At 68.9% G+C, this 461373-nt stretch carries 387 protein-coding genes, 8 tRNA genes and 2 pseudogenes (2 of these 397 only partly in view); 182 read left to right on the forward strand and 215 right to left on the reverse strand.

Annotated elements, in window-relative coordinates; translation table 11 throughout:
- The 3 genes from ACT89H_RS10790 to ACT89H_RS10800 all read right to left on the reverse strand — a co-directional run.
- On the reverse strand, nt 1-474 hold the 5' portion of the coding sequence (locus tag ACT89H_RS10790; RefSeq protein WP_445108417.1) for a hypothetical protein. 177 nt of this gene lie to the left of the window's left edge; 474 of the gene's 651 nt are visible here — the first part of the coding sequence; the start codon lies at nt 472-474; its stop codon lies off the left edge, out of view.
- A gap of 1954 nt (nt 475-2428) precedes the next feature.
- Complete coding sequence (locus tag ACT89H_RS10795) at nt 2429-5635, reverse strand: AAA family ATPase (RefSeq protein WP_445108418.1); 3207 nt, start codon at nt 5633-5635, stop codon at nt 2429-2431.
- A gap of 34 nt (nt 5636-5669) precedes the next feature.
- Complete coding sequence (locus ACT89H_RS10800; RefSeq protein ID WP_445108419.1) at nt 5670-6845, reverse strand: metallophosphoesterase family protein; 1176 nt, start codon at nt 6843-6845, stop codon at nt 5670-5672.
- A 596-nt stretch (nt 6846-7441) separates the two neighbouring features.
- Here ACT89H_RS10800 and rmuC point away from each other — a divergent pair.
- Together rmuC and ACT89H_RS10810 are read left to right on the forward strand one after the other, a co-directional pair.
- Nucleotides 7442-7987 (forward strand): DNA recombination protein RmuC, encoded by a 546-nt coding sequence (gene rmuC / locus ACT89H_RS10805; protein ID WP_445108420.1) that lies wholly within the window; start codon nt 7442-7444, stop codon nt 7985-7987.
- A 58-nt stretch (nt 7988-8045) separates the two neighbouring features.
- Nucleotides 8046-8912, forward strand: a complete 867-nt coding sequence (locus ACT89H_RS10810) for a DUF6542 domain-containing protein (RefSeq protein WP_445108421.1) — start codon at nt 8046-8048, stop codon at nt 8910-8912.
- Nucleotides 8913-8937: 25 nt separating this feature from the next.
- On the opposite strand, the gene ACT89H_RS10815 is transcribed toward ACT89H_RS10810, so the two are convergent.
- A complete protein-coding gene (locus ACT89H_RS10815) occupies nt 8938-9948 on the reverse strand; it encodes a 4-hydroxy-3-methylbut-2-enyl diphosphate reductase (RefSeq protein WP_445108422.1) in 1011 nt (336 codons plus the stop codon).
- 276 nt (nt 9949-10224) lie between these two features.
- Here ACT89H_RS10815 and ACT89H_RS10820 point away from each other — a divergent pair, with 276 nt between their 5' ends.
- From ACT89H_RS10820 to ACT89H_RS10830, 3 genes are read left to right on the forward strand one after another with little or no spacing between them, the layout of a single operon-like run.
- On the forward strand, nt 10225-10878 hold the full coding sequence (locus ACT89H_RS10820) for a lipid droplet-associated protein (protein ID WP_445108423.1): 654 nt from the start codon (nt 10225-10227) through the stop codon (nt 10876-10878).
- The gene (gene xseA, locus ACT89H_RS10825) at nt 10875-12197 is read left to right on the forward strand and encodes an exodeoxyribonuclease VII large subunit (RefSeq protein WP_445108424.1); all 1323 of its coding nucleotides are present in this window, start codon (nt 10875-10877) and stop codon (nt 12195-12197) included. Before ACT89H_RS10820 ends, xseA begins: the two co-directional genes overlap by 4 nt.
- A 1-nt stretch (nt 12198) precedes the next feature.
- Complete coding sequence (locus ACT89H_RS10830) at nt 12199-12474, forward strand: exodeoxyribonuclease VII small subunit (RefSeq protein ID WP_445108425.1); 276 nt, start codon at nt 12199-12201, stop codon at nt 12472-12474.
- Nucleotides 12475-12539: 65 nt separating this feature from the next.
- On the opposite strand, the gene ACT89H_RS10835 is transcribed toward ACT89H_RS10830, so the two are convergent.
- Both ACT89H_RS10835 and ACT89H_RS10840 read right to left on the reverse strand, forming a co-directional pair.
- On the reverse strand, nt 12540-13037 hold the full coding sequence (locus tag ACT89H_RS10835; RefSeq protein WP_445108426.1) for a GNAT family N-acetyltransferase: 498 nt from the start codon (nt 13035-13037) through the stop codon (nt 12540-12542).
- A gap of 189 nt (nt 13038-13226) precedes the next feature.
- On the reverse strand, nt 13227-13793 hold the full coding sequence (locus ACT89H_RS10840; RefSeq protein ID WP_445108427.1) for a DUF4245 domain-containing protein: 567 nt from the start codon (nt 13791-13793) through the stop codon (nt 13227-13229).
- Between the two features lie 129 nt (nt 13794-13922).
- Between ACT89H_RS10840 and glpX the strand changes: the two genes are divergently transcribed.
- Together glpX and ACT89H_RS10850 are read left to right on the forward strand one after the other, a co-directional pair.
- Nucleotides 13923-14966 carry a class II fructose-bisphosphatase gene (glpX, locus tag ACT89H_RS10845; RefSeq protein ID WP_445108428.1) on the forward strand — a complete coding sequence of 348 codons (1044 nt, stop codon included), beginning with the start codon at nt 13923-13925 and terminating at the stop codon, nt 14964-14966.
- 774 nt (nt 14967-15740) lie between these two features.
- A complete protein-coding gene (locus tag ACT89H_RS10850) occupies nt 15741-17144 on the forward strand; it encodes a class II fumarate hydratase (protein WP_445108429.1) in 1404 nt (467 codons plus the stop codon).
- 76 nt (nt 17145-17220) lie between these two features.
- Here the strand turns inward: ACT89H_RS10850 and ACT89H_RS10855 are convergent, their stop codons facing one another.
- The 4 genes from ACT89H_RS10855 to ACT89H_RS10870 form a co-directional block, all read right to left on the reverse strand.
- Nucleotides 17221-18078, reverse strand: coding sequence for an acyl-ACP desaturase (locus tag ACT89H_RS10855; RefSeq protein WP_445108430.1), 858 nt, complete (start codon nt 18076-18078; stop codon nt 17221-17223).
- A gap of 101 nt (nt 18079-18179) precedes the next feature.
- Nucleotides 18180-18764, reverse strand: coding sequence for an LGFP repeat-containing protein (locus ACT89H_RS10860; protein WP_445108431.1), 585 nt, complete (start codon nt 18762-18764; stop codon nt 18180-18182).
- A gap of 187 nt (nt 18765-18951) precedes the next feature.
- Complete coding sequence (phoH2, locus tag ACT89H_RS10865; protein ID WP_445108432.1) at nt 18952-20337, reverse strand: RNA 5'-3' helicase PhoH2; 1386 nt, start codon at nt 20335-20337, stop codon at nt 18952-18954.
- A gap of 266 nt (nt 20338-20603) precedes the next feature.
- The gene (locus tag ACT89H_RS10870; protein WP_445108433.1) at nt 20604-20972 is read right to left on the reverse strand and encodes a DUF488 domain-containing protein; all 369 of its coding nucleotides are present in this window, start codon (nt 20970-20972) and stop codon (nt 20604-20606) included.
- 86 nt (nt 20973-21058) lie between these two features.
- Between ACT89H_RS10870 and ACT89H_RS10875 the strand changes: the two genes are divergently transcribed.
- The gene (locus ACT89H_RS10875) at nt 21059-21331 is read left to right on the forward strand and encodes a hypothetical protein (protein ID WP_039800723.1); all 273 of its coding nucleotides are present in this window, start codon (nt 21059-21061) and stop codon (nt 21329-21331) included.
- Between the two features lie 6 nt (nt 21332-21337).
- On the opposite strand, the gene ACT89H_RS10880 is transcribed toward ACT89H_RS10875, so the two are convergent.
- Nucleotides 21338-21760, reverse strand: a complete 423-nt coding sequence (locus ACT89H_RS10880; protein WP_445108434.1) for a limonene-1,2-epoxide hydrolase family protein — start codon at nt 21758-21760, stop codon at nt 21338-21340.
- Nucleotides 21761-21783: 23 nt separating this feature from the next.
- Complete coding sequence (locus ACT89H_RS10885) at nt 21784-22500, reverse strand: TetR/AcrR family transcriptional regulator (protein ID WP_445108435.1); 717 nt, start codon at nt 22498-22500, stop codon at nt 21784-21786.
- A gap of 112 nt (nt 22501-22612) precedes the next feature.
- Between ACT89H_RS10885 and ACT89H_RS10890 the strand changes: the two genes are divergently transcribed.
- The 5 genes from ACT89H_RS10890 to ACT89H_RS10910 all read left to right on the forward strand — a co-directional run bounded on the left by ACT89H_RS10890 (nt 22613) and on the right by ACT89H_RS10910 (nt 27006).
- Entirely contained in the window at nt 22613-23809 is a 1197-nt protein-coding gene (locus ACT89H_RS10890) for an FAD-dependent monooxygenase (RefSeq protein WP_445108436.1), read from the forward strand.
- A gap of 191 nt (nt 23810-24000) precedes the next feature.
- The gene (locus tag ACT89H_RS10895) at nt 24001-24387 is read left to right on the forward strand and encodes a hypothetical protein (RefSeq protein ID WP_445108437.1); all 387 of its coding nucleotides are present in this window, start codon (nt 24001-24003) and stop codon (nt 24385-24387) included.
- Nucleotides 24384-24953 (forward strand): DUF3558 domain-containing protein, encoded by a 570-nt coding sequence (locus ACT89H_RS10900; protein WP_445108438.1) that lies wholly within the window; start codon nt 24384-24386, stop codon nt 24951-24953. Before ACT89H_RS10895 ends, ACT89H_RS10900 begins: the two co-directional genes overlap by 4 nt.
- 14 nt (nt 24954-24967) lie before the next feature.
- Nucleotides 24968-26269, forward strand: a complete 1302-nt coding sequence (locus ACT89H_RS10905) for a hypothetical protein (RefSeq protein ID WP_445108439.1) — start codon at nt 24968-24970, stop codon at nt 26267-26269.
- Entirely contained in the window at nt 26266-27006 is a 741-nt protein-coding gene (locus ACT89H_RS10910; protein WP_445108440.1) for an ESX secretion-associated protein EspG, read from the forward strand. Before ACT89H_RS10905 ends, ACT89H_RS10910 begins: the two co-directional genes overlap by 4 nt.
- Nucleotides 27007-27100: 94 nt before the next feature.
- Here the strand turns inward: ACT89H_RS10910 and glyA are convergent, their stop codons facing one another.
- Nucleotides 27101-28396: a serine hydroxymethyltransferase gene (gene glyA / locus ACT89H_RS10915; protein WP_445108441.1), complete on the reverse strand. Its 1296-nt coding sequence runs from the start codon at nt 28394-28396 to the stop codon at nt 27101-27103.
- 116 nt (nt 28397-28512) lie between these two features.
- Nucleotides 28513-29091 (reverse strand): TetR/AcrR family transcriptional regulator, encoded by a 579-nt coding sequence (locus tag ACT89H_RS10920; RefSeq protein ID WP_445108442.1) that lies wholly within the window; start codon nt 29089-29091, stop codon nt 28513-28515.
- A 93-nt stretch (nt 29092-29184) separates the two neighbouring features.
- On the opposite strand from ACT89H_RS10920, the gene ACT89H_RS10925 reads away from it, so the two are divergent.
- Nucleotides 29185-29646: a PaaI family thioesterase gene (locus tag ACT89H_RS10925; RefSeq protein ID WP_445108443.1), complete on the forward strand. Its 462-nt coding sequence runs from the start codon at nt 29185-29187 to the stop codon at nt 29644-29646.
- An 8-nt stretch (nt 29647-29654) separates the two neighbouring features.
- Nucleotides 29655-29915 (forward strand): nitroreductase/quinone reductase family protein, encoded by a 261-nt coding sequence (locus ACT89H_RS10930; RefSeq protein WP_445108444.1) that lies wholly within the window; start codon nt 29655-29657, stop codon nt 29913-29915.
- Here ACT89H_RS10930 and ACT89H_RS10935 read toward each other — a convergent pair.
- The gene (locus tag ACT89H_RS10935) at nt 29884-31083 is read right to left on the reverse strand and encodes a DUF885 domain-containing protein (RefSeq protein WP_445108445.1); all 1200 of its coding nucleotides are present in this window, start codon (nt 31081-31083) and stop codon (nt 29884-29886) included. The two genes, ACT89H_RS10930 and ACT89H_RS10935, sit on opposite strands and share 32 nt — an antisense overlap.
- 181 nt (nt 31084-31264) lie before the next feature.
- On the opposite strand from ACT89H_RS10935, the gene coaA reads away from it, so the two are divergent.
- Nucleotides 31265-32197, forward strand: coding sequence for a type I pantothenate kinase (gene coaA, locus ACT89H_RS10940; protein WP_445108446.1), 933 nt, complete (start codon nt 31265-31267; stop codon nt 32195-32197).
- Nucleotides 32198-32203: 6 nt separating this feature from the next.
- Here the strand turns inward: coaA and ACT89H_RS10945 are convergent, their stop codons facing one another.
- Nucleotides 32204-32803 (reverse strand): hypothetical protein, encoded by a 600-nt coding sequence (locus tag ACT89H_RS10945; protein WP_445108447.1) that lies wholly within the window; start codon nt 32801-32803, stop codon nt 32204-32206.
- Nucleotides 32804-32855: 52 nt separating this feature from the next.
- Nucleotides 32856-33635: an isoprenyl transferase gene (locus ACT89H_RS10950; protein WP_445108448.1), complete on the reverse strand. Its 780-nt coding sequence runs from the start codon at nt 33633-33635 to the stop codon at nt 32856-32858.
- Nucleotides 33636-33896: 261 nt separating this feature from the next.
- Here ACT89H_RS10950 and trhA point away from each other — a divergent pair, with 261 nt between their 5' ends.
- Nucleotides 33897-34535, forward strand: coding sequence for a PAQR family membrane homeostasis protein TrhA (gene trhA, locus ACT89H_RS10955; protein WP_445108885.1), 639 nt, complete (start codon nt 33897-33899; stop codon nt 34533-34535).
- 22 nt (nt 34536-34557) lie between these two features.
- Here the strand turns inward: trhA and ACT89H_RS10960 are convergent, their stop codons facing one another.
- On the reverse strand, nt 34558-36609 hold the full coding sequence (locus tag ACT89H_RS10960; RefSeq protein WP_445108449.1) for a thioredoxin domain-containing protein: 2052 nt from the start codon (nt 36607-36609) through the stop codon (nt 34558-34560).
- A 78-nt stretch (nt 36610-36687) separates the two neighbouring features.
- The gene (locus tag ACT89H_RS10965; RefSeq protein WP_445108450.1) at nt 36688-37164 is read right to left on the reverse strand and encodes a hypothetical protein; all 477 of its coding nucleotides are present in this window, start codon (nt 37162-37164) and stop codon (nt 36688-36690) included.
- Nucleotides 37165-37665: 501 nt separating this feature from the next.
- Between ACT89H_RS10965 and ACT89H_RS10970 the strand changes: the two genes are divergently transcribed.
- On the forward strand, nt 37666-38496 hold the full coding sequence (locus tag ACT89H_RS10970; protein ID WP_445108451.1) for a hypothetical protein: 831 nt from the start codon (nt 37666-37668) through the stop codon (nt 38494-38496).
- A gap of 565 nt (nt 38497-39061) precedes the next feature.
- Here ACT89H_RS10970 and ACT89H_RS10975 read toward each other — a convergent pair.
- The 5 genes from ACT89H_RS10975 to ACT89H_RS10995 form a co-directional block, all read right to left on the reverse strand.
- On the reverse strand, nt 39062-39703 hold the full coding sequence (locus tag ACT89H_RS10975) for a hypothetical protein (protein WP_445108452.1): 642 nt from the start codon (nt 39701-39703) through the stop codon (nt 39062-39064).
- Nucleotides 39704-40279: 576 nt separating this feature from the next.
- The gene (locus ACT89H_RS10980) at nt 40280-41050 is read right to left on the reverse strand and encodes an ESX secretion-associated protein EspG (protein ID WP_445108453.1); all 771 of its coding nucleotides are present in this window, start codon (nt 41048-41050) and stop codon (nt 40280-40282) included.
- Entirely contained in the window at nt 41047-42417 is a 1371-nt protein-coding gene (locus tag ACT89H_RS10985; protein ID WP_445108454.1) for a PPE domain-containing protein, read from the reverse strand. The genes ACT89H_RS10980 and ACT89H_RS10985 overlap by 4 nt, the downstream gene beginning before the upstream one ends.
- A gap of 14 nt (nt 42418-42431) precedes the next feature.
- Nucleotides 42432-42821, reverse strand: a complete 390-nt coding sequence (locus ACT89H_RS10990) for a hypothetical protein (protein ID WP_445108455.1) — start codon at nt 42819-42821, stop codon at nt 42432-42434.
- A 40-nt stretch (nt 42822-42861) separates the two neighbouring features.
- Nucleotides 42862-43371: a DUF3558 domain-containing protein gene (locus ACT89H_RS10995; RefSeq protein ID WP_445108456.1), complete on the reverse strand. Its 510-nt coding sequence runs from the start codon at nt 43369-43371 to the stop codon at nt 42862-42864.
- 608 nt (nt 43372-43979) lie between these two features.
- Here ACT89H_RS10995 and ACT89H_RS11000 point away from each other — a divergent pair.
- Together ACT89H_RS11000 and ACT89H_RS11005 are read left to right on the forward strand one after the other, a co-directional pair.
- Nucleotides 43980-44309 carry a hypothetical protein gene (locus ACT89H_RS11000; RefSeq protein ID WP_445108457.1) on the forward strand — a complete coding sequence of 110 codons (330 nt, stop codon included), beginning with the start codon at nt 43980-43982 and terminating at the stop codon, nt 44307-44309.
- Nucleotides 44306-44887 (forward strand): WXG100 family type VII secretion target, encoded by a 582-nt coding sequence (locus ACT89H_RS11005; protein ID WP_445108458.1) that lies wholly within the window; start codon nt 44306-44308, stop codon nt 44885-44887. The genes ACT89H_RS11000 and ACT89H_RS11005 overlap by 4 nt, the downstream gene beginning before the upstream one ends.
- Before the next feature lie 345 nt (nt 44888-45232).
- On the opposite strand, the gene ACT89H_RS11010 is transcribed toward ACT89H_RS11005, so the two are convergent.
- From ACT89H_RS11010 to mca, 3 genes are all read right to left on the reverse strand, one after another.
- On the reverse strand, nt 45233-45823 hold the full coding sequence (locus tag ACT89H_RS11010) for a TIGR03086 family metal-binding protein (protein ID WP_445108459.1): 591 nt from the start codon (nt 45821-45823) through the stop codon (nt 45233-45235).
- 72 nt (nt 45824-45895) lie between these two features.
- Nucleotides 45896-46174, reverse strand: a complete 279-nt coding sequence (locus ACT89H_RS11015) for a hypothetical protein (RefSeq protein ID WP_445108460.1) — start codon at nt 46172-46174, stop codon at nt 45896-45898.
- Nucleotides 46171-47037 (reverse strand): mycothiol conjugate amidase Mca, encoded by an 867-nt coding sequence (mca, locus tag ACT89H_RS11020; RefSeq protein ID WP_445108886.1) that lies wholly within the window; start codon nt 47035-47037, stop codon nt 46171-46173. Before mca ends, ACT89H_RS11015 begins: the two co-directional genes overlap by 4 nt.
- Nucleotides 47038-47157: 120 nt before the next feature.
- Between mca and ACT89H_RS11025 the strand changes: the two genes are divergently transcribed.
- Both ACT89H_RS11025 and greA read left to right on the forward strand, forming a co-directional pair.
- Nucleotides 47158-47622 (forward strand): DUF4307 domain-containing protein, encoded by a 465-nt coding sequence (locus tag ACT89H_RS11025; RefSeq protein ID WP_445108461.1) that lies wholly within the window; start codon nt 47158-47160, stop codon nt 47620-47622.
- Between the two features lie 298 nt (nt 47623-47920).
- The gene (gene greA, locus ACT89H_RS11030; protein WP_445108462.1) at nt 47921-48415 is read left to right on the forward strand and encodes a transcription elongation factor GreA; all 495 of its coding nucleotides are present in this window, start codon (nt 47921-47923) and stop codon (nt 48413-48415) included.
- 115 nt (nt 48416-48530) lie between these two features.
- On the opposite strand, the gene ACT89H_RS11035 is transcribed toward greA, so the two are convergent.
- Nucleotides 48531-49673, reverse strand: a complete 1143-nt coding sequence (locus tag ACT89H_RS11035; protein ID WP_445108463.1) for a cystathionine gamma-synthase — start codon at nt 49671-49673, stop codon at nt 48531-48533.
- 228 nt (nt 49674-49901) lie between these two features.
- Between ACT89H_RS11035 and ACT89H_RS11040 the strand changes: the two genes are divergently transcribed.
- On the forward strand, nt 49902-51077 hold the full coding sequence (locus tag ACT89H_RS11040) for an acyl-CoA dehydrogenase family protein (protein WP_445108464.1): 1176 nt from the start codon (nt 49902-49904) through the stop codon (nt 51075-51077).
- A gap of 516 nt (nt 51078-51593) precedes the next feature.
- The gene (locus ACT89H_RS11045) at nt 51594-52073 is read left to right on the forward strand and encodes a DUF4254 domain-containing protein (protein WP_445108465.1); all 480 of its coding nucleotides are present in this window, start codon (nt 51594-51596) and stop codon (nt 52071-52073) included.
- A gap of 87 nt (nt 52074-52160) precedes the next feature.
- Here ACT89H_RS11045 and ACT89H_RS11050 read toward each other — a convergent pair whose 3' ends face one another.
- Nucleotides 52161-53549: a cystathionine beta-synthase gene (locus ACT89H_RS11050; protein ID WP_445108466.1), complete on the reverse strand. Its 1389-nt coding sequence runs from the start codon at nt 53547-53549 to the stop codon at nt 52161-52163.
- A gap of 103 nt (nt 53550-53652) precedes the next feature.
- On the opposite strand from ACT89H_RS11050, the gene ACT89H_RS11055 reads away from it, so the two are divergent.
- From ACT89H_RS11055 to ACT89H_RS11065, 3 genes are all read left to right on the forward strand, one after another.
- Nucleotides 53653-54114: a hypothetical protein gene (locus ACT89H_RS11055; RefSeq protein WP_445108467.1), complete on the forward strand. Its 462-nt coding sequence runs from the start codon at nt 53653-53655 to the stop codon at nt 54112-54114.
- Nucleotides 54115-54332: 218 nt separating this feature from the next.
- Nucleotides 54333-55220: an SGNH/GDSL hydrolase family protein gene (locus ACT89H_RS11060; RefSeq protein ID WP_445108468.1), complete on the forward strand. Its 888-nt coding sequence runs from the start codon at nt 54333-54335 to the stop codon at nt 55218-55220.
- A gap of 41 nt (nt 55221-55261) precedes the next feature.
- Nucleotides 55262-56482, forward strand: a complete 1221-nt coding sequence (locus ACT89H_RS11065) for an acetyl-CoA C-acetyltransferase (RefSeq protein ID WP_445108469.1) — start codon at nt 55262-55264, stop codon at nt 56480-56482.
- 55 nt (nt 56483-56537) lie between these two features.
- Here the strand turns inward: ACT89H_RS11065 and ACT89H_RS11070 are convergent, their stop codons facing one another.
- Both ACT89H_RS11070 and ACT89H_RS11075 read right to left on the reverse strand, forming a co-directional pair.
- Nucleotides 56538-57401, reverse strand: coding sequence for a Bax inhibitor-1/YccA family protein (locus tag ACT89H_RS11070; protein ID WP_445108470.1), 864 nt, complete (start codon nt 57399-57401; stop codon nt 56538-56540).
- A 134-nt stretch (nt 57402-57535) separates the two neighbouring features.
- Nucleotides 57536-58687, reverse strand: coding sequence for a class I SAM-dependent methyltransferase (locus ACT89H_RS11075; RefSeq protein ID WP_445108471.1), 1152 nt, complete (start codon nt 58685-58687; stop codon nt 57536-57538).
- Nucleotides 58688-58923: 236 nt separating this feature from the next.
- On the opposite strand from ACT89H_RS11075, the gene ACT89H_RS11080 reads away from it, so the two are divergent.
- The 4 genes from ACT89H_RS11080 to ACT89H_RS11095 all read left to right on the forward strand — a co-directional run bounded on the left by ACT89H_RS11080 (nt 58924) and on the right by ACT89H_RS11095 (nt 67502).
- On the forward strand, nt 58924-59499 hold the full coding sequence (locus ACT89H_RS11080; RefSeq protein ID WP_445108472.1) for an AMIN-like domain-containing (lipo)protein: 576 nt from the start codon (nt 58924-58926) through the stop codon (nt 59497-59499).
- Between the two features lie 51 nt (nt 59500-59550).
- Nucleotides 59551-60231, forward strand: a complete 681-nt coding sequence (locus ACT89H_RS11085) for a hypothetical protein (RefSeq protein WP_445108473.1) — start codon at nt 59551-59553, stop codon at nt 60229-60231.
- Nucleotides 60232-60318: 87 nt separating this feature from the next.
- Nucleotides 60319-60930 (forward strand): DUF305 domain-containing protein, encoded by a 612-nt coding sequence (locus ACT89H_RS11090; RefSeq protein ID WP_445108474.1) that lies wholly within the window; start codon nt 60319-60321, stop codon nt 60928-60930.
- A gap of 404 nt (nt 60931-61334) precedes the next feature.
- Nucleotides 61335-67502 (forward strand): non-ribosomal peptide synthetase, encoded by a 6168-nt coding sequence (locus tag ACT89H_RS11095; RefSeq protein ID WP_445108475.1) that lies wholly within the window; start codon nt 61335-61337, stop codon nt 67500-67502.
- Between the two features lie 6 nt (nt 67503-67508).
- Here the strand turns inward: ACT89H_RS11095 and ACT89H_RS11100 are convergent, their stop codons facing one another.
- On the reverse strand, nt 67509-67814 hold the full coding sequence (locus ACT89H_RS11100; RefSeq protein WP_445108476.1) for a hypothetical protein: 306 nt from the start codon (nt 67812-67814) through the stop codon (nt 67509-67511).
- A 99-nt stretch (nt 67815-67913) separates the two neighbouring features.
- Nucleotides 67914-69317: a three-helix bundle dimerization domain-containing protein gene (locus tag ACT89H_RS11105; RefSeq protein WP_445108477.1), complete on the reverse strand. Its 1404-nt coding sequence runs from the start codon at nt 69315-69317 to the stop codon at nt 67914-67916.
- A gap of 452 nt (nt 69318-69769) precedes the next feature.
- Here ACT89H_RS11105 and ACT89H_RS11110 point away from each other — a divergent pair, with 452 nt between their 5' ends.
- Entirely contained in the window at nt 69770-70573 is an 804-nt protein-coding gene (locus ACT89H_RS11110) for an SDR family oxidoreductase (protein ID WP_445108478.1), read from the forward strand.
- 65 nt (nt 70574-70638) lie between these two features.
- Here ACT89H_RS11110 and ACT89H_RS11115 read toward each other — a convergent pair.
- The 3 genes from ACT89H_RS11115 to ACT89H_RS11125 form a co-directional block, all read right to left on the reverse strand.
- Nucleotides 70639-70712 (reverse strand) — tRNA-Leu (locus ACT89H_RS11115).
- A 182-nt stretch (nt 70713-70894) separates the two neighbouring features.
- Entirely contained in the window at nt 70895-71839 is a 945-nt protein-coding gene (locus ACT89H_RS11120; protein ID WP_445108479.1) for a ribonuclease Z, read from the reverse strand.
- Between the two features lie 46 nt (nt 71840-71885).
- The gene (locus tag ACT89H_RS11125; RefSeq protein WP_445108480.1) at nt 71886-73394 is read right to left on the reverse strand and encodes an amino acid permease; all 1509 of its coding nucleotides are present in this window, start codon (nt 73392-73394) and stop codon (nt 71886-71888) included.
- A gap of 299 nt (nt 73395-73693) precedes the next feature.
- Between ACT89H_RS11125 and ACT89H_RS11130 the strand changes: the two genes are divergently transcribed.
- Nucleotides 73694-74218 (forward strand): SRPBCC family protein, encoded by a 525-nt coding sequence (locus ACT89H_RS11130; RefSeq protein WP_445108481.1) that lies wholly within the window; start codon nt 73694-73696, stop codon nt 74216-74218.
- Between the two features lie 33 nt (nt 74219-74251).
- Here ACT89H_RS11130 and ACT89H_RS11135 read toward each other — a convergent pair whose 3' ends face one another.
- The 9 genes from ACT89H_RS11135 to ACT89H_RS11175 all read right to left on the reverse strand — a co-directional run bounded on the left by ACT89H_RS11135 (nt 74252) and on the right by ACT89H_RS11175 (nt 83466).
- Nucleotides 74252-75199 carry a Ppx/GppA phosphatase family protein gene (locus tag ACT89H_RS11135; RefSeq protein WP_445108482.1) on the reverse strand — a complete coding sequence of 316 codons (948 nt, stop codon included), beginning with the start codon at nt 75197-75199 and terminating at the stop codon, nt 74252-74254.
- Nucleotides 75199-75732 carry a DUF501 domain-containing protein gene (locus tag ACT89H_RS11140; protein WP_445108483.1) on the reverse strand — a complete coding sequence of 178 codons (534 nt, stop codon included), beginning with the start codon at nt 75730-75732 and terminating at the stop codon, nt 75199-75201. Before ACT89H_RS11140 ends, ACT89H_RS11135 begins: the two co-directional genes overlap by 1 nt.
- Nucleotides 75733-75770: 38 nt before the next feature.
- Nucleotides 75771-76334, reverse strand: a complete 564-nt coding sequence (locus ACT89H_RS11145; protein WP_445108484.1) for an FtsB family cell division protein — start codon at nt 76332-76334, stop codon at nt 75771-75773.
- A gap of 90 nt (nt 76335-76424) precedes the next feature.
- Nucleotides 76425-77711: a phosphopyruvate hydratase gene (gene eno, locus ACT89H_RS11150; protein ID WP_445108485.1), complete on the reverse strand. Its 1287-nt coding sequence runs from the start codon at nt 77709-77711 to the stop codon at nt 76425-76427.
- Between the two features lie 107 nt (nt 77712-77818).
- Complete coding sequence (locus ACT89H_RS11155; RefSeq protein WP_445108887.1) at nt 77819-78544, reverse strand: lytic transglycosylase domain-containing protein; 726 nt, start codon at nt 78542-78544, stop codon at nt 77819-77821.
- An 89-nt stretch (nt 78545-78633) separates the two neighbouring features.
- Nucleotides 78634-80208: an ABC transporter ATP-binding protein gene (locus tag ACT89H_RS11160; RefSeq protein ID WP_445108486.1), complete on the reverse strand. Its 1575-nt coding sequence runs from the start codon at nt 80206-80208 to the stop codon at nt 78634-78636.
- On the reverse strand, nt 80205-81026 hold the full coding sequence (locus ACT89H_RS11165) for an ABC transporter permease (RefSeq protein ID WP_445108487.1): 822 nt from the start codon (nt 81024-81026) through the stop codon (nt 80205-80207). Before ACT89H_RS11165 ends, ACT89H_RS11160 begins: the two co-directional genes overlap by 4 nt.
- Nucleotides 81023-81952, reverse strand: a complete 930-nt coding sequence (locus tag ACT89H_RS11170) for an ABC transporter permease (protein ID WP_445108488.1) — start codon at nt 81950-81952, stop codon at nt 81023-81025. Before ACT89H_RS11170 ends, ACT89H_RS11165 begins: the two co-directional genes overlap by 4 nt.
- Nucleotides 81949-83466: an ABC transporter substrate-binding protein gene (locus tag ACT89H_RS11175; protein WP_445108489.1), complete on the reverse strand. Its 1518-nt coding sequence runs from the start codon at nt 83464-83466 to the stop codon at nt 81949-81951. Before ACT89H_RS11175 ends, ACT89H_RS11170 begins: the two co-directional genes overlap by 4 nt.
- A 263-nt stretch (nt 83467-83729) precedes the next feature.
- Here ACT89H_RS11175 and ACT89H_RS11180 point away from each other — a divergent pair, with 263 nt between their 5' ends.
- The 6 genes from ACT89H_RS11180 (at nt 83730) to ACT89H_RS11205 (ending at nt 90972) form a co-directional block, all read left to right on the forward strand.
- On the forward strand, nt 83730-84929 hold the full coding sequence (locus ACT89H_RS11180) for a TauD/TfdA family dioxygenase (RefSeq protein ID WP_445108490.1): 1200 nt from the start codon (nt 83730-83732) through the stop codon (nt 84927-84929).
- Nucleotides 84901-85911, forward strand: a complete 1011-nt coding sequence (locus tag ACT89H_RS11185; protein ID WP_445108491.1) for an ornithine cyclodeaminase family protein — start codon at nt 84901-84903, stop codon at nt 85909-85911. Before ACT89H_RS11180 ends, ACT89H_RS11185 begins: the two co-directional genes overlap by 29 nt.
- A gap of 68 nt (nt 85912-85979) precedes the next feature.
- On the forward strand, nt 85980-87284 hold the full coding sequence (locus ACT89H_RS11190) for an alanine racemase (RefSeq protein ID WP_445108888.1): 1305 nt from the start codon (nt 85980-85982) through the stop codon (nt 87282-87284).
- A gap of 32 nt (nt 87285-87316) precedes the next feature.
- Nucleotides 87317-88348: a PLP-dependent cysteine synthase family protein gene (locus tag ACT89H_RS11195; RefSeq protein WP_445108492.1), complete on the forward strand. Its 1032-nt coding sequence runs from the start codon at nt 87317-87319 to the stop codon at nt 88346-88348.
- A gap of 73 nt (nt 88349-88421) precedes the next feature.
- The gene (locus tag ACT89H_RS11200) at nt 88422-89819 is read left to right on the forward strand and encodes an MATE family efflux transporter (protein ID WP_445108493.1); all 1398 of its coding nucleotides are present in this window, start codon (nt 88422-88424) and stop codon (nt 89817-89819) included.
- A 199-nt stretch (nt 89820-90018) separates the two neighbouring features.
- Entirely contained in the window at nt 90019-90972 is a 954-nt protein-coding gene (locus tag ACT89H_RS11205) for a phosphodiesterase (protein WP_445108494.1), read from the forward strand.
- Here ACT89H_RS11205 and ACT89H_RS11210 read toward each other — a convergent pair.
- Complete coding sequence (locus tag ACT89H_RS11210) at nt 90920-92383, reverse strand: stealth family protein (RefSeq protein ID WP_445108495.1); 1464 nt, start codon at nt 92381-92383, stop codon at nt 90920-90922. The two genes, ACT89H_RS11205 and ACT89H_RS11210, sit on opposite strands and share 53 nt — an antisense overlap.
- Before the next feature lie 488 nt (nt 92384-92871).
- Between ACT89H_RS11210 and ACT89H_RS11215 the strand changes: the two genes are divergently transcribed.
- From ACT89H_RS11215 to ACT89H_RS11225, 3 genes are all read left to right on the forward strand, one after another.
- Nucleotides 92872-93327: a flavodoxin domain-containing protein gene (locus ACT89H_RS11215; RefSeq protein WP_445108496.1), complete on the forward strand. Its 456-nt coding sequence runs from the start codon at nt 92872-92874 to the stop codon at nt 93325-93327.
- 128 nt (nt 93328-93455) lie between these two features.
- A complete protein-coding gene (locus tag ACT89H_RS11220) occupies nt 93456-93941 on the forward strand; it encodes a pyridoxamine 5'-phosphate oxidase family protein (RefSeq protein ID WP_445108889.1) in 486 nt (161 codons plus the stop codon).
- A gap of 63 nt (nt 93942-94004) precedes the next feature.
- Nucleotides 94005-94580, forward strand: coding sequence for a TerD family protein (locus tag ACT89H_RS11225; RefSeq protein ID WP_445108497.1), 576 nt, complete (start codon nt 94005-94007; stop codon nt 94578-94580).
- A gap of 98 nt (nt 94581-94678) precedes the next feature.
- Here the strand turns inward: ACT89H_RS11225 and ACT89H_RS11230 are convergent, their stop codons facing one another.
- The 6 genes from ACT89H_RS11230 to ACT89H_RS11255 form a co-directional block, all read right to left on the reverse strand.
- Complete coding sequence (locus tag ACT89H_RS11230) at nt 94679-95539, reverse strand: haloalkane dehalogenase (protein ID WP_445108498.1); 861 nt, start codon at nt 95537-95539, stop codon at nt 94679-94681.
- A 119-nt stretch (nt 95540-95658) separates the two neighbouring features.
- Nucleotides 95659-95982 carry a hypothetical protein gene (locus ACT89H_RS11235; RefSeq protein WP_445108499.1) on the reverse strand — a complete coding sequence of 108 codons (324 nt, stop codon included), beginning with the start codon at nt 95980-95982 and terminating at the stop codon, nt 95659-95661.
- Between the two features lie 51 nt (nt 95983-96033).
- A complete protein-coding gene (locus ACT89H_RS11240; protein ID WP_445108890.1) occupies nt 96034-96675 on the reverse strand; it encodes a nucleoside triphosphate pyrophosphohydrolase in 642 nt (213 codons plus the stop codon).
- Nucleotides 96676-96815: 140 nt separating this feature from the next.
- Nucleotides 96816-100427, reverse strand: coding sequence for a transcription-repair coupling factor (gene mfd / locus ACT89H_RS11245; RefSeq protein ID WP_445108500.1), 3612 nt, complete (start codon nt 100425-100427; stop codon nt 96816-96818).
- 887 nt (nt 100428-101314) lie between these two features.
- Nucleotides 101315-101962, reverse strand: coding sequence for a TetR family transcriptional regulator (locus ACT89H_RS11250; RefSeq protein WP_445108501.1), 648 nt, complete (start codon nt 101960-101962; stop codon nt 101315-101317).
- 181 nt (nt 101963-102143) lie between these two features.
- Nucleotides 102144-102758 (reverse strand): TetR/AcrR family transcriptional regulator, encoded by a 615-nt coding sequence (locus ACT89H_RS11255; protein WP_445108891.1) that lies wholly within the window; start codon nt 102756-102758, stop codon nt 102144-102146.
- Between the two features lie 502 nt (nt 102759-103260).
- On the opposite strand from ACT89H_RS11255, the gene ACT89H_RS11260 reads away from it, so the two are divergent.
- The 6 genes from ACT89H_RS11260 to ACT89H_RS11285 all read left to right on the forward strand — a co-directional run bounded on the left by ACT89H_RS11260 (nt 103261) and on the right by ACT89H_RS11285 (nt 107955).
- Nucleotides 103261-103331 (forward strand) — tRNA-Gln (locus tag ACT89H_RS11260).
- Nucleotides 103332-103421: 90 nt separating this feature from the next.
- Entirely contained in the window at nt 103422-104912 is a 1491-nt protein-coding gene (glmU, locus tag ACT89H_RS11265) for a bifunctional UDP-N-acetylglucosamine diphosphorylase/glucosamine-1-phosphate N-acetyltransferase GlmU (RefSeq protein WP_445108502.1), read from the forward strand.
- Nucleotides 104909-105889, forward strand: a complete 981-nt coding sequence (locus tag ACT89H_RS11270; RefSeq protein WP_498049531.1) for a ribose-phosphate diphosphokinase — start codon at nt 104909-104911, stop codon at nt 105887-105889. The genes glmU and ACT89H_RS11270 overlap by 4 nt, the downstream gene beginning before the upstream one ends.
- Nucleotides 105890-105990: 101 nt before the next feature.
- Nucleotides 105991-106248 carry a hypothetical protein gene (locus ACT89H_RS11275; RefSeq protein WP_445108503.1) on the forward strand — a complete coding sequence of 86 codons (258 nt, stop codon included), beginning with the start codon at nt 105991-105993 and terminating at the stop codon, nt 106246-106248.
- Nucleotides 106249-106348: 100 nt separating this feature from the next.
- Complete coding sequence (locus tag ACT89H_RS11280) at nt 106349-107257, forward strand: hypothetical protein (protein WP_445108504.1); 909 nt, start codon at nt 106349-106351, stop codon at nt 107255-107257.
- A 50-nt stretch (nt 107258-107307) separates the two neighbouring features.
- On the forward strand, nt 107308-107955 hold the full coding sequence (locus ACT89H_RS11285) for a DUF2461 domain-containing protein (RefSeq protein ID WP_445108505.1): 648 nt from the start codon (nt 107308-107310) through the stop codon (nt 107953-107955).
- Nucleotides 107956-107976: 21 nt separating this feature from the next.
- On the opposite strand, the gene egtD is transcribed toward ACT89H_RS11285, so the two are convergent.
- The 4 genes from egtD to egtA all read right to left on the reverse strand — a co-directional run bounded on the left by egtD (nt 107977) and on the right by egtA (nt 112633).
- A complete protein-coding gene (gene egtD / locus ACT89H_RS11290; protein WP_445108506.1) occupies nt 107977-108948 on the reverse strand; it encodes an L-histidine N(alpha)-methyltransferase in 972 nt (323 codons plus the stop codon).
- A gap of 12 nt (nt 108949-108960) precedes the next feature.
- A complete protein-coding gene (gene egtC, locus ACT89H_RS11295; RefSeq protein ID WP_445108507.1) occupies nt 108961-109770 on the reverse strand; it encodes an ergothioneine biosynthesis protein EgtC in 810 nt (269 codons plus the stop codon).
- Between the two features lie 81 nt (nt 109771-109851).
- Nucleotides 109852-111198 (reverse strand): ergothioneine biosynthesis protein EgtB, encoded by a 1347-nt coding sequence (gene egtB, locus ACT89H_RS11300; protein WP_445108508.1) that lies wholly within the window; start codon nt 111196-111198, stop codon nt 109852-109854.
- An 88-nt stretch (nt 111199-111286) separates the two neighbouring features.
- Nucleotides 111287-112633, reverse strand: a complete 1347-nt coding sequence (gene egtA / locus ACT89H_RS11305; RefSeq protein ID WP_445108509.1) for an ergothioneine biosynthesis glutamate--cysteine ligase EgtA — start codon at nt 112631-112633, stop codon at nt 111287-111289.
- A gap of 176 nt (nt 112634-112809) precedes the next feature.
- Between egtA and ACT89H_RS11310 the strand changes: the two genes are divergently transcribed.
- Nucleotides 112810-114000 (forward strand): aminotransferase class V-fold PLP-dependent enzyme, encoded by a 1191-nt coding sequence (locus ACT89H_RS11310; protein ID WP_445108510.1) that lies wholly within the window; start codon nt 112810-112812, stop codon nt 113998-114000.
- A 16-nt stretch (nt 114001-114016) separates the two neighbouring features.
- On the opposite strand, the gene ACT89H_RS11315 is transcribed toward ACT89H_RS11310, so the two are convergent.
- Nucleotides 114017-114577, reverse strand: a complete 561-nt coding sequence (locus tag ACT89H_RS11315; protein ID WP_445108511.1) for a TetR/AcrR family transcriptional regulator — start codon at nt 114575-114577, stop codon at nt 114017-114019.
- A gap of 104 nt (nt 114578-114681) precedes the next feature.
- Here ACT89H_RS11315 and ACT89H_RS11320 point away from each other — a divergent pair, with 104 nt between their 5' ends.
- Nucleotides 114682-115353: a lysophospholipid acyltransferase family protein gene (locus ACT89H_RS11320; RefSeq protein WP_445108893.1), complete on the forward strand. Its 672-nt coding sequence runs from the start codon at nt 114682-114684 to the stop codon at nt 115351-115353.
- A gap of 99 nt (nt 115354-115452) precedes the next feature.
- Nucleotides 115453-117105 (forward strand): fatty acyl-AMP ligase, encoded by a 1653-nt coding sequence (locus ACT89H_RS11325; RefSeq protein WP_445108512.1) that lies wholly within the window; start codon nt 115453-115455, stop codon nt 117103-117105.
- 22 nt (nt 117106-117127) lie between these two features.
- On the opposite strand, the gene pth is transcribed toward ACT89H_RS11325, so the two are convergent.
- Together pth and ACT89H_RS11335 are read right to left on the reverse strand one after the other, a co-directional pair.
- Nucleotides 117128-117715, reverse strand: a complete 588-nt coding sequence (gene pth / locus ACT89H_RS11330; RefSeq protein ID WP_445108513.1) for an aminoacyl-tRNA hydrolase — start codon at nt 117713-117715, stop codon at nt 117128-117130.
- An 8-nt stretch (nt 117716-117723) separates the two neighbouring features.
- Nucleotides 117724-118320, reverse strand: coding sequence for a 50S ribosomal protein L25/general stress protein Ctc (locus tag ACT89H_RS11335; protein WP_445108514.1), 597 nt, complete (start codon nt 118318-118320; stop codon nt 117724-117726).
- Between the two features lie 302 nt (nt 118321-118622).
- Between ACT89H_RS11335 and ACT89H_RS11340 the strand changes: the two genes are divergently transcribed.
- Nucleotides 118623-120266, forward strand: a complete 1644-nt coding sequence (locus tag ACT89H_RS11340) for a peptide chain release factor 3 (RefSeq protein ID WP_445108515.1) — start codon at nt 118623-118625, stop codon at nt 120264-120266.
- Nucleotide 120267: 1 nt separating this feature from the next.
- On the opposite strand, the gene ACT89H_RS11345 is transcribed toward ACT89H_RS11340, so the two are convergent.
- A complete protein-coding gene (locus ACT89H_RS11345) occupies nt 120268-120843 on the reverse strand; it encodes a nuclear transport factor 2 family protein (RefSeq protein ID WP_445108894.1) in 576 nt (191 codons plus the stop codon).
- 407 nt (nt 120844-121250) lie between these two features.
- Nucleotides 121251-122132, reverse strand: coding sequence for an Abi-alpha family protein (locus ACT89H_RS11350; protein ID WP_445108516.1), 882 nt, complete (start codon nt 122130-122132; stop codon nt 121251-121253).
- Nucleotides 122133-122372: 240 nt separating this feature from the next.
- Between ACT89H_RS11350 and ACT89H_RS11355 the strand changes: the two genes are divergently transcribed.
- From ACT89H_RS11355 to ACT89H_RS11375, 5 genes are all read left to right on the forward strand, one after another.
- A complete protein-coding gene (locus ACT89H_RS11355) occupies nt 122373-123647 on the forward strand; it encodes a DUF445 domain-containing protein (RefSeq protein WP_445108517.1) in 1275 nt (424 codons plus the stop codon).
- Nucleotides 123638-124516, forward strand: a complete 879-nt coding sequence (locus tag ACT89H_RS11360) for an Abi-alpha family protein (protein ID WP_445108518.1) — start codon at nt 123638-123640, stop codon at nt 124514-124516. Before ACT89H_RS11355 ends, ACT89H_RS11360 begins: the two co-directional genes overlap by 10 nt.
- A gap of 263 nt (nt 124517-124779) precedes the next feature.
- Nucleotides 124780-125715 carry a 4-(cytidine 5'-diphospho)-2-C-methyl-D-erythritol kinase gene (locus ACT89H_RS11365; protein ID WP_445108519.1) on the forward strand — a complete coding sequence of 312 codons (936 nt, stop codon included), beginning with the start codon at nt 124780-124782 and terminating at the stop codon, nt 125713-125715.
- Between the two features lie 217 nt (nt 125716-125932).
- Nucleotides 125933-127735, forward strand: a complete 1803-nt coding sequence (locus tag ACT89H_RS11370) for an ABC-F family ATP-binding cassette domain-containing protein (protein WP_445108520.1) — start codon at nt 125933-125935, stop codon at nt 127733-127735.
- Nucleotides 127736-127900: 165 nt separating this feature from the next.
- The gene (locus ACT89H_RS11375) at nt 127901-128107 is read left to right on the forward strand and encodes a heavy-metal-associated domain-containing protein (RefSeq protein WP_445108521.1); all 207 of its coding nucleotides are present in this window, start codon (nt 127901-127903) and stop codon (nt 128105-128107) included.
- A 75-nt stretch (nt 128108-128182) separates the two neighbouring features.
- Here the strand turns inward: ACT89H_RS11375 and rsmA are convergent, their stop codons facing one another.
- The 3 genes from rsmA to ACT89H_RS11390 all read right to left on the reverse strand — a co-directional run bounded on the left by rsmA (nt 128183) and on the right by ACT89H_RS11390 (nt 131277).
- On the reverse strand, nt 128183-129064 hold the full coding sequence (gene rsmA, locus ACT89H_RS11380) for a 16S rRNA (adenine(1518)-N(6)/adenine(1519)-N(6))-dimethyltransferase RsmA (protein ID WP_445108522.1): 882 nt from the start codon (nt 129062-129064) through the stop codon (nt 128183-128185).
- A 50-nt stretch (nt 129065-129114) separates the two neighbouring features.
- Nucleotides 129115-130242 carry a resuscitation-promoting factor gene (locus tag ACT89H_RS11385; protein ID WP_445108523.1) on the reverse strand — a complete coding sequence of 376 codons (1128 nt, stop codon included), beginning with the start codon at nt 130240-130242 and terminating at the stop codon, nt 129115-129117.
- Nucleotides 130243-130449: 207 nt separating this feature from the next.
- Nucleotides 130450-131277, reverse strand: coding sequence for a TatD family hydrolase (locus ACT89H_RS11390; protein WP_445108524.1), 828 nt, complete (start codon nt 131275-131277; stop codon nt 130450-130452).
- 71 nt (nt 131278-131348) lie between these two features.
- Between ACT89H_RS11390 and metG the strand changes: the two genes are divergently transcribed.
- Complete coding sequence (metG, locus tag ACT89H_RS11395; RefSeq protein WP_445108525.1) at nt 131349-132935, forward strand: methionine--tRNA ligase; 1587 nt, start codon at nt 131349-131351, stop codon at nt 132933-132935.
- Between the two features lie 209 nt (nt 132936-133144).
- Entirely contained in the window at nt 133145-133813 is a 669-nt protein-coding gene (locus ACT89H_RS11400; RefSeq protein WP_445108526.1) for a TetR/AcrR family transcriptional regulator, read from the forward strand.
- A 220-nt stretch (nt 133814-134033) separates the two neighbouring features.
- On the opposite strand, the gene rsmI is transcribed toward ACT89H_RS11400, so the two are convergent.
- Entirely contained in the window at nt 134034-134882 is an 849-nt protein-coding gene (gene rsmI, locus ACT89H_RS11405) for a 16S rRNA (cytidine(1402)-2'-O)-methyltransferase (protein ID WP_445108527.1), read from the reverse strand.
- A gap of 404 nt (nt 134883-135286) precedes the next feature.
- On the opposite strand from rsmI, the gene ACT89H_RS11410 reads away from it, so the two are divergent.
- Complete coding sequence (locus tag ACT89H_RS11410) at nt 135287-136912, forward strand: dolichyl-phosphate-mannose--protein mannosyltransferase (RefSeq protein WP_445108528.1); 1626 nt, start codon at nt 135287-135289, stop codon at nt 136910-136912.
- 4 nt (nt 136913-136916) lie between these two features.
- On the opposite strand, the gene ACT89H_RS11415 is transcribed toward ACT89H_RS11410, so the two are convergent.
- On the reverse strand, nt 136917-137276 hold the full coding sequence (locus ACT89H_RS11415) for a GntR family transcriptional regulator (RefSeq protein WP_445108529.1): 360 nt from the start codon (nt 137274-137276) through the stop codon (nt 136917-136919).
- A gap of 8 nt (nt 137277-137284) precedes the next feature.
- Nucleotides 137285-138541 carry an arginine deiminase gene (arcA, locus tag ACT89H_RS11420; RefSeq protein ID WP_445108530.1) on the reverse strand — a complete coding sequence of 419 codons (1257 nt, stop codon included), beginning with the start codon at nt 138539-138541 and terminating at the stop codon, nt 137285-137287.
- Nucleotides 138542-138674: 133 nt separating this feature from the next.
- On the opposite strand from arcA, the gene soxR reads away from it, so the two are divergent.
- Nucleotides 138675-139163, forward strand: coding sequence for a redox-sensitive transcriptional activator SoxR (gene soxR, locus ACT89H_RS11425; protein WP_445108531.1), 489 nt, complete (start codon nt 138675-138677; stop codon nt 139161-139163).
- Here the strand turns inward: soxR and ACT89H_RS11430 are convergent.
- From ACT89H_RS11430 to ACT89H_RS11460, 7 genes are all read right to left on the reverse strand, one after another.
- The gene (locus tag ACT89H_RS11430) at nt 139132-140022 is read right to left on the reverse strand and encodes an SDR family oxidoreductase (RefSeq protein ID WP_445108532.1); all 891 of its coding nucleotides are present in this window, start codon (nt 140020-140022) and stop codon (nt 139132-139134) included. The genes soxR and ACT89H_RS11430 overlap by 32 nt on opposite strands.
- 63 nt (nt 140023-140085) lie before the next feature.
- On the reverse strand, nt 140086-141213 hold the full coding sequence (locus tag ACT89H_RS11435) for a glycosyltransferase (RefSeq protein ID WP_445108533.1): 1128 nt from the start codon (nt 141211-141213) through the stop codon (nt 140086-140088).
- 94 nt (nt 141214-141307) lie between these two features.
- Nucleotides 141308-143125, reverse strand: coding sequence for a putative bifunctional diguanylate cyclase/phosphodiesterase (locus ACT89H_RS11440; RefSeq protein ID WP_445108895.1), 1818 nt, complete (start codon nt 143123-143125; stop codon nt 141308-141310).
- A gap of 67 nt (nt 143126-143192) precedes the next feature.
- On the reverse strand, nt 143193-145328 hold the full coding sequence (locus tag ACT89H_RS11445) for an Rv1355c family protein (RefSeq protein WP_445108534.1): 2136 nt from the start codon (nt 145326-145328) through the stop codon (nt 143193-143195).
- On the reverse strand, nt 145318-146091 hold the full coding sequence (locus ACT89H_RS11450; RefSeq protein ID WP_445108535.1) for a hypothetical protein: 774 nt from the start codon (nt 146089-146091) through the stop codon (nt 145318-145320). Before ACT89H_RS11450 ends, ACT89H_RS11445 begins: the two co-directional genes overlap by 11 nt.
- 249 nt (nt 146092-146340) lie before the next feature.
- Nucleotides 146341-146775: a GyrI-like domain-containing protein gene (locus ACT89H_RS11455; protein ID WP_445108536.1), complete on the reverse strand. Its 435-nt coding sequence runs from the start codon at nt 146773-146775 to the stop codon at nt 146341-146343.
- Nucleotides 146772-147215, reverse strand: coding sequence for a GyrI-like domain-containing protein (locus tag ACT89H_RS11460; RefSeq protein WP_445108537.1), 444 nt, complete (start codon nt 147213-147215; stop codon nt 146772-146774). The genes ACT89H_RS11455 and ACT89H_RS11460 overlap by 4 nt, the downstream gene beginning before the upstream one ends.
- A 351-nt stretch (nt 147216-147566) precedes the next feature.
- Here ACT89H_RS11460 and ACT89H_RS11465 point away from each other — a divergent pair, with 351 nt between their 5' ends.
- Entirely contained in the window at nt 147567-148304 is a 738-nt protein-coding gene (locus tag ACT89H_RS11465) for a uracil-DNA glycosylase (protein WP_445108538.1), read from the forward strand.
- 30 nt (nt 148305-148334) lie between these two features.
- On the opposite strand, the gene ACT89H_RS11470 is transcribed toward ACT89H_RS11465, so the two are convergent.
- Nucleotides 148335-148568, reverse strand: a complete 234-nt coding sequence (locus tag ACT89H_RS11470) for a metallothionein (RefSeq protein WP_445108539.1) — start codon at nt 148566-148568, stop codon at nt 148335-148337.
- A 113-nt stretch (nt 148569-148681) separates the two neighbouring features.
- On the reverse strand, nt 148682-148939 hold the full coding sequence (locus tag ACT89H_RS11475; RefSeq protein ID WP_445108540.1) for a hypothetical protein: 258 nt from the start codon (nt 148937-148939) through the stop codon (nt 148682-148684).
- A 350-nt stretch (nt 148940-149289) separates the two neighbouring features.
- On the opposite strand from ACT89H_RS11475, the gene ACT89H_RS11480 reads away from it, so the two are divergent.
- Together ACT89H_RS11480 and ACT89H_RS11485 are read left to right on the forward strand one after the other, a co-directional pair.
- Nucleotides 149290-149742: a hypothetical protein gene (locus tag ACT89H_RS11480; protein WP_445108541.1), complete on the forward strand. Its 453-nt coding sequence runs from the start codon at nt 149290-149292 to the stop codon at nt 149740-149742.
- Nucleotides 149743-149989: 247 nt separating this feature from the next.
- Nucleotides 149990-150520, forward strand: a complete 531-nt coding sequence (locus ACT89H_RS11485; RefSeq protein ID WP_445108542.1) for a hypothetical protein — start codon at nt 149990-149992, stop codon at nt 150518-150520.
- Between the two features lie 365 nt (nt 150521-150885).
- On the opposite strand, the gene ACT89H_RS11490 is transcribed toward ACT89H_RS11485, so the two are convergent.
- Nucleotides 150886-151731: a glycosyltransferase gene (locus ACT89H_RS11490; RefSeq protein WP_445108543.1), complete on the reverse strand. Its 846-nt coding sequence runs from the start codon at nt 151729-151731 to the stop codon at nt 150886-150888.
- Nucleotides 151732-151747: 16 nt separating this feature from the next.
- On the reverse strand, nt 151748-152215 hold the full coding sequence (locus tag ACT89H_RS11495; RefSeq protein WP_445108544.1) for an NUDIX hydrolase: 468 nt from the start codon (nt 152213-152215) through the stop codon (nt 151748-151750).
- A 292-nt stretch (nt 152216-152507) separates the two neighbouring features.
- Between ACT89H_RS11495 and ACT89H_RS11500 the strand changes: the two genes are divergently transcribed.
- Nucleotides 152508-152900, forward strand: a complete 393-nt coding sequence (locus tag ACT89H_RS11500) for a YunG family protein (RefSeq protein WP_445108545.1) — start codon at nt 152508-152510, stop codon at nt 152898-152900.
- Between the two features lie 2 nt (nt 152901-152902).
- On the opposite strand, the gene ACT89H_RS11505 is transcribed toward ACT89H_RS11500, so the two are convergent.
- On the reverse strand, nt 152903-153046 hold the full coding sequence (locus ACT89H_RS11505) for a hypothetical protein (RefSeq protein ID WP_445108546.1): 144 nt from the start codon (nt 153044-153046) through the stop codon (nt 152903-152905).
- Between ACT89H_RS11505 and ACT89H_RS11510 the strand changes: the two genes are divergently transcribed.
- Nucleotides 153039-153410 (forward strand): hypothetical protein, encoded by a 372-nt coding sequence (locus ACT89H_RS11510; protein ID WP_445108547.1) that lies wholly within the window; start codon nt 153039-153041, stop codon nt 153408-153410. The two genes, ACT89H_RS11505 and ACT89H_RS11510, sit on opposite strands and share 8 nt — an antisense overlap.
- Before the next feature lie 114 nt (nt 153411-153524).
- On the opposite strand, the gene ACT89H_RS11515 is transcribed toward ACT89H_RS11510, so the two are convergent.
- The 5 genes from ACT89H_RS11515 to ACT89H_RS11535 all read right to left on the reverse strand — a co-directional run bounded on the left by ACT89H_RS11515 (nt 153525) and on the right by ACT89H_RS11535 (nt 158074).
- Nucleotides 153525-153600 (reverse strand) — tRNA-Ala (locus ACT89H_RS11515).
- A 91-nt stretch (nt 153601-153691) separates the two neighbouring features.
- Complete coding sequence (gene sepX, locus ACT89H_RS11520; protein WP_445108548.1) at nt 153692-154786, reverse strand: divisome protein SepX/GlpR; 1095 nt, start codon at nt 154784-154786, stop codon at nt 153692-153694.
- 261 nt (nt 154787-155047) lie between these two features.
- Nucleotides 155048-155698, reverse strand: a complete 651-nt coding sequence (locus ACT89H_RS11525) for a GNAT family N-acetyltransferase (protein ID WP_445108549.1) — start codon at nt 155696-155698, stop codon at nt 155048-155050.
- Nucleotides 155699-155709: 11 nt separating this feature from the next.
- Nucleotides 155710-156966, reverse strand: coding sequence for a molybdotransferase-like divisome protein Glp (glp, locus tag ACT89H_RS11530; RefSeq protein ID WP_039801046.1), 1257 nt, complete (start codon nt 156964-156966; stop codon nt 155710-155712).
- A 151-nt stretch (nt 156967-157117) separates the two neighbouring features.
- A complete protein-coding gene (locus ACT89H_RS11535) occupies nt 157118-158074 on the reverse strand; it encodes a UTP--glucose-1-phosphate uridylyltransferase (protein WP_445108550.1) in 957 nt (318 codons plus the stop codon).
- Nucleotides 158075-158141: 67 nt separating this feature from the next.
- Between ACT89H_RS11535 and ACT89H_RS11540 the strand changes: the two genes are divergently transcribed.
- The 4 genes from ACT89H_RS11540 to mscL all read left to right on the forward strand — a co-directional run bounded on the left by ACT89H_RS11540 (nt 158142) and on the right by mscL (nt 160388).
- The gene (locus ACT89H_RS11540) at nt 158142-158750 is read left to right on the forward strand and encodes a 5-formyltetrahydrofolate cyclo-ligase (RefSeq protein WP_445108551.1); all 609 of its coding nucleotides are present in this window, start codon (nt 158142-158144) and stop codon (nt 158748-158750) included.
- A 69-nt stretch (nt 158751-158819) separates the two neighbouring features.
- Complete coding sequence (locus ACT89H_RS11545; RefSeq protein WP_445108552.1) at nt 158820-159116, forward strand: FmdB family zinc ribbon protein; 297 nt, start codon at nt 158820-158822, stop codon at nt 159114-159116.
- An 87-nt stretch (nt 159117-159203) separates the two neighbouring features.
- Nucleotides 159204-159866: an SAF domain-containing protein gene (locus ACT89H_RS11550; protein WP_445108553.1), complete on the forward strand. Its 663-nt coding sequence runs from the start codon at nt 159204-159206 to the stop codon at nt 159864-159866.
- A gap of 117 nt (nt 159867-159983) precedes the next feature.
- A complete protein-coding gene (gene mscL / locus ACT89H_RS11555; RefSeq protein WP_445108554.1) occupies nt 159984-160388 on the forward strand; it encodes a large conductance mechanosensitive channel protein MscL in 405 nt (134 codons plus the stop codon).
- Between the two features lie 75 nt (nt 160389-160463).
- On the opposite strand, the gene ACT89H_RS11560 is transcribed toward mscL, so the two are convergent.
- The 8 genes from ACT89H_RS11560 to ACT89H_RS11595 all read right to left on the reverse strand — a co-directional run bounded on the left by ACT89H_RS11560 (nt 160464) and on the right by ACT89H_RS11595 (nt 168668).
- Nucleotides 160464-161135: an MspA family porin gene (locus ACT89H_RS11560; protein ID WP_445108555.1), complete on the reverse strand. Its 672-nt coding sequence runs from the start codon at nt 161133-161135 to the stop codon at nt 160464-160466.
- Between the two features lie 66 nt (nt 161136-161201).
- Complete coding sequence (locus ACT89H_RS11565) at nt 161202-161876, reverse strand: MspA family porin (protein ID WP_445108556.1); 675 nt, start codon at nt 161874-161876, stop codon at nt 161202-161204.
- A gap of 325 nt (nt 161877-162201) precedes the next feature.
- Nucleotides 162202-162873 carry an MspA family porin gene (locus tag ACT89H_RS11570; protein WP_445108557.1) on the reverse strand — a complete coding sequence of 224 codons (672 nt, stop codon included), beginning with the start codon at nt 162871-162873 and terminating at the stop codon, nt 162202-162204.
- 64 nt (nt 162874-162937) lie between these two features.
- Nucleotides 162938-163612, reverse strand: a complete 675-nt coding sequence (locus tag ACT89H_RS11575) for an MspA family porin (protein WP_445108558.1) — start codon at nt 163610-163612, stop codon at nt 162938-162940.
- Nucleotides 163613-164296: 684 nt separating this feature from the next.
- The gene (locus ACT89H_RS11580) at nt 164297-164791 is read right to left on the reverse strand and encodes a MogA/MoaB family molybdenum cofactor biosynthesis protein (protein ID WP_195044576.1); all 495 of its coding nucleotides are present in this window, start codon (nt 164789-164791) and stop codon (nt 164297-164299) included.
- 101 nt (nt 164792-164892) lie between these two features.
- Nucleotides 164893-166269: a S1C family serine protease gene (locus ACT89H_RS11585; protein ID WP_445108559.1), complete on the reverse strand. Its 1377-nt coding sequence runs from the start codon at nt 166267-166269 to the stop codon at nt 164893-164895.
- Between the two features lie 247 nt (nt 166270-166516).
- Nucleotides 166517-167902, reverse strand: coding sequence for a HAMP domain-containing sensor histidine kinase (locus ACT89H_RS11590; RefSeq protein ID WP_445108896.1), 1386 nt, complete (start codon nt 167900-167902; stop codon nt 166517-166519).
- A 79-nt stretch (nt 167903-167981) separates the two neighbouring features.
- A complete protein-coding gene (locus ACT89H_RS11595) occupies nt 167982-168668 on the reverse strand; it encodes a response regulator transcription factor (protein WP_445108560.1) in 687 nt (228 codons plus the stop codon).
- Nucleotides 168669-169026: 358 nt separating this feature from the next.
- On the opposite strand from ACT89H_RS11595, the gene ACT89H_RS11600 reads away from it, so the two are divergent.
- The 6 genes from ACT89H_RS11600 to ACT89H_RS11625 all read left to right on the forward strand — a co-directional run bounded on the left by ACT89H_RS11600 (nt 169027) and on the right by ACT89H_RS11625 (nt 175275).
- Nucleotides 169027-171786, forward strand: coding sequence for a sensor histidine kinase (locus ACT89H_RS11600; protein ID WP_445108561.1), 2760 nt, complete (start codon nt 169027-169029; stop codon nt 171784-171786).
- Nucleotides 171783-172193 (forward strand): roadblock/LC7 domain-containing protein, encoded by a 411-nt coding sequence (locus tag ACT89H_RS11605; protein WP_039801134.1) that lies wholly within the window; start codon nt 171783-171785, stop codon nt 172191-172193. Before ACT89H_RS11600 ends, ACT89H_RS11605 begins: the two co-directional genes overlap by 4 nt.
- 7 nt (nt 172194-172200) lie before the next feature.
- Nucleotides 172201-172572 carry a DUF742 domain-containing protein gene (locus ACT89H_RS11610; protein WP_445108562.1) on the forward strand — a complete coding sequence of 124 codons (372 nt, stop codon included), beginning with the start codon at nt 172201-172203 and terminating at the stop codon, nt 172570-172572.
- Between the two features lie 100 nt (nt 172573-172672).
- Nucleotides 172673-173230, forward strand: a complete 558-nt coding sequence (locus ACT89H_RS11615; protein WP_445108897.1) for a GTP-binding protein — start codon at nt 172673-172675, stop codon at nt 173228-173230.
- Complete coding sequence (locus tag ACT89H_RS11620; RefSeq protein ID WP_445108563.1) at nt 173223-174026, forward strand: MHYT domain-containing protein; 804 nt, start codon at nt 173223-173225, stop codon at nt 174024-174026. Before ACT89H_RS11615 ends, ACT89H_RS11620 begins: the two co-directional genes overlap by 8 nt.
- A gap of 151 nt (nt 174027-174177) precedes the next feature.
- A complete protein-coding gene (locus ACT89H_RS11625) occupies nt 174178-175275 on the forward strand; it encodes a glycoside hydrolase domain-containing protein (RefSeq protein WP_445108564.1) in 1098 nt (365 codons plus the stop codon).
- Between the two features lie 426 nt (nt 175276-175701).
- On the opposite strand, the gene rpmF is transcribed toward ACT89H_RS11625, so the two are convergent.
- Genes rpmF through mrf form a run of 3 tightly spaced genes read right to left on the reverse strand, consistent with a single transcriptional unit; the run spans nt 175702 to nt 177471 of the window.
- Nucleotides 175702-175875: a 50S ribosomal protein L32 gene (gene rpmF / locus ACT89H_RS11630; protein ID WP_445108565.1), complete on the reverse strand. Its 174-nt coding sequence runs from the start codon at nt 175873-175875 to the stop codon at nt 175702-175704.
- 1 nt (nt 175876) lies between these two features.
- Nucleotides 175877-176137 carry a type B 50S ribosomal protein L31 gene (locus ACT89H_RS11635; protein WP_445108566.1) on the reverse strand — a complete coding sequence of 87 codons (261 nt, stop codon included), beginning with the start codon at nt 176135-176137 and terminating at the stop codon, nt 175877-175879.
- Entirely contained in the window at nt 176134-177471 is a 1338-nt protein-coding gene (gene mrf, locus ACT89H_RS11640; protein ID WP_445108567.1) for a ribosome hibernation factor-recruiting GTPase MRF, read from the reverse strand. Before mrf ends, ACT89H_RS11635 begins: the two co-directional genes overlap by 4 nt.
- Nucleotides 177472-177573: 102 nt before the next feature.
- On the opposite strand from mrf, the gene rpmB reads away from it, so the two are divergent.
- The 4 genes from rpmB to rpsR are packed head-to-tail and all read left to right on the forward strand — an operon-like array spanning nt 177574 to nt 178587.
- Nucleotides 177574-177810, forward strand: coding sequence for a 50S ribosomal protein L28 (gene rpmB / locus ACT89H_RS11645; RefSeq protein ID WP_445108568.1), 237 nt, complete (start codon nt 177574-177576; stop codon nt 177808-177810).
- A gap of 10 nt (nt 177811-177820) precedes the next feature.
- A complete protein-coding gene (gene rpmG, locus ACT89H_RS11650; protein ID WP_445108569.1) occupies nt 177821-177991 on the forward strand; it encodes a 50S ribosomal protein L33 in 171 nt (56 codons plus the stop codon).
- A 1-nt stretch (nt 177992) separates the two neighbouring features.
- Nucleotides 177993-178298, forward strand: coding sequence for a 30S ribosomal protein S14 (gene rpsN, locus ACT89H_RS11655; RefSeq protein WP_445108570.1), 306 nt, complete (start codon nt 177993-177995; stop codon nt 178296-178298).
- Between the two features lie 34 nt (nt 178299-178332).
- The gene (gene rpsR / locus ACT89H_RS11660) at nt 178333-178587 is read left to right on the forward strand and encodes a 30S ribosomal protein S18 (RefSeq protein ID WP_011211513.1); all 255 of its coding nucleotides are present in this window, start codon (nt 178333-178335) and stop codon (nt 178585-178587) included.
- A gap of 359 nt (nt 178588-178946) precedes the next feature.
- On the opposite strand, the gene ACT89H_RS11665 is transcribed toward rpsR, so the two are convergent.
- Entirely contained in the window at nt 178947-179528 is a 582-nt protein-coding gene (locus ACT89H_RS11665; RefSeq protein ID WP_445108571.1) for a LysM peptidoglycan-binding domain-containing protein, read from the reverse strand.
- Nucleotides 179529-179741: 213 nt separating this feature from the next.
- Here ACT89H_RS11665 and ACT89H_RS11670 point away from each other — a divergent pair, with 213 nt between their 5' ends.
- Entirely contained in the window at nt 179742-180203 is a 462-nt protein-coding gene (locus ACT89H_RS11670; RefSeq protein WP_445108572.1) for a hypothetical protein, read from the forward strand.
- A 228-nt stretch (nt 180204-180431) separates the two neighbouring features.
- Here ACT89H_RS11670 and purH read toward each other — a convergent pair whose 3' ends face one another.
- The 6 genes from purH to sucC form a co-directional block, all read right to left on the reverse strand.
- Entirely contained in the window at nt 180432-182003 is a 1572-nt protein-coding gene (gene purH / locus ACT89H_RS11675; protein WP_445108573.1) for a bifunctional phosphoribosylaminoimidazolecarboxamide formyltransferase/IMP cyclohydrolase, read from the reverse strand.
- Nucleotides 182000-182692 carry a phosphoribosylglycinamide formyltransferase gene (gene purN, locus ACT89H_RS11680; protein WP_445108898.1) on the reverse strand — a complete coding sequence of 231 codons (693 nt, stop codon included), beginning with the start codon at nt 182690-182692 and terminating at the stop codon, nt 182000-182002. Before purN ends, purH begins: the two co-directional genes overlap by 4 nt.
- Nucleotides 182693-182713: 21 nt before the next feature.
- Nucleotides 182714-184240 (reverse strand): cell division protein PerM, encoded by a 1527-nt coding sequence (locus ACT89H_RS11685; protein ID WP_445108574.1) that lies wholly within the window; start codon nt 184238-184240, stop codon nt 182714-182716.
- Between the two features lie 92 nt (nt 184241-184332).
- Nucleotides 184333-185394 (reverse strand): DUF5336 domain-containing protein, encoded by a 1062-nt coding sequence (locus ACT89H_RS11690; RefSeq protein WP_445108575.1) that lies wholly within the window; start codon nt 185392-185394, stop codon nt 184333-184335.
- A 421-nt stretch (nt 185395-185815) separates the two neighbouring features.
- Entirely contained in the window at nt 185816-186730 is a 915-nt protein-coding gene (gene sucD / locus ACT89H_RS11695) for a succinate--CoA ligase subunit alpha (RefSeq protein WP_445108576.1), read from the reverse strand.
- A gap of 26 nt (nt 186731-186756) precedes the next feature.
- A complete protein-coding gene (gene sucC, locus ACT89H_RS11700; protein WP_067795466.1) occupies nt 186757-187923 on the reverse strand; it encodes an ADP-forming succinate--CoA ligase subunit beta in 1167 nt (388 codons plus the stop codon).
- 536 nt (nt 187924-188459) lie between these two features.
- Between sucC and ACT89H_RS11705 the strand changes: the two genes are divergently transcribed.
- Nucleotides 188460-189728 carry a M23 family metallopeptidase gene (locus tag ACT89H_RS11705; RefSeq protein WP_445108577.1) on the forward strand — a complete coding sequence of 423 codons (1269 nt, stop codon included), beginning with the start codon at nt 188460-188462 and terminating at the stop codon, nt 189726-189728.
- A 96-nt stretch (nt 189729-189824) separates the two neighbouring features.
- Here the strand turns inward: ACT89H_RS11705 and ACT89H_RS11710 are convergent, their stop codons facing one another.
- Nucleotides 189825-190250 carry a hypothetical protein gene (locus ACT89H_RS11710; RefSeq protein ID WP_445108578.1) on the reverse strand — a complete coding sequence of 142 codons (426 nt, stop codon included), beginning with the start codon at nt 190248-190250 and terminating at the stop codon, nt 189825-189827.
- A 57-nt stretch (nt 190251-190307) separates the two neighbouring features.
- Nucleotides 190308-192911 (reverse strand): DNA helicase PcrA, encoded by a 2604-nt coding sequence (gene pcrA / locus ACT89H_RS11715; protein WP_445108579.1) that lies wholly within the window; start codon nt 192909-192911, stop codon nt 190308-190310.
- 385 nt (nt 192912-193296) lie between these two features.
- Here pcrA and ACT89H_RS11720 point away from each other — a divergent pair, with 385 nt between their 5' ends.
- The gene (locus ACT89H_RS11720; RefSeq protein WP_445108580.1) at nt 193297-193590 is read left to right on the forward strand and encodes a chorismate mutase; all 294 of its coding nucleotides are present in this window, start codon (nt 193297-193299) and stop codon (nt 193588-193590) included.
- Between the two features lie 189 nt (nt 193591-193779).
- On the opposite strand, the gene ACT89H_RS11725 is transcribed toward ACT89H_RS11720, so the two are convergent.
- Nucleotides 193780-195237: an NAD-dependent succinate-semialdehyde dehydrogenase gene (locus ACT89H_RS11725; protein ID WP_445108581.1), complete on the reverse strand. Its 1458-nt coding sequence runs from the start codon at nt 195235-195237 to the stop codon at nt 193780-193782.
- 232 nt (nt 195238-195469) lie between these two features.
- On the opposite strand from ACT89H_RS11725, the gene pgi reads away from it, so the two are divergent.
- Nucleotides 195470-197128, forward strand: a complete 1659-nt coding sequence (gene pgi, locus ACT89H_RS11730; protein WP_445108582.1) for a glucose-6-phosphate isomerase — start codon at nt 195470-195472, stop codon at nt 197126-197128.
- 19 nt (nt 197129-197147) lie between these two features.
- Here the strand turns inward: pgi and ACT89H_RS11735 are convergent, their stop codons facing one another.
- The 3 genes from ACT89H_RS11735 to ACT89H_RS11745 all read right to left on the reverse strand — a co-directional run bounded on the left by ACT89H_RS11735 (nt 197148) and on the right by ACT89H_RS11745 (nt 200099).
- Nucleotides 197148-197693 (reverse strand): potassium channel family protein, encoded by a 546-nt coding sequence (locus ACT89H_RS11735; protein WP_445108583.1) that lies wholly within the window; start codon nt 197691-197693, stop codon nt 197148-197150.
- Nucleotides 197694-197842: 149 nt separating this feature from the next.
- A complete protein-coding gene (locus tag ACT89H_RS11740) occupies nt 197843-199462 on the reverse strand; it encodes an acyl-CoA dehydrogenase family protein (protein ID WP_445108584.1) in 1620 nt (539 codons plus the stop codon).
- Entirely contained in the window at nt 199449-200099 is a 651-nt protein-coding gene (locus ACT89H_RS11745) for a TetR/AcrR family transcriptional regulator (protein WP_445108585.1), read from the reverse strand. The genes ACT89H_RS11740 and ACT89H_RS11745 overlap by 14 nt, the downstream gene beginning before the upstream one ends.
- Nucleotides 200100-200152: 53 nt before the next feature.
- Here ACT89H_RS11745 and ACT89H_RS11750 point away from each other — a divergent pair, with 53 nt between their 5' ends.
- From ACT89H_RS11750 to ACT89H_RS11770, 5 genes are all read left to right on the forward strand, one after another.
- Entirely contained in the window at nt 200153-200926 is a 774-nt protein-coding gene (locus tag ACT89H_RS11750; RefSeq protein ID WP_445108899.1) for a crotonase/enoyl-CoA hydratase family protein, read from the forward strand.
- Between the two features lie 5 nt (nt 200927-200931).
- Nucleotides 200932-202173, forward strand: coding sequence for a hypothetical protein (locus tag ACT89H_RS11755; protein ID WP_445108586.1), 1242 nt, complete (start codon nt 200932-200934; stop codon nt 202171-202173).
- 524 nt (nt 202174-202697) lie between these two features.
- Nucleotides 202698-203393, forward strand: coding sequence for an MspA family porin (locus ACT89H_RS11760; RefSeq protein WP_445108587.1), 696 nt, complete (start codon nt 202698-202700; stop codon nt 203391-203393).
- Between the two features lie 413 nt (nt 203394-203806).
- Nucleotides 203807-204052 (forward strand): DUF2630 family protein, encoded by a 246-nt coding sequence (locus ACT89H_RS11765; RefSeq protein ID WP_445108588.1) that lies wholly within the window; start codon nt 203807-203809, stop codon nt 204050-204052.
- A gap of 8 nt (nt 204053-204060) precedes the next feature.
- Entirely contained in the window at nt 204061-205497 is a 1437-nt protein-coding gene (locus tag ACT89H_RS11770) for a dihydrolipoyl dehydrogenase family protein (RefSeq protein WP_445108589.1), read from the forward strand.
- A gap of 140 nt (nt 205498-205637) precedes the next feature.
- Here ACT89H_RS11770 and ACT89H_RS11775 read toward each other — a convergent pair whose 3' ends face one another.
- Together ACT89H_RS11775 and cobF are read right to left on the reverse strand one after the other, a co-directional pair.
- Entirely contained in the window at nt 205638-206507 is an 870-nt protein-coding gene (locus ACT89H_RS11775) for an Fpg/Nei family DNA glycosylase (RefSeq protein WP_445108590.1), read from the reverse strand.
- A 59-nt stretch (nt 206508-206566) separates the two neighbouring features.
- On the reverse strand, nt 206567-207310 hold the full coding sequence (gene cobF / locus ACT89H_RS11780; protein ID WP_445108591.1) for a precorrin-6A synthase (deacetylating): 744 nt from the start codon (nt 207308-207310) through the stop codon (nt 206567-206569).
- 109 nt (nt 207311-207419) lie between these two features.
- On the opposite strand from cobF, the gene ACT89H_RS11785 reads away from it, so the two are divergent.
- The 6 genes from ACT89H_RS11785 (at nt 207420) to ACT89H_RS11810 (ending at nt 211791) form a co-directional block, all read left to right on the forward strand.
- Nucleotides 207420-208247: a thymidylate synthase gene (locus tag ACT89H_RS11785; protein ID WP_445108592.1), complete on the forward strand. Its 828-nt coding sequence runs from the start codon at nt 207420-207422 to the stop codon at nt 208245-208247.
- Entirely contained in the window at nt 208244-208744 is a 501-nt protein-coding gene (locus ACT89H_RS11790; protein ID WP_445108593.1) for a dihydrofolate reductase, read from the forward strand. The genes ACT89H_RS11785 and ACT89H_RS11790 overlap by 4 nt, the downstream gene beginning before the upstream one ends.
- Nucleotides 208745-208929: 185 nt before the next feature.
- On the forward strand, nt 208930-209256 hold the full coding sequence (locus ACT89H_RS11795) for a cupin domain-containing protein (protein WP_445108594.1): 327 nt from the start codon (nt 208930-208932) through the stop codon (nt 209254-209256).
- Between the two features lie 57 nt (nt 209257-209313).
- Entirely contained in the window at nt 209314-210372 is a 1059-nt protein-coding gene (locus ACT89H_RS11800) for a Dyp-type peroxidase (RefSeq protein ID WP_445108595.1), read from the forward strand.
- Entirely contained in the window at nt 210369-211169 is an 801-nt protein-coding gene (locus ACT89H_RS11805; RefSeq protein WP_445108596.1) for a family 1 encapsulin nanocompartment shell protein, read from the forward strand. Before ACT89H_RS11800 ends, ACT89H_RS11805 begins: the two co-directional genes overlap by 4 nt.
- Nucleotides 211170-211260: 91 nt before the next feature.
- Nucleotides 211261-211791 (forward strand): hypothetical protein, encoded by a 531-nt coding sequence (locus ACT89H_RS11810; protein WP_445108597.1) that lies wholly within the window; start codon nt 211261-211263, stop codon nt 211789-211791.
- A 158-nt stretch (nt 211792-211949) separates the two neighbouring features.
- Here the strand turns inward: ACT89H_RS11810 and ACT89H_RS11815 are convergent, their stop codons facing one another.
- Nucleotides 211950-213485, reverse strand: coding sequence for a GMC family oxidoreductase (locus ACT89H_RS11815; RefSeq protein WP_445108598.1), 1536 nt, complete (start codon nt 213483-213485; stop codon nt 211950-211952).
- A 283-nt stretch (nt 213486-213768) separates the two neighbouring features.
- Between ACT89H_RS11815 and ACT89H_RS11820 the strand changes: the two genes are divergently transcribed.
- Nucleotides 213769-214014 carry a hypothetical protein gene (locus tag ACT89H_RS11820; protein ID WP_445108599.1) on the forward strand — a complete coding sequence of 82 codons (246 nt, stop codon included), beginning with the start codon at nt 213769-213771 and terminating at the stop codon, nt 214012-214014.
- Between the two features lie 152 nt (nt 214015-214166).
- Here ACT89H_RS11820 and ACT89H_RS11825 read toward each other — a convergent pair whose 3' ends face one another.
- The gene (locus ACT89H_RS11825; protein ID WP_445108600.1) at nt 214167-215663 is read right to left on the reverse strand and encodes a peptide deformylase; all 1497 of its coding nucleotides are present in this window, start codon (nt 215661-215663) and stop codon (nt 214167-214169) included.
- A gap of 179 nt (nt 215664-215842) precedes the next feature.
- Between ACT89H_RS11825 and ACT89H_RS11830 the strand changes: the two genes are divergently transcribed.
- The 3 genes from ACT89H_RS11830 to ACT89H_RS11840 are packed head-to-tail and all read left to right on the forward strand — an operon-like array spanning nt 215843 to nt 218920.
- A complete protein-coding gene (locus ACT89H_RS11830; RefSeq protein ID WP_445108601.1) occupies nt 215843-216829 on the forward strand; it encodes a dTDP-glucose 4,6-dehydratase in 987 nt (328 codons plus the stop codon).
- On the forward strand, nt 216826-217806 hold the full coding sequence (locus ACT89H_RS11835; RefSeq protein WP_445108602.1) for an ATP-grasp domain-containing protein: 981 nt from the start codon (nt 216826-216828) through the stop codon (nt 217804-217806). The genes ACT89H_RS11830 and ACT89H_RS11835 overlap by 4 nt, the downstream gene beginning before the upstream one ends.
- Nucleotides 217790-218920, forward strand: a complete 1131-nt coding sequence (locus ACT89H_RS11840) for a DegT/DnrJ/EryC1/StrS family aminotransferase (RefSeq protein ID WP_445108603.1) — start codon at nt 217790-217792, stop codon at nt 218918-218920. The genes ACT89H_RS11835 and ACT89H_RS11840 overlap by 17 nt, the downstream gene beginning before the upstream one ends.
- Here the strand turns inward: ACT89H_RS11840 and ACT89H_RS11845 are convergent.
- The 3 genes from ACT89H_RS11845 to ACT89H_RS11855 all read right to left on the reverse strand — a co-directional run bounded on the left by ACT89H_RS11845 (nt 218913) and on the right by ACT89H_RS11855 (nt 221395).
- The gene (locus tag ACT89H_RS11845; protein ID WP_445108604.1) at nt 218913-220073 is read right to left on the reverse strand and encodes a UDP-N-acetylglucosamine--N-acetylmuramyl-(pentapeptide) pyrophosphoryl-undecaprenol N-acetylglucosamine transferase; all 1161 of its coding nucleotides are present in this window, start codon (nt 220071-220073) and stop codon (nt 218913-218915) included. The genes ACT89H_RS11840 and ACT89H_RS11845 overlap by 8 nt on opposite strands.
- Nucleotides 220074-220281: 208 nt before the next feature.
- Entirely contained in the window at nt 220282-220503 is a 222-nt protein-coding gene (locus tag ACT89H_RS11850; protein ID WP_445108605.1) for a DUF397 domain-containing protein, read from the reverse strand.
- A complete protein-coding gene (locus ACT89H_RS11855; RefSeq protein WP_445108606.1) occupies nt 220487-221395 on the reverse strand; it encodes a helix-turn-helix domain-containing protein in 909 nt (302 codons plus the stop codon). Before ACT89H_RS11855 ends, ACT89H_RS11850 begins: the two co-directional genes overlap by 17 nt.
- Before the next feature lie 793 nt (nt 221396-222188).
- Between ACT89H_RS11855 and ACT89H_RS11860 the strand changes: the two genes are divergently transcribed.
- Nucleotides 222189-222398 (forward strand): hypothetical protein, encoded by a 210-nt coding sequence (locus ACT89H_RS11860; protein ID WP_445108607.1) that lies wholly within the window; start codon nt 222189-222191, stop codon nt 222396-222398.
- 71 nt (nt 222399-222469) lie between these two features.
- Complete coding sequence (locus ACT89H_RS11865) at nt 222470-222946, forward strand: hypothetical protein (protein ID WP_445108608.1); 477 nt, start codon at nt 222470-222472, stop codon at nt 222944-222946.
- A 169-nt stretch (nt 222947-223115) separates the two neighbouring features.
- Here the strand turns inward: ACT89H_RS11865 and ACT89H_RS11870 are convergent, their stop codons facing one another.
- The 9 genes from ACT89H_RS11870 to ACT89H_RS11910 all read right to left on the reverse strand — a co-directional run bounded on the left by ACT89H_RS11870 (nt 223116) and on the right by ACT89H_RS11910 (nt 273964).
- Nucleotides 223116-223715, reverse strand: coding sequence for a Uma2 family endonuclease (locus tag ACT89H_RS11870; RefSeq protein ID WP_445108609.1), 600 nt, complete (start codon nt 223713-223715; stop codon nt 223116-223118).
- A gap of 160 nt (nt 223716-223875) precedes the next feature.
- On the reverse strand, nt 223876-224451 hold the full coding sequence (locus ACT89H_RS11875) for a Uma2 family endonuclease (protein ID WP_445108610.1): 576 nt from the start codon (nt 224449-224451) through the stop codon (nt 223876-223878).
- 155 nt (nt 224452-224606) lie between these two features.
- Entirely contained in the window at nt 224607-268712 is a 44106-nt protein-coding gene (locus tag ACT89H_RS11880) for a non-ribosomal peptide synthase/polyketide synthase (RefSeq protein WP_445108611.1), read from the reverse strand.
- A gap of 562 nt (nt 268713-269274) precedes the next feature.
- Nucleotides 269275-270042: a precorrin-4 C(11)-methyltransferase gene (gene cobM, locus ACT89H_RS11885; protein ID WP_445108612.1), complete on the reverse strand. Its 768-nt coding sequence runs from the start codon at nt 270040-270042 to the stop codon at nt 269275-269277.
- A gap of 82 nt (nt 270043-270124) precedes the next feature.
- Nucleotides 270125-270607, reverse strand: a complete 483-nt coding sequence (locus ACT89H_RS11890) for a hypothetical protein (protein WP_445108613.1) — start codon at nt 270605-270607, stop codon at nt 270125-270127.
- A complete protein-coding gene (locus ACT89H_RS11895) occupies nt 270607-271980 on the reverse strand; it encodes an AAA family ATPase (RefSeq protein ID WP_445108614.1) in 1374 nt (457 codons plus the stop codon). Before ACT89H_RS11895 ends, ACT89H_RS11890 begins: the two co-directional genes overlap by 1 nt.
- Nucleotides 271981-272113: 133 nt before the next feature.
- Complete coding sequence (locus tag ACT89H_RS11900) at nt 272114-272536, reverse strand: PPOX class F420-dependent oxidoreductase (protein ID WP_445108615.1); 423 nt, start codon at nt 272534-272536, stop codon at nt 272114-272116.
- 4 nt (nt 272537-272540) lie between these two features.
- Nucleotides 272541-272867, reverse strand: coding sequence for a zinc ribbon domain-containing protein (locus tag ACT89H_RS11905; protein WP_445108616.1), 327 nt, complete (start codon nt 272865-272867; stop codon nt 272541-272543).
- A 179-nt stretch (nt 272868-273046) separates the two neighbouring features.
- Nucleotides 273047-273964: a LysR family transcriptional regulator gene (locus tag ACT89H_RS11910; protein WP_445108617.1), complete on the reverse strand. Its 918-nt coding sequence runs from the start codon at nt 273962-273964 to the stop codon at nt 273047-273049.
- Between the two features lie 140 nt (nt 273965-274104).
- Between ACT89H_RS11910 and ACT89H_RS11915 the strand changes: the two genes are divergently transcribed.
- Complete coding sequence (locus tag ACT89H_RS11915) at nt 274105-275481, forward strand: MFS transporter (RefSeq protein ID WP_445108618.1); 1377 nt, start codon at nt 274105-274107, stop codon at nt 275479-275481.
- Nucleotides 275478-276224, forward strand: coding sequence for a 3-hydroxybutyrate dehydrogenase (locus tag ACT89H_RS11920; protein WP_445108619.1), 747 nt, complete (start codon nt 275478-275480; stop codon nt 276222-276224). The genes ACT89H_RS11915 and ACT89H_RS11920 overlap by 4 nt, the downstream gene beginning before the upstream one ends.
- A gap of 8 nt (nt 276225-276232) precedes the next feature.
- Here the strand turns inward: ACT89H_RS11920 and ACT89H_RS11925 are convergent, their stop codons facing one another.
- Nucleotides 276233-276826, reverse strand: a complete 594-nt coding sequence (locus ACT89H_RS11925; RefSeq protein ID WP_445108620.1) for an SACE_7040 family transcriptional regulator — start codon at nt 276824-276826, stop codon at nt 276233-276235.
- A gap of 93 nt (nt 276827-276919) precedes the next feature.
- On the opposite strand from ACT89H_RS11925, the gene ACT89H_RS11930 reads away from it, so the two are divergent.
- The 6 genes from ACT89H_RS11930 to ACT89H_RS11955 are packed head-to-tail and all read left to right on the forward strand — an operon-like array spanning nt 276920 to nt 284992.
- A complete protein-coding gene (locus tag ACT89H_RS11930; RefSeq protein ID WP_445108621.1) occupies nt 276920-278518 on the forward strand; it encodes a carboxyl transferase domain-containing protein in 1599 nt (532 codons plus the stop codon).
- Between the two features lie 5 nt (nt 278519-278523).
- Nucleotides 278524-280563 carry an acetyl/propionyl/methylcrotonyl-CoA carboxylase subunit alpha gene (locus ACT89H_RS11935; protein ID WP_445108622.1) on the forward strand — a complete coding sequence of 680 codons (2040 nt, stop codon included), beginning with the start codon at nt 278524-278526 and terminating at the stop codon, nt 280561-280563.
- Nucleotides 280560-281720, forward strand: coding sequence for an acyl-CoA dehydrogenase family protein (locus tag ACT89H_RS11940; protein WP_445108623.1), 1161 nt, complete (start codon nt 280560-280562; stop codon nt 281718-281720). The genes ACT89H_RS11935 and ACT89H_RS11940 overlap by 4 nt, the downstream gene beginning before the upstream one ends.
- The gene (locus tag ACT89H_RS11945; protein WP_445108624.1) at nt 281717-282202 is read left to right on the forward strand and encodes a MaoC family dehydratase; all 486 of its coding nucleotides are present in this window, start codon (nt 281717-281719) and stop codon (nt 282200-282202) included. Before ACT89H_RS11940 ends, ACT89H_RS11945 begins: the two co-directional genes overlap by 4 nt.
- Nucleotides 282199-283011, forward strand: a complete 813-nt coding sequence (locus tag ACT89H_RS11950; RefSeq protein WP_445108625.1) for an HpcH/HpaI aldolase/citrate lyase family protein — start codon at nt 282199-282201, stop codon at nt 283009-283011. Before ACT89H_RS11945 ends, ACT89H_RS11950 begins: the two co-directional genes overlap by 4 nt.
- A gap of 31 nt (nt 283012-283042) precedes the next feature.
- Nucleotides 283043-284992 (forward strand): acetoacetate--CoA ligase, encoded by a 1950-nt coding sequence (locus ACT89H_RS11955; RefSeq protein ID WP_445108626.1) that lies wholly within the window; start codon nt 283043-283045, stop codon nt 284990-284992.
- A gap of 33 nt (nt 284993-285025) precedes the next feature.
- Here the strand turns inward: ACT89H_RS11955 and ACT89H_RS11960 are convergent, their stop codons facing one another.
- Nucleotides 285026-285208, reverse strand: coding sequence for a hypothetical protein (locus ACT89H_RS11960; RefSeq protein ID WP_445108627.1), 183 nt, complete (start codon nt 285206-285208; stop codon nt 285026-285028).
- Nucleotides 285209-285515: 307 nt separating this feature from the next.
- On the opposite strand from ACT89H_RS11960, the gene ACT89H_RS11965 reads away from it, so the two are divergent.
- Nucleotides 285516-286757: a TetR/AcrR family transcriptional regulator gene (locus ACT89H_RS11965; RefSeq protein ID WP_445108628.1), complete on the forward strand. Its 1242-nt coding sequence runs from the start codon at nt 285516-285518 to the stop codon at nt 286755-286757.
- Between the two features lie 217 nt (nt 286758-286974).
- The gene (locus ACT89H_RS11970; RefSeq protein WP_445108629.1) at nt 286975-287859 is read left to right on the forward strand and encodes an aldo/keto reductase; all 885 of its coding nucleotides are present in this window, start codon (nt 286975-286977) and stop codon (nt 287857-287859) included.
- A 333-nt stretch (nt 287860-288192) separates the two neighbouring features.
- Here ACT89H_RS11970 and ACT89H_RS11975 read toward each other — a convergent pair whose 3' ends face one another.
- The 6 genes and pseudogenes from ACT89H_RS11975 to mftA form a co-directional block, all read right to left on the reverse strand.
- Entirely contained in the window at nt 288193-291000 is a 2808-nt protein-coding gene (locus tag ACT89H_RS11975) for an AMP-binding protein (protein WP_445108630.1), read from the reverse strand.
- Nucleotides 291001-291612: 612 nt separating this feature from the next.
- The gene (mftG, locus tag ACT89H_RS11980; protein ID WP_445108631.1) at nt 291613-293064 is read right to left on the reverse strand and encodes a mycofactocin dehydrogenase MftG; all 1452 of its coding nucleotides are present in this window, start codon (nt 293062-293064) and stop codon (nt 291613-291615) included.
- Between the two features lie 106 nt (nt 293065-293170).
- Entirely contained in the window at nt 293171-294571 is a 1401-nt protein-coding gene (gene mftF / locus ACT89H_RS11985) for a mycofactocin biosynthesis glycosyltransferase MftF (RefSeq protein ID WP_445108632.1), read from the reverse strand.
- A gap of 230 nt (nt 294572-294801) precedes the next feature.
- Nucleotides 294802-296109, reverse strand: a complete 1308-nt coding sequence (gene mftC, locus ACT89H_RS11990; protein ID WP_445108900.1) for a mycofactocin radical SAM maturase — start codon at nt 296107-296109, stop codon at nt 294802-294804.
- A 51-nt stretch (nt 296110-296160) separates the two neighbouring features.
- Nucleotides 296161-296355, reverse strand: a pseudogene (gene mftB / locus ACT89H_RS11995) (mycofactocin biosynthesis chaperone MftB); the annotation flags it as partial.
- A 16-nt stretch (nt 296356-296371) separates the two neighbouring features.
- A complete protein-coding gene (gene mftA, locus ACT89H_RS12000) occupies nt 296372-296467 on the reverse strand; it encodes a mycofactocin precursor MftA (RefSeq protein WP_157111451.1) in 96 nt (31 codons plus the stop codon).
- A 397-nt stretch (nt 296468-296864) separates the two neighbouring features.
- Here mftA and mftR2 point away from each other — a divergent pair, with 397 nt between their 5' ends.
- Both mftR2 and ACT89H_RS12010 read left to right on the forward strand, forming a co-directional pair.
- Entirely contained in the window at nt 296865-297503 is a 639-nt protein-coding gene (mftR2, locus tag ACT89H_RS12005; protein WP_445108633.1) for a mycofactocin system transcriptional regulator MftR2, read from the forward strand.
- A gap of 61 nt (nt 297504-297564) precedes the next feature.
- Nucleotides 297565-298620: a 2Fe-2S iron-sulfur cluster-binding protein gene (locus ACT89H_RS12010; protein ID WP_445108634.1), complete on the forward strand. Its 1056-nt coding sequence runs from the start codon at nt 297565-297567 to the stop codon at nt 298618-298620.
- Nucleotides 298621-298690: 70 nt separating this feature from the next.
- Here the strand turns inward: ACT89H_RS12010 and ACT89H_RS12015 are convergent, their stop codons facing one another.
- From ACT89H_RS12015 to ACT89H_RS12025, 3 genes are all read right to left on the reverse strand, one after another.
- A complete protein-coding gene (locus ACT89H_RS12015) occupies nt 298691-299428 on the reverse strand; it encodes a DNA alkylation repair protein (RefSeq protein ID WP_445108635.1) in 738 nt (245 codons plus the stop codon).
- Between the two features lie 195 nt (nt 299429-299623).
- Nucleotides 299624-300385, reverse strand: coding sequence for a glutamate racemase (locus ACT89H_RS12020; RefSeq protein ID WP_445108636.1), 762 nt, complete (start codon nt 300383-300385; stop codon nt 299624-299626).
- A gap of 229 nt (nt 300386-300614) precedes the next feature.
- Nucleotides 300615-301811: an NAD(P)/FAD-dependent oxidoreductase gene (locus ACT89H_RS12025; protein ID WP_445108637.1), complete on the reverse strand. Its 1197-nt coding sequence runs from the start codon at nt 301809-301811 to the stop codon at nt 300615-300617.
- 219 nt (nt 301812-302030) lie between these two features.
- On the opposite strand from ACT89H_RS12025, the gene ACT89H_RS12030 reads away from it, so the two are divergent.
- The 3 genes from ACT89H_RS12030 (at nt 302031) to ACT89H_RS12040 (ending at nt 304056) form a co-directional block, all read left to right on the forward strand.
- The gene (locus ACT89H_RS12030; protein WP_445108638.1) at nt 302031-302387 is read left to right on the forward strand and encodes an SPW repeat domain-containing protein; all 357 of its coding nucleotides are present in this window, start codon (nt 302031-302033) and stop codon (nt 302385-302387) included.
- On the forward strand, nt 302387-303016 hold the full coding sequence (locus tag ACT89H_RS12035) for a TetR/AcrR family transcriptional regulator (RefSeq protein ID WP_445108639.1): 630 nt from the start codon (nt 302387-302389) through the stop codon (nt 303014-303016). Before ACT89H_RS12030 ends, ACT89H_RS12035 begins: the two co-directional genes overlap by 1 nt.
- 89 nt (nt 303017-303105) lie before the next feature.
- Complete coding sequence (locus ACT89H_RS12040; protein WP_445108640.1) at nt 303106-304056, forward strand: hypothetical protein; 951 nt, start codon at nt 303106-303108, stop codon at nt 304054-304056.
- Between the two features lie 80 nt (nt 304057-304136).
- On the opposite strand, the gene ACT89H_RS12045 is transcribed toward ACT89H_RS12040, so the two are convergent.
- Nucleotides 304137-304982 (reverse strand): alpha/beta fold hydrolase, encoded by an 846-nt coding sequence (locus tag ACT89H_RS12045; RefSeq protein ID WP_445108641.1) that lies wholly within the window; start codon nt 304980-304982, stop codon nt 304137-304139.
- 149 nt (nt 304983-305131) lie between these two features.
- On the opposite strand from ACT89H_RS12045, the gene ACT89H_RS12050 reads away from it, so the two are divergent.
- From ACT89H_RS12050 to ACT89H_RS12085, 8 genes are all read left to right on the forward strand, one after another.
- A complete protein-coding gene (locus ACT89H_RS12050) occupies nt 305132-306142 on the forward strand; it encodes an adenylate/guanylate cyclase domain-containing protein (RefSeq protein WP_445108642.1) in 1011 nt (336 codons plus the stop codon).
- A 48-nt stretch (nt 306143-306190) separates the two neighbouring features.
- Nucleotides 306191-306958: an RluA family pseudouridine synthase gene (locus ACT89H_RS12055; RefSeq protein WP_445108643.1), complete on the forward strand. Its 768-nt coding sequence runs from the start codon at nt 306191-306193 to the stop codon at nt 306956-306958.
- A 546-nt stretch (nt 306959-307504) separates the two neighbouring features.
- A complete protein-coding gene (locus tag ACT89H_RS12060) occupies nt 307505-308290 on the forward strand; it encodes a metallophosphoesterase (protein WP_445108644.1) in 786 nt (261 codons plus the stop codon).
- A 66-nt stretch (nt 308291-308356) separates the two neighbouring features.
- Entirely contained in the window at nt 308357-309034 is a 678-nt protein-coding gene (locus ACT89H_RS12065; RefSeq protein WP_445108645.1) for a phosphodiesterase, read from the forward strand.
- A gap of 82 nt (nt 309035-309116) precedes the next feature.
- The gene (locus ACT89H_RS12070) at nt 309117-310583 is read left to right on the forward strand and encodes a flavin-containing monooxygenase (RefSeq protein ID WP_445108646.1); all 1467 of its coding nucleotides are present in this window, start codon (nt 309117-309119) and stop codon (nt 310581-310583) included.
- Nucleotides 310584-310658: 75 nt separating this feature from the next.
- Nucleotides 310659-312788, forward strand: coding sequence for an ABC transporter ATP-binding protein (locus ACT89H_RS12075; protein WP_445108647.1), 2130 nt, complete (start codon nt 310659-310661; stop codon nt 312786-312788).
- Complete coding sequence (locus ACT89H_RS12080; RefSeq protein ID WP_445108648.1) at nt 312785-313522, forward strand: energy-coupling factor transporter transmembrane component T family protein; 738 nt, start codon at nt 312785-312787, stop codon at nt 313520-313522. The genes ACT89H_RS12075 and ACT89H_RS12080 overlap by 4 nt, the downstream gene beginning before the upstream one ends.
- A gap of 324 nt (nt 313523-313846) precedes the next feature.
- Complete coding sequence (locus ACT89H_RS12085) at nt 313847-314497, forward strand: DUF8020 domain-containing protein (protein ID WP_445108649.1); 651 nt, start codon at nt 313847-313849, stop codon at nt 314495-314497.
- Nucleotides 314498-314513: 16 nt separating this feature from the next.
- Here ACT89H_RS12085 and ACT89H_RS12090 read toward each other — a convergent pair whose 3' ends face one another.
- Nucleotides 314514-315782 (reverse strand): lipase family protein, encoded by a 1269-nt coding sequence (locus ACT89H_RS12090; RefSeq protein ID WP_445108650.1) that lies wholly within the window; start codon nt 315780-315782, stop codon nt 314514-314516.
- 249 nt (nt 315783-316031) lie between these two features.
- On the opposite strand from ACT89H_RS12090, the gene ACT89H_RS12095 reads away from it, so the two are divergent.
- Nucleotides 316032-316676, forward strand: coding sequence for a cysteine hydrolase family protein (locus tag ACT89H_RS12095; RefSeq protein ID WP_445108651.1), 645 nt, complete (start codon nt 316032-316034; stop codon nt 316674-316676).
- Nucleotides 316677-316727: 51 nt separating this feature from the next.
- Here ACT89H_RS12095 and ACT89H_RS12100 read toward each other — a convergent pair whose 3' ends face one another.
- From ACT89H_RS12100 to ACT89H_RS12115, 4 genes are read right to left on the reverse strand one after another with little or no spacing between them, the layout of a single operon-like run.
- Nucleotides 316728-319028, reverse strand: coding sequence for an ATP-dependent DNA ligase (locus ACT89H_RS12100; protein ID WP_445108652.1), 2301 nt, complete (start codon nt 319026-319028; stop codon nt 316728-316730).
- Nucleotides 319029-319075: 47 nt separating this feature from the next.
- Entirely contained in the window at nt 319076-319282 is a 207-nt protein-coding gene (locus ACT89H_RS12105) for an antitoxin (RefSeq protein WP_445108653.1), read from the reverse strand.
- Nucleotides 319283-319320: 38 nt separating this feature from the next.
- On the reverse strand, nt 319321-320463 hold the full coding sequence (locus ACT89H_RS12110) for an MBL fold metallo-hydrolase (protein WP_445108901.1): 1143 nt from the start codon (nt 320461-320463) through the stop codon (nt 319321-319323).
- Nucleotides 320463-321191 carry an enoyl-CoA hydratase gene (locus ACT89H_RS12115; RefSeq protein WP_356963719.1) on the reverse strand — a complete coding sequence of 243 codons (729 nt, stop codon included), beginning with the start codon at nt 321189-321191 and terminating at the stop codon, nt 320463-320465. Before ACT89H_RS12115 ends, ACT89H_RS12110 begins: the two co-directional genes overlap by 1 nt.
- Before the next feature lie 113 nt (nt 321192-321304).
- Here ACT89H_RS12115 and ACT89H_RS12120 point away from each other — a divergent pair.
- Nucleotides 321305-321964 (forward strand): annotated as a pseudogene (locus ACT89H_RS12120) (NAD(P)/FAD-dependent oxidoreductase).
- A 22-nt stretch (nt 321965-321986) separates the two neighbouring features.
- Here the strand turns inward: ACT89H_RS12120 and ACT89H_RS12125 are convergent.
- From ACT89H_RS12125 to ACT89H_RS12150, 6 genes are all read right to left on the reverse strand, one after another.
- A complete protein-coding gene (locus ACT89H_RS12125; RefSeq protein ID WP_445108654.1) occupies nt 321987-322844 on the reverse strand; it encodes an aldo/keto reductase in 858 nt (285 codons plus the stop codon).
- A gap of 114 nt (nt 322845-322958) precedes the next feature.
- Nucleotides 322959-324557: a carboxyl transferase domain-containing protein gene (locus ACT89H_RS12130; protein WP_445108655.1), complete on the reverse strand. Its 1599-nt coding sequence runs from the start codon at nt 324555-324557 to the stop codon at nt 322959-322961.
- Nucleotides 324558-324608: 51 nt separating this feature from the next.
- On the reverse strand, nt 324609-325211 hold the full coding sequence (locus ACT89H_RS12135) for a GTP-binding protein (RefSeq protein WP_174186021.1): 603 nt from the start codon (nt 325209-325211) through the stop codon (nt 324609-324611).
- Nucleotides 325192-325566: a DUF742 domain-containing protein gene (locus tag ACT89H_RS12140; protein ID WP_039795171.1), complete on the reverse strand. Its 375-nt coding sequence runs from the start codon at nt 325564-325566 to the stop codon at nt 325192-325194. The genes ACT89H_RS12135 and ACT89H_RS12140 overlap by 20 nt, the downstream gene beginning before the upstream one ends.
- 7 nt (nt 325567-325573) lie before the next feature.
- On the reverse strand, nt 325574-325987 hold the full coding sequence (locus ACT89H_RS12145) for a roadblock/LC7 domain-containing protein (protein WP_011207200.1): 414 nt from the start codon (nt 325985-325987) through the stop codon (nt 325574-325576).
- A complete protein-coding gene (locus tag ACT89H_RS12150) occupies nt 325984-329784 on the reverse strand; it encodes a sensor histidine kinase (RefSeq protein ID WP_445108656.1) in 3801 nt (1266 codons plus the stop codon). Before ACT89H_RS12150 ends, ACT89H_RS12145 begins: the two co-directional genes overlap by 4 nt.
- Nucleotides 329785-330105: 321 nt before the next feature.
- Here ACT89H_RS12150 and ACT89H_RS12155 point away from each other — a divergent pair, with 321 nt between their 5' ends.
- From ACT89H_RS12155 to ACT89H_RS12170, 4 genes are all read left to right on the forward strand, one after another.
- On the forward strand, nt 330106-332163 hold the full coding sequence (locus ACT89H_RS12155; RefSeq protein ID WP_445108657.1) for an AMP-binding protein: 2058 nt from the start codon (nt 330106-330108) through the stop codon (nt 332161-332163).
- Between the two features lie 120 nt (nt 332164-332283).
- The gene (locus ACT89H_RS12160) at nt 332284-332670 is read left to right on the forward strand and encodes a hemophore-related protein (protein WP_445108658.1); all 387 of its coding nucleotides are present in this window, start codon (nt 332284-332286) and stop codon (nt 332668-332670) included.
- Nucleotides 332671-332792: 122 nt separating this feature from the next.
- Nucleotides 332793-333506, forward strand: coding sequence for a response regulator transcription factor (locus tag ACT89H_RS12165; protein WP_445108659.1), 714 nt, complete (start codon nt 332793-332795; stop codon nt 333504-333506).
- Entirely contained in the window at nt 333503-334873 is a 1371-nt protein-coding gene (locus ACT89H_RS12170; RefSeq protein ID WP_445108660.1) for a sensor histidine kinase, read from the forward strand. The genes ACT89H_RS12165 and ACT89H_RS12170 overlap by 4 nt, the downstream gene beginning before the upstream one ends.
- Before the next feature lie 150 nt (nt 334874-335023).
- On the opposite strand, the gene ACT89H_RS12175 is transcribed toward ACT89H_RS12170, so the two are convergent.
- The 4 genes from ACT89H_RS12175 to pdxH form a co-directional block, all read right to left on the reverse strand.
- Complete coding sequence (locus ACT89H_RS12175) at nt 335024-335383, reverse strand: FKBP-type peptidyl-prolyl cis-trans isomerase (protein WP_445108661.1); 360 nt, start codon at nt 335381-335383, stop codon at nt 335024-335026.
- A 37-nt stretch (nt 335384-335420) separates the two neighbouring features.
- Nucleotides 335421-336734: a citrate synthase gene (locus tag ACT89H_RS12180; RefSeq protein WP_445108662.1), complete on the reverse strand. Its 1314-nt coding sequence runs from the start codon at nt 336732-336734 to the stop codon at nt 335421-335423.
- A gap of 190 nt (nt 336735-336924) precedes the next feature.
- Nucleotides 336925-338205, reverse strand: a complete 1281-nt coding sequence (locus tag ACT89H_RS12185) for an MFS transporter (RefSeq protein WP_445108663.1) — start codon at nt 338203-338205, stop codon at nt 336925-336927.
- 69 nt (nt 338206-338274) lie between these two features.
- The gene (gene pdxH, locus ACT89H_RS12190; RefSeq protein WP_445108664.1) at nt 338275-338967 is read right to left on the reverse strand and encodes a pyridoxamine 5'-phosphate oxidase; all 693 of its coding nucleotides are present in this window, start codon (nt 338965-338967) and stop codon (nt 338275-338277) included.
- Between the two features lie 120 nt (nt 338968-339087).
- Here pdxH and ACT89H_RS12195 point away from each other — a divergent pair, with 120 nt between their 5' ends.
- Both ACT89H_RS12195 and ACT89H_RS12200 read left to right on the forward strand, forming a co-directional pair.
- A complete protein-coding gene (locus tag ACT89H_RS12195) occupies nt 339088-340236 on the forward strand; it encodes a citrate synthase 2 (RefSeq protein ID WP_445108665.1) in 1149 nt (382 codons plus the stop codon).
- Between the two features lie 113 nt (nt 340237-340349).
- On the forward strand, nt 340350-341222 hold the full coding sequence (locus ACT89H_RS12200) for a polysaccharide deacetylase family protein (protein WP_445108666.1): 873 nt from the start codon (nt 340350-340352) through the stop codon (nt 341220-341222).
- A 25-nt stretch (nt 341223-341247) separates the two neighbouring features.
- Here the strand turns inward: ACT89H_RS12200 and ACT89H_RS12205 are convergent, their stop codons facing one another.
- Nucleotides 341248-341886, reverse strand: a complete 639-nt coding sequence (locus ACT89H_RS12205; protein ID WP_445108667.1) for a hypothetical protein — start codon at nt 341884-341886, stop codon at nt 341248-341250.
- A gap of 64 nt (nt 341887-341950) precedes the next feature.
- On the opposite strand from ACT89H_RS12205, the gene serC reads away from it, so the two are divergent.
- The 3 genes from serC to ACT89H_RS12220 all read left to right on the forward strand — a co-directional run bounded on the left by serC (nt 341951) and on the right by ACT89H_RS12220 (nt 345286).
- The gene (gene serC / locus ACT89H_RS12210) at nt 341951-343075 is read left to right on the forward strand and encodes a phosphoserine transaminase (protein WP_445108668.1); all 1125 of its coding nucleotides are present in this window, start codon (nt 341951-341953) and stop codon (nt 343073-343075) included.
- 210 nt (nt 343076-343285) lie between these two features.
- Nucleotides 343286-344320: a septation protein SepH gene (sepH, locus tag ACT89H_RS12215; RefSeq protein ID WP_445108669.1), complete on the forward strand. Its 1035-nt coding sequence runs from the start codon at nt 343286-343288 to the stop codon at nt 344318-344320.
- Nucleotides 344321-344542: 222 nt separating this feature from the next.
- Nucleotides 344543-345286, forward strand: coding sequence for a DUF6928 family protein (locus tag ACT89H_RS12220; RefSeq protein WP_445108670.1), 744 nt, complete (start codon nt 344543-344545; stop codon nt 345284-345286).
- A gap of 24 nt (nt 345287-345310) precedes the next feature.
- Here the strand turns inward: ACT89H_RS12220 and ACT89H_RS12225 are convergent, their stop codons facing one another.
- Nucleotides 345311-345610, reverse strand: a complete 300-nt coding sequence (locus ACT89H_RS12225; protein ID WP_445108671.1) for a DUF2537 domain-containing protein — start codon at nt 345608-345610, stop codon at nt 345311-345313.
- Complete coding sequence (locus ACT89H_RS12230) at nt 345607-346410, reverse strand: TrmH family RNA methyltransferase (RefSeq protein WP_445108672.1); 804 nt, start codon at nt 346408-346410, stop codon at nt 345607-345609. The genes ACT89H_RS12225 and ACT89H_RS12230 overlap by 4 nt, the downstream gene beginning before the upstream one ends.
- Nucleotides 346411-346521: 111 nt before the next feature.
- Between ACT89H_RS12230 and ACT89H_RS12235 the strand changes: the two genes are divergently transcribed.
- From ACT89H_RS12235 to ACT89H_RS12245, 3 genes are all read left to right on the forward strand, one after another.
- Nucleotides 346522-347724 (forward strand): GNAT family N-acetyltransferase, encoded by a 1203-nt coding sequence (locus ACT89H_RS12235; RefSeq protein WP_445108673.1) that lies wholly within the window; start codon nt 346522-346524, stop codon nt 347722-347724.
- A 39-nt stretch (nt 347725-347763) separates the two neighbouring features.
- On the forward strand, nt 347764-348165 hold the full coding sequence (locus ACT89H_RS12240; RefSeq protein WP_445108674.1) for a YccF domain-containing protein: 402 nt from the start codon (nt 347764-347766) through the stop codon (nt 348163-348165).
- Nucleotides 348166-348358: 193 nt separating this feature from the next.
- On the forward strand, nt 348359-348586 hold the full coding sequence (locus ACT89H_RS12245) for a hypothetical protein (protein WP_445108675.1): 228 nt from the start codon (nt 348359-348361) through the stop codon (nt 348584-348586).
- Between the two features lie 47 nt (nt 348587-348633).
- Here the strand turns inward: ACT89H_RS12245 and ACT89H_RS12250 are convergent, their stop codons facing one another.
- A complete protein-coding gene (locus ACT89H_RS12250) occupies nt 348634-349071 on the reverse strand; it encodes a MarR family winged helix-turn-helix transcriptional regulator (protein WP_445108676.1) in 438 nt (145 codons plus the stop codon).
- Nucleotides 349072-349185: 114 nt separating this feature from the next.
- Here ACT89H_RS12250 and ACT89H_RS12255 point away from each other — a divergent pair, with 114 nt between their 5' ends.
- Entirely contained in the window at nt 349186-349425 is a 240-nt protein-coding gene (locus ACT89H_RS12255; RefSeq protein ID WP_445108677.1) for a DUF2530 domain-containing protein, read from the forward strand.
- A gap of 122 nt (nt 349426-349547) precedes the next feature.
- Nucleotides 349548-350165 (forward strand): TetR/AcrR family transcriptional regulator, encoded by a 618-nt coding sequence (locus ACT89H_RS12260; protein ID WP_445108678.1) that lies wholly within the window; start codon nt 349548-349550, stop codon nt 350163-350165.
- 6 nt (nt 350166-350171) lie between these two features.
- Here ACT89H_RS12260 and ACT89H_RS12265 read toward each other — a convergent pair whose 3' ends face one another.
- Both ACT89H_RS12265 and ACT89H_RS12270 read right to left on the reverse strand, forming a co-directional pair.
- Nucleotides 350172-352958 (reverse strand): sacsin N-terminal ATP-binding-like domain-containing protein, encoded by a 2787-nt coding sequence (locus tag ACT89H_RS12265; RefSeq protein WP_445108679.1) that lies wholly within the window; start codon nt 352956-352958, stop codon nt 350172-350174.
- 44 nt (nt 352959-353002) lie between these two features.
- Complete coding sequence (locus ACT89H_RS12270) at nt 353003-354415, reverse strand: DUF3027 domain-containing protein (protein ID WP_445108680.1); 1413 nt, start codon at nt 354413-354415, stop codon at nt 353003-353005.
- Between the two features lie 17 nt (nt 354416-354432).
- On the opposite strand from ACT89H_RS12270, the gene ACT89H_RS12275 reads away from it, so the two are divergent.
- From ACT89H_RS12275 to ACT89H_RS12285, 3 genes are all read left to right on the forward strand, one after another.
- Nucleotides 354433-355206, forward strand: a complete 774-nt coding sequence (locus tag ACT89H_RS12275; RefSeq protein WP_445108681.1) for a glutaminyl-peptide cyclotransferase — start codon at nt 354433-354435, stop codon at nt 355204-355206.
- A gap of 91 nt (nt 355207-355297) precedes the next feature.
- Nucleotides 355298-357232, forward strand: coding sequence for an MFS transporter (locus ACT89H_RS12280; RefSeq protein WP_445108682.1), 1935 nt, complete (start codon nt 355298-355300; stop codon nt 357230-357232).
- On the forward strand, nt 357229-357810 hold the full coding sequence (locus ACT89H_RS12285) for a DUF2771 domain-containing protein (RefSeq protein WP_445108683.1): 582 nt from the start codon (nt 357229-357231) through the stop codon (nt 357808-357810). Before ACT89H_RS12280 ends, ACT89H_RS12285 begins: the two co-directional genes overlap by 4 nt.
- Before the next feature lie 252 nt (nt 357811-358062).
- On the opposite strand, the gene ACT89H_RS12290 is transcribed toward ACT89H_RS12285, so the two are convergent.
- Entirely contained in the window at nt 358063-358482 is a 420-nt protein-coding gene (locus tag ACT89H_RS12290) for a cold-shock protein (RefSeq protein ID WP_445108902.1), read from the reverse strand.
- A 188-nt stretch (nt 358483-358670) separates the two neighbouring features.
- Between ACT89H_RS12290 and ACT89H_RS12295 the strand changes: the two genes are divergently transcribed.
- On the forward strand, nt 358671-358913 hold the full coding sequence (locus ACT89H_RS12295; RefSeq protein WP_445108684.1) for a hypothetical protein: 243 nt from the start codon (nt 358671-358673) through the stop codon (nt 358911-358913).
- Between the two features lie 409 nt (nt 358914-359322).
- Nucleotides 359323-359949 carry a resuscitation-promoting factor Rpf1 domain-containing protein gene (locus ACT89H_RS12300; protein ID WP_445108685.1) on the forward strand — a complete coding sequence of 209 codons (627 nt, stop codon included), beginning with the start codon at nt 359323-359325 and terminating at the stop codon, nt 359947-359949.
- Nucleotides 359950-360032: 83 nt separating this feature from the next.
- On the opposite strand, the gene ACT89H_RS12305 is transcribed toward ACT89H_RS12300, so the two are convergent.
- Nucleotides 360033-360221 (reverse strand): hypothetical protein, encoded by a 189-nt coding sequence (locus ACT89H_RS12305; protein WP_039795086.1) that lies wholly within the window; start codon nt 360219-360221, stop codon nt 360033-360035.
- Nucleotides 360222-360316: 95 nt separating this feature from the next.
- On the opposite strand from ACT89H_RS12305, the gene ACT89H_RS12310 reads away from it, so the two are divergent.
- On the forward strand, nt 360317-362611 hold the full coding sequence (locus tag ACT89H_RS12310; protein ID WP_445108686.1) for a helicase-associated domain-containing protein: 2295 nt from the start codon (nt 360317-360319) through the stop codon (nt 362609-362611).
- Here the strand turns inward: ACT89H_RS12310 and ACT89H_RS12315 are convergent, their stop codons facing one another.
- Nucleotides 362612-363142, reverse strand: a complete 531-nt coding sequence (locus tag ACT89H_RS12315; protein ID WP_445108687.1) for an LppU/SCO3897 family protein — start codon at nt 363140-363142, stop codon at nt 362612-362614.
- A 141-nt stretch (nt 363143-363283) separates the two neighbouring features.
- On the opposite strand from ACT89H_RS12315, the gene ACT89H_RS12320 reads away from it, so the two are divergent.
- A complete protein-coding gene (locus ACT89H_RS12320; protein WP_445108688.1) occupies nt 363284-364132 on the forward strand; it encodes a hypothetical protein in 849 nt (282 codons plus the stop codon).
- Between the two features lie 4 nt (nt 364133-364136).
- On the opposite strand, the gene ACT89H_RS12325 is transcribed toward ACT89H_RS12320, so the two are convergent.
- The 5 genes from ACT89H_RS12325 to ACT89H_RS12345 all read right to left on the reverse strand — a co-directional run bounded on the left by ACT89H_RS12325 (nt 364137) and on the right by ACT89H_RS12345 (nt 370980).
- Entirely contained in the window at nt 364137-365558 is a 1422-nt protein-coding gene (locus tag ACT89H_RS12325; protein ID WP_445108689.1) for a M1 family metallopeptidase, read from the reverse strand.
- 59 nt (nt 365559-365617) lie between these two features.
- Nucleotides 365618-366256 (reverse strand): LysE family translocator, encoded by a 639-nt coding sequence (locus tag ACT89H_RS12330; RefSeq protein ID WP_445108690.1) that lies wholly within the window; start codon nt 366254-366256, stop codon nt 365618-365620.
- A 52-nt stretch (nt 366257-366308) separates the two neighbouring features.
- Nucleotides 366309-366977, reverse strand: a complete 669-nt coding sequence (locus ACT89H_RS12335) for a DUF3239 domain-containing protein (RefSeq protein ID WP_445108691.1) — start codon at nt 366975-366977, stop codon at nt 366309-366311.
- A gap of 41 nt (nt 366978-367018) precedes the next feature.
- Nucleotides 367019-368677 carry a DNA repair helicase XPB gene (locus tag ACT89H_RS12340; protein ID WP_445108692.1) on the reverse strand — a complete coding sequence of 553 codons (1659 nt, stop codon included), beginning with the start codon at nt 368675-368677 and terminating at the stop codon, nt 367019-367021.
- Nucleotides 368678-368817: 140 nt separating this feature from the next.
- Nucleotides 368818-370980 (reverse strand): acyltransferase family protein, encoded by a 2163-nt coding sequence (locus ACT89H_RS12345; protein WP_445108903.1) that lies wholly within the window; start codon nt 370978-370980, stop codon nt 368818-368820.
- A gap of 233 nt (nt 370981-371213) precedes the next feature.
- On the opposite strand from ACT89H_RS12345, the gene ACT89H_RS12350 reads away from it, so the two are divergent.
- Complete coding sequence (locus ACT89H_RS12350; protein WP_445108693.1) at nt 371214-371858, forward strand: LysE family translocator; 645 nt, start codon at nt 371214-371216, stop codon at nt 371856-371858.
- 116 nt (nt 371859-371974) lie between these two features.
- On the opposite strand, the gene ACT89H_RS12355 is transcribed toward ACT89H_RS12350, so the two are convergent.
- From ACT89H_RS12355 to ACT89H_RS12375, 5 genes are all read right to left on the reverse strand, one after another.
- Entirely contained in the window at nt 371975-373141 is a 1167-nt protein-coding gene (locus tag ACT89H_RS12355) for a pyridoxal phosphate-dependent aminotransferase (RefSeq protein ID WP_445108694.1), read from the reverse strand.
- A gap of 57 nt (nt 373142-373198) precedes the next feature.
- The gene (locus tag ACT89H_RS12360; RefSeq protein ID WP_445108695.1) at nt 373199-374116 is read right to left on the reverse strand and encodes a sigma-70 family RNA polymerase sigma factor; all 918 of its coding nucleotides are present in this window, start codon (nt 374114-374116) and stop codon (nt 373199-373201) included.
- Between the two features lie 213 nt (nt 374117-374329).
- Entirely contained in the window at nt 374330-375421 is a 1092-nt protein-coding gene (locus ACT89H_RS12365; RefSeq protein ID WP_445108696.1) for a 3-deoxy-7-phosphoheptulonate synthase, read from the reverse strand.
- A gap of 290 nt (nt 375422-375711) precedes the next feature.
- Nucleotides 375712-376182 carry a carboxymuconolactone decarboxylase family protein gene (locus ACT89H_RS12370; protein WP_445108697.1) on the reverse strand — a complete coding sequence of 157 codons (471 nt, stop codon included), beginning with the start codon at nt 376180-376182 and terminating at the stop codon, nt 375712-375714.
- 115 nt (nt 376183-376297) lie between these two features.
- A complete protein-coding gene (locus ACT89H_RS12375; RefSeq protein WP_445108698.1) occupies nt 376298-377176 on the reverse strand; it encodes an oxidoreductase in 879 nt (292 codons plus the stop codon).
- Between the two features lie 298 nt (nt 377177-377474).
- Here ACT89H_RS12375 and ACT89H_RS12380 point away from each other — a divergent pair, with 298 nt between their 5' ends.
- The gene (locus ACT89H_RS12380; protein WP_445108699.1) at nt 377475-379091 is read left to right on the forward strand and encodes a (2,3-dihydroxybenzoyl)adenylate synthase; all 1617 of its coding nucleotides are present in this window, start codon (nt 377475-377477) and stop codon (nt 379089-379091) included.
- Between the two features lie 44 nt (nt 379092-379135).
- On the opposite strand, the gene nbtS is transcribed toward ACT89H_RS12380, so the two are convergent.
- A complete protein-coding gene (nbtS, locus tag ACT89H_RS12385) occupies nt 379136-380446 on the reverse strand; it encodes a nocobactin biosynthesis salicylate synthase NbtS (RefSeq protein WP_445108700.1) in 1311 nt (436 codons plus the stop codon).
- Nucleotides 380447-380713: 267 nt separating this feature from the next.
- Here nbtS and ACT89H_RS12390 point away from each other — a divergent pair, with 267 nt between their 5' ends.
- The gene (locus ACT89H_RS12390; protein ID WP_445108701.1) at nt 380714-383182 is read left to right on the forward strand and encodes a glycerol-3-phosphate 1-O-acyltransferase; all 2469 of its coding nucleotides are present in this window, start codon (nt 380714-380716) and stop codon (nt 383180-383182) included.
- 34 nt (nt 383183-383216) lie between these two features.
- A complete protein-coding gene (locus tag ACT89H_RS12395; protein ID WP_445108702.1) occupies nt 383217-384629 on the forward strand; it encodes an HAD-IB family hydrolase in 1413 nt (470 codons plus the stop codon).
- A 117-nt stretch (nt 384630-384746) separates the two neighbouring features.
- On the opposite strand, the gene ACT89H_RS12400 is transcribed toward ACT89H_RS12395, so the two are convergent.
- The 7 genes from ACT89H_RS12400 to ACT89H_RS12430 all read right to left on the reverse strand — a co-directional run bounded on the left by ACT89H_RS12400 (nt 384747) and on the right by ACT89H_RS12430 (nt 387919).
- Nucleotides 384747-385466: a polyprenol monophosphomannose synthase gene (locus ACT89H_RS12400; protein ID WP_445108703.1), complete on the reverse strand. Its 720-nt coding sequence runs from the start codon at nt 385464-385466 to the stop codon at nt 384747-384749.
- 194 nt (nt 385467-385660) lie between these two features.
- Entirely contained in the window at nt 385661-385843 is a 183-nt protein-coding gene (locus ACT89H_RS12405; protein ID WP_445108704.1) for a hypothetical protein, read from the reverse strand.
- Nucleotides 385844-385916: 73 nt separating this feature from the next.
- Complete coding sequence (locus tag ACT89H_RS12410) at nt 385917-386600, reverse strand: GAP family protein (protein ID WP_445108705.1); 684 nt, start codon at nt 386598-386600, stop codon at nt 385917-385919.
- A 251-nt stretch (nt 386601-386851) separates the two neighbouring features.
- Nucleotides 386852-386925, reverse strand: a tRNA-Phe gene (locus tag ACT89H_RS12415).
- A 58-nt stretch (nt 386926-386983) separates the two neighbouring features.
- Nucleotides 386984-387057: transfer RNA gene (locus ACT89H_RS12420), tRNA-Asp, on the reverse strand.
- 29 nt (nt 387058-387086) lie between these two features.
- Nucleotides 387087-387159, reverse strand: a tRNA-Glu gene (locus tag ACT89H_RS12425).
- A 94-nt stretch (nt 387160-387253) separates the two neighbouring features.
- Nucleotides 387254-387919 carry a TetR family transcriptional regulator gene (locus tag ACT89H_RS12430; RefSeq protein WP_445108706.1) on the reverse strand — a complete coding sequence of 222 codons (666 nt, stop codon included), beginning with the start codon at nt 387917-387919 and terminating at the stop codon, nt 387254-387256.
- A gap of 854 nt (nt 387920-388773) precedes the next feature.
- Between ACT89H_RS12430 and ACT89H_RS12435 the strand changes: the two genes are divergently transcribed.
- The 6 genes from ACT89H_RS12435 to ACT89H_RS12460 all read left to right on the forward strand — a co-directional run bounded on the left by ACT89H_RS12435 (nt 388774) and on the right by ACT89H_RS12460 (nt 395678).
- Nucleotides 388774-388846, forward strand: a tRNA-Lys gene (locus tag ACT89H_RS12435).
- 615 nt (nt 388847-389461) lie between these two features.
- Entirely contained in the window at nt 389462-390430 is a 969-nt protein-coding gene (locus ACT89H_RS12440) for an acyl-ACP desaturase (RefSeq protein ID WP_445108707.1), read from the forward strand.
- Between the two features lie 172 nt (nt 390431-390602).
- Nucleotides 390603-391730 (forward strand): tRNA dihydrouridine synthase DusB, encoded by a 1128-nt coding sequence (dusB, locus tag ACT89H_RS12445; RefSeq protein WP_445108904.1) that lies wholly within the window; start codon nt 390603-390605, stop codon nt 391728-391730.
- A 705-nt stretch (nt 391731-392435) separates the two neighbouring features.
- Entirely contained in the window at nt 392436-394208 is a 1773-nt protein-coding gene (locus tag ACT89H_RS12450) for an LCP family protein (protein ID WP_445108708.1), read from the forward strand.
- Nucleotides 394209-394389: 181 nt separating this feature from the next.
- Nucleotides 394390-395052, forward strand: a complete 663-nt coding sequence (gene phoU / locus ACT89H_RS12455; protein WP_445108709.1) for a phosphate signaling complex protein PhoU — start codon at nt 394390-394392, stop codon at nt 395050-395052.
- Nucleotides 395053-395471: 419 nt separating this feature from the next.
- On the forward strand, nt 395472-395678 hold the full coding sequence (locus tag ACT89H_RS12460) for a hypothetical protein (protein WP_445108710.1): 207 nt from the start codon (nt 395472-395474) through the stop codon (nt 395676-395678).
- Nucleotides 395679-395773: 95 nt separating this feature from the next.
- Here the strand turns inward: ACT89H_RS12460 and pstB are convergent, their stop codons facing one another.
- The 6 genes from pstB to ACT89H_RS12490 all read right to left on the reverse strand — a co-directional run bounded on the left by pstB (nt 395774) and on the right by ACT89H_RS12490 (nt 401691).
- Nucleotides 395774-396550, reverse strand: coding sequence for a phosphate ABC transporter ATP-binding protein PstB (gene pstB / locus ACT89H_RS12465; protein ID WP_445108711.1), 777 nt, complete (start codon nt 396548-396550; stop codon nt 395774-395776).
- 21 nt (nt 396551-396571) lie between these two features.
- Entirely contained in the window at nt 396572-397474 is a 903-nt protein-coding gene (gene pstA / locus ACT89H_RS12470) for a phosphate ABC transporter permease PstA (protein WP_445108712.1), read from the reverse strand.
- Complete coding sequence (gene pstC / locus ACT89H_RS12475; protein WP_445108713.1) at nt 397474-398445, reverse strand: phosphate ABC transporter permease subunit PstC; 972 nt, start codon at nt 398443-398445, stop codon at nt 397474-397476. Before pstC ends, pstA begins: the two co-directional genes overlap by 1 nt.
- Nucleotides 398446-398535: 90 nt before the next feature.
- Nucleotides 398536-399648 (reverse strand): phosphate ABC transporter substrate-binding protein PstS, encoded by a 1113-nt coding sequence (gene pstS, locus ACT89H_RS12480; protein WP_445108714.1) that lies wholly within the window; start codon nt 399646-399648, stop codon nt 398536-398538.
- A 242-nt stretch (nt 399649-399890) separates the two neighbouring features.
- Nucleotides 399891-400811 (reverse strand): mycothiol synthase, encoded by a 921-nt coding sequence (gene mshD / locus ACT89H_RS12485; RefSeq protein ID WP_445108715.1) that lies wholly within the window; start codon nt 400809-400811, stop codon nt 399891-399893.
- A 115-nt stretch (nt 400812-400926) separates the two neighbouring features.
- Nucleotides 400927-401691, reverse strand: a complete 765-nt coding sequence (locus tag ACT89H_RS12490) for a winged helix-turn-helix transcriptional regulator (RefSeq protein WP_445108716.1) — start codon at nt 401689-401691, stop codon at nt 400927-400929.
- Between the two features lie 292 nt (nt 401692-401983).
- Between ACT89H_RS12490 and ACT89H_RS12495 the strand changes: the two genes are divergently transcribed.
- The 6 genes from ACT89H_RS12495 (at nt 401984) to ACT89H_RS12520 (ending at nt 406080) form a co-directional block, all read left to right on the forward strand.
- The gene (locus tag ACT89H_RS12495) at nt 401984-402784 is read left to right on the forward strand and encodes an LmeA family phospholipid-binding protein (protein WP_445108717.1); all 801 of its coding nucleotides are present in this window, start codon (nt 401984-401986) and stop codon (nt 402782-402784) included.
- On the forward strand, nt 402781-403224 hold the full coding sequence (locus tag ACT89H_RS12500; RefSeq protein ID WP_445108718.1) for a thioredoxin family protein: 444 nt from the start codon (nt 402781-402783) through the stop codon (nt 403222-403224). Before ACT89H_RS12495 ends, ACT89H_RS12500 begins: the two co-directional genes overlap by 4 nt.
- A gap of 286 nt (nt 403225-403510) precedes the next feature.
- Nucleotides 403511-404005 carry a DUF4395 domain-containing protein gene (locus ACT89H_RS12505; protein ID WP_445108719.1) on the forward strand — a complete coding sequence of 165 codons (495 nt, stop codon included), beginning with the start codon at nt 403511-403513 and terminating at the stop codon, nt 404003-404005.
- Between the two features lie 29 nt (nt 404006-404034).
- On the forward strand, nt 404035-404868 hold the full coding sequence (locus ACT89H_RS12510; RefSeq protein ID WP_039794999.1) for a sulfurtransferase: 834 nt from the start codon (nt 404035-404037) through the stop codon (nt 404866-404868).
- Between the two features lie 5 nt (nt 404869-404873).
- Nucleotides 404874-405179: a DUF1416 domain-containing protein gene (locus ACT89H_RS12515; RefSeq protein WP_445108720.1), complete on the forward strand. Its 306-nt coding sequence runs from the start codon at nt 404874-404876 to the stop codon at nt 405177-405179.
- A 193-nt stretch (nt 405180-405372) separates the two neighbouring features.
- A complete protein-coding gene (locus ACT89H_RS12520; protein WP_445108721.1) occupies nt 405373-406080 on the forward strand; it encodes a heme-binding beta-barrel domain-containing protein in 708 nt (235 codons plus the stop codon).
- 628 nt (nt 406081-406708) lie between these two features.
- On the opposite strand, the gene cydC is transcribed toward ACT89H_RS12520, so the two are convergent.
- The 5 genes from cydC to ACT89H_RS12545 form a co-directional block, all read right to left on the reverse strand.
- Nucleotides 406709-408520, reverse strand: coding sequence for a thiol reductant ABC exporter subunit CydC (gene cydC, locus ACT89H_RS12525; protein WP_445108722.1), 1812 nt, complete (start codon nt 408518-408520; stop codon nt 406709-406711).
- Nucleotides 408517-410349 (reverse strand): ABC transporter ATP-binding protein/permease, encoded by a 1833-nt coding sequence (locus tag ACT89H_RS12530; RefSeq protein WP_445108723.1) that lies wholly within the window; start codon nt 410347-410349, stop codon nt 408517-408519. Before ACT89H_RS12530 ends, cydC begins: the two co-directional genes overlap by 4 nt.
- Nucleotides 410350-410353: 4 nt before the next feature.
- Entirely contained in the window at nt 410354-411385 is a 1032-nt protein-coding gene (gene cydB, locus ACT89H_RS12535) for a cytochrome d ubiquinol oxidase subunit II (protein ID WP_445108724.1), read from the reverse strand.
- Nucleotides 411386-411394: 9 nt separating this feature from the next.
- Nucleotides 411395-412888, reverse strand: coding sequence for a cytochrome ubiquinol oxidase subunit I (locus ACT89H_RS12540; protein WP_445108725.1), 1494 nt, complete (start codon nt 412886-412888; stop codon nt 411395-411397).
- A gap of 206 nt (nt 412889-413094) precedes the next feature.
- The gene (locus ACT89H_RS12545; RefSeq protein ID WP_445108726.1) at nt 413095-414015 is read right to left on the reverse strand and encodes an aminodeoxychorismate lyase; all 921 of its coding nucleotides are present in this window, start codon (nt 414013-414015) and stop codon (nt 413095-413097) included.
- Between the two features lie 182 nt (nt 414016-414197).
- Between ACT89H_RS12545 and ygfZ the strand changes: the two genes are divergently transcribed.
- The 4 genes from ygfZ to ACT89H_RS12565 all read left to right on the forward strand — a co-directional run bounded on the left by ygfZ (nt 414198) and on the right by ACT89H_RS12565 (nt 417463).
- Entirely contained in the window at nt 414198-415313 is a 1116-nt protein-coding gene (gene ygfZ / locus ACT89H_RS12550) for a CAF17-like 4Fe-4S cluster assembly/insertion protein YgfZ (RefSeq protein WP_445108727.1), read from the forward strand.
- An 83-nt stretch (nt 415314-415396) separates the two neighbouring features.
- The gene (locus ACT89H_RS12555) at nt 415397-416125 is read left to right on the forward strand and encodes an MOSC domain-containing protein (RefSeq protein WP_445108728.1); all 729 of its coding nucleotides are present in this window, start codon (nt 415397-415399) and stop codon (nt 416123-416125) included.
- Nucleotides 416122-417075 carry an asparaginase gene (locus tag ACT89H_RS12560; protein ID WP_445108729.1) on the forward strand — a complete coding sequence of 318 codons (954 nt, stop codon included), beginning with the start codon at nt 416122-416124 and terminating at the stop codon, nt 417073-417075. Before ACT89H_RS12555 ends, ACT89H_RS12560 begins: the two co-directional genes overlap by 4 nt.
- Before the next feature lie 175 nt (nt 417076-417250).
- Nucleotides 417251-417463: a DUF3073 domain-containing protein gene (locus ACT89H_RS12565; protein WP_039794982.1), complete on the forward strand. Its 213-nt coding sequence runs from the start codon at nt 417251-417253 to the stop codon at nt 417461-417463.
- A gap of 146 nt (nt 417464-417609) precedes the next feature.
- Here the strand turns inward: ACT89H_RS12565 and purM are convergent, their stop codons facing one another.
- Together purM and purF are read right to left on the reverse strand one after the other, a co-directional pair.
- Nucleotides 417610-418686: a phosphoribosylformylglycinamidine cyclo-ligase gene (gene purM, locus ACT89H_RS12570; protein ID WP_445108730.1), complete on the reverse strand. Its 1077-nt coding sequence runs from the start codon at nt 418684-418686 to the stop codon at nt 417610-417612.
- Between the two features lie 236 nt (nt 418687-418922).
- Complete coding sequence (gene purF / locus ACT89H_RS12575; RefSeq protein ID WP_445108731.1) at nt 418923-420512, reverse strand: amidophosphoribosyltransferase; 1590 nt, start codon at nt 420510-420512, stop codon at nt 418923-418925.
- A gap of 205 nt (nt 420513-420717) precedes the next feature.
- On the opposite strand from purF, the gene ACT89H_RS12580 reads away from it, so the two are divergent.
- The 3 genes from ACT89H_RS12580 to ACT89H_RS12590 all read left to right on the forward strand — a co-directional run bounded on the left by ACT89H_RS12580 (nt 420718) and on the right by ACT89H_RS12590 (nt 423619).
- Nucleotides 420718-421986, forward strand: coding sequence for a YhgE/Pip domain-containing protein (locus ACT89H_RS12580; RefSeq protein ID WP_445108905.1), 1269 nt, complete (start codon nt 420718-420720; stop codon nt 421984-421986).
- Between the two features lie 15 nt (nt 421987-422001).
- The gene (locus ACT89H_RS12585) at nt 422002-422274 is read left to right on the forward strand and encodes a hypothetical protein (RefSeq protein ID WP_445108732.1); all 273 of its coding nucleotides are present in this window, start codon (nt 422002-422004) and stop codon (nt 422272-422274) included.
- 406 nt (nt 422275-422680) lie between these two features.
- On the forward strand, nt 422681-423619 hold the full coding sequence (locus ACT89H_RS12590) for a TRADD-N-associated membrane domain-containing protein (protein WP_445108733.1): 939 nt from the start codon (nt 422681-422683) through the stop codon (nt 423617-423619).
- 324 nt (nt 423620-423943) lie between these two features.
- On the opposite strand, the gene ACT89H_RS12595 is transcribed toward ACT89H_RS12590, so the two are convergent.
- The 3 genes from ACT89H_RS12595 to ACT89H_RS12605 all read right to left on the reverse strand — a co-directional run bounded on the left by ACT89H_RS12595 (nt 423944) and on the right by ACT89H_RS12605 (nt 427013).
- Nucleotides 423944-424333: a sterol carrier family protein gene (locus tag ACT89H_RS12595; RefSeq protein WP_445108734.1), complete on the reverse strand. Its 390-nt coding sequence runs from the start codon at nt 424331-424333 to the stop codon at nt 423944-423946.
- Nucleotides 424334-424590: 257 nt separating this feature from the next.
- A complete protein-coding gene (locus tag ACT89H_RS12600) occupies nt 424591-425247 on the reverse strand; it encodes a CPBP family intramembrane glutamic endopeptidase (RefSeq protein WP_445108735.1) in 657 nt (218 codons plus the stop codon).
- A 32-nt stretch (nt 425248-425279) separates the two neighbouring features.
- A complete protein-coding gene (locus ACT89H_RS12605) occupies nt 425280-427013 on the reverse strand; it encodes an alpha/beta hydrolase (RefSeq protein WP_445108736.1) in 1734 nt (577 codons plus the stop codon).
- A 188-nt stretch (nt 427014-427201) separates the two neighbouring features.
- Here ACT89H_RS12605 and ACT89H_RS12610 point away from each other — a divergent pair, with 188 nt between their 5' ends.
- Entirely contained in the window at nt 427202-427351 is a 150-nt protein-coding gene (locus tag ACT89H_RS12610) for a hypothetical protein (protein WP_445108737.1), read from the forward strand.
- 61 nt (nt 427352-427412) lie between these two features.
- Here ACT89H_RS12610 and purL read toward each other — a convergent pair whose 3' ends face one another.
- Entirely contained in the window at nt 427413-429707 is a 2295-nt protein-coding gene (purL, locus tag ACT89H_RS12615; RefSeq protein ID WP_445108738.1) for a phosphoribosylformylglycinamidine synthase subunit PurL, read from the reverse strand.
- Nucleotides 429708-429876: 169 nt separating this feature from the next.
- Between purL and ACT89H_RS12620 the strand changes: the two genes are divergently transcribed.
- Nucleotides 429877-431190 carry a glycosyltransferase 87 family protein gene (locus ACT89H_RS12620; protein ID WP_445108739.1) on the forward strand — a complete coding sequence of 438 codons (1314 nt, stop codon included), beginning with the start codon at nt 429877-429879 and terminating at the stop codon, nt 431188-431190.
- Here the strand turns inward: ACT89H_RS12620 and ACT89H_RS12625 are convergent.
- The 4 genes from ACT89H_RS12625 to purS all read right to left on the reverse strand — a co-directional run bounded on the left by ACT89H_RS12625 (nt 431139) and on the right by purS (nt 434620).
- The gene (locus ACT89H_RS12625) at nt 431139-432437 is read right to left on the reverse strand and encodes a M18 family aminopeptidase (protein ID WP_445108740.1); all 1299 of its coding nucleotides are present in this window, start codon (nt 432435-432437) and stop codon (nt 431139-431141) included. The genes ACT89H_RS12620 and ACT89H_RS12625 overlap by 52 nt on opposite strands.
- A gap of 228 nt (nt 432438-432665) precedes the next feature.
- On the reverse strand, nt 432666-433097 hold the full coding sequence (locus ACT89H_RS12630; RefSeq protein ID WP_445108741.1) for a MarR family winged helix-turn-helix transcriptional regulator: 432 nt from the start codon (nt 433095-433097) through the stop codon (nt 432666-432668).
- Nucleotides 433098-433709: 612 nt separating this feature from the next.
- Nucleotides 433710-434387: a phosphoribosylformylglycinamidine synthase subunit PurQ gene (gene purQ, locus ACT89H_RS12635; protein ID WP_445108742.1), complete on the reverse strand. Its 678-nt coding sequence runs from the start codon at nt 434385-434387 to the stop codon at nt 433710-433712.
- Nucleotides 434384-434620, reverse strand: a complete 237-nt coding sequence (purS, locus tag ACT89H_RS12640) for a phosphoribosylformylglycinamidine synthase subunit PurS (RefSeq protein WP_195078153.1) — start codon at nt 434618-434620, stop codon at nt 434384-434386. Before purS ends, purQ begins: the two co-directional genes overlap by 4 nt.
- Nucleotides 434621-434752: 132 nt before the next feature.
- Here purS and ACT89H_RS12645 point away from each other — a divergent pair, with 132 nt between their 5' ends.
- The gene (locus tag ACT89H_RS12645; protein WP_445108743.1) at nt 434753-435397 is read left to right on the forward strand and encodes an MBL fold metallo-hydrolase; all 645 of its coding nucleotides are present in this window, start codon (nt 434753-434755) and stop codon (nt 435395-435397) included.
- A 2-nt stretch (nt 435398-435399) separates the two neighbouring features.
- Here the strand turns inward: ACT89H_RS12645 and ACT89H_RS12650 are convergent, their stop codons facing one another.
- The gene (locus ACT89H_RS12650) at nt 435400-436755 is read right to left on the reverse strand and encodes a dipeptidase (protein ID WP_445108744.1); all 1356 of its coding nucleotides are present in this window, start codon (nt 436753-436755) and stop codon (nt 435400-435402) included.
- A gap of 181 nt (nt 436756-436936) precedes the next feature.
- Here ACT89H_RS12650 and gad point away from each other — a divergent pair, with 181 nt between their 5' ends.
- A complete protein-coding gene (gene gad, locus ACT89H_RS12655; protein ID WP_445108745.1) occupies nt 436937-438328 on the forward strand; it encodes a glutamate decarboxylase in 1392 nt (463 codons plus the stop codon).
- Between the two features lie 121 nt (nt 438329-438449).
- Here gad and ACT89H_RS12660 read toward each other — a convergent pair whose 3' ends face one another.
- The 6 genes from ACT89H_RS12660 to ACT89H_RS12685 all read right to left on the reverse strand — a co-directional run bounded on the left by ACT89H_RS12660 (nt 438450) and on the right by ACT89H_RS12685 (nt 446032).
- Nucleotides 438450-439151, reverse strand: coding sequence for a DUF2334 domain-containing protein (locus tag ACT89H_RS12660; protein ID WP_445108746.1), 702 nt, complete (start codon nt 439149-439151; stop codon nt 438450-438452).
- Between the two features lie 144 nt (nt 439152-439295).
- A complete protein-coding gene (locus ACT89H_RS12665) occupies nt 439296-441464 on the reverse strand; it encodes a S9 family peptidase (RefSeq protein WP_445108747.1) in 2169 nt (722 codons plus the stop codon).
- Nucleotides 441465-441772: 308 nt separating this feature from the next.
- Nucleotides 441773-442195 carry an HIT family protein gene (locus ACT89H_RS12670; RefSeq protein WP_445108748.1) on the reverse strand — a complete coding sequence of 141 codons (423 nt, stop codon included), beginning with the start codon at nt 442193-442195 and terminating at the stop codon, nt 441773-441775.
- Between the two features lie 415 nt (nt 442196-442610).
- Entirely contained in the window at nt 442611-444032 is a 1422-nt protein-coding gene (gene purB / locus ACT89H_RS12675) for an adenylosuccinate lyase (RefSeq protein WP_445108749.1), read from the reverse strand.
- A gap of 6 nt (nt 444033-444038) precedes the next feature.
- Nucleotides 444039-444737 (reverse strand): TetR/AcrR family transcriptional regulator, encoded by a 699-nt coding sequence (locus ACT89H_RS12680; protein WP_445108750.1) that lies wholly within the window; start codon nt 444735-444737, stop codon nt 444039-444041.
- Between the two features lie 128 nt (nt 444738-444865).
- Complete coding sequence (locus tag ACT89H_RS12685) at nt 444866-446032, reverse strand: pyridoxal phosphate-dependent aminotransferase (RefSeq protein ID WP_445108751.1); 1167 nt, start codon at nt 446030-446032, stop codon at nt 444866-444868.
- A gap of 53 nt (nt 446033-446085) precedes the next feature.
- Here ACT89H_RS12685 and ACT89H_RS12690 point away from each other — a divergent pair, with 53 nt between their 5' ends.
- Nucleotides 446086-447072, forward strand: a complete 987-nt coding sequence (locus ACT89H_RS12690) for a M23 family metallopeptidase (RefSeq protein WP_445108752.1) — start codon at nt 446086-446088, stop codon at nt 447070-447072.
- 351 nt (nt 447073-447423) lie between these two features.
- Here the strand turns inward: ACT89H_RS12690 and purD are convergent, their stop codons facing one another.
- Complete coding sequence (gene purD / locus ACT89H_RS12695; RefSeq protein ID WP_445108753.1) at nt 447424-448695, reverse strand: phosphoribosylamine--glycine ligase; 1272 nt, start codon at nt 448693-448695, stop codon at nt 447424-447426.
- Between the two features lie 180 nt (nt 448696-448875).
- On the opposite strand from purD, the gene ACT89H_RS12700 reads away from it, so the two are divergent.
- Both ACT89H_RS12700 and ACT89H_RS12705 read left to right on the forward strand, forming a co-directional pair.
- Nucleotides 448876-449253, forward strand: coding sequence for a PH domain-containing protein (locus ACT89H_RS12700; RefSeq protein ID WP_445108754.1), 378 nt, complete (start codon nt 448876-448878; stop codon nt 449251-449253).
- 50 nt (nt 449254-449303) lie between these two features.
- Nucleotides 449304-449729 (forward strand): HIT family protein, encoded by a 426-nt coding sequence (locus ACT89H_RS12705; protein ID WP_445108755.1) that lies wholly within the window; start codon nt 449304-449306, stop codon nt 449727-449729.
- Nucleotides 449730-449829: 100 nt separating this feature from the next.
- Here ACT89H_RS12705 and ACT89H_RS12710 read toward each other — a convergent pair whose 3' ends face one another.
- Both ACT89H_RS12710 and ACT89H_RS12715 read right to left on the reverse strand, forming a co-directional pair.
- Entirely contained in the window at nt 449830-450207 is a 378-nt protein-coding gene (locus ACT89H_RS12710) for a hypothetical protein (protein WP_445108756.1), read from the reverse strand.
- A gap of 402 nt (nt 450208-450609) precedes the next feature.
- Nucleotides 450610-452319, reverse strand: coding sequence for a glycoside hydrolase domain-containing protein (locus ACT89H_RS12715; protein WP_445108757.1), 1710 nt, complete (start codon nt 452317-452319; stop codon nt 450610-450612).
- A gap of 578 nt (nt 452320-452897) precedes the next feature.
- On the opposite strand from ACT89H_RS12715, the gene ACT89H_RS12720 reads away from it, so the two are divergent.
- Entirely contained in the window at nt 452898-453527 is a 630-nt protein-coding gene (locus ACT89H_RS12720) for a hypothetical protein (RefSeq protein ID WP_445108758.1), read from the forward strand.
- A gap of 177 nt (nt 453528-453704) precedes the next feature.
- Here the strand turns inward: ACT89H_RS12720 and ACT89H_RS12725 are convergent.
- The 3 genes from ACT89H_RS12725 to ACT89H_RS12735 all read right to left on the reverse strand — a co-directional run bounded on the left by ACT89H_RS12725 (nt 453705) and on the right by ACT89H_RS12735 (nt 455251).
- A tRNA-Thr gene (locus ACT89H_RS12725) sits at nt 453705-453779 on the reverse strand.
- A gap of 243 nt (nt 453780-454022) precedes the next feature.
- The gene (locus tag ACT89H_RS12730; protein ID WP_039794945.1) at nt 454023-454262 is read right to left on the reverse strand and encodes an MbtH family protein; all 240 of its coding nucleotides are present in this window, start codon (nt 454260-454262) and stop codon (nt 454023-454025) included.
- Nucleotides 454263-454432: 170 nt separating this feature from the next.
- Nucleotides 454433-455251, reverse strand: a complete 819-nt coding sequence (locus ACT89H_RS12735; RefSeq protein ID WP_445108759.1) for an alpha/beta fold hydrolase — start codon at nt 455249-455251, stop codon at nt 454433-454435.
- A gap of 190 nt (nt 455252-455441) precedes the next feature.
- On the opposite strand from ACT89H_RS12735, the gene ACT89H_RS12740 reads away from it, so the two are divergent.
- The 4 genes from ACT89H_RS12740 to ACT89H_RS12755 all read left to right on the forward strand — a co-directional run bounded on the left by ACT89H_RS12740 (nt 455442) and on the right by ACT89H_RS12755 (nt 459506).
- On the forward strand, nt 455442-455612 hold the full coding sequence (locus tag ACT89H_RS12740; protein WP_169334155.1) for a hypothetical protein: 171 nt from the start codon (nt 455442-455444) through the stop codon (nt 455610-455612).
- A gap of 84 nt (nt 455613-455696) precedes the next feature.
- Nucleotides 455697-457241 (forward strand): alpha,alpha-trehalose-phosphate synthase (UDP-forming), encoded by a 1545-nt coding sequence (locus ACT89H_RS12745; RefSeq protein ID WP_445108906.1) that lies wholly within the window; start codon nt 455697-455699, stop codon nt 457239-457241.
- Nucleotides 457242-457311: 70 nt separating this feature from the next.
- Complete coding sequence (locus ACT89H_RS12750; RefSeq protein WP_445108760.1) at nt 457312-458043, forward strand: response regulator transcription factor; 732 nt, start codon at nt 457312-457314, stop codon at nt 458041-458043.
- On the forward strand, nt 458040-459506 hold the full coding sequence (locus ACT89H_RS12755; RefSeq protein WP_445108761.1) for a sensor histidine kinase: 1467 nt from the start codon (nt 458040-458042) through the stop codon (nt 459504-459506). Before ACT89H_RS12750 ends, ACT89H_RS12755 begins: the two co-directional genes overlap by 4 nt.
- Nucleotides 459507-459521: 15 nt before the next feature.
- Here the strand turns inward: ACT89H_RS12755 and ACT89H_RS12760 are convergent, their stop codons facing one another.
- The 3 genes in view from ACT89H_RS12760 to ACT89H_RS12770 are tightly spaced (at most 22 nt apart) and all read right to left on the reverse strand, a layout consistent with a single transcriptional unit that may run on beyond the window.
- Nucleotides 459522-460016 (reverse strand): h domain protein, encoded by a 495-nt coding sequence (locus ACT89H_RS12760; RefSeq protein WP_445108762.1) that lies wholly within the window; start codon nt 460014-460016, stop codon nt 459522-459524.
- Between the two features lie 22 nt (nt 460017-460038).
- Nucleotides 460039-460734, reverse strand: coding sequence for an Rv1363c family protein (locus ACT89H_RS12765; protein ID WP_445108763.1), 696 nt, complete (start codon nt 460732-460734; stop codon nt 460039-460041).
- Nucleotides 460731-461373 carry the end of an MCE family protein gene (locus ACT89H_RS12770; RefSeq protein ID WP_445108764.1) on the reverse strand. 770 nt of this gene lie beyond the right edge of the window, so the window shows 643 of its 1413 coding nt (coding positions 771-1413); its start codon lies off the right edge, out of view; its stop codon occupies nt 460731-460733. The genes ACT89H_RS12765 and ACT89H_RS12770 overlap by 4 nt, the downstream gene beginning before the upstream one ends.

Genomic DNA, 461373 nt, shown 5'->3' on the forward strand with positions numbered 1-461373 from the left:
TTCTCCGCTCCGGTCGCGGTCGTGGTGCAGTTGATCGAGCGTCCACAGGTGAGCCATAGCGCGATCTCGCGACCGGTAGGCAGAGTCTCGCTGCGCCAGCGCCTCTGCGACCCGCTCGTCATCTATCCACTTCTGCACTGACTCAGCACGCTGGTTCAGCTCGCTTTTCAGCGTGAACCGTAGGTCACTGACCAGTTGACGCTCTTTCCGAAGCACCTCGTTGAGCGCTTCGATTCGCTGCTGCAACTGCCCCACCTCCTCGGCGTGTTCCTCTAGCGCAAGCTGGAATCCGCTCGACCACATGGCGATGTGGTCAGCATCGCGAAGTTTGGCCTTCTGGAGACCGTCACCCTGATGTCGGGAGCAACCGGCGCATACCACGATGTCACTGTTGGATTTGAAGACGAACGCCTGTTCAAGCTTGCAGCACAAGCACTCTGCTCGTACGGGGGAGTGCAGCGCGTAGTAGTGCATCGCTAGTCCTTTCGCTGAACGCACGGGCAGGGTCGCCCACTCTTACCCCTCCGGAGAAGGGTTTGCTCCGGCCATTGCTGACTTGATGCTCACGTTTCAGCGTTAGCCAATGGTGTCTGGAACCGTCCCCGGCTGGGATGTAGCTTCAGTCGACATCACACTACAGCTAGTGTCTGACAGAAAAGAGGGCACAATATGTGGTGCGAACGGCGCTGCTACTGCGGCGCTTCAGGTTTGTGAACGGGCCGGGTGAACCTCCACCTTTGTTGTAGCCCTCAGCCGGGCTTCCGATAGCAGGGGTGTTGCTCTCGATCCAATGCCTCATATCACCGCTCAGAGCGCCCGAGACATACGCTGTCCGCGCGGTCGGGGTGCTTCCGGTCAGGTATCTGCTCCAACTCTTGCTGAAAGTTCCAGCGTCCGAATGTGCCGCCTACGTGCGTGCTCTCGCTTCCGACGGTGGGAGCGCACTTCGTAGAGGGTGTGGAAGCATTGCCTTGGGGTGGTCGTGGTGCACAGGGCACTTCGGCGGATAGCGCATCCTCGCAAGGGAATACGGCAGGAGAGTTCACGCTCTCGTCGGGACGCGCTCCTCCTGACCTGGCGCACGTACACCTTCGCCCCACCCGGAAGGCAATCCGGGAGGGGCGTGCGGGTGAGCGAGCTAGGTATTGTGCCGGATCAACCAATGGCCCAGATATATAAGGCCAGCTCCAGCGAGGGACGCGACGAGCGGCCACGGAATGCCGACATCGGGTCCGAGGGACAACGCGGGAGCGAGGGCTCGAAGCGCGTTGCCGGTGGTGACGCAGCCCTTCCCGAAGCGCTTGCGGCTGTTCCGAGGGTTCTGCCGATTCTCAGGTGGCGATTGCTCGCCGGAGGTCGCACTTGACATTGAGATTCCAATTCCGGTCGGAGCGCCCCGCCGGTTGGGGCGCTATTCGGGGGTGACCCATGTCAAGTCCTTCGTGTCGCTGTACCGCCCGGCCGCTCAGCCGGACTATGAAGACACTACACCTGGCGTCTGCGCCGTTAATCCATACAACATGTAGTAATTCGCAAGGGATGGATCACATTTCGGATCACACCTGTTTCACACAGCCGCTACCAGCATTGATGCGATTCCCAAAAGTCAAGCACCGGAAAGTAACGATCGGGTAATGTGCTAAAGATCACAGATTTGTGTAGCCGCTCGTCCATCCCCGACCGGTCTCTGCGGAGCGCGTGCCGGGACCGAATTATGCTCCGACTGTGCTGCATTCGTCGATCAACTCAGCCCGCGAGCGCAGGCGGTTCGCCGTCCCGCTCACGCCTTCGAGGCAGCTCCAGACGTGAATCCTTGTGCATCCGTCCCAAAGCGCGGATGATCGCCGGTCTGTCCTTTGGTTCGGTTCCACTCAACGCGTAGACAGCGATGACGACACGGCCGACAACGGCTGCAAGGCCGACAACGGCAGCCGGTATACCGAAAGCGGCTGAGACCCAGTCCATTCAGATCCTGTCCTCACCCTGGCCGAGTGCGGACATGGGTATGCCTCAGCTCGACCAGACTGCAATCTGGTTGAACCAAGGTCCATGCCCCGGCTAAGCAGGATCTTGATGTGTGTCGGTTACATCTATCTAGCTGGCCTGAACATGACAGGAGCAGCCGGTGACCCTGTCAGCCCTCCTCCCGTGACGCGGGTTCGGAGGGACCTCCCAATTTTCGTCCACCAACGTACCGACGAGCCTGTTGCCGTGCAACTTCAGTCAAGGGGCCACTGCCATCTGTCCTGAGCACCACCCAGGCGGGTTGTAAAACTCGACAGTCGAGTACTCCACCGCGCTCATGCCCGCCTCCTCGACCACCGCGCGCAGGCAGTCGCCCGCGCAGCCCATGTTCTGGAGCACTGCGGGAACCGGCAGCGCAGTGGCGGCCCGGAAACCGCCTGCGTCTCGCCGGCAGATGCGCCGCTCAGGCGATGGTCGCCTGGAGGCGGGAGCCGTCGCGGCCGCGCACGACGTGCAGGCGGCTGGGGATGCGCTGGCGCATCTCGTCTACGTGGCTGACCACGCCGACCACGCGTCCGCCCGCACGAAGATCGTCCAGGACGCCCATCACGGCGTCCAGGGTGTCGGCGTCCAGGCTGCCGAACCCCTCATCGATGAACAGGGTGTCGAGCACCAGGCCACCGGATTCGGCGGCGACGGTGTCGGCCAGGCCGAGCGCCAGCGAGAGGGAGGCCATGAAGGTTTCGCCACCGGAGAGTGTCTTGGCCGGGCGGACGGCTCCGGTGTAGTCGTCGCGGATGTCCAGTCCGAGGCCGCCTCGGCGACCGCGCGGGCCGGCCTTGTCCGAGTGGACGAATTCGTAACGGCCGCCGGACATTCGGCGAAGCCGCAGCGATCCAGCCTGGGCGACTTCTTCCAGGCGGGCGGCCAGAACGTAGGAGTGCAGGGACATGCGGCGATTGTTCGCACCGCGCCCGGCGACCAGATCGGCGAGACCGTCGAGTTCCTCGAACGCTCGCTGTGCCGGGGCGATCCGGTCCACGGCGGCCCAGAGCTGGCCGCCGAGTTCCTCGAGCTGGCTCGCTCGCCTGCTCGCCTCGGCATGGGCGGCCACCGCGGCGTTGAGCGCGGTCTGCGCGGCCCTGACCAGCGCGTCGAGCTCGGCCGGATCGCCGGGCTGCTGCTCCGACGCCGCTCGGATCTCCGGTTCCGCAAGCACCGCTTCCGCCGCGGCACGGGCACGGTCGGCCGACACGAGTTCCGCGTCGATCTCGGCTTGTCGCCGCGAGTCACGCCGGGCGGGGGTGACGACTTTCGCGTAGGCGGTCAAGCGTGCGACATCGTCTCCTTCAGTGACGCGGGCGTCCGCGCCGAGAAGCGCCGGTTCCTCCGCGCCGACGGACGTCGAAGCGGCGGCTGTCTCGCCGGATTCCGCGAGCTGAGCCGAACCCGCACCCGGCAGAGCCGCGCCCTCGGCAGTGGCAGTCGCGGAGCCCGGAGCCGACAGCGGACCGCCGTACTCGGCGTCCGGCACGAAACCCGCGGCCCGGGCGAGGTTTTCGACCCGATCGGCGATCAGGGACACCTGCTCACCCGCCGCCACCGCTTCGGCGCGGGCAGCACGCAGGGCGGTCGCCGCGGCGACGAGATCGGCGAGCCGGGCACGGCGGCGGTCGATGGTCAGGTCCGCGCCCGCCGCGCTCCGCAGCCGGTCGGTGAGCTCGGCGAGGCGCTTCTCGGCGGAGACGACCGTGGCGGCGACCGCGCTGCGGCGCGCTTCGGATGCGCGCAGATCGTCGTGCAGGCGCGCCTCGTCGGCGCGGAGACGTGTGAGTTCGGCTTCCAACCCGTCGGCGTCGGCGGCCAACTGCGCGGTGTCCTCGTACCGGTCGGTCGCGGCGCGAAGGGCCGCGGCGAGTTCGACGCGGTCGGTATCGCCACCGCGAGCGACCAGCGCTTCGATCTCCCGCTCCAGTCCGGTGATGCGAGCCAGCGCGCGATCGCGGGCATCCTCCGCGGCGCGCTCGGCCGCCCCCGCGGTCTCCTCCTCGTCCTTGGATACCGCGCCGTCGGTCGGCTGGGCGGGTGCGGGATGCTGCGCGGAACCGCAGACCGCGCAGGGGCTTCCATCGACCAGCTCGCCCGCCAGTTCGGCGGCCATTCCGCTCAGCCTGCGCTCCCGCAGATCCAGCACGAGTTCTTTGGCGTCGAGGTGCGCGGTGCGGGCGGCCTCGAACTCGACCCGGGCGTGATCGAGCGCGGTGCGCCGGGCGGCCAGCTCGACGGCGGCTGTGGCGGCGGCCTGCAACCGTTCGGTCTCCGCCGTGATGCCGGGCAGTGCGGCGACCGCTTCCGCGGCCTCGCGCAGCCTGGTCTCGGCCGCGGTGAGCGCGGCGGGCAGTTCCTGGCGTCGCGCGGCGAGCTCGGTGACACGCCGGGCCAGCGCCGCGTCCTCGGCGCGCAAGGCGTCGAGTTCACCGCCGAGCCGGGTGGCGGTGGCGACGTCGGTCTGCACTTCGTCCAGCGCGCCGATCTGCGCGCTCCAGCGCTGGATCGCCGTGTCGATATCGGCGTCGTCGCGTACCCGGTCGCCGTCGACCAGTTCCACACCGCCGAGTTCGGCGCTCGCCGGTTCCAGCAGTCCGGACGCGAGATGCGTTGCCGCCGTGTGCTTGTCGCTGTCGCGCCTGCGTTGGTTCTGCACCGCCGCACGTGCTTCGTCGATGGCGGCGCAGACCGGCTCGGCCCGGCGAGCGAGGTCGAGTTCGGCCTGCAGGGCGGCGCGCCGAGCGGCGCCCGCGGCATAGTCGTCCAGTTGCGCGCGCGCCGCGCTCATGCGGCGACGCAGCTCGTGCAACCGACGCTGCTGTTCGGCCCGCTCCTGGACGCGCGCCGACTCCTGTTGGCACCGTTCGACCTCCGCCACGGCGGTGGCCAGATCGGCGCGCGCGGTGGAAAGCAGGTCCTGCGACCACCCGACGCACTCGCTCGTACCGACCGAATCCGCTACTCCCGCAGCCATACCCACTTGCGTGATCAGCCGCTTGATACCATCGGTACGAGCATCCAGATCCGCTCCGGCGGCGCGGCGTCTGTCGGCCAGCCACTCCTCGGCGGTGCCGAAACGCTTGGTGTCGAAGAGTTTTTCGAGCAGTTTCTCGCGATCTTCGTTGTCCGCGCGCAGGAATCGGGCGAAGTCACCCTGGGGCAGCAGCGCCACCTGGAAGAACTGGTCGGCGCTCATGCCGAGCAGGCGCAGCACCTCGTCACCGATGTCCGGTATGCGGGAGAGGTTCTCCCCTCGGCCGTCCAGCCAGGTCAGCGTCGCCTTCGGAGTGATCGTGCGCGTGCCGGTGCCGTCCCGCTTGGGACGCTGGAACTCGGGGCTCCTGGTCAGACGCAGTCGCCGTCCGCCCAAGGTCGCCTCCAACACCACCTGAGGTGGCGTCTGTTCCGGTGCGTGATCGGAGTGCAGCCGCTTGCTCTCCCCGCGTGCGCCGGGAACCCGGCCATAGAGCGCGAACGCGATGGCGTCCAGCACCGTGGTCTTGCCCGCGCCGGTCTGGCCGTGCAGCAGGAACAGCCCGTCGGCGCCGAGCGCGTCGAAGTCGACGACCGTGGTGGCGGCGAACGGGCCGAAGGCGGTCATCTCCAGCTTGTGCAGCCTCATGCCGTCGCGCCTGCGCTCGGCCTCGGCAAGGCGCTCATGCGGTCAGTTCCTCCGCGGCGGCCACGGTGGCCACCTGCTCCGGTTCGGCGACCGCGGCGGAGAGCGCTCGCTCCAGCCAGATCATCTCGCTCGAGCTGGGTGCGCCGCGGACGTCGGTGAGGAAGCTGTGGGCGACTTCGATGTCGCGACGGCCGTGCACCCGCTCACGGTAGCGCAGGTCCGGGCCGCCCTCGGGCCGTACCCATTCGACGTGCACCGCATAGGGGAACCGCGCACGCAGTTTGCGCATGGCGTCGACCGGGCGGGCGATATCGATGAGCACGGCGGACACGTAGTGCTCCTCGGCCGCGCCGTACTCCGCGCTGCTGAGCAACTCGTCCAGGGTGCCGGTCAGCTTGCTCAGGCCCCGGACCGCCGGTAGGTCCCGACGGCGCACATCATGCAGGCCGGACGCATCCAGTTCGACGATCCACACCGCTTTGCGATGCGCATTCTCGCCGAACGAATACGGCAGCGGTGAGCCGGAGTAGCGGACCGCTTCCGCGAGCGTCTGCGGTGAATGCAGGTGGCCGAGCGCCACATAGTCGATGCCGTCGAACGCGGCCAGCGGGACCGTCTCCACGCCGCCGACCGAGATGGACCGCTCCGATCCGGTGGCTTCCCCGCCGACCACGAAGGCGTGCGCCAGCACGACCGTCCGCACCCCCGGTCGCCGTGCGATGTCGGCACGCACCAGGGCCATGGCCGCGTCCAGGATCTCGGCGTGTGAACGTGCCTGCAGCACTCCGAGTTCGGCGCGGGTGATCTCCGGTTCCAGGTACGGGATGCCGTAGAACGCCACCGGCCCGTGCTCGTCCTCCAGCAGCACGGGCCGGTCGGCGTCGGCCACGGTGGTGCGCAGATGCAGCCCACCCGCCGCGGCGAAGCTCGCGCCCGCGCCCAGCCGGGCCGGCGAATCGTGGTTCCCCGAAGTGGCGACGATCTGGGCGCCGGCGGCGCGGATCGCCTCGAATCCCCGGTTGCACACCGCGATCGCGTCGGCGCTGGGGATCGACCGGTCGTACACGTCACCCGGTAGCACCACCACATCGACCGATTCCTCGGCCACCAGCTCCGCGATGGCGCTCAGTGAACGAGCCTGGTCGGCAAGCAGATCGACCCCGTGGAACGTGCGCCCGATGTGCCAGTCCGAGGTGTGCAGCATCCGCATGCCGCGAAACCGTAGGGCAAGGCACCGACAGACTTCAATCGCCACGCGCGCTGTGTCGGATTCGCCCAGCACGGGCCCGGCGTGTCCCTCAGACGTTCGAGCCGGCCGGTTCCGGTTCGGCGACGAGCCGAAACCTCGCGCAACTCTTGGCCTCCCGAACCCCGTGACGTGGGCCGATCCGGATGCCAGAAGCCGAACGGGTATGCGGGATACGCGGCAACGCACCGGCCCAGCCGGTTTCCGACCCGATGCCGGGCAGTTGCCGAATGCTCGTTCTTGTCGGTGACGTACGGCACTATCCGCGCTATGACCGCATCGATGCTCGTCGCCTTGACGCTGGTGGTCGCCGCCGTTTCCGCCGCGGCCGGGCTGGGCCGCGCGGCGCGGGCCGGGCAACGCGCGGGGCACGGCTCGTTGGTCGAGCCGGCGCGGACGACCGGGTATTGCGATTTCCAGACCCAAGTGAGCCGTACCGGTCGTGGCGAGGACGACCGCACGGTGCTACCCGGTCTGGTGGTGCGGCAGGCACCTCGTGGTGGACGCCGAGGTGCCGTTCGCCGCCTACCCGGACGCCTGCGACACCGACAACCCCCGATATGCGCGGCGAGCTGCTCATCAGGCACGCCCGACATCCGCGGGCACATTTCGACGACTTGTCCGACCATGCGCGCTGGGCCGCCGGCGACCCAGCGCCGGCATTCGTGGTGCCGTCCGTGCCCGGCGATCCATGCCTGAACGCCGCCCTGACCACCGACTCCGAGCTGCTGGAGGACCCGTTCAGCCGCACTGTGATCCTCGCTACTGCGACCATCCCGACGGCGTCGCTGCGCACCATCGCCTTCGCCCGGCGGCAAAGAGACCCTTCCCAAGGACATAGCTACCGTGCAGCGTCTCGGCCGCGAGCTGGACCACCGGCTCGAAGGACGGGAAACACCCTGGACCGGCTGAGAGCGCAACTCGGCAGGGCCGTCGAGGCTTTCGACTACACCCTGGCATCAGTGGAGTCCCGGGTGATGGTCACCGCGCGAACTACACGAGCGGGAGATAGCCGTGCAGGAAGTGCCCGAGATCGGGCGCGTGGATTCGGGGCCTCGCGCGGTGAGCTTCGCCGACACGGGCGAGTAACCGGGAGTGGCGAGTAACCGGGAGTATGGCCGTGCCGCCACGCCGCCGCGAGTGGCGGCAACTAGTGTGCATGTCGTGGCTGCTTCCGAACGTGTGCGATCCCGGGTGCCCGCGCCGCAACGCTCGATCCTGCCGTCGGTGCCGGGGATCCCGGTCGGCGCGGCGATCCTGATCGCGGTTGCCTGCACGTTTCTGGGATTTCTGATCGATGCCGGCGGCGGCAGTGCCGAGCTGACCGGCACGTTCGCCGCGCTGTACGTCGTGGGCTGTGTGGCCGCCGTCGCCGCCGTCCGCTACCGGGGCTTGTTCAGCACGATGGTGCTGCCGCCACTGCTGCTCTTCGTCGCTGTTCCGCTGGCCTATCAGCAGCTCACCGGCCGTGATACGACCTCGATCAAGGACATCCTGCTCAACCTGGCGATCCCGCTGGTGAACCGGTTCCCGACGATGGCGCTGGCCACGGTGATCGTCCTGCTGATCGGTGGCGCCCGGATCTACCAGCATCGCCGGGAAGAAGGAGCAGACAAGCCGCTGTCGCCACGCCGGGGCGCCGAGGCGAGCAAATCGCCCGCGAAGAAGAGCAGGCCCGGCCGTTCCTCGCGCGGCCCCGCGGACGCGGCGCGCCGCACACCCCGCCGCCCGAAGGACGAGCCCGCCGAGCCGGCGTCGGCCGACGCGGACCAGCCCGCTGCGCGGCCGGCCCGCCGCACGGCGGCGCAAGTCGCCGATACCCCGCCGCGCATCGCTCCGTCCCGGCCGCGGGAAGGACGGGCTACTGCCCGGGGCGCCACCCGCCCGACCGCCGCCATGCCGCGGCCCGAAGGTGAACCTTCGCGCGGCGCGAGCCGCCGCCGTGATGCGCCGCCGCATCCCCAGCCGAATGTGCGCTATCGGGAACGCGATTCGAACCGCCCGGAACGGCGCAGGCCGGAGAACCTGTAGGGTCGCGACAGCGGCGGACCGGGCCTCAGCGCCGGGCGTCGCGCAGCTCGCGGGGAAGGGCGAAGACGAGGGTTTCGTTGGCCGTGGTGACCGGCTGGACGTCGCCGTAACCGTGCTCGGCCAGCATGTCCAGCACGCCGCGGACCAGGATCTCGGGCACCGAGGCGCCCGAGGTGATGCCGATCGTGCGAACGCCGTCGAGCCAGGCCGGGTCGATCTCGCGTGCGAAGTCCACCAGGTGCGCGGCCTTGGCGCCCGCACCGAGCGCCACCTCCACCAGACGCACCGAGTTCGACGAGTTGCGGGAGCCGACCACGATCACCAGATCACATTCCGGCGCCATCGCCTTGACCGCGACCTGGCGGTTCTGCGTGGCGTAGCAGATGTCGTCGCTCGGCGGATCCTGCAGGGCGGGGAAGCGCTCGCGCAGCCGCTGCACCGTCTCCATCGTCTCGTCCACGCTCAACGTGGTCTGCGAAAGCCAGATCACCTTCGACTCGTCGCGCACGCTGACCTGGTCCACCGCGCCCGGCCCGTCGACGAGCTGGACGTGCTCGGGCGCCTCACCCGCGGTGCCCTCGACCTCCTCGTGGCCCTCGTGACCGATCAGCAGGATGTCGTAGTCGTCACGGGCGAACCGCTTCGCCTCCTGGTGCACCTTGGTCACCAGCGGGCAGGTGGCATCGATGGTGTGCAGGCTGCGCGCGGCGGCCGACGCGTGCACCGCGGGGGACACGCCGTGCGCGGAGAACACGACGACCGCGCCCTCGGGGACCTGGTCGGTCTCGTCGACGAAGATCACGCCGCGCTCGCGCAGCGTCTCCACGACATGCCGGTTGTGCACGATTTCCTTGCGCACGTAGATGGGCGCACCGTGCTTCTCCAGCGCCTTCTCCACGGTTTCGACCGCCCGGTCCACGCCGGCGCAGTACCCGCGCGGCTCCGCGAGCAGCACACGTTTTCCGCCGTCGGCAAGGCCGCTTCCGGCGCCTGCCGAGCGGGCGATTCCGACGTTCAAGGGAATGGCCGAAGACATGCCCACAGGATACGTGCGACCCGGGATCACGCCACGTGCGGGAGTTGCCCGTCATCCCACGCAGGAGCCACCCCCGAAGCTGCGGGAAGACGGCACGCCCTCGCCGACGATCGAGCGCCGCGATTGCCTCGGACACCCCCGCCGGGGTCTATTCTCCGCACTATGAGCACTCCGCCACGCGATACCCGCCGATCGGCGGTGCGCCGCTGCCGGTGGATGGCCGGACGGCGCGCGCCCCTCCTTTGCATACCACACCATTTCGGGCAGGCTAGGACCATGCTTCGACCACCCTTTCTGGCCCGGGTCGCCGCAGGCGCGGCCGTATACGCCTTCGAGGAATCCCGCCGGCTACCAACGGCGGCAATGAATTTCCCGATCACGGCCATCAGTCAGGTACTGCAGACGACGATGCACGTCCAGCAGTTCGTCACCAGTCTGGCCCTGAAGGGCGACGCGGTTTTCGATCGTTTGTCCAACCGCCCGGTCGAGCAGCCGGAGTGGGCCACCTTCGACGAGGATCTCGCCGACGAACCCAACCCCAGCACGCTGCGCACCAGCCGATTCGATCTTTACACCCCCGATGATTCCGCGCCGCCCCCCGCGCGCGAACCCGCGGCCACGGACGAGACCCACACCGGTGCGACCAACGGTCATGTCGCCTCGGTGACGCCGATCGGCGAACAACCGGCCGAAGAGCCGGACCGGGACACCGATCCCGAGCCCGCCGCGGAAGCGCCGGTCATCGCCGAACCGGAAGTCGCCGCCCGCTACGACTACGCCAATATGACCCTGGCCCAGTTGCGCGCCCGCCTGCGCCTGCTGACGATCGACGACCTCACCGCGCTGCTGGAGTACGAGCAGCACACCCGCGCCAGGGCGCCGTTCGTGACCATGCTCACGAACCGGATCGCCACTGTGCAGGCCCAGTGACCGAACCCCGGACACCTTCGACGCCGACGGCCGGCCGGGAGAACTCCGGTCAACCCGCCGGCGCACCGGCCAACTCCGCCGAGCACCCGTGGCCGGTGCGTTCGGTCGCCATCAAGGTCGCCCAGTGGATCGACCGGCTCGGCAGCATCTGGGTGGAGGGCCAGATCACCCAGATCAATCTTCGTCCGGGCACGCGCACCGCGTTCCTGGTGCTGCGCGACCCGTCCGCCGACATGTCGCTGTCGGTGACCTGCGATCCCGACCTCATCCGAAATTCCCCTGTTCCCCTGCACGAGGGCAGCCGGGTGGTCGTCTACGGCAAGCTCTCCTTCTTCACCGGGCGCGGCACGATCTCGCTGCGCGTGCTGGAGATCCGACCGGTGGGCATCGGTGAACTGCTGGCCCGGATCGAACGGCTGAAGGCGCTGCTGGACGCCGAGGGCCTGTTCGATCCCCGGCTCAAGCGCCCGATCCCCTTCCTGCCCGGAACCATCGGCCTCATCACCGGCCGCGCGAGCGCCGCCGAACGCGATGTGCTGAGCGTCGCCCGCAATCGCTGGCCCGCGGTGCGTTTCGAAATCCGCAACACCGCCGTGCAAGGACCGACCGCGGTGGCACAGATGCTCACGGCGCTGGCCGAACTCGATCGGCATCCGGACGTCGAGGTGATCGTGCTCGCCCGCGGGGGCGGCAGCGTGGAGGACCTGCTGCCGTTCTCCGACGAGGCGCTCTGCCGCGCCATCGTGGCCGCGACCACGCCGATCGTAAGCGCGATCGGCCACGAGCCGGACAATCCGCTCAGTGACTTCGTCGCCGATCTGCGTGCGGCCACGCCGACCGACGCCGCCAAACGGATCGTCCCGGATGCCGCCACCGAACTGGCCTGCGTCCGGGAATTGCGCGAGCGCACCGCCGCCGCCCTGCGGGGCTGGGTCGACCGGGAGACCAAAGCGCTCGCTCAGCTGCGCTCGCGGCCGGTGCTGGCCGACCCGCTGCGCGAGGTCGATCGCCGCCGCGAAGAAGTCGAACGCCTACGCACGGCCGCGCACCGCTGCGCCGAGCAGCTCCTCCGCACCGAAGCCACGGCCACCCGGCATCTGCGCGAGAAACTCACCGCCGTCGGCCCGGCCGCCACGCTGGCCCGTGGCTACGCTGTCGTACAGCGGGTCACCGGCCGGGAACGCGAGGTAGTGCGTTCGATCGAGGACGCGCCCGCGGGCAGCCAACTGCGCATCCGGGTCGCCGACGGGGCCATCACGGCCGCCGCGCTCGGCACCCAGGCCCTCGGCGCGAAGAACACCGACACAGGGAGGAACTGACGTGGCCGAGTCCGGCAAGTCCACGGGAACCGACGGGACGGGCGCCGACGCGGCCGACGACGCCGCCGAGATCGCCGGCTTCGGCTACGAACGCGCGCGGGACGAACTCGTCAACGTCGTCAAGATCCTCGAACAAGGCGGCCTCGACCTGGACGAATCCCTCGCACTGTGGGAGCGCGGCGAGGCGCTGGCCAACCGCTGCGAAGAACATCTCGCGGGTGCGCGCAAGCGTGTGGAGGACGCGCTGCACCGCACCGACCTGGAGCGGCGGGAATGACCAGCCGCCGCGCCTGGACCTGGGCTAGGTGGTGGAGCCACCGCTGACGACGGCCCCCGGCGTCGTCAGCGCGACGTGGCCGCGGCGCGGAACCGTGCGATGCCGTCCGCGCTGCTCACCCGCTCGAATCCGGCTTTCTCCAGCACCCGCACCGACGGCGGATTGGACAGTTCCACATCGGCGTGCACCGCGCGAACGCCCGGCGCGGTGAACGCGTGCGCCGTGAGGGCGACGGTGGCCTCGGTGGCGTAACCGCGACCGCGCCGCGAGGCGACGATGCCGTATCCGATCTCCAGGTCGCCGTCGGCGGGCGGCCAGAACAGCCCGATCGATCCCACGACGAGCCCGCTCGAGCGCTCGAGGACGAGCCGGTGCCCGAACGGCCCGAGCCAGTCCGGATGCGCCGCGAGCAGGCCCGCGATGACGCGATCGCCATCAGCCGGGAAATCCGCCGCCCACGCGGCGTCACGGCGGTCGTCGAGCACGGCGACCGCCCCACCTGCGGTCCACGACCGCAGGATCAGCCGTTCGGTGCGCAGATCAGGGGAAAGGGAAACAGACACGTGACACTCCTGGTCATCTAGGAAAGACCGGTCCGCGTCTACGGGAAAATCAGTGGCGCGCGAACCGGCGAAGGGCATGCGAAAGACGGCTGGGGGCAGCCATATTCATCGACCTCCGAAAACCGGTTCGGCACGTGTCTCGTGCCGCGGCAAAACTAACGAACGCGCGCCGCCGAAGACAAGCGGATTTCAGGGCTTCAGTGGTTGCGCCGCCGTGATCGCCTCGGCGAGCGTGGTGAACGCCGCGTGGTTGCCCGCGCCGGTGATCAACACGCGGGACTGACCGAGGTCGGTGATCCACGCGGTCTCCGAGCCCTGCTCGGCGTAGACGATCCACTTCTGCGCGCCGACCTGCTCGGTGCCGCCGGCGTAACGCGACCCGAGCACGAACCTGGCCAGCGCCTCCTCGGTGGCGTTGCTCTGGGTGAACCGCATGTAGGTGCCCTGCGGCGTGATGTAGCCGACCGTGCTGACCGGCCCGCCGCCGTTGCCGCTGATGGACTCGCGACTGCCGGAATTCGGCGTCCAGTCCGCGGGCAGGTCCGGGTTGCGGATGGGGAACGGCAGGGAACGCGCGTCGGCGGTGAGCGCCGCGCGCGCGTCGAAGTGCGGGATCCGACCCTGCGTCGGACCGTTCGCGGCGAAACTGCACTGGCTGGCCAGCCCGGCGAACACCAGCGCGATCAGGACCAACGGGATCAACGACCAGAACAGATCCCGGTAGTCGTTCAAGATGCGCGGCTTTTGGTACGACACGCTCCCAGTATCCACTCGTGCGGCGGCGCCGCCCCGTGCACCCCGACACCACGAGCAGGGGTGTACGGCCGTGCCATATCGAATGCGACAATCGACCCGTACGTCCCGACGCACAGGAGGCACCCCGCAATGACGGCAACTTCCCCCACACCTAGCCGCCGCGAGGCGCCCGACCGCAACCTCGCACTCGAGCTGGTCCGCGTGACCGAGGCCGGGGCGATGGCCGCGGGCCGGTGGGTCGGTCGCGGTGACAAGGAAGGGGGCGACGGCGCCGCCGTCGACGCCATGCGGCAGCTGGTCAGCTCGGTGTCCATGCGCGGCACCGTCGTGATCGGCGAGGGTGAGAAGGACGAGGCGCCCATGCTGTACAACGGCGAGGCCGTCGGCGACGGGACCGGCCCCGAAGTGGACTTCGCGGTGGACCCGATCGACGGCACCACGCTGATGTCCAAAGGCGTCCCCGGCGCGATCTCGGTGCTCGCGGTCGCCGAGCGCGGCGCGATGTTCGATCCGTCCGCGGTTTTCTACATGCACAAGATCGCCGTCGGCCCGGATGCCGCCGATGTGATCGATATCTCGGCGCCGATCGCGGAGAACATCCGCCGCGTCGCCAAGGCCAAGCACTCCTCGAAGTCCGACATGACCGTCTGCATCCTGGACCGTCCCCGGCACGCCGAGCTCATCCACCAGGTGCGCGAGGCAGGCGCCCGCATCCGCCTGATCTCCGACGGCGACGTCGCGGGCGCGATCGCCGCGGCCCGTCCCGACTCCGGCACCGACATCCTGGTCGGTATCGGCGGTACCCCGGAGGGCATCATCGCCGCCGCCGCGATGCGCTGCATGGGCGGCGAGCTGCAGGGCATGCTCGCACCGAAAGACGACGAGGAACGACAGAAGGCCATCGACGCGGGCCACGACCTCGACCGCGTGCTGACCACGGAGGACCTCGTCTCCGGTGAGAACGTGTTCTTCTGCGCCACCGGCGTGACCGACGGCGACCTGCTGCGCGGCGTGCGCTACTACGGTGGCGGCGCGTCCACCCAGTCGATCGTGATGCGCTCGAAGTCCGGCACGGTCCGCATGATCGACGCCTACCATCGCCTGACCAAGCTGCGCGAATACTCCTCGGTCGATTTCATCGGCGACGAACACGCGGTCCCGCCGCTGCCGTAATTTTTTTTCCAGCGCCTGCGGCGCTGGGTGTTCGCGGCTGTGTTTGTTTTTCCAGCGCCTGCGGCGCTGGGTGTTCACGGCCCCTTTGTGGCTCGCGTGTGCGCGACCACCGCTGGCGACTTCGTCGCGGACGCGGCGGCCGCGCACACGCGAGCCGGGCCGCGAACGGAACAGGCTCGGTCTCGCTGCGCTCGAAACCGGGGGCTGAGGGCGGTGGTCCCGCAATTTGGAAACCGCGACACCCGACGCGCGGGGTGAGTACGGCGTTTGTGCCTACGATCAGCGGTCGGACACCGTGTGGGTGACGTGCACGCAGTGCGCAAGCGGGCGGGTGGTGACGCTCCCCAGAGCGGCAGCGCGGCGGGGCGGGGCGGCAGCGGGGCGAAGCGGCAGCGCGGCGGGGCAGGGCGGCAGCGCAGCAGGGCAGGGCGGCAGCGCAGCAGGGCAGGGCGGCAGCGCAGCAGGGCAGGGCGGCAGCGCAGCAGGGCAGGGCGGCAGCGCAGCAGGGCAGGGCGGCAGCGCAGCAGGGCGGCGGGGCGGCAACTCGCGTCGAGACGGGTGAGTACCGTGTTCGGCCGCCACCGCTCGTTCCCTTTCGCCGTGCCCTTTTGCGGACCGATGTACTCCCATGTAGGTGACGCGGGCGCTGCTTCGGGCCACGGGGCGGGCACCTGGGAGGACAGTTCCTATTCCCACGCGAAGGCTGCCGAGGTGTGCGAATGACCTCAGGCGTGGCTGCCCCATGGGCCGCTGCCGCGGCATAGGGTCGGGTCCATGAGCGAGGAGACGCAGTACCGCATCGAGCACGACACCATGGGCGAGGTCCGGGTTCCGGTGAACGCTCTGTGGCGCGCGCAGACCCAGCGGGCCGTGGAGAACTTCCCGATCAGCGGACGCGGCTTGGAGCGCGCGCAGATTCGCGCGCTCGGCCTGCTGAAGGCCGCGTGCGCCACGGTCAACCGCGACCTGGGGCTGCTCGATCCCGTGAAGGCCGATGCCATCATCGCCGCGGCGCAGGAGATCGCGGGCGGCGAACACGACGATCAGTTCCCGATCGACGTCTTCCAAACCGGTTCCGGCACCAGCTCGAACATGAACGCCAACGAGGTGATCGCCTCGCTGGCCGAGGCGAAGGGTGTCACCGTTCACCCGAACGACGACGTGAACATGTCCCAGTCGTCCAACGACACCTTCCCCACCGCAACGCATCTCGCCGCTACTGAAGCGGTGATCACCGATCTGGTTCCCGCGCTGGAGCATCTGCGGCTGGCGCTACTGGACAAGTCGACGGAATGGCGCACCGTGGTGAAGTCCGGCCGCACCCACCTGATGGACGCCGTCCCGGTGACCCTCGGCCAGGAATTCGGCGGCTACACCCGACAGGTGGCCGCGGGCATCGACCGCATCATGGCGACGCTGCCGCGGCTGGGCGAACTACCCATCGGCGGCACGGCGGTCGGCACCGGCCTGAACGCGCCCGAGGGCTTCGGCGCGCGGGTCGTCGCGGAACTCGTGCGCGCCACCGACATCGATGCGTTGCGCGAAGCCGAGGACCACTTCGAGGCGCAGGCCGCGCGCGACGGCCTGGTCGAGGCGTCCGGCGCGCTCCGCACGATCGCGGTCAGCCTGACCAAGATCGCCAACGACATTCGCTGGATGGGCTCGGGCCCGCTCACCGGACTGGCCGAGATCCAGCTGCCGGATCTGCAACCGGGCAGCTCGATCATGCCCGGCAAAGTCAACCCGGTGTTGCCCGAGGCGGTGACCCAGGTCGGCGCGCAGGTGATCGGCAACGACGCCGCGGTGGCGTTCGCCGGCGCGAACGGCGCTTTCGAGCTGAACGTGTACATCCCGGTGATGGCGCGCAACCTGCTGGAGTCGATCCGCCTGCTGGCCAACGTCTCCCGATTGTTCGCCGACAAGTGTGTGCGCGGCCTGGTCGCGAATGTCGAGCACCTGCGCAGGCTCGCCGAGTCCTCCCCGTCGATCGTGACGCCGCTGAACTCGGCGATCGGCTACGAGGAGGCGGCGGCGGTCGCGAAGGAAGCGCTGAGGGAGAAGAAGACCATCCGCCAGACGGTTGTCGACCGCGGCCTGCTGGACGAGAAGCTGACCGAGGACGAACTCGACCGCCGCCTCGACGTGCTGGCCATGGCCAAGGTGAAGAAGCCGGACTGAGCGGCGCCGCAACGAACGCCGCCTCGGTGGCCGGAGCTGCCGAGGCGTCGTTCGTTCACTGCTTCCGCGGTACGGCTCAGTCGCGCAAATGCGCGAGTTCGTCGCGCGCGGTCGCACCGTCCGGACCGAAATCGGTGCGGCTGAAGATGTTCCATCGTTTCAGCAACGGGGCGAAGACCAGCTCGCCCTCCTTGGCGCGGTCGTAGACGCCCGCCTCGGCGAGCACCACGTCACTGCTGCGGCCGTCCGGCAGCGTCACCGTCGGGACCTCGAAGCCCGCGACCCGGTCGGCGATGGCCCGCACGGTCTGGTCCGGCGCCAGATCCAGCGCGGCGGCCACCAGGTCGGCGAAGAACACCGACTGCAATTCGTCGTCCAGCGCGATGCGCTCAGCGATAGCGGTGACCAGGGGATTCTCGCCGAGCGCGGCGATGTTGCGGTGGCGCAGCGCGCTGGCCGCCTCCTCGAACGCGGAGGTCGCCAGCACGTCGAGCAAGTGCATCGCCGGGCGGCGGAACCCCTTGGTCATGTGCTCCATGCGCAACCGCTCCAGTTCCACCGGATCGACGGCCCTGGTCACCACGAGATAGTTGCGGATGGTGATCTCGTGGCGGTTCTCCTCGGCCGTCCACCGGCCGACCCAGCGCCACCACGCGCCGGTGCGCAGGTGCTTGCCGATCTCACGGTGATACGAGGGCAGGTTGTCGGCGATCAGCACCGAAACGGTCAATGCCAGTTTGGCGGTCTCGCTGAGCTCGGACTGCTCCGCCGCCCAGTCGGTACCGTCGAGGAAGGCGAAGTTGCGCCCGTCGTCCCACGGCACGAAGTCGTGCGGCTGCCACCCGTCGGCGACATCCATGTGCTTACGCAGCAGCAGTTCTACGTCCACCGCGAGCGATTCGAGCAATTCGCGATCGGTCAGGAGAGTTTGCACCGAGACAACCTAGCGGCTTGGCCCGCGGAGCGGGAACGGATGGATGGGATTCACAGACAACCGAGACCGCACCGCGATCCCGGACGCCGGATAGATGGCTCCTACTTCGGCGTGACGGTGATAGTACCGTTCACCCAGGTGATGGTGCCGCCGGTGAAGTCGCTCTGCTTGCCGCCGGGGATGTCCTTCTCATCGCTGACCGGGTAGCCGAGCGGCCCCTGCGCACCGCCGTTGTCTTCCCACGCCTTGCGGATCTCGCCCCAGACGACGTGCGGTTCGCCCTCCTTGGGCTGATAGATCGTGCCGCCCGCGAAGTCCTGATAGTGGCCGTCGTCGGGTGCGTCCTCCGCGGCTTGCAGCGGCGGCCCGAGCGGACCGTTCGGGCCGCCGAGCTGCACGTACTTGTCGTAGATGTCGCCGGAGACGGCGATCTCCCCCGCCGGTGTCGCGATCTTGGTCGTCGCCTCGGCCGCGCCCGTGGTGCTCGTCGGGCTCGCTCCGGTATGTGTGGTCATCCCGGCGCTGGTGGTGGGGCTGGCGATCGAGGTGACCATACCGGTCATACTGGCCATACCGGTCTTGGCGCTGTCGCCTTTGTTGTCGTCGTTGCCGCAGCCGGCCAGGACCAGCCCTGCCGTGGCGAGTACTGCGGTGAATCCAGCCGTTCGTCGAGCGAAGTGGTGCATATCCATCCTCTCGCTGTGGGCTGCGGGCACAGCACGGGTTCGTGACGACGCCGCGCATAGCCTCGGTCGATGGTCAGACGATGACCCGGTGACCGACGAGCGGCCACCGGGTCATACCGATCAGCTATCGCGGCGGATGATACCCGCTGGACATGCGATGAAACACGCCGGTGAACGGCGCTCGGGATCAGGCGTTGGGGCCGTATTCCTCCAGCATCTCGGTGACCAGCGCCGCGATCGGCGAGCGCTCGCTACGGGTCAGTGTGATGTGCGCGAAGAGCGGATGGCCCTTGAGCTTCTCCACCACCGCCGCGACGCCGTCGTGCCTGCCGACGCGCAGGTTGTCGCGCTGGGCCACATCGTGGGTGAGCACCACCCGCGAGCCGGTGCCCAGACGGCTGAGCACCGTGAGCAGCACGTTGCGCTCCAGCGACTGGGCCTCGTCCACGATCACGAAGGAGTCGTGCAGCGACCGCCCCCGAATATGGGTCAGCGGCAACACCTCCAGCATGTCGCGGCTGAGCACCTCCTCCATCACCTCGCGGCTGGCCAACCCGTCGAGCGTGTCGAAGACCGCCTGTGCCCAGGGACCCATCTTCTCGCTCTCGGTGCCGGGCAGATAGCCGAGCTCCTGGCCGCCCACCGCGTACAGCGGGCGGAAGACCACCACCTTGCGCTGCGTGCGCCGCTCCAGCACCGCCTCCAGGCCCGCCGTCAACGCCAGCGCCGATTTGCCGGTACCCGCCCGGCCGCCGAGCGAGACGATGCCGACGCTCTCGTCCAGCAGAAGGTCCAGCGCGATGCGCTGCTCGGCGGACCGGCCGTGCAGCCCGAACGCCTCGCGCTCGCGCACCAGCTGCACCCGCTTGTCCGGCGTGACCCGGCCCAGCGCACTGGAGCTGACGCCGAGCAACCGAACGCCGGTGTGGCAGGGCAGTTCTCGCGCTTCGTCGAGATCGATCACCGACTCGGCGTAGAGCTGATCGATGCGCGCCGTGCTGACATCGAGTTCGACGATGCCGGACCAGCCCGAGGTCACCACATCCTGGGCGTGGTACTCGTCGGCGTGCAAGCCCACCGCACTGGCCTTGACCCGCAGCGGAATGTCCTTGGACACCAACACCACTTCGCGGCCCTCGGCCGCGAGATTGAGCGCACAGGCCAGGATCCGGGAGTCGTTGGTGTCGGTGCGGAAGCCGACCGGAAGGACCGCGGGATCGGTGTGGTTCAGTTCCACCTGCAACGTTCCGCCCTCGGTGCCGATCGGCACCTGCTGATCCAGCCTGCCGTGTTGCAGGCGCAGATCGTCCAGGTTGCGCAAAGCTTCTCGCGCGAACCAGCCCAGCTCGTGATGGTGCCGTTTGGCTTCGAGTTCACTGATGACCACCAGGGGTAACACCACGTCGTGTTCGCCGAACCGGGTGAAGGACCAGGGATCCGACAGCAGGACGGACGTGTCGATGACGAAGGTTTTGCCGGGTAATTGCGAGGGGCGGGCCCCCTTCGCGGCGGCTCCGCCTTTCGCGGAGCGGGAGTGCGCCGAGGGAGCGGAAACGGAGCGTGCAGCAGTCACGGTGGGCTCCTCTGTGTTCGTGCGGCAATCGCACGAACGATCTCGCTGGACCGGTCCGTCCTGATGGACCCGACGTTGCCGTCAGATGCCACGAGGGCCGGGCTCCGGCCCCCTCGTACTGAGTAGCTCAGTCACGGTCAGGACCTCCCGTACGAGCCACACCGCCGCGGCCCGCACACCCGACGCTACCTTCGATTCCGGTGTCCGCGCTCGGAGACCGGGAGGCATGTCAGTGAATTTGTCGTAAACCCGCACGTCGCCGCGGTTCACCGCAGCACGTCAAGCAGTACCGGAACATGGCTGTGCGCCGGATCCTGTACGGCTGTGAGCAAGGTGACCGGACCTTCGGCTGCCAAGGCGCGTAAATCCCGCAAATCTTGCTGAACCTCCGGCGCCGCGAGTTCGGCGCGGAAGCGACGGGCGAATTCCGGGCCGCGCGCGTCCCGGTCGGCGTGGAACCAGCGCCGCAGCTCGGTGCTCGGCGCGAGCGCCTTCGGCCAGCGATCGACCCGCGCTTGCGCTTTGGTGATGCCCCTGGGCCAGAGCCGGTCGACCAGCACCCGGGTGCCGTCGTCGGGGTCGGGATCGTCGTAGACCCGCTTGATCCGGAAGCCGGGGTGGGGTTGCGGTGCCATAGCAGTCATCGCAGCACGGCGTCCGAGTCGCGACGGGATTCGCCACGCGGTCGCTGTCGTCCGATTCGGCGGATAGAGTCGCTGGTATGTCCGGTAACGAGGATTTGGAGAAGCTGTCGTCGAAGGAGCTGCACGACCGGGCGATGAAGCTCGCCGTGCGGCGAGGGGATGTGAAGTTCCTGTGGCGGCTGCTCACGTCGATCCCGGCCGCCGAGGCCGCCGCGGGCAATGTCGGCGAAAGCGAGGCCGACATCAAGTACGTGCTGCCGATGCTCGACGACTACGTCCACGCGGGCGACGGCGCGGTCGCCGAGGTGCTGCGACCGGTGTATCTGGACTATCTGGCCCAGCACTCCTGAGGCCGGTCAGCCGCGGGTGAGCGCGGCGCGCCAGAGGCCGACAGCCGTGCCGCGCAGGAGGTTCTCCCAGCTGAAGTGGTCATGCCACACGATGATTCGGCCGTCGCGCAGTTCGAACGTGCCGGTCACCCAGAAACCGACGCGCACCGGACCGAAGCGCAGATAGTCGGTGCGGTCGGTGAGCACCACATCGCCGTCGGCGGCGATGTGGTGCATGTCCACCCCGAAGCCGAGCCAGTCGCGGCGCAGGCCGCGCAGCACGCCGCCGACCCGGCGGACGCCCCGCACGTCCGGCAGCGAGGTGTTCTTCCAGACGATGTCCGGGTGCAGCAGGTCGATCGCCTCCTGCGAGGCGCCCATTTCCAGCGCGGCGAAGAACTCCCGCACGGTGGTGATCGAGTCCTGTTTCAGGTCGGGTTCGTCGGTCATGGTCCGAGCGTAGGCCGCGGCGGTTACCCGCGGCGCGCGATGAGCACGGCCAGTCCGTCGAGAATGCGCTCGATGCCGAACTTCAGCGCGCCCTCCCCGCCCGCGACCGCGCCGCCCTCCGCGAACGCGGCGGCCGCGGCCGGATACCGATCCGCCGCGGCGGCCACCATCCCGGCGAACTGACCCGCCATCTGCTTTTCGAACTCGTCGGCGTCCGCCACCAGCACCTGCTGCGCCAGGCTGCGGGCGTGTCCGGTCAGCAGAACGATCGTGTCCAGCCGTTCGGCGGCGCTGAGACCGGTTCCGGCGAGCGCGCCGAGCGCGGACTCCACCCAGGCCACCTCGTTCGGGCCGACCGGCCGCACGCCCACCGACACCTCTATCGACCAGGGGTGGGCGCTGAAGCGCGCGTAGATCGTCTCGCACCACACGCGCAGCAGGTCGCGCCAGCCGTCCTCGGACGCCTCCGCCGCCGCGCTCAGTTCCGGTGGCGCCCCCAGGGCCGTGTCCAGCATCAGCGCGACGAGCTCGGCCTTACCCGGCACGTAGCGGTACAGCGACATCTTCGTGAAGCCGAGTCGCTCGGCCAGCCGCTGCATGGACAGGTTCGGCAGTCCTTCGGCGTCGGCCAGAGCGACGGCCTCCGCGACGATCCGCTCCAGCGACAGCGCGGGTTTCGGTCCGCGCTTGGGCCGCTGTCCGGTACCCCAGAGCAGTTCCAGTGTGGTCGGTGTCGGCATGCCCGAAATCCTTCCGGAGAACGTCTTGACGTGAAACTGTGTCTACCATACGCTAATTTGCGTCCATAGGATACAGTTTCCATAGGACGCAGATTTGAGACGAGGAGATTCCATGCGCGACACCACCGTTCTGATCTCCGGCGCGAGCATCGCCGGACCCGCGCTGGCCTACTGGCTGCACCGCTACGGGTTCGCGGTCACCGTCGTCGAGCGCGCCGCGGCGCTGCGCCCTGGCGGTCAGGCGATCGATTTCAAAGGCCGCACCCACCGCACCGTGCTGGAACGGATGGGCGTGCTGGACGACATCGAGCAGCGCAGGACGGGTACGACCGACACCGTCTTCGTCGACGAGCGAGGCACCGAGTTGGCGCTGATGTCGGGCGAATTCACCGGCGGCGATATGGAGATCCTGCGCGGCGACCTGTCCGAGATCCTCTACCGCCGCACCGCCGACCGGTGCGAGTACCTGTTCGGCGATTCGATCACCGCGCTCACCGAGACCGCGGCAGGCGTGCACGTCGAGTTCGAGCACGCTCCCGCCCGCACCTACGACCTCGTCTTCGGCGCCGACGGCATCCATTCTCGGGTCCGCAGGCTGGCCTTCGGGCCCGAGCGGGACTTCGTGCGGCACCTGGGCTACTACTACGCCGTCGCGGGCGCAGGCCCATGGAGCGGCAAGTCCACCGGACCGCGCGAACGCGTGGTCGCGTACGGCCACAACGTTCCGGGCCGACTCGCGATCAGCGGTGGTCCGAAGGCGCAGCAGATGTACATGTTCGCCGCGCCCGAACTCGACTACGCCCGCGACGACAGCACCGCTCAGCGGCGCATCCTCGCCGAAACCTTCGCCGAGGTCGGGTGGGACGTGCCGCGAATGCTCGCCGAACTCACCGAATTCGACGACTTCTACCTGGATTCGATCGGTCGGGTCCAGATGCCCGACGGCTACACCAAGGGACGTATCGCGCTGGTCGGCGACTCCGGGTACGGGAACACCCTGGGCGGCTTCGGCACCGGGCTCGCCGTGGTCGGCGCGTACGTCATCGCGGGTGAGCTGGCCTTGGCGGGCGGCGACCACACCGCCGCCTTCGCTCGGTACGACGAACTCATGAAGCGCTACTCGAAGATCGCGGGCAACAGCAACGCCGGCCGCTTCCTGGCGCCCAAAACCGCGTGGGGAATCACGATGCGCAACTGGTTCCTCCGCTCCCGGATGTTCGCGCTGATGACGAAATACGGCGACAACGCCGCCAACGACATCGACCTGCGGGACTACCCCGCACTGATCGCCGCGGCGGATGCGCGCTGACCGCTCGGCAGCGGCCCCGACAGCGATCGAACTCGCCACAGCCGCCGCGCGGCACGACATCCCGGTTCGGAACCGTCGCGCGGTCGACCAGCGGCGCGACGGGACGCCCGAGATTCGGCTGCGTTTCGATGGAACCGGAGTGCTCCAGGGCGCGTCTATAAGGTCGGACGGTACTGACAGAAGGGGCGGCAATGGCGGACAGCCCGTTTCCCGGGTACATCGAAGCTGCGGCAACCGGGGCGCTGCGGGTACGGATGGACCCGCAAGCATTCGTGAAGATCGACCAGGCGTGCCAGGAGCTGATCGACACGCTCGTCGCGGCGCAAACCGACGCGCGCGAACTCGGTGAGCGGCAGCACTGGGGGCTTGGTGAAGACAATCCGAAGCTGACCTCCGCCGTAGAACTGGTGCGGCTGTTCCGGGAGAAGGCATTCGGTGGCCCGAACAACGCCTTCGACACGCTCACCGAGTACATCTGCGTAGCGCAAGAGATCACATCCATGTTCGACGCCATCCGCGACGGCTACGTTCGGACCGATACGGAATTCGCGGCGGCGCTGCGGGAGCTCAGCGCATGAAGACCGGCACAAACGTTCGGACCACCGGATGCGTTGCCGGGGCAGCGGCTCTGGTCTTGCTCTCCGGATGCGGTGTCGGCACGGCACCGAGCGATTCGGCGACCTCGGTCACCGGCGCCACCGGGTCCGATTCGAGCGCGTCGCCACAGATCCCGTTCGATCCCTGCATCGCACTCACACCCCAGTTTCTCGCGGAGCGTCAGTGGGACTCGAGACCCCCGGAATCCAAACAGGACAGCCGAGGCGGCGTCACCAGGAAGGGGTGCCGGTATGTCGCACGGGCCGGGTACGGATTCGTCGTCGAGACCACCAACGGCACTCTCGAACAGATTCGCAGCACTTACCCTGCTGCGGTGGACATCCCGGCAGGCGATCGGAAAGCCGTCCGCTACGAAGCCCGTCCGGACGTACCCGGCGGCTGCACGATCAACGTCGAAATGAGGTCCGGCTCGCTCTACATCCTGACGAATGTGCCGCAGACGCCGGCGAACAAGCACCTCGTCGCCTGCGATATCGCCACCGACATCGCCAGAGCGGTCGCACCGCTGCTGCCCGCGGGCAGCTGAACACCGGGGGGATCATGAGACAAACCGACGGCCGCGCGATCACGAACCCGGAGAACGCGCAGAGCTTCTCGCACGCGGAGATCAAACAGGCCGCCGACGCGATGAATCCGGGCGCGCTCGACGGTGCGTTCGCCGCGTGGTCGGCCATCGCCGCGGCGGTGACAAACGCGGGTCAGCGATTCGAGAACGCGATCAGGAACGCGGTGGACCAGCATTGGGAGGGGGCGGCGGCCGACAGCGCGGTCCGCTGCGTGCGCGAGTACGCGGCGCGGGTGGGCGAACTCGGTGCGTCCCTCGGCGCGCAGAGTCTACCGCTGTCGGCGGCGGCGGACGCGGCGGCGAAGTTCAAGATGTCGGTGCCGGATCTGCTGGACACCTCGGTCACAACAGCCGGTGCGGCACAGCGCAACTCGCGGGAGGAGCAGGCCCGCGACGAGATGAACACCCAGTACATCCAGCCGTTCGGAGCCACCGCGCCGGGTATTCCGACACTGCCGTCCCCGGTCACTCCGACCGCCACGGCCCCGACCGGTGCGGAGGCCGGTACTGGTGCTGAGGCCGGTACCGGTGCTGAGGCCGGCACCGGTATAGAGACCGGCATCGGTGTGGAAACTGACAAGGGTATGGAAACCGACACCGGCGCTGAGGCCGGCACCGGTGTGGAAACCGGCACGACCGTGGGCTCGCAGACCGTGGCCACTTCCACCCGCTCCCCGGACAGCTCCTCTTCCGACGGCACTCCCTCCACCGCGGACACCGCCTCCCCCGCCGGTTCGGCGGACGAGGGCGAGCCGGAGGACAAAACGCAGCCGACCGTCGATGCCGCGCCGCAAACCCTCTCGTATCGAGCGGTTTCACCCCACCAGGACATCGAGGCGACCACTCCGGCAGCCACCACGAGGACGCAGACATTCACACCGTCCGCACCGATCGCGCCCTCCTCGCCGTCGCCGACAACACCCACCAGCCTGACCCCGACCTCGTTCTACGCCACACCGAACGGCACGCCGAGCGGACCGGCCACCCCCGGCGCGGCCGGAATGCCCAGCGCCTCGGACGACCGAGCGCGATCGGGCACGTCTCGGCCCGCCCAGCCCACCGTCCCCGCCGCGGTCGATGGGCAACCCGCCGCACCGGGGCGCCCGGGAGCGACGGGCGCCGCGGGCTACTCGGGGATGGTGCCGCCAGGGATGGGCGGCAGGCGTGCGGACGACGACGAGCACCGGTCGCCGAACTACCTGCGCACCGAGGAACACGCGAAAGAGCTACTCGGCGAGGTGAAACCGACGGTGCCACCCGTACTCGGTGAGCTATGACGGCGCAGTGGTCGTTGTCGGCCGAGCAGTTCGCCGCGGCATGGTTCGGGACGGGCCTGGACCGCATGCCCTTCCCGTTCCGATTCACCAGCCGCTTTCCCGGTCGCAACGAGTATCAGGCGTATCAACAGCAGTTCCGCGCCGAGCTGGGCCGGGACGAGCGGCTGCCGCTGCGCAGCGCGATCACCACGCTGGCCGTTCCGGACTGGCGCATCGAGCTGGTCGGCTACGACAACACGCGTGAAGGCGTCGAACTGCGCGCCATTGCCTGCGGCGCCCGCACCGGCTCGGGTGTGCTCGCCGTGCAGTCGCCCGCGCCGGACGGCGGACAAGTCCGGTTACGTCGCTGCCGCATCGATCAGCTCGCCGGCGAAGTGGTGCGATTACTCCCGGACGCCCCGGCCGGAACGGTGGGTGAGAAGAGCTTCCTGCTCGACGATCTCAACGACGATCGCCCCGATGTGTTCGGCAACGCACCCGCCGGCCGGGCGAAAGAGCGCTACCGGCGTTTCTGGCGGCAGTCGTGCACCACCCGCGGCACCATCGGCGTGTTGCTGGGCCCGCGCAATGCCGAACCGTTGCGCACCGGCCGCCTCCGCTGGATCGACACGGCCGACGGCCGCTACTGCGAGGTTCCGGCGAACCGCGCCCTGATGATCCGCCCGGGGACCAGCGCCGATATCGCCCGGTACCTGGACGAGTCGATCGTGCGGGCTGAGGCGCGCATGGACAGGTAGTTCGGATCGCTGCGGTGGCGGTGGGATCGGCGCTCACGACAGCCGACCATGCTTCGTGTGTCCGGCCCGCCCGGACGCACGAAGCACACCGGTATCAGCCCAGCAGGCGCCAGTCCTCCAGGCCGTCGTACAGCGGAACATCCTTGGCCAGCTTGCCGACCCGGGCGCGCAGCGCATCCAAGTCGGCGCCGCCGGCCAGCGCGCTCGCGATGATGTCGGCGACCTCGGCGAACTCGGTGTCGCCGAAGCCGCGGGTGGCCAGCGCGGCGGTGCCGATGCGCAGACCGGAGGTGACCATCGGGGGACGCGGGTCGAACGGAACGGCATTGCGGTTCACGGTGATGCCGATCTCGTGCAGCAGGTCCTCGCCCTGCTGGCCGTCGAGTTCGGAGTTCCGCAGGTCGACCAGCACCAGATGCACGTCGGTGCCGCCGGTGAGCACGCTGATGCCCTTGTCCTTGACGTCGGCTGCGGTGAGCCGCTCGGCCAGGATCTTGGCGCCGGACAGGGTGCGCTCCTGGCGATTGCGGAACTCCTCGCCCGCGGCGATCTTGAACGCGACGGCCTTGGCGGCGATGGCGTGCATGAGCGGCCCGCCCTGCTGGCCCGGGAACACCGAGCTGTTCAGCTTCTTGGCGTATTCCTGCTTGGCCAGGATCAGGCCGGAGCGGGGACCGCCGAGGGTCTTGTGCACGGTCGAGGACACCACGTCGGCGTGGGGCACCGGCGAGGGGTGCAGACCGGCGGCGACCAGGCCGGCGAAGTGCGCCATATCCACCCACAGGTAGGCGCCGACCTCGTCGGCGATCGAGCGGAACGCCGCGAAGTCCTGGTGGCGCGGGTAGGCCGACCAGCCTGCCACGATCACCTTCGGACGCGTCCGCAGCGCGATCGCGCGCACCTCGTCCATGTCGACACGGTGGTCCTCTTTGCTCACTCCGTACGAGTGCACCTCGTAGAGCTTGCCGGAGAAGTTCAGGCGCATGCCGTGGGTCAGGTGACCGCCGTGTGCGAGATCGAGACCGAGCAGCTTGTCGCCCGGGTCCATCAGCGACATCAGCACCGCGGCGTTCGCCTGCGCGCCCGAATGCGGCTGCACGTTGGCGAATTCGGCGCCGAACAGCTCCTTGGCGCGGTTGCGCGCCAGCGTCTCCACCACGTCGACGTGCTCGCAGCCGCCGTAGTACCGCCGTCCCGGGTAACCCTCAGCGTACTTGTTGGTCAGCACGCTACCCTGCGCCTGCAGCACCGCGCGCGGCACGAAGTTCTCCGAGGCGATCATCTCGAGGGTGTCGCGTTCGCGGGCGAGCTCGCCTGCCATCGCGGCGGCGAGTTCCGGATCGAGCTCACCGAGGGACTGGGAATTGACAGAGGCGGTCGTCTGCGTCACGACCTTCAGTCTATGGGCCACGGCCCAGCCCTCGAGCAGGGGGTTCTTTCCCTCCGCTCGCACCGGCGCGCCGTACGGCGCGGCCGTGACCTGCGACACGCCGGTGCCCCGCGCGATCAGCGGGATCCGCCGCTGTCCGGCAGATAGCTCTCCAACAGGATCGTGAGATGCCGCTGCGCGTCTTCCAGCGGCTGCGTGGACTTCATGGCCCGCGCCTGGATGACGGCCCCCTCCATGGCGCTGAACACGAAACTGCCGAACGAGCGCGCCTGCGGCGCGGACATGCCCGCGTCGACCAGTGCCGCACCGAGCCTTGCGTGCCAGGCGTCGAAGACTTCGCCTGCGGCGGCCTGCACCCGGGGCTCGGACTCGGCCAGCGCCGCCCCGACGATCGGACACCCGGCGCGATAGTCGGTCTTCTCCAGCGCGCCGACCCACCACCCGATCAGCGAATCCAGCCAGCGGCGCGGCGGCGCGGCGGTGACCTTGTCGATCACCTCGCCGATCCGCGCGCCCGCCACCCGGGTGGCGGTTTCGACCAGCTCGCTCTTGCCCGCAGGAAAGTGCTGGTAGAGCGAGTTTCTCGAGGCATTTCCGCGCTCGAGCAGGGCGGCGAGGCCGGCGGCGTGCACGCCCTGTTCGCGAACCAGTTCGATCGCGCTCTCGATCAGCCTCGTGCGCGGCCCTGCGCTCATCTGCGTTCCCAGTCCGAGGGTTGCGTGAACCGATCGGTCCATGTTGCAATCATGACAGATATGGACCGATCGGTTCATCGAAAGGACGGATTCATGTCCGACGCGACCGTCGATCTGGCTCAGCTGTCCGGTCTCGAACTCCTGCGCACCGCGATGACCCGGACGGATCGCCCACCGTTCATCGGGGACCTGCTCGGCATGGAGGTCGACGAGCTCGAACACGGCAAGGCGGTGTTCGCGCTGCGCACCCGGCCCGAGTTCGCCAACCCGCTCGGCACCACGCACGGCGGCATCTGCGCCACCCTGCTCGACTCGGTGATGGGCTGCGCTGTGCACACCACGCTGGAACCCGGCGTCGGGTACACGACACTGGAGCTGAAGACCAACTACATCCGCTCCGTGCCCACCGACGGACAGCGCCTCACGGCCACCGGCACCACGATCCACGTCGGTCGCACCACCGCTACCGCCGAGGGGCGGGTGGTCGACGAGCAAGGCCGCCTGGTCGCGCACGCCACCACCACCTGCGCCATCTTCCGCCCGCAACGATCCTGAGGAGCACTGTGCCGGTCACCCCGTCGATCGACGAGACCGGCGCGTGGCTGATCTCGCAGCACGGCCGTGGGTTCGGCTGGGCCCGCACCATCACCGCCGACCCACAGGTCCGGCTACGGCAGGGCAGCAGATGGCGCACCGGCACGGCCGCCTTCGTACCGGAGGACGACGTGGTGGCCCGCTCACGCACGTTCGTCCAGGGACCGCGTCGCCGCCGCCTGACCACGCGTCGCGCCCTCACGCCGCCGCGCGCACCGCGCCCGGAGTGAGCGGTTCGTCGAGGAGCCTGCGGAAACGGTCGGCCCGATCCTCGGCGTCGGCCGCGCGATCGAGCCAACCACCCAGCAGCCGGTATCCTTCGACATACGTGGAGATGTAGGCCCGCCACAGCGGCGAGGACAGGAAGCGCAGCGACTGGCGCGCCCGCTCCGGCGTCGTCAGGCTCCAGGTCTGCAAGAACTCCGCCACCTCGTCGTGCGACCGCCCCCGGTCGTGCAGCAGCAGCGCAGCGTCCTGGCGCACGGCCAGCAACTTGGCCGACGCGTTCGAAAGGCGTTCGGCTCGTTCGCCGTCGAAGCGCAACCCGAGATCCGCGTAGATCTCCTGCGCCCACTTGCCCCAGCCGGGCCCGACGATCGAGCGCAACGCCAGATCGGCGAGCCCCTCGGCCATCAGGCACTGCGGCGTGTTCACCAGGAACAGCGTCTGCTCGGCCTGCCCGGCGGCGACCAGCCCGGCTTCCTTGCGGCAGTGCTCGGTGTGGTGCCCCGGGTAGGACTCGTGCGCGATCAGCTGCGGCAGGTGCGCCATGTGCTGCTTCAGGTCGGAGTTGATCGCGACCCGCGACTGGTAGTTGCCGAGGTAGTAGTTGAACCCGGACCAGGGCTTGTCCCCCACCACCTCGTAGGTGACGTGCTCGTGATCGGGCAGTGGGTAGCGGGCGCGAACCAGCTCGCGCAGCGCGCTGGAGAACGCCTCGACGCAGACCGGCAACCGCTCCGGCGGGATCTCGTCGGCCTTGCGATGAGCGGCCACCCGTTCGGCCAGCGGCCCGTCCCCGGCGAGCACCTCGTCCATCTGCCGGTGCGCGTCACGGTAGTCGTCCACGTCGCCGGGCACGATGTCGACGTCGAAGTAGGCGCGCACCTCCTCGACGAAGCCGATGTCCTCGCCCGCGAACTTCCGTGCGGAGCACTCCAACGCGCGCAGGTGCGCGTCGAGGAACTCGGAGCGCACGGGCGCCAGACCCGCCTCCGGTACGACGGCCCGCAAGTCGGCGGCGCGCCGAGCCAGCTCGCGCGGCTGCGGGGCGGGCGCGTTCCGCACCTCGCGGCGCAGTGCGGGATCACCGGTGTAGGCGTCGACGAATCCTTCTTCCAGCCGGTCGAAGGCGAGGCCGAGCCGCAGGTATTCGGTCACGAGCGGATGCGCTTCCATGCCAGCCGACATTAGCGGCTGACACCTGGGTCATCGAGTCGGTTACCAACCGGTAGTGGTACCCCGCTCGGCACACGACGTTGACGCGGAGCAGAATTCGCCTATGCGGCGACAGCTAGACCGAATCTCACCGGACCCGCACGGTAACTGTGCGTGTTTGCCGAAACGGAGCGTCGGGTAAATGGCACGAATGAGCGAGCCGAGTCCCTACGTGGAATTCGACCGGAAACAGTGGCGGACCCTGCGTAAATCGACTCCCCTGGTGCTCACCGAGGAAGAACTGATCGGCCTGCGCGGCCTCGGGGAACAGATCGATCTCGAAGAAGTCGCGGAGGTGTATCTCCCGCTCGCTCGTCTCATCCACCTGCAGGTGGCCGCGCGTCAGCGGCTGTTCGCCGCGACCGCGACCTTCCTCGGCGAAACCCATCCCGACCAGCAGGTACCGTTCGTGATCGGCGTCGCGGGCAGCGTCGCGGTGGGCAAGTCCACCACCGCGCGCGTGCTGCAAGCGCTGCTGGCGCGCTGGGATCACCACCCACGGGTCGATCTGGTCACCACCGACGGATTCCTCTACCCCACCGCGGAACTCACCCGGCGCGGCATCATGCATCGCAAGGGTTTTCCGGAGAGCTACGACCGCCGCAAGCTGTTGCGATTCGTCACCGAGGTGAAATCCGGTGCGTCCGAAGTCTGCGCCCCGGTGTATTCGCACATCTCCTATGACATCGTGCCGGGCCGGCTGCACTGCGTGCGCCAGCCCGACATTCTGATCGTGGAGGGGTTGAACGTGCTGCAGACCGGTCCGCGCCTGATGGTGTCGGATCTGTTCGACTTCTCGATCTACGTCGACGCGCGCATCGAGGACATCGAGAAGTGGTATGTGCAAAGGTTTCTCACCTTGCGCCAGACCGCATTCGCCGATCCGAACGCACATTTCCACCACTATTCCGGATTCACCGACGAGCAGGCGACCGCGGCCGCACAGGAGATCTGGAACAACACCAACCGGCCGAATCTGGTGGAGAACATTCTGCCCACCCGTCCGCGCGCGACCCTGGTGCTGCGCAAAGACGCCGATCACAGCATCAATCGGCTGCGGCTGCGGAAATTGTGATCCTGCTTACAATTTCCACGTCTCGTCCAGCCGCTGCGCGACATCGATATCGCAGGCCGCGGTGATGTGCGGCCGACGGATCTCCTCGGAGACATAGCGGGCGACGAAACGCCTGATCTCGTGATCGACGCCGGCGAGAACCCGCAGCAGCTGTCCGCGCCTGGTGGCGGCGGCGACACTGACATGCACGTCAGCCGCTCGCGGGTCGGCGATATCGATCACCACCCGCAGGGGCGCCGCTGTGCGCACCGTCAGGTGCAGACGCACGGTTCCCTCGACGTGGAACCGGTGCCGGTCGACCGCCAGGTCCAGCAGCAGGTCGACCTCCAACGGGATGATCAACTCGAACGCGATCGTCTCGTCGTCGCGGCGGCGCAGCCGGGACGCGCCGAGCTGGACCTGCGCGGTGGCCTTGGCCAGCCGGCCGGGGCCGACCCCGATCGGGCCGAAATCGAAAGCGCTGCCGGTCAATTGGTCGAACGCGCCCGCGATGCGCGCTTCGGAGGCGGCGTACTCCAGAAAGCGCCTACCGAACTCCACATAGCTGATCGAGTCGTCCGGTTCGCCCTTCGCGGCTCCGGCGGGCCGGTGGTCGAACGAGCTCATGAGACCGCACGGTGCGCGACAAGAGAGTGCGATCCGGCGCACCAAGATCGAATCAGACGCCGAAACGGCGATGCCGCGCGGCGAAGTCGCGCAGCGCCCGCAGAAAATCCACCCGGCGGAACTCCGGCCAGTACGCCTCGGTGAACCATATCTCCGAGTATGCGCTCTGCCACAGCAGGAACCCGGAAAGCCGCTGCTCGCCGGAGGTGCGAATGACCAGGTCCGGGTCCGGCTGACCGGAGGTGTAGAGATGCTGGCCGATGGCGTTCACCGTGATCGACTGCACCAGGTCCTCGCCGGTTTCGCCCGCGGCGATCTCCTGACGGACCAGCGAGCGCACCGCGTCGGCGATCTCCTGCCTGCCGCCGTAGCCGACCGCGACATTGACGTGCACTCCGTCGCGGCCGTCGGTGCGCTCGGCAGCGGTGCGCATTCGCTTGGCGATCAGCTCGGGGAAGCCGTCGAGCGAGCCGACGATGCGCACGCTCCAGTTCTGCTCCGGCGCCGACAACTCCTCGACCACGTCGGTGATGACCTCGAACAGCGTCTCCAGTTCGTCCGGATCGCGCTGGAGATTCTCGGTGGACAGCAGGTAGACGGTCACCATTTCGATGCCCTCGGCCTCGCACCAGCCGACCAGCTCGGCGATCTTCAGCGCGCCGACGCGATGGCCGTGACTGACGTCGGTGAAACCGTTCTCCCGCGCCCACCGGCGATTGCCGTCACACATCACCGCGACGTGCCGGGGATGCTGCTTACCGGCCAGCTGCCTGGACAGCCGGGCCTCGTAGATGCGATACGGCAGACCCCGCACCTGACTCGGTAGTTCCACGCGGGCAACCCTACGCCTCGGCGGCGCGGACGCGGCATCGACTGCGATACGCCGGTACAGTGGCCGGGAGCGCGCAAGTTACGGTTGCGTAGGTTACTGACGGGTTCAAACTATCTCGTCTGCACTCGGTCCGGCGTGGGCCGCGGACAGACTGCTCCGGCTGTCCCTGAGGAGGTACACGTGTCCGAATCGGTCGGCGCCGCCGATACGGCGGCCGCCACACCGGTCCCCGTATCGGCGGGCGAAGCGCTCGCCGACGCGCTGGTCAAGCCGCGCTTACGCGGTTGGATCCATACTTGGGCCGTCGGCGTCGCGGCGATCGCTGCCGTCGTGCTGATCGCCACCGCCACCACGGTCTCGGCGACCGCCGGATGGTCGACCCTGGTCTACGGGCTCACCGTGTGCGGACTGTTCGGCGTCAGCGCGGTGTATCACCGGGTGACCTGGCCGACCGTGCGCGCTCGCATCCGGATGAAGCGAGCGGATCACTCGATGATCTTCCTGTTCATCGCGGGCAGTTACACCCCGTTCGCCCTGCTCGGTCTGCCCGGGCGCACCGGGCAGACGCTGCTGGCCGTGGTCTGGGCGGGCGCGCTGGCCGGAGTGGCGCTGAAACTGCTGTGGCCCGGCGCTCCCCGCTGGGTCGGCGTGCCGCTGTATCTGCTGCTGGGCTGGGCCATCGTGCCGGTGGCCGGACAACTGAACGACCAGATCGGCATCGCACCGCTGATTCTGCTGTTGATCGGCGGCCTGTGCTACAGCGGCGGCGCGATCCTCTACGCCACCAAGTGGCCGAACCCGTGGCCGGGCGTCTTCGGGCATCACGAGTTCTTCCACGCGGCCACGGTGCTCGCGGCACTGACCCATTACGCGGCGGTCTGGCTCGTCGTCCTGCGCTGAGCGCACCGCGGATACACCGTCGCTAGTTGCGCAGCAGTGCCGTGCGGAGCTGGTCGGGAGTGGAGACCGGGAGGTCGCAGACGGAGCCGCGGCAGACGTACGCGGCGGCGGCATTGCCGACCAAGGGCCGATCGACCAGCAGCGGGACAGCGTCCGGGGCAGCGGCGAGGACGACGGAGCCGCCCGGCGCGGTCGAACGGGCCGTGGCGAGCAACTCGGTCGGATCGGCCGCCGATTCCGTGGCGATGGCGACTTGCAGCGGGCCACGCAGGGCCGCCTCGGCGACGGTGAGCCACTGGCCCGCCGATCGCGGCGCGCGGGCCAGCACGATCGCGCCGCGCTCCAGCGTGCGGTCGGCAAGCTCCCGGTAGCGGACGGCCCGTTCGGGATCGCTCGTGGCCGCGGCGGTGAGCAGCGCTTCGGCCAACGCGGAGGCCCCCGCGGGAGTGGCGCCGTCGATCGGGTCACGCGGGCGGGCGACGAGGGTTTCGGCGTCGTCGGCGGTGTCGAACCAGCTGCCGGGTCGATCCGGGTCGGCGAAATGCTCGATCGCGGTGTCCAGCAAGCGTTGGGCGTCGTCCAGCCAGCCGAGTTCGCCGGTGGCCTGGTGCAGCGCGAGCAGGCCGGTGACCAGCCAAGCGTGATCCTCCAGAATGCCGGGCGCCGCGCCGACGACACCGCCGAGCGAGGCGCGCCGCAGCCGCCCGTCGACCACGTGCTCGGCCAACAGGAACCGCGCGCACCGCACGGCGGCGGCGGTCCACTCCGGCTCGTCCAACGCGCCCGCGGCTTCGGCGAGCGCGGTGATCGCCATGCCGTTCCACGCGGTGACCACTTTGTCGTCCCGGTCCGGCTGGGGACGGCGGTCGCGGGCGGCGATCAACGTGGCACGGATGTGTTCCAGCCGCGCCGTGTCCTCCGCCGTGACCGGCTCGGTGTACCTGGTCAGCACCGAGGTGCACTGTTCGAAGTTTCCGGCGGTGGTGACGCCGAAGAATTCGGCCGCCCACGCCCCGTCGATCGCACCGAGCACACCGGCCAGCTCGGCGGGCGTCCACACGTACGTCGCGCCTTCGACGCCGGGCTTGCCGGGCTCCAAATGCGTGTCGGCGTCCAGCGCCGAGGCGAAACCGCCCTGCGGGGTTCCGAGATCGTCGAGCAGGAACCGCACCGTCTCCCGGGTGACCCGGTGCGACAACGATTCCGGAAGCCCCGATGCGCTGCGGCGGGCCAAATGCGCGTAGGCGCGCAGCAGTTGCGCGTTGTCGTAGAGCATCTTCTCGAAATGGGGCACCACCCACGCGGCGTCCACCGAATACCGCGCGAACCCGCCGCGCAGCTGGTCGTAGATGCCGCCGCGCGCCATGGCCTCGGCAGTACGGGCCACCACGTCGAACACCGCGCGGTCGCCGGTCCGCTCCCAGTGCCGCAGCAGGCCCTCCAGCAGCGCCGACGGCGGGAACTTGGGAGCGCCGCCGAACCCGCCGTGCTGGGCGTCCTCGTCGCGCAGCACGGCGGCGACGGATTGGGCGAGCAACTCCGGTGTGATCGCCAGGTCCGCGTCGGGCAGTCCCGACGCCTGGTCCCGTAACGCAGCAGCCACCTGCGCGGAGGCCTGGTTCACTTCGTCCCGCCGGGTCCGCCAGGTTTCGGTCACCGCGGTGAGCAGCTGGGTGAACGACGGCATGCCGCCGCGCGGGAGCTTCGGGTAGTAGGTGCCGCAGTAGAACGGTTCACCGTCCGGGGTCAGGAAGCAGGTCATCGGCCAGCCGCCCTGCCCCGTCATCGCGACCGTGGCGTTCATGTAGACCGCGTCCAGGTCCGGTCGTTCCTCTCGGTCGACCTTCACGCAGACGAAATTCTCATTCATCTGGTCGGCAGTGGCCTGGTCCTCGAACGACTCGTGCGCCATCACATGGCACCAGTGACAGGACGCGTACCCCACCGACAGCAGGACGGGCACGTCCCGCTCCCGGGCTTCGGCCAGCGCTTCGGCATCCCACTCCCGCCAGTGCACCGGGTTGTCCGCATGCTGACGCAGGTACGGAGACGTCGCCATTCCGAGCCGGTTCATGGCTCCACCGTACGACCCTTCCTGGTGCCGTGCGGGGACCACCACCGGACATGCCAGGGCCGATGGCCGGAGATAAGGCTAGGGTTCGGGACAGTAAACCTTCAGCTGAAGTTTGGTCAGCGTACCGTTCTGAAGTTCCGCGGCCTGCCTTGGTCCGACGCCGTGGCGAGCGAAGGGGGCAGCAGTCGGCAGGAATCGCTCCAAAACCAACTGGCAATCCCGTGGGGCATCACCGACCGCGATAACGATGGCATCCGGTTTCGGGTCGCTGACGGGGTCAGCTCGTACAGTGAGCCGCACCCCCGGCGCGTGCACGCGGTCGAGCACGTGATCGTCGGTGGCACCGAGGTACTGGGCATAAGCGGTAGGTGGATCGTCGAAGGTAACTCCCGAAACGAGCTGGGTGAACCCGTCGATCGTCACCTGATCGACCAGGGCTAGCGCGGGATTGACACCCGTGACCTCCGTACGCCACCACCACACGCCCGCGGCAGCGACCACAGCCGGCAACGCAACCAACACTATCGAACGACCCAAACGATCAGCCAGGCTCACAACTCACCCTGAATTCGAAGAGAGTCGACCTGCTTGCTCTGATCGCCTGCCGCTGAGCATCGCTCAACCCCAGCCACGGGTACAGAATCGCGGTCGGCTCATATCGATCGACAACCATAAAGCACTGGTCAGGACCACGGCCGAGGAGGACCGACGTGGACCCCGGATCCGCCATGAATCCGTTGTGACTGGGCCGCAATTCGAACTTCGGGGCGGTTATCGCGGCACGCAAATCCTCGGGCGCGGGCCCTATGTAGAAGGCTTGCTCGCACCGGATCGGGCCGCCATTCTCACCGGCACGCACCGAATGCCGTTCCAGTCCTCTAACTTCGAATGTTTCAACCAGATCGCAAGCCGTGGCGCGATAATCCGGCTGATTCCCACATCCAGTGACGACCATCGCCGTCACGGCGAGGCCTCCCATAGCTCCGAGTGCACCCAGCACGATCCGCACCACAACCCCCACATCCGAGTCAGCATAAACTACCTTTCTTACATCGAGTGAACCCGCCAGGCTTGCCTCTCCGGAGAAAGCCTGGCGGCTTCGTTTTCAGGAGGGAACTACACATGACAGTCAGCCAGCACGATCGAATCGACCAGGTCGCGGCGAATCCGCGCGGCCAGATGGTGCTGAGCATGATCGAGGATCGCTCGTACGCGCAGGACGATGTGGCTGTAATGAACGAGGACTTCCGGCAGAAGCTCAACGCATACGTCTATGCGGTCCGCTCCGGCACGTTCGGGGACATGGCTGCGAGATCCGGCGTCAGGCAGGTCGCCGGGGTTGAATTCCGGTTGCTCAGCCCCGACGAGCCCTCGGATCTGGTCAAGCAGATGATCGACATGGTGAACCGGGAACTGGCCGCGGAGAACATCACTGCCACGTGGGAAGAGTACGGCGACGGGGTGACACCGGAGATCGTCGAGGACGCGTTGGTCCACGCGGCGATCGACCAGGTCGGTACGGAGTGGAAGACCGCATACCTGTGGGCCGTTCTCGTCGGCAATGAGGGCACAGGCGGCATCCAGGTACATCACGTCGACGGCACCGTGGAGTCGGTGGAGGCGTCGGCGACAGTGCGGGAGCTGTTTGTCGAACACAAGCGCCTGTCCTACGACAAGCGGACCGGAACCTGGATCAGTGCTGTGCTGACCATAGCGGACAAGGATAGCTACACAGCGGATTACAAGAAGGACGGCATTCACGACGCGTTGCCGACGCCGGCGGCGAGGGAGTTCATGAGGGAGTTGAAGCGATTCCCGCGGTCGGATCGAGCAAGTGCGGAACAACTGGCTACTAGGAAGCCCAAGCGCCGATGGTTCGGTCGCTGAAGGTTAGGGCCCCGCGCTCGGTTGAGCGCGTCGTACCCACCCAGCACTGGGTCGACCGGCCCGTACGGACTTCTCAGAGAATCGAATCGACTAGCTGATCGACTCCAAGGTGTGGTCATAGGCGGGTAGTGAGCCGTGCGCGTGCGCACCGCTTGTGTCTTTGTGCCAGACGGCAGTGGTCAGCGCGCGCAGACGCCGCAGGACTCACATGACGACTCCAGCGGTGGTGCGCCGCCATGGCGTTCGAGGGTCGAGTGGGGATTTGAGAGTTTGGTTGATCGACTCGATGACCTGGCGCAATGGCTTGAACAGGCCAACTCCTGCTCGTGGTGGTTCGCCTCTGCGCTCAGCTCATCCAACGGGCAGAGCTGCTGAGCTGATCAGTGAGGTCGCGAGTCTTGCTCCCACACAGCAGGGCTGGCCTCACCGACCGACGCCTGCCGTCATCGACGCGCTCTCTCCGATATCTGTACCGCAGAGCCGATGAGCGCCGAAAAAAATACTGCTGATGTGGACAGTGCCATAGCATCCCCTGGGCCAACCCGAATGCGCTCGGACCGGTGGGTCAGCGGCTCGGATACGGCGGCTGGCCGTACGGTCCGGCCGGATGGCCGGGAGCTGGACCGGCCGGATGTCCGTAAGGCTCGGGAGGGTAGTGGCCATACTGCGAGAACGGGGGCTGAGCATATGGCGCTGCGGGCGGGTGACCATACTGTGGGATTGGTCGACGACGTGCCGCTATCCACCGTCCGGTCGGACTGATGGCGGCGAGGACAAGGGTCGCCAGCGTCAGCACGCCGACGACTACCGGCTGTAGGCCGAAAAGTCTTGTTACCGCGAGCCCGACGGCCAGGTTGATCAAACTCAGCGCACTGCCGACGATCACCAGAACTCGGCCGACAGTCGATCGGCACAGCAGCACGACACCGCCCAGGACGAGCAGGAACGCCACGAATCCAGCCACCCCCACGCTGATCAGCGCAAGCCCTGCGAGACGGTCGAAGACATGAGAAGTCACCAATGACACGAGACCGAATGTCTCCCAACCGCCACCCAGCAACGCGAGCAGTCCAGCCGCGATCCCGGTGCCACCACCCGCCGAAACTTGGGGCGGCCCATAGCCGTGACCCGGCAGGTGGGGAGCCGGGGGATAGCTGCCCGGTGCGGCGCCGGGCCAGCCTTGCTGGAAGTTCATATCGGTAGCCATTCCTCCTCGATCGCGGCGGACACCGTATGTCCGGCTCGCCGTTCGCTGCTGCGTTGATAAATGCCCGGCGGCCGGACCGGTTACACCTACTGTGACCCGGATTCGGGTTCCCGAGCTTCGGTACGCCTGTCGGTCCGGGCGGGCAGCCGATCCGTCGCGGGGAGCAATCTCATACGGATGCTGGTACAGACCAGCGCGTTGCTGCGACCTGTCGATCAACGCCAACCCATGGCTGCGACCTGACGATCCGGTAATCATTCCGAGAAGTCGACCGAATCCAGCCCTGCTTCAACATGATCCAGCACAACAGTACACAAGTGTCGACACCGTCCGTCGGCTACGACCAGGCTGTCTCACGCGAATCCGCGAGTGCGCGATCGATGCACCGCTGGATTTCGGCCTCCAGGCGATCCATCGTGACCGGGGTCGCCACGAGGCGTTCGGAGACGTGGAGCAGGTAGCGGTCTTCGTCCACAGCTCCAGCATGATCGGTTCCTCGTATGTTGGCCGCTGTCGGCTGGGTGGAAGGCCGCCTCCGGGTCGGTGTCCCGGTTCCATACGCCCGGGGCCGTTCACCTACGACCACGCTGTCTCGTGGGCTTCTGCCATCGCATAATCGATGTGCCGCTGAATTTCGGCCGCCAGGCGATCTTTCGTGACCGGGGTCGCCACGAGACGTTCGGATACCTGGATCAGGTAGCGGCCGTCGTCCGCGAAATCGACTATCTGGAGGTAGCGGCCGCCCTCTTGCCAGCCGTCCAGGGCAGGGCCGGTGTCGATCCTGATTTCGGCGTAGGTGCGGTAGGGGCGGTTGAAGAAGCGGGCCGCCTCTTGGCGCGGGGTGAGGGTGCGGGATGCGGTCCAGGCGCGCTCTTCTGGTGCGAGGTCTTGGCGGTGGACATCGATTCCGGGTGCCGAGCCCGGGGAAATGTCCGGGAGGATGGACGCGATCCGCTTCACGACCGCGCTCGGCGAGTGCAGGAAGATCAGGATGTCGCCGCCGGATTCGATATCGGGTCCAGGGTGCTGGGCGGCAACCGTGCCGACCCCGTCATCGATGCCCGCGCACACGCGGACCATCCGATCGCGCCCGTCGCGCCGGTAGCCGAGCATCTCGACCCGCACCAGCGGCTGATCCAGAGCCTGCAACGCCCGGTACAGGCTGTCGTCGTCACCGATCTTGTCGACCAGAGCGTTTGCGGCACTACGACACTCGCGTTCTAAGTCCAGTTGCGTTTCCGCCTCGGTGTGGAAGATCAACGGGAACGGCATCCGGTCACGACCCATCGCCTCCCACGCGACATGGAACTCGACCGGCGGCAACCGCCAGGAGCTGGCCATCGTCATTGGTCGACGGCGCCGATCACCGGGGGAACGGTCTGGACATCGGGCCCGAGCAGCTCTTCGTGCACCCTGTGCAGGTAGTCGGCCGACTTGTGCTCTTTCCCCTCGTCATCGCCCTTGCCCCGGCCGGGCGGCATCATGCCGCCGGGCATACCGGCCATGCCGGGCCGTCCAGTGCCGACAGCGGTCGGATTCACTGTGGGCGCACCGGTGGGTAGTTGACCGGGAACACCGCGTCCGGGGCTACCGGGCGGCGAACCGGGACTTCCGGGCGAACCCGGACCAGGAGAACCCGGACCAGGAGAACCCGGGCTCGGGTGGTAACCGGCCGGGGTCGTCCCGGGCGACGACGGCGCAGGTGACGTAGCATTCGGGTCCCGGCCGGTCGGGTTGTCACCGAGCGGATTTTCCGGCAGTTGGAGGCTGGACGGAGTGGTCTGCGCCGGGTCCGGGCTGGACGAGGGGTCAGGGCTCGGCCCGTTCGGCTGGTTCGAAGGATTACCCGTTGACGGATTCACGCCAGTCGGCCTGGGCGAACCGGGCGTGCCGGAGGGAGATAGCGGCGAACCCGGCGACGAAGGATCGGATGGCTGAATCGGACCGGGAATCTTGGGAACGTTCGTATCCGCCTGCAACGCGACCGGGGAATACACCGTCCGCATAACCTCGTTGGCGCGGTCTTGGGCCTTCTGCGCGCGCCCCTGGTCGGCCATCAGCTGCCCCACGGCGGAGGCTGAGCCCAACCCAGGTACCACCGACGCGACCCCGGTCAGTAATACTCCGGCGAGCGAGGTCGAACGCTTGTCGGTTTCGTGCGGCACCTGGTTGTACACCTGGTTGAATCCCGTGTAGGCCTCTTCCATCTTGTTCGCCACGATATTGGCGGCCTGCTCCAAGTTGTGCACATCGTTCACATACCGCTGCACGCTCGCCAGCGCCCGGCCCGCGGCCGCCCCCTGCCAGCCCTGCCCGATCGTGTTATTGATATTTGTCTGAAAATCTTCCGCCTTCTGGAGCGTCTTCTTCGCCAGCCCCTGCCAACCGAGGACACTGTTCCACATATCCGCGAGCTTTACGGAATTGACGAATTCCATGATCTTGGCATGCGGCATGGAGACGAACTGCTCCAGCACGGCCGGAACAACCGGAGGCAGGTAATCACCGTGGAAATCCTGCGTCAGACTCGTGTTCTGCGCGTACAACTTCGTCCGAGCGTCGTTTCCCGCCGTCTGCGCGTCCCGCTGCGCCTGGTTCGGCTCAGGAATGTTCTGCTCGAACAGCGCACCGACCCGTTCACCGAGATACCCGAACACTTCCGGGCTCGCGCTGGAATGACGGCCCAGATTTCCCAGAAATTCGGTGATACCCACGGTTCCCCCTCCGATTAAACTTGATCGCCCGCTCTGGCAATGGCCTGTTGAGTGCCCTGATCAGCGGCTTTGTACGCCTCGCCCGCCTTGCGGAACATGTCGGCCATCTGCTGAACGACCTCGATATGCTGGCGCACCGAATCTTGATAGGAGCCGGAACCAACGCCTCCAACAGCAAGATCGTAGAACTTCTTTGCCAGAGTTTTGGCCGACTGAAGAATTCCGAACGAGTCAACCTTGACCAAATAGATAGCCTGAGGGCTGAGATCTCGAAGTTCTGTCACATAATCGTCACAGAGCTTCGCGCAGCGCTCCGCCACGCCATCTTCGATAAGAAGCCGACCGGCAGTCGCCTCACCTACCAGGGACTGAAACTCGTGTTTCATATCCAACGGGCTAGTCATAGATTCCGCTCCAATTTCTCAGCATTCTTATCGTCAGAGTCTACCGAGGAATCCATTTATCCAGCACTTGAGCGTACTGTAAAGCGATTGAGCAGACATCATCGGTCGACTTGCTATCGATAAATTTGCTTGCATTAATTTGAAAAGTTCCGCTTGAAGTCTCGAACGTGACATCACAACTATCAGGCGGCGTCTTATCGCCAATAGTATAGGCAACGGCACGGCGTTGGGGCAGCTGAATATCTCTAAAATTGTGGAACAATTCATTGGACCGAAAATCAGCCAGCGTATGTGTCGTGTTGAACACTGCCAAATGGTAGCCGTTCGCTCTCCAGCTGCATCCCTTCCATGCATCGCGCGCAACCAGGAAGGGGTTGTCATCCTTGGTCGCCGGATTGGCGCCCGCGGCTGTGATCGCATCCGCGGGCAGTGTGCACGGATCATAAAGATCAGCCTTGGTAAGGCTTGTCGTGGTGCTTGCTTGCCCCGGCACAGTGTCCCCACATCCGGCTACCGCCAGCACCGCACACAGTCCGGCTGCCACGGCCACGACTCGCATGCAAACCCCCCGATCGCTGAGAAAAAGTCCGACCCACCCTAGCAACTCAGACACGAAACGTCGATGCATACAGCAGCCCATCGCCGTACCCGGCGACCTGCGGAGATACGCATCAGCCGCAGGACGCACGGGCTCATACAACCACAGGGCGGCTCAGGCCCTGCTCGATGCGATCCGCCGGATCGGAGCCAGCGCACGCACCGACCTGGACGCGGCGACCGCGGCATTGAGCGACCGTGAGAAGCTGGGCCGCGCTCGGCCATGGTTCGTCGTACCATTCCGGGCGCCGCCACGGGGAGTGGAGTGCTCGGAGGGATCTGCGCATCATGCTCGACGCCGGATTCCGCCCGCTTCTGTCGCAGGCCGCAGTTGTCATAGGCGGTCGTGCCATCATGAGATTGGCTGCATGCCAAACGGGATTCGACTATCGTTCTGCGGATCGTGAAGCCGACTCGTCGACCACCGCTGGCATCACGGGATGTGATTTTCCGATATCGATGGAACCAACGCTGGCTGGTCGACGTCGAATCACATGACGAGTACTTCGTACATCGGACGAGCGGCATGAACGAGACAGGAAGTTGGCGGGATTCCTCCAGGTGGATATCGATGTGTTGGGCAAGACCGTCCAGTCGCTGCGCAACGCGGAACAGGTGCTCAACGATGCGATGAAGGCGATGGCGGAGGGCGGTCACGGCGATATCGGCACCCAGGTACTGAACGACGCCGCCGACAACTTCCAACGTCGCTGGAAGTTCGGTATCGAACGAATCGGTGAGACAGCCAGGGTGACCGCTGACGGTGTCGCGCAGTGTCACGATGCATACCGGGCCACGGACCAAACGTTCTCGGATGCACTCGCCCAGGCGGCGGCACAGGCGAACGGGCAGCCGACTACCGCGAAGCCGACGACGGAGCCTGCGGCATGAGCACCACGCCGTATCCGAATCTGGGATTCAACCCCGCACCAGGCCTACCCGACGATGTTGCTGGGCTCCGCAACCAAATCAAGACTGCCGCCGACGCCGTCACCGGAACCAACGACCTGCTGAATCGGCTGCGTAACAGCAACGACAACGTGTGGAAAGGCAGCGCAGGCGACGCGTTCCGCGCGAACTTCGACGCCACCTTGGCGCAAGACCTCGGCTACGCGCAGAACTCCCTCGAACGAGCCGTACGGCTACTCGCGGAGTGGCACACCAATCTGGTCGGATACCGGGACGTCGCCAACGGGTTGGAACTGGAAGCCGCCGATGCGCGTAGCCAGCACACCCGCGCCGTTCTGGACTTCCGGCGCGCACAGGCCAACCCGGATCTGGGACTGGCGAATATGCAGTTCTCCGATCAAGCCCAGCTTCAGGCCGCCCACCAGGCCGGGCGGAGCCGATCTACGCTACGCGTATCGCTCACATTCACGAAAGCCCCCTCAGTTCACCATCACCATGAACAACACATCCGACAACACCGCAGGCAAGCAAGCAAGAAGGTGAAGGTCGCAAGATCTTGAAACGATGGCTCATCCGTCGGCGGGATCGGCTGCGGCATAACGCCGACTTGATCCGGCCCCGCCGAAGTGAGGCCGAAGAACACGGGATCCGAGTCGCCATACAGGTCGAGCAATCTCGCTGTCACGATGCGGATCTGCTCGTCGGAGGGATACAGGATCGTTCTGGGCATCTGCGGGCGGCACCTTTCAGCAGTCATGCGGCAGGTAACGCCCCCGCACACCCGGGGAGCCGTGCACTGTCGCGGCGGCGCATGATCGGGTCGGTCGGCGCTGGTGACAGCATGCCGGATCAGCGTGACGACGCACGATCCGGCCTGGATCAGCCGACGCGAGGAGTGCCCGCCCTCACCTGCTGAATTCGTCGGCGCCGACCAAGACTTCACGCCCCACGTAGGCCAGGAGCCGGCGATGGGCTGGTTCGTCGGCGGCGACGAGCACCTCGGGACCGAAAATGCCTGGTGCGCGGAAGGAATTGATGCCACCCATGGCCTGCATGGTGGCGAGCACTTCGCCACACAACTGGTCGTCGGCCAGGTCCGGCCGATCGATGGCCACCGCGATATCCAACCCGTGCACCACGAGCTCGGTCAGATGCACCAGCGCGGCGGCGGGGCCGGGCAACTCCCCGAGCGAGATGCCCACCGTGCCGTCCAGCGCATCGGGGCGATGCCAGGCGGCGCGGGCCACCGCGGCCGCCGCGGCGTACGCACCCTGCGGATCACCGCCGAGCCAATCGGATTCGTGCTCGGCGCCGGCGTCCGTGCCGCTCAGCGCTGCCGCGAAGATGTGCATGCCGCCCACCGTGTGATTGAGCACGGCGCGGACATCCCAGCCCCGGCACGGCGTCGGCGCGGACAGACCCGCTCCTCCCACGGCGGCGACGACCGCTCCGGTCGCATCCAGTGCACGGTCGATCTGTCCGATCACGTTGTCCATGAGCTTCCTTCGGTCGAGCGGTTCGGCTGAATTGGTAGCACAGGACACCGACAAACGCGCGGCAATGCGAACTCAGCCGGACTCGGATCGCCCTTCGGGATCGGCGCCGTCGGGCTTCTCGGCACGACGGGCGATGCCGTGCTCGGTGCCCTCGTCGGCCTCCTGATCCGGTTCGGGATGCTCGGGCTCGAAGGTCGAGGGCAGCCTCTTGATGTGCCGGTTCATCGACCGGACCAGCAGGAAGGTGCCCGCGAGCAGGATCAGGATGATGACCAGGCCGAGCGGCGACGCCTTGCCGAACTCGGGGCCGGTCGGCGTTCCGGGTGTCTGGGCGAGCAGGATCAGCGTCACGACCGCCCGTCCTCGATGCCCGCGAAGAGATCGGTCTCCGGCAGCTCGGTGCGCACGCGGGTCTTGGCCAGTTCGAACTCCTCGGTCGGCCACAACCGCTGCTGCATCTCGATCGGAATGGCGAAGAAGGCGCCGTTCGGATCGATCTGCGTCGCGTGCGCGCGCAAGGCGTCGTCGCGCTGCGGGAAGTACTTGGCGCAGTCGATCTGGGTGGTGATCCGGGAGAACACGTCACCGCGCTCGGCGGCATACTTGCGCATCCGGTCCAGCCACTCCTGCAACGGAAACGGCTCGCCGATGCGCTCGTACTCCGCGGCGAAGATCTCCATCCGCTTCATGGTGAAGCCGTGGTCGTAGTACAGCTTGAGCGGCGTCCACGGCTCGCCCGCGCCGGGGAAACGCTCAGGGTCGCCTGCCGCCTCGAATGCCGCCATCGACACCTCATGGCAGCGGATGTGATCGGGGTGGGGGTAGCCGCCGGTCTCGTCATAGGTGGTCATCACGTGCGGTCTGAACTCCCGCACCACGCGCACCAGGGCCTCGGTGGCCTCCTCCAGCGGAACCAGCGCGAAGCTGCCCTCGGGCAGCGGTGGCAGCGGATCGCCCTCGGGCAGCCCCGAGTCGACGAAACCGAGCCAGTGCTGGCGCACACCGAGCGCACGGGCCGCGGCGGCCATCTCCTCGCGGCGGATCTCGTGGATCCGCTCGAGGACGCCGGGCGTGTCCATGGCCGGGTTCAGGATGCTTCCGCGCTCTCCGCCGGTCAGCGTCACGACGAGGACATCGTGTCCTTCGTCGGCGTAACGGGCGGTCGTCGCGGCACCCTTGCTGGATTCGTCGTCTGGGTGGGCGTGCACCGCCATGAGGCGAAGGCCACTCACGTCTCGTTCTCCGTCGCTCTCGGTCGCGGGTGTCGGGGCTTCGTTACCTATAGTTCCATTCGACCCACTTTTGTTCCGACGTACCCCCCGGGAGCGACAACCATGAGCCAGCCCGCGCCGGAGAACGGCGGTGACGCGAAGGCGGCGTCTCCCGGCGGACCCCCGCCCGACCGGTACGGCAGCGTGCCCCGCAAGCCGCGCCGCTGGATCGTGCCGCTGCTCGGCGTCGCGGTGCTGCTCGCCGGACTCGGCGTGGCCTACCTGGGGTATCAGCAGTACGGGCCGGAGAACATCGAGGCCGAGCAGCTCGGCTACGTCGTCGTGGACGACTCGACCATGACCATCCGGCTCAAGGTCACCCGGGCCGACCCGCAGCAGCCGGTGGTGTGTTTCGTCCGCGCGATGGCCCGCGACGGCACCGAGCTCGGCCGCCGGGAAGTGCTCGTCGAGCCGTCGAGCAGCGGGACGGTCGAGTTGACCACCGTCGTGCGCTCGTCCGCGCGGCCCGCGGCGGGCAGCGTGTACGCGTGCAGCGATCGGGTACCCGGCTATCTGCGGGTTGGCTGATTTCCGCGCATACACCGGCGGTTTGCCCGCGAAATCAACTCCGACCTGCACATTTGTGAATCATGCTAAGATAGCGTGATACACGGTTCCGGAGCTCGGAGCCGTGTTTGCTGCATTGGCGGCCAGCGCTGAGGGTTCGGGCTTGTGATTTCGCCCGTGACCGGGGCCTGTTGGGGTTCGATGAACTTCCCAGGATCGCTCTAGCCGTCGACTGGCGCGTGCCCGCTTTTCGGGTGGGTGCACGCCGGTGCTCAGGGAATCCCGGCCTGCCGGGAACAACTACTAGGGAGTGATCGAGATGACTGAGACGCAAGTGACCTGGCTGACCCCGGAGTCGCACGACAGGCTCAAGAGCGAACTCGACGCGCTCATCGCCAATCGTCCGGTCATCGCCGCCGAGATCAACGAACGCCGGGAAGAGGGCGACCTCAAGGAGAACGGTGGGTACCACGCCGCCCGCGAGGAGCAGGGTCAGCAGGAGGCGCGTATTCGCCAGCTGCAGGAGCTGCTGAACAACGCCAAGGTCGGCGTCGCACCGACCAAGTCCGGCGTCGCGCTTCCCGGGTCGGTCGTCAAGGTCTACTACGACGGCGACGAGACGGACACCGAAACCTTCCTGATCGCCACCCGTGAGGAGGGCCTGCGCGATTCCAAGCTGGAGACGTACTCGCCGAACTCCCCGCTCGGCGGCGCGCTCATCAACGCCAAGGTGGGCGAGACCAGGGAATACACGCTGCCCAACGGGAACACGATGAAGGTCACCCTGCTCAGCGCCGAGCCCTACCACAGCTGATGCTCTCGGCCGCGCCCCCACGGCAGGCCGATACCCCCGCGGACACGAGCGGCCGCGCCCGATCATCGGGTGCGGCCGTTTCCTCATGTCCGTGAACCTAGCTATGTCCGTGAACCTAGCTCAAGGCCTGCTCGATGTCCGCAAGCAGGTCGCTGACATCCTCGATGCCGACCGAGAGCCGCACCAGATCCGCGGGAACCTCCAGGTCGGAACCTTCGGTGGAAGCGTGCGTCATCGCGGCCGGATGCTCGATCAGCGACTCGACACCGCCCAGGGACTCGGCGAGGGTGAACACCTCGGTCCGCGCGCAGAACTTGCGCGCCGCTTCGATGTCGCCGCCCAGGCGCACCGAGATCATCCCGCCGAAACGCCGCATCTGCTTCGCCGCGACGGCATGGCCCGGATGCTCCGGCAGGCCGGGGTAGATCACCTGCGAGATCGACGGGTGCCCGGCCAGGAACTCCGCGATGGTCTCCGCGTTGTCGCAGTGCCGATCCATCCGCAGGGCGAGGGTCTTGGTGCCGCGCAGCGTGAGGAACGCGTCGAACGGGCCGGGCACCGCGCCCGCACCGTTCTGCAAGAACGCGAACGCCGCGTCGAGTTCCGGATCGTTGGTGATCAGCGCGCCGCCGATGACGTCGGAGTGGCCGCCGAGATATTTGGTGGTGGAGTGCACCACGATGTCGGCGCCGAGCAGCAGCGGCTGCTGCAGGTAGGGCGTCGCGAAGGTATTGTCGACGACCAGTTTCGCGCCCGCCGCGTGCGCGACGTCGGCCAGCGCGGGAATGTCGCCGATGCTCAGCAACGGGTTGGTCGGGGTTTCGATCCAGACCAGTTTGGTGTTCGGCCGGATCGCGGCGCGCATCTCGTCCACGTTGAACACGTGCGCCGGCGAGTGGTCGATCCCCCACTGGCTGAAGACCTTGTCGATCAGCCGGAACGTGCCCCCGTAGGCGTCGTCGGGGATCACGATGTGATCGCCCGGACGCAACGTAGCCCGCAGCGCGCAGTCGGTCGCGGCCATACCGGACGCGAACGCCCGGCCGTAGCGGCCCGATTCCAGCGCGGCGAGGTTCGCCTCCAGCACCGACCGCGTCGGGTTGCCGGTACGGGCGTATTCGAAACCGCCGCGCAAGCCGCCGACGCCGTCCTGGGCGAACGTCGAACTCGCGTAGATGGGCACGTTCACCGCGCCGGTCTGCGGATCGGGTTCATACCCGGCGTGCACGGCCCGTGTGGAGAATCCCAACTCGCTCATGGGGCTCAGCCTAAACGGGGCGATTCCCGGGCAACTTGCCGGTATACACGTATCGCCGTCGGGTGCGCAGGCGAATCGGACGAATCCGCACGATGCCGTCGCCACAGCGGGACAGCGTCCCTCGATCCGATCGAATTACACCGACGCCATCACCAGCTCGGAAATCTCGCGCCGAGGCAACCGGCGTGAGTTCCGTCTCACTATTTTCCTGCCCCTTAGGCTGAGTCCATGGTCACTGTGGAAGAGCTGTTCGCCACCGACGCGCTGCTGTCCGACGACGAGCGCGAGATTCGGGACACCGTCGCGGCCTTCGCGACGCAGCGACTGCGCCCGTACGTCGCGGAGTGGTTCGAGGCGGGCACCTTCCCGGCCCGCGAGCTCGCCCCGGAGCTGGGCGCCCTGGGACTGCTCGGCATGCATCTGGCGGGGTACGGCTGCGCGGGCATGTCGGCCACCGCCTACGGCCTGGCCTGCCAGGAGCTGGAGGCGGTGGACTCCGGCATCCGCAGCATGGTCTCGGTCCAGGGCTCGCTGGCGATGACCGCGATCCACAAATACGGCTCGGAGGAACAGAAGCAGCAGTGGCTGCCGGAGCTGGCCGCGGGCCGCGCGCTCGGCTGTTTCGGACTGACCGAGCCCGACTTCGGCTCGAACCCGGGCGGCATGCGGACCCGGGCGAAGCGCGACGGCGCGGACTGGGTGCTGAGCGGCTCGAAGATGTGGATCACCAACGGCTCGGTGAGCGATGTCGCGGTGGTGTGGGCGCAGACCGAGGAGGACGGCAAGCAGGTGATCCGCGGGTTCCTGGTCCCGGCCGCGACGCCCGGGTTCACGACGCGGGAGATGCACCGCAAACTGTCGCTGCGCGCGTCGGTCACCGCGGAACTGGACCTGGACGAGGTTCGCCTGCCCGCCGACGCGGTGCTGCCGGGGTCGAGAGGACTGGCCGCACCGCTGGCCTGCCTGAGCGAGGCGCGCTTCGGCATCGTCTTCGGCGCGCTCGGCGCGGCACGCGAGTGCCTGGCGGCCACCATCGAGTACGCCAGGACCCGCGAGGTGTTCGACAAGCCACTGGCCGCCTACCAACTCACCCAGGCCAAGCTGGCCGACATGGCGCTGGAGTTCGGCAAGGGCCAGCTGCTCGCCCTGCACATCGGACGGCTGAAAGACCGCGGCGCGGCCACCCCGGAGCAGGTGAGCGCGGGCAAACTGAACAGCACGCGCGAAGCCATCGCCATCGCCCGCGAGTGCCGGACCATACTGGGCGCCAATGGCATCACACTCGACTACCCGGTGCTGCGCCATGCCAACAATCTGGAATCGGTGCTCACCTACGAAGGCACCGCGGAGGTACACCAGCTCGTGCTCGGGCGGGCGTTGACCGACGCGAACGCGTTCCGCTGACCGACCCGTCCGGCGCGCCGCCCCGCGGCGACTGCGTGCATCGAGCCCGAAACCGGCACGGCAACGACCGGACGGCAGCGGCGATCCGAGGGGCAAGATCGCATCCGGTACCCGATTACCGGCGGCCGCAGATGTCTTCGCGGCCTGCACCGAAGCGCGGCCTTATCGCCCCGCCGCCCAGCCCGAGGAAGCCGCTGCCCAGCCGGCAGCCGAGGTCGCCCGGCTGACTCCCTCGGATCCGTTCCGCGCACTCGTGACAAGCTGTGCGAAGATGCAGCGGCCGGCAGAAGCCGCACCTCACAGGGAAGTGCGGGCGGCGGCCAGCGCATTGTTACGTCTTGTCATTCAAGTGCCACGTGGGTGTCACCGGTAGGCCAGCGAAATCGCCCATCATGCAAAGGGACCCGGCATTGGGGCGATGCCTCCACCACCACAACCATCGGAGGTGCACGATGCACAGCTTGTCGATCGACCGTGGCGCACGGCGGTCTGTTCCGAAGGCACTGGGAGCCGGCCATGTTCGCGCGTGATCAGCTGCCGCGGCGCGCACACAGCGTCGCACCGCCGCTGCCGGATCAGCGCGAACTGGTCGCTGCCTTCGGCGGGCACTCGAGCGAGTCGGGCCAAGACCACCCCCTGGTCGGCTGGGCCAGGGCACTGGCCGCGCTGCACAAGCGGCGCCACGGCGATCCGCTGGCCGCCGCCGGAATAGATTGCCGCCGCGCCGAACTGGTCGCCACGATCGATGCGTGGGTGGTGGACCAACTACCCCGCAAACGTGCGATCGACCAGCTGCGCAGCGAATCCATCGGCGCCACGGTCGACCGAATGGCCGCCGCCCACGTCCACGCCAGCCACCTACTGCACACCGCCGAAAAAGTGTCCGACACCCGGGTACACGCCGCGTGGTACCGGCTGGCGCTGCTGGCCGACGAATGGACCGACCTGATCACCGGCGGCGTGCGCGAAACGATGCGCGCCCGGCGACCGGCGTAGGCGTTCGACCGGAAGCCGCCGTAACTCGCCGCACCGATTCGTGCGGTACGGCGAGTCGGCTGGATCGCCGCGGAGAAGCGGTCGCGTCTAGGTTCCGATATTGCCCGTGCTGAGGAAGCCGAGCAGGTCGTGGCGGGTGATCACGCCGACGGGCTTACCGTCCTCGACGACCATCAGCGCGTCGGTGTCCGAGAGCGCCTTCGTCGCGGCGGAGATGGGCTCGCCCGAGCCGATCAGCGGGAACGACGGGCTCATGTGCTGGTCTACCGAATCGGTGAGGTTGGCCCGGCCCTCGAAGACCGCCGACAGCAGGTCGCGCTCGGACACACTGCCCGCGACCTCGCCCGCCATGACCGGCGGCTCGGCGCCGACCACGGGCATCTGGGAGACGCCGTACTCGCGCAGGATCTCGATCGCGTCGCGCAGCGTCTCCGACGGGTGGGTGTGCACCAGGTCCGGCAACTCGCCGGACTTGCCGCGCAGCACATCGCCGACGAGCGGCTCGGCGGTGCCGTCCAGCCGTTCGCGGAGGAAGCCGTAGGAGCTCATCCACTGGTCGTTGAAGATCTTCGACAGGTAGCCGCGGCCGCCGTCGGGCAGCAACACCACGACCACGGCGTCCGGATCACGCCGCGCCACCTCGACGGCCGCGACGACCGCCATGCCGCAGGAACCGCCGACCAGCAGGCCCTCCTCGCGGGCCAGCCTGCGAGTCATCTCGAAGGAATCCGCGTCGGAGACCGCGATGATCTCGTCCGGTACGGCGGGGTCGTAGGCCGACGGCCAGAAGTCCTCGCCGACGCCCTCGACCAGGTACGGCCGCCCGGTGCCGCCGGAGTACACCGAACCCTCCGGGTCGGCGCCGATGATCCGCACCTTCCCGCCCGAGACCTCCTTGAGGTAGCGGCCGGTGCCGGTGATGGTGCCGCCGGTGCCGACACCCGCCACGAAATGGGTGACCTTGCCGTCGGTATCGCGCCAGATCTCCGGGCCGGTGGTCTCGTAGTGGCTTTCCGGGCCGCCCGGGTTGGAGTACTGGTCGGGCTTCCACGCACCGTCGATCTCGCGGACCAGGCGGTCGGACACGCTGTAGTAGCTGTTCGGGTGGTCCGGCGGCACGGCGGTCGGGCAGACCACGACGTCGGCGCCGTAGGCGCGCAGCACGTTGCGCTTGTCCTCGCTGACCTTGTCCGGGCAGACGAACACGCACTGGTAGCCGCGCTGTTGCGCGACCAAGGCGAGGCCGACGCCGGTGTTGCCGGAAGTGGGCTCGACGATGGTGCCGCCGGGCCGCAGCTTCCCGGACCGCTCGGCGGCGTCGATCATCTTCACCGCGATCCGGTCCTTGGAGCTGCCGCCCGGGTTCAGGTATTCGATCTTGGCCGCGACCAGCCCCGCGTTCGGTCCCACGACCGAATTCAACCGGACCAGCGGCGTGTTGCCGATGAGATCCACGACATGATCCGCGATGCGCATGGACCCAATAGTTGCAGACGCACCAACTGTGCGTGCGCGCACGCCGGGCGCAACGGCCGCGGACTACCGGCGAACCCGTGCCCGCGGCCTTAGGATCGCTGCCATGAGGCAGCCGAACATCGCCCGCGCCGCAATGCTTCTGGCCGGATCGGCGGTGGCCCTAGTGGTCGGATCCGGTGCGCAAGCGGAAGCGGCGACCGTCGAATTCCCGCAGGTGCCGACGCTCGCGCGCGGTGGTCTGTGCTGGACGAGCATCCGCACCTGGGCCGACACCGGCCCGGAATGGCCGGGGCGCGCCATCCTGAACGTTCGGGCGCTGCCCGTGACCGGTGTCGGGCCGGGTTCGTACCCGCTGGCGCCGCTGTGCGAGGTCCGCACCACCGTCGCGTGGCGCAATGTCACCACCGGTGCGACGGGCAGCTACGACAACATCGTGGTCACCGGCATCTACGGCAGCATCCAGTACGCGCTGTTCCAGGACACCGGCCCCGGCCTCGTGGAAGTCACCATCTCCACCGATGCGGCGAGCATCCCCGCTCGCGGCACATTCGTGGTCCCCGGCTGATCCCGGCGGATCGGGACGCGCACTGATCGGCGGGGCCGCGGCCCGTGTCGATCCCGTCGGAGCACGCACCCGACGGAAGCGATCCTGGCGACTTTCGGACACGCACGGCAGGCAACGGTGTGATGTCCGTCGCCGCACCCGCGTTCTGCCGCGAGCTCGCACCAGCCGTAGCCGGTTCGCCGCTGGTCGACCGGCCGGATTCTCGTAAAATTCCTGGCGTGAGCGCACCTCAGTATCGCTGGCGCGCGGCCGCGCTGACCGGGGCCGCGGCCGTGCTCGCCGGCTCCGGCGCGGGGACCGCATGGTGGGCGACCTACCGCCTGCTCATGGCGCAGGCGGGCGTGGCGCGCGGGGTGATCGGCCGGGACACCTCGAAGCCTCCGGAAGCCGACGGCATCTACGCCCCTGGCTGCGTGGTCCCGGAGCCGTGGCGTGCGGGCAAGCACGCCGACCTGCATCTGATGATCTTCGGCGACTCCACCGCTGCCGGCCTCGGCTGCACGGTGGCCGACGAGGTGCCCGGCGTGCGCCTGGCCCGCGGACTCGCCGAGGCGACCGGGCAGCGGATCCGCCTGAGCACCAAGGCGATCTCCGGCGCCACGTCCAAGGGCCTGGCCGGTCAGGTGGACGCGATGTTCGTCGCGGGTCCGCCGCCGGATGCCGCGGTCATCCTCATCGGCGCCAACGACGTCACCAAGAAGCACTCGATCCGCGCCTCCGCGCGCAGGCTCGCCGCGGCGGTCGCCCGGTTGCGCCGCGCCGACGCGGTGGTCGTGGTCGGCACCTGCCCGGATCTCGGCATGGTGGCGGCCATTCCCCAGCCGCTGCGGACCGTCGTGCAGAACTGGAGCGTGCGGCTGGCCAAGGCGCAGCACGTCGCGACGACCGTCGCGGGCGGACACCCGGTGCGCATGGGATACCTGCTGGCCCCGGAGTTCCGCGCCGCGCCCGAGCTGCTGTTCGCCGCCGACGGTTTCCATCCGTCGGCCGCCGGCTACGGACTGGCCGCCGCGCAATTGCTCCCGGTGCTGCTGGAGGCACTGGGCGGGACAGGCGCTTTCGGTACTCGGCGACGAGACGTAGATTCGGTACGAACCCGGGAGTAACAACTCCGGTTCGACCGAACCGTCCGACCCAAGGAGTCCTCATGCCCGAGGCCGTCATCGTTTCGACCGCACGCTCCCCGATCGGCCGGGCCCGCAAGGGCTCGCTGGTCGACCTGCGGCCCGACGACCTGACCACGCAGATTGTGCGGGCAGCGCTCGACAAGGTACCTGCCCTGGACCCCGCTCAGATCGACGACCTGATCCTGGGCTGCGGCTCGCCGGGCGGTGAACAGGGCTTCAACATCGCCCGGGTCGTCGCCGTGCAGCTCGGTTACGACTTCGTGCCCGGCACGACCGTGCACCGTTACTGCGCTTCGTCGCTGCAGTCCACCCGGATGGCCTTCCACGCGATCAAGGCGGGTGAAGGCGATGTGTTCATCTCCGCGGGCGTGGAGACCGTGTCGCGGTATGTGAACGGCTCCGCCGACACCTGGCCGAACACGCAGAACCCGCTGTTCGCCGCAGCGCAGCAGCGCACCGCGAAGACCGCCGAGGGCGGCGCGGGCATCTGGCACGATCCGCGCGAGGACGGCCTGATCCCCGATGTCTACATCGCGATGGGACAGACCGCCGAGAACGTGGCCACCTCCGCCGGCATCACCCGCGAGGACCAGGACCGCTGGGGCGTACGCTCGCAGAACCGCGCCGAGGAAGCGATCAAGAACGGCTTCTTCGAGCGAGAGATCACCCCGGTGACACTGCCGGACGGCACCGTGATCAGCAAGGACGACGGCCCGCGCGCCGGGGTCACCTACGAGGCGGTCTCCGCGCTGAAGCCGGTGTTCCGCCCGGACGGCACCGTCACCGCGGGCAATTGCTGCCCGCTCAACGACGGTGCGGCGGCGCTGGTCGTCATGAGCGACACCAAGGCCGAGGAACTCGGTTTGACTCCGCTGGCGCGGATCGTGTCCACCGGCGTGTCCGGCCTGTCGCCGGAGATCATGGGCTTGGGCCCGATCGAAGCGTGCAAGCGCGCGCTGGCGCTGGCGGGCAAGACCATCGACGACATCGACCTGGTCGAGATCAACGAGGCGTTCGCGGTGCAGGTCCTCGGCTCGGCCCGGGAGCTGAAGATCGACGAGGACAAGCTGAACGTCTCCGGCGGCGCGATCGCGCTCGGCCACCCGTTCGGTATGACCGGCGCCCGCATCACCACCACGCTGATCAACAACCTGCAGACCTACGACAAGCAGTTCGGTCTGGAGACCATGTGCGTCGGCGGCGGCCAGGGTATGGCGATGATCATCGAGCGATTGAGCTGACCCGCAGACGAAGGGGCGGTCGCCGGATATCCGGCGACCGCCCCTTCGCGTATGGCTAGTCGTTCTGGAAGTAACTCAGCAGCCGCAAGATCTCCACGTACAGCCAGACCAGGGTGACGGTGAGGCCGAGGGCGACACCCCAGGCCGCCCGCTCCGGAGCCTGCGCCCGGATCAGCTGATCGGCGGCGTCGAAGTCGAGCAGGAAGCTGAACGCGGCGATGGCGATGACCACCAGGCTGAACACGATCGCCAGCGGGCCGCCGTCGCGCAGGCCGAGGCCGCCTGCGATGAAGAAGCTCGCGACCAAGTTGCCCAGCACGAGCACCAGAACGCCGATCATGGCGCCGACGATGATCCTGGTGAATCGCGGCGTCACGCGGATCGCGCCCGTCTTGTAGACCACCAGCATGCCCGCGAAGACACCAAAGGTGCCGAGCACCGCCTGACCGATCAGCGCGCTACCGCCGACCCCGCCGAACTCGATGCTGGTGAACATGAACGACAGCGCACCGAGGAAAAGCCCCTCGGCGACGGCGTAGGACAACACGATCGCCGGGTTGTCCATCTTGTTCGCGAAGGTCGCGATCAGCACGAGCACCAGGCCGACCAGACCGCCGCCGATCACGAACAGCGGTGCGAGCGAGGTGTTCGCGTTGGTGAGGCCGTAGGAGACGATCGCGGACAGGGCGAGCACCGCGAGGGTGATGCCCGTCTTCGTCACCACGTCGTCGATGGTCATCGAGCGCGTGGTGGGAGGAGCCTGCTGATAGGACTGCGGGTACTGGCCGTATTGCTGTGGGTACTGGCCGTACTGGTTGCCGAACTGGCCCGCGGAGGTCACACCGGAACCGAAGCTGGCGTATCCACCGCCCTCCTGCCGTGGCAGGTTCCTGAAAACCGGATTGCTCGTGGTACGCATGTGAACGGCGTCCCTTTCTGGAGTCGTTGCCGCTGTTCATCGAGTTGGTTCACTCGATATCCAACTGCCCTGTCCAACGTTTGTCATCCGTCGCGAGTTCCCGGGGAGTCGCGGAGAGCCGGACAATTCGGACTCTACCGGTGTCGCGGATCGTGCAGACCACGCACCGACCGAGTCACGGTGAATTTCCGGTTGCGGCCCATCACCTCGGTCCGGCCCACCATCCGTTCGACCACGGCCCGATAGTTCAGATGCGAGTTGTAGACCGTCCACAGCTCTCCGCCGGGACGCAACACCCGCCCGGTCTCGGCGAACATCTTGATGGCCGATCCGGTGTGCACGGCAGCGCCGATATGGAACGGCGGATTGCACAGCACCAGGTCGGCGCTGTTGTCCGCCGCCGAGGACATGGCGTCGTCGCGCACCACACACACCCGGTCGGCGACTGCGTTGGCCTCGATGGTGGCCCGCGCCGAGGCGACTGCGGCAGCGGATTGATCGGTGGCGATCACCTTGATGCCCGGCCGAGCCGTGGCCAGCGCGACGGCCAGGATGCCGGTGCCGCAGCCGAGATCGATCGCGTCGCGCGCGTCCGGCTTCATCAGTTTCAGGTACTCGAGCAGGAACCTGGTGCCGATGTCCAGACGGGCTCCGGAGAAGGCCGCGCCGTGCGCGACCACGTCGAGACCGAGTTCGTCGAGCCGATCGCGGACCGGGAACGGCCGACCGGCAACGGGTTTGGGTCCGGCCACCAGCAGGGTCCGCGACTTCTGCCTGCCGCGACTGGCGCGCACCTCGGAAAACGATTGGGCCAGAACGTCGTTCATCGACTTGGTCAGATATTTGTCCCGCCCGCCGGCGAACACTTCGACGGCCGGATCCGCGTACCGCGCGATGGCGTCGGCCACTTCGGCCAGCCCGGCCAGCATCCGGGGCAGGCGAAGCAGGACCACCCGGACATCGCGCAGCAACCCCGGGCCGAGCGGATGCGCGGTGTAGCGATCCGACAGGCCCGCCGCGCGGGCGTTGTTGGCGAGGGCGAGTTCGCCGGTGAGCAGGTCCTGATGCACCCGAACGTCGCGCAGATCGTGTCCCGCTATGGCACCGAGGGTCAGTGCGCCATAGGCATCGCCGATTACTGCTACTTTTCCGCTATCCACAGTCGCGAGTGCGTCGGCCGCGACGTCGAGGATCAGCCGATCGGCGGCGTCGACGGCGTAGAGGTTCAGCGCCTCCACGTCCGGATACCGCCGCAACCGGCTCAGTACGTCCTCGACATTTCCCACGCCTCAAGTGTGCTAGATCGTTGCCGAATGGTCGCGCCCACCCCGCCCTATCGATCTCGGCGGCTTCCCTACGCTGCGGCTCGCCCGCTGAACCCCCTCGGGACAACCGCTTTCGCGGCCGCAGATCCTGGCGAGAGCGTTGTTCGATCACGCACGTCGCCACCGGCCGATGGCGAATGCCCCGCAACGCCCTCTGATTACGCCGTCCACGGCCTTTCGCTGAGTAGCATCGGACTATGCGCAACAGGATGGTGCTCATGGTCGCGGTCGCGGCGGCACTGCTCGCGGGGTGCGGTGGCAGCGAATCCGCGCCGGGTCTCCCGGCCGCATCGACCACCGCTGCGCCGGCCGAGGTAGCGCAGGCCCCTACTCCCGGGGACACCGCACCGAAGCAGGGCAAGCCTTCCGGCGATGCCGCACTCACGGTGACCGACGTCCGCCTGGGCGGTCAGCCCGGCGTCGATCGCGTGGTCTACGAGCTCGGCGGGGTCGGCACGCCCGGCTGGATCGTCCGGTACACCGACCGCGCGACGCAGGACGCCAGCGGCAATCCCGTCGACGTGGCGGGCCGGTCGATCCTGGAAGTGCGCATCCTGGGCTCGGCTTACCCGTTCGACAGTGGCGTGACACCGTATGCGGGCCCGGACCCCGCCGTCGATCCGGCGGTCCCCGGCATCGCGGGCGTCTACCGGACGACGGTGTTCGAGGGCGTGACCCAGTCGTTCATCGGCGTGCAGGCCGACCGGCCCGCCTTCACCGTCACCACGCTGCCCAACCCCACCCGGCTGGTCGTCGACATCACGAACTCCTAAATACCGGTACCGCCAACGGGTATTCGGCAGCGGCGGCTAGACTGGGTACTCGTGGTCGAACGCCGCATACTTCCCGCCGCCGGGCTCGCCCGGGTCCTCGGGGTGCTGGCGTTGCTCGCCGGGGTCGTCGCCATGCACTCGGCGGTCTTCGGGTTTTCCGGCCACGCCCATGCGGCCGGAGCACACGGTAGCTTCGCGCCCGCTACCGAAACGGTGCCCGACGAACTCGGACGGGCTGTCGCCGCGACCGCCCCCGCGCATTCGAGCGCCTTCCCGCATCGACCCGCGACAGCACCCCTGGACAGCACTCCGACCGGCGACGACCGACCCGAGCCCCAGGACGGAGTGCACCGCGACGGCGGGGAACTCGGCACAATCGGCCGGGGATTCTTCGGCCCACCGGACCCACCGATGGTCGCTGATGGCGATTCGTTCGCCCCTGGGGAGGTCGGGACGACCGCAGGCGCGTCATCGACCTGGCGCTCGGTCGTCGCGGAACGGATCTCCCACTGCGCGGGCGGCGGGTGCGACGGCGCGCACAGCGCGCTGCACGGCTGTGTGTTCATCCTGGTCGCCGCCATCGCGCTGGCCGCGCTGGTGCTGCTCTATCGCATGGCGGTCGATCGCCCCGGCGGCGGCGCGGCACGAGCGCGGCACTGGCGGGCGCGGCGGGAACGACCGCCGCCATGGACCGTGCTCACCTTGGCCGAACTGGCGATTCTGCGGATCTGACAGCTCCGCCGCCCTCGTGTGTCCGAATCACGGTGGCGGCGCTGTCCACTTCGTCCCCAGATTTCGCACTTCGTAAGGAGCCACCCCATGTTCAGCACTCGCACCCGATCGGCCCTCGCTCTCGCCGCGGTGGCCGCGGTGAGCCTCGCCGGATGCGGCGACGCCGACACCGGCCACACGACCGAGCACGGCACCTCGACCACCACGTCGCCCGTCACCAGCGCACCCGCCACCGTCGTGCACAACGACGCCGACGTGATGTTCCTGCAGATGATGTATCCGCATCACGCCCAAGCCGTCGACATGGCGCGGCTGGTGCCCGGTCACACCGACAACCAGCAGTTGCGCACGCTCGCCGCGCAGGTCGAACAAGCGCAGGCGCCGGAGATGCAGCAGATCACCGCCCTTCTGCAGAGCTTCGGCAAGCCGGCGCCCACCGCGGGCGAGGGGCACGGCGGCCACGGAATGCCCGGCATGATGTCGGCCGAACAAATGGCGGCGCTGGGCGCGGCATCGGGTCCTGACTTCGACCGCCAGTGGCTGACCATGATGATCGAGCATCACGCGGGCGCGATCGCCATGGCGCAGACCGAACTGGCCGAGGGCGCGAACGCCGACGCCAAAGCGCTCGCCGAGCGGATCATCGGCGCCCAGCAGGCTGAGATAGCGCAGATGCGAGCCATGCTCGGCCAGAGCTGAACCGCGCGGCCCCGCGCCGATATCGGTCGGCCATCGATATCGGCGCGGCCGCACTCAGCCGGGCCCGCGCGACGGGCGATCGGGGTGTCCGGCTCCGTGCATCCGTCCCGGCCGGACCTCCGAGGGGAGCGACGGACCCTCGAACGCGCGGGCCTGCTGGTGGCCCGCCACGCCGACCGCCGGTCCGGGGTACGGCACCCGCTGATGGGCACCGGTTCTGGCCGGCACGGACGCGGACCAGCGTTTCGCCTTCGGACCAGGGTGCGTGCCGGACGGCATCGCGGCGAACGCCACCGGTTGACCGAAGCGGCGCACAGCCGGGTATCCCCTCCCCATCGGTGAGGAATCCCGCGACGCGCTGTAGCATCTGGCCCGCTTACTGTTACGCGGAACGGGACGATCACATGACCAGCGGTATCCGGGATACTCGTCCACCCGCGCGGAGCGGCCGCCGCCGTGTTTCCGCCGAGTCGGCCACACCGACATTCGCCGCTCTGCTGGCCGCCGCCGCGGAGCACAATCCCGATGGCGTCGCGGTGGTCTGCGATGACAGGCAGATCACCTACCGCGACCTCGATGCCCGCTCCTCCCGGCTGGCCCGCACGCTGATCGCCGCGGGCGCTGGGCCCGAAACGGCGGTGGCGGTGGCGCTGCCGCGTTCGCTCGATTCCGTACTCGCGGTGTGGGCCATCGCGAAGACCGGTGCCGCATTCGTACCTGTCGATCCCGGGCTACCTCTGTCCCGCATCGACTTTCAAGTCACCGACAGCGGGGCCGCGCTCGGCCTGACCTGCAGCGCCCACGCGGCGACACTACCGGCCGAGGTGCGCTGGCTCGCGCTGGACGATGCCGAACTGATCGCGCAGGTGGCGGCGAACCCGGCGAGCTCGATCGCGTATTTCGAACGGCCCGTTCGCCTTCGCGCCGCCCACGTGGCCTACGTGATCTACACGTCGGGATCGACCGGACGCCCGAAAGGTGTCGCCGTGACGCACACCGGGCTCGCCCAGTTGTGCACCGAACTGGCCGCGCGGCACGCGCTGGACAAAGACGCGCGGGTGCTGCACTTCGCGTCGCCGAGCTTCGACGCCTCGGTGTTGGAGTTGCTGCTCGCGATCTGCTCCGCCGCCACGCTGGTGATCGCCCCGCCGACCCTGTACGGCGGCGCCGCCTTGGCGCAACTGCTGGCGCGCCAGGCGATCACCCACGCCTTTCTCACTCCCTCCGCGCTGGCCACGATCGAGCCGACCGGACTGCCTGCCCTGCGCTCGGTCCTGGTCGGCGGCGAGCCCTGCCCGCCGATGTCGCCGCGGCACTGGGCAACCGGCGGTCGCCTGTTCCACAATCTGTATGGCCCCACCGAATCCACCATCGTGGCGACGATCAGCCCGGCGCTGTCGCCGGACGCACCGGTCACCATCGGTTCGGCCGTGCCCGGCGTGCGCTGCCAGGTACTCGATCACCGTCTGCGCCCGGTCGGCGTCGGCGTGGTCGGTGAGCTCTATCTGTCCGGGCCCGGAGTGGCCAGGGGGTACCACGGCCGCTCCGGCTTGACCGGGCAGCGGTTCCTCGCCGATCCGTTCGGTCCGCCCGGCTCGCGGATGTACCGCACCGGCGACCTCGTCCGGCGCACCACCACCGGCGATCTGGACTATTTCGGCCGGGCCGACGACCAGGTCAAGATCAGGGGTTTTCGGATCGAACTCGGCGAGATCGACGCCATCCTGTCGACGCAGCCCGGCGTCCGGCTGGCCGTGACCGTCGATCGCAAGACCGCCGCGGGCGAGACCACGCTGGCCGCCTTCGTCCAGCCCGAACCGGGCCATGCCCCCGACCCCGCCACTCTGGCCGACGCGCTGGCCGCGCTGCTGCCGAAATACATGGTGCCCAACACGATCACGGTCGTGGATCGGATCCCGCGCACCCCGACGGGCAAGGCCGATCGGCCCGCGCTGCGCCTGCGCGCCCTCGACGAGCCGGACTATCGTCCCGCCGTCGACCTGGGCGAGGAGACGGTCGCCGAGGTCTTCGCACGCGTGCTGGGACGGGAGCGGTTCAGCGCCGACGCCGATTTCTTCGCCGCCGGCGGCAATTCGCTGCTGGCGACCCAGGCCGCCGCGCGCCTGAGCGAGACCTGGCGGCTGCGCATCCCGCCCCGGCTGGTATTCGACCATCCGACGGTCGCCACCTTGGCCACAGCGATCCGCTCGCAGCAATTCGACAGCGCACGCCCGGTGCTGCGCGCACGGACCCGGCCGCAGCGCATCCCGCTATCGCCCGCCCAGCTGCGGTTCTGGCTGCGCAACCAGTTCGACACGACGTCGTCGGTGGACAATATCGGCTTCGCGCTGCGGCTGTCGGAACTGGACATCCCCGCCTTGCGCGCGGCGTTCGCCGACACCGTCGAACGGCACGAGTCGCTGCGCACGAGCTACCCCGCCGACGCGACCGGACCGCGGCAGCTGATCCTCGACACCGAGCACGTGGTCGACGATTTCGCGGTGGAGGAAGTGTGCGACGACGCGGTACCCGACCGGGTCCGCGCGATCCTGCGACACGGGTTCGACGTGTCGGCCGAGGTGCCGCTGCGCCTCCGGCTGCTGCGCACGCCCACCGAGTACGTCTTGGTCTGCGCCCTGCACCATATCTGCGCCGATGGGTCGTCACTGGCGCCGCTGGCCCGCGATGTGGCTGTGGCCTACGCCGCCCGCAGCGCGGGCACCGCCCCGGCCTGGCGGCCACCGGAGGTGCAGTACGCCGACTACGCCCTGTGGCAGCAGGATCTGCTCGGTTCCCGCGACGATCCCGATTCACCGCTGTCGCGGCAACTGGCGTACTGGACCGGCGAGCTGGCCGGCCTGCCCGACGAGCTCGATCTGCCCGCTGATCGGCCGCGCCCGCCGGTGGCCACGCTGCGCGGATCGGCCACGCAGCGGTCGGTGCCCGCGAGCTTGCACCGCGACCTGCTCACGGTAGCGCGCACCCACCGGTCGACGCTGTTCATGGTGATGCGCTCGGCGCTCGCCGTGCTGCTGGCCCGCCTGTCCGGAAGCTCCGACATCGCGATCGGTGTGCCGATGACCAACCGGGCCGAGCCCGCGCTCGCGGATGTCGTCGGCATGTTCGTCAACACCACCGTCTCCCGGACCAGGATCGAGCCCGCGGAGAGTTTCAGCACTCTACTGCGGCGCACCAGGGAACGGGATCTGGTCAACTTCGCGCACTCCGAGGTGCCGTTCGAGCACGTGGTCGACGCGGTCGATCCGACCCGCTCGCCCGGACGCCACCCGCTCTACCAGGTCGGCTTCGCGTTCCAGAACTTCACGCAGGCCACCCTCGACCTGTCCGGACCGAGCGTGTCGTTCCTGGACGTGGACGCCGACACGGCGAAAACCGACCTGCACATCGGCGTGGTCGACACCCGTGACGACGACGGCGAACCGGGCGAGATCATCATCCGATTCGGTTACAGCACCGACCTGTTCGACGAGCACACGGTGCAGCGCTTCCTCGACGGCTACATCCGCATCCTGCTCCGGGTCGCCGCCGAGCCCGACACCGTGGTCGGCGACGTCGACATCATCGACCCGGTCGAGCACAAGCGCATCCGGTCTTGGGGCGCCGGAGCCGAGCATGACGTGCAGGCCGAGCCGCTCATCGCCGCGACGGCGCGGCGGGCCGCGGCGACGCCGGACGCGATCGCAGTGGTCTGCGGGTCCGAGACGCTCACCTACGCGCGGCTGCTCGAGCGGTCCGCGCGGCTGGCTCGCTGGCTGATCGACCGGGGCGTAGGTGCGGAGACCGTCGTCGCGGTGGCGATGCGGCGGTCGATCCAGCAGGTCGTCGCCCTGCACGCGATCGTGGCGGCGGGCGCGGCCTGGGTGCCGATCGACCCGAGCCACCCGGCCGAGCGCATCCGGTACGTGCTCGAATCGGCGGCGCCCCGGTGCGTGCTGACCACCGCGGCGGACGGTTTCACGGCCGCCGAGGCTTACGACGTCGACAGCCTGGACCTCGACCGCTTCGACGCGGAACCGGTGCTCGACACCGAACGCCGGGCACCGTGGCACGCCGATCACCCCGCCTATCTCATCTACACCTCCGGGTCGACCGGCCGCCCCAAGGGCGTGGCGGTCAGTCATCGCGCGATCGTGCACCAACTCGCCTGGATGCAGGCGGAATACCGAGTCGACGCCACCGACGTCTATCTGCACAAGACTCCCGCGACCTTCGACGTGTCCTTGTGGGGCTACTTCCTGCCGCTGCGCGCGGGCGCGCGGCTGGTTCTGGCCGGACCGGAGGAGCATCGTGACCCGGCGGCGCTGTGCCGGCTGATCGCCGAGCACCGGGTGACGCTCACCGATTTCGTTCCCGCGATGCTCACCGTATTCGCCCAACAGGCAACAACGAACGAATTATCTTCGCTGCGAGCCGTTTTCGTGATCGGGGAAGCGCTGCCCCCGGAGACCGCGCGTGCCTTCGCGACTGTGGCCGAGGCCGAGTTGCACAACCTGTACGGACCGACCGAGGCCGCGGTGAGCATCACCCGGCACGCCGTCTCGGCCGCCGACCGCACCGCGGCGAGCGTCTCCATCGGTGGGCCGGAATGGAATTCGCGCTGCCACGTCCTGGACGACCGCTTGCGGCCGGTTCCGGTGGGCGTGGCGGGCGAACTCTATCTCGGTGGCGTTCAGTTGGCCCGCGGCTACCACAGCGCCCCCGCGCCGACCGCTGCCCGGTTCGTCGCCGATCCATCGCACCCGGGCGAGCGGATGTACCGGACCGGTGACCTGGTGCGCTGGAACCGTGGCGGCACCCTGGACTACCTGGGCCGTACGGACTTCCAGGTCAAAGTCCGCGGGCATCGCATCGAACTCGGCGAGATCGAAGCGGCCTTGCTGGCCGACCCGGCGGTGGGCCGGGCCGCGGTGGCGGTCAAGGGCTCCGACGCCGGGGACCGGCTGGTCGGCTACGTCGTCGCCGCGCCGGGGGCGACGGTCGACCCGGACGTGGTGCGTCAGTCGGTCGCTCGGGTGCTGCCCGGCTACATGGTGCCGTCGGCGGTGCTGGCGCTGGACGCGTTCCCGGTGAACACCAGCGGCAAGCTCGACCGCGCCGCGCTGCCCCAGCCGGTGTTCACCGCGCGCACCGGCGCGCGTCCCGGCACTGCGCTCGAGCGCGCGATCGCGGAGGTCTTCGCCGACGTGCTCGCGGTGTCCCCGATCGGGGTGGCCGACGACTTCTTCGAGCTCGGGGGCTCCTCGCTGCTCGCGTTCACGTTGCACCAGCGGCTGTCGCAGCGGCTCGGCCGCGACGTGCCGATGTCGGCCATCCTCGCGACCCCGACCGTCGGCGGCCTCGCCGCGCGGCTGGCCGGCGGATCCGCCCCCACCGCGGCGACACCGGAACGCGACGCCGTGCTGGAGCCGGAGATCGGCAGCACGGGATGCGAGCCCGCGCACACCGGGCCGCCACAGGAGATCCTGCTGACCGGCGCGACCGGTTTTCTCGGCGTACACCTGCTGCAAGCCCTGTTGGATCGCACCGAGGCGAGGGTGTGGTGCGTGGTACGCGCCACCGACGCCGAGGAAGGCATCGACCGAATCGTGAGTGCGCTGAGCCACTACCGGCTCTCCGGGACCACCGCCGCGGAGCGGATCGTCGTGGTCGCGGGCGATCTCACCGCACCGCGCCTCGGCTTGGACCCCGCCGATTACGACCGCTTGGCCGACAGCATCGACGCGATCTACCACAACGGCGCGCGCGTCAATCACGTCGACCCCTACGCCCGGCTACGGCCGGCCAATGTCGAGGGCACCCGCGAGTTGCTGCGCCTGGCGACGACGCGGCGGGTCAAGCCGTTCCATCTGGTCTCCACCATGGGCGCGGCCGTCGCCGCGACGCCGGAATCGCCGGTGGTCACCGAGGACGTCCGCCTCCGCGCGGGGCAGGTGCCCGGCAATGGCTACCGAGCCTCCAAATGGGTCGCCGAGGAACTGGTCCGCCAGGCGGGCGAGCGTGGCGTGCCCATCGCCATCTACCGTCCGAGCACCATCTGCGGTTGCCCGCACATCGGGGTGAACAGCCCACAGGACGCGCTGTGGAACATGGTGCGAGCCGCCGCGATGCTCGGCATGGCGCCCGACGTGGGCGACGCCACCGTCTCCCTGGTTCCGGTGAGCTACGTGGCGCGCGCGGTCGTGGAGATCTCCGTCGGCCCGCGCTCGGAAACCGTCTACCACCTGGTCAACCGGGACCCGGTAGCCGTCGCGGACATCCTCGCCAGCCTGCGCGCGCACGGGTTGCCGGTGGCGACGATGCCGGAGGACACGGTGCGCGCGGGCCTGGCCAGGGAAGCGCGGCGGCGCGATGCGCTCGGCGACGATTCGCTGGTGCGCGCGGCCCTGCTGAGCCACGGCTTCGCCGAGTTCGACGGTCACCTCGAATGGGTCGACGAGCACACCCGCGCCGCGCTCGCGGCCACCGGCATGGATTGTCCGACGGTGGACCGTGCGGTGGTGGACACCTTCGTGCGGGAGTTCATCGCTTCCGGTTTCCTGCCCCGGGATTGAGGATTCTCAGTACCCCGGCGGCGCGGCGTGTGTGCGCGACCGCGCCCGCACCTGCTCCAGCACGATCAGGCCCACCCCGATCAGCAGGAAGACGACCGCGATGATCGCGGCCACGACCGAGAGCCGGCCGTACCCCCAGCCCGCCAGCACCGCGGCGGCGATCGCACCCGCCGCGGCGACCAGCAGCAACCCGTACCCCGGCCAGTTCCTGGTGTCGGCCATCGTGGCTCCCGGCGGCGGCTCGGAGTCGCGCGCGATATCCGGGGCGTCGTCGATCGGGGGGATCTCCCATGGGCCGTCGTCCGCTGTCACTGATGGTTCCTCCCGCTGCGCTCCCGGTCGTTGTTCCGGTACCTGATGCGAAAAGGATGCCCGGATCGTCTGGGCCGAAACTCGGGCGCGAGGCGGGCTTCAGTTGTAGGACTTGGTGACTCCGTCGAGCAGGTGCTCCAGGGTGTCGTAGGTCGGGGTGGCGACGACGTCCAGCAGATCCGGGGCCACCGCGACATTGCGTTCGGCGACGACCTTCGCGAACTGGGCGCCGTCGTTGGTGCGGAAGCCGTGCTCGGCGGCCAGCCGCTGCAACTCCGGGTCGGTCGACAGCAGGCGACCGAGCCGGTCACCCGTTGAGCCGAACGGCACCAGCGTGTGCCGGGACAACACCGTCGGCGACGGGTACAGCAGCGTCATCTCGGGCTTGATCTGGCCGCGCACGGTCGCCTCGACGTACTGCGCCTCGTAGATCCAGACCATCGGCGTCGGGCCCATCCCCGTGGCGAGGTAGTTGTTGAACGGCCCCTCGGTGGTGTTCTCGGTGTAACCCTGGCCCACGAACAGCCGCGACACCGCGGGGAGGACGGCCTGCTCGGCGTTCGGCCCCTGCACGATCGTGTTGTTGTTCGCGACGTAACTCGCCGCGGCCAGATACATGGCGGCGGAGTTGGAACTGCGCGGGTCGGTGGTGGAGATCAGGATGTTCTTGCCCACGGGGTAGGCGGTGTTGTCGGGCAGTTCGTCCCAGCGGGTGCCGTTGCGGACCAGCTCGAGGTAGCGGCGCAGATCCAGGGTCGGCACCTGGCCGGGGCGTACCGCTCCCGCCTTGGTGAGCAACTCGGTGATCGGCGTGAACGTCGCGATGGCCATCGGCGAGGAGAACGGCGTGTATTTCGCGGTCACGTTGCGCTGCCGTTGAATTCGCTCGGCGGCCGGTTCACTGGACGGGAAGGCGAAATCGAATTTCGTGAGATCCATGGACGTGGCGATCTGCCGCGACCCGGCGGGCTCGACCTCGACGCGCATACCGTTGCGCGCGAGCGCGTCGATCACTTTCGGGTCCTGGAAGAACGGCATCTTCTCCGAACCGACCACACCGTGGACGACCGTGAGCGGCGCGGCGGGCGCGGGAGCGGCAACGGGTGCCTCCGCAGCGGGTTGCCGCACGGCGAGGACTACAGCGATCACTGTCAGGAGGACGACGGCGCCCACCCCGTACGGTGCCAAACGCTTTTTCGAGGACAACAATGCACGGATCTCCGACAGTTTTCCCGAAGCGGTCGCGGCGGCCTGCGGCGTCTCGTCCATCAGGACCGTAGTGGGCTGCACTTGCGCCTCGGGTGAGGCCTCCAACTCCCGCCGCACCAATCGCTCGATCAGAATCGGAACGAACTGCCGCACCGGGCGGCCGTCGAATTTCTCGCGGGCCGCACTGACGGCGCTCTCGACCTGCTCCGGAGCATAAGTCTCGGTGTAGTTTTCGACCAGCCGCGCCGTCATCTGACGGATCGCCTGTTCCTCACGGACGGTATCGACAACCACCACAATCTCCTCGGCGTCAGGGGTAACGCGGCAGCGTCTCCGGCCTGCACCGCGCCGGCCAACACTAGCCCCATCCCTCGGCCGCCGACATCCGGACCGACTTCCCGCCGGTGAATGATTTCGACTGCGCCGGTGCACATCTCACGTCACCACGCGCACCTTTCTGCCCAGCTCACAGGCCCGCGAGCCGCTCGAGCGCGACGCACGCGCAAGCCCGCCGACCCGCACGTCCGCGCCGGAACCCGCCATGCAGAATTCAATGGGCAATATCCGAGCCGCCACCACGTGTTGTACTCCCGTTTCCCACCGCCACCGGACCGGGCGGTCGCACCGACGCCGCACTTCGCACGCGATCGGCCGCGCGGCGGACCGAAGGCACCAAAGTTACTTTCCGGTAGCACAGATCGGCGGGTTGCCGATATCGTCAGCCCGTTGCCTCGAAAAGGAGCGTTATGTCTCGCGTCGTTGTGGTCACCGGTGCGTCGTCCGGAATCGGGAAGGCTACAGCCGCCGCGCTGGCCGGCCTGGGGTATCGGGTGATCGGCACCAGCCGCGATCCCGGCGCCATCGGTTCGGACACCGTGCCGCCCGGCGTCGAGTACCGGGCGCTCGACCTCACCGATCCGGCTTCGATCGAGGCTTTCGCCGCCGGTCTCGACCAGGTCGACGTGCTGGTGAACAACGCGGGCGAAAGCCAGGCGGGTCCGCTGGCGGAGCTGCCCACCGACGCCGTCGAGCGCCTGTTCCAGCTGAACGTGCTGGGACCGATCGCCCTGACCAAGGCGGTGCTGCCCGGCATGCGGGAACGCCGGTACGGGCGCGTCGTCATGGTGGGGTCGATGCTCGCCAGCTTCCCGATGCCCTACCGCTCCTCCTACGTCGCCACCAAGGCGGCACTGCGCGGCTTCGCGGTCGCCGCCCGCTTCGAGGAATCCCCCTTCGGCGTCTGGATCACCGCCGTCGAGCCCGGCCAGATCGACACCGGCCTGCGCGACCGCCGCACCAAATACCTCACCGAAGGTTCCCCCCACACCGCCGATTTCACGACCTTCATGGCGAAACTCGACGAATACCAGGCCAAAGGCATCACCGCCGACAAGGTCGCCACCACCATCGTGAAAGCGATCGAAGCCACCCGCCCCCAACCCCTCTACGCCGTAGGCAGTAACGCCCCCGCCCTCTTCGCCCTCCGCCGCCTCCTGCCCCGCACGGTCATGGAACGCATCATCGCCCGTATCCACGGGCTGTCGCGCTGAGGACAGCCATTGTCCTATCGCCCGGCGAGCACTCGATGCGCTAGCGCTACCTGCGGTTTCATGGGTGCCCCCAGTCGGACTCGAACCGACACTGGGCGGATTTTAAGTCCGCTGCCTCTGCCAATTGGGCTATAGGGGCGTCCGGGACAGCGTACCGAGTCGTACGACTGTACCGGAATTCCGACAGTTCGTCGGGTGGCGGGGCGTCGGCCGTACCCGGGTGCCGGATGGCGCGGTCGGTGACCGGCGCCGTTCGCGGTTGTTCGCGGCCCGGGGTCGGGAGGCGTCCCAGAGAAGTAGATCGGTGGCGGCGGGCTGGTGTTAGCGCCCGCGGACGAACTCGGCGTGTCGTCGGCGGGGCGGCACCGGGATCCGGGCGAGATCGGTGGCGATGTGGATCTCGCCGGAGAAGTACTTCGACGCCTCGGCGAAGTGCTCGTCGAGGTCGCGGTAGCGCTGGGAGAAGTGGGTGAGCACCAGGCTGCGAACGCCCGCGTCGGCGGCCGCTCGCGCGGCTTGGCCCGCGGTGAGATGCCCGTATTCGACGGCCAGATGTTCGTCGACATCCAGGAAGGTGGCTTCGATGACGAGCATGTCGACGTCGGCGGCGAGCTCCGCGACGCCGGGGCACAGCCGGGTGTCCATCACGAAGGCGAAGCTCTGACCGGCCCGCGGTTCGCTGATCTCCGCCAAGGTGATCGTCCGCCCCCCGAATTCGACACTGCCGCGCTGTTGCAGCTCGGAGATGATCGGGCCGCGCAACCCCAGGGCGCGCAACCGGTCCGGCAGGATCCGCCGGCCGGACGGCTCACTGAGCCGATAGCCGAAGGTGTCCACCGGATGGGACAGCCGCACCGCTGTCACCGCGAACGGCGCCTCGGGCAGATCCACGGGACCGGGGCCCACGACCGGGCGCGGACGCAACTCGGCGCGGTGATAGTAGGACGTAGCGTTGACCAGGCGCTCGTAGTACGCCGCGCCGGACGCCGGGAAACAGACGTCGACCGGATGCGGCACCCGGTCGAGGTTGATCCGCTGCACCACCCCGGCCAGTCCGAGGCTGTGGTCGCCGTGGAAATGGGTGATGGCGATCCGGGTGAGTCCGGTGACGGTCACCCCGGCATAGGTCATCTGCCGTTGCGTACCCTCACCGGGGTCGAACAGGATCGCCTCGTCGTCCCACCGGAGCAGATACCCGTTGTGGTTTCGCTGTTTCGTCGGCACCTGACTCGCGGTCCCGAGCACAACCAACTCACGCTGCGACACGGCGTCAGGCTATCCGCCCACGCCCGCGGAGCCGAACAGGGCCGCGTTACTCGGTGGCAGGAGCCTTCCGGAGCACGGAGTTGCGCCGGGAGTAGGCGAAGTAGACGACGAACCCGATCACCATCCACACCAGGAATCGCAGCCAGGTCTCCACCGAGAGATTCAGCATCAGCCACAGGCACGCCAGCACCGCCAGGCCGGGAATCAGCGGCACGAGCGGAACCCGGAATCCGCGCGGCAGGTCCGGGCGCGTGCGCCGCAGGATGAGCACGCCGATCGACACCAGCACGAACGCGAACAGCGTCCCGATGTTGACCATCTCCTCCAGCGTGCCGAAGTCCACGAACCCGGCCAGCAGCGCGCACGCCACGCCGACGATGGCGGTGACCCGCACCGGCGTGCCGTTCTTGCCGGTGTGCGCGAGTTTGCGCGGCATCAGCCCGTCGCGCGACATCGCGAACAGCACCCGGGTCTGCCCGAGGTACATCACCATGACCACCGTGGTGAGCCCGGCCAGGGCGCCGATCGAGATGATGTTCTTCGCCCAGGTCACTCCGTGGATGCCGAACGCCGTGGCCAGCGTCGCGCCGTCACCGGACAGCGCGGTGTAGGGGACCATGCCGGTGAGCACGAGCGACACCGCGATGTACAGGATCGTCACGATGAGCAGCGAGCCGAGGATGCCGCGTGGCACCGCCTTCTGCGGGTTGCGGGTCTCCTCCGCGGTGGTCGCGACCACGTCGAAGCCGATGAACGCGAAGAACACCAGACTGGCGGCGGCGAGCAGGCCGTACCAGCCGAAGTTGCTGTGCCCGGCACCGGTCAGGAAGGAGAACAGCGACTGCCGCAGCCCCTCGCCCCGCTCGCCGGGCTGGGATGGCGGAATGTAGGGCGAGAGGTTCGAGGACTTGAAGTAGGTGAGGCCGACCACCAGTACCAGCGCGATCACGGCCAGCTTGATCGCGACGGCCACCGCCGACACCCGCGAGGACACTTTGGTGCCGGTCGCGAGCAACACCCCGAGCACGGTGATCAGCAGCACCGCGCCCCAGTCGAAGGTCAGCGGGCCGAAATGCGCGATCGGTGAGGTGGTCCCGAGCACCTCCCCGAGGTACTGCGACCAGCCCTTGGCCACCACCGCCACGGCGAGCGCGAATTCCAGGATCAGGTCCCAGCCGATGATCCAGGCGACGATCTCGCCGAAGGTGGCGTAGGAGTAGGTGTAGGCGCTGCCCGCCACCGGCACAGTGGAAGAGAACTCGGCGTAGCACAGCGCGGTCAGGCCGCAGGCGATCGCGGCGAACACGAAGGCGAGCGAGACGGACGGACCCGCGACATTGCCCGCCGTGCGTGCGGTGAGGGTGAAGATGCCCGCGCCGACCACGACCGCCACGCCGAAGACGGTGAGGTCCCACGCGGTCAGGTCCTTGCGTAGCTTCGAGTCGGGTTCGTCGGTGTCGCGGATCGACTGTTCGATGGACTTGGTGCGGAACAGTCCACCCCACCGAGACGAGACATCACCCGCCGACTCGGCTCGTGGCCCGGGGTTCGTCACGCGTTCTCCTTCATCCGTACTGCTCGCTTGTGTTCTGTACCCACACGGCGCCGCAATGCACGCCGGCCATGGATGAGCTGATCCGCGGTGCGAAGGCGGCGACGATCAGCCCCGCGATCTATTCGCTTCGACATGCCCTGAAGATCGCATCCGACGCGTCGCCGCGGGGGATTCGTTTGTTCTGTTCACCGGCGACGGCGAAATGGTTCGCGACACGTGGTTTGCCGCTCAACCCCACCGGGCATCCAGCAATCGACAGGCAAACCAGCCGAGGCCCATACCCAGAAAGCGTTGAGCTGATGGTCCACGTGGAAATCAACGTGCCGACGACCGCGGAGCAGGTTTTCGACGTCTTGGCCGACGGATGGCTGTTCGCGGCCTGGGTGGTCGGCGCGACGCACATCCGCGACGTCGACGACGATTGGCCCGGCCCCGGGTCGATGCTGCATTACAGCGCGGGCGTGTGGCCGTTCACTGTGAACGACATCACCCAGGTCGTGTCGGTGGAACCGCCGCACATGCTGGAACTCGAGGCCAAACTCTCGCCGCTCGGCGCCGCGTGGATCCGCCTGGAACTCGTCGACACCGGGCCGGGCGAAACGCAGATCCGAATGTACGAGCACTCCGAACGCGGGCTGGGCACCCTGGTGCCCAATGCGCTGCAAGAACTGCTTCTGGTGCCGCGAAACATGGAATCGCTCTCCCGGCTCGCCGACATCGCCGTCGGCAAGGCACGCCGTGCCGGTCACATCGCGACCGGAGCCGGCACCCGAGCCGAGACGCACGCCGAGGTGAAGCTGAACGGTCACGTCCCGCAGAACTGACCGGACCGGCACCCGCCCGGTTACCGGGCCGGATCAGGCGATCGACAGCGCGATGCCGTCGAGGATGTCGTGTTCGCTGACGACCAGTTCCGATATACCCGCGCGCCGGGACAATTCCTCGGCGAGCACTTCGGTTATGACCGCGCCGCCGCCGATCACGTCGACCCGGCCGGGGTGCATCGGCCCCAGCGCGGCGCGCTGATCGTGGTCCATCGCGATCAGCCGGTCGCAGACCTGGTGCACCTGATCCGAGGTCAGGCGGGTGAGATGCACCCGCTGCGAGTCGTATTCGGGAAGATCGAGCGCGACCGCGGCCAGCGTGGTCATCGTGCCCGCCACGCCGACCCAGGTGTGCGCCCCTTCCACGGGGACGTGCGTGAACGCTTCGGTCAACCGCTCGGTGGCGAAGGCGCGGGCGGCGGCGATCTCCTCGGCGGTGGGCGGGTTGCTCGCCAGGCACCGTTCGGTGATCCGGACGCAGCCGATGTCGGCGGAGAACGCGGCCCGCACCCCGGCACTGTCCCCGAACACCAGCTCGGTGGAACCGCCGCCCAGGTCGACCACGACGAAAGGACCTGCCGCGCTGGACAATTCACCGATGGCACCCGCGAACGAGAGGCGCGCCTCCTCGTCACCGGTGATCACCTCGGCTTCCGCGCCGGTGACCACGGTGCTGAGTTCGGCCCGGGCCATGGCGAAGAAATCCTCCCGGTTGGCGGCGTCCCGGGTGGCGGAGGTGGCCACCATCCGCACCCGGCCGACCCCCGCCTCGCGCATCAGCGCGACATAGTCGGCCAGTGCGGCGCGGGTGCGTTCGATCGCCTCCGGCGCCAGCGAGCCGGTCGCGTCGACGCCTTGACCGAGGCGGACGATGCGCATCTCGCGGTGCACATCGGCCAGGCGCCCGTCGCCGAGCACATCGGCGATCAACAGTCGGATGGAGTTCGTGCCGCAATCCACGGCGGCTACCCGGTCACTCATCACTGTGCTCCAGTCTCTCGCGGGCCGGTCGGCCCGGACGCGGGCCAGTCGGCCGGAATAGCGGTGCCGCGCAGGCCGTGCTCGGCGGCCAGCGCCACGGCCTCGTCACCGAGCGGATTCACGCCCGGCCCCTTGGCCAGCGCGTGGGCGATCAGTACGTGCAGGCACTTGACCCGCTCGGGCATCCCGCCGCCGGTGAAATCCGTGCCGAGGGATTCGATTTCGTCGCGTTCGGCCAGATAGCTCTCGTGCGCGGCGCGATAGGCGGCGGCCAGCTCCTGGTCGGCGGCGAGCCGCTCGGTCATCTCCCGCATCACACCGGCGGATTCCTGCCTGCTCGCCTCCGCGGTGAGCCGGGGATCGGTGAGGTAGTACAGGGTCGGGAAGGGGGTGCCGTCCGGCAACCGAGGCGCGGTCTTCACAACGGCCGGGATCCCGTCCGGGGTGCGGTAGGCGACGGCGAGCACGCCGCGCGGCGCACGGCCCAGCTGCTCGGCGATGATCGCGAGATCCTGGTCGGTGGGTGCGGTCACCTATGTCCTTCCGATGCTTGCGGTAGTGGCGCGGCGGCCTAGGGCGTCGGCTGCGGCTCGGAGATGCTGCGCCACAAATCGGTGTACCAGGGCTCGGGTTCCCGGGCTCTGGTGGGCGCGGGCGGCGGCGCGGGCGCCTCGATGCCGGGCACCTGCACGATGTACGGCGTCTCGCCGGGCATCACCAAGCGCAGGCGGTCGCGCGCCTCGCTGCGGATATAGGCCGGATCCTGTTGCTGCGCCCGACGATCGCGCAACCGGGCCAGATCCGTCTCCAGTTCCTGGCGCTGCTGCGCCAGCTGCGCGGCCTCCGCGCGCTGGGTGAAATACGTGCGCATCGGCACGGCGAGGGTCAGCGCGAGCCCGCACACCACCATCGCCAGGATCACCGCCTTGCCGGTGGAGAGCCCGAGGAACGTGTGATCGTGTGGGTCGCCGCCGGGACCCGAGGCGTTCTTCCGCGGTTTCGGCTTCGGGGCCGGCTCCGATCGCCTCCGACCGCGCTTGGCAGCGGAGTCGGCCGGGCGCGATCCGGCGGCACGCGACGTGCGGTGGTCCCCGCGTCCGGCCGGACTGGTCCCACGCGCACGTCGCTCCGTCATCTCACGCCTCGGTCTCTACTCCCCGGTACTCCCGGCGTTCTGCGTGATAACGCACGCTACCTCCTCCGGGATTGTCGCTCGTGCCGCGGCTCAGCCTTCGAACGCGAAGCGGGGAAACGCGACGTCACCCGCGTAGCGCGCCGAATCGCCGAGCGCGTCCTCGATGCGCAGCAGCTGGTTGTATTTGGCGACCCGCTCGCTGCGCGCGGGGGCGCCGGTCTTGATCTGGCCGCTGCCCACCGCGACGGCGAGGTCGGCGATGGTGGTGTCCTCGGTCTCGCCGGAACGGTGCGACATCATCGTCTTGTACCCGTTGCGATGCGCAAGCTCCACCGCGTCCAGGGTTTCGGTCAGGGTGCCGATCTGGTTCACCTTGACCAGCAGCGCGTTGGCGGCGCCCTTGGCGATGCCCTCTTCCAGCCGCTCCGGGTTGGTGACGAACAGGTCGTCGCCGACGAGCTGAATCTTGTCGCCGATCTGGTCGGTGAGGGTCACCCAGCCGTCCCAGTCGTCCTCCGACAGCGGGTCCTCGATGGACACCAGCGGGTAGGCGCCGATCAGCTCGGCGTAGAACTGCGCCATCTCCTCCGCCGAGCGCACCACGCCCTCGAACTTGTAGCCGCTGCCGGTGGTGAAGAACTCGGTGGCGGCCACATCCAGCGCCAAGGCCACGTCGCTGCCCAGCTTCAGGCCGGTCTTGTCGATGGCCTCGCTGATCAGGTCGAGCGCCGCCTTGGTGCCCGCCACGTCGGGCGCGAAACCGCCCTCGTCACCGAGGCCGGTGGACAGGCCCTTGGCCTTGAGCACCGACTTCAGCGCGTGGTAGACCTCCGCGCCCCAGCGCAACGACTCTTTGAAGGTGGGCGCGCCGATCGGGGCGACCATGAATTCCTGCACGTCGACGCCGGTGTCGGCGTGCGCGCCGCCGTTGAGGATGTTCATCATCGGCACGGGCAGCACATGCGCGTTCGGACCGCCGAGGTAGCGGAACAGTTCCAGGCCGGAGGACTCGGCGGCGGCGCGGGCGACGGCCAGCGAGACGCCGAGCAAGGCGTTGGCGCCGAGCCGGGACTTGTCCTGGGTGCCGTCCAGATCGAGCAGCACCTGGTCGACGGTGCGCTGCTCCACGGCGTCCAGGCCGATGACCGCGGGCGCGATCTCGTCGAGCACGCCATCGACCGCCTTGCGGACACCCTTGCCGCCGTAGCGCTCGCCGCCGTCGCGCAGTTCGACGGCCTCGTGCTCACCGGTGGACGCGCCGGAGGGCACTGCCGCCCGGGTCAGGGTGCCGTCGTCGAGAGCGATCTCTACCTCGACGGTGGGGTTACCGCGCGAATCCAGGATCTCGCGAGCTCCGACCTGTTCGATGATGGCCACGAAAACGACACTCCTTCGGCTGCTGACACGGTGGTCTCACGGGATGGGCCGTGCGCTGCGAGCCTATCGCCCCGGCGGCGCGGCGGGTAACCGGCACTCCGGGGAGATCACACCCGGCGGCCGATGCTGTAGGTCGCGGCCCGATCGCGCACCGTCAGCAGGTAGCTGTGCGACTGGTTGTAGGTGAGCAATGCCCGCTGCCAGCCGTGCTCGGAGGTGAGGTCGCCGCCGCTGGCGCACAGGTACCTGGCGGCGGTGAGCGCGGCGTCGTCGATGTTCTGCGGATCGGCGACGCCGTCGCCGTTGGCGTCGACGCCCCAGCGCTTCCAGGTCTCCGGGATGAACTGCAGCGGGCCCACGGCACGGTCGTGCACGGGATCGCCGTCGAGCGCGCCGCCGTCGGTGTCCGCCACCAGCGCGACGCCGGGCGAGCCGTCCAGCGGGACGCCAATGATCGGCGGGTGGACCGAGCCGTCCTCGCCCACCTGCGCTCCGCGGTGGGTGCCGTGCCGGCTCTCCACGCTCGCGATGCCCGCGAGCGTCGTCCACGCGATACCGCAGTCGGGACGGGCCCTGGTCAGCACGGCCGCCGCGTAGCCGTAGGCCTCCAGCGCGATCGGCGGGATGCCCAGCCGATCGGCCTGCTCGTCGGCCCAGCCACGCAACTGGACGGCGGTGCGGCCGGGCGCGTCCAGGTCGATCACGGGCAGCGGGGTGCCCGGCCCGGGCGGGATGCCTTCCGGAATCGGGGTACGGTCGACCCCGCAACCGGCGAGGCCGAGGAGCACCACGACGGCGGCCGAGACGCCGATCTTTCGCAACACCCCTTCCATGATCCAGATGACGGCGCGTACGCACGGCAGGCCGGTGCCGGAGTCCACCGCGTGTCGGCTGCGCGCCCGACCCGCACCGGGGCGCCGGGTCAGACCAGCAGCTCGCTGGTCGCGTTGTGCGCGGGCGCCGCGAGAACCGTTCCGGTATAGCCGGATTCGACGATGCGCCCGTGGTCGAGGACGAGCAGCCGGGGACAGTGTTCGGCGACCAGGGCCAGGTCGTGGGTGATGATCAGCAGGGCGGTGTCGCGTTCGGACCGGATCCGGTCCAGCAGCGCCATGATCGCCGCCGCGGTGGTGTGGTCGAGCGCCGAGGTGATCTCGTCGCACAGCAGCACGGCGGGTTCGGCGGCGAGTGCGCGGGCCAGCGCGACTCGCTGCCGCTGTCCGCCGGACAACTCGTGCGGATAGCGGGCGGCCAGGTCGGCACTCAGATCGACGGCGGCGAGCAGCTCGGCGATCCGCCGCGAGAGGTCCCGTCGTGCGACGCGCCCGATCCGCCGCAACGGGCGTCCGAGCGTGTGCGCCACGGTGCGGCGCGGGTTGAGCGCGGACCGGGGATTCTGGGTGACCAACTGAATGCCGCCCGCGCCGTACCGGATTCGCCGGTTCGCGCCGACGGCGATCGAGTCGCCGCACAGTTCGAGCGAACCGGTCGCGGAATGGTGCAGGCCCGCGATCACGCGCGCCAAGGTGGTCTTGCCCGCGCCCGACGCGCCCACCACCGCGAGCGCCGAACCCGCCGCGAGCGCGAGATCGATGTCGGCGAGCACCTGGTGTCCGTCGATCGTCGCGCTGATTCCCTCGGCCCGCAGCACGACCTCCGGCGCCTGGTTGTCCGCCGAAACGGCCGCCGACCGGTGACCATTGCACGTCTGCGCTCGCTCTGCGGCCGCGGCGAGGTCTGGCGGCGGTGGCGTACCGTTGCCCCGCGCCGGAAGCAGGGACGGCGAGCGGACAACGCCGAGCTCGACTATGTCGTCGGCGATCGAGTGCACGAGCGCGGTGTCATGGCCGGACAGCAGGATCGCCGCCGACCTCTCGCGGGCGAGTGCCGCGAGCTGCCCGGCGATGTCGGTGCGCAGCGCACCGTGCAGCCCGGCGAGCGGCTCGTCGAGCACCAGCACGGCGGTGCGGCGGATCAGCGCCCTGGCCAGCGCCACGCGCCGCTGCTGGCCGCCGGACAACTCACCGGGGCGGCGGCGCAGGTAATCCGGCGACAGGCCGACCAGCGCGAGCGTGTCGGTCAGGGTGGACTCGGACGCGTGCGGCGCGACCTCCCGTAGCAGAGCACGCACCCGCAGCAGCGGATTCAGCGCCGAACCGGGGTCCTGGCCGACGTAGGCGATGTGCCTGCGCCGAAACAGTTGCAGCGCGGATCGATCCAGCGTGAACACCTCGTGTCCGGCGACCGACGCCGACCCGGTCGCGCGCGCCGCGGCGGACGGCAGCTGCCCGAGCAGGGCGCGCATCACCGTGGTCTTGCCCGACCCGGACGGGCCGGTGAGCGCGGTGATCGTGCCTGCGGGTATCCGGAAGGTCGCGGGCCCGGCCAACGCGTGCTCATCCGGACCCAGCACGGTCAAGCCGTCGACCGCGACCAGGTCGGTCGCCGCTCCGGCGGCATCCGCCCGGCACCCGCGCTGCGGGACATGTACGTTCATTTCCGCTCCCCTCGCCCGAACGCCGACACCGCCAGGTTCACGCTCACCGCCACGATCGCGATCGCGAGACTCGGGGCCAGCACGGCCCAGGGGTTGAGCAGCAGGCCGGAGGCGTTCTCGCGCACCATGACCGCCCAGTTGCTCGCACCGAGCGTCGTGGGAAGTTGCAAGAACGACGCCGTGCTCACGAGATAGACCGCCTCCACGAAACGCAGCCCGAGCTGAGTCGTCGCAACCGCCCGCAGGTTCGGGATCACTTCCCGGAACACCAGATGCCCCAGCGACTCACCGGCGGCTCGCGCGCTCTCGACATATCCGGATGCCGCGACCCCGGCGGCCGCCGCCGTGCAGATCCGCGCGCAATAGGGGACGCCGAACAGCAGCGCCAGAACGATCAACCCCAGGGTTCCCGCGTCCGGCCACGAGGTCAGCACGAGCAGGATCCCCAGTACCGCAGGCAACAGGATGAACAGGTCGGTCCCCAGTTCGATCCACCGCCCGATCCGTGGGCGCAGCGCCGCCACCGCGCCGAGGACACACGACAGGCCGGTCACCGATACCGCGATGACCGCGGCCACCAGCAGCAATCCCCAACCGCCGTAGAGCAATTGACTGAGCACATCGCGGCCGAGCCGGTCGGTGCCCAGCGGCGCGCCCGCGGCGGGATCGCCGAACGGGATGCCGACCGCTTCCTCCGCCGGGTGCGGCGCGAGCGTCGGCCCCAGCGCCGCCAGCAGCGTGACCAGTAGGGCGGGCGCGACAGCCGGCCGGCCGAGCCGTCGCCGCGCCGGATTCGCGATCGCCGCCGGAACAGTCATCGCCGCCCCCGCAGCGACCAGGCGCGGATGCCGTCGGCGACCGCGAGCACGACCATGATGACCACCCCCGACAACGCGACCACCGCGGCCACCACCGAGGTGTCGCGATCGGCCACCGCGCCGGCCAGGACCGCGCCGAGGCCGGGATAGTTGAACACGGTCTCCACCACCAGAGCGCCGCCGAGCAGCATCCCGACCGTGGTGGCGAAGCCGGCGACGATCGTCGGCAACGCGAACGGCAGCACGTGCCGGGTCAGCACCACCCGGTTCGAAAGACCGTCCAGCACCGCGCTTTCCACGTGCGGAGCGACTGCGGCGTCGGTCAGGGCGGCGCGCACCACCCTGGTGTTCCAGCCGATCTGCGGCAGCGCGAGGGCGAGGACCGGCAGCACCAGCATCTGCGGTCCGGCCGGCATCCCCGACCGGCCGGTGATGGTGACCGCGGGCAGCCAGCCCAGCGCCAGCGCGAACACCAGGATGAGCGCCGTGGCGATCACGAACTCGGGGACGGCCACCGCGGTGGTCGTCATCGGCTGTAGCACGCGCGCGGCCACGCTGCCCGGACGCGTCGCCCACCACGCGCCGAGCGCGAGCGACGCGAGCACGGTCACCGCGAGGGCGAGTCCACCGAGCAGCAGCGTCGGCGGGAACTTGTCGACGAGCAGGTCGTCGACCGGCCGCCCCCGCGCGGTACGCCCGAAATCACCGGTGACCACACCCGATAGCCACTTCCAGAACCGCACCGCCAGCGGGCGATCCAATCCGAGTTCGTGCTCTTTGGCCGCGATCCGCTCGGGCGTGGCCTCCCGGCCGAGGACCGCGCGGGCGGTGTTGCCCGGTAACAGATCCACGGCGACGAAGACGCAGGCCAGCAACGTCACCAGCAGGATGACACGCCGCAGCAGCAGGCGCGCGAACAGAATCACCCGGCCAGCCAGGTCTTTTCCAGCTGCACCCGAGCGAATCCACCGAGCGTGGGCAGGTCGCGCACCCGGGAGGCGGCGATGTCGATGCCGTCGGCCATGCCCCAGACCAGGTAACCGCCACGCTCGTACTGGATGCGTTGCAACTCCTGATCGGCCTGCCGGTACTCCGCCTCGGTGTGCGCGGCGAGCGCTTTCGCGGTCGCCGCGTCGAATGCCGCGTCCTTGAAGGCTGTTTCGTTGCGGTTCGATCCGCTGGACAGCAATTTGCTCGCGAAGAAGAGCGTGGAATCGTTGGTGCCCCAGGAGATCGTGTACAGCGGCGCCTTCAGCCAGGTCTGGTCGTAGAAGGCGTTCGGCTCCTGAACGACCACGTCCAGCCGGACGCCGATCTCGGCGAGCTGGGTGGCGATCACTTTCGCCGATTCCACCTCACCGGGCGCCTCGGCCTTGGTGACGAACGGATAGCTGCGTCCGGTGTCGAAATTCGACTCGCGCAGCAACGCTTTCGCGCGGTCGAGGTCGCGGGTGCGCTGGGCGAGAGAGGTGTCGTAGAGCGGATCGGCCGTGCCGAGAATGTCGTTGGCCACCGTTCCGTATCCGGAATGCACTTGCTCGACCAAGGCTTTGCGGTCGACACCGAGCCGGATGGCGGTGCGAACCCGCGCGTCGGCGAACGGTCCGTCGGAGGTGCGCATGGCGACGCCGACCACGGTGTCGTTCGGACGGCGCACGACCGTCAAGTCGCCGCGCCCCTCGGCGGTACGGCCCGCGATGGCGCCGACGTTGGAGGCCAGGTCGATCTGCCCGCCGAGCACCGCGTTGCCCAGCGCGGTCACGCTTTCGAACATGGTGACCTCGATGGCGTCCAGTGGCGGCGGTCCACCGTGCCACCGCTCGTTGCGCACCAGCCGGGCGTTGCCGCCCTGATAGGACTCCAACCGGAACGGTCCGCTGCCGACGGCTGCGGTGAAGTCGGTGGTGTCCTTCTTGACCGTGAAGGTCATCAGCCGGACCAGCAGCGGCAGTTGGGTATTCGGTTCGGGCACGGCCAGCACCACCCGGTTCGGCCCGTCCGCGGTGATGTCCGCCACGGCCACCGGCAGCTTCGACGCGCCACCGACCGTGCGTAGTCTGCGCAGCGACCACACGACATCTTCCGAGGTCACCGGCGTCCCGTCGTGGAAGGCGGCGTTCTCGGCCAGGGTGAAACTCCAGCGCAGGCGATCCGCGTCCGGCTCCCACCGCTCGGCCAAGCGCGGCACGACATTCGGGTTGCCGCCCGGCACGGTGAGGGCGTCGTAGACCAGGGAGGTCACGAGGAAATCGCTGTCGTTGCTGAGGTTGGCGTGCGGGTCGCGTTCGATGCGCGCCGCGGTGCCGAGCGCGCCGACCCGCAGCGTGCCGCCACGCCGCGCAGGCCCGGACAGATCGACGCCATCGGAGCACGCGGCTGCCAGCAGCACCGCCCCCAGCCCGAGACTCGACCGCAGCAGGTCCCGTCGATTCACAACCATTGTGCAGCCCCTCTTCCTGAACCGAACCCACGGCGGCACCGCGCACAGCGCCTCGATCAGGACAGGCTACCCTAATGCGCTGCGCGAATCACCGGTACCGGCATCAAAACGGCAGCGCAATGGCGCATCTCCCGCAAACGCGGCCCGGCCACCGATCGCCGATCTCAGCCGCGCCCCAATTATGCGATTCGGCTATTTTTCTTCGACTCGCTTAGGTAAGCCTTGCTTCACCAAGCGGGAAGGGCTACCTTCCCATATTAATCGTGAACCCTGCTTTTCCCACCGACGCGAAGAAGGGACTCCTGGTGAAAAGCGTTCTCTCCGAACGTAAGACGCTTCACCCCCAAGACATCGAACGACGTGAGCTATCCCCCGGCGCGGGCAGCGCGGTGCGCGCTCTGGCCAGAGAGATATCGGCCACACTCGATCAGTCGCTCGCCGATCCGGCCGCCGCCGCCGCCCGCACCCTCACCGACCCGGCGCTGATCGAACGGATCGATGCGGGCGCCACGGAACTTCCAGCCGAGGTGCGCCACGCCATGCGCCCACCCGCCACCTCCGCGGGCGCGGCCATCGTGGGTGGTCTTCCGCTGGCGGACAACGAGTTCGGACCCACGCCGCCGAGCTGGCGAGAGGCCGCGCGCTGGAGCGGCGATCCGCAGCGGCGCGCGCAGTCGTTCGAACTCGACCTGGTGATGCTGCTGCTGGCGCGGAGTGCGGGCGAGCCGTTCGGCTGGCGGGGCCAGCAGGACGGACGGTTGGTCAACAACATCGTTCCGGCGGCCGGGCACGAGCACGAACAGTCCGGCGCCAGCAGCAAAGTGCTGCTGAGCCCGCACACCGAGGACGCCTTCCATCCGCAGCGCGCCCACCTGCTGATGCTCGGTTGCCTGCGCAACCCGGATCAGGTGGGCACCACCGTCTCGTCGGTGCGCCGAATCGAACTGTCCACCGCGCAGCGCGAGCTGCTCAGCACTCCCACACTGCCGATCTTGCCCGACGTGTCCTACGGCGGCGATCACGAAACATACCCGCCCGCAGCGGTTCCGACGCTGTGGAGCGCCGCGGGACCCGACCGGCAGACGCTGCGCTACGACCCGGCGTACACCCCGCTCGACGACGCCGACCCGGAATTCCGCGCGGCCTACGAACAACTCGCCGCCGAGCTGGAACGCGTCTGCGTGACCGCCGAGCTGCGCCCCGGCGAACTGTTGCTGGTGGACAACGACGTCGCCGTGCACGGCCGAGTGCCGTTCACCGCGCGGTACGACGGCACCGACCGGTGGCTCAAGCGAGTGAACATCCGGCTTCCAGAACGGCGACGGCGGGCCGAGGAAGCCGACGAGAATGGCTACGGGCAACACACCGTAGCCCCGTTCCGAACGGCGGTGACCCCGCCGGGCGGCAGCGGCACTCCTGAGCGGGATGTACGACATGATCGAGGACCCCTTGAGCACGCGTGACCGATCCACACCCCTGCGGGTGTTGAGCCGCAGCGACCTCGCCGACGTGCCGATCACACCGGCCGCGGTGGTACGCGCGGTGGAAGAGGCGTATCTGGCGCTCGCGGCGGGTGATTCGGACAATCCACGCAAGCTCAGCGTCGCCGACCCCGACGGCTGGTCGGTCGCCTACGCCATGCTCGGCCGGGACGGCCGCAGGCGCGTGGTGGCGATGAAGACCTCCTACAAGTTCGACCCCGGCCACGATCGCAGCACGAAGCGCTACTACACGACCATCACGCTCTACGACGACAGCACGGGTGCGCCGATCGCGATGATGGACTGCGCACGGGTGGGCGCGTTGCGCACGCCGGCGGTGTCGGCCCTGCTCGTGCGCGAGACGATCCGGCGCGGCGCGGAGAGCGTGCTGCTGATCGGCACCGGAACCCAGGGCCGCAACGCCCTTCCGCACCTGCTCGCCGCGAATCCGCAGCTGCGCAAGCTGATGGTGTACGGCACGCACCCCGAGGGCCTGGCAGCTGTGCACCGCGTACTCGCCGAGCACCATCCGCACGCGCTGCTCGAGACCGTCACCGATCCACGCGCCGCGGCTGCCACGGCCGATGTCGTGCTGGCCACGGCGGGCCCGGCCACCGAGGTAGCGCTCGAATCCGACGATCTGGCACCCGGTTCGGTGGCGGTGCTGGTCGGCTACGGACTCGCGCCGTCGACGTTGACCGATGCCGACCGCGTGATCGCGACCAGCGCCGAACAGATGGCGCTGACCGGCACCGACATGGCCGGACCCGACGGCACGCTGCGCACGGTGGACGCCGAGCTGCCGCAGATCCTGAATCGCCGTGCGGTCGCGCGCCGCTCGGACGACCAGCGCATCTTCGTCTACAACAGCGGACTGGTACTGACCGATATCGCGGTGGCCCACGCGCTGGCGCAGCGGGCGATCGCGGAAGGCCGTGGCACGGAGGTGCCACTGTGGGACTAGAGCCCGCGAGTGTCACCGCGGCGCCCGGCGACGAGGCGGCCGCGCCCGATTCGATCAGCGCGGCGCCGATGCCCGCGCATCTCGATCCGTGGGAGCGCCGCCTGCTGACCGATCCGGATCTGCTCGGCGACCTCGCTTTCACGGTGGGCGGCCCGTTCCACGTGATGTATCCGGCTCGGGTCGGCCACAACATCCGGGCGTTCCGCGCCGCTTTCACGAACGCCGGGGTGCACGGCACCGTCTACTACGGCAAGAAGGCGAACAAAGCCGCGTGCGTCGCGCGGGCGTGCGCGCAACACGGTGCGGGCGTCGACGTCGCCAGTGTCGGTGAGCTGACCGCCGCGCTGGCGCAGGGCGTGCGCGGCGACGAGCTCATGGTCACCGGACCGGCCAAGGCGGACGAGCTGCTGTGGCTGGCCGTCCGGCACGGTGCGCTGATCGCCGTGGACGATCTCGGTGAACTCGAACGGCTGGCCGCGCAGGCGGCTACCGACGGTCCCGCACGTGTCCTGATCCGGGTGCTGCCCGCGGCCTCGGCCAGCCGGTTCGGCATGACCGCTGGCGAAATCGAGGACGCCCTCGCGCGGTGCGCGACACCTGATTCGATCCGTCTGGAGGGCTTCAGTTTCCACCTGTCCGGCTACGACGCGGTGGCGCGCGCGGAACTGGCGGGCGAGCTGATCGCGCGCTGTCTGCACGCGCGCACGCTGGGGCATCCGGCCACCACCGTGTCGATCGGCGGGGGCTTCGGTGTCGACTACGTTCCAGCGGACGCCGCGATGCAGTTCACCGCGGGAGTGGGCAGACGGTGGTTCCACTCCGGGAAGTCCTTCGATTCGTACTATCCGTACCACTTTCCGGTGCCCGGCGCGGCCATGCTCGAACAGATTCTCGACCACGCGGATCTCGCCGGGCGACTGCGCGACAACGCCGTGCGCCTGGCCGTCGAACCGGGACGCGCGCTGCTCGCGCACGCGGGCTGCACCGTCTTCCGCGTCCAGGGCAGCAAGACCAGGCACGCGCACGGTGAGCCCTACCGGCTGCTCACCGTCGACGGCACCAGCCTCAGTCTCTCGGAGCAGTGGTTCGACAGCGAATACCTGCCCGATCCGGTGCTGTGGCCCGCGCGGCCCGGCACCGCGACGCCGACCAGCGTCGGCGCGGCCACCTGTCTGGATTCCGACATGCTGAGCTGGCGGCGGGTGCCGCTGCCCCGCCCCGCCGAGGTCGGCGATCTGCTGGTCTACCCGAATACCGCCGGTTATCAGATGGATTCGAACGAGTCCGCCTTTCACGAACTGCCCATCCCACCGAAAGTCGTACTGCACGACGCACCCGGCGACCGCTTCCGCTGGACCCGCGACGGCAGCTGACCCGACTTCCCGACCAGAACCAGGAGACATCGATGCCGCTCGTCACGCACGTGACGGATCTGATCGGCCGCACGCCGCTGTTCGAGCTCGCGGCCACCGCGACGGGCACCCGCCTACTGCTCAAACTGGAACAGTTCAACCCGACCGGCGCGGCCAAGATCAGGATGGCGCGCGAGATGGTGCTCGACGCCGAACGTCGCGGTTTGCTACGCAGTGGCGGACATATCATCGAGTCCACATCCGGGAACACCGGACTCGGCCTCGCGGTAGTCGCCGCCGAACGCGGGTATCGCTTCACCGCGGTGGTCGACCATCACGCATGTAAGGACAAACTGCGCGCGATGCGGGCACTGGGTGCGGAACTGGTGTTCGTCGCCGACGACGGTGACGACAGCCTGGCCACCTCGGCACGGGAGGACCTGGCCGAGGCGATGGCGGCCGAGCGGGACGACGCGTTCTTCACCGAGCAGCACAACAACGACGCCAACGCGGTGGGCTACTACCCGGTGGCCGAGGAATTGCTCGACGACGTCGATCGGGTCGACATCCTGCTGTCCGCGGTGGGAACCGGGGGTTCGCTGTTCGGCACCGCGACGCGGCTGCGCCAGCTGGGCTGCACGCCCTACGTCATCGGGGTCGAACCGGTCGGCTCGATCGCCTTCGGCGGGCCGGGCGGTCCGTACTGGCAGTCGGGCACCGGCACCCCACCGGGCGCCACCATCGGCACCGCCGTCGACTATTCGCTGCTGGACGAGGGCGTGAAGGTCACCGACGTGGCGGCCTTCGCGACCGCCCGCGCGGTGGCGGCCGAACTGGGCCTGATGATCGGCGGATCGGCGGGTGGTTCGGTGTACGCCGCGCTCACCCGGCTCGAGGAGTTCCCGCCGGGCTCCACCGTGGTCACCATCGTGTGCGACGGCGGGGAGAAGTACTTGGACACGGTGTTCGACGACGCGTGGATGAACGAACGCGACTTGCTCGACCCCGGCACCGAACGCGAGGTGGCGCTGCTGCTGCGGCGCTACACGCCCGCCGCCAGGACGTCGTTGGTGGAAGCGCGGTGAGGTCCGGTCGGTCCTACGGTGTGACGCCGCGCCCGCGCGGGACGACGCTCCCGCCCTCTGCGAAGGAGAACCGGTGATCGTGACGAGATTCCGCGGCGACGGCGGGCGGCTCACCGCGCTCGCGACGCCGATCGCGCTGACCCAGCTCGCCCAGATCGCGGTATCCACCACCAACATCGCGCTGATGGGGACGCTCGGCGTGCGGCAGGTGGCCGCGGGCGGCCTGGCGATCGTGCTGTTCAACCAGATCCGCACCATGTGCGTCGGCTTGATCACCGCCAGCGGCAACCAGATCGCCACCGCGGTGAGCGCGGCGGGTAAGCGCGGTGACGCGCCGGATGCGGAGATCCGCGACCTGCTGCGCTCGAGCTTCGCGATCGCCACGGTGGCCGGGCTGCTCGGCGGCACGGTGCTGATCGGACTCGGCTGGCTGCTGCCCTTCCTCGGGCAGGACCCGGGAGTGCTGGCCGACGCCCGTCCGCTGCTGGTGGCGCTCGCGCCGGGCCTGCTGCCGTGCCTGTGGTTCCAGGTGCTGCGCCAGTACACGGTCGGCATGCAACGCCCGCAGGCGCTGTTGCTGGTGACGCTCGGCTCGGTGGTGCTGAATCTGCTGCTTGCGCTCGGTTTCATCCACGGCAGGGGCGGACTGCCCGAACTCGGGCTCACCGGTGTCGGGGTCGCGACCTCGCTGGTCTTCCTGATCACCTTCGGCGTGTTCTGGGTGATGGTGTGGCGCGACGAGGAACTCGGCCGCACCCTGCCCATGACGCCGCTGCCGGTGCGGCTCGCCACCGTGCGCGCCGAACTGAGACTCGGCACGCCGATCGCGCTGACCTACGGCTCCGAGGCCGGCATGTTCTCGGTGCTTGCGCTGGTGATGGGCAGCATCGGCCCGGCGGCACTGGCCGCGCACAACGTCGTCTACCAGATCATCTACATCGTGTTCCAGGTGGCGATCGGCCTGTCGCACGGCGCGTCGATCCTGGTCAGCCACGCGGTCGCGCGCGAGGAGCACGCGCACGCTCGCGCGCTGGCCTGGCTGGCGCTGCGGCACGCCGCGGTGATCGCCGCGGTGACCGGCGCGGTGTACGTGGTGGCCCCCGATCTGGTGCTGCGTCCCTTCCTGGACTCCTCGGACGCCGACACCATCCGGGTCGCGCACACTCTGCTGCTGATCGGCATCGTGCTGCAGTTCTTCGACGCCGCCCAGAACATCGGCACCGGCCTGCTGCGCGGGCTCGAGGCGACCAACGCGGGCTTCCGGCTCTCGCTGATCGGTTACTGGGGCGTCGGCCTGCCCGTCGCCCTGCTGCTGGCCTACCCGGCCGGGCTCGGCGCCGCCGGTGTTTGGTGGGGGCTCATCGCGGGCCTGGCCACCACCGCGATCCTCATGCTGCGCCGCTACTTCGCCTTGCTCGACGAGAAGGAACGCGACCGGCCGCGACTGGTCGCGGAAACTTTGACGACCTAGAGCGCCCGGCGCGACGCCGATTCCATCGGTCAGTGACCAATCCCACATCGGACCGCGTTCCCCCAGCGTTCGACACCGAAACCTAACCCTCCCGACGGCGAGTCTTCATCAAACGCCGGGAAACCTGTCTGTAACCGGCGCTATCGTGGCGACGGAGCAAAGCTAATGGCAGGCAAACCGCCGGGAGGGATTCGGTCCGGTGTCCATCACCAGAGTCGCGGAGTATCCGCGTCCGGATCACGTGTTGTTCCACTTCAGCGACACACATCTCATCGCGGGTGACGACCCCCTGTACGGCGATGTCGACGCCGACCTGCGGCTGCGGCAACTGCTCGACCAGGCCGCGGCGAGCCGGATCCGGCCGACGGCGATCGTGTTCACCGGTGATCTCACCGACCGGGGCGAGCCGGCCGCATACGTCAAGCTGAAGTCGATCGTCGAACCATTCGCCAGAAGTTTGCGAGCACCCATCGTGTGGGTCACCGGCAACCACGACGACCGCGCCGCCCTCCGCGCCCGCCTGCTCGGGGAGCTACCCACCACGTCGCCGCTGGACCGGGTGCATCTGATCGACGGACTGCGCATCGTCGCCTTGGACACCTCGGTGCCCGGGCACCACTATGGGGAGATCTCCGACGACCAACTGGAGTGGCTGCGCTCGGTCCTGGCCGAGCCCGCGCCCTTCGGCACCATCCTGGCCATGCACCACCCGCCGGTGCCGTGTGTGATCGACCTCGCCGTCACTGTGGAACTGCGGGATCAGCGCCGGCTGGCGGACGTACTGGACGGCACCGACGTGCGCGCCATCCTCGCCGGGCACCTGCACTTCTCCACCAGCGCGACGTTCGCGGGCATCCCGGTCTCGGTGGCGTCGGCCACCTGCTACAGCCAAGATCTCGGTGTGGCGCAGGGCGGCCTGCGCGGCCGGGACGGCGCGCAGGCCTTCAACTACGTGCACATCTATCCGGACACCGTGGTGCACTCCGTGGTGCCCATCGAGCGCGGCGGCACGGTCGGCGCTGCGGCCACGCCGGAGGAGGCGCGGCAACGGCTGGCGGAGGAAGGGATCGTCATCCCGCCCGCCGGCCGCATCCCGCACGTCATGCGGCGCCCTGCGTCGACTCCGGAAGCGGATGACGAGGCGGTGTGCTGAGCCGTTCCCACGGCGCCGGTTCCGGGTAGTACCGGGCCAGGAACTCCGACACGATCCGCACCCGCTCGGACTCGCCGACCTCGGGGAAACTGCCGTCGTTGAGGCAGAAGAAATCGACGTCGCGATGGCGCGCCAGCCCGTCCAGCAAAGCCAGACCGCGGTAGCTGGTCGTGTCGACGTAACGCACCGTCGCCGACTCCTGCGGCACCGCACGCCCGGTCAGCATGGCGTAGTAGTGATACAGCGAATTGGTGACCGAGATGTCGGTGGCCGCCCGGAACCGACTCGCGCTGGTGCGGGCGAAATCCGCGGCGAATTCCTCTTCCATCTCCAGCAGGACACTGCGCCGCAACGGCACGGGCGTGTGCTCCAGGTGCCGTGTGATGACATAGCCGAAGCGCTCCGCCAGCAGTGCCCGGTTCACCCGCGCCGCGTTCTCGAAACCGCTGCGCCGCTCATTGTTACGCCCCGGGCCGATCCTCGTATCGGCTTCGATGAACCGGCTCACGCCCCCCGGCGTGAAGAACATCGACGGACGCACCGGACGCGCGAAGAACATGTCGTCGTTGGAGTACAGGAAGTGCTCGCTGAGCCCATCGATGTGCTGCAACTGGCTTTCCACCGCGTGGGAATTGAACACGGGCAAGCCGCTGACGTCCCGGAAGTGCTCCACCGCACGCACCACGGTCACCTTCGGGTGCGCGGTCAGCCACTCCGGCGGCGTGGAGTCGGTAGCGATGAAGATCCTGCGGATCCACGGCGCGTTCTTGTGCACCGACCGCAGGGCGTACTTCAACTCGTCGATCTGGCGGATCCGGGCGTCCGCGTCGTCGCCCTCACCGACCGCGACCTGTGCGAGCATCCCGGCACGGCGGGCGCGGAATTCCGGATCGGAGCCGTCCACCCAGGAGAACACCAGGTCGATGTCGAAGCCGACGTCACCGGTGTGGGGCGCGAACATGTCCGCCAGGGTCGGCCAGGTCCGGTCGAACAGCCGCACCTGGGTGTGCTGGACGTCGGCGAGGTCGAAGACCGGGCGGGTCAGCGCGTTCGGGCGCGGACAGGTCACCGTGTCGCCGTGGTATTCCCACAGTTCCAGTTCGACATGATGCGCCGGATCATGGTCACGCCCGAGCCGAAAGACATTGTGCCGCAACTCGACGCAGGAGAATCCGGCCGACATCGCCGTGGCGGTCACCCGGCGCACCATCGTGCGGTGCGCCGCGTCCGCCGCCAGCACCAGCCGGTGCCCGCTGTCGCGCACGAGTAGGAACGGCACCTCCGCCGCGGCCAGTTGCGCGCGCAGGTAGCCGAGATCCTCGATCATCGCGGCCGACACGGCGAGGTTGCTCGCCACGGGCCGCGTCACCATTTCCACCGCCCCCGAATCCACTGCTCCCCTGTCCGTCATGACTGCCTCCACTTCCGTCGAACCACCGGTCTGAAGAATCCGTCCGGGGCACCGCGCCGAGCGACGATCCGTCGATGCCGAGGCGTCGACGTGCGAGGACCGCGCGCCTGGCGCGGTGACATTCAGAAGTGGGGAAGGGTGCCGAAGCGCGGGTACGAATTGATCACCCGGTATGCAGACGACTGGTAGACCATTTCGTTTCACCTCACTCACGGCCGGACGCGCATGGCGTCATGGTTGGAAGCGCTGCACTCGTGCGGGGACGATCGAAGGGCACGGTGGCAGCCGCATGCCGGACGGTCATCGGCCGGCTGGAACAGTCTGCCCAGGAAACTCCGGGCACCTCTACGAATGATGCAACGCGCTGGACATTCCGTCAATCGGTGCAGTTGACGCGCCCTGCCCGGCCACTCCCCCGGGACGTAGCACACAACCCGCAATTCAATTAGGATAGCCTCACCATATTAGATGGAGGAAGGGTTGTGCCGGTGCGCGTCGTCATTCTGTTCGGAACCGAGATGGGCACCGCGGAGTCCGCGGCCGACAGCATCGCCGAGGAACTGCGCGGAGCGCACGACGTCTCGGTGCACGACATGACGGACTTCGACATCGCGGATCTGGACGTCCGCGATCTCCACCTCGTCGTGTGCTCGACCTACGGCGACGGCGAGCTGCCGACCGGCGCCGAACCCTTCGCCGACGCGCTCGATCGCGACACGCCGGATTTGAGCGGCCTGCGGTTCGCCGTCTTCGGCCTCGGCGACATCGTGTACGGCGACACGTTCAACCGCGGCGGCGAGATCATCGCCGCGAAGCTCACCGCGCGCGGCGCCGTCCAAGTGGGCGAGCACGCTCGACACGACGCGTCCACCGAGGTCCGCGTCCGGGACATGGCCCGGGAATGGGCCGCCGCACTCGACATTCCCGCGCTGGTCTCGGCCTGACCGGCAGCCGATACGGGCCCGCGGTCCGGACAAAGCGCACAGCGCCAGCGCACAAGGGGCACAGCCCTTTAGACTGCTATCAAGCGCGGCACAGCCCGCCGCGCTCGACGATCCATGAGGTGACGAAGATGGCAGCCGGAGCGAGCCCCGCCCAACGTCAGCACAACTCGGCAGATCATCCCGAGCTGGACGTGCTCCCGGAATGGCCACTGGAGACGATCGGCGTGCTGGTGACCACCGACCCTGCGCCGCATGCGATCCCCGTGTCCTGGCCGGTGCGGGCCGGTGACCGGCGCATCCTGATCAGCCTCAAATACGATCGCGGTTCGCTGGCACGGCTGCGCGAACATCCCGAGGTGGCGCTGCTGATCCTCGGTGCGGGCAACGTCGCGATGTGCGCCAGGGGCACCGCGCACGTGGTGGCCGAGCAGATGCCCGACGCCGCCGACTACGTCGCCGTCGGCATCGACGTCGACGTGATCGATGACCATCGCCAGTCGGCCTTCGCGGTCGTGCAAGGCATCCAGCGCACGGTTCTCGACGACGCGAGCGAACTGCGCGCGCTGCAGGGCCGGGTCGACACTCTCCGATCGTGGGCAGACCACCAGAACTGAAGCGGCCCGGCGTTCCCGGGAGCAGAGAAGAGCGGCACCGGTAGTGCCGCGCGGAAGGGGATCATGAGCGTCACTCTGGCCAAAGGCGGCAACGTCTCGCTGTCGAAGCAGACCGCGAATCTCACCAAGGTATCGGTGGGTCTCGGCTGGGACGTGCGCACCACCACCGGCGCCGATTACGACCTCGATGCCAGTGCGCTTGCTTGCGGACCGAATCTGAAAGTGCTGTCCGATCAGCATTTCGTCTTCTACAACAACCTGCGTTCGCCCGATGGATCCATCGAGCACACCGGTGACAACCTCACCGGCGCGGGTGAAGGCGACGACGAAGTGATCAACATCGATCTCACCGCCACTCCGCCGAACATCACCAACATCTTCTTCCCGGTGTCCATCCACGACGCCGACGCCCGCGGCCAGTCGTTCGGCCAGATCCGCAACGCCTTCATCCGCGTCGTCGACGCCACCACCGGCGTCGAACTGGCCCGCTACGACCTCACCGAAGACGCCTCCACCGAAACGGCCATGATCTTCGGCGAGCTCTACCGCCACAACAACGAGTGGAAGTTCCGCGCAATCGGCCAGGGCTACGCCTCCGGACTGGCGGGCATCGCCCGAGACTACGGCGTCAACGTCTGACCGTTCGATCCCCTTCGCCGCGTGGGTCTTTCGGCCTCGTGCTCCATCGGCATCGAGAGCCGGAGGGCCTGCGCGACACGTTTCGGCTCCGGTCGAACTCACGGGAACCGCTTCGCGATCGCCGCGGCGATCGCTTCCGGTGCGTGTTCTTGAATGAAATGCCGCGCGTGCGGCAGCTCGACTACGTCGAGATCGGTGAAGGCGGCTCGCATTCGCGGGATACAGGCGTTCGGACGGAACACCATGTCCCGCATTCCCCACACCAAGAGGGCCGGCTTGTCGCCGAGCAGGACGGGCACATCTCGGGCGAGTCGGTCCAGCAGCGGGCGTGCGGCACGAATTTCCTTGGGCGTCGCGGCGAGTCCGCGTCGGGCTTCCGCGGTGGGCTGCACCGCGCGATAGTGGTCGGCCTCGTCCGCGGTCAGCTTGCGCCCCAGTTCTGCGAGCAGGACGCGCTCGACGAGGAAATTCTGTTCGAGTATCCGCCGCTGCATCGGACGGCTGCCCATGATCACGCTGAACGCCCGATTCGCCATCGCTTCGGTCGGCCAGAACGAGGTATTGCCCAGCACGATCCCCCGCACCCGATCCGCGCGCGCGGCGCTCGCGCCCAGACCGATGGGGCCGCCCCAGTCCTGTCCCATCAGAACGAAGCCGTCGAGCCGCAGGTGATCGATCAGTTCGCCGAGGACCGCGGTGTGCTCGGCGATGGTGTAGCCGAAGCCCTCGGGACGTTCGGACAATCCGAAACCCAGATAGTCGACGGCGATACACCGGTACCGGTCGCGCAGGTCCTTCACGATGTGGCGGTAGAGGAAGCTCCAAGCCGGAGCGCCATGACAGAACAGGAGCGGCGGCCCGGCTCCCTCGTCGATGTAGTGAACCCGGCCCACCGACGAGTCGAACCAGCGCGACTCGAAGGGGTACAGATTCCCGTCCGGAACGAAATCGATCAGCATTGGTCCCTCCCTCCGAGACAGGCTACCTCCGGTGCACCCGAGCGCCCGGTCGCCTCCACCGAGATGTCCGACGATTTCAGCTCAGGCTGTCGACCGAGTGGAATGACACGGCACGCGAATCACCCGCAACAGACCGGGTCGTCGCAGGGGTCGCCTACTTCGCTGCCGTAGACGATGAAGTGCTGGATGGGTATCAGGATTCGCTCGGCAGTGCTGGGGTCTAGGGCTGGTGCGGATCGGACGCTCGGCCGGCCCCAAGCGGTTGGGATGTCGTCGATGTCGAAACGCGGTGCGCCGTCGATGAACAGGGTCCACAGCGGGTGGTCGGGGAAGCCGTTCATTCGCAGCACCCACCATTGGCCGTCGACGTGGGCGGCGACGGGAAATTTGCCGTTCCCGGTCGACTGCCAGCGCGGGTGGGCGTTCAGTTCGGGATACGGCATTCTCTCAGTGTCCCCCTGAGTCGGACGGCCGCGCGAATAGCGGGGTGCGTCCTACTCGGTGCCCTCCGGCCAGAAGGCGCGCCAATCCTCCGCGGTGAGCGCAAGACGTTCGCCGCGTTCGGTTTCCGCGACATCCTCGGCCGCGCGAATGGCGGCGGCGAAGGTCAGCGTGGCCTTGCGGAGACGTTCTTCGGCGCTTTCCGGGCCGCTCAGATGGACGACCCGCAGGGCGTCGGGAACGAGGTCGGGCGGCAGGCCCGCTTTGGTGCTGCGAGAGACGACCTTCTCGGCGAGGGCCAGGGCGGGCTGGGCCATGGCGATGCCATCCAGGCAGGAGCGGCGGGACTTCTCGGCGGATTTGCGTTCGTCCCAAGCGCGTTCCTGGGCGGCGATCTTCTCGGCCACCGAGGCGTCGGGATCGATCGCGGAATCCGCCAGGTGCGGGCTGCGGTTGACCAGCTTGGCGACCAGTGCGGCGGCGACGTCGTCGACGGTGAATTCGCCGGCGGCTTCGGCGATCCGGGAGTGGAAGAGCACTTGCAGCAGCAGGTCGCCGAGTTCTTCCTTGATGGTCTCGGCATCGTCGTGCTGGATGGCGTCGAGCAGTTCGTAGGTCTCCTCGAGCAGGTAGGGGCGCAGCGAGTCGTGGGTCTGGGTGACCTCCCACCCGCCGAAATGCCAGAGGCGGTCCATGACCTCGACCGCCCCGGCCAAACCCGCCGCGACGACCGCCGTGTCGGTGCGCGGCCCTCCGTTGGGCTCGGGATGATCCGCAGCGTGCGCCGCGCGATGACGGGCAGCCCGCAGAACGGACTCGTCGCGATCGGTCGAACTCATCGAGCGGCCATCTCGGCGGCGACGGTCAGGTCGACCGCTCCCTGCGCCTTCCCGTCCAACGCCAGCAACAGATCGGCGACGAACTGCAACAGCACGACGTCGCGGACACGGTCCGCCCCGACGCTGTCCTGCACGCGCGGCAACGGAAGCTGCACCACCCCGGACGCGGCACGGTACCCCGCACTCGGGTAGAGCCGTTTGAGGCGCAACTGCTTGGAATCGGGCAGGTGCAGCGGCGAGATCTTCAAGGTCGTCCCGGTGACCGCGATCTCGGTGACCTCGTACTCGCGGGCCAGCAACCGCAACTTGGCCACCGACACCAGACGCCCGACCTCCACCGGCAACGGGCCGTACCGGTCGCCGAGCTCCTCCACCACCTGCGCCAGGGCGGAATCGTCTTGCGCAGCGGCCAGTTTGCGGTACGCCTCCAGGCGAAGCCGGTCGCTGGCGATGTAGTCCGGCGGAATGTGCGCGTCGACGGGCAGGTCGATGCGCACCTCCTTGACTTCCTCGGTGGTGATCGGCTTGCCGTCCGCGGCGGCGCGATACGCCTCGACGGCCTCACCGACCAACCGCACATACAGATCGAAGCCGACGCCTGCGACGTGACCGGACTGTTCGGCGCCGAGCACGTTGCCCGCGCCGCGGATCTCCAGGTCTTTCATCGCGACCGCCATACCCGCGCCGAGATCGGAGTTCTGCGAGATGGTGGCCAGCCGGTCGTAGGCCGTCTCGGTGAGCGGCTTCTCCGGCGGATACAGGAAATAGGCGTAGCCACGTTCCCGGCTGCGCCCGACCCGGCCCCGCAGCTGATGCAATTGCGAAAGGCCCAGCGCGTCGGCGCGTTCCACGATCAGGGTGTTGGCGTTGGAGATGTCCAGACCGGTCTCGATGATCGTGGTGCACACCAGCACGTCGAATTCGCGCTGCCAGAAGCCCTGCACGGTCGACTCCAGCGCGTCCTCGTTCATCTGACCGTGCGCGACCACCACCCGCGCCTCCGGCACCAGATCGCGAATCCGCTTGGCCGCCTTGTCGATCGACGCCACCCGGTTGTGCACGTAGAACACCTGGCCGTCGCGCAGCAGTTCGCGCCGGATCGCGGCGGTGACCTGCTTGTCGTTGTAGGCGCCCACGTAGGTCAGCACTGGGTGGCGCTCCTCCGGCGGGGTGAGGATGGTCGACATCTCGCGGATCCCGGCCAGGCTCATCTCCAGGGTGCGCGGAATCGGGGTGGCCGACATGGTGAGCACGTCGACGTGCGTGCGCAGCGCCTTGATGTGCTCCTTGTGCTCGACGCCGAACCGCTGCTCCTCGTCGACCACGACGAGGCCGAGGTCCTTCCAGCGCACGCCGGTCTGCAACAGCCGGTGCGTGCCCACCACGATGTCGACGCTGCCGTCGGCCATCCCCTCCAGCACCGCGCGGGCCTCGGCCGGATCGGTGAAGCGGGACAGGCCCTTCACGGTGATCGGGAAACCGGCGACTCGCTCGGTGAAGGTCTGCAGGTGCTGTTGCGCGAGCAGCGTGGTGGGCACGAGCACGACGACCTGTTTGCCGTCCTGCACCGCCTTGAACGCCGCGCGCACCGCGATCTCGGTCTTGCCGTAGCCGACGTCACCGCAGACCACGCGGTCCATCGGGACCGGCTTCTCCATGTCCGACTTCACCTCGGCGATGGCGGTCATCTGGTCGACGGTCTCGGTGAACGCGAACGCGTCCTCCATCTCCTTCTGCCACGGCGTGTCCGCACCGAAGGCGTGGCCCGGCGCCGCCTGCCTGGCGGCGTAGAGCTGTACGAGCTCGCCGGCGATCTCGCGAACAGCCTTGCGCGCCTTGCGTTTGGTGTTGGCCCAGTCGGAGCCGCCGAGCTTGGACAGGCTGGGCATCTCGCCGCCGACATAGCGGGAGAGCTGGTCGAGCGACTCCATCGGCACGAACAGCCGGTCACCGGGCTGGCCGCGTTTGCTCGGCGCGTACTCGATCACCAAGTACTCGCGGCGCGCGCCGCCGACGGTGCGCTCGATCATCTCGACGAACTTGCCGATGCCGTGCTGGTCGTGCACCACCATGTCGCCCGCGCTCAACGCGAGCGGGTCGACCTGGTTGCGGCGCTTGGCGGGCATCCGTTTGCCCTCGGCGGGCGCGGTGACCCGGTTGCCGGTGAGATCGGACTCGGCGACGACCACCAGGCCGGCGCCCTCGAAGACCAGACCGTCGTGCAGCGAGCCGCACAGCACGCCCACCACGCCCTGGTTCGGTTCCGCGCCCGCTTCCAGTGCCGCGGCGGGCACCTCCGCGTCCGCCAGCCGTTCCAGGATGCGCTGCGCCGTGCCGTGACCTGCGACGACCACCACGGCCCTGCCGCCGGTGAGCACGTGGGCGCGCAACGAGGCGAACATCGTCGCCACCAATTCGTCGGACCCGCGCGCGGCGGGACCCGGCAGCACCGGCAGCACCACCTCGGACGAATCCCCGGAGGCCAGCGGGCTCAGCGTCCACCAGGGCAGGCCATGCCGGTCGGCGTCGGCCTGAATCTCGGGCAGCGGACGGTAGGCCGAGGCGGCCAGGTCGAGCCCGTGCCCGCCCAGCGGCGCGGCGCCGCCGAACGAGGCCGCGGTCCAGGAGGCCTCCAGGAATTCCTCGCCGGTGCGCACCAGGTCGGCCGCGCGGGTGCGGATCTTCTCCGGATCGCACAGCAGCACGTGGGTGCCCTCCGGCAGTACCTCGGTGAGCAGGCACAACCGCCCGGGTTGCAGCACCGGCAACAGCGCTTCCATGCCCTCGACCGGGATGCCCTGCGCCAGTTTCTCCAGCATCTCCGCCAGCGCCGCGTCGGCCGCGTTGGCGGCGGCGACCTCGGCGGCCCGCTCGCGCACCTCGGGGGTGAGCAGCAGCTCCCGGCAGGGTTGCGCGACCACGACGTCCACCGCGACGTCGGGCAGCGAGCGCTGGTCGGCGACGGAGAACGGCCGCAGTTCGGTGATCTCGTCGCCCCAGAACTCCACGCGCACCGGGTGGTCGGCGGTGGGCGGGAAGACGTCCAGGATGCCGCCGCGCACCGCGAACTCGCCGCGCTTGCCGACCATGTCGACCCGGGTGTAGGCGAATTCCACCAGCCGCGTCAGCAACTCGTCGAAGTCCAGCTCGGCGCCGACGCGCAGCACGATCGGTTCGATATCGCCGAGGCCGCCCGCCATCGGCTGCATCAGCGACCGCACCGTGGTCACCACCACTCGCAGCGGCGCGGGGAAATGCGGGTCGTCGGGGTGGGCGATCCGGCGCAGTACCTCCAGCCTGCGCCCCACCGTGTCCGGTCCCGGCGAGAGCCGCTCATGCGGCAGCGTCTCCCAGGACGGGAACTGCGCGACCGCGGGACCGAGCATCTCCACCAGCTCGACACTCAGGTCGTCGGCCTCTCGCCCCGTGGCCGTGACCACCACCAACGGCCGCTCGACCGCCACCCGCGACGCGACGAACGGCCGCACCGCGGACGGCGCGACCAGCTCGACCGACGATGTGCCGATCAGCTCCGCGACGGTGCGTAGCGAGGTATCGGCACCGGCCGCGGCGGCCAGTCCCGCCAACGGGGGGCGGTGGGTGGACATCGACAACTCCTGAGCGCAGGCGACACGTTTCGGGCGGCCAACCGAGTCTAGTTAAGCGGGCATCTCGATTGTGCGGCGCCCGCGCCACCGCCCGGTGACGGACCCGCGTCGGCCCGCACCCGAGCGGCCGTCCGCAGGCGAGTCCGTCACCGACCCGACGATGACGCACCCGCTCCGACTCCTACCCACCGGAACCACCGGGACCAAGCCAGCGAGTCCCAGCCAGGGACACCGTCGGCGACGACCGGCCGCACCTCGACATAGGACTCCCGAGCGCCCCGGTACGCCGGGGTGTCGGGCCACAGACCAATTCGAAGACAACCGACGCGCGCCGGCCACCTGGACCACCTCGGCCGGCAGCGACGAGGCAACGCCGCCCTTGCCGAACCGACGGCTCCGCTTGCCGCCGACCACTCGGTCCAAGACACCGGCCGCAACGATGACGATGCGGTTGTGCGTGACCCCGGCAGGACCGAGCGCATCGAATCTCGACCGAACCAGGCCGCGCGATCGCACACACAGGCGACGGCGCTCCGCACCGCAACCCGCGTCCATGAACCACCACCGCAGGCGCAGGCGACGAACGGCGTCCACGCCAAGGTCACCAAGCGCGGTCCCCCCGAGGTCACCAAGCGGTCCCCCCGAGGTCACCAAGCGCGGTCCACACCGAGACCACCAAGCGCGCACCGAGGAGCGAGCCGCGACCCCAACGCGCTCAGCGCACCGCAACCACGACTTTCGAGCGAAGCGAGACCGAGCCTGTTCCGTTCGCGGCCCGGCTCGCGTCCGAGTGACCGCCGCGTCCGCGACGAAGTCGCCAGCGGCGGTCACTCGGACGCGAGCCACAAGGGGGCCGCGAACACGCCGCGACGAAGTCGCGGCCAAAATTACGGCACGTAGCGCCGCAACCGCCTTGCCGCGAATTCCCGGAAGTACGAGAGCTTCTCGGCCGGAACGATGGCCGGGAGCAGGAAGTACCAGGCGCGCTCCATCCGGATCGCCATCTGGTCGATGGATTCGGTGCCGACGGCGATGATGTGCACGCCCGCGGCCATTTCCTGCCACAGCAGGCCGATGACCTCCGCGTCCAGATCGGCGATCAGGTCGCCCTGGGCGATGGCCCGCTCGGCGAGCAGACGGTAGGTGTCGCCCCAGTTCTTGGCGATGTTGTCGCCTTGAGCGCCGCGGTAGTCGCCGATCTGGTGGTTCAGCTTCAGCATGGCACCGACCATCGCGTCGTTCATCGATAGATCGGCGACGACGTAGGTGATGCCGATGCACGCTTCCAGCGCGGGCACCCTGGGATCGAAGAAGCCCTGACACGAGCTGATCAACCGCTCGTTGCCCTGGTCGACCACCGCGCGCGCCAGCTCTTCCTTGGAGCCGAAGTGAAAATACAAGGCGCCCTTGGTCACGTTGGACTGCGCGATGATCTCGCTGAGGCTCGCGTTCGCATACCCCAAGCGCAGAAAGACATCGGCAGCGCCTGCCAGGACGGAGTCGCGGGTGATCTCCGCGCGCGCTTGCCTAGCCATCAGATCCGCCTGTCATCCCAAAACCAGCCATCCTGAAGTAGACCGACATCCCGAAGTTGACCGACTTACCGCCCGAACAGCACCCAAAGGATGGGTGAACCGTACCACCAGGCGCGCGCCCAGCAGCCAATTCGAGCATTCGGCGAGACCTGTCGCGCAATTTGCTGGTTAACAATCCGGGTCACTCACCGGCGCCCGCGCGCCATTCCGAACTCAGTCGCGGATGGGCCTCCAGATGGCTCAGCCCGTTCCAGCACAAGTTCACCAAGTGTGCCGCCACAACCTCTTTCGACGGTTGGCGCTCGTCGAGCCACCAGGTCGCGGCGGTGGCGACCTGACCGACGAGCGCCTGCGCGTACAGGGTGGACAGACTGGGGTCGAACCCGCGCCGCTCGAAATCTCCGGCCAGGATGTGCGCCACCTGATTGGTCGCCTCGTTGAGCAAACTGGAGTAGCGGCCCTCGGCGGCGGCGGCCGGCTGATCACGCACCAGAATTCGAAACCCGTCGGTCCGTTCTTCGATATAGGTCAGCAGCGCCAGCGCGACCTGTTCGAGCCGGATGCGCGACCGGTTACGGGTGAGCGAGGAGGTGATCATGTCCAGCAGCATCGACATCTCCCGGTCGACGACGACCGCGTAGAGCCCTTCTTTGCCGCCGAAGTGTTCGTACACCACGGGTTTGGAGACTTGGGCGCGTTGCGCGATCTCCTCGATGGAGGTCGCGTCGTAGCCGCGTTCGGCGAACAGCGCGCGCCCGATCTCGATCAGCTGCTGACGCCGCTGGGTGCCGGTCATCCGTGGCCGGGACACTCGATGTGACTCACCCGAAGACACCCGCGCTCCTCCGCCTTTCCCGCGTTTTTGCCGGTCGTGAGCGCCTCGACGGTTCCCTCCGAGCCGACGGCAGCACACCGGGCAGACGCAGGCCGGCCCGGCGATTGCCCTCGTGTGTGCCGAGTCGGCCATCGCATCGGGCCTCCGACGCACCACATCGACATTCCGATACCACTGTCCCAGACCGGTCGGCAGTCCGCTTCTCCGGGGCTTCGAGCTCCGGTACCCGGCGCGGGTACACAGGGGCACCGCCGTCGATATGACGACAGACCTTCACCTCTACCCGGGGACGCACAGCACACGGGGCCGGCCGACCGGAGAACAGCCAGTGCTGCCGCGCTGGTAAGGCCCGAATACCAGAAGCCGCGCGGGTAAGAATTCGCGGGGAGGCGGGCGAGTATGCGAGGATTCATCCCGTGCCGTGGCACAGCGGCGGGGGTTTCGCCAACCGCCGATGTGGCAATCCGCCGTGGTGTAATGGCAGCACATCTGATTTTGGTTCAGAGAGTTCAGGTTCGAGTCCTGGCGGCGGAGCTCAAGAGCACGATGACTTATCGTTGGCCCGCACATCGCTGACCAAGCACGACGACGCCCCGCACGAGGACAGGCAGCCGAGGGAGATCCATGCCACAGCAGACCGCCGTCGTCGTTCTCGCAGCCGGTGCCGGGACACGAATGCGGTCGAAGACCCCCAAGGTCCTGCATTCGCTGGCCGGTCGGAGCATGCTCGCGCACGCGCTGCATGCGGCGAACGAGATCGACCCCGCGTACCTCATCACCGTGGTGGGGCACGATCGCGAACAAGTCGGCGCGGCGGTGACCGCGGTGGCCGACGACCTCGGCCGGGAGATCACCCCGGCGATCCAGGAAGAGCAGCTCGGCACCGGCCACGCGGTGCAGTGCGCGCTGGCCGCCCTGCCGGTCGGCTTCACCGGCGACGTGCTGGTCACCTCCGCCGACGTGCCGCTGCTCGACGGACACACGCTGGCCGCCCTGCTCGACGAGCACCGCAGCTACGCCGAACGCCCGGCGGTCACGGTGCTGACCTTCGTGCCGCCGGACCCCAACGGTTACGGCCGGATCGTCCGCGACGCCGAAGGCCAGCTCGCCGAGATCGTCGAGCACGCCGACGCCACCCCGGAGCAGGCCGCGATCACCGAGGTGAACTCCGGCGTCTACGCGTTCGACGCCGCCGTGCTGCGCACCATGATCGGCCGCCTTTCCACCGCCAACGCCCAGCACGAGCTGTACCTGACCGACGTGCTGCGCCTAGCCCGTGAGGCCGGTCACCCGGTGCACGGCGCACGGCTGGTCGACGCGGCCAAGGTCACCGGCGTCAACGACCGGGTGCAGCTGGCCTCGGCGGCGCGCACGCTCAACCGCTACATCCTCGAACGCCACATGCGCGCGGGCGTCACCATCATGGATCCCGCCTCGACCTGGGTCGACGCCAGCGTGCGCATCAGCAGGGACGCCGTGATCCGGCCCGGCGTACAACTGCTGGGCAACACGGTCGTCGGCGAGGACGCCGAGGTCGGCCCGGACAGTACGCTCACCGACGTGATCGTCGGCGACGGGGCGAAGGTGATCCGCACCCACGGTGAGGGCGCCACCATCGGCCCGAAGGCCACCATCGGCCCGTTCGCCTACTTGCGTCCCGGCACCATCGTGGGCGACGCGGGCAAGCTCGGCGCGTTCGTCGAGACCAAGAACGCCTCGATCGGCGCGCATTCGAAGGTCCCGCACCTGACCTACGTCGGCGACGCCACCATCGGCGAGCACAGCAACATCGGCGCGTCGAGCGTTTTCGTCAACTACGACGGGGTGACCAAGCACCACACCGTTGTCGGCTCGCACGTGCGCACGGGCAGCGACACCATGTTCGTCGCGCCGGTGACGGTGGGTGACGGAGCCTATACGGCGGCGGGTACTGTACTGCGCAGAAACGTTCCTCCCGGAGCTCTCGCGGTGTCCGGTGGACCGCAGAAGAACATCGAGGGCTGGGTGCAGCGACACCGTCCGGGGACGGACGCGGCGCGCGCGGCGGCGGAAGCCATCGCGGCCAAGGAGATGTCGGGTCAGGCAATAGAGCAAAAGGATGGCAAACAGCAGTGACCGCGTCATGGATGGACAACCAGAAGAACCTGATGCTCTTCTCGGGACGCGCTCATCCTGAGCTGGCCGAGCAGGTCGCCAAGGAACTCGACGTCCACGTCACGCCGCAGGTGGCGCGGGACTTCGCCAACGGCGAGATCTTCGTCCGGTTCGAGGAGTCGGTCCGCGGATCCGACGCCTTCGTCCTACAGAGCTTCCCCGCGCCGCTGAACCAGTGGCTGATGGAGCAGCTCATCATGATCGACGCGCTCAAGCGCGGCTCGGCCAAGCGGATCACCGCGGTGCTGCCGTTCTACCCGTACGCCCGCCAGGACAAGAAGCACCGCGGCCGCGAGCCCATCTCGGCCCGCCTGGTCGCCGACCTGCTGAAGACCGCGGGCGCCAACCGGATCATCACCGTCGACCTGCACACCGACCAGATCCAGGGCTTCTTCGACGGCCCGGTCGACCACATGCACGCGCAGGTGCAGCTGGCGGAGTACGTCCGCACCAACTACAGCCTCGAGCACATCACCGTCGTCTCCCCCGACTCCGGCCGCGTGCGCGTCGCCGAGAAATGGGCCGACTCGCTGGGCGGCTCGCCGCTGGCCTTCATCCACAAGACTCGCGACCCGCTGGTGCCCAACCAGGTCAAGTCCAACCGCGTGGTCGGCGAGGTCGAGGGCCGCACCTGCATCCTGATCGACGACATGATCGACACCGGCGGCACCATCGCCGGCGCGGTCAAGGTGCTGAAGGACGCCGGTGCCGGTGACGTGGTCATCGCCGCGACCCACGGCGTGCTGAGCGATCCGGCCGCCGAGCGCCTCGCCAACTGCGGCGCCAAGGAGGTGGTGGTGACCAACACCCTACCGCTGACCGAGGAGAAGAAGTTCCCGCAGCTGACCGTGCTCTCCATCGCGCCGCTGCTGGCCCGCACCATCCGCGAGGTCTTCGAGAACGGCTCGGTGACGGGGCTTTTCAACGGCAACGCCTGATCCGCTGCAGCCGGACGCAGTCCGTCCTCAGCCCCGCGCACGGCCGCAGCGCAGGCCGGAGATACGCGTTAGCCGCGGCGATCAGCGGGGATACTGGGGGTATGGACCGTGACCCGTTGGAGACCGAGATGGGCGACGACGACCAAGAGGACGAGATCCGCGAGTATCAGCGCAACATCGAGGATCCGCCCGACGAGCTGCGTATCCGCTACCACGAGGACGAGGACGACGGCAGGCTCGGCATCGGCGACGAGCTCGATCAGGAGTGGACGGCCCGCGACACGCGTGCTGAGGACGAGTCGGACGATCGGTCCGCCGAGGTAGCCGCGATCGAGATCGTCGACGACGACGAGCTCTGAACCTGCTCCGTTCCCGACGCGCCTCTGGCAATCGGCTATGGCGACGCGCTCACCGTGGTAGGCATAGGTTGCGTGACCGGGACGATACGAGGAGGGTGCGATGAGCACGCCGAAGGATCCGGACCACCGCGACGACGAGCAGCGGCCGCCGGAGTCACCGTCGTCGAAGCCGACGGGAGAAACATCCGGGGACGAGCCTGCCCCGCCGTCGACCGGCTCCACCCCCGCGCAGGCACCCGGCGGGCAACCCACCGAGCACGATCCCGCCGCCGCACGACCACCGGAGCATGAGCCGGGCCCGGCCGACCAATGGTGGCAGTCGAGCGGACCGCCGCCCGCGGGACCGCTGGGCGGTCAGTGGGGAGCCGAGCCCAGCGGTCAGCCCGCCGAACCCCGGCCCTGGGGCGCCGACGGCGGGGGTGATCAACAGTCCTGGGGCGCCGAACCCGCCGCGCCGGGTTCTACGCCGCCGCCTCCGGCCGACGACACGACGCAACGGTTCACCCCAGATGAACACGCGCAATATGGGCCGGGCGGGCACCCGCAACACGGGCCGGGCGAACAACCGCCCTATCCGCAGGGCGGTCGGCCGCCCTATCCGCCGACCGGACAGCCGGGTGACTTTCAGCAGTCGTACCCCTCGCAGGAGCCGTACCCGCCGACGGGCCAACCCCAGTACCCGCCCGGCGGTGGATACGGCTATCCGACGTCCGGGCCGCAGCAGCCGCAGCACGGCTACCCGTCCTATCCGCAGCAGGGGTACGAGCCCTATGCCACCCCGCCGAAGCAGCCGGGTAGCCAGGTGTACTCGATCATCGGATTCGTCTGCGCGATAACCGCGGTGCTGTTCTGCCCGATCTTGTTCGGCGCGGCCGGGATAATCCTGGGCATAATCGGACGCAAAAAGGGCGAATCGCTCGGCAAATGGGCAGCGATCGCGGCGGCCGTCGGGATGGTGATCGGCCTGATCGTGGGATTCGCCGTGTTCGGCGGAGACATCACGACGTAGATTTTCACTATGCGTCTATCGGGTGACATCAGTGCGGCGGGTGTGCGGGCATGACCGGATTCGCGGGTTTCCCGCTGGCCGGGCTGGACTTCTACGAAGACCTGGAGGCCGACAACTCCAAGGCGTTCTGGACCGCGCACAAGAAGATCTACGACGAGTCGGTGCTCGCGCCCATGAAGGCGCTCGTGGCCGAGCTGGAGCCGGATTTCGGGACGGCGAAGATCTTCCGGCCCTACCGCGACGTGCGCTTCGCCAAGGACAAGTCGCCGTACAAGACCGCGCAGGGCGCCGTGGTGCGCGCCGCGGCGGGGGTCGGCTGGTACGTCCAGATCAACGCCGGGGGCCTGTTCGTCGGCGGAGGCTTCTACCAGGGCTCGCCCGAGCAACTCGGGCAGCTGCGCGACACCATCGATGACGAGGTGCGCGGGCCGGAACTGGCGGCGATCCTCGCGAAACTCGCCGACGGCGGCTACACCATCGGCGGCGAGAAGCTGAAGACCAAACCCAAAGGCTACGACGCCGACCACCCGCGCATCGACCTGCTGCGGCACAAGTCCATCACGTGCAGCCGGGAATTCGGCGCGCCCGCCTGGCTGGACACGCCGCGCACGGCGAAGGAGGTCCGCGCCGCGTGGGAGACGATGCGGCCGCTGGTCGAGTGGCTCGGGGCGGTGGTCGGCGGCGCGCCGTCGCGATGAGCGCCGCCGATCAACGCGTGGTCAGCGCCGCCCGGCGAGCAGCAGCGCGAAGCGATCGGCCGGATCGGTCCACACGTGTTCGGTCGCGAAGCCCGCGGCGGCGAGTTCGGCTTCGAGGCTCTCGAGCCGGAATTTCGCCGAGATCTCGGTGCGCATCTGTTCGCCGCGGCCGAAGCGCACGGTGAGACCGAGGTCGCCGACCGTGACGGTCAGGTCTTCGCTCGCCTCCAGCCGCATCTCGATCCACTCCCGCTCGGCGTCCCACACCGCGACATGCCGGAATTTCTCCGGTGCGAAGTCGGCGCGCAGGCGAGCGTTCAAAACGTGCAAGACATTCCGGTTGAACTCGGCGGTGACGCCCGCCGCGTCATCGTAGGCGGGGACGAGTACCGCCGGATCCGTGACCAGCCCGGCGCCGAGCAGCAGTTGCTCCCCCGGCTCGAGCACGGCGTGGATCCGGCCGAGGAATTCGGCTCGTTCCGCGGGGACGAGGTTGCCGATGGTGCCGCCGAGGAAAGCGATCATCCGACGTCCGCCGCGGGGGAGATTGTCCAGCGTGTCGGTGAAGTCGCTGACCACACCGTGCACGGCGAGGCCGGGGAATTCGACCGCGACCTCGTCGGCGGCGGCACGTAGCGCCGCGGACGAAACATCCTGCGGTACATACGTCTTCAAGGGCCCGCGGGCGCTCAGAGCGGTGAGCAGCAGGCGGGTCTTCGCAGCCGAGCCCGCGCCCAGTTCGACCAGCACCTCGGCCTGGGCGGCATCGGCGATCTCGTCCACCACCCGCTCGAGCAGTGCGCGCTCGGTGCGCGTCGGGTAGTACTCGGGCAGCTCGGTGATCCGTTCGAACAGCTCGCTGCCCTTGGCGTCGTAGAACCACTTGGGGGGCAACCATTTCGGGTTCGCGGTCAGGCCCAGCCGGGCGTCCGAGCGGAGCGCGGTGTTCAGGTCGTCTTCGGTGAGGTGGATGTCCAGCGTGACTGCGGTCATGGCATCGGCCTTTCAGAGGAGGGGGTCGACGGACAGCGCGCCGGGCCTGGCGCTCACCAGGCTGCGGTCCGGGATCGACCGCCAGCGGGGGTCGTCGTCGAACGGTTCGGAGGACACGAGTGCGAAATCGTCGGTGACCAGCACCGACAGCGAGTGGTGGCAGGTGGTCGCCCACAGCTGCGCACCATCGGAGAGCAGAAGGTTCAGGCGTGCTTCCGGCGCCCGGGCGAGGATCGCGGAGACCAGCAGCCGCAGTGCCGCCGGAGCCGCCGACCACTCACCGTCCGGTGCTCCGGTCGACAGCAGATCGCACAGCAGCACCCACAGCGTCGCCGCGTCGGTGGCGGATTCCGCCTCCAGCAGCCGTGCCGGAGTGAACAGGTCCTCGGCGCCGAGTTCGGTGGCGACGACCGCGAACTCGCCGGCCACGCCGGTCAGGGTGCGGCGCCAGTCCGGCACCACGCCGTTGTGGCTGAACGCCCAGCGGTCGCGGGTGAACGGCGCGCACGCGGACCGCTCGATCGGCATACCGATCGTCGCCGACCGCACCGCCCCGAGCACCGCGGCGGACTCCAGTTGCGGCAGCACCTCGTCCACGGCCGGGTCGGTCCAGATCGGCGCGGCGTTGCGGTAACGGTTGACGGTGACCGTGTCGTCCTCCGCGACGCGCCACCAGGCGACGCCGAATCCGTCGGCGTTGATGGTGCCGCCATGACGCATGTCGCGCGGCGCCCACGCCTGCGTGCGCAGCGAATGGGAGCCGAGGGTCAACATGTCGCCCACCCGCACCGGCGGGCCGACATAACCCAGGTGTCTACACATCCGCACCCGCCGGGACCGCCGTCTCCGGCCATGGGCCGCTCGCCGCGCGACCGCACCACCGCCCGGCACGACGGGCGTCGCTCACTCCCCTTCTCCGGGACGCAGATCCCGCGCCAAGCGGAACCCGGCGAAGATCTGGCGGCGGATGGGGTGATCCCAGTTGCGGAAGGTGCCGCGGCAGGCCACCGGATCGGTGCCGAAGGAACCACCGCGCAGCACGCGGTAATCACCGCCGAAGAACACCTCGGAGTACTCCCGGTACGGGAACGCGCGGAACCCCGGGTACGCCTCGAAACCCGAGGCGGTCCATTCCCACACGTCGCCGATCAGCTGATGTACGCCCGCGGGGGACGCGCCGGCCGGATACGCGCCCACCTCGGCGGGCTCCAGGTGCCGCTGCCCGAGGTTCGCGGTGGCGGCATCGGGCTCGGCGTCGCCCCAGGGGAAGCGACGCGACGCGCCGGTGGCCGGATCGAATCTGGCCGCCTTCTCCCACTCCGCTTCGGTGGGCAGACGCTTGCCCGCCCAGTTCGCATAGGCCTCGGCCTCGAACCAGCACACGTGCACAACTGGCTGCCGCGGCCGCAGCGGGGTCATCACCCCGAACACCCGCCGCCACCAGTGCCCGGACGGATCGCGCTCCCAGAACTGCGGCGCGACCAGGCCCGCCTCGACCCGATGCGCCCAGCCGCGCTCGGACCAGAGTTCGGGGCGCTCGTAGCCGCCGTCGTCGACGAAGGCCAGGTACTGCTCGTTGGTCACCGGCGCGGCGTCGATCGCGAAACCGGACACTCGGACCGGATGGGCGGGACGCTCGTTGTCCAGCGCCCACGGGTCGGTCGAGGTGCCCATGGTGAACTCCCCGGCCGGGATGACGACTTCCCCGCCGATCGTCGCCGCCGCGGCCGGTGCGTCCGCCGCGGACAGCACGGCGGCGCCGGTGCGCAACTGGTGAGTGGCCAGCATGGTCTCGTCGTGCTGGTGCTCGTGCTGGGCGAGCATGCCGAAGGCGAAGCCCGCGTCGATCAGCGGACGACCGCGCAGATCGCTGCGCTCCAGCACGTCCCACACCTTGTCGCGTACGGTGCCGACATAGTCGCGCGCCTGGGCGGGATCGAGCAGCGGTAGCGCGGGCCGATTCGCGCGGGCGTGTTTGAAGGCGTCGTAGAGTTCGTCGATGTCGGCCCGCACCGGGTCGCGTCCGCCGACATCGCGCACGAGCCAGAGTTCTTCCTGATTGCCGATGTGCGCCAGGTCCCAGACCAGCGGGCTCATCAGCCGGGAGTGCTGGGCCACGAGTTCGGCTTCGTCGAGGCAGTCGGTGAGGGTGTGGGTGCGCTGCCTGGCGCGGGTGAGAACGTCGGCGATCCGGTCTCTGAGCTGTTCGGTGCCGGAGTTGTCGGCAGGGGTGGGATGGAAAGTGGTCACGAGAAAGATCTCCGGGATTCGTGGGGGTCGGCGTCGGCGATTCGGCGAGCGGCCTGCTGGGCCGGTGTGGTGCCGTGGCGCGGCTGGTTCACGTGGCGACTCCCGGAAGCTCGGGGCTCGGGGCGTGCTCGAGGTCGTCCTCGGTGGGGGTGCGACCGCGGCGACATCGTTCGGCGGCGGACTCGACGGCGTGGGCGGCCTCGTCGGTCGCGGCGTGCTCGGCCGCGAGGCGCAGCAGAGCGACCGCGCAGGCCCGAATGTCCGGATCGGCCAATCCGTACCGGGCGGCATCGACCCAGCGGCCGGCCAGCGGCGCTGCGATCGAGCTCGCCTCCGCGACCACCGACGGGCTGGACATGAGCGCGTCGACCGCGTGCACGGGAACGGTCCAGCCGTCGCCGGGCTGCGCGTCGATGTAGCGGACCTCCAGGTGGCCGGAGGCGCGCACCGGCGGGAACAGCGTGGTGAGGTGGTAGTCGAGATCGCCGATGCCGGGGCGCCGGCCGACCTCGTCGTCCAGCGCGCCGGACAGCCAATCGGCGAAGGTGGCTCCGGGCGGCGCGGGCCACTCCGCGCCTGCGTCGTCGCCACGTTCCGCTTCGCCTTCGAGTGGGCGCACACACAGCAGCGGCACGTCCAGCGCCCATTTGCCGTAGGCGGCCACCGGGTCGGTCCAGTCCAGCACCGGCGGACGGGTGCGCGTGTTGTCCAGCCGGAGCCAGGCCCGCATGCGTTGCGAAGCCCACGCTCCGGGCGGCGCGCCACGCAGGACGGGTGAACACGCGAAGGCGGCCAGCAGCGCCGGGCCGACGGCGTACAGGGCGGTCCACCGCGCGGTGACGTCCGCGCGATCGGCGCCCGCGTCGACGCTGACCTGAGTGGCCGCGGTATTGCACATCATCAGCTTGCCGAACGGCCCGATGCCGCCGAAGGAGCGCTCCATCGCGCGATAGCGCGGTAGCCGAAGCAAGCGCTTGGGGCGGCGGTCCGCGTCGGCGGCGGCGGAAACGGTACGGATCGACCGGGATTCGAGAAGTTCTCGCAACAGGCGAGCATCATCGCGCAGCCGATCGCACAGCTGCGCGGCAGCGCCGTAGGGAGCGCTGGAAAGTTCGATCTGACCACCGGGTTCGAGAGTGACCCGGCTGCCCCCCGGCAGCGCGAGCGCCGGCGAATCAGGGGCGATGGACCGTGGTGCGTACGATCCGAGAGCGTCCGCCAAGACGGACAGCTGGGGGCGCGGAGCGGCCGAGGGCCCCGACGCCGAACACTCACCGTGCACCGTGAGCCATTCGAGTTCGGCGCCGATCAGAGCGGGTGGCCCGAGCTTGAAACACACTCCGCCGATATAGGCCTCGGCCGCCGCGCGGGAGGACAGTTCGCCCTGATCGGTGGCATAACCGGCCGACTCAGGACGCTCGAGTGTGACCGCCATGCCAACCTCCAGTGGGCGTCGGGGACGTTGTCCGCTGCTCTTGGTTATCGCCATTCGGCGCGGTGGTATTCCACTCACCGGCCGAAATTCACGTGCGGCGACCCATTCAGCGTAGCCACGCCGACCGACAAGAAACCGACGTGAAGCCGAACAATCGACCCGATAAGGTCGGCTCCATGCTGGATGACGCTCGCGTACGAGCCGACACTCCCGGATGCGTGTCCGGGCCGGAGCCCGGACCCGTTTTCCTCGACAGCGCCGGGTCGTCGTTGCCGCCGCGGGTCGTCACCGACACCGTCGTCGCGCATCTGCGGCGAGAAGCGGAGATCGGTGGCTATCGCGCGGCGAACGAGCGCCTCGATGATCTCGCCGACGTCAAAACCGCGATCGGCGCGCTGATCAACGCCGAACCCGAGAGCATCGCGCTCAGCGACAGCGCCACCCGGTCCTGGGCGGACTTCTTCTACTCGGTCCCGCTCGCCGCGGGCGACCGCATCCTGGTCTCCGAGGCGGACTACGCCAGCAATGCCATCGCCGCCCTGCAGCGCGCCCGCGCCACGGGCGCAACGGTGGAGCAGATCCCCAGCGACGGCAGCGGGCAGATCGACCTCGACGCGCTGGCCGCGCTGGTCGACGAACGGGTCAAGCTGGTCTCGGTACTGCACGCGCCGACCAACGGCGGGCTGGTGAACCCCGCCGCCGAGGCGACCAGGATCGCGCACTCGGTCGGCGCGCTGGTGCTGCTGGACGCCTGTCAGTCCGCCGGGCAGCTGCCGTTGGACGTCGCCGAACTCGGCGTCGACGCCTTGTCGGCCACCGGCCGCAAGTGGCTGCGCGGCCCGCGCGGCACCGGCTTCCTGTATCTGCGTCCGGAGTTGGCGCGCTCGATGGAACCCGGCCGACTCGACCTGCACAGCGCGGAATGGACCGGCCCGCACGACTACCAGCTCGCGCCCGACGCCAGCCGCTTCGAGTTCTGGGAGTGCGACGTCGCGGGTCGCCTCGGCCTGGGCGCCGCCGTGCGATACCTGCTCGAACTCGGTCCAGAAGACGTCTACGCCGCCATCGCCGCGCGCGCCGAGCACCTGCGCAAGGCGCTGCCGGAGATTCCCGGCGTCACCGTGCGCGATCTCGGCATCCGGCACAGCGGCATCGTGTCGTTCACCGTCGACGGCGTCGATTCCATCGAGGTGCGCGACCGGCTGCTGGCACAGGACATCACCGTCACGGTCAGCCACGCCGGTTCGACGCTGCTGGACATGACCGGCCGCGGTCTGAGCTCCGTGGTGCGCGCCTCGCCGCACTGCTTCGTCGGCTTCGACGAACTCGACCGCTTCGTCGCCGCGGTGGCGCGGCTGCGAGCCTGAGCCGCTAGCGCGACGGTCAGGCCAGGTGCACGGCCAGCGCCCTGGCCACCAGAGCCGCCGCGTCCGCTCCCGGGTCGACCAGGCGCAAGCTGCGGTTGGCCTGGGCGGTGGCGATGCCGTGCACATTCGTCCACAGGGCGATCGCGCGGTGGCGCGGGTCGACCGCGCTCGATTCCGCCGCCGCGCGGACCAGTTCGGCGAACCGCGCGAACAGCGGCAGGCTGATCGACCGCACATTCTCGCCGGAGCCTTCGAGCAGGTCGTGCCGGAACATGAGGGTGAACATCTCCGGCCGCCGCGCGGCGAACTCGATGTACTGGGCGCTCATCCGAGTGAGACGGTCGCGCGCGGCACCGGCGTCCACCGCGGCGAACCGGTCCGCGAGGTCGGCGAACCCGCGCGCCGCGATGGCGGCCAGCAGTGCGCGGCGGGTCGGGAAATAGCGCCGCGGCGCACCGTGCGAGACTCCCGCGGCCCTGGTGATGACCCGCAATCCCAGCCCGGCGGCGCCGACCTCTTCGAGCAGATCGACGCCGACGTCGACCAGTCGATCTCGCAGCGACTCGCTCTCGGTCATGTGGACATTGTCTACGCCCAGAGGCATGGGACCGCACGCCGGACGTAGACATTGTCTACGCGATCGAGTAGACAATGTCTACGCTCACTCTCCGGGAGGTATTCGTGTGGTACTCGCTGTTCAAGTACGTCCTGCTGGGTCCGCTGCTGCGACTGTTGGGCAGGCCCACGGTCGAAGGACTGGACAACATTCCGCGCACCGGACCGGTGATCATCGCCGCCAACCACCTAGCGGTGATCGACTCGCTCTACCTCGCCCTGGTCGTGCCCCGGCGGGTGACCTTCCTGGCGAAACAGGAGTACTTCACCGGAAAGGGCTTGCGTGGCCGGATCAATCGTTGGTTCTACTCGGTCTCCGGGCAGGTGCCGGTGGACCGGACCGGCGGTGACGCGGCCGCGGCAGCGCTGGCCGCCGCCACCCGCATCCTGGCGGACGGCGGGGTCTGGGCGATCCATCCCGAGGGCACCCGTTCACCGGACGGGCGGATCTATCGCGGCCGCACCGGCACGCTGCGGGTCGCCATGGCCACCGGCGCGCCGGTCGTTCCGGTGACCCTCTCCGGCACCGATCGGGTGAACCCGCGCGGCAGCCGTCTGCTGCGTTTCGGCAAGGTGCGCATCGCGTTCGGCGCGCCGCGTCGCTATCCGCCCGCCGAACAGCGCCATGTGGTGCGCGCCGCCACCGACGAGTTGATGCGCGAACTGGCCGCCCGCTCCGGCCGCTGCTACGTCGATCGTTACGCCGCAACTTTTCCGACCGCCGTTTCACGCCCCTGACCTGCGCCCCTGGAAATGGGGTTAACGCTGGGCCACTATGGCGTGATAGTCGGGGGAGGCCGGTTCCCGGCGAGGGTTGGTGATGAAGGAGTTGGGACTTTGAGCAGATTCACCGACGAGATGTACGCGACCGCACAGACCTCCGAGCGCGGACTGGTTACCGGCGAGCCCGCCGCCCCGCTGCGGCGCACCTGGCCCGAGATCCACCGGCTCGCCCGGCGCATGGCGGGCGGGCTGGCCGAAGCGGGCATCGGACACGGCGACGCGGTCGGCGTGCTCGCGGGCATGCCGGTCGACATCGCCCCGGCCTGCCAGGCCATCTGGATGCGCGGAGCGTCGATCACCATGCTGCACCAGCCGACCCCGCGCACCGACCTGATGGTCTGGGCGCGCGACACCGAAACCGTGCTGACCATGATCCAGGCGCGCGCGGTCGTGCTGGGCGCGCCGTTCGAAGCGGCCGAGCCGCTGTTGCGCGAACGCGGCATCACCGTCGTGCGCATCGACCAGTTGCCCGACGGCCCCGACATCGACCCGGTACCCACCGCCGAGGGCGATATCGCGTTGCAGCAGCTGACCTCCGGCTCGACCGGCTCGCCCAAGGCGGTGCGGATCACCCACGAGAACTTCTTCGTCAACGCCTACGCCATGTTCGACCGGGTGAAATTCCAGCTCGCCGACGACGTGATGGTCAGCTGGCTGCCCCTGTTCCACGACATGGGCATGGTCGGATTCCTCAGTGTCCCCATGCAATTCGGTGCCGAAGTGGTGTGCGTGACGCCGCTGGACTTCCTCACCAGACCACTGCTGTGGGCCGAGCTGATCAGCAAGTACCGCGGAACTGTCACCGCGGCACCGAATTTCGCCTATTCGCTGCTGGCCAGGCGGTTGCGGCAGGCCGACGACGGCGCGTTCGACCTCAGCAGCGTGCGGTACATGTGGAACGGCGCCGAACCGGTGGACCCGGACACCATGGAGGCCCTGGCCGCCGCCGGGAAACGCTTCGGACTCAACCCGATGGCGCTCACTCCGGTCTACGGCATGGCCGAGACCACGCTCGCCGTGTCGATCCCCGACCCCGGGCACGGACAGGTGCTCGACGTGATCGACGCCGATCTGCTCGAGGCGATCGGCAAGGCGGTGCCGGTGCCGGAGGAGCACGGTCAACCGGCCAATATCCGGCGCTTGCCCACCCTCGGCTACCTGGTCGACAACCTGGAGGGCCGGATCGTCGACAGCGAGCGTCAGCCGTTGCCCGCCCGTTCGGTGGGCGTGATCGAATTGCGCGGTCCCGCGGTGACGTCCGGGTATGTGACGGTGGACGGATTCCAATCGGCCCAGGACGACGAAGGCTGGCTGGACACCGGCGACATCGGCTACTTCACCGACGAGGGATTGATCGTGGTGTGCGGCCGGATCAAGGACGTGATCATCATGGGCGGCCGCAATATCTACCCCACCGACATCGAGCGCGCGGCGACGAGGGTGGCGGGCGTCCGGCCCGGCAACGCGGTGGCGGTGCGCCTGGACGCGGGCCAGAAGCGAGAGAGTTTCGCCGTGGTGGTGGAGAGCGGCAGCCACCACGACCCCGAAGCGGTCAAGCGCATCGAACGGGAAATCGTGCACTCGGTGTTCGCGGAGGTCGGCGCACGGCCGCGCACCGTCACCGTGCTCGGTCCCGGCGCCCTGCCGAAGACGTCCTCGGGCAAACTGCGCAGGGCCGCGACCGCGATGCATCTGCCGCGCGGGTGATCGGCCCGGCCCGCTGCGCGGCTCAGTGCAACTGATTCTGCGCGGTCTCCAGCCCCACGCGCAGCAGCAGCTCCACCGCGTCGGCGGCCTGCTCCACGATCACCGGGACCTCTTTGCGCTCCGGCGCCGAGAACGGCTTCAGCACATAATCGGCCGGATCCTGGCGACCCGGCGGTCGGCCGATGCCGATGCGGGTGCGCAAGTAGTCCTTGGTGGTCAGGGCGCTGGAGACGGAGCGCAGACCATTGTGCCCACCCTCACCGCCGCCGCGCTTGAGCCGGATCGCGCCGAACGGCAGATCGAGTTCGTCGTGCACGACGATCACCTCGGTCGGCGGCACGGAGAAGAACTTCGCCAGCGCGGCCACCGGCCGGCCGGACAGGTTCATGAACGAGCGCGGCTTGGCGATCAGCACCTGGCGCCCGTCCAGCCGCGCCTGCAGCAGGTCGGCGCCGGATTTCTTGTGCACACCGAAACGGCCGCCGACGCGCTCGGCGAGCACGTCGGCGACCAGGAAACCGATATTGTGCCTGGTGCGCTCGTACTCGGAACCTGGATTGCCCAGTCCGACGACGAGCGCGGGCCCGGCGGACGATTCGGTACTACTCAACTACTCAGCTACTCGGCGCTCGCGCCCTCGGCTTCGGCGGCACCCTCGACGGGCTCGGCGGCCGGGGCTGCGATGACGTTGACGATCAGGGTCTCGGCATCGGCGGCCAGGGCGACGCCCTCGGGCAGCTGCAACTCGCCCGCGGTGATCTGGGTGCCCGCCTCGACGCCCTCGACCGAGACCTCGATGGCCTCGGGCAGCTTCAGCGCGTCGGCCTCGACGGAGACGGTGGTGGCTTCCTGGGTGACCAGGGTGCCGGGGGCGGCATCGCCGGTGATGGTGACGTTCACGTCGGCGGTGACCTTCTCGCCGCGCTTGATGATCAGCAGGTCGGCGTGCTCGATGTAGCGGCGGATCGGGTGCACCACGACGGACTTGGTCAGCGCGAGCTGCTTCTTGCCGTCGATGACGAGGTTCAGCACCGCGTTGGTGCCGTGCTCACGCAGGATCGCGGCGAAGGCCTGGGCGTTCACCGACAGATGCTGCGGGTCGGTCTGGTGGCCGTACAGCACGGCCGGGACGTTGCCCGCACGACGGGTGCGACGCGCGGCACCCTTGCCGAACTCGGTGCGTACGGATGCTTCGAGAAGGTTGACGTCGGACATGACTGGATCTACTCCTACGGCTCTTCCGGGCTGTCAGTTACACGTCAGGGGTGCTGCACACCTGACGGATGGTCTATTCGTCGGGGCGAAGACCGAACAGGGACGGCCGGAAGCCGCGCCGCGTCGATCACGGTGTCGCAAAACTGGTCTGCGGTCACCCTCGCCGAGACAACCCGAACACCATACCCCAGTGCAGGGTCGCTGTTTGAATCGGGTGGTCACCGGCGGTTCGGCCGCCGCTCGAGCGAGTCGCGTACGCTGGCGTGGTTGCCGATCGGTCGTCTGTGAAAGGTTGTCTTGCGTTGAGCGCCTCCCCTGAGGGCGTTGTCGCGCCCGCATCCCGCGGGTTACCCGCCGAGGTAGCCCGCCGGCGCACGTTCGCGGTGATCTCCCATCCCGACGCGGGCAAGTCCACGCTCACCGAGGCGCTGGCCCTGCACGCCAGGATGATCTCCGAGGCAGGCGCGATCCACGGCAAGGCCGGGCGCAAGTCCACCGTCTCGGACTGGATGGAGATGGAGAAGGCGCGCGGCATCTCGGTCAGCTCGACCGCGCTGCAGTTCAACTACCGGGCCGAGGGCTCCGATGTGGACAGCGTCATCAACCTGGTGGACACCCCCGGCCACTCGGATTTCTCCGAGGACACCTACCGGGTGCTCACCGCCGTCGACGCCGCGGTGATGCTGATCGACGCGGCCAAGGGCCTCGAGCCGCAGACGCTGAAGCTGTTCCAGGTCTGCCGCCACCGCGGCATCCCGGTGATCACCGTGATCAACAAGTGGGACCGGCCGGGCCGGGCGCCGCTGGAACTACTCGACGAGATCAACGAGCGGATCGGCCTCACTCCCACCCCGCTGTTCCTCCCGGTCGGCATCGCGGGGGATTTCCGCGGACTGCTGCGCCGCGGGCCGGATGGCGTCCCGCTGGAATACATCCACTTCACCCGTACCGCGGGCGGCGCGACCATCGCGCCCGAGGAGTCGCTCACGCCCGAGTCCGCCGAGGCGCGCGAAGGGGAGCCGTGGAGCACCGCCGCGGAGGAGAGCGAGTTGCTCTCGGCCACCGGCCAGGACCACGACCAGGAATTGTTCCTGGCCGGGCAGACCTCGCCGGTCATCTACGCGTCCGCGATGCTGAACTTCGGCGTGCGGCAGCTGTTGGAGACCCTGGTGGCGCTCGCGCCCGCGCCCGGCCCGCGGCGCGACGTCGACGGCAAGCCGCGCGAGACCGGCGACCCGTTCAGCGCGGTCGTGTTCAAGGTGCAGGCGGGCATGGACGCCGCCCACCGCGACCGCCTCGCGTTCATGCGGATCGTGTCCGGCGAGTTCGAACGCGGCATGGTGGTCACCCACGCGCAGACCGGGCGCCCGTTCGCCACCAAGTACGCGCTGACCGTGTTCGGCCGCGAGCGGGCCACCGTCGACACCGCCTACCCGGGGGACGTCGTCGGCCTGGTCAACGCGACGGCGCTGGCTCCGGGGCACACCCTGTTCGTGGACAAGAAGGTGGAGTTCCCGCCGATCCCGTCGTTCGCACCGGAGCATTTCGCGGTGCTGCGGGCACGCAGCGCGGGCAAATACAAACAGTTCCGCAAGGCCGTGGACCAGCTCGACTCCGAGGGCGTGGTGCAGGTGCTGCGCAACGATATCCGCGGCGACGCCTCCCCGGTGCTGGCCGCGGTCGGCCCGATGCAGTTCGAAGTGGTGACCGCGCGCATGCTGGCGGAGTTCAACGTCGAGACCACGATGGAGCACCTCGGCTACACGCTGGCCCGCCGCACCGACGCCGCGTCGGCGGACGAGCTCGGGCGGCAGCGCGGGGTGGAGGTGTTCACCCGCTCAGACGGTGCGCTACTCGCGTTGTTCAGCGACAAGTGGCGGCTGCAATACATCGAGAAGGAGCACCCGGCGCTCACCCTGGAGCCCCTGGTCGCTACCGCCGACTGAGTCAGCCGGCCTCGGATTCCGGCGGCACCGGCGCGGCGCCGGGGTCGCGTTCGATCGACGAGATGCCGTCCTCCTTGGCGATCAGGCCCCAGCGGCTGGAGGTCAGGCGCAGGCTGGGCAGATCGCTGAGCGAGAGCACCACTTCGTAGGTGCGTTCGTAGCCGGTGTGCGAGATCCGCCACCGCCCGTCGTCGCAGCGTACGTAGCGGTCGGTGTAGAAGGCCGCGCCGCGCAGCAGCATGTTGTGGCCCGGAATGAGCACTGTGTCGGCGAGGTACCAGGTGCCGGTGGCCGTGTCGCCGTCGACATCGATCTCGGGGTGATCACAGCGGTGCTCGGTGATCACGTGCGGCCCGAGCGTGTTGCGCATGAACGCGATGAACGCCTCGCGCGATTCGAACTGGAGATATTCGCTGTAGGTCGCGGTCGCCTCGGGGACCATGGTGTCGGCGAAATCATCCCATGATTTGGTGTCGAGGGTGCGAAGATACCGGTACTTCAGCCGCGAGATCGCCGATACGTCGTCCGGCTCCCGCTCCTCGCTCCGGCCGCGGTCCGCCCGCGGATCGTCGCGCACCTGCCCGAAGTCGATCGGCCCCGGGTCGAAGCCCAGCCGCTCGTCGGCCGGCAGGTCGCCGGGATCGCGTTCGCCGGTGCCCGCCGCCCGCTGACCACGGCTCGGCCCGGGAGCGGCGTCGATGTCTCGCTCCTCGAGCTCGGGTCCGCTCGAATCTAAATCCACCCCGCCGCGCTCCGGCCGGCCCGGAGGGAACCCCGGGTCGTCGCGCTGCGGATCACCGGGACCCTTGCCCCGGTCGTTACGCGTTTGCCCAGCGATGCCCAAACCTGGGTCGCCGCGCCCCTGCCCGCCGGTTCGCTGATCCATACCCTCAACAATCCCATCCCGAGTGCCGGATTGGGAGAGGTGTATCAGATTGCTATCGCGGCGATCGGACCATCCCGACGAAGATCAACTGCACGGTGTCAGCTCCCGATCGTGAAGCAGGTGCGGCAGAAATCCTCGCCGAACTCGGTCAGCCGGAGACTCTTGCGGACGATCTTCGGCGCCCGGCCCGCCTTCTTCAGCGCCGCCTCCACCACGGGCTGCACCTCGAGCACCATGTAACGGCTCAGCACCACCGGATCGTCGGAGGTCAGGGTCAGCCCGAGGCGGGTGAGATTGATCAGGTAGGACCGCGCCCGGTCCGGGTAGCGGACCCCGGCCTGCTCGGGCACCGAGGTGAGATCGCCCTGCACCAGTTCCGAACCGATCCCGAGCGGACGGTTGGTGCGCACGTCCACCGACGGCTGCGGGCCGTTGCGCGCCATGAAGCGCAGGATGCGCGCCTCGTCGGGAGCGAGCTCGTCGAGGATGCGGTCGTAGGCCGGGTGCACGTCCTCGGTGAAGTAGACGTCGGCGGACCTGGCCAGCAGCGCGTCGCCCCGGCGGCGCAGCTCCTCGGTGCTCGCCGAGCGCGGGTACGGGCCGACGGCAGGCGCTTGCTGCGAGGGCGTGGGTCCGTTGGACGCCGGAACATAGCTGACGATTTCCCGGACCGAGCCCTCCGTGACGCCGAGCGCGCTGCGGGCGATGGAGCGCAACGCGTTTCCGGTCCGCTCGGCGATCTCCGAGGAGGACTCCCCGTCCAGAGCGGCCTGGGTGATCTCCCTGGTGACCTCGTAGGTCGTGCCGACCGCCCACTGGCTGCCGCGCACGACGGTGCCCGCGGCCACCCCGGCCGCACGGAACACACCGCGGATCAGCCGTGCCTCATTGCTGATCTGCCGCTGTTCGACATCCGAACTGCGCTCGACGGCGCGGGAACCTGGCCGTGCCACGTCCTGTCCGGTCCTGTCGTCTGCCACGTTTTCTCCGATATCGCCGGGGAACGGGATGCGTCCCACAGATTACTTCCCCTTGTGTCGCGGGGCATTCGCAGCGCCTGACTCGGACAGTGCGACCGGCACGCGGCGCGCAATCAGGTTTCTTCGCCGAGTGGGTGCTAGTTTTGGGTGCCGGTGAGGCGGCGGTCACCGGTGTATCGGCAGGAGGGTGTCGTGTTAGAGAGCGTATTAGGAATCCACCCGACGATCCTCCTCGAGCTCGTGACCATACCGCTTTTCACCGGGGTGATCGGCTACATCACCAACTGGACCGGTGTGCTCATGCTGTTCCAGCCGGTCGCCTTCCACGGCATCCGAGTTCCCGGCCTGCGCGCGCTGTATCCGTTCCTTCCCAAGCGAATTCAAGTTCTCCCGCTACTCAGCTACGACGGCAGGCTAGGGTGGCAGGGCATCGTTCCGTCACGCGCGGACAAGATGGCCAGCATCGCGGTCGACAAGGGCCTGGCCAAACTCGGCAGCGTCGCGGACTTCTACCGCGAACTCGAGCCGGACAAGCTCGCCGAGCACCTCGCCGGCATCGCCGACGCGCAGATCAAGGACATCGTCGAGGAAATCCTGCGCCGCGAGCATCCGCAGCTCTGGTACAACCTGCCCGCCCAGGTGCGCGACATGGTGCACGCCAGAGTGCGCCAGCAACTGCCGGAGATTCTGCGCGAGCTGACCGAGGAATTGGGCGCGAATATCGATCAACTGCTCGATGTGAAGCAGATGGTGATCCGCTACTTCCAGGCCCGGCCGCATCTGCTCAACACGTTGTTCCAGGTGCTCGGCGCGAAGGAACTGCGTTTCATGCAGAACTTCGGTTTCTACTTCGGCGCCCCGATGGGCGCGCTGCTGGTCGCCATCCTGCATCTGACCGGCTGGTCCAGCCTAGTCGTGCTGCCGATCGGCGGCGTGATCATCGGCTGGGTGGTCAACTGGCTCGGCATCAATATGATCTTCGCGCCCGCGTATCCGAAGTGGTGGGTCCCGTGGCGGCAGGGCCTGCTGATCAAACGCAAGTCCGAAATCACGGACGGATACGCGGAATTGGTTTCCAGCCAGGTGATCACCGTGGCGAATATCGGCGACGAGTTGCTCAACGGCCCGCGCTCGGACCGCACCATGCAGATGCTGGAGGACACGCTGCGCCCGGCCGCCGATCGCGCACTCGGCCCCGCGCGCCCCGCGGTCAAGTTCATGCTCGGCAGCCGCGAATACGACTCGCTGCAGTCGACGTTCACCAGCGAAGCGATCGCCATCGCGCCGATCGCGTTCGCCGACCCGGAATTCAACATCCGCCAGGGCAGGCAGATCAACGATTACATCGCGAAGCAGATGGCGATGTTGTCGCCGCCGGATTTCGTCGACATGCTGCGCGCGGCCATCAAGCAGGACGAATGGCTCCTTTTCGTCCATGGCGGCGTATTGGGGCTGTTCGCCGGATACGCTCATATCCTGATCTTCGGAACGGGAGTGGCGACATCATGGCTGTAGCGGGTCCGGACGGCGGCGATATCGAGGCCGTCGAGCACCTCGACGCGGCGGCGAGTGCCGAGCCGGCGCAGGAGATCGCCCGGCGGCCGGCTTCGGATCTCGCGCATACCGGCGAATTACCCCGACGGGTAACGGTTCCCCTGGCCACCGTGCGCCTCGCGCGGGTCGCGTGGACCGCGGTCACCGGGGTGACGTCCTGGGGAGTCGGCACCGCGGTCGGCGTCACTTCGACCGTTGTGCGGCGCAGCATCGAGGGAGCGCCGCCGCGAGAAGTGCTGGCCGAAGCGGAATCCGAGATTCGTGACGCGATGCGCAAGGCGCTCGGGATACCCGCCGCCGCGGCGCCGACCGCGCGGGAAGCGGTGCCGACGCTGCGTGAGCAGGGAGCCGCGCTGCTGCGATTGTCGGCCAGCCCGCACGGCGAGGACGACAGCCATCCGGCCTTCGCCGGCATGCTCGCCGAGCTGACCCCCGACGAGGCGCGCATCCTGCGTTTCCTGCATCTGGACGGGCCGCAGCCCTCGATCGACATCCGTACCGGCCGCCCGCGCGCCTTCGGCTCCGAACGCCTCGGCTCGATGCTCACGCTGATCGGTGAGCACGCGGGCCTGCGTTTCCCGAATCGGATCCAGCAGTACCTGACCAACCTGCGCAGGCTCGGTTTGATCGAGCACGCGTGCGAGCCGGTCGGCAACCCGAACCGGTACCAACTGCTGGAGGTGCAGTCACCGGTGCGGGAGATGCTGAAGCGCTTCGGCTTCGGCACCAAGGTGATCTACCGCAGCGTGGTGCTCACCGACTTCGGCGCGGACTTCGTGCGCACCTGCCTGCCGGTGGTGGTGCAGGACGGACGCGCCTCGGGCCACTAGCTCCCCCGACCGCGCAGCCACATCTCGGCCACCCGCTCGGATCCGGCCCGGCTCGCACCGCACCCCTGAGACCTGCTCCGTATCAGCGACGACGTCCCCGCTCGCGCGGGTGGGGCAGCGCCGATGTCGTGGGTTCCTCGCCTCCACGACGCACGGCGGGGATCGACGCCACCAGCGGCACGCCGCGGTAGACGCCGGGAGCCTTGTGCGCGCGTGAGCTACCGACCGGCATCGACCGGCCGCTCCCATTAGGCTTGAACACCGTGCTGTCAGTTGTGCCGAGTCCCGTCACCGTGCGGGCGCCGTCGAAGGTGAACCTCCATCTCGGAGTGGGCGACCTGCGTGCCGACGGCTACCACGACCTGACCACGGTGTTCCAAGCACTGTCCCTGAGCGACGATCTGGAGATCGCGCCGTCGGGTTCGCTGACCGTCCGGGTCACCGGAGAGGGCGCCGCGGAGGTGCCGACCGACCGGACGAATCTGGTCTGGAAAGCCGCCGTCCGGCTGGCGCACCTCGGCGGCCGCGCTCCCCTGGTGGAGATCGCCATCACCAAAGGCATTCCGGTGGCCGGGGGCATGGCGGGCGGCAGCGCCGACGCCGCCGCCGCGCTGGTCGGGCTGAACGAGCTGTGGGATCTGGGCCTGTCCAGGGAGGAACTGAGCGCGGTGGCGGCCGAACTCGGCAGCGACGTGCCGTTCGCTCTGCACGGCGGGACCGCGCTGGGCACCGGCCGCGGTGAGCGCCTGCTGCCGGTGCTGTCCCGCAATACCTTTCACTGGGTGCTCGCCTTCGCCAAGGGCGGCTTGTCCACTCCGGCGGTATTCGCCGAACTCGACCGCTTGCGCGAGCACGGCGAACCACCCCGGCTCGGCGAACCGCAGCAGCTGATGCAGGCGTTGGCCTCCGGCGACCCACGGCAGCTCGCGCCCCTGCTCGGCAACGACCTCCAGGCGGCGGCGGTGTCGCTGAAACCGGAACTGCGCCGCACGTTGCGCGCGGGCGTCGCCGCGGGCGCGCTGGCCGGACTGGTCTCCGGTTCCGGGCCGACCTGCGCGTTCCTCTGCGAGAGCGAGGAATCGGCGATCTCGGTGGCCGCCGAACTCGCCGGCGCGGGCGTCTGCCGCAGTGTGCGGACGGCCAGCGGACCCGTGCCGGGTGCGCGCGTGCTCAGCGGCGACGCACCCGGTAAGCACTGACCGGCCGCGGGCCGCGAACAGAGGCGGCCGTGCCGCGACGACACCGCGGTGGCATCGCGACAGCGAGCCGATTCGAACGAACGACGTTCGTCCCGCCGGCTCGCCGCCGTTCGCCGGGCGGACGGGCGGTCCGCCCAGGTCGGTACGCTGGCCCGGGGCCCCACGGCCGCGACAGGTAGGTCTCATCGGACCGCCCCCGCAAGACACGGAAGGATCCATGTCCAACCTGATCAATCTCGAACAGGTCCACAAGAGCTTCGGGATCAAGCCGCTGCTGGACAACGTCTCGCTCGGCGTGCACGCGGGCGAACGGATCGGAGTCGTCGGCCTCAACGGCGGCGGCAAGACCACTCTGCTCGAGGTGCTCACCGGCATCGAGGAACCGGACAGCGGCCGGGTCAGCAGGCTCGGCGGCCTGCGCATTGCGGTGGTGACCCAGCGCGGCACGCTGCCCGCGGGCGCGACGGTCGGTTCGGTGGTGCTGGCCGGGCTGGCCGACGACGCGATGACCGACGAGGTCGCCGAACACGAGTGGGCCGCCGACCCGCGCATCCGTTCGGTCATGGACGGCATCGGCATCGCCGATCTCGGCATGGACACCCCGGTGGACAACCTCTCCGGCGGCGAGCGCCGCCGGGTGGCGCTCGCCGCCGCACTGGTGCGCGAACTCGACCTGCTGGTGCTCGACGAGCCGACCAACCACCTGGATGTCGAGGGCGTGCAGTGGCTGGCCGCGCATCTGCTCGGCCGCCGCAGCGCGCTGGTCGTGGTGACCCACGACCGCTGGTTCCTCGACACCGTCGCCACCAGCACCTGGGAGGTGGTCGGCGGCAAGGTCGAAAGCTATGAGGGCGGCTACGGCGACTGGATCTTCGCCCGTGCCGAGCGCGCCCGCCAAACGGACGCGTCCGAGGCCCGGCGGCGCAATCTGGCCCGCAAGGAACTGGCCTGGCTGCGCCGCGGCCCGCAGGCACGCACCTCCAAGCCGCGCTACCGGGTCGAGGCCGCCGAGGCCCTGATCGCCGACGTTCCGCCGCCGCGCGACAGCGTCTCGCTGGCGGCTTTCGCGCGCAAACGCCTCGGCCGCGTGGTGGTCGAACTGGAGGACGTCACGCTCACCACGCCGGACGGCCGGGAACTGGTACGGGACCTGACCTGGCGGCTGGCGCCGGGCGAGCGCGTCGGCCTGGTCGGCGTCAACGGCTCGGGCAAGACGACCCTGTTGCGCACCCTGGCGGGCGACACCGACGCGACCTTGGCCGCCGGCAAGCGCATCCAAGGTCAGACCGTCCAGATCGGCTGGCTGCGCCAGGAACTCGACGACCTGCCGGCCGACCTGCGCGTGCTGGCGGCGGTACAGCAGGTCGCACAGCGAATCATGCTGGGCGACAAGGAGATCTCGGCGGGTCAGCTGGCCGAGCGGTTGGGCTTCAGCCCCGCCCGCCAGCGCACGCCGGTCGGCGATCTGTCCGGCGGTGAGCGGCGGCGCTTGCAGTTGACCCGCATCCTGATGTCCGAACCGAACGTGCTGCTGCTCGACGAGCCGACCAACGACCTGGACATCGACACCCTGCAACAGCTCGAGGACCTGCTCGACAACTGGGCGGGCACGCTGGTCGTGATCAGCCACGACCGCTACCTCATCGAGCGGATCTGCGACTCGACCTGGGCACTGTTCGGCGACGGGAAGCTCACCAACCTCCCTGGCGGCATCGAGGAGTATCTGACCAAGCGCGCGACCCTGGCGACTAACCAGGCCCGCACCGCCGCGCCGGACGCCAAGCCCGCCGACGCCCCGGCCACCGATTCCGCGGCCTACCGCGCGGCCCGCAAAGAGCTGACCCGGCTGGAACGCGCCATCGACAAGCTGTCCGAGCGCGAGCAGCGCTTGCACGTCGCGCTGGCCGACGCCGCCACCGACCCGGACAAGCTGGTCACCCTGGGCGCGGAGCTGAAGCAGGTGCTCGCGGAGAAGGAAACAGCCGAAGAGCGCTGGCTGGAACTGGCCGACGGCGTGTGAGCCGCACCCCCAGTTCGCGGGGCCGATGAGCGCGGGCACGCGACGTCCGGGGCAGCCGCGCCGAGGGGGCCCTCCACGCTTGCGTCCGATACCCCGAGGGGGTATCTTTCGATTGTCGGGGTACCCCCCGCCCGTATGAATGATATGGATGCGAAGGAGTCGGACATGCCCACCACCACCTACACCGTCAGCGGGATGACTTGCGGGCACTGCGTCAGCTCCGTCAAGACCGAAATCGGCAAGATCGACGGTGTGACCAGCGTCGATGTCGACCTCGCCAGCGGCGCCGTCCGCGTCGACAGCACCGCGCGGATCGCCGACGCCGATATCGTCGCCGCCGTGGACGAAGCGGGCTACGAAGTCGCCGTCTGATCCGGTCGCACCTAGTGCGCGTGGCTCCGCGCGCCGGACGATGCCGGCAGCGGAGCCACTGCTCTGCGCGGCGCGCTACGCCTGGGCCGCCAGCCGGACGAAGGCGGCGGTGTCGAGGGTCTCACCGCGAGCGGTGGGAGCGATGCCTGCGGCGAGCAGGCGGCGCTCCGCTTCGGCGGGCGAGCCGGCCCAGGCGGCGAGCGCGGCGCGCAGCGTTTTGCGGCGCTGCGCGAAAGCGGCGTCGACCACCTCGAAGACGCGGCGGCGGTGCACGTCGTCCATCGGCCACGGCGGCTCGGCGAAGCGGTCGATCCGGACCAGACCGGACTCCACGCGCGGCACCGGCCAGAACACCTGGGTGCCCACCGCCCCCGCACGGCGGACCGTCCCGAAGAAGCCCGCCTTCACACTGGGCACGCCGTAGATGCGTCCGCCGGGCTCGGCGGCCAGACGATCGGCCACCTCGGCCTGCACCATCACCAGAGCGACCGCGATGCCGGGCAATTCGGCGAGCAGATGCAACAGCACCGGGACGGCCACGTTGTACGGGAGATTGGCCACGAGCGCGGTCGGCGCGGCGGGCAGGTCAGCGGCGGTGACGCGCAGCGCGTCCGCCTCGACCACCGACAGGCGCGCCGCGAGTTCCGGCGCCCGGTCCGCGACGGTCACCGGAAGATGGCGCGCCAGCACCGGATCGATTTCCACGGCGACCACCGAGTCCACCACGTCCAGCAGCGCGAGGGTCAGCGAACCGAGACCGGGCCCGACCTCCAGCACCACGTCGTCGCGCCCCACCCCGGCGGCCGCGACGATCCGGCGCACCGTGTTCGCGTCGTGCACGAAGTTCTGCCCGAGCTGCTTGGTCGGCCGCACTCCGAACCGCTCGGCGAGCACCCGCACTTCGGCGGGCCCGAGCAGCGCCGCACTCCCACGAGCGGAGATATCAGGTTCGGACACCTCGAGAATCTATCAACCGGCATATCCGGCCGGGCGTGACGTCTCCCGCGTCAGCTGATGCCCAGGCGACCGGTGCACGCGGGCCAGGCGCCCCAGCCCTGCCGCTGCCGGGTGATCTCCGCGATGGCGATCTGTTCTTCCCTGGTGGCCAAGTCGGCGCGCGGGGCGTACCGCAGCCCACCCTGCCGCTCCCAGGTGCCCTGGTCGAACTGCACGCCGCCGTAGTAGCCGTTGCCGGTGTTGATCGACCAGTTGCCGGTCGACTCGCAGCGGGCCAGCGCGTCCCAGATGTCGCCGTCGTGCACCGTGGGCACCTCAGTGCCGGGCTTGACTCCCTTGCGAACCGTCTTCGGCTGCGCCGCCACGGTGACCGTGGAACCGACCGCCTGACGGTCGACTTCCCGGCCGTTGACCATGGTGACCGCGAACGTGACGTTCTGCACGCCGGGAGCGCCGGGGGACTCCACCACCGTGCGGCTCATGTTCATGGTCGGGTCCTCGATGACCTGCTCCGGCGGATTCAGCGGCAGCGTCTCGGTGCGCTGTTCGACCCGCTTGCGCGTCACGGTGACGCGCAGGCCGTTCGTCAGCGGGGTGGACGCGACCGGTTCGACGGAGTCCTGCTCGATCAGCGGGATGCCGGTCACCTGGAGGAATGCGCCGACGGTGGGTGCGGCGGCGCGCACGTCCACCGGATTGCCGATGCCGTCCACCAGCGAGACCACGCGCGGCGTCGCGATCGTCAGCGCCGCGCCCTGCAGCGGGAGCCGCTCGTCGCGGGCGGGCGTGACATACACCTCTTTCGGGATCTTCAGCTGCTCGAGCGCCTCCCCCGCGGTCACCCCCGTGGTCCAGACCTTCTGCGTCGACCCGTCGACCGACAGATCGACCTCACGCGCGCGGTTGAGCGTGATGGTCGCGCCGTCGGCGATGTGCGCGGCCAGGGCGGGAGCCACCTTGTCCCGGTCGGTCACGGCGAAGCCCGCGGCCTTCAGCACGCCGCGCACGTCGCACGACATCGTGGTCTGGAAGAGCTTCTCGCCGTCCACGACGACTGTCACCGTCTTGCGATTCACGATCGCGAGACCGGCGCCGACGATCAGGGTCAGCAGCAGCGCGCCGACCGCGATATACAGCAGCGGCGAACGCGACTGGTTGATCCGCGTGAAGGGGGACATGGTCACAGCACGATAACGAGAGGGCCCGGCGCCGACAACAGCAAGCTCAGGAACAGGGCCTTTTCAATATCACGATCAAATATCGACCCCGCAGGTAAATCACAAAACGGAACGCCGAAAGTGACATAGGACACATTTCACGCACACCGGCGCATTACGGGCAATTCGCGCTGTCCCTCGCTGACGCACCCGCGGCGGGCATCCCGCTCAGATCCGATAGACGCGACGCGCGTTGGCGGTGGTGATCTTCGCCAGTTCCAGCGGATCCTGCTCGCGCAACTCGGCCAGCGCCCGCACGGTGTACGGCAGGCAATACGGCTCGTTCGGCGCTCCGCGGAACGGGTGCGGGGTCAGATACGGCGCGTCGGTCTCGACCAGGATCTGATCGTCGGGCACCACCTTGGCCGCCTCACGCAATTCGTGCGCGTTCTTGAAACTCACCGTCCCGGAGAAGCTCAGAAGGTAGCCCTCGGCCACACACGACAGCGCCATGTTCGGGTCCGAGGAGAAGCAGTGGAAGATCACGCGGTCCGGCGCGCCCTCGTCCAGCAGCACGGTGAGCAGGTCGTGGTCGGCCTCGCGGTTGTGGATCATCAGCGGCTTGCGCACCCGCTTGGCCAAGTCGATATGCCAGCGGAAACCCTCGATCTGCGTCTCGATGTCCGCGCAGCCGTCCAGCTTGCCCGGCCAGTAGTAGTCCAGGCCGGTCTCGCCGACGGCGACCACCCGCGGGTCGTCGGCCAGGCGCTCCAGCTCGGCCTTCGCGTCGTCGTCGAGCGCGTTCGCCCTGGTGGGGTGCAGCGCGACGGCGGCGAACACCCGATCGTCCCAATGCGCGGCCCGCACCGCCCACCGAGCGGCGGCCAGGTCGTCGGCGACGGTGACAACCCGGCCGACGCCGACCGACGCGGCGCGGTCGACGATCGCGACGGTGGATGCCGCGTCGGTCGCGCCGCAGGCGTCCAGGTGGGTGTGCGCGTCCACGATCGGCGACAGCGGCTCGGGCAGCTCCGGCGCGGAACGCTTCGCACTCATCGGCGGCCACCCCTCGGCGCGGACGCGCGGACCCGCGAATCGGCGAGGGGCATATTCACGCGAGCGAAAGAATGCACGCGCATTACAGTAGACACACCATGAGCGAAGTCGACCGTCCCGCCTTCTACATCACCACGGCCATCGCCTATCCGAACGGCGCGCCGCATATCGGGCATGCGTACGAGTACATCTCGGCCGACGCCATCGCCCGCTTCAAGCGCCTCGACGGCTACGACGTGTTCTTCATGACCGGCACCGACGAGCACGGCCAGAAGATGCAGCAGGCGGCGGCCGCCGAGGGCATCTCGGTGGAGGAGCTCGCGGCGCGCAACTCCGACGTGTTCGAGGCGCTGGACAAGACGCTGGAGATCTCCTTCGACCGGTTCATCCGCACCACCGACGCCGACCACCAGGCGGCCAGCGTCGCCATCTGGGAGCGGATGCTGGCCAACGGCGACATCTACCTCGGCAATTACTCCGGCTGGTACTCGGTGCGGGACGAGGCGTTCTACACCGACGAGGAGACCACGGTGCTGGCGGACGGCACCCGCATCTCCACCGAGTCCAAGACGCCGGTCACCTGGACCGAGGAGTCGAACTACTTCTTCCGCCTGTCGGCCTACCAGGACAAGCTGCTCGCGCTCTACGACGAGCATCCGGAATTCATCGCGCCCGCCACCCGGCGCAACGAGATCGTCAGCTACGTCAAGGCGGGTCTGAAGGACCTGTCCATCTCGCGCACCACCTTCGACTGGGGCGTGCCAGTGCCCGACCATCCCGACCACGTCATGTACGTGTGGGTGGACGCGCTCACCAACTACCTCACCGGCGTCGGCTTCCCCGACACCGATTCCGCCGCCTTCGGCAAGTTCTGGCCCGCCGATGTGCACATCATCGGCAAGGACATCACGCGGTTCCACACGGTGTATTGGCCCGCGTTCCTGCTCTCGGCCGGAGTGGAGCTGCCGAAACGCGTCTTCGTGCACGGGTTCCTGTACAACAAGGGCGAAAAGATGTCCAAGTCGGTCGGCAACGTGGTCGACCCGCTGGAGCTGGTCGAGAACTACGGCTTGGACGCGGTGCGCTTCTTCCTGCTGCGCGAGATCTCCTACGGCCAGGACGGCAGCTACAGCCACGAGGCCATCGTGAGCCGGATCAACAGCGACCTCGCCAACGAGTTCGGCAACCTGGTGCAGCGCAGCACCAAGCTGGTCGCGCGTGACTGCGGCGGCGTGGTGCCGGCGCCGGGCGAGTTCACCGACGACGACCGCGCCCTGCTGGAGCTGGCTGGCGGCCTGCTGGAACGCTGCCGGACCGAATTCGACGCCCAGCAGATGCATTTGGCGCTGGAGGCGATCTGGCTGACCCTGGGCGAGACGAACCGGTATTTCTCCGCGCAGGCGCCGTGGGCGCTGGCGAAGTCGGGCACGCCGGAGGATCTCGCCCGCGAGGCCACCGTGCTGTACGTGACGCTGGAGGTGCTGCGCATCGTCGCGATCCTGGTGCAGCCGGTGCTGCCGGGATCGGCGGGTCGCATCCTCGACCAGCTGGGGCAGCAGAGCCGGACGTTCGCCGATATCGCGACGCCGATCGAGCCCGGGTTGGCGCTGCCCGCGCCGGAACCGGTGTTCCCGAAGTACGTCGAACCGAAGGACTGACCCTCCGTCCTGCCGTAACCATAAGGCGCACAACGCTTTCGCGGTTTCCCACGGCGTCGTGCCCACGGGTGCGTCCACCTGCCTTCCCGCCGTGGAATGTGTTGTCGGATAATGAAACACCGGTTCGCGGCCTGGCGATACCCCGGACCGTGCGCGATCGGTACGACAACGTTCCGTTCGGAATCGGTTCCGGCACAGAGAGGGCACACATGGGCCAGCAGCACGCGACGGCATCCATTCACCGGTCCGGTTTCGCCGAGCGGCATCGGGCGGCACGCGAAGCCGTGCTCACGTCGCAACGCGGCAGGCTGGTCGAGGCGATGGTGGAGTCGGTCGACAACAAGGGCTACCCCGCCACCACCCTCACCGATATCGTTGCCAGGGCCAGGGTTTCGCGTACGACCTTCTACGACCATTTCGCGAACAAAGAGGAGTGCTTCGCCGAGGCGGTGCACACCGGCGTCGACATCATGGCGACGCGGATCGCGGAGGAACTGGCCCAGCTGCCGCCGGACGCCGACGCCTACGCGAAGATCGAATCCATCGTGGTCACCTTCTGCCGGACCGTCGCCACCGAGCCGGATTTCGCCCGGCTGGTGCTCGTGGAGTCGTTCAAGGTGAACCAGGAGGCCGTCGGCTACCGCGACTTGGCCGTCGACCGCTTCGCCCAGCTGTACCGAGTGTTCTACGACCAGGCGCGCGCGGCGGACCCGACGCTCCCCGAACTGTCCGACGAGCTGATCGCCCTGATCCCGGACGCGATCGGCGAGCGGACGCGGCGGATCATCGTCTCCGACGGCCCCGCCCGCGTCCCGGAAATGGCGCCGCTTTTCGTACAGTTCGTCATGAGCGCCCTGGGGCTATCGGTTCGCTCCTGATGGCGGCGCGGCGACGGTCACCGTGCGCGCCGCGTTCGCCGCCCCGCCGGTTCTCCGGTGGGATCGGTCACAGTCATCGCAGTCTGTCGCCGGTCGCACTTCCAGCGGTCGAGCAGGGTAGTGATCTGCGTGGTCAGCGCGGCCGATCATGCCCGCCGCCCCCCGCTCCGGGGCGATCACCCGCGCGGAGCGAAACCGCATCAGGCGAGGCCGTAGTCGGTCAGCCGGTGCGGCGCGCGGCGAGAACGGCGTCGTAGAGCTCGCGACGGGAGACGGCGTGGGCGGCGGCGACCTCGGCGCAGGCGTCCTTCAGGCGCACGCCCGTCGCGGTGCGGGATTCCACGGCGTCCACCAGATCCGCGGGGTCGGCCGCGGCGGGCTGGGCGCCCGCGAGCACCACCGTGATCTCGCCGCGTGCGCCCTCGACGGCCCACTCGGCCAGTTCGGCCAAGCTGCCCCGGATCACTTCCTCGTAGGTCTTGGTCAGCTCCCGGCAGACGGCGGCGCGGCGGTCCGGGCCGAGCACCTCGACCGCGTCGGCCAGGCAGTCGGCGAGCCGATGCGGCGCCTCGAAGAAGACACAGGCGCGCGGTTCGGTGATCAAGGTCCGCAACCATTCCCGGCGCTGGCCGGATTTGCGCGGCGGGAATCCGTCGAAGCAGAACCGTTCCACCGGCAAGGCCGACAGCGCGAGCGCCGTGGTCACCGCCGAGGGGCCGGGCAGGCAGGTCACCGGCAGGTCCCGCTCGACGCACGCCGCCACCATGCGGTAGCCGGGGTCGCTCACCGACGGCATGCCCGCGTCGGTCACCAGCAGCACCGTACGGCCGTCGGCGATCTCGTCGAGCAGCATGGGGATCCGGGCGGTCTCGACGTGATCGTAGAAACTGACCACCCGGCCGGAGATCTCGACGCCGAGCGCCTTGGCCAGCGATCTGGTGCGGCGGGTGTCCTCGGCGGCGACGATATCGGCCGTCGCCAGCGCTTCGCGCAGCCGTCGCGACGCGTCACCGACATCACCCATCGGTGTCGCCGCGAGCACCAGACCGCCCGCCGTCTCGTCTGCCACCGCTCTCCTGTCCGCATCATGTCTCCGGCAACAACCGCCTAATGGGTGCGGTCGGACGTAGTCCGTCCTCAGCCCCGCGCATGGCCGGAGCGAAAGCGGAGGTACGCCTACCCGCAGCCTATCCACCGGCGCCACCGGCCCCAGCAGACACCGGCGGCAACGAGGTTCGGCCGCACCGGCAGAAGCAATCCCGCATGCCTTCGAGACAAATCTCACTCACACCCGCAGCCGACCGCCGGGCTCGTTCTCGACACGGAACAGCCGATCTCGTAAGTACATGGGTAACTCACCGGATACGCCCAAAACCACAGCGGCACCCGACGCAGGACCTGAACACAAACCCCGAACCCCCCAACTGGTACGGCCTGAAGACCCGGAGAGGCGGAGGAGCATACGATCGGGGCGTGACCCAGGTGACCGACCAGCGCGCGACCGCCCGGTTCGGAACCGTGCCCTCCTGGTCGAGCCCGGGACAGCTGCGGCCCGCGCCGGACTTCGGGCCGACCGACCGCGCGCGCGGCTGGCTGGTGACGGCGTTCCTCACCGCGATCGCGGCGGTGACGCGCTTCACCATGCTCAACTACCCGACCGACGCGGGCACCCCCGTGTTCGACGAGAAGCACTACGCCCCGCAGGCCTGGCAGATGCTCACCGGCGGCTGGGTGGAGGACAACCCCGGCTATGGGCTGGTGGTGCATCCCCCGGTCGGCAAGCAGTTCATCGCGATCGGCGAGGCGATGTTCGGCTACACCGGCTGGGGCTGGCGCTTCACCGCCGCGCTCGCCGGAACGGTGCTGGTGCTGCTGGTGATCCGGATCACCCGGCGGATGACGCGCTCCACCCTGATCGGCGCGATCGCGGGCATCCTGCTGATCGCCGACGGGCTGACCTTCGTCTCCTCGCGCATCGGCATGCTCGACATCTTCATGGCGCTGTTCGTCACCGCCGCCTTCGGCTGCCTGATCGTCGACCGCGACGAAGTGCGCGCCCGGATGGCGCGCGCCGAGGCGGAGGGCCGGATCGGCGTGACGGACTGGGGACCGCGCCTCGGGGTGCGGTGGTGGCGCTTCGGCGCGGGCGTGCTGCTCGGGCTGGCCTGCGGAACCAAATGGTCCGGCATCTATTTCATCGCCGCCTTCGGGTTGATGAGCGTCTACTTCGATCTCTCGGCGCGGCGGCTCTACGGGGTGCGCCGTCCGTGGCTCGGCGTCGCGTTGCGCGACGTCGGGCCCGCGCTGTACGCGCTGGTGCTCATCCCCCTCGGCGTCTACCTGGCCGGCTACTGGGCCTGGTTCGCGAGCGAGACCGGCGTGTACCGGTACATGCCGGGTAATCCGTCCGCGCCGACCGACCCGATCGGTACCGGAGGATTCTGGTCGCATGTGATGCCGGGCGCGCTGCGCTCGCTGTGGTACTTCAACGCCAGGTCGCTGGAATTCCACACGGAGCTGACCAATTCGGCGGGCAACCATCACCCCTGGGAGTCCAAGCCGTGGACCTGGCCCATGGGCCTGCGCCCGATGCTGTACTACTACGCCGACAGCGGCGTCACCGGTTGCGGGCAGACCCAGTGTGTGAAGGCCGTGATGCTGATCGGGACGCCCGCCATCTGGTGGGTGGCCTTCCCGGTGCTGGCCTGGATGCTGTGGCGCGCTGTGGTCCGCCGCGACTGGCGCCACGGCGCGGTGCTGGTCGGCTACGGCGCCGCCCTACTGCCCTGGTTCGCCACCCTCGACCGGCAGATGTACTACTTCTACGCGGTGCCGATGGCCCCGTTCCTGGCGATGGGCGTGGCACTGGTGCTCGGCGACGTGCTGGGCCCGGCGCGCCCCAGCACCATCCCGCGCAGCCCCGCGGGGACCTATCTGCCCGCACCGCCGAACGAACGGCGCAGCCTCGGACTACTCGCGGTCTGCCTCTACCTGGGCCTGGTGATCGCCAACTTCATCTGGCTGTGGCCGATTCTCACCGCGCTACCGATCACCCCGGGCAACTGGCACGACCATCTCTGGCTACCCAGCTGGCGATGAAAGATCACCCTTCCAGCGCTGCCTGCACATATCGGAGGGCGGTGGCGTCGTCCACACCCAGTCGGCGGACGGTAGCGACGTAGGCGGTGGCCGCGCGGCCCGCCACGTCGCGAGTCGGGTCGCCGGACGACGCGATGAACGAGCCTTGCCTGCCCCGGGTTTCGACCACCCCGTCGGCCTCCAGCTCGCGGTAGGCGCGCGCCACCGTGTTGGGGGCGAGGCCGAGTTGGGCGGCCAGGGCGCGGACGGTCGGGATCTTCGTTCCTGCGGTCAGCTCGCCGGAGCGCACCTTGGCGATGATGCCGAGGCGTAGCTGCTCGTAGGGCGGCACAGCCGAGTCGTGCGAGACCGTGATGGTGAACATGCCCGCGCTCACAGCTCGTCGCGAGACAGCGGGCAGGACAGGCAACGCGGGCCGCCCCGGCCGGAGCCCAGTTCGGAGCCGGGGATACGCAGCACCTCGATGCCTTCGTCCTCCAGCCTGGCGTTGGTCATCTCGTTGCGCTCGTAGGCGACGACCACGCCGGGAGCGAGCGCGAGGGTGTTGTTGCCGTCGTCCCACTGCTCCCGTTCGGCGGTGACACCGTCCAGCCCCGTGTCGATCACCCGGAGCTTGCCGATGCCCATCGCCTCGGCGGCCGCGGGCAGGAACGGGTCGGGGCCGCTGATGCCGACCCGGCCGCTGCCGAGCCGTCCGCCGTAGTCGTCCTCCTTGCGGATGGTGAAGGCGCACAGCGATTCGCGCACCGCCGGATACATCACCACGGCGTCCGCGTCGACCATGGTGCACACCGTGTCCAGGTGCATGGTCGCGCGGGTCTGCGCGATCGGCACCACGAGCACGGTGTGGGCGAGGTCGTCGTCGAACAGACTGCGCGCCAGGGCTTCCGCGCCCGCGGGCGATGTACGTTCACCGACGCCCACCGCGACCACGCCCTCCGACAGCAGCAGCACGTCACCCCCTTCGATCGGCGCGGTGTGCGATTCGTACGCCCGGCGCACCCCGAGGAAACGCGGATGGAAGGCGTAGATGAGATCGGTCAGCGAGGTTTCCCGGCCGCGGGCGGGCAGCGCGAGGGAGGTGATCGCGACGCGCGGACCGACCCAGAACGAGGAATCCCTGGTGAACAGGAGATTGGGCAGCGGATCGATGACGAAGTCGCCGCCGTGGTGCATGCGGCGCACCAGCGAGGTGGCGTCGGGCCCGAACGGCAGTTCGTCGAAGGTCATCCCCGCCATGAGGATGTCGGCCAGTTCCCCGGCAGGCACGCCGCGCAGGAAGGCGGCCAGTTCGTCGGCCAGCGTGTGCCCGAGCCTGCGCGCGTCGACCGCGGCCGAGATGCCCTGGATGCGGGCTGCGCCGCTGACCTGGATGGTCTCGGCGAGCAGGTCCGACAGCAACAGCACCTCGGTACCGCGGCTGCGCAGGACGTCGGCGAACGTGTCGTGCTCCTGCTGCGCGCGCTCCACCCACGGGATGCCGTCGAACAGCAGCTGGTCGTTGTTGCGCGGGGTCAGCCTGCGCAGCTCGTTGCCCGGCCGGTGCAGCAGCACCGTACGCAGCGCGCCGACTTCGGACGTCACGGCCAAACGCGCACCCTCCCGCGCGGACACAGCATCTGCTCCCATGCTCGAACCGTAATGCGCCACGGCCGGAAGAGCACGGAAAACCTGGCTTCTCGGACGGATCGCTTCGCGAACGGCGAATCCGGTCCGACACGACTCAACCTCAAGTATGGTTGAGGTGATGGGAGGAGCGTGCATGTCGACAGCAGCCGATTGGCGGGCGAAAGAGCTGACTCCGGGCCAGCTCTCCGAGCGTAGTGGAGTGGCGGTTTCCGCGTTGCACTTCTACGAACGCGAGGGGCTCATCACGAGCAGACGCACCAGCGGGAATCAGCGCAGATATGCCCGCGAGACCTTGCGCCGCGTGGCGTTCATCCGCATCTCCCAGCGCGTCGGCATACCGCTGAGCGAGATCCGGTCGGCCCTCGATCAACTACCGGAAGGCCGTACGCCCACCCGGCGCGACTGGGAGACCCTGTCCACCGTCTGGCGCGCCGACCTCGACGACCGGATCACCCAGCTGATCCGGTTGCGCGACAGCCTCACCGGCTGCATCGGATGTGGCTGCCTGTCCCTCGGCACCTGCCGCCTGGTCAACGAGCACGACCGGCTCGGCGCCGAAGGTCCCGGCGCGCGTGTGCTCGACGTGCAGCTCAACTGCCCGTCGAAGCCAGCAGCCTGCTGAACCGCGCGCTGGTGCGCCGCATCACGAACTCGTAGGGAAAGGCGAACTTGCGCTTGCACCAGTAACCGAAACGGATGTCGAACGAGCTGTAGATCAGGAATCGGTTGCGTTCGATCCCGCGCAGGATCGCCGTCGCCACCCGTTCCGGCGCCACCGCATGCTCGGTGAACGCCGCGGTGAGCCGCTGGATCTTCGGGTCCTCCTTGTTCACTCCGACCAGCTCGACGCTGCGCACCAGCGGAGTGTTCACCGCGCCCGGCGCCACCACATGCACCGTGATGCCGTGGTGCGCCAGATCGACCCGCAGGACTTCGGATACGCCGCGAATGCCGTATTTGCCCGCGCTGTAGGCCGCGTGCCAGGGCAGCGCGAGCAGGCCCGCCGCCGACGACACGTTCACCAGGGCGCCGCCCCGGCCCGCGCGCACCATGGGCGGCACGAAAGTCTCGATGACGTGGATCGGCCCCATCAGGTTGACCTCCACCATGCGCCGCCAGTGCTTGTGCTCCAGGTTCTCCACGGTTCCCCAGACCGACGTGCCCGCGATGTTCATGACCACGTCCAGGCTGCCGAGTTCGGCGTGCACCCGGTCGGCGAAGGCGCGCACCGCGTCGTAGTCGGTGATGTCCAGCGCTTGCGCCGCGGCGACGCGCCCGCCCGCGGCGCGGATATCCGCCACCGTGGTGTCCAGGCCCTCGACATCGATATCGGTGAGCACCAGTTCCGCGCCGTCCGCGGCAGCAGCCAGCGCGGTGGCCCGGCCGATGCCGCTCGCCGCGCCCGTGACCAGAATCTTCGCATCGCGCACCGTCGTTCGCCCCGCTCGACCGCGACCTCTACCCAGCACTACGCATCCCATCTCGAATCGCCGAATCGGTTCTCCGCAGGGTAGTCCAGCGGACGAGCTTCGAGCGGGACGCCGCTAACGCCCCAATACCGCGAGCATGCCGGCGACGGCCCGCGACCAGGTGAACTGCTCGGCGCGGCTGCGCGCGGCGCGGCGCCGACCCGCCTGCGGCATGGCCAGCACGTCGCTGACCGCCCGCGCGAACGCGGACGGATGGTCGGCGGCCACCGCGCCGCAGTCGTCGGTCAGGATGTCGGCCAGCGCGGAGGACCGGCTCGCCACCACGGGCGTGCCCGCCGCGAGCGCCTCCAGCGCCGCGAGGCCGAAGGTCTCGTGCGGGCCGGGCGCCAGCGAGACGTCCGCCGTGGCGAGCAGTTTGGCGACCATCGCGCGCTCGGCGATGAAGCCGGTGAAGTGCACGGCGGGCACCCCGCCCGGCAGCGGGGCCAGCGCGCGGGCCCGCCGCTGCAACGCGTCGCGGCGGGGACCGTCCCCGGCGACGACCAACCGCGCCTCGATACCCGCCTCGCGCAGCGCGCCGACCGCCTCGATGCTGCGATCCACCCGCTTCTCGACCGACAACCGGCCGCAGTGCACCAGCAGCGGATGGCCCGGCACCCCCAGATCGGCCCGCAGCCTGCGATCGCGCCGGTGCGGGTTGAACAGATCGAGGTCGACGCCGAGCGGGACCAGTTCGACGTTCTCCGCGCCGATGCGCAGGAATTCCTCGCGCGCGAAGCGGGTGGTGCACACGACGATGTCGTAGTCGGTGGCGGTATGCCGGTTGGCCACGTCCGCGCAGCGCCGCGCCATCGGGCCGGGCAGCACCTGGCCGAGCAGCCGGTCCAGCCGCTCGTGCGAGATCATCACGCCTGCCACGTCGCGCCGCCGCGCCCAGCGGCCGAAGCCGCGCAGCGTCAGCCGGTCGGAGACCTCCAGCACGTCGGGCCGCAACCCGTCCAGGACGTCGGCCACCCGGCGCGGATCCGCGGCACGGTAACCGCCGGTCCACGGAATGGCCAACGCGGGCAGCGTGATGCGTACGACCCCGGTGGGCAGGATCTCCTCCGACCGGCGCGGGCCCGGCACGATCAGCACCACGTCGTGTCCCGCGGCGACGTAACCCTCGCCGAGATGGTGCAGCGCCGTGCGCAGCCCACCCGACCGCGGGCCGTAGAAGTTCGCAAGCTGAACTATGCGCACGTGGCCGATCGTCCAGCGGATCGGGTTACCGGCGCCGAACGCCGCATGAACAGCTGTGAAAGAACGGGATAACCGGCGGCGGTGGCCGGTGATCTCAGTGCGCGGGCAGCCCGCGACCGGCCCGCGGCAGGTCGAGCTCGAGCGGGATCCGGCCCGCGGTGAGATGCGCCTCGACCTGCTCGGCGGGCATCGGTTTCGCGATCAGGAAGCCCTGGGCGCGGTAGCAACCGAGGCCGACCAAGGTGCGCGCGGCGACCGCCGTCTCGACGCCCTCGCCGACGACGCCCAGTCCGAACGAGCCGGCCAAGCCGATGATGGATTTCACGATGGCCAGATCGTCGGTGCTGGCGCCGAGCCGCTGCACGAAACCCCGGTCGATCTTCACCGCGTCCACCGGCAACGCCTTCAGATGCGACAGCGAGCTGTAGCCGGTGCCGAAATCGTCGATGGCGATCTGCACGCCCATACGCTTGAGTCCGCGCAGCGTGATCTGCGTGCGGGCCAGGTCCTGGACCACGACGTGCTCGGTGATCTCCAAGCACACCGAGCTGCCGTCGATGCCGAACAGGCGCAGGATGTCCTCGATGCGCTCGACGAAATCGAGGCTCACCAACTGCACCGGCGACACGTTGATCCGCATCACGACGTTGCCGGCCAGACCGCGCCTGCGCCATTCGGCGAACTGCGCGCACGCCGACCGGATCACCCACCGCCCCAGCTCACCGGCCAGGTTGGTGGCCTCGGCGACGGTGACGAACGCGGCGGGCGGCAGCAACCCCCTGGTCGGGTGCAGCCAGCGGACCAGCGCCTCCAACGCGACGATGCGGCCCGTGCGCAAGTCCACCTCGGGCTGGTAGTGCAGCAGCAGCGAGCCGTCCGACACCGCACCGCGCAGGTTGAGCTCCACATCGTCCTGGAGTTCGAATTGCGCGCGCATGGTGTCGGTGAACACCGCGACGCCGTTGCCGCCGCCCGACTTCGCCGACAACAGCGCGTGATCGGCGCGGCGCAACAGGTCGGCAACCGTGGTCTCCCCGGGGAAGCCGAGCGCCACACCGACGCTGGCGCCCCGGCTGACCGACTCACCGCCGACGGTGACGCGCCGGGCGATCAACTGCTGAACGCGGTTCGCCTCGTACTCGGCGGCCACCGCGTCCATCGGCTTGGCGGGAACGATGACGAATTCGTCGCCGCCTAATCGGGCGATCATGTCGTTCGGGTCCAGGTTCTCCCGCAATCGCGTCGACAAGGTGCGGATGAAGTTGTCCCCGGCGGTGTGACCGAGGAAATCGTTGAGTGCTTTCAAGCGGTCCAGGTCGAGGAAGAAAGCGGCCACCGGGCCGGGGCTGCCCGCGCGTAATCGCTCTTCCATGTGTTCGAGCAGCGCGCGCCGGTTCGCCAGCCCGGTCAGGTCGTCGTGCAGTGCGATAAATCGCAGCCGCTCCTCGGCGACCACCCGCGCTTGCAGTTGCGCGAAGAGTGCCGCGATGGCTTTCAGCACGTTGAGTTCGCGATTGCTCCATTCTCGGTCGCCGGACTTGACGAACCCGAGCACACCGGTCGGCTCGCCACGGGACATGAGCGGCACCGCCGCCGAGGTCACCCCGACGATGCCCGAACCGCGGCGGACGGTCTCCTGGTAGTCGGCGAATTCCGGGGTCGGGCGCGCGACCATCGGCTCGGTCGCGTTCTCCAGGGCGCGGAACACCGGGTCGGCGCCGTCGAAGTAGATCACGCCGAGTGGATCGGGATCGGGAATGTTCTGCCGGTGCGGCCACTCGGCGATCAGTATGGTTGCCCGGCGTTCGCGGTCGGTGTGCCGCACGTAGCTGAAATCCACGTCGAAGTATTCGACCAATTGCGCGAGCACGCGTTCGGTGGCGGCGACCATGGTCGTGGCGTCCACACCCATGAGCTCAGAGGCGACCTGGGTCACCAACGAGTCGAGTGTCCGCCGTGGCACATTGTCTCCGATCGCGCTAACTACTGGTGTCCACACCGAGCACCGGACGCCGCCTGCTACGTACGGTGGCGGCGGAGGCGTAGCTCAGGCGAAGCACCAACGCCATGGTCTCATGCTCAGGCACTTCCAGCAGGTCCAGGAAACGACCCTGAAGTGACGCTAGTGTATCCGCGAAGTCGGGGGAAATCGCAGCAAGTTCGGCCGGGCGTCGGGCGTAGAGGTATACCGGGGAAATCGGCTGCACGCACAATCCGAGGCGCTCGGCCTGCACCCAAACCCGCGCGACCGCCGCGCCCGCCACCGCGTAGTCGGTCAATCGGGGGTCGATCGCGTCGAATGTCACCGCGAGAATGGCGGAACTGGACCGCACCCGGTCACCGGTGTATTTCCCCAGCGCCGAACCGCCCGACCAGGACCGCAACTGCGCCATGACATCGGCGCGGGCGGTGATCTCGAATGCCGCCCACTCGTCGTCGGTCAACTCCAGACTGCGCGCATCGATTCCGGTCTCCGGGTCGTCGTCGGCCCAACGGAGTTCGGCGAGCATTTCCGCATGGAGGCGGGGCGTGAGATAGCGAATTCGGTCGGACTCCCCTAGCAAACCCGCAGCTTCATCGATGTCCTTCCGTTCCACGACGACGCGCAGATGTGCCCCGGCCGATTCGGCGACCCCGGTGAGCGCGTCGAGCACGCCATCGGCCGGCTGGGCCCCGGTGCCCACTCTGCGGTTGGTTTCGCGGCGTAGGACGGCGGGGTAGTCGGCCGCCAGCTCGGCATCGTGACCGGTCCCCAGCCGCAGGCGGGCGCGGAGACGACCGGACCCCGGCGCGCCCTCGACGAACTCGTGCGGGCCGAGGATTCCGTGCGCGGCCGCCGCGACCCGCGCGTTGTACACGGCCGCGCCGAGCGCGACGGCGCTGCCGCGATAGCCGATGTCCATCGCCGTGCTGTACTCGGGCGCCAGCTCGATGGCGATGTCATCCGCTCCGGCTCGCAACGACCACGGCTGCATGTTTCCCCCGGACGGCGCCCGTTGCGCGCAGGCGAGAACGCTCTCCAGGGGCCCGGCGACGGGCTCGGGCGGCGCCGCCGCCCACACCGGCTCGTCATCCGGCGGCGGGTCGGCCAGCTCGTCGAGGTGCGCTTCCACATCGACCCGGACGCGACCGGAATCCAGCTTCAGCCCCAGTCCGATGCGCCGCACGGCGGCGGCCACACTCGCGGCGCCGAGGCTGAGGTCACCGGCCAGCTGCGGCCAACTGTTCACCGTCTCGCCGACTTCGACCAAGCTCGCGCCCATCCGGGCCGACAGCCCGGCGGCGCCGAGCAGCTTCACCACGTACGGCGCCTTCTCCCGCGACGTCAACCCGCGTAGATCCCGCGCGCGCACCTCGCCGAGTAATCCGTGGAACGCCGGACGCCCCGGTTCGAGATCGAAACGCTCGACGTCCAGCAAACCGCGGTCACTGGTTTCCATCACAACCGGAATTCGGTGCCGAGCCGCGGCCTCTCGGATCACGAGTTTCATATCCAGGGAATCACATTCCTCGACCACGATCGCGAGCCCGTCCAGAAATTCGTCCACCGAATTCTCGTCGACCCCCGCCTCGAATATCCGCACCGGGAGATACGGGTCCAACTCGGCGATACGGCGCGCGGTTACCACCGCTTTGTTCACGCCGATGTCGAACAGCGTTCCCGCGACCCGGTTGAGATTCGACAACTCGATATCGTCCAGGTCCGCCAAGCGCAGTTCCTCGCAAACGCCCTCGAGCGCGAGCAGATGCGCGATCGCGTGCCCCGCGCTTTGCCCGATGATCCCGATCGTGCAGCCGGCCAGACGATCCTGTTCGGCCCTGGTGAGTTTGTTCCGATTGCGGTCGAGCCGGATCAGCCGGAAAGTGCGCGGCCCCGGCAATCCGACCACTGCGGCGCGCCACGGATAGTAGATCCAGCGATCCGATTCCGGCCCCTCCGGAATATCCGGCGCGGTGACCATTTTGCGGTATTCGGCGCGTAGCGACGCACGCAGGTCGAGAAATTCCAGGTGCGGGTCGTCGCGCAGTGCGGCGAGTATCCGCGCGTCCTCCGGATCGGCGGGATCGAGGATCAGTGGCCGATGGTCCGCCGCTCGGCTCCGCTCATCGACCATGTCCGCGCCGGCCCTCCGTCGGCCGCCCGACTCCGCATCGCACGTCGGGCGGACGTGCGACCGGCAGGCCGAGCGCGCTCTGTTCGCGTTGCGTCAGGGATCGCTGCGACTCCTCGGCCGACGCGGCATAACTTCGGGTGTCCCACCACAGCGGAACGGTTCGATAGCGCTCGTTCGGGTACGCCACCGCGGGAATGCGTTCGGCCGCAACCGCACCGGACGCCTGGTGGCGGGCCACGGTGAAGGAGGCCACCGTCGCGAAGCCGTAGCGAGCGCCGAGCAGGCGAGCGCCGTGCAGCACGGTGCGCGAGACAGCGGCGCTGAGCTCGCCCCGGTTGGCGGCATCGCGAGCGACCCAGGCGCCTTTGGCCTCGATCACGCCCTGCGGTATCCGATCGGCGATCATCTGCCGCAAGTCGTCGGCGCCGGGCTGACCGGCCCATTCGACCAGCGCGTGCGCCTGTCGCGTGTCGGTGTAGGGGCCCTGCATCCGTACCCCGGCGACCATGTCTCCGTCGGCGTCGACCGCGGCGAAGAACAACGCCGACGACGCGCCGTCGGCGACCGTTTCGTATTCGAGCGCGTGTTCGACTCCGAAACGCCGGTAAACGTCGCGCGCGCCGCGCAGATACCGGTCCCAGAGTTCCGGCTGAACGTCCGGTTGGGAGACAAAGAACGCACACTCGGATTGCGCGTCGTAATACCGTCGCACTCCCCGCCCACGGGAGTTCGTCGGCACGACTGCAATCAGATCCACAGTCATGTTTTCCTACTCCATCGCCCGCGCTGCCATGCGCGATAGTCCAGCTCGATGCAAGCCCCCCGCGGCCCCGAGCCGAGACGAAGTTGCCCAGGGCAGTATCCGTCATCCGACAGGAATTGACCAGCCGTCCGGCTAATCCTCCGAAAACTCTGCGGTACACGCCATATCTGCGCAGGTCAGACCGGGCACATTCCTAATCGAAAATAATATGGAGACCAGTCGGTTCGGGGTAAGTTACTTATTGGCAATCTAAACGAGGATGGAAATGAACAACTCGACCGACTCCGGACCGTGCCAGATCTCGATCTCTTCACGGTAGGCCCGGGTGATCTCGGCGGACGCCGTCGCGTCGTCGACCTGCGCCCAGACGTCCTCTACCGGATCGTGATAGTCGCCGTTCGGCGCGAATCGGGCATAGACGCCTTTCGGCACCCGCACCAAGACGTCACCTACCGGCACGGCGTCCGGCGCGGGGTACTCGAAACAGACCACCGCGTTGTAGTTGCCCGCCGGATCCGGTACGTACACCGTGTACATCGGACCGCCGGCACCCTCCCGGTCGCGCAGCCGGTCCTTGAGGAACTCGATGAGGTCGCTGTTGCTGACCTTGAAACTCGGGCGCACCCGCGGGACGACCAGTCCCCCGTAGATCGCCTCGGCACGCACCACGATCGCATAGCTCATCGCGCGTCGACCGCCAGGTACAGATCGATCTTGTACGCGTGCGGATAGCACTCGAAATCGCCGGTGTAGGTCCGTTTGATCTGGTTGCGCTCCTCGGCATAGGCGATCTGGGTCCACAGGTCGGTCATCACCTGCGGGAAGTTACCTACCGAGGAGAACCGGGCGTAGGCGCCGCGCGGCAGCCGGGCGACCAGGTGACCGCGGGTGACGTCGTCGAAAGACGCGCACTGATAGCCGACGATCTGCGTGTTGTACGTGCCCAGCTCACCGGTGTAGTCGGTGTAGGCGCTGGCCAGCGGGCCGCCGAGCTCCTGGTGCAACACCGCCGCCCAGGCGGCTTCCAGATCGCGGTCACGCAGTTCCCCGAGCGCGCGTTTGGGGCTGCGTACCGGCAGCCCGGCAACCCACGTCTCGTCCCGCTCGACGATCTCAAACTGCATGGAAAGACTCTTTCGAAAGAAGCCGGAGGTGAACCACCGCGTCAGGTCGGTCGGAACCGCCATGCTACCAACCCGGACCGGGTGGTACCGATGACATATCGCGCCTGATCGCCGCCCGATCACCCCGCTGAACTGGACAGATGTCCGAAGCGGTACCGTCCGGACAGGACCGATGAACGGTCGACGGCACCGGCCGGTCGCGGCGACCCGCAACCGTCCGGTTCGTCCCTCCCGGGGCACCACCGAACGGAGTTTTGATGCACGATACGCCGATCTCCGACCGACCCGGCCGCGTTCCCGGGCGCCCCACCGATCGCGCCTGCGCCACCGCCACCGACGGCCGGTACTGATATGTGCCGGACCATCGCCGAACTCGACGCGGCGGTCGCCGACTGCTTCGCCTGCCCTCGCCTGGTCGCCTGGCGCGAACTCGTCGCGCGCCGCAAACGCGCCGCCTTCCGCGACCAGACCTACTGGGGCCGCCCCGTACCCGGCTTCGGTCCGGCGGACGCGCGGATGCTGCTCGTCGGACTCGCGCCCGCCGCGCACGGCGGCAACCGCACCGGGCGGATGTTCACCGGCGACCGCAGCGGCGACGTGCTCTTCGCGGCGCTGCACGCGGTCGGTCTGGCCAACCAGCCGACCGCGATCAGCGCCGACGACGGCCTGCGGCTGTACGGCGTGCGGATCACCGCCCCGGTGCACTGCGCTCCGCCGGACAACAAGCCGACGCCGGCGGAACGGGATCGCTGCGGCCACTGGCTGAACACCGAATTGCGCCTGTTGACGCCCACCGTCCGCGCGGTGGTGGTGCTCGGCGCGTTCGGCTGGCAGGCTCTGCTTCCGGTGCTGGCGGCCGCGGGCTGGACCGTGCCGCGCCCGCGACCGAAATTCGGCCACGGCGCGCACGTCGAACTGGCCGCGTCCGAGGCGGGCCGTGCTCCGCTGCACTTGTTCGGCTGCTACCACGTCAGTCAGCAGAACACCTTCACCGGACGACTCACTCCGGCCATGCTCGAAGCGGTGCTGGCCGAAGCGGCGCATGCCGCCGGGCTCGAGGTGCGGCGAAGCCACGCGCCGCGCGGCTGATCGGTCGCGCATCGCCGCTCGGCAGCGGGTTCAGACGTGATCGACCAGCGCCGGATGACCTGCTTCGTGGGCGCAGTGCGCGCAGCAGAAGTAGTCTCCGCGCGCCTCCACCCCGTGACCCACGATCCGGCAGGAACAGTGCGTGCAGGTCGGGGCCATGGCGGTGATCGCGCACTCGAAGCTGTCGAAGGTGGCGGACTGGCCGTCACGGGTGATGGTGAACGTCTTGTCGTAGTCGTTTCCGCAGGTGTCGCAGGTTGCCATGAGATGTGGTCCTTCCACGTCGATGGGCTCGAGCATCGCAGTTCGCGGTACCCAGCGCCGAGCACGCGAAACGAGCCGGGCGACATCGGCGATCGCCGGAGGACTGTCCGGCCTCACACCAAATTCCGGATCAGCGACGACATCAGCGGCTCGCGCAGCCCGGGCAGCGCGGCGAACTCGCCGGCGACGACGCGGTTGGTCGCCAGCGAGACGACCGCGCCGATCACCGCTTCACTCGCCAGCCGCTGATGCGGACGGGTCGCGCGCAGCGCATCGGCGAATCCCTCTGCCAAAGCGGCCTGGGTGGCCAGCCGCCGCTCGAGCACCGGCCGTCCCGCCGCGTACACCTCCACCAGGAAAACCTTCGCCACCTGCGGCTCCTGCGCCAGAGTGGAGAAAACTTCAGCACGTCCGCCACCGTCGCCGCCGCGTACCCCTTGTCGGCGGCCGCCTCGATCATCGCCACCAGCATGCGGGCTCGCTGCGCGGCGACCACCTCTTCCGGCGCGATCCCGTGATTGCCGCCGTGCAGTTTCCCGCCCGCCCGAGCCTTCAGCAACGATCCTCGATCCACGTTCCGATGCTAAGCGCGCACGCACCGGTCGCGTGCCGGGTCGACACCCGACGACGTGCCGAGCAATCGAACCGCGAACGGCGGCGAACGGGGGCACAATGACCGACCGAGAGTGCTCGATTCGATGATGAAGGAGCGTGATCGACAATGCGAAGCAGGCAGTTGGCCGGACGAAGCGCCCTGGTCGCGGCGCTGTGCGTCGGCGGGTTCGCGGCATGGGCGGGTCCGGCGACCGCGGAGGCACCCGCCTTCGTGAACATCGGAGTCATCCGTACCTTCGGCGACACCTGCTACGGCGAAGGCCGAGCGGGCGTCTCCTCGCCCAGTGGGACGCCCGGCGTGGCCCGTTTCGGCATCACCTTCGCCGGCAACACCCCCATGGGCATGCCGTGCACCTTCACGGCGTTCGCCAACTGGCGCAACCTCGACACCGGCGCCGCGGGCACGGTGGCCGTCCCCGTCAGCGACAAGACCGCCGGGAACCAGCCGGCCGCAACCGTCTTCGCCGCCTTGCCCACCGGCCCGGGGCGCGTGCAGGTCGACGTGACCACCGACTATCCGCACGTACCGGCTCCGCCGGTCGAGATCCGGATCAGCTGAGCCGTGGTTGCCTGCCCGGCTGACCATCCTGGCCGGTTCGGCCGCACGGCACGCGACCCGATGCATGGGCATTTCCGCCGATCCACGCGAGTGATGCCGATGCGCGGGCGGTGCCCGGCTCCTAGACTGGGGAACTGCGGCACGGTCGACCGCCGAAGCGCCACGGTGATTCCGCGATCGGCACAACTAGAAGTCCCGATCCAGCAAGGGCCGCCTACCACGGCCCGTCCCGATGGAGGAGGGCCGCATGCCCGATTCGTTCCACATGCGCGTCTGTCTGCTCGGCCAGGGCTGTGTCTGCCCGACGGTCACCCTGTTCCTCGCCCCGGAGCCACTGATTCCCGGCGGCAACATGCTGCATCTGCTCGAACAAACCCCGATCGCCGATGACAGCGGGACCCCGACCATCGATCCCGAACTGATCGATCTGGTCGAGACCGAGCCCACCGGCCCGGCTCTGCGCGCCGAAGTGCACGAATTCCGCTCCGGCCGCCCCGACCCGCACCAGATCCACGACATCCTGCACGACCACCACATCACCGACGCCGCGCCGATGGGCCTGGATGTCGGCGATCCCACCGAACTCACCCGCCTCGCGCTGCTCCCCGAACACCCCATCGGGTACCGCCGCATCGACGACTTCCAGCAAGAAGCCACCGCCCGCGCCATGCTCGCGATCTATCGCCTCTTCGAAGTCGATCAGCGAGTCCGCCTGATGTATCACGGTTTCGCCGACCCCGGCACGGGCTGGTTCGCCCTGCGGACCGCCACCGCCTGAGCGCGGAGCCGGTAACCCGTCCGACTTCGACCGACTGCGACTCACCACCCTCCCCAGCTACGTGCGGGCCGTGCTCGACGGCCGCTACGACCTCACCGCAGCCCCGGCCTGACCGACATGCTGGAAAGGCAGGTCCCGGCCCGCCGACTCGTCGTCACTGACCTGGAAGACTTCCCCGCCGAATCCCCCAGGGAATGACCCTCACGACCCTCAATCCGTGGCAGCGCATCGGTTCCGGCCGACGCCCGTCCTTGTACAACTTGGGGACTCAACCGGCGACGAATAGACGACGATTGCGAGGCCTGCGTGACGTGCCTTCTCGCCGACATCCGGACCGGGGTGGGGCTGGACGAGCAGCCGTTCGTCTAGCGGCCCTTCATTCGCTGCAGCAGCGCGGTCCGTGCCACCGCCGCTGTCCCACGCACGACAAGCCCGGCCGCGACCAGCGGTGCGAACACGATCCAGGGCGAGCCCTGGTGGTAGTCGCAGTAGAACCGCAGGGCGCTGCGGTGGTGGGAGTGAACCTTCCTGAATGGCGCGGACCGCATGCTGCCGCCCTCGCGGTGACGGATCTCGACCCTAGGATCGAGGACGACGCGCCACCCGCCGCGGTGCATGTCGAGGGCCACCTTGGTTTCTTCGAAGTAGAGGAAGTAACGGTCGTCGAACCCACCTACTGCTTCGAAAGCTTCGCGTCGAAAAAGCATGCAGCATCCCGAAATCCAGTCCACATCACTGACTTCGGTGACCGGGACACCGAAATAGCGGCGCGTCGCCGGGTTGCCCGGCCAGATACCGCCCAGCAGCGCGTGCACGATACCTACCGCCGGAGACGGGAAACGGCGCCCGCTGGGGTACGGCTCGCCGTCCAGTCGCACGATGCGTGGGCCGATCATGCCGATCCGGTCATCGGTCTTCGCCGTCTCGATGGGAGCAGCGATCGAGCCGGATGTCAGCTTCGTGTCGGGGTTGGCGACCAGGATCCACTGCCCGCCGGTTGCCGCCGCGCCCTGATTGATCGCCGCTGCCAGCCCGACGTTGCGAGTGTTGCGGATGACTCGGCCGCCGAAGTCTTCGACGATCTCAGCGCTGCGGTCGGTGGAGACATTATCGACCCCGACCATGTCCACAGTGAACGGCTCGACCGCAGCGGAGAGGGTCTCGAGGAATCCTGGAAGATCTTCTGCACTCTGGTAGGTGACCAGGGCCAACTGGAGCGTCGTAGCTCTACCAGCCGTAGACCGAAAACGGTGTGCCCTCGGCGATGTGCTTCATCGCGACGCGGCAGTAGTCGATCATGTGATCGGGTGGAGTGTCGAGCGCAAACCAGTCGAGCGCACTGCACTTGTCGGGCTCACGGTTCTCGGGCTCGCCCTGCCAATCGGTGACGGTGAAGAAGATCGCCATGCGGCCACCAGACGAGGAGTTATGCATGATGTGGCTGAACTGCACGTCCTCGGGCCTGATCGTGACGCCGATCTCCTCGGCGGCTTCGCGGATCAGAGCGGTGACGACGGATTCGCCGGCCTCCAGGTGGCCCGCGGGCAGGTGCCACGCGCCATCCTCGAACCCCGTGTTGTAGCGCTGCCCGTAGAGCACGGAGTCGCCACGGCGAAGCACCAAATGAACATCACCAGTTACCTTGTGCCGCTGGGGCTTTGCATCCTGGACGGTCTCGGTTGCCGTACTACCCATAAATGCTTCCTTTCGTTCAGCTGTTGTCGTTGATGCCGCGCCCCGGCGGCTGAAACTCGTGAAGCGCCCCGAGCCTAATGCGCGGCCAGCTTGCCGAATATGCGCCGGACGCATACCAGCAGGGCAACCGCCGGTAAAGAACCGTTCGGCTGCCCGGACCAGGCTCGACCCTGGGACCGCGCGGTAGCGGCCCAGTCGCCAGACACCAATGGGAGATGACGGCAGAGCACGCGTGAAGTGGCATCTGCCAGAAACAGAACCGCCACCCAACGACATTGCTACCCTGACCCTCATGGGCACCCTCCCCCTCGAAGCCCTCCACCAAGCCATCCGCGCCGCCTGGTCCGCCGACACGAGCGCAGCCCAGGACTGGACCGATAGCAACCCAGCGAAAGGCCAGTGCGCCGTGACCGCCTGCGTGGTGCACGACTATCTCGGCGGGGAGATCCTCAACAGTGTCGCCACCTTGCCCAGTGGAGAAACCGTCTCGCACTACTTCAACGTCATCGGCGGCGAGATGGTCGATCTCGCCGCCGAGCAGTTCCCGGAGCACACTCACTTCTCCGAACCGGCACCGAAAACCAAGGGCTTCGCCTCGACGCGCGACTACTGCCTCTCCTACGCGCACACCCGGCAGCGCTACGAACTGCTACGGACGCGAGTCGATGAGCAGCTCAACGATTAGCGTCACCGGGCAGTCCACAGTCCGAAGAACTCGCGCACTTCCGCAACGGCCACGTGCCGACGCAGTTCATCCGCAATGTCGACGAGCGTCGTTTGTAGTCGGGTCGAGGCCACCTTGCTGATACCGGCGAAGTTCTCGATGAGCACCCCGCAGCCATCGGCGATCGCTCCGGCCTGGACGTGGTTCTGGGCCAAGCGGATCTGCCAGGCGATCTGTTCGCCGGGGGTAGGCCCCGGTGCCGTCGATGGCGGATTGCAGGTAGGTAGCGGCCTCACTGTGGTCGCCGAACCGCATGAACGCCAGGCCAGTCAGTCCACTGAGCTAGAACTGGACGTCAAGGAAACCAACCTGATCGCACTGGCCGAGGACGGCGCATTGCCGCGGGCCAAGATCAAGACCCGATCACCGGCTATGAGCTTCACCAACCGCTCGCCGAGCTGCACGCCATCCAGGCCGGGAACGCAGCCCTGGAGCGCGGCCATGGGCCAGAGGTGGCTCGAGGCGTACTGAAGCAACATGTGCCGGAAAAGGAACTCGCCACCCGGAAGGGTGGCGAGTTGCTGAGGTTGGTCGAGGCCCTGGCCTGCGGTTCTTCTTTTGGCCAGGGTTGTAATAAGGCCATTCTGGTGGAGCTAAGGGGAATCGAACCCCTGACCTTCTCGATGCGAACGAGACGCGCTACCAACTGCGCTATAGCCCCGTGCGGCTCCGGGGAACCGCGCTGTGACACTGTATCAGGCCATCCCCCCAGACTCCGAATCGGCACCCTGACCTGCGGAGACGCATATGCACTACGCGCCGGCCGCGCGGCGCATATCGCTGCCGGTGCGGCTGCGCAGGGCGCGGGCGGTGGCCGGGTCGAAGGGGTCGAGGTGGGCGAACATGGGGTCTTCGTCGTCGGGGTCGACCAGGGTGGAGCGGCGGCGGATCGCGCGAGCGGTGTCGCGGTCCATGGTGCCGCGCGGGGCGCGGGCCCGGCGGGCACCTGGATCGGCTTCGTCTTGGTGGCCGCGGTCGAGGCGGGCGGCGCGCCTGCGGCGGATCTCCTCCTCCATCCGTACTTGCTTGCGGAGGTAGGCCAGATAGGTCGCCAGCACCGTGACAGCGAGCCCGCAACCCCACCACAGCATCGGAGTGAATACGAACGCGAGTGCGCCGAACAGGAGGGCGGTGAGCAGCAGGCCGAGGACGGCACGCTGCCGGAAGGTGTATCGGGCCGCCCGGGCGATGGCGTCGGCTTCGGGGTCGAAGCCGCCGCGGCCACGACGGTTGGGGACGAAATCCGGATCGTCCGGGCCCGCGTCGTCGTAGTCGTCGTAGTCCACGAGGGCGGGCGCGGTGGAGCGCGCAGGCGGGATTCTCGCCGCGACCGGCTCGGGGTGGTGTGCGCCCACGCGGTCATCATCGGTCCCCGCGTCGATCTTCGCAGCGACTTCGGCGGCTTCGTCGTCGGCCGGCACCTCGTGGCGCGTCTTTTCGTCGTCCGCCTCGTCCAGCTCCGGTGTGGCGGAGGTGAAGTCGTCGGCCTGGGTGTCATCCGTCTCGGCGTCAGCGATGTCGGATGCCACGGCGTCGTCGGCCGCGGGCGTGTTCTCCTCGTCGGTCTCGGTGACGGGCTCGTCGGCCGGTGTCGTCATCCGGTCCTCCGCATCATCGCTGTGGGGATACTCTCTCGGTACGCGGCGGGGCCGCCAGTTCGGATCGGTTTCGTGCCCGGCGGCCGGGCCCTTCTTGACACGTCGTTTGCCGCCGCCGCGGTGCAGGACCCTGGTGGCCAGCGCGGCATCGGTGGTCCGGCGGATTCTGGGGTGACGGTCGGCGAGAATCGGGAACAGGACGAAGACCCAGAGCACGACCAGACCGATCCACAGGATCGAATTCGGCATCGCGTCAGCACCTCCGTCCCGCCTGGATTTCCTCCGGCTCGGCCCGCCAGCGGCGCGTCACACGCCCCGCGCTCGGCCGGCCCCCGTCCGACGCGACGGCGCGGACGCCGATCCCCTCGCAGGCTCACTGCCGATGACGCAAGACGCACCATCGACGTCCGTAGGCTAATTCCGGGTAGCACCAAGTTCCGGCAGGCGCGCCGTGCACATCCGCCACACCTGTCACATCCACTCAATGTCACCGCGCTCCGGTGGCCGGTTCTACAGCAGGGTGACGCGCCCCTCTCGCACCATCCGGTCCAGGACCGTTCCGGTCAGTTCCTCGACGGTCATGCCGACCAGCAGGTGATCCCGCCAGGCGCCGTCCACGTCGAGGTAGCGCCGCAGCAGCCCCTCCTCCCGGAAACCGACATTGCGCAATACCGCCTGGCTGGCCAGGTTCTCGGGTCGAACGGTCGCCTCCACCCGATGCAGGCCGACCGGCCCGAAGCAGTGGTCGAGACCGAGCGCCAACGCCGCCGTCGCGACGCCTTTCCCGCTGAGATCCTTGGCCACCCAATAGCCGATCCAGGCCGAGCGCAGTGCGCCGCGCACGATATTGCCCACGGTCAACTGCCCGCTGAACGTGCCGTCGACCTCGATCACCAACGGGATCATCGCACCGCGCCTGGCCTCGGCTTTCAGGCTCGACCACAGCGAGGGCCAGTTCGACGCGTGATTGCGCGCCTCCCACGACCCGCGACCGGTCGGCTCCCACGGCTCCAGATGCGCTCTGTCCCGCAAACGGATCCGGCTCCAGGCAGCCGCGTCGCGCATCCGGACCGGACGCAATGTCACCTGTCCCGCGGCCACCTGAACCGGGCCGAGCCGCGCGGGCCAGCCCGGATGCTGCGCGGTCCGGAAGACGTTCATGGCGTCCACGTTCAGCCGCGCTGTGCGAGAAAGGCGACCTGGACTTCGTCACCGGTGCGGATGTCGGTGTCGTCCGGGTCGATCACGATCAGACTGTTCGCCTCGGCGAGCGTGGCGAGCAGGTGCGAGGACGAGCTCCCGTTGCCGAGCGGCTGCACGAGGTACTCGCCGGTGGCTTCGTCCCGCATGAGTTGCGCGCGCAGGTATCCCTTACGGCCCTCCATGGAACTGATGGGCGTGATGGTCCGCGCGCTGATGATTCGGCGCATGGGGTGCCTGCGCCCCAACGCGATTCGGATCAGAGGCCGCACCATCACCTCGAACACCACCAGCGCGCCCACCGGGTTGGACGGTAGCAGGAACGTTGGAACCTCGTCGCGACCCAGCCGCCCGAAGCCCTGAACCGAACCGGGATGCATGGCCACCCGGGTGATTTCGAGCTCGCCGAGGCCCTCCAGCGCCTCCCGGACCTGTTCGGAGGCCCAGCCGCCGACCGCGCCCGCGATCACCACCACCTCCGAGCGCACCAACTGTCCCTCGACCACGTCGCGCAACATGCGCGGATCGGAACTCACGATGCCGACGCGGTTGACATCCGCGCCGGCATCGCGCGCGGCCGCGGCCAGCGCGTAGGAGTTCACGTCGTAGACCTGGCCGGGGCCCGGCGTGCGATCGATATCGATCAACTCACCGCCCACCGACAGCACCGAGAGGCGCGGGCGCGGGTGCACCAGCACTTTGTCTTGACCCACCGCGGCGAGCAAGCCCACCTGCGCGGCGCCGATGATGGTTCCCGCGCGCACCGCCACATCGCCCGGCTGGACGTCGTCACCGATCCGGCGCACGTAGTCGCCGGAACGCACCGGCTCGTACACCTTGATCCTGACCCGCCCGCCGTCGGTGAAGTCCAGCGGGAGCACCGCGTCGGCGAGCGTCGGCATCGGCGCGCCGGTATCCACCCGGACGGTCTGGCGAGGTTGCAAGCGAATCGGCTGACGGGAACCGGCGACCACCTCGCCGACCACCGGGAGGGTGAGGTCGACCAGTTCACCTTCTTCGTCCCGGATGTCGGCCCCAGCGGAGGCCACGTCGACGCTGCGCACGGCATAACCGTCGATGGCCGCCTGGTCGAAGCCGGGCAACGGCCGCTGGGTGACGACGTCCTCGGCGCACAGCAGGCCCTGAGCTTCGGAGATCGCGACCCGGACCGGCCGGGGCGCGACCGCCGCGGCGGTCACCTTGATCTGCTGATCCTCAACCGAGCGCATCCAGCCCTTCCTGATCCTCTCCGCACTCCATCCGAGCTCGCCCGCGCGGGCGCGCGATCCCGCCGGGGCGCAAACGCATTCACGTGCGCACCGCGGTGAACCATCATTCGTACCCGACGGTCCGCTCTCGGCGAAACCCCGGCCGGGTCCGTCAGTCGCCGGTCGTCAGCTGCGGATCCCAGTCCGGACTGAGGCGGTGCTGCAGCCACTCCCGCAGAGCGGGGCCGTATTCCTCTCGTTCCAGTGCGAAATCGACCGCAGCACGAAGATAACCGCCCGGGTTGCCCAAATCGTGGCGCGACCCACGGTGCACCACCACATGAACCGGATGCCCCTCGGCGATCAGCAGTGCGATGGCGTCGGTGAGTTGCAGTTCGCCGCCCGCGCCGGGCTCGATGCGGCGCAGCGCGTCGAAGATCGCGCGATCGAGCAGATACCGGCCCGCGGCGGCGAACGTCGACGGCGCGTCGGCGAGCGCGGGCTTCTCCACCATGCCCTTGACGCGCAGCACATTCGGGTTCACCGCGTCCGGCACGGGCGCTACGTCGAACACACCGTAGGCGCTGACCTCGTCCTTGGGGACGTCGATGGCGCACAGCACCGTTCCGCCGCGCTTGCGGCGCACCCGGCACATCACGTCGAGCACACCGCGGGGCAGCACGAGGTCGTCGGGCAACAGGACGGCGATGACGTCCTCGTCGTCATCGAGGACCCGCTCGGCCTGGGCCACGGCATGACCGAGCCCGAGCGGCTCCTCCTGCACCACCGAGGTGACATCGAGCAGACCCGGCGCCTTGCGCACCTTCTCCAGCAGCTTGAACTTGCCGCGCTCCTCGAGCGTGCTCTCCAGCACCAGGTCCTCGACGAAGTGCGCGACCACGCCGTCCTTGCCGGGGGAGGTGACGATCACAAGCCGCTGCGCGCCGGAACCGGCCGCCTCGGCGGCAACCAACTCGATGCCGGGTGTGTCCACCACCGGAAGAAGTTCCTTGGGCACCGTCTTGGTCGCGGGCAGGAACCGCGTTCCGAGCCCGGCCGCGGGCACCACGGCCGTGCGGAAGCACGACACCTCCGCGGCGTCACCGGGCTGTCCGGCCTTTGCTGTCATACGCATACCCTATCCATCCATCACGCCGCCGGATCGGCGTCGCGCCGACCGGTCCCGGGGTGAGCCTATGGTGATCACTGTGAAGATGCCCGGCGAGCGCGATAAGCATGCATGGCGCACGGAACTACTCGCCCGACGAGCTGTGATGAGCGCAACGGAGCGCGAGAAGGAAGCCTTCGCCCTGGCCACGGCGGTCGCCACGGTGGCCGCTCGCGAATGGGTCTGCGCGTATGTGCCCGTCGCGGGCGAACCGGGATCGACCGCGATGTTGGACGCGCTGCTGGCCGGCGGTGCGCGGGTGCTGCTGCCGGTGACCGGGCCGCCGGGGCCGCTGAGCTGGGCCGAATACACCGGCGCGGATGCCCTGCGCCGGGCCCGCTACGGATTGCTGGAACCCATCGGCGCTGTGCTGCCGCCGGAGACCGTCACCAGGGCGGACCTGATCCTGGTTCCCGCTCTCGCGGTGGACCTGCGCGGCGTTCGCCTCGGCCGGGGCGCCGGTTACTACGACCGCACGCTGCCCGCCGCGCGACCGGACGCCCGCCTGGTCGCGGTGGTCCGGGACGACGAACTGGTCGACCGGCTGCCCGAGGAGCCGCACGACCGGCGCATGGGCTGGGCGCTCACGCCATGCGGCGGCCTGCGCAGGCTGGGCGACGTTTACCCTGGGGAATGAAACACCGATTGGCGGTGTTGGCACTGTCGGCTGTAGAGTGCCAGATCGACGAACACCGCGGAGGATCCTGTGCCTACTTACTCGTATGCGTGCACCCAGTGTGACAACCGCTTCGACATCGTTCAGTCGTTCACCGACGAAGCGCTGACCGTGTGCTCGGAGTGCTCGGGAAAGCTGCGCAAGCTGTTCAACTCGGTCGGCATCGTCTTCAAGGGCAGCGGCTTCTACCGCACCGACAGCCGCGGTGGCTCCTCGACCGCCAGCGAGCCCGCCAAGGCCGACAGCAGCTCGAATTCGTCTTCCACGTCCGACTCCAGCTCGTCGAGCGGGTCGACAGCGTCTACCAGCACGGCCGTAGCCGGCTGATTCGACGGTTTTCCACAGTCGGCCACCTATCCACAGCCCACCGTGATCCGGGCCGGTCGGACGCAAGTCCGGCCATAGGATCCGGCCATGACTCGCGCACTCGCCGATCTCGGCCGCGGCTGGAATCCCTCGGGATGGCAGCGGCCGCCATGGGCCGACACCGTACTCGTCCGACGGTTGCTCGCCGTCGCTCTCGCCGTGCTCGCGGCGTTCCTCTTCCTCCGCGGTGATCCCGGTACCCAACGCGTCACCGTGCTCGTCGCGGGCCGGGACCTCGCGCCCGGGCGGCTGCTCGAGGCAGGCGACCTGCGCCCCGCCCCGCGCGAAGCGGGCACCTTACCGGCGGGTGCGGTCACCGATCCAGCAGCGCTCGTCGGCGCGACGCTGACCGGCGCCATGCGCCAAGGCGAGGTTTTCACCGACCTGCGCGTCGTCGGCCCGCGCCTGGCCGCGGCGGCGACGGGCGCCCGTGCGGCGCGTATCGTGCCCGTCCGCCTCGCCGACACGGCCGTCGCCGACATCCTGCGAGCGGGCGATCGCGTCGACGTCATCAGCGCCGAAGACGCGGGCGGTCCCGGCGCCCGGCCCGCCCGCACCCTCGCCACCGATGCCGCCGTAGTCCTCGTCTCCGGCGCCGGTGCGGGCCGGGCAGCCGCGGAACGCGTGGTCTTGGTCGCGATGGACGCCGAACACGCCACCGCCGTGGCGGGCGCGTCGCTGCACACCGCGCTCACCGTCGTCTTCCACTGACCCGCCGATCGTGCCTCGCCGAATATTCGCCGACGGCTCATTAGCATCGGCCCTACCGGCGCCCGGGTACCGCCGAGCACGACTGCCCAGCTCCACGGAAAAGAGGAGACACCGGCCATGCTCAAAGAGTTCAGAGATTTTCTGTTCCGCGGAAACGTGATCGACCTGGCGGTCGCGGTGGTCATCGGTACGGCGTTCGTCGCGATCATCACCGCGATCACCAGCGGCATCGTCAATCCGCTGCTCGCCGTCCTCGGCGGACCGGGTGATATCGGCCTGGGTTTCCGGTTGGTCGCCGACAAGCCCGCGACCTTCGTCCAGGCCGGTCCCATCATCACCGCCGTGATCAATTTCGTGATCATCGCCGCGGTGCTGTTCTTCGTGCTCGTGCTGCCCGCCGCGCGATTGAAGAAGCGCTTCCGGCCCGACGAGACCACGCTTACCGATTCGGAGGTGTTGATCCAGATCCGCGACCTGCTCGCCGAAAGCCAAACCAGCTCGGGCGGGCGGCACGAATTCTGAGTTCGGCCGTGCCGCAAGCGACACGGGCCCGTCGGCGACGGGCCCGTCCGCGTACCGCGTGTGGATATCCGGCGCTCAGCCGAGGCTGAACGGCTGCCCCCACAACGTCACCCAGGTGATGACGTTGTCGGTCTCCACCTCGACACTGACGAAAGCACGCGCCTGCGCGTAACCCGCACACCCGTTCAGGCCGATGGTCTCGTCAGCCCAGGTCACCGAACCGCTGGTGCCCTTGAAAGCATTGCGGGTCCGGTGCGCCTCATTGCCGAAGTCGTCGGCCTGCTCCAGATCGAGCACATAGAACGACTTCGCCTGCCCCGGCCCCAACGACAGATTGCCGCCGGAGTTCGCACCCACGCCACCGGTGACGTTCTGACCACTACTCCAGTCCACATTGCCGTCCACACCACCAGTGGCACCACCACCGGCGATATTCACCTGGCAGCCAACGGTGTAGCCCGGCAAGATCTTGCCCCCGGCCGCACCCGACAGCTCCACCTGCGCGCTACCCGACACCCAGGCGTTGCGATGCAACGGAGTCGCACCCATGGACGGGCTGATATTGGCCGACTCACCGACCAGACGAACGGTCACCACAGTGCCGTCCGACAACGTCTTGGTCAGCACCCCGCCCGGCAGCGGGACAAAAGTGTCGGCATTCGCCGCACCCGTCGAGAGCAGACCCACCGCGACGGCGGCGGATGCGCACAGCCCGGCCACGCGCGCCAACATTTTACGATCCAACATGACGGTAATTCCCATCGAGATTCGAGTTCGCTTCAGCGAAAAGAGAGGTGACAGATTCGACGCGCGTCAGCCGATGCTGAACGGCATCCCGTAGAGGGTCGTCTTCGAGTAGTGATCACCGATGATCTCGACGACCGTGTACGAACGCGCCTGCGCATAACCCGCGCAACCCTGAATCTGGATCTCGGCATCCTGATACTCCACCGAGTACACACCCGGCTTCAGAATGTCCTTGTAATCGATCTGAACGAACTTGACCTCACCGGGACCGAGATTGACACCGATCGACCCACCCGCACTCGCACCACTCAGATTGACACTGCCCGACACCCCCGCAGAAATCGCATCATCAGCAATACTCACCTGACAACCGACGATATAACCGGTACTCAACTGCGAAGCACCATGCGTGGACGAATTATTCGTTCCCGGGTTCCCGGCCGGACCATTGGTCGGGCCGACAGTGCCTTCGGGAGTGACGGCCACATCGGCACTGGCGTTCCCGGAAACCCACACGACACGGCCGGCACCGTTCGCAGCGAGGGATGGGGAGATCAGTGCGCGCTCACCAGTGCGAGCGATGTTCACGCCAGGCCCTGCCCGGTAACCGTCCGGCAACGGCACGAAGACATCGGCGTTGGCCGCGCCGGTCGACAACAGACCGGTGGCTACGGCCGCCACAGCGGCGGCGCCCGCGAGGCGGACGCCTCGAGACAGACCGTTGATGCGGTACTTGCTCATGTTTTTCCTCATCAGGTTGCATCCGCCCGCCCCAGGGTGTAGGGGCGGGACGTGTCCCTCCAAAGCCGGCGGCGTGCAGTGGAATGTGTTGTCCACCAGACGTTCCGCCGACCCATCGCGTCATCGACGCGATCTCGGACGAGGCAATGCTATTCGGAACCAACCAGACTTTTCCGGAAATTCAGGCAATCCATCCAGCGAGGCGACCGGTCCCACCCGGATCGTGCGTGCCCTTGCTGGGCAATCGAATTCATGACGAAATGGACCCGCCGCGACGCGCGGGTCCATTTCGTTGCCAACTACGGGTTTCTCACCCGCCGCTCACTCAGCCGAGGCTGAACGGCTGCCCCCACAACGTCACCCAGGTGATGACGTTGTCGGTCTCCACCTCGACACTGACGAAAGCACGCGCCTGCGCGTAACCCGCACAGCCGTTGAGACCGATGGTCTCGTCGGCCCAGGTCACCGAACCGCTGGTGCCCTTGAAAGCGTTGCGGGTCTTGTGCGACTCGTTGCCGAAGTCGTCGGCCTGCTCCAGATCGAGCACATAGAACGACTTCGCCTGGCCGGGGCCGAGCGACAGGTTGCCGCCGGAGTTGGCGCCGACGCCGCCGGTGACGTTCTGGCCATCGCTCCAGTCCACATTGCCGTCCACACCACCAGTGGCACCACCACCGGCGATATTCACCTGGCAGCCAACGGTGTAACCGGGGAAGATCTTGCCCCCGGCCGCGCCGGACAGCTCCACCTGTGCGCTACCGGACACCCAGGCGTTGCGATGCAACGGAGTAGCACCCATGGACGGGCTGATATTGGCCGACTCACCGACCAGACGAATGGTCACCACGGTGCCGTCCGACAACGTCTTGGTCAGCTCGCCGCCCGGCAGCGGGACAAAGGTGTCGGCGTTGGCCGCACCGGTGGAGAACAGGCCCATCGCGATGGTGGCAGCGGCGCCGAGGCCGGCCATCCGCGCCAGGTTCTTACGGTTGATCATGATTGATATCCCTCAGGGTTGAGTCCGCTTCAGCGGGAGGATGGTTCGTTGAATTCGACAGATGTCAGCCGATGCTGAACGGCATCCCGTAGAGGGTCGTCTTCGAGTAGTGATCACCGATGATCTCGACGACCGTGTACGAACGCGCCTGCGCATAACCCGCGCAACCCTGAATCTGGATCTCGGCATCCTGATACTCCACCGAGTACACACCCGGCTTCAGAATGTCCTTGTAATCGATCTGAACGAACTTGACCTCACCGGGACCGAGATTGACACCGATCGACCCACCCGCACTCGCACCACTCAGATTGACACTGCCCGACACCCCCGCAGAAATCGCATCATCAGCAATACTCACCTGACAACCGACGATATAACCGGTACTCAACTGCGAAGCACCATGCGTGGACGAATTATTCGTTCCCGGGTTACCGGCCGGACCATTGGTCGGGCCGACAGTGCCTTCCGGCGTCTCGGTCACGTCGGCAACCGCGTTGCCCGACACCCAGACCACACGACCTGCGCCGTTGGCGGCCAGCGACGGCGAAATCAGGGCCCGCTCACCGTTCCGGGTGATCGTCACACCCGGCCCCACCTTCTGGCCGTCCGGCAACGGCACGAAGGTGTCGGCATTTGCGGCACCGGTCGATAGCAGGCCCATGGCAACAGCCGCGGCAGCGCCGACGCCCGCGACGCGGGCACCGCGGCGCAGACCTTTGGTGCGGTTCTCGCTCATACTTCCCCTCATCAGGTTCAAACAGTCAACCTCGACCATCGAGCTTGACACTGGTCCTCTCAGGCCCAGCTCAGTGTGTCGCCCCTTTGTTGCCGATGTGTAACCCGTTGTTATTTCAGCGCAACGGACATCCTGGCAACGGAACCGAGCCAGGTTCCGCCGAGCGGGCTTTGTGCGTGCTGGGTACCCACGCGGCGCAGGTACCCAATTCGAGTGGCTCGATGGGAGATTAGACGTTTTATAACGACCGCCGCAACGTAGAGTTTCGTAAAGTTCAAGGTGACCCGCATCACAGTTGCGCACATCCGAATATCGCTTGACGTGCATAAATACTGGTTCGCTACAGCCGGGCGGCCGGTATGGCGGCGCAAAAGGGACAGCCTGCGAATACGGGACACGGCCGTAAGCATCTCGCTCGGATTACTTCCGGCCGGAAACGATCACCGGCGGGTTACGAAGCCGGAGAAACAATTACGTAGCTACTACGTAGATAACGGACTCAGCCGTGATGCGGGGGAACCTGAGCGCGCAGCCAGTCGTCAGCGGACCGGACGTCGTCGCGGTCGTCGCGCTCGTCGGCGGTGGTATCGGGCAGCGCGTCGCCGAAGATCTTCGCCAAGCGCGCGGCATCCCTCGCCCGGCGAGCCGCCGGACGAGGGTGCTCAGAAGGCGTGGGCGCGGTGATTATTCGACCAATCCGGAAAGCTCACCGATCACCCGGCTGGCGAGCGGACCGAGCGTCGCCATGCCGTCGCGAATGGCGGAACGGGTGCCGGGCAGGTTGACCACCAGGGTGCTTCCGGACACGCCGGCCACACCGCGGGAAAGCCCCGCGTCCAGCGAGCCGGCCACCCGGCCGGAGGAACGAAGGGCTTCGCTGATCCCCGGCAACTCCCGGTCGAGCACCTGCGAGGTGGCCTCCGGCGTGACGTCGCGCGGGGACATGCCCGTGCCACCGACGGAGATCACCAGATCGACGCCGCCGATCACCGCCGTGTTGAGAGCGTTGCGGATCTCGACCTCGTCGGCCTGCACCGACACCGATGCGTCAACGAGGAAACCCGCTTCGGTGAGCAGCTCGGTGACCAGCGGGCCGAGCGAGTCAACACCTCCATGCGCAGTCCGATCGTCCACGACCACCACCAGAGCACGCCCCGCCACAGGAGCATCGATTTCCATGGTGCTCACCGTAGCGCGTGCGTCCAGCAACTCGGCGGCCACGCCGAGAACATCGGCGTCGACATCGATCATCCGATCCCGTCCGCCGGGTACCGCGCGCATCACCGGCCGCCGTCCGCGGGCGCGCCGGAGAGGGTCACCTCGACGGTCTTGGAATTGTTGCCGTGATCATCGGTGTAGGTGACTTTCACCTTGTCTCCCGGTTGGTGCGAGCGGACCGCGGCGACGAGCGCGTTCCCGGAATCTATCGGGCGGTCGTCGAGCTTCGTCACCACCGCCCCCGGCGGGATGCCCGCGCGCGCGGCGGGGCCGTCCGCCGTGACGTCGCGGACCTTCGCGCCGGACACCTGCTGCGTCGGGTCCTGCTGCCGCGACACCGTGATTCCGACCTGCGCGTAGGTGGCCTTGCCGGTCTTGATCAGTTCGTCGGCCACCCGGCGCGCCTGATCGACGGGAATCGCGAACCCGAGTCCGATCGACCCGGTCTGGCCGCCCGCCATCTCGCTCGGCCCGAGCGTCGCGATGGCGGTGTTGATGCCGATCAGCTTCCCGCTGCCGTCCACCAGCGCGCCGCCGGAGTTGCCCGGGTTGATCGCGGCGTCGGTCTGGATCGCGTCGATCACGGGGCTGGCCGCCGCACCCCCCGGCTCGCTTCCGTCTCCGCTGGTGACGACGGGCCGGTTCAGCGCGGACACGATGCCCGTGGTGACCGTGCCCGCCAGCCCGAGCGGCGAGCCGATCGCGACGACCGGCTGGCCGACCTGGAGGTTCGTCGAGCTTCCGAGTTCGATGGGGCTGAGGCCACTCTTTCCGGTCGCCTTGATGACGGCCAGGTCGGAGACCGGATCGGCGCCGACCAGCGTGGCGGGCGCGCTGCTGCCGTCGGAGAGCACGACCTCCATCTTGGCGTTCGGCCCGCCGCCCGCGGCCACATGGTTGTTGGTCAGGATCAGGCCGTCGGAGGACAGGATCACCCCGGAACCCTCACCCTCGGCTTTACTGCTGGCCACCTTGATCATCACAACGCTGGGCAGCACCTTCTGCGCGACCGCCTGGGTGGAACCGGCCGGAGCGTTCACGGCGTTGCTCACGTTCGGCTTCGGAGCGTCCAGAGCGTTGGTCACCGGGGCGCGACCGTCCTCGCCGTGCGTGACCAGCGCGCCGACCGCACCGCCGACACCACCGCTGACCAGCGCGAGCGCGACCGCTCCGACGGCGAGACCCGCGCGGAACGGACGCCGGGCAGGCGCGGGCGGGGCGCCGTAGGCGGGGCCGTGCGGTTGCGTGGCGTCGTTCGGTCGACCGAAGGGTGGCGGATACCCGGGGAACGGCGCGCCCGGATGGTGCTGCGGCGGGAACTGCGCGGTGGGATGCTGCGCTTGCTGCGGGCCGTAACCGGGGGCGTGCGCCTCCCCCGGCCCGTACGCGCCCGCGTCCGGCGCACCCGGCTCCCGGCGATCCTTCGAATCCTCGGTCATGGACTCCTCGTTTCTGCTCACGTCTCGTCCAGGTTGGCCGCGGGGACTGAGAGCGGACTGAGACGGTGCTTTCAGTTTTCCGAGAGCTGCCCCGGAACCGGTGCGCAATAGAACACCGGCAACTTTATGTCTCAAATCCTGCCGCAAACCAATCGGAGCATTGTCCGAAATACCTCACCGACGGTAAATATTCCGCACAGAACTCGAGATTGTGCCGGAAATAGAGTTCCGCCGCCCCGCTATTGCGTCAATCGGAGACGGGCGCGCCCGGCTCGCCGGGCAACACGATACGAACGACCGCGCCGCCGCGTTGCGAGGTATCGATGGCGATCGTACCGCCGTGTTTCGTCACCACCTGTTTGACGATCGCGAGACCGAGGCCCGAGCCCGGCATCGATCGCGACGACATGACCCGATAGAAACGCTCGAATACCAGCTCGCGCTCCGCCGCCGGAATACCGGGACCGGCGTCATCGATGGACAACTCCAGCAAACCCGGACCGCTCTCCCGCATGAGGATGCGCACCTGCGCGCCCGCCGGGCTCCACTTGGCCGCGTTGTCGAGCACGTTCAGCACCGCGCGCTCCAAGCCCGCCTCGTGCCCGTAGACGAACCACGGGCGCAGATCGGCGACGAACTCGATGCCGGTGCGACGCCGGCGGGCGCGCTCGAGTGCGCGTTCCACCACCTCACCCAGATCCACGCGCTCGAAGACGGTTTCCGGCGCGTCCTCCCGGGCGAGATCGACCAGATCGCCCACCAGCGTCGACAACTCTTCGATCTGCGCCATCACGTCGGCGCGCAATCCGGCCATGTCCTCGTCCGGGATGCGCGGTGCGCCGGGACGGCTCGACGCGATGAGCAGCTCCATGTTGGTCCGCAGGGACGTCAGCGGCGTGCGCAGCTCGTGCCCGGCGTCGGCGACGAGCCGTCGCTGCCGGTCCCGCGACTCGGCGAGCGCGCGCAGCATCGTGTTGAAACTCTCTGTGAGCCGTGCCAGTTCGTCATCGCCGGTCACCGGTATCGGGGTCAGGTCGTCGGTGCGGGCGATCCGCTCGGTGGCCGCCGTCAGCCGCGCGATGGGCCGCAGACCGGTGCGGCCGACCGCCGTGCCCGCCGCGGCGGCCAGCACGACACCGCAGCCGCCGACGACGAACAACAGCCAGGCGAGCCGGTCGAGCACTTCCCTGGTGCGGTCCAGCCGCTGCGAGATGACCAGCGTCGCACCCGAGTTGGTGTAGACCGCGAGCACGCGCTGATCACCGTCGGTGCGCAGCGACGAACTGCGTTCCCCGCGGGCCACGGCCAATTCCTGCGACCCCACCGGCGGATCGGTGGACTGCGGCGGCAGCCAGCGCCGCAGATCGGGATAGATCAGCGCGATGCCGGTGTCGTCGTAGAAGGCCGCGGCGACCATCAGATTCAGGTTGTTGAACCCGTAGGGGTTGCTGGCGATCACCGCCGTGGACCGGCTGCGCAACTGGGCGTCCACGTCGGCGTACAACGCCCGGGCCACCAGCGCGTAGGCCGCGATCGAGGTGACCGCCACCGCGATCGCCACCACCGAGGCGGCCAGCAGCGTCACCCGCCACCGCAGTGAGACCGAGCGCGTCAACGGCATGGGTGGGCGCATGTCGACGGACTCGGTCGGCCGCTGGCCGAGTGCGGCGACGGCGGGACGCTTGGGTGGTGTTCGTGCCATGACCGGGGACCTACGGCGGCGTTTCACGCAGGACATAGCCCACGCCGCGCACCGTGTGGATCAACCGCGGCTCGCCCTCGGCCTCGGTTTTGCGGCGCAGATAACCGATGTAGACCTCGAGCGCGTTTCCCGAGGTCGGGAAATCGTAGCCCCAGACCTCCTCGAGAATGCGGCTACGGGTGAGCACGCGGCGCGGGTTCGCCATCAGCATTTCCAGCAGTGAGAACTCGGTGCGGGTGAGACTGATCTGCCGGGCGCCGCGGGATACCTCGCGGGTCACCGGGTCCAGCGACAGGTCGGCGAACTTCATCGCCTCCGAGGTGTCCCCCGGGCTCGCGGACGTGCGCCGCAGCAGCGCGCGCAGCCTGGCCAGCAGTTCCTCCAGCGCGAACGGCTTCGGCAGATAGTCGTCCGCCCCGGCATCGAGCCCGGCGACCCGCTCCGATACCGAATCCCGCGCGGTGAGAACCAGAATCGGCAAATCATCGCCCGTGCTCCGGAGACGGCGGCAGACCTCGAGCCCGTCCAGTCGGGGCATCATCACGTCGAGGACGAGCGCGTCGGGGCGCTGGACGGTTGCCTTCTCCAGCGCGTCCACACCGTCCACCGCGAGATCGACGGAGTAGCCGTTGAAGGTGAGCGACCGGCGCAGCGATTCCCGGACCGCCCGATCGTCATCGACCACCAGAATGCGCATGCCACCAGTTTGACCGCACCGACTGAGAGGTAACTGAGAGGGCGCTCCCGACACGCCGCGGTCGCGTGCCGCCGCACTCCTCGGCGCGTCGTCCCTGTCGACCGGGGGTGACCAGGGCCTTCCACGGCGCCACGGAGAAGTTGACGCGTCCCTTGCGCATTCCACTGCGAAACACGTTCTCTATAGCCATATTCGGTAAATTGCAGACCGGCTCCCCCGGATTGCCGATGACCCCTCTGCACGGTATGTTCCGTGCGGTAAAAAAAGAAGACCTCTAGTTGGTTCTTTGCGGGTTGAATCAATACCGAACAGCCACGCGCGCCCGAGGTCACTGGTGAAGCGGAGGCGACAGAAGCGGATGGAAGCTGCACCGCGGTCCTGGCAATTCAGCCTGTCGAACTGGTCGGTCACCCGCAAGGTTGGCGTGGTGCTGGTGCTTCCGGTGGTGCTGGCCACCGTCTTCGCCGTGCTTCGAATCAACAACGAACTGCGTACCATGGCACAGTTGGACGCGGCGACCGAACAGGCCGTCATCATCCGCCCGATCGTCAAGTTCGGTTCGGCCACCGAGCAACTCGGCGTCACCGCGGCCGCCACCTGGGGTAACTCCACCGACCCGCAGACCGACGCCGCGCTGACGAAGTTCGACCAGGCCCTGGCCGAACTGGAAGCCGCCTTGCAGACCGCCAAGGTCAGCGGCCGGGTCACCTCCGAATTGGCCTCGGCGATCGCCACCGGCACCACGATGCGCAACAGCCTGCGCAACGGCTCGCCCGCCATGGTCGGCGAGCAGTCCGACGAGATCATGGGCCGTATCGGTAACGCGCTCGCGCTGTCGCCCTCGGTGGACGACCTGGTCATCCAGCGCTACTTCCTGCAGCTGGCGTCGGTGCAGACCGCGCGGCGCGTGCTCACCCAGCAGCGCATGCTGATCGGGTCCCCGGACGCGAGCCGCAACCCGAGCGTGCGGCCCCGCGTGCTGGTCGCCGCGGGCGCCGAGATCACGATGATCTACCAGTACGCGCAGATCCTGCCGGACTACGCGGGCAACATGCGTCCGCTGCTGGACGCGGTGCAGACCCGGCTCGGCGCCTTCAGCCAGAGCGCGACCGACCCGACGACCAATCCCGCCGTCATCGATTCGCTGCCGGCCAGCTCGGACACCTACGAGAAGACCACCGCGCAGCTGATCGACAGCATCGACGGCGCCCTGGCCGCGCGCACCATCGACGCGCAAGCCGGTGCGCTGCGCGAGACGACGATCGTCATCGGCATGCTGCTCGCGGGCTTGGCCCTGGCCCTTTCGGTCGCGCGTACCCTGGTCGTCCCGGTCCGCCGCCTACGGCGGGACGCGCTCGAGGTGGCGCACATCAAGCTGCCCGACGAGCTCGCCGTGGTGCGCGCGGGCGGCACCACCCCCGAGATCATCCCGGTCGCGGTGCACAGCACCGACGAGATCGGCCAGCTGGCCCGCGCCGTGGACGAGATCCACGAGCAGGCGTTGAACCTCGCCGCCGACCAGGCCCGCCTGCGCCTGCAGATCGGGAACATGTTCGAGACCCTCTCGCGCCGCAGCCAATCGCTGGTCGAGCAGCAGCTGGCGCTGATCGAGGACCTCGAGCACGACGAGGACGACACCGACCGGTTGCAGAGCCTGTTCCGCCTCGACCACCTGGCCACCCGCATGCGCCGCAACGGCGACAACCTGCTGGTCCTCGCCGGTACCGCGCTGCGCCGCGGCCAGCTGCACCCGGTGCCGCTGTCGGACATGCTCTGGAGCGCGGTGTCCCAGGTGGAGGACTACCAGCGCGTCGAGATCGGCGCGGTGCCCGACGGCATCGTCGCGGGCGAGCCCGCGGTCGACATCGAGCACCTGCTCGCCGAGCTGATCGACAACGCGCTGCGTTACTCCCCGCCGACCACGCCGGTCACCGTGATGGTGTCGCGCGCGGTGGACGGCGGCTACCTGATCGAGATCACCGACCGCGGCCTCGGCATGTCCTCGGAAGACCTCCAGACCACCAACGACCGGCTCGCCTCCGGTGGTGAGGTCACGGTCGAGACCGCGCGCCGCATGGGCCTGTTCGTCGTCGGCCGCCTGGCCAAACGCCACACCATCACGGTCAACCTGCGCCGCACGTCCACGATGGCGCAGCAGCCGGGCATCACCGCCAGCGTGCATCTACCCGGCGCGCTGGTCGCGCCGCCGATGGACGTCACCGATCCGGCGGGCAAGCCGATCGATATCACCGCCGAGCATCAGCTGCCCTCGCTCGTCACGCCGCCCACCGGGACGCAGCCGCGCAACCTGGTGCCGGTGCCGAGCCTGCCGCAGCGCGACACCGCGCGGTTCGGCGTGACGAGTTCCGGCCTGCCGCAGCGCCGTCCGGCCATCCGGGTCGCCGATACTCCCGAGCAGCCCACGGTCTCCACGCCGGTCGGACGGGCGGTCGACCCGGCGGATCAGCCTGCCACCCAGCCGTGGCCGGTGCTCACCCCGCGCACGGACGACCGCGCTTCCACCGGTTCGTTCGCGGCGGTGTCGCCCGCCACCGGTGAGCAGGCCGTCGAGCAGCAGCCCGCGCGCACCGATCTGTGGACCGAGATCAAGGACGACGAGCCGTCGACCGGTCCCACGCCCAGCGTGCCGAGCCAGGCGCCCGCACCGCAGACCACCGCGCGATCCGGTCTGCCGATCCGGAAGCCGGTCGCGCCCGCCGAACCACCGCAGGAGGCCGCACCGGAACCCGCGACGGTGACCTCCTCCCGGTTGCAGCCGGTCGCGGGCGCGTCCCCGACCCCCATCTATCAACGCATGGTCTCGGAATGGCTGGTCGAGCCCTCGACCGCGCAACCGTCGGACAGCTCGTGGTCCTCGCCTGGTGACGCGGGCTGGCTGGCCGCCGAAGATGCCAGCCGTCCGACCACCACCGCGCGCACCGTCGGCGGGCTGCCGATTCGCAGGCCGGGCGCACAGCTGGTGCCCGGCGGTCTGGCGCCCGCGGAGGACGCGGGTACACGTGATCCGGAAGAAATTCGCAACAATTTGACCAGGCATCTCAGTGGGGTCCGCAGCGGGCGGGCCAATGCGCAGTACAACGACGGAGGGCTTGCATGACCAACGCGAACAACAGCACCACGGACGAAAATCTGAACTGGCTGGTCGCCCGCTTCACCCGAGATGTACCCGGCGTGTCCCATGCGGTGCTGGTATCCGCGGATGGCTTGTTGCAGGCCACGAGTCCGCATCTGCCCAGCGATCGTGCCGAACAACTCTCCGCCGTCACCGCCGGACTCGCCAGCCTTTCCATGGGCGCGGCGTCGCTGTTCGACGGCGGCAAGGTGATGCAGTCCATCGTGGAGATGCAGCGCGGCTACCTGCTGGTGATGAGCGTCGGCAACGGCTCGCACCTGGCCGTGCTGGCGAACAAGTCGCACGATATCGGCCGCATCGGCTACGAGATGGCGCTGCTGGTCGATCGGGTGGGTTCGGTGGTCACCGCGACAGCGCGCACCGCTGTCTGAGCGTGAGATGTCCAACCCATACGGTCCCGGACCACGACCGGCCACGCGCGTCCGGCCTTACGCTCTGACCTCGGGGCGTACCGAACCCGCGATCGACCTCCCATTGGAGGCGGTCATCGAAACATTGTCGTACACTGCACATCTCGACTGGCCGACCGGCGACATCCGCACCGAGATACTGCGGCTCGGCACGCATCGGTTGTCGGTCGCGGAGATCGCGGCACATCTGGACCGGCCGCTCGGCATGGTCCGAGTGGTGATCGGCGACCTGGTCGTCGACGGCACCATGCGCGTGCATTCGACTTTGACCGAAGAGGCGAGCTATGACGAGCGCCGTTCCCTGATGGAGAGGACATTGCGTGGACTCCGCGCCCTATAGGAATCTGGGGCCCAGTGGACATTCCGGGCCAAGTGGAAGTCTCGGACCGGGCGCGGCCCCCGGTCCGGATGGCTTCGAGAACCGGGTCGCCTCGACGAAGATCGTCGTCGCGGGTGGCTTCGGCGCGGGCAAGACGACGTTCGTCGGCGCGGTGTCGGAGATCGTTCCGCTGCGCACCGAGGCGATGGTGACCCGTTACTCCGACGGCATCGACGATCTCGCCGATACGCCGGAGAAGGAGACCACGACGGTCGCCATGGATTTCGGCCGGATCATCCTGCCCGGCAATCTGGTGCTCTACTTGTTCGGGACGCCGGGCCAGCGGCGGTTCTGGTTCATGTGGGACGACCTCATCCGCGGTGCGATCGGTGCCGTCGTGCTGATCGACACCCGGCGGCTGGAGGACAGCTTCGCCGCTGTCGACTTCTTCGAGGCGCGCAAGCTGCCGTTCCTCATCGCGGTCAACCGCTTCCCGGACGCGCCGCGCTTCCCCATCGCGGAACTGCGCGAGGCGCTCTCGGTGCGCGAGGGCGTGCCGATCGTGGATATCGACGCGCGCAACGCGATCGAGGTGCGCCAGGCGCTCGCCGCGGTCACCGAGTACGCGATCGCCCAGCTGAAAGCAGGCGAACTGGAAGGAACCGCCCGCCATGCGTGAGGTCGCGGTACTGGCCGCGGACGGTGCGACGTCGGTCGACCAGTTCGCGCTCGGCTATTGGCTGGTCGCGTTGTCGCTGGGCATTTCGGTCCTCGGCGCGGTGGTCGGCCTCGCCTGCATCGTGCACGGCGCGCGCTCGGTTCAGTTCCGCGTCGTGTGGCTGGTTTCGGCGGCGATATCGCTGGGCGGCGTCGGTGCGTGGCTGGCCACCTCGGTGGCCATGCTGGGCCTGCGAGTGCCGGGCAGCGCGATGCGTTACGACCCGGGCCGGCTGGTCGCGGCCCTGGTCGTCGCGATCGTGTCCGTCTTCGCGGCGCTGCTGATCGCCGGGCGCACGCCTCGGCTGGCGCTGCTGCTGCCCGCCGGCCTGGTACTCGGTCTCGGCGTCGGTGTCACGCACTACCTCGGCATCGGCTCACTGGAGATCCAGGGTTCGGTCAGTGTGACGCCCTGGCTGGCCGCCGTCTCCACCGTGATCGGGGTGATCAGCGCGACGACCACGCTGTGGCTGCTCCAGACGATGCGCTCTGCGCCGGTCCGCGCCGCGACGGTGTTGCTGTTCGGCGTCGGGGTGGCCGCGACCTACTACACGGCCGTGGCCGCACTGCATTTCGACGTCGACCGGGCGGCGAAGGTGCCCGGCGGCGTGCAGCTGTTCGACTTCGTGTTCCCGATGTTCGTCACGGGCCTGCTCGCGCTGACCGTGCCGATCTCCGCGGTGCTGATCGCACCGCATCGCCGTGAACTGGCCGCACCGCCGAAGACGCGCAGGCCGAAGCTGGAGCCCGCCGGCTGATCCGAATGCGCGAAGGCCGCACACGGCGCGCGGTCCGGATGCACGGCGCGCTTCGAGGTTGATCGATCGTTTTCCGCTGACCGATCCCGTGGCCTAGCCGGATTCGGCGATGCCACGGCTTCACCCGCCCGGCCCACTTACAGTGGAAGCCATGCGTTTCGGTCTCGATTACGCCGCGGGACGTCCGAGGGGCGCGGCGATTCGGGCGGCGGGGTACGACTTCGTGGTGCGGTATCTGTCCGACGGTGGACCGAGCCTGCCCGGCAAGCTGCTCACCCCGGCCGAAGCGAACGATCTGCGGGCGCACGGAATCTCGATCGTCTCGAACTGGGAGACCACGGCCGCGCGGATGCTGGACGGCTACGGCGCGGGGATCGTCGACGCTCGTGCGGCACTCGCCCAGGTGCTGCGCTGCGGGGGCCGGGTGGACCGGCCGATCTATTTCTCCGCGGATTTCGACGCTACGCAGCAGGACCAGTTGCGCCTCAACGCCTATCTGGACGGTGCGGCGACCGTGCTCGGCCGCGCGAACGTCGGCATCTACGGCGGGTACTGGGCGGTCAGCCGCGCACTGGACGCCGGGTACGCCACCTGGGCGTGGCAGACCGACGCGTGGTCCGGCGCGAACGTCGAGACCAGGCGGGTCATTCATCAGACACGGCGCCAAGTGACGGTCGACGGCGTGCGCTGTGACGTGAACGAGGCCGAGACGATCGATTTCGGCCAGTGGGATTTCGTAGAACAGGAGGAGCCGGACGTGACGCCGGAGCAAGAGGCAGTGCTGCGCGACATCCAGATCCAGCTGCGCGGACCCGACTTGTCCGGCTGGCCGCAGTTGGGCGCTGACGCGGACGGCCGGAATCGGACGCTGGTGGACGGATTGGCCGCGGCGCTGGACCGAATCGCCGCACTGGAGCGCGAATCCGCCGAGTTGCGAACGCAAGTAGGCGAATTGCGCACCGAGATCAGCGAACTGGAGGCGACGACGGCCGAGCTGACCGAGCAGGTGGAGCACTGGAACGGACGGCACTGGCCGTGGCCGCTGTCGCTGATCGAGGGCCCCGCGGCGCTGGTCGGTGAACAGCTGGCCCGGCTGGAGGCGCTGCTGCCGGACTTTCCCGGCCTGCCCGGACACGACGGCGATCGGCGCATACCGGTTGGCGACGCCGGACCGGCGGCGTTGACCTCGAAAAACCGAACCTCCGCCGGCGCGGTCGACGACCGTACGCAATTGGCTGAGCGCGAGTGACCAGGGCGAGCGAAACCAGCTGAACGCCCCCAAAATTGGCGATGAGCGGGTTCTCTTGGGAACCAAGAGAACCCGCCCTCGACGACGAGGGTACCGGTATCCGGCTGCGCGCGCATCATTTTCGGCGGAACTTTTCGGCGGCCGAAAACCAACCGACGGTCCGGGATTCCGCGTGTGGCTATCCGATCGCTATCGCAACCGGCGCAAGAGTGCGACGTGATGCGGGACACATTGATAGCTATAAAATAGCTAAATCGATGTATGGCGGCCCGGAAAATTTTTTCCGAAACACGCCGAACTGCCCGTTTCCGGACGGTCGACCAGCGCCCGGCGCGTTCCAGGCGGCATCGGCATCGGTCGAGCAATCGCCAGTCGCTCGCGGCGTTCGGTGCGAGAGTTCGTATGGTCTCTCCGGGCGCGTCCCGCTCAGAGCTTCTCGACGTCGATCAAGCCGCGCCGCACGGCCGCGACCACCCTACGCGGCACCCGACGCACGACGCCTCCGACGGTCACCGACACCAGATCCACCGGCGTGGCCTTCCAGTTCGACCGACGGCTGCGGGTGTTCGACCGCGACATCTTCCGCTTCGGTACCGCCATCTCAGGCCCCCTTCCGCACGCGCTTGCCGTATTTGCGTTCGAATTTCTCCACTCGCCCCTGGGTATCCAGCACGCGGTGCGCGCCGGTCCAGAACGGGTGCGAGTCGGCGGTGACGTCCACCGTCAGCAGCGGGTAGGTGTTGCCGTCGGTCCACTCCACGGTGCGTGTGCCGGTCGCCGTGGACCGGGTGAGAAACCGCTTGCCGGTGCTCACGTCCTCGAAGACCACCGGGTGGTAGTCCGGATGGATCTCCTTCTTCATTTCGCCTCTCCTTTCGGCGTTCTCCCGTCCTGCACGGGCTGTCGAGACTCCTCGTCACTCACGCACGGGTCGGCGTGCCACTCGCCGAACGGGTCCTCCCACCGGGCGACTCGCTCCGGCGCGCGCTCGACCAGGCGCAGTTCGTCGTCCTCCACCAGCGCCCAGTGCAGCGCTTCGCGGATCCGCGCGGGATCGGCGTCGTGCACCAGGATCGACAGCGAGACGTCCCGGTCGCCGAATCGCTCGTCCCAACGCAGGGCGGCCATCGCGCGGCGTTCCGGGTCCACCTCGGCCAGCTGGGCTTCCGGCATCGCGGCCAGCCAGCGCCCGGCACCGCCCACCCGCAGGCCGCCACCAGCGGATTCCAGCCACATCACCTCATCGGGCTGGGTGGCCAGCCACAGTCGTCCACGCGCGGTCACCACGCCGTCCAACAACACGTCCAGCGCCTCGTGCAGCCGGGCCGGATGGAACGGCCGCGCCGCGGCGAACTCCACCAGCTCGACGCCGTAGTCGCTGGTCAAGAGCGGTTGGCCACGCAGTAGCGGCGCGTGCGCGTCGAAGACCCGGCCCCGGCGCGAACCGGCGGGGACGCGCGCGAGCAGCGTTTCGATCAGCGCGGGACCGACGGAGCCCGCCTCGTCCACCCAGGCGACCGGCGCCCCGGGAACAAGCCTGGTCAGTACCGCGGCGAGTTTGCCTCGATCGGCCGATGGGTCGGCGAGTGACAGTCCGTCCGCGGCGGCGCCGAGAACGAGGAAGGCATCGGCGAAATCGACCTGTCCGACCGCGACCTGCGCCACCGTGCGGTCGTCCTCGGCGGCGACCAGGCCACGCTCGGCCAGCGTCTCGTCCCCGGTCGCGTCGGTGAGCCAGACATTCGCGTCCAGGCAGGTCAGGACCGCCGCCACCCGGACCTCACGCCCGGCGGGGCCGTCGACGCGACCGTGCACCCCGGTGACCAGGACGTGTTCGATGGCCCGGCACACCGCCTCGGCCTCGAACGCGGGGTCGAGCGCGAGCACGATGCGATCCACGGACTCCCGCCGGGCGAGGGTGCACAGCAGCGGGAGCAGATCCATCCGCAGAGTGCAGGAGACACAGCCGTGCGCGAGTTCGAGCACGGCCGAGGTCTCCTGTGTCGCGGTGCGCACCGTACGGCGCACGACGCCCTCGCGCAGCTGGGTCAGATCGTGGCGAACCACGACCGTGCCCGCGGCCGTGCCCAGCACGGCGGCGGCGCGATCCACGCCCGCTGCGGCGAGTCCGGCGAGGAGCACCACGGGCGTTCTGCGGTCCGAGCCGGATGGGAACAGAGTGGAATCGGCCGACACCGCGAGCCCCTTTCGACAATGATTTTCATTTACTGTAAGACAACGGTACATTGTCGGGAACCCGTTGTCGAAAATGATTGTCATCTACTGAAGGGAGGCCGGATGTCGGCCCACTGCCAGGTCACCGGGCGCACGCCCGGATTCGGCAAGTCCGTGTCGCACTCGCACAAGCGGACCAGCCGCCGCTGGAACCCGAACGTCCAGCGCAAGACCTACTACCTGCCCAGCGAAGGACGGCGCGTCACCCTGACCGTCTCCGCCAAGGGCATCAAGACCATCGATCGGGACGGGATCGAGGCCGTGGTGGCCCGGCTCCGGGCCCGCGGCGACAAGATCTGAGGAGCGAGCCATGGCGTCGAAATCGACCGACATCCGCCCGATCGTCAAGCTGAAGTCCACGGCAGGCACCGGGTACACCTACGTGACGCGCAAAAATCGCCGCAACGACCCCGACCGCCTGGTGCTGCGCAAGTACGACCCGGTGGTGCGCCAGCACGTCGACTTCCGCGAGGAGCGCTGAGATGGCCAAGAAGTCGAAGATCGCGCGCGATCAGCAGCGCAGGGCGATCGTGGCGCGCTACGCGGAGCGGCGCGCCGAACTGAAGGAAATCATCCGGAAGCCGGGCACACCGGAGGCCGAACGCGCGGCCGCACAGGCCGAACTGCGGCGGCAGCCGCGCGACGCCAGTCCGGTACGATTGCGCAATCGGGACGCCGCCGACGGACGACCGCGCGGTCATCTCCGGAAGTTCGGACTCTCCCGTGTGCGTGTGCGCGAGATGGCCCACCGGGGCGAATTGCCCGGTGTGCACAAATCGAGCTGGTAGACAACCACTGATCTCGTGAGAAGGAACTCGTCATATGGCAGTAAAGCGAGCACCGTCGAAGAAGGTCCGCGCAGAGCAGGCCCGCCGTCCGAAGAAGAACCCGCTCATCGCCGCCGGCATCGAGACGGTCGACTACAAAGACGTGAACCTGCTGCGTACGTTCATCTCCGATCGCGGCAAGATCCGCAGCCGCCGGGTCACCGGGCTCACCCCGCAACAGCAGCGCCAGGTCGCCGTCGCGGTGAAGAACGCCCGGGAGATGGCACTGCTTCCGTTCACCAGCCGTTAGGCGTACCTCCGCATTCGCTCCGGCCGTGCGCGGGGCTAAAGACGGACTACGTCCGACTGCGCCCGTTATGCGTACCTCCGCCTTCGCTCCGGCCATGCGCGGACTGAGGACGGACTACGTCCGGCGGCGCATATTATGCGTACCTCCACCTTCGCTCCGGCCGTGCGCGGGGCTAAAGACGGACTACGTCCGGCTGCGCCCGTTATGCGTACCTCCACCTTCGCTCCGGCCGTGCGCGGGTTGAGGACGGACTACGTCCGACTGGCTGTTAGGCGTACTCGCGTCACGCGCGCACCGGAAAGACCCCCGCCGCGCGAGCGCCGGGGGTCTTTGTCGTCGTCGCTACCGAATCGGCCGGGTCACGGGATGGTCAGCACCTGGCCGGGGTCGATCGCGTCCGGATTCGGGATGCCGCTGGCGTCCGCGATCTCCTGGTAGCGGTTGCCGTCGCCGTAGAAGCGCTCGGCGATCGCCCACAGCGTGTCGCCCGGCTCGACGGTGTAGGTACGCGGTTCGGGCGGCGGAGGCGGCACCTCCTCGGCGGCCGGAGCCGCGACCTGCTCCTCGTACACCGGTTCCGCTTCCGGCTCCGGGGCGGGCAGCGGAGTGTCGGTGTCGGTGCCGGAGGCCCACAGCGCGCTGCCGTCGCTGCCGTACAGCACGACGTTGCGATCCGCCTGCACGACCAACCGCTCGGCGACCTGGCCGTTGGTCTCGGTCGCCCACACGGCGCCGTCGCTCTTGTAGAGGACGAAGTTGCCGTCGTGCTGCAGCGCGGCCCGCTCCACGCCCTGGTCGTGAGTTTGGGTGGCCCACACTACATTTCCACCCGGCTCGGACAGCACTAGATTGCCGTCGTCCTGCAGGGTGAGGGTGTACGCCCCGCCCTGGAGGGACTGCCCCCGCCCGAGTTCTTCGCCTACACGCAGCGTGTCGAGCACGATACTTCCTTTCCGGAACAAGCTGGTAGAGCATCCGATAGGATCTGCGCCGCAACGGCTCCGGCGCTGATCCCGGCAAAACTTACTGCCCCCGAATGCATTTGGGAAACAATGACGCGCACGGTTCGCGGAACGTTCACTGTGGGGTTCATCGCAGTGCACGACGCACCCGTGGTGCGGTATGCGAACCCGCGCCGGGACTAGGGTGTCGGTATGGATCGGATCCAGGCCGGACGGGCCGCCACAGCTGTCGCCGTAGTGCTCGCCTGTCTCGCCGCCGCCGGCTGCGGCGGCTCGGACGACGCGGCGAGAACATCGAGCACGAGCGCCGCTGCGACCGCGGCGCCGCACACGCCGACCGAGGACCCGCACGGGAACCAAGGCAACGAATTCACCGCCGATCCGGCCATCGTGGGCGCGCATCCGATCCCGTTCCAATCATGGACTCGATTGGGCGACAACAAGATAGCTGTGAACTTCGAAACCGGTTCGCCGGAGTGCTACGGCGTGGACGCCACCGTCACCGAGACCGCTTCGACGGTCACGGTCGAACTGCGCTCCGGCAGCCGCGCCGAGGCCGTCGGCCGGATGTGCGCGATGATCGCGGTCTTCGGCACCCTGGCGGTGCCGCTGAAGGAGCCGCTCGGCAACCGTACGGTGCTCAGCGCGGTATAGCACTCGGCGCGCACGGGCAGGCTGGTCCTACGGCAGTGCACCCATCATCGGATAGCTGTCGGCTTGCGATCGGCCGCCCGTACGGTTGCGCGATAAAGCTCGACGCGTCCGAGCGGATTCCTTCGCGGGCGCCGTCGAAAGCTCTGCCGCACCGGACGGACGGGCGGAAAGCGAACGAAGAACGCCGCGCCGGAGCGGATCCGACGCGGCGTTCCAGGACGACCGATCTCAATGGGCGAAGTGGCGGGCCCCGGTGAGATAGAGCGTGACGCCCGCCTCGCGGGCGACGTCGATGGTCTCCCGGTCCCGCACCGAGCCGCCGGGCTGGACGATGGCACGGACACCGGCCTGGATCAGGGTCTGCGGACCATCCGGGAACGGGAAGTAGGCGTCGGAGGCCGCCACCGAGCCCTTGGCGCGGTCCCCGGCCCGCTGGACCGCGAGGCCCACCGCATCCACGCGGTTGACCTGGCCCATACCGACACCGACCGAAGCGCCGTCGTGCGCGAGCAGAATGGCGTTGGACTTCACGGCCCGGCAAGCGCGCCAGGCGAACGCGAGGTCGGCGAGCGTCGCCGCGTCGGCGGCCGCACCCGCGGCCAGGGTCCAATGGGCCGGGTCGTCGCCCTCCGCGTCCAGCACGTCACGCTGTTGCAGCAGGACGCCGCCGCTGATCGGGCGCAGTTCGGCGCCCGCACGGGCCGGCGGCTCGGCGACGAGGATGCGCACGTTCTTCTTGCGTTGCAACACTTCCACCGCACCGTCGGCGTAGGACGGCGCGACGATCACCTCGGTGAAGATCTCGGCGACCTGCTCGGCCAGCTCCACGGTGACCTCGCGGTTGGCCGCGATCACCCCGCCGTAGGCGCTCACCGGATCGCAGGCGTGCGCCTTGCGGTGTGCCTCGGCGATGTCGGCGCCGAGCGCGATGCCGCACGGGTTGGCGTGCTTGATGATCGCCACGGCCGGGGCCTCGTGGTCGTAGGCGGCGCGCCAGGCCGCGTCGGCGTCGACGTAGTTGTTGTACGACATCTCCTTGCCGTGCAACTGCCGCGCCTGCGCCAGCCCAGGGTCGCCGTCGCCGTTGGTGTAGACGGCGGCGGACTGATGCGGGTTCTCACCGTAGCGCAGCACCGCCGACCGCTCCCAGGTGCTGCCGAGCCACTCGGGGAACCGGATCGCCGTGTCGTCGGCCGTGTCGTCCGCGCTCAGCACGTTGGTCATCCAGCTCGCGACCGCTACGTCATAACTCGCGGTGTGCCGGAAGGCCTTGGCCGCCAGGGCCGTGCGCTCGGCCAAGGTGAAGCCGCCGGATTTCACCGCGGCCAGCACGTCGTCGTAGTCGCCGCTGTCGACGACCACCGCCACCGACGGATGGTTCTTCGCCGCGGCGCGCACCATGGACGGCCCGCCGATATCGATCTGCTCCACGCACTCGTCGGGGGTCGCGCCGCTCGCCACGGTCCGGGTGAACGGGTAGAGGTTCACCACCACCAACTGAAACGCCTCGACCCCGAGCTCCACCAGCTGATCGACGTGCTCCGGCTTGCGCGAGTCCGCCAGAATGCCCGCATGCACCCGCGGGTGCAGGGTCTTGACCCGGCCGTCGAGGGTCTCCGGGAACCCGGTCAGGTCCTCGACCTTGGTCACCGGGATGCCCGCGTCCGCGATCTTGCCCGCGGTGGACCCGGTCGAGACCAGCTCGATGCCCGCCGCGTGCAGACCGGTCGCGAGCTCCACCAGACCCGTTTTGTCGTAGACGCTCACCAGCGCCCTGCTGATCGGCTTGCGTTCACTCACCGGAGAACTCGCTCATCTGGAATAACTGCCTTTCGTCCGTCGGAGACAATGCCTCGCGTCGCGACGGCGGCGACGACCTCCGCCAGCAACCGTCGCTCGACAATCTTGATGCGCTCGTGCAGGGTGGCCTCGTCGTCACCCGGCAGCACCGTCACCGCCTCCTGCGCCAGGATCGGCCCGGTGTCCACGCCCTCGTCGACCAGGTGCACGGTGCAGCCGGTGACCCGCGCTCCATAAGCGAGCGCGTCACGCACGCCGTGTGCGCCGGGGAACGCGGGCAGCAGCGCGGGGTGGGTGTTGATGATCCGGCCGCCGAACCGGTCCAGGAAGGCGGGACCGAGCAATTTCATGAAGCCCGCCGACACCACCAGATCCGGCTGGTGCGCGGCGACCGCCTCGGTGAGTTCGGCATCCCATGCGGCACGGTCCGGAAAGTCCGTCAGCGCCACCCGGAAATGCGGAACGCCCGCGGCGTCGGCGTGGGTGGTGGCCGCGCAGAGCCGGTCGACGCCGACCGCGACGACCTTCGCCGGGTAGCCGGGTTCGGCCGCGGCGTCCAGCAGGGCGTGCAGCAGCGAACCGGTGCCCGACGCCAGGACGACGACGGTGGCCGGCGTCGTCACGGGCCTCCACGAGGCATGCTGGGACCTCAGCGCTCCACTCCCTGATCGATCGGCCGGCGGACGGATGCGGCACCGCCGGGTTAGAGCCTAACGACCGTCCACTCGGTCACTGCCCGGCAGGTCCGCCTCGACCACCTCGGCGTCGACGATGTCACCCGCGGGGTGGTCGTGGTACGAGCTGCCGGTCTCGATCGCGGGCGGCTCGTCGACGAGTTCGGCGTCCAGCGGAGCCGCCAGCGCGGGCCGGTCGTAGTCGTCGTAGTAGTCGTCCTCGTAATAGTCGTCGTCCTCGTAGTAGTCGTCGTCCTCGTAGTAGTCGTCGTCCTCGTAGTAGTGGTCGTCCGCCTCGTCGTCGTCCTCGTCGCGGTAATCGTCGTACGGATCGGTGTAGTCGGCCGGTGGGACGCCGACCGGTACCAGGAACCAGCGAGCGAACACCAGGCCCGCGTAGCCCGGAATCGCCAGCCAGGCAAACGTGACGAGAGCGAAGATCGGCGGGTGCAGGCCGACCCGGCCCACCGCACCGAGTTCGCCGCCCGCGACCGCGCTCGCCACGGTCAGCGCGAGCGCGGCGAGCGCGTCGGAGACGAGCGTGGCCCACGGTGCGCCGATCCGGTCGGTGGAGGTGCGCGCGATGTCCAGCCCGCCGAGCACCCCTACCGCGGCGGGGATCAGCAGCAGCACCGGCCACCATCCCGCCGCCGGACCGGTCGGCACCGCGGCGAGCAGCGGAAACGCCGGGATCGGACCGCCGACGACCGAGAACAGTCCGAAGGAGGCAGCGCCGATCTGGGCGCTGGAGCCGACCAGCACACCGACGGTGTAGACCACCAAGTTGGGCAGATACGCCAGCGACAGCAGCGTCAGGCCGAGGACGCCCGCGGCATTACCCGCCGATTGATACATGTCACCGAGCCGCGAAACGTGCGCGAGCAACGAGACCACCACCACGGCGGTCGCGCCACCCAGCAGGCGTAGCACGGATCGGCCCGCGCCGTACAGGCCGGAGACCGCCCAATCGGGCAGGCGCAGCAGCACGAACAACTCGCGCCGGAGACGGACGGCGATGCCGATGGCGGCGGCCGACAGATACAACGCGACGACCCACGCGAACGCGGCGAGGGTGTTCGGCGGTTGCAGCGCGATGACACCGGAAGCGTCTTCGGTGACCGCGAGGCAGACGGAAGTGACCAGCAGCGGACCGCCCACCGCGGCCCCGGCGACCCACCCGAGATCCGCTCGGGTGCACGGTGGTTCCACGGCGCGCGCGCATTCTCGTGCGGCCGACCAGACCAACAGGGCGGTCGGTAACACCGGAAGCACTCCGAGCGAGGTCTTGCCGATCACCAGTGGAACCTGATGCACGCCCAGCCACGAGGCGGCGATCGCGCCGGACACGCCGTCCAGGTCGCTGCCCGCCGCCAGGAGCGTGGCGAGCACGAGGACGACCAAGGTGGTCAGCCCGAAGGCCGAAGGGCGGACGGCGACGGCGATGAGCACCCTGGACCGCTCCGGGGTGAGGGACAGAAACCCGGCTTCGTCCGCGTCGGGGTGCGGCTGCGACGAGCGCGGCCCGCCGATCCGGCGGGCCGAGGAGTTTCTGGAGGAGCTCATGACACTTCAGCGTGGCATCCTCCTCGGCGCGAACGGGTCAGGCGCGCCGCAGGCACGCGATCGCCGCGCCGGGGAGGATGCCGCTGAGTTCCCTACTTGTTCTTGTCGTCCGACGGACGGAATGCCTGGGTGGCGTCCGCGGAGGGGTCGCCGCTCTGCTCGCCGCCGAACGGACCGCTCTGCTGGCCCTGCTGGGCCTGCTGCTGGCCGTAGCCGGATGAACCGTAGGGCGACTGCTGACCGGACTGCTGCTGGCCGCCGAAGTGCTGGGTCACGCTCTCGTCGGGGCGCGGCTGCGCGCCGTACGGCGAACCCGGCTGCTGCGGCGCGCCGTAGGCCGTGGTCGGCTGACTCTGCCCGTAGGGCGACGGCGGCTGGCCGTACGCCTGGCCCTGCTGGCTCTGTCCGTACCCCGGCTGGCTCTGCCCGTAGGGCGACGGCTGCCCTTGCTGGGACGGGAACTGCGGCGGCGCGGGCTGCGCGCCGTACCCGGCCTGCCCGTAGGGGCTCGCGCCGTAGCCGGGCTGCTGCCCCGGCTGCCCGTACGGCTGCCCCTGCCCGAACGGCTGCTGCTGGCCGTAGCCGCCCTGGCCGAACCCGCTCGGCGCGGCCGCCGGGCGCGGCGCGGGCGCCTTCAGGATGCCCACCTCGAACAGCGTCGCGGCGATCGCCGCCGCGGCCTGCACGAAGGCCAGCACGAGCAGGACGAACGCACCCACCTTCAGCTCGCTGCCCGCACCGAAGTTGAACGACTGGAACAGCAGCGCGAGGAAGCCTGCGGTCGACGCCGCCGCGGCCGCACCGGTCCAGTTCTGCTTCGGCAGCAGCGACAGCCCGGCGAGCAGGCCGCCGAGCAGCAGCAGACCGAGCAGCGGCGAGCCGGAGGCCACCTCGAAGAGGTTGCGCGTCTGCGCTCCGCTCACCCTGGTGCCGCCGAAATCGATCGGCTTGCTTCCGAGGAACGGCAGGAAGCCGAGTAGGAAGTTGATCACGCCGAGCGCCGCTACGCCGACCACCAGGAAGAACGGCAGACCTTTGGCATCGGAACCGGTAGCGCTCGAACCTGAAGTGGCGCCACCCGCGGCCGGGCTCTGGCTGGATGGCGCTGAGGGTGAGGGTGCGTTGTACCCAGAGCCCCCGGTCGGGTAGGACATGTCGTCGTCTCCTCAATCGAGTCGTACATGGTCTTCACGGCTGGATTACTTCTGACGCTACTGCACTCCTTCGCCCCGGTCATCCTGCCGCGACGGCCGGAACGAGCGGATCAGCCGATATTTCGGCAGGTCGCGGCACTGTCCGGTACGGAGCGTGCAGCGAGACCACCCAGCGCTCACGGAAACTGTCGCCCGCGATGGCGATTTTCACACCACTTTCACACCACCCGGATTCTCGACAACGGGAACTCCCGGTGACGAGTCGATGAACCATCCACCCGGCTGCCTCGTGATGGATAGCGAGGGAGAACCACGAGTGGCCGGTCCGGACGCTCGGCTTCTGCCCAAGCCTGAGCCCACCGCCACATATGACGAAGGCCGCCCCCCGAATTCGGAGGCGGCCTTCGTGCACGGCGGGAGATCAGGCGCTGATGCTGGCCTTCTCCAGGATCTCGCGAGCCAGCGCGGCGGTCTCGGACGGCGTCTTACCGACCTTCACACCCGCGGCCTCCAGCGCGTCCTTCTTCGCCTGGGCGGTGCCCGACGAGCCGGACACGATGGCGCCCGCGTGGCCCATCGTCTTGCCCTCGGGGGCGGTGAAGCCCGCCACGTAGCCGACGACCGGCTTGGTGACGTTGGCCTTGATGTAGGCCGCGGCCCGCTCCTCGGCGTCGCCGCCGATCTCGCCGATCATCACGATCAGCTTGGTCTCCGGGTCCTTCTCGAACGCCTCGATCGCGTCGATGTGGGTGGTGCCGATGACCGGGTCGCCGCCGATGCCGATCGAGGTCGAGAAGCCGAAGTCACGCAGCTCGTACATCATCTGGTAGGTCAGCGTGCCCGACTTGGACACCAGGCCGATCGGGCCCTTGCCGGTGATGTTGGCCGGGGTGATGCCGACCAGCGACTCGCCCGGGGTGATGATGCCGGGGCAGTTCGGGCCGATGATCCGGGTCTTGTTGCCCTTCTCCAGGTTGTAGGCCCACGCGTAGGCGGTGTCCTGCACCGGGATGCCCTCGGTGATGACCACCAGCAGCGGGATCTCCGCGTCGATGGCCTCGATGACGGCGTCCTTGGCGAACTTCGGCGGCACGAACGCGATGGACACGTCGGCGCCGGTCTCCTTGATGGCCTCGGCGACGGTACCGAACACCGGCAGCTCGATCGCGTTGCCGTCGGCGTCGGTGTGCGCGACGGTGGTGCCCGCCTTGCGCGCGTTCACACCGCCCACGATCTGGGTGCCGGCCTTCAGCATCAGCGCGGTGTGCTTGGTGCCCTCGCCGCCGGTGATGCCCTGGACGATGACCTTGGAGTCCTTGTTCAGGAAGATAGACATTTCTTTTCGTCCTTACTCGGCCGTCGTTATCGGGCGGCTGCCAGTTCGGCGGCCTTGTCGGCGCCTTCGTCCATTGTCTGCGCCAGCGTCACCAGCGGGTGGTTGGCGTCGGCCAGAATCTTGCGACCCTCGTCGACGCGGTTGCCGTCCAAGCGGACGACCAGCGGCTTGTTGGCCTCGTCGCCGAGGATCTCCAGCGCCTTCACGATGCCGTTGGCGACCGCGTCACACGCGGTGATGCCGCCGAACACGTTGACGAACACGCTCTTGACCTGGCTGTCGTTCAGGATGACGTCCAGACCCGCGGCCATCACCTCGGCCGAGGCGCCGCCGCCGATGTCCAGGAAGTTGGCCGGCTTCACGCCGCCGTGGCCCTCACCCGCGTAGGCGACGACGTCCAGGGTGGACATGACCAGGCCCGCGCCGTTGCCGATGATGCCGACCTCACCGTCGAGCTTGACGTAGTTGAGGTCGTTCTCCTTGGCCTTGAGCTCGAGCGGGTCGGTCGCGTCCTTGTCCGCGAACGCCTCGTGCTCCGGGTGCCGGAATCCGGCGTTCTCGTCGAGGGTGACCTTGCCGTCCAGCGCGAGGATCTCGTCCTGCGGGGTGCGCACCAGCGGGTTGACCTCGACCAGGGTGGCGTCTTCCGCGACGAAGACCTCCCACAGCTTCTGGATGGTCACGGCCGCGGCGTCCAGCACGTCGGCGGGCAGGTGGCCCTGCTCGGCGATCGAGCGCGCGAACGCCAGGTCCACGCCCTTGACCGCGTCGACCGGGACCTTCGCCAGCCGCTCCGGCTTGGTCGCGGCGACCTCTTCGATCTCCATGCCGCCCTCGACGGAGCACATGGCCAGGTAGGTCCGGTTGGCCCGGTCCAGCAGGAAGGAGATGTAGTACTCCTCCGCGATGTCCTTGGCCTCGGCCACCAGGATCTTCTTGGTGATGTGGCCCTTGATGTCCAGCCCGATGATGTTCTGCGCGTGCGTGAGCGCGTCGTCCGGGGTCGCGGCGTACTTGACGCCACCGGCCTTGCCGCGGCCACCGGCCTTCACCTGAGCCTTGATCATCACCGGCTTGCCGATTTCCGCCGCGATGGCGCGGGCGTCCTCGGCCGTGTCCGTGACGCGGCCCTCGGACGAAGGCACTCCGTGCTTAACGAAGAGCTCCTTCGCCTGATATTCGAAGAGATCCATGTACTCACCGTCTCGTCTGCGTTGTGATGACAACGTCTTTGTTGGCGGCCCGACGTCGGAAGCGGGTCGGGTCGGACTCTAACCAGTCACATGGAGGGCCAATCGGCCACGTTCATCCTAAGTGGCGCAGGTCACGGACCGACCTTCGGATCGGCAAAACCGCTGGCCAACGCTACTGGCGAGTAGATTCCTGGGACCGCAGGTAGAGCACCGAACCCGAGAGCGCGCGGTCGATCTACTACAAAATGTCGTCGATCGACCTCTCCAGTGTGCCCGTAACGCGGCGAGACATTCCGAGAGCTAGGCGTGATGAATCTCACATGTTTGTGGCGGACCCCGCGCACCGCTTGTCGCGGCTCAATCGTTTCGTTACCGTCATTGCGGTCGATGTCACAACACGGTCACGACCAAGGAGGACGGCAAGCTTTGACGCAGCACAGCGCTCGGCAGACGGAGAGCCGCTCCACATTCGACCGATCGACGCCGCTGGTCGAGCGGCTTCCGAATCCCACCAGCTTCACGATGTGGCACCGCCGATGAACCACAGTTCCACCTTCGCCCCCTCTGATCGCTCGCGGACGGGACATCGTTACCGCCCCGACGACGAGCCCTTCGCCTCGGCGAGCTACGCCGGGCCCTCGTTCGACCAGCACCACGCCGGGTACGAGGTAGCTCCACAGGCCGAGTACGGCTTCCAGCCCGCCGGTGGCGGATACGGCTTCGAGACCGAGCCGCCCGTCCACGACGGGGGCTACCACCAGCCGAACTACGACCAGCCGAACTACGAGAACAACGCGGCCTCCGGCAACTCCTGGGCAACGAACAACGCGTGGGCGCAAGAGAATTGGGCCCCGCAGGAGACCTGGTCCGACGGTGGCGCCTGGAACTCCGGCGACGCGTGGGCCGAAGAGGAGTCCTGGGTCCCCGACGAGCGGGCGTGGGTGTCCGACACCGGCTGCTGGGCTCCCGAGGAGTCCTGGGCCACCGAGACCGCCGAGCCCGAAGTCGACGAGGAGCCGGGCACACCCGCCCTCCCGACCGTCATCCCGGGCCGCCGCGCCACGAACAAGCGCGGTGGCGCACACCGGGTGGCCGCGCCGCCCGCCGCGCTCAAGGGGCGCGCCGCGGTCGCGGCCGTCGCCGCGGGCGCGGTGGTAGCGGCCGGACAGGCCGCGTTCGCCTCGCCCGACCAGCCGTCGCAGTCGGTCGACTACGAAGCCGCCGGACAGATCCACGAGATCGCCGCGCAGTCGATGAACGTGGCCGACCCGACGGCGTCGCCGGACTCGCCGCAGGTACTGAACGTCTCGGCGCCGGCCAACCTCGATCAGTTCAACGACATCCTGAACAAGGGCCAGAAGTACGCCGAGGACCTCGCCGCCCAGGAGGCCTCGAAGCTTCGCCCGCTCTTCACCAAGTTCGCCGCGGGTACCTTCACCTCCGGCTTCGGCGCCCGCTGGGGCGTGCAGCACCTCGGCATCGATATCGCGGGCCCGATCGGCACCCCGATCTACGCCGTCGCCGACGCCACCGTGATCGAAGCCGGTCCGGCGTCGGGCTTCGGCATGTGGGTCCGCCTGCTGCACGACGACGGCACCATCACCATCTACGGCCACATCGACACCGCCACGGTGTCGGCGGGCCAGCGCGTGCTTGCGGGCGACCAGATCGCCACGATCGGCAACCGCGGGTTCTCCACCGGCCCGCACTGCCACTTCGAGGTCTGGTTGAACGGCACCGACAAGGTCGATCCGCTGCCCTGGCTGGCCACCCGCGGTATCAGCCTCGGCCCGCAGCGCGACTGAAACGGCGCGCCGTGCCGCGTGCCCGGCAACGGACTGCGGTAACGAACGCAGGCACCCCGCCAGTTCGGCCGTGCCGCCGCCCTTGACTTCGTCGGCCTAGGGCGCGGCCACGATCGCCAGGCCGATCAACGCCACGACCTTGGCGACCTCCAAGCCGATGTACCAGTAGTGCGCGTGGGAGCGCGGCAGATCCTCGCCCGCCAGAACGCGATCGGACCGGCGGGACAGCGGCGGGCGCACCACCGCGATCTGAACGGCCAGCACTACCGCGGCGATGCCCAACCACACCCAGACCGCCGTGCCGGGGCCGACGATCACGGCCGCGAGCACCAGCAGCACCGCGAGCACGGCCTCGACGATGTTCAGCGCGCGGAACACCAAGCGGCCGATGCCGAGGCCGAGCGGCAGGGTGACCCCGGGGGCGCGGAACTTCAGCGGCGCTTCCAGGAACGAGATGGCCAGCACCATGCCGAGCCAGAGCATGGGCAGGAACCACAGGAGATGCTGGGCGATCGTATCCACGCCGCGGACCCTACCGACGCGACGCCGACGAGGGCAGGGCCGAAAGGCCCGCGCGGCTCATAGCTTGACCAGCGTCCGGCTGTACTGCGGGATCAACCGGATCTTGCCCGCGGTGCCGAAGTCGATGGTCACCGTGGCCAGCGGCCCGAAGCCCTCGGCGGCGATCACGCGACCGAGACCGTACTTGTCGTCGCTGACCCGATCGCCCACCGCTAGAACCAGATTCGTGTTGTTGCGGGTCGCGCCGCCGGGGGCGGGCCTGCGCGGCCCGCGATCACGCAAACCGGGCCTCGGCTCCGACCATCCGTCGCCGCGCGTCCAATCCCGCTCCAACCCCTCGTCGTCCCCGCCGCGCCGCCGCAGGCCCCTCGTTCCGGGTGAACCGGCGGGCGCGAGCCGGCGCCAGTCGATGAGGTGGCCCGGAATCTCCTGGAGGAAGCGCGATTCGGGGTTCGACATCGGCTGGCCCCAGCCGGAACGCACCACCGCGCGCGTCAGATACAGGCGCCGCCGAGCCCTGGTGATGCCGACATAGGCGAGGCGGCGTTCCTCGGCCAGTTCGGTGGGATCGCCCAGCGCCCGCATGTGCGGGAACTGCCCGTCCTCCCAGCCCGTCACGAACACCACCGGGAATTCCAGTCCCTTGGCGGTGTGCAAGGTCATCATCGTGACCACGCCGGAGCCCTCGTCCGGAATCTGGTCGGTATCGGCCACCAGCGACACCCGCTCCAGGAACGCGGCGAGCGAACCGGGATCCGGCTCGCCTTCGCCCACCTCGGGCAACAGCCCCTCCTGCCGGGCCGCCTCCGCGTTGTTGCGCGCCTCGGAGCTGAACTCCCGCGCCACGCTGACCAACTCGTTGAGGTTGTCCAGCCGGGCGCCGTCCTGCGGATCGTCGGAGGCCTCCAGTTCGGCGCGATAACCGGTGCGCTCGAGCACCGCGTCGACGACGTTGCCGACGTCGGGGAACTCGGACTCGGCTTGTTCGCCCGCGGCCCGGATGTCGTCGAGCAACTCCAGGAACCCCGCGATGGCGCGCTGCGAGCGCGTGTTCAGCAGCGCCACCTTGCCTTCGGCGGCGTCGCGCAGGGCGGCGGCGAAACCGATGCCGCGCTGTTCGGCATGGACCGCCACGCAGGCTTCGGCCCGGTCGCCGATGCCGCGCCGAGGCGTGTTCAGGATGCGGCGCATGCTCACCGCGTCCTCCGGGTTCTCCAGCACTCGCAGGTAGGCGACCACGTCGCGCACTTCTTTGCGCTCGTAGAAGCGGACGCCGCCGACCACCTTGTAGGGCAGGCCCATCCGGATGAAGATCTCTTCCAGCGCGCGAGAGTTGTTGTTGGTGCGGTAGAACACCGCGACGTCGCCGTAGTTGGCCTCGCCCTGGTCGACCAGCCGGTCGATCTCGCGGGCGACGAACGACGCCTCGTCGTGCTCGTTGTCGGCGACGTAACCGGTGATCAGCTCACCCTCGCCGGAATCGGTCCACAGCTTCTTCTCGCGCCGGTTCTCGTTGCGTGAGATCACCGCGTTGGCGGCGGAGAGGATGTGCTGGGTGGAGCGGTAATTCTGTTCCAGCAGAATGGTTTCGGCGTCGGGGAAATCGCGCTCGAACTCCTCGATATTGCGGATCGTCGCGCCGCGGAAGGCGTAGATCGATTGGTCCGCGTCACCCACCACACACAGTTCGCTCGGCGGCACCCGGTCCTCGGCGGCGTCTTCGGCGTCTTCGGCGTCTTCTACGTGGTGGCCGACCAGCTCGCGGACCAAGACGTACTGCGCGTGGTTGGTGTCCTGGTACTCGTCCACCAGCACGTGCCGGAACCGGCGGCGGTAGTACTCGGCGACCTGCGGATGGTTCTGCAGCAGCGCCACCGTCTCGCCGATCAGGTCGTCGAAGTCCAGCGCGTTCGCCGAGCGCAGCCTGCGCTGATACTCGGTGTAGACCCGCGCCACCAGGCCGGGCAGCTCCGTGTCGTCCGATTCCGCGTCGGCGGTGGCCCGGGCCGGGTCGACGAGTTCGTTCTTCAGATTCGAGATCGCCGTCGCGAGCAGCCGTGCCGAGTACTTCTTGGCGTCGATGTCCAGGTCACGGCTGATCATGGTGAGCAGACGCCGCGAATCGTCCGCGTCGTAGATGGAGAAGTTCGAGTTCAGCCCGGGCAGCAGCGCCGCTTGGGTGCGCAGGATGCGGACGCAACTGGAATGGAACGTCGACACCCACATGGTGGTCGCCCGCGGGCCGACCAGCCCCGTGACCCGCTCTCGCATCTCCGCGGCGGCTTTGTTGGTGAACGTGATGGCCAGCACCTGCCCCGGCGTGTCGCCGCGGGCGGCCAGCAGGTAGGCGATGCGGCGGGTGAGCACGGCCGTCTTGCCCGAGCCCGCGCCCGCCACGATGAGCAGCGGGGATCCGGTGTGCACCACCGCCGCGCGCTGCTGTGGATTCAGGCCGTCGAGCAGGCGCTCGGCCTCCTCGGCGCGCCGCTGTTCCCGCTCGACACGCTGCCGTTCGCGCTCGGCGTCGGTGGGTGGCGCCTCCGGAATGGCGGCAGGCTGCGCCCCCTCCGCCGCGTTACCGCCGGCGAACTGCGGTTTCGATGTCGGATCCGGGTGCACGACCCGACCGGCCTGCGTCTTGGGAGCCACCGTGATGTCCATCGTTCATCCACGCTACCGGCGGTCACCGACAGAGATGAACCCCCGGGTGTCATCGGTATCGGTTCGGCGCCGGTCGACCGAACGGTGGGTGAACTCCCCGTGGTGGGAAGGATGCGTGAAACGACCAGCGCTTCTGGCGCGATTGCCAAACGTATCCGTTTTGCATACCCCTCAGCCCGTGGCACACTGGCGACATGCTCAGCGTTTTCGCAAGACATCCCATTCGGCTGCCGGCCGAACGCCGGGATCGCGGAGCCGGTAGCTGAGCGCACCTTTTGGGGGGAAGAATACAAGGCCCCACCAGATCTGTTTCACGGTGAAAGAACTGATCGGTAACGAGCTGTCAGCACGCGCCGATCGACGTTCTGACACGAGGAGATGAATGATGAGCACCCCTGCCACGACGACCGGGTCCGAATCCGCGCTGCCGCAGACCGAGGCCGAGATCGACAAACTCCGCAAGGAGATCGACCGGCTCGACGCGGAGATCCTCACCGCGATCAAGCGCCGGACGGAGATTTCCCGGATCATCGGCCGGACGCGCATGGCGTCGGGCGGGCCGCGTCTGGTGCACAGCCGCGAGATGAAGGTGCTGGAGCGCTTCAGCGAGCTCGGCCAGGAGGGCCACACCCTCGCCATGCTGCTGCTTCGCCTCGGCCGCGGTCGTCTCGGCCACTGATCTGACAACCACGCGGCGCGCTGTCGAGACCGCCGCTTGCACACGACCGCCCCGGGTGTGTACACCTCGGGGCGGTCGTTTCATGTCCGAGCTCTGGAAAGTCGCGTCACCGACATCGAGTCCAGCTACGCGGAGATCGACGCGGCCATCGAGGACCGCGTGACGACTACGCCACCCGGTCGGAGTGCATCAGGTGAGAGCGATGTACTTGGTGGAGAGGTACTCCTCGATACCCTCCGTACCGCCCTCCCGGCCGAAACCGGATTCCTTGATGCCGCCGAAGGGAGCCGCCGGGTCGGAGATGACACCCCGGTTGACGCCCACCATGCCGGATTCCAGGCCCTCCGCGATCCGTAGCGCGCGCTCGAGGTCGCGGGTATAGACGTAGCTGACCAGACCGAATTCGGTGTTGTTGGCGGCGGCGAGCCCCTCGGCCTCGGTATCGAAGCCGACGATCGGCGCGACCGGGCCGAAGACCTCCTCGCGCAAGATCCTGGCTTGCGGCGGGACGTCGCGCAGGACGGTGGCCGGGTAGAACCAGCCCGGCCCGCCGGGCGCCTTGCCGCCGATCAACACCTGCGCGCCCACCGCGACGGCGTCGTCCACCAATTCGCTGACCGTGCGCAGCTGCTCCTCGTTGATCAGCGGGCCCAGCGTCGTATCCGGGTCGGTGCCCGGCCCGAGCCGCACGCTGCTCGACATCGCCTCGACCAGCTTGGTGGTGAACTCGTCGAGCACGCTGTTGTGCACGTGGAAGCGGTTGGCGGCGGTGCACGCCTCGCCGCCGTTGCGCAATTTCGCCAGCATCGCGCCCTGCACCGCGGCATCGACGTCGGCGTCGGCGAACACCACGAACGGCGCGTTCCCGCCGAGCTCCATCGAGGTGCGCAGCAGCCGGTTCGCGGACTTCTCCACCAGCTTCTTGCCCACCTCGGTGGAGCCGGTGAAGGTGAGCTTGCGCAGCCGGGGGTCGTCGAGCAGCGGTTGGGTCACGGCGCCGGAGTGGCTGGAGGTGAGCACCGACAGGACGCCGTCCGGCAGCCCGGCCTCGCTGCACAGCTTGCCCAGCAGAAGCATGGTCAGCGGCGTCGCCGAGGCGGGCTTGACGATCATCGTGCAGCCCGCGGCCAGCGCGGGGCCGATCTTGCGCGTGCCCATGGCGAGCGGAAAGTTCCACGGCGTGATCGCCAGGCAGGGGCCGACCGGTTGCTTGTGCACCATGATCCGGCCGGTGCCCGAAGGCGCGTGCAGGTAGCGCCCGTGCACCCGGGCGGCCTCCTCGCTGAACCAGCGGAAGAACTCGGCGCCGTAGCGCACCTCGTTGCGGCTCTCCGGCAGCGCCTTGCCCATTTCCAGGGTCATCAGCAGGGCGAACTCTTCCGCGCGCGCGGTGATCTGCTCGAACACCGCCCGCAGGATCTCCCCGCGCTCTCGGGCGGGCGTGGCCGCCCACTCGTCCTGCACCGCGACGGCGGCGTCGAGCGCGCGCTGCGCGTCCTCCGGCGTCGCGTCCGCGACGTTCGCCAACACCTCCCCGGTCGCCGGGTTGTGCACCGGGAAGGTGCCTGCACCGGTGGCGTCGACAGCCCGCCCGCCGATCCACAACTGCTTCGGTACGGATTCGAGAAGTTCACGTTCGGACACCATGCGGCCAGCCTAGGCCGCGAGACCGCATCCCGGAACGGACGCGGGCACACCGGAATCGCCTCGCGTGCACCCGCCCGGGATCACGTATCGTCCGGACCTCCCGTCGTGTGCACGGTGGTGGCAAGTCCGGTATGCCAACGGGTGTTCAACCGTCGACGCCGCGGCCGATTCGGCCGACTCTCCGCGCCCGCAGCCGTGCGCGCGGCGGTGCCTGCTTGTACTCTCGGCGAACGTGAGCAGCGACATCACCGCGACGGCGGCCTGGCGGAAACTGCACGATCACCACGGCACCGTCGCGGGGCGACACCTCAGGGAGTTCTTCGCCGACGACCCGGCCCGGGGCAGCGAGCTGACCGTCCAGGTGGCGGACCTGCACATCGACTACAGCAAGCACCGCGTGAACCGGGAAACCTTGCATCTGCTGGTGGAATTGGCGCGCGAGGCGGGCGTGCCGCAGCGCCGCGACGCGATGTTCCGCGGCGAGCACATCAACACCTCCGAGGACCGCGCGGTCGGCCACGTCGCGCTGCGGTTGCCCGACGGCGCGAGCGTGGTCATCGACGGCGCGAGCATGGTTGTCGACAGCGTCGACGCGGGCACCGAGGTGCACGAGGTGTTGCGGCGAATGGGCGAGTTCACCGACGCGCTGCGCTCCGGCGCGTGGCGCGGGGCGACCGGTGAGCGCATCACGACGGTGGTCAATATCGGCATCGGCGGATCGGATCTGGGGCCGGTCATGGTGCATCAAGCGCTGCGGCACTACGAGGACGCGGGCATCGGCGCCAGGTTCGTCTCCAACGTCGATCCCGCCGACCTGGTCGCGAAGCTGGACGGGCTCGACCCGGCCACCACGCTGTTCATCGTCGCGTCCAAGACGTTCTCCACCCTAGAGACGCTCACCAACGCGACCGCGGCCCGGCGCTGGCTGGTCGCCGCGCTCGGCGAGGACGCCGTGGCCAGGCACTTCGTCGCGGTGTCCACCAATGCCGAGCGGGTCGCGAGATTCGGGATCGACACCGAGAACATGTTCGGTTTCTGGGACTGGGTCGGCGGCCGCTACTCGGTGGCGTCCGCGATCGGCCTGTCGGTGATGGCGACCATCGGCAAGGAGCGCTTCGGGCAGTTCCTCGCCGGTATGCACGCGGTGGACCGGCACTTCGCCGAAGCGCCGCTAGAGGCGAACGCTCCGGTGTTGCTCGGCTTGCTCGGCGTCTGGTACTCGAACTTCTTCGGTGCCGAATCACATGCCGTGCTGCCGTATTCGAACGACCTGGCCCGCTTCCCCGCCTACCTGCAGCAGCTGACCATGGAGTCCAACGGGAAGTCGGTCCGCGCCGACGGCACTCCGGTCACCACCTCCACCGGCGAGATCTTCTGGGGCGAACCCGGCACCAACGGTCAGCACGCCTTCTACCAATTGCTGCACCAGGGCACCCGCCTCATCCCGGCGGATTTCATCGGATTCGCGCAGCCCACCGATGATCTGGCGACCAGCGACGGCACCGGCAGCATGCACGACATCCTGATGAGCAACCTGTTCGCGCAGACCAAAGTGCTCGCCTTCGGCAAGACTGCCGAGGAGATCGCGGCCGAAGGCACCGATCCGGCGATCGTGCCGCACAAGGTGATGCCGGGCAACCGCCCGTCCACCACCATCCTCGCGCCGCGGCTCACGCCGTCGGTCGTCGGGCAGCTGATCGCGCTGTACGAGCACCAGGTTTTCGTGGAGGGCACCATCTGGGGCATCGACAGTTTCGACCAGTGGGGCGTCGAGCTGGGCAAACAGCAGGCGCTGGCCTTGGCGCCGCTGCTCACGTCGGCGGAAGAGCCCGAGCCGCAGGGTGATTCGTCGACCGACTCGCTGATTCGCTGGTACCGCGCCCACCGCTGATCCCGTCCGCTGCGCGGTGCTAGTCGCCGCCCCTAGGACGGTTGCGCTGCGCCTCGCCCAACTGCTGGATGATGTGTGAGGTGGATATCGCGATCAGGATGCCGATGACGCCGAGGTCGAAGGCCACCTGCACCATGGTGGCCACCTTGGCGGCGGTCCCGACCGCGTGCACGTCGCCGTAGCCGATCGTGCCCAGCGTGACCATCGTGTAGTAGAGCGCGTCGGTCCGCGTGTGCAGGCCCTCGAACTGGCCGGGCGCGTTCAGTTCCAGCACGTAGTAGTACAGGGCGAAGAAGGTCACCACGACGCAGACCACGAGCAGTACGTCGTTGATCCGTCCGACGGTCGCGCGGGGATCCAGGATGTAGCGCCGGATGCGCCACCTGGCCAGCCAGATCAGGCCCGCGACACCGACGACGAACGCGACCAGCGCCGCCACGCCGGACAGCCGGCCGAGTGGTGCGATCTGCAACGGCAGGAAGTAGTAGAAGAGCAGAGCGCACACCACGGCCAGCAGATTGTGCAGAGCACGCGACAACCTGCCGACTGCGCGATTTTCTGTCATCCCTCCATCTTCGGCCGAGGTAGCGCGCTCGAGCCACGACACGCGCCGGACGACGCGAAGGCCGGAAGCGGACCGACGCGGTGCGTCGAGTGCGGCACCTTGCCGCCGTGGACCGTGTCACCCGAACCGGTCCCGGTGGCTCGACACGCTCAGACGAACGCGCGCTCGATGATCGCGCCGGTGTCGACGCCGGTGGGCAGCGTGCCGAACGCGATGCCCCGGTCGTCGCCGAGCCGGGTCGCGCAGAATGCGTCGGCGACGGCGGGATGACCGTGCCGGACGAGCTGTGCGCCTTGCAGCACCAGCGCCATGAGTTCGACAACACGCCTCGCGCGGTATTCGAGGTCGCTGCGATCCGACAATTCCTTGCCCACCCGGGCGATCGCGTCGTCCAGGCGCGGGTTCTCACCCTTGGCGAGGGACACTTCGTCGAAGTACGCCTCGATCGTCTCCGGCTGACGCCCCATGGCGCGCAGCGCGTCCAGCGCGGCGATATTGCCCGACCCTTCCCAGATGGACATCAGCGGCGCCTCCCGGTAGAGCCGCGGCATACCGGATTCCTCGACATATCCGTTGCCGCCGAGGCATTCCAGCGCCTCGGCCGCGTGTGCGGGGGCACGCTTGCACACCCAGTACTTGGTGACCGCAAGCGCGATGCGCCGCAGCGCCGCCTCGGCCGGATCCGCGCCCGCCCGATCGGTGGCCCCGGCCAGCCGCATCATCACGGTGGTCGCGGCCTCGGACTCGATCACCAGGTCGGCCAGCACGTTACGCATGGTCGGCTGATCGACCAGCTTCGCGCCGAACGCTTCCCGGTGCCGCGCGTGGTGCACCGCGTACACCGCGCCCGTCCGCATGCCGGTCGCGGAGCCGATCACGCAGTCCAGCCTGGTCATGTTCACCATCTCGATGATGGTCTTGACGCCGGCGCCCTCCGCGCCGACCAGCAGGCCCGACGCGTTCTCGTACTCGATCTCCGATGAGGCGTTGGACTTGTTGCCCAGCTTGTCCTTCAGCCGCTGGATGCGGATGGGGTTGCGAGTGCCGTCGGGCAGCACCCGGGGCAGCAGGAAGCAGGACAGGCCGCCGGGCGCCTGCGCCAGCGTGAGGAACATGTCCGACATCGGCGCGGAGGTGAACCATTTGTGGCCGACGATCTGGTAGGAGCCGTCCGGCTGCGGCGTCGCGGTGGTGGTGTTGGCGCGCACGTCCGAGCCGCCCTGCTTTTCGGTCATCGACATACCCGCGATGAGCCCGGCCTTGGTGGACGGCTCGCGCAACCCGAATTCGTAGACGCGGGAACCGAGCAGCGGTTCGTATTTCGCCGCCAGTTCCCGGTTGTGCCGCAACGCGGGGACGACCGCGTAGGTCATCGAGATCGGGCACATGTGGCCCGCGTCGGCGGCGCCCCAGGTGTAGAACTTCGCCGCGCGCGCCACGTGCGCGCCCGGGCGATCGTCCAGCCACGGGGCGCCGTGCAGGCCGTGCTCGACGGCGACGCGCATCAGGTCGTGCCAGTGCGGATGGAACTCGACCTCGTCGATGCGGTGACCGTAGCGGTCGTGGGTGCGCAGGACCGGCGGATATTCGTTGGCCAGCCTGCCCCATTCCTGCGCCTGCGCGCCGCCCGCGAGCGCGCCCAGTTCCCGCACTTCGGCCTCGGCCCAGCCCGCCCCTTCGCGGTGCAGGCCCGCGAGCAGCGCCGGGTTGCGCGAGACATCGAAGGGCACGATGTCGGGGACCTGGTTGACGACTTCATGCGTCCGCATCTGCCACTCCTGGTTCCAGCCGGGCACCGGCCGCGCCCGGGTCGGCGCGCACGCCCAGCGCGCGCAACGCGAAAGCGGTGAGTTCGGGGACGACGGATTCGCCGTGCGGCGCGTCGGCCAGCGGGCCGACCAGCACCTCGCCGATCGCACCGACCAACGCGGCCGCGCTGATCCTCGGGTCCTGCGGCGGTATCTCGCCCCGCGCGATGCCCTCCACCACCGCCGTTTCGAAGGTCTCGGCGAACGCCCGCCGGAAATGCAGGCGTTCGCTGTCCACGGCCGCGTCGACCGGCTCGGCGAGCAGTACGTAGGCCAGCTTCGGGTTCTTCAGCGCGCGGCCCGCGAAAGTCTCCACCGCCGCGGTGACCCGTTCGACGGCCGTTCCGTGCGCGCCCGCCGCGGCCACGGCGGCGACCTCGCGGGCCACCGCCTTCTGGAACACCGCCCGCACCAGGGCGGCCTTGCCGTCGAAGTTCTTGTAGACGGTGCCGGTGGCCAAGCCCGCCTCCGCGGCGACCGCCGCCATGGACAGCGCGGCATAGCCGCCGCGGGACAGCACCTTCGTCGCGGCCTGCACGATCAGCCCGGCCTGAGCGTCCAGGCGGGCCTGTACGGCGGGGGTTCTGCGGTAGGCCACCCAAGAAGTGAAGCATGAATTCATTTCTTCACACAAGGGCGCTTTTACGGCGTATGGTCGAGCGCGTGACGGTACTCATCGAACGCACCGGCGCCGTGACGACCGTGATCCTGCACCGGCCCGAAGCACGCAACGCGGTGGACGGGCCGACCGCCGCCGCGCTGGCCGACGCCTTCCGTGAGTTCGACGCCGACCCCGACGCGGCGGTCGCGGTGCTGTGGGGCGACGGCGGCACGTTCTGCGCGGGCGCCGATCTGAAGGCACTCGGCACCGAGCGCTCCAACCGGGCCGCCGAGGACGGGGACGGCCCGATGGGTCCGACCAGGATGCGACTGTCCAAGCCGGTGATCGCCGCGGTCGCCGGCTTCGCGGTGGCCGGTGGGCTCGAACTCGCGCTGTGGTGTGATCTGCGGGTCGCCGAACAGGACAGCACTTTCGGCGTCTTCTGCCGCCGCTGGGGCGTTCCGTTGATCGATGGCGGCACCGTGCGGCTGCCGCGGATCATCGGTACGGGCCGCGCCATGGATCTGCTGCTCACCGGCCGCGCGGTCGGCGCGGAGGAAGCGCTCCAGATGGGATTGGTGAATCGCGTGGTACCCACCGGCGCAGCCCGCCGCGCCGCGGAGGCGCTGGCCGCGGAACTGGCCGCGCTGCCGCAGATCTGCCTGCGCTCGGACCGGATGTCGATGCTCGAACAGGAGGGGATGACCGAGGAGTCCGCGCTGCGCAACGAATTCCGCCACGGCCTGACGGCACTGGCCGACGGCGCGCTGGAGGGCGCCCAGCGATTCGCTGCGGGCGCGGGCCGGCACGGCGCTCCCGCCTGAGACCCATGGGCCGGCTGAGCGTCGTCGACGAGATCTTTCTGCGCAGCCACCGAGGGCTCGGCACGCCGATCGCACTGCAAGGGCTGTGGCGGACGGCCGATCGGGTCGACCCCGCGCTGCTGGAACGGGTGCACGCGGCGCTGCGCACCGGTCCGTTGGGACGCAGGGTGGTTCGCCCGCGCGTGCCGGGCGCGCGCCGGGCCTGGCGACCGAATGTCCGCGCGTATCCGATCGAGCGCGCCCAGGACGTTGTCCCGGTCGGCGAGCTGCTCGACTGGGCCGACGCGCAGGGCGCCGGGCTGGATCCGGAATACGGCCCCGGGTGGCGGCTTTCGACCGCAGCCCTGGACGACGGCGGTTCGGTCGTCTCCCTCGTCTGTTCGCACGCACTGGCCGACGGGCGGGCGCTGGTGCTCGCGGTGGACGACGCGCTGGGTGGGGCGCGGATGCGTCCGACGGATACCGCCGGGCGGGACTCGGATTGGTCCGACGCCTTGCGCCAATGGTCGATCGTCCTGCGCGGCACCGCGGCTGCGCTGCGGCACGGGATACCACGGCAAACCGCCGCGCCGAGCCGCGACGCGCGGCCACGCGGAGCGGACAACACGACGCACAGCGCGATCCTGCAATGCCCGGCCGCGGAGTGGGAGCGCGTGGCGGCGCGCGACGGCGGCACGGCCAATAGCCTGTTCATCCACCTCGTCGCGACCGTGCTGCGGGACAGCGGATTTCCCGGCGAGACGATCGAAGCCAGTCTGCCCGTCGACACCCGCGCCGAACCCAGGGTCGACAACGATCTCGCCATGACACGCATCGCGATCACCCGCGCCGAGACCCCGGCGACGATCCGCGCACTGGCGCGTTCGGCCTACGAGCACCGCATGTCCGCGCCGAACGGTATGCCCGAAGAGCTGCTCCAGGTGATCCCGGACCGCTGGGCCTACGCGCTGTCCAAGGGCGCGGGCGAACGAGACATCCTGTGCTCGAACATCGGAACGCTCCCCGCCTCCCTGCTCGAACTCGGCCCGCATCGCTGCACCGGCGTCGCCGCCCGCGCCATCCATCCCGGGCTCACCACCGCGCGACTGCCCCGCACCCGCCTCTCGGGCTACCTGTGCCGCATCGGCGACGACTACGTGCTGAGCCTGGTCTCCCTCGATCCGGAGCGGATCGTGTCTGCCGGTGCGTTGCGCGAGCTGGCGCTGCGCGCGGTGCGTTCCGTGGGCTTGCCCGCCGACGCGTGGTGATTCCGGCGGACTCGCGCCGACGCGTGGTGATTCGCCCGGGCTGACGCGCCGAGCCACGGTCGTTCCCATGGGCTTACCGCCGAGCGTCCGTGGGATTACCTAGGCTGCGGTCGTCCATGGGGTTACCCACCGAACCGAGAGCATACCCACGGGAGGGCTCGCCGCGAGTTCCCACGACACGCGCAATCTTTCGGCGAACGTCCGAGAGTTTCGGCGACCTGGTATGAAGTCCGATAGTTTCGCTCGTCGTCACCGACGAGCGAGGCGGATGCCGACGGCGACCGGGATCGGTCGTGTCGGCCGACTCGCCGTGTCGGCGTGATCACCACCGTCGGCCACACCACCCGTTAAAGTCTGCGGCGTACGCCGAGTGGGGCCGCGCCGACCCATTCGCCGTGCCAGTCCGTTTCGCGCATGAAGTTCCGATTCCATCGATACTCGACTGGAGCATGATGAACCGAAAGCATTCGCGCACTCTCGCCGCGATTGTCGCGGTAATTGTCGTCGCTACCGGCGCTTTCGCTGTGTCCGAGTCCGTGGCGAGCGCCGCGCCAGGAGAGATCAATGCCGGCGGGCTGCATCTGATCGCGTCGGCGAACGCCAACAATGTCGTGCCCGTGGGCGGTGACATCGCGCCCGGAGTTCCGTTCGTGCACGCGGTGAAGGTGTCCGGAGACTTCTCGGTGTCCCTCGATGGCCCCTCGGCTCTGCGCAGCGGAGAAATAGCCGTCGGATATCTGGTCGGCTGCGCGGTGGATATCTCCAACGGCATCTCGATCGGCATCTCGCCCAGCGTCGGCGCCGGCGTCGGGATCGCGCCCTCCTTCGGCGTGGAGGGCGCCCTCACCTGGAATGCACCATCCCTCCAGATGAACATGCCCGATCAGCAGACGATGATGCCCTCGCTGCAACTGACCGCGCCGCCGAGCATCACCGTCGGCGCCACCGTCGCCATCCAGCCCAGCTTCAACGTCGAGGCGGGCCTCGCCGGCGAACTCGCGGTGAATCTGGCCCCCGGTTCGGTCACGGCGGTGGTGATCGGCGCGGCGGGAATAGACGGGGAATCGGAATTCCCTTACACCTACTCGCACAGCAATACGCCGTTGAATATCAGCGGCTGTCTCTCACCGGCCTCGGCCATGCCGTTCGTCACCGTACGGGCCGACGCGAAAAGGGCGACCTCGCAAACGACTGGCTACGGCGCAGCGTTCTGGTTCTGACCGTCGGATTCGGCATCTCGCTCGCCCGCCGCCCCTTCGCCTCGGCGGCCCGCTACGAGGCGAGCGCTCCAGAACATCCGAGCGTGTCACCATCACGGCCGTAGCATGGTCGGCATGAGCGGTCAGGCCCGGAGGCGGCAGCGCAGCGTGACCACGCAGGGCCCCGCACATGCCGGAATCGGATACAGCATGAGCGGTCAGGCCCGAAGGCGGCAGCGCAGCGTGACCACGCAGGGCCCCGCACATGCCGGAATCGGATACAGCATGAGCGGTCAGGCCCGGAGGCGGCAGCGCAGCGTGACCACGCAGGGCCCCGCACATGCCGGAATCGGATACAGCACGAGCGGTCAGGCCCGGAGGCGGCAGCGCAGCGTGACCACGCAGGGCCCCGCACATGCCGGAAAGGACACAGCATGACCGAGCAGGACGTCTTGGCGCGGATCAAGGAACTGGTCGACCAGGAGCACCAGCTGCGCTCACAGGCCACCCGCGGCGAATTGGACCCGAAGGCCGAACGGCAGCGCCTGGCCGAACTGGAAGTGATGCTGGATCAGGCCTGGGACCTGCTGCGCCATCGTCGTGCGCGGATCGACCAGGGCCAGTCCCCGGACGCGGCCCAGGCCAACACGGTGTCGCAGGTCGAAGGCTACCTCCAGTAGGCGCGGCGATGTCGAGCACACCGACCGACTACGACGTCATCGTGATCGGCGGCGGACCCGCGGGCGAGAACGCCGCCGCCTACGCCGTCGCGGGCAGCGACCGCACGGCCGCCATCGTGGAACGTGAACTCGTCGGCGGCGAATGTTCCTATTGGGCCTGCATCCCCAGTAAGGCGCTGTTGCGGCCGGGCCACGTGCTCACGGCCGCGCGGGCGATGCCGGGGATTTCGGCCACCGGCCTCGACGTCGCGGCGGTACTGCGGCGGCGCGACGCCTTCGTGCACGACCATGACGATTCCGCCCAGGTCGACTGGGCCCGGGGCAACCGCATCGACGTGGTGCGCGGCACCGGACGCCTGACCGGCACGCGCTCGGTCGAGGTCGACGGGCGGCAGCTGCGCGCCCGGCATGCCGTGGTGCTGGCCACCGGCACCACCGCGAACGTGCCCGACGTGCCCGGCCTTCGCGCCGCGCTGCCGTGGACCTCCCGCGACGCCACCAACCTGCACGAGGTCCCGCGCCGGGTCGCCGTGGTCGGCGGCGGGGTGGTGGCCGGCGAGGCGGCGACCTGGCTGGCCGCGCTCGGGGCCGAAGTCACCCTGCTGGTGCGCGGCTCGGCGCTGCTGGCCGCGAACGAGCCGTTCGCGGGCGAACGGGTCGCGGCGGCGCTGACCGACGCGGGCGTGCGAGTGCGCTTCCGCACCGAGCCCACCGCCGTCGAGCGCCCGGCCGCGAAGGACACCGGTGAAGGCCGGATTCACGGCGGGACCGTCACGGTCCAGTTGCGCGGTCCCGAGGGCGAATCGACGCTGGAGGTGGACGAGATCGTGGTGGCGGCCGGACGCGCGCCCGCCACGGAAGGGCTGGGCCTGGACGCGGTGGGGCTGTCCGACGGTTACGTCGCGGTCGACGACCACCTCACGGCGCGCGACGTCGAAGGCGAGTGGCTGTATGTGGTCGGCGACCTCAACCACCGCGCCGCCCTGACGCACATGGGCAAGTACCAGGGCCGCGTGTGCGGCGACGTGATCGCCGCACGGGCCGCGGGCAAGCCGCTGGCGGATGCGCGGTTCGTGGCGAGTTCCGATCACGGCAAAGTGCCGCAGGTGGTGTTCACCGCCCCGGAGGTCGCCTCGATCGGCCTGACCGAAGCGGCGGCCAGGGACGCGGGGCACGCGGTGGAAACCGTGGAACTGGATATCGACGTGGCCGGGTCGGCGCTGTCCCGGGACGACTACGCGGGCCACGCGAAATTGGTGATCGACAGCGCCACCGACACAGTGCTCGGCGCCACCTTCGTCGGGCCCGAGGTGGGCGAGCACTTGCACGCGGCGACGATCGCGGTGGTCGGCCGGGTGCCGCTGTCCACGCTCTGGCACGCTGTGCCGGCCTTCCCGGCGGTCAGCGAATTCTGGCTGCGCCTGTTGGAGGCGCGGCGCGGATAGCTACCGTTCGCGCGGCTCCTCCGGTCGGAGACCCGCGGTTTCGCGCTCCACAGTCGGTCGAACCGGTCCGGCGCGCGGGCGGCTACGGACTTCACCCCACGCGCGTGGAACACGACTAGACCGGGGGAAACGCCGGGACGCTACTTCAGCAGGCGCGACATGCGCCGGTCCGCGAGGACCTTGCCGCCGGTCTGGCAGGCGGGGCAGTACTGGAAGGACCGTTCGGCGTAGGAGACCTCGCGGACCGTGTCGCCGCAGACCGGGCAGGGTTGCCCGGTTCTGGCGTGCACCCGCATCCCGGAGCGCTTCTCGCCTTTGAGGCGGGCGGCGTCCTGGCCGACCGAGCGCTGCACCGCGTCGGTGAGCACCGTGCGCATGGCGGTGTACAGCTCGGCCACCTTGTCGGCCGGGAGGGTCTTGGTGTTCGCGAACGGCGAGATCCGCGCGGTGTGCAAGATCTCGTCGGAGTAGGCGTTACCGACACCCGCCAGCAGCGCTTGGTCCACCAGGGCCGTCTTGATCCGCTGGGAGGTGCCGTGCAGGATGTCGGCGAACTGCGCCTCGGTCACCTCCAGCGCGTCGGGGCCGAGTCGCGCGATACCGGGCACCGCCTTGGGATCCGGCACCACGTACACCGCGAGCCGCTTCTTCGTGCCCGCCTCGGTGAGGTCGAACGCGGGCGTCGCCCCTTCCGGTGTGAAGAAGTGCACCCGCAATGCCAGCGGGCTCTTGCCGCCCGGCTTGGGCGGCGTGGGACTCGGTTCGTCGATCCAGCGCAGCCAGCCACCGCGCGACAGGTGCGTGACCAGCCACAGCCCGTCGCATTCCAGTCCGAGGAATTTGCCCCAGCGGCCCGCGCCGGTGACGTCTCGACCCGACAGTGCGGTGACCGGCGGCTCGAACGTCTTGACCGCGCTCAACGCGGCCACGTCGACACGGCCGACGACGGCGCCGACCGCGTGCTCCCGAAGGAACTGCGCCAACGCCTCCACTTCCGGTAGCTCGGGCACGGGGTTCAGACTACCCAGCCCGACCGACAACCTGCCGGTTTCCTACGGCGACGGGCGGCTCACGCCCCGCGGCGCAGCAGATAGATATCCATGATCCAGCCCTTCCGGTCGCGCAGCTCGGCGCGACGGCGCACGATCTGCGCCCCCACCTCGGCCAGCGGTCCCTCGATCAGCGTCTCGTCCGGCATGCCGAGGTAGGCGCCCCACCAGATGTGCACGTCCGCATCCGGGATCGCGGTGAACGAGCAATCGCCGTCCAACATCACCAGCGTGTTCTCGGCGCCGAGCCCGTCGGCGCGCAGGCGGCGGCCGGTGGTGATGCGCACCGGTTCGCCTATGCCGTGCAACACGATCCGATGCCGCGCGGCCAGTGCCTGCGCGCTGGTGATGCCGGGAACGACCTCGTACTCGAAATTCACCACACCGCGGGCGAGCACCCGCTCGATCATCCGCAGCGTGCTGTCGTACAGCGCGGGATCGCCCCAGACCAGGATGCCGCCGACTCCGTCGGCCGCGGCGAACGCCGATTCCAGCAGGGCCGAGCGGCGATCGTGCCAGTCGTCGACCACGTCCAGGTAATCGGCGGGCGCGCGGTCTCGCGGCGGGTCGGCGATCGGCACGATCCGGTACGGGTGATCCAGGTGTTCGGTCAGGATCGCCGTGCGCACGTCGACCAGTTCGCGCTTGGCCTCCCCCTTGCCGATGACGAAGAACGTCTCGACCTGCCGCATCGCCTTGACCGCCTGCACGGTGACCTGGTCGGGGTCGCCGGCGCCGATGCCGATCACGTAGAGCTTGCGCATGGGCTCGAGCTTGCCACGCCTGGCGACGGACCACCGTCGCCAGGCGTGGCTCGGGACGCGCCCGATCACTCGTCGAGTGCGCGAAGACGCAAGACTAGAGTTGCCAGACGTGGCTCATGACGCGCTCGATCCGGCAGCGGCTCCCGACACCCAGTACGAGGACCTGTTGCGGCTGGTACTCGCGTCCGGCACGAAGAAAGCCGATCGCACCGGCACCGGAACGCGCAGCATCTTCGGCCACCAGTTGCGCTACGACCTCGCGGCGGGCTTCCCGTTGATCACCACGAAGAAGGTCCACCTCAAGTCGATCGTCTACGAGTTGCTGTGGTTCCTACGGGGCGATTCCAACATCGGCTGGCTGCGCGAGCACGGCGTCTCCATCTGGGACGAATGGGCGGATGCCGACGGCGAACTCGGCCCGGTCTACGGCGTGCAATGGCGGTCGTGGCCCGCGCCGGACGGAACGCACATCGACCAGATCTCCCAGGTGCTGCACACGCTGCGCACCGACCCCGACTCCCGGCGGATCATCGTCTCGGCGTGGAACGTCGCCGACCTGGACAAGATGGCGCTCGCGCCCTGCCACGCGTTCTTCCAGTTCTATGTGGCCGACGGGAAACTGTCCTGCCAGCTCTACCAGCGCAGCGCCGACCTGTTCCTCGGCGTGCCGTTCAACATCGCCAGCTACGCACTGCTCACCTATATGGTCGCCCAGCAGACCGAGCTGACGCCCGGCGACTTCATCTGGACCGGCGGGGACTGCCACATCTACGACAGCCACCTCGAACAGGTCGCCGAGCAGCTCGGCCGCGACCCCTACCCGTTCCCCACCTTGCGGCTGCATCCCGCTCCGACGCTGTTCGACTACCACTACGAGGACGTGGAGATCATCGGCTACCGGCATCATCCGGCCATCAAGGCCCCGGTGGCGGTGTGAGCGAACGGACGGTCGGGCTGATCTGGGCGCAGACCCTGGACGGGGTGATCGGATCCGGCAACACCATCCCTTGGCGACTGCCCGAGGACATGGCGCACTTCAAGGACGTCACCTGGGGACATCCCGTGGTGATGGGCCGACGGACCTGGGATTCGCTGCCGCCGCGATTCCGGCCGCTGGCCGGGCGGCGCAACATCGTGGTGACCAGGCAGCCGGACTGGTCGGCCGAAGGCGCCGAGCGGGCCGCGTCGGTGCCCGAGGCGCTGGCCAGGTGCGCCCCGGACCCGGTCTGGGTGGCCGGCGGCGGCGAGATATACCGGGCCGCGCTCGAGTTCGCGACCGACCTGCACGTCACCGAGATCGACACCGCAGTCGAGGGCGACGCCTTCGCGCCGCCGATCGGACCGCAGTGGCGGCCCGACGACCCGGAGCCGTGGCGCACCTCCGCCACCGGTCTGCGCTTCCGTATCCGGCACTACACCCGGCGGTACGCTTAGCACGCCACGCCGCGTGGACCCGCGAACGCCGCCCTCGTCGGCGGGGCCGATGAAACCCGACCCGCGCCGCGCCGGACTCGGGCATACTCCTCGATATGCGGGCGGCCGGACCCGCGTCCGGTCGAACGCCTCGAGCCGCTGCCGCCAGCCCGGCATCGGCTGTAGTGCTCTGCGAAAGGCGGTCCATGGAAAAGAAATCGCTGACTGCGGTAGCGCGCCAGCAACTGAAGCTGGCCGCCCTCGCCACGAGCGGGCGCAGTTCACAAACACTCTATGGCGGCCACACGCATACGCTTCGGCAAACGGTGGTCGGCCTGATCGCCGGGCACAGCCTGGCCGAACACGACAACACCGGCGAGGCCACTTTGCTGGTGCTCAGCGGCACCCTGGTGCTGCTCAGCGGCGCCAACGAGTGGAAAGGCTCCGAGGGCGACCTGATCGTGGTGCCCAAGGCGCGCCACAGCGTCAAGGCGATCGACGACGTCGCGTTCCTGCTGACGGTGGCGATGTAACCACCCCGATGCGGGTCCGCACCCCGGCCGGACCGACCGGGCATTAGGGTGTCGATCATGGGTGAGCCGCAGCCGATCCTCGAACCGCTCACACCGTCCGCGATCTTCCTGGTCGCCACGATCGACGAGGGTGGCGAAGCGACGGTCCGCGACCTGCTCGCCGACATCACCGGCCTGCGCCGCTCGGTGGGCTTCCGCCTGCCGGGCGCGAACCTCACCTGCGTCACGTCGATCGGCTCCGACGCCTGGGACCGCCTGTTCGCCGGGCCGAAACCGGCGCAGCTGCATCCCTTCCCCGGTTACGTAGGCGTACGCCACACCGCGCCCGCGACTCCCGGCGACCTGCTGTTCCACATCAAATCCGAGGTGCAGGACGCCTGTTTCGAGCTGGCCATGGCGATCGCCGACCGGTTGGCCGGTGCGGGGACGATCGTGGACGAGACAGTCGGCTTCCGCTACTTCGAGCAGCGCGATCTGCTCGGTTTCGTGGACGGCACGGAGAATCCGGAGGGTCGAGCGGCGGCCGCGGCGGCGCTGGTGGGTGACGAGGACCCGGAGTTCACCGGCGGCAGCTACGTGGTCGTGCAGAAATACACCCATCCGCTGGCGGACTGGCGCGCGCTGTCGGTGCAAGAGCAGGAGCGCGTCATCGGCCGCACCAAACTGGACGACTTCGAACTCCCCGACGAGATCAAGCCCGCCGACTCGCACGTCGAGGTCAACACGCTGATCGATCCGGACGGCACCGAACGCCGGATCCTGCGCGGGAACATGCCCTTCGGCAGCGTGCGCGAGGGCGTGTTCGGCACCTACTACATCGCCTACGCGGCCACGCCGAGTGTCATCGAACGCATGCTCACCCGGATGTTCCTCGGCACCGACGAGGCGGCTTACGACCGCATCCTGGATTTCTCCACCGCCCACACCGGCACCTCGTTCTTCGCACCCACCGTCGATTTCCTCGACGATCTGCCGCCCGCGCCGTGGGAGGCGGCGGAATCCGCGGTGTCCGTGGACACCGACGGCGCCGGCCCCGCAGATCCGCCCGGCATCGCCGCGCCCCCGGGCGACGGCACCCTCGGTATCGGCACGTTGAAAAGGAGCATCCGGTCATGAACAACCTCCACCGCGAACTGGCGCCGATCACTTCCGAGGCGTGGGCGGCCATCGAGGAGGAGGCGACGCGCACGTTCAAGCGGCACATCGCGGGCCGCCGCGTCGTCGACCTGTCCGGCCCGCACGGCATCGACTACTCCGCGGTGGGCACCGGGCACACCACCGCGATCGACTCGCCGGACGCCGGGGTGTTCGCCCGTCAGCGGGTGGTCGCGCCGCTGGTCGAACTGCGCGTGCCGTTCACCCTCTCCCGCGAGGAACTCGACGACGTGGAGCGCGGCGCGCAGGACACCGACTTGGACCCGGTGAAGGACGCCGCGAAGAAGATCGCGTTCGCCGAGGACCGGGCGATCTTCGAGGGATATCCGGCCGCGCACATCACCGGCATCCGCGCCAGCTCCTCCAACGACCCGATCACGCTGCCCAGCGACACCAGGCTGGTCCCCGAATCGATCGCGCAGGCGTTGAGCGCGCTGCGGCTGGCCGGTGTCGACGGACCGTACTCGGTGCTGCTCAGCGCCGATCTGTACACCGCGGTCAGCGAGACCTCCGACCACGGCCACATGATCCGCACGCATATCGAGCGCTTGATCCCGGAAGGGGAGATCATCTGGGCGCCCGCCATCGACGGCGCGATCGTGCTCACCACCCGCGGCGGCGATTTCGATCTGCGCATCGGCCAGGACCTGTCCATCGGCTACCTGTCACACGACAGCACGTCGGTGCAGTTGTACTTCCAGCAGAGCCTGACGTTCCTGGTGTACACGGCCGAGGCCGCGGTCCCGCTGACCCTCTGAACACCGGTCACAGCTGGGGACGGCCAGGATGTTCGGTCGGAGCGCGAAGCGGTACGGTGGCCGGGCTATGCGCCATGAACAGGTAAGTGGGATGACAGCGGTGCGTGCAGGTGTCGTTCCGACGCAGCACGCCGTGTTCTACAGCGTGCTCGGCATTCTGGCGACCGTCACGATCTGCGGTTCGTTCGTCGCCGCGTTCGGAGTGAACCGGGTGTTCACCGGTCTGCTGGCCGGAGCCGTCGTCGGTATCGCGGTACTGGCCTCGCTGTTCACCCGGGACGCCGTCGTGCTCACCGAACACGCCATCTACCGGCGCAAACCGTGGACGGTCTCCAGTATCTCGTGGGACCGGGTGGTGGCCGGGCGCTTCGCGCTCGACGAGCGCGCCCGGTGGTCGCTGGCGCTGGACCTCTCCGGCGGTGACGAACCGCACGGCGAACTGGTGCTGCTGTCCATTCCCCCGGTGGTCCGCCCGGTCGCGGGAGCCTACGACCTACGCAAACGCGACCAGGTGACGGAGATCCGGGCGATACTGCGGCACAAGCGGATTCCGGTGATGGTGCTACCGCAGATCGCGGGCGCGTTGCAGGAGCATTGGCAGCTCGCGCCGCCGACGCACTGAGGTTCGCCTCCGATGGTCGTGCGGATGCCGGACATCGTGTGACCGTTTCGGTTACGCGCCGGGCGCGATCTTCGGCGATGCGCGGAGGGCGAGGCTGATCGAGGCTGATGCGCACCCTCCGCGCGATCGCCGGCCACGGTGCCGGACTTTCGCCTGTGCTAGCTGCCGAGAATGAGGTCGGCAGCCCGCTCGCCGACCATGATCGAGGGCGCGTTGGTGTTTCCAGAAGGAACGGTGGGCATGATCGAGGCGTCCGCTACTCGCAGACCGTCGATGCCGAAGACTCGCAGATCCGCTCCCACCACGGCCTCGGGATCCCCGGACGAGCCCATTTTGCAGGTGCCGACCTGGTGGTGATAGGTGCCCGCCGTCCGACGCACGAAGGCGCGCAGATCATCGCGTGTCCTGGCTTCCGGACCAGGCGAGATCTCCGACTTCCGCCAGTGGTCGAACGCCGCGGACGCACCTATCTCGCGAGAGATCTCGACGGCGTCGACCATGGCTTCCAGATCGTAGGGATCGGCGAGGATATTCGGGTCGGCCAGCGGCAGCTCGCGCGGGTCCGACGACGCGAGCCGCAGGGTCCCGCGAGATCTGGGAGCGACGATGCCGGGCGCGATCGTGTATCCGTGCTCGGGCACGGGGTAGCCATCGGCTGGATACGGGATGTGCATGAACAACGGTTGCAGATCGGGCGCCGCACCGGTCCATCCGCTGCTGCGCGCGTACAGTTGCGCCTCGAGCAGGTTGTTCGTGCCCGCGGGCAGTGGCAGCTTCGATTCGTAGATGTTGCTGAGCAGCACATGATCGTGCAAATTCGCGCCGACCCCCGGGAGCTCCACGAGTGTGTCGACACCGATCGATGCCAGATCGGCACCCGGTCCGATACCGCTGAGCAACAATACTTTCGGTGATCCGATCGCACCACAACTGAGGATGACTTCGGCATCCGCGTAGGCGCGGACCACGGCAGCATCCGCACCCGAGAATTCGACACCGACCGCCCGGCCGTTTTCGATGACAACACGATGCACGAGCGCACCGGTGGTCACCGTCAATTTCGGATGATCGAGGATCGGCCCGACGAAGCTCTTCCACGCGCTCATGCGTTCGCCGCCACGAGTGGTGGTGTGGTTGTAACCGACCCCGGTCATCTCCTCGCCGTTGAAGTCGTCGATCAGCGTGTGCCCACTCCGGGTGGCCGCATCCACGAAAGCCGCCGCGAGCGGGTGGGGTGTGCCCATCGTCGACACGGGCAACGGACCGTCGCCGCCGTGATGCTTCGAGGCACCGAGTTCGTGCGACTCCGACCGCTTGAACAACGGCAGGACGTTGCTCCACGCCCAACCCTGGTCGCCGGTTTCCTTGGCCCACCCGTCGTAATCGCTGGCATGGCCACGGATGTAGATCATGCCGTTCAGCGAGCTGCTGCCGCCCAGCACTTTGCCTCTGGGCCAGAAGATCCTGCGGTTGTCGGCGTGCTTCTGCGGCGTGGTGAACAACCCCCAGTCCTGCGAACCACCGAGCAGCAAGGGCCAACCCTGTGGGGAGTGGATCGCCGGATCCGTGTCCACCGGACCGGCCTCGATGACGTGCACACTGTGCCCCGCATCGATCAGCCGTCTGACCACAACACTTCCCGCCGACCCCGCACCCATCACGATGTAATCGGCGCTGTGCGTTCCCTCGCTCACATCCATCTCCAACCAACGTCAAAAGTGACTGTAGTCACACAGAATGGAGGAGCCGGGGTGAAATAGATTGTGCGACAACGAACAAGTTTTGGTCGAATCGCGCACTTGCGGAGTGTGAATCCGTAGTGGTGTAGTCGATCACCCGATCCGCGCCCAGCGAGCGCACGGTCTCACACGGCGTGTGCCGCGCACCGCCGTCACGTCGGCGTCCAGCGCCGTCGCGATCTGCACCGCGCTGGTTCCTATGCCACCTACGCCTCCGCGGCAGGGACAGTTCCTCGTCTTGGATGAGCGCACCCGTTGGTCGCCGACGCTGGACCTCTCCGGCGGCGAACCGCACGGCGAACTGGCCCTGCTGTCCATTCCCCCGGTGGTCCGCCCGGTCGCGGGAGCCTACGACCTACGCAAACGCGACCAGGTGACGGAAATCCGGGTGACCCTGCGGCACAAGCAGATTCAGGTGATCGTGCTACCGCAGATCGCGGACGCGTTGCAGGAGCATTGGCAGCTCGCGCCGCCGACCCACTGAGGAGCGCGGCCGGTCGATAGATGCGGGACTTCCGATCCACCCGGCGCACCGCCCTTCACGCCCCCGCCCAAGCCGAATTGGTTCCCTCCGCCACGGGGGCGCCGGGCGGTGAAAACCAGGTTCAGTTAATGGTGGAAGGTTATTCATCCGCGTCAGTAAGTCCAGTTCGTGCCGGTGCCTCGGTACTGCTCCACAGAGATGGGCTCGGCACCGGGCTTCATGTGATCGAGGTAGAGCCGTCCGTGCAAGTGGTCGACCTCGTGGGCGACCAGGCGCGCGACGCCACGATCGAACACGGTGATGCGGGTGTTGCCGTCGATATCGGTGTGCTCTACGTGGATTGTCAACGGGCGCGGCACCCGCCCGCGCAGGTCGAAGAAGCTCAAGCATCCTTCGTATTGTTCGTCTTCCCCGCTGGTTTCGACGATCCGTGGGTTGAACAGCGTGATGGTATCTCCGTTGGGGGTTCGCACGATCGCTGCGGCACGGCTGATGCCGATCTGGGGCGCGGCGATGCCCATCCCCTTGCCGAATACGTGAGCCTGGGCTACACGTTCGGCGGCTGAATTCAGTTCGGCCACGACGCGGCGCGCGTCTTCCGCTTCGGCGGGCAGATCGAACGGGCGCGCGACCTGGCGCAGGATCTCGTCACCTTCCTGCGCGATGCCCAGTCCAGCCATGATCTTGCTCGGTGGGGTGCGTTCGTCGTCGCTGCGTCCGCGGAAGTCCCATTCGAGGCGGTAGCGCGCATGCAGCGGCGGATCGTCGGTGGACCAGGCGTAGATGTGCCGTTCCTGGTCGACCTGCTGGGAAATGGGCGTGCGGAACGGCTGGCCTTCGGCCGCCATCGAGGTCTGGAGCCCCCAAACCGAGGGCTCGAGCGCGGCGGGGAAGTCCAACCGCACCGACAGGCGGTTGGTGGGAAGGCGTACCGCGCGCTGAAACCAGTTACCCCAGTGCGCTTCTGAGACGGTGTAGTCGTACTCGATCCAGCAGGCATGGCCGGGGTAGAGCGGGAAGTGGCGGCCACCATTGAGTTCGCTGAACATCAGCCAGACTTCCTTGAACGCATCGCGGTCATGGTGGGCGGTCCAGGCCATGGGCTCGGCGCGGTGTTCGCCGTGCCAGGCATGCAAGTCGATCTCGTCCCAGGTCAGTGGGTGTTCGTGATAGAGCTGGTTGGATCGCTCGGGGTCGCCGGGGTATCGGTCGACCGAGATCCGGATCAGGTAGCGGGTGATCGGTTCGGAGCCGCCGTTGATCAGGCGCCGCCGTTGGCGCAGCCGGTAAGTGTGCCCGTCGAAGGACAAGCTCGCATCGTCGTGATCAACCACCAGTGACCCGGCAGCGTCGCTGAGATCGACAGCGGCCGGACGGGTGACGGCGGAGCGGGAGGTGCGGAACTCCTCGAACGCGGCGCGCAGTGCCCCACCGGCTTGAAGAGCCGACTCGGCGCAGGCGGCGAACGCTCGGGATGGCTTCTCGGTGCCGGATTCGATCTTGGACACATACGGGCGGCTGTAGCCGAGTTTGGCGGCCAGCGCCCGCCGTGACAGGCCACGGACATCGCGCCATCGGCGCAACTCGAGCGCGAAGGCATTGACCTGCGTCACGGCATCGATCTCGGGCGAGGTTTCGGCCGGGGTCACTGTCGGTGCTCCTGTTCGCGCGGGGTGTGCATGTGCGTAAGTACCCCGTGAGTATGCGCCCACTCTGACGAAACACCCTGCATCCGTGGGGAAATCGCACAACCAGCGACCCGCCTCGGGCCTAACCTGTTGATTTCCCTGGGGTGGTTCGCGGCCAATACGATTCGGGGAGGCAAAACATGAGCAGAGTCCTGGTGACCGGGGGTGCGGGTTTCATCGGCTCGCACTACGTCCGGCATCTACTCGGCCACGATGACGTCGAGCAGGTCACTGTGCTCGACGCACTCACTTACGCCGGGCACGCGGAGAACCTCGGCGCCGCGATGCTCTCGCCGCGGCTGCGTCTGGTTACCGGCGATATCAGCGACGCCGTCCTGGTGGACGAGTTGGCGGCTTCACACGACGAAATCGTCCACTTGGCCGCGGAGTCGCACGTCGATCACTCCTTCGCTCAGGCCGCACGGTTTATCGCCACGAATGTGGCAGGCACGCAGACGGTTCTCGATGCCGCCCTCCGACACCGGATCGCCAAGGTGGTGCATGTGTCCACCGATGAGGTGTACGGGCCCGCGCTTGAAGGTGCCGCGAGCGAGGACGCCGCGCTGGCGCCGACCGTGCCGTACGCGGCGAGCAAGGCCGCTGCGGACCTGGTCGCGTTGTCCTACTACCGGACTCACGGCGTGCCGGTGTGTGTGACTCGCTCGTCGAACAACTACGGCCCGAATCAGCACCCGGAAAAGATCATCCCTGCCCACATCACCGCGTTGTTGCACGGAACCAACATCGTGCTGCACGGCGACGGACAGCATGTGCGGAACTGGCTGCACGTCGCCGACAACTGCGCGGGCCTGGAGCTCGTGCGCCGCCACGGCACTCCGGGGCAGGTCTACAACCTCGGCGGTGGAACCGATTTGACCAACGAAGCCCTCACCGGGCTGATCTTGGCCGCGATGGGCGCGGACTGGGATCGCGTCGTCCGGGTGCCCGATCGCCGCTGCAACGACCGCCGCTACGCGATGACCTGGGACAAGATCGCCCGGCTGGGATACCGGCCCCGGCTAAGCATCGAAGACGGCCTGGCCGGAACCATCGCCTGGTATCGCGTCAATACCGACCTGTGGGCGCCGATGCTGGCTGCCCGCACCGGCGCCGGCGTCCGGCGGTGAGCGAGGCACGGGTGCTGGTCACCGGTGTCGGTGGCCAGCCCGGTTTCGACTTGGCGCGGCGCCTGCATCAGCTCGGCGCCACAGTGATCGGCGTCGATACTGACCCGCTGGCCAACGGGCTGCTACTGGACGGAATCGAACCGCGGCTGTGCCCGCACGTCGAGGACCCCCGCTACGGGCAGGCACTGGTGAAACTGTGCGAGACCGAGGCCGTCGACGCGGTGGCCCCCACTCTCGAATCCGAGCTGCCTGCGCTTATCAAGATGACCGCCGAGATGCACACGCTGGGTGCGCGGACATGGCTGCCGCCAAGCTCGGCCGCCGCCGCCTGCCGGGACAAGGCCACCTTCGCCCAGGCGCTCGCGGCGGCCGGCGTCGCGCACCCGGCAACGTGGCTGCCCGAACACCTCGACGACGCACCCTCCGATGGGGAGTTCGTCGTCAAACCTCGTCGGGGCCAGGGCTCACGTGGAGTACTGGCCTGTCGGGGCCGTGACCAGGCGCGCGCGGCCTGCTTGCTGATCGAGGACCCGATCGTGCAAACCCGGATCACCGGCACCGAATTCACCGCGGACTGTCTCGTCGGCGACGACGGCCGAGCTGGTGTCGTCCTGCGGTGGCGGCTACTGACCAAGGGCGGGCTGTCGATCGTGACCAGCACCTTCACCGACCCCGACATCAACGCCCTCGTGCGCGGCACCCTAGTTGCGGTCGGAATCCGCGGGTGGTGTTGCGTGCAGGGTTTCGCTACCGACACCGGCACGCAGATCACCGAGGTCAACGCACGGCCCGCCGGTGCGTTTCTGGCCTCCGAAGCCGCCGGCGCCGACCTGACGGGCCAATACCTTGCTGCCCTGCTCGGTGGGCCGATCGACTACGACCGACTCACCTACCGCCCCGGGGTAAGGCTCACCAAGTACGTCGACACCCTCGCCATCGTCACCACCACAGGAGACCGTGATGCTCACGCCGACTGACTCTCCGGCCGTCGCCCGCAACGCCGCCCCGTACCTGCACGGCCCCGAAGCTGCTGCCCTCGCCGCCGCGCTGGAGACCGGCCAGTACGGGCACAACACCGAAACCGAACTCTTCGAGCAGGAACTGGCCGCGTTCCTCGGCGTCGCCGACGTCGTCACGACCCATCGCGGCACCGCAGCCCTGCACATGGCGCTGATGGCAGTCGGGTTAGGGCGCGGCGACGAAGTCGTGGTCCCCTCCCAAACGTTCTGCGCCACCGTTCACGCCATCCGCGCCGCCGGCGGAGTGCCGCGGTTCGCCGACATCGACCCCACAACCCAATGCGTCACCCCCGAAACCGTCGAGGCCGCGATCACGGTCAACACCCGCGCGGTGCTGCCGGTGTTCTACGGCGGCCGCGCTGTCGACCTGACCGAACTCCGGCTGGCCGACCGGGAAATCGCCGTGGTCGAAGACGCTGCCCACGCCTTCGGCTCCCGCCACCATGACGGGCGCCGGGTCGGTGCCACCGGTCAGCTCACCTGCTTCTCGTTCGGCCCGATCAAGAACATCACCTCGGTAGAGGGCGGTGCGGTGGTGGCCCGCAACCGCCGCGAAGCCGAACGACTGCGTACCATGCGGACACTGGGTATCCGCGCTACACAGCTGACCCGCATTCGCACCACCGACTACCGCGTCGACGGCTTCGGTCTGCCGTATCACCTGTCGGCCGTGCACGCCGCGGTCGGCCGAGTACAGCTGGCTCACTTCGACCACGTCATCGGTCGGCGAATCGCCCTGTGGCGCAGTTACGCCCGCGCGCTCGCCGACCTCGAGGGGGTGCGTCTCGTCGACGTCGGTATCGACAACACGGTGCCGTTCAACCTGGTCGTGCGAGTGCGTGACCGTGACCAGGTGTTCGCACGAATGAGAACGGCCGGCATCGGGGTCGGGGTCCACTACCCGCCCAACCACACACAACCTGCCTTCGAGCGCTGGCACCGCCGTCTGCCTGCCACCGAGCACTCCGCGCCGGAGCTGCTGTCGCTGCCGTTTCACCTCGCCATCACCGACACCGACGTCACTACCGTCGTCACGGCATTGGCTGGCGCGCTGGAACCCGCGGCTACCTGACCGGCTCGCCGACGGCGACGGCGCGCACCAGCCCAGCAAGGCGCTGTCCCGCATCCGGGCGCCCCAACTCCCGCGCGCCCTTGCCCACCCGGGCGCGGGCGTCCGGATCGGTCAGCAGCCCGGCGACGGCCGCGCCGACGGTCTCACTGGTGACCGTGCCCGTCACCGTGATCGCGGCCCCGGCCTCGGCGAGTAGCCGTGCCGCCCGCACCTGCTCGCCACCGGCCGACGACGCCAGTGGGATCAGCACCGCGGGCTTACCCAACGCGGTCAGCTCGGCGATCGTGCCTGCACCGGCACGGCACACCACCACCTCGGCCAACGCCAACGCATCCGCCATCCCCGCACCGTCGATGAAGTCGGTGACGTAGTAGCGGCCGGCCAGCTCGCCAGGCAACGCGGCCGCCGTGTGCTGCAACCCTGCAAGGTCCGCACCGCCGGACTGGTGAATGACGTTGGCCTGACACAACAGCGACTTCAGCATCCCGGCGACGGCGGTGTTGATCTGGTGGGCGCCCTGCGCACCGCCCGTGACCAGCACGGTCGGCAGCCCCCGGTGGAACCCGCGCCCGAACCGGTCCAACGCCGCAGGACCGCTGCCAGCCAGCACCGACTCACGGACCGGGTTGCCGGTGACTACCGCGCGTACGGCCGCCCGCGATGGCAACATCGTGACGGTCGCTTCGGAGGTCACGGCCACCGCGGTCGCGGCCCGCGCCAATACCCGGTTCGCCAGGCCCAGCCCGACCGTCTGCTCGTGCACCACCAACGGAACCCGCAGAACGCCAGCAGCCACACCGACCGGCACGGCCACATACCCGCCCGTGGTCAGTACGACATCAGGCGCGAACGCGCGCAGCCGGCGCACCGCCTGCGCCACACCGACCGGCACCCGCGCCATGTCGACGGCATTTGCGCGGGTCAGCATCCGCAGCGGGTTGCGGTCTCGGCGCAGCTTTCCCACTGCCACCGCGGTGAAATCGATATCGTCGGCAGCCGCGGTCCGCTGTTCGAGCGAGTCCGCCTGCCCGAACCACCGCACCTGCACCTGATCTGCACCAGCGCGCAGTTCTCGCGCAACAGAGAGCGCAGGGAAAACGTGCCCTCCGGTACCACCACCCGCTATCGCTACCCGCACGACGCCGCCTTCCATGATCCGGCTCTCACAACGCGCTCGAGTCTGCCACCAGGTAGGCCGTTCAACCGGAGCCGGCCCGGCCCCTCACAAGCGCATATGCGCACGGGCGGCGTAGCTTATGCTCCAGACCACGAGCCTTCTGGGCAGGCCGCCATTGCAGTAGTTGCGGCAGTTCGTCATTCGACGGGCTGTGTCTCGGCGAAGGGGCGGCCTTCCGTTCCGTCTATGGGCGCTTGAACCCGCCATCGACAACGCCGGCGGTGAACGCGTCCCATTCACCTGGGGTGAACACTAGCGCTGGCCCGGTCGGATTCTTGGAGTCACGAACGCCAACCATGCCTCCGTCGAGGTGGGCTACCTCTACGCATTCGCCGCTGTCCCCCGAACTGTGGCGTGACTTGAACCACTTTGCCCCCGTCAGGTCGACTTCAGCGTTCACAGTCATAACTCCTAGCTATCTCTCGCAATAGTGTGCGACTCGACCGAGCATCCATCGTCGCCCCGATCAGTGCACGGAACGTGTGCCGGCAGCGTCGCACGTCCTCGCGCTTCTCGAGATACGCATCCCCCGTGTAGCTCTCGGCGTAGATGACCGGCGGTTCTACCGGCTTCCCTTGTGCGTCCTTCGGGAAGGTCATCACGATGAATGGGGTGACCAGCCTGCCGATCGGCAAGCCGGCTTCTTGCCTGAGTATGCGTAACTCGATGTTGTCGAGCGTACTCATGTCCGCCGCGTGCCTGCACTGACCAGCCATCACCTGCGTGCCGCCGATAACGGTCCGCAGTGCGTTCTCATGGATCACGGCGGTGAGCTTGCACGGGTTCCGGGGCCGCGTGAGCAGATGCTGACGTCGCGCCAGAACCGCTGCCAGCCGTTCCAATCCGTCCTCCGGAACTCGCGGCTGTTTGGCTCGGTTCATGGCCTGCGCGTAGTCGTGGGTCTGGAGCAGGCCAGGAAAGATCAGCGGCTGAAACATATCCAATTCACTGGCCGCGGACTCCAGTTCGACATATGTGTTGAACTTCCGGTCCAACAAATCACTGTAGGTGCGCAGCCAGGATCGGACCGGAGCCTCTCCTGCAAGTTCCTTCCACACCACAAGGTCTTCCGCGTCGACCCCGTACAGTCCGCCCAGGGCGTCAAGATCCGTCGCCCTGACCTTCTTGTTGCGCCCGTTCTCCAGTCTGCTGATGGTTGCGTTACCCCAACCGAGTGTCCGCGCTGCCACCTCCAGGCTCAGTCCCGCCGCCGTCCGTGCCTCTCGCAGCAAACGGCCCAACTGTCGACGCGGCAGACTGGTTTCGGCATCCTCCGGCCCGTCATCTTCTTCTTTCACCCCTTGCGACCCCCTTCCGCTCTGCAATGCAGCTTCATTTCGCAACGGAAGGAGCGTTGCTCGGCCAGAGGAAGGCTTGCTGCGCTTTCGCGCAAGTTTCCTGAACCGAACGCGTCGCGTACCGAACATCGACTCGCGACAACATGCTGTCCGCATGGCGAATAACGCTCTTCCACATCGAAACCCGTTCGTCGGCCCGCCTGTCGCGCCGTCGGTCGATGTCCCTGCCGATGTCGTCGAGCGGTTCCTGAACGCATTACATGAGTGGCGATTCGAGCAGACGCACCACCAACCTGATCAAGAAGTCTGAAACGGATGGAGCACATCCCTTTCGGGGACACACCCCGATCCCGCTGCCACTTCTACCGGCGCGTGTGCGATCTGCCCGCGGTGATCGACCCGCCCGAACTCGGACGCATCATCATGCGCACCTCGCACGTAGGAGCGTTGACCATGCCCGCTCCGTTAGGGCGAGCCGTCAGACAAGTCATGCAGCGCCGCAGGGATGCGACCGGGCCGATTGTGGCGCATCCTCGCTCGAACAGGTGGACCTACATTGTGCGGCCCGATTTTCCCGACGACACAAAGCTATTCGCAGAGATGTTCCGGCTCGACGTGTCGATTGTCCGGGAAGGCGGAACGGTGGCACTCCCATCACCCACAGCTGCCTCCGGCGCTATCTGGCATTGGATCGAGACACCCCGGGACAGGTACCGCCCGTCCGGAATGGTTGTGGTCGAATCCATTCGGGCGTGCGTCGATCCGGGTAGCCGATGACCAGGGGCGAAAAGCGATGACTTCTCCGCTGCCGAACGATCCGGATGTGCATCTGTCGGTGTTCCTGCACGGCGTCCGGCTCGACTTCACAGCCTGCCTTACCGCCGCGTTGACGTTCATCGAAGAACACCGGAAACGCCACTACGTGGACGCGGTGCACATACTGCCTGATAATGCCGAGGGCCGGCCCAGGCTACCGAACGAGCGGTTGTACCTGGAACGATGAGGATTCCTTGCCCGGCGACCGGTGCACGCGCGACACTGGCCTGTTCGGACCATGGCGAGAAGGAGCTGGGCATGGGGAACGACGAGCAGTTGACCATCGATCTCGGCGTACCCGTCGAACAGGCCGAATGGGGAAAATGGGTCGACCCTGATCGGCGCGCGGCGCAGGTGCGGAAGTTCATGGACCATGCAGGCATAAGCCGCTTTCCCTCGGAACCCTGGCCGGAAGGATCGGCGGAGGCGAAGCGTCTGGACCCTATTGTCGCGGAATTGTTCCCGGACATGGCTACCGCGATGGCTCCGGAGAATGCCGACATGGCCGACGCTTTCGTCTGTTTCATCGGGGAATGTTTCATCAAGTTCGCGGGCGCTGAATGGATCGAATACGAATGGCCCGGCAGAGAATATACGTTCTACGAAGGCATAAATCCCGCTCTCCGATTCGACACATACGACGAAGACGAGATCACGGCGTGGTATCTGATGGACAGCATGGTCGGATACGCGGGGCAGGATATTCTAAAACGGTACCGCCGATTATTTTCGTGACCGCGAGAACGGCTATGTCGAGCAGTCGCAAATTTTCAGAGTCCCGAGTGCGGGTAACGTTCAATTCAACAAGATCAAAGACCCTGCGTGATATTCCGCCCGCGCCATTGCCCGAAGGCGCTCCAGAATTGGCGCAACTCGACGCAACTGTGGCCGGTTCAGGTGAAGGCTAAGGCTGTTCCAGAATGTCGAATGGAATGGTTGCCTCGACCGGCTCGTCGAGTAGCAGTACGCGTCGGTGGACCGTGTGAGCACGGTAGCGGCGGCCGGACCAGTCGAGACGGTATTCCTCGATCTCTTCGATGCGTTCTTCTTTCTGATCGAGCCGGACGATCAAGTAGCGCGGAATACCGGCGGCCGCGTATTGGATCCGCTTGTCGGTGATATCGGCATCGATGGTCGATTCCGAAGTGACCTCGACCACCAGCAGAATGTGCTCACGCACGATGTTGACGTCGTACGGCTCGCAGTCCCGGATCCAGATGTCGGGGTAGCGGATGTTCAACCGCCGATCCGCCGCCGGGGATTCCGCGTCGGCGAATCGTGCGGCCACGTCGGAGTCCACGACCATGCACGGCCCACCGTCACGTCGGGCCGACTCCAGCATTCCGGCCAGCCGCCGCACCACACGGCGGTGCACCGGACTTTGGGCCATCATCCGCACCACGCACCCGTCGACGACTTCGATGTCACCGAGCCCGGCAGTCACCCCTTCGGCGAACTGCTCGGCCGTCACACGCAGTACCTGTTGCTCTTCGGGAGCGCTCATAGCGGATATCATTGCAGTTCGACCGGACCCGATCACGGCCTGGAACGGTTGCCGGCCGCGAGCGACTGACGCTCGGTCCATCCGTAACGCGGCGTCGAACAAGTCGTCCGGCACGCCGTCCCTGCCCGCGCAGCGGCGCGCAGTGCGGTGCGCAGTGAGGTCAGGGCAGCAGCGTGGCCGGATCGATCGTGAATTCGAAAGGGCTGCGCAAGGTGACGTTGTCACCAGCGGACACCCGATGGGTCAGCTCGTAGGTACCGTCGCCACCGAGTTCGTGTGCGAACAGAACGGGAAGCGACTCCCCCGGCAACTGCCCCTTGAATGCGTTGGGCTCGAAGCGCCAGTAGTTCGCGATGCCGGCTTCAGCGTAAACCACCGGTTTGACCATTCGATCTTGCAGCGTGGTGGATTTGGACACCACCTCGACCACCAACTGAACCTGGGCTACCGGTATGCCGCGGTCATCCCAGTCTATCGGTCCGTTCGCCACGACTAAATCAGGAATCGGTTCATCGTCATCGATCAACACACCCACACCTTCGAGAACCAGGTAGCCGGACGGCGCGACAGCTGTTAGCGCGCGTACCAGGCATTGGACCAGCCACTGATGACGAGGCTTGGGCGCCGCATTCACGACGAGCTGACCATTCAACACCTCGTAACGCAATCCATCTTCGGGCATATGATCGAGGTCGGCAGCCGTCCAACCGTCGGCGTGCGGAACTGGCATTGCCATGAAACCACCTCCAACCTCGCATAACGGCGCCGATGTCGCCGCCGAACGACCTGAGTGTAGTCGTTCGGATCAGGCCCGGTCGACAGAGCGCAGCGATGCCGCTGGTGCAGGGAGCGGATTGATCCGTGCCCTGCACCAGCGATAACCGTTATTCCCTACTCAGTGCTGACGATGGTTATTCCGTCGGCGGCTTCGGTCGCTTCACCCGGCGCCGCGAACCAGTGGGTGACCTCGCCCTCGGTGAGGTCGGTTTCGAGGTCGCCGGTCGCCAGGACGGACAGGGCTCCGGCGGTGGCGGAGACCAAGAACTCCAGGACGGCGGGGCGGCCGGACGACGCGGTGGTGTACGTGGTCGACTCGTAGTCGATCTCGTGCTCCTCGCGAACCCGTTCTGCCTCGTCGAGAGCCTCGGACTGGGTGATCGCGACGACACCGTTCGCCGTGGTGACGACGAACGCCGGATGGTCCTCGCCGAGCGGGCGGACCCGGTCGGCGTAGGAGACCGGGTGCGCGGCCGCCGCGGCGATGTCCTGCCGCACCTGGGCGTCGTCGAGCGCCAGCCAGCGAAGGTCACTGTCGGCCACCGGTCCCGCGGAGATCCCGAACACGGCACCCACCGCGGTCAGCTCCTCGGCGGTGAGGTCGCCCGCGAACAGGCATGCCGCACCGGCCTTCTGCACCGCCCAAGCCGCGACCACCGCGTCCGCCGAACGCGGCAGCGTCACCGCGACGACGTCGCCGGGTCCGGCGCCGAGGTCGATGAGCACCCGGGCCAGCTGCGAGGAACGCCGATCCAGCGCGTGGAAGGCGACCTCGTCCGCCCCGGCCAGCAGCGCGGGCGCATCCGGGTCCTCCTCGACGACCTCGCCGAGCACCTTCGCCACCGTGCGGGCGCCGACCCGGCCCACCGGCTCCGGCGCGGCAGCCGCCGCCGTGACGCCGGATTCGACCAGCAGCCGGGCCCGTTCACTCTCGTCCAGGATGTCGATGTCCCCGACCAAGGCGTCCGGATCGCCGAGCAGCGCGTCCAGCACCCGCACCAACCGTTCGGCGAGGGTCTCGACCTCTTCGGCGGTGAACCGGCTGCCCAGGTACTTCAGGGTCAGCTCGATCGTGGCCTCCGACATCACCAGCAGGGTCAGCGGGTAGTGCGTGGCGTCGTTGACGCCGACGCCGGTCACCGACATGCCGTCGATCGAGCTGGCGGCCGAGATCGCCTCCTTGTCCATCGGGTACGACTCGAACACCAGCAGCGTGTCGAACAGCGCTCCGGTGCCCGCCACCCGCTGGATGTCGGTGAGCCCCACATAGTGGTGCTCGAGCAGCCCGGCCTGGTCGCCCTGCAACCGTCCCAGCAACTCGCCGATGCTCTGGCGGTCATCGATCCGCAGCCGCACGGGCAGCGTGTTGATGAACAGACCCACCATCGACTCCACGCCGGGCAGCTCGGCCGGACGGCCGGAGACCGTCGCGCCGAACACCACGTCGGCGCGGCCGGTGAGGCGGCCGAGCAGGATGCCCCACGCGGCCTGCACCAGGGTGTTCACCGTGACGCCGAGTTCGGCCGCGTGCTTGGTGATCCGGCGGGTGCGGTCGGCGTCGAGCTCGGTGACGACCTTGCCGATCTCGTAGTTCTCGGCGCCGCGCGGCTGCGGCGCGAGCTGGGTGGGTTCGTTGACCCCTTCCAGCGCCGTCGCCCAGGCGCGCAGCGAGGCGTCCCGGTCGCGCCCGGCCAGCCAGCCGAGGAAGTTGCGGTAGGAGGCCACCCGCGGCAGCGCGGTCTGGTCGCCGTGCACCGCGTACAGCACCAGCAGATCCCGCATGAGCAGCGGCATCGACCAACCGTCCACCAGGATGTGGTGGGTGGTGATGGCCAAATGCCATTGCGCCTCATCGCTGCGCAGCAGCGTGAACCGCATCAACGGCGGAGTGTCCATGTCGAAGTGCGTCGCCTGATCGGCCGCGACCTGCCTGCGCAGTTCCGCGGTCCGCTCGTCGGCGGGCAGCTCGGTGAGATCCACCTCCCGCCACGGCGCCTCGACCCGGTCGAGCACCACCTGCACGGCCTGCCCCTCGGCGTCGGTGACGAACGCGGTGCGCAGGTTCGGGTACCGGTCGACGATGCCCTGGGCCGCCGCCCGCAGCCGCGCCACATCCAGCGTGCCGCCCAGGTCCACCACGGCCTGCATGGTGTAGACGTCCACGGTGGACTGGGTCATCATCGCGTGGAACAGCAGACCCGACTGCAGCGGTGACAGCGGCCAGACCTCGGCCAGCGCCGGGTAGCTCCGCTCCCACTGCTCGATGTCCTGCTGTCCCACCCGCACCAGCGGCATGTCCGACGGCGTGAAGCCGCCCGCGTCCGACCGCCGCGCGTGCGTGGCCAGCGCGGTGAGCGCCTCGACCCACAGGTCGGCGAACTCCTGGACCCGCTCCCTGGTCAGCAGACCGGTCGGGAAGGCGAACGACGCGCCCAGCCGCGGACCTTCGTCGGAATCGGTGACGATCGCGTTGATGTCGACGGTCGCGTTGGCGGGCATGTCGAGGTCCATGTCGACATCCAGCTGCCCGAGATCGGCCACCGGCACCCACCCGATCTCGGCGAGCTGCTCGGGGATCTCCCCGGCCGACATCCGGCCCAGGTAGTTGAAGCTGATCTGCGCTGCGTCAGATCCCGCCTTGCTCCCACCCGCGCCGCCGAGGCTCGCCGCGGTCTCCGGATTCAGCTGCCGCAGCAGGCCGTAGCCGAGGCCCTTGTCGGGCACCGCGAGCAACTGCTCCTTGATCGACTTCACGATCTCGCCGAGCGCGGCGCCACCGGCGAACGCGTCGGTGAGGTCGGCGCCGGCCAGATCCAACCGGACCGGGTAGGCCGAGGTGAACCAGCCGACCGTGCGCGACAGGTCCGCGCCCGGCACCACGTCCTCTTCCCGGCCGTGGCCTTCCAGCTTGACCAGTGTCGCGCTGTGCTCGATGGCGGCGTTCGCGGGGCCCTGCGTGGTGACGCCGGCTGCCTGCTCCGTGCCCGTCGCTCGCGCCGCGCCGGCACCGCGCCAGCGGGCGACCGCCATCGCCAGCGCGGAGAGCAGGCCGTCGTTCACACCGCCCCGGTACAGGCCCGGGATCGCGGTGAGCACCGCGTCGGTGACCTCGGCGGGCACGGTGACCTCGACCCGCTCGACGGTGGCGAAGGTGTCCACCGCCGGATCGAACGGACGCTCGCCGAGCAGCGGATCCGGAGTGTCCGAAACCCGCTGCCAGAACGGCAGTTCCGCGACCCGGTCCGGTGCGCTCGCCGCCTCGACCAGGCTGTGCGCCCAGCGCCGCATGGAGGTGCCGTTGGCGGGCAGCGCCACCGGCTGGCCGGCGACCAGCTGCGACCAGGCCACCGCCAGATCCGGAATCAGGATGCGCCAGGACACGCCGTCGACCACGAAGTGGTGCGCGGCGATCAGCAGCACGTCCCGCCGTTCGCGGTGGCCGATAGCGGCGTCCGCGGGTCCCTCCGTAGTGACGCCGGCTGCCTCCTGCGGGCCCATCGCTCCCGCCGAGAAAGCGAACCAGACGAACTGCGCCATGGACGCGTTCGCCGGATCGAGCCTGCCCAAAGCACCGTCGAGCGCTTCGGTGGCGACCCGCGCCAGCTGCGCCTCGTCGACGTCCGCGGACAGGTCGACCCGCCGCACCAGGGCGTCGATGTCGACCGCCCCGCGCGGCAGCGCCTCGAACGTCCAGTCGTCGCCGGTGCGGCGCAGCCGCGACCGCAGGACGTCGTGGTGGTCGAACACCGCCGCGATGGTGGCGACCAGGGTCTCCCGGTCGATGCCCGCGGGCAGCCGCAGCGCCATGGTCTGCGAGAACCGCTGGTAGGACGAACCGCTCGCCAGGATCTGCCGCATGATCGGGGTCAGCGGGATCTCGCCGACACCGCCGCCGGGCAGTTCCTCCAGCCGCGCCTGCTCCGTGCCCGCACCCAGCACCGCGATCTCGGCCAGCGAGGCCACACTGCGCCGCTCGAACACGTCACGCGGAGTGAACAGCACACCGCGCGCCTTGGCCCGCGAAACCAGCTGGATGGACAGGATGGAGTCGCCGCCGAGCGCGAAGAACGAGTCGTCCACACCGATCTGGTCGACGCCGAGCACCTCGGCGAACACCTCGGCGATGACGGCCTCCACCTCGCTGACCGGCGCGCGGAACTCGCGCGGGGCCAGCTCGGGCTCGGGCAGCGCCTTGCGGTCCAGCTTGCCGACCGGGGTCAGCGGGATTTCGTCGATCACCACGATCGCCGTCGGCACCATGTGCGGCGGCAGAGTGCGCGCGGCGTACTCGGTGAGCCGCGCCGTGTCGATCTCCCGGCCCGGCGCGGCCAGCACGTAGGACACCAGGATCGTCGCGCCGGCCTCGGTCTTGCGGCCGATGGTGATCGCGTACTCGACGTCCTCGTGGCTGGCCAGGACGGTGTCGATCTCGCCCAGCTCGATGCGGAAGCCGCGGATCTTCACCTGGAAGTCGGAGCGGCCCACGTAATCGAGCTGCCACGGCACCGACGCCACCGCGGCGTTGCCCGCGCGCTCGCCGGGTTCGGCGAACCAGCGCACCACGTCACCGGTGCGGTACATCCGCGCGCCCTCGTCGCTCCACGGGTTGGCGACAAACCGTTCCGCGGTGAGGTCGGGGCGGTTGTGGTAGCCGCGCGCCAGCGCGCCGCCGGCCAGGTACAGCTCACCCGCGACGCCCGGCGGCACCGGGTTGAGGCGGTTGTCCAGCACCAGCGCGGACATGCCGCGCACCGGACGGCCGATGGTGATGTGCCTGCCCGGGGTGAGCTGGGCGTAGGACGAGATGATCGTCGTCTCGGTCGGGCCGTAGGCGTTGAAGTACTTGCGGCCCGGCCACCACTTGGCCAGCAGCTCCGGCGTGGTGACGTCACCGCCGACCGACGCCACCTCGAGCGCTTCCATGCCTTCCGGATCCACCGTGCCCAGCACCGCTGGGGTGATGATCGTGTGGCTCACTCGCTCGGTGCGCAGCAGCTGCGCCAGATCCGGTCCGCCGATGATGGTCGAGGGCACGACCACCAGCGTCGCGCCGGTGTAGGCGGCGCACAGCCACTCCAGCACCGACGGGTCGAAGCTCGGCGAGCAGATGTGCAGGAACCGGTGGTGCGATTCCAGCTGGTACAGATCCGCCGCCACGCCGACCAGGCCGCCCATGCCCGCGTGGGTCACGGTGACGCCCTTGGGCATACCGGTCGAGCCGGAGGTGTAGATGACGTACGCCGGGTGGCGCATGGCCAGTGCGGCCTTGCGGTCGGCGTCGGTGACCTGCTCGGCGGACTGGCTTTCGATCAGTTCGCCCAGCGCCGGGTCGTCGATCCGCAGCCATTCCACGTCGCGCGGCAACCGGTCGACGTACTCGCTCGCGGTGATACCGATGACCGCGCCGGAGTCGTTGACCATGTGCCGCATACGGTCTTCGGGGTAGGTCGGGTCGACCGGCACATGCGCGCCGCCCGCCTTCGCCACCGCCCAGAACGCGGCGACCATCTCGTAGGAGCGTGGGAACGACAGCGCCACGATGCGCTCCGGTCCCACACCGCGCGCGATGAGCACCCGCGCCAGGCGCGAGGAGTACTCGTCCAGTTCGCGGTAGGTGATCGAGCGGCCCTGGTAGCGCACCGCGATCTGGTCCGGGTCCCGCCGCGCGCCGTATTGCAGCAGGTCCGGCAGCAGGCCGGTGGCCATGACGTCCTCGCCCGCCACGTGCGTGAGCAGGTCGTACTCCGCCGCGTCCAGCAGCGGCAGGTCGCCGATCGGGGTCTGGCGATCGGTGGCGATCGCGGTGAGCAGCCTGGTGAAGCGTTCGGCGAACACCCGCACCGTCTCGTCGTCGAACAGGTCGCGCGCGAAGGAGAACTCCGCGTACATGCCCGCGTCGTCGGGGTTCTCGCCCGCCTCACGGATGGTCAGCGACAGGTCGAACTTCGCGGTGTCGACGTCGAAATCGACCGCGCCCACATGCAATCCGGGCAGCTCGAAGCTGCTCTCGGGCAGGTTCTCGAACGACAGCGCCACCTGGAACAGCGGATGCCGCGCGGTGGAGCGCTCCGGGTTGAGCAGTTCCACCAGCCGCTCGAACGGCAGGTCCGCGTGCGCGAACGCCTGCAGGTCGGCGTCCTTGGTGCGGGTCAGGAACTGGTCGAAGGTGAGGTCGCCGTCCACGTGCGAGCGCAGCACCAGGGTGTTGACGAACATACCGATCACGTCGTCGAGTTCGGCCTCGCCGCGACCCGCGATGGGCGTGCCGACGGCGATGTCGTCGGTGCCGGACATGCGCGCCAGGAACAGCGCGAGCGCGGCGTGCACCACCATGAACAGCGTCGCGTTCTGCTCCCTGGCGATCTCGGTGAGCCTGCCGTGCAGCTCGCCGGAGATCGGGAACACCACGCGCCCACCGGCGAACGACTGCGTCGTCGGACGCGGCCGGTCGGCGGGCAGGTTCAGCTCGTCGGGCAGTCCGGCCAGCGCGGCGCGCCAGTAGTCGGCCTGCTGGGCGATCAGGCTCTCCGGGTCGTCCTCGGAGCCGAGCACGTCGCGCTGCCACAGGCTGAAGTCGGCGTACTGCACCGGCAGCGGAGCCCAGCCCGGTTCCACACCGGCCGAACGGGCCGCGTAGGCCAGCATCACGTCGCGGGTCAGGGGGCTCATCGACCAGCCGTCCGCGCTGATGTGGTGCGCGACGAAAACGAGCACGTGCGCTGTGCCGGCTCCCGCCCCGCTGCCCGCATCCATGACGCGGAACAGCTTGGCCCGCAACGGAACCTCGGTCGTCACGTCGAATCCGGCCGAGATCACCTCGAGGATCCGGTGGCGGATGTCCTCGGGCGCGACCGCTTCCGGCGTCAGGTCCGGCACGGCCCGCTCGACGGGCACGATCACCTGGTGCGCCGCGCCGCCCTGTTCCGGGTAGACGGTGCGCAGGGTCTCGTGCCTGGCGACGACGTCGCCGACCGCAGCTTGCAGCGCTGCCACATCCAGTTCGCCGGTGAGCCGCACGGCCACCGGGATGTTGTTCACCGCCGAGGCGGTGTCGAACTGGTTGAGGAACCACATGCGCTGCTGCGCCAGCGACAGCGGGATGCGGTCCGGACGCGGCCCGGCCACCAGCTCACGACGGCCACCCGCGCCGGCGTGCTGCTCGACCTTCGCGGCCAGTCCGGCCACGGTGGAGGCTTCGAACAGCACACGCACCGGGACCCGAGTGTCCAGTGCCGCGCCGATCCGCGCGGCGACCTGCGTCGCCAGCAGTGAGTTACCACCGAGGGCGAAGAAGTCATCGTCCGCACCGACCCGCTCCACACCGAGCACCCCGGCGAACACACTCGCCACGATCTCCTCGATCGGCGTCGACGGCACACGGAAGACTTGGACCTCGAACTCCGGCTCCGGCAACGCCTTACGATCCAACTTGCCATTGACGTTCAACGGCAGAGCACCCAACACCACGAACGCCGACGGCACCATATACGACGGCAGGTTGGCGGTGAGTTCGGACTTCACCGACGCCACATCCACACCCGCGTCGACATCACTCGCCACCAGGTAGGCCACCAACCGGTCACCGGTCTTCGGATCGGACTTCGCGACCACCGCCGTCTGCGCGACCTCCGGCAACGCCAACAGGGCGGCTTCGATCTCACCGAGCTCGATACGGAAACCACGGATCTTCACCTGGAAGTCGGTGCGACCCCGGTATTCGAGTTCACCGGCGCTGTTCCAGGCGACCAAGTCACCGGTCCGGTACATCCGCGCACCGGGCTGGAACGGGTTGGCCACGAACCGGTCTGCGGTCAGGTCAGCACGACCGAAGTAGCCGCGCGCCAACTGCGCACCGGCGAGGTACAACTCACCGGAGACACCGTCCGGCACCGGCCGCAACCGGGAATCCAGCACGTAGACCCGGCTGTTCCATTCGGGCGCACCGATCGACACCGAGGTCTCGTCGGCGAGGGTGACGCGGTGGCTGGTGATCGACACAGCCGCCTCGGTCGGACCATACAGGTTGAACAACTCGATGCGCGGGTGTTCCCGCAGGAACCGCTGCGCGACCGAACCCGGCAGCGCTTCACCGATGGCCAGCACCCGCCACAGCGAGTTCGGCATACCGGCGGTCAACAACGCGTCCAGCATCGACGGCACCACATGCAGCGTGGTGACCCACTCGCGGGCCATCAACTCGTTGAGGTACGTCGGGTCCCGGTGACCGTCGGGCGACGCGATCACCAGCCGGCCACCGCACACCGCGGCCGACCAGAACTCCCACACCGACAAGTCGAACGTCGCCGCCGTCTTCAACAGGATCGCATCGGCGGCATCCAGACCGAACTCGATGTTCTTCCACTGCAACTGGTTCGCGATCGCCCCATGCGGAACCGCCACACCCTTCGGACGACCCGTCGAACCGGACGTGAAGATGACGTACGCCGTGTTCTCCGGACGCAACGGCCCCACCCGATCCGCATCCGTGACCGGCGTCGCATCCACACCCGACAAGTCGAGTTCATCGATCCGCACCACCGGCGCGACCTCGGTCTCGAACTCGGCGTCGGCATTCGACAGCACACACACCGGTGCCGCCGTCTCCAGGATGTAACTCGTCCGCTCCGCGGCCTGATCCGGATCCACCGGCACATACGCACCACCGGACTTCGCCACCGCGTACATCGCCACGATCAGATCGACCGACCGACGCAACGCCAGCGCGACCCGCGACTCCGGACCCACACCCAACGAAATCAAATGCCGTGCAAGACGATTCACCCGGGCATCCAGTACGCCATAGGTGATCGACTCGCCGTCCTCGGTGACGAGCGCGACTTCCTTCGGCCCGGCCGCCACCGTGGCGTCCAGCAGCGACACCAGCGTGGCGGAGGTGTCCACCAGCTGCTCGGTCGCGTTGCGCGCGGTGAGCAGCTGCGTCCGCTCGGCGGCGTCGAGCAGTTCGAGGTCGCCGACCGGGGTGCGCGGCGCGGTGATGATCTCGCCGAGCAGGCGCGCGAACCGGTCCACGAAGCCCTGCACCGTCGCGCGGTCGAACATGTCGGTCGCGTAGGTGAAGAAGCCGGTGATGCCCTCGGGCACGCCGGCCTCGTCGTAGCGGTCGGTCGCGATCAGGTGCAGATCGAACTGGGACAGCTCGGTGTCGATGTCCAGGCCGGACACGCTCAGGCCGGGCAGCTCCAGCGCGGACTGCGCCAGGTTCTGGAACGACAGACCCACCTGGAACAGCGGGTGCCGCGCGGTCGAACGGACCGGGTTGAGCACCTCCACCAGGCGCTCGAACGGCACGTCGGCGTTGGCGAACGCCTGGATGTCGGTCTCGCGCTGGCGGGCGAGCAGATCGGTGAACGCCTCGCCCGCATCGACCCGGGTGCGGAACACCAGGGTGTTGACGAACATGCCGATCAGGTCGTCCAGCGCGGCCTCACCACGGCCCGCCATCGGCGTGCCGATCGCGATGTCGTCGGTGCCCGACAACCTGGACAACAGGACGGCCAACGCGGTGTGCACGACCATGAACAGCGTCGCGCCCTCGGCACGCGCCAGCTCGATCAGCGCCTGATGGGTCTGCGCGTCCACCCGCAGCTCGACCTTGCCGCCCGTGAACGACTGCACCGCGGGGCGCGGCCGGTCCGAGGGCAGATCCAGCTGATCGGGCAGCTCGGCCAGCGCCTGCTTCCAGTAGGCGACCTGTTTGGCGGCCAGCGACTCCGGATCGTTCTCGTCGCCGAGCAGTTCACGCTGCCAAATGCTGTAGTCCGCGTACTGGACCTCCAGCGGCGCCCAGTTCGGCGCCTCGCCCGCCGACCGCGCGGCGTAGGCGATCATCAGGTCCCTGGTCAGCGGGCCGACCGAGGAGCCGTCACCGGAGATGTGGTGCACGACCATGGCCAGCACGTAGTCCACCGACCCGTCCGCCCCGGTCCGCGCGCCCTCGCCGGCGATCTGGAACAGCGCGACCTTCATCGGCACCTCGGTGGTGACGTCGAAGATCGTCGAGGTCAGCGCCACCACGGCGGACTCGATCTGCGACGGCGCGACCACCCGCACCTCCAGCCGCGGCACGGCCTGCGCGGGCGGCAGGATGACCTGCACCGGGCCCGCCTCGGTCTGCGGGTAGACCGTCCGCAGGATCTCGTGCCTGCTCACCAGGTCCGCGATCGCGGCACGCAGCGCGGCCACGTCCAGCGCGCCGGACAACCGCACCGCGATCGGCACGTTGTAGGCCGCCGACTGGGTGTCGAACCGGTTGAGGAACCACATGCGCTGCTGTGCCAGCGACAGCGGGATGTGCTCCGGCCGCGGGCCCGCCGTCAAGGCACGGCGGCCGCCCAGGTCGGCTTGCTGCTCCACCCGCACCGCCAGCGCGGCGACGGTGGACGCCTCGAACAGCAGACGCACCGGCACACGCGTGTTGAGCGCCTCGCCCAGGCGGGCGGCGACCTGCGTGGCCAGCAGCGAGTTGCCGCCCCAGGCGAAGAAGTCGTCGTCCAGACCCAGCCGCTTGCCCGCGCCCGGCCCCCGGTCGCTGCCCTCCGGTCCGCCGGAGCCGCCGTCGCGATCGGAGATCCGCAGCACCTCGGCGAAGGTGTTCGCGACGATCTGCTCGATCGGCGTGACCGGCGCGCGGAAGACCGCCTTCTCGAAGGTGGGCTCCGGCAGCGCCTTGCGGTCCAGCTTGCCGTTGGCGTTGAGCGGCAACGCCTCCAGCTGGATCAGCATCGACGGCACCATGTACGACGGCAGCTCGGCCGACAGCGCGGACTGCAGCGCGCGTTTGTCCAGCGCGCCCGTGCGGGTCACCACATAGGCGACCAGCCGGTCGCCGATGTTGGGATCGGTGTGCGCGACGACGGCCGCGGCGCGCACCGCGTCCTGCCGCAGCAGCGCGGCCTCGATCTCGCCGAGTTCGATGCGGAAGCCACGGATCTTCACCTGGAAGTCGGTGCGGCCGCGGTAGTCCAGCTCGCCGGTGGCGCTCCAGGCCACCAGGTCGCCGGTGCGGTACATCCGCTGACCCGGCGCGCCGAACGGATCGGCGACGAACCGGTCGGCGGTCAGGTCGCAGCGGCCGAAGTACCCGCGCGCCAGCTGCGCACCGGCCAGGTACAGCTCGCCCGAGACGCCGACCGGCACCGGCCGCAGCCGCGAGTCGAGCACATACACCCGGCTGTTCCACTCCGGCGCGCCGATCGACACCGCCGCCTCGTCGGCATCGGTGACCAGGTGGCTGGTGATCGACACCGCCGCCTCGGTCGGACCGTAGAGGTTGTGCAGTTCGGCGGCGTTGTGGCGGCGCAACCGCTGGGCGGTCGCCGCGGGCAGCGCTTCGCCGATGGCCAGCACGCGCCGCAGCGAGTCCGACAGGCGGCCACCGGATTCGGTGAGCAGCGCGTCCAGCATGGACGGAACCACATGCAACGTGGTGACACCGGTGGCGCGCATCAGCTCGTTCAGGTACGCCGGGTCGCGGTGCCCGTCGGCGGACGAGATCACCAGGCGGCCACCGGACACCGCGGCCGACCAGAACTCCCAGACCGACAGGTCGAAGGTCGCCGCCGTCTTCAGCAGCACTGCGTCGTCCGCGCCGAGCTCGAAGACCGACGTCTCCCACTGCAACTGGTTGGCGATCGCGGCATGGGGCACCGCGACGCCCTTCGGCTGGCCGGTGGAACCGGAGGTGAAGATCACGTACGCGGTGTTCGCCGGGGTCAGCGCACCCGTGCGATCGGCCGCGGTCACCGGAGCCGTCGGGTACTCGGCGAGGTCGAGCGCGTCGATCTGCACGACCTCGGCCGCCGCGGTGTGGAACCCGTCGCGGCCGGTGGTCAGCACACACACCGGCGCGGCGGTGCCGAGGATGTAGTCGGTCCGCTCCGCGGGCTGATCCGGATCGATCGGCACGTATGCCGCACCGGCTTTCGCGACCGCGTACATCGCGATCACGAGATCGCTGCTGCGCCGGATCGCCAGCGCGACCCGATCCTCCGGGCCGACGCCGCGGCCGATCAGGTACCGGGCCAGCCGGTTGACCCGCGCGTCCAGCCCGGCGTAGGTCAGCTCGCGGCGGCCGGTCGGCTCGTCGGCGACCAGCGCCACCGCCGCGGGGGTCGCGGCCACCGTGGCATCCAGCAGGGACACCAGCGTCGCGGTCGGGTCGACCTCGTGCTCGGTGGCGTTCCACGCGGTGAGGATGCGCTCGCGCTCCTCGTCGGCGAGCAGATCGATCTCGCCCACCCGCACCGTGGCATCCGACAGCACGGCGTCGAGCACCCGCAGGAACCGGTCGGCGAAGCCCTGCACCGTGCCCTCGTCGAACAGGTCGGTGGCGTAACCGAATTCGGTGATGATCTCGGCGGGCGTGCCGTCCTCGGCGTACCGGTCGTACAGCGTGACGTGCAGGTCGGTCTTGGCCAGCTGCGAGTCGAAGTTGACCGCGCTCACCGTCAGGCCGGGCAGCTCGAAGGTGGTCTCGGCCAGGTTCTGGAACGACAGGCCCACCTGGAACAGCGGGTTGCGCGCGGTCGAGCGCACCGGGTTGAGCACCTCGACCAGGCGCTCGAACGGCACGTCGGCGTTGGCGAACGCCTCCAGGTCGCGTTCCTTGACGTCACCGAGCAGGTCGGCGAAGCGTTCGCCGGACTCCACCCGGGTGCGGAACACCAGGGTGTTGACGAACATGCCGATCAGGTCGTCGAGTTCGCGTTCGCCGCGACCGGCGATCGGGGTGCCGACCGCGATGTCGTCGGTACCGGACAATCGCGCCAGCAGCACCGCCAGCGCCGCGTGCACCACCATGAACAGCGACGCGTTGTGCGCGCGCGCCAGCTCGTGCAGGCGGGCGTGCCGCTGCGGGTCGATCTCGAAGCGGATCGCCTTGCCCTGGAACGACTGCGCGGGCGGGCGCGGCCGGTCGGCGGGCAGCTCGAGCTGATCCGGCAGATCCGCCAGCGCCTGCTTCCAGTACGCCACCTGCTGCGCGGCCAGCGATTCCGGATCGTCCTCGGACCCGAGCACCGCGCGCTGCCACAGCGCGTAGTCGGCGTACTGCACCGGCAGCGGCTGCCACTGCGGCGCCTCACCCTGCACACGCGCCACATAGGCGGCCATCACGTCACGGGCCAGCGGGCCCATCGACGAGCCATCGGCCGCGACGTGGTGCACGGTGAACGCGAGCACATGGTCGTGGTCCGCGATCCGGAACAGCGCCACCGCCAACGGCACCTCGACGGTGACGTCGAAGGTGGTCAGCGCGAATCCGATGACCGCGCCGAGCAGGTCCTCCTCGGCGACATCGATCGGCGTGAGCGCCGCCGCCGACGGATCCGCCGGACGGATCACCTGGTGCGGGCCCTCCGCCGAGCGCGGGTAGGTGGTGCGCAGCACCTCGTGGCGGGCGAACACGTCGCCGATGGCCTGTTCCAGCGCGGCCACGTCGAGCGTGCCGGACAACCGGACGGCCAGCGGGATGTTGTCCACCGCCGAAGTGGCCGTATCGAACTGGTTGAGGAACCAGTACCGCTGCTGCGCGGGCGAGAGCGGGATGCGCGCCGGGCGCTCCCCCGCCTCCAGGCGCGGGCGGGCCCGGCCGGACCCGGCGTTGCGTTCCACCCGGGTGGCCAGTGCCACCACGGTGGACGCCTCGAACAGGTCGCGCACCGCCAGCTGGGTGTCCAGCGCGGCGCCCAGCCGCGCGGTCACCTGGGTGGCCAGCAGCGAGTTGCCGCCGAGTTCGAAGAAGTCGTCGTCCAGCCCGACCCGCGCGACGCCGAGCACGTCGCCGAAGGTGCCTGCCACGATCTCCTCGATCGGGGTGGACGGCGCGCGGAACACCTTGGCCTCGAACACCGGCGCGGGCAAGGCTTTGCGGTCCAGCTTGCCGGAGGCGTTCAGCGGGAACGCGTCCAGCACGACGAACGCCGACGGCACCATGTAGGCGGGCAGCTCGCCGCCGAGCTGCGCGCGCACGCTCTCGATGTCCACCGCACGGCCCGCGGTCGCGATGACATACGCGACCAGCTGGTCGCCCAGCCGCTCGTCCGAGCGCACCACGACCACGGCCTGGGCGATCGAGTCCAGCGCGGTGAGCGCGGACTCGATCTCGCCGAGCTCGATGCGCAGACCGCGCAGCTTCACCTGGAAGTCGGTGCGGCCCAGGTACTCCAGCTCACCCTTGTCGGTCCAGGTGACGAGGTCGCCGGTGCGGTACATCCGCTCGCCCGGCGCACCGTACGGGTTGGCCACGAACCGGTCCGCGGTCAGGTCGGGACGCGCCACGTAGCCGCGGGCCAATTGCAGGCCGGCGAGGTACAGTTCGCCCGCGACGCCCACCGGCACCGGGTGCAGCCGCGAATCCAGCACGTACACCTGGGTGTTGAACACCGGGGCGCCGATCGGCACCGACACGGCGTCGTCCTCGGTCACCTCGTGATAGGTGACGTCGACCGCGGCCTCCGTCGGGCCGTACAAGTTGTGCAGGCGGGCGCCGGTCAGCTCGACGAGCTGCTGGGCCGTCTGCGCGGGCAGCGCCTCCCCGGAGGCGAAGACATTGCGCAGGCCGGCGCACGCGCCGGCGTGTTCAGCTTGCGCGACCACGGACGGCCCCGCGGCCGCCGCGGTCAGCGCGGCGACGAACACCGACAGCATCGACGGCACGAAGTGCGCCGTGGTGACCTGCTCGTCGGTGATGACCTGTACCAGGTAGCCCGGGTCACGATGACCGTCCGGCTTCGCCACCACCAGGCGCGCGCCGACCTGCAACGGCCAGAAGAACTCCCACACCGACACGTCGAACGTGGCCGGGGTCTTCTGCAACACCACGTCGGTGTCGTCCAGGCCGTACTCGTCCTGCATCCACACCAGGCGGTTGACGATCGCGGCGTGCGAGACCGCCACACCCTTCGGGCGGCCGGTGGAACCGGAGGTGAAGATCACGTAGGCGGTGTTCGACGGGCGCAGCGGCGCACGGCGATCCGCGTCGGTGACCGGCTCGTCGGAGTACCCGGCCAGCGAGACCACATCGATCTCGATCGCCGGGGTCGTACCCGCGTCGAACTCGTCGCGCGAGGTGGTGAGCACGCACACCGGCTGTGCGGTGTCGAGCACGTAGCGGGTGCGGTCGGCCGGATGATCCGGGTCCAGCGGCACATACGCGCCGCCCGCGACACTCACCGCGTACATGCCGACCACCAGCTCGATCGAGCGGCGCATACCCAGCGCGACCAGCGAGTCCGGGCCGACGCCCAGCGAGACCAGATGGCGGGCGAGGCGGTTCACCTCGGCGGCGAACTCGGCGTAGGACAGACTCGTCCCCTCGAATGTCACCGCGGTCGCGTCCGGGGTCCGCGCCAGCTGCGCGGCGAACATCGACACCAGGGTGGCCCGCGGGTCGACCTGGTGGGCGGTGTCGTTCCACCGCTCCAGCACTTCGGTGCGCTCGACGCTGTCGAGCAGCTCGACATCACCGATCGCCGCGGAGGGATCCGCGGCGATCGCGGTCAGCATCCGCACCAGCCGCGACGCGACACCCGCGATGGTGTCGGAGTCGAACATGTCGGTGGCATAAGCGAATTCGGCGATCATGCCGTCGGCCGCGCCCGACGCGTCGAACCGGTCGGCGAGGTTGAGCTGGAGGTCGAACTTGGCGGTCACCACCTCCAGCGGCACCCCGGCCACTTCCAGGCCGGGCAGCTCGAAGCTGGCCTCGCCGGTGTTCTGGAACGACAGCATCACCTGGAACAGCGGATGCCGCGCCTGCGAACGCGCCGGGTTCAGGATCTCCACCAGCCGCTCGAACGGCAGGTCGGCGTGCGCGAACGCCGCGAGGTCGGTGTCCTTGGTGCGCGCCAGCAATTCGGTGAACGTGGTCGCGGGATCGACCGCGCTGCGCAGCACCAGAGTGTTGACGAACATGCCGATGGCGTCGTCGAGCACCGCCTCGCCACGGCCGGCGACCGCGGTGCCGATGGCGATGTCGTCGCTGCCGGACAACCGCGCCAGCAGCGCGGCGAACGCCGCGTGCACCACCATGAACAGGCTGGCGCCGTTCGCGCGGGCCAGCGCGTTCAGCTCACGCAGCAGCCGCGCGTCGAGCGCGAACTCGTACACACCACCGCGGTTGGACGCCACCGCCGGACGCGAGCGGTCCGACGGCAGATCCAGCTGCTCCGGCAGCCCGGCCAGGGTGTCGGACCAGAACCCGACCTGCTGGGCGATCAGCGACGAGGGATCGTCCTCGGAGCCCAGCGTCTCGCGCTGCCACAGCGCGTAGTCGGCGTACTGCACCGGCAGCGGAGCCCACGCGGGCGCCTCACCGCGCGAACGCGCCGAGTAGGCCACCATGACGTCGCGCGCCAGCGGGCGCACCGACCAGCCGTCGGAGGAGATGTGGTGCACCACGAACACCAGCACATGGGTGTCGGGCTGCGAGCCGTCCATCGAGCCGGCGATGCGGAACAACCGGGCGCGCACCGGGACCTCGGTGGTGACATCGAAGCCGGTCAGCACCAGTTCGCTGATCCGCTCGGAGATCTCGGCCTCGGACACCTCGATCGGGGTGAGATCGACGGCGCGATGCCCGGCGGGCAGCACGACCTGCACGCCGTGGCCGTCGGCGGTCTCCGGGTAGACGGTGCGCAGCACCTCGTGCCGGTCGACCACGTCGGCCACGGCCTGGCGCAGCGCCTCGGTGTCCAGAGTGCCGGTGAGCCGGACCGCGAGCGGGATGTTGTTCACCGCGGTCTGGTTGTCGAACCGGTTCAGGAACCACATGCGCTGCTGGGCCAGCGACAGCGGAATCTTCGACGGACGCGGGCCCGCGACGAGCTCCCGGCGGCGACCGGTGCCCTGGTGCGCCTCCATCCGCGCGGCCAGTGCGGCCACGGTCGGCGCCTCGAACAGCGTGCGGACCGGGATCCGGGTGTCCAGCGCGGCCCCGAGCCGGGCCACCACCTGGGTGGCGATCAGTGAGTTGCCGCCCAGATCGAAGAAGTCGTCGTCCAGGCCGACCGCGCGTTCGGCCTGCGCCAGGCCGAGTACCTCGGCGAAGACGTCGGCGACGATCTCCTCGACCGGTGTCGCAGGCGCGCGGAACTCCCGCACCTCGAAGACGGGTTCGGGCAGCGCGCGGCGATCCAGCTTGCCGTTCGGGTTCAGCGGCATGGCGTCGAGCACCACGATCGCCGCGGGCACCATGTAGGACGGCAGCTGCGCGGACAGGTGCGCGCGCAACGCCTCGACGTCCACGGTCGCGCCGTTCGCGGGCACCACATAACCCACCAGCTGGTCGCCGGTGCCGTGTCCTATCCCACCCTGCACCCGCCCGGGTCCGGAACGCACGAGCGCGACCGACTGGGCGACCGATTCGTGTGCCGTCAGCGCGGTCTCGATCTCGCCGAGCTCGATGCGCAGACCGCGCAGCTTCACCTGGAAGTCGGTGCGGCCCAGATACTCGATGGCGCCGGAGGCGTCGCGGCGCACCAAGTCGCCGGTGCGGTACATCCGCGCGCCGGGCTCCCCGTACGGGTTGGCCACGAAGCGGTCGGCGGTCAGGTCCGCGCGGCCGAAGTAACCGCGCGCCAACTGATCACCCGCGAGATACAGCTCACCCGCGACGTTCGCGGGCACCGGGTGCAGACGCGAATCCAGCACGTACGCTTGCGCGTTCCACACCGGCAGGCCGATCGGGACGGCGCCGTCCACCTGCTCGGCTACGGGTGCGTGCGTGGCGTGCACGGTGAATTCGGTGGGGCCGTACAGGTTGTACAGCGCGGCGTCGCTGACCCGGCGGATGGCGACGACCGCGTCGGCGGTGAACGCCTCACCGGCGACGAACAGCGTCCGCAGCGAGGCGAGCGCGTCGGCGTCGGCCGGGTCGATCCCCGCCGCGAAGACGGTCAGCATGGAGGGCACGAACGAGGTCATGGTGACCCGCTCGGCTGCGATCACCTCGGCCAGGTACTGCGGGTCGCGGTGCCCGTCCGGGCTGGCCACCACGATCCGGCCGCCGGTGCTCAGCGGGCCGAACAGTTCCCACACCGAGACGTCGAAGGTGGCAGGGGTCTTGAACAGCACCACGTCGTCGGCGTCGATGCCGTATTCGCCGGTGATCCAGCGGATCTGGTTGACGACCGCCGCGTGCGCCACGGCGACGCCCTTGGGGCGTCCGGTGGAACCGGAGGTGAAGATCACGTACGCCGGATGCTGCGGGCGCAGCGGCGCGATGCGCTCGGCGTCGATGACGGGGGTGTCCGCGTAGCCGGACAGGTCCAGCTCGTCGATGCGCAGCGTCGGGCGGCCCGCGCCGTCGAACGCGTCGCGCGCGGTGGTGAGTACGCAGACCGGGTCGGCCGAGTCGAGCACGTAGTGCACGCGGTCGGCGGGCTGATCCAGATCCAGCGGCACGTAGCCGCCGCCGGCCGCGTGCACCGCGTAGGCGGCCACGACCAGGTCCACCGAGCGGCGCAAGCCCAAGGCGACCAGCGTCTCCGGGCCGACGCCCGCCTCGATGAGACGGCGCGCCAATCGCCGCACCCGCGCGGCGAATTCGGCATACGTCAGCGACATTCCGGCAGCCGGGTCGATCACGGCGACCGCGTCCGGCGTGGCCGCGGCCTGCGCGTCGAACTCCTCGACCAGCGTGCTGGCCGGGCCGAGGTCGCGTGCGGTGTCGTTCCAGCCGCGCAGCGCCTGCTCGGTCTCCGGTTCGTCCAGCAGCGCGATATCGCCGATGGCGCGGTCCGGCTCGGCGGCGACGGCCTTCAGCAACCGGCCGAAGCGCCGCCCGAACTCGGCCATGGTGGCCGGGTCGAACAGATCGGTGGCGTAGATCAGCTCGGCCGCGATCCCCGCTGGGGTCGCGCCCGCGGGGTGCTCGGCGTCGCGTTCGGACAGCACCAGTTGCAGGTCGAATTTGGCCACGTCGATCGGCAACTCGACGCCGCTCACGGTCAGGCCGGGCAGCTCCAGGCTGTTCTGGCCAGTGTTCTGGAACGACAGCATCACCTGGAACAGCGGATGCCGCGCCTGCGAACGCGCCGGGTTCAGGATTTCCACCAGCCGCTCGAACGGCAGGTCCGCGTGCCCGAAGGCGGCGATGTCGACAGCGCGCACCGCACGCAGCAGCTCGGTGAACGTCGCGCCGGGCTCGATCGGGGTCCGCAACACGAGGGTGTTGACGAACATGCCGATCAGGTCGTCGAGCGCGCGCTCACCACGTCCGGCGACCGGCGTGCCGATCGCGATGTCCGCCTCGCCGGACAGCCGCGACAGCAGCACGGCCAGCGCGGTATGCGCCACCATGAACAGCGTCGCGCCCCTGGTCCGGGCCAGTTCGCCGAGCTGGGCGTGGGTCTGCGCGTCGATCTCGAAGACGTGCGTGGCGCCGCGGCCGGAGGCGACCGCCGGGCGCGGCCGATCCGACGGCAGGTCCAGCTGTTCGGGCACCCCGCGCAGCGTGTCCGACCAGAACGAGATCTGCTCGGAGATCACCGAAGCCGGGTCGTCCTCGGCGCCGAGCACCTGGCGCTGCCACAGCGCGAAGTCCGCGTACTGGACCTCCAGCGGATGCCAGGCGGGCTCACCGCCGTCGACGCGGGCGCCGTAGGCGGTCATCACGTCGCGGGTCAGCGGGCCCATGGAGAAGCCGTCGGCCGAGATGTGATGCACCACCAAGGCCAGCACGTGCTCGGTGGGGCTGATCTCGTACAGCCGGGCGCGGAAGGGCACTTCGGCGGTGACGTCGAAGGCCGTGCCGATCAGCTGCGAAAGCCGCTCGGGCAGTTCGGCTTCGGTGACGTCGATCGGCGTCAGGTCCGGAATGACCTTGGCCGTGGCCACGATCTGCTGCCGCGCGGCGCCGTCCACCTCGGGGTAGAAGGTGCGCAACGACTCGTGCCGGGCCAGCACATCGGCGACGGCGATCTGCAACGCCTGCCGGTCCAGCAGGCCGGACAGTCGCACGGCGGCCGGGATGTTGTCCACCGCCGAATCGGGGTCGAAGCGGTTGAGGAACCACATGCGCTGCTGAGCCAGCGACAGCGGCACCAGCTCCGGGCGCTGCTGCGGCGCCAGCGGGGCACGGCCGCCCGCGCCCGCTTTGGTCTCCGCGCGCGCCGCCAGCGCGACCACAGTGGACGCCTCGAACAGCTCGCGCACGCCGAGGTCGGTGTCCAGCGCGGCCGACAGCCGGGCGGCGACCTGGGTGGCCGACAGCGAGTTGCCGCCGAGTGCGAAGAAGTCGTCGTCCAGACCGACCCGCTCGAGGCCGAGCACGTCGGCGAAGGTGGCCGCGACGATCTCCTCGACCGGCGTGGTCGGGGCACGGAACACGGCGGCCTCGAACACCGGCGCGGGCAGCGCCTTGCGATCCAGCTTGCCGGAGGCGTTGAGCGGGAACTCGTCGAGCACCACCACGATCGACGGCACCATGTACGCGGGCAGCTGCCGGGCCAGGTCTTCGCGGACCAGGTCGGTATCCAGCGCGGTGTCCGGCGCGGGGATGACGTAGGCGACGAGCTGGTCGCCCGCGTGCGGGTCGGACCGCACCACGACGACCGACTGGGCGACTTCGTCCAGACCCGTGAGCGCCGACTCGATCTCCCCGAGCTCGATCCGCAGACCACGCAACTTGACCTGGAAGTCGGTGCGGCCCAAGTACTCGAGTTCACCGTGTTCGGTCCACACCACCAGGTCGCCGGTGCGGTACATCCGCGCACCCGGCTCGCCGTAGGGGTTGGCGACGAACCGGTCACCGGTCAGGTCCGGGCGCGCGACATAGCCACGTGCGAGCTGGGCACCCGCGAGGTACAGCTCACCCGCGACACCCACCGGCACCGGACGCAACCGGGCGTCCAGCACGAACACCTGCGTGTTGAACACCGGCGCACCGATCGGCACGGTCTCGATATCGGCGTCCACGACCTCGTGGAAGGTGACGTCGACCGCCGCCTCGGTCGGGCCGTAGAGGTTGTGCAGTGCGGCGCCGGTCAGCTCCCGCAACCGGTGCGCGGGCTTGGGCGGCAACGCCTCACCCGAGGCGAACACCAGCCGCAACGAATCGCATTGCGCCGCAGCGGCATCAGCCACGAACACCGCCAGCATCGACGGCACGAAGTGCGCGACCGTCACCTTTTCGGCGCTGATCATCTCCGCCAGGTACGCGGGGTCGCGATGGCCGTCCGGCTTCGCGACGACCAAGCGGGCACCGATCTGCAACGGCCAGAAGAACTCCCACACCGACACATCGAACGTCGCGGGGGTCTTCTGCAACACCACATCAGCCGAGGTCAACTGGTAGGCGGTCTGCATCCAGACGAGCCGGTTGACGATCGCGGCGTGCGAAACCGCCACGCCCTTCGGACGACCCGTCGAACCGGAGGTGAAGATCACGTAGGCGGTATTCGACGGACGCAGCGGCGCACGACGATCCGCGTCGGTGACCGGCGCCTCGGACAGGCCCTTCAGGTCCAGCAGGTCGATGCGCACCTGCGCGGTGTCGATGTCCAGATCGCTGCCGGCGGTCAGCACGCACACCGGATCGGCGGTGCCGAGGATGTATTCCGTGCGCTCGGCCGGGTGATCCGGGTCCAGCGGCACATACGAGCCACCGGCCACGGCGACGGCGTACATGCCGACCACCAGGTCGATCGAGCGCCGCATGCCCAGCGCCACATACGATTCCGCGCCCACGCCGCGCGCGATCAGCCAGCGCGCCAGCTGGTTCACCCGCCAGGAGAACTCGGCGTAGGACAGACTTGTCCCCTCGAACGTGATCGCCGTCGCGTCCGGAGTGCGTTCGACCTGGTCGTAGAACATCGACACCAACGTCGCGCCGGTGTCGGTCGGGTGCGCGGTGTCGTTCCAGCCGGACAGCACGAGCTCGCGCTCGGCGGCATCCAGCAGCTCGAGGTCACCGACCACGGCGTCGGGCTCAGCGGTGATCGCGGTGAGCACCCGGACCAAACGGTCGGCGATGCGGCGCACCGTCCGCTCGTCGAACAGGTCGCGCAGGTAGCCCGCGCGCACCCGCAGCCGCGAATCCAGCTGCGCGATCAGCGTCAGCGGGTAGTGCGTGGCGTCGGCCGCGTCCAGGCCGACCACGGCCATGCCGTCGATGTCCGCCGCCTGCGCCTGCAAGCCCGCGGCGTCGACCGGGTAGGACTCGAACACCACCAGGGTGTCGAACAGGCCGCCGATGCCCGCGACCGCCTGGATGTCGGCCAAGCCCACGTAGTGGTGGTCGAGCAGATCGGCCTGCTCGCCCTGGGTACGGACCAGCAGCTCGCGCACGGACTCCGACGAATCGAAGCGCACCCGCACCGGCACGGTGTTGATGAACAGGCCGACCATCGCCTCCACGCCGGGCAACTGCGCGGGACGACCGGAGACCGTGGTGCCGAACAGCACGTCGTCTCGGCTGGTCATGCGGCCGACGAGGATGCCCCAGGCCGTCTGCAACACGGTGTTCGGGGTGACGCCGAGCGAACCGGCCAGCTCGGTCAGCCGCGCGGTGGTCGCCTCGTCCAGGTCGAAGAAGTACTCGCCGGACAGCGAGGTGATCTCCCGACCGGCGTCGGGCCGCGCCAGCAGCGTCGGCTCGCCGACACCGCGCAGCGCCCGCGCCCACGCGGCCAGCGACGCCGCGTGATCCTGCTGCCGGGTCCAGTCCAGGAAGTGCCGGTAGGACCGCACCGCCGGCAACGCGGAGGCGTCCGCGTGGACGGCGTAGAGCACCAGCAGATCCCGCATGAGCAGCGGCATCGACCAGCCGTCGAGCAGGATGTGATGGTTGGACACCACGAACTGCCAGCGGTCGGCCGCGACCTGGATCAGCGTGAAGCGGATCAGCGGCGGCTCCGCCAGATCGAACCGCCGCGTACGGTCGGCCGCGATCAGATCCTCGGCCGCACCGGAGGCGATCCGGTCGTGCTCGGCCCACGCCACCCGGACGCTGTCCAGCACGATCTGCACCGGGTTGCCGTCGTGATCGGTGACGAACGCGGTGCGCAGGTTCTCGTAGCGGTCCAGCAGAGCCTGTGCGGCCGTGCGCAACCGGGCGGCATCCACCCGGCCGGTGAGCGTCAGCACCGCCTGGGCGGTGTACACGTCCACCGAACTCGCCGCGAGGCGGGCGTGGAACAGCAGACCGGCCTGCAACGCCGACAGCGGCCACACGTCGGCCAGCGCCGGGAAGCGCCGCTCCCACACGTCGATATCCCGCTGTGTGATCCCCCGCCCCAGACCACCCCGTGGACTGCGCACCAGCGCGAAGTCCGACGGGGTGTGCCCGCCCGCGCCCGCCGAATTGGCATGGCGCGCCACCGCTTCCAGCGCCGCGGTCCACAGCTCGGCGAACTCGCGCACCTCGGCGGCCGACAGGAGGGTCGACGGGTAGCCGATGTTCGCGGTCAGCTTGTCGCCCACCACGATCGCGTTCACGTCCAGCGGCGCCATCGCGGGCATGTCCGCGTCGTAGGCGCCGCCGAGCGCGCCGAGTTCCGGCGCGGGGATCCAGCCGAAGCCGCGCAGCGACTCCGGAACGTCACCGTCGACGACGCGGCCGAGGTAGTTGAAGCTCACCTGACCGGGCAGCTCGCGCGGCAGCTCGGCCGCGGTCTCAGGGTTCAGGTAGCGCAGCAGGCCGTAGCCGATGCCCTTGTCCGGCACCGCGAGCAACTGCTCCTTGACCGCCTTCACGGCCGCGCCCAGCGCGGGGCCGCCGGTGAACGCGGCGTCGACGTCGATGCCGGACAGATCGAACCGCACCGGGTAGATCGCGGTGAACCAGCCGACGGTGCGGGACAGATCCGCACCCGGCACCACGTCTTCCTCGCGGCCGTGGCCCTCCAGCCGGATCAGCAGCGAATTGTCGCCGCCGACGGCCACCCGCCGCGCCCGCCACTTCGCGGTGGCCAGCGCCAGCGCGGTGAGCAGGCCGTCGTTCACACCGCCGTGGAACAGCGCCGGAACCGTGGTGAGCAGGGCCTTGGTGACCTCGGTCGATACCTCGACCCGATGCTGGGCGATGACGCCCGAGGTATCGATCCGCGGGTCCATCGCACGCTCGGTCAGCAGCGGATCGGCCGCGGCGAGCACCGAACGCCAGTAGTCCAGCTCGGCCACCCGCTGCGGATCGGCCGCCGCGCGCTCCAGCGCGTGCGCCCAGGCCCGCATCGACGTGGCGGGGGCGACCAGCTCGGGCGTCTGCCCGGCGGTGCGCTGTCCCCACGCGGTGACGAAGTCCGGCACCAGGATGCGCCAGGAGACGCCGTCCACCACGAGGTGGTGGGCGACGACGATCAGGCGGCCGGCGCGCTCGGCGGAATCGGGCTCGAGCCAGACGAACCGGATGACCACGCCCGCGGCCGGATCGAGCCGGTCCAGCGACTCGTCCAGTGCCGCCGAGGCGATCTCGACCAGTTCGGCATCGCTGACGTTCGCGTCGAATTCGGTGCGATCGATCAGCGCGTCCACCGCGACCGTGCCGGGCGCCGCGGTCTCCACCACCCAGTCGTCGCCGTCGCGGCGCAGGCTCGCGCGCAGCATGTCGTGGCGATCGATGACAGCGCTCACCGTCGCCACGATTCCTGATCGGTCGATGCCGACCGGCAGTTCCAGCGCCAGCGTCTGGTTGAACCGGCCGAACGATCCGCGCCGCTCGGCCATGAACCGCACCACCGGCGTCAACGGCATGACGCCGATGCCGCCGCCCGGCGGCTCGGCCAGCGTCGCGGCCGACGCCTCGGCCGCCTCGGTGGTCTCCGCGACCGACGCCAGGCCCGCCACGGTGCGCTGCTCGAAGACGTGCCGCGGGGTGAACACCACACCGCGTGCCTTGGCCCGCGATACCAGCTGGATGGAGACGATGCTGTCGCCGCCGAGCGCGAAGAAGGAGTCGTCGACGCCGACCCGCTCCACGCCGAGCACCTCGGCGAACACTTCCGCGATGGTCTGCTCGACCGGCGTGCGCGCCGCGCGGAACACGACCTCGGTCGCGAACACCGGCTCCGGCAGCGCCTTACGGTCCAGCTTGCCCACCGGGGTGAGCGGCACACGGTCGATCACCATGATCGACGAGGGCACCATGTAGGCGGGCAGGCGCTGCTCGACGTGCCCGGTCAGCGCCGCAACGTCGATCGAATGTCCTTGCGCGGCAACGACATACGAGACCAGCGACACCGCGCCCGCGGCGCTCTTGTGGCCCACGGTGACCGCGAAGTCGACGCTCTCGTGCGCGGCGAGCGCGGCGTCGATCTCGCCGAGCTCGATGCGGAAACCGCGCACCTTCACCTGGAAGTCGGAGCGGCCGACGTATTCGACGACAAGCGATTCGCCTACGCCGGCGGGCGCGGAGTGCCCGACCCGGGTCCAGCGGACCACGTCACCGGTGCGGTACATCCGCGCGCCGGGCACGTACGGGTTGGCGACGAACCGCTCCGCCGACAGACCCGGGCGGGCGTGGTAACCGCGCGCCAGCTGGACGCCCGACAGATACAGCTCACCTGCGACACCCACCGGAACGGGCCTGAGCTGGGCGTCCAGGATCAGCGATTGCATGCCGCGGGTCGGGCCACCGATGGTGACCCGGTCGCCGGGCGCGAGCGCGTCGCTGATGTTGGTCATGATCGTGGTCTCGGTCGGGCCGTAACCGTTGTGGAAGCGGCGGCCCGAACCGTCCGGCGCGCCACCCCACTTGGCGACCAGATCGGCGGGCACCGCCTCGCCGCCGGCCACGATCACCCGCATACCGGCCAGCGCGGCCGAATCCAGCGACGCGAGCACCGACGGGGTGATGAAGGCGTGCGTGACCCGCTCACGGCGGATCAGCTCGGACAGTTCCTCGCCGCCGTACACGCCGGGCGGGCAGACCACCAGGGCGCCGCCGCGACCGATGGCCAGCAGGAACTCCAGGATCGACGCGTCGAAGCTGGGCGAGGCGAAATGCAATGCGCGCGTATCGGAATCGACGTCGTAGCGGGCGTTCTGCTCGTCGCGGAAGTTGGCCAGACCGGCGTGGGTGACCACGACGCCCTTGGGCACACCGGTGGAACCGGAGGTGTAGATGACGTAGGCTGGGTGCTCGGGCCGCACCGGGCGCACCCGATCGGCGTCGGTGACCGCGGCGTCGTCGAATCCGTCGAGATCCAGCTCGTCGAGCACCAGCCACTCGACCGATTCCGGCAGCTCGGCACGCACCGACGCCACGGTCAGACCGATCGGGGAGCCCGAATCGGTCACCATGTGCGCGATGCGGTCGGCCGGATAGGTCGGGTCGATCGGCACGAACGCGCCACCGGACTTCGACACCGCCCACTCGGCGAAGTACGACACCTCCGAGCGCGGCACGGCGATCGCCACCAGATCCTCGGTGCCGATGCCACGCTCGATCAGCAAGCGCGCCAAGCGGTTCGACCGCGCGTCCAGCTCGCCATACGTCAGCGTCGCGAAGCGACTCGATGCGGGGTGGTGGTCGGGCGACGCGTGGGCCGCGCTGCTCGCCTGGAACACCACGGCGGGCGCTTCCGGATCGATGGCGGCGGCCTCGGCGATCAGCTCCGGCAGCGTCCGCGCGGGCGAGGCGGGCGCTCCGGTGCGCGCGATCAGATCGGCCCGCTCGGCGGCGTCGAGCACGTCGATCGCGCCGACGGTGACCGACGGATCGGCCGCCACCGCCACGAGCACACGCTCCCAGCGGTCCGCGATGGCCGCCGCGGTGGACTCGTCGAACAGCTCGGTGGCGTAGGTGAGCGCCAGCGCCATCGCGCCGGAACCGCTTTCGCCGCGCTCGGCAAGGGTGAACTGCAAGTCGAAGCGCGCGACGTTCTCTTCCAGATCCAGGGCGGACACCGACAGCCCCGGCAGTTCCAGGGTGGTGCGCTCCAAGTTCTGGAACGCCAGCATCACCTGGAACAGCGGGTTGCGGGCCTGCGAGCGCTCCGGCGCGAGCAGTTCCACCAGCCGCTCGAACGGCACGTCGGCGTTGCCGTAGGCGTCCAGGTCGGTGCGGCGCACCCGGTCGAGCAGGCCGGCGAACGACTCGCCCGGCTCGATGCCCGTGCGCAGCACCAGCGTGTTGACGAACATGCCGACCAGGTCGTCGAGCGCGGCCTCACCGCGGCCCGCGACCGGGGTGCCGACCGCGACGTCGTCGCTGCCGGACAGCCGGGCCAGCAGCACCGCCAGCGCGCCGTGCATGACCATGAACAGCGACGCGCCGCGCTGCCGGGCGACCTCCTCCAGTGCGGCGACCAGCTCGCCGGACAGCTCGCGATGCAGCGTCGCGCCGCGGAACGAGGCGACGGCCGGACGCGGGCGGTCGGCGGGCAGGGCGAGCTCGTCGGGGATGCCGTCGAGCGCGTGCCGCCAGTAGGCGACCTGCTTCGCCAGCAGCGAGTCGGGATCGTCCTCCGAGCCGAGGAGTTCCCGCTGCCAGACGGCGAAGTCGGCGTACTGCACCGCAAGCGGCGCCCAACCGGGAGCGCTGCCGGTGCTGCGCGCGGTGTAGGCGGCCATCACGTCGCGGGTCAATGGGCCCATCGAGAAGCCGTCGGCCGCGATGTGGTGCACCACGACGACGAGCACGTGCTCGTCCGGCCCGGCCGCGTACAGCCGGGTGCGCAGCGGAACCTGCTCGGCCACATCGAATCCGGTGGTGACGAACTCGGTCACCGTCTGGATCAGCCGCGCCGGGTCCACCGCCACGGGACGCAGATCCAGAGCGATGTCCTCGGCGGGCACGATCACCTGGACCGGGGTGCCGCCGTGCTCGGGATAGCGGGTGCGCAGCGATTCGTGCCTGCGCACCACGTCGGCCACCGCCAACCGCAGCGCTTCGACGTCCAGCGCGCCGGTGAGCCGGATGGCGATCGGCAGGTTGTAGGCCGCCGAGGAGGTGTCGTACTTGTTCAGGAACCACATGCGCTGCTGCGCGAACGACAGCGGAACCAGTTCGCCGGCCGACCGCTCGCGGGCGACCAGCCGGGCGCGGGCCGCACCGTCGGCATGCGATTCCACCCGCGCCGCGAGCGCTTCCACCGTCGATGCCTCGAACAGGGTGCGCACCGCGACGGTCGTGCCCAGCGCGGCGCCGATGCGGGCGACCACCCTGGTCGCGATCAGCGAGTTGCCGCCGAGGTCGAAGAAGTCGTCGTCCACGCCGACCCGCTCCAGGCCGAGCACGTCGGCGAACACCGCCGCCACGGTCTCCTGCACGGGAGTGACCGGCGCGCGGAAGGCGCGCGAGATCGCCGTCGGCGCGGGCAACGCGCGGCGGTCCAGCTTCCCGTTGACGGTCAGCGGGATCCATTCCAGCCGCACCACGGCCGAAGGCACCATGTAGGCGGGCAGCTGCGCGGCCGCGCCGTCGCGCACCGCGTCCAGCGCGGGCTCGACGCCCGGCTCGGACACCACGTAGGCGACGATCCGCTGATCGCCGGGCTGGTCCTCGCGCACGATGACCGCTGCCTGGGCGATGCCGGGCTGAGCCAGGATCGCGGACTCGATCTCGCCGAGCTCGATGCGGAAACCGCGCACCTTCACCTGGTCGTCGGCGCGGCCCAGGTACTCGAGCTCACCGAAGCGGTTCCAGCGGGCGAGGTCGCCGGAGCGATACAGCCGCGCACCCGGCGCGTCGCCCATCGGGTCGGCGACGAAGCGAGTCGCGGACAGATCGGGACGCCCGAGGTAGCCGCGCGCCAATTGCGGTCCCGCCACGTACATCTCACCCGCGACGCCGACCGGCACCGGGCGCAACCGGCTGTCGAGCACGTACACCCGCAGACCGGCGATCGCGCGGCCGACCACGCTGCCGGAGGCGGCGGCGATGGTCGCGGCGTCCAGCGCGCGGTAGGACACGTGCACCGTGGTCTCGGTGATGCCGTACATGTTGACCAGCAGTGGTCCGGCGGAGGTACCGGTGCCGTCGCCGTGGCGCGCCACCCAATCCGACAGCCTGCGCAGCTCCAGCGCCTCACCGCCGAACACCACGTACCGCAGCGCCAACGGCGCGGCGGCGGGCGCGGCGTTCCGCTCCGCTTCGGCCAGCTGGTAGAACGCCGACGGCGTCTGGTTGAGCACCGTGACCCGCTCGGCGCGCAGCAGTTCCAGGAACTGCTCCGGCGAGCGCGAGGTGTAGTAGTCGACCACCACGAGGGTGCCGCCGAACAGCAGCGGACCCCACAGCTCCCACACCGAGAAGTCGAAGGCGTAGCTGTGGAACAGCGTCCACACGTCGTCGGGGCCGAAACCGAAGTCCCGGTCGGTGTTCGCGAACAGCCGCACCACGTTGCGGTGCGCGACCGCGACGCCCTTCGGGCGGCCGGTCGAGCCGGAGGTGTAGATCACGTACGCGACGTTGTCCGGCGTGAGCGCGGAATTACGGTCGGCGTCGGTGATCGGGGCGTCGTCGGCGTCCTCGACGTTGCCGGTCTCCACCGCGAACCCGTCGAGCACGACCGACGGCAGTCCGGCCGGCACCTCGACCTGCACCGTCGAGTCGAGCACCACGCTGGTCGGCCGGGAATCGGCGAGCACGTAGGCGATGCGCTCGGCCGGGTAGGTCGGGTCCACCGGCACATAACCCGCGCCGGTCTTCACCACCGCCAGCAGCGCGACCACCAGGTCCAGCGACCGCGGCAGGATCACCGCGACCAGCGTCTCCGGCCCCGCGCCGTCGCTGATCAGCCTGCGCGCCAGCACATTCGCGCGCCGGTCCAGCTCGGCGTAGGTCAGCGTCTCCACGCCGAAGCGGGCCGCGACGCGGTGCGGGTGCGCGGCCGCCGCCGCGTCGAACAGCCCGACCAGGGTGATGTCCGGATCGGCGAACAGGCCGGCGACACTCTCGGAGCCGGAGGACACCCAGCGCTGCGACACATCCAGCCGCTCGCCCTCGCCGAGCAGATCGATGTCGCCGATCGCCGCCCGCGGATCGTCGGCGACACCGCGCAGGATGCGCACGAAACGATCCGCGAACGCGGCCACCGTCTCCGGATCGAACAGTTCGGTGGCGTAGTTCCACGACAGCGTCAACCCGCCGTCGGCGGCCTCGCCCACGGTCAGCTGCACGTCGAATTTCGCGGTGCCCGGGTCGAACTCGACCGCGGCGACCTCGAGTCCGCCGGGCAGCGCGACGGTACCGAGATCGGTCGCCGATGCCGCCTCGAAGGTCAGCGCCACCTGGAACAGCGGATGGTGCGCCTGCGAGCGCGCCGGGCTGAGTACGTCCACCAGCCGCTCGAACGGCACGTCGGCGTTGGCGAACGCGGCCAGATCGGTGCGGCGCACCTGCTCGAGCAGCTCGTCGAAGCCCGCGCCGGGCTCCACCCGGCTGCGCAGCACGAGCGTGTTGACGAACATGCCGACCACGTCGTCGAGCGCGCGTTCACCGCGACCCGCGATCGGCGTGCCGATCGCGACGTCGGTGCTGCCCGACAACCGGCCCGCCCACACCGCCAGCGCGGCGTGCACCACCATGAACAGCGTCACGCCGCGGGCGCGCGCCAGCTCGGCCAGCGCCTCGTGCACCTGCGCGTCGACCGCGAAATCGTGCGTGCCACCGGCGTTCGAGGCGATCTCCGGCCGGGGCCGGTCGGCGGGCAGCTCGATCTGGTCGGGCAGGTCACGCAGTTGCTCGGTCCAGTAGGCGATCTGCCGGGCCGCGACGGATTCGGCGTCGTCCTCGGCGCCGAGCACCTCGCGCTGCCACAGCGCGTAGTCGGCGTACTGCACCTCGAGCGGGGCCCAGGACGGCGCCTCGCCGCGAGCGCGCTCGGTGTAGGCGAGCACCACGTCGCGCAGCAACGGCCGCAGCGAGAAACCGTCCGCGCTGATGTGATACATCACCAGCACCGCGACGTGCTCGGTCGCCGACAGCGACAGCAGGCTCGCCCGGAACGGGATCTCGGCGGTCACGTCGAAGCCGGCACTCGCCAGCTCGACGATCCGCGCGGGCAGCTCCCGCGCGGCGACCGGCTCGGCGACCAGGTCGAAGGCGACCTCACCGACCGGCAATACGCGCTGGTAGCCGGTGCCCTCCACCTCGGGGTAGATCGTGCGCAGCGCCTCGTGCCGCGCGAGCACGTCACCGATGGCCGCGCTCAGCGCGGCGACGTCCAGCGCACCGCTCAGTCGCAGCGCCACCGGGATGTTGTTCACCGCAGTGCGGTTGTCGAACCGGTTGAGGAACCACATCCGCTGCTGAGCCGGCGACAGCGGCACCAACTCGGGGCGCTCCCGCGCCACCAGCGGCGTCCGGCCGCCCGCACCGGCAGCCGATTCCACCTTCGCGGCCAGCGCGAGCACGGTCGACGCCTCGAACAGCGTGCGCACCGGGACCAGCGTGTTCAGCTCCTCGCCCAGCCGCGCCGCCACCTGCGTGGCGACCAGCGAGTTGCCGCCCAGCTCGAAGAAGTCGTCGTCCAGGCCGACCCGCTCCACGCCGAGCACCTCGGCGAAGGTCTCGGCCACGATCTCCTGCACCGGCGTGGCGGGTGCCCGGAACACCTTGGCCTCGAACACCGGCGCGGGCAGTGCCTTGCGATCGAGCTTGCCGGAGGCGTTGAGCGGGAACTCGTCCAGCACCACATAGGCCGCGGGCACCATGTACCCCGGCAGTCGCGCGCCGAGTTCGGCCTTGACCGACTCGACGTCCACCACCCGGTCCGGGTCCGTCACCAGGTACGCGACCAGCTGGTCGCCCAGCCGCTCGTCGGTGCGCACCACGACCACCGCCTGCGCTACCGAATCCAGTGCCGTGAGCGCCGACTCGATCTCGCCCAGCTCGATGCGCAGACCGCGCACCTTCACCTGGAAGTCGGTGCGGCCCAGGTACTCCAGCTCGCCGTCTTCGGTCCAGGCCACCAGGTCGCCGGTGCGGTACATCCGCTCGGCATCGCCGAACGGGTTGGCCACGAAGCGTTCGGTGGTCAGATCGGGGCGGCCCACGTACCCGTGCGCCAGCTGCGCGCCCGCGAGGTACAGCTCGCCGGGCACGCCGACCGGAACCGGCCGCAGCCGCGAATCCAGCACGTACACCTGGGTGTTGAACACCGGGGCGCCGATCGGCACCGACGCGGTGTCGTCGTCGGTCACCTCGTGGAAGGTGACGTCGACGGCGGCTTCGGTCGGGCCGTACAGGTTGTGCAGCCGCGCGCCGGTCAGCTCCCGCAACTTCTGCGCGGTCACCGCGGGCAGCGCCTCACCGGACGCGAAAACGTTGCGCAGGCTGGTGCATTCGGCCGCGCGCTGCTCGGCGGCGGTCGCATCGAGCGCGGCGACGAACACCGACAGCATGGACGGAACGAAGTGCGCCGTGGTGACTTGCTCGTCGACGATCAGCCGCGCCAGGTAGGCGGGATCGCGATGACCGTCCGGCTTCGCCACCACCAGGCGCGCGCCGACCTGCAACGGCCAGAAGAACTCCCACACCGACACGTCGAACGTCGCGGGCGTCTTCTGCACGACCACGTCGTAGGCCGCCAGGCCGTATTCGGCGTGCATCCACACCAGACGGTTGACGATCGCGGCGTGCGAGACCGCCACACCCTTCGGGCGACCGGTCGAGCCGGAGGTGAAGATCACGTACGCGGTATTGGCCGGACGCAGCGGCTTGTGCCGGTCGGCGTCGGTCAGCGGCTCGTCGGAGAACTCCGACAGGTCCAGCTGATCGATGCGCACCTGCCGGGAGACGGTGGTCTCCAGGTCGGAACCGGAGGTCAGCACGCACACCGGGCGCGCGGTCTCCAGGATGTAGTCGATGCGCTCGGCCGGATGATCCGGGTCCAGCGGCACGTACGCGCCGCCCGCGGCGTTCACCGCGTACATGCCGACCACCAGGTCGATCGAACGGCGCATCCCCAGCGCCACATATGATTCCGGCCCGACGCCGTTGACCTTGAGCCAACGCGCCAAGCGATGCACCCTGCGGGCGAACTCGGCGTAGGACAGACTTGTCCCCTCGAAGGTGACCGCGGGACTGTCCGGAGTGCGCGCGACCTGCGCCTCGAACAGCGAGACCAGGGTCGCGGCGGCGTCGCCGACCGGCGAGGTGAGCGCGGCGTCGACCGGGAATTCGGTGGCGTTCCACCGCTCGATCACCAAAGCCCGCTCGGCGTCGTCGAGCAGGTCGATGTCGCCGACGGTGACCGACGGATCGGCGGCGATACCGCGCAGCACACGCACGAAGCGCTCGGCGAACGTCCCGGCGAACGCCCCGTCGAAAAGATCGGTGGCGTAGACGAGTTCGGCGTCCATCGCCGTCTCGGCGCCGGGGACCTCGCTGAGCGTGAGCTGCAGGTCGAACTTCGCGGTCGGCTGGTCGATGCCCAGCTCGGAGACGGTGAGGCCGGGCAGTTCCAGCGCGGTGCGGCCGAGGTTCTGGAACGACAGCATCACCTGGAACAGCGGGTGGCGCGCCTGCGAGCGCGCCGGGTTGAGCACCTCGACCAGCCGCTCGAACGGCACATCCGCGTGCGCGAACGCCTGTAGGTCGCGCTCGCGGACCCGGGCGAGCAGCTCGGCGAACGGCTCGCCGGTGTCCACCTGAGTGCGCAGCACCAAAGTGTTGACGAACATGCCGACCAGATCGTCGAGCGCCTGCTCGCCACGACCGGCGACCGGGATGCCGATAGCGATGTCCTCGGAGCCGCTCGAGCGCGCCAGCAGGGCGGCGAAGGCGCCGTGCACCACCATGAACAGCGTGCTGCCGTGCGTCTGCGCGACCCGGTTCAGGTCCTCGATCAGCTCGCCCGGCACGCGGAACCGGTAGGTGCCCGCGCCGTAGGAGGCGACCGCGGGCCGCGGTCGTCCCGGCAGGCGCAGTTCGTCGGGCAGCCCGGCCAGCGTCTCGCGCCAGTAGTCGAGCTGCTCGGAGATCAGCGACGTCGGATCGTCCTCGGAGCCGAGCGTGTCGCGCTGCCACAGCGCGAAGTCCACGTACTGCACCGGCAGCGGCGGCCAGCCGGGCTCGGCCACGGAGGTGCGCGCCACGTAGGCGGTCATCAGGTCGCGCACCAGCGGACGCATGGAGAAGCCGTCCGCGGCGATGTGGTGCACCACGACGACCAGCACGTAGTCGTCCGGGGCGAGCCGGTAGGCGCGCAGGCGCACCGGCGGCTGGGTGGTCACGTCGAAGCCGCGCTCGACGAACTCGTAGAGCACACCCAGCAGTTGCCCCTCGGCCACCTCGACCACGTCCAGCTCGGGAATGGCCTTGGTGGCGTTGAGCACCCGCTGGTAGGCCACGCCGTCCCGGGACGGGTAGATGGTGCGCAGCGATTCGTGGCGCCCGACCACGTCGGCGATCGCGCCGCGCAGCGCGTCCAGATCCAGCGCGCCTTCCAGCCGCACCGCGGCCGGGATGTTGTAGGTGGCGGAGGCCGCGCCCGATGTGGTCGCCGCGCTCCCGATGTCGAAGCGGTTGAGGAACCACATCCGCTGCTGCGCCAGCGACAGCGGCGGGTGCTCGGGACGCACCTGCGCGGTGAGCGCCTGGCGCGCACCGCGTCCCGCGTGCGACTCGATCCGCGCGGCCAGCGCGCCCACGGTCGGGGCCTCGAACAGCACGCGCACACCGACCTCGGTGTTCAGCGCCGCGCTGACCCGGGCGACCACCTGGGTGGCCACCAGCGAGTTGCCGCCGAGCTCGAAGAAGTCGTCGTCCACGCCGACCCGCGGCACGCCGAGCAGGTCGGCGAAGATCTCCGCGACGATCTCCTCGATCGGGGTCGAGGGAGCGCGGAACACCCTGGCCTCGAACACCGGAGCGGGCAGTGCCCTGCGATCCAGCTTGCCGGAGGCGTTCACCGGGAAGGCGTCCAGCACGACCAGCGCGGCCGGGACCATGTAGCCGGGCAGCGCCGCGGCCAGCGCGGTCTTCACCTCGTCGATGTCCACCGCCGCGTACGGTTCGCCGACCAGGTAACCCACCAGCTGATCGCCCGCGTGCGCGTCGGAGCGCAGCACGACCACCGACTGCGCGATCCCCGGCTGCGCCAGCAGCGCGGCCTCGATCTCGCCCAGCTCGATACGCAGACCGCGCAGCTTCACCTGGAAGTCGGTGCGGCCCAGGTACTCCAGTTCGCCGTCCGGCGTCCAGGCCACCAGGTCACCGGTGCGGTACATCCGCTCGCCGGGCGCGCCGTACGGGTTGGCCACGAACCGATCCGCGGTCAGGTCCGAGCGGCCCAGGTAGCCGAGCGCCAGCTGTTCGCCCGCCAGATACAGCTCACCCGCGACACCCGGCGCGACCGGGTGCAGACGGCTGTCGAGCACGAAGACCCGGGTGTTCCACACCGGGCGTCCGATCGGCACCGACACCGTATCGGCCTCGGTGGCCTCGTGATAGGTCACGTCGACCGCGGCCTCGGTCGGGCCGTACAAGTTGTGCAGCCGCGCGCCGGTCAGCTCGCGCAGACGTTGCGCCGTCTGCGCGGGCAGCGCCTCACCGGAGGCGAAGACCTGCCGCAGCCGCGGCGCGGGCAGTCCGTCGCCGTTCTCGCTGCCCAGCGTGGAGACGAAGACCGAGAGCATGGACGGCACGAAATGCGCCGTGGTGATCTGCTTCTCGGCGATGATCTGGGACAGGTACACCGGGTCGCGGTGCCCGTCCGGACGCGCCACGACCAGCCGGGCGCCGGTCTGCAACGGCCAGAAGAACTCCCACACCGACACGTCGAACGTGGCGGGCGTCTTCTGCAGCACCGCGTCGTCGCGACCGATCGGGTACTCGTGCTGCATCCACCGCAGCCGGTTCACGATCGCGGCGTGGCCGACCGCCACACCCTTCGGGCGTCCGGTGGAGCCGGAGGTGAAGATCACATACGCGGTGTTCTCCGGCCGCAGCGGGCGGATGCGCTCGGCGTCGGTGATCGGCGCGCCGCTGGTCGCGGCGAAACCGGGCAGGCCCTCGATGCCCTCGATCGACAGCGCGGTCACCGCGGGCTGCGGGTCCAGGCCGAATCCGTCCGCCGCGCGGTACAGGATCATCCGTGGCCGCGCGGTCTCGATGATGTAGTTGATGCGATCGGCGGGCTGATCCGGGTCCAGCGGCACGTAGGCCGCGCCGGTCTGCACCACCGCGTACATCGCCACGACCAGTTCGGTGGAACGCCGCAGCGCCAGCGCCACCAGTGATTCCGGGCCGACGCCCGCGCCGATGAGCCGGCGGGCGATGCGGTTGGTCCGCTCCTGGAACTGGCGGTAGGTCAGCCGCTCGCCTTCGAAGTCCAGCGCGATCGCGTCCGGCGTTGCCGCCGCCTGCGCGTCGAACAGCGAGACCAGCGTCGCGACCTGGTCCACCGGGTGTCCGGTGTCGTTCCAGTCGATCAGCACCCGCGCGCGTTCCTCGGACGCGAGCAGGTCGATGTCGCCGATCGGGACGTCCGGGTCGGCGGTCACGGCCGCGAGGATGCGGTCCAGGCGCCGGGCGAACGCAGCGACGGTCGGCTCGTCGAAAAGATCCAGCGCGTAGGAGAACTCGGCCGACATGCCCGCCGAGTCGCCGTGTTCGTCCTGGGTCTCCGACAGGGTGAGCTGCAGGTCGAACTTGGCCAGCCGGGCGTCGTAGTCGATGCCGTTGACCGAGAGACCGGGCAGTTCCAGACTGGCCTGCCGGGTGTTCTGGAAGGTCAGCATCACCTGGAACAGCGGGTGGCGCGCCTGCGAGCGCGCCGGGTTGAGCACCTCGACCAGCCGCTCGAACGGCACGTCGGCGTGCGCGAACGCGTGCAGATCGGTCTCGCGGGCGCGGGCGAGCAGGTCGGCGAAGCTCATCGCGCCGTCCACCTCGGTGCGCAACACCAGGGTGTTGACGAACATGCCGATCAGGTCGTCCAGCGCCGCCTCACCGCGGCCGGCAACCGGGGTGCCGATCGCGATATCGCTGGTGCCGCTGGCGCGGGCCAGCAGTACCGCCAGCGCGCTGTGCAGCACCATGAACAGCGACGCGTTGTGCCTGCGCCCCAGCTCGACCAGGGCGCGCTGGGTCTCGCCGGAGATCACGAACGGGTAGGTGCCGCCGCGGTAGGACGCGACGGCGGGACGCGGCCGGTCCGACGGCAGCACCAATTCGTCGGGCAGATCGGCCAGTTCGCGCGTCCAGTAGCGGATCTGGCCGGCGATCAGCGAACTCGGGTCGTCCTCGGAGCCGAGTACCTCGCGCTGCCACAGCGCGTAGTCGGCGTACTGCACCGGCAGCGACGACCACGCGGGCGCCTCCCACGACGTGCGAGCGGCGTAGGCCACCATGACGTCGCGGGCCAGCGGGCCCATCGACCAGCCGTCGGCCGAGATGTGGTGCACCACCATGCCGAGCACGTACTCGGTCTCGCTGATCTCGAACAACCGGGCGTGCAGCGGCACTTCGCTGGTCACGTCGAACGCCATCGACGCCAGCTCGACCAGGTGATCGATCAGGTTGTACTCGGTCACCGGCACCGGGGTCAGATCCGGCACGATCTGCGCCGCGTCCAGCACCACCTGCACCGGGCCGATCCTGGTCTCCGGGAACACCGTCCGCAGCGACTCGTGCCGGTCGATCACGTCGATCACCGCGACCTGCAACGCGGCGATGTCCAGATCGCCGGACAGCCGGATCGCGACCGGGATGTTGTTCACCGCCGAGGAGGTGTCGAACCGGTTGAGGAACCACATGCGCTGCTGCGCCAGCGACAACGGCACCTGCTCCGGACGGTGCCGGGCGACCAGCGCCTTGCGCGCGCCGTCACCGGCGTGCGACTCCACCCGCGCGGCCAGCGCCGCGACCGTGGACGCCTCGAACAGCATGCGCACCGGCACCCTGGTGTCCAGCGCGATGCCGAGGCGGGAGGCCACCTGGGTGGCGATCAGCGAGTTGCCACCCAGCTCGAAGAAGTCGTCGTCCACGCCGACGCGGGAGATGCCGAGCACCTCACCGAAGATCTGCGCGACGATCTCCTCGATCGGCGTGGTCGGAGCGCGGAATTCGCGCACCTCGAACACCGGCGCGGGCAGCGCCTTGCGGTCCAGCTTGCCGGAGGCGTTCAGCGGGAACGCCTCGAGCACCATGATCGCCGAGGGCACCATGTACGCGGGCAGCGTGCGGTGCAGCGCGTTCCTGATGCTGTCCAAGTCGACCGGGCCGCCGCCGGTGACCACGTAGGCGACCAGCTGGTCGCCCGCGACGGTGTCCATGACCAGCACCACGGCCTGGGTGACGGCCGGGTGGTCGAGCAGGGCGGTCTCGATCTCGCCGAGCTCGATGCGCTGACCACGGAACTTCACCTGGAAGTCGGTGCGGCCGATGTATTCCAGCACGCCGGCGCTGCCCACCTCGGGATCGCGCGGGCGCACCCAGCGCACCAGGTCGCCGGTGCGGTACAGGCGCGAACCGGGCGGGCCGAACGGGTCGGCGACGAAACGTTCGGCGGACAGGTCGGGGCGGTCGTGGTAGCCGCGGGCGGTCTGCACACCGCCGAGGTACAGCTCGCCGGGCACGCCGACCGGAACCGGGGCGAGGCCCTCGTCCAGCACGTAGGTCTGCGCGTTCCACACCGGACGGCCGATCGGCACCGACGTGGGCGCGACCTCGTTGAGCCACCAGGCGGTGGCGTGCACGGTGAACTCGGTTGGGCCGTACAGGTTGTGCACCGCGGCGGTGGAGAACTGCCGGAACGCGGTGACGGTGGCCGGCGGCAGCGCCTCACCGGCGACGAGAACCGCCCGCAGCGAGGCGCATTCGGCGGTGTCGGCGGACCCGGCGAACACCGAGAGCATCGACGGCACGAACGAGGTCATGGTGACCCGGTGGCGTCCGATGATCTCCGACAGGTAGATCGGATCGCGGTGGCCGTCGGGCGCGGCGATCAGCATGCGGGCGCCGACGGTCAGCGTGCCGAACAGCTCCCACACCGACACGTCGAAGGTCACCGGCGTCTTCTGCAGGATGACATCGGCCGGGCCGATGCGGTATTCGGCGGTGATCCAGGCGATCTGGTTGACCACGGACGCGTGGCTGACCGCGACGCCCTTCGGGCGTCCGGTGGAACCGGAGGTGTAGAGCACGTACGCGGTGTTCGCGCCGCGCAGCGGGGCGCGACGCTCGGCGTCGGTGACCGGACCCTCGTCGAATTCGCTCAGGTCCAGCGTGTCCAGCGTCAGCACCGGGATGTCCGCGGCGGTGACATTGTCGGCGGTGGTGGTGAGCACGCACACCGGCGACGAGCTGTCGAGCACGTACTCGGTGCGTTCGGCCGGGTGATCGGGGTCGATCGGCACATAGCCGCCACCGGCGGTCAGCGTGGCGTAGATCGCCACCAGCATGTCCACCGACCGGCGGATGCCGACCGCGACCAGCTGTTCGGGGCCGACGCCCGCGTCGATCAGCTTGCGCGCCAGGCGGTTCACCCGGGCGGCGAACTCGGCGTAGGTCAGCTCGACCGGCGCGCCGAACTCCTCCGCGCCGCGCGTGCCGCCGTCGAACACGACGGCGAGGTCGTCGGGCCTGCTGCGCACCTGCTGCTGGAAAAGCTCGAGCACAGTGGCGGCGGGCACGTCGTGGCGAGTGTGATTCCACTCGGTCAGCACCCGGGCGCGCTCGGCCTCGTCGAGGATCTCGATGTCGCGCACCGTGGTTTCCGGCGCGGCCACGGCGGCTTCCAGCACGCGCAGGTAGCGGCGGCCGAATTCGGCCACGGTGGAAGCGTCGAACAGGTCGGTGGCGAAGGAGACGACCGCGCCCATGCCTGCGGGCTCGCCGTTCGCCCCACGTTCCTCGGTGACCGTCCACTGCAGGTCGAACTTCGCGATGTCGACCTCGAGCTCGTCGGCGGTCACCGAGAGCCCGGGCAGTTCCAGCGTCGCGTGCGACATCTCCTGGAACGACAGCATCACCTGGAACAGCGGGTGACGCGCCTGCGAGCGGGTCGGGTTGAGCACCTCGACCAGGCGTTCGAACGGAACGTCCGCGAACGCGAACGCGGCCAGGTCGGTTTCCCTGGTGCGGCCGAGGAACTCGGCGAACGACTCGCCGCCGTCCACCTCCGAACGCAGCACGAGGGTGTTGACGAACATGCCGATCAGGTCGTCGAGCGCCTGCTCGCCGCGCCCGGCGACCGGGGTGCCGATCGCGATGTCGCTGGTGCCGGACAGGCGGGCCAGCAGCACGGCCAGCGAGGCGTGCATGACCATGAACAGGCTGACGCCCTGCGCGCGGGCCAGCGCGACCAGCCGCCGGTGCAATTCGGCGTCGATGTCGAAGCTCACCCGGCTGCCGTGGAAACTCTGCACCGGCGGACGCGGGCGGTCCGCGGGCAGGTCGAGCTGATCCGGCAGGCCGGCCAGCGCCCTACGCCAGTAGGCGATCTCGCGCGCCGCCATGGACGCGGGATCGGATTCCGCGCCGAGCAGTTCGCGCTGCCAGACGCTGAAGTCCTGATACTGCACCGGCAGCGGCGCCCAGCTCGGCGCTTCGCCCGCGGCGCGGGACAGGTAGGCGGCAGCCACGTCGCGCGCCAGCGGTCCGAAGGAGAAGCCGTCGGCCGCGATGTGGTGCACGACGAACGCCACCGCGTAGTCGCCCGCACCGTTGCCGCGCCCGCCGGTGACCGCGAAGACCCGCACCCGGATCGGCAGTTCACGCGAGACGTCGAAGCCGCGCGCGGCGAATTCGGCCAGCGCGCCGTGCAATTCGGCCTCGTCGATCGGCTGCACCTCGATGCCGAGATCGACCTGGTCGACCGGCAGCACCTGCTGGTAGCCGCCGTCGCCGGACTCGGGGAAGATCGTGCGCAGCGACTGCTGCCGCTCGACCACGTCCAGCAGCGCCGACTGCAACGCCGCCAGGTCCACCTGGCCGCGCAACCGCACCACGAACGGCAGGTTGTAGGTCGGCACGGTCGGGTCGAACTGGTTGATGAACCACATGCGCTGCTGCGCCAGCGACAGCGGCACCCGCTCCGGCAGCTGCTGGGCCACCAGCGGCGGACGCGATTCACCCACGGGCGCGGCGGTTTCCGCGCGCGCCGCGATCGCGGCGACGGTCGGGGTCTCGAACAGCGCTCGCACCCCGATCTGGATGCCGAACGCGGCGCCGATGCGCGCCACCACCTGCGTGGCGACCAGCGAGTTGCCGCCCAGATCGAAGAAATTGTCGTCGATGCCGATGCGCTCCTGGCTGAGCACGTCGGCGAAGATGCCCGCCACGATCTGCTCGGCCTGGGTGCGCGGCGCGCGGAAATCACCGGCGTCGGCGCTGAACACGGGCTCCGGCAGGGCCTTGCGGTCCAACTTGCCGCTGGTGTTGAGCGGGAAGGCGTCCAGCACCATGATCGACGCGGGCACCATGTAGCTGGGCAGCTTCTCGGCGGCGAACCTGGTCAGCTCCAGCGGCTCCACGGTGCGACCGGGAGCGGGAACGACGTAGGCCACCAACTGCTGACCGGTCGCGGTGTCCACCACCAGCACCACGGCCTGGCTGACCGCGGGGTGGGCGAGCAGACCGGTTTCGATCTCGCCCAGCTCGATGCGCTGACCGCGGAACTTCACCTGGAAGTCGGTGCGGCCGATGTATTCCAGCGTGCCCGCCTCGTTCCAGCGCACGAGGTCACCGGTGCGGTACATCCGCTCACCCGTGCTCGACAGCGGGTTGGCGACGAAGCGATCCGCGGTCAGGTCGGGACGGCCGCGGTAGCCACGCGCCAGCTGACGCCCGCCGAGGTACAGCTCACCCGGCGCGCCGATCGCGACCGGGCGCAGCCGCGAATCCAGTACGTAGACCTGGACGTTCCATTCCGGGATACCGATCGGCACGGTCACCGTGTCGGCGGCCGTCGCCTCCCAGTACGTCACCGAGACCGCGGCCTCGGTCGGGCCGTAGAGGTTGTGCAGCCCCGCCGGAGCGGAGCCTGCGGAGCGACCGTCGAGCGCAGCGGTGATCTCTCTGAATTTCGCCGCGGTCTCCGGCGGAAGCGCCTCGCCGATCACGAAAACCGCACGTAGCGTGGCACATTGGGCCGGCGTGGCATGCGCGACGAACACCGTCAGCATGGACGGGACGAAGTCGGTCACGGTGACCCCGTGCCGGGCGATCATCTCCGCCACGTACAGCGGGTCACGGTGCCCGTCCGGTGACGCGATGACCAGCTTCGCGCCCACCAGCAGCGGCAGGAAGTAGCCCCACAGCGACACGTCGAACGTGGTCGCGGTCTTCTGCAGGTACACGTCCGACGCGGTCAGCCGGTACTCGTCGAGCATCCACAGCTGCTGGTTGACGATCGCGTGATGGGTGACCGCCACGCCCTTGGGGCGGCCGGTCGAACCCGAGGTGTAGATGACGTAGGCGGTGTTGTCCGGACGCAGCGGCGCGAGACGGTCGGCGTCGGTGACCGGATCGGCGGAGTACCCCGAGGTGTCCAGGGTGTCGATCGCCACCCGCCGCACCGACTCCGGCAGCTCCAGCTCGTCGGCCGAGTGCGTCAGCACGCACACCGGCGCGGCGCTGTCGAGGATGTAGGCGGTGCGCTCGGCCGGATGATCCGGATCGATCGGCACGTACGCGCCACCGGCCTTCAGCACCGCGTGCATGCCGATCACCAGCTCCAGCGAGCGGCGCATACCCAGCGCGACCAGCGATTCCGGGCCGACGCCGTCGGCGATCAGAAAACGAGCCAGCCGGTTGACCCGCGCGCCGAACTCCGCGTAGGTGAGGGTCGCGCCCTCGAAGTCGAGCGCGACGTGGTCCGGGGTGAGCGGCATCTGCGCGTCCAGCAGCGCCGCCAGCGTGGTCGCCGGAACTTCCTGCTCGGAGTCGTTCCACTCCAGCAGCGTCCGCTCGCGCTCGTCGGCGGTGGTGACCGGAAGGTCCCACACCGCCTCGTGCGCCCCGGCGGCGAGGAAACGATCGAAGAACTCGAGGAAGCGACCGTGGTGACGGCGCGCCTCGTCCTCGGTGTAGAGGTTGGGGTTGGTCTCGAAGTCGATGTGCGAGCGCGTGCCCGCGACCGACTGGTAGAAGTTGACGCCCAGATCCTCGATGCTGCCGGTGGACAGCACATGCATCTGACCGACCACCGAGCCGAGCACGATCTCGTCGTGGAACAGCATGATGTTGACCCACGGCCCGAAGAACTCCGTGGTCACCACGCCGTCACCGGCCGCGTCGCGGCGGATGTCCTCGTGCCGGTACCGCTGGTGCCGCAGCGCGCCGGACACCTCGACCCGCACCTGCTCCAGCAGCTGCGACACCGTCGTGTCGTGGCCGACGTGCAGCCGCAGCGGCACGATGTTCGACGACGCACCGCCCGAGCGGCGCATTACTGCGGTGGTGCGCGCGGTCACCGGCAGGCTGAGAATGACGTCCTCGACGCCGTTCCACTGCGCCAGATACGCCGCGAAACTCGCGAGCAGCAGGCCGGCGGGCGAGGAATCGTGCCGCGCGACGGCCGCGTCCAGCGAGGCGTTCTGATCGTCCGACAGCGCGGCGCTGGCGATGCCGTTGATCGCGGCGGGCGGCGCGGAACGCCCAGTCAGGCTGGTGCCTTCCTCCAGGCCCGCCACCCGCTGGGCCCAGTACTCCTTGTCGGAGGTGAAGCGGGAACTGTCCCGGTAAGCGACCTCCTGCTCGAACAGCGTGCGCAGATCCGTCGCCTTCGACGGCGCGGGCTCCACACCATCGGCGTAAGCGGTGTACAGCTCGGCGATCCGGTTGACGTTCGTCATGGCGCCGAAGCCGTCGAGCGCGATGTGATGCGAGCGGCTGTACCAATACCAGTGGTCGTCGGCCAGCTGCAGCGCGGCGGCTTTGATCAGCCGATCGGCGGTCAGATCGAGCGGACGGCTGTACTCCGCGCGCATCCACGCCAGCGCCGCGGCCTCCGGATCCGCCTCGGCGCGCAGGTCGACGTACTCGACCCGGTCGTAGTCGGCGATCGAGTGGTCGACGAACTGCGACGGCTCACCGTCACGTTCGACGATCCGCAGGAAACCCGAACCCAGCTCGTGCGACGCGTCGATGCTGGCCCGGTTGAGCAGCTCGACATCCAGCTCCCCGCGCAGGTCGACGTACTGCGCGATGTTGACCGGCACCTGCGGGTCGACATGCTGCGCGTACCAGATACCGAGCTGAGCGGGGGACAACGGGAAAGCGCCGGACAAGCCGGGATCCGCCCCAGCACCAGCGTCCGTCCGTTCGCCACCAGTTTCGCCGTTTCCGCCGAAATCCAGCCGGTCCAACCGTAACCTCGCTTCCGGAACACCACGCAAGCGCTCCCCGACCGCACCCAGAGCGGGCGCGCACCTATCCGAGCGTGGCGCCTGCGTCTCCAGGTTGAGTTCTCACATCAAATCAGGCAAAAAATGTTCATTTGAACTATCTGTCCAACAGGCCGGGCTTGTTACATGGGCTCGACCGCGCCCAGAACCCACCGACCGGCTCCGCCGGGACCTTCTTTGCGAATCACCGGATCAATCTACCGTCGCCCCCGGCGGCCGACCAACCAACTTTCATAGCTGATGAGCATCGGAACTGGTAGGAGCGTCGCAAGAGGTCTTCCAGGTAGATGTTGCGGTTATCACATGTGTCACCGTGGCACCATCGGGCACTTTCGCACCGATGCAGGCGGACGCCTACGGCAGCCGCCGTCACCCGGACGGGAGCACCGCGGACCACGATCACCGCACCGCGCCACGCCGCCATGCACTCCCGGATCACGCCGCGCCGAGTCGATCCCGCCGCGACCACGCTGCCCGACGACCGCGCTGCCCGACGACCGAGCGGACGGGCGGCCACAGTCGACTATTCGGGCGATGCGCCTGCCGGCCCACGCACACGCGCAGGGTCGTAGAGGTGGGATCCCGCGCACGACAGCGCGGGCCTGAGCGCGCGGCCCACCAGGATCACCGCGGCCTGCCGCAGCCCGGCGGCCTCGACCTGGTCGGCGATGTCGGCCAAGGTGCCGCGCAGGATCAGCTGCTCGGGCCGGCTGGCACGGTAGACGACGGCGACCGGACAGTCCGGGCCGTAGTCGGCGGCCAGTTCGGCGGCCAAGGCGCGTGTGCGGGTGATGGCCAGGTGCAGCGCGAGAGTGGCGCCCGTGGCGGCGAAGTTCGCCAGCGCTTCGGACTCGGGCATCGCGGTGGAGCGGGCCTGCGTGCGGGTCAGCACGACCGACTGCGCCAGCTCCGGCACGGTCAGCTCCGCACCGAGCACCGCCGCCGCGGCGGCATAGGCGGGCACGCCGGGTGTGACATCCCACGGCACCCCGTGCGCGTCCAGCCTGCGGGCCTGCTCGGTCAACGCCGAATACAGCGACGGGTCGCCCGAGCACAGGCGGGCCACGTCCCGGCCGGCCCGGTCCGCGCGCACCAGACGCTCGGTGATCTGGTCCAGGTCCAAGTGCTGCGTATCCACCAACTCGGCGTCCGGCGCGCAGTACGCCAGCACGCCGGGATCCAGATAGGTCCCCGCGTACAGGCAGACCGGAGAAAGGCGCAACAATTCCACCGCACGCACCGTCAACAGGTCGGCCGCGCCGGGGCCCGCCCCGATGAAGTGCACGGTCATGGGCCAGAGTGTAGGCACGACGCCGATCGACCCGATGTCCGGCTACGGGCGCTGCACGGCGAGCGCCGCCGGCCCGGAGCTATCAGCCCGTCTCCGCCGAGGGACTGTAGGCGCGTAGGCCGTCATCGAGGGTCCATATGGTGGTCGGTATTCGCGAACGCATCTCGAAACTCTGGCGTTCCGCCAGCACGCACAGATCTCCCAATCCGACACCATTCTGGGCGTGTGTCACATAATCTGCCCCGGAATCAGCGCCTTCGAGTAGTCTCTCCAGAAATGCCCGATTCCAGGGCACATCGTGCAGTACCCAAGGCGCCTTCCCCGCGCAGATCAGTTTCAGGATCTCCTCCAGCCGCTGGGCCGTTTTCCTACGTAGCCCGCCATTGGACAACTGTGCGATGAAGTTTCCTGTTTCTATCACTGCGGTAATCGGCAAGATGAACTGCTCGCCCACAGTGATCCGATTTTTCAGTTCTTGCCGGACCGACTCCGCGTCTTGGTCGCGCCCAGGCACCGGAACGAGATTGCACAGAATGCTGGTATCGATGAAGACGACCTGCCGCATCAACGGATACCCAGCAATCTCTCGAATTCACCGAAGTCACCCGCATCGTCGTCAGGTCGGCCGACCAGCTTCCCGGCGCTTACCGCATTTCCGAGCGACCCTTCCGCAAGCGCTGTGGTGTACCCGGGCACTTCCATCAATCGTGTCAAGAGGCTATAGCCGGTGTCCGGATCTCGATGGCAAACAACAACATTTTCGTTGAGCGATCCTTCCGCGGCATCGAGGATCGCCGGGCTGTGCGTGGTTACGAGCACACTCGTTCCCGGCGTCTCGCTGCTGGTCCTGACGAGATCGAGCACACGCCGCGCTTGCGCGGGATGGAGTCCGTTCTCGAGTTCTTCGATGACAATGAGCACACCGCCACCGGGTTCTTCGTCGTCGGCCAAGTCCGCGCGCGCCCGAACCAAAGAATCGACATCCAAGCCGTGTCGGGACGACAGTAGCGCCGTCGCAATAGCGGTGAATCGCAAGAGTCCGTCACTCATCTCCCGCGCTGGAGTCCGTTCGGTTATGGCAGCTTTCCCATGCTTTTCATCGAGCGCGAGCATCACGTCGCCCAGTTCCGATGAAACGAAACTTATACTTTGCACCCCTTCATCGTCGGCAACTGCTCGAACCAGATCCTGGACACGATCGAATGCGGCTGGATCACGAATCATCAACATTGCCAGTGCCGCCGAGAGATTCTCGCCCGTCCGCCGCAACTCCGCATCTCGCTCGGGAACGAACCCACGCATAAGGTGAGGCACGGGATCGAGGTGGAATATTCCCCGCAGCGCCAGCAGCACCGCCTCCACCCCTCTTATGACAGATAGTTCAGCGCCGTTTGTCCCGGCAAGCGCGAGCGGTACCTGACCGATGACCAGCCGACTGTCCCGAAAAGTAAATGGCGTGTTCGGGCCGCGCTTACCGTTGTGCACCTCTGCCACGATTCCGGTGCCGGGCGCACCGGATTCGCGAGTCTCGACGAGCGATCCATAGGAGACCCTGCCGCTTCGCACTGCCTTTACCGGACCGCACAGTTTCTCCGCCACCACACGCAGATCCGGCCGGACCTCGACCGCGAGGTCGTAGTCGTATCGATCGCCATCGAGTTCGACTGAGCATCCGAGTTCGAAGCGCTGCGTCCCATGCGGCGGACAACCCGCTGATCCGCCCCTGACCGTACCTCCCTCACGCCTCCGGCCGTCGAGTGCGTCCGCCAAGTCCTCCCCTTCGGCGAGACGCGCCAGTACCTCCAAACCGTCGAAGGCGTTCGACTTTCCGGAGCTGTTGCGGCCGATCAAAATCGTCGTGCCCGTCAGCGGCAAAGTCGCACCGCGAAACGACTTGAACGCGGTCAGGCGCAACTCGATAAGGCGAGATGGGATCACACCGTCAGCATATGCGGCCGGTGTTCTCCGAGGCCCGTTACTTTCAGCCGAGTCCGGTGCTCGCACAGCAACTCGACCGCGCCACCGACGAATCGGCCTCGGCGGCGCAGCGCGCGCCGATGAATGCGCCCGCTCAAGCCGCGTCGAAGCGGGTGATCACCTTGTCCGGGCGGAGGCGGACGATCAGTTCGCCGGGGACACCATTGCGCTTGCCGAATTCCTCGGCGCGGTCGGCGCCCATGTAACGGCCGCCGATCTCGGTGGCGGTGCGCAGCAGTTCGTCCGGGTCTTCCGAGAGTGTCACCGTGCCCTGCAACTGGACCGACGCGTAGGGCGGCTCCTCCAGGTCGACGCACACCGAGACGCGCCCGTCCCGGGCGAACGCCTTGCCCTTCGCGGTGGACTTGTCGGTGTTGAAGACCAGCTCGTCGCCCTCGATGATGAACCACACCGGCGTCACTATCGGCCTGCCGTCGGGGGCCACGAACGCCACCTTGCCGGTGCGGGTGCCGTGGGTGAGAAAATCGCGCACTTCGGGATCGGAGAGAGAGGCCATCCGCTCACCTTAGGTGATGGGTGGGCGGCTGGGGCCACTGCGCGGTGGGGCCGCCCGCAGCGGGCTGCTGGTACGGGGCAAGGCCCCTGGTCTCGGCGTCGGCGCGGGCGAGAAGCTCAGCGACCTGCGGTCCGGCGACCGGTGACGATCCGCCGCACCAGGTGCAATCCACTTGGTGCTTGGTGCTGAGCGGGAAAAGCGGGATGAAGAAGAGCGTGAACTTGGTGACGAGTTTGCGCAGCGCGTGCGCGGCGGGATTGCCGCAGCGGCCACAGACCAAGGTGATCATCGCGAGCGTATGGATACGCTTCTGCCAGCCCCAGATCAGCATGTAGGAAACCCCCCAGCGATAGAAATTCCGATGTCGGTCACAGTAGTCGATCGGCCGGGAGTCGGCTCCGGTGATCGGTCACCGTGAGCGTCACGCCAGTTACGCGGCGTGCCGGCGAACAACCGGCGTCATCGATCGGCGACCCCGAAAACCGTAGCGACACCGTCCGAGGTCGATCGTCAGTGGCGACGACCGAGCAGGATGTCACGCTGATCGTCGACCGTGGCGCGGATGGCCGTCACCACCGCGGCCACTTCCGGGCGGCGGAGGGTTTCGGTGCGGGCGACGAGCCAGTAGCCGAGGGTAACGGTCACCGAATCGGCCAGGAGGCGAACGAGATCCGGGTGGCGATCGGCCATGAAGCAGGGCAGCAGGCCCAAACCCGCGGAGGCGCGTGTCGCCTCCACGTGCACGAAAACATTGGTCGACGTGACCGATTCGCGCATGGCGGGCACGAAGCTGGAGGCCAAGTCGAGATCGTCGACTTGCAGCATGGAATCGATGAAGTAGACCAGCGGATATCTCGACAGGTCCGCGATCGTCTCGGGTGCGCCGTGCTCACGCAGGTATTCGCGGGAACCGTAGAGGCCCAAGCAGTAGTCGGCCAGGTGGGTGGCGGTGGCGCGGTGCACTTGCGGCTCGCCCACCACGATCTCGAGGTCGAGTCCGGAACGCTGTTGTGAGGCGCGCCGGGTGATCGCCACGATCTCCACCGAGATCTCCGGATGCCGCCGCCGCACGTGCGCCGCCGCGGGCGCGGCGATGTAGGCGCTGAAGCCGTCGGTCGCCGAGAGCCGGACCACTCCCTGTAATACCCGGTTGCCGTCGGCGTCCGCGGCCAGTGACTTCACCGCCGATTCCACCGCCTCGGCCGCGGCCAGGGCTTCTCTGCCGAGATCGGTCAGTTCCCAGCCGCCGGTCACCCGGGTGAGCACCCGGCCGCCGAGGGTGTGCTCCAGCGCGGCGATGCGCCGGGAGATGGTGGTGTGGTTGATGCCGAGTTCCTCGGCGGCCGTGACGAATCGGCCGCAACGCCCGACGGCCAGGAGTACGAGGAGGTCGTCCGCGCTGGGATTACCGGAAGAGGCCGGGCGCATATCTGCATCTTCGCAGAGATGTACTGCACAAATAGTCATTGCGGCGCAATTACTCTGCACCAATACTCGGTTCAGCCAAGAATTGTGGGGGCCGTCACATCGAACGGGAAGTGTGGCCCCGGGCACGAAGGAGAAGTGCGATGAGGGAGCACAGCGCCGTGGCGGCGGATCGAGGTGGGACGACCAGCGGCCTGCGCCGCGTGGTGGCCGCATCGATGGCGGGCACGGTGGTCGAGTGGTACGAGTTCTTCCTGTACGGCACCGCCGCCACACTGGTGTTCAGCAAGGTGTTCTTCGCCAAGGGCACCAGTGATCTGGACGCCATTCTCGCCGCGTTCGTCACCTACGCGGTCGGTTTCGCGGCGCGGCCGCTCGGCGGCGTGGTGTTCGGGCACTTCGGCGACAAGTACGGCCGCAAGAAGCTGCTGCAGTTCAGCCTCGTGCTGGTGGGCGGTGCCACGTTCCTGATGGGCTGCCTGCCGACCTTCGGGCAGATCGGGTACTGGGCGCCCGCGCTGCTGGTGGCCCTGCGGTTCATCCAGGGCTTCGCGGTCGGCGGCGAGTGGGGCGGCGCGGTGCTGCTGGTCGCCGAACACAGCCCGAGTCGCGGTCGCGGATTCTGGGCGAGCTGGCCGCAGGCGGGGGTGCCCGCGGGCAACCTGCTGGCCACGGTGGTGCTGCTGGTGCTCACGTCCACGCTGTCGGACGACGCGTTCCTCGGCTGGGGCTGGCGGGTCGCGTTCTGGCTCTCGGCGGTCGTGGTGCTGATCGGCTACTACATCCGCACCAAGATCACCGACGCGCCCATCTTCGTCGCGGCGCGGCGGGAGGCCGAGCAGCTCCGGGCGACCTCGCTGAGCGTGGTCGAGGTGCTGCGCCGCTACCCGCGCGGCGTATTCACCGCGATGGGGCTGCGTTTCGGCGAGAACGTCATGTACTACCTGGTGGTCACCTTCACGATCACCTATCTGAAGACGCAGGTGCACGCCGACACCGCGGTGATCCTCTGGTGGCTGCTGGCCGCGCACGCGGTGCACTTCGTGGCGATCCCGCTGGTGGGCAGCCTGTCCGACCGCATCGGCAGGCGACCGGTGTACCTGATCGGCGCGCTCACGGCGGGCACCTGGGGCTTCTTCGCCTTCCCGATGATGGACAGCGGTCACAACGCGATCATCATGTCCGCCATCATCATCGGCTTGATCTTCCACGCCTTCATGTACGCCGGGCAGCCCGCGATCATGGCCGAGATGTTCCCCACCCGGATGCGGTATTCCGGTGTGTCCCTCGGCTATCAGGTGACCTCGATCGTGGCCGGTTCGCTGGCGCCGATCATCGCCGTCCGGCTGCTGAACACCTACCACTCCGCGGTGCCGATCGCCTGGTACCTGGCGGGCGCCGCGGCGGTGAGCGCGCTCGCCGTGCTCGTCGCACGAGAGACGAAGGGGCTGACCTTGGAGAGCATCGATGACGCCGACGCCGAGACCCTCAGCGCACACACCGAAGTGACCGTGCGATGAGCGATCTGGCGGGGCGCGGCGCCCTGGTCACCGGGGGTGCGAGCGGCATCGGCGCGGCGTGCGCCCGCGCGCTCGCGGCGCGCGGGGCCACGGTCACGGTGGCCGACGTCGACGACGTCGGCGCGAAGACGGTGGCCAGGGAGCTCGGCGGCAAGGCGTGGGCGGTGGATCTGCTCGACGTGGCGGCGCTGGAGGAGCTGGAACTCGACGTCGACATTCTGGTGAACAACGCCGGTGTGCAGCACGTCAGCCCGATCCAGGACTTCGCGCCGCGGCGCTTCCGCGACCTGCTCACCCTGATGGTCGAGGCGCCGTTCCTGCTGGTGCGCGCGGCCCTGCCGCACATGTACCGGCAGGGCTGGGGACGGATCGTCAACATCTCCTCGATCCACGGCCTGCGCGCTTCCGAATACAAAGTCGCCTACGTGACGGCCAAGCACGGGCTGGAGGGGCTGTCGAAGGTGACCGCGCTGGAGGGCGGGCCGCACGGCGTCACCAGCAATTGCGTGAACCCGGGCTATGTGCGAACGCCGCTGGTGGACAAGCAGATCGCCGATCAAGCCAAGGCGCACGGTGTCCCCGAGCGAGAGGTGGTGGAGAAGATCCTGCTCACCGAGAGCGCGATCAAACGGCTCGTCGAGCCGGCGGAGGTCGCCGCGCTGGTGGCCTGGCTCGCGTCGCCGGAGGCGGGCATGGTGACCGGCGCGGCGTACACGATGGATGGTGGGTGGAGCGCGCGATGAGGGCGCGCTCACCGCAGGGCGCTCAACGCCATCCTGCGCAGCACCGGCCGGGCGCGGGCCGCGGTCGCGTCGCCCGCGCTGTGCGGGGTGGAGTTGATCAGGCCGAAGGCGGCGTGGGCCTGCACCCGCGCCGTCTCCTCGGGTAGGTCCGGATGCAGCTCGCGCAGCACGCCGACCCAGATCTCCACGTACTGGCGCTGGGTGCGGCGGATCTCGCGGCGGGCGGGTGCGGGCACGTTGTCCAGGTCGCGGTCCTGGATGCGGATCAGCTCCGGCTCGCCGAGCGCGAAGTCCAGGTGGTGATCCACCAGCCCGGCGAGCGCCTGTTCGGCGGAGTCGGTACCCGCGACCACCTGCTTACCGCCGTCGAGCAGGCGCTGGCTCACCCCGACCAGCAGTTCGATCAGCAGCGCCTCCTTGCTCGGGAAGTGCCGGTAGACCGCGGGGCCGCTGATGCCGACGGCGGCGCCCAGGTCGTCCAGGCGCATGCCGAGGAAGCCGCGGTCGGCGATCAGCCGCGCTCCCGCGTCCAGCAGTTGCGCCCTGCGCTGCGCCTTCAGTTGCTCGCGACGAGTGGGCGCGACGGATTCGGCACTGGTCACACGTGGTCCTTTCCGCCGATCTGGACAGTTCGGTTAATCAAGACTAACCTGAATTCCAGTTATCGTCGACTAACTGGACGACAGGATGGAGTGATGACCGTTACCGAAGAGGCCGTCGGAAACCGCGCCGCGCACGTGGCGCTGGTCGACGACCTGCGCGCCCGGCTGTCCGCCGCGGCGCTGGGCGGGCCCCCGAAGGCGCGCGACCGCCACGTCGCGCGGGGCAAACTCCTGCCCAGACAGCGGGTGGACCAACTGCTGGACCCGGGGAGCCCGTTTCTCGAACTCTCCCCGTTGGCGGCGACCGGGATGTACGGCGACGAATCCCCCGGTGCCGGGATCATCACCGGGATCGGCCGGGTATCGGGCCGGGAATGCGTGATCGTGGCCAACGACGCCACGGTCAAGGGCGGCACCTACTACCCCATGACGGTGAAGAAGCATCTGCGCGCGCAGGAAATCGCGTCGCAGAACCGGCTGCCGTGCGTCTACCTGGTCGACTCGGGCGGCGCGTATCTGCCGCGCCAGGACGAAGTCTTCCCCGACCGGGAGCATTTCGGGCGGATCTTCTACAACCAGGCGACCATGAGCGCCAAGGGAATTCCGCAGATCGCCGCGGTGCTGGGCTCGTGCACCGCGGGCGGCGCCTACGTGCCCGCGATGAGCGACGAGGCGGTGATCGTGCGCAACCAGGGCACCATCTTCCTCGGCGGCCCGCCGCTGGTGAAGGCCGCGACCGGCGAGGTGGTCACGGCCGAGGAACTCGGCGGCGGCGAACTGCACTCGCGCACCTCCGGCGTCACCGACCACCTGGCCGAAGACGACCAGGACGCGCTGCGCATCGTGCGCCGCATCGTGGCCACGCTCGGTCCGCGCACGCCGGTCCCGTGGGACGTGCGGCCCGTCATCGCGCCCGCCGCGCCGGAGTCCGAGCTCTACGACGTGGTGCCGGTCGACCTGCGCACCCCCTATGACGTGCGCGAGGTGATCCACCGCCTGGTCGACGGAACGCCCAGCGGCGAGAGCGGTTTCCACGAGTTCAAGGCCGAGTACGGCAAGACCTTGGTCACCGGATTCGCGCACATCCATGGACATCCGGTGGGCATCGTCGCCAACAACGGCGTGCTGTTCGGCGAATCCGCCATGAAGGGCGCGCATTTCATCGAACTGTGCGACAAGCGCAACATCCCGCTGCTGTTCCTGCAGAACATCACCGGTTTCATGGTCGGCCGCGACTACGAGGCGGGCGGCATCGCCAAGCACGGCGCGAAGATGGTCACCGCCGTGGCCTGCGCGCGCGTGCCCAAGCTCACCGTCGTCATCGGCGGATCCTACGGCGCGGGCAACTACTCGATGTGCGGGCGCGCGTATTCGCCGCGATTCCTGTGGATGTGGCCGAATGCCCGGATCTCGGTGATGGGCGGCGAGCAGGCGGCGTCGGTGCTGGCGACGGTGCGCGGCGACCAGCTCGACAGCAGCGGCCGGCCCTGGTCGGCCGAGGACGAGGAGGCGTTCAAGGCGCCCATTCGGGAGCAGTACGAGAGCCAGGGCAACCCCTACTACTCGACGGCCAGATTGTGGGACGACGGTGTGATCGATCCCGCCGACACCAGAACCGTCCTCGGGCTGGCGCTGTCGGTGTGCGCGCAAGCCCCGCTCGAACCCGTCTCCTACGGCGTCTTCCGGATGTGATGACAATGCTGAACAAATCCGTTCCCGTCGGATTCGACACCGTGCTCGTCGCCAACCGCGGCGAGATCGCGGTGCGGGTGATCCGCACATTGCGCGCCTTGGGGGTTCGCTCCGTGGCCGTGTACAGCGACGCCGACGCCGACGCCCGCCACGTGCACGAAGCCGACACGGCGGTGCGCCTCGGCCCGGCTCCCGCCCGGGACAGCTACCTCGCCATCGACCGCGTGGTGGCCGCCGCCGTGCGCACCGGCGCGCAAGCGGTCCACCCCGGCTATGGGTTCCTCTCGGAGAACGCCGCTTTCGCCGCAGCACTGGCCGAGGCGGGCATCGTCTTCCTCGGCCCGCCTGCCCGCGCCATCGAGGTGATGGGCGACAAGATCACCGCGAAGAACACCGTGGCCGCGTTCGGCGTCCCGGTGGTGCCCGGCATCGCCACACCCGGCCTGACCGATGACGAACTGATCGCCGCGGCCGCCGAAGTCGGCTATCCGGTGCTGGTGAAGCCGTCCGCGGGCGGTGGAGGCAAGGGCATGCGCCGGGTCGACGATCCGGACCGCCTGCCGGAGGCGCTGCGCAGCGCCCGGCGCGAAGCCGCCGCCGCGTTCGGCGACGACACGCTGTTCCTGGAACGGTTCGTCACTCGGCCGCGGCACATCGAGGTGCAGATTCTCGCCGACCAGTTCGGCAACGTGTTGCACCTGGGCGAGCGCGAATGCAGCTTGCAGCGCCGCCACCAGAAGGTGATCGAGGAGGCTCCCTCGCCGCTGCTGGACGCGGCCACCAGGGCCAGGATCGGCGCCGCCGCCTGCAATACCGCGCGCAGCGTGGACTACGTGGGCGCGGGCACCGTGGAGTTCATCGTCTCCGCCGACCGGCCCGACGAGTTCTTCTTCATGGAGATGAACACCCGCCTCCAGGTCGAGCATCCGGTCACCGAGCTGGTCACCGGCGTCGACCTGGTGGAATGCCAGGTCCGGGTGGCGGCCGGGCAGAAGCTGGCGGTGGCGCAGGACGACATCCGCATGGTCGGGCACGCGATCGAGGCCAGGGTCTACGCCGAGGATCCGGGGCGCGGGTTCCTGCCCACCGGCGGCACGGTGCTCGACCTCGACGAACCGGGGGGCTCCGGCGTCCGGGTCGATTCGGGCCTGCGGATCGGCACGCGCGTCGGCAGCGACTACGACCCGATGCTGTCGAAGGTCATCGCGCACGCCGGTGATCGCGCCGCCGCGCTCGCGAAACTCGATCGCGCGCTGGCCGACACCGTGCTGCTCGGCGTGACCAGCAATATCGAATTCCTGCGCTTCCTGCTCGACGACCCGGACGTGGTCGAAGGACGGCTGGACACCGACCTGCTGGACCGGCGCGTGGCCGATTTCCGGCCCGCCGCCGTCGGCGACGACGAATTCGTCGCGGCGGCGGCCTGGCACTGGCTGCGCCGCCGGCCCGCCGCGCCGCGCGATCTCTGGGAGATCCCGTCCGGCTGGCGGATCGGGGCCGACGCGCCGACGCCGATCCGGCTCGTCGGCGGCGAGCGGGTCGAGCACGTCCACCTGTCCGGCACACCGGACGATGGCACGGTTCGTGTCGACGACGGCGAAAGTCGTTCGCTGACCGCATCGTTCACCGCCTCCGGGGATCGCAGCGCGGGCGTGCTCACGCTCACGCTGGACGGCCTGCGGCGCACCTACCGGGTCGCCGAGCACGACGGGCTGCTGTGGGTGGCCGGACCTGCCGGCATCGCGGTGCTGCGTGAAGTGGCCGAGGTCAACGTGCGCGGCGGCGACGAGCACGTGGGTGACGCCGAGATCCGCTCCCCCATGCCGGGCTCGGTGATCGCGGTGCCGGTCGCCTCCGGTGGCGCCGTCGCCGCGGGCGACGCGGTGGTCATCGTGGAGGCGATGAAAATGGAGCACTCGCTCACCGCGCCGGTCGCCGGAACGGTCGAACTACTGGTCGAACCCGGCGCCCAGGTGCGCCTGGACCAAGTGCTGGCGCGCATCGTCGCGGACACCACAACCGAACAGGAAGGGACCTCCGCATGACCGACTTCCTGTCCACCGGCACACTGCCGGAGGAGTACCGCGATCTCGCGCTGACCGTGCGCGACTTCGCACGCTCGGTGGTCGCTCCGGTGGCGGCCGAGCACGACGCCGACCACACCTTCCCGTACGAGGTGGTCGCGGGGATGGCCGACATGGGCCTGTTCGGGCTGCCGTTCCCGGAGGAGTACGGCGGCATGGGCGGCGACTACTTCGCGCTGTGCCTGGCGCTCGAGGAACTGGGCAAGGTCGACCAGAGCGTGGCGATCACGCTGGAAGCGGGCGTCTCGCTGGGCGCGATGCCGATCTACCGCTTCGGCGACGACAAGCAGAAGCAGGAATGGCTGCCGCAGCTGACCAGCGGCCGCAGCCTCGCCGCGTTCGGACTCACCGAGCCGGGCGCGGGCAGCGACGCGGGCGGCACCAGAACCACCGCGGTCGCCGACGGCGGCGAATGGATCATCAACGGCAGCAAGCAGTTCATCACCAATTCCGGCACCGACATCACCAAGCTCGTCACGGTGACCGCGGCGACCGGGAGCACCGGCGGCAAGAAGGAGATCTCCACGATCCTGGTGCCGACCGACACCCCCGGTTTCGTCGCCGAACCGGCCTACAACAAGGTCGGCTGGAACGCCTCCGACACCCATCCGCTCAGCTTCACCGACGTCCGCGTGCCCGAGGAGAACCTGCTCGGCGAGCGCGGACGCGGCTACGCCAATTTCCTGCGCATCCTCGACGAGGGCCGCATCGCCATCGCCGCGCTCGCGGTCGGGGCCGCGCAGGGCTGCGTGGACGAGAGCGTGCGCTACGCCAAGGAGCGCGAGGCGTTCGGCCAGGCGATCGGGCGCAATCAGGCCATCGCGTTCAAGATCGCCAGGATGGAGGCGCGGGCGCACGCCGCGCGCACGGCCTACTACGACGCGGCGGCGCTGATGCTGGCCGGCAAGCCGTTCAAGAAGCAGGCCTCCATCGCCAAGCTGGTGGCAGGCGAGGCCGCGATGGACAACGCCCGCGACGCGACACAGATCTTCGGCGGCTACGGCTTCATGAACGAATACGCCGTCGCCCGGCACTATCGCGACAGCAAGATCCTGGAAATCGGCGAGGGGACAACGGAGGTGCAGCTGATGCTGATCGGACGGGAGTTGGGCCTGTGAACCGGCGCACGATCGTGCAACGCGGCCTGTGGTTCGAGGAATTCGACACCGAGGTGGTCTACGAGCACCGCCCCGGCCGCACCATCACCGAAGCGGACAACGTCTTGTTCACCACGCTCACCATGAACACCCAGGCGCTGCACCTGGACGCGGCGTTCAGCGATCGATTGCCGCCGTTCAATCAGCGGCTGGTGAACTCGATGTTCACCCTGTCCACGCTGATCGGGCTTTCGGTGGCGCAGCTGACCCAGGGCACCATCGTGGCCAATCTCGGCTTCTCGGAGGTCGCGTTCCCCAAGCCGCTGTTCCACGGCGACACCATGTACGCCGAGACCGTGGTCACCGACAAGCGCGAGTCGAAGAGTCGTCCGGGTGAGGGCATCGTGACCTTCGCGCACACCGCGCGCAATCAGCACGGCGAGATCGTGGCGACGGCGGTGCGCAAGACGCTGGTGCGCAAGGCTCCGGAGGGTGCGGCATGAGCAGGCAGATGGCCGGCCCGGCCTGGTTGTTCTGCCCGGCCGATCGACCGGAACGCTTCGCGAAGGCGGCGGCCGCGGCCGATGTGGTGATCCTCGATCTCGAGGACGCCGTCGCCGGGCCCGACAAGGCGGCCGCGCGCACGGCGCTGCTGGATACGCCGCTGGACCCGGAGACGACGGTGGTGCGGGTCAACGCGGCGGGCACCGAAGACCACGCGCTCGACCTGGCGGCGCTCGCCTGCACCGCCTACCGCAGGCTCATGCTGCCGAAATGCGAGTCCGCCGAACAGATCACGGCACTGCCGGACTACGAGGTGATCGCGCTGATCGAGTCACCGCTCGGCGCGCTCACGGTCGGCGAGGCGATGACGGCGGGCAACGCGATCGGCGTCATGTGGGGCGCGGAGGACCTGGTGGCCGGGCTCGGCGGCACCGCGAGCAGGCATGCCGACGGCAGCTACCGCGACGTGGCACGCCACGTACGCTCCTCGACGCTGCTGGCCGCCAAAGCGTACGGCAAGTTCGCGCTCGACTCGGTGTATCTGGACATCCGCGATCTGGACGGGCTGCGGGCGGAGGCCGAGGACGCGGTCGCGGTCGGATTCGACGCCAAGGTCGCGATCCACCCGAGCCAGGTGCCGGTGCTGCGCGCCGCCTACGCGCCGTCCGCGGCGGAGATCGAGTGGGCCCGCCGGGTGCTGGCGGAAGCGCCGAACCACCGCGGTGTCTTCGCCTTCGAGGGCAGGATGGTCGATGGCCCCGTGTTCCGGCACGCCGAGCAGATCGTGCGGCGCGCCGACCGCGCCTGAAGGCCGATTTTCCACAGTCAGGAGGACCGCGATGCAACCCCAATGGGTGCCGACCGAAGAAGACATCGCCACGGCGAGGATCACCGACTTCACGCGATTCGTCGCGGAACGCACCGGTGTGCACGCGGCCGACTATCACGAGCTATGGCAGTGGTCGGTCGAGGATCTCGCCGGATTCTGGCACGCGCTGTGGGACTATTTCGAACTCGGTGACATCGCGGGCGAGGTTTTGGCGAACGCGACGATGCCGGGCGCGCAGTGGTTTCCCGGTACTCGGTTGAACTATGTCGACCAGGTGATCCGGCAGCTGCGCAGCGACCGGCCCGCGATCAAGGCGGTCAGCGAAGACGCTCCGATCCGCGAGGTGTCCTGGGCCGAACTGATCGACCACACCGCCGCTTTCGCGCAGACGCTACGTTCGCTGGGCGTGCGTCCCGGCGACCGGGTGGCCGGGTATCTGCCGAACATCCCGGAAGCGGTGATCGCGTTCCTGGCCACCGCGAGCATCGGCGCGATCTGGAGCGCCTGCGGGCAGGACTACTCGCCGAAAGCCGCGCTGGACCGGCTCGGGCAGCTGGAACCCACCGTTCTGGTCACCGCCGACGGCTACCGCTTCGGCGGCAAGGCGCACGACAAGCGCGACGACATCGCCGCGGTGCGGGCGGGCCTGGACTCGCTGAAGGGCACGATCGCGGTCTCCCGGCTCGGGCTCCAGGTGCCGGACACGACCTCGTGGGACGAGGCGGTGACCACTACCGAGGCGCTGCCTCCGGTGATCACCACGGAGTCGGTGGACTTCGACCACCCGCTGTGGATCGTGTTCTCTTCCGGCACCACGGGCCTGCCGAAGGGCATCGTGCACGGCCACGGCGGCGTGCTGCTCGAACACCTCAAAGCCGTTGCCCTGCACTCGGATATCGGCCCCGAGGACACCTTCTTCTGGTATACGAGCCCGAGCTGGATGATGTGGAACTTCCAGATCGCGGGCCTGCTGGCCGGGGCGACCATCGTCACCTACGACGGCAGCCCGACCGCGCCGACCCCCGACGCGCTGTGGCGGATCGCCGCCGAGGTGGGCGCCACCGTCCTTGGCGCCAGCCCCGGCTACGTGCTGGCATGCATCAAGGCGGGCTCGGTGCCGCGTACCGATCACGACCTGTCGGCGCTGCGCACCGTTGGCATCACGGGCTCCTCGCTGCCCACCTCCTCGGCGCTGTGGCTGGGCGAGAACGTCGGCGAGCACGTGCAGATCTCCTCGATCAGCGGCGGCACCGACGTGGTGTCGGCGTTCATCGGCGGCACGCGCACCGTGCCCGTGTGGCCGGGCGAGCTGTCCGCGCCTTTCCTCGGCGTCGCGCTGGATGCCTACGACCCGGCGGGGCAGCCGGTGCGCGGTGAAGTCGGCGAGCTCGTCATCACCGCGCCGATGCCGTCCATGCCGGTCGCCTTCTGGCACGACGAGGACGGGAAGCGTTATCACGACGCGTATTTCGACATGTTCCCCGGTGTGTGGCGGCACGGCGACTGGATCACCATTACCGACCATCACAGCGTGATCGTGCACGGGCGGTCGGACTCCACGCTCAACCGGCACGGCATCCGGATGGGCAGCGCCGACATCTACCAGTCCGTCGAACGGCTCCCGGAAATCGCCGAGGCGCTGGTGATCGGCGCCGAACAGCCCGACGGCGGATACTGGATGCCGCTGTTCGTGACCCTGGCGCCCGGCGCGGAACTCACCGACGAACTCACAGCGCGCATCAACAGCACCATCCGCACCGAGGTCTCGCCCCGCCACGTGCCCGACGAGATCATCCTGGCCCCCGGCATCCCGCACACCCGCACCGGCAAGAAGCTCGAGGTACCGATCAAGAAGCTGTTCCAGGGCGCCGACCCGAGCCGCGTCGTCGAACGCAGCGCCGTGGACAACCCGGACCTGCTCGACTGGTACGGCACCATCCGGCCGGGCGGGCGCGGCTGAGCTCGCCGCTGCGCGGGCGGTGGGCGCGGCGATTCACCTTCGGTAGCCGCGCCCGCCGATGGACGCGGTGAAGACCGCCGCCCGCGCGCCACGGGAAGCTTCGAGGTTGCGCTTCTCCTGCGGGGTGAGCCGATAGCGCGCCGTGATCCGCCGTAGCGCGGCGACCACGGCGCCGAGCACCGGGATGGGGTTCACCGGGCGCAAAGCCAACGCCATGACGAACTCCTTACCAGAAAGACGCACCGGTACAACCGGTTTCGGCGAAACGGAGTACCGGATGGCGACCGGGCGTCGGCGGGCGGGCCATCGGCCATGGACCGGCGTACGGGTCGCTGCTCTGCCCCGGCACGGCGCGCATGGTGCCCCGTGCTTCGGCCGAAGCCGGTTGTCGAGTTCCGGACACACCGGAGCACGTCCCGCCGCGTGGCATGCCCGGCGCGGCTCCCGGGGCGCTCAGCGCCGGGAGTCGTACCCCGTGGCACGGCGGGGTCGGCCATTCGGCCAGGTCGTTACGATGTTCGTCATGAGTGTCGACAATCGCCGTACGGCGCGGAGGGCGAGCGGCGGCGACTCGGCACCTCGCGAGATCCGGCGCAGACCGAAGAATCGCCGTGCCCAGATCGCCGCGGCGTCGGCCGCCGCGTTCGGCGCGCTCGGCTACCACGGCGTCAGCATGGACGATATCGCCTCCGGGCTCGGCATCAGCTCGGCGGCGCTGTACCGCCACTATCCCAGCAAGTACGCGCTGTTCCGGGAGGAGTTGCTGCGCGTCGGCCAGGCGATGACCGAATCGGTCGAGCTGCCCGCGGAGGCGGCCGACCAACCCGCCGAACAGCGGCTGCGGCACGTGCTCGACGCGCTCATCGCGGTCACCATCCACAACCGCCCGAGCGTCACGCTGGTGCGCTGGGAGGTCAGATACCTCGAGCCCGACGACCAGACCACGCTCAACGAACAGCAGGCCACGGTGCTGGGCGCGCTGGGCAGCCAACTGGCCGCGCTGCGCCCGGAACTCGCCGAGGACGACGTGCGCGTGCTCCGCGCCGCGCTGCTCAGCACGATCACCAGCATCGCCGACCATCACGCCGCACTCCCGGTGAAAACCCTTGCCCGCCTGCTTCATTCGGCCTGCTGGTCGGTCGCGCAGGCGAAGCTGCCGGTGACGCGCGCGGTCGAGCCGGTCGCGGTGGTGGAGATTCCGGACTCGTTCAAACACGAACTATTGCTGCGCAAAGCGGTCGAGCTGTTCCACGAGCGCGGCTACCCCAACGTCAGCGTGGAGGACATCGCCACCGCCGCGGGGCTGTCGGCGGCCTCGGCGGTGTACCGGTTCTACCGGGGCAAAAGCGACATCCTGGCCGCCGCCTTCCGCCGCGCCGCCGAACGGGTCTCCGGCGCCGTCGGGCCGGCCGTGGCGGCGGCCACCGATTCCGAGGACGCGCTCACCGCGTTGATCACGCACTACGTCGCCGGGTCGTTCGCCGAACGCGCCCTGACCTTCGTCTACTACACCGAGTTCCAGCATATTCCCGCAGAGGAACGCACGGTGCTGCGCAATATCCAGCGACTCAGCGTCGAGGAGTGGGCCCGGTTGCTGCGCGAGGTGCGCCCGGAGCTCGCTCCCGCGGAAGCACGCACGCTCGTCCACGCGGCTTTCGCGGTGGTCGTCGACCTGGGCCGCGCCTTCGGCAACGAGCCACTGGCCGCCCAGGAACGGGTGCGCCTGCTGATGCAGCTGGTGCTCTTCGGACGGCCCGCGCGATAGCCGACGAACTGTTTGCGTTCGCAGGCCGCGGTGGAGTGTCACCAAGGAGCCGCGGTTGGCAAGTTCGAGGGCGTCGCCGTGGGTAATCCCACTAGCGCACACTGCGACGGAATCAACCCCGGAGCAGTGCTGTTGCGGTAGGCGAGCTCGCGTCCGATTCGGCGCGACGTTCGCAGAGCATCGGCTCGGTTTCCGACTTCGGAAGGACAACATTCTCATGAGTACAGATCTCGACGCGCGCCCCGCCGCGGCGTCCGGCACCTTCGCCATCGGCGGCGACCTTCCGGTGCATCGGCTGGGGTATGGCGCGATGCAGCTGACCGGCCCCGGCGTGTGGGGTCTGCCCAAGGACCCGGATGAGGCGGTACGGGTGCTGCGCCGGGCGGTGGAGCTCGGCGTGAACTTCATCGATACCGCCGACTCGTACGGCCCGTTCGTCAGCGAGGAGTTGATCCGCAAGGCCCTGCACCCGTATGCGGAGGACGTGGTGATCGCGACCAAGGCCGGGCTCACGCGGCAAGGGCCCAACGAGTGGTATCCGGTCGGGCGGCCGGAATACCTGCGTCAGCAGGCCGAACTCAGCCTGCGCCATCTCGGCGTCGACCGGATCGACCTGTTCCAGCTGCACCGCATCGACCCGCAGGTGCCGCTGGCCGATCAGCTCGGCGCGCTCGTGGCGCTCCAGCAGGAAGGCAAGATCCGGCACATCGGCCTCTCGCAGGTGACCGTCGAACAGCTGCGCGAGGCACGCGAACTCGCCACCATCGTCTCGGTGCAGAACCTGTACAACCTGGCCAACCGCGCCGACGAGGACGTGCTGAACTACGCCGAGCAGGAGAACATCGGCTTCATCCCGTGGTTCCCCATGGCGACCGGCGAACTCGCCGCACCCGGCGGTCCGCTGGCGTCCATCTCCGCCGAGCACGGCGCGACCCCCGCCCAGCTCGCCTTGGCCTGGCTGCTGCGCCGCTCTCCCGTGCTGCTGCCGATCCCCGGCACCTCCACCGTGGCGCACGTCGAGGAGAACATCGCCGCCGCGCGAATCGAATTGACGGACGAGCAGTTCGAGGCGCTGTCGGCCGCCGCGTCGGCCGGGAACTGACCGTCTCGGCTGTCGGTTACGAGCTCCGTACGATGGCACGGGGCTCGGCCGGCAGCCGTGCGGCCGAGATGTACTCCCGGTGTGGTGGGCGGCGCCGATGCCGGGTGCGGTTCCACAGTGCGCGTTGCGATTCGGTAGACAACAGGCCCGAATGCGGTAATCGCGCCAGACAGTTCGACTCGACGCTCGGCGGCCTGCGCACCAAAGCCGTCGCGGAATGGCGGCAGCACGCGCACGCGGTGATCGATGCGGCGCGCGCCGATGTCTGAGCCAGAACACCAGGCGGGACGCGCCGGGCAGGGATGTGGACCGGCGCGCCGCGCATTCAGGTGGTCAGTTCGCCTCGGTGGACATGGCCTCGATGACCGAGGTGGGACGCATGTCCACCCAGTGCGTCTCGACGTACTCCAGGCAGGACTTGCGGTTGGCGGCGCCGTAGGCGATGGACCAGCCGCCGGGGACCGCGGCGAAAACCGGCCACAGGGAGTGTTCACCCTCTTGGTTGATCAAGACGTAGAACTTGGCGCTGTCGTCGTCGAACGGGTTGGTCATTTCGGATTTCCTTCGTGGTCGGGTCAGGGTCGGGATCTCGGGGCGGTCGGTGTCGGGCACTGCCGCGGTGCGGACGTGGCCGCGCGGATCGCGCGCACGTAGCGGCTCGCCGAATCGTCGATGGAGTCCCGCATCCGAGCGTCCAGCAGGCTGGTGTCGGCCACCGGCCTGCCGATCGGCACGGACACCGGGTCCTGATCGGTCACCTCGGGATAGGTGATGTCGACGGCGGCCTCGGCGAGGCCGTACAGGTTGTGCACCCCGCGCTCCGATCACCTCTCGCGCCCGCTGCGCGGCAACCGCGGGCAATGCCTCGCCCGATGCGAAGACGTTGCGCAGCGTAATGCACTTTTCTGTGCTCGGCTCCGCCAGGAAAACCCTCGGCACGGCGGGTGGGAAGTGCGCCGTCGTGACGCGCTGCCCGACGATCGGCCGGGCCGGATAGGCCGGGACGCGCTGCCCATCCGGACGTGCGACCACCAAGCGCGCGCCGAAAGCCAAGGGCCGGAAAAACTCCCGGACACGCACCTCGACAGTGGCCGGGGTCTGCCGCGGAACCACGTCGTCCGCGGCGAGTGGATAGGCCGACCGCATCCATGTGAGACGGTTCACGATCGCCGCGTGCGTGACGGCCGCGCCCTTCGGGCTGCCGGCCGGCCTCGAGGCGAAGATCACATAGGTGGTGTGGCCACGGGCGAGGTATCGGGGCTCGCGATGCCGGTCGTGATCGGCGGCCACGATCCGCGCGCCACTGCTGGGTGGCGCGAACAGCTTCCACACCGACACGTCGAAGGTGGCCGGTGTCTTGCCCAGCACGACGTCGTTCCCGTCGATCCCGAGATCGGCGGTGATCACCCGTAGGAAGCCGATCAGCCTGCCCGCACGACCCGCGATGGCGGCTTCGTCGAACAGATCCGCTTCGTCGAACAGATCCGCTTCGTCGAACAGATATGTCGCGTAGCGGAATTTCGCCGGAACCGCCGGTGCCGGACCTTCCCCGAGTCCGGCACCGGCGGCGCTCTCGGTGACCGTGAGCTGGAGATCCAGCGTGGTCACTCCGGTATCCAGGGTACTGGTGGCGACCGACAGTTCGGGCAGTTCGACGGTGATTGCCTCGGCATTGTCGACGGCCAGCAGCACTCGCGACAGCGGGCGGCGCGCCTGCGAGCGCGGCGGATCCAGCGCCGCGACCGCCCGCTCGAACCGGTTGAGAAACCAGCGGCGCTGCCGCGCCGGAGCAAGCGGAACCAGCGGCGGCCGTGGCCGTGCCCGCAGCTGCGCGACCAAGGACGCGCCGCCGGATCCACCGGCCCGCTCGACCGGTCCGGCGAGTTCGGCCACCGTGCAGGCGGCGAACCCGTCGCGGACTCCGAGCGGGCAGTTCAGGTCGGCGGACAACCGGGCGGCGACCTGCGTGGCCACCAGATTGTTTCCGCCGAGTGCGAAGAAGTCGTCGTTGCGACCGACCAGCTTGTTACCGAGCGCTTCGGCGACCACCCGCTCGACCGGGGTGGCGGGCGCGGTGTGGCACTCCAGCTCGCCGTGCGTGGTCCACCGCAGCAGGTCACCGGTGCGATAGGTCCGGTCTTCCACCGCCCATGCGGGGCCGCCCACGAACCGCGCCGTGGTCAACTCCGGTCGCGCTATGTCGCCCCGGGCGAGCTGTACCCCCGACAGATACAGCTCACCCGGCGCCCCGACCGGCACCGGCCGAAGCCGCGAGTCGAAAACATCGACCCTGGTGTCGAACACCAGCGCGCCGATCGGCACGGAGAGGGTATCCGTGTCGACGACTTCGTGAAAGGTGGCGTCGACCGCTGTGTCCGTCGAACCGGACAGATCGTGCACGCGAACGCCGGTCAGGGCGCACAGCCGCCGGGCGAGCGTGGCGGGCAGCGCCTCCCCGCAGGCGAACACCGTGCGACGCGGCGCGCGGAACAGGATGCGCTGATCGGCACGGAACGCCGCTGGCGTCGGTGGCACGAAATGACCTGCGGTGAACCCATATTCGTCGATGATCTGGCTCAGCTGGGCGGAGTCGTGGCGCCCGTCCGGCTGGGTGAACGCCCACCTCGCGCCGATCGGAGACGGCCAGAAGGGTTTCCGTGCCGAAACGTCGAGCGTGGCCGGAGTCGACTGCAACACAACCTCTTCCGCCGACATGCGAAAGGTCTGCCACATCCACGCCGACCGGTCGACGATCGCGCAATAGGCGATGGCCACACCCTTGGGCAGACCGGTCGATCCGGAGGTGAAGATCACATGCGCCGAGTGCTCGAGGCGCAGCGCCGCGACTCGCTCGACGCACTGGTGCCCGATGCCGCCGGATTTCCCGAGCCGCACCGGCACCGGTGCGCACTCGCCGGCCGCTTCCGCCGAGATCTCTAGCGGCACAACAATATCCAGCTCACATCGCACGTCCGCGTACCGCACGACACCGATCGGCACGTCCGGGTCGAGCAGCTGCGCGTACCAGACGCCGAGCCGCGCGGGCGGCAAGTCGAACTGCTCGGGTCCGCCCGGAGACGGCTCCGACTCGGCGGAACGCGGCGGCGACGCACTGGCCCCACCCCACTCCGCATCGTGCACCAGAGCCTCCTACTCGGCGGAACAACGGCCGTCCGAACGCTTTCGAGCAGCGCGAACCAACCGCTACACCCGGCTGCCCAGCCCGGGCGGACGGCGTCGGCCACACCTGCGATTCGATGAGAGCGCGAGCGATGCGCCGAGCACACTCGCGTGAAAGCCGCCAATCCTCCAACGTCGTCGCCGTGGAGCAGCTACCACGGCTATCTCAGCCACATCACACGGTCGTGATCCGTGCATTTCGCACAGTAGGCGCTTCGTTAATAAAAAGGAACTATTAGCACTAAAAAATTCCGCGAGCTGGTGCAACGCGGCCACCAGGGCCGCAAGCCCAGCGCGAGGCGCAGTGCGCGATCACGCCGACCGCGGCGACGCCGGATGACTGGGCAGACCGACGCGGTCCACCGGCGCGGCATCGCCCGAAGCCGGCGGCGCGGTGCGCGATCGGACCCGCAGCCCGTCGCGAACGATGCCCGGCGTGAACGATGCCCGTCGCGAACGATGCCCGTCGCGAACGATGCCCGTCGTGAACGATGCCCGTCGCGAACGATGCCCGTCGCGAACGATGCCCGGCGCGGTCGAGCACGGCAGCACCGGCCCGGCACAGAGCCGTGATCACGCGCCCCACTGTGCCGCCGCCTTTTCCGCGATCATCATGGTCGTGGCCTGCGGTCCACGGCCCAGCGGCACCGGCACGACCGACAGATCCACCACCGACAGCCCGGTTACTCCGTACACCCGGCACCGCTCGTCCACCACGGCCGCCGCGTCGTTTTCCCGGCCCATTCGGCAGGTGCCGGACAAATGTTGCGAAGTGGCGAGATTCGCGCGTAACCAGGCGTCGAGATCCGCGGGACGCGGAATCGGATCCACCGGCCGCGCGTTCATTTGCCGCAGCAGCCCGCCCGCGGTCGCCACCGCGTCACGCAGCCGGGCGCGATCCGGTTCGGCGGTCAGATAGTGGTAGTCGATGAGTGGCGCGGCGCCGGGGTCGGCCGACCGCAAGCGCAACGTTCCGGAGGACTGCGGGCGCATCAAGGTGACGCCGAGCCTGCGCACCCCGGGAGTGAAGGACACGGCGTACGGCCGGATTTCGACATCGTCGACCTCGAGCACCGTTTCCAGCGGGACGGTCGGCCGTTCGGCCAGGTGCAGCAGGTAGGAGATGCCCACTTCCGGATGGTCGCCGACCCGCGCGCCGACCGGTGCGGCGTGCACGACCGGGATGCCGAGTGGGCGCAGCTGTGCCGGGTCGCCGACGCCCGAGCGCAGCAGCAGCGCGGCCGACTCGATCGCACCCGCGCACAGCACGATGCGGTCGGCCCACTCGATGCCGCTCTCGCCGTCGCGCACGTACTCCACGCCGACCGCCCGGCTTCCGTCGAAACGGATCCGCGTGACCGACGTGTCCCCGGCGACGGTGAGGTTCGGGCGGTCCAGCGCGGGCAGCAGATAGCCGATCGACGGGCCGATCCGTCGGCCCCGGTCGCAATTGCACGGCACTGCCCCCACACCCTCGCCGCTGTCGGGAGCATTGAGATCGGGCACCTCGACGAACCCGGACGCCAGGCAGGCCTCCGTGAACACCGCGCTCACCGGCGAAGGATCCGGATTGCGCACGACGGGAATCGGGCCGCGGTCGCCGTGCCAGGGTTGTGCGCCGAAATCCAGGTCGCGCTCGACCCGGCAGTACAACGGAAGCACGGAGTCGAACGACCAAGCGTCCGATCCCCCGAGCACCCGGCTCCAGGCGTCGAAATCCGCCACCGTGGCCCGGACGAAGTAGCCGCCGTTGAGCGTCCCCGAACCGCCGATGACCTTGCCGCGCACGATGGTTGCCGGCACCGGCGGGTCATCGGCGAGGACCACCTCGTAACGCCACAGCCACGACGCCTCCGGACCGATCGGCAGCGCCGCGGCGTCCAGCAATTCGGCGGGCATCGCGTCGCGGCTGGTCCACACCCGGCCCGCCTCGAGCAGCCGCACCGCGTGCGCCGGATCGACACTCAACCGCTCCGCCAGGACACACCCGGCGGTACCACCCCCCACGATGAGCGTGTCGGCCATTCGGACTCCCGTTCAGTAGCTCGGCGCGGTCCACGTCGCCGGAGGGCGGCGCGGCGAGGGTGCGGGCACCATCCAAATCCAGGTCATCGCGGGTGATTCGGGTCGGTCAGCGGGACGGTGTGGTGGGTTTCAGCGCTTCCACGCTGCGCGCGCGGAACGCGCCGAGCCAGAGGCCGGTGCCGTAGGCGATGTCGTCGAGGCGCTTGTAGACCGTGTAGCGCACGGGATCCAATCCGCCCGCGTCACGGTGGGTGAACCAGTCGGCCAGACCGTCGGCGACGGCCATCGTGATCGCGATCCGCCGCACGCGCCGGGAGAAGACCATCGCCAGCAGCGTGATCGGCCAGTAGTGCCTGCACATCCCCGAGGCCAGCCGCCACAGTCCGGCGAAGAAGCCGCGCGCCAAGTAGATCGCAGCGATCCGAGTCGGGTTGTCCAGCCCGGCGAAGACACGGCGCAACCGGGCCAGCGCGGTGATCAGGGTGACGATGCCGCCGAACAGTCCCCACTTGGTGAGTGTGGCGAACAGGAACGCGGCCAGCAGCGTCCAGGACGGCACCGACAGCGGTGACACCGTTCCCGCGTGCCGCTCGCCCAGCGGTGCCGCGCCGGTGCCGTAGAAGAGCTTTCGGCCGAACCAGGCGCGGAAGCACACCCGGTGGTCGTGCGCCACGTGGGCCGCAGGCTCGTAGCGCAGCCGCCAGCCGGCCCGTTCCAGCCGCCAGCACAGGTCGACGTCCTCGGCGACGTGCATCGTCTCGTCGAAGCCGCCTTGCTCCAGCAGCGCCCTGCGCCGCGCCAGCAGCGCCGCGCTCGGGACATATGACACCAGCCCGCGCGAGTGCACCGCCGCCTCGCGCCTGCCCAGGTCGAGCGAGGAGCGGGTGTGCTCGTAGCGCGCCAGCGCGTTGGACTCCGGGTCCAGCGCGACGATCCGCGGGGCGACCAGCGCCACCCCGGGGTCGCTGAAGTGGCCGAGCATCACCTCCAGCCACCCGCTACGCGGTACCACGTCGGAATCCAGGAACGCGACGAAGTCGGTTGTCGCCGCTCGTAAGCCGGCATTGCGCGCTGCCGCGGGCCCCTGCTTGCGGTCGTGCCGCAGCACGGTCACCCGGCAGCGGGTGCCGCGGTTGCGCGGGATTCGCACCGGCTGGTCGGACCCGTCGTCGACCACGATGACGTTGTGCCCGCGCAGCGCGGCCAGCAGCCGCGCCAGCCCCTCGGCGTTGTTGTGCAGCGGCACGATGACGGTGACGTCCTCCGGCGAGGGCAGCAGCCGCGGACGCGGGTTGGCGACTCCGGAGTCGAGCAGCCGTCTGGCTACGACAGCGGACTTCGGGTCGGTCACCTCGAGGTACCCGTCGCCGATCATCTCGGCGGCCTCCGGGGCAAGTCGCAGCAACCTGGCCGGCGAACCGCCGATCAGCACCCGCCCGCCGGAGTATGCGCGTACCCGAGGATCGATCCGCACCCCGAATCCATCGGGCAGGCGATCATGGCGCATTCCTGGCATGCTAGGCGGAGTTTCGCGGCCAGACATCAACAGTCCGGAAAAAATCGCAGAATTCCGGGCGAAACCGGCCCGCCACCGGAACCGGCTCGCGCCGCACCCGATGCCGAGCGTTCGCTCGCGCCCGTTTCCCAGCATCCCGCAACGTAATGGCTATCGGCCGGTCGGTGACCGGAGGAGCGCCGAACCGCACCATCAGCATACTTCTGGCAAACTAAATGGCTTCAGGTCAGCGGGTTCTCGTCGCAGGCCCGCGCGGGGCGGCGTTCGGGCGTGAATCCGGCCGGGCGCGTCGTGCTGAGCCTCAGCGGGACCGGCCCGCTGCCCTGCTCCGCGCGCGGCATGCCCCGGCGGGAATGGTCGACCGACGAACGCGGGATCAGCCGCGCCGTGTCGGCCAGTGCCGCCTCGCCGTAACCCTGCACGCACTCCGGATCAGGTCCGTCGGCGGGCAGTCCGGTGAAGAACTTCGCCGCCATGCAGCCGCCCCGGCAGGCGTCGTAATGGCCGCACGACGCACACGCGCCGCCGCCGCTGGGCGCACGCAGCTCCCCGAACAGCTCCGAGGACCGCCATACGGCCTCGAAACCGCCGTCGGCCACGACGTTTCCGGCGTGGAACCGGTCGTGAATGGCGAACGGGCAGGCATAGACGTCACCCACCGGATCGACCAGGCAGACCACCCGGCCCGCGCCGCACATGTTCAGGCCCGGCAGCGCCTGACCGAACGCCGACAAGTGGAAGAAGGAGTCGCCGGTGAGCACGCCCGCTCCGTTGCGAAGCAGCCAGTCGTAGAGGACGCGTTGCTGCTCGGGCGTCGGATGCAACTCGTCCCACACGTCCGCGCCCCGGCCCGACGGCCGCAACCTGGTCAAACGCAAGGTGGCCCCGTACCTTTCGGCGATGGCGCGGAACTGGTCGAGCTGTGCGATGTTGTGCCTGGTCGCCACCACCGACAGCTTCGCGTCCCGGAAACCCGCCGCGGCGAGGTTCTCCAGTGCGCGAATCGCCATGGCATAGGAGCCGGGGCCGCGCACCGCGTCGTTGACCTCGGCGTCGGCGCCGTCCAGCGACACCTGCACGTCGACGTAGTCACCGGCCGCCAGCCGGGCCGCGGCCTCGGGCGTGATCCGGACCCCGTTGGTGGAGAACTTCACGCCCACGTGGTGGGCGGTCGCGTAGTCGACCAGCTCCCAGAAGTCCGGGCGCACCGTGGGCTCGCCGCCGCCGATGTTCACGTAGAACACCTGCATGCGCTCGAACTCGTCGATCAGCGCCTTGCACTGCTCGGTGCTGAGCTCACGCGGGTCACGACGCCCCGAGGACGACAGGCAGTGCACACAGGACAGGTTGCAGGCGTAAGTGAGTTCCCAAGTCAGGCAGATCGGCGCGGCGAGACCGGACTCGAATCGGTCCACCAGGCGCACCGCCGCGTCCGACGGCGGGACCACCCCCGCCGTCGACGGCGGCACCGTTGCCGCGCTCGCGACGGAGGGCGCCGTCGGTGCGCCGGCCGGCGCACCGACGATCATGTCGGATTCGGCGAGCTGTGTCAGCGCTTTGGCGTAAGTCGCCGTGTTCGCCTCCGGCACGCCCGCCGCGCGCAGGGCGGTGCGGGCCGACGCGTGCTCCGGCAGCGACCGGACGATCTCGACGATCCGCGGACTCTTCAGGAAGGAGAGCTTGCGGGTGCCGAAGTGGTAGAGCAGCGCGCCGAACGGTTCCGGACGCAAGGCCACTCGCGGATGCAGCTGCCAGCGAGTATCGAGATCGAGCATCGTTCTCGACCGCCCCTCAGTAGACGCCGCACATGCCGTCGATGGACACCTCTTCGATGAGGCTCTCCTCCACCAGCGGCGCCTCTTCGGCCGACCGCGCGGCGGCCTCCATCCGTCCGGTGTTGTCGGTGTCTGCGTGTCCGGTGGACCCGTATTCCGGCATGGCTACCTCCGCGAGGACGATCTGTGTGCGAACTGCCCGGCGCAGTCCGTGCTCACACAATAACGTCATACACTGACAAAATAAGAGGTTTCGCTTTCGATCCAGTGATCCAGCAGGTTCCGGCCACCGCGCGCCTCGAGCGGAGGCCGTTGGGCCGCGAGCCGAGTGGAACAGGCGGCGACGCGACCGATGCCCGGCGCTCTAGACTGCGGGGTGGCAAGCAGCTGAACAGAATGTGACGGGCAACACGCTCGCAGTGGTAGAGGTGGCATGGAAGTCGGACGAATGCAGGCGAACGGGGGCGGCAGCACACCGCGGTGCGCGCATCAGGCCCGGAGGCGGAAGCTTGCGTAACCACGGAGGGCCCGCGAGCACCACGAGCCGAACACTGTCGGAGTCCGAGATCGTCGAGGCCGCGCTGCGGGTGGTACGCGAGGACGGCGTGGAGAAACTGTCGATGCGGCGACTGTCGCGCGAACTCGGGGTCTCTCCGATGGCGCCCTATTACTACGTCGCCGACAAGCGCGAGCTGCTCGACCTCGTCGCGAGCGCGGCGCTCACCGGAGTACGCACGCCACCAGCGGAATCCGGCCCCTGGCAGCAACGGCTGCGCGATCTCGTCGACCAGATCGACGACAAGTTGCGCAAGCATCGCGGCCTCGGCGACATCCTGATCGAGCAGATGCTGGGCAAACAGCTGGACCTGATCACCGCGATCATGGACATCCTCGATTCGGCGGGATTCGGCGATCGCGACATCCTCGCCGCCTACGCGACCATCCACACCTATTTGTTCGGCCGCGGCCGGGTGAACCCGCGCGACCGTTCCGCACCGGCCGACGTCACGCTGCCACCGGTCGTCGAGCGGGCTACCCGGCACCTCGGCGACCTGCGCGGACGCTACTCCTACGATTTCGGCATGGATGTGCTGATCGCCGGCCTGGAGGCCCAGCTTGTCCGCCAGGCGACGACCGACGTACGATGAAACTGAAACACGTTCTAGTTTTGGCGTCGCGGAATGCCCGGGCCAGGTTCGAGAGGACGACATGACCACTGTCGAGGTTCCCCACGGCTCGCGCTCGGTCGTGCTGCGAGTGTCCGCGGTCATCGCCGAGACGGCCGACACCCGCTCGCTGGTCTTCGACGTTCCCGACGAACTGGCCGAGCAGTTCCGTTACCGACCGGGACAATTCCTCACCCTGCGCATCCCCAGCGACCTGACCGGCTCGGTCGCGCGCTGCTACTCGCTGGCCAGCTCGCCCTACACCGACGACAGCCCGAAGGTGACCGTCAAGCGGACCGAGGGCGGCTACGGGTCGAACTGGATATGCGACAACGTGAAAGCGGGCGACCGGATCGAGGTGCTGCCGCCCTCGGGTGTCTTCACCCCGACGGATCTCGATGACGACCTGCTGCTGTTCGGCGCGGGCAGTGGCATCACGCCGGTCATGTCCATCCTCGAGTCGGCACTGGCCCGCGGGTCCGGCCGCATCGTGCTGGTCTACGCCAACCGCGACCACGAGTCCGTGATCTTCGCCGGTGAGCTGCGCGATCTGGCAGACAAGCACCCACAGCGGCTCACCGTGATCCACTGGCTGGAGTGCCTCCAAGGCTTGCCGACGGCCGACGCGCTGGCCACCCTCGTCGCCCCGTATCGCGGCTACGACGCGTTCATGTGCGGCCCGAAGCCGTTCATGGACCGGGTGCACGACGCACTCGCGCAACTGGGTGTGCCGCGCACGCGCACGCACGCCGAGGTCTTCAACTCGTTGGCCGGCGACCCGTTCGCCGATCAGGCGCCGGTCGAGCTCTCCGACGAGGAGGCGGCCGACGCGGCGACCGTGGAGGTCGAACTCGACGGCGACGTGCACGAACTGACGTGGCCGCGCAAGCAGACGCTGGTGGACATCATGCTGGCCGAGGGACTCGACGTGCCCTATTCCTGCCAGGAAGGTGAGTGCGGCTCGTGCGCGTGCACGGTGCTGGAGGGCAAGGTCGCCATGGACAACGCCGAGATTCTCGACCCGGAGGATATCGAGAACGGCTACATCCTCGGCTGCCAGGCGCATCCGATAACCGATCGCCTGAAGATCCAGTTCTGAGCGGGACAGTATTTCGGACGCCATTTCGCGTTCGGCTGAGATAGTGGCATTTGCCGAGCGATCGCGGTGTCTATCGGGCGCGGTATTCGGCCCGGAGCTCGGGCGGTAGCTGCTCGCTCGCGTAACTCAACGCGGTGCGCCCCATGGCCGGGGCGTGCCGGTCGAGGAACCCGGTCAGCAGGCCGCGGTCGACGCGCTTGCCGACTTCGCGCAGCATCCAGCCCAGCGCCTTCTGGATCAGATCGCGGCGGTCGTCGAGCAGCAGTTCCGCCAAAGCGAAGGTGGTCGAGGCGTCACCCGTCTTGATGAACGCGAACGTCGACAGCAACGCCACCCGCCGCTCCCACAGCGACTCGGTACCCGCCAGCTCGAACAGCGGATCGCGCGGTTTGTCCAGCAACCACGGACCGACGATGTGCTCTGCCGACACGTCCACCAGATCCCAGTTGTTCACCCGTCCGCGGCGCACGGCCGCCAGATACAACTGCACCATGGCGGCGCGGGCGGCGTCGTCGACAGAGCGCGGCCGGGACGCCTTGGCGAAGTGCGCGTTCAGGATCACCAGCGCCGCGAAACGGTCCTCGTGCACGTCGCTGTCGAGCAGTTGGTCGATCTCGTCGAGCGGGAGCGCCGCGAAACGCTTGGCGACCTGGCGGCAGGCGGGTACTCGGACGCCGAGAAACACGTCACCCTCGCCGTATTCACCGGGTCCGGTCTTGAAGAACCGCTGCAAGTGGGCCGCGCCGGCCGGATCGGCCAGTTCCCGCAGCGCCGCGCGCACGTCGTCCGCGGTCACCGAGTCGGTCATCGAGCCGTGCTCCTGTTCCGAATTGCCGGTGCGACAGGTAGATCAGAACTTCTGGGCCTTCGACCAGTGCTCGACGCCGCACCGAGCCGGCGATCACACCCGGGAAGCGGCTGATGCGCGCACGACGCGCGACTCGTGCACGCTTCGATACCGAGCCCACCGTGTTCGGTGCGCCGGACGATGCCGAGCAGCGGTTCACCCTTGCGCGCCCAGCACCCGGCCGGACTCGAACGCCGCCGCGCTGGGGGGCAGGGCACCGGGGCGACCGCTGTTCAGCACCCGGATCGCTCCGGTGCCCGTGGTCGGGCGCCCCAGCGCATCGATGCGCCGGATGGTCTGCGCGGCAACGGCTTGCGCACTGTCGAACAGGCGGACCCCGTTGGGCAGCGCGGCCACGATGGCATCGGTCACCAGCGGGTAGTGCGTGCAGCCGAGCACCACGCCCTCCACGCTCGGCGGCGTCCGCTCCGCCGCGTCGGCGATCGCCTCGTGGGCGGCCGCGAGATCGCCCCGGTCGATCGCGTCCGCCAATCCGTGACACGCCACCCCGACCACATCGGCGTCGCCGCCGAATTTCGCGATCAGATCGGCCTGATACCGGCTCGCCGTGGTCGCCGCGGTCGCCCAGACCGCCACCGACCGGCACACGGCCGCCGCGGGCTTGATCGCGGGCACCGTGCCGATCACCGGAACGTCGGGCCCGACATCCGCGCGCACGTGCTCCAGCGCCGTGACGCTCGCGGTGTTGCAGGGAAGGACGATCACCTCCGCGCCCGAACGCAGCGAGGTCCGCGCGGCGTTCACCACCCGCTCGACCACCCAGTCCTCCGGCTTCGGCCCCCACGGCGCGCCATCCGGGTCCAGTTGCAGCAGCAGATCCACGTCGGGCCGCAACTTACGCAACCAGGCGGCGGTGGGCAGCAACCCCAATCCCGAGTCGATGAGCGCGACGATCACCGCACCACCGTATTACAGCCCCATGACACCGCCGCACACCGTGCGGGACCCGGCGCACGCTCCGCAACTGCCGCGTACATACCCGTCCACCGCCTCGGGCGGGGCAAACTCCCAGAGCCGAACGTGATGGTGGCCCCTGTGTCGGATCACCGCCGGTCCTGTCGTGATGCGCTGTTCGTGGCCCTGGAATTTCGAGCTGGAGAACCGGATGTCGCCGGAGCGGCTGGGTTCAGCTGGGCGCGAGCAACTCGATCACTGGAGCGCCGGCGGCGATTTTGGCGCGGGACCTCATCACCTGGGCTGTCATGCCCGCGCCGACGACGCCGGTGAGGTTGCCGCCCCGGGAGTAGTAGGCGAGGAATTTACGGCCGTCGTCGGCGGCGATGTGCACTTCGTCGGTCGCGCCGGGTGTGCCGAGAGCCTGGATCTTGACGTCGTACTGGTCGCTCCAGAAGTACGGGACGCGCGCCGCGGTGGGTGATTCGGCGCCCAGCAGCGCGCAGGCGACCAACTTGGCCTGTTCACCCGCGTTGGTCCAGTGTTCGACGCGCTTGCGCGATCCTGTCTCGTGCAACCAAGCCGCCACGTCGCCAACCGCCCACACGCCCTCGGCGGACGTCCGGCCCACCTCGTCGGCGAGCACACCGCCACCGGCCGACGGCTCGGCCAGCGCGATCCCGGAATCGCTCAGCCATTCGGTCACCGGCCGCGAACCCACCCCGATCACGACGAGGTCGGCGACGATCTCGGTACCGTCGGACAGCCGCGCGCCGCGCACCCGGCCGGTCTCGTCGCCGAGCAGGGTGTCCACACCGATGCGGCAGCGCAGATCCACCCCTTCCGCGCGGTGCATCCGCGCGACCAGTTCGCCCACTGCTTCGCCGAGCACCGAGGCCAGCGGCGTCGCCTGCGGTTCGACCAGCACGACCGCCACTCCCGCCGCCCGGAAACTCGCGGCGAGTTCGCAGCCGATGAAGCCCGCGCCCACGACGAGCGCCGTGGCCGCACCGCTCAGATCGGCGCGCAGGGCCACGGCGTCGGAATGTCCGCGCAGCACGTGCACGCCGCGCAACTCGGGGAGGCCGGGCAGCCGGCGCGGACGCAGACCGGTCGCGATGATCAGCTGGTCGTAGTCCAGCGTGGTGCCGTCGACGAGGCGGACGCGGCGCGCCCCGGTGTCGACCCCGACGGCTTCGGTGCTCAGGCGCAGGTCGATCTGCTTCTCGGTGTAGAACTCGCTCGGCCGCAGTGTGGTGTCGTCGGTTTCGCCGCGCACGAACTGCTTGGACAGCGGCGGCCGGTCGTAGGGCAACCGCGACTCGTCGCCGATGAGCACGAGCTCACCGGCATAGCCCGCGCGGCGCAATTCCTCCGCGCTGCGCAGGCCGGCGAGTCCGGCTCCGACGATCACGATCGGCGCGGTCATGCGGCCATCCCTTCGGTGGAGTCCGGCCGCCGATTCCACCGAACCGGCGGTGCGACGACGCTCACCCTAACCTCTGCTCGGTTCCGTCCGCCGCTGTGCGGCCCAGCATGCCGAGTGACCGGCCAACCGTCGCGCAACCGTGTCCGTTTCGATGTTGATCGGGCGGTCAATCAGGACTAAACCGAGGTCAGGACATACGCACAGCCTGAGGAGGTAGATATGTTCACAGAGAGCCGCGCACAGGATTTCCTGGCCGTCGTGCTCGGAGCCTTCGCCGCACTGTCCCCCCTGTGGGTGGACCATAACAACAACGCCATGTGGTCGCTGATCGTGCTCGGCGTGCTCATCGCCCTGACCGGTCTGGCACAGATGGCCCGCCCCGGCATGGCGGCGGCGGACTACGTGATGGGCTTGTGCGGCGTACTGCTGTTCGTCTCGCCGTGGGTCATGGACTTCACCGCGTACCGCAGCGCATCCTGGACCGCATGGGTAGTCGGGGTGGTGACGGCGGTGGTCGCGGTGGCGGCGCTGCCGACGGTGTCGGAGCGTCTGCACGACATGGCTCCGCATCACTGATGCAACGACCGGGAACCCGGCGCGCCGGGCGCCGCCGCAGCGCGAAAGCCGACGGCGACGCCCGGCAGTTGATCCTCGACGCCGCGGAGGACCTCTTCGCGGCGCAGGGATACGACGCCACCGCGACCGCGGCCATCGCCGCCGCGGCCCACGTCCCCAAAGGACTCGTCTTCTACTACTTCCCGACCAAGGATTCGATCCTGTCGGCCTTGATGTCCGAGCGGGTGCCGACGCAGCCGATCGACGACATCGGCACCGTGGTGGCGCCGGGAGATCCAGCGACGAGCCTGGTCAACCTGGACGCCGCGCTGAACCTGCGCGACCACCACTCGTCGGTACTGCGGGTGATCCTGTGGCGGGAGGCCGACACCCATCCCGACGTGCGGCGGCAACTGCGCCGCCTGCGCGATCAGATGCTGGAGGTGACCGCGAAGGTGCTCCAGGCGAGCGCCCCCGGCCCGGTCCGCCCGGGAACCCTGCGCGCGTGTGCCGCGGCCTGGGTTTCGGCGATGTTCGCGATCGCCAGCACCGACCGGCTGCACGCGCTCGACGGCGTGCCGCTGCCCACCGCCGACGAACTGCTGAACGTAGCCCAGGTGGTCGCGGCCGGCATGAGCCAGATGGGCTGACCCTCCGGAGTTGTCCACAGCCCGCGTGTTGTCCACAGTCGCCGCCGCGGCGGGTGGTCCTGAATCGCCGGTCGATCAGGATCGTCGGTATGGAAGCACCGCAATTGATCTCGCGTCAGCAGGCGCTGGCATCCGGTCTGTCCGACAAGACGCTGCACCGGCTGTGCCGAACCGGGAAATGGCAGCGGCTGCGCGCCGGGCACTATCTGAGTTCGCCCGGCTCCGGTCTCGGTGCCACCGGCAGGCATCTGCTGATGACGCTCGCCACCGCGGAGTCCACGTCCGACTCGGCCGTCACGAGCCACTGTTCGGCGGCGGTGCTGCACGGGATGACGACCTGGGGCATCCCGCTCGACCGCGTCCACCTGACCAGGAACCGGATCAACGGCGGCCGATCGAGCCGGCGGGTCGTGGTCCATTCGGCCCGGATGGAGCCCGACGAGATCACCTTGGTCGACGACATACGCGTGACCACCCCCGCGCGGACGGTTCTGGACATCGCCCGCTCGGAAGGATACGACCAGTCGGTCGCCCTGGGGGATTCCGCGCTGCGCCACGGCCTCACCACCAGGACGGAACTGCGGGAACACCTGTGCCGGGCGCGGCACCGGCCCGGATGCCGCCGAGCCGCCCTCGTCCTGGACTTCCTGGACGGTCGCAGCCCGAACGTCGGTGCCTCGCTCAGCCGGATTCTGCTGCACCGGGCGGGTCTTCCCGCCCCCGAAGTGCGGGCTCGCGTCTTCTCCGATGACGGGATCTGTGTCGCACGCGTCGATTTCCTGTTCCCCGATCTCGGTGTGATCGGCGAGTTCGACGACCATCGCCGCGCCGCACCATGCGGCCCACTACCCGTCGCTCGGACCGCCACGGCGGAGAAGCTTCGTGACGATCGGCTCCGCGCCCTCGGCTGGATGATCGTGCGCTGGACCTGGCCGGACCTGTCGGCTCCCGCCGGTGTGACCGATCGTCTCCACGCGGCTGTCCGCGCCGCCGCGAAAAACCACCGTTCCGGCTACTGGACGCCGAGTCCAGCACCATGACGCGGACGAGAGTGTCCGGCGAGCACGTCGTCCGATCATCCCGGGAACAGCGGCCGACCGGAAACCCGGACGCGGGAATCTCAGGCGGTCTGGTCGAGGAATTCGGTGACATCGACGGCGAAGCGGGAGCGTCTGATCGCGCTCACGTGGCCCGCGCCCGGGTAGATGAGGAGGTGGGAATCGGGGATGCCGTCAGCGGTGCGGCGGAAGGTGGCGAGGCTGTAGGCGGTGTCTCGTTCGCCCCCGATGACGAGCGTCGGCGCGCGGATCTCGCCGAGGCGCTGGGTGAGATCGAATTCGTCCTCGGCGCGGAGAAAGGCGTATGTATCGGCGGGATTTCGCGGGCGGCTCAACGGGTCCAGCAACCACATGGCTGCCGCCGCGAGACGAGCGGCGACGGGCGAGGCGACACTGCTCGACGCGAGATGGTGCAGGGCCCGGCGCCCGTGCCGGACCGCTTCGGCATAACGCATCTGGCCGTCCTTGGCGACCGGATCCAAGCGGCACCCGGACGACGCGACGACGAGGCGGCGTACTACCTCGGGATGGTCGGCGGCGAGTTGCAACGCCACCGACCCACCCGACGAGATGCCGAGCACGTCCACCGGCTCGCCGAACTCGCCGCGCAGCGCGTCCGCGTGCTCGGCGGCGATCTCGGCCATCGTGATGCCCGGGGCCATGCCGGGGGCGCGGCTCACGGCGTAGACGCGGAAGTTCCGTGCCAGCGGCCGCAGGACTTTCACCTCGGAGTCGAGCAGCCGACCGCGAGGATTCGCGTGGTCGGGGCTGAACCAGCGGAGGAAGACCAAGGGCCGCCCGGAGCCGATAGCGAAGTACGGCATGCCGTGCTCGAGCACGCCCTCGGTGAGCTCGGGCCGCACGGCCCGCCCGGTCTTGACCACAACGCCCTCCGCTCCGATGTCCACCGTCTTCCCGACGCTAGCGGAGCGTGCCGCGGGCCGCGATGACCTCCATGGTCATACCGCGGCGATCTGCGGAGGGTGTGGCCGCCATCGCCGCGGCACCGGAAACGATGAAAGCAGCCTCGTCCGATCCGGCCCGTAAGGTACCGATCATGCTGCCCACGGAGAGGTCGGAGTTGGTGCGATCGGTCGTCGAGTCCTATCTGCTCGACGGAGCGCGCCGATACAACCGCATCCAGGTCGCCGAGCAGTCCGGGACGACGACCGCGCTGACCCGGCGACTGTGGACGGCGCTCGGTTTTCCCTCGAGCATCGGTGACGAAGCGGTGGACTACGCCGACGCCGACGTCGCGGCGCTGCGCGACTTCGAGCAGCTGAACGTATTGTCCTCGGCCGATTCGCGGCAGCAGGCGGCGACCGCGCGCACCCTCGGCCAAGGGATGGCGCGCCTGGCGGAATGGCAGGTCGACCTGGTGCTCGCGGAGATCGAGGAGCGCATCGCCCGAGCCGCTCCCGGCGCCGACCCCGAGGAGACGGTGCGCACCGCCACCGAGGGCGCCATCGCCACGCTGGAACAGCTGAACATCTATGCGTGGCGACGGCATCTGGCCGCGTCCCTGTCGCGGTCGCTCGACCCGGGGACGAGCGCGGGCGAGTCGGTGCGCGAACTGGCCGTCGGTTTCGCCGACATGGTCGGCTACACCAGGCTGACCAGGCATCTGCATCCCGACGAACTGGCCGTGCTGCTGGAGGCGTTCGAGTCCACCACCACCGCCGCGATCACCGAGAACCGCGGATGGGTGATCAAGAACGTGGGCGACGAAGTCATGTTCGCGACGGAAACCGCCACCGAAGCCGCCCACGTAGCACTGGCCGTCCAGGAGTCCACCATGATCGTCGGGGGCACTCCGGACTTGCGCGTCGCCCTCGCTTACGGCCCGGTACTGCAACGGTTCGGCGATCTGTACGGCTCCGTGGTGAACATCGCTTCCCGGCTCACCGGCGTCGCGCGGCCGGGCACCGTTCTGATCGATGACCAGGCCGCCGCCGCGCTGGAGGAGAACCCGGCCTTCGCGATCAAGCACCTGCGCAGCGTCCGGGTACGCGGCTTCAACCGCCTACGCCCGCACCTGCTGCGCCGCAACAGCAAGAACGGCAGATAGCACCCACCGAGTGCCTCCCGCCGCCGATGGCCGCCCTAGGCTCGTCCGGTGGACAAGGACTGGTCACAGCTACGCACGCGCTGTCTCGTCGAGGAGGACGCGGCGATTCTGGCCCTGCACAAGCCGTCCGGGATCTCCGTCACGGGCGAGCGCCATGACACCGATCTCGTCGAGTTGGCGGCGGCCGCCGGGGAAACGCTGTATCCGGTGCACCGGATCGACAAGGTGACCTCCGGCTTGATCCTCTTCGCGAAAGAGTTGGGCGCCCACGGCGAGCTGACCAGGCAGTTCAACAAACAGACCGCCGACAAGGCGTACTTGGCCGTCGTCGCGGCCACCGGCCTGCCCGATACCGGCGTGTTCGATCTGCCGCTCAGCGTGGGACGTAAGAACCGGGTGCGGGTCGCGGCGCCGCGCGAAAGCATCCGTCAGGAGGCGGGCCGCTGGTTCGTGGACGACGCCGACCTGCTGCCGGCCAAGAACTACCCCTCGCTCACCCGGTTCGCGACGGTGCTGCGGGGTCCGGCGCACACCGTTCTCGCGCTGCGCCCGGTGACCGGCCGACGCCACCAGATTCGCGTCCACCTGGCCTGGACCGGCCATCCCATAGTCGGCGATCCGCTGTTCGACCGCTCCGGCGCCCACCCACGGACGTACCTGCACTCCTGGCGTCTGGGCCTCACCGCTTCCTGGCGCACCCCGCCGGAACTGGTATTGGCCGCCGCGCCCGATGTGGACTTCTGGGGTCCGCTGCACGAATCCGCCGACCCGACGGCCCTCGATCGCGCGGCCGACCTGTTGCGGACGCTCGGCTAGTCACCAGTGCGGTCTTCGCGCCACCCGTTGCCTGGGCATCGACCGCGGCGAAGCACCTGGACCCTCGATCGATAACCGCTGCGAAAACTCGGCCGGCGCTGCGGTTGGTCCACAGTCATCCCCAGGCGGTCCAGTCCCTATGCGCACAGCAACGGTCTCACTGCCGCTGAAGCGAATCAGCTCGGCCAGCTCGGGGAACGGCCGAGGAGCAAGAGGATTCGGTCGAGGGTCGACGCTTGTTCCGGAACGGAAAGCCCCGGGGCGAAGGCCGCACCGGGAGCAGAGCGCTCGGGACCGTCGGGGACGGCCAGGGCGATGGCCGGCGCCGCTTCGGCCACGTCGCTCGCATCCTCTCCGACCACCCCGTGTCCTGACCGCCACTGGAACCCCTAATTGTGATCCAGTGCACAACACGGCGAGCACCGCCCGCTCGGTGGCGAGCATCATGACGACGCGTAATGCGCAGGTCAACTAGCCTGATGGCGTGCCGCGGGTGCGACGCGCGCGCAACCTGACGCAATGCAGCGAATCCCCTAGCGAAAGCGAATGCCGATGATCCTGGTCGCTCAGGTCAGCGACACCCATTTCGATCTCGGCGCCCGCAACGCCCAGCGCGCCCGGCGGGTGATGGACTTCATCGCGGGGCTGCGCCGCAGGCCGGACGCCATTCTGGTGACCGGCGACATCACCGATTCCGGCAAACCCGAGCAGTTCGCCGAGGCCAAGGCCGCTTTCGACAGCGAGATTCCGGTGTACGCCATCCCCGGCAACCACGACGACCGCGCGGGCTTCCGCACCGGTCTGCTCGGCGAGCCCGCCTCCGACGCCCCGATCAATCACGCGCATCGCATCGGCGAACTCACCGTCGCGCTGCTGGATTCGAGTGTCCCAGGCCGGCCGGGTGGGCAGCTGGCGGACGAGACTTATGACTGGCTCGGCGGCGTGCTGGCCGCCGCGCCCGCGGGCAAGCCGATCCTGCTCGCCCTGCACCACCCGCCCGCGCAGCTGTTCAGCCCGATCGTCGACGTGATCGCCCTGGCCGATCCGCAACGGCTCGCCGATCTGGTCGCCGGGGACGACCGGATCGTCGGCGTACTCACCGGGCACGCGCACTCCGCCGCCACGACCACCTTCGGGGGACGGCCGCTACTGGTGGCGCCCAGCACCGCGTCGGTACTCAGCGGCGAGTGGGAACTCGACCTGCCCGACCACGTCATGGACTACGCGCCGGACCCTGCGGTGGCGCTGCACGTCATCGGCGACGACCACCGTCTCACCAGCCATTTCCGGACGGTTCCGATGGGTGGCCGGATCGGCGTGCGACCGGCCTGAGGACGGTTTACCCGCCTCGAGCCGGGGCAATCGGCAGGCACACGACGCCTACCGGGAGGATCCGTCATGGTCGACATACCAGCCGCAGTGGTGAAGAACACGTTCGCGGCCGGAGCCAGGATCCGGCATGCGCGGGTATTCCACCCGGCGGGTTTGCACCTGGCCGGCCGTCTGCACGCGGAGCCCGAGTTCGAGCCGCTGTTCGGCAGCGGCGATCGTGCGGTCATCGCGCGGGTGTCCAAGGGCATCGGACTGCCGAACGGCCTGCCCGACGTGCTCGGCCTGGCGTTCCGGGTACTCGACCGCGACGAGCAGCCGTGGGATTTCGCGCTGGCCACCACCGGCCGAGGACTGCTGGGCCGGTTTGTGATCACCCCCGCGCGCGGCTGGGCCAGCGCACGGTACGGCTGCCTGATGCCCTATCGGATCAGCAACTCCTCGCCCACCTGGTTCTTCGCCGAGCCGGACAGCGTTCAACCCGCGTCGGCGTCGCTGGAGGCGATGCAAGCGCACCTCGACGAGGACCTGGTCAGCTTCACCCTCACCGCGGGTCGGCTCGGCGGACCGACGTGGCGAGTCGCCGAACTCACGCTGCGGCCGGCCGAATCCGCCGAATACCGCACGGATTACTTCGATCCGATGCTCAATCACCCGGCCGAGGTGGAGTTGTTTCCCAAAGCCATCGGCAAGATTCGCGAACTGGCGTACACCGGCAGCAGGAGCGGCCGCGGCGAAGAGAGCTGACGCCGGACGATCGCGAACAGGTTGTGCGGCGTGTCGAAACTCCTACAGTGGAATCATCCACGGTCGCAGTGAGGAGTCTCACATGACAGCGCGCAATCGGCCATCGATCCTCATCATCGGCGCGGGCTTCGGCGGCATCTGCATGGCGATCGAGCTGCGTCGCCACGGCTTCGACGACATCACCATCCTGGAGCGGGCCGCCGACCTCGGCGGCGTATGGCGGGAGAACACCTACCCCGGAGCGGCCTGCGATGTCCCCTCACCGCTGTACTCGTTTTCGTTCGAACCCAAGCCGGACTGGCCGCAGCGGTACTCGCGACGGACCGCTATCCACTCCTACCTGCGCGGCGTCGCCGAACGCCGCGGCGTGCTCTCGGCGATCCGTTTCGGCACCAGCGTCAGCGACGCCGAATTCGACGACGCCACCGGCCGGTGGACCGTCCGCACCGCCGACGGGAAGAGCTGGATCGTGGACGTGCTGATCTCGGCGGTGGGCCAGCTGTCGCGTCCGTCCCTGCCCGCCATTCCCGGCATCGACACCTTCGCCGGCCCGTCGTTCCATTCCGCCGAGTGGGACCACGATGTCGATCTGCGCGGCAAACGCGTCGCCTGCGTCGGCACCGGGGCGAGCGCCGTGCAGTACATCCCGGAGATCCAGCCCGAGGTTGCCCAGCTCACCTTGTTCCAGCGCACTCCGGCCTGGGTGGTCCCGAAATTCGACACCGACTACTCGCCGATCCAGCACAACCTGTTCGCGCGGGTGCCGGGCGCGCTGCTGGCCGAGCGGTTCGGGTGGTGGTCGATAATGGAGTTCATCTCACTCGGGCTGGTCGAGGTTCCCGCCATCGGGCGGTTCGTGGCCCGTATCGCCGCCCGGCACCTGACCGAACAAGTCGGAGATCCGCAGCTGCGGGCCAAACTCACCCCGGACTATCCCATCGGGTGCAAGCGCGCGCTGTTCTCCAACGATTACTACCCCGCGCTCACCCGACCCAACGTGCGGCTGGAGACCACCGCCATCACCGAGATCACCCCGCAGGGCGTACACACCGCCGACGGGACTACGCACGAGGTGGACGTGATCATCTACGGCACCGGTTTCAAGGGCACGGAGTTCCTGTGGCCGATGGAGATCTGGGGCCGCGGCGGGCGCAGGCTGGCCGACGCATGGGCCGATGGCGCGCACGCGTATTACGGCATCACGGTGCCGGACTTTCCCAATCTCTTCCTCGTCTACGGACCGAACACCAATCTCGGCGTGGGCTCGATCATCTACATGATCGAGTCGCAGACCCGCTACATCCGTCAGGCCGTGCAGTGGCTCGCCGAGCACCCCGGCCACTGCGTCGACGTCCGCGCGGATCTCGAGGAGGACTACAACACCGCGCTCCAGCAGCGCCTGGCCCGGACCCCGTGGAACTTTTGTTCCAGCTGGTACCGCAACGCCGCGGGCCGCATCACCAACAACTGGCCCGGCTCGCAGCGCAGCTACCGTCGCCGCACCCGCCGCTTCGACCCCCGGCACTACACCCTCACTCCCGCCTCGTGATCGAGGGGCCACCGCGATCGGCCCCGCTCGGATTCGCCTCGACCCGCCACCGCGCCGGGCTGGCAGACTTGTGCTGTGAATGAACTGGCCCATCCGGGCGGATCGGATGTGCGCGGTCCGCTGCGTCCGATCGAGTTGGCCACCGGCGCCGTGCTCGGTGGAGCCGCCGTCGGACTGGTGACCATCGGATCGGTCATCCCGTTCGCGGCCGCGTTGCAACTGGTCGGCGCGGTCCCGATCGGGCTGATCGCACACCGCTTCCGGCTGCGCGCCCTGGTCACCGCGACGATCGCGGCAACGCTGGTCACCTTCGTCGCCGCGGGCATGGCGTCCGCGATGGCGCTGGTGGCGTCGGCCACCGTGGGCGGGATCATCGGCGCGGTGAAGCGGCGTGGCGGCGGTGTCGTCGCGGCGTTCGGGCTCTCGCTGCTGGCCGGGCTGGCCTGGGCCGCGTTCGCCGTCGGATCGCTGTCGCTGCTGTCCACCACGCGCGAGCTGCTGTTCGACAACATCCGCAACGCGTCGCGCGGCCTGCAGGATCTCGCGGCGCGCCAAGAGCAGCTGGCGCCGCTCGGGCAGCTCGCGGCGGACCTGACCGACTCGGTGCTGCGCTGGTGGTGGGTGTGGGTGGGCGGCGGCGTCGCGCTCGGCATGGTGGCCACCGGTGTCTTCTCCTGGTACGTCCTCGGCTCGGTGCTGGACCGGCTGGCCTGGCTGCCCGGCCGCGACCGGCTCGACGCGCCGCGCGACGACCGGCCCGTCGCACCGCTTCCGGTGACGCTGCGCGAGGCCGCCTTCCGCTATCCCGCAGCGCCGCGCGAGGCGCTGAGCGGCATCGATCTGACCGTGCGGGTCGGCGAATTCGTCGCCGTGGTCGGCCACAACGGTTCGGGCAAGTCCACCCTGACCCGCTTGCTGGCGGGGCTGCCGCCCACCTCGGGATCGGTGCGGCGGCCCGGGTCCGCCGGACTCGGCAAGCTGGGCGGGACGGCGCTGGTGTTGCAGCGGCCGGAGAGCCAGACCCTCGGTGTGCTGGTCGCCGACGACGTCGTATGGGGATTGCCCGCCGAACTCGCCGCGGAAGTCGATGTCGACGCCCTCCTCGGCGAAGTGGGACTCGCCGGAACGGGGGCGAAGGAGACCGCCACGCTCTCCGGCGGACAGCAACAGCGGCTGGCGGTCGCCGCCGCGCTGGCCCGGCGGCCCGCGCTGCTGATCGCCGACGAGGCGACCTCGATGATCGACCCGGACGGCCGGCGCGAACTGGTGGGCCTGCTGGCCTCGCTGCCGAAACGTCACTCGATGGCCGTGGTGCTGGTGACCCACCACGAGGCCGACGCCGCGGTCGCCGACCGGGTGGTGCACCTGGCCGGCGGACGCACCGTCGCCCATCTGCCGGAGTGGCCGCGGCCGGCGCAGGACACGCGACGCAAGCCGATGGGCGCGCCGATCCTCGAACTGCGCGACGTCCGGCACACCTACAACCGTGCGACGCCGTGGGAAGCGCCGGCCCTGCACGGCGTCGACCTGTCCGTGCGTCAAGGCGAGGCCCTGCTGATCGTCGGCGGGAACGGCTCGGGCAAATCCACGCTGGCCTGGATCATGGCGGGTCTGATCGAACCGAGTTCGGGCCGGTGCGAGCTGCGCGGGAAGCCGATCGGCAAGCAGATCGGCCGAGTCGGGCTGGCGTTCCAGCATTCCCGCCTGCAACTGCAGAAACAGACCGTCGGCGCGGAGATCGCGGACTGGGGTGGCCGCGCGACCGGCTCGGGCGCGGTCGGCCGGGCGCTGGACGCGGTGGGACTGGACCGCGCGCTGGCCGCGCGCTCGATCGAGGAACTCAGCGGCGGCCAGGCCAAGCGGGTGGTGCTCGCGGCGATCGTGGCCAGTCACCCCCAAGTGGTCGTGCTCGACGAGCCGCTGGCCGGTCTCGACCCGGAGGGCCGGGCCGACATCGTGGAACTGCTCGCGCGGTTACGGGATTCCGGCTTGACGCTGATCGTGATCTCGCACGACGTGGCCGACATGGCGGCGGTGTGCGACCGGACGGTACAGCTGCGGTCGGGACGCATTCTGGGCGCGGAGTCCGCTCGGCAGACCGCGCCCGCGCCGAGCGCCTCCGCCGCACGCGCCGATTCCGGGCCCGGGTCGGCGCACGCGCCCGGGGAAGCCGCGTGGGGGTTCGAGCACGGAGGTCGACGATGAGCACAGTTCTGCTGCGCCAGGTCCCGGTCGACAGCCCGGTCCATCGGTTGTGGGCCGGCACGAAGATGATCGGTGTGTTCCTGATCAGCCTGCTGCTGATGTTCCTGCCGTCCTGGCCGGTGCTCGGTGTGATGGCGGTGTTCCTGGTGCTCGTGGGGGCGGTCGCCCGGCTGCCGCTGGGCACCGTGCCACGGCTGCCGTGGTGGTTCTGGGCGCTGCTCGCCGCGGGCGCCCTGATCAATCTGCCGGTCGGCGGCACGGCGGTGCTGCGCTATGTCCAGGTTCTGGCCTTCGGCCTGATCCTGGTGGCGGCCTCCTTCCTCATCGCGTGGACCACGCCGATGGGCGACATCGCGCCCGCCCTGGCCAAGTTGGGCGCGCCGTTGCGCCGACTCCGGGTGCCGGTGGACGAATGGGCGGTCGTCGTCGCGCTCACCTTCCGTGGTCTGCCGTTGCTCATGGAGGAGATCCGGGTGCTGCGCGCCGCTCGCCGCCTCCGGCCCAAAGACGGCATGATCGCCCGCGCGGCCGACAACCCGCTCATCGATATCCTCACCGCGGCCATGGCGGTGTCCACCCGCCGCGCCGGGGAGTTGGGTGAGGCGATCACCGCGCGCGGTGGCACCGGACAGCTCACCGCCCGTCCCAGCGCCCCCGGATCGCGCGACGCTGTCGCGCTCGTGCTGGTCGTCGGCGTCTGTCTCGGCTCCATCGGGCTGCACTTGTTGCTCTGAGCCCGAGCGCGAGTGTGGGTCACTGCGGGGCCCGAACCGGATCCCGGTCGGTCGCGGTCCCTGATGGGTACCGGTGAAATTCCTGCGGGCCAATTCGCTGACCATTTGCAGACCGAATGGTATCTGTCGAAAAGACTCCGCGGGACCCCGAAATTCCCCTCCTAAAAGCGTGTCCCAAATCCCATGCGCCCCAGTACAGTTGTCACTCGGAAGTAACTGTCTTCTGGATCACAGCACGGATGTGCACGTCGGCGGGGGGAACGAATGCCGGCGTGTGTCGCGTTCTCTAATGCTTGAAACCTGATGAAGATTGGAAACCGCCAAATGATTCTCCGGAGAGTCACCGCCGCCGCCACACTCGTCGCCGCGCTCGCGGTCGGCGCAGGCGTCGCGCACGCGGAACCGACTGCGGCACCGGTCCCGGATATCGGGTACGAAGCCCAGCTGGTCGGCGACAAGATCGTCACGACACTCACCGCGGGCACGTTCGACGTGCGCGGCGACGCCGTCGACATCAAGGACGCCGCAGGCGATGTCGCGGTCACGCTGCCACTCGCCTTCCGCCAGGACGGATTCGAATATCCCATGGCCCACCTCGTGCGAGACGCGGGCCGCGTACTGGAGCTGACCGTCGTGAAGGACGCGGCGCAGGCCCGCCCGGTGGCCACGCCGGTCGCTTCGCCGTTCGAGAACCAGCGAGCGATGGACGCCTTCCTGTCGCAGTTCGGCATCGCCACCGCGGTGGGCGGGTTCATCGGCACGGTCATCGGCGCGCTCGTCGGATTGACCGGCCTCATCGGCGGTCCGATCGGGATCGGCACCGTGGTCGCCGGTGCCGGCATCGGCGGCGTCATCGGCACGATCGTCGTCGGCGGGCCGGCCCTGATCATCGCCGGTATCGATCTGATCAGCACGCTGGCCGCCCCGTCCGGCACCACCAAGTGGACGGACACCACCGGACGTTCGCAGAACTGACCGGCGCCCCGTCCACCTATCGCTCGCGGCATCCAGGAACCACCGGCAGACCGGCGAACCGGTCGGCGAGGAAGTTCATCGCGCCCGGTGCCTCACCGATCGCAGTCGGGTTGTGGGTCGGCAGCATCGAGTGCACCGAGGTGACGGTCGCGCCCTCGGCGCAGTACCGGCCGACCAGGTCGGTGAAGCCCGCCACGGGAATCACATCGTCGGTGCGGCTGTGATAGAGGTACATCGGCGCCTCCGGCGCGCTGCCGCCGAGTTCCTGGGCCTCGGTGGCAGCGCGAAACGCCGGGTGCCACAGCAGATCCGGCACGGCGGCGAAGTCGGCGATCCGCGCGCCCGCGTATATCGGCACCAGATCCGACCCGCAGGCCGCGCCGTTCTCGGCCAGCGCCGCGCGCCCCTGCTCGTTGAGCAAGTCCAGCACCCCCGTCGCGGGATCGTTACGGGCGAGTGCGAACAGGATGAGCAATGCCAGCCCGGCCCGCACGCTGCCGTCCGCGTTGCGCGCTATCGCGGACCAATCCGCCGGAATCCCGCCGGAAGCGATGCCCGCGAACCGGACGTCCGGCGCATACCACGGTTGCATCTGCGCCGCCCACAGCGTGGCGAACGCCCCGCCGGAGTAGCCCCAGGCGCCGACCGGCGCCGAGGAGGCGAGTCCGGCTTGCGGGAGATCACGGGCCGCCCGGATGCCGTCCAGCACGCCGCGTCCGGAGTTGACTCCGTCCAGGAAGCGCGACCGCGGTCCCTCGTAATCACTGGCCACCACCGCCCACCCGCGGCGCAGTGCCTCCGCCATGAACGGGGTGTCGATCAGCGTGTTCACCGCCCCGGAGTCCCAGCCGCCGCGGAGCGCGAACGACGGCGCGCACCGCGTGCCGAGGCTGTCCTCCGGCACCTGGTACGACAGCAGCGGCCGAGCGCCGGGGCCGAACCACGGCAGCATCGGCACCAGTACGGTCGCCACGTCGGCGACGGGGTCGTCGCTCGAATCGGTGCTGCGGTATTTCACCTGCCATGCCGAAATCGGCAGCGGCAGCCCGAACAATGCGATCGGCCGGGAATCCAGCACGGCGCCGTTGCGGTAACGCGCGAGATCCGCGGGGGCGGTGTAGAACGGGTCGTGATCCGGCGGCGGTAACTCGGCACGCGCCGCGGGAGCGGCGGCCGAGCAGGCAGCGAACACGGTCATCGCGGCCAGCAGGACCCGCAGAATCGTCGTGCGTATCGGGCGGTCGTGCGCCTGCGCGCGGACAGGCGTCGCGTGAACATCCTTCATCAGAGCCTCCCCAGTCCCGGCGAGGCGGCAGGTATCCCGGCGCGGTCGGCGGCGGCTCACCTGACCTCCAGGCTTCAACGGTACTGCTGGGCCGACCGGCCCGGCAACGGTCGATCGCAGGTCACACCCACCGCCGTCGCTGTCCGCCGGGCTGGCTACAGTGTTGGCCAAAACGCCCCCTGCGCAAGCGAATAGCTGTCCGGGCGACCCCGCCCGCAGCGCGAGCGCGACGACGAGGAGTAGCCGAGCATGCGGCATGGCAACGGACTGGACATCCCCGAAGGACTCGCCGACCTGTGCGCCCCGGACCGGATGGCGGTGATCGTCTACGACATGCAGGTCGGTGTGCTGAGCCAGTTGCCGGACGGCCCGGAGATCATCGAGCGGGTGGCCGCGGTGGTCGACGCGGCGCGTTCCGGTGGCTATCCGGTGGTCTTCCTCCGCCACTTCTTCCTGCCCGAGCGGCTCAGCGGAACCTTCGCGTTACGCATGGCCATGAGCTGGCAGCAGGTGGACTCGGTGGACAAGGTGCACTTCATCCTGCAGCGCGACACCCCGGCCTTCGAGCTGGTACCCGAGCTGCGGCCGCGCGCCGACGAGGTGGTGTTCGACAAGACGTCGATGTCGGCCTTCGAAGGCACTCCGCTCGCCTCCATGCTGCGCGACCTGCGCATCGGCGCCTACGCGATCGCGGGTGTCGCCCTGGAGATCGGCATCGCGCCCACGGTCACGCATTCCACCGATCTGGGATTCGTTCCCGTGGTGATCAGCGACGCGGTCGGCGGCCGGGACAAGGACGCCATGGCGCGGGCGTACCGCGATTTCGAGTTCCAGGGTCACGCTCTCGTGACCGATATCGCGACCATCACCCCGCTGCTCGCGGGCACCGACTGAACCGAGAACGGGACCCGGCCGGTGCTAGGTCCCGTTCGACGCGCCACTACCCTACCGAGCACCGGGCGCGGGGCCGAGCCATGCCGGGTGCCACAACCGACCCATCTCGGTCCAGTTCATGAACCGTACGGTGCCACCGAGTTTCGGGGTCACCCACACCGCTTCCTTACGTTCGTCGGCGGTGAGCTCGTTGTCGAACGGCGAGGTCTTGCGTTCCAGTTTGCGCAACCGCGCGGCCAGCTCCCGCATGTCCGGCTCGCTGAAGCCGGTGCCGACCCGGCCGACGTAGTACAGCAACCCGTCGTGTGGAATGCCGATCAGCAGCGACTTGAACTCCCGCGCCGCACTGCGCCGCCACCCGCCGATCAGCACCTGCTGGGTGCGCCAATTGCGCTGCTTCACCCAGGCGTGCCCGCGCTTGCCCGGCAGGTACACCGAATCTCTGCGTTTCGCGACCACACCCTCCAGCCCCTGCTCCTGGCTGTAGCGCACGGCATCGGCGCCCGAGCCGTCCAGTCGCGGCGGCACCATCAGCGACGGCGCGTTCGCGGCGAGCGCCTCCAGGACCGCGCGGCGATCGGAATAGCGTTTGCGCAGCAGCGACGTGCCGTCCAGATACAGCACGTCGAACCCGACGAACACCGCACGCGCCGCATCGGCTTGCAGGAGACCGAGATTCGCGACACCGTGATCGTCGAAGACGACGGCCTCGCCGTCCAGCACCACCTGGTGTCCGGACAATTCCCGCCGCAACGCCGCGATGCGGGGATAGCGGTCGGTCACCACGTTCCCGGCCCGGCTCCGCAGCGTCAGCGCACCGTCATCGATCTCGGCGATCAGCCGGAAGCCGTCCCACTTCGTCTCGAAGCACCATTCGTCGGCGTCGAGCTCGGCGACCTCGCCGTGCGTCGCCAACATCGGCGCCAAGCCGCGCGGTAGCTTCGCGGACGCATTCGACGGATGGATGATCCGGCCCGGTTTCTCCTGCGGCTCCTCCCGCGGTTCGGGTCCGTTCCGCGCGCGCATCAGATGCATCAGCCACTGGTTGCCGTTGGTCTGGATCAGCGCGTACCGACCGGTGAGCCGCTTGCCGTGGAACTGCACGATGACCTCGTCGTCGCGCCATTTCTCGGTCTCGTAGGTGCCGGAATCCCAGATCGTCATCTCCCCGGCGCCGTACTCGCCTTTGGGGATGGCGCCGTGGAAGTCGAGGTACTCCAGCGGATGGTCCTCGGTGTGCACGGCGAGGCGATTCTGGTCGGGCGAGGTCGGCGGGCCTTTCGGCACCGCCCAGGACACCAGGACCCCGTCGCGCTCCAGCCGCACGTCCCAGTGCAGGCGTCGCGCGTGATGTTCCTGCACGACGTAGCGGTTATCCGCCCCCGGCGCGGGCGCCTCGGCGGGAACGGGTTCGGGCGTGCGGGACGGATCGCGCATCGACCGGTACTTCGTCAACGCGTCCGGCGCGGACGAGTCGTCTCGTGCGAGCGGCGGATCCAGTTCGGCGAGCAGATCTCCGTCGGACCGATACCTGGCCAGTACCTCGTCGAACCGTAACTGCCGCAGCTTCTTCCGGTTCTCGATCTCTGCCCACGTGCGCGGAGCCGCGACATTCGGCTCCGCCCTGCCCCGCATCGAGTAGGGCGCGATGGTGGTCTTGGCCGGGTTGTTCTGACTCCAGTCGAGGAAGACCTTGCCGCCGCGCGCCGCTTTCGCCATCGTCGCGGTCACCACATCCGGGTGCAGTCGTTGCAGATTCGTGGCCACCTGTTTCGCCACCGTGGACGCGCCGCCCGGGCTCAGCACGCGATCCAACGGCACGTACAGGTGAATGCCCTTGCTGCCGCTGGTCACCGGGAACGCGTGCAGTCCGATGCCCTCGACCATATCGCGTACCGCGAGCGCCACCTCGGCGCATTCGGCGAGCCCGGCGCCCGTGCCCGGGTCCAGGTCGAACACGAGCCTGGTCGCCGGGCCGATGCCGCCGTCGTCGAAACGCCACTGCGGCACATGGACTTCCAGCGCGGCTTGCTGCGCCAGCCAGGCCAGCCCCGCTTCGGAGTCGATCAGCGGATAGACGACATCGCGGCCGGAATGGCGCAGGGTGCGCCGCACGATCCAGGAGGGCGCGTGCGACGGAAGGTTCTTCTCGAAGAAGGAGGGTTCGTCGACCCCGTTGGGCCAGCGCTTCCGGGTGACCGCCCGCCCCGCGATATGCGGCAGCATGGCGGGCGCGATCGCCGAATAATAGGCGATCACTTCGCCTTTGGCCGTTCCGGTGGCCGGATACAGCACCTTGTCGAGGTTGCTCAGGTCAACCTCGATACCACCGAACTCGCGGCGGGCCGCCATATCCGAAGTGTAGCGGCGGAGACCACAGTCCGGTCTCCGCCGCGGGCTCAGGCGTGCGGTCCGGACTGATCCGGCGGGACCACCTTCTTGGCGGCCTCTTTGCCCTTGGCGATCTTGTCCGAGTACTTGCCGTGCGTCTTCTGATCGATGAAGTCACCGGCCTTGTCGACCGCTTGGTTGATCTTGCCGGAGTTCTTGGCCGCCACGTCCTTGCCCTTGTCGACCAGGCCCTTGACCGTATCCGCGAAGCTCATCGCCGTGATCCTTCCTGTCGCCGATTGTCCGGAGTCGTTCAGTCGATATTCTCCCACCACGAATCCACAGGTGGGGCGCTCGACGGGTCCACACGCTGTCCGGGCATCGGTACCGCGACATCGGTGCCCGCCGCCCGCGCCGCGGCCACCATGCGCGCGACCGGCTCCGACCAGCCGTGAAAGGCGAGATTGAAGGTGGCCCAGTGAATGGGCACCAGCAATCCGTGGCCGGGATTCCCGCCGCACAGGTCGGCGTGTGCCCGGACCGCCTCCTCGGGATTCATGTGCACATCCGGCCAGCGCTCGTCGTAGGCGCCGATCGGCAGCAGCGTCAGATCGAACGGGCCGAGCGCCGCACCCGCTTCGGCGAACGCCTTGGTGAAGCCGGTGTCGCCGCCGAAGTAGGCGCGCCGGGTGGGTCCGGCGATCGACCACGAGGCCCATAGCGTGGTGTTGCGCAGCAGGCCGCGTCCGGAGAAATGCCGCGCCTCCGTGCAGGTGATCGCCAGATCCCCGCCATCGCGATCCCGGCCGAGCTCGGCGAGCGACACCGAACCGCCCCAGTCCAATTCGACGATGCGATCCTCCGGGACGCCCCAGTGCCGCAGGTGGGCGCCGATACCGATCGGAACGAGAAATGGTGCGCTCTGGCATGCCACCAGCTCCCGGACGGTCTCCTTGTCCAGGTGGTCGTAATGATCGTGGGAGATGAGCACCGCGTCGATCGGTGGCAACTCGGCCAGCGGCTGCGGTACTGGATGCATGCGCGCCGGGCCGACCAGCGGCGACGGTGAAACACGCTCGCTCCACACCGGATCGGTCAGAATCCGGTACCCGTCCACCTCGATCAACGTCGTGGCGTGGCCGTACCAGGTGACGGCGAGCGCGCCGGCGGCGGCCGGTTGCCGCGGTGTCCGCAGTGGAATGCGACCCCGCGGTCGGCCCACGTTGCGCTGGGTCAACGCCGATACCAGAAGCGAGGGAGCCGAACCGGCGACCACTTGGCTACTGGGCTCGGTGTTGTGGAACTGTCGATCGCGATAGGTGGCCGAACCCACCGCGTACGGCTGAATCGCCGAAATGGATGCGCCCATCGCCGATGGGATGTCCCGCACGGCCCGCACCACCCAGGTGATGCCGAGCGCACCCGCCGCGGCGCCCGCGATCCGTCTGATGTCCATCATCGCCCCACAAACTTCGCAGGGCGCTTTTCCTGCCTGGCCAAACGACCCTCCTTGGCATCCTCGCTCGTCCACGCGGCTTCCAGCGCCGCGCGCTGCTGCGCGGTTTCCGGATCGCGGGTTCCGTCGTCATTGAGCACCAGTTTCATGTGCCGCAGGGACAGCGGGGCCAGCGCCGCGATGTGCTTGGCCCAGGCCTGCGCGTCGGCCACGGTGCCGATCCGGTTGGCGAACCCGAAGGCGTAGGCATCGTCGGCCGATATCTGTTCCGCCCCCAGCAACACCGTCCGCGCCGGACCGCCGCCGATCAAGGCGGCCAGCCTGCGCACCGTCCACCGATCCACGGTGATGCCCAGTTTCGCCGCGGGGACCGCGATGTACGCCTCCGGTGCGATCACCCGCAGGTCGGAAGCCAGTGCCAGCTGCACACCGGCCCCGATCGCGGCCCCGTTGATCGCCGAAATCACCGGGACCGGCGCCGATTCGATGGCGTGCAGCATTTCCAGCAACCCGGACAGGAAATCGCCGGAATACACCCCGGACAGATCGGCACCCGCGCTGAAGACCGGGCCGCGCCCGGTCAGGACGATGGCCCGGGCCTGGTCGGCGACCGCGGCGAGCACGGCCTCGCGCAGCAGTGTCACGAGTTCGTGATTCAGCGCGTTGCGGCGCTCTTCGCGCTGAAGTTCGATGGTGACCACGTCACCATCACGACTGACCCCGAGCATGCGACCTCCCCGGCTGAACGTCCGTCCGATCCCTTTCACTCTGCCATAGCGGACTACCCGTTCCACGCCGGCCGATACGATCACCGGCTGCGCCGACCGACTTCGACATCCTGATGATCGACGCTGGTCAGGCGGGCCTCTCGGCCGGATACCACCTTCAGCGCCGCGGACTGCGTCCCGAGCGGCACTTCCTCATTGTCGACCGCTCCCCCGGTCCCCGGCGGCGCGTGGCAGTTCCGCCGGCCCTCCCTCACCCTGGACACGGTCGACCGCGTGCACGATCTGCCCGGCATGTCGGTCGCCGAGACATTGCGGCCGGATGTCGGTCACGGTGGTCTGCGATCGGACCGAGGAAGGCGCCCCAGCGGAGCGGGGTGCGGTGCTCGACGCGGAGACCGACACGGCGGGCCGGATCCGGGTACGCGGCCAGATCAACTGCAGCGGCACCTGGGGGCATCCGTTCGTTCCGCACTATCCCGGGGCACACACCTTCGCCGGCCGCCAGCTGCACACTCGCGGGCTACCACAGCGCCGAGGAATTCGCGGGCAAGCACGTCGTGCTGGTGGTTCCGCAGCGCGCTCGACCACCTCGCGCCGCTGCGACTGCGCGGGCCGGTGACAGCATCACCATGTCGGGACGGCCGGCCACCTGGGTGGCCGCCGATCCGCGCATCCACCTGATCGGCTACGGACCGTCGGCCGGCACTATCGGAGCCGATCGCGCGGGGTGCGTGGCGGCGCTCGAACTCACCGGACATCTCGCACCGCGCTGACCGGCCTCGGCGCTCCCCGCGGTCAGTCGATCAGGCCGTAGGTGAACCGGTCCGGGTCCGGACCGATGCGCGCACCGGCATCCAGCCCGTTGATCGCGTCCATCTGCGCCGGTGTCAGCTCGAAACCGAACACGTCGAAGTTCTCCGCGATCCGCGACGGCGTGACCGACTTGGGAATGACGATGTTGCCCAGTTGCAAATGCCAGCGGATGATCACCTGCGCCGGGGTGCGGCCGACCTCGGCGGCCACCGCCGTGATGGCTTTTTCGTCGAGCAGGGTGCCCTGCCCGAGCGGGCTCCACGCCTCGGTGGCGATCGCGTTGCCCGCGTGGAACTCGCGCAGTTCGCGCTGCGCCAACCTGGGATGCAGCTCGACCTGGTTGACCACCGGGATCTCACCGGTCTCGGCGATGAGTCGTCGGATATTCGCGACCGTGAAGTTCGAGACGCCGATCGACCGCACCCGGCCTTGCGACTTCAGCGCCTGGAAGGCACGGAAAGTGTCCACGAAGCGGTCGGCCGCGGCCACCGGCCAGTGGATCAGGTACAGGTCGAGGTAGTCCACACCGAGCCGTTGCAGGCTGGCGTCGAACGCGCGCAGCGTGGAGTCGTAGCCCTGGTCGGCATTCCACAGCTTGGTCGTGACGTAGATCTCGTCACGGGGCAGGCCGGATTCCCGGATCGCACGGCCGGTGCCCTCTTCGTTCTCGTAGATCGCGGCGGTATCGATGCTGCGATAGCCGACCTCGAGCGCCGTGGTGACGACCGAAAAGACGTCCTCGGCGGGCACCTGGAATACGCCGAAGCCGAGTTGCGGGATCACGTTCCCGTCGTTCAGGACAATCGAGGGAACGGTGCTGGTCTCGCTTCTGAAGGTCACATTCCGACGGTAGAAGTGTGGCGGCGAACCGTCAATCACGCACTCGGGTGTGTTGGCTTGCAATTTGCTGGGAATCGAGTTCGCCGAACGTGAACTGCCGGACTCGCCTGCGGTTCAGCTCATCGAGCCGGGCAGCCCGAGCCGCCGGTATCGCGCCTGCCGAGCCGTCAGCAACTCCGACTCCGTCCGCGCCCGCAGGGCCGCCAGTTCGTGTGCGATCGCGGCCACCATCCGTCGGGCGAAATCCACCGGCTCGTCCGCCGCGTCGGGCAATTCCGGCACGATCCGGTCGACCACGCCGTCGGCCAGCAGGTCGACAGCGCCGATCCGTTGTGCGGCAGCTAATTCCGCCGCATGTTCGGTGTCACGGAAGACGATCGCGCTCGCCCCCTCCGGCGGCAGCGGAGCCAGCCACGCGTGCGTGGCGGCGAGCACCCGGTCGGCGGGCAGCAAGGCCAGCGCGCCGCCGCCGGTGCCCTGGCCGAGCAGCACCGAGACGGTCGGGGTGTCCAACGTCACGAGATCGGCGATGCAGCGCGCGATCTCGGGCGCCAGGCCGCGTTCCTCGGCCTCCTTCGACAGCGCCGCACCCACCGTATCGATGACCAGAACCAAAGGTATCCGCAACTCTCGAGCGAGCGCCATACTGCGCCGCGCCTCACGCAGCGCGGCCGGTCCCATGGTGTTCTCACCTCGCTGGCCGCGCCGGTCGTGCCCGAATACCACACACGGCTGCCCACGGAAACGGCCGAGCGCGAGCACGGCGGTGCGATCGGACTCACCCTGACCGGTGCCACTGAGCGGAACCCGTTGCGTCACATGACGAAGGATTTCCCGGATGCCGGGACGATCCTCGCGGCGGGAGATGAGGACCGACTGCCACACTCGATCGTCCGCGGCGCGATTCCGCTCGGCATCGGTCCGAAATGATTCGGTCGCATCGCCATCGGAATCCCGAGCGGCGACCGGCGCTGCCGAAGGCTGCGGTTCCGATACCGCGACTTGATTCGAAAGACGCTGCCCAGCAGCGGAATCCGGAAACTCGACGCCGCTGAACACACTCAGCGCACGATGGGCGATACGGCGGAAAACCGGAATCGTCAGAACGCCGTCGATGACGCCGCGCCGATACAGGTTCTCCGCTGTCTGCACTCCTTCCGGGAAAGGTCTGCCGTAGAGGGCCTGGTAGACCCGAGGGCCGAGGAACCCGATGAGCGCCCCTGGTTCGGCGAACGTGATGTGGCCCAACGAACCCCACGACGCGAATACGCCACCCATCGTGGGATTGCGAAGGTAGACGATGTAGGGGTACCCCGCCGACTTGTGCGCCGCCACCGCACCGGCGATCTTCACCATCTGCACGAAGGCGACGGTGCCCTCCTGCATCCTGGTCCCGCCCGAGGTCGGCGAAGCGACCAGTGGCAGACCGAGTTCGGTGGCGCGCTCCACCGCGGAGACGATCCGCTCCGCCGCCGCCACACCGATCGAGCCGGCCAGAAATCCGAACTCGCAGGCGATCACGGCCACGCGCCGACCACGCAGCAGCCCTTCGCCGGTGAGCACCGATTCGTCGGTGCCCGCCGCGACCGCCGCCTTCCGCAAGGCATCGCGGTACCGGGCGGAAGCGGCCACCGTCACCGGCGGCCGGTTCCAGCTGACGAACGAATTCTCGTCCAGCAGTTGCTCGAGCAGCTCTCGCGCCGAAGTACGCACCGGGCGAGCCTATCCCGCCCTACCCGGTGCTTCGGCCAGCCGCTCGAGCACTCAGTAGCCCTGCATCACCTTGCGCAGCGCGTACTCGGTGAGCGCGACCAGAGCCTGCTTGGCCGGCTCCCGACGACGGGCGTCGATGGACAGGATCGGCACATCGGCAGGCACGGCGAGCGCCTGCCGGATGTCCTCGATCGGGTATCGCGGCGCGTCGTCGAATTCGTTGAGCGCCACCAGGAAAGGTAGGCCGCGCGCTTCGAAGTAGTCGACGGCCGCGAAGCTGTCCTCCAACCTGCGGGTGTCGACCAGCACGACGGCACCGATGGCGCCGCGGATCAGGTCGTCCCACATGAACCAGAATCGGTACTGGCCGGGCGTGCCGAACAGATACAACACGAGATCGTCGGCGAGACTGATCCGGCCGAAGTCCATCGCCACGGTGGTGGTCGACTTCATCGGGATGCCGGTCAGGTTGTCGATACCGGCGCTGGCATTGGTCACCAATGCCTCGGTGCGCAGCGGAACGATCTCCGAGACCGCGCCGACCAACGTGGTCTTCCCGACACCGAAGCCTCCCGCGACCACGATCTTCGCCGATGTCGGCTTGCTGGTACGAGTGTCGACCTGCGCCGTCGAATCAAATACGCCGGAGTCCACTGAGAACCCTTTCGATCAGCTCGCGACGCTCATCGTCGCTGGAATCGTCTTTCAAAGTCGCCGAAACGCGCACGTGTCCGGCCTCGATCAGATCGGCCACAAGCACACGGGCTACCCCGATAGGGATACCTAATCGGGCTGCTACCTCGGCGACGGACGGCGATTCTCTGCACAACTCCACGATGGACGTCTCGATGTTGGTCAGTTCGAACTGCCGCTCCAGGGCGACCGGATGCGATGCGACAAGGGCCTCCAACGCCAACTCGACCGCGGGCCTGGTGCGGCCTGCGGTCAATGAGTATGGGCGTACGAGGCTGGGCTCGACGCTCCCCACGCGGTGATCTTCTATGTCCATCCCACCATCAGGAACCCATCGTGACGCGTGGTGTGGCCTGAACAGTCTGGCCAACCCGCTCGACCAACAGAGCCATCTCGTAGCCGACCTGACCGATGTCACACGAGGTATTGGTCAGCACCGCGAGATAGGAACCGTCGCCGACAGCCATGAGTAGCAGGTATCCGTGCTCCATCTCGACCACGGACTGCAGCACGGTGCCGCCCTCGAACAGGTTCGAGACACCGACCGACAGACTGGCCAGACCGGCCGTGACGGCCGAGAGCTGTTCGGCCCGGTCGACGGGCAGTTGGGCACTCGCGGCCATCAGCAGGCCGTCAGCCGAGACCAGGACGGCATGGGCTACGCCAGGAACCTCGTTGGCAAAGTTCGAAACCAGCCAATCCAGCTGACGATTCGTACCACCTAGATCGGGGTTCATCGGTCTCCTTTATCTCCGGTTAGGTTCATTGCTCTCATTGCTCGGCCATCCCGGACGCCCTGCTGGTGACGACTCAAGCTGGACCTGATCGTTTCTGGGTCGCGGCGCGGCGCCCGATCCGCCGCACCGCTGACGCCGCCGGGGACAAGCCTTCCGCCCGGATTGCGTTGCGGCAACCCCGCCGCCGTTTTCGTCTCGGGCCGGGCCTCGCTGGCGCGGCGAGCCGCTTGCCAGCCCTCATCACCCGGCGATTCGAAAGATGCAGCCATCTGAGACCTATCCATGTTGGGATCCGACAGCCACGCCGACATCATCTCGGCGAAGATCGGCGTTCCACCCATCACCGCCCCCGACTCGTCCGCGGGCTGCAGCCTGGTCTGGAAGAACGACGCCGTCTTGGCCGGGTTGGACCGGAAGCTGTGCTTGCCGGGATCGCGCCCGGGCGCTGCGCCGGGCTGCTCTTCGCTCGCGGCGTGCTGGCCACCGCGATCCCGCTGCGGCAGTGCGACACCCGGCGGCACGGGCTGCCGCTGCGGCGCCTGGGCGCCCGGCTGCCGCTGCGGCAGCCCGGTGAGCCCGCTCTCGCGCTGCGGCAGACTCGGCGGCGCGGGCGGACGCTGCGGCAGACCGTTGGCCACACTCGCATCCCGTTGCGGCAGACCGTTGGCCGCACTCGCATCCCGCTGCGGCAGGCCGTTGGCCACACCTGCATCCCGCTGCGGCAGACCGTTCGCCGCACCTGCATCCCGCTGCGGCAGACCGTTCGCCGCACCCGCATCCCGCTGCGGCAGGCCGTTCGCCGCACCCGCATCCCGCTGCGGCAGACCGTTGCTGACGGCGGGCAGCGCGCCAGAGCCCGGGTCACGCTGCGGCAGGCCACCCGTGGACTCACGCTGTGGAAGACGGTGGGCCCCGGCCTCCCGCTGAGGAAGACCGTTACCCGGCTCACGCGACGGCAGACCGGTAGCACCCGGCTCACGCGACGGCAAACCCGTAACACCCGGCTCACGCGACGGCAAACCCGTAACACCCGGCTCACGCGACGGCAAACCCGTAACACCCGGCTCACGCGACGGCAAACCCGTAACACCCGGCTCACGCGACGGCAAACCCGCAACACCCGGCTCACGCGACGGCAAACCCGCAACACCCGATTCCCGCTGCGGCAGACCACCTGCCGCCGACTCATGCTGCGGCGCACCGTTGGAACCCGGCTGCCGCTGCGGTAGGCCGCCCAAGGCGGACTCGCGCTGCGGAAGACCGGTCGCCCCGGACTCGCGCTGCGGCAGACCACTCGACGGATCCCGCGGCGGCAGGCCACCGGATGCGGACTCGCGCTGCGGAAGACCGGTGCTCGGCTGCGGCACACCATTGGTGCCCGGCTGACGCTGCGGCAGACCGGTGCCCGGCTGCGGCACGCCGTTGATGCCCGGCTGACGCACCGGCAGTTCGCCCGAGTTCGGCTCACGCGATGGCAGACCCGTACCGGGCGACTCCGTGGGACCACTGGGCCGGCGCGGTGGTGGACCGCCGGGGCTGAGGTTGCGTTTGGGCAGGCTGGCCGCGGCGAGCTTGCCGCGTTGCGGACCACTCGGCGCGGGCTGCCCCGGCGCGGGCCGCAGGCTGGTAGCCGACTGCTGGTTCTCCGAGCGCATACCGGACGACGACATCGCCGAACCCGGCTGCCGCTGCGGCAATCCGCCGGCGCCGATCGGGATCGGTCCGCTGGACGAAACTGGAGGCTTGGCGCTCGCGACCGGAATCGGGCCACTCACCCCGGGATCGACGGTGACCATGACGTTGCCCCCAGGAGTCCGCTGGACGGCCCGCGTCTGCATGGACGACGGCGCCGACGGACGCTGTGGAGCTGCGGCCTGCGGCGACGGCTGCGGGGTGACGGGCTGCCCCGCGCTCGGTTTGCCCGCGACGATGAGTCCCACGGGCACGTGCACGGTCACCGTCACGCCCGGATCGCGCGCGGTGTCGAACGTCGGCCGCAGCCGCACGGTGAGACCGTGCCGCTCGGCGAGTCTGCCGACCACGAACAGACCCATGTGCCGGGCCGTGTCCGGCCCCGGCTCGGCGGTCTGCTCCAGACGGCGGTTGATGTCGGCCATCTCGGCGGGCGGCATACCGATGCCGCGGTCGGCCACCTCGATGAGCAGTCCCTGATCGTGCGCCTGCGCGAAGGTGAACTTGACGTCGGTCTCCGGCGGCGAGGCGCGCAGTGCGTTGTCCAGCAGCTCGGCGAACAGATGCGCGAGGTCGGAGGCGGCGGGCTCCTTCAGCGAACCCCGGGGCGTGGCGCCGAGCTTCACGCGCTCGTAGTCCTCCACCTCGGAGATCGCGGCGCGCAGCACGTCGGCGATCTCGACCGGGGCGGACTTGGCGCGGCGCTGCCTGGTGCCGGCGAGAATCAACAGGTTGTCGCCGTTACGGCGCATACGGGCGGCGAGATGGTCCAGCCGGAAGAGGTTCTCCAGCAGGCGCGGGTCCTTCTCGTCGTACTCCATCGCTTCGATGAGCGTGAGCTGGTGGTCGACGAGCGACTTCGACCGTCGCGCCAAAGTCTCGAACATGTCGTTGACCTGTGAACGCATCTTCGCCTGATCGCTCGCCAGACGCAGCGCCTGGCCGTGGATGTCGTCGACCGCGCGGGCCAGCTGACCGATCTCCTCGGTGCTGCGCACCGGCATCGGTTCGAGCGGCACCTCTTCCGGCGAGGCGCCGTTGCGGAGCTGGGCCACCTCGTGCGGCAGGTCGCTCTCGGCCACGCGCAGCGCGGCCAGACGCAGCCGGTGCAGCGGGACGATCATCGAGCGGGCCACGAAGACCGCGAGCAGAAGCGCGGCGAGGATGGTCACGATGACCACCGCGGTATAGGTCCACGCGCCCCGCTGGGCGGTGGTCACCAGCGACTGCATCGCGGAGTCGATGTCCTTGGTCGCCTTGCCGACGACGTGCTCGTAGACCGCGAGGCTGTCGGTCAGCGACTTCTTGAGGTCACCGATCGGAAGCTGGCCCGCCTGCGACTGCGGGCTGGTCAGCAGCGCGATCCTGGTATCGATGCCGGCGCGCAGATCGGCGATCGAGGTGTCGCCGTCGGCGAAGCGGTGCGCGAGCACGTTGAGCAGCGCGCGCTCGGTGTTGGAGGCGATGAGGAAGTTCTGGACGCCGGACTGCTGGGCGCGCAGCACCTCGGGGAAGGCGGCGAGCTCGCTGACCAGGGTGGCACGGGTGTTGAGCGAGTCGACCAGCCGCAGTTTGGCCGCGTCCACCGCGGGGTCGCTGACCTGGCCGACCGTCGTCTCGACGATCCGGACGCTGTCGCTGCGGACGCGGTCGATCAGCGCGAGCGTATCCGCGGGCGGGCCGGTGGAGACCGACTTGCCCTGGGCGCGCACGCCCTTGGCCTGGGTGAGCATGCTGTCGATGGCCGCGCGCGCGCCCGGCACGCTGTCGAACTTGGCTACCGCCTTCTCGGCGTTGGCGATCGCCTTGTCCAGATCCGCGAGGTTCTGATCGGTCACCGCGGACTGGTTGCCCCCCAGCGAGATCATCTGCGAGCCCGCGGTGGTGGCGGTCTGCGCGCTGAGCGCGGTGACCGAAGGAATGGCGGCGACGTTCTCCGAGATATCGGCGAGCCGGTTCGAGTCCGCGAACTCCGATGAGATCCTGGACACGCCGAGGCCGACCGCGACCGCGAGAGGCACGGCGAGCACCGCCGTCACCTTCCAGCGCAGGTCCCAGTTGCCCAGCGCCCAGCGGCTACTGCCGGAGCTAGCGGCGTCACGCATCTCCCACTCACTTTCCAAACTGGCCCTCTACCACGCGCCATCAACCGAACCTCCACAATCGCGTGCTTGGCTCGACAGGTGGAGCTGGCCGAGAGCTGCGGCTGGCCGAGAAATTGCGTCTACGACGGCCTAAATAAGTGACATCGGATTCTAACGGATCAATAACGTCTTGGGCGACGGGGCGTGATGTCGCGGTCATTGACCTGCCGGTTCCAGGCAAAACCAAAGGTAGCGGCACCCACCCGGGCGTCGCGTGAAGTCTGCCACAATCAACCAGATCTATCGAGGCGGGCATCGAGGCGAGGCTAGGGAGTCACGGGGTTGAACGTGCGGCAGGAGTACCGACCGGCCTACCAGACCAGCTTGGTGGATCCCGCCGAGTTCTGGGCCGGCGCGGCCGAAGCGATCGACTGGGACGTGCCGCCGACGCAGATCGTCGACAACGGCGCGCGCCCGGTGGCCAGGTGGTTCTCCGGGGCTCGGCTCAACACCTCGTTCAACGCGCTCGACCGCCACGTCCATCCCACCGCTCCCGACGCACCCGGCCGCGCCGATCAGCCCGCTCTGATATACGAGTCGGCTATGACCGACGCCACCGTCGTCTACACCTACGCCGAACTGCTCGAGGAGGTGTCGCGGTTCGCCGGGGCGATGGCTCGGCTGGGCGTCGCCGCGGGCGACCGCGTCGTGATCTACCTGCCGATGATCCCCGAAGCGGTGATCGCGATGCTGGCCTGCGCCCGCATCGGCGCGGTGCACTCCGTGGTGTTCGGCGGCTTCGCCGCCCCGGAGCTGGCCGCCCGCATCGATGACGCCGAGCCGGTGTTGATCATCACAGCGTCCGGCGGCCTGGAACCGGGCAGGCGGATCGAATACCCGCCCATCGTGCTGCGTGCGCTGGATCTGGCCGAGACGAGCGCACCGCGCACGGTGATCGTCAAGCAGCGGCCGCAATTCGCCACGATCCCGTTCCCCGCGCCGCAGCCCGCCGCCGAGTACCTGCCGAGTTCGGCGGAGACCGCCGCCGCGCAGTGGCTCGATTGGGACGACGCCGTCCGCGACGCGCCACCGGCCGACCCGGTGTCGGTCGCCGCGACCGACCCGCTCTACATCCTCTACACCTCCGGGACCACCGGGAAGCCGAAGGGCGTGGTCCGGGACAACGGCGGCCACGCGGTCGCCCTGGCCTGGTCGATGCGCAACATCTACAACGTCGACGCGGGCCAGGTGATGTGGGCCGCCTCCGATGTGGGCTGGGTGGTCGGGCACTCCTACATCGTCTACGCCCCGCTGCTGATCGGAGCCACCACGCTGCTGTACGAGGGCAAGCCGGTCGGCACCCCGGACGCCGGCGCGTACTGGCGGGTGGTCGACAAGCACAAGGTCGACGTGCTGTTCACCGCCCCGACCGCGCTGCGAGCCATCCGCAAGGCCGATCCCGATGGCGAGCTGGCCCACCGTCACGACCTGTCCTCCCTGCGCGCGCTGTTCTGCGCGGGCGAACGCCTGGATCCGGCGACCTACGCCTGGGCCGAGAAGACCCTGCTCGCGGGCCGCTCCGGCTGCCCGGTCGTGGATCACTGGTGGCAGACCGAGACCGGCTGGCCGATCTGCGCCAACCCACTCGGCCTGCAGCGACTGCCGATCAAACCCGGCTCGGCCTCGGTGCCGGTGCCCGGCTATCGGCTACGGGTACTGGACTCCTCCGGCAACGCGGTGGCACCGAACACCGAGGGCAACATCGTCATCGGTCTGCCGCTGCCGCCCGGCACGCTGACCGGCCTCTGGCGCGACGAGGCCCGGTACGAGCGCTCCTATCTCTCCGCGTACCCCGGCCACTACCTCACCGGCGACTCCGGCTACTTCGACGAGGACGGCTACCTGTATGTCCTCGGCCGCAGCGACGACGTGATCAACATGGCCGGGCACCGGCTTTCGGCGGGCAGCATCGAGGCGGCCATCGCGGGGCATGACGCGGTCGCCGAATGCGCGGTCATCGGACTGCCCGATGAGCTCAAGGGGCACCGACCGCTGGCGTACGTGGTGCTCAAGTCCGGCGTCGATATCGCACCCGGCCGGCTGCGCGACGAACTGATCGACCGGGTGCGCACCCACGTCGGCGCGATCGCCACGCTGCACGACGCCATCATCGTGACCACGCTGCCCAAGACCAGATCCGGCAAGATCTTGCGCAAGACCATCCGGCAGATCACCTCCGGCGAGACGTTCGAGGTGCCCTCCACGATCGAGGATCCAGCGGTGCTCGTGGCGCTGGCGCAGCAGATCCACGCCGCGCGGCCGGAATGGCGGGAGCACGACGACAGCGAGAACACCGACCACGTGGTCGCACCCGACGTGGATCCGGTTGTGCCATCCTGATTTCCGCACCACACCGATAACGTCCTCAGAGTTTCCTCAGAGGATGTTCATATCGGTGCCAGCAGTTCGAAATAGCCTCGAGACCGCCCCGAAACCCCTCGATGATCTGGAGGCAGAAGCATGAAACGTTCCGTAGGTCGCCCCGCCATCGCCGCCGCGGCAGCAGGCGGAATCGCCACGGTCACGTTGTTACTGAACCCCGCCGTCGCCGCTGCGGGCCCGATGGAATACGCCGAGCCACTGCTGACTTCGGACTGCTCGTTCGCCCAGGTCGACGCGGCACTGCACGACAAGGCGCCGCAGCTGGCCGCGATCCTCGACGCGAACCCGAGCCAGAAGGCCGAGTTGCAGCGCAAGTTCGACCAGCCGGTCGAGCAGCGCCGGGCCGACTTGCGGCGGGCCATCGACGAGAACCCGGACGCGGCGCGTCAGGCGGAGAACGACCCGCGGACCGCGCAGTTGCGCGACACCATCCGCGTCGTGGCGCAGACCTGCCACAACTACTGATCCCACGGAATCACGGGTGACCCGCCGGATCTCCCGGGAATCCGGCGGTCATCTCCGGGTTTCGCACGCGCGTCCGCGCGCCGACTCGCACCACCGAAGTTTCGCCGGCGGCGGGGAGCAGAATGGATGACGTGACCTCGACCTCGAACCCGACGGTTCTCGTCGTCGACGATGACGAGGACGTGCTCGCCTCGGTCGAGCGCGGGCTGCGTTTGTCCGGCTTCCACGTCCTCGTGGCCAGAGATGGCGCGCAAGCGCTGCGCAGTGTGAACGAGAACGCGCCCGACGCCATCGTGCTGGACATGAACATGCCCGTGCTCGACGGCGCGGGCGTGGTGACCGCGTTGCGCGCGATGGGCAACGAGGTGCCGATCTGTGTCCTCAGCGCCCGCGCGTCGGTGGACGACCGCATCGCCGGGCTGGAGTCCGGTGCCGACGACTACCTGGTCAAACCATTCGTGTTGAAGGAATTGGTGGTCCGGATCAGGGCGCTGCTGCGCCGGCGATCGGACGCACCGTCGCCCGCGACCCCCGGCGCGGTCACCGTCGGCCCGCTCGAGGTGGATGTCGCGGGCTACCGCGCACTGCTGCACGGCCGCGAGATCGAGCTCACCAAGCGGGAATTCGAGCTGCTGTCGACGCTGGCCAGGAACGTCGGCGTGGTGCTGAGCCGGGAGCGTCTGCTGGAACTGGTGTGGGGCTACGACTTCGCCGCCGACACCAACGTGGTGGACGTCTTCGTCGGCTATCTGCGCCGCAAACTCGAGGTGGACGGCACTCCCCGGCTGCTGCACACGATCCGCGGCGTCGGGTTCGTGCTGCGAGCACCGAAATGACAGTGCCCGCCGCCGCACCGCCGGAAACCCGTCGGCGCCGGTCTTTTTCGCTGCGCACCCGCGTCGCCGGCGCGGCCGCCGCGGGCGCGATCATCATCGTGACGCTGATCAGCCTGATCAGCATCCGCGCCATCGAGCGCAACAACGTGCGGCAATCCGACCAGCAACTCGACGTCGCGGCGCGGATCGTCCTGATCGAGCCGCAGATCGCGGTCCGGTTCATCGGCCTGACCGGCTTGAACAACAATATGGCGGTGACCGTCCGGGACAGCGGCGAGGTCGTGGCGAGCACGCCCACCGAACTGCCCGCGCTGCCGACCGGTTCCCGCACTGTCACAGTGGGCAGCACTCCCTACCGGATTCTGACCACCACCGAGAATCAACCCGAAGGCCGGGTCGTCTCACTCGGCATACCCGCCGCGGACGCGGCCGAGGCCACCGCCGAACAGCAACGGTGGGTGCTCGGCGGCGCCCTGCTCGCCATCGCCGCCTCCGCTGGGCTCGGCTGGTTGCTCGCGGGCGCGGCGGTGCGCCCGATCGTCCGGCTCACCCGGCAGGTGGGCGCACGCAGCGCGTTCCCCGATCCGAGCAATCCGCAGGCGCCGGTGGAGGGCGCGGGCGTGCACGAGGCGGAGCAGCTGGCCGACGCGGTGAACACCATGCTGCGGCGGGTGGACCAGGCGCAGGCCCAGACCGCCGCGGCACTGGAGACCGCCCGCGATTTCGCCGCCGTGTCCGCCCACGAACTGCGCACCCCGCTGACGGCGATGCGCACCGACCTCGAGGTGCTGCGCACGCTCGATCTGGACGAGGCGCAGCGGGCCGAGATCTTGGACGACCTGCAGCGCAGCCAGGGCCGAGTGGAGAGCACCCTCGCGGCGCTGGAGCGGCTGGCCACCGGCGACCTGACCAACGAGCGCGACCACGTCGCCACCGACGTCGGCGACCTGTGCGACCAGGCCGCGCACGACGCCATGCGGCACTTCCCCGGCCTGGTGGTGCGCATCGATTCCGACGCCGAACTGGTCACCCGCGGCCTGCCCGCCGGGCTGCGGCTGGCGGTGGACAACGCGCTGGCCAACTCGGTCAAACACGGCGGAGCGACCGAGGCCCTGGTCTCGGCGCACCGTGCGCCCAACGGGCACATCGTGATCTCGATCGACGACAACGGCCGCGGCATCCCGCCGCAGGAGCGCGAGGCCGTCTTCGACCGCTTCTTCCGCGGCAGCCAGGCGAGCAAGGGCGGTTCGGGACTCGGCTTGGCGCTGGTTGCCCAGCAGGCTCAATTACACGGCGGCCGGGCCTATTTCGACGCGGGCACGCTGGGCGGCATCCGCCTGGTTCTCGATTTACCCGGCTCTGTTTAATTTGCCGCGCCTGCGGCGCGGCATGTTCGCGGCCCCTTTGTGGCTCGCGTCCGAGCGGCCGCCGCGCAAGCGACGAAGTCGCAAGCAGTGGTCGCTCGGACACGAGCCATGACAGGGCCGTGAACACGCGGCGCCGAAGGCGCCGCCAGATCAGTTGGCGTTCAGCAGATCGATCACGAAGACCAGCGTCTTGCCGGAGAGCGGGTGCCCGCCGCCCGCCCCACCGTAGGCCAGCTCGGGCGGGATGGTCAGCTGGCGACGACCGCCGACCTTCATCCCGGGGATGCCGTCCTGCCAGCCCTGGATCAGGCCGCGCAGCGGGAAGGTGATGGATTCGCCGCGGTTCCACGACGAGTCGAACTCCTCGCCGGATTCGAATTCGACGCCCACGTAGTGCACTTCCACAGTGCCGCCGGGCACGGCTTCCGTGCCCTGGCCTTCGATGATGTCCTTGATCACCAGCTCGGTGGGCGCGGGCCCCGCCTGGAACTCGATCTCCGGTTTGGTCATTCGGCTATCCCCTTCGATAGATGATGGATGGATTTCGTCAACGGTTGTTGATCTCGCGGTAATCGCGAGCGCCGTAGCCGGTGTAGATCTGCCGGGGACGACCGATCTTCAGCGGTTCGCTGTGCATTTCGCGCCAGTGCGCGATCCAGCCGGGCAGCCGGCCCATCGCGAACAGCACGGTGAACATGCGGGTCGGGAAGCCCATCGCCTTGTAGATGACGCCGGTGTAGAAGTCGACGTTCGGGTAGAGGCGGCGCTCGATGAAGTAGTCGTCGGTGAGCGCGGCTTCTTCGAGGGCCTGGGCGATGTCGAACAGCTCGTCGTGGCCGCCGAGCTTGCTCAGGATGGCGTCGGCGTGCTTCTTGGCGATCGAGGCGCGCGGGTCGTAGTTGCGGTAGACGCGGTGGCCGAAGCCCATGAGCTTCACCCCGTCTTCCTTGTTCTTGACCTTGCGGATGAACTCCTTGACGTCGCTGCCGCCGGCCTTGATGCCGTCGAGCATCTCCAGCACGGCCTGGTTCGCGCCGCCGTGCAGCGGGCCCCAGAGCGCGTTGATGCCGCCGGACACCGAGGTGAACAGGTTCGCGTCGGACGAGCCGACCAGGCGCACGGTCGAGGTGGAGCAGTTCTGCTCGTGGTCGGCGTGCAGGATGAGCAGCATGTCCAGCGCCGCGGCGACCTCGGGGTCCACCTCGTAGGGCTCGGCCGGGAAGCCGAAGGTCATCCGCAGGAAGTTCTCCACCAGGCTCAGCGAGTTGTCCGGGTAGAGGAAGGGCTGGCCGACCGACTTCTTGTACGAGTAGGCCGCGATGGTGGGCAGCTTGGCCAGCAGCCGGATGGTGGACAGCTCGACCTGTTCGGGGTCGCGCGGGTCCAGCGAGTCCTGGTAGTAGGCCGACAGGGCGTTCACCGCGGACGACAGCACCGGCATCGGGTGCGCGTTGCGCGGGAAGCCGTCGAAGAAGCGCTTCAGGTCCTCGTGCAGCAGGGTGTGCCTGCGGATGCGGTCGGTGAAGTCCTCGAGCTGGGCCTGAGTGGGCAGCTCGCCGTAGATCAGCAGGTAGCTGACCTCGATGAAGGTCGAGGCCGCCGCGAGCTGGTCGATCGGGTAGCCGCGGTAGCGCAGGATGCCCGCCTCACCGTCGATGTAGGTGATCGCCGACTTGGCCGGTGCGGTGTTCATGAAGCCCGGGTCGTACGTCACGTACCCGGTGCTGGCCAGCAGCTTTCCCAGCTCGATCCCGTCGTTGCCCTCGGCGGCCCTGGTGACCGTCATCGGGAACTCGCCGCCGGGGTAGGAAAGGACCGGCTTGGCGTCGTCGTCGACGTTGATGATGTTCTCAGCGGGCACGGAAGGATCCCTCTCAGGCTAGAACCACAGGCACCGGCGCGGTGGCGCACGATGCGCTTGCCTCAACGCTAGCCGTTGGCCGACGCGGACAATACCGGAGGGTAGTCCTGCGACGGCTCACAAACACGTCCCCGCGCGGTGAGGTCGGGGCGCCGTCGCGGAACTGGTCGCCGGGTGTTCGCGGTGCACGTCACACAGCGATTTCGGCATGAGCGCGAGCCACACGGTAACGCGTGAAAGCCGGAAACGCGACCGCCGCGATCAGCACGCCCACCACTACGAGGGCGCCGCCACCCGCCGCGGCTACAGCGGTACCCAGGCTCGCCGCCGCGAAACCGTGGGCAACATCACCGATCCGCGGCCCACCCGCGACAACCACGGTGAACACCCCCTGCAACCGCCCGCGCAGATCGTCGGTGGCCACCGTCTGCAGCATCGTGACCCGCAGCGCGGCCGAGACCATGTCCACCGCGCCGCCGAAGGCCGAGCACGCCAGGGCGATCCACAGCCCGACGGCCAGGCCGAGACCGTGCCGGGTGAGCCCGACGGCGAGGCCGAAGCCGACCATGGCCACTCCCCACAGCGCGATGCAGACCAGCACCGCGAAGCCTTGCCTGCGGATGCGCGGAATCCACCCGGAGAACACCCCACCGAGCACCGCGCCCGCCGACATCGAGGCGAACAGCAGGCCGAGCGCGACGCCACCGGTGGCCGGGTCGCCGAAGGTCTCGTGCGCGATCTGCGGGAACAACGCGCGCGGCATCCCGAACACCATGGCGATCACGTCCACCGCGAACGACGCGAGCAGCACCCGCTGCGTGGCCAGGTAGCCGAAACCGTCCAGGACCGTGCGGAATCCGGCGCGGCGCACCGTCCCGGTCGGCGGCAACCCGGGCAGCCGCCACACCGCCCACAACGTGGCCAGCAACGCGACCGCGTCGATCAGGTAGAGCGTGGCGAGCCCGACGACAGGAATGAGCGCCCCGGCCAGCACCGGGCCCGCGATGGCGCCGAACTGCATCACCGTCATGTTCAGCGAATTCGCCGCGGCCAGTTGGTCTTCCGGCAGCAGCCGGGGAAGGGTGGCGCTGCGGGTCGGCTGATTCACCGCGAAGAAGGCCTGCTGCACGGCGAACAGACCGAGCACGAGCCACACGTTGTCCGCCCCGGCCACCGCTTGCAGCCAGAAGGCCAGCGCCGTGAGCCCGGTTCCCGCATTGGTGATCAGCAGGAGTCTGCGCCGGTCCAGCACGTCGGCCAGCGCTCCGCCCCACAAGCCGAACACGATCAGGGGCACCAGACCGAACAGACCGGCCAGGCCGACGTAGCCGGAACTGCCGGTGAGCTGGAAGATCTGCTGCGGAACCGCGACCACGGACAACTGCGCGCCGATCATGGTGACGATGCCCGAACTCCACAGGCGTCGAAAATCCGGATTGCGCAGCGGAGTGGTGTCGGCGAGCAGTTTCACCGCCGCAGCGTAATCAGTCGTCCCCTCCGGATCGACGCGAGAATTCTCACGCCGACGTCGGGAATACGGTCAGGGCTGTAGGCGCTCGACCGTGGTCTCCGCGTCCTGGATCCGCACCCGGATGCGGTTGTGCAACCGGCCGCGCCGTCCTTGCCAGAACTCGACCTCGTCGGGCCGGATCAGGAACCCGCCCCAGTGCGGCGGTACCGGAATCTCGTCGGTATCGGCGAATCGCTCGGTTGTCTCGGCCAGCGTGCGATCCAGTTCGGCCCGGGAACCGATCGGCTGGGACTGACGCGAAGCCCAGGCGCCCAGCTGGGAGTCCCGTGGCCGGGAACGCCAGTACGCCGCCGTCGTCTCGGCGGACACCCGCTCGACCGTGCCGCGCAGGTGCACCTGCCTGCCCAGCGCGGGCCAGACGAAGGTGACGGCGGCATACGGGAGGGCGGTCAACTGAGCGCCCTTGGCCGAGTCGTAGTTGGTGTAGAAGATCACACCCTCCGGCGTGAGCCCTTTGCACAGCACGGTCCGGGCGACCGGCCGCGGCGTGCCGTCGGCCAGTGACACCGTGGCCAGCACCATGGCGTTGGGTTCGGCGATGCCGAGCGCGGTGGCCTGTTCGATCCAATGCCGCAGCAGCGGCTCCCAACCGCCGGCGAGCCAGGTCTCGTCCAAGTCGACGTCGTCGTTGCCGCCGTGCGGGAGGCCGCCGTAGTCGACCCGCATGGCCGCGAGGTCCGATGAACTGTCCAGGTCACGCATGGGGCAGACGTTACTCTTCGGTAGCGGGGAGCTAAGGTTTTGATGATCGGCATGTACTCGTCAAATCCGACAATTCCCATCGGCGGGAACATGCGACCCAAGCGCAAGGAGAGTCGCGACATGACTACCAGCCCCGCGGTTTCCGGTGGGCGGGCCACCGTACCCAGCGATTTCGTCAGTGGCCTCGAGGGCGTGGTGGCGTTCACCACCGATATCGCCGAACCGGACAAGGACGGCGGCGCGCTGCGCTACCGCGGAGTCGACATCCAGAACCTGGTCGCGAGCCGAGTGACCTTCGGTGACGTGTGGGCGCTACTGGTCGACGGATCGTTCGGGCGCGGGCTGCCGCCCGCCGAACCGTTCCCGCTCCCGGTGCACACCGGCGACGTGCGCGTCGACGTGCAGGCCGGACTGGCCATGCTCGCGCCGATCTGGGGCTACCAGCCGCTGCTGGACATCGATGACGAGACCGCTCGCGAGAACCTGGCCCGCGCCTCGGTGATGGCGCTGTCCTACGTCGCGCAGTCGGCGCGCGGCATCTACCAGCCCGCGGTCCCGCAGCAGAAGATCGATGAGTGCACCACGGTCACCGAGCGCTTCATGACCCGCTGGAAGGGTGACCCGGACCCGCGCCACATCGAGGCCATCGACGCCTACTGGGTCTCCGCCGCCGAGCACGGCATGAATGCCTCCACCTTCACCGCCAGGGTGATCGCCTCGACCGGCGCGGACGTCGCGGCCGCGCTGTCCGGCGCGATCGGCGCCATGTCCGGCCCGCTGCACGGCGGCGCGCCCGCGCGCGTGCTGCCGATGATCGAAGAGGTCGAGCGGACCGGCGACGCACGTGCGCTGGTCAAGGGCATCCTGGACCGCAAAGAGAAGCTGATGGGCTTCGGTCACCGGGTCTACCGGGCCGAGGATCCGCGCGCTCGCGTGCTGCGCGCCACCGCCGAGCGCCTGGCCGCCCCGCGCTACGAGGTCGCCGCCGCGCTGGAGCAGGCCGCCCTGGCGGAGCTGCGGGAACGCCGTCCGGACCGCGCCATCGAGACCAACGTGGAGTTCTGGGCCGCGGTGATCCTCGACTTCGCCGAGGTGCCCGCGCACATGATGCCCGCCATGTTCACCTGCGGCCGCACCGCGGGCTGGTGCGCCCACATCCTGGAGCAGAAGCAGCTGGGCAAGCTGGTCCGCCCGGCGGCCATCTACACCGGCCCCGGCCCCCGCAAGCCCGAGGACGTCGAGGGCTGGGCCACGATCGCCCACACGTAGCCCGCGCGACCACGGCGTCACCACCGCGAGCCGGACGGGACGGCGGGACATGTCGTCCCGTCCTCTGGTCCGGCTCGCGTAGCATCCCGGAGGGAAGCTAGAGGACTAGAGGGATGCTGGACAAAGGAATATCGAGGCGGCGGATGCTCGGCGTCGGCGCCGCTCTGGCCGCAGGATTCGCCGCCACCGGGTGCGGCACCACGCAGAACACGTCCATCGCGCAGGCGCGCGTGTCGGTCACGCCCGGCGCCACCACGGGCATGCGGGCCGCTCCGGTCTCGGCGGCCCTGGACGCGGGCACACCGGTCGCCGTCGCCACCAGGCACGCCGGAAGCCTGCCACACCAGTGGGGCGTCGAGATGGCGGGAATCACAAGTAGTTTCACCGCCGCGGGCAAACAGATGGCGCTCACTTTCGACGCCTGCGGCGGCGCAGGCAACAACGATATCGACGAATCGCTGGTGAACTTCCTGATCAGCGAGCGAATTCCGGCGACGTTGTTCCTCAACAAGCGCTGGATCGACGCGAACCGGGCGCGTACCGCGCAGTTGGCGGCGAATCCACTGTTCGAACTGGCCAATCACGGTGTGGCGCACAAACCGCTGTCGGTGAACGGCCGCGAAGCCTATGGCATCGCGGGAACCGCTTCGGCGCGGGAGGCGGCCGACGAAGTGTGGGCCAACCACGAGTTGCTCACCACGATCACCGGCAAACCGCCGCGATTCTTCCGTGCGGGCACCGCGCATTACGACGATGTCGCGGTGTCCATCGTCAACGAATTGGGCGAAACCCCGGTCGGTTTCAGTATCAACGCCGATTTCGGCGCGACCGCGTCGGCCACCCAAGTGCAGTCGGCGATGAATGCCGCCGCGCCGGGCGCTATTTCACTGGCCCATATGCACCGGCCGCACTCCGGAACCGCGGCGGGGATGATCGCGGCGCTGCCGAAGATTCGCGCCATGGGTTTCACCTTCGTGCACCTGTAAGCGCTCGACCGCATTCGCCAGAGGTTCACTCCTCGAGCGAGGCGACCCAGTCGACGGCGACCGTTTCACCGCGGTCCACCTCGAAGAAGGCGACCTCCAGATGCCTGCCCAGGTCGACCAGCCGGAGGGCGTGCAGCGGGACCGGCTGGATCAGCCGGACCCGCCACGGCTTGGGTTCGTCCCAGGCGCGCAGTTCGAGGTCCAGCCGCAGCAGCGGGTCGTCCCGACCGGAGTAGTCGGCCGCGACCGGCGCGGTGGCGAGCACGGTGGCGTCGGCGCGGCGGCCGTCGGCGAGGATCTTCGCGACGCTCGACCGGCCCGCCTCTTCGTGGTCGGGCACGTAGAGCACCAGGCGGTCGCGGTCGCGCGGATCCACCCGGCACCACACCACGTCGCCCGGCCGCATCCATTCCAGGTCCGCGTCCTGCACTCGCTGCCGCACCCGGCTCTCGTACGGGAACTCGCCGGCCAGTTGCACGCGAACCCAGAACACGTGCCCCGGTTCGGTGCGGCGCGGACGGACGCCGAGGATCGTCGCGGTTCCCGCCTCGCCACGAATCAGCAGCTCCCGCCGCATCGCGTCCGAGACCGTCGCGCCCCGCAGGCGGAAATTCCACGCCCGCTCGCGCAGTCGCCACCCTGACTTAGCTGACGGCATGCTCATGGGCGCTTACGTTAGCCGGAGTGTGGGCGTCGCCACAGCGACATCACCGACTACCCTGTTGGCCATGACAGCTGCGTTTCCGACCATTCCCGACGACCTCAAGCCCGCCGACGGACGGTTCGGCTGCGGCCCCTCCAAGGTGCGCCCGGAGCAGCTGCAGTCGCTGGTGAACGTCGGCGCCTCGGTGTTCGGAACCTCGCATCGGCAGAAGCCGGTCAAGGACGTGGTGGCGCGGGTGCGCTCCGGCTTGCGCGAGCTGTTCGGCCTGCCGGAGGGCTACGAGGTGGTACTCGGCAACGGCGGCACCACAGCTTTCTGGGACGCTGCGGCGTTCGGCCTGGTCCGGGAGCGTTCGCTGCACCTGACCAACGGTGAGTTCAGCTCGAAGTTCGCCGCCGTGACCAAGGGCAACCCGTTCATCGGCGACCCCATCGTGGTCTCGGCGGAGCCGGGCAGCGCGCCGGAGCCGGTGTCGGACCCGTCGGCGGACCTGATCGGCTGGGCGCACAACGAGACCTCCACCGGCGTCGCCATCCCGGTGCGTCGTCCCGCGGGCTCGGAACACGCGCTCATCGCCATCGACGCCACCTCCGGCGCGGGCGGCCTGCCGGTGACCATCACCGATGCCGACGTCTACTACTTCGCGCCGCAGAAGTGCTTCGCCTCCGACGGCGGCCTGTGGGTCGCGCTGATGAGCCCGGCCGCGCTGGCCCGGGTCGAGGAGATCAAGGCGTCGGGCCGTTGGACGCCCGATTTCCTGTCCCTGCCGATCGCGATCGACAACAGCACCAAGGACCAGACCTACAACACCCCCGCCCTGGGCACCCTGCTGCTGTTCGCCGACCAGATCGAGTGGCTCAACAACAACGGCGGCCTGGACTGGGCGGTGAAGCGCACGCTGGACTCCTCCTCGCGGCTGTACTCCTGGGCGGAGTCGAGCGAATACGCCACCCCGTACGTCACGGACCCGGCGCACCGCTCGCAAGTGGTCGGCACCATCGATTTCGCCGACTCGGTCGACGCGGCCGCGGTGGCGAAGATTCTGCGCGCCAACGGCATCGTGGACACCGAGCCGTACCGCAAACTGGGCCGCAACCAGCTCCGTATCGGCATGTTCCCGGCGATCGATCCGGACGATGTCAGCCAGCTGACCCGCGCCATCGACTGGGTCGTGCGGAATCTCGGCTGACCGCCGCGTATTTCGGTCCGGACGGGCGCAACACGCCCGGATCGACACGCCGCACAATTAGCCACAGCCGATCGAATAGAGCAGATTAGCGGGGCACGGATGTCTCCGAGGAGATTTCCGTGCCGCGTGTCCTGCCACATGAATCTCAGATGTGCACTACTGTTTCGGAAAGTGGGCGGTGTCGCGAGTCGACGCGATAAGGAGGTAACGGTGCGTGAACTTCGAGTGATCGGGGTGACGCCCGACTCCACGCACATCGTGTGCATCGACACCGAGTCCGGTCAGAAGTTCCGGCTCCCCGCCGACGACAAACTGCGAGCCGCCGCGCGCGGAGACCTTGCCCGATTCGGCCAGATCGAGATCGAAATGGAAGCAACTATGCGTCCCCGCGATATCCAGGCCCGTATTCGAGCAGGGGCCTCCGTGGAACAGGTCACCGAAGAATCCGGAATGCCGGCCAGTCGCGTCGAGCGATTCGCCTATCCGGTGCTGCTGGAGCGAGCCCGCGCCGCCGAGCTCGCCCAGAAGGCCCACCCGGTCCGTCCCGACGGTCCCGCCGTCGACACCCTCATCGATGTGGTCACCGCCGCGTTCACCGCGCGCGGCCACAACATCGAGGGCGCCGAATGGGACGCCTGGAAGGATGAGAAGGGTTACTGGGTCGCCCAATTGCAATGGCAGAACGGACGATCCGAGATCGCCGCGCACTGGCGTTACCAGCCGGACGCGCACGGCGGTTCGGTCTCCCCGCTCGACGACCCGGCCTCCGACTTGATCGATCCCGATTTCGGGCGCGCGTTGCGCGGTCTGGCCACGATCGTTCCCCCGGAACCCGAGCCCGCGCCGCCGCAGCCGGAGCCGGTGGCCGAACCGCGTCCCGCCCCGGCCGCGCCGCCCGCGCGCACCGCGAGCCGCCAGAGCCAGCCGACGCTGGACGAGTACTACGAACAGCGTGCCGTCGCGGCCGGTGGCAGCGCCGCCGCGATTCCGGCGGGCACTGCCCCGACGCCCGCCGCGCCCGCCAACGCGGCTTCGGCGGCCGCGGCTGACGCGGGGCCCGCCAACGGCGCCGCCGCGACACCTGCCGCCGCCGCGGACAGCGCCGCGCCGACGCCCGCCGCGACCGAGGAGCCCGCGAAGCCCGCGGCCAAGGCTCCGGCGAAGCCGACGCGCAGCAAGCGCGGCAAGGCCCCGATGCCGTCCTGGGAGGACGTGCTGCTCGGGGTGCGCAGCTCGGGTCACTGAATTGATCCATGTGCGGGGAGCAGTTCCCTCGGATCGTAGATACTGATATCGCGAGCACATGGGTAACTCATCGGAAGCGCCCGGTACCCCAGCGCAGGACCTGAACGCGCGTCCCGCGGCACCCGCTGGTACGGCCTGATTCATCCGGAGAGCGGGACAGCGCCGCCATGCGTTGCTCGAAGTTCGCGGAGTTGATTCGTGCGACTATCGGGAGGTGCCGGAATGCTATCCAAGGCTTGGTCGCTCTGGTACGTCGACGCCCCGAACCCCTTGGCGGTACTGCGGGCGAACCACAACCCGGATCCCCAAGCCGCTCTGGCGCTGGCGAAACAGTTGCACGCCGACCGCGACGTGCAGCCGGTCGTGGCCGGAACGCTGGCCGGTTGCGCGGGTCCGGCGACCGACGAGATCTGCATCGGTTGCTTTCCGGGCGTGACGGTGCTGTGTTCGGCACAGGCCGCGCGCATCCACCCGACCGAGATCCCGGAATTGCTGGTGCGCCCGCTCGCCTCGGAACACACCTACCTCGTGTCGTTCGACGTCGAGCATGGCTGGGGTGCGTTCGCCCACTGGGAGCGCGGCGAATTCCGCAGATCGTTCAGCTCGACCCGGGTGCACATCTTGGAGGACGACGGACTTCCGCTGGTGTGGGAGCGGTCCTACTGGGCCGGCGAGCATCCGGTGCGCTGGCGCGCGGGCGAACTGCCCGACCCCCACTCGCTGCCGTTCGACCCGCCCGACTTCGCCGACGCGGCCAACAACGAGTGGCTCGGCTTCCACTACCGCGGGCCCGCCGCGCCCGGTGCGCTCGGGCCGGGGGACATCCCTATCTGCAAGTTCACACTGCATCCGAAAGGCCAGCTGCCCGACCCGCCGCCGCGGGGCCGAGCCGATGGCGGGGCGCACCCGACCTCGCGCAAGCGCGGCCTCTTCGGCTGGCTGCGCGGCCACGACCCGGTCGGTTAGCTGCGTCGCCGCGGCCCGGCCGCGTCAGGCGAACAGCCCGTCCAGCAGCAACGCCACCCACCCGAGCAGCACGCCCGCCGCGGCGCCGCCGATCACCCACCGCGTCACGGGGGCGAAACGCCAGCGCCACGCGGTGGGCGCGGCGCCGCCGGCCGCGACCAGATTCACCACCACCGCGAGCACCGGGTGCACTTCGGCCAGCGCGGCCCCGAAGGAGTACACCGCGACCGCCGACAGCAGCGCCACCAGGAACGCCACGGTGAGGCCCGCGCCCCACGGCGTCGGCTCCTGGTAGGACGGATACGGCCGGTACGGTCCGGTCACGCCGTCCGCACCCGCTCGTAGAACGCCATCGCGGCCGCGGTCGCGACATTGAGCGAATCGGTGCCCGGCGTCATGGGAATGCGCGCGCGGACGTCGGTGGCCCGCATGGCCTCCTCGGTCAGCCCCGGTCCCTCGGCTCCGAGCAACAACGCCACCCGCTCCCCCGTCATCGCCGCGGCCAGCTTCGCCGCCGCCGGATCGGGCGTGAGAGCGATGATCTGGAACCCCTTGCGCCGCAGTATATCCAGACCGCCCGGCCAATCCGGGACGGAAGCGAACGGCACCCGCAGCACATGTCCCATCGACACCCGGACGGCGCGGCGGTACAGCGGGTCGGCACAGCGGTCGCCGAACAGGATCGCGTCGGCGCCCAGTCCGGCGGCGTTGCGGAACATGGCGCCGAGATTCTCGTGGTCGTTGACGCCTTCGAGCACGGCGACGGTGCGCGCCTTCGCGAGCAGCTCGTCCACGTCGAGCGCGGCGGGGCGGCGGGCGACGGCCAGCACACCGCGGTTGAGGTGGAACCCGACCACCTCGGCCATCACCTCGGCCGTGGCGCGATAGTACGGCACATCGACGGTCATCAAGTCGTCGGCGAGTTCGGCGCGCTTGCGCTCCACGCCGAGCAGCGCGCTCGGCGCGAAACGCGAATCGAGCATGCGCTGGACCACCACGACGCCCTCCGCGATCACCAGTCCTTTGCGCCCGGGCAGATCGGGCCTGCGGTCGGCCGACTGGAGATCGCGGAAGTCGTCGACCCGTGGGTCGGCGGGGTCATCGATGTCGATCACTTCGGCCACCGCTCCATCCTGCCGGGTGGCCACGGCCGGGTCCGAATCGGCGTTCGCCCGGCCGGCGCGGACCGCGAAAATGCGGTGCGGGCCGGTGCGCGGACGTGGGATGGTCGAGGCATGACTCCGCCGGGAATCACTATTCGGCCGGCCACCGCGGACGATGGGGCCGCGATCACGACGTTGTTGCAGACCTCGTTCGGCACCCGACTCGACCCGGCCGAGATGGACCGGATTCCGCTGCTGTTCCCACTGGAGAACTCGATCGTGGCGGTCGAGGGCAGCGAGGTCGTCGGGCACACGCAATTCACCACCATGACGGTGACCGTGCCCGGCGAGCGGACAGTGCGGGTGTGCGGCGTCACGGGTGTCGGCGTCGCGCCGACGCACCGGCGGCGCGGCATCCTCCGCGCCATGTACACCGAACAGCATCGGCGCGTCGAAGCCGACGGTTTGCCCCTGACCATGTTCACCGCGAGCGAAGGCGGCATCTACGGCCGGTTCGGCTACGGTCCCGCGACCCGGGAGAACGCGGTCGGCATCGAGCGGCGATTCGCCGAATTCCTCCCGTCGGCGCCCGATCCCGGCGGTGTGGCGCTGCGCCCGCCGAGCGAGCTGCGCGGGGCGGCGGAAGCGATCTACGACCGCTGGCGCAGGCTGGTACCCGGCGCGCAGGTGCGTCCGGCCGCGGCCTGGGACATGGTTTTCGACGATCCGCAGCGTTTCCGGGAAGGCGGCACCAGCCTGTTCGGACTCCTGCACGCCGACGGCTACGCGCTGTATCGGTACCACTCGGACGGCAGGGCGCGAACGGTGGAAGTCACCGAACTGCGGACGGTCACGGTCGAAGCGCACGCGGCCCTGTGGCGAGCCCTGCTCGGGCTCGATCTGGTGCGACGCGTGGACGCCGTACTCGCCGACCACGACCCGCTGCCCTATCTGCTGACCGATCCCCGGCTGGTGCGCACCACCGCCCGCTACGACGGGCTGTGGTTACGCCTGATGGACGTCCCCGCGGCGCTGACGGCGCGTGCTTACGCGAGCGACCTGGACGTGACGCTCGAGGTGACCGATCCCTTCCGTAACGCGGGCGGCACGTTCGCGTTGCGGGTGCGGGACGGACAAGCCGAATGCGAGCCGAGCGATCGGGCGGCCGATATCGAACTCGGCATAGACGTGCTCGCGAGCATGTACCTCGGCGCGTATCCCGCACGGGTGTTCGCCGCTGCGAACCGGTTACGGGCGAAAGATGCCGGGCAGCTGCGTGCCCTCGACGACGCCTTTCGCGCGGAGCGGGACGCGATGCTCGGCTGGTTCTTCTGACGACGCACACCCCGCCCCGCCGCCTGGCATGCTGGTCTCATGAAGCCGATTCAGTTGGTTCTCAACATCCTGTGGCTCGTCTTCGCGGGACTGTGGATGGCGCTGGGCTACATCCTCGCGGGGATCATCTGCTTCATCCTCATCATCACGATCCCCTTCGGCATCGCGTCGTTCCGGATCGCCGCCTACGTGTTGTGGCCGTTCGGCCGCACCACCGTGGAGAAGCCGGGCGCGGGCGCGGGCTCACTGATCGGCAACATCATCTGGTTCCTCGTCGCGGGCTGGTGGCTGGCGCTGGGCCACCTGATCACCAGCATCCCGCTGTTCGTCTCGATCATCGGCATCCCGTTCGGCTGGGCCAACTTGAAATTCATACCGATTTCGCTGTTCCCCCTGGGACGCGAGATCGTGGACAGCGACCGGCCGTTCGGCGCGCGATAGCGACAGCGGCACCGGTGCGGCGGCCGTCTGCTCGCCCGGGTAACGATCCGCGCGACATTTCTGTGATCCGCACCACAGTATGTTAACGAAATCACCCCTCCGTGCGAAGGTTAGCTAGAAGGTAACTGATTTATTTCCAGTGCCCACAGCGTCCCGAGCGGGCGCCGAGCCGACCGCGCAGGAGGGCTCCACCATGACCGACCGAACCGCCCACCGGGCCGACTCGGACACCGCGCCACTGGCGCCGATCGCGGTGACTCTGGGAGCGCTGCTGCTCATCGGTGCGGCCACCCAGCTCACCCGCCTACCCCGATGGGCCGACGACTACGGAGTTCTGGTCTATCCGGCCTTCGTCCTCTGCCTGACCATCGCGGGCGGCCTGCTGTGGTGGGGCGCCGGGATCATCCGGAGCAACCGCTGACCCACTCCGTCGGCCGCGTTGGCGACGAACCTCGTTGCGGCGTGGCGCTATTCGGATTCCGCGACGATCTGCTTCATGATCGCCACGGCGCGGCTCAGCACGACGAGTTGCTCGTCGGTGAGTGTCGACAGCTGCTCGGTCATCCACGCCTCACGGGCGCTGGCTTCGTCGGCGATGAGCGCGCGGCCCGCCGGGGACAGCGAGACGATGATCTGACGGCCATCGGTCGGATGCGGATTGCGCTCGACCAGATCGAGGTCGGTGAGCGAAGCGATGACGCGGGTCATCGACGGGGGTTGAACGCGTTCCTTCGCGGCGAGCGCACCCGGAGTCATCGCGCCCTCGCGCGCGAGCGTGGCCAGCGCGGAAAGTTGAGTCAGCGAGATCTGCGAGTCGGCACGACGGCCGCGCAGGTGTCGCGTCAGTCGAACGACCGCCAGCGAGAGCTCACCAGCAAGGGCTCTGACATCCGATGGCGTTGTCACAGTGCCAAACGATACGGGACCGGGCGCGGCCGGTCGCGGCTTCCCGCCACGGTACGACCACCTCGCCGCCGCGCAGCCGGCGGACTCACCCGGCAGGCCGATTAGGCTGAACTCGTGACCCAGAAAGTCCCGGAGCTTCCGCCGCGCCTGACCGACCCGCGCCCGGTGCTCGCGGTCGGCAGCGCATTGTGGCTGATCGCCACGTTGATGGTGTGGGCGGGCGGCGACCGGTGGGCGTCGGCCCGTCCGGTCTGCCTGATGGGGCTGGTGGTCGGACTGATCGGACTGGTGATCTATCTGGTCCAGCGCCGCGCCGCACGGCGTGGGGACAAGGGCGCGCAGACCGGCTTGTAGCCGATCGGGTTACGTTCGGACCAGAGCGGTGGCCGCCGGAACGCCGAGTGTGTCGCTCTTTTCCGGCTCGCGAATTGACTGCACGGGCCGTGGGCGCTTAACTCCCTTGGGTGTCCTCCCGATTGAGCGTCGAAGAACGACGGGCCCACCTTATCGAGGCCGCGATCGGCCTTGCCGAGAAAAAGGGTGTTGCGGGCGTGACCACGCGCGATGTCGCTCAGGCGGCCGGCGTCTCGCTCGGTGTGGTGCATTACTGTTTCGAAAACAAGGACGCGCTGATGACCGAGCTGGTCAAAGCGTTGTCGATGGAATTACGTGATTCCGTCGACGCGAACGAAACGGTATGGCAAGACGTCGGAAGTGGAAAAGAAGCCCTTCAAAATTTGGTCCGCGCGGGTCTGGAACTCATGTGGCTGAACATTGAAGCCACTCCGGAACGGCAGCTGCTCACATACGAGACAACCACTTACGCGTTGCGCGAGGGCGAACAAACCCCCGCGAAACTCGCGATCGCGCGCGAGCAGTACAACTTCAACGACTCCACGGTCGCCGACGTCCTGGAGCACGCACGCGACGCCACCGGCAACACCTGGTCAGTCCCGGTACAGACGCTGAGCCGGTTCACCCTCAACGTAATCGACGGTGTGGTGCTGCGCTGGCTGGTGGACAACGACAGCGAGAGCGTGCGCGGGCAGTTGGATCTGCTGAGCGAGATGATCACGGGCTACGCGGCGCAGTAGCCGGACTCAGCCACGCGGCTGCGGCGCGCGCACGTGCACCGCCGAACCGGCCTGCCACCAGGGCACCGCGACCGTGGCCTCGATCGCACCGCTCAGCCGCACCGTCAGATCGTGGTGCACGACCAGCTCGCCCGCTCGCGGTGGCAGGTCGAACAGCTGCCGCAACACGATACCCAGTGGCTCCGCCGCCCAGGTCGTGCGACGGCCGGTGCTCACCACCTCGGCGGTGACGGCCTCGGACACCAGCGGCAGATCGAGTAGAGCCGCCAGAGACGAGGCCGTTTCGGTGTCGCCGGCCACCAACCGGTCCGGCGACACCACCAGGCCGAACCACGGTCGATCGAGGACGAACGCGTCTTCGGGATCGGCCACGGCCCCGGTGAGCGCGCGCACGCGATCGGGTGGTCGCAGGTCGGCGAGGTCGAGCAGGCCGGCGGCGACGGCGGCGCCCAAGCGGGCATGGGTGCGGGAAACGACGTCCGGCGAGGGTGTTCGCGCGGCGTCGGCGAGCGCCTCCAGCAAAGCGGCGGCCAACTCCACGGTAATCGTCTCGGGGTCGGCGAGAACAGCGCGGCAAGCGTCCGGGTCGACGCCGGCGAGGGTGAACGCCGGTAACAGCCCGTCGAAGTCGGCGTCGGCGGGATGGCGCAGAAGTCCCAGCGCAGTGCCGTCGACCCGGGCGTATCGGCGCAGCCACCATGCGGTGTAGCCGTCGGCGTCGGTGAGCAGGCGGCGGGTGCGCGGCGTCGCGGCCAACTGCCGCAACGCCTCCGGCCAGGCGGCATCATCGATCAGATCGAGGTCCCGTACGGCGACCAGCTCCGGCGGATCGTCCGACAGCGTGGACCACCAGTGTTCCTCGTCGTCCAGATCATGGTCCGGACCGGTCGGATCGGCCTCGGCGATCACACCGAAATCCCAGCCGACGCCGACAGCGCGCAGCGCGTCCGCGCCGTAGCGATCGACCAGTTCGGGATCGACCGTGCCGAACGGCGCGTCGGGCACGAGCAGCTCGCGCAGCGGCGCGCCCGGCAATAACAATTCGTCAGCGGGCCGCAATTCGCCTTCGGTATCCGGCAATTCGAGCAAACACAACCAGGAAGGCAGGGCTTCCCGGTCGGCGTGGGCGGCGAGACACAGGATGGCATCGGCGGTCTCGGGGTCGCCGGGACGGTCCTCCAGATCGGCGCGCAAGCCCGGGTCGGTCAGAAGATCCTCGGCGGTGGCCGACCGCGCGCCGAGCCGAGCCAGCAGGGGATGAGCGGCCTCCGGGTGCGCCAACCTGGCCCAATGCAGTGGAATCGCGAGGTCGAGCCGATCGCCCAGCACCACGGTGCGCGGGCCGGTGACGAGCCTGCCGTCGGCCAGCGGCACCGCCAGCGCGCCCAACTCCTCCGCCGCGAGCGGATCCACCACGAACGGTTCGAGCGCGGCGTAGAACGACCGCCACCAACTCGGTGGCCGCTGCAAACTCCCGGACAATTCCGCCAGCCGCGCCAATCCGAGCCGGTGTACATCCAGCACGCCCATGGCCTCGGTGTGCGCCCGCCCGGAGAGGTCCGGCAGCACGAGGGGACCCACCACGTCGCCGAGCAGGTCGGCCAGTTCCGCGGTCAGACCGGCGAAGACGTAGGCGCGGGTAGGGACGGCGATGTTCTGCTGGTGTGGGGGTAAGGCCGGATCCGATCCGACCCGGCTCGCGGCGAAGGGATCGGCTTCGGCGGCGTCTTTCCGGTGCGTGGCGACGACGGGCAGCCAAGGACTGGTCTGCAATTCCCGTAGCAGCGCTTCGCGGAGCAGGCCGTCGGCCTCGCTGCGAGCGAACCCGGGCGTCGGGACGAGCACGAGCCGGTCGCGCGGCGGCAGGGCGCGAGCGAAATCCGCGTAACCGTGTGCCAATTCGTCCAGCCGCGCGCCGGGCAGCAATCTGCGCCGATCCGGTTGCATCGGGATGTCGGCGATGAGCAAGGCGGGCAGGGACAGTTCCTCGTCCGACCTGGTCGGCGCCCGCAGCACGTCGGGGGCGGCGCCCACCGGCCTGCCGTCGCGCACCGGCAGCAGCCAGCGGGCGCGCGGCGCGCGGTATTGCCACCAGGTGCGCTGTTCACTGCCGGGGCCGTCAACGTAGACCTCGTGCATGCCGTCGCCCATATCCTCGGCACTGCTGACGAATTCGGCCGTGCCGATCCGGATGCGCTGCAGGGCGGGCAGTTCCAGCAGCAGATCGACGGCTTCGGCGCGCATCGCGGCCAGCACCGCGTCGGCGTCCACGTCCGCGCGCAGCCGCAGCACCACCTCGGTGTCCAGGCCATCCGCCGGTCGCGCATCGATCGGCCACGCCAACCGCAGCACCGGTGGGACGAATTCGCCCGCGCCGACAGCGGGTGGACGAACATCGTGGCGGCGCAGCGCGTCTCGGGTCTCGGTACGAGAGAACCGCAGCGATCCGGAGACCGAGCGCAGCTCGATGTCGTCGCTCACCGCGAGCACCGCGGTGAAACCGACACCGAATCGGCCGACGGTCTCGCCGTCGGACTTCCCCGACGCACGCAAGGCGGTGAGCGCGTGCACGCCGGAGACCTCCAGCGGCGCACCGGTATTTCCGACGTGCAGGTCACGGCCGTCCAGCCAGACCACGACGGCACCGGCCACGCCCGCCTTGCGCGCGGCGTCGGCGGCGTTCTGCGCCAACTCGGTCAGCAACCGGTCCCGGTAGCCCGCGCGCACCAAGTCGTTCTCGGTCGCGGCGTCCTCCCGCAACCGCGTCGGCGAATCCCGCCATGCGGCGAGCACCGCCGCGCGCAGCGCCGACGTGCCGAACGGATCGGCGGCCTCGCTCAGCTGCGCGGCGATGACTGGAACTCCGGCCGTGCCGCGGGATCCGGCCGGTCAGCGGTGCTCGACCCGGATCGCGCATCGGCGTCTTCGGTGTCGGCGTGCTCGGCGGTGGTTTCCGTCGCGCTCGCGGCGGCGGTGGGCTCGGCAAGCTTCGATTCGGACTCCGCCGCAACGGTGTCCCTCGCCACGCTCGGCTGGTCTGCGGCGGCCCTGGTATCCGCATCGACGGAAGGGGTCTCGTGGCCGGTCTGCGCCGCGGCGGACGGAACGCTCGATTCGGTGAACGCGGCGGCGGCATCTATTTCGCCGACCTCGGCGGCGCTTATCGCGACAGCCTCGGTCCCACCGAAGTCGGTAGCCGCCGCGCCGGCGGCGGGCTCGGCAGTGGTGTGTCCCTCCGCGGCGGTGGTGTTCCGCGCCGGCTCGTCACCCTCCGCGGTCGTGAGCCCCTCCCCGACGCCGGAATGCTCGCCACCGGGGACGCTCGCGACGGCGTCGCCGACCGAGACCGCGTCCTCGGCGACGGCGACATTCCCGGCGACCGCACCGCCTTCGGCGACGCCCGTATCGGCGCCAACCGCGACACTCTCGGCCGCGCCGTCCCGATCGCCCGCCTCGGCCGTCTGCGCGTCGTTCGCCTCCGGCGGGGTGCGGTGCGGCTCGTCCGTGTCGAGCGAGATCACGTCGATGGCGGCGTCGTCGTACGCCTCGTGCAGCGGCGACCCGCTGCCGGTGGGGATCTCGGTATCCGAATGCGCGCCGCAGCCGTAGGCGACGTGGACGACGCGCCCGTCGGCGCCCATGGCGTTGCCGCAGACACCGAACGCGGCGCGCAGCGCCCCGGCGAGCGGCAGATAGAAACCGCAGCTTCCGCAGGTGGCGGGCGCCGCCTTGGCCATCTCCGAGTCGGGTCCGTGTTCGGTGTACCACCGCTCGGCGGCCTCTTCGCGGCCTTCCCTGCTCATCACCTTGGTGCGGCCGAGACCGACCTCGAAGGCCACTTCGTCGACCACCGGATCGCCGGTCCCGACGTAGCCGGGCACCAGGCGCGGGTCGCCTGCGGGCGGGGCGAGCAGGTCGCCGGGGGCGAGGTCCCCGGGGCGGACGCGCTGCTCCCAGGGCACGAACTCGGGTGCGACCAGGGCATCGGGCCCGGGCAGCAATGCGGACTCGCTGACCGTCGCGTGGTCGGCGTCGGGCGGGGCGGCCACCACGACCGCCCACTGCCACCCGCGGTATCCGGGCAGTGTGGCCTCGAATCGGTGGGTCGCCGCACTCTCGTCCTCGGCGATCACGCCGAGGTGCGCACCGACAGCCGACGGTTCCAACTCCAGGAGCGCACGGCGGGCCACATCGACGGCATGGGCCAGAATCGGCCGCACGCCGGACTCCGAAACAGAAACTGCGCTCACGGCCTACATTTTGCCGTATGGAGCGCAATCGGCGTGCGTGGGCCATCAGTCTTCTGGTCGGTCTGCTCGTCTCGGGTGGATGCGGCGGCGTAGCGGACCCGACACCCAGGATGAACATCGAGGTGATCGCCACCCACCCGCACGATACGAAGGCGTTCACCCAGGGTTTGGAGGTCGACGGCGACGTGCTCTACGAGAGCACCGGCCTGGCCGGCGCGTCCGGCGTGCGCGCGTCCCGGCTGACGACCGGGGCGGAACTGGCCAGGGCCGAGTTGCCCGCCCCGTACTTCGGCGAGGGCATCACCGTCGCAGGCGGCACACTCTGGCAGCTGACCTGGCACGACGGCGTGGCCATCGCCCGGGACCCGGCGACTCTGGCCGAACGTGGCCGGGTGAGCTACGACGGCGAAGGCTGGGGTCTGTGCACCAGAAACGGGCGACTGGTGATGAGCGACGGCACCGACCGCCTCACCTTCCGTGATCCGGTCACCTTCACCCCTACCGGCTCGGTGGAACTGACCAGCCACAACGGCGCGCGCCTGAACGAACTCGAATGCGCCGCGGACGGGTCGGTCTACGCCAACGACTGGCCCACCGACACGATCCTGCGCATCGACCCCGACTCCGGAGCGGTGCTGGCGACCGCCGACGCCGCCGGTCTGCTCCCGGCGACCACGCGGGCAGACACCGACGCCCTCAACGGCATCGCCCAACTGCCCGGCACCGACCGGTTCCTGATCACCGGCAAGAACTGGCCGACCATGTTCGAGGTCCGCTTCGCGCCCGCCTGAGCGCGATCGCGGGCCGCGACGACGATCACATCCGCCGCCACCCCGCAGCGCGCGTGAACGCCCAGCACGAGAGTGCGCCAGAATTGAGGTCGTGACTACTCCCCGCGAACCTTCCGGTCCCGACCGTGATCGGCGGGAAGGCGAGGAGGTCCGGCCGTTCGATCGGCATCCCGGTTTCGACCGATATCCGCCACCCAACGCGCCGCGACGCCACAGGCCGCTGCCACCGCTCGGACCGGGATCCGGACGCGCCTCCGAGCGTCTCGATCAGCCGGGACCGCCGCCGAGCCAGCGCCGCGACGCGCCCCGGTCCGCGCAGCCTCCGCCGACCAAGCCTTTCTCACTCGGCCCCGACGCCGAGCAGCCGAGCAGTCCCGATCGCGCGACTCGGGACGTTCCCCCGCACCGTCCGCAGCAGCCCCGGTACGGTGAAACACCGGACCGCGCCGAACGCGACCACCCCGAGACCGCCGTCCACGATCAGGCGCCGCAGCGCGAGGACCCCGCGCCCTCCGGCCCGCGGCGAATGCCGCGCAAACTGACGGTTACCAGAGTTGCCGCCATGCGCGGCAGGGAGCTCACCGAGAAAGGCATCGCGACCTTCCAGCGCGCCGCCAAGGCCGACGGCGCGGACAAGTCCGGTCTCACGGCGCTCACCTACGCCACCATGGCGAACTTCGCTCTGGACGCCGCCATCGCGGTAGCGCTGGCGAACACCTTGTTCTTCGCCAGCGCCACCGCGGAGAGCAAGACGAAAGTCGCGTTGTACCTGCTGATCACGATCGCGCCGTTCGCGGTGATCGCTCCGCTGATCGGGCCGCTGCTCGATCGTCTGCAACGCGGCCGCCGCCTGGCGCTGGCGACGTCGTTCGCCGTGCGCGCGGTGGTCGCGGTAGTGCTGATCTTCCAATTCGACAGCTGGGCGCTGTATCCGCTCGCGCTGTGCATGATGATCGGCAGCAAATCGTTCGCCGTGCTCAAGAGCGCCGTCACGCCCCGGGTGCTGCCACCGGATATAGATCTGGTCCGCACGAACTCCCGCCTCACGGTGTTCGGACTGGTCGGCGGCACCATGGGCGCCGGGGCGCTGGCCGGGCTGGCCGCGGCGATCGCCGGCTCGCACGGCGCGCTGGTCTTCGCGGCGCTGATCGCCTGCGGGGGGACGTATCTGAGCTTGCGCATCCCCTCCTGGGTGGAAGTGACCGAGGGCGAGGTGCCCGCGACATTGAGCTATCACGGCGCCGACGAGCGCACCGAGGTGCTCACCTCCGCCGCGCAGTCGTCGGTCCCGCCACGCAGGCGCAGACAACCGCTCGGCCGCGCGGTGGTGACCGGGCTCTGGGGCAACAGCGCCATTCGCGTGCTGACCGGGTTCCTCACCTTCTACGTCGCGTTCGTCGCCAAGGCGACCGAGCACCGGCCGGTGCAGCAGGCCCTCATGCTCGGCGCGGTCGGCGCGGCCGCGGCGATCGGCAATTTCGCGGGCAACGCGACCGGCGCCCGGCTGAAGCTCGGCCGGCCCTCGCTGATCGTGCTCGGCTGTACGGCGGCGTGCGCGCTGGTGGCGCTGGTGGCGACGGTCGCGGACAACCTGCTCGGCGCGGCCGCCGCCGCCCTGGTCGCGTCGGCGACGAGCGCGCTGGCCAAGGTGTCGCTGGACGCGTCGATACAGGACGACCTGCCGCCGGAGTCGATCGCCTCCGGCTTCGGGCGGTCGGAGACCGTGCTACAGCTGAGCTGGGTCGTCGGCGGCGCGGCCGGTGTGCTGCTGCCGACCGACTACTGGAAGGGCTTCGCGGTGGTCACCGTGCTACTCGTGCTCGGCTTGGTGCAGACTTTCCTCAGCTTCCGAGGCCACTCACTGCTGCCCGGCCTCGGCGGCAACCGTCCCCAGCACGCGGAGCAAGAGGTGCCGACGACGCGACCGCACGGATATCCGGCGAGCGAACCACAGGCACAGGATCCGGCGCCGCGCGGCGGCGACACCACACGCTTTCAACAAGGGCAAGGAGACCCGATCTGGTGAGCAAGCTCAACGCACGCACGATCGCCGCGCTGGTCGCGACCGCCCTGCTCGTGCTCACCGTCGCCTTCGTCGGCGTGCTGACGGTGCTGGTCCGCGACGCCGAAAAGCCCGACGTCATCCTCACCGCCTACGCACACGGCAAAACGGTCGCGGTGCGGCCGTTCAGCTACTGCTCGGTGACCATGCAGGACTGCCGCATCCTGCCCGAGGACAACGCTCCCGGCACGGTGTTCACGACACTGAACTGTGGCCAGGACACGCCGGGCTGCCACCGTGGCCGCACCGTCGAACTGGAAGTGCCCGCCGGTTACCCACTGCAGCTGTCGCTTCCGAAGCAGGTCGCCGACGCGCCTTGGCTCGCACAGCTGGTCTATCTCTTGCCGAACGGCGAGAAAGTCGACCAAGTGATCAGCCGCAACGACTACCCGGACCGGGCCCTGGCTTTGACCATCGATTCGAAACCGGAGCCGGACCTGCGGCTGATCGGCGTCGAGTTCCAGCTGCCGATCCTCGCCCGCGACGAAACGGGACGTGAGTTCTACGTGCCACACGCCACCTGGTCGATAAGCACGGCGTAACAGCTTCGGGCGCAACGTTTTTCGTGGATTCCGCGGGCCGAAGGCGCCGGTGCGCGTCCGAGCACGCGACGCAGGCACGGGCGCCTCGGCCGAGACGGATCACGACACGCGAAACCTACTGCGGCACAGGTGGACCACCGGTGGACGGCCTACGAGTGATGGGCGTCGGAAGTCCGGCAGCCGCACTCGCGAGCGCCGTTCGTACCCGGAAGACCGACCGGACAACGGCGTCCACCCCGACGGCCGTCCGAATCAACGGTCCAGTTCGCGCGCGACCGCGCGGACGACCTCCGAGATGCGTTGCGCCGTCTTGCGGTCCGGGTACTTGCCCTTGCGCAGGTCCGGCTGCACCTTCGCCTCGAGCAAGGTGATCATGTCCTCGACCATGCCGTGCAGCTCGTCCGGCGTATGCTTGCGCGCGACAGGCTCCTTGCGCGCGTTGCGTTCCTGGCCCTGCCGGACCGAGGGCGGCGCCTCGAGCAGCTTGAGGCTCAGCGCCTGGGGGCCGCGACGGCCCGCGGCCATGCCGAATTCGACGCGCTGGCCGGGCTTGAGGCCCTCGACGCCCTGGGGCAGCGCGGACGAGCGCACGTAGACGTCCTCACCCTCGTCCTGGGAAAGGAAGCCGAAGCCCTTTTCGACGTCGTACCACTTCACCCTGCCGGTCGGCACTGCGCTCACCCGTTCGTCATTCGAAAACTCGGACCCCTACGGCCCGAGCACATCCGTCTATCGAGCCGGTCGCGGACCGGCTTCTTTCCTGTGCGAAAAGAACGCGCCCAGCAGGATTGCAGGACGCGATTCCTGTCGAGTCTACCCCGGTGCGAATAACGCAAGCACATCAGTTTTACCGTCGAGCCGTGACGAATCCTTCCGCTCCGACCCCATCCGGCGGCGCCCCCCGGCGGCGTGGCGACTGGTTGCTCCAGCTAGCGCTCGCCGTGTTCGCGCTGGGATTGCTGGCCATCGTCGCCATTTTCGCGATCCCTTTGCTGACCGACGGCGAGCCGGGGCTGTGGCTCTATTTCGGAGCGATGCTCGCGCCGCTGGGGTTCGTGCTCGCACTGGTGTTCGCGTTGCGCTCGGGCCGCCGGTCGCGCTGAACCGGACGGCTCACCTCGATCCAGCCCGGGACCGGTTACCCGTCGCGATAACCAGCCACCCAGGGATGTGATCCTCGTCACATTACGACTAGGTCACGGAGTGGTGACGACCAGCGGCCGAGCCGACCGCAACTCCTCTAGCTGCGCGAAAGCTTCCTCCCAGGCCGATATCGCATCGAGACCCGCTGGTACACACCGGTTACCAAATAGTGATTTTTCTCGAGGTTCGTCGTACGGTCTTATCCAGCCGGGGCAACCCCCGGCGACCACCGGCCCGCCGCACCGAGCCTCGCCCCGCGGGTACCGGACCCCCGACGGAAACGTAGGGGCGAGGGCGGAACGGACGACCTCTCAGTCCGAACCAGAACCGAAGACGTCGCAGGTGCGTCGAGAGGAAGACGAACCCGATATGAGTGGACGCCATCGCAAGCCGAGCTCGACCGGACGTACGGTAGCCAAGGTTGCCGTGACCGGGGCCATCATCGGTACCGCCGGTGTGGCCTTCGCAGGCAACGCCAGCGCGGCACCCGACTCCGACTGGGATCAACTCGCTCAGTGCGAGGCCGGCGGCAACTGGGGCATCAACACCGGCAACGGTTTCCAGGGCGGGCTGCAGTTCTCGCCGAGCACCTGGCGCGCCCACGGCGGCCAGGAATACGCCGCCAGCGCCAACCAGGCCACCCGTGAACAGCAGATCGCGGTCGCCGAGAAGGTGCTCGCCTCGCAGGGCTGGGGCGCGTGGCCCTCCTGCTCCTCGAAGCTGGGCCTGAGCAGCGCACCCAGCCAGCGCTCCGCGCCCGCCACGGCCGAAACCCCGCGCTGGAACCCGGCGCCACAAGCCGCTCAGGCCGCGCCTACGGACACCCAGCAGATCTTCTCGGCTGTCGACCGCGCTCTCGAGGTCGTGCAGAGCCAGGGCGTCCAGGTACCCAAGGAAGCTCTCGACTTCTTCAACGCCGCCAAGTCCAGCGGAGTCACCCTCGACCCCGCGATCGTGAACTTCTACGAGGCGAACAAGGGTCTGCTCCCCTCCTGACCCGAACGCTTCCGCAAGAAGGGCCCCGCATCAACGTGGATGCGGGGCCCTTCTCCGTAGCCGAGAACGTTCTGGTCGCGCGCTCAGCGGTTGATCACCGTGTTCGGGTGCATGTAGGGCAACTGCTCAGCCGGGACCGGGAACTCGGTGTCCTCACCGTAAGGCGAGAGACCACCGGAGCGGGCCGAAGAGAGCTCGGTGACCGCGTGGTCACCGTCGGCGACCTTCGGCCAGCCGTTGTCGACATAGGATTTCTTCGATTTGTTCACCACGGCCCCATGCTAGCCCGGCCGGTTGCCTCGGATGCGCCGCAGCCCGTACCGCTGGACGTCGGCGGGCGATCGCCCGGCATCGTAGGCTGGATCGGATGACCGCGACCGACTCCCTTGCCGGATGGCTCGGTGCCCGCAGTGATGCCCAGCTCGTGACGCTGTTGCAGCTTCGGCCCGACCTGGCCGTACCGCTGCCTTCCGCCATGGCCGTGCTCGCCGCCCGCGTCGAACAGCGCGCGTCGGTGCTGCGCGCCACGGAGGACTTGAACACCCTCGAATTCGCCATTGTGGAAACCCTTGCGATGCACGGGGTGACGAGCACCGAGGGCGGCCCGCTGCGCCGCGCCGAGTTGCATGTGCAATTGAGCGAACGGGTCCCCGCCTGCGCGATCGACGAGGCGTTGGAGCGGCTGACCGCTCGCGCGCTGATCTGGATCGACGCCGAGCAGGGACTGCACTTGATTCCGGCGGCCGCCGAAGCATTGCCGTGGCCGATGGGCACCGCGACCGAGATCCCCGACGCGCTCACCGAGCCCGAGGTGGTCGCGGCGCTTCCCGAGCTGTCGCCCGCCGAAAGGTCCCTGTTGGACAAGCTGGCCGCGACGGGGCCGCGTGGCCGCACCAAGGACGCCGCACCGGGCACCGCGGCCGACCGGCCGATCCAGCGACTGCTGGCGCGCAGGCTGCTGCACTGGATCGACGACGAGACCGTCGAGCTTCCCGTCACCGTCGGCCAGGTGCTGCGGCGGGAGCCGGTCACGCACCCGCACGCTCTGACGCCGCCGCAACCGGAGACCGCGAAACACACGCCGGCCGACGTGAACGCGGTCGCGGCGGGCGAGGTCGGCGAGCTGCTGCGACACTGCGCGGCCGTGCTCGAGGTGCTCGGCCAAGCCCCGGCTCCCGCCCTGCGCGCAGGCGGCCTGGGTGTGCGTGAGCTGCGCCGCATCGCCAAGCAGACCGGTGTCGACGAGCCGCGGGCGGGATTGCTGGTCGAGTTGCTGGCGGCGGCCAAATTGCTCGAGAAGGGTTTGCCGGACCCGCCGCCGGACTTCGAGACGACCGACGACTTCTGGGCGCCGACACCGCTGGTGGATGCCTGGCTCGAAGCGCCACTCGCACGGCGCTGGGCCACCCTCGGACTCACCTGGCTCGAATTGGATCGAATGCCGTGGATGATCGGCATGCGCGACGCCAACGACAAGCCGCTGGCCTCGTTGTCGCTGGAACTGCGCACCCCGACCGCGCCGCGCGACCGGCGCGCGATCCTCGGCCTGCTCGCGGAATACCCCTCCGGCACGGCGCTGGCCCCGGCCGATATCGGCAGGGTGCTGGCCTGGCGGCAGCCACGCAGGCGCAGGAACTTCCGTCCGGAGGTGGTCGAACAGACGCTGGCCGAGGCGGCGGCACTCGGGTTGATCGGCCGCGGCGCGCTCGGCTCGGCAGCGCGGGCGCTGCTGCACGCGGCGTCCACCAGTGTGGCCGACGCCGAGGCCGAGATGGAGGCGGCGCTGCCGGAGCCGGTGGACCACGTGCTGGTGCAAGCGGACCTCACGGTGATCGCACCCGGTCCGTTGACCTCCGACCTCCAGCGTCGGGTCGCTCTCGTCGCCGACGTCGAATCCGCGGGCGCCGCAACGGTGTACCGGATCGGGGAATCCTCGGTGCGGCGCGCGTTGGACGCCGGGCTGACGGCGGCCGAGCTGCACGCGCTGTTCGCCGCGCATTCCCGCACGCCGATCCCGCAGGCGCTGACGTACCTGATCGATGACGTGGCCCGGCGCCACGGCCAGTTGCGCGCGGGCATGGCGCAGTCGTTCATCCGCAGCGACGACCCGGCGCTACTGGCCCAAGTGCTGTCCGCGCCGGTGGCGAGCGCGCTGGCGCTGCGATCCATCGCGCCTACCGTCGCCATCGCCCAAGCGCCGCTGGGCGAACTGCTCGAACAACTGCGCGCGGCCGGCTTCGCGCCCGCCGGTGAGGACTCGACCGGCGCGATCGTCGATCTGCGGCCGCGGGGTGCGCGGATCTCGGTGCGGCCCGCCGCGCGGCAGCCGTATCGGCCGACACCGCCCAGCACCGAACAGCTCGAGCTGCTCGTCACCGAACTGCGTGCGGGCGAACGCGCCGCCAGTGTGCGGTCCGGTCAAGCGGTGCGCACGGACGGCACCCGGACCAATACCGCCGCAACCCTCGCCCTGCTGCAGCTCGCGGCGCGGGTGCGGCGGTCGGTGAATATCGGCTACGTCGACGCCCAAGGGGTCGCCACCCAGCGGGTGGTAGAGCCGTTGAAGGTGGGCAATGGCCAGCTGGACGCGCTGGACCCGGTCACCGGCGCGGTCCGGCACTTCACGCTGCACCGGATCGCGTCGGTCGCCCTGCTGGAATGATCAGCCCTTGGGCTTGGCCGTGCAGAAGGTGACCTTGGGGTCCGTTTCGATGAGGCGGAAACCGTCGGCGTCCTGATCGCACAGCAATTCGTCGGCCTTGCCGTCGATCCGCTTCAGCACCTTGAAGGTGGCCTCCGAGGAGCCGCAGTCGACGTGCTTGTATCCGGTCGTGCCGCTCTCGTTGTAGCAGCTGCCTTCCTTGAAGTTCGGCGCCAGGCACAGGAAGGCGGTGGTACCGCCGCCCAGGGTCTCCTCGTAGGAGGTGTAGTCGGCGGCGCAGTCGGTTTTCTTGTCGTAGGATTGCGCGACCTTGTACACGGCCTTGTCCGACGAGCAGTCGACCGGTTCGGTCTTGGAATCCACCGCCGAGCCCTGGATGACGTTGATGCAGTCGCCGACCTTGGCCTTGGCGGTGTCCGACTTGCCCGCGTCCTGGATCAACGAACAGCCGGCCACCGTGACCACCACCGCGGCCACCGCGACGACGGCGAGCACGATCCGTGCCAGCAGTCTCGTTCCTGGAACCTTCACCTGAAAACCTCTCTCACCGAACACGTTCACGGGCTCGTGAACGCGGTGAGGATACCCGCACCACTCGAGCGGCCGCATCGGACGCTGGCCCGGTGCGCGGAAGGTGTCTTCACCCGAGACCCGTCGTTACGCTTGGGCAGTATGGCGGTCGATGATGTCGCGCGCGACCTGTACGGGCTGGCGCCCGCGGAGTTCGTCGCGGCGCGTGCCGATCGGGTGGCCGCCGCGAAGCAGTCGGGTGACAAGCAACTGGCGGCCGCGATCGGCAAGCTGCGCAAACCCACCCTGACCGCGTGGGCGGCGAACCTGCTGTCCAGATCGGCGCCCGACGACGTGGCCGCCCTGCTGCGGCTGGCCGCGGCGCTGGCCGCCGCACAGCGGAAACTCTCGGCCGCACAGCTGCGCGACCTGACCGCGCAGCGCCGGCAACTGGTCAACGCCCTCGCCGAGAAGGCGGGCGCGCTCGCCGCCGAACACGGGCATCCGGTCGGCGAGAACGTCGTCCGGGAGATCGGCCAGACCTTGACGGCGGCACTCGCCGACCCGGAGGTGGCCGACCGGCTGCGCGCCGGAACCCTCGTCACGGCGGCGAACTACGAAGGCTTCGGGCCGAGTGGACCGGGGCTGCTCGCGGTGCCCGAACCGGCCGCGCGCTCCGGCCGAGCGGCCGCGCGCCCGCAGCCGCACGACGAGCAGCAGCCGGACGACAGTGCGCGCCGGGAACTGGCGGAGTCCCTGGCTGCGCTCGAAACCGCCCGCGCCGAGGAGGATTCGGCGCGAGCCGCGCTCGAGGAAGCGACCGAAGAATTGTCCTCGGCCGAGGAACGCGTCGCCACGCTGCGCGACGAACTCGCGCGGGCCGAACAGCAGCGGCAGTTCCGCAAGTCGGCCGAGCGATCGGCCGAGGACGAACTGCACGCGACGCGTCGTCAGGTGGAGCGAGCCGAACGCAGGCTGGCGAAGGCACGGCAACGCGCCGGGAACGACTGACCGGTCAGCTGCGCAGAGCGCCGGGGAACAGGTACTGCTCGGGCGGCGGTGCGGTGGTGTTCAGCCACGCGTGGAAGAAACCGGTCAGGTCCATGGGCGACCTGGATTGCACGAAAGCGCGGAACTCCGGCATCGAGGCGTTGCCGTAGGCGTGCGCGGCGAGGAAGTCCCGAACGGCCGCGAAGAACACCTCGTCGCCGATCTGCCTGCGCAGCGCGTGCAGGAACAGCGGGCCGCGGTAGTAGACGGAGGTGAATTCCTTGCCCGCGCCGGGGTTCTCCAACGGGATGTTCCAGAACTTCTCGCTGTCGCGGTACCGGCGAATGGTCTCGCGGTACTGGTCGTCGACGTTCTTGCCGTCCATCCGCTCCGGCCACAGGTAGTCGGCGGTATAACTGGCGAAGCATTCGTTCAGGCAGATGTCCGACCACCGGCGCACCGACACCCAGTCGCCCCACCACTGGTGCGCGAGCTCGTGCACGACGGTCGGCAGATCGATCTGCGGTGCGTAGAGCGGCCGCGTCTGGGTTTCCAGCGAGAACGCGATGTCCGCGTCCAGGTGAACGCCGCCCGCGGCCGCGAACGGGTAAGGACCGTAGAGCTTTTCGGCGAAGTCGAGGATCTCCGGCACGCGCTGCTCCAGCTCGCGCTGCCGTTGCTCGACATTCGGGGCGAACGCGCTGATCAGCGGAGTGCCGTTGGCCCTGCGCTGCTCGAGGAATTCGAACTTGTCGATCGCGACCGTGGTCAAATAGCCGGCCACCGGCTCGGCGTTGGCCCAGCGGACCGTCCGCTTGTCGCCGCGCACCACGTCCTCGATACGCGCACCGTTGGAGACCACCTCCCACTCCGCGGGAACGGTGGCGTTCAGGCTGAACGTGGCCTTGTCCAGCGGGGTGTCGTTGAGCGGATACCACGTCGTCGCCGAGTGCGGCTCACCGGCGACGAACGCGCCGCCGCTGGGCGCGAAAGTCCACCCCTCGCCTTCGGTGTTCACCGCGAGGCCCGCGTAGTCGACGGTGACGGTGAACGGCAGACCGGGCAGCAGCGGCAGCGTCGGCGTCACGGTCAACTCATGCTCGCCATTGCGGTCGAAACCGGCGGGCAGCCCGTTCACCGACACCTCGCGCACGTCCGGTCCCGCGAAATCGAGATTGAACACGCGCAGAGCCTGGGTGGCGTGCGCGGTGATGGTGGTGGTGCCTGCCAGTTTCCGGCTGGTCGGGTCGTAGTCGATGCCGACGTCGTAGTGCTGGACGTCGTAGCCACCGTTGCCGTCGAGGGGATAGTACGGATCGCCCAGGCCAGGCGCGCCGACCAGCGGGTCCGGGAGCGGATCCGCCTGCGCGGGCACCCAGGACACCACAGCGCATACACACGCGACCGCGGCGCACACCCGGCCGGACAACCACATAGGAACAACCACCCCTTTCCACCCCGCCTTCGCCGGTACCGGCGCACCGACTTCGCTGGATGGTAGCGGCTTCAGTCGCCACTTCCAGTCAGCGCCACCGACGCGCCGACACCGAAGATCATCACCCCGCCCGCGCCGCCGACCGCCTCCAGCCTGCGCGGCGACCTGGCGAACCAGGACCGCGCCGAGGCGGCCAGCAGCGCCCACGCACTGTCGGAGACCAGCGCGATGGCCAGGAAGACCGTGCCGAGCAGCAGGAACTGCCACGACAGCGACCCTGAGGCCGGGTCGGCGAAGTGCGGCAGCACCGCGGAGAAGAACACGATCGCCTTGGGATTGGTGAGCCCGACGACCGCGCTCTGACGCAGCACGCGCGTGTTGCGCACCGGTTCGATCGCGGCGCCCAGCGCCTCGCGCAATGCCGAACGCTGACGAACCGCTTGGATTCCGAGATACATCAGATACAGCGCGCCCGCGAACTTGACCACGGTGAGCGCCAGCGCCGACGCGGTGAGCAAGGCCCCGAGACCGATCGCGACCAAGACCAGGGCCACGTAGACACCCATGGCGTGCCCGAGCACCGAGAGCAGGGCCGCGCGCCTGCCGAGCGTCAGCGCGCGACCGACGGTGAACAGCACACCGGGACCGGGCACAACGATGATGACGACCGCGGCGGCGACGAATGCCAGCAGATTGGACGCTGGAACCATCCTTCGAGTCTAGGCGGCAGCGCACCCGATAACCGTGCGGACGCAGCCGGATTCACGAACCCAGTTCGCCCGGCAGCTGGTGCGGGTCGAGCAGCAGGCGTTTCGTGGTGGTGCGCCGCACCTTCTCGGCGAGCTGGAGATTGTCGGTGAGCAGCCGCCACTCGGCCTCGCTGATCGCGGCGCGGGCACGGGCGATGACCGAGTCGTCGGTGGTGCCCCAAGCGATCGGCATGGCGCTCACCGATTGCCAGCGCTGACCCACCTGGCGCGGCGCGCGGTCGGTCCGCACCGCGACCGACGGCACGCGTTCCCCGGCCTTGGCCCGGTGACCGGGCAGGTCACGGACCTTCCTGGTCACCAGGGCGTAGCGCGGGTCGCGGGTGTCCGGCGTGGACACGTCGACCAATGCGAGCAGCACGACACCGGAAGGGCGTGTCTCCGAGACCACCGCGGGGACCAGCTCACCGTCCGCGTAGAGCTTGTCGATGCTGGAATGCCACGGCGTCCACAGGGCCACCCACAGCGCCGTCACCGCACCGAGCGCGAAGGCGACCGCGAGCAGATACGCCCAGGGATGGTTCAGCCAGATCAGCAACGCCGTGCCCGCCGCGGCGACCACCGCGGCGGCGATCGCCAGCAGGCGCAGCCGGCGAAGGTCCGCGAAGACTTCGTTCACCGCGTGGGCGTGCTTGCGGTCCACCGCGAATTCGAAGCGTCGCACGCTCTCATTCCTAGCACAGTTTACGGAGGAATTGCCTCCGCTTATCCGATGGCGGGGCCGAGCAAGTCGTCGGCATCCGTGATGCGGTAGGCATACCCCTGTTCGGCGAGAAAGCGCTGACGGTGCGCGGCGTATTCGGCGTCCAAGGTGTCGCGCGCGACGACCGAGTAGAAATGTGCCTGCCCGCCGTCGTGTTTCGGACGCAGAAGTCGCCCGAGACGCTGCGCCTCCTCCTGTCGTGAGCCGAAGGTACCCGAAACCTGGACGGCGACGGACGCTTCCGGCAAATCGATCGAAAAGTTCGCCACCTTGCTCACCACGAGCACCGGAATCTCGCCGCGCCGGAACGCGTCGAACAGTTCCTCTCGCTCCTTGGTCTTTGTCGACCCCTGGATCACGGGTGCGTCGAGCGCGACGCCGAGTTCGTCCAGCTGGTCCAGGTACGCACCGATGACCAGGCTCGGCGCGTCCTGGTGCTGGGCCAGGATCGACTCGACCACGGCGATCTTGGTGTGCGCGGTGGAGCACAGCTTGTAACGCTCCTCCGGCTCGGCGGTCGCATAGGCCATCCGCTCGGCGTCGGTCAGCGTAACCCGTACCTCGATGCAGTCAGCGGGGGCGATCCAGCCCTGGGCCTCGATGTCCTTCCACGGCGCGTCGTAGCGCTTCGGGCCGATCAGCGAGAACACGTCGCCCTCGCGGCCGTCCTCACGCACCAGCGTGGCGGTCAGGCCGAGCCTGCGGCGGGACTGGAGATCGGCGGTCATCCGGAAGACCGGGGCGGGCAGCAGGTGCACCTCGTCGTAGATGACCAGCCCCCAGTCGCGGCTGTCGAACAGTTCCAGGTGCTTGTACTCGCCTTTGGTGCGCCGGGTTATCACCTGGTAGGTGGCGATGGTGACCGGGCGGATCTCCTTGCGCTCGCCGGAGTACTCGCCGATCTCGTCCTCGGTGAGCGAGGTGCGGGCGAGCAGTTCACGCCGCCACTGCCTGCCCGCCACCGTGTTGGTCACCAGGATCAACGTGGTGGCCTTCGCCTTGGCCATCGCGGCGGCGCCGACCATCGTCTTGCCCGCGCCGCAGGGCAGCACCACCACACCGGAGCCGCCCGCCCAGAACGAGTCGGCGGCCATCTGCTGGTAGTCGCGCAGATGCCAGCCATCGGTCGCGTAGTCGAGTTCGATCGGGTGCGCCTCGCCGTCGACGTAACCCGCGAGGTCCTCGGCGGGCCAGCCGATCTTCAGCAGCATCTGCTTGATCCGGCCGCGCTCGGACGGGTGCACCACCACCGTGTCGTCATCGATGCGCGCGCCGAGCATGGGCGCGATCTTCTTGTGCCGGAGTACCTCCTCCAGCACCGCGCGATCCAGGCTGACCAGCGTCAACCCGTGCGCGGGATGCTTCACCAGCTGCAATCTGCCGTAGCGGGCAATGGTGTCCACCACATCGACCAGCAACGGCTGTGGCACCGCGTACCGGGAGAAGCTGACCAGCGCGTCCACCACCTGCTCGGCATCGTGCCCGGCCGCGCGCGCGTTCCACAGCGCCAGCGGCGTCACCCGATAGGTGTGCACATGCTCGGGCGCCCGCTCCAACTCGGCGAACGGCGCGATCGCCTGCCGCGCGGCATCGGCCAACTCGTGGTCGACCTCCAGCAGCAGCGTCTTGTCACTCTGCACGATCAGCGGACCGTCGTTCACAGTCCCTCCTCAGTCGGAATCCCCGCCATTCTCCCCGACCCTTCCGATAAGCCGGCAGTTAACCGGCCCTTCCCGCAGGGCGCGGGTATGGCAGCGACCGGATGCAACGCGGAAAGGGCGCGATGTCTTCCCGCGGACGTTCAGCCACGCGCGAGCGCGCGTTCGGCGAGCGCGCCGATGACCGGCGCCAGCGTCGTGGCGTAGCCGCTCGTGAGGTGATTGTCATCGCGGTAGACGAGGGTGTTGCCGACGATGACCGGACAGCGGGTGGTGGTGCAGAACAGCGAGGTCAGGTCGGCGTACTGTCCGCCGCCCGCCGTCGCGGCCGCACGCTCGGCGGCGATGCCGGCGTCGTCGACGGCGACCGCCCGGGTGGGGGCGCATGCCGAGGCGTCGTCGATGTGTTCGGCCACACACGCGGGAACGGTGGCATGGGGATCGGGGACGCCGCCGAGCACGAGGACCGCCGCACCCGTCTCGCGCAGCTGGGCGACCAGGCGATGCACGCTGTCGATCCAGGCCGGGTCGTAGGTCACGAAGCCGAAGTCGCCGCCGTAGCGGCGGGACATGCCCACCACGATCAGCCGGGGCCGCTCGTGCCGCAGCCGGGTCATGATCTGCGCGCGCCACTGCTCGCATTCGGTGTACGTCCGCCCCAGATAAGGACTTGTGATGGGCAGATCGAGCAGCGGACAGGTGACCTTCGCCATGGTCTCCAGCCGCCAATGGTGCGCGACAGACATGTTCTCGAACGCCGGTTGCCACATCGCCGCGTGGGAATCGCCGACCAACGCCACCGTGGTGGCCGAATCCGGATCGCCGGAGGCGCACGGGGCCTGGCCCACGTCGGGCCAGGAACGGAAGCAACCATTGTCGAACACCTCCGCTCGGTCGCCGCCCGCGTTCGACAGCGAGGGTGTGAGGTTCGACGGGACGTCACGGACCTCGGCCGAGGCGGCGACGGCCGCTTGGGTCTGCGCCGTCAACTGGTCGATCGCCGCATCGTAGGGGTCGGCGGTGGGAGTGGCCGGTGCGACCGGCGTTGTCAGCGAGAGGCTCCGCGCCGCCGGGCCGTGCCCGACCGGCGCGGGCACGACCATGAGCAGCGCGAGCGCCACAGCGATGACGAGCGCGGTGCTCGTACCACCGCAGGCCAGGCTGAGCTTGCCCGAACCGCGCAGGCGTGCGGCGAAACGAACCGGATTCTCGATCAGCCGCCGGGTGAGCACGGCGAGGCCACCGGCCATGGCGACCGCGCCCAGCGCGCCGATCGGCCCGAGGGGGCGGCCGAGCGCATGCGGGGCCAGCACCAGCACCGGCCAGTGCCAGAGATACCAGGAGTAGGACAGTCTGCCGATGGCCTGCATCTCGGGCACTGCCAGGACGCGACCGACCCCGAAGCGGGGCGCGGCACAGCCGCTCGCGATGACCAGGACCGCGCCGAGCACGGGCAGCAGCGCCGCGATGCCGGGGTACGGGATTTTCTCGTCGAGCCGAACGCACGCGACGACGATCGCTCCGGCCCCCGCCCAGCCTGCGCAGGCGGACACCCATTCCGGCATCCGGGACCAGAAAACGGCCGATAGCGCCACCATGCCGCCCGCCGCCGGCTCCCAGGCCCGTGCGGGCAGCGTGAAGAACGCCCACGGCGGCAGAGTCCAGGTCCAGCTCATCGCGACGCCGAAGGAGAACGCGGCCACGACGGCGAGCACGATCAGGTACGGCAGCGCCGGGACCGAACCGGTGCGACGCCGGCGCAGCAGCCAAGTCGTCGTGATCACGAGCGCGGGCCAGATCAGATAGAACTGCTCCTCCACACCGAGCGACCAGAAGTGCTGAAACGGTGAGGGCGGCGCATCCGCGGCGAGGTAATCGGTTCCCTGCACGGCGAACCGATAGTTCCCGGCGTACAGCGCGCTCGCGATCGCGTCGCCGAGCGCTCGACGTGCTTGCAACGGCGGCAGCAGCACGGCCGCGGCGACCGCCGTTGCGACCAGCACGACACCTGCGGCAGGCAGCAGGCGACGAGCTCGCGCCCCATAGAATCGCACCAGCCCGACGGCTCCGGTGGCGGCCGCTTCCCGATACAGCATTCCCGTGATGAGAAACCCGGAAATGACGAAAAAGACGTCCACCCCGGCGAACCCACCGCCGAGCCCCGGCACATCCGCATGGAAAAGCACGACGGCCAGCACCGCAACCGCCCGCATTCCCTCGATGTCACGCCGAAACGACGCACCCGGCGACACTCCGTCGAATAGCTCCGCCCGCCGATTTCTCAACCCGCTGACCGTGGCCGCCATGCGCAGCATTGTCATCGGTCCCCCTGGGCAAGTCCCGCCGACTCGCCGCCCGATCCACCTCCATCGCGGTATCCGTGGACGGCGTCCCTTCGCTGGAATTCATCACACGCCGCGTCCGCCCGTCGGATCCCCGCCGCCCGGCCCAGAAGGTTTCGGACTGTCCCATTGCCCACCCGTCCAGCGGTTGTCGAGTGGACCGCGACAGTGGCGGTAGGGCGGGTGAGGATCGGGGCATGATCGAGATGGCGGCGGTGGTGGGAGTTGCGGTGGCGGCGTTGGGGATGGTGCTCACGCCGGGGCCGAACATGATGTATCTCGTGTCGCGGACGGTGTCGCAAGGGCGGCGGGCCGGGTTGGTGTCGTTGGCGGGGGTCGCGGCGGGGTTCGGGGTGTATCTGGCGGCGGCGACGGCGGGGATCACGGCGGTGTTCGCGGTGGTGCCCGGTCTTTATCTGGCGGTGAAACTCGCGGGAGCCGGGTATCTGGGGTGGCTGGCCTGGCAGGCGCTGCGACCGGGTGGCGGCTCGGTCTTCGCGCCCACGGCACTGTCGGCTGACCCCACCCGGCGGTTGTTCACCATGGGGCTGGTCACCAACCTGCTCAATCCGAAGATCGCGATCATGTACATGGCGCTGATCCCCCAGTTCGTCGCGCCGGAGCACGGAAACGTGTGGTTGCAGAGCCTGTGCCTGGGCGCGGTGCAGATCGCGGTGGCGCTCACCGTGAACGGCCTGATCGTCCTCGGGGCGGGCGGTCTGTCGACGTTCCTCGCGGCCCGTCCCCGGTGGCTGCGCACCCAGCGATACCTCACCGGCACGATGCTGGGCACCATCGCCGCCCTCCTCGCCACCGATCGCGCCCGCCCCGTACCCGCCTGAGCCGGGAGGCGCGCGCGCCCGCTTCGATCAGCCGAGACTGGTCGCCGTGCAGTACCGGGTCGCCATGCGGTGCGCGATGCCGGCCGAACTCGACAACCCAGGTCGAGGTCGATGGATCAATCGCGGCCCAATCGGCGGACCCCTTCGTCCAGCGTCTCGTCCCGCTTGCAGAAGGTGAACCGCACCAGATGACTCCAGGCGGCTGGGTCGTCGGCGAACGCGATGACCGGCACCGCCGCCACGCCGAGCCGCTTCGGCAACTCACGGCAGAACGTCAGACCGTCGGCGGCGCCGAGCGGGGTGATGTCGGCGACGACGAAGTAACCGCCCGCGCTCGGATATACCCGCATACCGGTGTCGGCGAGCGCCGCGGAGAGACGACGCCGCTTCTGCGACAACGCCTCCCGCAGCCCGCCGACCCACTCCAGTTCGTGGTTGATCGCATGCGCGACGGCGGGCTGGAACGGTCCGCCCGCGACGAAGGTCAGGAACTGTTTGGCCGCGAGCACGCCGTCGATCAGATCGGCGGGCCCGCAGGCCCACCCGGTCTTCCATCCGGTGACGCTGAAGGTCTTGGCCGCGCTGGACACCACGATGGTCCGCTCGGCCATGCCCGGCAAGGTGGCCAGGCTGATGTGCTCGGCGCCGTCGTAGACCAGGTGCTCGTAGACTTCGTCGGTGAGCACCAGAATGTCGTGCTCGCAAGCGATCTCGGCGATCGCCAGCAGGTCCGAGCGTCCGAGCACGGTGCCGGTCGGATTGTGCGGCGAGTTGACGATGAGCATCCGGGTGGCCGGGGTGATGGCCGCCCGCAAGCTGTCCAAGTCCAGAACGAACCGATTTCCGTCGGCCACCAGACGCGCGGTGCGCCGTCGAGCGCCGGCCAGGGCCACGGCAGCGGCATACGAGTCGTAATACGGCTCGATCAGCACGACCTCCTCGCCCGGTTCGACCAAGCCGAGCACGGCCGCGCTGATCGCCTCGGTCGCGCCCACCGTCACCAGCACCTGCGAATCGGGGTCGTAGCCGGTCCCGTAGCGCCGGGCCCGGTCGTCGGCGACGGCTCGGCGCAGCACCGGCATGCCACGCCCCGGCGGGTACTGGTTGAGTCCGTCGGCGATGGCGCGGCGCGCCATTTCCAGCATGCTCGCGGGCCCGTCGGTGTCCGGGAACCCCTGGCCCAGGTTGACCGCGTCGTGCCGGACGGCGAGTTCGGTCATCTCGGCGAAGATGGTGGACGCGAAGGGGCGCAGGCGGGCAACGGTCGGATGTCGCGAGGGCATACCCGGAGACTAGTCCAGCGGTCCAAATCGTTGCCCAACGATTGAAATAGCCGCGTTTCAGCTCAACCCGACCCGGACGCCACCCAGCTTGGCCGGATTCGCCAGATCATAGGTGCCCCACACCAGCCCGTCCCGAACCGTGAAGCCGACGATCCGGGTGGGATAGCCGCCTCGGCCCTCCACCGCGGGACGCGCCGCGACTCGCAGACCCAGTTGCCCATTCACCGAGACGAACGTGTACACCTGCGCTGCGTCCCCGAGCCCGTACTTGCGCACCAGGCCCGAGTAGAAGCGGGCGATGCGATCGGCGCCGCGCAGCACGTTGATCGCGGTCGCGGTGGTTCCGTTGGCGTCGCCGATCAGCACCGCGTCCGGATGCAGCGCCGCGGCGACGGCGGCCACGTCACCTGTGCTCAGCGCGACGAGAAAGCGCTGCACCGCGGCATCGTGCTCGGCATCGGGCACCGGCTGCGGCGTCCGCGCCACCGCCTTACGGGCGCGCACGGCCAGCTGTCGCGCCGCATCGGCGGAGACACCGAGGATGTCGGCGATCTCGTCGAACGGTACCGACAACCCCTCGTGCAGCACGAAGGCCACCCGCTGCGGCGGCGTCAGGGTGTCCAGCACGATCAGCGCCGCGAACCGGCACTCCTGCTTACGCACCACGGCTTCCAACGGGTCGGGAGCACTCGACGGTGTGCGAGCGGTGACGACGGGCTCCGGCAGCCACTGGCCTACGTAGCTCTCACGCCGTGCCGCGGCGCTGCGCAGCCGATCCAGGCAGATCCGGCTGACCACGGTGGTCAGCCACGCCCGCAGATCGTCGATCTCGGACTGGTGCGCGCCCGCGAGGCGCAACCAGCTCTCCTGCACCGCGTCCTCGGCATCGCCGACGCTGCCCGTCAGCCGGTAGGCGACCGAGAGCAGATGCGTCCGATGTGACTCGAACAGGTCGGAGAGCAGCGCGGCAACCATCGACCGGAAGTCTACGGTCCGGTTCGTAACCGCCCGGCATCGGCGGCTGGTGCCGGGCGAACCGGATGATCCATCGGCCCGGTGCCGAGCACCGTGATGGGCATGCCGCCGATCGCGCCGGAGCGCACAGCGCGGCAGTGGCTCGTGTCCGGGCGAACGAAACTCGCGCTTCGTCCGGACCCGAGCCCGCACGCTCGGCTACCGGGGCCGGGATCAGCGCTCGCGACGCTGCCGCACCGCGTCGGCCAGCCGGTCCAGCTGTGCCGCAGTCGTTTCCCAGTCCAGGCAGGCGTCGGTGATGGATTGTCCGTAGGTCAGCTCGTCGGCGTGACCGAGGGTGAGGTCCTGACGGCCCGCGACCAAGAAGCTCTCCAACATGACACCGACGACACCCGGCTCGCCCACCGCCAGCCGCCGCGCGATGTCGGTGACCACGTCGACCTGCTTGTTGTGGTCCTTGTTGCTGTTGCCGTGGCTGGCGTCCACCACGATCCGCTGCGGCAGCGCCGCCTTCTCCAGCCGCAGGCACGCCTCGGCCACCGATACCGCGTCGTAGTTCGGGCCGTTGCTGCCGCCACGCAGGATCACATGGCAGTCCGGGTTGCCCGTGGTACGGATGAGCGCGGAACGGCCGTCCAGGTCGGTGCCGGGGAACACGTGGCTGGCCGCCGCGGCACGCACGCCGTCCACCGCCACCTGGACGTCGCCGTCGGTGCCGTTCTTGATGCCGACCGGCATCGACAGCGCGCTGCTGAGCTGACGGTGCACCTGGCTGGCCGCGGTGCGCGCGCCGATCGCGCCGTAGGACACCAGATCCGCGATGTACTGCGGCGTGATCGGGTCCAGGAACTCACAGGCCACCGGAAGACCGAGGGCGGTGATATCGACCAGCAGCTTGCGGCCGAAACCCAATCCGGTGTTGACATCGAACGATCCGTCCAGGTGCGGGTCGTTGATCAGGCCCTTCCAGCCCAAGGTGGTGCGCGGCTTCTCGAAGTAGACCCGCATCACCACGTGCAGCCGATCGTCGAGCTCAGCGGCCTTGGCCGCGAGACGGCGCGCGTAATCCAACGCTGCGGCGGGGTCGTGCACGGAGCACGGGCCGACGATCACCATCAAGCGATCGTCCGCGCCGTTCAGCACGTCGACAGTGGCTTTGCGTCCCGCACGGACGGTGTCGGCGAGGGCATCGGTGATCGGGTGCACCCGGCGCACTTCCGCGGGCGAGCGCAGCGGGCTCACGTTGAGAGTGCGTTGATCATCCAGATCGGAATGCCGTGCGTCGACGTCGGCTGCGGTTGTCATGTCGTGGGTTTCCTTTTTTCGGGGCCGACCCACGGACGAGAATCCCGTCGAGCCGGTCCATCGTCCGGCTCGGGGTGGAAGTTCGTCAGCGCACGCGGTTGCCGCAGACCAGCCCACCCAGGGCCGGCTTGCTAAACCAGAAATACACGCGCTGCACGTCAGGGACAGTACCAGCCCGCGACCGATCGGTGAATTGTGTCATTTGCCACGCCTTCGGCGCGGCGTGTTCATCCCCACGGTCTGAGCAGGTATCGCCCGCCGGAGTGCGGGCGATGACGGGTGATCCGGATTCAGCCCCACTGGCCAGGTACGTAACTCCCCGCCGGGGTGCGGGCGATGACGTTCATCCGGTTCCAGGCATTGATCATCGCTATGGCGGCGATGAGGGCTGCGATCTGGTCGTCGTCGTAGTGCTTGCGCACCTCCTGCCAGACCGCATCGCCGACCACCCGTCCGTCGCCGATCCGGGTGGCCTCCTCGGTGAGCGCCAGCGCGGCGCGCTCGGCCTCGGTGAAGACGGTGGCCTCGTGCCAGGCGGCGATCAGGTTGAGCCGCACCGAGGTCTCGCCCGCGTGCGCGGCGTCCTTGGTGTGCATGTCGGTGCAGTAACCGCAGCCGTTGATCTGGCTGGCGCGAATCTTCACCAACTCATAGGTCGCGGCGTCCAGGGTGGAATCGTCGATCACCTTGGACGCCATGGTGAGCCGCTTGATGAAGCCGGCGCCGACCGAGTTGGCGAAGAGTTCGAAGCGCTGTTCCATGATGTCCGTCCTTTGTCGTTTCCTGCGGGTTCATCAGGAGGACGACGCGGAAAGACGGAGTGTGACAACAAGCTATGAGACGTGCGTCACATACGCTCCGCCGAGCGGACGGCAGTCACTTCGTGAAGTCGTAGGTGACCCCGGTCAGCTTCTCGGACAGTTCCCACAAGTCGGCGGCCACCTTCTCATCCCTGGACGCTTTCGACGATCCGGACGGCCCCGGGTATCCGCGCATGCCGCCCAGCCCGGTGGGCCCGTAGTAGCCACCCGGCTGGACGTCGGTGGTCGCGGCGTACAACGTCGGCAGCGCGCCCATCGCGGCACTCTGCGCGAGCAGCCGGTTACCGACCCACATCACCCGGTCCAGGAAAGACTCGGTGTGCGACTGCAATTCGGTGGAGGCGTAGCCGGGATGCGCGGCGACCGACAGTTTCGTAGAGCCCGCCGCGGTCAACCTGCGCTGCAGTTCACGAGCGAACATCAGATTGGCGAGCTTGGCCTGCCCGTAGGCGGCCCACCGCTGGTATTTGCGCCGCTCCCAGTTGAGATCGTCCAGGTCGATCTTGCCGACCTGGTGCGCACCGCTGGAGACGGTGACGATCCGATCGGAGATCTTGTCCAGCAGCAGGCCGGTGAGCGCGAAGTGACCGAGATGGTTTGTGCCGATCTGTTTTTCGAACCCGTCAGCGGTGCGGCCTTCGGGTACGGCCATCACGCCCGCGTTGTTGATGAGCACATCGGCGCCGTCGACGTTCTGGGCGAACGCGCGGATCGACCCGAGATCGGCGAGATCCAATTCGCGCACCTGCGCCCGGTCGCCGAGTTCGGCGGCCACCCGCTCGCCTTTGGCCACGTTCCGGCAGGCGAGCACCACCTCGCCGCCCGCCGCGGCCAGCGCGCGCACCGTCTCGGCGCCCAGGCCGCTGTTGGCCCCTGTCACGATGAACCTCCGGCCACTCTGGCCGGGGATGTTCGAGGCGTCCCACCTGGTCATGACGGGAAGTCTAGTGCCAGGCGGCACCCGGCGGCAGGTTCGAACACGCCCGAGCCGGTCCGCGCGGCGGCACTCGCCCGACGCCGAAAGCGTCGTACCGACCGGGCGCCGCGTCGACTCCGCCCCAGCCGAATCGATCCGCACGACGCCGTCCCGCCGAGTGCGCGCCACGGCGGTATGAAGTGCCTCGCCGCACGTGGATGCGCAGTCCGGATCCGCGATCGGACAGTTCGGACCCAGAGTGAAGTAGGGTTGCCTAACCTTATGAGGGACCTTTTGCTCGATTGTGAGGCAGACCGTGACTTCCACACCGACCGAGTCCGCGCATCGCGACGGCTACATACCTTTCCCCGCCCACACGGCCGCGGCTTACCGAGCCGCAGGCTACTGGGCCGGACGCCCGCTCGGGGATCTTCTGCGCGCGAGCGCGCGACGGCATCCCCAGCGCCCCGCGCTGCTCGATGCGGAGGGCTCGCGCAGCTATGCCGACATCGACACCGCTGCGGACCGGATGGCCTACGGACTGCTCGCGCTCGGCATCGCTCCCGGCGACCGCGTGGTGGTCCAGCTCCCCAATGTGCCCGAGTTCCTGACCGTGTTGTTCGGCCTGCTGCGCGCCGGGATCATCCCCGTATTGAGCCTGCCCGCGCACCGCCGGGCCGAAATCGAACATTTGGCGCGGCTTTCCGAGGCGGTCGGTTACATCGCCACCGACCGGGCGGGCGATTTCGACTACCGCGACCTGGCCTCGACCGTGCGTGCCGCGGTGCCCTCGCTGCGCCACGTCTTGGTGCTCGGCGATCCAGGGCCGTTCACCGACCTGGCCTCGGTACCGCGCGACGGCGGCGAGCTGCCCGAGATCGATCCGGGCGACATCGCCTTGATGCTGGTCTCCGGCGGCACCACCGGCCTGCCGAAACTCATCGCGCGCACCCACGACGATTACGTCTACAACGCCACCGCCGGCGCGGAGGTATGCGCGCTCACCGAGCAGGACGTCTATCTCGCGACGCTGCCGGCCGCCCACAACTTTCCGCTGGCCTGCCCGGGCATCTTCGGCACCGTCGGGGTCGGCGGCGCGGTCGCCTTCGTCGGCGACCCGAGTCCGGAGAGCGCGTTCGCCGCGATCGAGCGGCACCGGGTCACGGTCACCGCCGTCGTGCCGCCGCTGGCCCAACTCTGGTGCGCGGCCACCGAATGGGAAGCGGCCGACTTGAGTTCGCTGCGCCTGCTCCAGGTGGGCGGCGCACGACTGGCCGAGGTCAACGCCAAAGACGTGACCCCGGCGCTCGGCGCGACCCTGCAGCAGGTGTTCGGCATGGCCGAGGGCCTGATCAACTACACCCGACTGGATGATCCGGCCGAGTTGCTGCACACCAGCCAGGGCCGGCCGCTCTCGCCCGCCGACGAGATCCGCGTGGTGGACGGCGACGGCAACGATGTGCCGCCCGGCGCGGAGGGCGAGTTGCTGACCAGGGGGCCGTACACGATCCGCGGCTACTATCGCGCGCCCGAGCACAACGCGCGCGCGTTCACGCCGGACGGTTTCTATCGCAGCGGAGATCTGGTCCGCCGCCTGCCCAGCGGTCATCTCGTGGTGTCGGGCCGGATCAAGGATGTGATCAACCGCGGCGGCGAGAACGTCTCCTGCGACGAACTCGAGGAACATCTGCTCGCCCATCCCGCGGTCCGGCACGCCGCCGCCGTCGGGCTGGCCGACACGGCGCTGGGCGAAAAGGTTTGTGCCGTCCTGGTCGTCGACGGTGAGATGCCGACGCTGTCCGAGATCAAGTCCTTCCTCACCGCGCGCGGGCTGGCCACCTACAAACTGCCGGACGTGCTGCGCCGCCGCGACAAGCTGCCGATCACCGCGGTCGGCAAGATCGACAAGAAGGCGCTGCGCGCCGCGCTCTGACGCACGCCACGGGCAGCGCACCAGCGGTGCGCTGCCCGCACGCGTTACGCCTTGACGACGTAGGGCGCGATACTGCCCAGCTTTTCGCAGGTCTCCTCGAACTCACGCTCCGGCCGGGACTGGCCGACGATGCCCGCGCCCGCGCGCAACCACGCCCCGTCCGCAGTCTGATACACCGCGCGCAGCACGAGGGTCGCCTCCAGCGCCCCGGTCGGCGAAACGGTCAGCACCGCACCGGAGTACAAACCGCGCGGGTCGTGATCGAGCCGGAACACCGAGTCGACGCCTTCCCGCTTGGGAATTCCCGAAGCGGTCACGGACGGGAACAGCACCTCCAGCGCGTCCCAGCTGGACCGGTCCGCGGCGAGCCGACCGCGCACCGTGGACGCCAGATGTTGCACACTGCCGCGCTCCCGCACAGCCATGAAATCCGATACCGCGGGGGTGCCGGGATCGGCGACGGCCGCGATCTCCGCGAACGAGGTCTGTACTGAAATGGCGTGTTCCACGATCTCTTTCGGGTCGGTGATCAGCTCGGCCCTGGCGGCGAGGTCGGCCGCGGCGCCGCGGCCGAACGCGCGGGTGCCCGCCAGCGGCTCGGTGGTCACCACCCGATCGTCGTCCACGGAGGCGACCAGCTCCGGACTGAAGCCCGCCGCCTCCAGGCCGCCGAGTCGCAGCAGGAACGACCGTGCCGGAGTGTTGTGCGCGCGCCCGAGCCGATAGGTCGCCGGTACGTCCACGGCGAACGGGAGCTCGACCTTCCTGGACAGGATGACCTTCTGGTAACGCCCGGCCCGGATCTCGCCGACCGCCTCCGCCACCCGGTTTCGGTAGCCGGTGGGGTCGATGCGGATATCGGCCGGATGCGCCTGCGGTAGTTCGGTGCCCTGCGACTGCGCGATCAGGTCGTGGATGTCGCCGATCTCCGACGGCGTCGCACCCGAGATCCGTACGCCGGATTCGCCCACCCTGACCTCGATGCGGGGAACCATCAGGTGCGCCAGTGCGGTGCGTGGGTCGAGATGCTCCGTGGCGTCGAGTGCCCACGCGCAGAACTCGAATCCGATCCAGCCGTAGGCATTCCGCCCGTCGACGGGCAGCGCGCCCAGCGCGCGGTCGATCACTGCCGCCGGATTGCCTTCCCAGCGGCTGGTCGTCGTCTTCCCTTCGCGCGTGCTGCGCAGTTCCCGTACGTCCAGTTCGACACTGCCGACCGGATCGGCGGCGAACACCCATTCCCCCGGGCGCTCGTACATCACGTACTCGCCGAACCGATCCGCTCCCGCCAGCCGGGACATCGCTGCCGCCGGATCGGTCACATACTCAACCCGCGGGCGTTCCGTGGTCGACAACGATCCTCCAAAGGTTACCCTGGCCTAACTTTTGAAGGTAAGGTTAGCATTACCTTTTTCATCTGGCTCGCGACCACTGCGGCCGGCGCGGTATCACTCGGCGCCGGATGACGCGCATCCCGAAGGCACTTTCACCCGCCCCCACCTCGGGCTGCGATCGCGCGCCATCCGTGCCATCGCACGAACTCGCGGTGCCGACTGCCTGCGCGGAACCGACCCGCCGGGATTGAATAGTGGAGAGCGTCACCTGCGGAGGGAAGAACATCGATGATCGATCACCGCGGCGATTCACCCACGACAGCCCGGCCCCGGACCACACCACACTCGGTGGTGGCCCTGATCGACGCCGCTTCGGGAGTGGAACGCGAACTCGTCGGCAAGTGGCTTTCCGACGGCGGGATCAGCGCCGAGTTCGGTACCGACGCGCCGGTCACCCAACTGGATCTGGACGCGGGCGCCGTCGCCGCACGGCTGGTCGGCAGGCGCGACGACCCGTTGGTGGTGCCGATCCGCGTGCTGTGGCTGCCGCCGGAACGCGACGGAGTACGCCGCGTCACCTTCGCCGATTTCGCCCTGCTGACCAATCCGCGCAAGCCCAATCGGCTGGCGCAACGCAAGCTGATATCCGAGTCACCGGACCGGTACGTCGTGCTGACCGGTGCGCCGGCTTTCCTCAGCGAGCTGCGCGCGAACCACCCGGAGGCGTCGGCGCTGTACGACAAGGGCACCGCCGAGCCGTTCGCGCGCGCCATCGTGCGCGCGGCGGTGGTGGCACTCGAACGCGCCGAACGCACCATCATCGGCGACCGGTACAAAGTGCCCAAGCTGGTCGCGGAGGAAATTCTCGACTCGACGGACTTCTTGCGCAGGCTGGAACTGATCGCCGACCAGATCGGCGCGAGTCCGCACGAGGTGTACCGGCGCGCGGAGAAAGCGCTCAACGAACTGGTCGCCGCGCAGAGCAGGCTGATCTCCGACCTGTTCACCCAGGCCATGCGGCCGGTGCACGCCTCGACCTGGAACGTGGACTCCGACGATTCCGGCCTGGCCGGACTGCGCGACCTCAACCGCCGCTTCCCGCTGGTGTTCCTGCCCTCGCACCGCTCGTACGTCGACGCCTTCGTACTCGGAGACGTACTGGCTCGCAACGACTTCCCACCGAACCATGTGATCGGCGGCGCGAACCTCGGCTTCTGGCCGATGGGCCCGGTCGCCCGACGCACCGGCACGGTGTTCATCCGGCGCAGCTTCGGCGACGACGAGGTCTACAAGGCCGTCGTCGAGGAGTACTTCGCCTATCTGCTGGCCAAGCGCTTCAACCTGGAGTGGTATTTCGAAGGCGGGCGCACCCGCACCGGCAAGTTGCGGCCACCACGCTACGGGCTGCTGAACTACCTCGCCGCGGCCGTCCGTTCCAACCGCATCGACGACGTCATGCTGATTCCGGTCTCGATCACCTACGAGCGGCTCAACGAACTCGGCGCCATCGCCACCGAGCAGGAGGGCGGCAAGAAGAAACCGGAGGGCCTGACCTGGCTGGCGCGCTACATCCGCAGCCAGCAGCACTCCGCCGGGCACGTGTACGTCCGCTTCGGCGAGCCGCTGTCGGCGCGCGATCGGCTTGCCGCACACGGCGACCCCCTCACCGCGCCGCGGCTGACCATCCCGCTGCACCATACGGAGCCGATTCCGGCGCCGCGCACGGAAGCCGGGGTCGGCGACCGTGAGCCGCCGGAGATCACCGAACTGGAACGAAAGGCCGTGCAGCGGCTGGCGTTCGAAGTCGCGGTCGGCATCAACGCCGTCACCCCGATCACGGTCAACGCACTGGCCACCCTGGCGCTGCTGGGGGTGGACGGGCGCGCCCTCACCCTCGGCGAGGTGCGCACGATGCTCAACCCGGTGCTCGGTTACATCGACAAGCGCCGGCTGCCGGGCGGCGAACTCGACGCGCTGCGCGACGAACAGGGTCTGGCCGTGGTGCTGGAACAGCTTTCGCTGGCCAAGGTGGTCACGGTGTATCGCGGCGGGGTCGAGCCGGTGTACTCGATCAAGTCCGGCGCGTATCTGGAGGCCGCCTTCTACCGCAACAGCGCGGTGCACTGGTTCGTCAACCGCGCGATCCTCGAGCTGTCCATCCTGGCCGCGGTCGACAACGACGACGCCGACGCCCTGCAAGCCGGCTGGGACGAGGCTTTCCGGCTGCGCGATCTGCTGAAATTCGAGTTCTTCTTCCCCGACCGCGGCGAGTTCGCCGATCAGATGGTCGCGGAGATGCTGCTGGTCGATCCGGACTGGTACAGCCACACCCGCCGCGACACCGTCGGCTCGGACATCCTGGACAAGCTCACCGCCTCCGGCTTCACCATGGCCCACCGCGTGCTGCGCTCGTTCGTCGACGCGCAGTTGGTGGTGGCCGAACGGCTGGCCGCCCGGGACGCGGGCGACGAGATCGACCGCAAAGAGTTCATCACCGAATGCGTGGCGGTCGGTAAGCAGATGATGCTGCAGAAGCGGTTGCACAGCCCGGAGTCGGTCTCCACCGAGTTGTTCACCAGCGCGCTGAAGCTCGCCGACAACTACGGCCTGCTGACGACCTGGTCCGACGCCGAGCCCGATCAGCGCCGCGCCGAGTTGACCAGGCGCAGGAAAGAATTCGCCGAGCGCCTGCGCACCATCGGCGCCCGCATCGCGCAGGCCGCCGCGCTCGACCCGTCCAACCGGGAGGCGTGGTGACCGATCGACGACACCGCGGTAGCCAGGAGGATCGATGACCGACGCGCGCGCCGACCTCGACGCCGCGCTCGCCGCCATCCGCTCCGGCCCGCAGGGCCCAGCGGTCGCAGCCGTCTTCGATTTCGGCGGTACGGTCATCGACGCACCGGGGCCGCGGCACCGGCTGCGCCGCGCACCCGCCGACGTTCTGCTCGGCGGCATCCGCGACCGTATGACCGACGGCGAATACCGCCGCTTCCTGCGCGAGTTGTCCGACGCGCTGACCGGACGCTCCGAACAGGAGCTGGACGAAGTGGGCAGGCGCCTGTTCCAACGCACTGTCTACGGCTACCTGTATCCCGAAGCGTGGGAGCTGATCCACACCCACCGGGCGGCCGGGCACACCATCGTGCTGGTCAGCTCACTGACCCGGTTCCAGGTCCTACCCGCCGCGGCGCAGTTGGGCATCAAGCACGTGCTGTACACGCCCATGGCCACCAGCGACGGCGTGCTCACGGGGCATCCCGATGGGAAGACGCTGTGGCGCGACGGCAAAGCCGAGGCGGTCGCGGCGTTCGCCGCCGCGCACCAGGTGGATCTCGAGCGCAGCTACGCCTACGCCGACGCGATCGCCGACCTTCCCATGCTGTCGCTGGTGGGACATCCGGTGGCGGTCAACGCCGACGACGCGCTGACCGACCTCGCCGACCGGCAGCACTGGGCCGAGCTGACGTTCCGGCCGCGCCGCCCGCCGCGCGCGACCGATTACGTACGCACCGCCGCGGGATTCGCCGGGCTGCTCGGGGGCGCGCTGTTCGGCATCGCCTCGCAAGCGCCCACCCAGGACCGGCAACGGATGGCCGACGCGCTGATGGCGCACGCGGCCCGCAATACGCTGCGCATCGCGGGCGTGCACGTGCGAGTCACCGGCGGCGAGCACGCGAGATCGCCGCGGCCCGCGGTCTTCGTGTTCAACCACCAGAGCCAGTTCGACATCATCATCGTGCCCGAAGTGCTCGGCGGCGGCGTGACCGCGATCGGCAAGAAGGAACTCACCAAGAATCCGGTCTTCGGACCGCTCATGCGCTTCGCCGGCGTGACATTCATCGACCGCGCGAATACCGCACAGGCCAGGGCAGCGCTTCGACCGGTGGTGGAAACACTGCGGGGCGGCCTGTCGGTCGCGGTGGCTCCCGAAGGCACACGCTCCTACACCCCCGAAGTCGGGCCGTTCAAGAAGGGCGCGTTCCACATCGCGATGCAGGCGGGGGTGCCGGTGATCCCGGTCGTCATCCGGAACGCGGGCGAGATCTGCTGGCGCAATGCGATGATCGCCCGGCCCGGAACGGTCGACGTGGCGATACTCGACCCGATCGATGTCAGCGCCTGGAACGCCGGCGATTTGGACGACAACGTGGCCCGGGTACGCCAGCTGTTCGTCGACACGCTGCTGAATTGGCCCCACTGATCGGCACGAGCCACCACGGCGGCCCGTCGTGTGGCCGCTCGCCCTCGCCCGCGCTCTGTTGTCCCTCACCGGCCGGTGGCCCCGCTCCCTCGGGTGGCGGGGCCGGTGGGCCGTAGCTCAGACCGCGCGGCCGAACAGCAGCTTCCACGGCATGAGCGCCGACTCGAGCTGCACCGCGAGGCTCATCTTGGACGCGCCGAGCGTCCGCTCCTCGAACCGGATCGGCACCTCGGTGATCGCGATCCCCTTCTTGATGGTCCGATAGTTCATCTCGACCTGGAACGAATATCCGTTGCTCCGGATCGAGGCCACGTCGATGGCGCGCAGGGTGTCGGCCTTCCACGCTTTGAAACCCGCGGTGGCATCCTTGACGCCCAGGCGCAGGATCAGATTCACGTAGAAGTTCGCCCAGGCCGAGAGCGCCTTGCGGTACCACTTCCATTCGGCGGCGGTCGAGCCGCCCGGAACGTAACGCGAACCGAGCACGACGCCCGCGTCGGTGCCGGACAGCTTCTCCAGCATGGCCGGGATGACTTCGGCGGGATGCGACAGGTCGGCGTCCATCTGGATCACGACGTCCGCGCCCTCGTCCAGCGCGCGCGTGATGCCCGCGACATACGCCCGGCCGAGCCCGTCCTTCTCGGTCCGGTGCAGCACACCGACCACGTTCGGCAATTCGGCGGCGAGTTTGTCGGCCACGTCACCGGTGCCGTCCGGCGAGCTGTCGTCCACCACCAGTACGTGCAGGTCGGGCACCGGCAGCGCGGTCAGCCGCTCCACCGCAACCGGCAGATTCTCCCGCTCGTTGAAGGTCGGCACAACAACGGTAACCCTCAAGGGTCGCCCTCCCTGCTGATCCTGGTTTCCGCTCGCAGCCCACGCCAGGACCTCCGAGCATTCGTCGAGTTCTGGAGAACCGTACTCGATATACCTGATCGCGAACTGAGTGGCCGCACCCGGCGTGACATCGTCCGAGCCCCCGACCTGCGGCTCAAGATCAACTTCCCCGTCCGGGGAAGACCCGGCTCGGTTCAGTCCCCGTCGCGCCAGGCCCGGTCCCGGGCGTCTTCCCGCGCGGTGCGGGCGCGCGCGATCTCGAGCGCGCGCTCGGCCGTCGCCTGGTCCGGGTACGGCCCCATCCGGTCACGGAACCAGCACTGCCGCCCTCGCTCGGCGCGATTGTGCTTCAAGCAGTAATACCAGCGCTCAGCCATACCTCCAGCATCCCACCGAACCCCACCGCTCAATCGCTTTTCCGGTCGCCACCCGTTGCCCGGAATCCGCAATTCACGGCCAAAGGCTTCGGTAATGGACGAGCGCGTCGCATAGGAGAACGACGCCGAAGATCGCGAAGAGCACGCGCACCGAGGCAGGCCCGTATGAGCTGATAACGCGAACGGTTTTTCGATACATCCGCCGCGCTCCGGTCGTGCGCCGCATCGCGAGCGCGAGTATCACCAGCGGCGGCAGCAATGCGAGCGCGCAATACGCGACGACCAGCAGCGGCCACAACGCCGGTAGCGGATTCCGGGCGGAGATCATCGCGAGTCCGGCCAGATACGGAACCGCGGTCGGCGCCTGCGCCATGCCGATCGCCACGCCGAGGCCGGCGAGCACCCATGGTTGCCGTCGCAGTGCGGTCGCCCGTTCCGGGGCCGCGGTACCGCCGGCCATTCGAATGCTCGCGAGCGCGATCAGCACCACTCCCGCGATCAGTTCTCCCCAATACCGCACCGTCGGCGTGACCTCGAAGTCGAACAGGTCGGTCAGGAAGCCGATCCCCAGGATCGTGCAGATCCCGAAGGCGGTGGTGACGGCGAAGACGCCTGCCAGCAGGCTCAAACCGCTCACCAGCGGCGAGCGACGGCTCAACCTGCTGTCGTAGACCACCGCCGTGGTGATGCTGATCAGCAGCAGGTCGAGCGAATCGAGGAGGGCGAACCCCGCGAGCGCGAGGAGAAGGATCCACATGGCCGCGCCAGCCTACCCGCGCCAGATGAGCGACCGCCCGGTCCCGAACCCGGATGGCCCACTGTGCGATTCACCACATCAGGCCGAGCGGTAGCGGTCCGCGAGGACGGCACGAAGCGAACCGGATGACACCTCGGAGCGCGACCAGAGTCGAGGGGTCCGCGGGGTGGGGTGAATGCACCTCACAAGAAATGACGAAACGAGCCCGGTTCACGCTCTCCGTGAACCGGGCTCGCCTACGAGTGAAGGGGTGGCCAGGGCCGGGATCGAACCGGCGACCTTCCGCTTTTCAGGCGGACGCTCGTACCAACTGAGCTACCTGGCCGCAGGCACCCGAAGTGAATGCCATACGCGAAACGCCGGATATCTCCGGCGCTTGCTTGCGACCCTGACGGGACTCGAACCCGCGACCTCCGCCGTGACAGGGCGGCGCGCTAACCAACTGCGCCACAGGGCCATGCTCTGCTACCAACGATCCGTGGATCGTACCCCCTACGGGATTCGAACCCGCGCTACCGCCTTGAAAGGGCGGCGTCCTAGGCCGCTAGACGAAGGGGGCTCGTCCCGGATTTCTCCGGACCGGCTTTCAACGGCTGTCCGTTGGGAGCTGGGATAGCTTATGACAGACCGGACTCGAATCCCAAACCGGCTGGTCAGAGGCTCAAACCGAGCTCATCCAAACGCGCTTGGGCACGCCAGCCGTCGCTGCGGAACTTCTCCAGCCATTCCGGAGTGGCCATCGCCTCCATCACGACCTCGAGCGCCTCCTCGAACCGCGCCCGCAGATCGACCTGCCCGTCGATCAGGGCCACCATGTACCGCTGCCCGGCCAGCGCGGCGGCGAGCGTGCGGGTGAACCGGTCGGGATCGGCGTCCGCGCGCAGCTGCCCGTGGTCGATGGCGCGGACGGTGAGCATCCTGGTGGCGCGGCCCATGATGCGGCCGCCGCCGGCCTGCACGTCACGGTAGAAATCCGGTTCGATGATCAGGCGGAACTCGGCCTGCACGATGATGTCGTGCTCGAGCCGCAGCGCGATCTCGTCGACCACCCCGTGCAGGATGTCGAGCGGACTGAGATCCGTTCGCGCCAGCCAGCGCTCGGCGGAGGCGCGGTAGCGTTCCACCGCGGTCTCCAGCACCGCGCGTGCCAGATCTTCCTTCGAATCGAAATGGAAGTACATGGCGCCTTTGGTGGCGCGCGATCCTTCCAATATGCGGTTGAGCGATGCAGCGGCATAGCCGCTCTTCCCGAACTCAACGGCGGCGGACCTGATAATCGCCGCCCGTGTCCGGCGCGCCCGCTCTTGCTGCCGTGCCATGCTCGAAACGCCTCCGAAGCCTTACTCGCCGCCAATCAGCCACCCCCGAAGGAACGGACCCTCGGCGCGAATCCATGGGTTTTAATCAATACGTGGAACACGGTTTTCGCCCGATTTTCAAACCTTCGGTACGAAAACTCCGGAAAAACCTGGAACACACCAGCTGGTATAGTTTGCCTGCCCGGGTGCGCCGCAGGGGGTGCGCATCCGGGCATTTCTTCGTCTCGAACGTGCCTCCTCCCGCGGCATCGAGTTCCGTCGAACCATGGCCGACCGGGCCGACCGGACCGACCGCGGCAACTTCGGACACAGCAACGACAATCCGAATTCCGCGCCGCCGACCGAGTCGACGATTCTTTCGGAATTCACCAGGCCGTCACCGTACCCGGAATCGCGATCCGACACGCGGCAAACCGAAGAGCCGGGCACCCATTCGATTCCTTTTCCTGTCACAGCAAATACTCGGCAATCAGATCTGCTCGTCCGGAGGATGCGCGAATTAGCCAGCGGGCCAGGATTGTTCACTCGTGCCGACCGGCAATCCGAGCGACCGGTCGCCGCCTATGTCGCATCCGCCAACCCATCCCATGCGCCTCCCCCGGCCACATCCGTTCACCCCCCGCAAATTCAAAGAGATTGCCTGCCAACATGATTGGATGATATCCAGATCCGGCCGAGATGAACAAAGCTGGGTGCCAACCGTTTACCGCCTACATCATCCAGCGCGCACGCCGCGTCGCCCGCCTTCGGCGCCGCCGGATCCGCCACGCCGCCCAACCCATCCACCCGGGCTGCCGACACGAACTCCCCCGATTGGGGCATCCGCCCCCGACCGCACTACACTGTTGCTCCGCGCCCCTATAGCTCAGTTGGTAGAGCTACGGACTTTTAATCCGCAGGTCGTAGGTTCGAGCCCTACTGGGGGCACAGAGATCGGGCGCCCGGGTTGCTCCGGGCGCCCGACCCGATTCCCGGAGTTCTCCGCCCAACGACGCCGGCCATACCGGCCTGGATGGGCGGCCACCGCCACTGAGGCCCCATCGACCCGGTGCCGCACGCAACACTCTGCGCGGAGCGCGGCCTCCGGACAGCCCCGCTCGGCGATGTGACGGACACACCCCCGCCACACCCACTCGCTCCCCTGGCGCGAGCCGGCCTACCGACTACGCCCTTCGGAAGGCGTCGTCGGCATCATTTCACAGGAACATCGCAGCAAGTCTGGGCCGCAAGTCGCCGACACGCGCAGAACCAGGACATTTCCACTCCCGTACCGCCCCGGTGGGAGCGGCTGTGCGATCGCCCACGTACAGATAACGCTTCCCGCACCGCGTCGATAGACCGTTTGCAGCGCATCGAGCCCATACACTCGTATAGATCACCGGACGGCGAAGACGTCGGATGAGATGGATCACCAGGGCATCGATCACCTAACGGATGCGTTTCGCATCACACCTACGGTGCCGTAAGGTATGGCCGCATCGGTATCGGTCTACCTTGTGGATTGACCTGCACGACCGGAAGCACACACTGAAGGGTTCATACATGGCAAGGGATCTGACTCAACTCGAGCTGCTGACGGAGTTGGAGCCGGTTGCCGAAGAAAACGTCAACCGGCACCTCTCCCTGGCAAAGGAATGGCATCCGCACGACTACGTCCCGTGGGACGATGGCCGCAATTTCGCGGCACTCGGCGGCGTGGATTGGGATCCGGAGCAGTCCCGCCTCAGTGAGGTCGCGAAGGCGGCCATGATCACGAACCTGCTCACCGAGGACAACCTGCCCTCCTACCACCGCGAGATCGCGGAGAACTTCTCTCAGGACGGCGCGTGGGGAACCTGGGTGGGCCGCTGGACCGCCGAGGAGAACCGCCACGGCATCGTGATGCGGGACTACCTGGTCGTGACCCGCGGTGTCGATCCGGTCGCGCTCGAGGAAGCCCGGATGGTGCACATGACCAACGGCTTCGCCTCCCCCGCGGAAGCCGACGCGGGCTTCCTGCATTCCGTCGCGTACGTCACCTTCCAGGAACTGGCCACCCGGGTCAGCCACCGCAACACCGGCAAGGTCTGTGACGACCCGATCGCCGACCGTATGCTGCAGCGCGTCGCCGCCGACGAGAACCTGCACATGATCTTCTACCGCAACATGTGCGGAGCCGCCCTCGACCTGGCCCCCGACCAGGCCATCGAGGCGATCACCCTGATCCTGGAGAACTTCCAGATGCCCGGCGCCGGCATGCCCAACTTCCGCCGCAACGGCGTGCTGATGGCCAAGCACGGCATCTACGATCTGCGCCAGCACCTGGAGGAAGTGGTCCAGCCGGTGCTGAAGAAGTGGAACATCTTCGACCGCACCGACTTCACCGCCCGCGGCGAGGCGGTCCGCGAACGTCTCGGCCTGTTCCTGGACAAGCTCGGCAAGGACGTCATCAAGTTCGAGGAACAGCGCGACCGGATGCTCGCCCGCGAGGCCGCCAAGCGCGAGCGTGCGATGGTCGGCAGCAACGCATAAGCCCCTTCTTCGCACAGCTACAGGCGCCGCCCTCTTGGAGAGACCGAGGGCGGCGTCGGTGTGCACGGCCGGTGCCCGCGCGACGACATGCGCGCCGGGCAGACGCGCCCGCTCCGGCCGACTCACGTGCGCAAATGAGACACTGGTCGGCGTGACGATGACTACCGAGGCGATGACCAAGCTGCGGATCGGGCCGTATCCGGTCGATCCGCCGGTCGTGCTCGCGCCGATGGCGGGCATCACGAATCTGGCGTTCCGCAAGTTGTGCCGGGAATTCGGCAGCCCGACCTCGATCTACGTGTGCGAGATGATCACCGCGCGAGCGGTGGTCGAGCGTAACGAGAAGACGCTGCACATGATGTCCTTCGACGCCGACGAGCATCCCCGCTCGATGCAGCTCTACGGCGTGGACCCGGCCACACTCGGCGAAGCGGTGCGGATCATCGTCGGAGAGGGCTGGGCCGACCACATCGACCTCAACCTGGGCTGCCCTGTGCCCAAGGTCACCCGCCTCGGTGGCGGCGCCGCCCTGCCGTACAAGCGGACGCTGTTCCGGAGCATCGTGCGCGCCATGGTGAGCGCGGCGGAACCCGCTGGGGTACCGGTCACGGTGAAGTTCCGCATCGGCATCGACGACGAGCACCTCACCTATCTGGACGCGGGCCGCATCGCCGAAGCTGAGGGCGCGCAGGCGGTGGCCCTGCACGCCCGCACGGCCGCGCAACGCTACTCGGGCCGGGCCGACTGGACCGCGATCGCCCGGCTCAAGGAGGCGGTCACCTCCATCCCGGTGCTCGGCAACGGTGACATCTTCTCCGCCGCCGACGCCGTCGACATGATGGACGAGACCGGATGCGACGGTGTGGTCGTCGGCCGTGGCTGCCTGGGCAGACCGTGGCTGTTCGCCGAGCTGCAAGCGGCGCTGCGCGGTGAACCGCTGCCGGGAGCTCCCGATCTGGGTCGAGTCGGCGCGGTGCTGTACCGGCACGGCGCGCTGCTGTCGGAGCATCTCGGCGAGGAGAAAGCCATGCGTGATCTGCGCAAGCACATGGCCTGGTATCTGATGGGCTTCCCGGTCGGCTCCGACCTGCGTCGCTCGTTCGCCACGGTGAGCAGCCTCGCGCAGCTGGAGGACCTCGTCGGCCAACTCGACCCGACCGCTCCCTTCCCGAAGGACGCGGAGGGTCCACGCGGCAGACAGGGCTCGCCGGGCAAAGTGGCGCTGCCGCACGGCTGGCTCGACGATCCGGACGATCCCGCGGTGCCGCGCGCGGCGGATGTGATGCACAGCGGCGGATGATCGGGCAACCGCACAGCGAATCGCGGGCGTGAACACCACTTCGACCGCTCCGATTTCGCGCTGGAGTGGCTCGCCGTGGCGGAATCGTTATCATTGCGGAATCGGTGCCGCCGGTCGAGTGTGACCTGAGCGGAAAAGCAAGACGAAAAGCGAGGTTCGTTGGTGGGTGACGATCGGCACGGGCGTTCGCCACGGCCCGGAGGTCGTGCCCCGTGGGAGCGGTATCCCGCGGCGGAGTCTCCCGACCGGGACGCCGCACACACGTCTCGCCGTTCCCGCCATACCGACACCACCCCGGATCAGAGTTCCGCGCCGCTGACGGTCCAGGATCTCGTCCAGCGGGTCGACAACGAACGCACCGGCCGCCGCGCCCGCCGCGCGGAGCCCACATCATCGGACCCGGCCGCCGCGCCGAGCCGAAGCCGTCGTACGGAACCCGGCCCCGCGGACCAGACCTCCGCGCCCGGTCGAGGCCGCCGTGCCGAGCGGGCGACACAGGTCTCGGGCCCTCCGACGAACCGAGGCCGCCGCCCCGAGCCGGTACCACCGCAGGCGGGCCCGCCATCCGGGCGAATCAACCGCGCCGAGTCGCGTCAGGAAGCTCCGCGCCGACCCGCCGACCCGGCCGTTGCCAACGGCCGCGGCGCGGCAGCCGGACCCCGGCGTGCGGAACCACCACCGCAACGCCAGACGGGCAGCTCACCGGTGGTCCAGGACATTACGGGGGCCACACCGGCCGCCCGCGCCGCGAGCCGCCGCCCTGGCGATCGCCCGACCCCCGATGCGCCCGACGTTCCGGTCGCGCGTCCGGAGCCGGAGCAGGCCGAAGAGGTCACCGACGTAATCCCTCCGATCGACGAGCCGACGCGCGCCCTGCGGAAGGGCATGGGCTGGCCCACCAAGGACGCCAAGGGCACTGAGCCGAAGGCCGTCGGCACCGCCAAGACCCGCCTGCAGGCGTCCCGGGAGCGCCGCAACAAGCGGCTGAGAGCCGCGGGAAGGGCGGGCGGAGCAGTGTGCGCCGTGCTGGCGCTGCTGGTCACCGGCGGCGGCTGGAGCTACCTGCGTTCGACCACGGACAGCTTCACCCAGGTTTCCGCCCTCGACGAGAACTCCGAGGACATCGTCGATTCCGCTGCCCAGCTCGGCGACGAGAATTATCTGCTGGTCGGCACCGACACCCGCGCAGGCGCCAATGGCAAGCTCGGCGCGGGCACCGTGGACGACGCCGAGGGCGCCCGCGCCGACACCACCATGCTGGTGCACATCCCGAAGGCCCGGAATCGAGTCGTCGTAGTCTCCTTCCCACGCGACCTGGACGTGACCAGGCCCCAGTGCAGCGGGTGGGACAACGAGAAAAACAAATACACCGACGAGAAGTTCCCGTCTGCCATAGGCGACAAGCTCAACGCCGTCTACGCTCTCGGCGGCCCGATGTGCCTGGTCTCCACTGTTCAGCGCCTCACCGGCGCGTCGATCAATCACTTCATGGGCATCGACTTCTCCGGTTTCGAGTCCATGGTCAACCAGATCGACGGGGTCGAGGTCTGCGCGTCCAGGCCGCTGGTGGACGACGTGCTCGGCACCATCCTCGAGCACCCGGGCAAGCAGCGCATCGACGGCCAAACCGCGCTGAGCTACGTGCGCGCGAGGCATGTCCACGGCGAGGAACGCAGCGACTACGACCGCATCAACCGACAGCAACGCTTCCTCGCTTCGCTGCTGCGCGGCACGCTGTCGAGCAGGGTGCTGTTCAATCCGGGCAAACTGAACGGCTTCATCAGTGCGCTTCGTGAGCACACCTGGGTCAACAAGGTCGAGCCAACCGACCTGCTGATGCTCGGACGCTCACTGCAGAAGATCGACGCCGGCGCGGTCACCTTCATCACCGTCCCGACCGCGGGCACCAACTCTTACGGCAACGAGATTCCCCGCGAATCCGACATCAAGGCGATCTTCAAGGCGATCCGCGACGATCAGCCTCTGCCGGGCGAGAAGCCGACCGTTCAGGCGAACGCACCCGCTCCGACACCGGCCGCGCCGACACCGACCAAGTACAAGGCGGTGGACCCTTCGACCGTCTCGCTGCTGGTGTCCAACGGCTCCGGAGTCGAGGGGCTGGCGCGCACGGCGGCCACCAAGCTCGGCAACCAGGGCTTCACGATCTACAACACCGGCAACTACGCCAACGGCACCTCCACGACGACGAAGGTCCGCTACGCCGCGGGCCTGGAAGCCGAGGCCGCCACCGTGGCCTCCGCGATTCCCGGCGCGACCATCGAGGCGGCCGACGATCTCGGCGGCATCGTGGAGGTCGTCATCGGAGGCGACTCCAAGACCGGCGTCACCGTGAAGGCGCCGACGCCGGTCGGTGACGAGATCACCAATGTCGTGACGAGAGCCTCGACGGATTCGACGCCCGCCGTGCTGCCCTCGGACCTGGAACACGTCAACGCGGCCGAGGACATCTGCAAGTAGCGGCCCCGAAAGCCGATGCGATGCAGATCACAAATCGCCACGATGTCGCCGTTTCGGGACCGGCGAGGGTGCGACTCCCGGTAGTTGAACCCTCAACGGCAATCCCCACGCTAATGATGCGCACCGGTCATTCACTCCGCGTTCGTGACTTGGTCAGCGCCCCGAACTAGTGTCATCTGGTATGCGTGTCATCTACAACGAGCAAATGGCCGATCTCGCCCACCTGCTGGGTGAGATGGCCGGGCTCGCCGGCTCGGCCATGGAGCGGGCGACCCAGGCGCTGCTCCAGGCGGATCTCGCCCTGGCGGAGCAAGTAATCAGCGACTCCGACCGGATCGCCGAGCTGATCCAGGACGCCGAGGAGAAGGCCTTCGCCCTGCTCGCGCTGCAAGCCCCGGTAGCCGGTGATTTGCGGCAAGTGGTGAGCACGATCCAGATCGTCGCCGACGTGAACCGGATGGGCGCGCTCGCGCTGCATGTGGCCAAGGTCGCGCGCAGGCGTCATCCGAACCACGCGCTGCCCGAGGCCGTCAACGGCTACTTCGCCGAGATGGGCCGTATCGCGGTGAACATGGGGGCGACTGCACGTGAGGTGCTGGAGACCCGTGACCCGGAGCGCGCCGCGCAGCTGAACGAAGACGACGAGGCGATGGACGATCTGCACCGTCACCTCTTCACACTGCTCATGGACCGGGAGTGGAAGTACGGCGTGGCGGCTGCCGTCGATGTCACGCTGCTCGGTCGCTACTACGAGCGCTTCGCCGACCACGCGGTCGAAATCGGCCGCCGGGTCATCTTCTTGGTCACCGGAGTGCTCCCGCCCGACCCCGACGCGGACGAGTAGACGAAAAGCTTTCCGTGCTCGACGTTTCGCAGGCGGCGAATGATCAATTTGGCCGCACGGGCAGGATCGCTCTGATACAGCGTCACGCCGGAGGGGTTCGGCATGGAGGGGCGTTATCAATGTCGATCCAGCGGAGCTGTGCGCGTCGGCCGCATTGACCGTGCGGGCCACCACCGATGTGCTCGGTGAGATCCTGCCCGGTTCGGCGCTGAGAGAAGTGTGTTCCGCGGCGGGTTCGAATGCGTAAGACGCACAGCGGCGAATAATTGTGCCTTGCAAGCGGTTTGCGAGCATCGCGAAAGGCGGCGCCGCGAATTACGAGGTGTCCGATCAGGAGTTTCGCGCGGGCCTCGACGCGATGGGCGCACAGCTGTGCGAACTACAAGCACGACGCCGCCCCTCAGCCAGGTGCGGTCGGAATGGCAGCCATGGAAATCGAGCGAAGCCGGAACGGAAATTCGCACCAGACAGCCATCACCACCGCACTGAACGAACCGCTCGGCACGCGATCGGGCATCATTACCAAAATCGAGCAGGCCAGGCTGGAATGCGCACGCCCGCAGCGTAACTCGGCAAGCACCGGCAACAGCCGAACCGACAAACCGAATTCGCCGAGGAGTATCTGAAGCTACCCGGCCCAAACGTACGAAGGCCCTGGGTAGCGCCCAGGGCCTTCGTTTCACGTATCCGGCGTCCGGCGGGGACGCGGAGCCGCCGGGGATCAGCCGAAGCGGCCGGAGATGTAATCCTCCGTGGCCTTCTGCGACGGGTTGGAGAAGATCTTCTCGGTGTCGTCGATCTCGATCAGCTTGCCCGGCTTGCCCTGGGCCTCCAGGTTGAAGAAACCGGTCTGGTCACTCACGCGCGCGGCCTGCTGCATGTTGTGGGTGACGATGACGATGGTGAATTCCTTCTTCAGCTCGGTGATCAGGTCCTCGATCGCCAGGGTGGAGATCGGGTCCAGCGCCGAACAGGGCTCGTCCATCAGCAGTACGTCGGGCGATACAGCGATGGCGCGCGCGATGCACAGACGCTGCTGCTGACCGCCGGAGAGGCCGCCGCCCGGCTTGTCCAGACGGTCCTTCACCTCGTTCCACAGGTTGGCACCGCGCAGCGAGCGTTCGGCGACCTCGTCGAGTTCCTTCTTGTTGCGCACGCCCTGCAGCTTCAGACCCGCGACCACGTTGTCCTTGATGGACATCGTGGGGAACGGGTTGGGCCGCTGGAAGACCATGCCGATCGTGCGGCGCACGCCCACCGGGTCGACCTGGGAGCCGTAGATGTCCTCGCCGTCCAGCAGCACCGCGCCCTCGACCCTGGCATTCGGGGTTACCTCGTGCATGCGGTTGAGCGAGCGCAGCACGGTGGACTTGCCACAGCCGGAGGGACCGATGAAGGCGGTCACGCTGCGCGGCAGCACGGTCAGCGAGACATCGGACACGGCATGGAACTTGCCGTAGTAGATGTTCAGATCTTTGACGTCGATCCGCTTGGCCATTTTCGGTAATCCGTTCCGCTTCTATCGGTTCCGGGTGAGCAGGCGGTTGAGGACCGCAGCCGCCAGGTAGAGGAGGGCGATGATGAGGATCAGGGTCAGAGCCGCTCCCCAGACCCGTTCGCGTCCGGCAGCTTCGGGGTTGGCCAGCTCCTGATAGATCAACAGCGGCAGCGACGCCATGTTGCCGTCGAAGATGTTCACGTTGATCGACTTGCTGTAGCCGACCAGCACCAGCACGGGAGCGGTCTCGCCCATCACCCTGGCGATGGCCAGCAGGATGCCGCTGATCATGCCGGGCAGCGCGGTGGGCACCACGATCCGCAGAATGGTCTTCCACTTCGGGATGCCCAGGGCGTAGGACGCTTCGCGCAGTTCGTCCGGCACCAGTTTGAGCATTTCCTCGGTGCTGCGGACGACGACGGGCAACATCAGCAGCACCAGCGCCAGCGACACCGCCAACGAACTCTGCGGGAATCCGAGCGTGGCGATCCACAGCGCGAAGATGAACAGCGCCGCGACGATCGACGGGACACCGGCCAGGATGTCGACCATGAAGGTCGTGACCTTGGCCAGCAAGCCGCGGCCGTACTCGACCAGATACACCGCGGCCATGATGCCGAGCGGCACGGCGATCACCGTCGCGACCAGCGACTGCACGATGGTGCCGTAGATGGCGTGGTAAACGCCACCCGCCATCTGGTTGGGCAGCACGCCCTTCAGCGAGTTCTGCCACCAGTCCGCCCGGATCACGGCGTCGAAGCCCTTGCTGATCACCATGATCAGAACCCAGGCCAGCGGTACCAGCGCGACCGCGAAGGCCAGCCACACCAAGCCGGTCGCGAGGTTGTTGCGCACCTTGCGCGCCAGGCTCACATCCCGGAAGGTGGGCGGCTTGATCGGCCGGTCCAGTGTCGACGTGGTCATCACCCGTTCACCCTTCCGCCCGCGGCCAGTCGAGCGAGCGCGTTCACGACGAAGGTCAGCGCGAACAGCACGAAGCCTGCCGCGATGTACGCGCCGGTCGGCAGCGGGGCGCTGAACTCCGCTGCGGCCGAGGCGATTTTGGAGGCGAAGGTGTAGCCGCCGTCGAACACCGACCAGTGTCCGGGGTGCGCGGCCGTCTTCAGCACGATCAACACGGCGATCGTCTCACCGAGCGCGCGGCCGAGGCCGAGCATGGCGCCGGCGATCATGCCGCTGCGGCCGTAGGGCAGCACCGTCATCCGCACGACTTCCCATTTCGTCGCACCGAGCGCCTGTGCCGCCTCGATGTGCGAACGGGGAGTGAGGTTGAACACCTCACGGCTGACCGACGTGATGATCGGCAGGATCATCACCGCGAGCACCACGCCCGCGGTGAAGATCGTGCCGCCGCTGGCCAGCGGGATGTTGCCGTCGGCGAAGAGGAACAGCCATCCCAGGTTGTCGTTCAAGAAGGTCTGGATCGGCTCCAGTTGCGGAGCGAGAACCAGGATTCCCCACAGACCGAACACGATCGAGGGCACCGCCGCGAGCAGATCGACGAGCACCGAGAACGGCCGGGCGAGTGTCTTCGGCGCGTAGTGCGTCAGAAACAGCGCGATGCCGATGCCGATCGGAACGGCGATCACCAAGGCGAAGATCGAACTCAGCACCGTCACCATGAACAGATCCCGGATGCCGAACCGTAGGTGGTTGGCGTCCGAGGTGTTGAACTCGGTACTGGTGAAGAAGTTCGCCTCGTTCGCCAGCACCGACGGCACCGCCCGGATGAGCAGGAACAGTGCAATCAACGCGATGGAGGCGACGATGATCGCACCGGCCGTCGTCGCCAGGGAGCGGAAGATGATCTCCGCTCGCGGACTGTGCGGGCGACCGCTTTTCGCGGCCGATTCGCCGCTCGGCTTGCTGGGCATGAGCGCAGTATCTCCGCCTGCTCGCTGGTCGGTCGAATCAGACGAACCAGCGGCGGCGACCTCGTCGTGCACGGTCATGTGGGGCTGCTATCAGGAGATGGCGTTGATGGCGGTGGTCAGCTTGGTCTTGAACTGCTCCGGGATCGGGATGTACCCGGCCTCGTCCAAGCCCTTCTGGCCGTTGGTGACCGCCGAGGTGAGGAAGGCCTTGACCGCCTTCGACGTGTCGGCGTCGGAGTACTTCGAGCACACGATCTCGTAGGTCGGCATCACGATCGGGTACGCGCCCGCCACCGACGGCTTGTAGAACGAGGAGGTGTCGATGACCAGGTCGTTGCCCTGGCCGGAGATCTTCGCGGACTCGATCGCCTTGCCCGCCGAGGCGACGCTCAGCGTCACCGGGTCCTTGCTCGCCGAGGTGATGATCCGCGCGATCGACAGGTTCTGCGCCTTCGCGAACGACCACTCGTTGTAGGTGATCGAGTTCTTGGTGCTCTTCACCGCGGCCGAGGTGCCCTCGTTGCCCTTCGAGCCCGCGCCGACGCCGCCGTTGAAGGCCTTGCCCGCGCCCTTGCCCCAGGCGCCGTCCGAAGCGGAGTCCAGGTAGAGCTGGAAGTTGTCGGTGGTGCCCGACTCATCGCTGCGGAAGATCACGGCGATCGGCTCGGACGGCAGCTTGGCGTTCGGGTTCAGCGCCTTGATCTCGGGCGCGTCCCAGGTGGTCACGGTGCCGTTGAAGATCTTGGCGGCGGTCGGGCCGTCCAGCGCGAGATCGGTCACGCCGTCGATGTTGTAGGTGATCGCGACCGGGCCGAACACGGTCGGCAGGTTCCACGCGGGCGAGGCGCAGCGGTCGGCGGCCTTCTTCGGCTCGTCCTTCTTCGGGCTCAGCGGGGAGTCGGAACCACCGAAATCGGTCTGACCACCGAGGAATTCGCTCACGCCGGCGCCAGAGCCGCTCGAGGTGTAGTTGAGCGTGGCACCGTCGCAGTTCTTCTCGTACGCGGCGATGAAGCGCTCCATCGCGTTCTTCTGCGCCGAGGAGCCGCTGGCCTTGAGTGCCTTCTTACCGCCGCACGCGACGTCGACCTTCGCCACGTTGCCCGTGTCGGTCGAGGAGTTGTCGTCGCTGCCACAGGCGGCCAGCGCCATGGCGCCGACGGCCAGCACACCAACGAGGGCGCTGCTGCGCTTGAGATTCACTTATTCCTCCGGAATGGCGTCCTACTCGTCCGGTCCCTCACCGGCCCGGACGGGTGCTGTGGTGCTGTTCGCGGGGAACTTGCGCACCAGGCAGCAGTGTGCTGCCCTCACTCAACCTAAGGTCATGTGGTTGACAGTTGGATCGACCTGAGTGAACGGAGAGTGAACAGCCCGGCGCGATTGCACCCGGTCGATGTGACGTTTGCCGCAGTTTTACTCGCGCACCCCCGATCTGCCGCCTGCTATTCAGGATCCGCCGCCGCGTAGGCGATGTCGACATGTGCGGGAGCGAAGCCGAGACGGGTATAAGTGCGCACCGCGGCGACATTGTCGGCCTCGGTGTAGAGCAACACCTCGGCCAACCCGCGGTCACGTAGATAGCCCAGACCGGCCAGGGTGAGCAGCCGACCGAGTCCGCGCCCCTGCGCCGCCGGATCGATACCCACCACGTAGACCTCGCCGAGCGGCGGATTCTCCGCGTGATGCACTTTGGTCCAGTGGAATCCGAGCAGACGATCGGGGGCCGCGGGGTCGAACGCCAGGAACAGGCCCGCGGGGTCGAACCACGACTCCGCGCGGCGGATCTCGATGTCGCGCCGGGTCCACCCGCCCTGTTCCGGATGCCAGGCGAAGGCGGCGCCGTTCACCCGCAGCAATTCCGCGTCGTCGGCGGGACCGGCATAGGTGCGCAACGCGATGCCGTCCGGCACGACCAATTCCGGTAGCTCAACAGTTGCGAGCGATCGTCGCATCTGCCACAACTCGCGCGCGGTCCGCAGCCCGAGCCGCGCCGCGACGGCCTTGGCGGCCGGCCGGTCGCCGTGCGCCCAGACGCGCGTGCCCGGACCACCCTCAGCCAGTGCGGCAGTGACCAGATCGGTGCCGACGCCGTGTCCGCGCCGGGCGGGGTCGACCGCGACCTCGGCCATAGCGGGGTGCTCACCATGGGCGGGGACGAGATTCGCGTAGCCCACGATGGCGCCCTCGCGCCGCGCGAGCAGATGGCGTACTCCGGTTTCCGCATCCGAAGTCAGCGACAGCACGGCCTGTTCCGAGACCGGGGCTACCCCATCGGCCTCGGTGGCACGCGCGAGCAGATCGGTGACCGCTTGCGCGGCGCCCACGTCGGGGCGGTCGATCCACTGGGTAGTAGCGCCGCTCATCGGCCTCCGTTCATCGAGCCAGTGAACTCCGCATGGAGTCCACTCCTGGCAACGTCATGGCGGCTGGTGGCATTTCGGCCCCGCCGAATAGCTGCGGGCACTGCCGCGGCGGCGATTACTGCGCGGAGCCGTTGACCGGCGCGAGCGGGGAATCGTCGGTACCTTCGGCGTCCTCTTCCGGGAAATTCACCGGCTCACCCTTGGCCGCAGCCCGCGAAGGGCGCACGGCCTTGTAACCGACATTGCGCACCGTGCCGATCAGCGATTCGTATTCGCTGCCGAGCTTGGCGCGCAACCGCCGGACGTGCACGTCGACGGTGCGGGTGCCGCCGAAGAAGTCGTAGCCCCAGACCTCCTGCAGCAGCTGTGCGCGGGTGAACACCCGGCCCGCGTGCTGCGCGAGATACTTCAGCAGCTCGAATTCCTTGTAAGTGAGATCGAGCGGGCGGCCCCGCAGTCGCGCCGTGTAGGTGCCCTCGTCGATCACCAACTCACCGAGCGTGATCTTGCCCGTGTTCTCCGGACTGGCCACGCCGCCGTTGCGGCCGACCAGCAACCGCAGCCGGGCGTCGAGTTCGGCGGGGCCGGTGCCGGGCAGCAGGATGTCGTCGAGCCCCCAGTCCGCGTTCACGGCGACCAGGCCGCCCTCGGTGAGGACAGCGACGACCGGCACCGAGGACCCGGTGCTGCCCAGCAGGCGGCACAGGCCACGGGCGGCGGCAAGATCGGTCCTCGCGTCCACCAACGCGACGTCCGCGGTGCCTGCCTCGAGCAGCGACGCCACTTCCGTCGGAGCGGGGCGCACGTTGTGCGCGAGCAGCGCAAGCGAGGGCAACACCGACTCGGGGTTGGGGTCGGAGGTAAGCAGGAGCAGCTCCACGGGCCCTCCTCCCATCTCGTAGCTCGCGGATGCGGCAGCACCGCCGCGTCCACGTCGCTGATCACAAGTAATCGGATGCAAGATTAGCGCGTAACAAGAGGTGACCACGCATTCCGGTGCGACGGGCGCACCAGAGGACACCCGGGAGCCGGGTTCGGGCCAACCGATATGGTGCGTGCATGGGTTACGTATCGGGCATGCCCCCCGCCGCCGGGGCGCCCGAGGCGGTAGTCGAACGCGCGCCGCGCGGCTCCCGGCCGTCGCGGCCCGAGACCCGGAGAGACGGGGGAGCATGCGCAAGCTGATCATCGGCCTGCTGTGTTTGGCTGGGTTCGCCGTCGTCGTCGACTTCAGCACCGCCGCCTATTCGGAGTACCGCGTGTCCCGAGCGCTGCGCGACGGCGCCGATCTCACCGCCGATCCCGAGGTGACGATCCACGGCTTCCCCTTCCTCGGCCAGGCCTGGGACAACCGCTACGACCACGTGGAGATCCGGGCCCGCGCGAAGCGAATGGACATCCCCGGCGAGATCGCCCTGGAGGCGACGCTGACCGGGGTGCGGCTGCCGGTCGGCGAACTCGTCGACGGCAGCCTGCGCGGCGTCCCGGTGGAGCGCGTGGACAGCCGGTTGCGGGTGGAGCCGACCGAACTCGGCAGACTGTTCACCATCCCCGACCTGCAAGTGCATTCCCGCCCCGCTGACAAGTCCGACGGGACCGGCGGCTCGGGCGGTTCCGGCATGACCACCACGGGCGCACTGGTGCTCACCGGCACCCTGCCGGAGACGCCCGGCACGCAGTACGGCGGTGAAAAGGTCAGCGTGCAGGCCGATCTGCTGCTCGACGGTGATCAGGTGAAGATCGTGGCGACCGGCTTCTACCGCGGTCCGCCGGGTACCGAGACCATGCCTGTGGCGGTGATCACCGAGGCCGATCGTCCCGCCGTCCTCGCCCGGTTCACCCGTACCATCGACACCAAGGAATTGCCGTTCGGTGTCCGGCCGACCAAGGTCTCCGCTCAGGGCGGTCAGATCGTCGTGGAGGGCAAGGGCGTGAACGTCACGATCGACCTGGACCGATTGCAGCGACCATGATTCAAGTCACCATCCTCGCAGTCGTACTGCTCGCCGCACTGGCGGTGGGCATCCTGCTGCGCTGGCGCGACGGCAAGTTTCGCGCGAGCGACGGCATCGACCTGGCCCGCTCCGCCCGCGCGGAGTTGCTGGCCGCCGTGGGAGTAACCGGCGCCGGTCCCGCGGTCCTGCACTTCTCGGCAGATTGGTGCGGACCGTGCGCCGCAGTTCGCCGAGTGGTTGCCAATGTCACAGACCAGCTCGCGGGGTCGCCGCAGCCGCCCCAGGACATCGAGGTGGACATCGACGCCGAGCCCGCGCTCGCCCGGGAGCTGAACGTGCTCTCGCTACCCACCACGTTCGTCTTCGACATCGAGGGCCGGGAACGGTTCCGCATCTCCGGTGTGCCGAAGGCGACGGATCTGCACTCCGCCCTCGAGCCGCTGACCGCAGCGGCCTGAGCTGCGACGACAAGACCACTGGACGGATGTGATCCACCCCGGTCCATATTTCCCCGCCGAATTGGGTAAACTGCTCACGTGCTTGCCAACCACGAGCTGATGCTCACCCGACGCCGCACAGTGGATCTGTGTCGGCTCGGTGGTTGTTGCTGCCTGTGCCGCTGATCGGTCGGCTTTCCCGGATTTCCTGACGCCGACCCTTGTCCGCCGTGCGAGTGATCTCACGATCCCCGGCGAATTGGCAAATTTGCAGTCATCGGACTTATCCAGCGCAGGAGTACGCACAATGTCCACCGAGATTCGTAACGGTTCCGAAGCCACCCCCGTTTCCCACGACCAGGTCGATGTGCGCGGACCACGCTTCGCCGCATGGGTGACCACCGGCGTCCTCGTCGTGGTGCTGCTCGCCGCCGCGGTATCCCCGGTCGCAGCGGGGGTGTTGATCGCTGCGCAGGCGGTCGTCTTCGCGGTCGGCGCCGCCCTCGGACCGCGCAGCCACCCGTACGGCCGGATCTACGCGGCCTTCGTCGCGCCGCGTCTCGCGCCGGCCACCGAAACCGAGCCGACGGCCCCGCTGCGGTTCGCGCAGTTGCTCGGTTTCGTGTTCGCGGCCGTCAGCCTGCTGGGCTTCGCGCTCGGCTCCACAATCGTCGGCGCGGTGTTCGCCGGCTTCGCCTTGTTCGCGGCGTTCCTGAACGCGGCGTTCGGGCTCTGCCTGGGTTGCCGGATCTATCCGCTGGTGGCCCGCCTCCGCCGGACCCCGTCACCGGCATCGAACTGACCCTGCACGTCATCTCTGAAAGGAAAACAATGGCTCGCTCCGATGTCCTGGTCTCCGTTGACTGGGCCGAAGAGAACCTCAACACCCCCGGCGTAGTGTTCGTCGAGGTCGACGAGGACACCTCCGCCTACGACGGGGGGCACATCGAGGGTGCCGTCCGGCTCGACTGGAAGAAGGACCTGCAGGATCAGGTTCGTCGCGACTTCGTGAACCAGGAGCAGTTCTCCGACCTGCTCTCGGCGCGCGGCATCTCGAACGACGACGAGGTCATCCTGTACGGCGGCAACAACAACTGGTTCGCCGCGTACGCCTACTGGTACTTCAAGCTGTACGGCCACAACAACGTCAAGCTGCTCGACGGCGGCCGTAAGAAGTGGGAGCTCGACGGCCGTCCGCTGTCCTCGGAGCCGGTGAACCGGCCCGCCACCCAGTACAAGGCGTCGGCGCCCGACCTGGCCATCCGCGCCTTCCGGGACGAGGTGATCGCGGCCATCGGCACCAAGAACCTAGTCGACGTGCGCTCGCCCGACGAGTTCACCGGCAAGATCCTGGCTCCCGCGCACCTGCCGCAGGAGCAGAGCCAGCGTCCGGGTCACATCCCCGGCGCCATCAACGTGCCGTGGAGCAAGGCCGCGAACGAGGACGGCACCTTCAAGTCCGACGCCGAACTGGCCGAGCTCTACAAGGAGGCCGGTCTGGACGGTGAGAAGGAGACCATCGCGTACTGCCGGATCGGCGAGCGCTCCTCGCACACCTGGTTCGTGCTGAAGGAACTGCTCGGCCACCAGAACGTCAAGAACTACGACGGCAGCTGGACCGAATACGGTTCGCTCGTCGGCGCTCCGATCGAGTTGGGAGAGTAATAGAAATGTGCGCAGCACCTACCCAGGGTCAGGCCATCCCGGCCGGTGTCGACGTGGAGAAGGAGACGGTCATCACCGGCCGTGTCCTGAGCGCCGACGGCCAGCCGGTGGCCGGGGCGTTCGTACGCCTGCTCGACGGCAACGGTGACTTCACCGCCGAGGTCGTCGCGTCGAGTACCGGTGACTTCCGGTTCTTCGCGGCTCCCGGCTCGTGGACCGTCCGCGCCCTCTCCTCGGCGGGCAACGGCTCCGCCGAGGTGCGCCCCGAAGGCGCGGGCATCCACTCGGTCGACGTCGCGGTCGCCAAGTAAGTCCTCACCACTCGTCGAACGGCCCCGGTCGCTCCCGTTCTCCGCGCGGAAGCACCGGGGCCGTTTGCGTGCCGCCGCAGGGGGGTCGTTACACTCGAAACGTGGTCCTCTTCTTCGAGATTCTGCTGGTGGCCGTGGCCGTACTGATCGGCTGGTTCGGCCTCTACGTCTTCTACCGGCTGTTCACCGAATCATGAGCGAACTCGCGAGCGAAGGTTCCAATTCGGCCGAGCGAGCGAGTGAACAACTGAACGGCAACGCTCCGGCCGATCCCGCCGGTCGCCGCAGCGGTGACCAGGCCGTGGCCGAGGCTGCCGAACGGGCGAAATCGACCGGCGCCCGCAACATCCCGGTCCTACCGGATCTTCCGCTGCCCGAGGACACCGCCAACCTGCGCCTCGGCCCGGATCTGAGCTCTTCGATGCTCGCGCTGCTTCCGATGGTCGGCGTGTGGCGCGGTGAGGGCGAGGGCAACGATCCCGAGCGCGGCGACTACCGCTTCGGCCAGCAGATCGTCGTCTCGCACGACGGCGGCGACTACCTCGCGTGGGAATCCCGGTCCTGGGTCATCGAGGCCGACGGCAGCTACGGCGGCCCCGATCTGCGCGAGCGCGGCTTCTGGCGGGTCGGCATCGACGGCAACGACGAGGTCATCGAATTGCTGCTGTCGCACAGCAGCGGCATCGTGGAGCTGTTCTACGGGCAAGCGCTGACCCAGTCGTCCTGGGAGTTGGCCACCGACGTGGTGATCCGCAGCCAGTCCGGCGTCGTCGTGGGCGGCGCCAAGCGCCTCTACGGCATCGTCGAGGGCGGCGATCTGGCCTACGTCGAGGAACGCGTGGTAGCCGACGGTCCTCTCCAACCGCGCCTCTCGGCCCGCCTGCAGCGCTACATCGGCTGAGGGGGTTCATCCAGCGCAGAGTCCTGCCGCGCTCGGCGTCTGCCCGACCCGATACCGGCCGGCCTTATCGAACTCGATACTCGGTCGGCCACCCATCGCCACCATTCCCACCGCGACACCGACCGACGCACCACGCGCTCGGCGTCTGCCCCACGCGACACCTGATCGGCTCTACCCAACACACTGATCGCCCCGAGCCGAACGCCGCAGACACCCGCAGAACCGGCCGGCATCGCCATCCGAAGTCCCGCGGACGCGACAACAGGCCTCTCCACCCCAATGCAACACCTGATCTCGCGAGCACATGGGTAATTCACCGGGTACGCCCAGAACCCCTACCCATCCCAACGCAACCTGTGACCAACCCACACAACACCTCACTGGCACGGCCTGAATACCCGGAGAGGCGGAACAGCCCCCGAGCCATACCGGTGCGATTGTGGTCGCACGGGTCCGGTCGGACGGACCGGGGCTCGGGGGCCGGGTGACTGCCTGGAATTCGCTGGCGCTCGCGCGGGCGAAATCCACCTGCAGCGGTGGCGCTAGCGGACAGCCACCTCACGTGTCCTATGAATAATCATTCTTCGAACCACCTCCTTCCTCGTGTACGAACGAATCTAGCGATGCGTCAGTAACTCGGCAACGGAATTTCTCGGTGGGCGGAATCGGCGCCGCGGCACGGCCTTCCACTCATCGGGAAGTCGGTCGTGACCTGCCCTGCCGCGGATATTCGCAGCACCACCTCGGCCCGCTGGTCGTCCGGTAGCTGATGGGTGACGACGACCACGGTGCGATCGGGTTCGACGAGACCGCTGTCGGCGTCGAGCAGGTCGCGCAGCAGCTTCGCCCCGCCCTCGGCCTCCAGATGCTCGGTCGGTTCATCCAGCAGCAACACCCGCGCCGGGGACACCAGTGCGCGCGCGAGCAGTATCCGGCGACGCTGGCCGCCCGACACGGCTGCCGCTCCCCCGACGAGATCGGTGTGCACACCCTGCGCCAGCCCCTCCAGCCAGTCTCCGAGACCGGCTGTCCGCAAAGCTTCTTCGGCTTCTTCCGCGGTCAGATCACCGCGTGCTACCCGGAGATTCTCCAGTACAGAGGTGCCGAACAGGTGCGCGTCCTCAGCGAAGAAGGTGACGCCGGGACGCGGCGTGTCGAACAGTCCGGCCCACTTCATCAGCAGGGTCGTCTTGCCCGCGCCGCTCGGGCCGACGACGGCGATCCGCCGTGCCCGGGGCAGTTCCGGCACGCGCGCGTCGACGGGGCAACTCTGGTCGGCAACGCTCGCCCGCCGTTGCTGTTGTGGCTGCGATCCTCCTGCGAGGGCGGATCGGTCGGCTTCGGCATGCGGGGGCCGGGGCGTCTGCCGCGCCCAGGGATCCGCCGACACGCTTGCGGATGAATCAGGTTCGCACCCGTCCAGTCGATGCAGAGCCGCGCGGGCCGTAGTCAGGGCCTGCGCCGCCGCGGGCAATGTGCCGACCGCTTCGAAAGCCGACAAGGGCAAGAGGACCAGAACGACTAGTGCCATGGGCGTCATCGCGTCTGGCGAGCCGCCGTCCGGGCCGTAGAGAGTGATGCCGATCAGCAGGGCGCCGAGGACAGCCGCGCCGATGGACAGGGGCGTGGCAGCAGCCGACCAAGCGCTGCGCGCGGCGGCCCGGTCCTCCGCGGCGACCGCACGGCTCGACGCTCGCCCGGCCGCGGCGAGGGCGGCGTCGAGGCGACCGGCGACACGCAGTTCGGCGGCGTGATCGAGCACCGTGAGAGCCTGGGCGGTGAACTCCGCCCGGTCCGCGCGCACAGCACGTTCCGCCTCGGCGGCCGCCTTGGCCGACAACCACGGCGCGACGATGCCCGACAGCACCAGCGCTCCGGCCAGGATCGCGGCCGCGGCGGGCGAGAGGGTGGCCAGCAGCGCGACGGCCGCGAGCGAGAGCACCAGCGCGACCGCGACCGGGACGAACACGCGGACCACCACGGCCCCCAAGTCGTCGATGTCGCTGCCGACGCGGACCAGGAGATCTCCCCGCCGCGGCGGCTTCGCGCCCGGCCGGTCGTCGTCGCTTCGCGACACCTCGGGTCGGCGCAGCCAGAAATCCGAGCGAGCCAGCGTGCGGTAGACCGTGGTTCGCGCTGTTGTCATGGCGCGCAGTGCGACGTCGTGGGTGGCCAGCCGTTCCAGATACCGGCACAGGCCACGGGAGATGCCGAGCGCACGCACCGCCACCACGGCGATGCTCAGGTCGAGCACCGGCGGCATCTGCCAGGCTCGCGCGATCAGCCAGGCCGCCAGCGCCGCGAGCCCGAGCCCGCTGCCCAGCGCCAGCACGCCCCACCCGATCGCCACCGCGACGCGCCGGCGGGACAACGCCAGCAGCGCCCACATCCGGCGAAGGTCACCGGACACCGTGCGTGCGCCGGTCTTCCCCGCGTTCATCCCGGCACCTCCGCTCGGTCGGCGTGCACCTGCACGATGTGGTCGGCGGCGGCCAGCACGGTCGGGCGATGGCCGATGACGACCACCGTCGCGCCCGCACGGGCGCGGGCCTGGAGGGCGGCCAGCACGGTGGCTTCGGCGGCGGCGTCGAGGTGCGCGGTCGGTTCGTCCAGCAGCAGGATCGGGCGATCGGTGGCCAGCACCCTGGTCAGGGCGAGGCGTTGGCGCTGGCCGAGCGACAGCCCGATGCCGCCGGGGCCGACCACGGTGTCCCAGCGCTCCGGCAGGTCGTCGAGCACGGCGTCGAATCCTGTTGCCAGACAGGCGGCTTCGAGATCGCCGAGGACGCGCGCCGGGCCGCGTGCGGCGTGGTCCACCATGCACGGGCCGAGCAATTCCAGGTTGTCGCGCACTGTGCCGGGCACCAGCACCGGACGCTGCGGCAGCCAGGCCACGTGCGCCCACCATCGGTCCGATTCCAGTTCACGAACGTCCACACCGTCGACGGTCACGGCGCCTCGGTCGGGCGTGATCAGGCCAAGGATCGCCTGCACGGCGGTTGATTTGCCGCTGCCATTGGGACCGGCGAGCACCGTCACGGCGCCGGGCCGCAAGATCGCCGACAGGCCCGCGGGGGCGAACCCGTCCCGCGCCCGGACCGAGAGGTCGCGCAGTTCGACCGGGCCGGGACCAGCGACGAGCGCCACCACGCCCTGCGCGCCGTAGCCGGGTGGCCGCTCGGTCGGCTGGAGATCAGGGCCGATCGCCGCGCCGACACGCTCGGCAGGCGTGGACTCGAGGATCGCGAACGCCTTGTCCGCGGCCGCCATACCGTCCTGCGCGGCATGGAAGCGTTCGCCCACCATGCGCAGCGGCAGATACACCTCGGGAGCGAGCACCAGCACCACCAAGCCCGCGTAGAGACTCATCTCGCCGAACACCAGCCGCAGCCCGATGGACACCGCGATCAGGGCGACGCTCAGCGTGGCGAGCAATTCCAGCACCATGGAAGACAGGAACGCGATGCGGAGCGCGCGCATCGTCCGCCGGCGCAGTGCGTCGCCGAGATCGTGAACACGGTGCCGCATGGTGCGCGCGGGTCCGGCCGTATCGCCCGTCCCGACGTCGTCCTGCCGGCCGCGCGCGCCGGGCTCGGCTTCCGCGTCGCCGGTCTCACGACCGAGCGCGCGCAACGTCGGCATGCCCGCGAACAGATCGAGCAGTTGGTCCGACAGCCGGGTGGTGGCCGTCAGCGTGGCTTCCGCCCGCCCCTGGGTCAGCAGCCCGATGAGGATCATGAAGACCGGGATGAGCGGCAAGGTGATCACCACGATCACACCGGAGGTGAGATCGTGTGCCGCGATGACCGCGAGCACGATCGGTGGAACCACCACCGCCAGCAGCAGAGCGGGCAGGTAGCCGACGAGATACCCGCGCAGCCCGGACAAGCCCGTGCCGACGACCACGGCCAATTCCGTTCGGCGCGTGTCGAGTTCGCGAGGCGACAGCCGTGCACCCGCATCGAGCACCGCCCCTTCCAACTCCGCCACCACATTCGCGCCCGCTCGGTGCGCCAGCCTGGATTGCGACCAGGTGGCGAGCACCCGGACTGCGATCGCGACCGCGAGTCCGACGAGTTCGGCCGTCCACGCGCCGAGCGTGCGTGCACTCGGATCGGTGACCACCCCGGCGAGCACCCGTCCGATCAGCACCGCCGCGACCACAATCGCGCCGGTGACGACCAGCGACAGCACCACGCTCAGTGCGAGGTAGCTGCGTGCGGAGCGGGCGTAGCGCCACAGGCGCGGATCGATCGGCGGGCGGGCCACGACGTCAATCCCGCGCTGCCCGCAGGGGCAGGCCGACCGGGGGCGGGATCTGCTCGACGGTGATCCGCTTGCGGAACACCCAGTACGTCCAGCCCTGGTACACCAGCACGACGGGCGTGATCAGCGCCGCGGCCCAGCTCATCACCTTCAGCGTGTACGGCGTCGAGGACGCGTTGTGGATCGTCAGATCGAACGCCGCATCGATCGTCGAAGGAAGCACCGCGGGGAACAGCGAACCGAACAGCAGCGCGGTCGCCGCGGCGACGGTCACCGTGGTGCCCGTGAACGCCCATCCGTCGCGCTGCGCGAGATCGGCCGCCGCCGCCCCGACCAGGCCGAGTACCGCCAGCGCCAGGGGAATCCACGTCCAGCCGGTCCCGTGGGCCAGTTGGGTCCACAGTCCGAATCCGCCGACGACGACCACGGTCGGGGCCAGCAGCAGCCGGGCGGTGCGGCGTGCGTCGTCGCGGACCTCGCCCGCGGTCTTGAGCACCAGGAACATCGCTCCGTGCAGCGCGAACAGCAGTCCGGTCGCCAGCCCGCCGAGCAGGGCGTAGGGCCCGAACAGGTCGGCGACCGATCCCGCGATCTGCTTCTTCTCGTTCAACGGAACTCCGTGCACCACGTTGGCGAACAGCCAGCCCCAGGCCAGCGCCGGAACCCAGGAACCGATGCCGATGCCGATGTCGCAGCGGGCCCGCCAGCGCGGGTCGTCGATCTTGCCCCGGTACTCGATGGCGCAGATCCGCAGGATCAGCGCCACGAGTACCAGCAGCAATGCCAGGTAGAAGCCGGAGAACAGGCTGGCGTACCACTCCGGGAACGCGGCGAACATCGCGGCGCCCGCGGTGATCAACCAGACCTCGTTGGCGTCCCACACCGGCCCGATCGTGTTGAGCACCACCCGTCTGCGCCGGTCGGACCCCTTGCCGAGGACCGGCATGAGCATGCCGACGCCGAAGTCGAAGCCCTCCAGCACGAAGTAGCCGGTGAACAGAGCACCGATCAGGACGAACCAGATCTCTTGCAGACTCATCGCCGGCTCCTAGTAGGCGAACGACAGTACTTCGACGGCAGGCTCTTCGGCGCGGCGCCCACCCGCGGCCGCGTCCGTGTCGTGCGGCTCGGTCTCGGCGGGTGCCGCCGGGTCGGGTCCGTGGATCACATAACGGCGCATCAGGAAGAACCACACGAACGCGAGCGCGCCGTACAGCAGTGTGAAGGTGATCAGCGAGAACAGCACGATCCCTGGCGCGTGACCGGAGACGCCCTGCTGCACGGTGAGGCGCAGATTCGGGTCGCCGGTGGGGTTGGGCACCGCCACCCAGGGCTGCCGCCCCATCTCGGTGAACACCCACCCGGCGCTGTTGGCCAGGAACGGGGTGGGGATGGCCAGCAGGCTCAGCCAGGCGAACCAGCGCTGGTCCGGCACTCGTCCGCGGCGGGTCAGCCACAGTCCGGCCAGGGCGAACAGCACCGAACCCGCCGACAGTCCGATCATGGCGCGGAACGACCAGTAGGTGACGAACAGGTTGGGCCGATAGTCGCCGACACCGAACTTCTCGTTGTAGGTCTTCTGCAGGTCGACGACACCGTCCAGCGTCACACCGGTGAACTCCCCCTTCGCCAGCCACGGCAGCACGTAGGGGACTTCGAGCACGTGCGTCACGCTGTCGCAATTGTTGTGCGTGCCGACGGTGAGCACGGAGAAGTCGGGGTCGAGGGCGGTGTGGCACAGCGATTCCGCCGAGGCCATCTTCATCGGCTGCTGCTCGAACATCAGCTTGCCCTGGACATCGCCGGTGTAGACCAGAGCGGCCATCGCCGCGATCACCACGACGATGCCCGCCCGTGCCGCGGGCCGCCAGATCTCCCGCGCCTCGGACGTTTTCGCCTCGTCACCGCTGCGCGCGCTGCGCACCATCCACCAGCCCGCGATACCCGCGACGAAGGTGCCCGCCGTGAGGAAGGAACCGGCGACCACGTGCGGAAAAGCTGCCAGCAAAGTGTTATTGGTGAGCACCTTCACGATGCTCTCCAGTTCCGCGCGACCGGTTTCCGGGTTGTAGCGGGCGCCGACCGGATGCTGCATGAACGAGTTGGCCGCGACGATGAAGTACGCCGAGGCGTTCACGCCGATCGCGACCATCCAGATCGTGCCGAGGTGCAGCAGTTTCGGCAACCTGGTCCAGCCGAAGATCCACAGCCCGAGGAAGGTCGACTCCATGAAGAAGGCGATCAGGCCTTCCAGCGCGAGCGGGGCGCCGAACACGTCACCGACGAAGCGGGAGTACTCGCTCCAGTTCATGCCGAACTGGAACTCCTGCACGATGCCGGTCGCCACGCCGAGCGCGAAGTTGATCAGGAACAGCTTGCCGAAGAACTTGGTCAGCCGCAGCCAGTGCTGTTTGCCGGTGACCACCCACGCCGTCTGCATGGCCGCCACCAACGGCGCGAGTCCGATGGTCAGCGGCACCAGGAGGAAGTGATAGACGGTGGTGATGCCGAACTGCCATCGGGAGATGTCCAAGGAGTTCAAGCCGGCCTCCTGCGTGTCTACGACAAGTCGTAGTAAAGCCTACGCGGGAGCAGGCGGGCAGCAATGAGTCCTACGCCACGTCACCAGGGCTGATCTGCCTGTTCCAGCCTGTTTTCCGTGCTTGTCGGCGCCCGCGCCCGCGCGAGTAGGACAGAGATCACGCAGCGGCGCCGAGCACGGCGACGGTATCCGGCGGCACAGCCATCTCACCAGTCGCCGATGGCTCCCGCTCGCTCGATGCCGCGATCGACCAGCCCGATGATCTCTTCGGCGTTGTCCGGCGCGGACATCCGCAGCCCGTCCAGCGAATTGACCCGCGCCGCAAGCGAAATGCTCGACAGCATCCAGATGCTGTCACAGGTGAGCAGGTCCGCGGTGAACAGCGAGTCGTAGCGGCATTGCCAGCCCGCCTTCTCGGCTTCGGCGAACAGCGCGCGCTGGGTGACGCCGGGCAGCACACCGTTCTTCGCCGGCGGGGTGATCAACTCCTTGTCGCGGGCGATCACCACGGTGGACCGCGGCCCTTCCAGCACCCGGTTCTCCGTGCTGGTGAAGATCACGTCATCCGCGCCCATCCGCGCGGCGAACCGCAGAGCGGCCATATTGGTGGCGTAGGACAGCGTCTTGGCTCCGAGCAGCTGCCACGGCGCGGCTTGGGCGAGGTCGATCGAGATGCCGCGGGACAGCGTCACCACGGCGACGCCTTCGGTACGGGCCTTCTCCACGCGCTCGGGCACCGGCACCACGAGCACGAAAGCGGTCGGCACCGGCACGGCGGCGGCGAGGTCGCCGGTCGTGACCTTGTCGGGTGTGCCGGCCAGCTCGGAGTCCCGGCCGCGGGTGAGCACCAGCCGCATAACGCCTTCGCGCTCGCTGCCCCACTCCTTGGCGGCGGTCTCCACCGCCTCGCGCCACTTGCCCAGTTCCGGCTCGGGCAGATCGAGCGCCTGTGCGGAGCGACGCAATCTGCCCAGATGAAATTCGCTCGCGCACGCGACTCCCGAGCGCACGAGCACCGTTTCGAAGACACCGTCGCCACGCAATACGCCAATATCGTCCGCAAACAACAACGGCGCATCCGCATCTCGGACCGCGCCATCGAGAGTTACCAGAACTCGATCTACCATGCGACGAGCGTAGGCGGTATGAGCGGACAATGCCTATGTCATGGCCGCTTTTGCCAGACCTTTTGTGTGGCCGCCCCACGACGCCCGCCGTAATACTCGGGCAATGCCGATCGGCTATGCCGGTCGGCGGCGTCGTGGCCCGGTTCGCGCGGCACCTGGCGGGCCCGCCTAGAGTGGGAGAGGTGTCCGTGGTCGTTGCGCCCAGCCCCATCCTCAGTATCTCGGGAGCCGTCGCGGGAGCGGCGGGTTCGCCCGACGCCGCCGTCGCGTGGCACTACGGTGATCCGTTCGGTGAACAGCGTGCCGCGGCGCAACGCGCCGCGATCGTCGACCGGTCGCATCGCTTCGTCCTGAGCATCACCGGCGCGGAGCGACTCACCTGGTTGCACACCATCTCCAGCCAGCATGTCGCCGCTCTCGGCGACGGGCAGACCGCCGAGAACCTCGATCTGGATCTGAACGGCCGGATCCAGCATCACTTCGTGCTCACCGACCTGGACGGCACCGTCTGGATCGATACCGAGGCCGAGCGCGGACCCGATCTGTTGGCATTCCTGCAGAAGATGGTGTTCTGGGCCGATGCCAAACCGGTCGATGCCGCCGACCGTGCGGTGCTGAGTCTGCTCGGCCCCGGAGTGGCCGGCCTCACCGAGACGCTCGGCATCGCCGCCCTTCCCGGCGTGTACGAGGCCGCGCCGCTGCCCGGCGGCGGATTCCTGCGCCGGATGCCGTGGCCGACGGCCGACTCCTTCGACTTGGTCGTCCCGCGCGAGCAGCTGACCGTGCTGTGGGACCGGCTCACCGCGGCGGGCGCGGTCCCCGCCGGAATGTGGGCGTTCGAGGCGTTGCGTGTCGCGGACGTCCGCCCGCGGATCGGACTGGACACCGACGAGCGGACCATCCCGCATGAGGCCCGCTGGATCGGCGGCGTCGCCGAACACGGAGCCGTCCATCTGGACAAGGGCTGCTACCGCGGGCAGGAGACCGTGGCCAGGGTGCACAATCTCGGCAAGCCGCCGCGGCACCTCGTGCTGCTGCACCTGGACGGCTCGGCGGACGAGCGCCCCGCCACGGGCGACGACGTCACCGCGGGCGGCCGCGCGGTCGGCCGACTCGGCACGGTCGTCGACCACTACGAGCTCGGCCCGATCGCCCTCGCGCTGGTCAAGCGCGCGGTTCCGGCCGACACCGCGCTGGTCGCGGGCTCGGTCGCGGCGTCCATCGATCCCGATTCGCTGCCCGCCGAGGACGAGCCGCAGCCGGGCCGTGTAGCGGTCGACCGGCTGCGCGGGCGCTGACCTGTTGACGAGCCACCGCCCGGCGTGGAACTTTTTTCAGCTGACACATTCCACCCCCTTGCTCAGCGCCGAGCTGCCCTGCCATGACGAGAGGAGTGCTGCCCATGCGCGTCGGTGATTCCGGCGAGGTCCTCGCGACGTGCGTCGTGCATGCCGATCTCGAGGTGCCGGGACGGCTCGGCCGCACCGCCATCGACAAGCGGCCGGTGGCGGGCCGGGTCGCGGTGCGCGCCCTCGGCTTGGAGGGCGACCACGTGTGCGACACCAAGCATCACGGCGGCGTGCACCAGGCCGTCTACGCCTATGCCGACGAGGACGCCCGCCGCTGGGGCACCGAGCTCGGCAGGCAACTGCCCGCGGGATGGTTCGGCGAAAATTTGCGCGTACGTGGCCTTCCGGTCAGCGACTCGGTGATCGGCGCACGCTGGTCGGTCGGCGACACGTTGCTGGAGGTGAGCGCTCCGCGCGTGCCGTGCGCAACATTCCAGCACTGGAGCGGCGAGCAGCAGTGGGTGAAACGGTTCGCCCTGCGCAGCGATACCGGCGCCTACCTGCGGGTGGTCACCGAGGGCACGATCGGAGCGGGCGACCGGATCTCGGTGGTGCACGTGCCGGAGCACGGGATCACCGTCCGCGACCTGTTCACCGGCGCCGATCTCGACCTGCTGGCGATCCTCGTCGCCGACGAGCCCACCATTTCCGACGACGTGCGCATGCAGGTGGAACGGCACACCCGCAGACATGGCAACGCCGCCGCGCAGCGACACGCGGCGACGAGCGCGGACGACATCGGCACGGGAGCGAAATCGTGAGTGTGGAACTGGTCGAAGTCGTCCGCTCGGGCTTCCGCGAATGCGTGCACCGCGGCTCGGTGGTGGTGCTCGACGCCGGGGGCGAGCCGACCCTGGAACTCGGCGAGGTGCACCTGCCGATCTTCCCGCGCTCGACGAACAAGCCGATGCAAGCCATCACGCTCCTGCGCAATGGTTTCCAGCCGCTCGACGACGCGGAGCTGGCCATCGCGACCGCATCGCACTATGGCGAACCCGACCATATCGCGCTGGTGCGCAGGCTGCTGGACCGGTTCGGCCTGCCCGACACGTCCCTGGCCTGCCCGGCCGATCTGCCGTACGACGAGCGCGCCCGCACCACGCTGCTGTCCGGCGGAGGGCTACCCCACCCCATCTACATGAATTGTTCGGGCAAGCATGCGGCGATGCTCGCGACTTGCGCGATCAACGGCTGGCCCACCGAGGGCTACCAGGACCGGACGCATCCGCTACAGCGCGCGGTGATCGCGACGGTGGCCGACCTGACCGGCGAGCCGGAAGCCGATCTGGGCATCGACGGCTGCGGATTGCCGATCATCCCGGTTTCGCTGGTCAACCTGGCGCGGGTGTTCGCCACCATGGCGACGGCCGAGCCCGGCACCCCGCAACGCCGCGTCGCCGACGCGGTACGCGCGCATCCGCGAGTGATTTCCGGCACGAACGCGCCCGATCTGCTGACCATGCGGGCCACCCCCGGACTGGTGTGCAAGATCGGCGCGGACGGCGTGCACGCGGGCGCGCTGCCGGACGGATCGGCTTTCGCGTACAAGATCGAAGACGGCCACGATCGCGCGCGAATGCCGCTGACGCTGGCGATTCTGCACCGAATGGGCATCGAGTGGACCGATGCGCACGCGGAGCTGGCCGCCCCCGCGGTGCTCGGCGGGGGTATCCGAGTCGGTGTGATTCGTGCTATACCCGGGGTCGTCTAGGTATTCCGCAGCAGGGCGACAAGCGGGCAAACGGCACCAGTTCCGGAGTTCTTCACCCACTCCTGGAAGCGAGACCGCCGGACACACGCTAAAGTGTCTGTCAGGAAGAGTATTAATTCGAACGGGGCCGCCACCAAACCCCAGGCCGCCCCGCTGTGACGCGAGGGGGTCAGCCATGGGCCGTGGCCGGGCTAAGGCAAAGCAGACCAAGGTCGCACGCGAGCTGAAGTACAGCTCGCCCACGACTGACTTCGCGAGCCTTCAGCGCGAGCTTTCGGGAAGCCCCAACTCCCAGCGGAGTGGTGGTGTGCTGTCCGATGAGCACGACGCGGACGACTCCTTGTCCCGCTGGGATGAGGACGACGACTACGACGACTGGCGCCGCTGACTCGGATTTACGTCTGAAGGGGGAGGCCGACGGGCCTCCCCCTTCGAGCGTGTCGCGGGTCGACGTCTCTGGCGCCGAAAAGGCTTGCAACACACCAGAGTCCCGCATCGAACCAGGTGCGGGACTCTGACGTGTCTTCGGGCGGATCAGAACCGCGGATGCTCACCGACCAGGACAGCGCGCACGGCGTCGGCGTCCTTGGCCTTCTTGACCGTGCCCAGCGTCCAGCACTCGATATGCCGCGCGGTCAGCACCGCCAGCGCCCGGTCCACGTCCTCCGGAGCGACGACGGCGACCATGCCGACGCCCATGTTGAACGTCTTCTCCATCTCGGGCCGCTCCACCCGCCCGCGCTGGGCGATCATCTTGAATACCGGCGCCGGGTTCCAGGTGCCGCGATCCAGCTCCGCCACGATGCCCGCGGGCAGCACCCGGGACAGGTTGGCCGCCAGTCCGCCGCCGGTGACATGGGCGAAGGTGCGCACGTCGGTCTCGGCGATCAGCGCGAGGCAGTCCTTGGCGTAGATCCTGGTCGGCTCGAGCAGTTCTTCACCCAAGGTGCGGCCGAATTCCTCGACGTGGCCGGTGAGCGACATACGGTCGATCTCGAGCAGCACTTTGCGGGCCAAGCTGTAGCCGTTGGAGTGCAGTCCGGAGGAGCCCATGGCGATCACCACGTCGCCGGGACGGACCCGGTCCGGCCCGAGCACCGCGTCGGCTTCCACCACGCCGACGCCGGTGGCGGACAGGTCGTAGTCGTCCGGATCCATCAGCCCGGGATGCTCGGCGGTCTCGCCGCCGAGCAGCGCGCACCCGGCCCGCACACAGCCCTCGGCGATGCCGGAGACGAGTTCGGCGACTTTCTCCGGGACGACCTTGCCGATGGCGATGTAGTCCTGGAGGAACAGCGGCTCCGCGCCGCAGACCACGAGATCGTCCACCACCATCGCGACCAGGTCGAGGCCGACGGTGTCGTGTTTGTCCATCGCCTGCGCCACCGCGATCTTGGTGCCGACACCGTCGGTGGAGGCCGCGAGCAAAGGTTCCCGGTAGCCGCCCTTGAGCGCGAACAGCCCGGCGAAGCCGCCGAGGCCGCCTTGCACCTCGGGCCGGGTCGCCTTCTTCGCCAATGGCCCGAACAACTCGACTGCGCGGTCACCTGCCTCGATGTCCACGCCTGCCGCGGCGTACGAAGCACCACCACTGGGGGTCTGTTCAGTCATTTTCGGGGAAAGCTCCAAACCGAATCGGCGGATAGATGCCTGCTCACGCTACCGGAGCCGGATAACGACCCCGCACCGGTGTTGGCTCACCCTCTTGACAATAGGGCAGAGCGAACCGTATGGCGGACGATCAGTCCGTCTCGGACCCCGCGGCCCGTACTCTGCGTTGGCGTTACCGCATCGGATCCGGTACCAGCACTGCGGCGATCAGACGAGTGATCGCTGACGCTCCACGTTCACGGACGGCTCAGCGCGCTCGCATTCGCGTTCTCGCCCAGCAGCGCGGCCTCGGTATGGCCGGTGAGCATGCCCTCGAGCACGTTCTTTCCGATCGCGGCTTCGGTGGGCAGCGGGATCGGGTAGTCGCCGTCGAAGCACGCGGCGCACAGCCGCGAGCGCGGCTGTTCGGTCGCGGCGATCATGCCGTCGAGCGAGATGTAGCCGAGGGAGTCGGCGCCGATCGACCGGCGCACGCCCTCGACCATGTCCGCGGCGTCGCCCTCGGTGCCCGCGCCGTTGGCGATCAACTCCGCCCGCGAGGCGAAGTCGATGCCGTAGAAGCAGGGCCACTTCACCGGCGGCGAGGCGATCCGCACGTGGATCTCCACCGCGCCCGCCTCACGCAGCATCCGGATCAGTGCGCGCTGGGTGTTGCCGCGCACGATCGAGTCGTCCACGACGATCAGGCGCTTGCCGCGGATGACCTCGCGCAGCGGATTGAGCTTCAGCCGGATGCCGAGTTGCCGGATGGTCTGGCTGGGCTGGATGAAGGTGCGCCCGACGTAGGCGTTCTTCATCAGGCCCTGGCCGTAGGGCACGCCCGACCCCTGTGCGTAGCCGACGGCAGCCGGGGTACCGGATTCGGGGACCGGAATCACCAGGTCGGCGTCGACCGGGTGCTCCTTCGCCAGGCGACGGCCGATCTCCACCCGGGTGGCGTGCACCGACCGGCCCGCGATGGTGCTGTCCGGCCGGGCCAGGTACACGTACTCGAAGACGCACCCCTTGGGCTCGGGGTTGGCGAAGCGCATCGAGCGCACGCCGTCGGCGTCGATCGCCAGCAATTCGCCGGGTTCGATCTCGCGGACGAAGGCAGCGCCGACGATGTCCAGCGCGGCGGTCTCACTGGCAACGACCCAGCCACGCTCGAGCCGGCCCAGGCACAGCGGGCGTACGCCGTGCGGGTCGCGCGCGGCGTAGAGGGTGTGCTCGTCCATGAAGGTCAGGCAGAACGCGCCCCGCAAGGTGGGCAGCAGTTCCATCGCGGCCTGCTCGATGCTGGAGTCGGCGGCGGCGTGCGCGAGCAGCGCGGTGACCACGTCGGAGTCGGAGGTCGCCGGAGCCGGCTGCTGGCGCCCGCCGCGGACGGAGGCGAGCAGGCCCAGTTCGCGTGCGCGGCCCGCCAAGTCGGCGGTGTTGACCAGATTGCCGTTGTGCCCCAAGGCAAGTCCGGAGCCCACCGCGGTGGTGCGGAAGATGGGCTGGGCGTTCTCCCAGGTCACGCCGCCCGTGGTGGAGTAGCGACAGTGACCGACGGCGATGTGCCCCGGCATGGCCGCCAGCGTCTGCTCGTCGAACACCTGGCTGACCAGGCCGAGATCCTTGAACACCAGGATCTGCGAGCCGTCCGACACCGCGATGCCCGCGGCCTCCTGTCCACGGTGTTGCAGAGCATAAAGCCCGTAATACGTGAGTTTCGCCACTTCTTCGCTCGGCGCCCAGACTCCGAAAACTCCGCACTCCTCGCGCGGCTCGTTCTCGTCGACATCCGGGGCGGGACACGAGGTGGCGGAAATGCTCTGGACCGGCAGGTCGGCGTTGGTCACCGTTTGCTCCCTGTTCGGGCGGGCTGGGGGCAGACTTCATTCTACGGATGCCGCGGCGGTGTTCGCGCACGACCGCCGCATCCGGGCAGCAATTGGAGGTGACCGAAGCGGGGCCACCGCGGCGCCGCCGACTGTTACGGTGCGGACCGTGACGACTACGGACGACGCGGGCACGGCGGGACCGGCGCGCAGGCCATGGCCGCGGATGGTGCTGTTGCCCGTCGCGGTGCTGAGCCTGCTCACCGCCCTGCTGGGCATCATGTACCTCGACTATGTCGTCGACCCGGAGGAGAACCTGCACGACTTCCCGATCGCCCTGGTGAACCAGGATGTCGGCGACACCATAGGCAGCGGGAGCACCCAGCAGAAGGTCGATTTCGGCGACCAGATCACCCGGGCGCTGGCCGACGGGGTGCCGTCGGACAAAGTCGACCTGCGTGTGCTCAGCATCAACGAGTCCGAGCGGCAGATGCAGTCCGGGCAGGTCTACGGCGCGATCGTCATCCCGAGCGATTTCAGCAAGCGTCTCGGCAACCTCGGTGTGGGCAGTGTCATACCCGGTGACATCCCGCGCCCGATCATCACGGTGCAGACCAACCCGCGCACCGGTGCGTTCGGCACCCAGATCGTGCTGCGGGTCGGCAACGAGGCGCTGACCGAGGTGAACAAGCAGGTCGGCAAGCAGTTGCTCGACCAGGTGAACGCGCAGCTCGCCCCACGTCCCGGCGGTCCACCCGCGCCCGAGCTGACCGGCGCGACCAGGCTGGCGCTGGCGTCGCCGATCGAGGTGGTGCAGCAGCAGTACCACCCGCTGCCGCACGGTAGCGGCCAGGGTCTGACCGCGTTCTTCTACGCGTTGTTGCTGCTGCTGGCCGGTGTGGTCGGCGCGATGGTCATCCACACCATGATCGACGCGCAGCTCGGGTTCGTGCCCACCGAGTACGGCCCGTGGTACGTGCACTACCCGCCCACGCCGATCTCGCGGTTCAAGACACTGCTGATCAAATGGGGCGTGTTCGTGCTGGCGGCGAACATCGTCGCCGCGGTGTTCCTGATCGTGGGGGAACTGCTGGACATGCCGATCGGCAATCCGCTCGCCCTGTACCTCTACAGCGCGCTCGCCATGATCGCCGTCGGCGTGACCGGGCTGTCCATGCTGGCGGCGATCGGCTCCGCGGGCCTGCTGGTGAACCTCATCCTGTTCGTCATCCTCGGCCTGCCATCCTCCGGTGGCACCGTGCCGATCGAGGCGACGCCGCGGTACTTCGGGTGGCTGGCTTCCTTCGAACCCATGCACCAGGTTTTCCTCGGTGTGCGATCGATCCTGTACTTCGACGCGAATTTCGAAGCGGGGCTCACCCGAGGCGTGTGGATGGCGGTCCTCGGGCTCGCCATCGGGTTGGTCTTCGGCGCGTCGGTCACCCGCTTCTACGACCGCAAGGGGTTGGAGCGCCGCAACATCGTCCGGGCGTGAATCGTTCGCGGAAGGATGGCGAGGCGACTTCGTGGTTCGAGCGCGCTGGCAGGCCGGTCGACGACGTCGCCGCGCCGCACGCGAGCTTCGCACTGCGGCAATGATTACGGGCGCGTCCTGAGACTGTCGCGCGGAGCCGCCACGAAGCACCTGCGCCAGCTCACCGACGACTACGGCGAGCAGTGGGGCGTACTCATCGATGCCGACGAGTTCGCCGTCAGCATCGACCCGAACTTCAACGCCGTCGATGCGCAAGACCACGCCGAAGCACAGCGGCTGTTCGAGTGAATCCGCCGTGATGGACATCGTGTCCGCCATGCCGCTGCTGTCGTCCGCGAAGGGCGCGGTGATGGACGCTGTTTCGGCATGGCGGGGAAAGACGCGCTGACATCGCACCCGACACATCGGACAACGACCCACTCGACGATCACCGGGGGAGGTCGGGCTCTGGCAAGCATGGGATTGGTCAGGGTTCGGTCATTCGTTGCAGGTGTTCACGGGTGGTTTGGACGTCGCCGAGGGCGCGGTGCCCGCCTCCGTTGGGCAGCCAGCCCGAGTAGCGGGCGTAGTCGGAGCGGGGGACCATGACATCCAACGATGCTGCGCCGACCGATCCGCCCCGCGATGCTCGGTTTTGCGGCAAGTATTTGCTGGAGGTGTAGGCTATGCCTCACGCGATGCGCAGGGGGATCTGATGCCGAATCGACCAGTGGCCGTGCCGGATTCGGTGCTGGCTGCGCTGCGGGAGGTCAACACCTTCGGTGAATTGTGGGCCTGCTATCGGGCCGTTCTGGCCTACAACCACCTGAAGCCCAGTGATGTCATCAAACGCAGCGGCGTGGACGAGAATCTGGTCCGCAACGTTTTCCACGACCATCTCGTCAAAACTGACCACTACATCCCCATCCGGACATTCACGGTTCTGCTCGATGCGATCGGGATCACCGATACCGAGCCTTGGACCGGGGCCTACGCCGCGATCGAATCAACAGGTCCGGGAACGAGTCCCGGGCGGCAATTCTCTCCACAGCAGGTTTTCATCGCCGGTGAGAACGCACACGTCAACGTCTCCTACAGCCAGCAGCCAGCTGGTCCCGGCATCGGCATTCCCGACGACGCAGCCGCGCGCGGCGAGCTGCAGGCCCGCTACTACTTCCGATTCCTGGGCCAGTCGCTGACCCAGGCGACGGTGACGTTCGTCCTGAGCATGCTCGTCGCGACGGCAGGAATGGCGATTGTGCTGGTCGGGGCGAGCCTCGCAGTTATCCATGCGAACGAGCACGCCTCGACGGTAATCCCGGTTCTTACCAGCGTCGCGGGGCTGGCAGTCACCACCTGCGGTGGTGCGATGGCGGTCCAGGCGAACAAAGCGCGGGCGCACGCGACCGAGCAGGCGGAGAATGTCCGGCGGGACATGAACTCCGATCAGGCGTTCGACCGGGCGACCACGTTGATCAGCAAGGTGAACGACCCGATTCTGCGTGATCGCTTGTTCGCGATCACCTCGGTGAACGAGCTCGGGCTGAGCCCGAACCCGATCGACCTGGCTCAGCACCTGGCCCCGGGAACGCAGTCCCTGCCCACCGAGAGTCCGAGCAGCGAGCAACTGGAATCCGGTAACGGCGACAGCTGATCGGCTCCTCTCGGGGGTAGGTACGGAATCGCCCGATCCGGCGCTACGGACTTACCGCAGATAATGACACTCCTTTGCGGGGTGGTCCCGGGTGTCTTCTGGCGTGATCCACGTTCTGCGGCTCGAAGCCGGCATCCCGGTCGTGAGGAACGTCGATCTCGACCGGCCCAACGTCTGCGACCACCGTTTCCGACCGAGTTTCGTTGCGCGCCCGACGCTGGGCCGGTACGTCGCCTCCGGCTGGCCAGTTTGTCGGCGACAAACGCGTGGACGTGGACATCGAGCAGATCCACCAGCTGCCGATCGTCATCGCCCAGCTTGCTCTCAGTCGACTCGGACGATCGGCAGCCAGTGGGCGATCTCGGCCGCGCGCGTGCCGGATGCGCTCACCGCGCCGGAGTCGAGTGCGTCGTGGAACGCGAGCAGTCCCGTGGCCAGCAGCAGCCAGGTACGCGGATCGGTCTCCACTACGTTCGGTGGCGTGCCCCTGGTGTGCCGTGGGCCCTCGACGCACTGCACCGCGACGAACGGGGGCACCCGGACCTCGACGGAATGCCCGGGCGCGGAGGCCGCCAGCGAGCGTGCCGTGGTCCGCACCGCCGTCGCGAGTTCGGCGCGAGCGGGCGCGTCGGCCGACTCGTCGCGCAACCACTCGCTCACCACCGCCACCGCTGCCCGCGTCTGCGCGGGGTCGACCGTGCCTCGTCCTGCCACCTGCCCGACCCTACTTCCCGTTCCGCTCGCCTCACGCGGTCGGTCGTGCCCTACGGCACGAACTCGCGGCCGCGACCAACGGGGGGAACGGACAACCGAGCACCCGCGAATCGCACCGCACCGGCGAACTCCGAGCATGCGGTGATGTTGTGTCGGGCCCGAACGCCGGCGTGATCACCCTCAGCCGTTGTCCCGCGAGGAGGTCGACTCGACGGTGTCCGTGCGGCACGGCGGCGGTCCGGTGCCGGTCGCGACCGTCAGCGGGATCGCGGTATGCCCGAAGTCAGGTCGACTCGCGCCACCCGGGACTCGCGCGCGGAACCCTCGACGCAGCGGGCCAGGCGCGCAGCGATCGCACCGCCCGCGTTCACGGCAAGGTGCAGCAGCGCCGGAGCGGCGATGCCTGTGGTACGGCGGCGCAGCCAACCGAACACGAGCCCGCCGGCCGCGGTCACGGCCACGGTGACGGCAACGCTCTCATCCGCGGCCCGCGCGGGAGCGATGTGCCAGAGCCCGAAGGTGGTCGCGCCGAGCAATGCACCCGTTCGCGACCGGAAGACGCTGTCCAGCAGGGGATCCAGCGTGCCGCGGAACACGAGTTCCTCGCTGTAGACGGTCCCGATGGGGATATGTAGGGCCGCCCACTCCGTCGTCGACACATCGGGGCCACGGTCGACGTGTTCGGCCAGTTGCCTGCGCAGCGACGGAATGGCAAGGGCCGCGCCATAACCGCCGACGACGACCGAGGCGGCGAGCAGCCCACAGCGCACGCCACTCATCGACCACCGGCCCGGTTCGGCGCGCAGCGCGAGCGCGTAGGCGGTGGCGAAACCCGCAGTGGCGGTGGTTCGCCCGCGAATGCCGAGACCGAGGCGGGGCAGGACCGCGTTGCTCCAGATCAACGGAACGGCCACGGCCGCAATGGTTCGCCCGGCCCGCTGCGGGCTCATTTGGTCTTCCGCTCGAATTCCTCCGCGGCCTCGACTTCGGCCCGGATCCGCTCGGAACGCTCGGCGGTCCAGTCCGGCGGCGCGGCGATGGCGGCCCAGCCGTCCAGGACCAGGCTGCCGTAGCGGTGTCCGTGCCCGTCGGTGACGCCCTGCGCGTTGGTCAGGTCGGCGGCCACCTGCCAGAACGTGACGAACGGCCACCAGCGCATCTGAGCGGAGACGTCCGAGCCGCGCGGCTCGGACAGCCAATCCGGCCGCGAGAAGATCAGGTCGGCCGACCACCAGACGATGGGGTCGGACGCGTGTTGCAGATACGCGATGCGCGGCGGCCGCCATTCCGACGAAGGCCGCGCCAGGTCGGCGCTGTCGGAGGCGAACCGGACCACCAGCCCGTCCGCGTACAGCGGCTGGACCTCACGAGAGCCGGGATCCCGGCGGGCGACGAACTGCTGCCAGAGCCGGTTGGAATTGGGCGGGCCGACCCACAGCGCACCGTCGACCTTGGCCCGCAGATCGGCCAGACCGTCGAACGCCGCCTCGGACCCCTGCGAGCCGAGACTCTCCCCGTACACCAGCAGTTTGGGTCGGACCTCCGGCGGCCGCGCGGTCCAATGCCGATACACCGCGTCGAACAAGTCCTTGCCCGCGGCGGTGGCCTTGCCACGGTCGGCCAGGAACGACAGCACACTGGGCAGATACGAGTACTGGGTGGCGACGATCGCCGTGTCGCCGTCGTACATGTACTCGATCGCCCCCGCCGCCAGCGAGTTCACCCATCCGGTCCCCGTGGTGGTGACCACCACGAGCGCCTTCCGGTCGAATGCCCCGGTTCGCTCCAGCTCGGACACCGCCAGCTCGGCCGGTTCCTGGCCCTCTTCCACCGACTCGATACCGACGTAGGCGCGGATCGGTTCCTTGGCCGGACGGCCGGTGACCGAGGTGATGTGACTCGCCGTTGGTCCGTGCGAGACGAACCAGCGCCCCTCGAACCCGAGGGTTTCCCATCTGGCCAGCGAGACCGGACTGCCGGAGCGCTCCGGTTGCTGCGGCTGCACCGCGTCGACCGAGGTGTGGTCGTTGCGCACACTGAACGCCGAGTTGGCCGCCGCGAAGAACGCCTGCGTGGCGACACCGTTGAAAATCGTCACCGCCAGCACCACCAGCACCAGGAACCCGGCGGCCGGAGCGAGTTCGCGCGGCACCTTCACCCAGCGGTTGAGCAGGCGGGCCAGGAACAGGATGATCTCGCGCACCGTCCGGTAGATCGCGACCGCCACCGCGCCGACCGCCAAGCTGAGCAGACCGGTGCGCAGATAGGCGGGCGTGGTGGTGCCCTCCATGCCCATCAACGCCGTGATCTCCCGCTGCCAGCGCGCCGACTGCACCAGCATCAGCGCGGCGCTCAGCGCGGCGGTGAACAGCACGGCGGACTTGATCGCGTAGCGCGCCCACGTCGGCGGCGGCGAGATCTTCAGCCGCGGCCGCACCCACAGCCGGAACAGCCACTCCAGCAAACAGCCGGCACCGTAGCCGATGGCGGCATTGATTCCGCTGATCAACCCCTGGAACAGCCAGTCGCGCGGCAGCAGCGACGGCGTCACCGACAGCGCGAAGAATACTGTCGCCACCACCAGGCCGACGTAGTTGAGGTCGATGATGTCCTCGACGCGCCGGATCACCGCGACCGCGCGCGTACGCAGCTTACGCATGGTCCCGGCGGTCTCCAGCATGCAGACCAGTATGGCGGTCGGCACCGACGGTTCGGTGCGTCGCCCACCGTCACGCGGACACGCACGACGCGGATCGCACCGCCCGCGGCCCCGTAATCGAACGCTTCACGCGAATGGCAACTACCCATTCCGCTCGAGTAGTTGTACACGGGCGCACAGGTCGCGCCGACCGGAAACTTTTGTTCCGGATGTCCATGCTCTTCCTGGTCACGAGCACCTTCACGCCGGCGAAGGTGGTGCGCGACCAGCACGAGGCGGCGACCGTGCACGGTCGCATCGATCAGGCGTGGATGGAGCAGCTGCTCTGCGAGCACGATCCGTTCCATTCCGCCGCCTGAATACGCGCACCTGGGCGGGCCCGGTAACGAGGGGTCCAGGCTCACCCAGGTGGGCGTTTCGTCAGACGGTTCCCGCGCCGAACAGCCTCGGCAGCGTGCCTTCGTGCGCGGCCCGCAGCTCCTGCATGGTGATCGAGAACTGGCCCTGGACCTCGACCGAATCCGAGCCCTGGTCGACCACGCCGATGCGCACCCACGGCAGTTGGCGCGCGGTGCACATACGAGTGAACCTGGTCTCCTCCGAGCGGGGAACGGCGACCAGCACGCGGCCCGCCGACTCGGAGAACAGCGTGACGAACGGGTCCGCGTCTTCGGGAAGCAGAATGCGGCAACCGGTCTCACCGGCGAGCGCCGCTTCGACGACGGCCTGGGCGAGACCGCCCTCGGACAGGTCGTGCGCGGCGCTGATCATGCCGTCGCGCGAACCGGCGGTCAGCACCTCGGCGAGCAGCTGCTCACGGGCGAAGTCGACCTTCGGCGGGACGCCGCCGAGATGGTCGTGCACCACCTGCGACCAGATCGACCCGCCGAACTCGTCGCGGGTCTCACCGAGCAGGATCAGCGTCTCGCCCGGCTCCAGGCCGATTCCGGTCGGGATGCGACGGTGCACGTCGTCGATCACGCCGAGCACGCCGACCACCGGGGTCGGCAGGATCGCGGTCTGGCCGGTCTGGTTGTAGAAGCTGACGTTTCCACCGGTGACCGGGATGCCGAGCGCCACGCAGCCGTCGGCCAGGCCGTGCACCGCCTGCTGGAACTGCCACATCACCCCGGGATCCTCCGGTGAACCGAAGTTCAGGCAGTTGGTGACCGCCTTCGGCGTCGCACCGGTGCTGGCCACGTTGCGGTAGGCCTCGGCGAGCGCGAGCTGCGCACCGGCGTAGGGGTCCAGCTTGGTGTAGCGGCCGGACGCGTCGGTGGCCAGCGCGATGCCGCGGCCGGTCTGCTCGTCGATCCGGATGACGCCGGCGTCGGCCTGATCGGCGAGCACGGTGTTGCCACGCACGTAGCGGTCGTACTGCTCGGTGATCCACTTGCGGCTGCACAGCTGCGGGCTGGAGATCATCCGCAGCAAGGTGGCACGCAATTCGTCGGCGGTCTTCGGCCGGGCGAGCCGGTCCGGGGTGTCGGCGATCAGCGCGTCCTGCTCGTCGGGGCGCGCGACCGGGCGCTCGTAGACCGGGCCCTCGTGGGCTACGGTGCGCGGCGGCACGTCGACCACGGTCTCGCCGTGCCAGGTGACCACCAGCCGGTCACCGTCGGTGACCTCGCCGATCACCGTGGCCAGCACGTCCCACTTGCGGCACACGGCCATGAACGCGTCCACGTTCTCGGGGGCGACGACCGCGCACATGCGCTCCTGCGATTCGCTGGAGAGCACCTCGGCGGGCGTCATGCCGGCCGCGCGCAGCGGCACCCGATCCAGCTCGATGTGCATGCCGCCGTCGCCGGCCGCCGCGAGTTCGGAAGTGGCGCAGGACAATCCGGCGCCGCCGAGGTCCTGGATGCCGACTACCAGCTTCGCCGCGTACAGCTCGAGACAGCACTCGATGAGCACCTTCTCGGTGAACGGGTCACCCACCTGCACGGAGGGCAGCTTCTTGCGGCCGGAGCCGGATTCGTCGCCGGAGAAGGTGTCCGAGGCCAGCACCGAGACGCCGCCGATACCGTCCAGGCCGGTGCGCGCGCCGAACAGCACGATCTTGTTGCCGGTGCCGGAAGCGAAGGCCAGATGCAGGTCCTCGACCCGCATGACGCCGGCGCACAGCGCGTTTACCAGCGGGTTGCCCTGGTAGGAGGCGTCGAACACGGTCTCGCCGCCGACGTTCGGCAGGCCGAGCGAGTTGCCGTACCCGCCGACGCCACGCACCACGCCGTCCACCACGCGACGGGTGTCGGCCGCGTCCGCCGCGCCGAAGCGCAGCTGGTCCATCACCGCGATCGGGCGCGCGCCCATCGCCATGATGTCGCGCACGATGCCGCCGACGCCGGTGGCCGCGCCCTGGTACGGCTCCACGTAGGAGGGATGATTGTGGCTTTCCACCTTGAAGGTGACCGCCCAGCCGTCGCCGACGTCGACGACGCCCGCGTTCTCGCCGATGCCCGCGAGCATGGACTCACGCATCTCATCGGTGGTGGTCTGACCGAAGTAGCGCAGGTGCACCTTCGAGGACTTGTAGGAGCAGTGTTCGCTCCACATCACCGAGTACATCGCCAGCTCGGCGTCGGTCGGCCTGCGACCGAGGATCTCCTTGATGCGGGCGTACTCGTCGTCTTTGAGGCCGAGTTCTTTGTATGGTTGCGGGACGTCGGGGTTTGCTGCGGCTGCGCTGACGGTGTCGACCTGCGGAGTCACGGAGTACCAGGGTCCTTTCGGCCGGGCAGGGGGTCGGCAAGCCGGCGGAGCCGGCGGGGTGGGCGCGCTCAGCGAAGCGACGAGCGTTGTCACTGGGCGGCGGCGAGATGCCTAGGTGTAAGTCTAGAGGCACTGGGTAGGGACCCTACGCACCGGCTAGTCTGAGCCGGTGAACGAAGGATCGGGGGTCGCGAATCCGGGTGAGAGATCGGTCACCTCGAACCCCGCGCCGACCCGCGGCGACGGATCGGGCACCGCACCCGGTGAGGCGTTGCCGAACCCGAGGGCGCCGCAAGTACGCTGGCTGATTGCTGCGATCGCGTTGTTCGCGGTGTCGGCACTCGTCTCACTGCTGGCGCACTGGTGGCACAGCTACATCGACCTCCAGGTGTATCGCAACGGCGCCCGGGTCTGGCTGGACGGCGGCGACCTGTACGGCCCGATGCCGCCGGTCGAGGGAATCGGACTGCCGTTCACCTATCCGCCCTTGGCCGCGTTGTTCTTCGCGCCGCTGGCCCTGATGCCGCTGGTCGTCGCCGAGGTGGTGGTGGTCGCCACCAACATAGTCAGCCTTGGGATTTCGCTGTGGCTGGTGCTGGCTCGCCTGCGGCCGGAACTGTCCCGCCCGACCCTGGTCACGCTGGTCATCGGCGCGATCGCGGTGGCGCAGTTCTTCGAACCCATCCGCCAGACCTTCGGTTTCGGCCAGATCAATCTGGTGCTGATGGCCGCGATCACCCTGGACTGCCTGGTACGCAAGCCGTTCTGGCCGCGCGGCATGCTGGTCGGCATCGCGGTGTCGGTGAAACTGATCCCGGCCGGTTATCTGTTGTTCTTCGTGCTGCGCAAGGACTGGAAAGCCGCTGCCACGCTGGTGGTTTCCGCGATCGCGGCGGTGGGTCTCGGATTCCTGCTGTTCCCCGGCGATTCCGTGGACTACTGGTTCCACACCCTCGCCGACACCGGCCGGATCGGACCTCCTTACTTCGCGGGCAACCAGTCCATCAAAGGCATGGCATTCCGCCTGGGCATCGACGACACGGCGGCCACGCTGGTGTGGATCACGCTGTCGGTGTCGGCGATCGCGCTGGCCGCGGTGTGGATGCGCAGGCTGATCGAGGCGGGCGCCACCGTGGCGGCGCTGCTGGTGAACGCCGCCGCGGTGCTGCTGGTCTCACCGGTGTCCTGGTCGCATCACTGGGTGTGGATCGCGCCGGCGCTGGTCGTCACCGCCGACCTCATGGTGCGCGGCGCGCGCGGCCCTCGGGCGATCGGTGTGGTCACGATCGCCGCCGGGTTGTTCCTGATCGGCCCGCACTGGCTACTGCCGCACTCGCACGACCGCGAGCTGGAGTGGACCTGGTGGCAGCAGATCATCGGAAGCAATTACGTGCTGGTCACTTTCGCCGTGCTCATCGTCGCGGTGTGCACTTACCGCCCGGTGGTCTCCGGTGTGAGGAAGGCGGCCAGCGCGGCGGCGTAGGCCGGAACGTCGAACGCGCCCATCAGCTCTCGCGCCGAATGCATCGCCAGCTGCGGCGCGCCGACGTCGACGGTCGGCATGCCGGTGCGCGCCGCGGTCATCGGCCCGATGGTGGAGCCACAGGGCAGGTCGGCGCGATGTACGTAGCGCTGCAACCCGACCGCGGCTTGCGCGCAGGCCAGCGCGAACGCGCCCGCGCCGGTGGCGTCGGTGGCGTAGCGCAGGTTCTGGTTGACCTTCAGCACCGGCCCGCCGTTCACCTCGATCCGGTGCGCGGGCTCGTGCCGCTCCGGATAATTCGGGTGCGTCGCGTGCGCCATATCGCCGGACGCGCACACCGAACCGGACAGCGCGGCCAGGTAATCGGCGCGGCCGCCGCCGCGCGCGAGCACGATGCGTTCCAGCACCGCGGGCAGCAGATCGGACTGCGCGCCGCGGTCGGACTGACTGCCGACCTCCTCATGGTCGAACATGGCCAGCACCGGGATGGCCGCGCCGGGCTCCGCGATCGCGGCGAGGAACGCCTGCAAGCCCGCGAAACAGGTGCCCTGATTGTCCAGACGCGGGGCGCTGACCAAATCCTGGTCCCGCCCGATCAGCCTGCTCGGCGTCAGGTCGTGGGTCATCAGCTCCCAGCCGAGCACGTCGCCGGGATCGACCTCGACCCAGTCGGCCACGAAATCGAGGAAAGCCGCCGCCTCGTACCCCGCGCCCCACACCGCGTTGACGTGCCGCTGTGGATCCAGCGTGACACCCCTGCGGTCCTCGGACAGGTGGATGGCCAGCTGCGGCACCCGCAGGATCGGCTCGTCGATGCGAACGAGGTGCTCGCGCACCGTGTTTCCGTCCCGGACGCTCAGCCGCCCGGAGATGCCGAGTTCGCGATCCAGCCACGAGTTCAGCCACGCACCGCCGTAGGGCTCGAGCCCGACCAGTTGCCAGCCCGCCGAGGTCAGGTCGGGATGCTGCTTGACGCGCAGGTTGGGACTGTCGGTGTGCGCTCCGACCACGCGGAACGTGGTCGCGCCCGCGGCGTCGCCCGCCGCCCAGGCGACCAGCGACCCACCGCGTACCACGTAATGCCTGCCCGGACTGTCCGCGGGCCAGGGCTGTGACTCGGCGAGCCGGGTGAACCCCCGCGCGTCCAGCTCCGCGGCGACCGTGCGGCAGACATGGAACGGCGACGGGGACGCATCGATGAACGCGCACAGCCCGGCGGCGGTGGCTGCGGTGGTGGAGACGGGCATGCCTGCGATCCTAGGCAAGCGGGTCGGTACCGGCGTGTTCCGGTCGCTGCGCACGCGTGGCGAATACGTCGAAACGGGGTGGACCATGCCGTTTTCGCGGCACCGAGATCTGGCAACCAGGCGGCCGTCGATTCATCTCGGAACATGACGGCGAGAATGGCCTGGCGTCCGATCACGAATAGAACCTCGGCGGAATTCATCGGACGAATGTCCGGTACGCGAGAGTATTTACGCCGATGCGACGGAAACCAAGTCGAGCAATCGCATGAGTTCGGTATATCGGCGCGCGCCGATTCGCCCGCGCAACTCCTGCTCGACGCGCGCCTCCTCCGCGCGCACCTCGGCGACCACGTCGGCGCCGAGCCTGCTGAGACCGATCAGGATACGGCGGCGATCATCCTGCGCGGCGAGCCGGAAGATCAGGCCGCGCTCGGCCAGATAGTCGGCGTGCCTGGTGGCCGAGGAGGGCGCCAGCTGCGATTTGGCGGCCAGCTCGGTCATCGTGATGCCCGCGTCGCCACACAGGTTCGACAGCATCGACCACTGATCCGGCGAGAGCTGCCTGGCGCACAGCGCCGCGTCCAAATGCCGTACCCAGCCGCGCTCCGCGGCACGCAGGGCACCATGCAGCGTCGAATTTCCGCTCACAATCGACGTCATTATTTCCTGCCTGCCGTGAATTCCGCTCGAACGAGTCGAAGAGTACCGAATGTCGACCTCGAGCGAGAGCCCCAACGGCACGATCGCGGTCCTGAACATAGTTCCACGGCAGGGACCCTGCGGTACCATCGATGCGGCGATATCGCTCGCGGTCGGCGAAATCAACGGGCGCGGAAATTCTGGGACGGAAATTCGTACTACGGATATCGACGGAGGACGTCCGCCACACGAGGTGGCCGCCGAGGTCTCCGCCCTGCCGGCCACCGGCACCGCGCCGGTCCGCCGAGGCGCCGCGCGAAAACCTGTCCGATCCGGCCGCGATCGTGCTGGAACGGTATGTGCCGCTGGGGATACGCGACTCGGACTTCCTCGCGTATCCGGCTGGACCTGGCCGACGCGGTTGGTGATCCCGATGGTCGGCGCCGATGTCGCACGCTCCAACCGGCAGTACGCGGCCAGTGGCCGCGCCGTGAGCCAATTGCGCCTACCTGGAAACCCGTGCGGAATCCGAGGTTTCCGGCGATTCACACGGCTACGTGGCCCGCGCGAACGGCGTCGACTTCGGGATCGTCGACCGGATCAGCCGCGACGACGCCGCAGGCGCGCGGCCGGTCACACGCCTACCAGGGTGTCCAGCACCGAGAGGAAAAGGCCGAGCCCGTCGTCGCTGGGACCGGTGAGCGGCTCGGTGGCGTGTTCCGGGTGCGGCATCAGGCCGACGACGCGACCGTTGGCCGAGGCGATGCCCGCGATACCCCGCTGCGAACCGTTCGGGTTGTCGCCCGCGTAGCGGAAGACCACCCGGCCCTCGCCTTCGAGCTGGTCCAGCACGGCCTCCGACGCCTGGTAGCGACCCTCGCCGGATTTGAGCGGGACGAGGATCTGAGCGCCAGGCTCGAAGCGGGAGGTCCACGCGGTCGACACCGACTCCACGGTGAGCCACTCGTCGCGGCAGATGAAGTGCAGCCCCTGGTTGCGGGTCAGCGCGCCGGGCAGCAGCCCGGCCTCGCACAGCACCTGGAATCCGTTGCAGATGCCCAGCACAGGAAGCCCGGAGCTCGCCGCGCGCACGACCTCGCCCATCACCGGAGCGAAACGGGCGATGGCGCCGGCGCGCAGGTAGTCGCCATAGGAGAAGCCGCCGGGCACGATCACCGCGTCGACGCCCTTCAGGTCGGCGTCGGCATGCCACAGATCGACCGCTTCGGCACCGGCCAGGCGCACCGCCCTGGCCGCGTCGATGTCGTCGAGCGTGCCGGGGAACGTGATCACCCCGATGCGGGCGGTCATGAGACGCGAACCACCTTCCACTCCTCGATCACCGTGTTGCACAACAGCGATTCGGCGATCTGCTCGAGCGCCGCGTCGTCGACGCTGTCGTCGACGTCGAGTTCGAATCGCTTGCCCTGCCGCACGTCCGAGATGCCCTCGAATCCCAGGCGCGGGAGTGCGCCGACGATGGCCTGCCCCTGCGGATCCAGGATCTCGGCCTTCGGCATCACCTCGACCACGACTCGTGCCACGCGTTGCTCCTCATGTGGTTGGGGGGTTACCTCAGCAGCGTAGTTGTGCTGGTCGCGTGCGTCATCCGCGGGGGTCCGCCGAGAGCGCGGCGCTGTCGTGGAGAACACACCGGACGCCGATAGCATGACGGCATGCGCATAGCCCACTTCGGCCATTCCTGCCTCCTCGTCGAGCTGCACGGCAAGAAGATCCTGTTCGATCCGGGCACCTTCTCGCACGGCTTCGAGGGCCTCACCGGCCTGGACGCGATCGCGGTCACCCATCAGCATCCCGATCACATCGACCCGAACCGGATCGAGGCGCTGATCGAGGCGAATCCCGGCGCACGGTTGCTGTCGGACCCGCAGACCGCCGGGCAGCGCGGGGAACCGTGGGAGGCGGTGCACGCGGGCAACGTGCTGACCCTCGGCGATCTGCGGATCACCGGCGGCGGGGGCAGGCACGCCGTCATCCATCCGGAAATTCCGGTGATCGACAACACCGTCTTCCAGCTGGGCACCGCCGACGACCCGGCGCAGCTCGTCCACCCCGGTGATTCGCTGTGGGTGCCGCCGGTACCGGTCGGCGTGCTCGCCGCTCCGGCCGCCGCGCCCTGGATGCGAGTCAGCGAAGCCGTCGATTATCTGCGCGCGGTCGCTCCGCGTGTCGCGCTGCCCATCCACTACGGCATCATCCGGGAGGAGGCCCACGGCATCTATTTCGGCAGGCTGTCGGAAATGGCCCCGGCCGCAACCGAATTCCGCGTGCTCGCACCGGAGAACGACACCGAGCTCTAGCGCTACCCCCGGTAGGTGGCGAGGAATATCGCCTCGGCCAGCGCCATGTGTTCGATCTCCTTCGGATCGACGCTCTCGTTGGGCGCGTGGATCAATGATTTCGGCTCCTCGACACCCATCAGCATGATCTCCGCGTCCGGGTAGGTGGTGGCGAAGACATTGCACAGCGGAATCGAGCCGCCCTGCCCCTGGGTGGTCGCCGGGCGGCCATAGGACACGGCGAGCGCCGCTTCCATCGCGGCGCGCGCGGGCCCGCCGGTCGGGGACCGGAACGGCGCTGCGGTGCCCTCCAGTTCGACGGTCAGCCGCGCGCGCCACGGTGTGTGCGCCTCGAGGTGCGCGACGAGCGCCTGGTACGCGTCCTCCGGGTCGGTGCCCGGCGGGATGCGCAGGTTCAGGCGGGCGCGTGCGACGGCCGGGATCGCCGCGGCGGATCCGACCACCGGTGGCGCGTCGATGCCGAGCACCGTCAGCGCCGGTCGCGCCCAGAGCAGGTCGGCGACGGTGCCGTCCCCGATGAGTTCGACGTCGCGCAGCACGCGCGCGTCGGCGTGGAACTGCTCGCTCGGATACTGGACGCCCGGCCAGACCTGATCGTTCGGCAACCCGTCGATAGTGGTGTTTCCCCGCTCGTCGCGCAGCGAGGCCAGCACCCGGATCAGCGCGGCCAGCGCGTCGGGGGCGGGGCCGCCGAACATGCCGGAATGCAGAGGGCTGGCGAGGGTTTCGACGGTGACCACCACGTTGACGCCGCCGCGCAACGTCTGGGTGAGGGTCGGCACCCCGGCGGCGAAGTTGCCGCAGTCGCCGACCACGATCGCGTCCGCGCGCAGCAGTTCGGGATTGGCCTCGACGAAGCGCTCCAGCCCGCCGGTGCTCTGCTCTTCGGAACCTTCCGCGACAACGATGACGCCGAGCGGCAGATCCGGACCGAGCGCGCGCAACGCCGTCAGATGCATGACGATGTTGCCCTTGCAGTCGGCGCTGCCGCGTCCGTACCAGCGCCCGTCGCGCTCGGTCAGTTCCCACGGCGGGGTGCGCCATGCCGCCTCGTCCATCGCGGGCTGAACGTCGTAGTGACAGTAGAGCAACACCGTGGGCGCGCCGTCGGGCGCGGGCCGGGACGCGACGACCGCCTGGGTGCCGTCCGGTGTTTCGTGCAGGCCGACCGTGGTCAGTCCGGCGGCGACGAACGCGTCGGCCACCCACTGCGCCGCCATGTCGCACTGCTCCATCGGATACTGTCGCGGATCGGCTACCGACTGAAACGAAACAAGCTGCGCCAGATCGGTTTTCGCCCGTTCCATCAACCCGGCCACGGCACCGCGCAATTCCGCCACCCGCACATCCTCCGCCATTCCCCCACCCTATCCCCGTGCCTCGGGCGGAGTTCGCACCGCGAGCCGGGTGTCCGCGCGGGAAGGGCGAAGTGCGTCCGCTGCCGAAAACGGTGTGCCAAGCTGAGCGTCGAGGGTGTCGGCGAACTGCCGGCATGCTCAGGGGCACGCCCGCACACCGTCGAATCGGGAGGCCGTTGTCATGTCCGAAGCAGCCGATGACCTGTTCGCCCTGCCGGGGCTCAGCCGGTCCGCGCCGCGCGCCGGATTTCCAGCGCACGAGATGTTCCCGCAGGTCGCCTACGAAATCGTGCACGACGAACTGATGCTCGACGGCGTCTCCAGGATGAACCTGGCCACGTTCTGCACCACCTGGGTGGACGACCAGGCACGCAGGCTGATGTCCGAATGCCTGGACAAGAACATCGTCGACAAGGACGAGTACCCGCAGACCGCCGAATTGGAGCGCCGGGCCGTCCGGATGGTCGCCGATCTGTGGCACGCGCCGGACCCGGCCGCCACGCACGGCACCTCGACCATCGGGTCCAGCGAGGCGGCCATGCTCGGCGGTTTGGCGGCGAAATTCCGCTGGCGCAAGCGTGGCGGCACGGGAACGCCCAATTTCGTCTGTGGGCCGGTCCAGGTGTGCTGGGAAAAATTCGCGCGCTATTTCGATGTCGAGATCCGGCAGATTCCGCTGCGCGGCGACCGGCTCACCATGCACCCCGACGACCTCGCGCAGTACTGCGACGCGAACACCATGATGGTCGTGGCCACGTTCGGCCAGACCTATACCGGCCTGTTCGAGGACGTCACCGGGATCAGCGCGGCGCTCGACGCGTTGCAGCGGGAGAAAGGCCTGGACATCCCCATCCATGTCGACGCGGCCAGCGGCGGCTTCCTGGCCCCGTTCACCGCGCCGGATCTGCGCTGGGATTTCCAGCTGCCCAGGGTGAAGTCGATCAACGCCTCCGGCCACAAGACCGGGTTGGCCCCGCTGGGCGCGGGCTGGGCGATCTGGCGCGAAGCCGGCGACCTCCCCGAGGAGTTGATCTTCGACGTCGACTACCTCGGCGGCAGCATGGCCACCTTCAACTTGAACTTCTCCCGGCCCGGCGGGCAGGCCATCACGCAGTACTACCAGTTCATTCGACTGGGGCGCACCGGCTACGCGCGAGTGCAGTCCGCGATCTACCGCGCGGCGCAGCACTTGGCCGCCGGAGTGCGCGGGCTCGGCGTCTTCGAGTTGATCCACGACGGCGACCCGCAGCGCGGGATCACGGCGGTGTGCTGGCGGCTGACCGGCGATCCCGGCTTCAATCTCTACGACCTGTCCGACCGGCTGCGCTCCCGAGGCTGGCTGATCGCCGCCTACCCGCTGCCCGCAGGACGGGACGACGAGACGATCATGCGCGCGGTGCTGCGCCACGGCTTCACCATCGACATGGCCGATCTACTGCTCGCCGATCTCGAGCGCTGTATGCGTCAGCTGCGGCAGCGGCCGTTCGCGACCTCGCTCACGCGCGACGAGGCGGGCGGCTTCACCCACGACGCCGCGCCCGCCGTAGCGGAGACGACGATCGCCGCGTCCTGAGCAAGGACAGCGCCGCCGCCCGGCTACGCCATTCGCGGGCGGCGGCGCCGATCGGGAGCGCGAGAGCGGTCCCGACCGGCCGCGGGCGACGGCGCCGACCCTCCGTCGCCCACGGCGTCGGTCATGCGGCCCGAGCCGCCTCGAAGGGGTCCCACCGGTAGGTAGCGCCCACCGCGTTGTGGAAGAGCGCGAGGTCGACGGCGTCGAGCATGGCTTGGCGCGGGCCGGACCGCCCCAGCTGGGCGGCGGACACGGCAAGGCGCAGCAGGCCGCCGCGACGTGCGGTACGCGCGGCGCCCATGACCAGGGCGCGGCACCACCACGGTTCCGCGCGGAAACCTTCGCCGATGCCGTACACCCTGGCCTTCTGCGCCGAATTGCGCTCCAGGTCGATGATCGAGGTGAGGCCGAGCGCGAGCCGGAAACCGGCCTCGGGCAGCGCCTCCAGCGCCCCCGCCGAGGCATCCCAGCGCGGGGCCGCGAACAGCCGGGTGCGCAGGTCGGCCTGTTCCAGCACTCGGTCCGCGGCGGTCAGCCGCAGCCGCGCCTCGTGTCGGGGCAGCGTGGCGAACTCGGCGCGCCTGCGCTTGGTGGCCGCCTGGTCGTAGCCGTGCAACACGATCGCGTCGCCGCGGGCCCGCCTGCCGCGCAGCCAAGCCTGCGTCGCCGGGTCGTCGAGCAACCGGTATTTGCCCTTCAGCCGCGGCGCGACCAGCAGCGAGAGCGGCACGCCGCGCCGATCCATCTCTTCGGCGAATTCGATCGCCGTGTCCCGGGTGGTGTCCTTGATCCCGGAAATCGAGACGATCAGCTCAGCGTTCATGGTCCCACGGTGCCAGCCGCACGTGTCCGCGATGTGCAGCATGTATGACCAGGTGGCGAACACTCCGCCACGCCTGTGTCGAGTGCCCGCCCCGCGGTCGGCGCGCCGATGCCACCAGCGGGTCGGCCCTCGGCGCGCCGGTGCTCACACGTCGGCGAGACCGACCGTGTCCAGCACCCAGGCGTGCTCGAAGGCCACCTCCCGCCACTTCTCGTAGCGCCCGCTGACCCCGCCGTGGCCCGCGCTCATCTCCGTTTTCAGCAGCAGCGGCGCATCGCCGGTCGCGGTGGCGCGCAGTTTGGCGATCCACTTCGCGGGCTCGACATAGAGCACGCGAGTGTCGTTCAGGCTGGTGATGGCCAGGATCGACGGATAGTCCTTGGCCTCGACGTTCTCGTACGGCGAGTAGGACTTCATGTACGCGTAGACGTCCTTGTCGGCCAGCGGGTTCCCCCATTCGTCCCACTCGATCACGGTGAGCGGCAGCGACGGGTCGAGGATGGAGGTGAGCGGATCCACGAAGGGGACGTTCGCCAGGATGCCCGTGAACAGCTCGGGAGCCAGGTTCGCCACCGCGCCGACCAGCAGTCCGCCCGCGCTGCCGCCGTCGGCGACCATCCGGTCCGGGGCGGTGACCCCGGTGTCGACGAGATGCCTTGCGGCGGCGACGAAGTCGGTGAAGGTGTTCTTCTTGGTGAGCGTCTTGCCGTGCTCGTACCAGAGCCTGCCCATCTCACCACCGCCACGCACGTGCGCGACCGCGAAAACCATGCCGCGATCCAGCAGCGACAATCGGGCAACCGAGAAGGACGGGTCGATGCTCGCCTCGTAGGAGCCGTAGCCGTACAGCAGCAGCGGCTTCGGCCCATCGGCCGTCGTCTTCTTCCGCACGAGCGAGATCGGAATCCGGGTGCCGTCCTCGGCCACCGCCCAATCCCGGTGCTGCTCGTAGTCGTTCGCGTCGTAGCCGCCGAGCACGGGCTGTTCCTTGCGCAAAAGCAGCTCACCGGTGGCCGGGACGTAGTCGTACACCTGCATCGGCGTGATGAAGGAGGTCAGTCCGATGCGCAGGGTCGGCTGGACCCACTCCGGGTTGGAACCGACACCGACCGCGAACAGTTCCAGATCGAATTCGAGTTCGCGGCGCTCGCCGTAACCGGAGTCGGTCAGCGGCCACACCGCGATGCGGGTGAGCGCCTCGCGCCGGTAGCTGAGCACCAGGTGATCGCGGAACGCGTCGATGTCCTCGAGCCGCACGTCCTCGCGGTGGCCGATCAGCTGCGTGAGGTTCGACGGGTTGTCCACCGGCGCCTCGGCGAGCACGAAGTTCTCCGCCTTGACGCCGTCGACCACGTCGTTGTGCAGGATCAGGAAGCGGTCCTGCCCGCCGATCACGGCGTGCTCGGCGGAGTACTCGACGCCCTCGCGGCGCGGCAGCAGCACGCGGAACTCGCCCTCGGGATCGTCGGACTCGAGTACCCAACCCTCGCTGGTGATCTTGGAACCGACCCAGATCATCAGGTATCGCTCCGAGCGGCTCGCGCCGATGCTCACCCAGTAGCGCTCGTCCGGTTCGTGGAACACCTTGACGTCGGGATCGGTGCCGCCGAGCCGATGCCGCCACACCGTGTCGGGCCGCCATGACTCGTCGACGGTCTGGTAGAAGACGTGGCTACCATCCAGCGACCAGGTCGCGCCGGGAGCGGTGCCCGCGATCTCGTCGCCGAGCAGTTCGCCGGTGCGCAGATCCTTGAAACGCAGCACGTACCGCTCGTCACCGACGTTGTCCACCGAGTAGGCGAGCAGCGTGCCGTCATGACTTATGGAGAACGCGCCGAGCGCGAAGAAATCTTGCCCTTCGGCCAGCTCGTTGCTGTCGAGCAGCACCTCTTCGCCCGGGACCTCCGTCTCGGCGTCCAGCTGCGGCGGAGTCCACGCGTCGATGCCGCCGGCGCCCGCCGCGATCGGGCACCGGCAGTGCACGCCGTACTGCTTGCCCTCGAAGCTGCGCGAGTAGTACCAGTAGTCGCCCAGCCGGGTCGGCACCGACAGATCGGTCTCCTGCGTGCGCGCCTTGATCTCGTCGAAGATGGTCTCGCGCAGCGTGCTCAGGTGCTCGGTCTGCGCCTCGGTGTAGGCGTTCTCCGCCTCCAGATAGGCGATGACGTCGGGGTTGTCCTTGTCCCGCAGCCACTCGTACTCGTCGACGAACACGTCGCCGTGGTGTACCCGCTCGGTGGGCACCGTCTTGGCGACCGGCGGCGCCACCGCGCCGCTACCGGGTTCGGAGATCGTTCCGCTGTCGAGAGCCATGGCGTCCACCCTACTGTTCGGATGCCCGGCAACCCGCCGTACGGATGATGCCGTCGAGCACGTCACCGGGTCCGGCGCAGTTCCCGCATCGCTTGATCGACCCGGCCGCGTTTCTCCGTGAGCTTCTCCACCGGGAACGGCGTCGCCGTGGCGTTGGGCGGTTACGGCCGCACCGCCCCAGGCTACAGCGACTACCCGAACTGGACAGCAGCCGAACTGGTCCACGACTGACTCGTAGCTACGAGAAACGCGACGCGGGCGCGGCTGATTCATCCACAAAGGCATTCACGCGCCGATCCGCGGCGAATTCAGTCGCCCAGCGCGCCCCGGATCGAGGCGGCCAGGTAGTCCAGATCCTCCCGCCGCGGACTGGTCGGGCGGCCACGCAAGCCGAACCCGTCACCCGGAGTACGCGGGATCACGTGCAGGTGCACGTGGAACACCTCCTGCCCGGCGGTCACCCCGTCCGCCAGAAAGAAATTGATCCCATCACACCCCACCTCGCTGGTCCGCAACGCCGCGGCCAACCGCTGCCCCACCTGGAACAACTTCCCCCCGATGTCCGGATCGAGGTCCGCCAGACTGCGCGCCGCCACCTTCGGCACCACCAGCAGATGCCCCGGCGTCATCGGCCGGATGTCCATGAACGCAATGACATCGTCGTCCTCGTAGACCTTGCTCGACGGCGCCCGCCCGGCAACGATATCGGCGAAAATCGTGTACGGATTCACGCCCCGCAGCCTATGCGTCAGCTGTCGTGTGCGGTACGCGCAATTGCGTATACCGCACACGACATGTGCGGCACCATCGACTCAGCTCCTGGCAGTAGCTGGGAGAAGTGGACCCGGCTCTTCACCGGACGGTGGGCAGTCGGGCTTCGCCGTCTGCGCGAGCCATCGCGGAGAGGATCTTGCGACGCCGCGCGTCGGGTTCATGGTTGAAGTGCCATCGACGCTGTCCCGGCAGACAGAAACTGCGCCCGAAGGAGCGAGCCAGGGACAGCTGCTCCGAAGGCACCATGATGGCGCACAGCAAGTAACGATCACGTCGGCCGACTCGTCGACGAACGCGTGGAAAGGCACCGGGGGACGATACCGGTCCCGGACCAGACCGACGAACGATTTCGCCGCGTAAGTCGCAGTCCCGCTAGAGGATTGGCGACGGCGAATACCGCGCCGCGTCCGGGTACCGGTCGAGGAGTTTCTGCACCTGCCCGATCACGTCGGCGACCTGAGCTTCGGCGGCGCCGACGAAGACGGACTTGTCGGTCAGTGCCGCGTCGAGGGCGGCGCGATCGAGCGGGAGGCGCGCGTCGGCGGCGAGGCGGTCCAGCAGGTCGGGTTCACGACCCTGCTCGCGCATCGCCAGGGCGACCGCGACGGCGTGCTCCTTGATCACCTCGTGCGCGGTCTCGCGGCCGACGCCGGCCCGGACGGCCGCCATCAGGATGCGGGTGGTGGCGAGGAACGGCAGGTACCGGTCCAGTTCGCGGGCGATCACCGCCGGGTAGGCGCCGAACTCGGCCAGCACGGTGAGGAAGGTCTCCATCATCCCGTCGATGGCGAAGAAGGCGTCCGGCAGCGCGACGCGGCGGACCACCGAGCAGAACACGTCGCCCTCGTTCCACTGGGCACCCGCCAGCTCGGCCGCCATCGAGGCGTAGCCGCGCAGCACCACTTGCAGACCGTTGACGCGTTCGCAGGAGCGGGTGTTCATCTTGTGCGGCATCGCCGAACTGCCCACCTGCCCGGGCTGGAAACCCTCGGTGACCAGTTCATGCCCGGCCATCAGCCGGATGGTGTGCGCGAAGGAGGACGGGCCCGCACCCACCTGCACCAGCGCGGACAGCACTTCGTGATCCAGTGAGCGCGGGTAGACCTGGCCCACGCTGGTGAGCACGGTCGCGAAACCCAGGTGCCGGGCGACCTGCTGTTCCAGCCGGGCGAGCTTGGCCGGATCCCCGCCGAGCAGATCGAGCATGTCCTGCGCGGTGCCCATCGGGCCCTTGATCCCGCGCAGCGGGTAACGGTCGATCAGCTCGCGCAGCCTGGTGAGCGCGATCAGCAATTCGTCGGCCGCGGAGGCGAACCGTTTGCCGAGCGTGGTGGCCTGCGCCGCGACATTGTGCGACCGGCCCGCCATCACCAGCGCCTGGTATTCGGCGGCGCGCTCGGCCAGCCGCGCGGCGATCGCGACGCCGTGCGCGTGCACGTGCTCGAGCGAGAGCCGGATCTGTAGCTGCTCCACGTTCTCGGTGAGGTCGCGGCTGGTCATGCCCTTGTGCACGTGCTCGTGCCCGGCCAGCGCGTTGAACTCCTCGATGCGCGCCTTCACGTCGTGCCGGGTCACCCGCTCGCGTTCGGCGATGGCGGACAAGTCCACCTCGTCGATCACCCGCTCGTAGTCGGCGATCACCCCGTCGGGCACGTCGATGCCCAGCTCCGCCTGCGCCCGCAACACCTCCAGCCACAGCCGCCGCTCCAGTACGACCTTGTGCTCCGGCGACCACAGGTGCACCAGCTCGGGACTGGCGTAGCGGGTGGCGAGGACATTGGGGACGATGCTCACGTCCGGTCAGTCTAGTGCTCGGTAACGATCCACTTGCTGGGGCGTGGCCCGCACGGGTCCGTCCGTCGCCGCGTAAGCCGCCGCCTCCGGGGTCGCCGACCGCGCCGGAGGGGCGACGATGTCGATCACTTCCAGCAGCGCGCCGCGGGCCATCCGCCGCGGTTCCGGGTCCATTTCGGTGAGCGCGGCGACCACAGCTCCGTCCACCACCGCGACCAGTCGGCGCAGCTGTTCCGGCCGCACCATCCGGTCGGATCGGCGCAGCACGTCGGCCAGCAACTCGTCCAGCTGGGCGCGCAGTCGTAGCTGGACTTCGCGTAGCTCCGGGTGCCGCGCCGAGGCGACCGAACGCTCGTAGCGGGCGATGAGCTGCCCGCGCGCGCCTTCGTCGGGCCCGTCGCTGCCCACCAGCAGGTCGAGCACCAGGTCGACGGTGGCCTCCGCGCCGCGGCGGCGGTGGCTCACCTCGCCGACCCGCCTGCGCATCGCGTCCAGCTCCGCATTGCCGCTGAACTCGACCGCTCGCGCGATGAGGTCGTCCAGGGATTCGAAATAGTAGGTGGTCGACGCCAGGGGCAGATCAGCGCGCGTAGCAACCGAACGGTGCCGCACCGCCTCGAAACCGCCTTCGAGCAGAAGCTCGGCAGCGGCGGCGATCAATGCCTGGCGACGCCGTTCGCCTTTCGGGGTCGTCGCGGTGATCACCGTGCCATCGTGCCAGTCGTCATCAGTTCTTCCAGGGGAAATCGGCGAGGAAAAGCAACCATGGTTGTTTTACCGCATCCGCGCGGCCAGGGTGCCGAACTGCGAAAAGTTCTTGCCGGGCAAGGCTTTCACACCCCGAGATAGTGCCCTAGACGCAGCAGCGCCGCCTCGATGTCCGCGGTGGCTCCGGCAAACGAGAAACGAACCGTTCGGTGTCCGTTGACGGTGTCGAAATCGACCCCCGGGGCGAGCGCCACACCGGTGTGGTTCAGCACGTCGGCGCACCAGGCGCGGGAGTCGTCGGTGCGGTGGCCGATGTCGACGTAGGCGTAGAAGGCGCCGTCGGCCGGGGCGAGATCGGTGATGCCCAGCTTCGGCAGGCCGTCCAGCAGCAACCGCCGGTTCAGCGCGTACCGCCGGACGTGCCCGTCGAGTTCTTCCTTGGCCTCCGCTCCGAACGCGTGCGCCGCCGCGTACTGCGAGATCGCGGGCGGGCACACGGTCAGGTTCGAGGCGAGACGCTGCAACGCGGGACGCAGCCCGCTCGGCACCAGCATCCAGCCCAGCCGCCAGCCCGTCATGGAGAAGTACTTGGAGACCGAGCCGATCACCACCGCTTCCCGCGAGGTCTCCCAGGCCGACGAGGTCGCGCTGTCGGCGCCCGTGTCGTAGGTGATCCCGTGGTAGATCTCGTCGGAGATCAGCAGTGTGCCGCGCTCCTCGCACCAGCGGGCCAGCGCGGCGAGCTCCGCCGGGGCGATCATGGTGCCGGTGGGGTTGGCGGGGCTGGCCACCACCAGGCCGGCGGGCGGCTCCGGAAGCGCCTCGAGCATGGCGACGGTCGGCTGGAATCTGGTCTGCGCGCCGCAGTCCAGTTCCAGCACGCGGCAGCCGAGCGCGGCGAGGGTGTTGCGGTAGGCCGGGTAGCCCGGACGCGCCACCACGACGGTGTCGCCCGGGTCGAACGCGGCGAGGAAGATCAGCGAGAACGCGCCGGACGAGCCGGTGGTCACGACGACCTCGTCCGGGTCGACCTGGTAACCGTAGGTTTCCCGATGGTGTTCGGCGATCGCTTCCCGAATCCGCAGAATGCCGAAAGTCTCGGTGTAACCCAGCAATTCGGACTGAATGGCCAGCTGGGTCGCGCGCAGGACCGGCGCGGGCGCCGGCGTCGACGGCTGCCCTGCCGCCAGCACGAGCACATCGCCGTGGGTCCGGGCGCGTTCCGCGGCGGCTTTCCACACATCCATCACGTAGAAAGGTGGAATGGTCGACCGGCGAGATTCTCTGGACACTCGACAGACGGTAGAGCACGCTTCACCGCGCAGTCGCGGCTATGGTCTACCCGATGCTCGATAAGTCTCGACGAGACGGACTCGACCGAGTGCGCGGAGTCGCCGGTATCGGCGTCATTCCGCGCGATTGGCGCGTGCGCTCCGCGCGAGGTTCCCGGCGGCGGCTTTTCGGGCGCGGCGGCCGGCTCGATCCGCGCGTGCTGTGGGTGCGCGGCCGCCACCTGCGGGTCTGGTGGCAGCGCAGGCCGGATCCCCGCGATCTGTGGCGGCGCAAACCCACCGGCGAGGAGTTGCTCGCGCTCGCGCGCATGCACAAAGTGCTGCTGGGCGGGCTCGTGGCGACCGCGGTGGTCGCCGCGGGCGACACATCCTTCGCCGGGACGGTCACCGATCGCACGCCCGCGCCGGACCGCGCCCAGCTCGTCGCCGTCGCGTATCCACCGCAGATGCAGAACACCCCGCCCCCCGTGTCCAGGTTGCTGAACGCGATCGCCAACGGTGAGCGGCTGCGCGAGCAGGCGGTGGTCGCGGCCGCCGCGCGCGCGACGCTCGAACGCGCGAAGGCGGAGGCGGCCGCCGCCGTCGCCGGTGAGCGCCAGCCGTGGATGACCGCAACCGCGCCGGTGCGGCCGGGGGCGCTGCCGCCGGGCGGCCGGGGCTTCGTTCTGCCCACCCGCGGCGTCTTCACCTCCGGCTTCGGGTCCCGCTGGGGCACCTTCCACAGCGGCATCGACATCGCGGGTCCGATCGGCACTCCGATCTACGCGGTCGCCGACGGCACCGTCATCGACGCGGGTCCGGCGCAGGGCTTCGGGCTGTGGGTACGGATCCGCCACGACGACGGCAGCATCACCGTCTACGGGCACATGTACGACTTCTTCGTCTCGGTCGGCGAGCGGGTGCCCGCGGGGCTGCAGATCGCCCGCATGGGCAACCGCGGCGACTCCACCGGGCCGCACCTGCACTTCGAGGTGATCGTCGGCGGGCAGCACGTGGACCCGCAACAGTGGCTGGCGGCGCGTGGACTCACGTTCGGCTGAACCGCGCCGCACCCGGGCCCAACCGCCGCACCCGGGCCCAACCGCCGCACCCGGACCGAACCGCGCCGCACCCAGGCTGAACCGCGACGCACCCAGGCTGAACCGCGCCGCACCCGGGCCGAACCGCATCGGCTACGGGCGCACCCGCCGGCAGAAGGCCCGGCCCCTCGCGGGTGCGGCCTCCAGTCGGCCAGGTAGCGCGTAGGCGCTGCGAATCAGGCTGTCATCAGCAGCAGGATCAGCGGCTCGATCCCCCATCCCGACCGGCTGGTGTGCTGCCATCACGGCGTGCGTCGACCGAGCGGGCTCGACCCGAGGGTCCGGCTGTGCGACCGTGGGGCCCGCGCGGGCTCAGACCTCGATGCGGTTCTCGACGGCTGCCAAGCCGATGTCCGTGCGGTAGTGACTGCCCGGTAGTTTGATCGCGGCGATGCGGTCGTAGGCGCGGGTGCGGGCTTCGACGAGGTCGGCGCCGACGCCGACCACGTTCAGCACCCGGCCACCCGTGGAGACCAGGGCGCCGTCTTCGCGCTGCGCGGTGCCCGCGTGCAGCACCGTCGCGTGCTCGTCGGACGCGCCTTCGCCCGCGCCGGTGATCGCGTCGCCGAGACGCGGCCGCCCCGGGTAGTTCTCCGCGGCGAGCACCACGGTGATCGCGGAGCCGTCGCGCCAGCGCGGCGGGGCGACCTGCGCCAGCGTGCCGGTGGCGGTGGCGTACAGCAGCTCACCGAGCGGACTGTCCAGCAACGCCAGCACCGCTTGTGTCTCGGGATCGCCGAAGCGGCAATTGAATTCGACCACAGCGGGCCCGGCCGCGCCGATCGCCAACCCCGCGTAGAGCAGGCCGGAGAAGCCGCTGCCGCGCCGCACCAGCTCGGCGGCAACGGGTTTCACCACGTCTTCGACGATCGTGGTGACCGTCTGCGCGGGCAGCCAGGGCAGCGGCGTGTAGGCGCCCATGCCGCCGGTGTTGGGTCCGGTGTCGCCGTCACCGACGCGCTTGTGGTCCTGCGCGGGCAGCAGCGGAACCACCGTCTCGCCGTCGACCAGGCAGAACAGCGAGACTTCCGGTCCGTCCAAGAACGATTCCAGCAGCACCGGGTGGCCCTGCTCGAGCAGTTCGGCCCCGTGCTCGCGGGCAGCGGAACGGTCGGCGGTCACCACCACGCCCTTGCCCGCCGCGAGACCGTCGTCCTTCACCACCCAGGTGGGACCGAAGCGGTCGAGGGCGTCGTCCAACTCGGCCGGGTTGTCCACCACCTCGCTGTGCGCGGTGCGCACACCCGCCGCGGCCATCACATCCTTGGCGAACGCCTTCGAGCCCTCGATCCGGGCGGCCGCGGCCGACGGGCCGAAGCACGGGATGCCCGCCGCCCGCAGCGCGTCGGCGACGCCCAGCACCAGCGGGACCTCGGGGCCGATCACCACCAGGTCGGCGTCCACCTCGGTGGCCAGCCCGACCACGTCCTCGGCGGCGCACGGGTCAACCGGGCGGACCTGCGCGTGCTGGGCGATCCCGGCATTGCCGGGGGCGGCGAAGAGCGCGGTCACCGCGGGGTCCCGACGCAGGGCCAGGACTAGGGCATGTTCACGGGCTCCGGAACCGATGACGAGTACACGCACGGCAGACAGCCTAAACGAGCCGTTCGGCGTCTTCGCCGCTGCCGGTGCGCGCGCAGGGGATGATGAAAGGGGACAACGGATGTGGGGCGGCGCACGGCCCACCTCGACCACCGTGTCCTTTTCCGGCATGAGCGGGGTCCGACCACTCGTGCCCCCGGAGCACCCGAAGGAAGTGCTGAAATGGGTCTGATCGACGGACTGATGGGCAACGCCGGCCGGATCGATCCGGGGCAGGCGCAACAGGAGTACGCCAAGCTCCTCGGCAACGGTGAACAGGTCTACGCCGCGTATCTGCTGATCCGCGACGCGATGCTGTTCACCAACCGCCGCCTGGTGCTGATCGACAAGCAGGGCGTCACCGGCCGCAAGGTCAGCTACCACAGCGTTCCCTATCGCGCGATCACCCACTTCTCCGTGGAGACCGCGGGCACCTTCGATCTGGACGCCGAGTTGGCCATCTGGATCTCGGGCAGCGACGAGCCGCTGCTGAAGCGGTTCAACCGGCAGGTGGACATCTACGAGGTGCAGGGCATCCTGTCGCACTTCGTCGCGGTCTAGCCCGGGGCGGTCCGGCGCCTCGCCGCACGGACCGGTCTACGCTGCCGGACATGGCTTCCGTCTTCAGCGCGATCATCGCCGGTCAACTCCCGGGCCGTTTCGTCTGGGAGGACGACGAGTTCGTCGGTTTCCTCACCATCGCCCCGGTCACACCGGGTCACACTCTCGTGGTGCCCCGCAAGGAGATCGACCACTGGCAGGACATCGACACCGACACCTTCGCCCGGCTGACCGCCGTCGCCCAGAAGATCGGACAGGCCGTCCGCGCGGCCTGGGACGCGCCGCGCGCCGGTCTGCTGATCGCGGGTTTGGAAGTGCCGCACCTGCACGTGCACGTGTTCCCGGCCTTCACGCTCGGTGACTTCGACATCTCCGGCGCCGACCCGAATCCGAGCCCGGAGTCGCTGGACGAGGCGCAGACCAAGATCAAGCAGGCGCTGCGCGACCTCGGCTACGGCGGCAACGTCCCCGACTGAATCGCGGTGCGGCGCGACGGCGAGGTCCGACCGCGGCTCGCGGCCGGACCTTCCGCTGTTCGGCTTCCCGATCCCGGCAAGCCCATCTCCTGGCTCGGATTTATTCGGGTGCGTACAGCTCGGGCTCGAAGAGCGCTTCGGCGCCGGCGCGGGTATAGAGCTTCCGTTGCAGGGAACGCAGGATCGTGATCGCTTCGGCGTCACGCATCGCGTTGACGAGTTGGAACTCGACACCTGCGCCGAACAGGTCGCTGCCGAAGGCCAGTTCGCTGAGGAAAAGCACCCTGGCTGTCTCGACCTCGGTCAGCATGGCTCCGTTGTGGACCGCATGACGGAGCCTGATGGTTTCATCCTTGAACTGGTCACGGTCGCGAAAACCCAGTGCGAGCACCGGGACCGGTGCGCTTGCCGATACTCCGACCCAGCTGGCCAGAGCCCCGTCCACGAAGTCGTGTTCCCTGGGCGTCAGCTTCGACATATCGAATTCCAACGGTATCTCTCCTGAAATCGTTGTCATTGCCTACCGATTACCGCCAGTTTTCCCGGGAGGCGTCCCGATCGGCGCCCAAGGCCGCAACTCCATCGATTTCTGACGGCAACACAGCTAATGCGTGCGCCGCCGTCCGCAGGCTCTCCGGATTGACCTCGAACACAACGATTCCCCCACTCCAACATGACCTCAGCCAGCGCGGCCCAGCCTAGTTCACCCGGTAAGCCGCACTCAACCGCGAACCTCTCCGTCTGTCCAGTCTTCGCCCCTCTCCCACTCTGGGTGGTTATGGCGCCATGACCGCACGATGGATGCCGTGACGGCACCGCCAGATCGAAGCCACCGTCGGCGATGGCCGAGATCCTGATCAGACGTGCGGCGGCGCTACTCTCACTGCACGTCGTGCAGCGGAGTGTCCACCCCGCCGACCGCGACCGTTGCCAGTGTCTGCGCCGGGGTCCAGTAGATCCGGCCGTGCTCGAAGTCCTGGTAGGTACCCGTGTCCCAGGGGATCTCGTCGGTCGTCGGCCAGCCCAGCGGCCCGTTCTCGTAACCCGAGCGGTTCCAGCGGTCGCGGATCGCACCGTGCACCCAGTAGACGCTGTTGCTCGACTGCCTCCGGTAGAGCGCCCCGCCTTGGAACCCCTGCACCTCGCCCGTCGTGGCGCCGTCCGACCCGTGCGTGATGGTGCGATCGGTGATCGGGTAGCCGAGCCGTCCCGCCTCCCAGCCCAATTCCTCGAACTTTCCCCACAGCGTCTCGGGAATGGGGTGGGCGCCGGTGTCCGGATGCCAATAGATATATCCGTGCTCGAATTGCACGAAGCGGCCCGCGCCGTCCGGCGTCGTGATCTCACCCTGCGTGATCCGGTTACCCAGCCAAGGATTCGCGGCCGCAGAGTCGTTGATCGCGTTCGGCTCCGAGCCGCCCGGCTCGCCGGTGGCGAAACCGCGCACGTCGTCGGCGAACACGTCCCAGGGGAAGTTCGGTCCCACGTCGGTGTGCGTGCCGATCCCGAGACACTCGGTGACGTACTTGTGGTCGGAGATGCCCTGGCGCCGCTGATAAGGCGGCTCGATGACATACGTGTCGAACCCGTATTTGCGCGCGTCCTGCACGGCGAGCCAGGCCGCGATGCGGAGGTCGTCGCGGATGCGCAGCCAGTCGTCCCGGCTCCATGCGACGCGGCTGCCCGCGAAGCAGAGGTTGATGGTGAACGAGTTCGCGTCCAGCACCGACCAGCTGGCCAGGTCGGTGTCGACCACGTCGACCACCACGCGATCGCGAACGGTGTAGTGGTAGCTCACCCCGTTCGCCGGATTGTTGAGGTAGTTGGCCAGGCTCTCGGCCGTTCCGTTGCCTTCCTGGGTGTGCAGCAGGAAATTTTCGACGCGCGCACCGTGACGGCTGGACGCGGAGTCGCCCATCCGGTCCAATTCGACGTAATCGGGCTTTTGCATGGGTCCACCTGAATTCGGAGTCGCCTTCGACCATTGGCCGTAGTCGTCGGCGAGAACTTTGTCGACATCCACGACGACGCCGCCGACCCGGTCGGCGTCGATGCGGATCTGGTGCAAGTGCGCGGCGGGATGGTCGCCGTTGATCGAGGAATCACCGGACCAGTTGTGTTGCCAGAACCACCTTGCGACGCCGTCCTCCAGCGCCCAGTCGATGCATCTGGCATTGCCGTACATGCCGGTCCATTCCAGCCCCACGACCGATGCCCAGCCCCGGAGAAACGGCGCGATCAGTGAATTCCACTCGGCCAGCGACGGATTCGCGTCAACGGGGGCATACAGCGGACGGAAGCGTGGCCCGCCCGCCGCGAGGTGGTAGTCGAGCGCGATCCGCGCGTGGTGCACGCCCGCGTCGTAACCGCCTTTCCAGTCCGACGTCTCCCCCTTGCCGTACTGGTAATTGGTCACTATCTCGAGCCCGATGGCGCGTAATCGGTCGCAGTATTCCCGCCGTAGCGGCTTCGCACCGAAATTCGTGCCCGGGCGGGAATCGCTGAAGTAGCCTATGACGCCCGCGTATCCGGCGTCTTTGATCGCTTGCGGCTCGATGAGCGCGGCGGAGAAGTCGATCAGTTCAGTCATCCCGCGCTCCCCGGGTCGTACGAGCCAGCGCAACGGTCGGCGGCAACGCGTTGTATTCGTACATCTGAAGCAACTTTCGACAGATGGAGATCCCGACACAGCTAGAGTGACCCGAATGTGCGCGAAGTATGCCGCGATGTCTCATTCGTGGCCCATCCGGTGTTTGCGCGTAATCTGAACAGGCTCGTCGCGGGAAATGTTTGCGCACACCAGACTACAAACAGACTCGTAGCCGGAAACATGCTCGTCAGTCGGTGATCAGATGTGCTGACTGTTCGCTACCGAATGTCGAACTGGTCGGCCGTTGCACTGGACCCTCCAGTCGGACTTGCGGTGCCGAATACTTGCGACGAATTCGAACCGAACGCCGTCGAGCGGCGTTTCATTCGCTGCGTGCTGACGCCGGTGGCGCGACCGGATCCCGGCCGCAGCCCACGGATTGCTCGACAGCGGCTCGGATGCGCTCCACCCGCTCCGAGCCTCCGCGGGGTGTGCTGGGACGCGGAGACTCGCACCCGGACAGCGAGTCCGGGAGACACTGCACGACATCGTGGGTGCGGCGAAGCGACGCTGACTGGATGCGATCACCGGCTCGGCGCAGCATTCTGCGACCATGGCAGCGCGTGCTCGGCGAAGCGGTTCGGCGCGGTGGAGGACCTGGTCTGCTGGCCAAACCGGTGAAAGCAGTAAAGATCTCGACGGTTCGCGTTGCCTCGGACTACCGCGAAGCTCTTGCATTCGCACTCGACGTGGAGCCTGCAGCTCTGCCCCAAATCTGTGAGCACACAGAGCGGCCGATCGTTCCCGGTGTCTTCATCCGTACCGCGCTCGACGAGCATCAACTCGACCGCTCCGAGGCATTCGACGTGCTTGTGCCACTGTTCGCCGACCGTCACGTCGCTGAGTTCGAGCGACTGTTCGAGCACACCAGAGCGAGCGGCGACGTTGTCGCTGTTGTTTGCGAGCCGAGCGACGATCTCGCTTTCCTCCTCGACCAGATCACTCCGTACGACGCGATCTGGATGGTGCTGAACGGCTCCGACCTGGTCGCCTTGTACGCGATCGGCGGTTCGTTGGCGGCGAATCCCACCGAGGCGGCCGGAACCAGCCTCGCAGAGCTGGGCGTGGACGCCTCGACTCCAGTACTGGAGTTCGTGCGCACGATGACTCTGAAGCATCAGCACTACGCGGTAGCAGTTGGCGTCTGATAATTCAGCCCGCGCAAGTGGTTGTGGTTGATCGAAACAACATCGGGCGCGGCCTCTACCACTGAGCTCAGCCGCGCAGCGGCTGGTGGAGCCCCCTGTCAGGATTGAACTGACGACCGCTCGCTTACAACATCGGGCGCGGCCTCTACCACTGAGCTACAGCCGCGCAGCGGCTGGTGGAGCCCCCTGTCAGGATTGAACTGACGACCGCTCGCTTACAAGGCGAGTGCTCTACCACTGAGCTAAGGAGGCGGGAAAGCGGTTGTCATCATAGCCCGGCACCCCGTCCACATCACAACGGAATCCGCGTTCGGGCACCGAACGCGACCATGCCAGCCGACAACCGCTTCCGAGCGAAGCGAGATCCAGCATCTGCTGTGTTCGCGGCCCGGCCCGTGGCCGAGTGGCCGCGCTCGCGACGAAGTCGCAAGCGGGGGTCACTCGGACGCGAGCCGTCAGCCAGCCGCGCACACGCCGCGCCGAAGGCGCGGCGGATCAGGCAGAGCCCTGCCGCGCCGCGTCGTCCGCGGCCATGGCGTCGCGCAGGCTCTTCGGACGCATGTCGGTCCAGTTCTTCTCCACGTACTCGACACAGGCGGCGCGGCTGTCCTCACCGAACACGACCCGCCATCCGGCCGGAACCTCTGCGAAGGCCGGCCACAGGGAATGCTGTTCCTCGTCGTTGACCAGGACGAAGAAGCGGCCGTCTTCATCATCGAAGGGGTTGGTGCTCAATTTCACCTCACTGGATACTGGCGCTATGTACGGGATCGCTCCTGGTTCGCACGGTGCCGGGTTGCTTCCAACCCCTGGCGCCGAGAGACCCCCGAGCGTTGTTTCGACACTAGCAAGCAAGACGTTACGCCTGGGCGGTTACCCACGCCCGCACCTCGGCCGACTCGCCATCAGGACGCGAAGAAGTCCAGGAGAATCTTGTTCACCGCCTCCGGCCGCTCCAAATATCCGAAATGCCCGGCGTCCGGTACCTCCTGGTACCGCGCACCCGGAATGACCTCGGCGAGCTCCCGGGACAGATACGGCGGAATCATCCGGTCGTCGGCGAATCCGATCGAAAGACACGGCACCCGGATCGCCCGGTAGGCCTGTACCCGGTCGAAATCGTGATCCATCCTGCGCTGGGCGCGGATGCCGGGCGAGACCGGTCCGCCGGTGAACTCGAACAGGTCGAGCCAGTCGCGCGCGGCGTTCGGCTCGGCCATGGTCGCGGGCGAGAGATTCATGACCGCGGTGATCGCCGCCTCGTATTTCGGCGGCAGTTTCACCCCGCTCGCGTCCAGTTCGTGTTCACCCAGCGAGAGCGTCTTCTGGAACTGGTCCAGCCGCCCGTGCCCGGCCATGAACACGGCCTTGCGAACCAGATCGGGGCGGGCCAGCGCCAGCTCCTGCGCCACGCGCGCCCCCATCGAGGTGCCCACCACCAGCGCCGGGCCCTCGTCCAGGAACTGGATCAGGGCGGCGGTGTCGGCGACCAGCTCGTCGATGGTCATGCCGGAGGCGGCCTCGAACGACGGCGCGATCCCCCGATTGTCGAACGTGCACACCCGGTAACCGGCCGCGACCAGCGCCGGAACCTGGTGCAGCTCCCACACCCGGCCGGGACTGCCGGTGCCCATGATCATGACCACCAGCGGCGCCGAACCCTTGGCGCGGTCACCCTTCACCTGATAGTTGAGGGAAATCCCGTTCACCGTGGCCAGCGGCATGTCGACCCTTTCGTGGAGTTGGTGCTGCGCTCCCCACGGTATAGGGGCGCGAGCGGGGAAGGCGCATCGACCGGGTGTCCTGGCGACGCGTGCCGCCGCTGCGCAACCGCCCCGGCGGGCGCACTTCCCAGCGTCGCATACCATTGACTTTTCGCAGGGTAAGAGCGGACTGAGCCGGGAGGACTTGACGATGGCCGCGAAGGGCAGCGCCAACGACATTGCGGACGACGATCTGGAACCACTCGCCGACGAAACGGCGCGTCAGGCGCAGCGAGTGGTCGCGGCCTACGCCGAGGACGCGGACGAATGCCGGATGTTGTTGTCCATGTTGGGTATTGGACCGAACGCTCGAGGCGAATAACCTCGTTCTCGACGCCAACGGCGACGTCGACTACACAACTCCAGCGGGATACAGCGACGCGCAAAGGATGCGTGAGTGGACCAGATGAATCCGTCCGACGACTCCGAGCACGCCAGAGACACCTCGACTGCCGACGCCGCGGCGGAGAACACGAGCGCAGGCTCCGGCTTCGTCGTCGTCGCCAATCGGCTCCCGGTCGACCTGGAACGACTGCCCGACGGCAGCACCCGGTGGAAGCGCAGCCCGGGCGGTCTGGTGACCGCGCTGGAATCGGTCTTGCGCAACAACAAGGGGGCGTGGGTCGGCTGGGCGGGCGTCCCGAACGTCGACGTGGACCCGATCATCGAGGACGGGCTCGAACTGCACCCGGTCCCGTTGTCCGCCGACGAGGTGGCCGACTACTACGAAGGCTTCTCCAACGGCACACTGTGGCCGCTCTATCACGACGTCATCGTGCGGCCGGTCTACGACCGCAGGTGGTGGAGCGCCTACGTCACCGTGAACCGGCGCTTCGCGGAGGCCACCGCCAAGGTCGCCGCCGAAGGCGCGACGGTGTGGGTGCAGGACTATCAGCTCCAACTGGTGCCCAAGATGCTGCGCATGCTGCGGCCCGATCTCACCATCGGATTCTTCCTGCACATCCCGTTCCCGCCGGTCGAACTGTTCATGCAGATGCCGTGGCGCACGGAGATCGTCGAGGGCCTGCTCGGCGCCGATCTCATCGGCTTCCACTTGCCCGGCGGCGCACAGAACTTCCTCTACCTGGCGCGCAGGCTGGCCGGTCAGCCGACTTCGCGCGGCTCGGTCGGCGTGCGCTCCAAGCTCGGCGTGGTCCAGGTCGGCTTCCGCTCCGTGCGGGTCGGCGCGTTCCCGATCTCCATCGCCTCCGCCGAATTGGACGAGCACTCCAGGCGCAGGTCGGTGCGCGAGCGCGCCGCCAAGATCCGGGCCGAACTCGGCAACCCGAAGAACATCCTGCTCGGCGTGGACCGGCTGGACTACACCAAGGGCATCGACATCCGCCTGAACGCGCTCGAGGAGCTGCTCATCGAGGGCCGGATCGATCCCGCCGACACGGTCATGATCCAGTTGGCCACCCCCAGTCGCGAGCGGGTGGAGAGCTACATCCAGATGCGCGGCGACATCGAACGCCAGGTCGGCCGGATCAACGGCGAGTTCGCCCGGGTCGGCCACCCGGTGGTGCACTACCTGCACCGTCCGATCCCGCGCGACGAACTGGTCGCGTTCTTCGTCGCCGCCGACGTGATGCTGGTGACGCCGCTGCGCGACGGCATGAACCTCGTCGCCAAGGAGTACGTCGCCTGCCACAGCGGGCTCAACGGCGCCTTGGTGCTGAGCGAGTTCACCGGCGCCGCGTCCGAACTGCGGCAGGCCTACCTGTGCAACCCACACGATCTGGACGACGTGAAGGACGCCATCGTCTCGGCGCTGGAGGACGAGCGCGACGTCAAACGCAGGCGGATGCGCTCGCTGCGCAGGCAGGTGCTGGCTCACGACGTGGATCGCTGGGCGCGGGCCTTCCTCGACGCACTCGCGCAGGATCAGGTCGCGGGCAGCGCGCTGCTCACCGACGACGACGTCTATCCCGAGGACCGCGAGCCGCGCTGAATCGGACGTTCACAGGAAGCTCCCAGTTTCGGCCCAGCCACATCGCAGCCGGATACCGGACGATGAAGCCATGAGTGGCGCTCCCGTGCAGCAGACACCCGACGCCAGGGTGCTGGTGGTCGACGACGAGCCGATGATCGTCGAACTGCTCGCGGTGAGCCTGCGCTATCAGGGCTTCGAAGTGGACACCGCGACCGACGGCGCGCAGGCGCTGGACAAGTCGCGCAGCTTCCGTCCGCAGGCGCTCATCGTGGATGTGATGATGCCCGGCATGGACGGCTTCGGCCTGCTGCGTAGGTTGCGCGCCGACGGGATCGACGCGCCCGTGCTGTTCCTGACCGCGCGCGACGACGTGCAGGACAAGGTGACCGGTCTCACTCTCGGGGCCGACGACTACGTCACCAAGCCGTTCAGCTTGGAGGAAGTGGTGGCCCGGCTGCGGGTGATCCTGCGCCGCGCCGGGCACGCCGCTCCACAGCGGGAAAGTTCGCGCATCCGTTTCGAGGACATCGAACTCGACGACGACACCCATGAGGTGTGGAAAGCGGGCGAGCCGGTCGCGCTCTCGCCCACCGAGTTCACGCTGCTGCGCTACTTCATGGTCAACGCGGGCACCGTGCTGAGCAAACCGCGCATTCTCGACCACGTCTGGCGTTACGACTTCGGCGGCGAGGTCGGCGTGGTGGAAACTTACGTCTCCTACCTGCGCAAGAAGGTCGACACCGGCGATACGCGGCTGATCCACACGCTACGCGGCGTCGGTTACGTGATGCGCGCTCCTCATCGTAAGAGCGGTTCATGAGCCGGGGCCGGATCGGCGGCGCGCGTGCGAAGGTCTCCGGCCTGCTGTCCGCCGTTCCGCTGCGCGTGACGCTGATGTTCCTGCTGGTGCTCACGGCGGGCCTCGGCTTGCTGGTCTCCGGCATGGTGGTCACCTCGGGCCTGGAAAAACAGCTGACCGACCGCACCGACCAGCAGTTGCGCAGGGGTGCGATGGAATGGTCGCGGCGCGGTCCGCCGCTACCGGTGCCGCCGCCCGAACCGCGCCATACCCCGAGCCAGTTCTACGTACGGTCGGTGCGCGCCGACGGGAGCGGGTTCCTCGTCCCGGCGTTCGCTGTCGACTCCGAGCCTGCGTTGCCCGCGACACCGCCGTCGGGCCCGTACACCGTCGACTCGGTGAACGGAGGAGCGATCCAGTGGCGCGTGCTGACGCTGCCCACACCGGAGGGCACGACGACGGTGGCGCTGCCACTCACCCAGAACACCGATACGGTGCACCGGCTCGTGATGCTCGAGCTGATAGTCGGTGCGGTGGTCCTGGCTGTGCTGGCGGTGCTCGCGTACTTCGTGGTGGGGGGCAGTCTGCGGCCGCTGCGCCGGGTGGAGAGCACCGCCGCGGCCATCGCGCGGGGCGACCTGCACCGTCGGGTGCCGGTGGGCAACACCAACACCGAGGTCGACCGGTTGTCGAGATCACTGAACGGGATGCTGGCACAGATTCAGCGCGCGTTCACCACGACCGCCGCCTCGGAGGAGGCTGCGCGCCGGTCCGAAGAGCGCATGCGCCGCTTCGTCGCCGACGCCAGTCATGAGTTGCGCACCCCGTTGACCACGATCCGCGGCTTCGCCGAACTGTATCGGCAGGGCGCCGTCAACGACCCCGCCGCGTTGATGGATCGTATCGAGCGCGAGTCCCGGCGAATGGGCGTGCTCGTGGAAGACCTGCTGGTGCTCGCGCGGCTGGATGCCCAGCGCCCGCTGGAACTCGGCTCGGTCGACCTCCTCGCCGTCGCCAGCGACGGGGTGCACAACGCACGCGCCGTGGTCACCGCCGGGCACTCCGAGGGGCCCATCCGCACCATCGAGCTGAAGATCGAGCCTGGTGACGGGACGCTCGAAGTGAACGGCGACGAGGCGCGGCTGCGTCAGGTCTTGGGCAACCTGCTGAACAACGCACTCACGCACACCGCGCCCGACGCGAAGGTGACGGTGCTGCTCACTCCCGGCCCCGACGACGTGCTGCTCGAGGTCGCCGATACGGGTCCCGGGCTGGCGGCCGAGGACGCCGAACGCGTCTTCGAACGCTTCTACCGCACCGACACCTCCCGCGCCCGCAGCAGCGGGGGCACCGGGCTCGGCTTGTCCATCGTGCAGGCGCTGGTGACGGCGCACGGCGGCGAAGTCGGCGTGCGAAGTTCGCCCGAGGCCGGGACGACGTTCACGGTGCGGCTGCCGCGCACACCGTCATCGGAGTCGTCCTAGCGAATCGGACCGGAGTCAGACCGGCGTTACCGCCGACACCAACCAGCGCGAATCGGACTTCGTCAGGGAGACGCGGACCCGGCTGCCGGTCGTGGTGCCCTGCGGGGTGTCCTTGCTCGTCATCACCTGGTTGAGGAACAGCAGGACCTGTGCGTGCGAGCGGTCGGCGGAGATGACGCCCGCCGCCTGCGTGGTGGCGCTGACGGTGAGCTGCTTCTCCTTGGCGCCGGGCGCGATCTGCTTGTCGATCAGCGTCAGGTAGTCGGCGCGGAAGTCGCCGCTGAGGTTGTCGGCGGACTTGCGCAGTTCGGTGTCCACGGTCTGCGGGGTGTAGGTGAACATGGCCTCGACGGTGCGTCCCGCCGTCGCGACCGCGTCCCTGCGCGCCTGCTCGGCCTGGCGATCGTCCCAGTAGCGGTAGCCGTTCACGCCGCCGACCACCGCGGCCGCCGCGACCACCACACCGAGCACCACGAGCCCGATTTCTGCTCGAATTCCCTTCCGCCTCATGCCCCGTCCTCTCCAGCATGATTCATGCCACGAACTCCACGTCGGAGACGGTCAGCCCGGAGTCGCCGCGGGACACGGTGACTCGGAACCGGTAGTACCTGGTCTGCGGCTCGGCCTGACCCGCGTTGGTCAGCGTCTGCTTGGCGGCGACCAGCACCCGTCCGGAGCGATCGTCGTCGCTTTCCAGCGCGGCCTCCACGATTTCGCCGCTGGAAACCACCTTGGCCTGCTGCACGATGCTGGTGAAGGGGCCGACCCGGCCGTCGAACTCGGTCTTGAACTCCCCTGAGGCCAGCGCGAGGATCCGGTCGATGTCCTGCTGGGCCGTATCGGCGCGGATCGTGGTCAGGTTGACGATCACCTGCCTGGCGGTGTCCACGTATTCGGCACGGCGCTCGTCGCGTTCGTGCGCCGCGTGCGTCGCGAGCACCGACCCGACCGCACCGGCCACGAGCGCGACGACCAGCAAGGCCGCGGCGGCCGCGGCGAGAATGCTCGACTTCGCCGTGGCCGGCCGCCGGCCGGTCGGAGCCGGCGCCTGGTGCTCGGCCGCGACCGAACTCGCCCCGTCGTCCGCGACGCCGGCTTCGGGCGCGGCGGCGGAGGCCTTCGCAACAATCGTCTGCATGCCGCCGGTGGCGGTCCGCTCGACCGGCGGCCCGGCCGAGCGCACGGCACGCCGTCGCGTGCGGTGACCTTCTCCGTTGCTCTCACTCATCGCTGCTGCTCCTCGAGCATCGCCTGCCAGCTCGGCGGTACCGTGCCCGAACCGCCCGGTCCGATATCACCCTGTCGGTAAGTGCGCCCGTCGGGGCCGATGTAGACGCCCGTGGCCGGGTCGTACGACCGCGCGGCGGCCGGCGTGCCGCCGCCGTAACCCGCCGGTGCGACGACCGGGGGCTCGCCCGCGGGCGCCACCGGATGCGGCGGCCCGAACGGCGGATTGTCGCCGATCGGAACGTACCCCGTGCGGCACAGTTCCGGCGTCGGGGCGCGCGCACCGGGCACCTCGGCGCACGGCGTGTTGCGGATGCCGCGCACCGCCTCGGGAGCGTCCTGCGGCACCTTGCAGTACAGGCCCGGCGGCGTGTCGGGGGTATCGAGTTCGCTCGGCGAGCGCCGCTGGTCGGGCGGGAGGAAGCCGGTTGTGCACGCGGGCGGGTCGTTGACCAGCGTCATGAAGTCGACCAGCGCGCCGTATTCGAGCGGACCGCGGACGGCGGTCAGCAGCGCCGCGACCAGCGGCGGATAGACCACCAGGATCTGCTCCAGCCCCGCGTGATAGGTGACGGCGACCTGACCGACGCTGACCAGATTCGACAGCAGCAGCGGCAGCGTCGGACGCAGATCCTCGAAT

Source organism: Nocardia aegles, from assembly GCF_052545135.1.

Coding starts and splice junctions, on each gene's coding strand:
- ACT89H_RS11960 (WP_445108627.1), bottom strand. CDS start 285,208: ATGGCGTTGGCTTTGCGCCCGGTGAACCCCATCCCGGTGCTCGGCGCC.
- ACT89H_RS11155 (WP_445108887.1), bottom strand. CDS start 78,544: ATGGAAGGGGTGTTGCGAAAGATCGGCGTCTCGGCCGCCGTCGTGGTG.
- ACT89H_RS11935 (WP_445108622.1), top strand. CDS start 278,524: ATGCTGAACAAATCCGTTCCCGTCGGATTCGACACCGTGCTCGTCGCC.
- ACT89H_RS12765 (WP_445108763.1), bottom strand. CDS start 460,734: ATGAGTGAGAGCAACGGAGAAGGTCACCGCACGCGACGGCGTGCCGTG.
- purM (WP_445108730.1), bottom strand. CDS start 418,686: ATGACTGAACAGACCCCCAGTGGTGGTGCTTCGTACGCCGCGGCAGGC.
- ACT89H_RS12375 (WP_445108698.1), bottom strand. CDS start 377,176: ATGACCAGGTGGGACGCCTCGAACATCCCCGGCCAGAGTGGCCGGAGG.
- egtD (WP_445108506.1), bottom strand. CDS start 108,948: ATGACCGCAGTCACGCTGGACATCCACCTCACCGAAGACGACCTGAAC.
- ACT89H_RS11255 (WP_445108891.1), bottom strand. CDS start 102,758: ATGACCGGCACCCAGCGGCGTCAGCAGCTGATCGAGATCGGGCGCGCG.
- ACT89H_RS11755 (WP_445108586.1), top strand. CDS start 200,932: ATGGGCCGGCTGAGCGTCGTCGACGAGATCTTTCTGCGCAGCCACCGA.
- ACT89H_RS11890 (WP_445108613.1), bottom strand. CDS start 270,607: ATGCGGCAGGTCGTCTTCATCGATACCAGCATTCTGTGCAATCTCGTT.
- ACT89H_RS12555 (WP_445108728.1), top strand. CDS start 415,397: ATGACGAGAGGAGTGCTGCCCATGCGCGTCGGTGATTCCGGCGAGGTC.
- ACT89H_RS12505 (WP_445108719.1), top strand. CDS start 403,511: ATGTCCACCGAGATTCGTAACGGTTCCGAAGCCACCCCCGTTTCCCAC.
- ACT89H_RS10910 (WP_445108440.1), top strand. CDS start 26,266: ATGACGGCGCAGTGGTCGTTGTCGGCCGAGCAGTTCGCCGCGGCATGG.
- ACT89H_RS12040 (WP_445108640.1), top strand. CDS start 303,106: ATGGAAGCACCGCAATTGATCTCGCGTCAGCAGGCGCTGGCATCCGGT.
- ACT89H_RS11910 (WP_445108617.1), bottom strand. CDS start 273,964: ATGCGCCCGGCCTCTTCCGGTAATCCCAGCGCGGACGACCTCCTCGTA.
- ACT89H_RS12165 (WP_445108659.1), top strand. CDS start 332,793: ATGGATGACGTGACCTCGACCTCGAACCCGACGGTTCTCGTCGTCGAC.
- ACT89H_RS11560 (WP_445108555.1), bottom strand. CDS start 161,135: ATGTTGGATCGTAAAATGTTGGCGCGCGTGGCCGGGCTGTGCGCATCC.
- ACT89H_RS11580 (WP_195044576.1), bottom strand. CDS start 164,791: ATGGAAATCGATGCTCCTGTGGCGGGGCGTGCTCTGGTGGTGGTCGTG.
- ACT89H_RS11055 (WP_445108467.1), top strand. CDS start 53,653: ATGAGGCAGCCGAACATCGCCCGCGCCGCAATGCTTCTGGCCGGATCG.
- ACT89H_RS11210 (WP_445108495.1), bottom strand. CDS start 92,383: ATGACGGACAGGGGAGCAGTGGATTCGGGGGCGGTGGAAATGGTGACG.
- ACT89H_RS10900 (WP_445108438.1), top strand. CDS start 24,384: ATGAAGACCGGCACAAACGTTCGGACCACCGGATGCGTTGCCGGGGCA.
- ACT89H_RS12360 (WP_445108695.1), bottom strand. CDS start 374,116: ATGGTTGCCGCGCTGCTCTCCGACCTGTTCGAGTCACATCGGACGCAT.
- ACT89H_RS11525 (WP_445108549.1), bottom strand. CDS start 155,698: ATGAACGTCTTCCGGACCGCGCAGCATCCGGGCTGGCCCGCGCGGCTC.
- rpsR (WP_011211513.1), top strand. CDS start 178,333: ATGGCAGTAAAGCGAGCACCGTCGAAGAAGGTCCGCGCAGAGCAGGCC.
- ACT89H_RS12590 (WP_445108733.1), top strand. CDS start 422,681: ATGCCGAATCGACCAGTGGCCGTGCCGGATTCGGTGCTGGCTGCGCTG.
- ACT89H_RS12015 (WP_445108635.1), bottom strand. CDS start 299,428: ATGACCGACTCGGTGACCGCGGACGACGTGCGCGCGGCGCTGCGGGAA.
- ACT89H_RS11810 (WP_445108597.1), top strand. CDS start 211,261: ATGACAGCGGTGCGTGCAGGTGTCGTTCCGACGCAGCACGCCGTGTTC.
- ACT89H_RS12460 (WP_445108710.1), top strand. CDS start 395,472: ATGGCAGCCATGGAAATCGAGCGAAGCCGGAACGGAAATTCGCACCAG.
- sucC (WP_067795466.1), bottom strand. CDS start 187,923: ATGGATCTCTTCGAATATCAGGCGAAGGAGCTCTTCGTTAAGCACGGA.
- ACT89H_RS11455 (WP_445108536.1), bottom strand. CDS start 146,775: ATGAGCTATGCGATCGTGGTGCGTGCCGAGGCGATCTACGGGGGACTG.
- ACT89H_RS12145 (WP_011207200.1), bottom strand. CDS start 325,987: ATGAACCCCGATCTAGGTGGTACGAATCGTCAGCTGGATTGGCTGGTT.
- ACT89H_RS11010 (WP_445108459.1), bottom strand. CDS start 45,823: ATGGACAACGTGATCGGACAGATCGACCGTGCACTGGATGCGACCGGA.
- ACT89H_RS11500 (WP_445108545.1), top strand. CDS start 152,508: ATGGGCACCCTCCCCCTCGAAGCCCTCCACCAAGCCATCCGCGCCGCC.
- ACT89H_RS11480 (WP_445108541.1), top strand. CDS start 149,290: ATGCGAAGCAGGCAGTTGGCCGGACGAAGCGCCCTGGTCGCGGCGCTG.
- rpmF (WP_445108565.1), bottom strand. CDS start 175,875: ATGGCGGTACCGAAGCGGAAGATGTCGCGGTCGAACACCCGCAGCCGT.
- ACT89H_RS12545 (WP_445108726.1), bottom strand. CDS start 414,015: ATGGTAGATCGAGTTCTGGTAACTCTCGATGGCGCGGTCCGAGATGCG.
- glp (WP_039801046.1), bottom strand. CDS start 156,966: ATGCGCTCGGTTGAGGATCAGCAGATCAAGGTGACCGCCGCGGCGGTC.
- ACT89H_RS11570 (WP_445108557.1), bottom strand. CDS start 162,873: ATGATCAACCGTAAGAACCTGGCGCGGATGGCCGGCCTCGGCGCCGCT.
- ACT89H_RS11845 (WP_445108604.1), bottom strand. CDS start 220,073: ATGGAAGGCGGCGTCGTGCGGGTAGCGATAGCGGGTGGTGGTACCGGA.
- ACT89H_RS11390 (WP_445108524.1), bottom strand. CDS start 131,277: ATGAGTGCGAAGCGTTCCGCGCCGGAGCTGCCCGAGCCGCTGTCGCCG.
- ACT89H_RS11690 (WP_445108575.1), bottom strand. CDS start 185,394: ATGTCCTACCCGACCGGGGGCTCTGGGTACAACGCACCCTCACCCTCA.
- ACT89H_RS10885 (WP_445108435.1), bottom strand. CDS start 22,500: ATGCCGACACCGACCACACTGGAACTGCTCTGGGGTACCGGACAGCGG.
- pcrA (WP_445108579.1), bottom strand. CDS start 192,911: ATGGACATCACGGTGGCTCCCAAGACGCAGGCCGGTCGGGTCGTGCAC.
- ACT89H_RS12065 (WP_445108645.1), top strand. CDS start 308,357: ATGGTCGACATACCAGCCGCAGTGGTGAAGAACACGTTCGCGGCCGGA.
- ACT89H_RS11370 (WP_445108520.1), top strand. CDS start 125,933: ATGTCCAACCTGATCAATCTCGAACAGGTCCACAAGAGCTTCGGGATC.
- ACT89H_RS11225 (WP_445108497.1), top strand. CDS start 94,005: ATGAGCGTCACTCTGGCCAAAGGCGGCAACGTCTCGCTGTCGAAGCAG.
- cydB (WP_445108724.1), bottom strand. CDS start 411,385: ATGAGTCTGCAAGAGATCTGGTTCGTCCTGATCGGTGCTCTGTTCACC.
- ACT89H_RS12440 (WP_445108707.1), top strand. CDS start 389,462: ATGGCAAGGGATCTGACTCAACTCGAGCTGCTGACGGAGTTGGAGCCG.
- ACT89H_RS12390 (WP_445108701.1), top strand. CDS start 380,714: ATGATCGATCACCGCGGCGATTCACCCACGACAGCCCGGCCCCGGACC.
- ACT89H_RS12090 (WP_445108650.1), bottom strand. CDS start 315,782: ATGAAGGATGTTCACGCGACGCCTGTCCGCGCGCAGGCGCACGACCGC.
- ACT89H_RS12355 (WP_445108694.1), bottom strand. CDS start 373,141: ATGCCCTCGCGACATCCGACCGTTGCCCGCCTGCGCCCCTTCGCGTCC.
- ACT89H_RS11535 (WP_445108550.1), bottom strand. CDS start 158,074: ATGACAGCAAAGGCCGGACAGCCCGGTGACGCCGCGGAGGTGTCGTGC.
- ACT89H_RS11565 (WP_445108556.1), bottom strand. CDS start 161,876: ATGAGCAAGTACCGCATCAACGGTCTGTCTCGAGGCGTCCGCCTCGCG.
- ACT89H_RS11970 (WP_445108629.1), top strand. CDS start 286,975: ATGAGTACAGATCTCGACGCGCGCCCCGCCGCGGCGTCCGGCACCTTC.
- ACT89H_RS10980 (WP_445108453.1), bottom strand. CDS start 41,050: ATGACGATGGCCAGCTCCTGGCGGTTGCCGCCGGTCGAGTTCCATGTC.
- ACT89H_RS11735 (WP_445108583.1), bottom strand. CDS start 197,693: ATGACAGAAAATCGCGCAGTCGGCAGGTTGTCGCGTGCTCTGCACAAT.
- ACT89H_RS12395 (WP_445108702.1), top strand. CDS start 383,217: ATGACCGACGCGCGCGCCGACCTCGACGCCGCGCTCGCCGCCATCCGC.
- rpmG (WP_445108569.1), top strand. CDS start 177,821: ATGGCGTCGAAATCGACCGACATCCGCCCGATCGTCAAGCTGAAGTCC.
- ACT89H_RS11635 (WP_445108566.1), bottom strand. CDS start 176,137: ATGAAGAAGGAGATCCATCCGGACTACCACCCGGTGGTCTTCGAGGAC.
- ACT89H_RS11145 (WP_445108484.1), bottom strand. CDS start 76,334: ATGACGGAGCGACGTGCGCGTGGGACCAGTCCGGCCGGACGCGGGGAC.
- ACT89H_RS12720 (WP_445108758.1), top strand. CDS start 452,898: ATGCGATCACCGGCTCGGCGCAGCATTCTGCGACCATGGCAGCGCGTG.
- ACT89H_RS11195 (WP_445108492.1), top strand. CDS start 87,317: ATGCCGCTCGTCACGCACGTGACGGATCTGATCGGCCGCACGCCGCTG.
- ACT89H_RS12660 (WP_445108746.1), bottom strand. CDS start 439,151: ATGAACGCTGAGCTGATCGTCTCGATTTCCGGGATCAAGGACACCACC.
- sepX (WP_445108548.1), bottom strand. CDS start 154,786: ATGCCGAATTCGATCCTGTGGATCGGTCTGGTCGTGCTCTGGGTCTTC.
- ACT89H_RS12025 (WP_445108637.1), bottom strand. CDS start 301,811: ATGACCGCGCCGATCGTGATCGTCGGAGCCGGACTCGCCGGCCTGCGC.
- ACT89H_RS11575 (WP_445108558.1), bottom strand. CDS start 163,612: ATGAGCGAGAACCGCACCAAAGGTCTGCGCCGCGGTGCCCGCGTCGCG.
- ACT89H_RS12605 (WP_445108736.1), bottom strand. CDS start 427,013: ATGCTGGAGACCGCCGGGACCATGCGTAAGCTGCGTACGCGCGCGGTC.
- ACT89H_RS11860 (WP_445108607.1), top strand. CDS start 222,189: ATGACTTCTCCGCTGCCGAACGATCCGGATGTGCATCTGTCGGTGTTC.
- ACT89H_RS11495 (WP_445108544.1), bottom strand. CDS start 152,215: ATGGGTAGTACGGCAACCGAGACCGTCCAGGATGCAAAGCCCCAGCGG.
- ACT89H_RS12240 (WP_445108674.1), top strand. CDS start 347,764: ATGAAGCCGATTCAGTTGGTTCTCAACATCCTGTGGCTCGTCTTCGCG.
- ACT89H_RS11315 (WP_445108511.1), bottom strand. CDS start 114,577: ATGACCGAGAGCGAGTCGCTGCGAGATCGACTGGTCGACGTCGGCGTC.
- ACT89H_RS12030 (WP_445108638.1), top strand. CDS start 302,031: ATGTTCACAGAGAGCCGCGCACAGGATTTCCTGGCCGTCGTGCTCGGA.
- ACT89H_RS12275 (WP_445108681.1), top strand. CDS start 354,433: ATGGAGCGCAATCGGCGTGCGTGGGCCATCAGTCTTCTGGTCGGTCTG.
- mftF (WP_445108632.1), bottom strand. CDS start 294,571: ATGCGCCATGATCGCCTGCCCGATGGATTCGGGGTGCGGATCGATCCT.
- ACT89H_RS10895 (WP_445108437.1), top strand. CDS start 24,001: ATGGCGGACAGCCCGTTTCCCGGGTACATCGAAGCTGCGGCAACCGGG.
- ACT89H_RS11850 (WP_445108605.1), bottom strand. CDS start 220,503: ATGACTGTGAACGCTGAAGTCGACCTGACGGGGGCAAAGTGGTTCAAG.
- ACT89H_RS12175 (WP_445108661.1), bottom strand. CDS start 335,383: ATGACCAAACCGGAGATCGAGTTCCAGGCGGGGCCCGCGCCCACCGAG.
- ACT89H_RS12170 (WP_445108660.1), top strand. CDS start 333,503: ATGACAGTGCCCGCCGCCGCACCGCCGGAAACCCGTCGGCGCCGGTCT.
- ACT89H_RS12665 (WP_445108747.1), bottom strand. CDS start 441,464: ATGGCTCTCGACAGCGGAACGATCTCCGAACCCGGTAGCGGCGCGGTG.
- ACT89H_RS11025 (WP_445108461.1), top strand. CDS start 47,158: ATGAGCCAGCCCGCGCCGGAGAACGGCGGTGACGCGAAGGCGGCGTCT.
- ACT89H_RS12715 (WP_445108757.1), bottom strand. CDS start 452,319: ATGACTGAACTGATCGACTTCTCCGCCGCGCTCATCGAGCCGCAAGCG.
- ACT89H_RS11310 (WP_445108510.1), top strand. CDS start 112,810: ATGCTGGATGACGCTCGCGTACGAGCCGACACTCCCGGATGCGTGTCC.
- ACT89H_RS12740 (WP_169334155.1), top strand. CDS start 455,442: ATGGCCGCGAAGGGCAGCGCCAACGACATTGCGGACGACGATCTGGAA.
- ACT89H_RS11175 (WP_445108489.1), bottom strand. CDS start 83,466: ATGGTTGTGAATCGACGGGACCTGCTGCGGTCGAGTCTCGGGCTGGGG.
- ACT89H_RS11470 (WP_445108539.1), bottom strand. CDS start 148,568: ATGGCAACCTGCGACACCTGCGGAAACGACTACGACAAGACGTTCACC.
- ACT89H_RS11400 (WP_445108526.1), top strand. CDS start 133,145: ATGGGCCAGCAGCACGCGACGGCATCCATTCACCGGTCCGGTTTCGCC.
- cydC (WP_445108722.1), bottom strand. CDS start 408,520: ATGAACGCGGGGAAGACCGGCGCACGCACGGTGTCCGGTGACCTTCGC.
- ACT89H_RS12070 (WP_445108646.1), top strand. CDS start 309,117: ATGACAGCGCGCAATCGGCCATCGATCCTCATCATCGGCGCGGGCTTC.
- ACT89H_RS12300 (WP_445108685.1), top strand. CDS start 359,323: ATGAGTGGACGCCATCGCAAGCCGAGCTCGACCGGACGTACGGTAGCC.
- ACT89H_RS10905 (WP_445108439.1), top strand. CDS start 24,968: ATGAGACAAACCGACGGCCGCGCGATCACGAACCCGGAGAACGCGCAG.
- ACT89H_RS12610 (WP_445108737.1), top strand. CDS start 427,202: ATGTCCATGCTCTTCCTGGTCACGAGCACCTTCACGCCGGCGAAGGTG.
- ACT89H_RS11620 (WP_445108563.1), top strand. CDS start 173,223: ATGCGTGAGGTCGCGGTACTGGCCGCGGACGGTGCGACGTCGGTCGAC.
- ACT89H_RS11610 (WP_445108562.1), top strand. CDS start 172,201: ATGTCCAACCCATACGGTCCCGGACCACGACCGGCCACGCGCGTCCGG.
- ACT89H_RS12750 (WP_445108760.1), top strand. CDS start 457,312: ATGAGTGGCGCTCCCGTGCAGCAGACACCCGACGCCAGGGTGCTGGTG.
- gad (WP_445108745.1), top strand. CDS start 436,937: ATGTCCGAAGCAGCCGATGACCTGTTCGCCCTGCCGGGGCTCAGCCGG.
- ACT89H_RS10795 (WP_445108418.1), bottom strand. CDS start 5,635: ATGAGGCTGCACAAGCTGGAGATGACCGCCTTCGGCCCGTTCGCCGCC.
- ACT89H_RS12410 (WP_445108705.1), bottom strand. CDS start 386,600: ATGTGGATCCTTCTCCTCGCGCTCGCGGGGTTCGCCCTCCTCGATTCG.
- ACT89H_RS11830 (WP_445108601.1), top strand. CDS start 215,843: ATGAGCAGAGTCCTGGTGACCGGGGGTGCGGGTTTCATCGGCTCGCAC.
- ACT89H_RS12100 (WP_445108652.1), bottom strand. CDS start 319,028: ATGGCGGCCCGCCGCGAGTTCGGTGGTATCGAGGTTGACCTGAGCAAC.
- ACT89H_RS12245 (WP_445108675.1), top strand. CDS start 348,359: ATGACCGACCGAACCGCCCACCGGGCCGACTCGGACACCGCGCCACTG.
- ACT89H_RS10800 (WP_445108419.1), bottom strand. CDS start 6,845: ATGCGGATGCTGCACACCTCGGACTGGCACATCGGGCGCACGTTCCAC.
- ACT89H_RS10875 (WP_039800723.1), top strand. CDS start 21,059: ATGTCCGGTAACGAGGATTTGGAGAAGCTGTCGTCGAAGGAGCTGCAC.
- ACT89H_RS11250 (WP_445108501.1), bottom strand. CDS start 101,962: ATGGCTAGGCAAGCGCGCGCGGAGATCACCCGCGACTCCGTCCTGGCA.
- ACT89H_RS11440 (WP_445108895.1), bottom strand. CDS start 143,125: ATGGGTGTGGACGCCACGACCATGGTCGCCGCCACCGAACGCGTGCTC.
- ACT89H_RS12405 (WP_445108704.1), bottom strand. CDS start 385,843: ATGGCTGAGCGCTGGTATTACTGCTTGAAGCACAATCGCGCCGAGCGA.
- ACT89H_RS11950 (WP_445108625.1), top strand. CDS start 282,199: ATGAGCAGGCAGATGGCCGGCCCGGCCTGGTTGTTCTGCCCGGCCGAT.
- mscL (WP_445108554.1), top strand. CDS start 159,984: ATGCTCAAAGAGTTCAGAGATTTTCTGTTCCGCGGAAACGTGATCGAC.
- ACT89H_RS11670 (WP_445108572.1), top strand. CDS start 179,742: ATGGATCGGATCCAGGCCGGACGGGCCGCCACAGCTGTCGCCGTAGTG.
- pdxH (WP_445108664.1), bottom strand. CDS start 338,967: ATGCGTGACCTGGACAGTTCATCGGACCTCGCGGCCATGCGGGTCGAC.
- ACT89H_RS11800 (WP_445108595.1), top strand. CDS start 209,314: ATGGGTGAGCCGCAGCCGATCCTCGAACCGCTCACACCGTCCGCGATC.
- ACT89H_RS11750 (WP_445108899.1), top strand. CDS start 200,153: ATGGTCGAGCGCGTGACGGTACTCATCGAACGCACCGGCGCCGTGACG.
- ACT89H_RS11930 (WP_445108621.1), top strand. CDS start 276,920: ATGACCGTTACCGAAGAGGCCGTCGGAAACCGCGCCGCGCACGTGGCG.
- soxR (WP_445108531.1), top strand. CDS start 138,675: ATGTCGACAGCAGCCGATTGGCGGGCGAAAGAGCTGACTCCGGGCCAG.
- ACT89H_RS11595 (WP_445108560.1), bottom strand. CDS start 168,668: ATGCGCATTCTGGTGGTCGATGACGATCGGGCGGTCCGGGAATCGCTG.
- ACT89H_RS11190 (WP_445108888.1), top strand. CDS start 85,980: ATGCCCGCGCATCTCGATCCGTGGGAGCGCCGCCTGCTGACCGATCCG.
- ACT89H_RS11605 (WP_039801134.1), top strand. CDS start 171,783: ATGACCAACGCGAACAACAGCACCACGGACGAAAATCTGAACTGGCTG.
- mshD (WP_445108715.1), bottom strand. CDS start 400,811: ATGAGCGGCGCTACTACCCAGTGGATCGACCGCCCCGACGTGGGCGCC.
- pstA (WP_445108712.1), bottom strand. CDS start 397,474: ATGACCACGTCGACACTGGACCGGCCGATCAAGCCGCCCACCTTCCGG.
- ACT89H_RS11165 (WP_445108487.1), bottom strand. CDS start 81,026: ATGACTGTTCCGGCGGCGATCGCGAATCCGGCGCGGCGACGGCTCGGC.
- ACT89H_RS12095 (WP_445108651.1), top strand. CDS start 316,032: ATGCGGCATGGCAACGGACTGGACATCCCCGAAGGACTCGCCGACCTG.
- ACT89H_RS12115 (WP_356963719.1), bottom strand. CDS start 321,191: ATGCTCGGGGTCAGTCGTGATGGTGACGTGGTCACCATCGAACTTCAG.
- ACT89H_RS11550 (WP_445108553.1), top strand. CDS start 159,204: ATGACTCGCGCACTCGCCGATCTCGGCCGCGGCTGGAATCCCTCGGGA.
- ACT89H_RS11590 (WP_445108896.1), bottom strand. CDS start 167,902: ATGCGCCCACCCATGCCGTTGACGCGCTCGGTCTCACTGCGGTGGCGG.
- ACT89H_RS11070 (WP_445108470.1), bottom strand. CDS start 57,401: ATGCGTACCACGAGCAATCCGGTTTTCAGGAACCTGCCACGGCAGGAG.
- ACT89H_RS11765 (WP_445108588.1), top strand. CDS start 203,807: ATGACCGAGCAGGACGTCTTGGCGCGGATCAAGGAACTGGTCGACCAG.
- ACT89H_RS11870 (WP_445108609.1), bottom strand. CDS start 223,715: ATGAGCGCTCCCGAAGAGCAACAGGTACTGCGTGTGACGGCCGAGCAG.
- ACT89H_RS12430 (WP_445108706.1), bottom strand. CDS start 387,919: ATGGCACGGCAGCAAGAGCGGGCGCGCCGGACACGGGCGGCGATTATC.
- ACT89H_RS11110 (WP_445108478.1), top strand. CDS start 69,770: ATGTCTCGCGTCGTTGTGGTCACCGGTGCGTCGTCCGGAATCGGGAAG.
- ACT89H_RS12035 (WP_445108639.1), top strand. CDS start 302,387: ATGCAACGACCGGGAACCCGGCGCGCCGGGCGCCGCCGCAGCGCGAAA.
- ACT89H_RS11050 (WP_445108466.1), bottom strand. CDS start 53,549: ATGCGCATCGCGGATCATGTCGTGGATCTCATCGGCAACACGCCGCTG.
- ACT89H_RS10890 (WP_445108436.1), top strand. CDS start 22,613: ATGCGCGACACCACCGTTCTGATCTCCGGCGCGAGCATCGCCGGACCC.
- ACT89H_RS11725 (WP_445108581.1), bottom strand. CDS start 195,237: ATGGTGTCCGAACGTGAACTTCTCGAATCCGTACCGAAGCAGTTGTGG.
- ACT89H_RS11445 (WP_445108534.1), bottom strand. CDS start 145,328: ATGGTCGATGAGCGGAGCCGAGCGGCGGACCATCGGCCACTGATCCTC.
- ACT89H_RS12745 (WP_445108906.1), top strand. CDS start 455,697: ATGAATCCGTCCGACGACTCCGAGCACGCCAGAGACACCTCGACTGCC.
- ACT89H_RS12650 (WP_445108744.1), bottom strand. CDS start 436,755: ATGGCGGAGGATGTGCGGGTGGCGGAATTGCGCGGTGCCGTGGCCGGG.
- ACT89H_RS11240 (WP_445108890.1), bottom strand. CDS start 96,675: ATGGACCGCCTCTGGCATTTCGGCGGGTGGGAGGTCACCCAGACCCAC.
- ACT89H_RS11275 (WP_445108503.1), top strand. CDS start 105,991: ATGGACCGTGACCCGTTGGAGACCGAGATGGGCGACGACGACCAAGAG.
- ACT89H_RS11220 (WP_445108889.1), top strand. CDS start 93,456: ATGGCAGCCGGAGCGAGCCCCGCCCAACGTCAGCACAACTCGGCAGAT.
- ACT89H_RS12140 (WP_039795171.1), bottom strand. CDS start 325,566: ATGGACATAGAAGATCACCGCGTGGGGAGCGTCGAGCCCAGCCTCGTA.
- mfd (WP_445108500.1), bottom strand. CDS start 100,427: ATGTCCACCCACCGCCCCCCGTTGGCGGGACTGGCCGCCGCGGCCGGT.
- dusB (WP_445108904.1), top strand. CDS start 390,603: ATGACCAAGCTGCGGATCGGGCCGTATCCGGTCGATCCGCCGGTCGTG.
- ACT89H_RS11625 (WP_445108564.1), top strand. CDS start 174,178: ATGCGTTTCGGTCTCGATTACGCCGCGGGACGTCCGAGGGGCGCGGCG.
- mca (WP_445108886.1), bottom strand. CDS start 47,037: ATGGCGGTGCACGCCCACCCAGACGACGAATCCAGCAAGGGTGCCGCG.
- ACT89H_RS11685 (WP_445108574.1), bottom strand. CDS start 184,240: ATGAGCTCCTCCAGAAACTCCTCGGCCCGCCGGATCGGCGGGCCGCGC.
- ACT89H_RS11465 (WP_445108538.1), top strand. CDS start 147,567: ATGTGCCGGACCATCGCCGAACTCGACGCGGCGGTCGCCGACTGCTTC.
- ACT89H_RS12060 (WP_445108644.1), top strand. CDS start 307,505: ATGCCGATGATCCTGGTCGCTCAGGTCAGCGACACCCATTTCGATCTC.
- ACT89H_RS12495 (WP_445108717.1), top strand. CDS start 401,984: ATGCGCAAGCTGATCATCGGCCTGCTGTGTTTGGCTGGGTTCGCCGTC.
- ACT89H_RS12235 (WP_445108673.1), top strand. CDS start 346,522: ATGACTCCGCCGGGAATCACTATTCGGCCGGCCACCGCGGACGATGGG.
- rpmB (WP_445108568.1), top strand. CDS start 177,574: ATGTCGGCCCACTGCCAGGTCACCGGGCGCACGCCCGGATTCGGCAAG.
- pstC (WP_445108713.1), bottom strand. CDS start 398,445: ATGCCCAGCAAGCCGAGCGGCGAATCGGCCGCGAAAAGCGGTCGCCCG.
- egtA (WP_445108509.1), bottom strand. CDS start 112,633: ATGGCGGTCACACTCGAGCGTCCTGAGTCGGCCGGTTATGCCACCGAT.
- ACT89H_RS11840 (WP_445108603.1), top strand. CDS start 217,790: ATGCTCACGCCGACTGACTCTCCGGCCGTCGCCCGCAACGCCGCCCCG.
- ACT89H_RS11360 (WP_445108518.1), top strand. CDS start 123,638: ATGGCTGTAGCGGGTCCGGACGGCGGCGATATCGAGGCCGTCGAGCAC.
- ACT89H_RS12110 (WP_445108901.1), bottom strand. CDS start 320,463: ATGGACATCAGACGGATCGCGGGCGCCGCGGCGGGTGCGCTCGGCATC.
- ACT89H_RS10925 (WP_445108443.1), top strand. CDS start 29,185: ATGTCCGACGCGACCGTCGATCTGGCTCAGCTGTCCGGTCTCGAACTC.
- rpsN (WP_445108570.1), top strand. CDS start 177,993: ATGGCCAAGAAGTCGAAGATCGCGCGCGATCAGCAGCGCAGGGCGATC.
- ACT89H_RS12580 (WP_445108905.1), top strand. CDS start 420,718: ATGGTGCTGTTGCCCGTCGCGGTGCTGAGCCTGCTCACCGCCCTGCTG.
- phoU (WP_445108709.1), top strand. CDS start 394,390: ATGCGTGTCATCTACAACGAGCAAATGGCCGATCTCGCCCACCTGCTG.
- ACT89H_RS11450 (WP_445108535.1), bottom strand. CDS start 146,091: ATGACTGTGGATCTGATTGCAGTCGTGCCGACGAACTCCCGTGGGCGG.
- rmuC (WP_445108420.1), top strand. CDS start 7,442: ATGCGCGGCGAGCTGCTCATCAGGCACGCCCGACATCCGCGGGCACAT.
- egtC (WP_445108507.1), bottom strand. CDS start 109,770: ATGTGTAGACACCTGGGTTATGTCGGCCCGCCGGTGCGGGTGGGCGAC.
- ACT89H_RS10880 (WP_445108434.1), bottom strand. CDS start 21,760: ATGACCGACGAACCCGACCTGAAACAGGACTCGATCACCACCGTGCGG.
- ACT89H_RS12585 (WP_445108732.1), top strand. CDS start 422,002: ATGGCGAGGCGACTTCGTGGTTCGAGCGCGCTGGCAGGCCGGTCGACG.
- ACT89H_RS12365 (WP_445108696.1), bottom strand. CDS start 375,421: ATGACAACCGCAGCCGACGTCGACGCACGGCATTCCGATCTGGATGAT.
- ACT89H_RS12350 (WP_445108693.1), top strand. CDS start 371,214: ATGATCGAGATGGCGGCGGTGGTGGGAGTTGCGGTGGCGGCGTTGGGG.
- ACT89H_RS12565 (WP_039794982.1), top strand. CDS start 417,251: ATGGGCCGTGGCCGGGCTAAGGCAAAGCAGACCAAGGTCGCACGCGAG.
- ACT89H_RS10990 (WP_445108455.1), bottom strand. CDS start 42,821: ATGACTAGCCCGTTGGATATGAAACACGAGTTTCAGTCCCTGGTAGGT.
- ACT89H_RS11095 (WP_445108475.1), top strand. CDS start 61,335: ATGACCAGCGGTATCCGGGATACTCGTCCACCCGCGCGGAGCGGCCGC.
- ACT89H_RS10975 (WP_445108452.1), bottom strand. CDS start 39,703: ATGGCTACCGATATGAACTTCCAGCAAGGCTGGCCCGGCGCCGCACCG.
- ACT89H_RS12645 (WP_445108743.1), top strand. CDS start 434,753: ATGCGCATAGCCCACTTCGGCCATTCCTGCCTCCTCGTCGAGCTGCAC.
- ACT89H_RS11460 (WP_445108537.1), bottom strand. CDS start 147,215: ATGCAGTTTGAGATCGTCGAGCGGGACGAGACGTGGGTTGCCGGGCTG.
- ACT89H_RS12320 (WP_445108688.1), top strand. CDS start 363,284: ATGGCGGTCGATGATGTCGCGCGCGACCTGTACGGGCTGGCGCCCGCG.
- ACT89H_RS11280 (WP_445108504.1), top strand. CDS start 106,349: ATGAGCACGCCGAAGGATCCGGACCACCGCGACGACGAGCAGCGGCCG.
- ACT89H_RS11035 (WP_445108463.1), bottom strand. CDS start 49,673: ATGAGCGAGTTGGGATTCTCCACACGGGCCGTGCACGCCGGGTATGAA.
- ACT89H_RS11375 (WP_445108521.1), top strand. CDS start 127,901: ATGCCCACCACCACCTACACCGTCAGCGGGATGACTTGCGGGCACTGC.
- ACT89H_RS12370 (WP_445108697.1), bottom strand. CDS start 376,182: ATGGAACAGCGCTTCGAACTCTTCGCCAACTCGGTCGGCGCCGGCTTC.
- ACT89H_RS12345 (WP_445108903.1), bottom strand. CDS start 370,980: ATGGCGGCCACGGTCAGCGGGTTGAGAAATCGGCGGGCGGAGCTATTC.
- ACT89H_RS11185 (WP_445108491.1), top strand. CDS start 84,901: ATGATCGAGGACCCCTTGAGCACGCGTGACCGATCCACACCCCTGCGG.
- greA (WP_445108462.1), top strand. CDS start 47,921: ATGACTGAGACGCAAGTGACCTGGCTGACCCCGGAGTCGCACGACAGG.
- ACT89H_RS11540 (WP_445108551.1), top strand. CDS start 158,142: ATGGTGATCACTGTGAAGATGCCCGGCGAGCGCGATAAGCATGCATGG.
- ACT89H_RS11335 (WP_445108514.1), bottom strand. CDS start 118,320: ATGTCCGACGTCAACCTTCTCGAAGCATCCGTACGCACCGAGTTCGGC.
- ACT89H_RS12500 (WP_445108718.1), top strand. CDS start 402,781: ATGATTCAAGTCACCATCCTCGCAGTCGTACTGCTCGCCGCACTGGCG.
- ACT89H_RS12690 (WP_445108752.1), top strand. CDS start 446,086: ATGCTCGATAAGTCTCGACGAGACGGACTCGACCGAGTGCGCGGAGTC.
- ACT89H_RS12515 (WP_445108720.1), top strand. CDS start 404,874: ATGTGCGCAGCACCTACCCAGGGTCAGGCCATCCCGGCCGGTGTCGAC.
- arcA (WP_445108530.1), bottom strand. CDS start 138,541: ATGGGAGCAGATGCTGTGTCCGCGCGGGAGGGTGCGCGTTTGGCCGTG.
- ACT89H_RS11940 (WP_445108623.1), top strand. CDS start 280,560: ATGACCGACTTCCTGTCCACCGGCACACTGCCGGAGGAGTACCGCGAT.
- ACT89H_RS11805 (WP_445108596.1), top strand. CDS start 210,369: ATGAACAACCTCCACCGCGAACTGGCGCCGATCACTTCCGAGGCGTGG.
- serC (WP_445108668.1), top strand. CDS start 341,951: ATGACAGCTGCGTTTCCGACCATTCCCGACGACCTCAAGCCCGCCGAC.
- ACT89H_RS10860 (WP_445108431.1), bottom strand. CDS start 18,764: ATGCACCACTTCGCTCGACGAACGGCTGGATTCACCGCAGTACTCGCC.
- ACT89H_RS11920 (WP_445108619.1), top strand. CDS start 275,478: ATGAGCGATCTGGCGGGGCGCGGCGCCCTGGTCACCGGGGGTGCGAGC.
- ACT89H_RS11285 (WP_445108505.1), top strand. CDS start 107,308: ATGACCGGATTCGCGGGTTTCCCGCTGGCCGGGCTGGACTTCTACGAA.
- ACT89H_RS12755 (WP_445108761.1), top strand. CDS start 458,040: ATGAGCCGGGGCCGGATCGGCGGCGCGCGTGCGAAGGTCTCCGGCCTG.
- ACT89H_RS11770 (WP_445108589.1), top strand. CDS start 204,061: ATGTCGAGCACACCGACCGACTACGACGTCATCGTGATCGGCGGCGGA.
- ACT89H_RS12200 (WP_445108666.1), top strand. CDS start 340,350: ATGCTGGACAAAGGAATATCGAGGCGGCGGATGCTCGGCGTCGGCGCC.
- ACT89H_RS10920 (WP_445108442.1), bottom strand. CDS start 29,091: ATGAGCGCAGGGCCGCGCACGAGGCTGATCGAGAGCGCGATCGAACTG.
- ACT89H_RS11955 (WP_445108626.1), top strand. CDS start 283,043: ATGCAACCCCAATGGGTGCCGACCGAAGAAGACATCGCCACGGCGAGG.
- ACT89H_RS10945 (WP_445108447.1), bottom strand. CDS start 32,803: ATGAGCTCGTTCGACCACCGGCCCGCCGGAGCCGCGAAGGGCGAACCG.
- ACT89H_RS11080 (WP_445108472.1), top strand. CDS start 58,924: ATGCGCAACAGGATGGTGCTCATGGTCGCGGTCGCGGCGGCACTGCTC.
- ACT89H_RS10870 (WP_445108433.1), bottom strand. CDS start 20,972: ATGGCACCGCAACCCCACCCCGGCTTCCGGATCAAGCGGGTCTACGAC.
- ACT89H_RS11795 (WP_445108594.1), top strand. CDS start 208,930: ATGGAAAAGAAATCGCTGACTGCGGTAGCGCGCCAGCAACTGAAGCTG.
- ACT89H_RS12625 (WP_445108740.1), bottom strand. CDS start 432,437: ATGCCCGTCTCCACCACCGCAGCCACCGCCGCCGGGCTGTGCGCGTTC.
- ACT89H_RS11385 (WP_445108523.1), bottom strand. CDS start 130,242: ATGTCCCCCTTCACGCGGATCAACCAGTCGCGTTCGCCGCTGCTGTAT.
- purQ (WP_445108742.1), bottom strand. CDS start 434,387: ATGACCGCCCGCATCGGGGTGATCACGTTCCCCGGCACGCTCGACGAC.
- ACT89H_RS12160 (WP_445108658.1), top strand. CDS start 332,284: ATGAAACGTTCCGTAGGTCGCCCCGCCATCGCCGCCGCGGCAGCAGGC.
- ACT89H_RS12630 (WP_445108741.1), bottom strand. CDS start 433,097: ATGACGTCGATTGTGAGCGGAAATTCGACGCTGCATGGTGCCCTGCGT.
- glmU (WP_445108502.1), top strand. CDS start 103,422: ATGCCACAGCAGACCGCCGTCGTCGTTCTCGCAGCCGGTGCCGGGACA.
- glpX (WP_445108428.1), top strand. CDS start 13,923: ATGACGGCAACTTCCCCCACACCTAGCCGCCGCGAGGCGCCCGACCGC.
- pstB (WP_445108711.1), bottom strand. CDS start 396,550: ATGGCCAAGCGGATCGACGTCAAAGATCTGAACATCTACTACGGCAAG.
- ACT89H_RS12710 (WP_445108756.1), bottom strand. CDS start 450,207: ATGTCGAAGCTGACGCCCAGGGAACACGACTTCGTGGACGGGGCTCTG.
- ACT89H_RS12760 (WP_445108762.1), bottom strand. CDS start 460,016: ATGAGGCGGAAGGGAATTCGAGCAGAAATCGGGCTCGTGGTGCTCGGT.
- ACT89H_RS11485 (WP_445108542.1), top strand. CDS start 149,990: ATGCCCGATTCGTTCCACATGCGCGTCTGTCTGCTCGGCCAGGGCTGT.
- ACT89H_RS11720 (WP_445108580.1), top strand. CDS start 193,297: ATGAGCACCCCTGCCACGACGACCGGGTCCGAATCCGCGCTGCCGCAG.
- ACT89H_RS12205 (WP_445108667.1), bottom strand. CDS start 341,886: ATGAGCATGCCGTCAGCTAAGTCAGGGTGGCGACTGCGCGAGCGGGCG.
- ACT89H_RS11865 (WP_445108608.1), top strand. CDS start 222,470: ATGGGGAACGACGAGCAGTTGACCATCGATCTCGGCGTACCCGTCGAA.
- ACT89H_RS11430 (WP_445108532.1), bottom strand. CDS start 140,022: ATGGGATGCGTAGTGCTGGGTAGAGGTCGCGGTCGAGCGGGGCGAACG.
- ACT89H_RS12735 (WP_445108759.1), bottom strand. CDS start 455,251: ATGCCGCTGGCCACGGTGAACGGGATTTCCCTCAACTATCAGGTGAAG.
- ACT89H_RS11045 (WP_445108465.1), top strand. CDS start 51,594: ATGTTCGCGCGTGATCAGCTGCCGCGGCGCGCACACAGCGTCGCACCG.
- ACT89H_RS11090 (WP_445108474.1), top strand. CDS start 60,319: ATGTTCAGCACTCGCACCCGATCGGCCCTCGCTCTCGCCGCGGTGGCC.
- ACT89H_RS12105 (WP_445108653.1), bottom strand. CDS start 319,282: ATGAGCTTCGCGGATACGGTCAAGGGCCTGGTCGACAAGGGCAAGGAC.
- ACT89H_RS12520 (WP_445108721.1), top strand. CDS start 405,373: ATGAGCGAACTCGCGAGCGAAGGTTCCAATTCGGCCGAGCGAGCGAGT.
- metG (WP_445108525.1), top strand. CDS start 131,349: ATGCACGCGCATTACAGTAGACACACCATGAGCGAAGTCGACCGTCCC.
- ACT89H_RS11915 (WP_445108618.1), top strand. CDS start 274,105: ATGAGGGAGCACAGCGCCGTGGCGGCGGATCGAGGTGGGACGACCAGC.
- ACT89H_RS12195 (WP_445108665.1), top strand. CDS start 339,088: ATGACTACCAGCCCCGCGGTTTCCGGTGGGCGGGCCACCGTACCCAGC.
- ACT89H_RS11600 (WP_445108561.1), top strand. CDS start 169,027: ATGGAAGCTGCACCGCGGTCCTGGCAATTCAGCCTGTCGAACTGGTCG.
- ACT89H_RS12510 (WP_039794999.1), top strand. CDS start 404,035: ATGGCTCGCTCCGATGTCCTGGTCTCCGTTGACTGGGCCGAAGAGAAC.
- ACT89H_RS11235 (WP_445108499.1), bottom strand. CDS start 95,982: ATGCCGTATCCCGAACTGAACGCCCACCCGCGCTGGCAGTCGACCGGG.
- ACT89H_RS11875 (WP_445108610.1), bottom strand. CDS start 224,451: ATGGCAATGCCAGTTCCGCACGCCGACGGTTGGACGGCTGCCGACCTC.
- ACT89H_RS12010 (WP_445108634.1), top strand. CDS start 297,565: ATGACCACTGTCGAGGTTCCCCACGGCTCGCGCTCGGTCGTGCTGCGA.
- cobM (WP_445108612.1), bottom strand. CDS start 270,042: ATGACCGTGCACTTCATCGGGGCGGGCCCCGGCGCGGCCGACCTGTTG.
- ACT89H_RS11585 (WP_445108559.1), bottom strand. CDS start 166,269: ATGACCGAGGATTCGAAGGATCGCCGGGAGCCGGGTGCGCCGGACGCG.
- sucD (WP_445108576.1), bottom strand. CDS start 186,730: ATGTCTATCTTCCTGAACAAGGACTCCAAGGTCATCGTCCAGGGCATC.
- mftG (WP_445108631.1), bottom strand. CDS start 293,064: ATGGCCGACACGCTCATCGTGGGGGGTGGTACCGCCGGGTGTGTCCTG.
- ACT89H_RS11065 (WP_445108469.1), top strand. CDS start 55,262: ATGCCCGAGGCCGTCATCGTTTCGACCGCACGCTCCCCGATCGGCCGG.
- ACT89H_RS11160 (WP_445108486.1), bottom strand. CDS start 80,208: ATGAACGTACATGTCCCGCAGCGCGGGTGCCGGGCGGATGCCGCCGGA.
- ACT89H_RS12330 (WP_445108690.1), bottom strand. CDS start 366,256: ATGGTTCCAGCGTCCAATCTGCTGGCATTCGTCGCCGCCGCGGTCGTC.
- ACT89H_RS11900 (WP_445108615.1), bottom strand. CDS start 272,536: ATGGCCTCTCTCTCCGATCCCGAAGTGCGCGATTTTCTCACCCACGGC.
- ACT89H_RS11130 (WP_445108481.1), top strand. CDS start 73,694: ATGGTCCACGTGGAAATCAACGTGCCGACGACCGCGGAGCAGGTTTTC.
- ACT89H_RS11510 (WP_445108547.1), top strand. CDS start 153,039: ATGAGCACCCCGCAGCCATCGGCGATCGCTCCGGCCTGGACGTGGTTC.
- ACT89H_RS10935 (WP_445108445.1), bottom strand. CDS start 31,083: ATGGAAGCGCATCCGCTCGTGACCGAATACCTGCGGCTCGGCCTCGCC.
- ACT89H_RS10850 (WP_445108429.1), top strand. CDS start 15,741: ATGAGCGAGGAGACGCAGTACCGCATCGAGCACGACACCATGGGCGAG.
- ACT89H_RS10820 (WP_445108423.1), top strand. CDS start 10,225: ATGCTTCGACCACCCTTTCTGGCCCGGGTCGCCGCAGGCGCGGCCGTA.
- ACT89H_RS12705 (WP_445108755.1), top strand. CDS start 449,304: ATGGCTTCCGTCTTCAGCGCGATCATCGCCGGTCAACTCCCGGGCCGT.
- ACT89H_RS12050 (WP_445108642.1), top strand. CDS start 305,132: ATGCTGCCCACGGAGAGGTCGGAGTTGGTGCGATCGGTCGTCGAGTCC.
- ACT89H_RS11040 (WP_445108464.1), top strand. CDS start 49,902: ATGGTCACTGTGGAAGAGCTGTTCGCCACCGACGCGCTGCTGTCCGAC.
- ACT89H_RS11005 (WP_445108458.1), top strand. CDS start 44,306: ATGAGCACCACGCCGTATCCGAATCTGGGATTCAACCCCGCACCAGGC.
- ACT89H_RS12220 (WP_445108670.1), top strand. CDS start 344,543: ATGCTATCCAAGGCTTGGTCGCTCTGGTACGTCGACGCCCCGAACCCC.
- ACT89H_RS11965 (WP_445108628.1), top strand. CDS start 285,516: ATGAGTGTCGACAATCGCCGTACGGCGCGGAGGGCGAGCGGCGGCGAC.
- ACT89H_RS10815 (WP_445108422.1), bottom strand. CDS start 9,948: ATGTCTTCGGCCATTCCCTTGAACGTCGGAATCGCCCGCTCGGCAGGC.
- ACT89H_RS10960 (WP_445108449.1), bottom strand. CDS start 36,609: ATGAACCGGCTCGGAATGGCGACGTCTCCGTACCTGCGTCAGCATGCG.
- ACT89H_RS12700 (WP_445108754.1), top strand. CDS start 448,876: ATGGGTCTGATCGACGGACTGATGGGCAACGCCGGCCGGATCGATCCG.
- coaA (WP_445108446.1), top strand. CDS start 31,265: ATGGCACGAATGAGCGAGCCGAGTCCCTACGTGGAATTCGACCGGAAA.
- ACT89H_RS12085 (WP_445108649.1), top strand. CDS start 313,847: ATGATTCTCCGGAGAGTCACCGCCGCCGCCACACTCGTCGCCGCGCTC.
- ACT89H_RS11135 (WP_445108482.1), bottom strand. CDS start 75,199: ATGAGTGACCGGGTAGCCGCCGTGGATTGCGGCACGAACTCCATCCGA.
- ACT89H_RS12150 (WP_445108656.1), bottom strand. CDS start 329,784: ATGCGTGACGCCGCTAGCTCCGGCAGTAGCCGCTGGGCGCTGGGCAAC.
- ACT89H_RS11905 (WP_445108616.1), bottom strand. CDS start 272,867: ATGCTGATCTGGGGCTGGCAGAAGCGTATCCATACGCTCGCGATGATC.
- ACT89H_RS11415 (WP_445108529.1), bottom strand. CDS start 137,276: ATGTTCACCATCACGGTCTCGCACGACTCGGCTGTGCCGCCCTACGAG.
- mftA (WP_157111451.1), bottom strand. CDS start 296,467: ATGGAGGCCGCCGCGCGGTCGGCCGAAGAGGCGCCGCTGGTGGAGGAG.
- mftC (WP_445108900.1), bottom strand. CDS start 296,109: ATGATCGTCGGTGCGCCGGCCGGCGCACCGACGGCGCCCTCCGTCGCG.
- ACT89H_RS12080 (WP_445108648.1), top strand. CDS start 312,785: ATGAGCACAGTTCTGCTGCGCCAGGTCCCGGTCGACAGCCCGGTCCAT.
- ACT89H_RS11740 (WP_445108584.1), bottom strand. CDS start 199,462: ATGCGGACGCATGAAGTCGTCAACCAGGTCCCCGACATCGTGCCCTTC.
- ACT89H_RS12310 (WP_445108686.1), top strand. CDS start 360,317: ATGACCGCGACCGACTCCCTTGCCGGATGGCTCGGTGCCCGCAGTGAT.
- ACT89H_RS11705 (WP_445108577.1), top strand. CDS start 188,460: ATGAACCACAGTTCCACCTTCGCCCCCTCTGATCGCTCGCGGACGGGA.
- ACT89H_RS11230 (WP_445108498.1), bottom strand. CDS start 95,539: ATGCTGATCGATTTCGTTCCGGACGGGAATCTGTACCCCTTCGAGTCG.
- cobF (WP_445108591.1), bottom strand. CDS start 207,310: ATGCGCAAGCTCTACGTGATCGGCATCGGCGCCGGCGACCCCGACCAG.